397 protein-coding genes, 6 tRNA genes and 1 pseudogene (2 of these 404 running past the window's edge) are annotated in these 461,373 nt (G+C 66.2%); 190 read left to right on the forward strand and 214 right to left on the reverse strand.

Annotated features, from left to right (window positions below; genetic code table 11):
* Positions 1-128, forward strand: partial view of a hypothetical protein gene (locus tag INQ41_RS04900; RefSeq protein WP_193986705.1) — the 3' portion only. Its footprint begins 37 nt before the window's first position; 128 of the gene's 165 nt are visible here — the last part of the coding sequence; its start codon lies beyond the left edge, outside the window; its stop codon occupies positions 126-128.
* A 61-nt stretch (positions 129-189) separates the two neighbouring features.
* On the opposite strand, the gene INQ41_RS04905 is transcribed toward INQ41_RS04900, so the two are convergent.
* From INQ41_RS04905 to INQ41_RS04920, 4 genes are all read right to left on the reverse strand, one after another.
* Positions 190-645, reverse strand: a complete 456-nt coding sequence (locus INQ41_RS04905) for a hypothetical protein (RefSeq protein WP_193986707.1) — start codon at positions 643-645, stop codon at positions 190-192.
* A 1-nt stretch (position 646) separates the two neighbouring features.
* Positions 647-1,528 (reverse strand): DUF6731 family protein, encoded by an 882-nt coding sequence (locus tag INQ41_RS04910; RefSeq protein ID WP_193986709.1) that lies wholly within the window; start codon positions 1,526-1,528, stop codon positions 647-649.
* Between the two features lie 438 nt (positions 1,529-1,966).
* The gene (locus INQ41_RS04915) at positions 1,967-2,833 is read right to left on the reverse strand and encodes a zinc ribbon domain-containing protein (RefSeq protein ID WP_193986711.1); all 867 of its coding nucleotides are present in this window, start codon (positions 2,831-2,833) and stop codon (positions 1,967-1,969) included.
* 428 nt (positions 2,834-3,261) lie between these two features.
* Positions 3,262-3,337, reverse strand: a tRNA-Phe gene (locus INQ41_RS04920).
* Between the two features lie 91 nt (positions 3,338-3,428).
* On the opposite strand from INQ41_RS04920, the gene INQ41_RS04925 reads away from it, so the two are divergent.
* A complete protein-coding gene (locus tag INQ41_RS04925; RefSeq protein WP_228076707.1) occupies positions 3,429-3,932 on the forward strand; it encodes a DUF6491 family protein in 504 nt (167 codons plus the stop codon).
* A gap of 24 nt (positions 3,933-3,956) precedes the next feature.
* Here INQ41_RS04925 and INQ41_RS04930 read toward each other — a convergent pair whose 3' ends face one another.
* Genes INQ41_RS04930 through ftsY form a run of 4 tightly spaced genes read right to left on the reverse strand, consistent with a single transcriptional unit; the run spans position 3,957 to position 8,124 of the window.
* Entirely contained in the window at positions 3,957-4,232 is a 276-nt protein-coding gene (locus INQ41_RS04930) for an oxidative damage protection protein (protein WP_193986712.1), read from the reverse strand.
* Positions 4,210-5,307: an A/G-specific adenine glycosylase gene (gene mutY, locus INQ41_RS04935; protein WP_193986714.1), complete on the reverse strand. Its 1,098-nt coding sequence runs from the start codon at positions 5,305-5,307 to the stop codon at positions 4,210-4,212. The genes INQ41_RS04930 and mutY overlap by 23 nt, the downstream gene beginning before the upstream one ends.
* Positions 5,304-6,749, reverse strand: coding sequence for an AsmA family protein (locus INQ41_RS04940; RefSeq protein ID WP_193987392.1), 1,446 nt, complete (start codon positions 6,747-6,749; stop codon positions 5,304-5,306). Before INQ41_RS04940 ends, mutY begins: the two co-directional genes overlap by 4 nt.
* Positions 6,658-8,124 carry a signal recognition particle-docking protein FtsY gene (gene ftsY, locus INQ41_RS04945; protein ID WP_193986716.1) on the reverse strand — a complete coding sequence of 489 codons (1,467 nt, stop codon included), beginning with the start codon at positions 8,122-8,124 and terminating at the stop codon, positions 6,658-6,660. Before ftsY ends, INQ41_RS04940 begins: the two co-directional genes overlap by 92 nt.
* A gap of 66 nt (positions 8,125-8,190) precedes the next feature.
* Between ftsY and rsmD the strand changes: the two genes are divergently transcribed.
* From rsmD to INQ41_RS04980, 7 genes are all read left to right on the forward strand, one after another.
* Positions 8,191-8,880: a 16S rRNA (guanine(966)-N(2))-methyltransferase RsmD gene (gene rsmD / locus INQ41_RS04950; RefSeq protein ID WP_193986718.1), complete on the forward strand. Its 690-nt coding sequence runs from the start codon at positions 8,191-8,193 to the stop codon at positions 8,878-8,880.
* Positions 8,877-9,380 (forward strand): pantetheine-phosphate adenylyltransferase, encoded by a 504-nt coding sequence (coaD, locus tag INQ41_RS04955; protein WP_193986720.1) that lies wholly within the window; start codon positions 8,877-8,879, stop codon positions 9,378-9,380. Before rsmD ends, coaD begins: the two co-directional genes overlap by 4 nt.
* Positions 9,381-9,432: 52 nt before the next feature.
* A complete protein-coding gene (locus tag INQ41_RS04960) occupies positions 9,433-9,936 on the forward strand; it encodes a hypothetical protein (RefSeq protein ID WP_193986722.1) in 504 nt (167 codons plus the stop codon).
* A gap of 67 nt (positions 9,937-10,003) precedes the next feature.
* Positions 10,004-10,258, forward strand: a complete 255-nt coding sequence (locus INQ41_RS04965; RefSeq protein WP_193986723.1) for a YfhL family 4Fe-4S dicluster ferredoxin — start codon at positions 10,004-10,006, stop codon at positions 10,256-10,258.
* A 4-nt stretch (positions 10,259-10,262) separates the two neighbouring features.
* Positions 10,263-12,020, forward strand: coding sequence for a gamma-glutamyltransferase (gene ggt, locus INQ41_RS04970; RefSeq protein ID WP_193986725.1), 1,758 nt, complete (start codon positions 10,263-10,265; stop codon positions 12,018-12,020).
* An 82-nt stretch (positions 12,021-12,102) separates the two neighbouring features.
* On the forward strand, positions 12,103-12,993 hold the full coding sequence (locus INQ41_RS04975; protein ID WP_193986727.1) for an MBL fold metallo-hydrolase: 891 nt from the start codon (positions 12,103-12,105) through the stop codon (positions 12,991-12,993).
* Positions 12,990-13,751 carry a TMEM43 family protein gene (locus INQ41_RS04980; protein ID WP_193986729.1) on the forward strand — a complete coding sequence of 254 codons (762 nt, stop codon included), beginning with the start codon at positions 12,990-12,992 and terminating at the stop codon, positions 13,749-13,751. Before INQ41_RS04975 ends, INQ41_RS04980 begins: the two co-directional genes overlap by 4 nt.
* 78 nt (positions 13,752-13,829) lie before the next feature.
* Here INQ41_RS04980 and INQ41_RS04985 read toward each other — a convergent pair whose 3' ends face one another.
* The gene (locus INQ41_RS04985) at positions 13,830-15,329 is read right to left on the reverse strand and encodes a catalase (protein WP_193986731.1); all 1,500 of its coding nucleotides are present in this window, start codon (positions 15,327-15,329) and stop codon (positions 13,830-13,832) included.
* Positions 15,330-15,862: 533 nt separating this feature from the next.
* Complete coding sequence (locus INQ41_RS04990; protein WP_193986733.1) at positions 15,863-17,362, reverse strand: aminotransferase class III-fold pyridoxal phosphate-dependent enzyme; 1,500 nt, start codon at positions 17,360-17,362, stop codon at positions 15,863-15,865.
* Between the two features lie 232 nt (positions 17,363-17,594).
* On the opposite strand from INQ41_RS04990, the gene queA reads away from it, so the two are divergent.
* The 5 genes from queA (at position 17,595) to secF (ending at position 23,100) form a co-directional block, all read left to right on the forward strand.
* Positions 17,595-18,656: a tRNA preQ1(34) S-adenosylmethionine ribosyltransferase-isomerase QueA gene (queA, locus tag INQ41_RS04995; RefSeq protein WP_193986735.1), complete on the forward strand. Its 1,062-nt coding sequence runs from the start codon at positions 17,595-17,597 to the stop codon at positions 18,654-18,656.
* On the forward strand, positions 18,653-19,762 hold the full coding sequence (tgt, locus tag INQ41_RS05000; protein ID WP_193986737.1) for a tRNA guanosine(34) transglycosylase Tgt: 1,110 nt from the start codon (positions 18,653-18,655) through the stop codon (positions 19,760-19,762). Before queA ends, tgt begins: the two co-directional genes overlap by 4 nt.
* Before the next feature lie 91 nt (positions 19,763-19,853).
* Positions 19,854-20,192: a preprotein translocase subunit YajC gene (gene yajC / locus INQ41_RS05005; RefSeq protein ID WP_193986739.1), complete on the forward strand. Its 339-nt coding sequence runs from the start codon at positions 19,854-19,856 to the stop codon at positions 20,190-20,192.
* 61 nt (positions 20,193-20,253) lie between these two features.
* Positions 20,254-22,119, forward strand: coding sequence for a protein translocase subunit SecD (secD, locus tag INQ41_RS05010; protein WP_193986741.1), 1,866 nt, complete (start codon positions 20,254-20,256; stop codon positions 22,117-22,119).
* A gap of 15 nt (positions 22,120-22,134) precedes the next feature.
* Positions 22,135-23,100, forward strand: coding sequence for a protein translocase subunit SecF (secF, locus tag INQ41_RS05015; RefSeq protein WP_193986742.1), 966 nt, complete (start codon positions 22,135-22,137; stop codon positions 23,098-23,100).
* Between the two features lie 114 nt (positions 23,101-23,214).
* On the opposite strand, the gene INQ41_RS05020 is transcribed toward secF, so the two are convergent.
* Positions 23,215-24,045, reverse strand: coding sequence for an inositol monophosphatase family protein (locus INQ41_RS05020; protein ID WP_193986744.1), 831 nt, complete (start codon positions 24,043-24,045; stop codon positions 23,215-23,217).
* A 106-nt stretch (positions 24,046-24,151) separates the two neighbouring features.
* On the opposite strand from INQ41_RS05020, the gene INQ41_RS05025 reads away from it, so the two are divergent.
* The 3 genes from INQ41_RS05025 (at position 24,152) to INQ41_RS05035 (ending at position 28,105) form a co-directional block, all read left to right on the forward strand.
* Positions 24,152-24,940 carry an RNA methyltransferase gene (locus tag INQ41_RS05025; protein WP_228076779.1) on the forward strand — a complete coding sequence of 263 codons (789 nt, stop codon included), beginning with the start codon at positions 24,152-24,154 and terminating at the stop codon, positions 24,938-24,940.
* A 73-nt stretch (positions 24,941-25,013) separates the two neighbouring features.
* Positions 25,014-25,940 (forward strand): phosphate/phosphite/phosphonate ABC transporter substrate-binding protein, encoded by a 927-nt coding sequence (locus tag INQ41_RS05030; RefSeq protein ID WP_455430065.1) that lies wholly within the window; start codon positions 25,014-25,016, stop codon positions 25,938-25,940.
* A 50-nt stretch (positions 25,941-25,990) separates the two neighbouring features.
* Positions 25,991-28,105 carry a putative bifunctional diguanylate cyclase/phosphodiesterase gene (locus tag INQ41_RS05035; protein WP_193987222.1) on the forward strand — a complete coding sequence of 705 codons (2,115 nt, stop codon included), beginning with the start codon at positions 25,991-25,993 and terminating at the stop codon, positions 28,103-28,105.
* 8 nt (positions 28,106-28,113) lie between these two features.
* Here INQ41_RS05035 and INQ41_RS05040 read toward each other — a convergent pair whose 3' ends face one another.
* Together INQ41_RS05040 and INQ41_RS05045 are read right to left on the reverse strand one after the other, a co-directional pair.
* A complete protein-coding gene (locus INQ41_RS05040; protein WP_193986749.1) occupies positions 28,114-28,755 on the reverse strand; it encodes an exopolysaccharide biosynthesis protein in 642 nt (213 codons plus the stop codon).
* Positions 28,739-30,079, reverse strand: a complete 1,341-nt coding sequence (locus INQ41_RS05045) for a hemolysin family protein (RefSeq protein ID WP_193986750.1) — start codon at positions 30,077-30,079, stop codon at positions 28,739-28,741. The genes INQ41_RS05040 and INQ41_RS05045 overlap by 17 nt, the downstream gene beginning before the upstream one ends.
* A gap of 327 nt (positions 30,080-30,406) precedes the next feature.
* On the opposite strand from INQ41_RS05045, the gene INQ41_RS05050 reads away from it, so the two are divergent.
* Together INQ41_RS05050 and INQ41_RS05055 are read left to right on the forward strand one after the other, a co-directional pair.
* On the forward strand, positions 30,407-31,033 hold the full coding sequence (locus INQ41_RS05050) for a DUF47 domain-containing protein (RefSeq protein WP_193986751.1): 627 nt from the start codon (positions 30,407-30,409) through the stop codon (positions 31,031-31,033).
* A 10-nt stretch (positions 31,034-31,043) separates the two neighbouring features.
* Positions 31,044-32,171 carry an inorganic phosphate transporter gene (locus INQ41_RS05055; protein ID WP_193986752.1) on the forward strand — a complete coding sequence of 376 codons (1,128 nt, stop codon included), beginning with the start codon at positions 31,044-31,046 and terminating at the stop codon, positions 32,169-32,171.
* Between the two features lie 63 nt (positions 32,172-32,234).
* Here INQ41_RS05055 and INQ41_RS05060 read toward each other — a convergent pair whose 3' ends face one another.
* A complete protein-coding gene (locus tag INQ41_RS05060; protein ID WP_193986753.1) occupies positions 32,235-32,645 on the reverse strand; it encodes a type III secretion system chaperone family protein in 411 nt (136 codons plus the stop codon).
* A 35-nt stretch (positions 32,646-32,680) separates the two neighbouring features.
* On the opposite strand from INQ41_RS05060, the gene INQ41_RS05065 reads away from it, so the two are divergent.
* The gene (locus INQ41_RS05065) at positions 32,681-33,013 is read left to right on the forward strand and encodes an MGMT family protein (protein ID WP_193986754.1); all 333 of its coding nucleotides are present in this window, start codon (positions 32,681-32,683) and stop codon (positions 33,011-33,013) included.
* 64 nt (positions 33,014-33,077) lie between these two features.
* Positions 33,078-33,734, forward strand: a complete 657-nt coding sequence (locus INQ41_RS05070; RefSeq protein ID WP_193986755.1) for a rhomboid family intramembrane serine protease — start codon at positions 33,078-33,080, stop codon at positions 33,732-33,734.
* Positions 33,735-33,842: 108 nt separating this feature from the next.
* Here the strand turns inward: INQ41_RS05070 and INQ41_RS05075 are convergent, their stop codons facing one another.
* The gene (locus INQ41_RS05075) at positions 33,843-35,864 is read right to left on the reverse strand and encodes a M13 family metallopeptidase (RefSeq protein WP_407074250.1); all 2,022 of its coding nucleotides are present in this window, start codon (positions 35,862-35,864) and stop codon (positions 33,843-33,845) included.
* 50 nt (positions 35,865-35,914) lie between these two features.
* Here INQ41_RS05075 and ispG point away from each other — a divergent pair, with 50 nt between their 5' ends.
* Together ispG and INQ41_RS05085 are read left to right on the forward strand one after the other, a co-directional pair.
* Positions 35,915-37,183: a flavodoxin-dependent (E)-4-hydroxy-3-methylbut-2-enyl-diphosphate synthase gene (ispG, locus tag INQ41_RS05080; protein ID WP_193986759.1), complete on the forward strand. Its 1,269-nt coding sequence runs from the start codon at positions 35,915-35,917 to the stop codon at positions 37,181-37,183.
* 130 nt (positions 37,184-37,313) lie between these two features.
* Positions 37,314-38,003, forward strand: coding sequence for a phosphatase PAP2 family protein (locus INQ41_RS05085; protein WP_407074265.1), 690 nt, complete (start codon positions 37,314-37,316; stop codon positions 38,001-38,003).
* Between the two features lie 6 nt (positions 38,004-38,009).
* On the opposite strand, the gene INQ41_RS05090 is transcribed toward INQ41_RS05085, so the two are convergent.
* The 17 genes from INQ41_RS05090 to rnd form a co-directional block, all read right to left on the reverse strand.
* On the reverse strand, positions 38,010-38,879 hold the full coding sequence (locus INQ41_RS05090; RefSeq protein ID WP_193987223.1) for a DMT family transporter: 870 nt from the start codon (positions 38,877-38,879) through the stop codon (positions 38,010-38,012).
* Between the two features lie 47 nt (positions 38,880-38,926).
* Positions 38,927-39,967 (reverse strand): UDP-N-acetylmuramate dehydrogenase, encoded by a 1,041-nt coding sequence (gene murB / locus INQ41_RS05095; protein ID WP_193986763.1) that lies wholly within the window; start codon positions 39,965-39,967, stop codon positions 38,927-38,929.
* Complete coding sequence (locus INQ41_RS05100; RefSeq protein ID WP_193986765.1) at positions 39,964-41,022, reverse strand: quinone-dependent dihydroorotate dehydrogenase; 1,059 nt, start codon at positions 41,020-41,022, stop codon at positions 39,964-39,966. Before INQ41_RS05100 ends, murB begins: the two co-directional genes overlap by 4 nt.
* A gap of 2 nt (positions 41,023-41,024) precedes the next feature.
* On the reverse strand, positions 41,025-41,351 hold the full coding sequence (locus INQ41_RS05105; RefSeq protein WP_193986767.1) for a DUF4190 domain-containing protein: 327 nt from the start codon (positions 41,349-41,351) through the stop codon (positions 41,025-41,027).
* Positions 41,352-41,374: 23 nt separating this feature from the next.
* Entirely contained in the window at positions 41,375-42,907 is a 1,533-nt protein-coding gene (amaB, locus tag INQ41_RS05110; protein ID WP_193986768.1) for an L-piperidine-6-carboxylate dehydrogenase, read from the reverse strand.
* A 104-nt stretch (positions 42,908-43,011) separates the two neighbouring features.
* Positions 43,012-43,088, reverse strand: a tRNA-Arg gene (locus tag INQ41_RS05115).
* Between the two features lie 55 nt (positions 43,089-43,143).
* On the reverse strand, positions 43,144-44,982 hold the full coding sequence (locus tag INQ41_RS05120) for a hypothetical protein (protein WP_193986770.1): 1,839 nt from the start codon (positions 44,980-44,982) through the stop codon (positions 43,144-43,146).
* A complete protein-coding gene (locus INQ41_RS05125; RefSeq protein WP_193986772.1) occupies positions 44,979-47,192 on the reverse strand; it encodes a hypothetical protein in 2,214 nt (737 codons plus the stop codon). The genes INQ41_RS05120 and INQ41_RS05125 overlap by 4 nt, the downstream gene beginning before the upstream one ends.
* The gene (locus INQ41_RS05130) at positions 47,189-48,403 is read right to left on the reverse strand and encodes a BatA domain-containing protein (RefSeq protein ID WP_193986774.1); all 1,215 of its coding nucleotides are present in this window, start codon (positions 48,401-48,403) and stop codon (positions 47,189-47,191) included. Before INQ41_RS05130 ends, INQ41_RS05125 begins: the two co-directional genes overlap by 4 nt.
* Positions 48,400-49,305 carry a DUF58 domain-containing protein gene (locus INQ41_RS05135; RefSeq protein ID WP_228076708.1) on the reverse strand — a complete coding sequence of 302 codons (906 nt, stop codon included), beginning with the start codon at positions 49,303-49,305 and terminating at the stop codon, positions 48,400-48,402. The genes INQ41_RS05130 and INQ41_RS05135 overlap by 4 nt, the downstream gene beginning before the upstream one ends.
* A gap of 11 nt (positions 49,306-49,316) precedes the next feature.
* Positions 49,317-50,315, reverse strand: a complete 999-nt coding sequence (locus tag INQ41_RS05140; RefSeq protein ID WP_193986775.1) for an AAA family ATPase — start codon at positions 50,313-50,315, stop codon at positions 49,317-49,319.
* Positions 50,316-50,330: 15 nt separating this feature from the next.
* Complete coding sequence (locus INQ41_RS05145; RefSeq protein WP_193986777.1) at positions 50,331-51,053, reverse strand: DUF4159 domain-containing protein; 723 nt, start codon at positions 51,051-51,053, stop codon at positions 50,331-50,333.
* A gap of 36 nt (positions 51,054-51,089) precedes the next feature.
* A complete protein-coding gene (locus INQ41_RS05150; RefSeq protein WP_193986779.1) occupies positions 51,090-52,424 on the reverse strand; it encodes a TldD/PmbA family protein in 1,335 nt (444 codons plus the stop codon).
* 34 nt (positions 52,425-52,458) lie between these two features.
* The gene (locus INQ41_RS05155; RefSeq protein ID WP_193986781.1) at positions 52,459-54,093 is read right to left on the reverse strand and encodes a TldD/PmbA family protein; all 1,635 of its coding nucleotides are present in this window, start codon (positions 54,091-54,093) and stop codon (positions 52,459-52,461) included.
* A 19-nt stretch (positions 54,094-54,112) separates the two neighbouring features.
* Positions 54,113-55,747, reverse strand: a complete 1,635-nt coding sequence (locus INQ41_RS05160; RefSeq protein ID WP_193986783.1) for a TldD/PmbA family protein — start codon at positions 55,745-55,747, stop codon at positions 54,113-54,115.
* A 300-nt stretch (positions 55,748-56,047) separates the two neighbouring features.
* Positions 56,048-56,123: transfer RNA gene (locus INQ41_RS05165), tRNA-Ala, on the reverse strand.
* Between the two features lie 41 nt (positions 56,124-56,164).
* Entirely contained in the window at positions 56,165-57,220 is a 1,056-nt protein-coding gene (gene rnd / locus INQ41_RS05170; RefSeq protein WP_193986785.1) for a ribonuclease D, read from the reverse strand.
* Between the two features lie 271 nt (positions 57,221-57,491).
* Between rnd and INQ41_RS05175 the strand changes: the two genes are divergently transcribed.
* Both INQ41_RS05175 and INQ41_RS05180 read left to right on the forward strand, forming a co-directional pair.
* Entirely contained in the window at positions 57,492-59,339 is a 1,848-nt protein-coding gene (locus INQ41_RS05175; RefSeq protein ID WP_193986787.1) for a formylglycine-generating enzyme family protein, read from the forward strand.
* Between the two features lie 34 nt (positions 59,340-59,373).
* Positions 59,374-60,291: a M48 family metallopeptidase gene (locus tag INQ41_RS05180; protein ID WP_193986789.1), complete on the forward strand. Its 918-nt coding sequence runs from the start codon at positions 59,374-59,376 to the stop codon at positions 60,289-60,291.
* 9 nt (positions 60,292-60,300) lie between these two features.
* Here the strand turns inward: INQ41_RS05180 and phaR are convergent, their stop codons facing one another.
* The 3 genes from phaR to gluQRS form a co-directional block, all read right to left on the reverse strand.
* Positions 60,301-60,789 (reverse strand): polyhydroxyalkanoate synthesis repressor PhaR, encoded by a 489-nt coding sequence (phaR, locus tag INQ41_RS05185; RefSeq protein WP_193986791.1) that lies wholly within the window; start codon positions 60,787-60,789, stop codon positions 60,301-60,303.
* 82 nt (positions 60,790-60,871) lie between these two features.
* Entirely contained in the window at positions 60,872-61,612 is a 741-nt protein-coding gene (gene phbB, locus INQ41_RS05190; RefSeq protein ID WP_193986793.1) for an acetoacetyl-CoA reductase, read from the reverse strand.
* Positions 61,613-61,718: 106 nt separating this feature from the next.
* A complete protein-coding gene (gene gluQRS, locus INQ41_RS05195; RefSeq protein ID WP_228076711.1) occupies positions 61,719-62,648 on the reverse strand; it encodes a tRNA glutamyl-Q(34) synthetase GluQRS in 930 nt (309 codons plus the stop codon).
* Between the two features lie 118 nt (positions 62,649-62,766).
* Between gluQRS and htpX the strand changes: the two genes are divergently transcribed.
* Positions 62,767-63,669 carry a protease HtpX gene (gene htpX / locus INQ41_RS05200; protein ID WP_193986797.1) on the forward strand — a complete coding sequence of 301 codons (903 nt, stop codon included), beginning with the start codon at positions 62,767-62,769 and terminating at the stop codon, positions 63,667-63,669.
* 83 nt (positions 63,670-63,752) lie between these two features.
* On the opposite strand, the gene INQ41_RS05205 is transcribed toward htpX, so the two are convergent.
* Together INQ41_RS05205 and epmB are read right to left on the reverse strand one after the other, a co-directional pair.
* Entirely contained in the window at positions 63,753-65,831 is a 2,079-nt protein-coding gene (locus tag INQ41_RS05205; protein WP_193986799.1) for an EAL domain-containing protein, read from the reverse strand.
* 102 nt (positions 65,832-65,933) lie between these two features.
* On the reverse strand, positions 65,934-66,986 hold the full coding sequence (gene epmB, locus INQ41_RS05210) for an EF-P beta-lysylation protein EpmB (protein WP_193986800.1): 1,053 nt from the start codon (positions 66,984-66,986) through the stop codon (positions 65,934-65,936).
* A gap of 112 nt (positions 66,987-67,098) precedes the next feature.
* On the opposite strand from epmB, the gene efp reads away from it, so the two are divergent.
* The 6 genes from efp to INQ41_RS05240 all read left to right on the forward strand — a co-directional run bounded on the left by efp (position 67,099) and on the right by INQ41_RS05240 (position 73,005).
* Complete coding sequence (efp, locus tag INQ41_RS05215) at positions 67,099-67,665, forward strand: elongation factor P (protein WP_193986802.1); 567 nt, start codon at positions 67,099-67,101, stop codon at positions 67,663-67,665.
* Positions 67,665-69,002: a TRZ/ATZ family hydrolase gene (locus INQ41_RS05220; protein WP_193986804.1), complete on the forward strand. Its 1,338-nt coding sequence runs from the start codon at positions 67,665-67,667 to the stop codon at positions 69,000-69,002. The genes efp and INQ41_RS05220 overlap by 1 nt, the downstream gene beginning before the upstream one ends.
* A gap of 19 nt (positions 69,003-69,021) precedes the next feature.
* Entirely contained in the window at positions 69,022-69,744 is a 723-nt protein-coding gene (gene ubiG, locus INQ41_RS05225) for a bifunctional 2-polyprenyl-6-hydroxyphenol methylase/3-demethylubiquinol 3-O-methyltransferase UbiG (RefSeq protein WP_193986806.1), read from the forward strand.
* The gene (locus INQ41_RS05230; protein ID WP_228076781.1) at positions 69,741-70,415 is read left to right on the forward strand and encodes a phosphoglycolate phosphatase; all 675 of its coding nucleotides are present in this window, start codon (positions 69,741-69,743) and stop codon (positions 70,413-70,415) included. Before ubiG ends, INQ41_RS05230 begins: the two co-directional genes overlap by 4 nt.
* On the forward strand, positions 70,412-71,164 hold the full coding sequence (locus tag INQ41_RS05235) for a phytoene/squalene synthase family protein (protein WP_193986809.1): 753 nt from the start codon (positions 70,412-70,414) through the stop codon (positions 71,162-71,164). The genes INQ41_RS05230 and INQ41_RS05235 overlap by 4 nt, the downstream gene beginning before the upstream one ends.
* Before the next feature lie 170 nt (positions 71,165-71,334).
* The gene (locus INQ41_RS05240) at positions 71,335-73,005 is read left to right on the forward strand and encodes a diguanylate cyclase (RefSeq protein ID WP_193986811.1); all 1,671 of its coding nucleotides are present in this window, start codon (positions 71,335-71,337) and stop codon (positions 73,003-73,005) included.
* A 15-nt stretch (positions 73,006-73,020) separates the two neighbouring features.
* Here the strand turns inward: INQ41_RS05240 and INQ41_RS05245 are convergent, their stop codons facing one another.
* The 3 genes from INQ41_RS05245 to yidD all read right to left on the reverse strand — a co-directional run bounded on the left by INQ41_RS05245 (position 73,021) and on the right by yidD (position 75,502).
* Complete coding sequence (locus INQ41_RS05245) at positions 73,021-73,800, reverse strand: M23 family metallopeptidase (protein WP_228076712.1); 780 nt, start codon at positions 73,798-73,800, stop codon at positions 73,021-73,023.
* 101 nt (positions 73,801-73,901) lie between these two features.
* Positions 73,902-75,254 carry a dihydroorotase gene (locus INQ41_RS05250; RefSeq protein WP_193986815.1) on the reverse strand — a complete coding sequence of 451 codons (1,353 nt, stop codon included), beginning with the start codon at positions 75,252-75,254 and terminating at the stop codon, positions 73,902-73,904.
* A 26-nt stretch (positions 75,255-75,280) separates the two neighbouring features.
* Positions 75,281-75,502 carry a membrane protein insertion efficiency factor YidD gene (gene yidD, locus INQ41_RS05255; RefSeq protein ID WP_193986817.1) on the reverse strand — a complete coding sequence of 74 codons (222 nt, stop codon included), beginning with the start codon at positions 75,500-75,502 and terminating at the stop codon, positions 75,281-75,283.
* Positions 75,503-75,706: 204 nt separating this feature from the next.
* On the opposite strand from yidD, the gene dksA reads away from it, so the two are divergent.
* Positions 75,707-76,699 carry an RNA polymerase-binding protein DksA gene (gene dksA / locus INQ41_RS05260; protein WP_193987225.1) on the forward strand — a complete coding sequence of 331 codons (993 nt, stop codon included), beginning with the start codon at positions 75,707-75,709 and terminating at the stop codon, positions 76,697-76,699.
* A 90-nt stretch (positions 76,700-76,789) separates the two neighbouring features.
* On the opposite strand, the gene INQ41_RS05265 is transcribed toward dksA, so the two are convergent.
* On the reverse strand, positions 76,790-77,233 hold the full coding sequence (locus tag INQ41_RS05265) for a SufE family protein (RefSeq protein ID WP_193987226.1): 444 nt from the start codon (positions 77,231-77,233) through the stop codon (positions 76,790-76,792).
* A 48-nt stretch (positions 77,234-77,281) separates the two neighbouring features.
* On the reverse strand, positions 77,282-78,706 hold the full coding sequence (gene cysS, locus INQ41_RS05270; protein ID WP_193986819.1) for a cysteine--tRNA ligase: 1,425 nt from the start codon (positions 78,704-78,706) through the stop codon (positions 77,282-77,284).
* Between the two features lie 150 nt (positions 78,707-78,856).
* Here cysS and INQ41_RS05275 point away from each other — a divergent pair, with 150 nt between their 5' ends.
* The 7 genes from INQ41_RS05275 to argH all read left to right on the forward strand — a co-directional run bounded on the left by INQ41_RS05275 (position 78,857) and on the right by argH (position 86,645).
* Complete coding sequence (locus INQ41_RS05275) at positions 78,857-79,312, forward strand: hypothetical protein (protein ID WP_193987227.1); 456 nt, start codon at positions 78,857-78,859, stop codon at positions 79,310-79,312.
* Between the two features lie 292 nt (positions 79,313-79,604).
* A complete protein-coding gene (locus INQ41_RS05280; RefSeq protein ID WP_193986821.1) occupies positions 79,605-80,636 on the forward strand; it encodes an N-acetylornithine carbamoyltransferase in 1,032 nt (343 codons plus the stop codon).
* Positions 80,633-81,832 carry an argininosuccinate synthase gene (locus INQ41_RS05285; RefSeq protein WP_193986823.1) on the forward strand — a complete coding sequence of 400 codons (1,200 nt, stop codon included), beginning with the start codon at positions 80,633-80,635 and terminating at the stop codon, positions 81,830-81,832. The genes INQ41_RS05280 and INQ41_RS05285 overlap by 4 nt, the downstream gene beginning before the upstream one ends.
* Positions 81,822-82,916 carry an acetylornithine deacetylase gene (locus INQ41_RS05290; RefSeq protein ID WP_193986825.1) on the forward strand — a complete coding sequence of 365 codons (1,095 nt, stop codon included), beginning with the start codon at positions 81,822-81,824 and terminating at the stop codon, positions 82,914-82,916. Before INQ41_RS05285 ends, INQ41_RS05290 begins: the two co-directional genes overlap by 11 nt.
* 58 nt (positions 82,917-82,974) lie before the next feature.
* The gene (locus INQ41_RS05295; RefSeq protein WP_193986827.1) at positions 82,975-84,357 is read left to right on the forward strand and encodes an acetylglutamate kinase; all 1,383 of its coding nucleotides are present in this window, start codon (positions 82,975-82,977) and stop codon (positions 84,355-84,357) included.
* A complete protein-coding gene (gene argC, locus INQ41_RS05300) occupies positions 84,354-85,307 on the forward strand; it encodes an N-acetyl-gamma-glutamyl-phosphate reductase (RefSeq protein ID WP_193986829.1) in 954 nt (317 codons plus the stop codon). The genes INQ41_RS05295 and argC overlap by 4 nt, the downstream gene beginning before the upstream one ends.
* A gap of 21 nt (positions 85,308-85,328) precedes the next feature.
* Positions 85,329-86,645, forward strand: coding sequence for an argininosuccinate lyase (gene argH, locus INQ41_RS05305; protein ID WP_193986830.1), 1,317 nt, complete (start codon positions 85,329-85,331; stop codon positions 86,643-86,645).
* On the opposite strand, the gene INQ41_RS05310 is transcribed toward argH, so the two are convergent.
* Together INQ41_RS05310 and INQ41_RS05315 are read right to left on the reverse strand one after the other, a co-directional pair.
* On the reverse strand, positions 86,636-87,820 hold the full coding sequence (locus INQ41_RS05310; protein ID WP_193986832.1) for a glutathionylspermidine synthase family protein: 1,185 nt from the start codon (positions 87,818-87,820) through the stop codon (positions 86,636-86,638). The two genes, argH and INQ41_RS05310, sit on opposite strands and share 10 nt — an antisense overlap.
* Positions 87,821-87,824: 4 nt before the next feature.
* On the reverse strand, positions 87,825-88,367 hold the full coding sequence (locus INQ41_RS05315) for a DUF1190 domain-containing protein (protein WP_193986834.1): 543 nt from the start codon (positions 88,365-88,367) through the stop codon (positions 87,825-87,827).
* 407 nt (positions 88,368-88,774) lie between these two features.
* On the opposite strand from INQ41_RS05315, the gene proB reads away from it, so the two are divergent.
* The 3 genes from proB (at position 88,775) to INQ41_RS05330 (ending at position 94,263) form a co-directional block, all read left to right on the forward strand.
* Positions 88,775-89,920: a glutamate 5-kinase gene (gene proB / locus INQ41_RS05320; protein ID WP_193986835.1), complete on the forward strand. Its 1,146-nt coding sequence runs from the start codon at positions 88,775-88,777 to the stop codon at positions 89,918-89,920.
* 52 nt (positions 89,921-89,972) lie between these two features.
* On the forward strand, positions 89,973-91,247 hold the full coding sequence (locus INQ41_RS05325) for a glutamate-5-semialdehyde dehydrogenase (RefSeq protein ID WP_193986837.1): 1,275 nt from the start codon (positions 89,973-89,975) through the stop codon (positions 91,245-91,247).
* A 145-nt stretch (positions 91,248-91,392) separates the two neighbouring features.
* Positions 91,393-94,263 (forward strand): VWD domain-containing protein, encoded by a 2,871-nt coding sequence (locus INQ41_RS05330; RefSeq protein WP_193986839.1) that lies wholly within the window; start codon positions 91,393-91,395, stop codon positions 94,261-94,263.
* A gap of 36 nt (positions 94,264-94,299) precedes the next feature.
* Here the strand turns inward: INQ41_RS05330 and INQ41_RS05335 are convergent, their stop codons facing one another.
* The 14 genes from INQ41_RS05335 to INQ41_RS05400 form a co-directional block, all read right to left on the reverse strand.
* Entirely contained in the window at positions 94,300-96,666 is a 2,367-nt protein-coding gene (locus INQ41_RS05335) for a phosphoketolase family protein (RefSeq protein ID WP_193986841.1), read from the reverse strand.
* A 67-nt stretch (positions 96,667-96,733) separates the two neighbouring features.
* Positions 96,734-97,951: an acetate/propionate family kinase gene (locus INQ41_RS05340; protein WP_407074251.1), complete on the reverse strand. Its 1,218-nt coding sequence runs from the start codon at positions 97,949-97,951 to the stop codon at positions 96,734-96,736.
* A gap of 2 nt (positions 97,952-97,953) precedes the next feature.
* A complete protein-coding gene (locus INQ41_RS05345) occupies positions 97,954-99,246 on the reverse strand; it encodes a PQQ-dependent sugar dehydrogenase (RefSeq protein ID WP_193986844.1) in 1,293 nt (430 codons plus the stop codon).
* Positions 99,243-99,677 carry a DUF2231 domain-containing protein gene (locus INQ41_RS05350; RefSeq protein ID WP_193986846.1) on the reverse strand — a complete coding sequence of 145 codons (435 nt, stop codon included), beginning with the start codon at positions 99,675-99,677 and terminating at the stop codon, positions 99,243-99,245. Before INQ41_RS05350 ends, INQ41_RS05345 begins: the two co-directional genes overlap by 4 nt.
* A 146-nt stretch (positions 99,678-99,823) precedes the next feature.
* The gene (locus INQ41_RS05355; RefSeq protein ID WP_193986847.1) at positions 99,824-100,174 is read right to left on the reverse strand and encodes a tRNA-binding protein; all 351 of its coding nucleotides are present in this window, start codon (positions 100,172-100,174) and stop codon (positions 99,824-99,826) included.
* Positions 100,175-100,269: 95 nt separating this feature from the next.
* The gene (locus INQ41_RS05360) at positions 100,270-100,893 is read right to left on the reverse strand and encodes a CocE/NonD family hydrolase C-terminal non-catalytic domain-containing protein (protein WP_248285358.1); all 624 of its coding nucleotides are present in this window, start codon (positions 100,891-100,893) and stop codon (positions 100,270-100,272) included.
* Positions 100,890-102,407, reverse strand: a complete 1,518-nt coding sequence (locus tag INQ41_RS05365) for a CocE/NonD family hydrolase (protein ID WP_193986851.1) — start codon at positions 102,405-102,407, stop codon at positions 100,890-100,892. The genes INQ41_RS05360 and INQ41_RS05365 overlap by 4 nt, the downstream gene beginning before the upstream one ends.
* A 314-nt stretch (positions 102,408-102,721) precedes the next feature.
* Positions 102,722-103,168, reverse strand: coding sequence for a hypothetical protein (locus INQ41_RS05370; protein ID WP_193986853.1), 447 nt, complete (start codon positions 103,166-103,168; stop codon positions 102,722-102,724).
* A 74-nt stretch (positions 103,169-103,242) separates the two neighbouring features.
* Positions 103,243-103,779, reverse strand: coding sequence for a TlpA family protein disulfide reductase (locus INQ41_RS05375; protein ID WP_193986855.1), 537 nt, complete (start codon positions 103,777-103,779; stop codon positions 103,243-103,245).
* Positions 103,780-104,621: 842 nt separating this feature from the next.
* A complete protein-coding gene (locus tag INQ41_RS05380; RefSeq protein WP_193986857.1) occupies positions 104,622-104,795 on the reverse strand; it encodes a hypothetical protein in 174 nt (57 codons plus the stop codon).
* A gap of 153 nt (positions 104,796-104,948) precedes the next feature.
* Positions 104,949-105,479, reverse strand: a complete 531-nt coding sequence (locus INQ41_RS05385; RefSeq protein ID WP_193986859.1) for a cold shock domain-containing protein — start codon at positions 105,477-105,479, stop codon at positions 104,949-104,951.
* 781 nt (positions 105,480-106,260) lie between these two features.
* On the reverse strand, positions 106,261-106,599 hold the full coding sequence (locus INQ41_RS05390; RefSeq protein WP_193986861.1) for a hypothetical protein: 339 nt from the start codon (positions 106,597-106,599) through the stop codon (positions 106,261-106,263).
* Positions 106,600-106,663: 64 nt separating this feature from the next.
* Positions 106,664-107,770, reverse strand: coding sequence for a hypothetical protein (locus INQ41_RS05395; protein WP_193986863.1), 1,107 nt, complete (start codon positions 107,768-107,770; stop codon positions 106,664-106,666).
* Between the two features lie 1,348 nt (positions 107,771-109,118).
* Positions 109,119-109,195 (reverse strand) — tRNA-Pro (locus INQ41_RS05400).
* Positions 109,196-109,331: 136 nt separating this feature from the next.
* Between INQ41_RS05400 and hisS the strand changes: the two genes are divergently transcribed.
* A complete protein-coding gene (gene hisS / locus INQ41_RS05405) occupies positions 109,332-110,714 on the forward strand; it encodes a histidine--tRNA ligase (RefSeq protein ID WP_193986865.1) in 1,383 nt (460 codons plus the stop codon).
* On the forward strand, positions 110,711-112,597 hold the full coding sequence (locus INQ41_RS05410) for an HAL/PAL/TAL family ammonia-lyase (RefSeq protein ID WP_193986867.1): 1,887 nt from the start codon (positions 110,711-110,713) through the stop codon (positions 112,595-112,597). Before hisS ends, INQ41_RS05410 begins: the two co-directional genes overlap by 4 nt.
* Before the next feature lie 43 nt (positions 112,598-112,640).
* Here INQ41_RS05410 and INQ41_RS13345 read toward each other — a convergent pair whose 3' ends face one another.
* On the reverse strand, positions 112,641-114,512 hold the full coding sequence (locus INQ41_RS13345) for a sensor domain-containing diguanylate cyclase (protein WP_193986869.1): 1,872 nt from the start codon (positions 114,510-114,512) through the stop codon (positions 112,641-112,643).
* Between the two features lie 173 nt (positions 114,513-114,685).
* Between INQ41_RS13345 and INQ41_RS05420 the strand changes: the two genes are divergently transcribed.
* The 10 genes from INQ41_RS05420 to INQ41_RS05465 all read left to right on the forward strand — a co-directional run bounded on the left by INQ41_RS05420 (position 114,686) and on the right by INQ41_RS05465 (position 124,139).
* Entirely contained in the window at positions 114,686-115,009 is a 324-nt protein-coding gene (locus INQ41_RS05420; protein ID WP_193986871.1) for a YerC/YecD family TrpR-related protein, read from the forward strand.
* 80 nt (positions 115,010-115,089) lie between these two features.
* Positions 115,090-116,001 carry an ATP phosphoribosyltransferase gene (hisG, locus tag INQ41_RS05425; RefSeq protein ID WP_193986873.1) on the forward strand — a complete coding sequence of 304 codons (912 nt, stop codon included), beginning with the start codon at positions 115,090-115,092 and terminating at the stop codon, positions 115,999-116,001.
* A complete protein-coding gene (gene hisD / locus INQ41_RS05430) occupies positions 115,998-117,326 on the forward strand; it encodes a histidinol dehydrogenase (protein WP_193986874.1) in 1,329 nt (442 codons plus the stop codon). The genes hisG and hisD overlap by 4 nt, the downstream gene beginning before the upstream one ends.
* On the forward strand, positions 117,323-118,438 hold the full coding sequence (gene hisC, locus INQ41_RS05435; protein WP_193986876.1) for a histidinol-phosphate transaminase: 1,116 nt from the start codon (positions 117,323-117,325) through the stop codon (positions 118,436-118,438). Before hisD ends, hisC begins: the two co-directional genes overlap by 4 nt.
* 5 nt (positions 118,439-118,443) lie before the next feature.
* Positions 118,444-119,517 carry a bifunctional histidinol-phosphatase/imidazoleglycerol-phosphate dehydratase HisB gene (gene hisB / locus INQ41_RS05440; RefSeq protein WP_193987228.1) on the forward strand — a complete coding sequence of 358 codons (1,074 nt, stop codon included), beginning with the start codon at positions 118,444-118,446 and terminating at the stop codon, positions 119,515-119,517.
* Positions 119,514-120,131 (forward strand): imidazole glycerol phosphate synthase subunit HisH, encoded by a 618-nt coding sequence (gene hisH, locus INQ41_RS05445; RefSeq protein ID WP_193986878.1) that lies wholly within the window; start codon positions 119,514-119,516, stop codon positions 120,129-120,131. Before hisB ends, hisH begins: the two co-directional genes overlap by 4 nt.
* Before the next feature lie 74 nt (positions 120,132-120,205).
* Positions 120,206-121,003 (forward strand): 1-(5-phosphoribosyl)-5-[(5-phosphoribosylamino)methylideneamino]imidazole-4-carboxamide isomerase, encoded by a 798-nt coding sequence (hisA, locus tag INQ41_RS05450; RefSeq protein WP_193986879.1) that lies wholly within the window; start codon positions 120,206-120,208, stop codon positions 121,001-121,003.
* The gene (hisF, locus tag INQ41_RS05455; RefSeq protein ID WP_193986881.1) at positions 120,997-121,776 is read left to right on the forward strand and encodes an imidazole glycerol phosphate synthase subunit HisF; all 780 of its coding nucleotides are present in this window, start codon (positions 120,997-120,999) and stop codon (positions 121,774-121,776) included. The genes hisA and hisF overlap by 7 nt, the downstream gene beginning before the upstream one ends.
* Positions 121,763-122,380 carry a bifunctional phosphoribosyl-AMP cyclohydrolase/phosphoribosyl-ATP diphosphatase HisIE gene (gene hisIE / locus INQ41_RS05460; protein ID WP_193986883.1) on the forward strand — a complete coding sequence of 206 codons (618 nt, stop codon included), beginning with the start codon at positions 121,763-121,765 and terminating at the stop codon, positions 122,378-122,380. Before hisF ends, hisIE begins: the two co-directional genes overlap by 14 nt.
* 151 nt (positions 122,381-122,531) lie before the next feature.
* On the forward strand, positions 122,532-124,139 hold the full coding sequence (locus INQ41_RS05465; RefSeq protein WP_407074266.1) for a calcineurin-like phosphoesterase C-terminal domain-containing protein: 1,608 nt from the start codon (positions 122,532-122,534) through the stop codon (positions 124,137-124,139).
* A gap of 18 nt (positions 124,140-124,157) precedes the next feature.
* Here INQ41_RS05465 and mtnC read toward each other — a convergent pair whose 3' ends face one another.
* The 6 genes from mtnC to INQ41_RS05495 are packed head-to-tail and all read right to left on the reverse strand — an operon-like array spanning position 124,158 to position 130,436.
* The gene (mtnC, locus tag INQ41_RS05470) at positions 124,158-124,865 is read right to left on the reverse strand and encodes an acireductone synthase (RefSeq protein WP_193986886.1); all 708 of its coding nucleotides are present in this window, start codon (positions 124,863-124,865) and stop codon (positions 124,158-124,160) included.
* A complete protein-coding gene (locus tag INQ41_RS05475; protein ID WP_193986888.1) occupies positions 124,862-125,419 on the reverse strand; it encodes a 1,2-dihydroxy-3-keto-5-methylthiopentene dioxygenase in 558 nt (185 codons plus the stop codon). The genes mtnC and INQ41_RS05475 overlap by 4 nt, the downstream gene beginning before the upstream one ends.
* Positions 125,416-126,051, reverse strand: a complete 636-nt coding sequence (locus tag INQ41_RS05480; RefSeq protein WP_193986890.1) for a methylthioribulose 1-phosphate dehydratase — start codon at positions 126,049-126,051, stop codon at positions 125,416-125,418. The genes INQ41_RS05475 and INQ41_RS05480 overlap by 4 nt, the downstream gene beginning before the upstream one ends.
* A 45-nt stretch (positions 126,052-126,096) precedes the next feature.
* Positions 126,097-127,449 (reverse strand): sodium-dependent transporter, encoded by a 1,353-nt coding sequence (locus INQ41_RS05485; RefSeq protein ID WP_193986892.1) that lies wholly within the window; start codon positions 127,447-127,449, stop codon positions 126,097-126,099.
* Between the two features lie 26 nt (positions 127,450-127,475).
* The gene (nhaC, locus tag INQ41_RS05490; protein ID WP_193986894.1) at positions 127,476-128,960 is read right to left on the reverse strand and encodes a Na+/H+ antiporter NhaC; all 1,485 of its coding nucleotides are present in this window, start codon (positions 128,958-128,960) and stop codon (positions 127,476-127,478) included.
* A 3-nt stretch (positions 128,961-128,963) separates the two neighbouring features.
* Complete coding sequence (locus tag INQ41_RS05495) at positions 128,964-130,436, reverse strand: amino acid permease (protein WP_193986895.1); 1,473 nt, start codon at positions 130,434-130,436, stop codon at positions 128,964-128,966.
* Positions 130,437-130,612: 176 nt separating this feature from the next.
* On the opposite strand from INQ41_RS05495, the gene INQ41_RS05500 reads away from it, so the two are divergent.
* A complete protein-coding gene (locus INQ41_RS05500) occupies positions 130,613-131,197 on the forward strand; it encodes an NUDIX hydrolase (protein WP_193986896.1) in 585 nt (194 codons plus the stop codon).
* Here the strand turns inward: INQ41_RS05500 and serA are convergent.
* The gene (serA, locus tag INQ41_RS05505; RefSeq protein WP_193986897.1) at positions 131,191-132,423 is read right to left on the reverse strand and encodes a phosphoglycerate dehydrogenase; all 1,233 of its coding nucleotides are present in this window, start codon (positions 132,421-132,423) and stop codon (positions 131,191-131,193) included. The genes INQ41_RS05500 and serA overlap by 7 nt on opposite strands.
* Positions 132,424-132,559: 136 nt before the next feature.
* Here serA and INQ41_RS05510 point away from each other — a divergent pair, with 136 nt between their 5' ends.
* From INQ41_RS05510 to INQ41_RS05520, 3 genes are all read left to right on the forward strand, one after another.
* The gene (locus INQ41_RS05510) at positions 132,560-133,960 is read left to right on the forward strand and encodes an FAD-binding oxidoreductase (RefSeq protein ID WP_193986898.1); all 1,401 of its coding nucleotides are present in this window, start codon (positions 132,560-132,562) and stop codon (positions 133,958-133,960) included.
* A gap of 90 nt (positions 133,961-134,050) precedes the next feature.
* The gene (locus INQ41_RS05515) at positions 134,051-134,371 is read left to right on the forward strand and encodes a DUF2388 domain-containing protein (RefSeq protein WP_193986899.1); all 321 of its coding nucleotides are present in this window, start codon (positions 134,051-134,053) and stop codon (positions 134,369-134,371) included.
* Positions 134,372-134,472: 101 nt separating this feature from the next.
* A complete protein-coding gene (locus tag INQ41_RS05520; RefSeq protein WP_228076714.1) occupies positions 134,473-136,419 on the forward strand; it encodes a DUF7844 domain-containing protein in 1,947 nt (648 codons plus the stop codon).
* A gap of 154 nt (positions 136,420-136,573) precedes the next feature.
* Here the strand turns inward: INQ41_RS05520 and efpL are convergent, their stop codons facing one another.
* The 6 genes from efpL to INQ41_RS05550 all read right to left on the reverse strand — a co-directional run bounded on the left by efpL (position 136,574) and on the right by INQ41_RS05550 (position 142,049).
* On the reverse strand, positions 136,574-137,140 hold the full coding sequence (gene efpL / locus INQ41_RS05525) for an elongation factor P-like protein EfpL (protein ID WP_193986900.1): 567 nt from the start codon (positions 137,138-137,140) through the stop codon (positions 136,574-136,576).
* A complete protein-coding gene (locus INQ41_RS05530; RefSeq protein ID WP_193986901.1) occupies positions 137,137-137,430 on the reverse strand; it encodes a hypothetical protein in 294 nt (97 codons plus the stop codon). The genes efpL and INQ41_RS05530 overlap by 4 nt, the downstream gene beginning before the upstream one ends.
* Positions 137,430-138,200 (reverse strand): SDR family NAD(P)-dependent oxidoreductase, encoded by a 771-nt coding sequence (locus tag INQ41_RS05535; protein WP_193986902.1) that lies wholly within the window; start codon positions 138,198-138,200, stop codon positions 137,430-137,432. The genes INQ41_RS05530 and INQ41_RS05535 overlap by 1 nt, the downstream gene beginning before the upstream one ends.
* Before the next feature lie 137 nt (positions 138,201-138,337).
* Positions 138,338-139,225 (reverse strand): hydroxymethylglutaryl-CoA lyase, encoded by an 888-nt coding sequence (locus INQ41_RS05540; protein WP_193986903.1) that lies wholly within the window; start codon positions 139,223-139,225, stop codon positions 138,338-138,340.
* A complete protein-coding gene (locus INQ41_RS05545; RefSeq protein ID WP_193986905.1) occupies positions 139,222-141,225 on the reverse strand; it encodes an acetyl/propionyl/methylcrotonyl-CoA carboxylase subunit alpha in 2,004 nt (667 codons plus the stop codon). Before INQ41_RS05545 ends, INQ41_RS05540 begins: the two co-directional genes overlap by 4 nt.
* A 41-nt stretch (positions 141,226-141,266) precedes the next feature.
* A complete protein-coding gene (locus tag INQ41_RS05550) occupies positions 141,267-142,049 on the reverse strand; it encodes an enoyl-CoA hydratase/isomerase family protein (protein WP_193986907.1) in 783 nt (260 codons plus the stop codon).
* A gap of 124 nt (positions 142,050-142,173) precedes the next feature.
* Between INQ41_RS05550 and INQ41_RS05555 the strand changes: the two genes are divergently transcribed.
* Positions 142,174-144,096, forward strand: a complete 1,923-nt coding sequence (locus INQ41_RS05555; protein ID WP_193986908.1) for a cytochrome c/FTR1 family iron permease — start codon at positions 142,174-142,176, stop codon at positions 144,094-144,096.
* A gap of 4 nt (positions 144,097-144,100) precedes the next feature.
* Here INQ41_RS05555 and INQ41_RS05560 read toward each other — a convergent pair whose 3' ends face one another.
* The gene (locus tag INQ41_RS05560; RefSeq protein WP_193986910.1) at positions 144,101-146,827 is read right to left on the reverse strand and encodes a serine/threonine-protein kinase; all 2,727 of its coding nucleotides are present in this window, start codon (positions 146,825-146,827) and stop codon (positions 144,101-144,103) included.
* A gap of 16 nt (positions 146,828-146,843) precedes the next feature.
* Positions 146,844-147,452 (reverse strand): ECF-type sigma factor, encoded by a 609-nt coding sequence (locus tag INQ41_RS05565; protein WP_193986912.1) that lies wholly within the window; start codon positions 147,450-147,452, stop codon positions 146,844-146,846.
* A 238-nt stretch (positions 147,453-147,690) separates the two neighbouring features.
* On the opposite strand from INQ41_RS05565, the gene INQ41_RS05570 reads away from it, so the two are divergent.
* A complete protein-coding gene (locus tag INQ41_RS05570; RefSeq protein ID WP_193986914.1) occupies positions 147,691-150,993 on the forward strand; it encodes an ESPR-type extended signal peptide-containing protein in 3,303 nt (1,100 codons plus the stop codon).
* 173 nt (positions 150,994-151,166) lie between these two features.
* Here the strand turns inward: INQ41_RS05570 and INQ41_RS05575 are convergent, their stop codons facing one another.
* From INQ41_RS05575 to INQ41_RS05590, 4 genes are all read right to left on the reverse strand, one after another.
* Entirely contained in the window at positions 151,167-152,777 is a 1,611-nt protein-coding gene (locus tag INQ41_RS05575; protein WP_193986916.1) for a carboxyl transferase domain-containing protein, read from the reverse strand.
* 129 nt (positions 152,778-152,906) lie between these two features.
* Positions 152,907-153,419: a hypothetical protein gene (locus tag INQ41_RS05580; RefSeq protein WP_228076715.1), complete on the reverse strand. Its 513-nt coding sequence runs from the start codon at positions 153,417-153,419 to the stop codon at positions 152,907-152,909.
* Positions 153,420-153,614: 195 nt separating this feature from the next.
* Positions 153,615-153,992 (reverse strand): hypothetical protein, encoded by a 378-nt coding sequence (locus tag INQ41_RS05585; RefSeq protein WP_193986918.1) that lies wholly within the window; start codon positions 153,990-153,992, stop codon positions 153,615-153,617.
* A gap of 173 nt (positions 153,993-154,165) precedes the next feature.
* Positions 154,166-155,341 (reverse strand): thiolase family protein, encoded by a 1,176-nt coding sequence (locus INQ41_RS05590; RefSeq protein ID WP_193986919.1) that lies wholly within the window; start codon positions 155,339-155,341, stop codon positions 154,166-154,168.
* A gap of 240 nt (positions 155,342-155,581) precedes the next feature.
* Here INQ41_RS05590 and INQ41_RS05595 point away from each other — a divergent pair, with 240 nt between their 5' ends.
* A complete protein-coding gene (locus INQ41_RS05595) occupies positions 155,582-158,422 on the forward strand; it encodes an autotransporter serine protease (RefSeq protein ID WP_193986921.1) in 2,841 nt (946 codons plus the stop codon).
* Positions 158,423-158,510: 88 nt separating this feature from the next.
* On the opposite strand, the gene INQ41_RS05600 is transcribed toward INQ41_RS05595, so the two are convergent.
* Together INQ41_RS05600 and INQ41_RS05605 are read right to left on the reverse strand one after the other, a co-directional pair.
* Positions 158,511-159,683, reverse strand: coding sequence for an isovaleryl-CoA dehydrogenase (locus tag INQ41_RS05600; RefSeq protein ID WP_193986923.1), 1,173 nt, complete (start codon positions 159,681-159,683; stop codon positions 158,511-158,513).
* Positions 159,684-159,757: 74 nt separating this feature from the next.
* Positions 159,758-160,855 (reverse strand): Glu/Leu/Phe/Val dehydrogenase, encoded by a 1,098-nt coding sequence (locus tag INQ41_RS05605; RefSeq protein WP_193986925.1) that lies wholly within the window; start codon positions 160,853-160,855, stop codon positions 159,758-159,760.
* Positions 160,856-161,141: 286 nt separating this feature from the next.
* On the opposite strand from INQ41_RS05605, the gene INQ41_RS05610 reads away from it, so the two are divergent.
* Both INQ41_RS05610 and INQ41_RS05615 read left to right on the forward strand, forming a co-directional pair.
* Positions 161,142-164,810, forward strand: coding sequence for a methylmalonyl-CoA mutase family protein (locus INQ41_RS05610; protein ID WP_193986926.1), 3,669 nt, complete (start codon positions 161,142-161,144; stop codon positions 164,808-164,810).
* A 47-nt stretch (positions 164,811-164,857) separates the two neighbouring features.
* Positions 164,858-167,350 carry a DEAD/DEAH box helicase family protein gene (locus tag INQ41_RS05615; RefSeq protein ID WP_193986928.1) on the forward strand — a complete coding sequence of 831 codons (2,493 nt, stop codon included), beginning with the start codon at positions 164,858-164,860 and terminating at the stop codon, positions 167,348-167,350.
* A 262-nt stretch (positions 167,351-167,612) separates the two neighbouring features.
* Here the strand turns inward: INQ41_RS05615 and INQ41_RS05620 are convergent, their stop codons facing one another.
* The 3 genes from INQ41_RS05620 to dcm are packed head-to-tail and all read right to left on the reverse strand — an operon-like array spanning position 167,613 to position 170,658.
* Entirely contained in the window at positions 167,613-168,923 is a 1,311-nt protein-coding gene (locus tag INQ41_RS05620; protein WP_193986930.1) for an MvaI/BcnI family restriction endonuclease, read from the reverse strand.
* Positions 168,924-168,932: 9 nt separating this feature from the next.
* Complete coding sequence (locus INQ41_RS05625; RefSeq protein WP_228076717.1) at positions 168,933-169,415, reverse strand: very short patch repair endonuclease; 483 nt, start codon at positions 169,413-169,415, stop codon at positions 168,933-168,935.
* A 4-nt stretch (positions 169,416-169,419) separates the two neighbouring features.
* Entirely contained in the window at positions 169,420-170,658 is a 1,239-nt protein-coding gene (gene dcm / locus INQ41_RS05630) for a DNA (cytosine-5-)-methyltransferase (protein WP_282436990.1), read from the reverse strand.
* A gap of 393 nt (positions 170,659-171,051) precedes the next feature.
* Between dcm and INQ41_RS05635 the strand changes: the two genes are divergently transcribed.
* Positions 171,052-171,516 (forward strand): hypothetical protein, encoded by a 465-nt coding sequence (locus INQ41_RS05635; RefSeq protein ID WP_193986934.1) that lies wholly within the window; start codon positions 171,052-171,054, stop codon positions 171,514-171,516.
* Positions 171,517-171,897: 381 nt separating this feature from the next.
* Positions 171,898-172,185: a hypothetical protein gene (locus INQ41_RS05640; RefSeq protein WP_193986935.1), complete on the forward strand. Its 288-nt coding sequence runs from the start codon at positions 171,898-171,900 to the stop codon at positions 172,183-172,185.
* Between the two features lie 37 nt (positions 172,186-172,222).
* Here INQ41_RS05640 and INQ41_RS05645 read toward each other — a convergent pair whose 3' ends face one another.
* Positions 172,223-173,077, reverse strand: a complete 855-nt coding sequence (locus INQ41_RS05645) for a restriction endonuclease (protein WP_193986936.1) — start codon at positions 173,075-173,077, stop codon at positions 172,223-172,225.
* 216 nt (positions 173,078-173,293) lie between these two features.
* On the opposite strand from INQ41_RS05645, the gene INQ41_RS05650 reads away from it, so the two are divergent.
* Entirely contained in the window at positions 173,294-174,073 is a 780-nt protein-coding gene (locus tag INQ41_RS05650) for an outer membrane beta-barrel protein (protein ID WP_228076719.1), read from the forward strand.
* A 194-nt stretch (positions 174,074-174,267) separates the two neighbouring features.
* Here the strand turns inward: INQ41_RS05650 and INQ41_RS05655 are convergent, their stop codons facing one another.
* Genes INQ41_RS05655 through INQ41_RS05665 form a run of 3 tightly spaced genes read right to left on the reverse strand, consistent with a single transcriptional unit; the run spans position 174,268 to position 178,021 of the window.
* Positions 174,268-175,320, reverse strand: a complete 1,053-nt coding sequence (locus tag INQ41_RS05655; RefSeq protein ID WP_193986938.1) for a glutathione synthetase — start codon at positions 175,318-175,320, stop codon at positions 174,268-174,270.
* Complete coding sequence (locus tag INQ41_RS05660; protein WP_193986939.1) at positions 175,314-177,218, reverse strand: flavohemoglobin expression-modulating QEGLA motif protein; 1,905 nt, start codon at positions 177,216-177,218, stop codon at positions 175,314-175,316. The genes INQ41_RS05655 and INQ41_RS05660 overlap by 7 nt, the downstream gene beginning before the upstream one ends.
* The gene (locus INQ41_RS05665) at positions 177,215-178,021 is read right to left on the reverse strand and encodes an N-formylglutamate amidohydrolase (RefSeq protein WP_193986940.1); all 807 of its coding nucleotides are present in this window, start codon (positions 178,019-178,021) and stop codon (positions 177,215-177,217) included. Before INQ41_RS05665 ends, INQ41_RS05660 begins: the two co-directional genes overlap by 4 nt.
* Before the next feature lie 124 nt (positions 178,022-178,145).
* Between INQ41_RS05665 and INQ41_RS05670 the strand changes: the two genes are divergently transcribed.
* From INQ41_RS05670 to INQ41_RS05690, 5 genes are all read left to right on the forward strand, one after another.
* Complete coding sequence (locus INQ41_RS05670; RefSeq protein ID WP_193986941.1) at positions 178,146-178,523, forward strand: hypothetical protein; 378 nt, start codon at positions 178,146-178,148, stop codon at positions 178,521-178,523.
* 84 nt (positions 178,524-178,607) lie between these two features.
* Positions 178,608-179,171 (forward strand): DUF6151 family protein, encoded by a 564-nt coding sequence (locus tag INQ41_RS05675; RefSeq protein WP_248285368.1) that lies wholly within the window; start codon positions 178,608-178,610, stop codon positions 179,169-179,171.
* 53 nt (positions 179,172-179,224) lie between these two features.
* Complete coding sequence (locus tag INQ41_RS05680) at positions 179,225-180,484, forward strand: putative DNA modification/repair radical SAM protein (RefSeq protein ID WP_193986943.1); 1,260 nt, start codon at positions 179,225-179,227, stop codon at positions 180,482-180,484.
* An 11-nt stretch (positions 180,485-180,495) separates the two neighbouring features.
* Complete coding sequence (locus tag INQ41_RS05685) at positions 180,496-181,926, forward strand: UdgX family uracil-DNA binding protein (protein WP_193986944.1); 1,431 nt, start codon at positions 180,496-180,498, stop codon at positions 181,924-181,926.
* Between the two features lie 43 nt (positions 181,927-181,969).
* Positions 181,970-182,254, forward strand: a complete 285-nt coding sequence (locus tag INQ41_RS05690; protein ID WP_193986945.1) for a hypothetical protein — start codon at positions 181,970-181,972, stop codon at positions 182,252-182,254.
* A 3-nt stretch (positions 182,255-182,257) separates the two neighbouring features.
* On the opposite strand, the gene INQ41_RS05695 is transcribed toward INQ41_RS05690, so the two are convergent.
* Positions 182,258-183,019, reverse strand: coding sequence for an alpha/beta fold hydrolase (locus INQ41_RS05695; RefSeq protein WP_228076721.1), 762 nt, complete (start codon positions 183,017-183,019; stop codon positions 182,258-182,260).
* A 46-nt stretch (positions 183,020-183,065) separates the two neighbouring features.
* Positions 183,066-183,380, reverse strand: a complete 315-nt coding sequence (locus INQ41_RS05700) for a hypothetical protein (protein ID WP_228076722.1) — start codon at positions 183,378-183,380, stop codon at positions 183,066-183,068.
* A 169-nt stretch (positions 183,381-183,549) separates the two neighbouring features.
* On the opposite strand from INQ41_RS05700, the gene putP reads away from it, so the two are divergent.
* From putP to INQ41_RS05715, 3 genes are all read left to right on the forward strand, one after another.
* Positions 183,550-185,043 carry a sodium/proline symporter PutP gene (gene putP / locus INQ41_RS05705; RefSeq protein WP_193986946.1) on the forward strand — a complete coding sequence of 498 codons (1,494 nt, stop codon included), beginning with the start codon at positions 183,550-183,552 and terminating at the stop codon, positions 185,041-185,043.
* A gap of 84 nt (positions 185,044-185,127) precedes the next feature.
* Positions 185,128-185,562 (forward strand): VOC family protein, encoded by a 435-nt coding sequence (locus tag INQ41_RS05710; protein WP_193986947.1) that lies wholly within the window; start codon positions 185,128-185,130, stop codon positions 185,560-185,562.
* A 3-nt stretch (positions 185,563-185,565) separates the two neighbouring features.
* Complete coding sequence (locus INQ41_RS05715; RefSeq protein ID WP_193986948.1) at positions 185,566-185,994, forward strand: VOC family protein; 429 nt, start codon at positions 185,566-185,568, stop codon at positions 185,992-185,994.
* A gap of 16 nt (positions 185,995-186,010) precedes the next feature.
* Here the strand turns inward: INQ41_RS05715 and INQ41_RS05720 are convergent, their stop codons facing one another.
* Both INQ41_RS05720 and INQ41_RS05725 read right to left on the reverse strand, forming a co-directional pair.
* Positions 186,011-186,397: a hypothetical protein gene (locus INQ41_RS05720; protein ID WP_193986949.1), complete on the reverse strand. Its 387-nt coding sequence runs from the start codon at positions 186,395-186,397 to the stop codon at positions 186,011-186,013.
* Positions 186,384-186,902 carry an RNA polymerase sigma factor gene (locus INQ41_RS05725; protein WP_193986950.1) on the reverse strand — a complete coding sequence of 173 codons (519 nt, stop codon included), beginning with the start codon at positions 186,900-186,902 and terminating at the stop codon, positions 186,384-186,386. Before INQ41_RS05725 ends, INQ41_RS05720 begins: the two co-directional genes overlap by 14 nt.
* A gap of 86 nt (positions 186,903-186,988) precedes the next feature.
* Between INQ41_RS05725 and INQ41_RS05730 the strand changes: the two genes are divergently transcribed.
* Positions 186,989-187,750: an MBL fold metallo-hydrolase gene (locus tag INQ41_RS05730; protein WP_193986951.1), complete on the forward strand. Its 762-nt coding sequence runs from the start codon at positions 186,989-186,991 to the stop codon at positions 187,748-187,750.
* Positions 187,751-187,841: 91 nt separating this feature from the next.
* Positions 187,842-188,405: a type 1 glutamine amidotransferase domain-containing protein gene (locus tag INQ41_RS05735; RefSeq protein WP_193986952.1), complete on the forward strand. Its 564-nt coding sequence runs from the start codon at positions 187,842-187,844 to the stop codon at positions 188,403-188,405.
* A 52-nt stretch (positions 188,406-188,457) separates the two neighbouring features.
* Here INQ41_RS05735 and INQ41_RS05740 read toward each other — a convergent pair whose 3' ends face one another.
* Both INQ41_RS05740 and INQ41_RS05745 read right to left on the reverse strand, forming a co-directional pair.
* On the reverse strand, positions 188,458-189,411 hold the full coding sequence (locus tag INQ41_RS05740) for a quinone oxidoreductase family protein (protein ID WP_193986953.1): 954 nt from the start codon (positions 189,409-189,411) through the stop codon (positions 188,458-188,460).
* Positions 189,408-190,130, reverse strand: a complete 723-nt coding sequence (locus INQ41_RS05745) for a pirin family protein (RefSeq protein ID WP_193986954.1) — start codon at positions 190,128-190,130, stop codon at positions 189,408-189,410. The genes INQ41_RS05740 and INQ41_RS05745 overlap by 4 nt, the downstream gene beginning before the upstream one ends.
* On the opposite strand from INQ41_RS05745, the gene INQ41_RS05750 reads away from it, so the two are divergent.
* The 3 genes from INQ41_RS05750 (at position 190,129) to INQ41_RS05760 (ending at position 192,621) form a co-directional block, all read left to right on the forward strand.
* The gene (locus INQ41_RS05750; protein ID WP_193986955.1) at positions 190,129-190,614 is read left to right on the forward strand and encodes a TMEM175 family protein; all 486 of its coding nucleotides are present in this window, start codon (positions 190,129-190,131) and stop codon (positions 190,612-190,614) included. The two genes, INQ41_RS05745 and INQ41_RS05750, sit on opposite strands and share 2 nt — an antisense overlap.
* A 124-nt stretch (positions 190,615-190,738) precedes the next feature.
* Entirely contained in the window at positions 190,739-191,662 is a 924-nt protein-coding gene (locus tag INQ41_RS05755; RefSeq protein WP_193986956.1) for a LysR family transcriptional regulator, read from the forward strand.
* On the forward strand, positions 191,659-192,621 hold the full coding sequence (locus INQ41_RS05760; RefSeq protein WP_193986957.1) for a DUF5996 family protein: 963 nt from the start codon (positions 191,659-191,661) through the stop codon (positions 192,619-192,621). The genes INQ41_RS05755 and INQ41_RS05760 overlap by 4 nt, the downstream gene beginning before the upstream one ends.
* A gap of 36 nt (positions 192,622-192,657) precedes the next feature.
* Here INQ41_RS05760 and INQ41_RS05765 read toward each other — a convergent pair whose 3' ends face one another.
* The 4 genes from INQ41_RS05765 to INQ41_RS05780 form a co-directional block, all read right to left on the reverse strand.
* Entirely contained in the window at positions 192,658-193,662 is a 1,005-nt protein-coding gene (locus INQ41_RS05765; protein ID WP_193986958.1) for a glutathione S-transferase family protein, read from the reverse strand.
* Between the two features lie 62 nt (positions 193,663-193,724).
* Positions 193,725-193,988 (reverse strand): hypothetical protein, encoded by a 264-nt coding sequence (locus INQ41_RS05770; RefSeq protein WP_193986959.1) that lies wholly within the window; start codon positions 193,986-193,988, stop codon positions 193,725-193,727.
* Positions 193,985-195,298: a TFIIB-type zinc ribbon-containing protein gene (locus INQ41_RS05775; protein WP_193986960.1), complete on the reverse strand. Its 1,314-nt coding sequence runs from the start codon at positions 195,296-195,298 to the stop codon at positions 193,985-193,987. Before INQ41_RS05775 ends, INQ41_RS05770 begins: the two co-directional genes overlap by 4 nt.
* A 21-nt stretch (positions 195,299-195,319) precedes the next feature.
* Complete coding sequence (locus INQ41_RS05780) at positions 195,320-196,483, reverse strand: SPFH domain-containing protein (RefSeq protein ID WP_193986961.1); 1,164 nt, start codon at positions 196,481-196,483, stop codon at positions 195,320-195,322.
* Between the two features lie 134 nt (positions 196,484-196,617).
* Between INQ41_RS05780 and INQ41_RS05785 the strand changes: the two genes are divergently transcribed.
* The 9 genes from INQ41_RS05785 (at position 196,618) to INQ41_RS05825 (ending at position 207,347) form a co-directional block, all read left to right on the forward strand.
* The gene (locus INQ41_RS05785; protein ID WP_193986962.1) at positions 196,618-197,520 is read left to right on the forward strand and encodes an acyltransferase; all 903 of its coding nucleotides are present in this window, start codon (positions 196,618-196,620) and stop codon (positions 197,518-197,520) included.
* Positions 197,521-197,625: 105 nt separating this feature from the next.
* Positions 197,626-198,843: an extracellular catalytic domain type 1 short-chain-length polyhydroxyalkanoate depolymerase gene (locus tag INQ41_RS05790; RefSeq protein WP_193986963.1), complete on the forward strand. Its 1,218-nt coding sequence runs from the start codon at positions 197,626-197,628 to the stop codon at positions 198,841-198,843.
* An 89-nt stretch (positions 198,844-198,932) separates the two neighbouring features.
* Positions 198,933-199,673, forward strand: coding sequence for a DUF5666 domain-containing protein (locus INQ41_RS05795; protein WP_193986964.1), 741 nt, complete (start codon positions 198,933-198,935; stop codon positions 199,671-199,673).
* A 99-nt stretch (positions 199,674-199,772) separates the two neighbouring features.
* Entirely contained in the window at positions 199,773-200,282 is a 510-nt protein-coding gene (locus INQ41_RS13410; protein ID WP_193986965.1) for a LysM and BON domain-containing protein, read from the forward strand.
* A 160-nt stretch (positions 200,283-200,442) separates the two neighbouring features.
* Complete coding sequence (locus INQ41_RS05805) at positions 200,443-201,645, forward strand: hypothetical protein (protein ID WP_193986966.1); 1,203 nt, start codon at positions 200,443-200,445, stop codon at positions 201,643-201,645.
* 58 nt (positions 201,646-201,703) lie between these two features.
* Positions 201,704-202,618, forward strand: a complete 915-nt coding sequence (locus tag INQ41_RS05810; protein WP_193986967.1) for a dienelactone hydrolase family protein — start codon at positions 201,704-201,706, stop codon at positions 202,616-202,618.
* 146 nt (positions 202,619-202,764) lie between these two features.
* Positions 202,765-203,754 carry a S66 peptidase family protein gene (locus tag INQ41_RS05815; RefSeq protein WP_228076723.1) on the forward strand — a complete coding sequence of 330 codons (990 nt, stop codon included), beginning with the start codon at positions 202,765-202,767 and terminating at the stop codon, positions 203,752-203,754.
* A gap of 299 nt (positions 203,755-204,053) precedes the next feature.
* Positions 204,054-205,808 (forward strand): amidohydrolase family protein, encoded by a 1,755-nt coding sequence (locus INQ41_RS05820; RefSeq protein WP_228076725.1) that lies wholly within the window; start codon positions 204,054-204,056, stop codon positions 205,806-205,808.
* Positions 205,809-205,862: 54 nt separating this feature from the next.
* Positions 205,863-207,347, forward strand: coding sequence for an amidohydrolase (locus INQ41_RS05825; RefSeq protein WP_193986969.1), 1,485 nt, complete (start codon positions 205,863-205,865; stop codon positions 207,345-207,347).
* 35 nt (positions 207,348-207,382) lie between these two features.
* Here INQ41_RS05825 and INQ41_RS05830 read toward each other — a convergent pair whose 3' ends face one another.
* The 4 genes from INQ41_RS05830 to INQ41_RS05845 all read right to left on the reverse strand — a co-directional run bounded on the left by INQ41_RS05830 (position 207,383) and on the right by INQ41_RS05845 (position 211,626).
* A complete protein-coding gene (locus tag INQ41_RS05830) occupies positions 207,383-208,291 on the reverse strand; it encodes a DUF6999 family protein (RefSeq protein ID WP_193986970.1) in 909 nt (302 codons plus the stop codon).
* Positions 208,288-210,201, reverse strand: coding sequence for a 3-oxoacyl-[acyl-carrier-protein] synthase III C-terminal domain-containing protein (locus tag INQ41_RS05835; RefSeq protein ID WP_193986971.1), 1,914 nt, complete (start codon positions 210,199-210,201; stop codon positions 208,288-208,290). The genes INQ41_RS05830 and INQ41_RS05835 overlap by 4 nt, the downstream gene beginning before the upstream one ends.
* Positions 210,198-210,839, reverse strand: coding sequence for a sterol desaturase family protein (locus tag INQ41_RS05840; RefSeq protein ID WP_228076726.1), 642 nt, complete (start codon positions 210,837-210,839; stop codon positions 210,198-210,200). The genes INQ41_RS05835 and INQ41_RS05840 overlap by 4 nt, the downstream gene beginning before the upstream one ends.
* 268 nt (positions 210,840-211,107) lie before the next feature.
* Positions 211,108-211,626 (reverse strand): hypothetical protein, encoded by a 519-nt coding sequence (locus INQ41_RS05845; RefSeq protein ID WP_193986972.1) that lies wholly within the window; start codon positions 211,624-211,626, stop codon positions 211,108-211,110.
* A gap of 183 nt (positions 211,627-211,809) precedes the next feature.
* Here INQ41_RS05845 and INQ41_RS05850 point away from each other — a divergent pair, with 183 nt between their 5' ends.
* Entirely contained in the window at positions 211,810-212,154 is a 345-nt protein-coding gene (locus tag INQ41_RS05850; RefSeq protein ID WP_193986973.1) for a PRC-barrel domain-containing protein, read from the forward strand.
* Between the two features lie 106 nt (positions 212,155-212,260).
* Here INQ41_RS05850 and INQ41_RS05855 read toward each other — a convergent pair whose 3' ends face one another.
* The 3 genes from INQ41_RS05855 to INQ41_RS05865 form a co-directional block, all read right to left on the reverse strand.
* Positions 212,261-212,740 (reverse strand): pyridoxamine 5'-phosphate oxidase family protein, encoded by a 480-nt coding sequence (locus INQ41_RS05855; RefSeq protein ID WP_193986974.1) that lies wholly within the window; start codon positions 212,738-212,740, stop codon positions 212,261-212,263.
* 173 nt (positions 212,741-212,913) lie between these two features.
* Positions 212,914-213,516 carry an azurin gene (gene azu / locus INQ41_RS05860; RefSeq protein WP_193986975.1) on the reverse strand — a complete coding sequence of 201 codons (603 nt, stop codon included), beginning with the start codon at positions 213,514-213,516 and terminating at the stop codon, positions 212,914-212,916.
* 139 nt (positions 213,517-213,655) lie between these two features.
* The gene (locus tag INQ41_RS05865) at positions 213,656-214,711 is read right to left on the reverse strand and encodes a ferritin-like domain-containing protein (RefSeq protein ID WP_193986976.1); all 1,056 of its coding nucleotides are present in this window, start codon (positions 214,709-214,711) and stop codon (positions 213,656-213,658) included.
* Between the two features lie 119 nt (positions 214,712-214,830).
* On the opposite strand from INQ41_RS05865, the gene INQ41_RS05870 reads away from it, so the two are divergent.
* The 12 genes from INQ41_RS05870 (at position 214,831) to pdeM (ending at position 230,716) form a co-directional block, all read left to right on the forward strand.
* Positions 214,831-217,092 carry a NosR/NirI family protein gene (locus tag INQ41_RS05870; protein WP_193986977.1) on the forward strand — a complete coding sequence of 754 codons (2,262 nt, stop codon included), beginning with the start codon at positions 214,831-214,833 and terminating at the stop codon, positions 217,090-217,092.
* Positions 217,093-217,144: 52 nt separating this feature from the next.
* The gene (gene nosZ, locus INQ41_RS05875) at positions 217,145-219,136 is read left to right on the forward strand and encodes a TAT-dependent nitrous-oxide reductase (RefSeq protein WP_228076727.1); all 1,992 of its coding nucleotides are present in this window, start codon (positions 217,145-217,147) and stop codon (positions 219,134-219,136) included.
* Positions 219,137-219,161: 25 nt separating this feature from the next.
* The gene (locus INQ41_RS05880) at positions 219,162-220,484 is read left to right on the forward strand and encodes a nitrous oxide reductase family maturation protein NosD (protein WP_193986978.1); all 1,323 of its coding nucleotides are present in this window, start codon (positions 219,162-219,164) and stop codon (positions 220,482-220,484) included.
* Entirely contained in the window at positions 220,481-221,404 is a 924-nt protein-coding gene (locus tag INQ41_RS05885; protein ID WP_193986979.1) for an ABC transporter ATP-binding protein, read from the forward strand. Before INQ41_RS05880 ends, INQ41_RS05885 begins: the two co-directional genes overlap by 4 nt.
* On the forward strand, positions 221,401-222,225 hold the full coding sequence (locus INQ41_RS05890; RefSeq protein WP_193986980.1) for an ABC transporter permease: 825 nt from the start codon (positions 221,401-221,403) through the stop codon (positions 222,223-222,225). The genes INQ41_RS05885 and INQ41_RS05890 overlap by 4 nt, the downstream gene beginning before the upstream one ends.
* Entirely contained in the window at positions 222,222-222,881 is a 660-nt protein-coding gene (locus INQ41_RS05895; protein WP_193986981.1) for a nitrous oxide reductase accessory protein NosL, read from the forward strand. The genes INQ41_RS05890 and INQ41_RS05895 overlap by 4 nt, the downstream gene beginning before the upstream one ends.
* Positions 222,882-223,080: 199 nt before the next feature.
* A complete protein-coding gene (locus tag INQ41_RS05900) occupies positions 223,081-223,929 on the forward strand; it encodes an FAD:protein FMN transferase (protein WP_248285369.1) in 849 nt (282 codons plus the stop codon).
* A 31-nt stretch (positions 223,930-223,960) separates the two neighbouring features.
* Complete coding sequence (locus INQ41_RS05905) at positions 223,961-224,884, forward strand: M14 family metallopeptidase (RefSeq protein ID WP_193986982.1); 924 nt, start codon at positions 223,961-223,963, stop codon at positions 224,882-224,884.
* 115 nt (positions 224,885-224,999) lie between these two features.
* On the forward strand, positions 225,000-225,998 hold the full coding sequence (locus INQ41_RS05910; RefSeq protein ID WP_193987236.1) for a ligase-associated DNA damage response exonuclease: 999 nt from the start codon (positions 225,000-225,002) through the stop codon (positions 225,996-225,998).
* A complete protein-coding gene (locus INQ41_RS05915; protein ID WP_193986983.1) occupies positions 225,998-227,602 on the forward strand; it encodes an ATP-dependent DNA ligase in 1,605 nt (534 codons plus the stop codon). The genes INQ41_RS05910 and INQ41_RS05915 overlap by 1 nt, the downstream gene beginning before the upstream one ends.
* The gene (locus INQ41_RS05920; protein ID WP_228076728.1) at positions 227,599-230,091 is read left to right on the forward strand and encodes a ligase-associated DNA damage response DEXH box helicase; all 2,493 of its coding nucleotides are present in this window, start codon (positions 227,599-227,601) and stop codon (positions 230,089-230,091) included. The genes INQ41_RS05915 and INQ41_RS05920 overlap by 4 nt, the downstream gene beginning before the upstream one ends.
* Positions 230,075-230,716 (forward strand): ligase-associated DNA damage response endonuclease PdeM, encoded by a 642-nt coding sequence (gene pdeM, locus INQ41_RS05925; RefSeq protein ID WP_193986985.1) that lies wholly within the window; start codon positions 230,075-230,077, stop codon positions 230,714-230,716. The genes INQ41_RS05920 and pdeM overlap by 17 nt, the downstream gene beginning before the upstream one ends.
* Before the next feature lie 51 nt (positions 230,717-230,767).
* Here pdeM and INQ41_RS05930 read toward each other — a convergent pair whose 3' ends face one another.
* The 4 genes from INQ41_RS05930 to INQ41_RS05945 form a co-directional block, all read right to left on the reverse strand.
* On the reverse strand, positions 230,768-231,058 hold the full coding sequence (locus INQ41_RS05930) for a hypothetical protein (protein ID WP_228062633.1): 291 nt from the start codon (positions 231,056-231,058) through the stop codon (positions 230,768-230,770).
* Positions 231,059-231,373: 315 nt separating this feature from the next.
* On the reverse strand, positions 231,374-233,749 hold the full coding sequence (locus tag INQ41_RS05935; protein ID WP_193986986.1) for a YadA-like family protein: 2,376 nt from the start codon (positions 233,747-233,749) through the stop codon (positions 231,374-231,376).
* Between the two features lie 261 nt (positions 233,750-234,010).
* Positions 234,011-234,838: an NAD-dependent protein deacetylase gene (locus tag INQ41_RS05940; RefSeq protein ID WP_193986987.1), complete on the reverse strand. Its 828-nt coding sequence runs from the start codon at positions 234,836-234,838 to the stop codon at positions 234,011-234,013.
* 23 nt (positions 234,839-234,861) lie between these two features.
* Positions 234,862-235,431: a lipocalin family protein gene (locus tag INQ41_RS05945; RefSeq protein ID WP_193986988.1), complete on the reverse strand. Its 570-nt coding sequence runs from the start codon at positions 235,429-235,431 to the stop codon at positions 234,862-234,864.
* A 205-nt stretch (positions 235,432-235,636) separates the two neighbouring features.
* On the opposite strand from INQ41_RS05945, the gene acnD reads away from it, so the two are divergent.
* The 7 genes from acnD (at position 235,637) to INQ41_RS05980 (ending at position 252,105) form a co-directional block, all read left to right on the forward strand.
* On the forward strand, positions 235,637-238,288 hold the full coding sequence (gene acnD / locus INQ41_RS05950; RefSeq protein ID WP_193986989.1) for a Fe/S-dependent 2-methylisocitrate dehydratase AcnD: 2,652 nt from the start codon (positions 235,637-235,639) through the stop codon (positions 238,286-238,288).
* 46 nt (positions 238,289-238,334) lie between these two features.
* Positions 238,335-239,522, forward strand: a complete 1,188-nt coding sequence (gene prpF, locus INQ41_RS05955; RefSeq protein WP_193986990.1) for a 2-methylaconitate cis-trans isomerase PrpF — start codon at positions 238,335-238,337, stop codon at positions 239,520-239,522.
* A 141-nt stretch (positions 239,523-239,663) separates the two neighbouring features.
* Complete coding sequence (locus INQ41_RS05960; RefSeq protein ID WP_193986991.1) at positions 239,664-241,790, forward strand: M13 family metallopeptidase; 2,127 nt, start codon at positions 239,664-239,666, stop codon at positions 241,788-241,790.
* Positions 241,791-242,229: 439 nt separating this feature from the next.
* Positions 242,230-245,934, forward strand: a complete 3,705-nt coding sequence (gene recC, locus INQ41_RS05965; RefSeq protein ID WP_193986992.1) for an exodeoxyribonuclease V subunit gamma — start codon at positions 242,230-242,232, stop codon at positions 245,932-245,934.
* Complete coding sequence (locus tag INQ41_RS05970) at positions 245,931-249,542, forward strand: UvrD-helicase domain-containing protein (protein ID WP_193986993.1); 3,612 nt, start codon at positions 245,931-245,933, stop codon at positions 249,540-249,542. The genes recC and INQ41_RS05970 overlap by 4 nt, the downstream gene beginning before the upstream one ends.
* Positions 249,539-251,515, forward strand: a complete 1,977-nt coding sequence (locus INQ41_RS05975) for an AAA family ATPase (RefSeq protein ID WP_228076729.1) — start codon at positions 249,539-249,541, stop codon at positions 251,513-251,515. Before INQ41_RS05970 ends, INQ41_RS05975 begins: the two co-directional genes overlap by 4 nt.
* A 167-nt stretch (positions 251,516-251,682) precedes the next feature.
* On the forward strand, positions 251,683-252,105 hold the full coding sequence (locus INQ41_RS05980) for an OsmC family protein (RefSeq protein ID WP_193986994.1): 423 nt from the start codon (positions 251,683-251,685) through the stop codon (positions 252,103-252,105).
* An 86-nt stretch (positions 252,106-252,191) separates the two neighbouring features.
* On the opposite strand, the gene INQ41_RS05985 is transcribed toward INQ41_RS05980, so the two are convergent.
* Positions 252,192-252,455, reverse strand: a complete 264-nt coding sequence (locus tag INQ41_RS05985) for a PAAR domain-containing protein (RefSeq protein WP_228076730.1) — start codon at positions 252,453-252,455, stop codon at positions 252,192-252,194.
* Between the two features lie 108 nt (positions 252,456-252,563).
* Between INQ41_RS05985 and INQ41_RS05990 the strand changes: the two genes are divergently transcribed.
* The 3 genes from INQ41_RS05990 to INQ41_RS06000 are packed head-to-tail and all read left to right on the forward strand — an operon-like array spanning position 252,564 to position 255,779.
* Entirely contained in the window at positions 252,564-253,814 is a 1,251-nt protein-coding gene (locus INQ41_RS05990) for an efflux RND transporter periplasmic adaptor subunit (RefSeq protein ID WP_228076731.1), read from the forward strand.
* Between the two features lie 5 nt (positions 253,815-253,819).
* Positions 253,820-255,022 carry an ABC transporter permease gene (locus INQ41_RS05995; RefSeq protein ID WP_228076732.1) on the forward strand — a complete coding sequence of 401 codons (1,203 nt, stop codon included), beginning with the start codon at positions 253,820-253,822 and terminating at the stop codon, positions 255,020-255,022.
* Positions 255,015-255,779 carry an ABC transporter ATP-binding protein gene (locus tag INQ41_RS06000; protein WP_193986995.1) on the forward strand — a complete coding sequence of 255 codons (765 nt, stop codon included), beginning with the start codon at positions 255,015-255,017 and terminating at the stop codon, positions 255,777-255,779. The genes INQ41_RS05995 and INQ41_RS06000 overlap by 8 nt, the downstream gene beginning before the upstream one ends.
* A gap of 11 nt (positions 255,780-255,790) precedes the next feature.
* On the opposite strand, the gene INQ41_RS06005 is transcribed toward INQ41_RS06000, so the two are convergent.
* Positions 255,791-256,828, reverse strand: coding sequence for a sensor domain-containing diguanylate cyclase (locus tag INQ41_RS06005; protein ID WP_193986996.1), 1,038 nt, complete (start codon positions 256,826-256,828; stop codon positions 255,791-255,793).
* A 113-nt stretch (positions 256,829-256,941) separates the two neighbouring features.
* Between INQ41_RS06005 and INQ41_RS06010 the strand changes: the two genes are divergently transcribed.
* Entirely contained in the window at positions 256,942-257,205 is a 264-nt protein-coding gene (locus INQ41_RS06010; protein ID WP_193986997.1) for a DksA/TraR family C4-type zinc finger protein, read from the forward strand.
* A 34-nt stretch (positions 257,206-257,239) separates the two neighbouring features.
* A complete protein-coding gene (locus tag INQ41_RS06015) occupies positions 257,240-257,659 on the forward strand; it encodes a hypothetical protein (RefSeq protein ID WP_193986998.1) in 420 nt (139 codons plus the stop codon).
* Between the two features lie 19 nt (positions 257,660-257,678).
* On the opposite strand, the gene INQ41_RS06020 is transcribed toward INQ41_RS06015, so the two are convergent.
* The 4 genes from INQ41_RS06020 to INQ41_RS06035 all read right to left on the reverse strand — a co-directional run bounded on the left by INQ41_RS06020 (position 257,679) and on the right by INQ41_RS06035 (position 263,440).
* Positions 257,679-260,138 (reverse strand): Tex family protein, encoded by a 2,460-nt coding sequence (locus INQ41_RS06020; RefSeq protein ID WP_193986999.1) that lies wholly within the window; start codon positions 260,136-260,138, stop codon positions 257,679-257,681.
* A gap of 121 nt (positions 260,139-260,259) precedes the next feature.
* Complete coding sequence (locus INQ41_RS06025) at positions 260,260-261,069, reverse strand: ferredoxin--NADP reductase (RefSeq protein WP_193987000.1); 810 nt, start codon at positions 261,067-261,069, stop codon at positions 260,260-260,262.
* An 84-nt stretch (positions 261,070-261,153) separates the two neighbouring features.
* Complete coding sequence (locus INQ41_RS06030; protein WP_193987001.1) at positions 261,154-261,576, reverse strand: universal stress protein; 423 nt, start codon at positions 261,574-261,576, stop codon at positions 261,154-261,156.
* Positions 261,577-261,658: 82 nt separating this feature from the next.
* The gene (locus INQ41_RS06035) at positions 261,659-263,440 is read right to left on the reverse strand and encodes an ABC1 kinase family protein (protein WP_228076733.1); all 1,782 of its coding nucleotides are present in this window, start codon (positions 263,438-263,440) and stop codon (positions 261,659-261,661) included.
* 79 nt (positions 263,441-263,519) lie between these two features.
* On the opposite strand from INQ41_RS06035, the gene INQ41_RS06040 reads away from it, so the two are divergent.
* Positions 263,520-264,074, forward strand: a complete 555-nt coding sequence (locus tag INQ41_RS06040) for a DUF488 domain-containing protein (protein ID WP_193987003.1) — start codon at positions 263,520-263,522, stop codon at positions 264,072-264,074.
* Between the two features lie 10 nt (positions 264,075-264,084).
* Here INQ41_RS06040 and INQ41_RS06045 read toward each other — a convergent pair whose 3' ends face one another.
* Complete coding sequence (locus tag INQ41_RS06045; protein ID WP_193987004.1) at positions 264,085-265,968, reverse strand: ABC transporter ATP-binding protein; 1,884 nt, start codon at positions 265,966-265,968, stop codon at positions 264,085-264,087.
* 315 nt (positions 265,969-266,283) lie between these two features.
* Here INQ41_RS06045 and INQ41_RS06050 point away from each other — a divergent pair, with 315 nt between their 5' ends.
* Both INQ41_RS06050 and INQ41_RS06055 read left to right on the forward strand, forming a co-directional pair.
* Entirely contained in the window at positions 266,284-266,523 is a 240-nt protein-coding gene (locus INQ41_RS06050) for a heavy-metal-associated domain-containing protein (RefSeq protein ID WP_043957797.1), read from the forward strand.
* A gap of 166 nt (positions 266,524-266,689) precedes the next feature.
* Positions 266,690-268,210 (forward strand): fumarate hydratase, encoded by a 1,521-nt coding sequence (locus INQ41_RS06055; RefSeq protein ID WP_193987241.1) that lies wholly within the window; start codon positions 266,690-266,692, stop codon positions 268,208-268,210.
* Positions 268,211-268,214: 4 nt separating this feature from the next.
* Here INQ41_RS06055 and INQ41_RS06060 read toward each other — a convergent pair whose 3' ends face one another.
* The 5 genes from INQ41_RS06060 to INQ41_RS06080 all read right to left on the reverse strand — a co-directional run bounded on the left by INQ41_RS06060 (position 268,215) and on the right by INQ41_RS06080 (position 273,749).
* The gene (locus INQ41_RS06060) at positions 268,215-269,171 is read right to left on the reverse strand and encodes a patatin-like phospholipase family protein (protein WP_193987005.1); all 957 of its coding nucleotides are present in this window, start codon (positions 269,169-269,171) and stop codon (positions 268,215-268,217) included.
* 83 nt (positions 269,172-269,254) lie between these two features.
* The gene (locus tag INQ41_RS06065) at positions 269,255-270,457 is read right to left on the reverse strand and encodes a phospholipase A (protein WP_193987006.1); all 1,203 of its coding nucleotides are present in this window, start codon (positions 270,455-270,457) and stop codon (positions 269,255-269,257) included.
* Between the two features lie 6 nt (positions 270,458-270,463).
* Positions 270,464-271,867 (reverse strand): mechanosensitive ion channel family protein, encoded by a 1,404-nt coding sequence (locus INQ41_RS06070; RefSeq protein WP_193987007.1) that lies wholly within the window; start codon positions 271,865-271,867, stop codon positions 270,464-270,466.
* A 22-nt stretch (positions 271,868-271,889) separates the two neighbouring features.
* Positions 271,890-273,155 carry a phospholipase D-like domain-containing protein gene (locus INQ41_RS06075; protein WP_193987008.1) on the reverse strand — a complete coding sequence of 422 codons (1,266 nt, stop codon included), beginning with the start codon at positions 273,153-273,155 and terminating at the stop codon, positions 271,890-271,892.
* 108 nt (positions 273,156-273,263) lie between these two features.
* Positions 273,264-273,749, reverse strand: coding sequence for a DUF456 domain-containing protein (locus INQ41_RS06080; RefSeq protein WP_193987009.1), 486 nt, complete (start codon positions 273,747-273,749; stop codon positions 273,264-273,266).
* Positions 273,750-273,948: 199 nt separating this feature from the next.
* Between INQ41_RS06080 and INQ41_RS06085 the strand changes: the two genes are divergently transcribed.
* A complete protein-coding gene (locus tag INQ41_RS06085; protein ID WP_043957790.1) occupies positions 273,949-274,158 on the forward strand; it encodes a cold-shock protein in 210 nt (69 codons plus the stop codon).
* 106 nt (positions 274,159-274,264) lie between these two features.
* Here INQ41_RS06085 and INQ41_RS06090 read toward each other — a convergent pair whose 3' ends face one another.
* A complete protein-coding gene (locus tag INQ41_RS06090) occupies positions 274,265-274,747 on the reverse strand; it encodes a glycine zipper 2TM domain-containing protein (RefSeq protein WP_193987010.1) in 483 nt (160 codons plus the stop codon).
* A gap of 102 nt (positions 274,748-274,849) precedes the next feature.
* Positions 274,850-275,314, reverse strand: coding sequence for a cytochrome c (locus tag INQ41_RS06095; RefSeq protein ID WP_193987011.1), 465 nt, complete (start codon positions 275,312-275,314; stop codon positions 274,850-274,852).
* 81 nt (positions 275,315-275,395) lie between these two features.
* Here INQ41_RS06095 and INQ41_RS06100 point away from each other — a divergent pair, with 81 nt between their 5' ends.
* Positions 275,396-276,208 (forward strand): tRNA threonylcarbamoyladenosine dehydratase, encoded by an 813-nt coding sequence (locus INQ41_RS06100; RefSeq protein ID WP_407074252.1) that lies wholly within the window; start codon positions 275,396-275,398, stop codon positions 276,206-276,208.
* A 69-nt stretch (positions 276,209-276,277) separates the two neighbouring features.
* Here INQ41_RS06100 and INQ41_RS06105 read toward each other — a convergent pair whose 3' ends face one another.
* The 5 genes from INQ41_RS06105 to dinB are packed head-to-tail and all read right to left on the reverse strand — an operon-like array spanning position 276,278 to position 283,410.
* Positions 276,278-279,472: an error-prone DNA polymerase gene (locus INQ41_RS06105; RefSeq protein ID WP_193987012.1), complete on the reverse strand. Its 3,195-nt coding sequence runs from the start codon at positions 279,470-279,472 to the stop codon at positions 276,278-276,280.
* A complete protein-coding gene (locus INQ41_RS06110) occupies positions 279,469-280,914 on the reverse strand; it encodes a Y-family DNA polymerase (protein WP_193987013.1) in 1,446 nt (481 codons plus the stop codon). Before INQ41_RS06110 ends, INQ41_RS06105 begins: the two co-directional genes overlap by 4 nt.
* A 9-nt stretch (positions 280,915-280,923) precedes the next feature.
* On the reverse strand, positions 280,924-281,631 hold the full coding sequence (gene imuA, locus INQ41_RS06115; protein ID WP_193987014.1) for a translesion DNA synthesis-associated protein ImuA: 708 nt from the start codon (positions 281,629-281,631) through the stop codon (positions 280,924-280,926).
* On the reverse strand, positions 281,631-282,266 hold the full coding sequence (gene lexA, locus INQ41_RS06120; RefSeq protein ID WP_193987015.1) for a transcriptional repressor LexA: 636 nt from the start codon (positions 282,264-282,266) through the stop codon (positions 281,631-281,633). Before lexA ends, imuA begins: the two co-directional genes overlap by 1 nt.
* A gap of 49 nt (positions 282,267-282,315) precedes the next feature.
* Positions 282,316-283,410: a DNA polymerase IV gene (gene dinB / locus INQ41_RS06125; protein WP_193987016.1), complete on the reverse strand. Its 1,095-nt coding sequence runs from the start codon at positions 283,408-283,410 to the stop codon at positions 282,316-282,318.
* A gap of 160 nt (positions 283,411-283,570) precedes the next feature.
* Here dinB and pssA point away from each other — a divergent pair, with 160 nt between their 5' ends.
* The 6 genes from pssA to INQ41_RS06155 all read left to right on the forward strand — a co-directional run bounded on the left by pssA (position 283,571) and on the right by INQ41_RS06155 (position 287,572).
* On the forward strand, positions 283,571-284,191 hold the full coding sequence (gene pssA, locus INQ41_RS06130; protein ID WP_193987017.1) for a CDP-diacylglycerol--serine O-phosphatidyltransferase: 621 nt from the start codon (positions 283,571-283,573) through the stop codon (positions 284,189-284,191).
* A 69-nt stretch (positions 284,192-284,260) separates the two neighbouring features.
* Positions 284,261-285,637 (forward strand): class III poly(R)-hydroxyalkanoic acid synthase subunit PhaE, encoded by a 1,377-nt coding sequence (gene phaE, locus INQ41_RS06135; protein ID WP_193987018.1) that lies wholly within the window; start codon positions 284,261-284,263, stop codon positions 285,635-285,637.
* A gap of 1 nt (position 285,638) precedes the next feature.
* The gene (locus INQ41_RS06140) at positions 285,639-286,745 is read left to right on the forward strand and encodes a class III poly(R)-hydroxyalkanoic acid synthase subunit PhaC (protein ID WP_193987019.1); all 1,107 of its coding nucleotides are present in this window, start codon (positions 285,639-285,641) and stop codon (positions 286,743-286,745) included.
* A 38-nt stretch (positions 286,746-286,783) separates the two neighbouring features.
* Positions 286,784-286,987, forward strand: a complete 204-nt coding sequence (locus INQ41_RS06145; RefSeq protein WP_193987243.1) for a PspC domain-containing protein — start codon at positions 286,784-286,786, stop codon at positions 286,985-286,987.
* A gap of 47 nt (positions 286,988-287,034) precedes the next feature.
* Complete coding sequence (locus INQ41_RS06150; protein ID WP_193987244.1) at positions 287,035-287,433, forward strand: hypothetical protein; 399 nt, start codon at positions 287,035-287,037, stop codon at positions 287,431-287,433.
* A gap of 52 nt (positions 287,434-287,485) precedes the next feature.
* A tRNA-Leu gene (locus INQ41_RS06155) sits at positions 287,486-287,572 on the forward strand.
* A gap of 58 nt (positions 287,573-287,630) precedes the next feature.
* Here the strand turns inward: INQ41_RS06155 and INQ41_RS06160 are convergent.
* The 5 genes from INQ41_RS06160 to INQ41_RS06180 form a co-directional block, all read right to left on the reverse strand.
* The gene (locus tag INQ41_RS06160; protein ID WP_193987020.1) at positions 287,631-288,218 is read right to left on the reverse strand and encodes a BPSL1445 family SYLF domain-containing lipoprotein; all 588 of its coding nucleotides are present in this window, start codon (positions 288,216-288,218) and stop codon (positions 287,631-287,633) included.
* A gap of 114 nt (positions 288,219-288,332) precedes the next feature.
* On the reverse strand, positions 288,333-289,583 hold the full coding sequence (gene codA, locus INQ41_RS06165) for a cytosine deaminase (RefSeq protein WP_193987021.1): 1,251 nt from the start codon (positions 289,581-289,583) through the stop codon (positions 288,333-288,335).
* 15 nt (positions 289,584-289,598) lie between these two features.
* Positions 289,599-290,798: an MFS transporter gene (locus INQ41_RS06170; protein WP_228076735.1), complete on the reverse strand. Its 1,200-nt coding sequence runs from the start codon at positions 290,796-290,798 to the stop codon at positions 289,599-289,601.
* 119 nt (positions 290,799-290,917) lie between these two features.
* Positions 290,918-291,817 carry a pirin family protein gene (locus tag INQ41_RS06175; RefSeq protein WP_193987022.1) on the reverse strand — a complete coding sequence of 300 codons (900 nt, stop codon included), beginning with the start codon at positions 291,815-291,817 and terminating at the stop codon, positions 290,918-290,920.
* An 18-nt stretch (positions 291,818-291,835) separates the two neighbouring features.
* Positions 291,836-292,408 (reverse strand): NADPH-dependent FMN reductase, encoded by a 573-nt coding sequence (locus tag INQ41_RS06180; RefSeq protein WP_193987023.1) that lies wholly within the window; start codon positions 292,406-292,408, stop codon positions 291,836-291,838.
* 79 nt (positions 292,409-292,487) lie between these two features.
* Here INQ41_RS06180 and INQ41_RS06185 point away from each other — a divergent pair, with 79 nt between their 5' ends.
* Complete coding sequence (locus INQ41_RS06185) at positions 292,488-293,825, forward strand: MFS transporter (protein ID WP_193987024.1); 1,338 nt, start codon at positions 292,488-292,490, stop codon at positions 293,823-293,825.
* A gap of 19 nt (positions 293,826-293,844) precedes the next feature.
* Here the strand turns inward: INQ41_RS06185 and INQ41_RS06190 are convergent, their stop codons facing one another.
* Positions 293,845-295,152 carry a carbohydrate porin gene (locus tag INQ41_RS06190; protein ID WP_193987025.1) on the reverse strand — a complete coding sequence of 436 codons (1,308 nt, stop codon included), beginning with the start codon at positions 295,150-295,152 and terminating at the stop codon, positions 293,845-293,847.
* A 101-nt stretch (positions 295,153-295,253) separates the two neighbouring features.
* On the opposite strand from INQ41_RS06190, the gene INQ41_RS06195 reads away from it, so the two are divergent.
* The 3 genes from INQ41_RS06195 to INQ41_RS06205 are packed head-to-tail and all read left to right on the forward strand — an operon-like array spanning position 295,254 to position 298,834.
* On the forward strand, positions 295,254-295,805 hold the full coding sequence (locus tag INQ41_RS06195; RefSeq protein ID WP_193987026.1) for a sugar dehydrogenase complex small subunit: 552 nt from the start codon (positions 295,254-295,256) through the stop codon (positions 295,803-295,805).
* A 21-nt stretch (positions 295,806-295,826) separates the two neighbouring features.
* A complete protein-coding gene (locus INQ41_RS06200; protein WP_193987027.1) occupies positions 295,827-297,425 on the forward strand; it encodes a GMC family oxidoreductase in 1,599 nt (532 codons plus the stop codon).
* A gap of 23 nt (positions 297,426-297,448) precedes the next feature.
* Positions 297,449-298,834 carry a cytochrome c gene (locus tag INQ41_RS06205; RefSeq protein WP_193987028.1) on the forward strand — a complete coding sequence of 462 codons (1,386 nt, stop codon included), beginning with the start codon at positions 297,449-297,451 and terminating at the stop codon, positions 298,832-298,834.
* A 39-nt stretch (positions 298,835-298,873) separates the two neighbouring features.
* Here the strand turns inward: INQ41_RS06205 and INQ41_RS06210 are convergent, their stop codons facing one another.
* The 13 genes from INQ41_RS06210 to ccmA form a co-directional block, all read right to left on the reverse strand.
* The gene (locus INQ41_RS06210; RefSeq protein ID WP_193987029.1) at positions 298,874-300,391 is read right to left on the reverse strand and encodes an MFS transporter; all 1,518 of its coding nucleotides are present in this window, start codon (positions 300,389-300,391) and stop codon (positions 298,874-298,876) included.
* Positions 300,391-301,029, reverse strand: coding sequence for an SDR family oxidoreductase (locus tag INQ41_RS06215; protein ID WP_193987030.1), 639 nt, complete (start codon positions 301,027-301,029; stop codon positions 300,391-300,393). Before INQ41_RS06215 ends, INQ41_RS06210 begins: the two co-directional genes overlap by 1 nt.
* A gap of 225 nt (positions 301,030-301,254) precedes the next feature.
* A complete protein-coding gene (locus INQ41_RS06220; RefSeq protein ID WP_193987031.1) occupies positions 301,255-301,857 on the reverse strand; it encodes a cysteine dioxygenase family protein in 603 nt (200 codons plus the stop codon).
* Positions 301,858-301,929: 72 nt separating this feature from the next.
* Complete coding sequence (gene metX, locus INQ41_RS06225; protein ID WP_193987032.1) at positions 301,930-303,075, reverse strand: homoserine O-acetyltransferase MetX; 1,146 nt, start codon at positions 303,073-303,075, stop codon at positions 301,930-301,932.
* A gap of 10 nt (positions 303,076-303,085) precedes the next feature.
* Positions 303,086-304,090, reverse strand: coding sequence for a c-type cytochrome biogenesis protein CcmI/CycH (locus INQ41_RS06230; protein ID WP_193987033.1), 1,005 nt, complete (start codon positions 304,088-304,090; stop codon positions 303,086-303,088).
* On the reverse strand, positions 304,090-304,563 hold the full coding sequence (locus INQ41_RS06235; RefSeq protein ID WP_193987034.1) for a cytochrome c-type biogenesis protein: 474 nt from the start codon (positions 304,561-304,563) through the stop codon (positions 304,090-304,092). The genes INQ41_RS06230 and INQ41_RS06235 overlap by 1 nt, the downstream gene beginning before the upstream one ends.
* On the reverse strand, positions 304,560-305,123 hold the full coding sequence (locus INQ41_RS06240) for a DsbE family thiol:disulfide interchange protein (protein WP_193987035.1): 564 nt from the start codon (positions 305,121-305,123) through the stop codon (positions 304,560-304,562). Before INQ41_RS06240 ends, INQ41_RS06235 begins: the two co-directional genes overlap by 4 nt.
* Positions 305,120-307,060, reverse strand: coding sequence for a heme lyase CcmF/NrfE family subunit (locus INQ41_RS06245; protein ID WP_193987036.1), 1,941 nt, complete (start codon positions 307,058-307,060; stop codon positions 305,120-305,122). The genes INQ41_RS06240 and INQ41_RS06245 overlap by 4 nt, the downstream gene beginning before the upstream one ends.
* 2 nt (positions 307,061-307,062) lie before the next feature.
* Entirely contained in the window at positions 307,063-307,533 is a 471-nt protein-coding gene (gene ccmE, locus INQ41_RS06250) for a cytochrome c maturation protein CcmE (protein WP_193987037.1), read from the reverse strand.
* A complete protein-coding gene (gene ccmD, locus INQ41_RS06255; protein WP_193987038.1) occupies positions 307,530-307,715 on the reverse strand; it encodes a heme exporter protein CcmD in 186 nt (61 codons plus the stop codon). The genes ccmE and ccmD overlap by 4 nt, the downstream gene beginning before the upstream one ends.
* Positions 307,712-308,497: a heme ABC transporter permease gene (locus INQ41_RS06260; protein ID WP_193987039.1), complete on the reverse strand. Its 786-nt coding sequence runs from the start codon at positions 308,495-308,497 to the stop codon at positions 307,712-307,714. Before INQ41_RS06260 ends, ccmD begins: the two co-directional genes overlap by 4 nt.
* 5 nt (positions 308,498-308,502) lie before the next feature.
* Positions 308,503-309,192, reverse strand: a complete 690-nt coding sequence (ccmB, locus tag INQ41_RS06265; RefSeq protein ID WP_193987040.1) for a heme exporter protein CcmB — start codon at positions 309,190-309,192, stop codon at positions 308,503-308,505.
* The gene (gene ccmA, locus INQ41_RS06270; RefSeq protein WP_193987041.1) at positions 309,189-309,848 is read right to left on the reverse strand and encodes a heme ABC exporter ATP-binding protein CcmA; all 660 of its coding nucleotides are present in this window, start codon (positions 309,846-309,848) and stop codon (positions 309,189-309,191) included. The genes ccmB and ccmA overlap by 4 nt, the downstream gene beginning before the upstream one ends.
* Before the next feature lie 184 nt (positions 309,849-310,032).
* Here ccmA and INQ41_RS06275 point away from each other — a divergent pair, with 184 nt between their 5' ends.
* Both INQ41_RS06275 and INQ41_RS06280 read left to right on the forward strand, forming a co-directional pair.
* Positions 310,033-311,211 carry a pyridoxal phosphate-dependent aminotransferase gene (locus INQ41_RS06275; RefSeq protein WP_193987042.1) on the forward strand — a complete coding sequence of 393 codons (1,179 nt, stop codon included), beginning with the start codon at positions 310,033-310,035 and terminating at the stop codon, positions 311,209-311,211.
* Positions 311,211-312,008, forward strand: a complete 798-nt coding sequence (locus tag INQ41_RS06280; RefSeq protein ID WP_193987043.1) for an amidohydrolase — start codon at positions 311,211-311,213, stop codon at positions 312,006-312,008. Before INQ41_RS06275 ends, INQ41_RS06280 begins: the two co-directional genes overlap by 1 nt.
* A 10-nt stretch (positions 312,009-312,018) precedes the next feature.
* On the opposite strand, the gene INQ41_RS06285 is transcribed toward INQ41_RS06280, so the two are convergent.
* Positions 312,019-312,660, reverse strand: coding sequence for an SDR family NAD(P)-dependent oxidoreductase (locus INQ41_RS06285; protein ID WP_248285359.1), 642 nt, complete (start codon positions 312,658-312,660; stop codon positions 312,019-312,021).
* A gap of 326 nt (positions 312,661-312,986) precedes the next feature.
* On the opposite strand from INQ41_RS06285, the gene INQ41_RS06290 reads away from it, so the two are divergent.
* The 6 genes from INQ41_RS06290 to dsbG all read left to right on the forward strand — a co-directional run bounded on the left by INQ41_RS06290 (position 312,987) and on the right by dsbG (position 318,151).
* Positions 312,987-314,429, forward strand: coding sequence for an NfeD family protein (locus tag INQ41_RS06290; RefSeq protein ID WP_193987044.1), 1,443 nt, complete (start codon positions 312,987-312,989; stop codon positions 314,427-314,429).
* Positions 314,426-315,262 carry a slipin family protein gene (locus INQ41_RS06295; protein ID WP_193987045.1) on the forward strand — a complete coding sequence of 279 codons (837 nt, stop codon included), beginning with the start codon at positions 314,426-314,428 and terminating at the stop codon, positions 315,260-315,262. The genes INQ41_RS06290 and INQ41_RS06295 overlap by 4 nt, the downstream gene beginning before the upstream one ends.
* The gene (locus INQ41_RS06300; protein WP_193987046.1) at positions 315,259-315,582 is read left to right on the forward strand and encodes a thioredoxin family protein; all 324 of its coding nucleotides are present in this window, start codon (positions 315,259-315,261) and stop codon (positions 315,580-315,582) included. Before INQ41_RS06295 ends, INQ41_RS06300 begins: the two co-directional genes overlap by 4 nt.
* 130 nt (positions 315,583-315,712) lie before the next feature.
* The gene (locus INQ41_RS13235) at positions 315,713-316,348 is read left to right on the forward strand and encodes a COG4315 family predicted lipoprotein (protein ID WP_228076738.1); all 636 of its coding nucleotides are present in this window, start codon (positions 315,713-315,715) and stop codon (positions 316,346-316,348) included.
* An 82-nt stretch (positions 316,349-316,430) separates the two neighbouring features.
* Positions 316,431-317,306 (forward strand): TlpA disulfide reductase family protein, encoded by an 876-nt coding sequence (locus INQ41_RS06310; protein WP_193987047.1) that lies wholly within the window; start codon positions 316,431-316,433, stop codon positions 317,304-317,306.
* Positions 317,306-318,151 carry a thiol:disulfide interchange protein DsbG gene (gene dsbG, locus INQ41_RS06315; protein WP_193987048.1) on the forward strand — a complete coding sequence of 282 codons (846 nt, stop codon included), beginning with the start codon at positions 317,306-317,308 and terminating at the stop codon, positions 318,149-318,151. The genes INQ41_RS06310 and dsbG overlap by 1 nt, the downstream gene beginning before the upstream one ends.
* Before the next feature lie 79 nt (positions 318,152-318,230).
* Here dsbG and INQ41_RS06320 read toward each other — a convergent pair whose 3' ends face one another.
* Positions 318,231-319,634: a GntP family permease gene (locus INQ41_RS06320; RefSeq protein WP_193987049.1), complete on the reverse strand. Its 1,404-nt coding sequence runs from the start codon at positions 319,632-319,634 to the stop codon at positions 318,231-318,233.
* 211 nt (positions 319,635-319,845) lie between these two features.
* Between INQ41_RS06320 and INQ41_RS06325 the strand changes: the two genes are divergently transcribed.
* On the forward strand, positions 319,846-322,107 hold the full coding sequence (locus tag INQ41_RS06325) for a TonB-dependent receptor (protein ID WP_193987050.1): 2,262 nt from the start codon (positions 319,846-319,848) through the stop codon (positions 322,105-322,107).
* Between the two features lie 96 nt (positions 322,108-322,203).
* On the opposite strand, the gene INQ41_RS06330 is transcribed toward INQ41_RS06325, so the two are convergent.
* Positions 322,204-322,854 carry an energy transducer TonB gene (locus INQ41_RS06330; protein ID WP_193987051.1) on the reverse strand — a complete coding sequence of 217 codons (651 nt, stop codon included), beginning with the start codon at positions 322,852-322,854 and terminating at the stop codon, positions 322,204-322,206.
* 124 nt (positions 322,855-322,978) lie between these two features.
* Here INQ41_RS06330 and serS point away from each other — a divergent pair, with 124 nt between their 5' ends.
* The 4 genes from serS to INQ41_RS06350 all read left to right on the forward strand — a co-directional run bounded on the left by serS (position 322,979) and on the right by INQ41_RS06350 (position 326,365).
* The gene (serS, locus tag INQ41_RS06335) at positions 322,979-324,259 is read left to right on the forward strand and encodes a serine--tRNA ligase (protein ID WP_193987052.1); all 1,281 of its coding nucleotides are present in this window, start codon (positions 322,979-322,981) and stop codon (positions 324,257-324,259) included.
* 154 nt (positions 324,260-324,413) lie between these two features.
* Positions 324,414-325,388 (forward strand): LysR family transcriptional regulator, encoded by a 975-nt coding sequence (locus INQ41_RS06340; protein ID WP_193987053.1) that lies wholly within the window; start codon positions 324,414-324,416, stop codon positions 325,386-325,388.
* A gap of 120 nt (positions 325,389-325,508) precedes the next feature.
* Positions 325,509-325,598: transfer RNA gene (locus tag INQ41_RS06345), tRNA-Ser, on the forward strand.
* Positions 325,599-325,717: 119 nt separating this feature from the next.
* Positions 325,718-326,365, forward strand: coding sequence for a response regulator (locus tag INQ41_RS06350; protein WP_193987054.1), 648 nt, complete (start codon positions 325,718-325,720; stop codon positions 326,363-326,365).
* A gap of 116 nt (positions 326,366-326,481) precedes the next feature.
* Here INQ41_RS06350 and INQ41_RS06355 read toward each other — a convergent pair whose 3' ends face one another.
* Entirely contained in the window at positions 326,482-329,778 is a 3,297-nt protein-coding gene (locus INQ41_RS06355; RefSeq protein WP_193987247.1) for a ribonuclease E/G, read from the reverse strand.
* 486 nt (positions 329,779-330,264) lie between these two features.
* On the opposite strand from INQ41_RS06355, the gene INQ41_RS06360 reads away from it, so the two are divergent.
* The gene (locus tag INQ41_RS06360) at positions 330,265-331,236 is read left to right on the forward strand and encodes an RluA family pseudouridine synthase (protein ID WP_193987055.1); all 972 of its coding nucleotides are present in this window, start codon (positions 330,265-330,267) and stop codon (positions 331,234-331,236) included.
* A 49-nt stretch (positions 331,237-331,285) separates the two neighbouring features.
* Here INQ41_RS06360 and INQ41_RS06365 read toward each other — a convergent pair whose 3' ends face one another.
* Together INQ41_RS06365 and INQ41_RS06370 are read right to left on the reverse strand one after the other, a co-directional pair.
* Entirely contained in the window at positions 331,286-331,735 is a 450-nt protein-coding gene (locus INQ41_RS06365; RefSeq protein WP_193987056.1) for an energy transducer TonB, read from the reverse strand.
* A 5-nt stretch (positions 331,736-331,740) separates the two neighbouring features.
* Positions 331,741-332,082 carry a 4a-hydroxytetrahydrobiopterin dehydratase gene (locus INQ41_RS06370; protein ID WP_193987057.1) on the reverse strand — a complete coding sequence of 114 codons (342 nt, stop codon included), beginning with the start codon at positions 332,080-332,082 and terminating at the stop codon, positions 331,741-331,743.
* A gap of 99 nt (positions 332,083-332,181) precedes the next feature.
* Here INQ41_RS06370 and INQ41_RS06375 point away from each other — a divergent pair, with 99 nt between their 5' ends.
* Both INQ41_RS06375 and INQ41_RS06380 read left to right on the forward strand, forming a co-directional pair.
* On the forward strand, positions 332,182-332,775 hold the full coding sequence (locus INQ41_RS06375; RefSeq protein ID WP_193987058.1) for an NfuA family Fe-S biogenesis protein: 594 nt from the start codon (positions 332,182-332,184) through the stop codon (positions 332,773-332,775).
* Between the two features lie 59 nt (positions 332,776-332,834).
* Positions 332,835-334,481: a hypothetical protein gene (locus tag INQ41_RS06380; protein WP_193987059.1), complete on the forward strand. Its 1,647-nt coding sequence runs from the start codon at positions 332,835-332,837 to the stop codon at positions 334,479-334,481.
* A gap of 105 nt (positions 334,482-334,586) precedes the next feature.
* Here INQ41_RS06380 and INQ41_RS06385 read toward each other — a convergent pair whose 3' ends face one another.
* Together INQ41_RS06385 and INQ41_RS06390 are read right to left on the reverse strand one after the other, a co-directional pair.
* Complete coding sequence (locus tag INQ41_RS06385; protein WP_193987060.1) at positions 334,587-335,015, reverse strand: c-type cytochrome; 429 nt, start codon at positions 335,013-335,015, stop codon at positions 334,587-334,589.
* A 12-nt stretch (positions 335,016-335,027) separates the two neighbouring features.
* On the reverse strand, positions 335,028-335,360 hold the full coding sequence (locus INQ41_RS06390) for a c-type cytochrome (RefSeq protein WP_193987061.1): 333 nt from the start codon (positions 335,358-335,360) through the stop codon (positions 335,028-335,030).
* A gap of 279 nt (positions 335,361-335,639) precedes the next feature.
* On the opposite strand from INQ41_RS06390, the gene INQ41_RS06395 reads away from it, so the two are divergent.
* From INQ41_RS06395 to INQ41_RS06405, 3 genes are read left to right on the forward strand one after another with little or no spacing between them, the layout of a single operon-like run.
* The gene (locus INQ41_RS06395) at positions 335,640-336,764 is read left to right on the forward strand and encodes an efflux RND transporter periplasmic adaptor subunit (RefSeq protein WP_193987062.1); all 1,125 of its coding nucleotides are present in this window, start codon (positions 335,640-335,642) and stop codon (positions 336,762-336,764) included.
* 12 nt (positions 336,765-336,776) lie between these two features.
* Positions 336,777-340,259 (forward strand): efflux RND transporter permease subunit, encoded by a 3,483-nt coding sequence (locus tag INQ41_RS06400; protein ID WP_193987063.1) that lies wholly within the window; start codon positions 336,777-336,779, stop codon positions 340,257-340,259.
* Positions 340,256-343,342: an efflux RND transporter permease subunit gene (locus INQ41_RS06405; protein ID WP_193987064.1), complete on the forward strand. Its 3,087-nt coding sequence runs from the start codon at positions 340,256-340,258 to the stop codon at positions 343,340-343,342. Before INQ41_RS06400 ends, INQ41_RS06405 begins: the two co-directional genes overlap by 4 nt.
* A 60-nt stretch (positions 343,343-343,402) precedes the next feature.
* Here the strand turns inward: INQ41_RS06405 and INQ41_RS06410 are convergent, their stop codons facing one another.
* The 5 genes from INQ41_RS06410 to ykgO form a co-directional block, all read right to left on the reverse strand.
* Positions 343,403-344,635, reverse strand: coding sequence for a TraB/GumN family protein (locus INQ41_RS06410; protein WP_193987065.1), 1,233 nt, complete (start codon positions 344,633-344,635; stop codon positions 343,403-343,405).
* A gap of 42 nt (positions 344,636-344,677) precedes the next feature.
* The gene (locus tag INQ41_RS06415; RefSeq protein ID WP_193987066.1) at positions 344,678-345,577 is read right to left on the reverse strand and encodes a carbon-nitrogen hydrolase; all 900 of its coding nucleotides are present in this window, start codon (positions 345,575-345,577) and stop codon (positions 344,678-344,680) included.
* A 31-nt stretch (positions 345,578-345,608) separates the two neighbouring features.
* A complete protein-coding gene (locus tag INQ41_RS06420) occupies positions 345,609-346,652 on the reverse strand; it encodes an agmatine deiminase family protein (protein WP_193987248.1) in 1,044 nt (347 codons plus the stop codon).
* Positions 346,653-346,674: 22 nt separating this feature from the next.
* Positions 346,675-347,013: a hypothetical protein gene (locus INQ41_RS06425; RefSeq protein WP_193987067.1), complete on the reverse strand. Its 339-nt coding sequence runs from the start codon at positions 347,011-347,013 to the stop codon at positions 346,675-346,677.
* Between the two features lie 164 nt (positions 347,014-347,177).
* Positions 347,178-347,303, reverse strand: a complete 126-nt coding sequence (gene ykgO / locus INQ41_RS06435; RefSeq protein WP_010342887.1) for a type B 50S ribosomal protein L36 — start codon at positions 347,301-347,303, stop codon at positions 347,178-347,180.
* Positions 347,304-347,478: 175 nt separating this feature from the next.
* Between ykgO and cmk the strand changes: the two genes are divergently transcribed.
* The 8 genes from cmk (at position 347,479) to galU (ending at position 355,841) form a co-directional block, all read left to right on the forward strand.
* Positions 347,479-348,177, forward strand: a complete 699-nt coding sequence (cmk, locus tag INQ41_RS06440) for a (d)CMP kinase (protein WP_193987068.1) — start codon at positions 347,479-347,481, stop codon at positions 348,175-348,177.
* Between the two features lie 183 nt (positions 348,178-348,360).
* The gene (gene rpsA, locus INQ41_RS06445) at positions 348,361-350,052 is read left to right on the forward strand and encodes a 30S ribosomal protein S1 (RefSeq protein ID WP_193987069.1); all 1,692 of its coding nucleotides are present in this window, start codon (positions 348,361-348,363) and stop codon (positions 350,050-350,052) included.
* Positions 350,053-350,201: 149 nt separating this feature from the next.
* Complete coding sequence (locus tag INQ41_RS06450) at positions 350,202-350,504, forward strand: integration host factor subunit beta (RefSeq protein ID WP_043959472.1); 303 nt, start codon at positions 350,202-350,204, stop codon at positions 350,502-350,504.
* Positions 350,505-350,598: 94 nt separating this feature from the next.
* Positions 350,599-350,868: a lipopolysaccharide assembly protein LapA domain-containing protein gene (locus tag INQ41_RS06455; RefSeq protein ID WP_193987070.1), complete on the forward strand. Its 270-nt coding sequence runs from the start codon at positions 350,599-350,601 to the stop codon at positions 350,866-350,868.
* Positions 350,869-352,047, forward strand: a complete 1,179-nt coding sequence (gene lapB, locus INQ41_RS06460; protein ID WP_193987071.1) for a lipopolysaccharide assembly protein LapB — start codon at positions 350,869-350,871, stop codon at positions 352,045-352,047.
* A gap of 4 nt (positions 352,048-352,051) precedes the next feature.
* Positions 352,052-353,032 carry an MraY family glycosyltransferase gene (locus INQ41_RS06465; RefSeq protein ID WP_193987072.1) on the forward strand — a complete coding sequence of 327 codons (981 nt, stop codon included), beginning with the start codon at positions 352,052-352,054 and terminating at the stop codon, positions 353,030-353,032.
* Positions 353,029-354,942: a polysaccharide biosynthesis protein gene (locus INQ41_RS06470; protein WP_193987073.1), complete on the forward strand. Its 1,914-nt coding sequence runs from the start codon at positions 353,029-353,031 to the stop codon at positions 354,940-354,942. Before INQ41_RS06465 ends, INQ41_RS06470 begins: the two co-directional genes overlap by 4 nt.
* Entirely contained in the window at positions 354,942-355,841 is a 900-nt protein-coding gene (galU, locus tag INQ41_RS06475) for a UTP--glucose-1-phosphate uridylyltransferase GalU (RefSeq protein WP_193987074.1), read from the forward strand. Before INQ41_RS06470 ends, galU begins: the two co-directional genes overlap by 1 nt.
* A 152-nt stretch (positions 355,842-355,993) precedes the next feature.
* On the opposite strand, the gene INQ41_RS06480 is transcribed toward galU, so the two are convergent.
* From INQ41_RS06480 to INQ41_RS06490, 3 genes are read right to left on the reverse strand one after another with little or no spacing between them, the layout of a single operon-like run.
* Entirely contained in the window at positions 355,994-357,196 is a 1,203-nt protein-coding gene (locus INQ41_RS06480; RefSeq protein ID WP_193987075.1) for an acetyl-CoA C-acyltransferase, read from the reverse strand.
* 20 nt (positions 357,197-357,216) lie between these two features.
* On the reverse strand, positions 357,217-359,592 hold the full coding sequence (locus INQ41_RS06485; RefSeq protein ID WP_193987076.1) for a 3-hydroxyacyl-CoA dehydrogenase/enoyl-CoA hydratase family protein: 2,376 nt from the start codon (positions 359,590-359,592) through the stop codon (positions 357,217-357,219).
* Positions 359,593-359,631: 39 nt separating this feature from the next.
* Positions 359,632-360,252, reverse strand: coding sequence for a TetR/AcrR family transcriptional regulator (locus tag INQ41_RS06490; protein WP_193987077.1), 621 nt, complete (start codon positions 360,250-360,252; stop codon positions 359,632-359,634).
* 247 nt (positions 360,253-360,499) lie between these two features.
* Between INQ41_RS06490 and ndk the strand changes: the two genes are divergently transcribed.
* The 7 genes from ndk (at position 360,500) to der (ending at position 367,285) form a co-directional block, all read left to right on the forward strand.
* Positions 360,500-360,925, forward strand: coding sequence for a nucleoside-diphosphate kinase (gene ndk / locus INQ41_RS06495; RefSeq protein WP_193987078.1), 426 nt, complete (start codon positions 360,500-360,502; stop codon positions 360,923-360,925).
* A gap of 52 nt (positions 360,926-360,977) precedes the next feature.
* The gene (gene rlmN / locus INQ41_RS06500; protein ID WP_193987079.1) at positions 360,978-362,243 is read left to right on the forward strand and encodes a 23S rRNA (adenine(2503)-C(2))-methyltransferase RlmN; all 1,266 of its coding nucleotides are present in this window, start codon (positions 360,978-360,980) and stop codon (positions 362,241-362,243) included.
* 45 nt (positions 362,244-362,288) lie between these two features.
* Positions 362,289-363,080 carry a type IV pilus biogenesis/stability protein PilW gene (gene pilW / locus INQ41_RS06505; RefSeq protein ID WP_193987249.1) on the forward strand — a complete coding sequence of 264 codons (792 nt, stop codon included), beginning with the start codon at positions 362,289-362,291 and terminating at the stop codon, positions 363,078-363,080.
* On the forward strand, positions 363,080-363,895 hold the full coding sequence (locus INQ41_RS06510) for a helix-turn-helix domain-containing protein (RefSeq protein ID WP_193987080.1): 816 nt from the start codon (positions 363,080-363,082) through the stop codon (positions 363,893-363,895). Before pilW ends, INQ41_RS06510 begins: the two co-directional genes overlap by 1 nt.
* 117 nt (positions 363,896-364,012) lie before the next feature.
* A complete protein-coding gene (locus tag INQ41_RS06515; RefSeq protein ID WP_193987081.1) occupies positions 364,013-364,642 on the forward strand; it encodes a YfgM family protein in 630 nt (209 codons plus the stop codon).
* A gap of 47 nt (positions 364,643-364,689) precedes the next feature.
* Entirely contained in the window at positions 364,690-365,853 is a 1,164-nt protein-coding gene (gene bamB / locus INQ41_RS06520; RefSeq protein WP_193987082.1) for an outer membrane protein assembly factor BamB, read from the forward strand.
* Positions 365,854-365,887: 34 nt separating this feature from the next.
* Positions 365,888-367,285 (forward strand): ribosome biogenesis GTPase Der, encoded by a 1,398-nt coding sequence (der, locus tag INQ41_RS06525; RefSeq protein WP_193987083.1) that lies wholly within the window; start codon positions 365,888-365,890, stop codon positions 367,283-367,285.
* Positions 367,286-367,347: 62 nt separating this feature from the next.
* Here der and INQ41_RS06530 read toward each other — a convergent pair whose 3' ends face one another.
* The 5 genes from INQ41_RS06530 to INQ41_RS06550 form a co-directional block, all read right to left on the reverse strand.
* Entirely contained in the window at positions 367,348-369,021 is a 1,674-nt protein-coding gene (locus INQ41_RS06530) for a long-chain fatty acid--CoA ligase (RefSeq protein ID WP_193987084.1), read from the reverse strand.
* Positions 369,022-369,144: 123 nt separating this feature from the next.
* A complete protein-coding gene (locus tag INQ41_RS06535) occupies positions 369,145-370,407 on the reverse strand; it encodes a dicarboxylate/amino acid:cation symporter (RefSeq protein WP_193987085.1) in 1,263 nt (420 codons plus the stop codon).
* Between the two features lie 163 nt (positions 370,408-370,570).
* The gene (locus tag INQ41_RS06540; protein ID WP_193987086.1) at positions 370,571-371,419 is read right to left on the reverse strand and encodes a MurR/RpiR family transcriptional regulator; all 849 of its coding nucleotides are present in this window, start codon (positions 371,417-371,419) and stop codon (positions 370,571-370,573) included.
* Between the two features lies 1 nt (position 371,420).
* Complete coding sequence (locus INQ41_RS06545) at positions 371,421-372,533, reverse strand: dipeptide epimerase (protein ID WP_193987087.1); 1,113 nt, start codon at positions 372,531-372,533, stop codon at positions 371,421-371,423.
* A 35-nt stretch (positions 372,534-372,568) separates the two neighbouring features.
* Positions 372,569-374,008 (reverse strand): C40 family peptidase, encoded by a 1,440-nt coding sequence (locus tag INQ41_RS06550; RefSeq protein WP_193987088.1) that lies wholly within the window; start codon positions 374,006-374,008, stop codon positions 372,569-372,571.
* A gap of 274 nt (positions 374,009-374,282) precedes the next feature.
* Between INQ41_RS06550 and INQ41_RS06555 the strand changes: the two genes are divergently transcribed.
* The 4 genes from INQ41_RS06555 (at position 374,283) to INQ41_RS06570 (ending at position 381,732) form a co-directional block, all read left to right on the forward strand.
* Entirely contained in the window at positions 374,283-375,791 is a 1,509-nt protein-coding gene (locus INQ41_RS06555) for a transglutaminase-like domain-containing protein (protein WP_193987089.1), read from the forward strand.
* Between the two features lie 112 nt (positions 375,792-375,903).
* Positions 375,904-378,822 carry a TonB-dependent receptor gene (locus INQ41_RS06560; protein ID WP_228076784.1) on the forward strand — a complete coding sequence of 973 codons (2,919 nt, stop codon included), beginning with the start codon at positions 375,904-375,906 and terminating at the stop codon, positions 378,820-378,822.
* An 83-nt stretch (positions 378,823-378,905) separates the two neighbouring features.
* A complete protein-coding gene (locus INQ41_RS06565; RefSeq protein ID WP_228076739.1) occupies positions 378,906-380,540 on the forward strand; it encodes a serine hydrolase in 1,635 nt (544 codons plus the stop codon).
* Between the two features lie 154 nt (positions 380,541-380,694).
* Positions 380,695-381,732: a serine hydrolase domain-containing protein gene (locus INQ41_RS06570; protein ID WP_193987252.1), complete on the forward strand. Its 1,038-nt coding sequence runs from the start codon at positions 380,695-380,697 to the stop codon at positions 381,730-381,732.
* Between the two features lie 129 nt (positions 381,733-381,861).
* Here the strand turns inward: INQ41_RS06570 and acnA are convergent, their stop codons facing one another.
* Positions 381,862-384,618, reverse strand: a complete 2,757-nt coding sequence (gene acnA, locus INQ41_RS06575) for an aconitate hydratase AcnA (RefSeq protein ID WP_193987090.1) — start codon at positions 384,616-384,618, stop codon at positions 381,862-381,864.
* Between the two features lie 278 nt (positions 384,619-384,896).
* On the opposite strand from acnA, the gene INQ41_RS06580 reads away from it, so the two are divergent.
* Together INQ41_RS06580 and INQ41_RS06585 are read left to right on the forward strand one after the other, a co-directional pair.
* Positions 384,897-385,145 carry an AbrB/MazE/SpoVT family DNA-binding domain-containing protein gene (locus INQ41_RS06580; RefSeq protein WP_193987091.1) on the forward strand — a complete coding sequence of 83 codons (249 nt, stop codon included), beginning with the start codon at positions 384,897-384,899 and terminating at the stop codon, positions 385,143-385,145.
* Positions 385,142-385,540 carry a type II toxin-antitoxin system VapC family toxin gene (locus INQ41_RS06585; RefSeq protein ID WP_193987092.1) on the forward strand — a complete coding sequence of 133 codons (399 nt, stop codon included), beginning with the start codon at positions 385,142-385,144 and terminating at the stop codon, positions 385,538-385,540. The genes INQ41_RS06580 and INQ41_RS06585 overlap by 4 nt, the downstream gene beginning before the upstream one ends.
* Positions 385,541-385,582: 42 nt before the next feature.
* Here INQ41_RS06585 and INQ41_RS06590 read toward each other — a convergent pair whose 3' ends face one another.
* Genes INQ41_RS06590 through INQ41_RS06605 form a run of 4 tightly spaced genes read right to left on the reverse strand, consistent with a single transcriptional unit; the run spans position 385,583 to position 388,382 of the window.
* Positions 385,583-386,185, reverse strand: coding sequence for a lysogenization protein HflD (locus tag INQ41_RS06590; RefSeq protein WP_193987253.1), 603 nt, complete (start codon positions 386,183-386,185; stop codon positions 385,583-385,585).
* Positions 386,186-386,235: 50 nt separating this feature from the next.
* Complete coding sequence (mnmA, locus tag INQ41_RS06595; protein ID WP_228076785.1) at positions 386,236-387,327, reverse strand: tRNA 2-thiouridine(34) synthase MnmA; 1,092 nt, start codon at positions 387,325-387,327, stop codon at positions 386,236-386,238.
* Positions 387,328-387,380: 53 nt separating this feature from the next.
* Positions 387,381-387,857 carry an NUDIX hydrolase gene (locus INQ41_RS06600; protein WP_193987094.1) on the reverse strand — a complete coding sequence of 159 codons (477 nt, stop codon included), beginning with the start codon at positions 387,855-387,857 and terminating at the stop codon, positions 387,381-387,383.
* On the reverse strand, positions 387,858-388,382 hold the full coding sequence (locus tag INQ41_RS06605) for a hypothetical protein (protein WP_228076741.1): 525 nt from the start codon (positions 388,380-388,382) through the stop codon (positions 387,858-387,860).
* 98 nt (positions 388,383-388,480) lie between these two features.
* On the opposite strand from INQ41_RS06605, the gene clpS reads away from it, so the two are divergent.
* Together clpS and clpA are read left to right on the forward strand one after the other, a co-directional pair.
* Positions 388,481-388,801: an ATP-dependent Clp protease adapter ClpS gene (clpS, locus tag INQ41_RS06610; RefSeq protein WP_193987095.1), complete on the forward strand. Its 321-nt coding sequence runs from the start codon at positions 388,481-388,483 to the stop codon at positions 388,799-388,801.
* A gap of 73 nt (positions 388,802-388,874) precedes the next feature.
* Positions 388,875-391,154 (forward strand): ATP-dependent Clp protease ATP-binding subunit ClpA, encoded by a 2,280-nt coding sequence (clpA, locus tag INQ41_RS06615; RefSeq protein ID WP_193987096.1) that lies wholly within the window; start codon positions 388,875-388,877, stop codon positions 391,152-391,154.
* 107 nt (positions 391,155-391,261) lie between these two features.
* Here clpA and infA read toward each other — a convergent pair whose 3' ends face one another.
* The 4 genes from infA to trxB form a co-directional block, all read right to left on the reverse strand.
* Positions 391,262-391,480, reverse strand: a complete 219-nt coding sequence (infA, locus tag INQ41_RS06620; RefSeq protein ID WP_036193457.1) for a translation initiation factor IF-1 — start codon at positions 391,478-391,480, stop codon at positions 391,262-391,264.
* A 103-nt stretch (positions 391,481-391,583) separates the two neighbouring features.
* Positions 391,584-392,366, reverse strand: a complete 783-nt coding sequence (gene aat / locus INQ41_RS06625; RefSeq protein ID WP_193987097.1) for a leucyl/phenylalanyl-tRNA--protein transferase — start codon at positions 392,364-392,366, stop codon at positions 391,584-391,586.
* On the reverse strand, positions 392,347-393,531 hold the full coding sequence (locus INQ41_RS06630) for a GNAT family N-acetyltransferase (RefSeq protein ID WP_193987098.1): 1,185 nt from the start codon (positions 393,529-393,531) through the stop codon (positions 392,347-392,349). Before INQ41_RS06630 ends, aat begins: the two co-directional genes overlap by 20 nt.
* Before the next feature lie 16 nt (positions 393,532-393,547).
* The gene (gene trxB, locus INQ41_RS06635) at positions 393,548-394,504 is read right to left on the reverse strand and encodes a thioredoxin-disulfide reductase (protein ID WP_193987099.1); all 957 of its coding nucleotides are present in this window, start codon (positions 394,502-394,504) and stop codon (positions 393,548-393,550) included.
* Positions 394,505-394,710: 206 nt separating this feature from the next.
* Between trxB and INQ41_RS06640 the strand changes: the two genes are divergently transcribed.
* The 8 genes from INQ41_RS06640 to INQ41_RS06675 all read left to right on the forward strand — a co-directional run bounded on the left by INQ41_RS06640 (position 394,711) and on the right by INQ41_RS06675 (position 403,788).
* Positions 394,711-397,077: a DNA translocase FtsK gene (locus INQ41_RS06640; RefSeq protein ID WP_407074253.1), complete on the forward strand. Its 2,367-nt coding sequence runs from the start codon at positions 394,711-394,713 to the stop codon at positions 397,075-397,077.
* Positions 397,078-397,171: 94 nt separating this feature from the next.
* Positions 397,172-397,801 (forward strand): outer membrane lipoprotein chaperone LolA, encoded by a 630-nt coding sequence (gene lolA, locus INQ41_RS06645; RefSeq protein ID WP_193987101.1) that lies wholly within the window; start codon positions 397,172-397,174, stop codon positions 397,799-397,801.
* Positions 397,802-397,814: 13 nt separating this feature from the next.
* Positions 397,815-399,182, forward strand: coding sequence for a replication-associated recombination protein A (locus INQ41_RS06650; RefSeq protein WP_282436993.1), 1,368 nt, complete (start codon positions 397,815-397,817; stop codon positions 399,180-399,182).
* A gap of 366 nt (positions 399,183-399,548) precedes the next feature.
* The gene (locus INQ41_RS06655; RefSeq protein WP_193987102.1) at positions 399,549-400,589 is read left to right on the forward strand and encodes a hypothetical protein; all 1,041 of its coding nucleotides are present in this window, start codon (positions 399,549-399,551) and stop codon (positions 400,587-400,589) included.
* 102 nt (positions 400,590-400,691) lie between these two features.
* Positions 400,692-401,078 carry a hypothetical protein gene (locus tag INQ41_RS06660; RefSeq protein ID WP_193983034.1) on the forward strand — a complete coding sequence of 129 codons (387 nt, stop codon included), beginning with the start codon at positions 400,692-400,694 and terminating at the stop codon, positions 401,076-401,078.
* Between the two features lie 32 nt (positions 401,079-401,110).
* Complete coding sequence (locus INQ41_RS06665; RefSeq protein ID WP_228076514.1) at positions 401,111-401,818, forward strand: C39 family peptidase; 708 nt, start codon at positions 401,111-401,113, stop codon at positions 401,816-401,818.
* A complete protein-coding gene (locus tag INQ41_RS06670; protein ID WP_193983036.1) occupies positions 401,818-402,363 on the forward strand; it encodes a hypothetical protein in 546 nt (181 codons plus the stop codon). Before INQ41_RS06665 ends, INQ41_RS06670 begins: the two co-directional genes overlap by 1 nt.
* A gap of 45 nt (positions 402,364-402,408) precedes the next feature.
* Positions 402,409-403,788, forward strand: a complete 1,380-nt coding sequence (locus tag INQ41_RS06675) for an acetate kinase (RefSeq protein WP_193983038.1) — start codon at positions 402,409-402,411, stop codon at positions 403,786-403,788.
* A 23-nt stretch (positions 403,789-403,811) separates the two neighbouring features.
* Here the strand turns inward: INQ41_RS06675 and INQ41_RS06680 are convergent, their stop codons facing one another.
* The 8 genes from INQ41_RS06680 to INQ41_RS06715 all read right to left on the reverse strand — a co-directional run bounded on the left by INQ41_RS06680 (position 403,812) and on the right by INQ41_RS06715 (position 412,346).
* Positions 403,812-404,396: a DNA-3-methyladenine glycosylase gene (locus INQ41_RS06680; RefSeq protein WP_228076515.1), complete on the reverse strand. Its 585-nt coding sequence runs from the start codon at positions 404,394-404,396 to the stop codon at positions 403,812-403,814.
* A 77-nt stretch (positions 404,397-404,473) separates the two neighbouring features.
* Positions 404,474-404,926 carry a hypothetical protein gene (locus INQ41_RS06685; RefSeq protein ID WP_228076516.1) on the reverse strand — a complete coding sequence of 151 codons (453 nt, stop codon included), beginning with the start codon at positions 404,924-404,926 and terminating at the stop codon, positions 404,474-404,476.
* 10 nt (positions 404,927-404,936) lie between these two features.
* Entirely contained in the window at positions 404,937-406,127 is a 1,191-nt protein-coding gene (locus INQ41_RS06690) for an NAD(P)/FAD-dependent oxidoreductase (protein ID WP_193983040.1), read from the reverse strand.
* On the reverse strand, positions 406,124-406,582 hold the full coding sequence (locus INQ41_RS06695; protein WP_193983042.1) for an iron-sulfur cluster assembly scaffold protein: 459 nt from the start codon (positions 406,580-406,582) through the stop codon (positions 406,124-406,126). Before INQ41_RS06695 ends, INQ41_RS06690 begins: the two co-directional genes overlap by 4 nt.
* Positions 406,583-407,204: 622 nt before the next feature.
* Positions 407,205-407,744 carry a hypothetical protein gene (locus tag INQ41_RS06700; RefSeq protein ID WP_193983044.1) on the reverse strand — a complete coding sequence of 180 codons (540 nt, stop codon included), beginning with the start codon at positions 407,742-407,744 and terminating at the stop codon, positions 407,205-407,207.
* Between the two features lie 941 nt (positions 407,745-408,685).
* Positions 408,686-409,675 carry a hypothetical protein gene (locus INQ41_RS06705; protein WP_193983046.1) on the reverse strand — a complete coding sequence of 330 codons (990 nt, stop codon included), beginning with the start codon at positions 409,673-409,675 and terminating at the stop codon, positions 408,686-408,688.
* Between the two features lie 50 nt (positions 409,676-409,725).
* Positions 409,726-411,534: a hypothetical protein gene (locus INQ41_RS06710; protein ID WP_228076517.1), complete on the reverse strand. Its 1,809-nt coding sequence runs from the start codon at positions 411,532-411,534 to the stop codon at positions 409,726-409,728.
* A gap of 65 nt (positions 411,535-411,599) precedes the next feature.
* Positions 411,600-412,346, reverse strand: coding sequence for a hypothetical protein (locus tag INQ41_RS06715; RefSeq protein ID WP_193983050.1), 747 nt, complete (start codon positions 412,344-412,346; stop codon positions 411,600-411,602).
* A 1,010-nt stretch (positions 412,347-413,356) separates the two neighbouring features.
* Here INQ41_RS06715 and INQ41_RS06720 point away from each other — a divergent pair.
* Positions 413,357-414,007, forward strand: coding sequence for a hypothetical protein (locus tag INQ41_RS06720; protein WP_193983052.1), 651 nt, complete (start codon positions 413,357-413,359; stop codon positions 414,005-414,007).
* Between the two features lie 881 nt (positions 414,008-414,888).
* On the opposite strand, the gene INQ41_RS06725 is transcribed toward INQ41_RS06720, so the two are convergent.
* A protein-coding gene (locus INQ41_RS06725) for an IS3 family transposase (protein ID WP_193983054.1) occupies positions 414,889-416,045 on the reverse strand; the annotation gives its coding sequence in 2 pieces (ribosomal slippage) (positions 414,889-415,796 and positions 415,796-416,045; 1,158 coding nt in all).
* Between the two features lie 62 nt (positions 416,046-416,107).
* Positions 416,108-416,263 (reverse strand): annotated as a pseudogene (locus INQ41_RS06730) (transposase); the annotation flags it as partial.
* 6 nt (positions 416,264-416,269) lie between these two features.
* Here INQ41_RS06730 and INQ41_RS06735 point away from each other — a divergent pair.
* Positions 416,270-416,485 (forward strand): hypothetical protein, encoded by a 216-nt coding sequence (locus INQ41_RS06735; RefSeq protein ID WP_228076518.1) that lies wholly within the window; start codon positions 416,270-416,272, stop codon positions 416,483-416,485.
* Between the two features lie 36 nt (positions 416,486-416,521).
* Here INQ41_RS06735 and INQ41_RS06740 read toward each other — a convergent pair whose 3' ends face one another.
* The 13 genes from INQ41_RS06740 to INQ41_RS06800 form a co-directional block, all read right to left on the reverse strand.
* Complete coding sequence (locus INQ41_RS06740; RefSeq protein ID WP_036196077.1) at positions 416,522-417,625, reverse strand: acetate/propionate family kinase; 1,104 nt, start codon at positions 417,623-417,625, stop codon at positions 416,522-416,524.
* Positions 417,626-417,644: 19 nt separating this feature from the next.
* Positions 417,645-419,720: a heavy metal translocating P-type ATPase gene (locus INQ41_RS06745; protein ID WP_228076519.1), complete on the reverse strand. Its 2,076-nt coding sequence runs from the start codon at positions 419,718-419,720 to the stop codon at positions 417,645-417,647.
* A gap of 63 nt (positions 419,721-419,783) precedes the next feature.
* Positions 419,784-421,376, reverse strand: a complete 1,593-nt coding sequence (locus INQ41_RS06750) for an ABC1 kinase family protein (RefSeq protein ID WP_036196098.1) — start codon at positions 421,374-421,376, stop codon at positions 419,784-419,786.
* A gap of 25 nt (positions 421,377-421,401) precedes the next feature.
* Entirely contained in the window at positions 421,402-423,867 is a 2,466-nt protein-coding gene (locus INQ41_RS06755) for a phosphoketolase family protein (RefSeq protein ID WP_224743840.1), read from the reverse strand.
* Positions 423,864-424,778, reverse strand: a complete 915-nt coding sequence (locus tag INQ41_RS06760) for a ribose-phosphate diphosphokinase (RefSeq protein ID WP_193983056.1) — start codon at positions 424,776-424,778, stop codon at positions 423,864-423,866. The genes INQ41_RS06755 and INQ41_RS06760 overlap by 4 nt, the downstream gene beginning before the upstream one ends.
* Positions 424,775-426,292: a thymidine phosphorylase family protein gene (locus INQ41_RS06765; RefSeq protein WP_036196086.1), complete on the reverse strand. Its 1,518-nt coding sequence runs from the start codon at positions 426,290-426,292 to the stop codon at positions 424,775-424,777. Before INQ41_RS06765 ends, INQ41_RS06760 begins: the two co-directional genes overlap by 4 nt.
* Entirely contained in the window at positions 426,289-427,674 is a 1,386-nt protein-coding gene (locus tag INQ41_RS06770; protein ID WP_036196089.1) for an MBL fold metallo-hydrolase RNA specificity domain-containing protein, read from the reverse strand. Before INQ41_RS06770 ends, INQ41_RS06765 begins: the two co-directional genes overlap by 4 nt.
* Before the next feature lie 22 nt (positions 427,675-427,696).
* On the reverse strand, positions 427,697-428,137 hold the full coding sequence (locus INQ41_RS06775) for a hypothetical protein (protein WP_224743839.1): 441 nt from the start codon (positions 428,135-428,137) through the stop codon (positions 427,697-427,699).
* A gap of 86 nt (positions 428,138-428,223) precedes the next feature.
* Positions 428,224-431,376: an efflux RND transporter permease subunit gene (locus tag INQ41_RS06780; RefSeq protein WP_193983058.1), complete on the reverse strand. Its 3,153-nt coding sequence runs from the start codon at positions 431,374-431,376 to the stop codon at positions 428,224-428,226.
* A gap of 1 nt (position 431,377) precedes the next feature.
* Positions 431,378-432,835 (reverse strand): efflux RND transporter periplasmic adaptor subunit, encoded by a 1,458-nt coding sequence (locus INQ41_RS06785; RefSeq protein WP_084105845.1) that lies wholly within the window; start codon positions 432,833-432,835, stop codon positions 431,378-431,380.
* The gene (locus INQ41_RS06790; protein ID WP_228076520.1) at positions 432,832-434,196 is read right to left on the reverse strand and encodes a TolC family protein; all 1,365 of its coding nucleotides are present in this window, start codon (positions 434,194-434,196) and stop codon (positions 432,832-432,834) included. The genes INQ41_RS06785 and INQ41_RS06790 overlap by 4 nt, the downstream gene beginning before the upstream one ends.
* Positions 434,197-434,328: 132 nt before the next feature.
* A complete protein-coding gene (locus INQ41_RS06795; protein ID WP_036196130.1) occupies positions 434,329-434,721 on the reverse strand; it encodes a hypothetical protein in 393 nt (130 codons plus the stop codon).
* Between the two features lie 102 nt (positions 434,722-434,823).
* A complete protein-coding gene (locus INQ41_RS06800; protein ID WP_248285370.1) occupies positions 434,824-437,079 on the reverse strand; it encodes a heavy metal translocating P-type ATPase in 2,256 nt (751 codons plus the stop codon).
* Here INQ41_RS06800 and INQ41_RS13330 point away from each other — a divergent pair.
* On the forward strand, positions 437,020-437,202 hold the full coding sequence (locus INQ41_RS13330; protein WP_036193643.1) for a hypothetical protein: 183 nt from the start codon (positions 437,020-437,022) through the stop codon (positions 437,200-437,202). The two genes, INQ41_RS06800 and INQ41_RS13330, sit on opposite strands and share 60 nt — an antisense overlap.
* 14 nt (positions 437,203-437,216) lie before the next feature.
* On the opposite strand, the gene INQ41_RS06805 is transcribed toward INQ41_RS13330, so the two are convergent.
* The 15 genes from INQ41_RS06805 to hutC form a co-directional block, all read right to left on the reverse strand.
* Positions 437,217-437,774 carry a DUF411 domain-containing protein gene (locus INQ41_RS06805; RefSeq protein WP_191150458.1) on the reverse strand — a complete coding sequence of 186 codons (558 nt, stop codon included), beginning with the start codon at positions 437,772-437,774 and terminating at the stop codon, positions 437,217-437,219.
* Between the two features lie 154 nt (positions 437,775-437,928).
* Positions 437,929-438,141 (reverse strand): Sec-independent protein translocase subunit TatA, encoded by a 213-nt coding sequence (gene tatA, locus INQ41_RS06810; RefSeq protein ID WP_036193648.1) that lies wholly within the window; start codon positions 438,139-438,141, stop codon positions 437,929-437,931.
* Positions 438,142-438,240: 99 nt separating this feature from the next.
* Positions 438,241-439,170: a copper homeostasis membrane protein CopD gene (gene copD, locus INQ41_RS06815; RefSeq protein WP_193983060.1), complete on the reverse strand. Its 930-nt coding sequence runs from the start codon at positions 439,168-439,170 to the stop codon at positions 438,241-438,243.
* A gap of 10 nt (positions 439,171-439,180) precedes the next feature.
* On the reverse strand, positions 439,181-439,564 hold the full coding sequence (gene copC / locus INQ41_RS06820; RefSeq protein ID WP_036193654.1) for a copper homeostasis periplasmic binding protein CopC: 384 nt from the start codon (positions 439,562-439,564) through the stop codon (positions 439,181-439,183).
* Between the two features lie 173 nt (positions 439,565-439,737).
* On the reverse strand, positions 439,738-440,088 hold the full coding sequence (locus INQ41_RS06825; protein WP_036193941.1) for a four-helix bundle copper-binding protein: 351 nt from the start codon (positions 440,086-440,088) through the stop codon (positions 439,738-439,740).
* Between the two features lie 69 nt (positions 440,089-440,157).
* On the reverse strand, positions 440,158-440,682 hold the full coding sequence (locus tag INQ41_RS06830; protein ID WP_228076521.1) for a DUF411 domain-containing protein: 525 nt from the start codon (positions 440,680-440,682) through the stop codon (positions 440,158-440,160).
* Positions 440,683-440,696: 14 nt separating this feature from the next.
* Entirely contained in the window at positions 440,697-441,209 is a 513-nt protein-coding gene (locus INQ41_RS06835) for a nuclear transport factor 2 family protein (RefSeq protein WP_036193658.1), read from the reverse strand.
* An 18-nt stretch (positions 441,210-441,227) separates the two neighbouring features.
* Entirely contained in the window at positions 441,228-441,974 is a 747-nt protein-coding gene (locus tag INQ41_RS06840) for a c-type cytochrome (protein WP_036193660.1), read from the reverse strand.
* 13 nt (positions 441,975-441,987) lie between these two features.
* On the reverse strand, positions 441,988-443,112 hold the full coding sequence (locus tag INQ41_RS06845) for a copper resistance protein B (RefSeq protein WP_407074224.1): 1,125 nt from the start codon (positions 443,110-443,112) through the stop codon (positions 441,988-441,990).
* A 5-nt stretch (positions 443,113-443,117) separates the two neighbouring features.
* Entirely contained in the window at positions 443,118-444,968 is a 1,851-nt protein-coding gene (locus INQ41_RS06850; protein WP_036193662.1) for a copper resistance system multicopper oxidase, read from the reverse strand.
* A 134-nt stretch (positions 444,969-445,102) separates the two neighbouring features.
* Positions 445,103-445,507 (reverse strand): CopL family metal-binding regulatory protein, encoded by a 405-nt coding sequence (locus tag INQ41_RS06855; RefSeq protein WP_156969323.1) that lies wholly within the window; start codon positions 445,505-445,507, stop codon positions 445,103-445,105.
* 114 nt (positions 445,508-445,621) lie between these two features.
* The gene (hutG, locus tag INQ41_RS06860) at positions 445,622-446,530 is read right to left on the reverse strand and encodes a formimidoylglutamase (RefSeq protein ID WP_193983064.1); all 909 of its coding nucleotides are present in this window, start codon (positions 446,528-446,530) and stop codon (positions 445,622-445,624) included.
* Between the two features lie 4 nt (positions 446,531-446,534).
* Entirely contained in the window at positions 446,535-448,079 is a 1,545-nt protein-coding gene (gene hutH / locus INQ41_RS06865; RefSeq protein ID WP_052103585.1) for a histidine ammonia-lyase, read from the reverse strand.
* A gap of 7 nt (positions 448,080-448,086) precedes the next feature.
* Positions 448,087-449,778: a urocanate hydratase gene (gene hutU / locus INQ41_RS06870; protein WP_193983066.1), complete on the reverse strand. Its 1,692-nt coding sequence runs from the start codon at positions 449,776-449,778 to the stop codon at positions 448,087-448,089.
* Positions 449,779-449,789: 11 nt separating this feature from the next.
* Positions 449,790-450,515 (reverse strand): histidine utilization repressor, encoded by a 726-nt coding sequence (hutC, locus tag INQ41_RS06875; protein ID WP_193983068.1) that lies wholly within the window; start codon positions 450,513-450,515, stop codon positions 449,790-449,792.
* A 150-nt stretch (positions 450,516-450,665) separates the two neighbouring features.
* Here hutC and INQ41_RS06880 point away from each other — a divergent pair, with 150 nt between their 5' ends.
* The 8 genes from INQ41_RS06880 to INQ41_RS06915 all read left to right on the forward strand — a co-directional run.
* Positions 450,666-451,076, forward strand: a complete 411-nt coding sequence (locus INQ41_RS06880) for a CopL family metal-binding regulatory protein (RefSeq protein WP_036193667.1) — start codon at positions 450,666-450,668, stop codon at positions 451,074-451,076.
* 109 nt (positions 451,077-451,185) lie between these two features.
* A complete protein-coding gene (locus tag INQ41_RS06885; protein ID WP_036193945.1) occupies positions 451,186-453,903 on the forward strand; it encodes a TonB-dependent receptor in 2,718 nt (905 codons plus the stop codon).
* Between the two features lie 75 nt (positions 453,904-453,978).
* The gene (locus INQ41_RS06890) at positions 453,979-454,671 is read left to right on the forward strand and encodes a PepSY domain-containing protein (RefSeq protein ID WP_036193669.1); all 693 of its coding nucleotides are present in this window, start codon (positions 453,979-453,981) and stop codon (positions 454,669-454,671) included.
* A complete protein-coding gene (locus tag INQ41_RS06895; RefSeq protein ID WP_036193670.1) occupies positions 454,668-456,500 on the forward strand; it encodes a PepSY domain-containing protein in 1,833 nt (610 codons plus the stop codon). Before INQ41_RS06890 ends, INQ41_RS06895 begins: the two co-directional genes overlap by 4 nt.
* A 311-nt stretch (positions 456,501-456,811) precedes the next feature.
* Positions 456,812-457,138: a Wadjet anti-phage system protein JetD domain-containing protein gene (locus INQ41_RS06900; protein WP_084105570.1), complete on the forward strand. Its 327-nt coding sequence runs from the start codon at positions 456,812-456,814 to the stop codon at positions 457,136-457,138.
* Positions 457,139-457,624: 486 nt separating this feature from the next.
* Complete coding sequence (locus INQ41_RS06905; RefSeq protein WP_193983072.1) at positions 457,625-458,749, forward strand: PIN domain-containing protein; 1,125 nt, start codon at positions 457,625-457,627, stop codon at positions 458,747-458,749.
* Positions 458,750-459,066: 317 nt separating this feature from the next.
* The gene (locus INQ41_RS06910; protein WP_193983074.1) at positions 459,067-460,668 is read left to right on the forward strand and encodes an ATP-dependent nuclease; all 1,602 of its coding nucleotides are present in this window, start codon (positions 459,067-459,069) and stop codon (positions 460,666-460,668) included.
* Positions 460,661-461,373, forward strand: the 5' portion of a protein-coding gene (locus tag INQ41_RS06915) for a UvrD-helicase domain-containing protein (protein ID WP_193983076.1). The gene runs 379 nt beyond the window's last position; 713 of the gene's 1,092 nt are visible here — the first part of the coding sequence; the start codon lies at positions 460,661-460,663; its stop codon lies beyond the right edge, outside the window. The genes INQ41_RS06910 and INQ41_RS06915 overlap by 8 nt, the downstream gene beginning before the upstream one ends.

A 461,373-nucleotide genomic window follows, 5' to 3' on the forward strand; every position in this document is an offset into this window, starting at 1 on the left:
CCCGCGAAGGCGAGCACGATGACCTGGTGCTGGCCCTCGCCATCGCCGTCTTCGGGCTGTCCGAATCAACGTGCGCTACGGCCGAGTCCCTGCGCGAGTACTCGCACCGCCAGTTCTTCTCACGCTAGGCAGCGCCCCGGGCGTCTAAGGGCTCGTCCTCGGCCGGTGGGGACGCCGGGGGTGCCAGTGTCACTCCTCGTCCGGATCGTCAGAGTTGTTGCTCACTAGCAACGCGACGGAAATGCGCGTGATCCGGTACAAAGCGAGAAGTGCGAAACTGAGGAGCCCAAAAAGCAGCGCAGCATGGATCTCGGGAAACTTTATCGCATTAGCAAAACCGACCATCGCCAGGATGCATAGAAGCAACGATCCGTAGATTCCTTCGCGTAGGTAGCGCAACAAATCTTCTATGTACCCAGACTCATTAAGCCGCTTCTGCACAGGCCCGCTCATAGTCAGCAAGAGGGTCTTCACTGTCGCAAGAAAGCCCGCAAATATGCCGCCAAGCGAAACAAGCGATGCCAGCATATTTTCGCTATAGCTAATCGAGTAGCCCTTATGGTGAATCCACAACACCACGGCAAACGCGACCATACCCCCGACGTAGGGGTAGTAGCGTTCGCGTTGTAGTGGGGTTAGCTTCATTTCAGATCCGTGTGGACGCGGACTTCAATGCATCATATCGAGCTTGCAAAGGCAGCCGGTAATCGGCTCCGAGATGAATGGTTGCTTCGGTTTCGATCAACTCTTCGAGCAGATCGATAGGCTCAAACTCGGCCTTCGCGACCGTCTCTTTGCGCTTGCCCCGCTTGCCAACCGTTACCGTCGTCTCCGGCTCGTCGCCGCCATACGCCCTGGCCTTAAGGAGTCCAGCAAAGGGCAGCACTGCTAGAACGTCGTCCTTAATTTCCTGAAGAGACTTTCGTGGGTCCCTCTTCGAGATGGTCAGGGTCAAGAATAGTTTGTCCGCCGAATATCCCTGGCCGATCTCCGCCGCGTCAGTCAGAGAATTGCCTTGAATCCTGTCAGCCGGTCCCATCTTGGTAAGGTCAAATCCAATCTCAATGCGACGCGTAATGTCCTGATTCTGGAACCTGCGCTCTGCGTCATGCTCGAGCTTCGGGGAAATCCGGTAGCCCGGTTCGTGGCCGGAATAGATGCTGAGGTACGTCGCCATCGCGCTATGCCTCACTCCGATGTGGTTGTACTGGATGTACATGTAGCGCGTAGCCGGATCGTAAAGAGCCGCAGTGTCTTCGCCGAACGACTCACCAGAGGCGAAAGCGAAGCCCTGAATGGATTGCGATGCGTGGAAGCGTCCTGGCCCGTGGCCCGTTCGATTGCGAACGAAGTTGAGCAGCCACAGCCCGGTAGCCGGGTCTTGAACAACATCGTCCAGTCGGAACTTGACACCGTTAATCGTGCGCGTGCGACTTGCGATGGCATTGCCGTGAATCTGCGTAAGCAGGTCTCCCAGCTTCGGGACAGCGCGGCTATGCCTTGCTACGCGAAACTTCTGGATCTTCATCCGTGAAGTTGGGGCGCTAAGCACCGGTAGTGGCGGAAGTACAGGTGTGTTCATGGTGCCCCCCTCAATAAATCCCTGATATCGCTTAATGGTTGCATATCTACCCAGTCGCCCCGTGGGCCGTGGGGTTATCGTCGCGGTTCCCCGTCGCATAGGCCGCGACTCGATCTCAGCGGATGAGACTTGCCGAGACAATGCTGGGGCCCTTCACTCTTAGGCCTCGACCATGCCCAGATACCGCACCATCGCCTGTGACCATTGCGGCCATATGCTGCTAAAGCGAGACACCGAATGCGAAGTCTGCGGACGGATGACGCGGCGCGAGCGGACCCTATGGATCGCCAAGGCCGTTCAGATCGCCGTCGTCCTTGCCGTCTCCGCTTTCATCTACTTCAAGGTCAAAGGTCTAATGCCCTTGTAGAGCCAGGGCGTCGAGGGCTACTGCTGTTTCATTCGCTGAGGATTGAAACCCTTGACGTTGAACTCCAGTACCTGCACTCCGTTGTGATAGAGGTTCATCTCGATCTTGACCCGCTTCGCCGACTGCAACTTCTTGGCGATGCTGTACGGTAAGAAGACAGTCTCGCTGCTGTTGTCGGCGGGCTCGTTTCCGCTGTAGGTGACGGGTTGGGCATCATCGAATCGGATGCGCACCGGACACTCGTAACTACTGCAGAGGATCTGTCCCTTTTCGATTGAGACGATCACATCGTTGCCCCACTTGGGATGGCGTCGAATCGCTAGCGTTCCGCGCTGCGCGCCCTGATACGGAAAATCTAGACTGAGGACGTTGTCGCTAGCGACGGCGGCGTATTCGATGCGCTTGCCCGACATGCCATCTTCTTCATTGCTGTACGACCATGCGCCGTAAGTCTTCTCTTCTTCCACCTGCGCGCTGAGCTTCGGCAAGTCCTCCTTGGCTGCGGCAGCCTCGGGCCGGTCTGGGAACTCAGCGATGATGTTCTTTGCGTAGCTCTCTCGGAGCGACGCCGGCACGGATTCGTCGGTAAGGCCAGCGGCCCACGTCTTGAACATTGCCTCATCGGGTACCGGCTTGGCCGCCGCAACTGGAGGGGTGGGCGCTGTTGGCACAATCTCCTCGTTGGACGGAGCGCCGATGCTGCTGCACATGCGAACCAAGATCAGCAAGGCGATACCGCCTCCGATCCACTTCAAAGCCCGTCGGCCACTCGCTCCTTGCATCGCCCGAGCTGCGACCGCATCGACTGGCGCGCCGCAATGTGGACAAGTTGCAGCCTTGTCGCTGATGTCCTTGCGGCATTCGAGACAACGGATCATTGCCATGTAGGAGCCCCCTCTCCTCTATCCCCATGCCAAGCCTACCGCATGGCGTCTCCCTGACCGGGACCCGAGAAAAAGTCTGACATGTGGTCATCGGATCGATGTGCATTGCCGGGTAGGAAAAGCCCCCGCGCAGGAGTCAGAAGATCCGCCCCCGGAACGTCCGGAAACTCCCCCTCGATCCTGTCCCCCGAAGCCGTCCGGGATCGCCCCCCAGTCGCCCAGGAACCCAGCTGCCCGACTCGGGGGATCGTCCCCCGCTTGGGAGGGTTGCCGCGTCCCTGAGCGCGTCCTGTGCGGACGCATGCGCCGGCCCGTTGATGGATATCCGAAGCGTATGCATCGGAGAGGGATACGCGGACGACAGACAAGAAAAAAGGCCGCGATTGCTCGCAGCCCTTGATCCATCTACTTCACGCGAATCCACCAAATGGTGGCCGGGGAGGGAATCGAACCCCCGACACGGGGATTTTCAATCCCCTGCTCTACCAACTGAGCTACCCGGCCATGTCACGGGCTGGCCGTGAAGGAGCGGAACTATAGCGGGGCAGTCGCTTGCCTGCAAGCTGCGGCGCCGGTCGATCACGCTTCACCACCGATGAAGGCCGGTGACGGGATCATTGCTGTTCACAGGCCCGCGGCGAAGCAGGCCGCTGCCAAATCGGAGTCGGTCATGAGGAATCTGTTGTTTGCCATTGTGATTTCGCTGGTTGTGGGGGCGTGCGCGAGCGCGGGCTCACGCCTGACCGATGACCAGCGTCTGGAGATCCACCGCGCGCATGCGGGCGCGCCGGTCCGCAGCTTCCAGAATTTCGGCACCCTGTACAGCTGGACGGCGCTCGGTGACAGCGCACTGACGGTGTGGACGCGTCGCCACCAGGCGTATCTGCTGGAACTTGATGGCCGCTGCCCTGATCTGGACTTCTCACACACGATTGGCTTCAGCGCGCAGGGCGGGACCGTGTTCGCCGGCATGGACAGCGTGGTCGTGCTGGACCGTCAGAACACAAGTTTTCCGTGCCGGATCAGGGAGATCCGTCCGGTCGACACCAAGGCGGTGGAGAACGCCGAGCGCCGTGCGCGCGAGCGCTCGGTGCATTGAGCATGGCGTCATCAGCCAGCCGGCTCAGTCCTGTTCGGGTGGGACGTAGCCGGCCACCTGGGTGACGTTGCCTTCGAAAAGGAACGCGAGCATCTGCTCCTGCAGGAACCTGCGGTGCGCCGGGTCCATCGGCGACAGGCGGTTTTCGTTGATCAGCATGGTCTGGTGCGCCAGCCATTTCGCCCATGCGGGTTTGCCGATGTGGGCGAAGACGCGCTGGCCGGCCTCGCCGGGCCAGGGCGCGAAGTCGAGGCCTTCGGCGTCGCGCTTCTCGAATTCACAGTAGACGGTACGGGTCATCGAATTCCTCGTGGGATGGTCGGCCGCCTTCCAGCAGGCGGCGGATGGGCGCGGGGATGCCCAGCGTGGCCAGATCTGCCGGTGCGACCCAGCGCGAATGGTTATTGTCCTGCACCGCGCTGCGCAGGGCGACTCCGCGCCACCGCCGGGGCAACAGGTCCAGCTTGTAGTGGCTGAAAGCGTGGGCGATCGGTGGCAACACATCCCCATCGCCGTTGGCGCCGTCGATATGAGCGCGCAGGAAGTCCGCCACCGTGGCGTCATCGTCGGCTTGCGGCAGGGTCCACAACGATGCCCAGATGCCAACGGGAGGACGTTTTTGCAGCAGGACGCGGCCGTTTTCGTCCTCCAGCCACATGATCCATGCTTGGCGGTGCGGCACGGCCTTCGCGGGTTTGCGTGTTGGCAGCTCCGCGGTGCGGCCATGAAGGTAGGCGGCGCAATCCGCGGACAATGGGCAGGAGCCGCATGATGGGCGGGCGCGGGTGCAGATCGTCGCACCCAGATCCATCTGCGCCTGGGTGTAGTCGGCCAGGCGGTCATGGGGCAGGTGCTGCTCGGCAAACACCCACAGCTGGCGCTCGACCGCAGGCGATCCGGGCCAGCCGTCCACGCCGTGGAATCGCGCAAGGCCCCGTTTCACGTTGCCATCGAGAATGGCGTGGCGGTCGCCCCAGGCCTGGGCGAGGATGGCTGCGGCGGTGCTGCGGCCGATGCCCGGCAGCGCGACCAGGGCGTCAAGGTCACGGGGCAGTTCGCCGGCGTGCGCAGACATGCACTCCTGCGCGGCCCGGTGCAGGTTGCGCGCGCGGCTGTAGTAGCCAAGCCCCGACCACAGCGCGAGGACGTCATCCATCGGTGCGGCGGCGAGGGCCTGCAGGCTGGGCAGGGCGGCGACGAAGCGCTCAAAGTAGGGCGCGGCGGTCTTGACCTGGGTTTGCTGGAGCATCACCTCCGACAGCCAGACCCGGTAAGGCGAGCGCGGATGCTGCCACGGGAGATCGTGACGGCCGTGGTCGTCGAACCAGTGCAGCAGGCGGCTGGCGAAGCTGTCTGCCTTGACGGTCGCCTTCATCGGCCCGGTCCGGAATCCGGAAGGCGATCGGGGTCCGGCAGCCCGTCGCCGCCCTCGTGGTCGCCGTCATCGATTTGTAGTCGCACGCCGGTCAGGGTCGCACCGACGACTTCAATCCGTGGCGTCGTCAGGGTTCCCGTGAGGGGCGGCAGCGGGGTGCCGTCGGCCAGCTGCGCGATCCAGTCAGTCAGCTCGGGCAGCCGGAATTGTCCGTCGAAGCGGGTTTCGTCCCGGCTCAGTTGCAGGTTCAGCGGGTCCGAAAAGTCGGTAGTGCCGGCGTAGTCCACGGTGAACGGGAGTGGGGAGTCCGATTCGCCCAGCGGCGCGGGCAGTGCCGGCCATTGCGCGGGCCAATCGGCAACTTGGCCTGAGAGGTGAAGCGCAAGGGCATCGTCGAGCGCGAGGGAACCGGTAGCGTCGACTCTCTCCGGGACCTTGTCCTGCCCACGGACGGCTGCAGCCAGCGGCGCCACGACCAGGTCGCCGCCTCGATAGCGCACGCGGCCGGACATTCCCAGCGCAAATGCAATCGTGGGATCTTCGTCGGAGGGCTCGCGAAGCCAGCGTGCGTGGACGCCCAGCCGGGTTGCATCCAGGCCGATTCCGTCCGCGGCGTCGCGCAGGACTCCCGACAGGTTCAGCGCCAGCGGCATCCGCGATTGCCCGCTGCGAACACTGGCGGTGCCCGCAATGGCGGCACCGGCGCCGATCGCCGGTCGGGTCAGGGCCAACTGCAAATCGAACGGGGCGGTCGTGGTGGACATGCGCAGGCTCCCGGTCACGCGCGCAGCAAGCGCTTGGCTCGCCGACACGTGATCGGTGGCAATACCCAGACGATCCGCCGACCAGCCATCGCCCGCCACGAGGCCGCGGGTGATGCGCAGGCCATCGGTCAGCGTGGGCATGCGCAGCGGCCCGCCCTCTGGCCGGGTTGCCAACCAGTCCTGCAGCGCGCTCAGATCGAGCTGCGGCCCGTCGAGCTCGACCCGGCCGATGGTGAGGTCTTCGCCACCGGCCCACAGGGTTGCCCATGGCAATGCCAGATAAGCGCGCTCGGCGGTGAGCAGGGCCGTCGCGCTGCCGGGCTGGCGAACGTCAAGGCCGCGAACGGTCAGCATCGGCGTTCCGCGCAGGCGGTATTCACTTGGTCCCGATGCGGTGATCCGCAGTCCGAGCGAGGTTCCGACCTGATCCAGTATCAACTCGCTCAGCCGTGCAGGACGCGAGATCCAGCCGATCGACGCGACGAGGCCCAGGAGGACCACCACAGCGACGATCGCGGCAATCCGACCGCCGCGTCGCCAAGCGGAGCGGGGCGCGGGAGTGGTTTCCGCGGGCATGGCGCGCGCGTCAGCCGCCGAGCGTGTCCGGCAACAGCGCGTCCACGAACGCCTCGGCATCGAAGACCCGCAGATCCTCGAGCTTCTCGCCGATGCCCGCATAGCGGATCGGGATGCCGAATTCGCGGGCCAGGGCGAACACGACGCCACCCTTGGCGGTGCCGTCCAGCTTGGTCACGACGAGCCCCGTCACCTGCACGGCCGCATGGAACTGGCGCAATTGCGAGAGCGCGTTCTGGCCGGTCGTGCCGTCGATCACCATCAGCACCTCGTGCGGGGCGGCGGGGTCAAGCTTCTGCATGACGCGCTTGATCTTTCCCAACTCCGCCATCAGGCCCTGCTGGGTGTGCAGCCTGCCGGCCGTATCGGCGATCAGCACCTGGGTGCCGCGCGCCTTGGCCGCCTGCAGCGCGTCGAATGCCACCGAGGCGGCATCGGCATTCTGGCCCTGGGCGATCACGGGCACGCCGTTGCGCTCGCCCCAGGTCTGCAACTGGGCGACCGCGGCCGCCCGGAAGGTGTCGCCGGCGGCAAGCATCAGCGAGTGCCCCTCGCCCTTGAAGCGACGCGCCAGCTTGCCGATGGTCGTGGTCTTGCCGACACCGTTGACACCCACGGTGAGGACAACGAACGGTTTGGCGGCGGCGTCGATCCTCAGCGGCACTGCAACGGGAGCGAGCAGGTCGACCAGGTCCTGGCGCAAGGCCTTCAGCAAGGCTGAGGAGTCGGCGAACTCACGCGCCTTCATGCGCTTGCGCAGGTCTTCGACCAGATCGGTGGTCGCCGTCACCCCGACGTCGGCGATGATCAGTGCGGTTTCGATCTCGTCCAGCAGGTCATCGTCAAGGCGGGGGTTGCCCTGGAACAGTCCGCCGAACGTGCGCGCGAACGCCGTGCCGCGCAGTCGTTCGCGCCAGCCGCCTTTCGCCGGAGCGTCGGTCCGGCCGACGGCCGCGACGGAGGCGCTATGGGCGGGCTCAGCGGTATCTGCATCTGCTGCTGGTGTCGCGACGGTCTCAACCGGGCGCGGCACGTCGGAAGCGGGCCGGACTGGCGGCGCGGACGGCACTGGCGGCACAGGCGGCGGTACGGGAGTCGCCGGCTGCACAGATGGTGCAGTCGGTGCGCGGGTCTCTACCGGCGTCGGTGCTGCAGGGGCAGGCTCGGATAACGTTGGAACGGGAACGACCGGCGGCTCGGTACGAACAGGCGCGGGCGGCTCGGCCGTCTCCGCTGACGCAAGCTCCTGCCGGCGCTCGCGCAGCCCAGCAAGCTCGGCCGGCGCCGGCTGCGTCGGGGCGGACGGCTGGTCAGATGCGCCCACCCCGGAACGCGCCGGCGGCACGTCGCTTTCCACTTTCTCAACGTCACTTTTTTCCTGCTGCGCCCCCGGAAACGCCGCGGCGAGCTCCTCGGTGCTGTAGCGGCGCTCGGAGGGTGCGGAACCGGGCTTTTTCCGGCGAAAGAAACTGGCCATCGACAGTAGGTTTCACGAATGCGCGAGAATGGCGCCCATGCTAGCACCGCCTGATTTTCCGACCCCATGAAGAAGCCCGCCCGTAACCCTTCCCGCGCCGTCGCCAACGGCCCCGGCCAGGTCCGTGTGATCGGTGGGCGATGGCGTGGCAGCAAGCTTCCCGTTGTCGACTCGGCGGGCCTGCGGCCGACCCCCGACCGGGTCCGCGAGACCCTGTTCAACTGGCTGGCGCCGGTGATCGACGGTGCCATGGTGCTGGATCTGTTCGCCGGCAGCGGCGCCCTCGGACTGGAGGCGCTGTCGCGTGGCGCCGCATCGGCGGTACTGGTCGAGCGCGACCCTGTGCTGGCAGCGAGCCTGTTGGCCACCACGCAACGACTGCAGGGCGGCCACGCGGCCAGGGTGGTGCAGGCCGATGCCATGCATTGGCTGCCGACGCAGCCGCGCGCCAGCTTCGACATCGCCTTCGTTGACCCGCCCTTCGCCACCGGGCTTCTTGAGCCCGCGTTGGCCGGCGTGCTGCCATTGATGCGGGACGGCGCATGGCTGCACGTCGAAGGGCCCGTCGACGAGCCGGTGACGCTGCCCGGAACCTGGAGCCTGCACCGTGAAGGCAGGACCCGCGAAGTCCGCCATGCCCTTTACCGGCATCGCCCGGTACTGACGGCAGGCGACGGCACCCGCGCCGGCGTTGATACACTCCCCATTGATCCGGCCCGGCCGGACGTCCCTGATCTGGAGCGTTTTGCCCAATGACCCCGGCTCGACACCGCACCGCCGTCTATCCAGGCACCTTCGATCCGATTACCAACGGCCACATCGATCTGGTCGATCGTGCCGCGCCGCTGTTTGATCGATTGGTGGTGGGCGTGGCGGAAAGCCCGTCCAAAAGTCCTGCGCTGCCGCTGGCAAAGCGCGTGGAGCTGGCCCGCGAAGCGCTCGATCATCATCCCAACGTCGAGGTCTGTGGATTTGATTCGCTGCTCGCGCATTTCGTTTCCGGCATCGGTGCCGGCGTCGTGCTGCGCGGCCTGCGCGCCGTGTCGGACTTCGAGTACGAGTTCCAGATGGCCAGCATGAATCGCCATCTGATCCCCGACGTGGAGACGCTCTTCCTGACTCCCGCCGAGCAGTACAGCTTCATCTCTTCATCGCTGGTCCGCGAGATAGCCCGCCTGGGGGGCGATGTCTCCGGTTTCGTCCCGCCCGCGGTTGCCGAGGCGCTTCAGCGCGAATGGCAACGCACCACCGCCTGATCGCCGGCACCTCGCCGACGTCATATTCCAACCAACAAGAATGGGGAACGCCATGAACACCACCGCCCGCCTGATGCTTGCCGCCCTGTTGTCGCTGCCGTTGCTGGCCGCGTGCGACAAGGCTCCGACCGAGACCACCGAAGATGCCGCGGTCGCGCTTGCGCCGCTGTCGGCGCCGACCACCAACGATGACAACGAGTGGGGCAGCTACCTGTCCGCGGTGGTGACCCGCAACATGGGCGACGTGACCTCCAGCCCGTACCTGTACTACCTGCCCAGCAGCGACAGCGAAGGCTTCGAAGGCGCCCACGAGCGCCTGCGCGAGGAAATCGAGAACGCGATGCAGCGCGGCATCGTGGAAGGCAACCTGGTGGCCTTCGGTTCGCCCGAGTCGGCGATGATGGCCGACATCATTGTTGGCGCCTTCCAGAAGGTCGGCCCGGGTTCGATGAAGGGCGTGCGTCTGCTCTTCATCGGCGCGCCCGCCGACAGCGAGCGTGTCCAGCAGGCGGTGACGCCGGCCGGTGTCGAATACGTGTTTGTCGAAGCCAAGTAAACCCTCGGCTTCATTACGAGTAACAGCGCGTGGTGGGGCTTGCCCCATCCGCGCATAGCGGCAGCCCATGTCCCTCAAGATCAACGAGCTTTGCGTCAACTGCGATGTCTGCGAACCGGCATGCCCCAACCAGGCCATCTCGCAGGGTGAGGAGATCTACGTGATCGATCCGGCGCGCTGCACGCAGTGCGTGGGCCATTTTGATGAGCCGCAGTGCGTGGTGGTGTGTCCGGTGGAATGCATTGACCCGGATCCCGATTTTCCCGAAACAACCGGCCAGCTGCTGGCCAAGCTGGCCCGGTTGCAGCAAGAACAGGAGTGATGTGATGCGAATTGCGACGCGAACCGCAGTGGTAACCGGTTTCCTGGCGCCGTTGCTGGCGTTCGCCATCGGGGGCTGCGCGACGACCGCGGACTCTTCGCTTCGCGCGGCATCGGTGTCACGCACCACGCCAGCGAACGCGGCGACTCCGCCTGGCGCGGCGATCGCAAGCGCGCACTCGCTGGCGACCGAAGCCGGGGCGCAGATCATCAATCAGGGCGGCAACGCCTTTGATGCGGCAATTGCCGTGTCTGCAGCACTCTCGGTGGTCGAGCCGATCAGTTCGGGGATCGGCGGTGGCGGATTCTTCCTGTTGCACGATGCCAAAACCGGCCGCGACGTCTTTGTCGATGCCCGCGAGACGGCGCCCGAATCGGCCACACCCGAGGCGTATCTGGACGAGAAGGGCGAGCTCAACCGCGACCGTGCCACCAACGGGCCCTGGTCGGCCGGCATTCCCGGCCTGCCCGCGGCGCTGGTGCATCTGGCCGACGAGTACGGCCGCCTGCCGCTGGCCACCTCGCTTGCGCCCGCGATCCGGCTTGCCCGCGAGGGTTTCCCCGTCTACGGCCGGCTCGAAAAAGGCTACGCAACCCGCAGCAAGGTGATGGAGCGCTATCGCGGTACGCGCGAGGTATTCCTGGCCAATGGGCGTGCCCCCCGGACAGGCGACATCCTCAAGCAGGAAGACCTGGCGCAGACGCTGGAGCTGCTGGCCCAGCGTGGCCATGCCGGCTTCTATCAGGGCCAGGTCGCCGATCAACTGCTGGCGGCGGTGGCCGAGGAGGGCGGCCGCTGGACTGCCGCCGAGCTGGCCGGCTACCGGATCCGCGAGCGCGAGCCGATCAGCTTCGACTACCGTGGCTGGAAAGTGGTCACCGCGCCGCCGCCGTCATCGGGCGGGGTCGCCCTGGCGGAAATGCTGCAGGTGCTGCAGCCGTGGAACCTCTCCGAGCTCGATTCCGCGCAGCGCACCCATCTGATCGTGGAGGCGATGCGCCGCGCCTACCGTGACCGCACCCTCTACATGGGCGATCCGGATTTCGTCCAGATGCCGATCGCGATGCTGACCGACCCGGCCTACGCCGCCGGCCTGCGGGCGACAATCCATCCCGACAAGGCGACGCCCAGCGAGCTGCTTTCCGGCCAGCCAACGCCGATGGAGGATGACGAGACCACCCATTTCTCGATCATCGATACCGACGGCAACATCGTCTCGGCGACCCAGACCGTCAACCTGCTGTACGGCTCGGGCATGATCGCGCCGGGTACCGGCGTGCTGCTCAACAACGAGATGGACGACTTCGCGCTCAAGCCCGGCACGCCCAACGCCTTCGGCGTGATGGGCTTTGACGCCAACGCGGTGCAGGCGGGCAAGCGCATGCTCAGCTCGATGACCCCGACCTACATCGATTCGCCCGACAAGCTCGCGGTGCTGGGTGCGCCGGGCGGCAGCCGGATCATTACCGAGGTGTTGATCGGCATCCTCGGCTACGACGCGGGCATGACCGCACAGGCGGTGGCGGCCGAGCCGCGCATCCACCACCAGTGGATGCCCGACGCCATCTCGGCCGAACCCGGCGCGCTGGACGCCGCGACCGTCAAGGCGCTGAAGAAAATGGGCCATACCGTGAATGCCGGCGAGGGCACCTGGGGCAACCTGCAGACCGTCGCCTGGGACAAGCGGACCGATGAGCTGTCCGGCGGTACCGACCCGCGCAACCCGGTGGGTGAGGTCGAGGTGGTGCTGGACGGGCCCTGAGTCGCGCCTGCTTTCGCCCATCGTGTCGATCACCGATGATGGTTGGTGAGGCAGCGGTGGCTGCGCAACGATGGAGTCGACGATGAAACTCTGGTCGCTGATGGGCAACAGCCAGAAGCTCGATGGTGGGGCCATGTTCGGCAACGCGCCGCGCGCGATGTGGAGCAAGTGGGTCGAGTCGGACGAGCACAACCGCATCGACCTTGCGTGCCGCGCGTTGCTGGCCAGCCCGCTGGGTGGCAAGACGGTGCTGTTCGAGTCGGGCATCGGAGCGTTCTTCGAGCCAAAGCTGCGCGAGCGCTACGGGGTGGTCGAGGATCGCCATGTCCTGCTTGAGTCACTGGATGCCGCCGGTTTCAAGCCGGAGGACATCGACGTCGTGGTGCTGTCGCACTTGCATTTCGACCACGCCGGCGGTTTGCTCGCCGCCTGGGACGAAGGCCAGCCGCCCCGTCTGGTTTTCCCCAACGCAAGCTATGTAGTGGGGCGCGAGCACTGGCAGCGCGCCATCGAGCCCCACCCCCGCGACCGCGCCAGCTTCATTCCCGAGCTTCCCGGCCTGCTGGAGGCGACCGGGCGGCTGGAGCTGGTCGACGGCGAGTTTTCCGACACGCTCGGGAAGGCCGTGCGGTTCCATTACAGCGATGGCCACACGCCCGGGCTGATGCTGGCCGAGATCATCGGCCCGGAACGGGTCGATGGTCAGGACATGGGCGGCCTGGTGTTCTGCGCCGACCTCATTCCCGGCCGGCCCTGGGTGCACGTGCCGATCACGATGGGGTATGACCGCAATGCGGAACTGCTGATCGACGAGAAAAAACGCTTCCTGGCGGACATGCTGGAACGCAACGTCCATCTGTTTTTTACCCATGACCCCGGCTGTGCACTCGCCCAGGTGACCCGCGACGAGCGTGGCCGCTACGGCACCGCGCATGAAGTGGCGGAGCTGCACGCGAGGTCGCTGGCTGCATGAGCCTGCGCCGGCTGCTGGCCACCTTGCTCCTTGCAGGCGCGGCAGCCTGTGCGTGGGCCGAGGAGGCACCGCGCAGCGACCCGCAACCGCCTGCTCCCATGGGCGAGCCGGTATCGGCAGCGCCGATCGAGGATCCTGACTTCGGCGTGCGTACCACCCGTTTCGGGCTGGAGCGCCGGGTCGAGATGTACCAATGGCAGCGCGACGGGCGCGGTGGCTATCAGCAGGTATGGAAGCCGGCGCTGGTGGACTCCTCTGCTTTCGATGACGGTCATGAAAACCCGCGCAGCTTCCCGCTGGAGAACCGTATCTGGTGGGCGCGCGATGTCAGCATCGACGGCAAGCCGGTGGAGCTGTCGGTGATCAAGGCGCTGGGCCAGTGGCAGGAATTCCGCCCCGGTTTCACCCGCCTGCCGGCCAATCTGGCGGCGACCTTCCAGCCGGAAGGTGACGGGCTGGGAAGTGCCCTGAACCCGCTCGACCCGGGCAACGGCGACATACGCATCCACTGGCGCGCTCTGCACCTGCCGCCGCTGGCCGGAAAGGTGCAGCTGCGTGGTGGGAAGTGGCATCTGGGGGCCGGCGCGCCCGCAAAAGATCCGGTCAGTGCCACGCCCGTCGCGACCGACTCTGCACCAGCCGGGGAGCCATTGCCCAAGCGCGGCGAGGTTCGCCTGATCGGCAAGCTGATCCTGGCTGCGGTGCTTGCGCTCGGCGTCTTGCTGGTTGGCCGATATCGCCGTCGACGCCGCGCCTGACGCCGAGCCGGCGCGACGTGCTGAAACAAAAAACCCCGGGCCGGCGCCGAAGCGCGCAGGCCCGCGGCCGGGTCCGGCTCAGCCTTCGCCCATGCCTTCGGCGGGCTCGGGTGCCATGCCGCTGCGCACCTTGTCCTCGATCTGCTGGCCGGTAGCCGCGTCGACGTTCTTCCAGTACTCGAACGCCCGCTCCAGCACCGGACTGCGAACGCCGCCCAGCAGGCTGCCGGCGACCTGCTCGACGAACTGCGCGCGCTGGGCGTCATTCCAGACCTCGCGGACCAGCGTGCCGGGCTGGCCGAAGTCGTCGTCCTCGGCGTGCAGGGTGTAGGCGCTGCGGACCATGTCTCCGTCGGTCTCCCAGCCGTCGGGCATCGGACCGGTCTCGTCGGCCCAACTGCGCTCGCCGCTGTTGGGTGCGTAGACCGGCGCGTTGCCGCTGTGGTGGTAGGCCATCTGGCCATCGAACATGTAGGTGTTCACCGGCACCTTGGGCTGGTTGACCGGCAGCTGGTGGAAGTTGGTGCCGATGCGGTTGCGCTGCGCGTCGGCATACGCGAACGCCCGCCCCAGCAGCATCTTGTCCGGCGACAGGCCGATGCCGGGAACCGTATTGCCGGGCGAGAACGCCGCCTGCTCGATCTGGGCGAAGAAGTTCTCCGGATTGCGGTTCAGGGTCATCGTGCCGACTTCGATCAGCGGATAGTCCTTGTGCGACCAGGTCTTGGTCAGGTCGAAGGGGTTGAAGCGGTAGTCCTTTGCCTCGGCATACGGCATGACCTGCACGGACAGGACCCACTCCGGGTGCTCGCCACGCTGGATCGCATCGAACAGGTCACGGCGGTGGAAATCGGCGTCGCTGCCGGACATCTCGGCGGCTTCGGCGTTGGTGAAAAACGCCATGCCCTGGCGGGTGTGGAAATGGTATTTGACCCAGAACTTCTCGCCGGCCGCGTTGATCCACATGTAGGTATGCGAGCCGTAGCCGTTCATGTGGCGCCACGTCCGAGGCAGCCCGCGCTCGCCCATCAGGTAGGTGACCTGATGCGCGGATTCCGGGTTGTTGGTCCAGAAATCCCACTGCATGTGGTTGTCGCGCAGGCCCGAGTCGGGCAGACGCTTCTGGCTGCGGATGAAGTGCGGAAACTTCATCGGGTCGCGCACGAAGAAGATCGGCGTGTTGTTGCCGACCAGGTCGTAGTTGCCCTCATCGGTGTAGAACTTCAGCGAGAAGCCGCGCACGTCGCGCCACGTGTCCGGACTGCCCAGTTCGCCGGCCACGGTCGAAAAACGCGCCAGCATCTCGGTCGACGCGCCGGGCTGGAACAGCGCCGCGCGGGTGTAGCGCGACACGTCGGCGGTGGTCTTGAACACCCCGAACGCGCCGGCACCCTTGGCATGCGGCCGGCGCTCGGGGACGTTTTCGCGGTTGAAATGCGCCATCTGCTCGAGGAAGTGCACGTCGTGCAGCAGGATCGGGCCGTTCGCGCCGACGGTCAGCGAATTGCGGTCGCTGGGTGCGGGACTGCCAGAGCCGGTGGTGGATCCGGTCGCGGTCTTGTCGTGTGGCTTACTCATGGGGAAACTCCTGGCGTCAATTGCTGGGGGGCTGAACCTGTGACGGGAGTTGCACTTCCTCCCGTTCGTTTCAGTCTGCCTACGCGGCCGAAGGCTTGCCAGTTGATTGGATGGAATGGATCGATAGCGCCGGTCTCTGGAGAGAGCGTAAATGAAATGCGTCTGCGGAGCAGCGGGTGGCGCCGGGGGTGAATGCCCTTGCGGCGAATGTCCCCCGGCACCGATGAAGCCGGTGCCTCCTCCTTTATTTCGCCGCAAGGGCATTCACCCCCGCCGTTCCAACATCGCTGGTGGTTGTAAAAGCGGACACCCCACCTCAGGGGTGAGCTGGATGCCTTCGGGGCGAAATAAAGGAGGAGGCCGCCGCAGGCGGCGGCCGGGGGACATTCGCCCGGAAGGCATGCAGCTCACGCCCCCCTCCCGCCGTTCCGGTCGCCACCGGGAGTCCGGAAAAGAACAACAAAAAGCCGGGTTTCCCCGGCTCCTCGTGCGCTTGAACAGCGCGAACACCCGCGCAGTCGTTTTGCGCGACGTCAGTTGCTGGCGCGCGGACCTTCGCGCAACGCCCGACCGACCATATTGACCAGCAGCTCGATCTCGGCGCTGGTGCTGGTGAAGGTCGGGGTGAAGCGTAGCGAATTGGCGCCGCCGTGGATCACGCCGATGCCGTGCTCGCGCAGCCATTCCTCGGTCGAGTTGCTGCCGAAGCACTTGAACTCATCCGACAGCTCGCACGAGAACAGCAGGCCGGTGCCCTGGACCTTGGTGATCATGCCGCCCAGTTCGGACTTCAGTGCTTCCAGTTTCTCCAGCGCCTCGGCGCCACGGGCACGAATGTTCTCGCGCAGCTCCGGCGTAACCATCTCAAGCACCGCGCATGCGGTATCCAGCGCGCGCGGGTTGGTGGTCATCGTGTTGCCGTACAGACCCTTGCGATAGGCATTGCCGGCGCGCTCGTTCACGGCCAGCACCGACAGCGGGTACTGGCCGGCATTGAGCGCCTTGGAATAGGTTTCCATGTCCGGCGCTTCCACGCCTTCGAAACCGGGGTAGTCGATGATCGAGAGCACCCCATTGGCACGCAGGCCGGCCTGGATGGAGTCCACCAGCAGGAACGAGCCGTGTTCGCGGGTCAGCTCGCGGGCGGTCTTGTAGAACTCGACGGGAACGCTGCGGCCGGGGTCGCCTTCGCCCATCACCGGCTCAAGGAACATCGCCTCGATGAACCAGCCCTTGGCATCCGCGTCGGCAAATGCCTGCTTCAGCGCGTCCATGTCGTAGGGCTCCACGACGATCACGCTGTCCTCGCCACGGTAGCTGGCCAGGTACTGCTCGTAGGCTTTGCGGGTGGAGTTGGAGTACAGCGCCGGTCGATCCGTGCGGCCGTGGAACCCGCCCTTGACCACCAGGCGCTTGATGCGGTGGCCGGCGCGCTTGCCACCCTCGTCGGTCATCGTCTTGGCGTTCGCATCGGCGATCCGCGCGGCCAGGGTGACCGACTCGGAGCCCGAGTTGAGGCACATGAAGTGGGTGAACGGACACTCGCGCTCGACACCGATCGCCTCGCGCAGCAGCGTGCTCAGCCGCAGCTGGGAGATGCTCGGGGTCATGATGTTCGCCATCGCCTGTGGCTTGGCCATGGCGGCGATCACCTGCGCGGGCGCATGGCCGAAGCCGAGCATGCCGTAACCGCCGGAGTCGTGGATCACCGCGCCCTTCAGCGTCACGATCCACGGACCGCGGGCGGCGAGGGCGACGTACGGGTTGACCGCGTCGTCCTGGTAGAAGTTGATGAACCCGGCCTGCAGCTTCTGCATCTGGCTGGCTTCGTCCAGGTCCAGCAGGTCGGCGAAATGCTTCTTCACCTCGGCGTATTCGGCCACGGCGGCATCCACCGCTTCGCCTAGCTCGGCGTTGTCGGCGAACTGGGCCAGGACCGCATCATCCAGGCCGACCGTGCGGCGCGAGCCGCCGTGGGCGCGCAGGGGCGCAAGCTTGCTGGCGATGGCGTTTGAGTGGGTGGCGCTGGGCATCGGTGTTGCTCCTCCGCAGGGTTGATCGCAGTGCCCGGGCACCGCAAACAAAAATGCGCGGGCGCGCCGCGCAAGAGATTTACGTTGTATTTCAAACAGTTAGCCGATTCTAACACGGCGCGGAGATCGGCATAACCCCCGGACGGCGCGCGGCGTATCGCTACACTATGCGATTTGCCGCAGGCCTCGTGTCCCGTCCTGCGCGATCGCCTGCACCCGTGAAAGCACTGTCTTGAAAAAATCCGACTTCGACTATCCATTGCCCCCGGAGCTGATCGCGCAGGCGCCGCTGGCGCGGCGATCGGCCAGCCGCCTGCTGCTGGTCCCGACGGCGCCGGCGGCGTTTTCCGACCATGTGTTCAGCGAGCTCCCGGCGCTGCTGGAGCCCGGCGACCTGCTGGTGTTCAACGACACCCGGGTGATTCCGGCGCGCCTGTTCGGCGCCAAGAGCACGGGCGGCCGCGTCGAGATCCTGATCGAGCGGCTGCTGGAGGAGGATTGCGCCCGCGCCCAGTTGGGCGTCAGCAAATCGCCGAAGCAGGGCGCGCGGATCCAGCTCGACGCCGGCGGCGAGGCCGAGGTCCTCGGTCGGGACGGGGAGTTCTACCGCCTGCGGTTTCATCTTGGCGAGCCGCTGGACGCCTATCTGGAGCGGGTCGGCCGCCTGCCCCTGCCGCCGTACATCCAGCGCGAGCCCGACGAGGAGGATCTGGAGCGCTACCAGACCGTATTCGCGCGCGAGACCGGCGCGGTGGCCGCACCGACGGCCGGGCTGCATTTCGACCCGGCGTTGCTCGAGGCGCTGGCGGCGCGCGGCGTCGAGTTCGGCCACGTCACGCTGCACGTGGGTGCTGGCACCTTCCAGCCGGTCCGCGTCGACGACCTGGCCGATCACGTCATGCATGCCGAGCGGCTGCACGTCGATGCAGCGCTGGTCGGGCAGGTCGCGCGGGTGCGGGCAGCAGGTGGCCGCGTGATCGCGGTGGGCACGACGGTGGTGCGCGCACTGGAAACGGCGATGCAGCCGAGCCCGGAGAATCCCGACGGCGAGTTGCGGCCGTATGCCGGCGAGAGCCGGCTGTTCATCGTTCCCGGCTACCGGATCCGTGCGGTCGACGCGATGATCACCAATTTCCACCTGCCCGAAAGCACGCTGCTGATGATGGTCTCGGCCTTCGCCGGCCGCGACCGGGTCTTCGCCGCCTATGCGCACGCGGTCGCGGCGCGTTACCGGTTCTTTTCCTACGGCGACGCGATGTTGCTGTTTCCCGATCCTGGAGCAACACGGCAATGAGCCGGATGGCATTTGAACTGCTGGGTACCGACGGCGCCGCACGCCGCGGACGTCTTGGCTTCCCGCGTGGCATCGTCGAGACGCCGGCCTTCATGCCGGTGGGCACCTACGGCACGGTTAAAGGCATCTATCCGCAGGCCGTGCGCGAGCTGGGTGCCCAGATGGTCCTGGGCAATACCTTCCATCTGTTTCTGCGCCCGGGCCTGGAGGTGATCGAGGCGCACGGCGGGCTGCACGGCTTCATGCGCTGGGATGGCCCGATCCTGACCGATTCGGGCGGCTTCCAGGTGTTCTCGCTGGCGCATAAGCGCAAGATCACCGAGGCGGGCGTGACCTTCGCCGCGCCGATCGACGGCCGCAAGGTGTTCCTCGGTCCCGAGGAGAGCATGCACATCCAGAAGGTGCTCGGCTCCGACGTGGTGATGATCTTCGACGAGTGCACCCCGTATCCGGCCACCGAGGAGGTCGCGCGCACGTCGATGGAACTCAGCCTGCGCTGGGCGGAACGCTCCCGCAAGGCGCACGAGGGCAACGATGCCGCCCTGTTCGGCATCGTCCAGGGCGGCGTCCACCACGAACTGCGCACGCACTCGGCGGCCGGTCTCACCGGCATTGGTTTTGACGGCTACGCCATCGGCGGGCTGGCGGTGGGCGAGCCGGAGGACGAGCGCAACGCCATGCTGGAGCACACCTGCCCGCAACTGCCGCCCGATCGTCCGCGCTACCTGATGGGCGTCGGCCGGCCGGAAGACCTGGTGGAAGGCGTCGCCCGCGGCATCGACATGTTCGATTGCGTCATGCCGACCCGCAACGCGCGCAACGGCCATTTCTTTACCGCGACCGGCACGGTGCGCATCCGCAACGCGAAGTACGAGCATGACCTGGGACCGATCGAGGAGGGCTGTGACTGCACCGCCTGCGCCGGTGGTTTCAGCCGCAGCTACCTGCGCCATCTGGACCGCTGCAACGAGATGCTCGGACCGATGCTGGGCACCGCGCACAACCTGCGTTACTACCAGCGTTTGATGGCGCAGATGCGCGAGGCGATCGCCGCGGGAACTTTCGCGGCATTCCGTGAGTCCTTCTACGCGGCGCGCACGCCATAAGCGGCGACGCGCCATGCCCGCGTCGCCCGCGTGGGTGTTGGCAACCCATGACATAATCTCCGGCTGTTTTTCGTCCTTACGGAATATCGACATGAACCTGCTTGATCTGGTGATCGCTCCCGCCCATGCCCAGGCCGCCGCTGCTCCTGCGGGTGGGATGGGAATGTCCCTGCTGTTCCCGGTCCTGCTGATCGGCGTGATGTACTTCCTGATGATCCGTCCGCAGATGAAGCGCGCCAAGGAGCACAAGGCGATGCTTGGCCAGCTGGCCATGGGTGATGAGGTGCTGACCAACGGCGGCGTTGCCGGCGTGGTCACGGCTCTGGGGGAGAACTTCGTCACCGTGGAAATCGCCGACAACGTCCGCATCCGCGTGCAGCGTGGCTCGATCGCCAACGTGCTGCCCAAGGGCACCTTGAAAGCCGCCTGATCGCGGTCACCACTTTTTTCTAGAAGCAGGGGCGGCCGAACGGCCGCCGCAGGGGTAATCGATGCTCACTTACGCGCGCTGGAAATACGTCGTCCTGGTGCTGGCCATCCTGTTCAGCACTATCTACGCGTTGCCGAACCTGTACCAGAAGGATCCCTCGGTGCAGGTCACCGCCAACCGTGGCGCACCGATCGACGAGGCGCTGGTCCAGCGCGTGTCCGAAACGCTGCGCAAGTCCGGGATTCCGACCAAGCAGGTCGCCATCGATGGTGACAACCTGCTGGTGCGCCTGACCGGCACGGACGACCAGTCCAAGGCCGCCGACGCGCTGGCGCCGGTGCTGGGCAACGACTACGTCACTGCGCTGAACTTGGCGTCGACCGTCCCGCCGTGGCTGGACAACATCGGCGCCCACGGCATGCTGCTCGGCCTCGATCTGCAGGGCGGTGTCCACTTCTTGATGCAGGTCGACCAGAAGGCGGCGCTGGACAAGCACCTGGATGCGATCGTCGAGGACGTGCGCGTGGTCCTGCGCGACGGACGCGTGCGCTACGAGTCGGTCACCCGGCGCCCGGACAACTCGGTCAACGTGCGCCTTGTGGACGCGGCCGATGCGGCTGCGGCGCGCAAGAAGATCATGGCCAGCCAGCCGGACCTGCGCCTGGACGGCAATGGACAGGTCCTGACCCTGCAGATCCCGGAACCGGAAATGCAGCGGATGATGACGGACGCGCTGAACCAGAACCTGGGCACGCTGCGCAACCGCATCAACGCGCTGGGCGTGGCCGAGCCGCTGATCCAGCGCCAGGGCAACGACCGGATCGTGGTCGAGCTGCCCGGCGTGCAGGACACCGCGCAGGCCAAGCGGGTGATCGGCGCGACCGCGACACTGGAATACCGCGCGGTGGTCGAAGGCGATGCCTACGACGCCGTGGCCACCGGCAACGTGCCGCCGCAGGCCAAGGTCTATTACCGGCGCGAGCTGGGAATCGACGGCAAGCCGGTGCCGATCCTGCTCAACAAGCGGGTGATCGCCTCGGGCGACCAGCTGGTCGGCGCGACCTCGGGTCTGGACCCGCAATCGGGCACGCCGGCGGTCTCGGTCAAGCTGGACAGCTCCGGTGGCCAGCGCATGTTCGACTTCACCAGTTCCAGCGTGGGCAAGCCGATGGCGGTGGTCTACATCGAGCGCATCCCGCAGGTCCGCATGGTCGATGGCAAGGAAGTCCGCAGCACCAAGGTCAGCGAGGAGGTCATCTCGGTGGCCAACATCAATGGCGTGTTCGGCAAGGATTTCCAGACCACCGGCCTGGAAAGCATGAAGGAGGCGACCGATCTCGCGCTGTTGCTGCGCTCGGGCTCGCTGGCCGCGCCGATGGATTTCGTTGAAGAGCGCATCGTCGGCCCCAGCCTGGGCCGGGAGAACATCGAGCGCGGGCTGAAGGCGGTCATCTTCTCGTTCGCGTTCGTGCTGGTGTTTTTCCTCATCTATTACCGGATGTTCGGCGTCATCACCTGCGCCGCGCTGCTTCTGAACATCCTGATGCTGGTGGCGGTGATGTCGCTGTTCGGCTTCACCATGACCCTGCCGGGCATGGCGGGTATCGCACTGACAGTGGGCCTGTCGGTGGATGCGAACGTGCTGATCAACGAGCGGATACGCGAGGAGTTGCGACTCGGCGTGCCGCCCAAGTCGGCCATTGCGCTGGGCTACGAGAAGGCCACCAGCACCATCGTCGATGCCAACCTGACCACCTTGCTGGCCGGCGTGGCGATGTTCGCCTTCGGCACCGGGCCGGTGAAGGGCTTCGCGGTGGCACTGATCATCGGCATCATCACCTCGATGTACACCGCGGTGTCGGCGTCGCGCGCGATGGCAACGCTGCTCTACGGCAGTCGGCGCAAGCTCAAGTCCATTGCGATCTGACCGCAGGAACCGATCATGAAACCATTCACCCTCATCCCCAATGTCACCAACATCGACTTCCTGCGCCTGCGCGGGGCGTCGTTCGTGGTCTCCATCATCCTGCTGGCGGTATCGGTGGGCGCGATCGCGTTCAACGGGTTCAACTTCGCGCTGGACTTCACCGGCGGTACGGTGACCGAGCTGCGCTTCGAGCAGCCCGTGGACGTCAACGACGCGCGCAAGCGCCTGGCTGACGCGGGCTACGGCAGCGCCGAGGTGCTGACCTTCGGTTCGGGCAACGATCTGCTGGTCCGCCTGCAGTCCGGCGAGGAAGGCGCGGACGGCGATCTGGAAACCAACGACCGTACCGCCCGCCAGATCACCAACGCGGTATCCACTCCCGACAACCCGGGCACGGTGATGCGCAGTGACTTCGTCGGCCCGCAGGTCGGCAAGGAACTCGCGCTCAACGGCATCTGGGCGCTGATCTTCGTGGTCGTCGGGTTCCTGGTCTACATCTCGACCCGGTTCGAGCGCAAGTTCGCGATCGCCGCCGTGCTGACCTCGCTGCAGGACTCGGTGATCGTGGTTGGCTGGTTTGCCCTGAGCGGCCACGAGTTCGACCTCACCGTGCTGGCCGGCATCCTGTCGGTGGTGGGCTTCTCGATCAACGATACGATCGTGGTGTTCGACCGTATCCGCGAGAACTTCCGCACGATGCGCACCAGTCCGTCCGCGATCATCAACGCCTCGATCAACCAGACGCTCTCGCGCACGATCATCACCTCGGTGGCTTCGTTCCTGACCGTGTTCGCGCTGTACATCTACGGCGGCGGGTCGCTGCAGGGCATGGCGGAGGCGATGATGATCGGCGTGGTGATCGGCACGATGTCCTCGATCTTCGTGGCCTCGCCGCTGCTGACCATCGGTTTCCTGAAGGTCACCAAGCAGGACCTGATGCCGAAGGCCCGCGACGAAGAGGCCCTGGCCCGCCGGCCGTGAGTCTGTAAACGCCGCAATCAAGAAAGGCCGCGCTGGAATGCGCGGCCTTTTTCGTTGGTCCGATCTGCTGGTTCGATGGAGCGGGCCCGGTCTGCTCAGCGTCCGCCCGCTGAATCAGTCGAACGTGGCGGCGTAGCCGGTATTGAGGATGCGCTGCTGCAGCAGGCCGGCCACCTTGAGATTGCCGGCGATCAGCGGCCGGGGATTGATGCCGCGGCTGTCCATCGGGCCCGTGCTGCGATCGCGGAAATCGCTGACCTTGCCGCCGGCCTCGCGCACCATCAGTGCACCGGCGGCGATGTCCCAGGGCTTGATCCCGGCTTCGAAGTAGGCGTCGGCGCGTCCGCAGGCCACGTAGGCCAGATCGAGCGCGGCCGAGCCGGAGATGCGGATGTCCTGGATTTCGGTGAACAGGGTGTCCAGCGTCGTCAGCTGCGCGCTGGCGCGCTTGCGCTCGCGCGGCGGGAAGCCGGTCAGCACCATCGCCCCGTCCAGGTCCTTGCGGTCGGCGACGCGGATGCGCTTGTCGTTCAGGGTGGCGCCACTGCCGCGGCTGGCGGTGAATAGCTCGTTGCGCAGTGGGTCGAAGATCACCCCGTGCACCGGCTCGCCGTTCTCGACCAGGGCGATGGACACGCAGAAGTGCGGGATGCCTCGCAGGTAGTTGCTGGTGCCGTCGAGCGGGTCGATGACCCAGGTCGAGCGCGCGGTGCCGCTCTTGGGCGACAGTAGGCCGCCTTCTTCGCCCAGGATGGCGTAATCGGGCGTGGCGCGGCGGAATTCCTTGATGATCTCCTTCTCGGCCAGCTCATCGACTTCGCTGGCGAAGTCCATCCGGTCCTTCTCGACCACGTTCAGCGCGTCCAGTTTGTGCATGTGCCGTAGCAGCACATTGCCGGCGGAGCGGGCGGCCTTGACCATGAGGTTGATGGCGGGTTTCTGCATGGCAAAACGGCCTCGAGCGGGGAGGTGGGGAGTGGGCGAAGGGAAAGAGCGGCCGGCGATGGACGAACATGGTTCGTTGCCGGCCGCGCAGTTTACCATTGCCGCCATGACCGCCGACCATCCGCACGTCCCGCCTGATCCCTCCCTGGCACAGCGCATCCGCATCGTCCTGGTCGGGACTCAGCATCCGGGCAATATCGGCTCCGCGGCGCGGGCGTTGAAGACGATGGGCCTGGACCGTCTGGTGCTGGTTGCGCCGCAACGCGCACCGGACGTGGAATCCTTCGCGCTGGCCGCCGGCGCCAACGACGTGCTGGACAGGGCGGTCACCTTCGAGACAGTGGCCGACGCGGTGGCCGATTGCCGCCTGGTCCTGGGGTGCACCGCGCGCAGCCGCCGGATCAGCCTTGAGGAGTTGATGCCGCGGGCCGCCGCGGAGCGCGCGGTGGCCGTTGCCGCGCAGGCCGAGGTGGCGCTGGTCTTCGGGCGCGAGCGCACTGGCTTGGAGAACCACGAGCTGCAGCTTTGCCACGCCGCCATCCATATCCCGGCCAATCCGGACTACAGCTCGCTGAACCTGGCGGCCGCGGTGCAGGTCATCAGCTACGAACTGCGGCTTGCGTTGCTGGCGAGCCCTGAGGCCAATTCGCCCGCGCCAGCGGTGCCGGCCGAGCGCAATCCGCCCGCCTCGCACGCACAGATGGAGCATTTCTTCGCCCAGCTGGCCGAGACACTCGATGCCATCGACTTTCACAAGGGTCGATCGCCGGACTCGGCAATGCGCAAGCTGCGCCGGCTGTTCCTGCGCGTGGATCTGGAGGAGCGCGAGCTGCGCTTGCTGCGTGGAATCCTCGCCGATGCCAGCCGGATGGCGATGCTGGCGGGACGACGCTGATGCCCTGTACGCTCACTGCAGGGGCGTTGGGGGAAGGATGCGAGTGAATCACCAGCAGGACCGGCACGGGCCGATCGCAGCAACGGTCGCGCGGCTGCGCAGCTTCATCCTGGCGGTTTGCCTGCTCGGCGTTGCCGGCACGCCTGCGTGGGCCGGCGAATCCCACATTCTCGTGCTGGGCCGCATCAGCGACGATCCGGCGGCGCATTACGAGCAGCTCAAGCCGCTCCTCGATTACGTCGTGCCGCGGATGGCGGACGTGGGCATCCGCGAGGGCCGCATCCTGATGGCCCGGGATCCACAGCAGATGGCCAGCTACCTGCGCCGCGAGCGCGTCGACTGGGTCACCGAGACCTCCGGTTCCGGTGCGCTGCTTGCCGAGCGCGCCGGTGCCCGCCCGCTGCTGGTGACTGAACGCGACGGCGAACGCAGCTACCACGCCGTGTTCTTCGCGCGCGCGGACAGCGGCATCACCGGCATCGATTCCCTGCAGGGATCGCGCATCGCGTTCCAGCGACCGACCTCCACCAGTGCGTATTTCGTTCCGGCCGGCCAATTGCTGCGCAGCGGCCTCAAGCTGGACCTGCTAATGTCGCCGCTGGACACCGTCGGCCCGGATGCGCTGGGCTACCTGTTCGCGCGTTCGGAGCTGAACATCGCCACCTGGGTGCACAAGGGACTGGTCGATGTCGGCGTGGTCAGCAACCTGGACTGGGCCAACCCGCGCCGCATGCCCGAGGCGTTCAGGAAGGACATGGTGCTGATCGGCCGCAGCGAGGAGTTCCCGCGCGCGCTGGAGCTGGTGCGCGCCAACCTGGATCCCGCGGTGCGTGAGCGGCTGCGGCAGGTGCTGGTGGAGGCTGCGGACGATCCCCTGGCTGCAGCCGCGATGCACGAGTTTTTCGGCACGACCCGCTTCCTGCCGCTTGATGAGGAGGCGCGCCGCGAGCTCGCCCATCTGCGGGAGCTGGTGCAACTGGTGCGGAGCCAGGTCGAGTGAGGGCGACGCTTGCGGGCCTGTTCAGCGGTTTGCAGGGGCGCGTCCTGGCGATGTTGCTCGGCGCCCTGGTCGTCTTCATGGCGCTGACCGGTCTGGTCCTCCAGCGCCAGGCGGAAACCCAGCACGAAGTGGAGCGCGTCAGCCATTCGGCCATGCAGGAGGTGGCCGATGAGAACCTGCAGCAACGCGGCGAAAACATGGTCGAGCCGCTGGCCGAGCTGTTGGTCAATCCGCTCTATTACCACGACTTGGACAGCATGGGCGTGCTGCTCCAGGGCGCGCTGAAGCAGCGCTGGATCCGCTACGTCTATGTCTTCGATGCGCAGGGCCGCGTGCTTCACGACGGCAGCGAGTCGATCCCGGCTTACGGCCTGCCGATGGACGATCCGCTGGCACCAGCGGCGTTGGCGGCGACCGCGCTGCGAACCCAGTTCAGCGACTCGATCATGGACGTGTCCGCGCCGATCATGATTGGGCGCGAGCGCCTGGGCGGTGTCCGCATCGGCTACGACCTGGGCGCGATGCGCGTATTGCAGGAGCGCGCCACGCACCAGTTGGGCGTCAGGCTGAAGGTGTTGGCCGAGCGCCAGATGCTGTGGTTGCTGGTGCTGGGTGTGGCCCTGATGGCGATGGGTGCCGCCGTGTTGTGGACCATCCAGCGCTGGCTGGTGATGCCGATCCGCAACCTGGCCGATGCCGCGCGCAAGATCGAGTCGGGCCACTACGACGTGCTGCCATTGGACAGCAAGCGCAATGACGAACTGGGCGAGCTGATCCGCGCTTTCCGCAACATGGGCCGGAGCGTCGCGCGCCACGACCGCGACATCCGCAAGATGGCCTACACCGATGCGCTGACCGGCCAGGCCAACCGGCTGGCGTTCCGCGAGGCACTCGACGAGCGTCTGCTGCGGTTGAGCGGCAGCGGACGCCAGCTCGCCCTGCTGTTCGCCGACATCGACGACTTCAAGCGCGTCAATGACACCCTCGGCCATGACGTCGGCGACGAGGTCCTGCTGGAGGTATCGCGCCGCATCCGCGACGTGGTCCAGCGCCTGGGCGGGCCGGGCGCGATGCTGGCCCGGTTCGGCGGTGACGAGTTTGTCATCCTGGTGGAGGCGGCGGATCCGCGGGTCAACGTCCGCGAAATCGCGACCACGCTGGGCGAGTCGCTGGTCGAGGAGCTGGGCGCGCCGCTGGCACTGCGCGAGCGGGAGGTGTTCCTGGGCATCTCGATCGGCATCAGCATGTACCCCGACGACGCCCTGACCGCGGCGATGCTGATGAAAAACGGCGATATCGCCATGTACCAGGCCAAGCTGGCCGGCAAGAACTGCGCCCGTTACTACGACAACGTGATGAACAGCGCCGTGGAGCGCCACGTCCGGCTGGAAACCGAGCTGCGCGGGGCGTGGGAGCGCGGCGAGCTGAGCGTGGTGTACCAGCCGGTGATCCGGGTGGCGGACGACGCCGTGGTCGGCGCCGAAGCGCTCCTGCGCTGGCACCACCCCGAACTGGGGGAGGTGCCGCCGGCGGTCTTCATCGACGTGGCGGAAAAAACCGGCCTGATCGAATTGCTGGGACCCAAGGTCATGACCGCCGCCTGCCGGGACGCGGCGCGCTGGCCCCCGCTGGATGGCGGCCCGCCGCCGTTCGTGACGGTCAACGTCTCCGCCCGCGAGCTGCGCAGCAGTGACCTGCCGCGCAGCGTGGCGCGCAGCCTGGACTACAGCGGCCTGGATCCTGGCCGGCTGCTGGTGGAACTGACCGAGACGGCGATGATCGGCGACGAGGCCCATGCCGGCCGCGTACTGCAACAGTTGCGCGCGACCGGGGTACAGGTCTGGCTGGACGATTTCGGCACCGGCTTCTCGGGGCTCAGCCACCTGCGCCGCGTGCCCGTGGACGGGGTCAAGATCGATCGCAGCTTTGTGGCCGACATCCTGCATGACCCCGATGACCTGGCCCTCACCACGGCGATCATCGCCATGGCGCGCTCACTGGGAATCACGGTGATCGCCGAGGGCGTAGAGAACCGCGCGCAATACCAGCTGCTGCGCGATCGCGGCTGCGACCTGGCGCAGGGCTTCAGTCTCGCCAATCCCATGAGTTCGGATGAGTTCGTTGCGCTGTGCAATGACGCGGCCGCCGTACACCTGCCAGGTTGAGCGTCCGCTCAGCCGTGGATCCAGTGCGCGACCGCGGTCGCCAACTGCCCCGATACCAGGCTGAAGAAGACCACCGCAGCGGTTCCCGCGACCCAAGCCGCGCCCATCAGGTAGCCGTCGCGCTCCAGCAACGCCAGCGCGAAAAGCAGCAACAGCACCCCGAACACGTAGTTGGTGAACGGGATGGGCAGGCACAGCAGCAGTCCGAGCGCGACCAGCAACAGGCCACTGACGAGGTTGGACAGGCGTCGCTCGAGCAACGCCGGCGCCCGTGGCCGCGACACGCGCTCCAGCCGCGCCAGCCACGGTGAGATCCGGTCACGGAAGCGGCTGACGGTCTCGCGCGTCGGCCCGCGCCGGGCCACGAAACCGGGGAGCCACGGGGTCGGCAGACCCACCATCAATTGCAGTCCCAGCAGCACCACCAGCAGGCCGCTGGCACCGCCGACGCCCGGGATCGGCAGGAAGGCTGGCAGGATGGCGATGAACACCAGCATGCCGAACGAGCGCTTGCCCAGCCCGCCGAACATGGCGCCAAGCGGCAGGATCTCGTCGGGATCGCCGATGGTGAACGAGTCCAGCAGCGCCCGGGTGCCGACGGCGTGACCGTCCGTCGCGTGTGCGCCGGTGCCGCTATCCGCTGGTTTCATCGTTTTCCGGGTCCTGCACCGGCTCGCTCTGCAGCAGCAGCTTGTCGATCCGCGGCCCGTCCAGGTCGATCACCTCGATCCGCCAGCCCGGCCAGGCGAACTGCTCGCCGACGTTGGGAATGCGGCCGAAGTGGGCGATCACCATTCCGGCGGCAGTATGGAAGTCATGCTCGTCCTCGCCGGGCACCGACCCGGAAACCAGTTCGTGCAGGTCCTCCAGGTGCAGGCTGCCGTCGATCAGCCATGAGCCGTCCGCGCGCTGCACCACCGGTCCGGCGGTGTCGTCGCTGGTCTCGTTGCTGCCGTTGCCCATGCCGGCCTGGACGCGCCCGATGACGGCGCCCATCACATCATTGACGGTTACCAGCCCGGTGACGTCGCCGTACTCGTCCACCACCAGCGCCAGCGACTGCTGCTCCTCGCGGAAGATCTCCAGCAGTTTCATCGCGTGGGTGGATTCGGAGACAAACAGCGCCTCGCGCATCTGCCCGAACAGGTCGATCGGCACGCCCGGCATCAGGCCGCGCAGCAGTGATTTGGCTTCGACCACGCCGATCACGTCCTGGTCGGTGCCACGCAGCACCGGGAAGCGCGACACCGGCGAGCTGCGCATCGTTTCCAGGTTCTCATCCAGCGGCGCGCCCGCGTCCAGCCAGGTGATGCGGGTGCGCGGCGTCATCAGGCTGTCGGCGGTGCGGTCGCCCAGGCCGAGCACGCGGTTCATCATCTTGCGTTCGTCGGCATCGATCACGCCCTGCTCATGGCTCTCGCTGACCAGCAGGCGGATCTCCTCTTCCGTCACGTTGGACGCCTGGGTCTGGTCCAGGCGCATCAGCTTGAGCATGCCTTGCGTGCTCACCATCAGCAGCCAGACCGCCGGCGTGGCGATCCAGGACACCCAGTGCATCGGCGCGGCAACGAAGCTGGCGAGCTTTTCCGGGGCCAGCAGGGCCAGCCGCTTGGGCAGCAGCTCGCCCAGCACGATGCTGAGGTAGGTGATCAGTCCCACCGCCATCACCAGTCCGATGGTGCCCGCGTAGTCACCCAGGAAAGGCACCTGCAGCGCGAGCCAGGCGCCGATGGCCGAGCCGATGGCCTCGCCGCCGAACATACCCGTCAGGATAGCGATCAAGGTGATCCCGACCTGGACGGTGGAGAGGAAGCGGTCGGGGTGTTCGGCCAGGTCCAGCGCCTTGCGCGCGCGCCGGCTGGTGACCGCCATGTGCCGCAAGCGCGCCTTGCGCGAGGTGACAACCGACATCTCCGACAACGCGAAAAATGCGTTGAACGCGATGAGCACGAGCACGATCCCGAACTTCAGCATGCCGCTCGCCTCATCCGGATGGGGCAGGGCACCGCTGGGCCACGGCGGCACGAGGGCGCCGTGGAGCATGTAGACGGAGGTTTTGGATCGTCGCCCATGGAGCGCAGGAGACCGTATTGACGCGTCCAAGCGACGCCGCCGGATTTTAGCAGTTAGCCCGTGCCGGCCCCGGAACGATCAATGACTGGGCGTGAAGCCGGTGAAACCGTCATAATCGCACCCCCCGGGTTGCCGCCCGGGCCGTATTCATGATGTCCGGCTCCGTGTTCCGGATTTCGGCCTCCCACCGCGAAACGTTGCCTTACGGCACGACGAGGTATTGCACCGATGTTTTCCCTGCAGACGATGTTCGGCCAAGGCAACCAGTTCTACGACCTGCTGGAGCAGTCGGCGGTTGCCGCGCACGACAGCACCCGTGCGTTGCACGAGATGCTCAAGGGCGATCAGCGCGAACCCGCGCTCGATGCGTTCAAGCTGGCCCGCCAGCGCGAGCGCGACGCGTCGGAGAAGATCAGCCAGGAACTGGTCGACAGCTTCATCACCCCGATCGAGCGCGAAGACATCGAAGCGCTCAGCTCGGCGCTGCACAAGATCAACAAGCAGGCGGAGAAGTTCGCCGATCGCTACACCCTGGCTGTGCAGCACCTGGAGCACATCGACTTCGCCCCGCGCGCGGCGATGCTGGAGCAGGCCGCCAGCGTGGTGGTGAAGATGGTCAAGCAGCTGCGCAAGATCAAGCTGGGGCCGATGAAGGCGCTCAACGACGAGCTGCGCTCCATCGAGAACGAAGCCGACCGGCTGATGCTGGAGCTGTACCGCGAGATCTACTCCGGCGACTTGGAGCCGTTGCAGATGTTCCTGCTCAAGGAGTTCTTCGAGATCCTCGAGAAAGCGATCGACCGTTGCCGCGAGGCCGGCGTGGTGGCGTACGACATCGTGCTGAAGAACTCCTGAGGCGCCCCGCATGTTGACCCTGGTCATGACGGTGGTCCTGGTCGCGCTGGTGTTCGAGTACATCAACGGCTTCCACGACACCGCCAACTCCATCGCCACCGTGGTGGCCACCAAGGTGCTGTCGCCGGCGCAGGCGGTCGCGTTGGCGGCGAGCATGAACCTCATCGGCGCGCTGGTCGGCACGGCGGTGGCCAAGACGATCGCCTCGGGGCTGATCGATATCGGCGTGGTCGAAGTGGGCGCGCAACTGATCCTGTGCGCACTGCTGGGCGGGATTGTCTGGAACCTGATCACCTGGTGGATCGGCTTGCCGTCATCCTCGTCCCACGCGCTGATCGGCGGGTTGATCGGCGCGGCGCTGGCGGCGGCGTCCAACAACTTCGACGCGATCATCTGGTCGCAGCCGGCCGAGCCGATCTATCACAGCGCCGGCGTGCTGTGGAAAGTGGTCGTGCCGATGTTCAGCTCGCCGATCCTGGGCTTCGTGGCCGGCTTCGTGATGATGGCCGTGCTGTTTGCGGTGATTTCCGGCATGGCCAGCAGTGGCGGTGTCCTGGCGCGCCTGGCACGACCGCGCTGGGTCAACGGCTTCTTCGGCAAGGCGCAGATCGTCAGCGCGGCGGGCATGGGTTTCGCGCACGGCATGAACGATGCGCAGAAGACCATGGGCATCATCGCCCTGACCCTGGTCAGCGCCCAGAGCACCGGCGTGCTGGACAACCTGCCGGGCTGGCTGGCGTTCCTGCATCCTTCCCCGGGTGCTCTGACCGACGGCGACATCGATCTGTGGATCAAGATCGCCTGTGCGCTGGTGATGGCCGCCGGCACCGCGGCGGGCGGCTGGCGGATCATCAAGACGCTGGGCCACAAGCTGGTCAAGCTGCACCCGATCCACGGATTCGCGGCCGAGACCAGCGCCGCCTCGGTGATCCTCGCCGCGTCCTCGCTGGGCATCCCGGTCTCCACCACCCACAACATCTCCGCCGCGATCATGGGCGTGGGCACCGCCAAACGTCTGAACGCAATCAAGTGGACGATCGTGGAGCGGATGATCTGGGCCTGGATCCTGACCATTCCGGCCGCCGGCGGCATCGCCTGGCTGGCGTTCCGCGGCATGGTCGCCATGGGCTGGGCATAGTCCCGGTCCCCTCCGCAGGTCGCGCGCGGACGTCGCTGTTGCGCGTCCTCTGAAGCGCGTCCTCTAGAGCACGTCGCGCTCGCCCGAGAGCACCCGTTCCATGCGATCGCTGGTGCCGCCGATGTCCAGCACCAGACGGTGGACTTCGGCGCCATCCAGGCCTTCAAACGGGCGGTTCTCGCACAGTTGCAGGTAGGGATCGCCACCCATCTCGCCGATCGCCAGATAGCCGACCCGGCTCTGCCAGTTGAAGTTGAGCGCGCGCGCGGCATCGATGCCATCGGCCTGCGCGACGGCGCTGCTTACCCGCAGGTAGGGACGTCCGTCCTCGTCGTGCAGTTCGGACAGGAAGATCGTCTGGTGGCGGCTGCCCTGTTCCAGCGACAGCTCGATACTGGCAACGCCTTCGTCCTGCAGGACGACATTGAACCCGGCACCGGTGAGGTGCTGGCGGATCGACTTGAAGGTGTGCATGGCGGACTCCAGCGGGGGAGGCCTATGCTACCGCGATGGAAAACCCGGCCAACGTCCGCGTTATCGCGGCGATCCGCGCCATCCCTGCAGGCCAGGTGGCCGGCTACGGCGAAGTCGCCCGCCGCGCCGGCCTGCCGGGGCGCGCGCGCATGGTGGCGCGACTGCTGGCCACCAACGACGATCCCTGCCTTCCCTGGCACCGCGTGGTCCGCGCCGATGGGCGCATCGCGTTTGCGCCGGGATCGGCATCGTATCTGGAGCAGTGCGCCAGGCTCAGGTCGGAGGGGGTCAAGGTCGAAGCGGGACGGGTTCGCGGCCTGCGACCGGCTCCCACGGTCGACCAGCAGCTCTGGGGTGATCACGGCTGAGCGTCGGTTCGCTCCTGTCGGGCCCGATCAGCGGCTACCATTGCGCTACTTGCCAGGAGCTGCGATGTTTTCCAACCTTCCCCCCGTCACCCGCGCATTGCTGATCGCCAACGCGGTGGTGTTCCTGCTCCAGAACGTCCTCGGCGAAGCCGCCCTTTCCGCGTTCATGCTGTGGCCCATCGGCGGTGGCGAGGGCCTGTATCCGGGTCGCGAGTTCCTGCCCTGGCAGTTGCTCAGCTACGGCTTCATGCATGGCAGTTTTACCCATCTGCTGTTCAACATGGTCGCCCTGCTGATGTTCGGCGCGCCGCTGGAGCACACCTGGGGCGAGCGGCGCTTCCTGACGTTCTTCCTGGTCTGCGTGGCGGGCGCGGCGGTGTGCCAGCTGGCGGTGGGTGCATGGACGATGTCGCAGGGCGGCATGGCGTACCCGACGGTGGGCGCCTCGGGCGGGGTGTTCGGCCTGCTGCTGGCGTACGGCATGCTGTTTCCCAACCAGCGCGTCATGCTGCTGATCCCGCCGATCCCGATGAAGGCGCGGACGCTGGTGATCGTCTACGGCGCCATCGAGTTGATGCTGGGCTTCAGCGGCTACCAGCCGGGGGTGGCCCACTTCGCCCATCTGGGCGGAATGCTGTTCGGGTGGCTGCTGATCCGCTATTGGCGCGGACAGCCACCGTTTGGTCGCCGCGGCCCGCCGCGGCCGCGTGTGGTGCGCTGAGCGAGGCGGACCGATACCGCCGCCGCACAACCGGAGACGGAAAACGGAAAACGGCGCGTCTGCACGCGCCGTTTTCTTTTCTATTTCGTGGATTGCGGGCTGCGCGGCTTACTTCTTGCGCTTTTCCACGACCGGCTCGGGGCGCAGCACGACGCGCTCGTCGGCCTTCAGCTGCATCGGCGCATTCGCCTTGCAGCCATAGGTCGTGCCAAAGGCCGCCATGTTCATCAGCGGGCCGTTGGTGCGCCACTTGCCCGGCGCATGCACGCCGTGCGCCGCGAGCTGCGCCGCCGCGGCGGCGCTCATGTGCTGCGGCCACAGTCCGGCCCAGCCTTCAAAGAAGGCTTCCTTGGATTTCTTGTCAGCCTCCGGTGCGGCCTTGTTGAAGGCTTCCCAGGCCAGCTGGACGCCGGCGATGTCGGCGATGTTCTCGTCGCGGGTCGCCACGCCATTGACCTTGGTCCCATTGAGCATCGGAACGTCGAAACCCCCGTACTGGCCCACGACGCGGTAGCCCAAGGTCTCCCAGGTGGAGGCGTCTTGTGGGGTCCACCAGTCGCGGATTTCCGAATCGGCCGCAATATGGTGGCCGCGCGAATCAAACCCGTGGCTGATCTCGTGTCCGACCAGGGCGCCAAAACTGCCATAGCGGGTCGCGGTCTGCGCCAACGGGTCCAGCAGGGGCGCCTGCAGCGCCGCGGCAGTGACGATCAGGCGGTTCTGGGCCAGGTCGTAGGTGAGCGCCGGCTGCTGCGGCAGCACGTCCCAGCGGCGGTCGGCATTGTTCTCGCCGATGCGGCGCATTTCCTCGCGGTGGCGCCAGGTCGATGCGATGAGCATGTTGCCGCCGAAGCTGCCGCGCCCCATCGGCTGGATGGTGAAGTCCAGGTCGCGCGCGGGCACGCCAAGCTCGATCTTCATCTTCGCCAGTTTGGCGGACGCTTCCGCGCGGGCCTGCTCACTGATGCGGGTATCGCGCGCCAGCGAGTCCGCCAGTGCGCTGCGCACCTGCCCGGTGATCCGCATGGCCTCGGCCCGGGTTTCCGGCTTCAGGAAACGGGCGGCGTACTCGTGTCCCAGCATCGGGCCGGCGGCCTGGTTGATCGCATCCAGAACCTGCTGCTCACGCGCGGGTGGCGCGGAGGCGCCGGCAATCACGCGGCCGTGGAAATCAAAGTGGGCGTCCCGCCAGGCCTTGGCCAGGTAGGGCGCCATCGAGTCGCCCACGCGCCAGCGCAGGTAGGCGCGCCACTGCTCGGGCTTGAGCTCGCCGACGAGCCGGTCCACTTCCGCCAGACGCGTCGGGCTGGCGATGGACACCGTGGGCATGCTGACGCCCTGCGCTTCGAGGAATTTGTCCAGCTCAAGGTTCGGGTACTGGGCCGCCAGGCCGGCGGTGTCGACGGCGCCATAGTTGCTGCGCGGATCGCGCAGCTCGGCCAGCGGGCGGGACGCCTTGGCCAGACGTGTTTCCAGGTCGATGACGAGCTGCGCCTGCTTGGCCAGCTCCTTGTCCTTGACGCCGGTGAGCGCGAGGATCTTCTCGATGTAGGCGCGGTACTGGCCCATCACGGCCTGGGTGGGCTCGTCGGTGCGCAGGTAATAGGCCGGATCGGGCAGGCCCACGCCGCCCTGGCTGAAATAGCCGATGTGGCGCGACAGGTCGGCCAGGTCGATATCGGCGCCGAAGTGGAACGCCACGGGGATGCCCACCTGGTGCAGCGCGGCGATGGCCGGGGCGATGCTCTTGCTGCGCTTGATCGCGACGATCCGGTCCAGCAGCGGTGCCAGCGGCTGGGCGCCATCAGCTTCCACGCCCGCCTCGTTCAGGCCACTGGCCCAGAAATCGCCCAGCAATTGCTGGATCGGCCCCTGCGGCGCCTGCATCGCGCTGTTGAGCAGGTCGATCTGCTCCTGGCGCGCGCGCGTCTCGAGCTGGCCGAGGGCGGAAATCGTGTCCGCGCCTGCCGGCAGCGGGTTGGCCATCAGCCAGCCGGCATTGGCGAAGCCGTGGAAGTCGGTGCAGGCATCGGCAGCCTCCTGGGCGCCGGCGGACGGCGAGGCGAGGCCGGCGGTCAAGCCGATCACGAGGGCACAAAACAGGGGTCGAAGGGTCATCGGGTAGTCCATCCAGATTATCCCCGGCAGTCTATCAAGGTGGCGGGCAGTACAATGGCCCGATGAGCCAACACGTCGACTTGCCCTGCCTCGCCCCTGCCTTCGGTCCGATGCCGCGCCGCGTCACGCGCGCGGTCAGCATCGGTGGTGTCACCGTGGGCGGCGGGGCGCCGGTCGTCGTACAGTCAATGACCAATACCGACACCGCCGACGTCAATTCGACGGTGAAGCAGGTGGCCGATCTGTGGCGTGCCGGCTCGGAGCTGGTGCGTATTACGGTGAACAACGCCGAGGCCGCCGCCGCGGTGCCCCGCATCCGCGACAAGTTGGCGATGATCGGCGCGCCCGTGCCGCTGATCGGCGACTTCCATTACAACGGCCATCAGCTGCTTACCGCCGAGCCGGCGGCCGCGGAGGCACTGGCGAAATTCCGCATCAATCCGGGCAACGTCGGATTCGGCAAGAAGCGCGACACCCAGTTCGCGACCCTGATCGAGCTGGCAATCCAGTACGGGAAGCCGGTGCGCATCGGCGCGAACTGGGGTTCATTGGACCAGTCGCTGGCGCGCGAGCTGATGGACGAGAACGCGTTGCGCGCGCAGCCGTGGGACGCCGGCCGCGTGCTGCGCGAGGCGCTGCTGCGCTCGGCGCTGGATTCGGCGGCGCGAGCGGTGGAGATCGGGCTGCCGGCGGACCGGATCGTGCTCAGCGCCAAGGTCAGCGGCGTGCAGGAACTGATCACCGTCTATCGCGAGTTGGCCGCGCGGGGGGATTACGCCCTGCACCTGGGGCTGACCGAAGCGGGCATTGGCAGCAAGGGCATCGTCGCCTCCAGCGCCGCCCTGGGCGTGCTGCTGCAGGAAGGCATCGGCGACACCATCCGCATATCGCTGACCCCCGAGCCGGGGCAGTCGCGGACCAACGAGGTGATCGTCGCCCAGGAGCTGTTGCAGACGATGGGCCTGCGCGCGTTCACGCCGATGGTCACCGCATGCCCCGGCTGCGGCCGCACCACCAGCACCTTCTTCCAGGAGCTTGCGCAAAAGGTGCAGGAACACGTCCGGGCGAAGATGCCGGAGTGGAAGATCACCCATCCCGGCGCGGAAAACCTGACGCTTGCGGTGATGGGCTGCATCGTCAACGGACCGGGTGAATCGCGCCACGCCAACATCGGTATCTCCCTGCCGGGGACCGGTGAGGCGCCCTCGGCCCCGGTGTTCGAGGACGGCGAGAAAACCGTGACCCTGCGCGGGGAGCACATCGCCGATGAGTTCCTCGGCCTGATCGACGCGTATGTCGAGCGCCACCATGGCGGCGCCCGGGGAGCCTGACCCGCCTTCGCGAGCACCGGTGGCGCCGGACGCGGCGGGTGCCGACCGTCACCTCGCCGATGCTCGCTCGCCATCCGACGAAGTGGCGTTGCCCGACGACACGGCGCCGTCCGGCGAGGGCACCCCGGAAATCGTTCGTCGGGAACAACGCCCGCTGGCGCGCATCGCCCGGGAGTTCGTCTGGCCGCTGGTGCTTGTTTTCCTGACCCTGCTGCTGCCGCTGTGGGGATTTTCCGAACTCGCCGGCGAGCTGCGCGCCGGTGCGGTGTTCGGCTTTGACGAGCCGATCCTGCGGGGCCTGCGCGCGATGACAAGTGCCGGCGCAGACCGGATCTTCCTCGCGGTCTCGAAGCTCGGCTATCTCTACGGCGTCGTGCCGGTCGACATCGTCCTGATCGCGGGATTGTTTTTGCGCCGCCACCTGCGTGCCGCCACGTTTGCGTCGATGGCGGTGGTGGGCTCGGCGCTGCTGAACCTCTCGGCCAAACGCATCTTCAGCCGCGACCGGCCGTCGCTGTGGGAATCGATCACGCCCGAACTCACCTCGAGCTTCCCCAGCGGCCACGCGATGGGCTCGGCGACGCTGGCCGCGGTCGTGATCGTGCTTGCGTGGCACACCCGCTGGCGCTGGCCTGTCATTGCCGCAATGTCGGTCTTCGTCCTGTTGGTGGGGACGTCGCGGGTGTACCTGGGCGTGCATTACCCGTCCGACATCCTGGCAGGCTGGGCCGTGGCCAGCGCCTGGGCAGCGGCCTGCCACCTTGCGGTATACCGGCTGCGCGCGCCCACCTGGCCAGCCCGCGACCGGCGCACGCGCTGAACGGCCTCAGTTGCCTGGCTTGGCCGCGCTGGTCGGCGCGGTGCTCGCCGCCTTGCGGGCCAGGCTGGCTTCGCGGTGCGCGATATAGCCATTGGCGCTGAAGATGATCGCTGCGCCCAGCAGGGTCCAGCGGTCCAGCGCCTCGCCGAACAGGAAGTAGCCGAAGACCACCACGATCGGCAGCTGCATGAAACTGATCGGAATCAGCGCCGATACTTCGCCCAGCTTGAGCGCGCGGGTCCATAGCATGTGCCCGCCGGTGCCCAGCACGCCGGCCAGCACCACCCACAGCCAGACGATGCCGTGCGGCCATTCCCACACCCACAGCGCCGGCAGCAGCGACAGCGGCACCCAAAGGATCGTCGTCAGGATCACGATGCGGTCCGCCGGCTCGGTGTACGCCAGCTGCTTGATCTGGATGGCGACGATGCCGCTGATGATCGCGGCCGAGACCGCGACCAGCGAGGCTGCGCTGAACTCGGTCGTGCCCGGGCGCACGATCACCAGCACCCCGATGAAGCCCAGGATGACCGCGCTCCAGCGGCGCACGCGCACCTGCTCCCCCAGCCACAGCACGGCGGCTATGGTGACGAACAGCGGCGTGGAATACGACAGCGAGACCGCCTGCGCCAGTGGCAGGTGGCCGATCGCCCAGAAGCCGCAGAACATCGACAACGTGCCCAGTACGCAACGCACGATGTAGCGCGGCATCTGCTGCGTGCGCAGCAGCCCGGGCCCGTGCTTGAGCAGCAGGGGCAGGGCGGCGAGCATGCCGAAGAAACTGCGGAAGAAGGCGATCTCAAAGGTGTGCAGCGACTCGGATGCCAGGCGGATGGTGATCACCATCAGTGCAAAGAATGCAGTGCTGCCCAGCATCAGCAGTGCTGCGCGGGTGTGGATGGAGATCGGTGGTTTCGGTGCTGTCACCAGATAGCGCCGATCAGTCGCGGTTCCGGCTCCAGGGCGACGCCAAAGCGTTTGCGCACAGACCCCGCTATCTCCCGGGCGAGCTCGTAGAGCTCCAGCCCGCTGGCCGCGCCGTGGTTGACCAGCACCAGCGCGTGGGACTCCGAGACGCCCGCATCAGCGTTGCGGCGGCCCTTCCAGCCGCAGGCATCGATCAGCCATGCCGCGGATACCTTCCTCGTCGCGTCCGAGCCGGTTGCAAACGTCGGCATCGAGGGATTGGCATCCTGCAGGGCGCTGGCCTGTGCAGCCGGGAGAATGGGGTTCTTGAAGAAGCTGCCGGCGTTGCCGATCAACGTCGGATCGGGCAGCTTGCTGCGGCGGATGGCGACGACCGCGGCGGCGACATCCTGCGCCGTGGGGTTCGAAACGCCAGCCGACGCCAGCTGCGCGCTGATGCCGGCATAGCTCAGGCGCGGACTGAAATTGCGCGGCAGGGCGAACTCGACCGCGGTGATGATGAAGCGGCCGGACTCACGCTTGAACAGGCTGTCGCGATAGGCGAATGCGCAATCCGTGGCGCTCAGGTAATGCCACTCGCCGGTGGCCGGCGCGAACGCCTCCACCCGGTGGATGAACTCGCCGACCTCCACGCCATAGGCGCCGATGTTCTGGATCGGCGCGGCGCCGACGGTGCCGGGGATCAGCGCCAGGTTCTCCAGTCCGCAAAGGCCGAGCGCGAGCGATTCCATGACCAGTGCGTGCCATGTGGTACCGGCGTCGGCACGCAGGATCGCCGCGTCATGCACTTCTGCGACCACAGTCACCCGGTTGCCGGTCAGGGCCAGCAAAGGAACCTGCGGATCGCCGACGAACAACAGGTTGCTGCCACCGCCAATTACCAGTGGCGGATGGTCGCGGAAATTGGCTGAAGCCAGCACGTCGGGCAGGACTGAGGCGTCGTCCACTTCGGCCAGCAAGGGCGCGAACGCAGGCACGCCGAAGGTGTTGCGCGACTTCAGCGGCACATTGCGGAACAGCCGTACGGAATCGCTCATGCAGCCGGCGGCAACGGTCCGCCGCTGGGTGCGAACTTGCGGCGGCGGATCGCTTCCACGCACTCCTTGATCAGGCCCGGGCCGCGGTAGACCAGGCCCGAGTAGCACTGCACCAGGGTGGCGCCCGCAGCCATCTTGGTCACCGCGTCGGCGCCGCTGAGGATGCCGCCGACACCCACCAGCGGGATCGACTCGGGCAGGCGCGTGCGCATCATCCGCAACACGGTGGTGGATCTGCCCATCAGCGGCTTGCCGGACAGTCCGCCGGCCTCGTCGGCGCCGCGCACGCCTTCCACCTCGATGCGCGAGACGGTGGTGTTGGTCGCGATCACGCCATCGACCTCCATCTCCGTCAGCACGCGGGCACACGCCTCGATATCCGGGTCCGACAGGTCCGGCGCGATCTTCACCAGCATCGGGATCCGCCGGCCATGCTTGGCGCCCAGACGTTCCTGCTCCTCGCGCAGCGTGCCGACCAGTCGCCGCAGGGTCTGCTCCTCCTGCAACTCGCGCAGCCCGGCCGTGTTGGGCGAGGAGATGTTGACGGTGACGTAGTCGGCCAGCTCATACACGCGCGACAGGCAGTACATGTAGTCGCCGTCGGCGATCTCGTTGGGGGTGTCCTTGTTCTTGCCGATGTTGATGCCCAGCAGCGCGCCCTTGCGGTCGGCCCGCTCGACGTTGCGCACCAGCGCGTCCACGCCGGCGTTGTTGAAGCCCAGCCGGTTGATCACCGCCTTCTGCGAGGGCAGGCGGAACATCCTCGGCTTGGCGTTGCCGTCCTGCGGGCGCGGCGTGACGGTGCCAATCTCGACGAAGCCGAAGCCCAGCGCCATCAGTGCATCGATGTGCTCGCCGTTCTTGTCCAGGCCCGCGGCGAGTCCAACCGGGTTGGCGAATTCCAGCCCGAAAGCGCGTGTCGGCAGCGGGGCAGGGACTTTCGACAGCAGCGAGGCCGCGCCCGATCGCCATGCGACATCGAGCGCGCGCAGACCAAGGTCATGCGCGCGCTCGGCATCCATGGCGAACAGCAGCGGGCGGGCCAGACCGTACACGCCTACCCCCAGTTGGAGGCAAGCGCGAGGAAGGCCGCGAGACCACCGAACAGCAGCAGCACGCCGATGATCGAGATGATCGCCAGCGCGACCATGGCGTACCCCAGCACCAGCCCGCTGACCGCGAGCCCGTCACCTTCCACCGTCCCGTTGCCGCGCTTGATCTCGCTGCGCGCCATATGCCCGGTAACGATGGCCGCGATGCTGCCCACGAACGGCAGCAACGTCCAGCCCAGGATGCCGGCGACCAGGCTGATGACGGCCATGCTGCTGGTCCGGCGGACCTGCTGCGTCGGCGGCGGAAGCGGGGCGGAGACGGATGTGTTCATCGACGGTGCTCGGTGGGTGGGACTTACAGGTCGAACTTGATGCCCTGCGCCAGCGGCAGTTCGTCGGAGTAGTTGATGGTGTTGGTCTGGCGACGCATGTAGGCGCGCCATGCATCCGAGCCGGACTCGCGACCGCCGCCGGTCTCCTTCTCGCCGCCGAACGCGCCACCGATCTCGGCGCCGGAGGTGCCGATGTTGACGTTGGCGATGCCGCAGTCCGAGCCCCACGCAGCCAGGAATTGCTCGGCCGCCTTCAGGCTCTCGGTGAAGATCGCCGAAGACAGGCCCTGCGGCACGTCGTTCTGCATCTCGATGGCCTCATCCAGGGTGCTGAACTTCATGACATACAGGATCGGCGCGAAGGTTTCCGTCTGCACCACCTCGGAGCTGTTGGCCAGGCCGGTGATCAGGGTCGGCAGGACGAAGTTGCCCTTGCGGTCGATCGCCTCGCCACCGGACTCGACCTTGCCGCCGGCCGCCTTGGCCTTCTCGATCGCGTCAAGGAATTCCTTGACGCCTTCGGGGCTGTTCAGCGGGCCCATCAGGTTGGCCGGGTCGGTCGGATCGCCGATCTTGCCTTCCACCTGCTTGTAGGCGGTGACCAGCTTGGCCAGCACGTCGTCGTAGATCGACTCGTGGATGAACACGCGGCGGGTGGAGGTGCAGCGCTGGCCGGCAGTGCCGACCGCGCCGAACACGATCGCGGGGATCGCCAGCTTCAGGTCCGCGCTGGCATCGACGATCATCGCGTTGTTGCCGCCCAGCTCCAGCAGCGAGCGGCCCATGCGGCGGGCGACGCGCTCGCCCACGTGGCGGCCGACCTTGGTCGAACCGGTGAAGCTGATCAGGTTGATGCGCTTGTCGTCGACGAAGTGCTGGGCCAGCTCGGTGCCCGCGTCGTTGAACAGGAAGAAGATGTCGGGGAAGCCGCCCTTGCGCAGGGCCTCGTTGCAGATCTTGATCGAGGCGATTGCCGACAGCGGAGTCTTGGGCGACGGCTTCCAGATGGTGATGTTGCCGCAGACCGCCGAGACCAGCGCGTTCCATGCCCACACCGCGACCGGGAAGTTGAACGCCGAGATCACCCCGACCACGCCCAGCGGGTGCCACTGCTCGTACATGCGGTGGCCGGGGCGCTCCGAATGCATGGTCAGGCCATACAGCTGGCGCGACAGGCCGACGGCGAACTCGCCGATGTCGATCATTTCCTGCACTTCACCGTCGCCCTCGGGCTTGGACTTGCCCATCTCCAGCGCGACCAGCGAACCCAGCGCGTCCTTGTGCTCGCGCAGCGCGTCGGCGCACAGGCGCACCGCCTCACCCCGGCGCGGGGCCGGAGTGCTGCGCCACACCTTGAAGGCAGCCTGGGCGCGCTCGACGATCGTGTCGTAGTCGGCCTGCGTTGTCGCATGCACCTTCGCCAGTGACTCGCCGTCGGTCGGGCTCAGCGGCTCCAGCGTGCCTGCGTTGCCGGCCTTGGCCCATTCGCCATTTCCGAGGTACGTGCCGGATTCGGTGTCGTTCAGGCCGAGCGCAGTGAGGACGGGATGGGTCATGAAGATCTCCTGTTGATCGAACAGTGGTGAGGCCGCGCCTCAAGCCGCGGATTGATCCCGGCGGGGCACGCGGCGATGCCGCGAAAAGTCTCGCAGACGATGAATGGTGACCCCGACACGATTCGAACGTGTGACCTGTCCCTTAGGAGGGGACCGCTCTATCCAGCTGAGCTACGGGGCCCTAACAGCCTATTTTCGCATGAACCGGTGCCGGGGTGGCGCGAGACGCGGCGTTGCTATGGCCTTGGCCGATCACTGCGGGCCTGCGTTTCAGCGCTGTTCTTTGCCGGGCGAAGCCCCCAACGCGAGCGCTCCAGCCACCAGCAGGCGGTCGCGGTAGCCAGCCAGACCAGGAACCACGGCCAGCGGCGGCCGGTTTGTGAGGGTGGTTGCTGTGCGGAGGCTCCGGTGGCATCCGGGGAGCCGCCCGCGCCAGCCGCAAGCATCAGAGTCGCTTCGCGCAACGCGTCGGCGGTCATTGCTGGGCTTTGCTCTGCAGACGGAACCAGGAACAGCTGCGTGTGCTCAGCGTCGCGCAGCTCGTGCCAACCCGGAGCATCTGCCCAGAACCCGGCGCAGTCGGCGTCGCCACTGGCCGGATCGATGTGCAGGGTGACGGGGTCACCGACAGGCGACAGCACCTGCGCGCCTTCGCCGATGCCGCAGATCACGCTGCGCTGGTACGGCGCGGCAGCTTCAATCGTGACCGGGGATGTGGTCGCGACGCTGGCGCGGGCGAGGGTGCTGAAGGCGCTGCTCCAGATCTCGCCGTGGACGTCCTGCCGTCCCGCCATGACCAGGCGGTAGCTGTCCACCAGCGGCCATACGCCGACGCGGCCCCGCCCGTGCGCCACCCAGAACCCGAGCGGCTCCCCGGCGCCGTCAGCAAGCAATTCAATACCGTCAGCAGCGGTCACCCGCACCCCGCGGGCAAGGCTTGGGAGCGCGTCGGCGGCGTCGCCCGGACCGACCCATTCGCCGCCGAGGCGGATTCCGGGATCGGGGTTGGTACGGGCGACGTCAAAGCCCAGCTCCGCCAATCGCTGGCGGTCGGCGTCGCCCGGCGGCCCAGTCATCCGCAGCAACAGGCTCAGGCCCCGGTCGAGCGCAGCGGCGAGGACCTCGTGTTGATCGCGGGTGAGGGTGCCCCAGCTGCGGTCGTCGAGTACGAGCAGGTCGAATTGATCCAACGCCGCGGCATCGAATCGGCCGGGTGCGGTGCCGACCTGGGTGCCGGCGCCCAGGCTGATGCGGGTGTCGAGTTCGGCGCGGGCATCGAGCGCCCAGCGGCGCAGGTACTTGAGTTCCGGCGATGGCCCACCGGCCAGTACGAGCACCTTCAAGTCGCGCGGTGGCGTCACGTCAAGCGGCAGCGGGGCCTCGTCGATGGTGTTGCCTTCCGTGTCCAGCACCAGCACTCGATAGGGCGTCAGGCCGGCGCTGCGTGTGCTGGCATGTAGCGTGAACTGTCCGTCGTCGCCGAGCTCGCTGCGATCCAGCTGGCGATCGGCGGGGTCGCGCAGTTCGACCGATCCGCCAGTGACCGCCGCGGTGCGTCCGCTGACGGCGAACCGTCGTCCGGCGGCCACGCGCTGCGGGGAGTGGATTTCGACCAGACCCGGTGGCTGCGGCGCTGCGCGGAACTTGATTTCCAGCCCGCGTGCTGCGTCGCGGTCGCGAACGACCAGCCCGGCGCCCAGGACACGGATGCGTTGGGTCGCCGCATAGGTGCGCAATGCGCTGGCGAGGTCGGGAAAACGCTCGGCGTCGGCGGGCATGCTCCTACCGGCTTCGGGCAATGCCACGGTGCGGTCGCCGACGACGCCCTGCGCGGTGACCTCATCGGCGCGCGCAGTCAGCACGACAAGGGTCCCCGGCTCATGCGGGACCGGTGGCGGGAACAGCACGAAGTAGAGCAGGCCGGCGCTGGCAATTTGGGTGAGCAACAGCACGGTCGTGCGCAACGGGTGGGATCGCGACTCCCGAGGCAGCCGTGTCCGGGCCCGGAGGGCGCGAACGCTGCCCAGCAGCACCGCGAGCGCAAGAATTCCAATGACCAGCGGTTGCGGGCTCATGGCCGGCCCTCACGTTGCAGTGCGTCCAGATAGACGTCGCCGACTTCACCTGCAGACCGCCGCTCCGACGCCGCGGCGGGTGGCCTTGTCACCAGCGGCCACAGCGCACCGCGCAGGCGCGCGCGGCATTCGCGGCAGGTGGGGTCGCGGCGTACTTCGGCGAGGGCCGCTGCCAGTTGCAGCGGCTCCGCGTCAGCGACATCCTGTGAATCGACCCAGCGTGCAAGCTTGTCGAGGTCGAGGTCGGGGCCTGCGGCGCCGGGCGTTGGCGACATAGCGCGCCAGGCATCCACGGCGGTCGGATCGGGCGCGGTTGCCGGATGCAGTGGATCGCGACGACTGACAATGCCGCTGCGGTCACCACTCAGGCGCCGGCCGGGATCGATCGGCGGCACCTGGCTGCCCACGCGCGGCAGGTAGATGCGCTCGGCTTCCTGCACCTGCTTGATGAGTTCCAATGCCCGGTGTGCGAAGGGCAACGCGCGGTCAGGCTCACCCTGGCGAAGCTTCAGTTCGGACTGCCACATCTCGTTGAGCGCGGATCGCAGCAGTTCGCGGGTTGCGGGATCCAGCAGGGTCGCCGCCTCCGCATGGTCGTGGGTGTGGCCGAACTGCTCGAGCACGGCGGCTTCCTCACCAAAGGTCGGCTGGCGCTGGATCCCCTCGGCGTGGTCGTGCCCGTCTTCGTCTTCGGCCGCATGGGCGCGATCCGGCGCTGGTGCTGGCGCCGGTGCCTCCGATGCGACTTCAATCGGCAGGTCGGTCTGGTGCACGTCCTGGGCGTCGTTGGTGGGAAGCAGTTGCGGCGTGCCTCCGGTTTCCTCTCCGAGGAACTGGCCGTATCGAAGGCGAAGCAGCCGCTGGTCCACGCCGATGCGGTCTGACCGTTCCAGGTAGCGGTCGGCCGCCAGCCGCGGCTTCTCCTTCATCAGCGCCTCCGCGTCGATGATGATCTGGCGCTGGCTGCGGAAGTAGGCCGGCATGACCCGCTTGACCTGGCCATCCAGGTCGGCCGACTCGACGACTGGTGGCGCCGGCCAGCGCAGGATGTAACTGGGGCTCACGACGGTGTGCGGCGACGGCGTTCGCCGGTCACTGACGCTGAGCCGCACGATCAGGTCCTCACCGGCGACCATGCCCAAAGGGGCGAGCGCGATCTGGTGGGCATAGCGCATCTGCTTGGGGCCGCCTCGACCGCGCAAGGTGATCGTCTGCTGGCGGGTGGTGATGTTCTCGCCGCTGCCTACGGTCCGGGTGATGCTCAACTCGGCGGAGGGAGACAGTCCGTAGTCATCGCTGGCCTCGAATTCGAGCGCCCATTGGCTCTGCCCGGACGCCGCCATCGTCAGGGTTTGCAGCGGCTTGAGCACGCGCAACTCGGGTGGCTTGTCGAGGATCACGTCGATCCGGTTCTCGCCGGCCTGTGCCGTTGGCAGCGGGTGCTCCAGTTGCAGGTGATACAGGGCAGGGCGATCGATGCGGCGACGGCCAACCCAGTCGTCGCCGTCGCGCTCGAGCGCGATCCGCTCGCCGTCGTGGAAAACCAGTTCGACCTGTCGCGGCATCGGCGCGAAGCGCAGGGTCCATTGCAGGACGGAGCCTTCGGGTACCGTCGCGGCGAGGGTATCGATATGGGTTGCAGCCACGCCGGTGTAGGCGGGCGGTTGGATTTCGATGCTCACGCCAGCCAGTTGCGCGGGACGGTCGGGCGACGCGCGCTCGGGGCCGGGAGTGCTGGCGGTGGAGGCGTCCTGCTGCCGCTCCGGATAGAAGACCACCGCGCCTGCGAGCGCGGCGGCGAGCGCGCCCCAGAGCAGCAGGCGGCGGTGTCGCCACGGCGCCCGCAGGTCGATCTGCGGGCCGTCCTGCACCCGTTGCCGCAGGCGCTGCTGTTGCAAATGCTCCAGGGGGTTGGTTGCTGGCCGATGCGGGAACAGCAGGTCCGCGCTGTCTTCCATGTCGCGCCGCCGTGCATTGAGCGTCCGCGCCAGCCAGCGTTCGTCGAAAGCGCGTCCCACCTGCCAGGCGTGCCAGCCCGCGACCAGCGCGATCGCGGCAAGCACCAGGATCGACCAGGCCGCCGCATTGACCCGCCAGGCGACGGCGGCTGCAACCAGCAGCCACGGGAGTGCCGACAGTGCGGCCTGGATACCGGCGCGCCGGGCCGCAGCCTCACGTGCGCGGCGCAGGCGAGTGTCGGCCGTGCTCATGCAGCCGTCCTGCGGCGCGGGCCATTGGCCATCCATCGCTCGAGGAGAACCATCAGGGCGATCAGCCCGGCCAACGGCGGCGCAAGCGGGCGGGGGGCGTCCGGGTAAGGCGTGGCGCCCACGCGCGGCGCGTGCGCCTTGGCATCGACCCAGGCCGGCTGCGGCGGCGCCTCGGTGAACAAGGCACCCAGGTGCTGCGGAAAGTCCGGCTCCAGCAGGATCGGCATCCCGGCGGGAGCAAGTTCGTGCTCCAGTTGCATCAATCGGCCACGTCCCAAACGGGTCCCGCGCGCAAGCGGGCCGGTGGCATCGCGCCAGATGACGGGCGCACCCTCCAGCTCCGGTGCGATGGCACCGTCTGCAAGCAGGGCATCGCCGCCCCCGGCAACCCACTGGCGAACCGCATCCGGCAGCGGCCCGGGTACCAGCCACGCCAGACGGGACCCCGCGAGGGGCGTGGAATCAGTCGCGACGGTCACTGCCGCCTCGGCGTCGTCCTCACCCGCCGAGCCGCCGCCGCGCGCCACCTGCCATGCGGCACCTGCGGCCCGCAGATATTTGAGCCCTTCCGGGTGCTCCGGCGCGTAGCGAACCATCAGCGTCGGTATGGGCGGCCGGGCGCCGGTGGCGTCAGGCGGTGCGGACGGAGGTACGGCGTCGGCGACAACGCGCCAGTCGACGGCACGGCTGAGGACGGGCCGTTCCGCATCGGCGCCGGTGATGACCGGTGGTACCAGCACGGTCAGTGGCGTGCCGGCGGGCAGGCTCGCGTCGAACTCGCGTAACAGGCTGGACAGGGACGCCTGGTCCGGGGCTGGCAGTTCAGGCACTTTCGCGCCGGCATCGTCGATCGTTGGAAAGCCGGGCGCCAGTCGTTGCCAACGCGCGTCGGTCAAGCCACTGCCGGGGCGAACGGAAGTGACGTCGACCCCAGGTGCCACCAGCACACGCGGCGTGCGATCCGGGCGCCCGAACAGCACCGGCTCGGCGAGCAGCAAGGCCAGCGCCGCCAGCATCAGCACGCGCAGCAGCAACAGGGGAATTTCATCGAGACGGTGCTTCCGTCGCGGTTGCGGCTTTGCCTGCAGCCAGCGCAGGGCGGCGAACACCACCACGCGCTGTTCGCTGCGCCGGGCCAGGTGCACCAGCACCGGCAGCAACAGCGACGCCAACGCCGCCAGCCCCAGCGGCAACATGAGCGACAGCGTCATGCGATGGGGCCAGCGCTGAACAGCCGTCGCAGCGGGAGGTCGAGCGGTTCGTCGAGTACGTATTCCACGTGCCGGACGCCGCTGGCGGCGAGGCGTTTGGCAAGGGTGGCCCGCGCCGCGGCGAAGCGGGCGATGAAGCCGTCGCGCGCGGCGGCACCGTCGGCGATCAACTCCTCACCGGTTTCCGGATCGCGGAAACGATGGCCGCCAAGGAACGGGAAGTCACGCTCCTCTATGGTGAGGATCTGCAGGTTCAATACGTCGCGGCGGGCCGCGGCAAGGCGCTCGGCCAAGCGCACGACTTCCTCATCAAAGGTGTCGCCCAGGAACACGACCAGGCTGCGGGCAGCCACGTGCTCCCATAGCGGTCGCAGCCGCGCTTCGTCCGGCCACGCGCCGGCAGCCGCCAGACGGCGGAGTTCCAGCACGCATCGATCGCGATGGCGCGCACCGGCGCCCAGCCCGGAAACCCGCAAGCCCTCGCCGCCGATCATGGCCAGGCCAAAGCGGTCGCCCTGTCGCAGGGCCACTTCGATCAGGCACGCGGCGAGCGTCCTGGCCGCGTCAAGGCGGGACCATCCGGGGCGCGCGCCGTCCTCCTGCGCCATCGACGCGCTGGTGTCGATCAGGATCCACAGGTCCAGCGGGCTGTCACGCTCGGACTCACGGACAAAGAAGCGGTCCGAGCGCGCATAGAGTTTCCAGTCGACCTGGCGCAGCTCGTCGCCGGGCTCGTACGCGCGGTACTGGGAAAACTCCAGCCCGGCGCCACGGTTCTGGCTTTGGTGGAGACCGAAGCCCTGCGCGCCTGCCGTCTGGCGCGCCGAGATCTGGATGCCTTTCAGCCGCGCACGCAGTTGCGGCGGAATCAGGTCGGGCACGGCGGCAGGTGAGGTGGCCACGGGATCGCGACTCAGCGTGGCGCCAGCGGGACGGTCCTCAACAGCGCTTCGATGACGTCATCGGTGCTTTTCTGTTCGGCCTCGGCAGTGAACGACAACAGCAGGCGATGGCGCAGGACCGGCGCGGCAAGCGCAAGCACGTCCTCGCGGGTCGCAGCCAGGCGCCCATGCAGCAAGGCGCGGGCCTTGGACGCGAGTACCAGCGACTGTCCTGCACGCGGGCCGGCGCCCCATTTCACCCACTCCCGCACTTCGCCGGGCGCGCCTTCATCGGGGCGGGTGGCTCGAACCAGGCGGATGATCCAGTCCAGCAGATCATCACCCAGATGGACCTCGCGCACATGCGCCTGCAAGGCCAGGATCGCGTCGCCGTCCATCACCCGGGGCACTTCGGCGTGGTGGGTGCCGGTGGTCTGGACGAGGATGTCGCGCTCCTCGGATTCGGTGGGGTAGGCGACCCGCACGTGCAACAGGAAGCGGTCGAGCTGGGCCTCCGGCAAGGGATAGGTGCCGTCCTGCTCGATCGGGTTCTGGGTCGCCAGCACAAAGAACGGCGAGGGCAACGGATGGGTGACGCCCGCATAGGTAACGGTGCGCTCCTGCATCGCCTCCAGCAGCGCGGCCTGGGTCTTGGGCGGCGTGCGGTTGAGCTCGTCCGCCAGCAGCAGGTTGGTGAATACCGGTCCGCGCTGGAACTTGAAACTGCGATGCCCGGTGCCGTGGTCCTCCTCCAGGATCTCGGTGCCGATGATGTCGCTGGGCATCAGGTCCGGAGTGAACTGGATGCGCCGAAAGCCCAGGTCGAGCGCCTGCCCCAGTGAGCGCACCAGCAGCGTCTTGCCCAGCCCGGGCACGCCCTCAAGCAGGCAGTGGCCACCGGCGAGCAGGCCAATCAGCAACTGTTCGACCACCTGGTCCTGGCCCACGATCGCCTTGGCGATGGCGGCGCGCAGGGTGTCCAGCCCGGCCAGTTCGGACTGGATGTCGATTTCGGTGGGGGCGTCGTTCATGGGGATCCCGTTGATTCAGGCGGTCAGCGCGTAGATCACGATGTTGACCGCGAGCTTGGTGTTGTCCTCGGCCAGAAAGCGCCGGTTGCGCCAGTCGTAGTCCCACTCGCAACCGTAGTCCTTGTTGCTGTAGAGCACGCCGAGGCGGCCGTTGACCTCGATGCCCTTGAGGTAGTCGTGGACCAGGTCGTCGCCCCAGCCGTTGAGCTCGAAGGTCGTGGCGGGCGGGCCGTCCTTGAACATGAAGAAGCTGCGGTACAGGGCATGGCTGTTGGGCAACTTCTTCATTGCCGACTTGCCGAAGATCGAGGCCATCTGCGCCTCGAACGATCGGGCGAACAGGCCGTCGATGTCGTGGTTGCAGTCATCGACGAACACGAACCCGCCGTTGCGCACGTATTGCTCGAAGTTGCGACGCTCGGCCGGGTTGAACTCGACCAGTTTGTGGCCGGCGAGGTAGCAGAACGGCGCCATCAGCATTTTCGGGTCGGCCAGGTCGAACACGTGCTCCTTCGGGTCGACGCGAAGGCTGGTGTAGTCGATCAGCGAGGTCAGCACATTGGACGGCATCCGCTCGTCGACGTCCCAGTCGCCCGATTCGTAGCGCAGGCGGGTGAACCAGAAGTCGTAATTCGTGGCCTGCGCGCGGGTGGCGAACGGCAGCGGGCCGAGCAGGGCGGCGGCCGCGGCCGCCCCGAACGTGCGCAGGAACTGCCGGCGACCGGCGACGCTGCTCATCCCGTCAACACGGGCGATGAAGCGCCGCGAACACCGCTAGACCGCGTCCGAGAGCGACGTGAAGGTGAAGTCGCGCAGCTTCATCGGCGGGATCATCATCACCATGTCCGACTCATCGCCGGCCACGCGGACCGGCCGGCCCAGTTCGTCGATGTTGTTGAGCATGATCACCGGCGACTCGTTGAAGCGGAAATTCTTGACCGGGTATTTGATCTCGCCGTTCTCGATGTAGAAGGTGCCGTCGCGGGTCAGGCCGGTCAGCAACACCGTCTGCGGATCGACCATGCGGATGTACCAGGTCCGGGTGACCAGGATGCCGCGCTGGGTTTCCCGCACCAGGTCGCCGGTGGACTTGGTTCCGCCGGCCACCAGCAGGTTGCCGGGCCGGCCGACCGCACGCTTGCCCTGCTGCCTGGCCCAGAAGCGCGAGTACTGCAGGTTGGCGATCTTCCCGTCCTTGACCAGCGCCATCTTCTCGCGCGGCAGGCCCTCGTCGTCCCAGGGCAGGACCGCGGCTTCGGGGTTCCACGGGTCCGAGCTGATGTTCACGCGCGGGTCGTAGACCTGCTCGCCGAGCTTGTTGCCGCCGCCCTTTTTGGAGAGGAAGCTGCGGCCCTCGTCGGCCTGGCGCGCATCGAAGAACCGCATCATGAACGACACCAAGCCGGCGGCCGCAGCCGGCTCCAGGATCACCGTGTACTTGCCCGGCTCCAGCGCTTTGGCACCCGACGAGCTGCGCGCCTTGCGGATCGCGGTCTGGATGTCGTTGCCAACGTTGAAGTCGCTGACATCCGCCAGGTTGCGTCCGACCCAGCCCGAACCGGTGCCGTCCTCGGTGCGCACCGTGCAGGTGTAATCCATCGCTGCGGCCTTCTGGTAGGCGAAGTTGCCGTTGCTGTTGGCCATCGCGGAGAAGCGCTGACCGTCGTTGAGGAAGCCGGCCGCGACCAGGTTTTCCGCCTTGCTGGGCGCGATCGAATCGGCCGCAACCTTGGCGCGGTACTCGGGCGTGATCGCCGCGGTCGCCGCGGTGAACGTCGGGCTAGGCTTGTACTCCTGCCTGTCGACGGCGGGAACGAACTCGGGGTTTTCCGGGGCCAGCTTGGCCAGCTCTTCGGCGCGCTGCACCACGCGCTTCAACGCCGCGTCGTCGAACTCGTTGATCGTCGCGGTGCCGACCCGCTTGCCGAACGCCACCTGCACGCCCAGATCGGTGTTGCTGACCACGCCACTGGTGGAGATATTGTTCAGCGCGAAGCGGACGTTGCCGTCGATCGCGCCGGTCAGCGTCGCCGTGCACTCGTCGGCCGTCGACAGGGCGATGACCTTGTCGAGGATCGCCTTGGCTTCCTGTTCGGTGAACATACCCATCTGTGCAACTCCTGATTGGTGCGTGCCTGGCGTCTCAGCCGAGGTTGCGTGCCGTGTTGATGACGTTGATGCCGTCGAAGCGGGTGGTGCTGGATCCGTGCGAGACGGCCGAGACCTGGGAGGGCTGGCCCTTGCCGTCGAAGAACGACCCACCAAGGCGGTAGTCGCGCTGATCGCAGGTGGCCGAGCACGCGTTCCAGAATTCCGGCGTGCGGATCTGGTACGCGACGTCCTCGATCATGTGGGTGACCTCACCGTTCTTGATCTCATAGAACAGCTGGCCGCCGAACTGGGCATTGTAGCGCTGCTGGTCGATGGAGTAGGAGCCACGCCCGAAGATGTAGATCCCATCGTCGATGTCCTTGACCATCTGCGCCGGCGACAGCTCGGACTTGCCGGCCGCCAGCGAGACGTTGGGCATGCGCTGGAACTGCACGCTCGACCACGAATCGGCATAGGAGCAACCGTGCGAGCGCTCTTCGTCGATGATGTGGGCCTGGTCGCGGGTGGCCTGGTAATTGACCAGCACGCCGTCCTCGACCAGGTTCCAGCGCTTCGCCGCCACGCCCTCGTCATCGAAGCCGATCGCGCCGAGTGAGTGCGGCTGGGTCCGGTCGGCGACGAAGGTCACCTGGTCGCTGCCGTAGCGGTAATCGCCCGAGCGCCACTTGTCGAGCGTGGCGAAACTGGTGCCGGCGTAGTTGGCCTCGTAGCCGAGCACGCGGTCGAGCTCCAGCGGATGACCGACCGATTCATGGATGGTGAGGAATAGGTTGCTGGGGTCGAGGACGAGGTCGTATTTGCCCGGCTTGACCGACGGCGCCTTCAGTTTCGCCCTGGCATCGCGCGCGGCAGCCGCGGCGTCGGCGACGATGTCGTAGGAATCCGAGTACATCACCACGCCGCCGGGCAACTCGAAGCGGTGCTGCGGCTTCGAGTCGAGGAACTCATAGCCCATCCCCATCGGCGAGGACAGCCCGTCGCGGCTGCGAAACTTGCCGCTGGCCTTGTCGATCGCGGTGACGGTGAAGGGCGTCCAGATGCGATGGATGTCCTGGTCGATATAGGAGCCATCGGTGGAGGCGAAGTATTTCTGCTCGTTGACCTGGAACATCCGCGAGGCGACGAAGCTCGCACCGGCGGCGGTCGCCGCGGCATTGGCCGACATCAGCAGCTCGACCTTGTCCTTGATCGGTACTTCCATCGCGTTGCGCTGGATCGGCGTCGCCCAGCTGACCTCGCCGACCCCGCGGGTCGGGGCCAACTGCACGGGTTCGGTGATCGTGCCGGCATTGGCCTTCGCGATCGCCAGCGCCTGCCGGGTCGCCTCGGCTACCGCATCGGTACCGAGCTGGTTGGTGGCGGCAAAACCCCAGGCGCCGTTGGCCAGCACGCGGATGCCGACGCCGGTCGATTCGGTATTGACGACGTTCTCGACCTTGTCTTCGCGGGTGGTGATGAACTGGCGCAGGTAGCGACCGATGCGCACGTCGCAATAGCTCGCGCCGCCGGCTTTGGCGGCATCCAGCGCGGTGTCGGCCAGGCGCTTCTTCAAGGCGGCATCGATACCGCCGGTCAGCTCCTCGGCGGCAATGACCCGGCCGAACGCGGGCAGCAACAGCAGCCCGAGCCCTGCGCTGGAGGCCTTGAGGAAATCGCGGCGGTGCATCATCGCTCGTGCCCTTCCATCAACCCAGGTTGCGCGCGGTGTTGATCACGTTGACGCCGTTGAAGCGCGCGGTGCTGGAGCCGTGGGACACGGTCGACACCTGCGAAGGCTGGCCCTTGCCGTCAAAGAACGACCCGCCGAAGCGGTAGTCGCTCTTGTCGCAGACCGCCACGCAGGAGTTCCAGAACTCCGGCGTCTGGATCTGGTAGGCGACGTCTTCGAGCATCCCGGTGATCCTGCCGTCCTCGATCTCATAGAACAGCTGACCGCCGAACTGCGCGTTGTAGCGCTGCTGGTCGATCGAGAACGAGCCGTCGCCAATGATGTAGATGCCTTTCTCGACGTCCTTGATCATGTCGGCGACGCTGAGTTTGGCGTTGCCCGGGGCCATGGACACGTTGGGCATGCGCTGGAACTGCACGCTCGACCAGGAGTCCGCGTAGGAACACCCGTGCGATGCGTCCTCGCCCAGCAGGTGGACCTGGTCGCGCGTCGCCTGCAGGTTCACCAGCTTGCCGTCCTTGATCAGGTCCCAGCGCCGGGTCTTTACGCCCTCGTCGTCGTAGCCCACAGCGCCCAGGCTTCCGGCCTGGGTCTTGTCGGCGAAGATGTTGACGTTCTTGCTGCCGTACTGGAACCGGTCGCGGACCTTGTCCAGGCTGACGAAGCTGGTCCCGGCGTAGTTGGCTTCGTAGCCGAGCACACGGTCCAGCTCGAGCGGATGGCCCACTGATTCGTGGATGGTCAGCCAGGTGTGCGAGGGGTCGAGCACCAGGTCGTATTTGCCGGGCTTGACCGACGGCGCCTTGAGCTTCTCCACGGTCTGCCTGGCGGCAGCGATCGCGTCGGCGCGCATGTCGTAGGACTGGCCGTAGGCCGTGACGCCGTTGGGCAGCACGAAGCGGCCCGAGGCGTCGCCGTCCAGGTATTCAAAGCCCATGCCCATCGGCGCCGACAGTCCGCTGCGGGTGCGGAACTTGCCGCTGGCCTTGTCGATTGCAGTGACCGTGATGGGCGCCCAGATCCGATGCACGTCCTGGTCGATGTAGGAGCCGTCGGTGGAGGCGAAATACTTCTGCTCGTTGACCAGGAACAGCATCGAGTTGACGAAGCTCGCACCGGCGCCCATCGCGTCGGCATTGACGCCCAGCAGCAGGTCGGCCTTCTCCTTGAGCGGCACCGCCATCGCGTTCTTGCGGATGGGCGTCTTCCAGCTCACCTCGCCCAGGCCCGGCGTGGCGGCCAGCTCAACCGGGGCGGTCTGCGTCTTCGCGTTGGCCTTGGCGATGGCCGTCGCCTCCCTGGCGGCCTCGGCGACACCGGCGGCGCCCAGGTCGTTGGTCGCCGCGAAACCCCAGGCGCCATCGGCGATGACCCGCACGCCGATGCCGGTGGATTCGGTATTGACCACGTTCTGGACCTTGTCCTCGCGGGTGATCACGAACTGGCGAAGGTAGCGGCCGATGCGGACATCGCAGTACGACGCGCCGCTGTCGGTGGCCGCCTGCATCGCCGTGTCGGCGAGCGATTTCTTCATCGCCACGTCGAGTGCCGGATCCAGCAGGGCCTCCGCTGCAATGGCGTGACCCCATCCGGGGATGGCCAGACCGGCGACGCCGAGGCTGCTGAGAGTGAGAAACTGCCGTCTATCCATCGTTCATGCGCCACTGGTGTGCTCGACCGGCTTTGACGAACGCAAAGCGTTGGAGACAGGAGGGGAAACCGCGTGAATCGACTGTGGTGAGGAGTCCGGAATGCGTCAAGTGACCTTCGACACATCCGTTGGGGCAGATCCGGATCCGGCGCGACTTGGCCTCATGAGGCAAACAAACCCGCATCACTCGGATAGGAAGTCGGGAGATTCGCCTCATCGCGTTTGACCGCCCACACAGCAAAAAGCCCTGCGCGGATGGCAGGGCTCTTTACGGTTCCGGACGCGATCCGGACTGCTTCATGGTGGAGCGGAGGGGGATCGAACCCCTGACCTCCACGATGCGAACGTGGCGCTCTCCCAGCTGAGCTACCGCCCCATGAAAGCGGGGCCAAGTCTAACGGGGCGGCGACGCCAGCGCTAGTGCTTCGGCTCCAGCAGTGGCGTCAATACCGGTTCGAGAACTTCCTGCCGCCAGCCGGCGAGCGCGTCGGGCCACTCACCATGGTCAAGCAGGCTTTCCAGATGCTTGCGCGAGGCGAGCACACCGGCTGGCAGGTCGAGATCCGCGCTGAGCGCAGCAACGGCATCCTGCAATGCGCGCAGGCGGTTCTTGTCGCGTCTTTCCGCGACCCGCGCGTCGGGCGCACCGTCCTCCTCGCCAACGGGCGTGTGCAAGGCATCCCAGATGGCGCCGGTCAGTTTGCGCGGCGCCTTTGGATGGCCGTCGAGCAGGGCCTGCAGCGCTTCGGGGTTGGTCGGCTGCTCGCGCGCGATCAGCAGCGCCAGTTCGTTGTCGAGGATCCAGCCCCGCGGGCGGTCGGTCTCGCGGGCATACCGGTCGCGCCAGCGCAGCAGGCGGATGGCGCTGCGTTGGGCATCGGGATCCAGGAACTGCGAGCCGCGCAGGGACAGGTGCGGCCAGCGTTCCAGCCCGTCGATCTCGGCGTTGGCGAGCGTGCGCTCCGCGTCCTCGGCGAGCCATCCGCTGCGCTCCTGCTTTTCCAGCAGGCTCTCCAGCACATCGTGCAGCTCGAACAGATGGCGGACATCGTCGGCCGCATATTCCAGTTGCGATGCCGACAGCGGGCGGCGCAGCCAGTCCGAGCGTGTCTCGCCCTTGGCCAGCGGCACGCCGGTGATGCTTTCCACCAGCTTCTGGTAACCCATGCCGCCGCCCACCCCGGTCAGCGAGGCCGCCAGCTGGGTATCGAAAAGCGGCCGCGGCAGCGCATCACACGCGTGCTTGAACGCCACCAGGTCCTCGCTGGGGCTGTGCATGATCTTCAGGATCGTCGTATCGGTGAGGATCGCCGCGAGCGCTTCATTGATACCCGGCGCCATGCTGTCCACCAGCAGGATCTCGAGCTGTCCGTCGCGCTCCAGCGCGATCTGCACCAGCGCCAGTTTCGGCCAATAGGTGCGTTCGCGAATGAATTCGGTGTCCACCCCGATGCGCCCGGGCGCAGGACTCATGTGCGCGCGGAGGTCATGGGGATCGTCGATCCAGACCGGTGCGGGGCTGGCGGAGCGGGGCGGAGAAGTCGCGAAATCTGTCACGTGCGGTAAGCCGGAGACGGGAGTTGCCGGGAGCGGCGACAATAGCCTACTTTCAGCGTGCCCTTACCGGCGCGCCCCCACCGCGACAGCCCACGGGCGAGGAGGACGATTGCGCAACCCAGTGCCAGCCGCATCGTCGTTCGCGCAGGGTCCGCACGGCCGAGTCGCCTTGATCGTGGCGGTGCTGATGGCAGCCCTTATGCTCGCCTCGGCGTGCTCCCGATCCGGCAGTGACGGGGCGATCGACCAGCCTGACGGCAAGGAAGCCAGCGGCGCTGCGCCGGTGGTGACGATCGGCCCCGACGAGGCGATGCCCGAGGCGGTCGTATGGGAGGCGCCCAGCATCCAGGTCGACGAGGGCAATACCGACGAGCTCAAGTCGCAAGCCCACGAAGCGCTGGAAGCCGGCCGCCTGTTTGGTGACGGTGACGCTGACGGTGATGGTGATAGCGCTGGCGCGATTCCGCTGTACCTTGCCCTGCGCCAGAGCGCGCCGGATGACCCGGAGGTCCAGCGCGGTTTCGGCGAGGCGGTGGATGCGCTGGTGAGCCGTGCGGACACGATGCTGGCTGCGGTCGAAGACGAACCTGCGGCGCTGCGCCAGGCGCAGGAAGTTGGCTCGGTGCTGCGCGTCGTGGCGGCGCAGGATCCGCGGGTGGTCGCCTATCTGGACCAGCTGCAGACCGTCGAGCAGGCGCAGGAGGCCAGCCTGCGCGGCGAGCGGGCGCTGAACCAGGATGACATCGGCGAAACGGGCGATGGCGGCGCGATCGGCTGGTTTCGCCAGTCGCTGGAACTTCGACCGGGCAATGCCCGGGCCACGCAAGGACTGGCTGCCGCCGAGAGCGCCCTGATCCGGCGCGCGGAAAAAGCCGCCGAGGCCGACGACTACGGGCAGGCCGGGGATTGGCTCGACAAGGCCGCCGGCTTGCGGCCGGACATGGACACCGTGGACCGGGCGCGCGCCCACATCGCGCGCGTGCGCCTGGCGCGCATCGGCAGCCTGCGCGACCAGGGCATCGCCGCGCTGAGCGCGGAGGGCGGGGTGGATGTCGCCCGCGCCCACCTGGCGAACCTGCTGCGCATCGCGCCCGAGGGCAATCCCGCCGCTGTCGAACTGCGCGAGCGCATCGAGCTTGCCAGCCACTACGGGCTATTCCGGCCCGGCCAGGTGTTTACCGAGGCCTTGCGTCTTGGCGGACGCGGGCCGGCACTGGTGGTGATTCCGCACGGGGCGTTCCGCATGGGCGCCAGCGAAGCCGACCCCGAGGCCACCGACGCGGAGCGTCCCGCGCGCACCATCCGTTTTGACCGCGGCCTGGCGGTCGCCCACCACGAGGTGACAGTGGCCGAATTCCGCCGCTTCATCACCGCGACCGGATACACCACGCGTGCCGCGCGACGCGGGTACTCGACCATCTACGACGAACGCAGTGGCAACCTCGTCCGCCGCAACGGCGTGGACTGGCGACACGACTACACCGGCAAGCCGGCTGCGGACGAATTGCCGGTGCTCCACGTCAGTGCGCGCGATGCCGACGCCTACGCCGAGTGGCTGGCCGACCAGACCGGACACCGTTACCGCCTGCCCAGCGAGGCCGAGTTCGAGTACATGCTGCGCGCCGGCAATCCGGGGCCATTTCCCTGGGGCGAGGGCGCCCCGCCGCAGGGCAGCGGCAACTACACCGGCGCGCTGGATGCCTCCCCCAGCGGCCGCCATTGGCGCAACGCGTTTGAAGGCTACGGGGACGGCGCCTGGGGACCGGCGCCGGCAGCAAGCTATGCGCCCAACGGCTACGGTCTGTTCGATGTTGCGGGCAACGTCAGCGAGTGGGTCGGCGACTGCTGGCACGGCAGTTACCGTCGCGCGCCCACCACCGGCAAGGCCTGGGTCAATCCCGGTTGCCGCGAGCGCGTCGTGCGTGGCGGCTCGTGGGCCAGCTCGCCGGAACAGACGCGTTCCTCCTGGCGCCTGGCCAGTGACGCCAACACCACAAACGCGCGCGTAGGCTTCCGCGTGGTGCGAGAGATCTGAGCCGGCTGCACCCCGGCCCCTTTGAGGAAACACGATGAACACCGATCGCATGGGAAATCGGCCCGGACCCGGGCGCCGCCGCGGTGTGGGCGTCCGCTGGTGGATCCTGGTGGCATTCGCCGCGTTCGCCGCATGGCAGTGGTTTGGCTCCGCCGAGACCGATCCGTACACCGGCGAGACGGCGCATTACGGCGTCAGCACCAGTGAAGAGGTCGACCTGGGCGCACAGGCCTATCGCCAGGTGCGCGCCGACGCGCAGGGCCAGGGCGCGCTGCTGCCTCCCGATGCGCCGGCCAGTCGCGAGATCCGCGCCATTGCCAGCCGGCTGATCGAAAAAGTGCCGCAGGTCACCGCCGATCTGGCCGCGCAGAACCAGCAGGAGGCGCCTACCACCTACAAGGACTTCCAGTGGGACGTCAGCGTCATCCAGTCCGACGAGGCGAACGCGTTTTGCCTGCCCGGCGGGAAGATGGCGGTCTACACAGGGCTGATGCCGATCACCCAGACCGAGGACGCGATGGCGGTGGTGATGGGGCATGAGATCGCCCACGCGCTGTTGCGTCACGGCTCGCAGCGCATGGCCCAGCAGAACCTGGTGCAGATGGGCCAGATCGCCGCGAGCATGGCCGTGGATGGCATGGATCCGCAGCAGCAACAGATGGTAATGGCCGCCCTGGGTGCGGGCGCGCAGTACGGGCTGATCCTGCCTTACGGGCGCAACCACGAAACCCAGGCCGACGAGATCGGGCTGATGCTGGCCGCCGCGGCCTGCTACGACCCGCGTGCCGCCGTGCCCTTGTGGGAGCGCATGTCGCAGCTCGGCGGCGGTGCACGTCCTCCGGAGTTCGCCTCGACCCATCCGGACCCGGCGAACCGCATCCAGACGCTGCAGGGACTGATGCCGCAGGCGCTGGGCTTCTACGAGAAATACTGCGGCAGCGCGCCGCAGTAACGGCGCCGGTCAGGAGTCGGACGGCTCGTCGGTCTTGCGCCCGGACCTGGGCGCTTGGCCGACGCTGGCGGAGAAGTTCTTCTGGAACTCCTTCCACAGGGTCATGTTGCGCTCGGTGAGCTGGTTCATCATCGTCCACGGCGTCTGGCCGAGCACGTTGCCGATCTGCTTGCGGAACTGCTGCTGCTGGTCGAGGAAGGCCTGCATCGACTGCTCCAGGTAGCTGCCCATGTAGCCCTGCAGCGAGTCGCCATAGAAGCGGATGATCTGGCTCAGCAGTTCGGTGGAGAGCATCGGCTCTCCATCCTGTTCGTGCTCGGTGATGATCTGCAGCAGCACCTGGCGGGTAAGGTCATCGCCGGAGCGCGCATCCACGACCTCGAACTCTTCCCCATCGACGATCAGCTGGCGCACGTCCTCGATCGTGATGTAGCTCGAGATGCGGGTGTCGTAGAGACGCCGGTTCGGATATTTCTTGATGACGCGCTTGGATGACATCGACAGGTCCCTGCGGCAATGATGCCCTGCAGCATGGCGGAGCACCCGGAGCCTTGCAACAGCGCCGGTGGCGCCTGTTCGGCTACCAGCCCATGTATTGGCCGCCGTTTGCCGACAGGTTCGCACCGGTGATCCAGCCGGCTTCCTCGGGCACGAAAAAGCTCACCGCGTAGGCGATCTCGTCGGGCGTGCCGAGCCGACCGGTGGGGATCTGGGCGATGATCTTCTCGCGGATCTCCTCGGGCACGGCCATCACCATCTCGGTGCCGATATAGCCCGGCGACACGGTATTGACGGTGATACCCATGCGCGCGTTTTCCTGCGCAAGCGAGATGGTGAAGCCATGCATGCCGGCCTTCGCCGCGGCGTAGTTGGCCTGGCCGTACTGGCCCTTCTGGCCGTTGATCGAGCTGATCTGGACGATGCGCCCCCACTTGCGCTCGCGCATGCCCTCGATCACCGCGCGGGTGACGTTGAAGCACGAGTTGAGGTTGGTGCAGATCACTTCGTCCCACTGCTGCGGCGTCATCCGGTGGAAGGTGGCATCGCGGGTGATGCCCGCGTTGTTGATCAGGATGTCGACCGGCCCAAGTTGCTTTTCGACATCGCGGACCATGGCGGCGCCCTGGTCGGGGCAGGACACGTCACCGGCGGCCAGGGTGACCTCGTAACCCTCCGCCTTCATCTTTTCCTGCCAGGCGCGTCCGCGGGCCTCGTCGCGATAGTTGGTCGCGACCTTGTGGCCCATCTTGCTGAGCCGCTTGACGATGGCGGTACCGATTCCGCCGGTGCCTCCGGTGACCAGTGCGATTCGTTGCGACATGGTGTTCTCCTTGATGGGGACCGGAACAGGTCCCGGTTGCAGCCCCGGCTGTCGGGTGCGGCGGGCCGGCAAGGCCTGGCGCAGGTATCTAAGGTGTAGCAGAGCGTCAGCGTTTGTGCGAGAGCGGCAGCGGTCCACTCCGCATTGGCTGGATCGGGATCCGGCTGGGGTCAAAGCTCGCGACGACTTGCTCCAGCAGCGCTTCCACGTCGCCGGTCGAGGCAAGGCAGGACAGGTCCTGGCCCAACATCCGCCAAGCGCTGCGAACGGCGGGGATCGGAGTCGAAGGGTCCAGGGGATGCGCGCGTTCGGATTTGGAGAGCTTCCTGCCGGCCGCGTCCAGCAGCAAAGGGAGATGGGCGTAGCGCGGGGTCGGCAGCCCCAGTGCACGCTGGAGCAGGATCTGGCGCGCGGTGGATCCGATCAGGTCCGCGCCCCGGACGACGTCGGTGACGCCCTGGGCGGCGTCATCCACCACCACGGCCAGCTGATAGGCCCAGTTTCCATCCGCGCGGCGGATGACGAAATCACCGACCTCGCGGTCGACCCGCTGCTGCACGTGCCCACGGATCCGGTCGGTGAAGGCGACCGCGCTGTCATCAGCGACCCGGAAACGGATCGCCGGATCGCGCCGGTTGGATCGTGCCACGCAGCGGCGGTGGATTCCTCCGACGGCGGCCAGCTGGCCGCGGCTGCAGTGGCATTCGAAGGCGAGCCCGGCGTCGAGCAGTTGTTGCAGGGCGCGCTGATAGAGCGGCTCGCGCTGCGACTGGTACACCACCGTCGCGTCGGCGCGGAGTCCGAAGGCGTCCAACGCGGACAGTTGGGACGCGGCGGCGCCGGCCACCTCGCGGCCGCGGTCCACGTCCTCGATGCGGACCAGCCACTCGCCTCCGGCGGAGCGGGCGAGCAACCAGCTGCCGAGCGCCGACAGCAGCGAGCCGGCATGCAGGGGGCCGGTTGGCGAGGGCGCGAAGCGGCCGCGGTAGCCGCTGCCCGGCGCCGCCCCGCGCGCGTGCAGTGATCCGCTCGGCAAGGGCGGGCAATCCGGGTCTGACGCCATGGTGTCTCAAGGTCGCTGGCTCTTGAATTCGGCCCGAGCGTGCCACAGATTGCGGTACGGCTGCGCAACCCGCGCAGGAAGGAATGTGTCGATGTTCAAGCGGATCGGATTGTTCCTGGCCACCAACCTGGCAGTGATGGTGCTGCTGGGTGTGGTGTTGAGCGTTTTGCAGGGTGTTTTCGGCATCCGGCTGGGTGACAACGGCACCTTGCTGGTGTTTGCGATGATCTTCGGCTTCGGCGGATCGCTGATCTCGTTGCTGATCTCCAAGTGGTCGGCCAAGCGCTCGACCGGCGCGCAGGTCATCGAGACGCCGCGCAACGAGGCCGAGCAGTGGCTGGTGGCGACCGTGCGCCGGCAGGCCGAGGCGGCCGGGATCAAGATGCCGGAGGTCGCCATCTACGAGGCGCCCGAGATCAACGCCTTCGCCACCGGGCCGACCCGCAACAACTCGCTGGTCGCGGTGTCCACCGGCCTGCTGGGCGCCATGAACCGCGACGAGGCCGAGGCGGTACTGGCCCACGAGGTCAGCCACGTGGCCAACGGCGACATGGTGACGATGGCGCTGGTGCAGGGCGTGCTCAACACCTTCGTGATCGTTGCGGCCCGCATCGTCGGACGCATCGTCGACAGCTACCTGAGCGGCAACCGCGAAAGCAGCGGCGTGGGCTTTGGCTACTACATCACCGTGTTCGTGCTGGACATGGTGTTTGGCCTGCTGGCGAACATGATCGCGATGTGGTTCTCGCGCTACCGCGAGTTCCGCGCCGATGCCGGCGGTGCCAGCCTGGCCGGTCGCGACAAGATGATCGCCGCGTTGCAGAGGCTGGGCCAGAACCAGGGCGTCAACACCCTGCCCAACCAGGTGGCCGCGTTCGGGATCAGCGGCGCGGTCGGCCATGGCATGCGCCGCCTGCTGCTCAGCCACCCACCGCTGGAGGAGCGAATCAACGCCTTGCGGGCGCGGGCGGACACGGTGCGCACCGTCGCCTGATCGACTCCTTTCGGCAAAAGAAAAACCCGCCAGTTGGCGGGTTTTTTGTTGGACCGGTCCGAGCCCGAGGCGGGCCGCCGCGCTCAGCCGAAGCTGTAATCCATGTCCGGCCCTGCCGCGGCAAGGAACTGGCCCTGCGCATAGTCGATGCCGGCGGCAAACAGCACGCTCATGCTGGCCGCGTCCTGAACGAACTCGGCAATCGTCTGCGGGCCGGTCTCGCGTGCCTTGGCGGCGATCTCGCGGATCCGCGTCTGGTATTCGGAATTGGCCGGCAGGTCTTCCATGAAGCTGCGGTCGAGCTTGAGGAACGCGGCATCGAAATGGGTCAGCAGCTGGAAGGAGTTCAGGCCGCTGCCGAACTGCTCCAGTCCCACGCGAACACCAAGCCCGGCCATCTGCTGCTGGAAGTCCTTGGCCGCCTTGAGGTGGGTGAACACTTTGGACTCGGGCAACTGCAGCACCAGCAGGGCGCCATCGGCCTCGAACGTGGCCAGCCGCTCGGCAATGTGCTGGGCCAGGCTGTCGCCCTGCAGCGACACCTCGCTGATGCGCACCATGAGCGTGGTCCGGTGCCCGGCCTTGATCCGCGCGCCAATGGCGGCGATCGCCTTGCCCACCACCCAGCGGTCGATTTCCCACAGCAGGCCGTGCTCCTCGGCAATGGGCAGGAACGCGGGCGGCGGCACCAGCTCGCCGTGCTCGCCGAGCATGCGCAGGTAGGCATCGTAGATCTCGATCGGCTCGCCATGCAGGCCGATCAGCGGCTGGTAGTGCAGGGTGAAACGATCGCCGTCGATGGCGTCGCGGATCCGGGTCACCCAGGCCTCGATGCGCTCCTGTTCGGCGCGGTCCACCGCACCCGGGTCGAAGATGTCCACCCGGTTGCCGCCAACGGCCAGGTTGGCCTGCACCGTTTCGTGTGCCTTGCCCAGCACTTCGGTGACGCTGGCGATTTTCTGGCCGATCTGCACGCCGCCGATGCTGACGGTGGCGTTGAGCGAGTGGGCCTCGGTCTCCAGCACGTGGTCTGCGAAGGCGGCGCGGATCGACTCGGCCAGCGCGGTGGTGGCGTGGTAGTCGCTGTCAGGACGGAGGACGGCGAACTGGTGCTCGCCGAAACGCGCGGCCACGTCGTGCTCGCCCAATGCGCTCTGCAGCCGCTTCGCGCACGCCGCGATCAGCTCGTCGGCGGCGTCCAGGCCGATGTCCTGCAGCAGGTGGGCGTAGTGGTCGGGCTCCACCAGCAGGAACCCCTGGCGCCCGGCGTCGCGGGCGGCGTCGGTGACGGCGTCCTCCAGCGTGCGCAGGAAGCTGGCGCGGTTGAGCAGGCCGGTGACCTGGTCGCGATGGCGCAGTTCCTCCACCTCGCGGGCCAGCTCGGGGTCCAGCTCCTGCCGGCGCAGCACGATCTGCTGGCAGGCCTCGCCTTCGTAGGTGGCCGGCGTGAACTCCATCACCGCCGGAAAGCCGGTGCCGTCGAGCGTGCGGGCCTCGATTTCGTGGCGTGGCGGCGGTGCCTCGCCCTTGCCCAGCCGCTTCAGCAGGTCACGGAACTCATCGATGTGCTGCGGCGCGATCAGGTCCAGCAAGGACATGCCCTCGATGTCCTCGAAGGACTCGAAGCCGAACACCTCCAGGTAGGCGCTGTTGGCGCGGATGTGCATGCCCTCGTGCACGTAGGCGATCGGGTCGCGAGACGAGTCGATCAGGGCGTCGCAGCGGCGGTCGGTTTCGCGGACCTGCGATTCCAGTCGGCGCAGCGCACGGCGGCCTTCCAGGTCGCTCCATTCGCGGCGGATCACCGCCTCCATGTGCGCGCGCTCGCCGCGCAGCACGGTGGCGCGGATGCCCAGCGACGACATTTCCAGCATCTGCCGGGTATCCATGGTCTCCACCATCGCCAGCATCGGCAGGTCCTTGCCGCTGCTGCCGACCTGGGCGACGACCTGTTCCAGCGGGATGCCCTGCGCGCTCCGGGCGACCAGCAACAGGTCCAGCGGCTGGCTGGCCAGCAGGCCGGAAAGCTCGTCCAGGGTTTCGGGACGACTGGGGCGCACGGCGATTCCGCTGTTGCGCAGGCCGTTGGCGATCGCCTCGGCGTCATCGACGCTGTCGTCAACGATCATCAAGCGCAGCGTCTTGTCCTTCCCCAGTTGCATTGTGCGTTCCTTCCAGGTGCTTGGATGGCGAGTATCGCGCAAGAGTGTCACCCAAGACTTGCGTCGGGTCACTTTGCGCCGCGGGGTGACCAGCGGGCGCGGCTATCGCGCGGGGATCAGTTTCGTGTCGGCGAGCGTTGCCAGCGGACGTTTGCCGGTGTCGCCGGCGACCTCGCGAACCAGCCGCGGCACCAGGTAGCCCGACAGGCGCGCGGCCAGCTGCGCGTGCAGTTCAAGCGCGCGCTCATCGCTTACCTCAAAGTGCGCGGCGCCCTGCACGCGGTCCAGCTGGTGCAGGTAGTAGGGCAGCGCGCCGGCGGCAAAGCCGCGCTCACTCAGGGCCGCCAGCGCATCCACCGAGTCGTTGACGCCGCGCAGCAGCACGGCCTGGTTGAGCACCGTGGCGCCGGCGCCACGCAGGCGTGCAACCGCCGCGTCGACGCTTTCGTCGAACTCGTTGGCGTGGTTGGCGTGCAGCACGACCGCGACCGGCCAGGGCAGGTCGGCCAGCCACTGGACCAGTTCCGCGTCCACCCGTTCGGGCAGCACCACCGGCAGCCGGGTGTGGACACGCAGGCGACGGATATGCGGCATGCCCGCCAGTGCGTCGGTGAGCGCGGCGAGTTTCGCGGTGGCCAGTGACCACGGATCGCCGCCGGAGAGGATCACCTCGTCGATGCCCGGGTCGGCGGCGATCGCCGCGACCGCATCGCCCCAGCCTCCGATCGACGCGTTCTGCTCGGCGTAGGGGAAGTGGCGACGGAAGCAGTAGCGGCAATTGATCGCGCAGCTGCCCGTGGCGACCAGCAGGGCGCGGCCGCGGTACTTGCGGATCACTCCGGTGCCGGTGTTGGCCGGGCCATCGCCGACGGCGTCCAGGCTGAATCCCGGGCTGGGCTGCATCTCCGCATCCAGCGGCAGCACCTGACGCAGGAGGGGGTCGTGCGGATCGCCGCCGCGCATGCGGGCGATGAACCCGCGCGGCACGCGCAGCGCAAACTGGCTCGCCGCGGCGTCGCTGATGCCCAAGCGGTCGGGGTCCAGGCCGAGCAGCCCTGCCAGCTCGCGCGGATCGCGCACCGCGTCGCGCCACAACTGTTGCCAACGCGGCGGAACGGGGTCTGGCTGTATGGGCGAGGGGCGTGCGGTTATCATTCGTATCCAGTTTGCCTGCGACCGGTCCACGCGGCGCAGCCGTCCATTCTAGCGGGCCGTCCAATTCGCGGCCCGCGGCATCCCGCTTTCCACCACACTCCAGGAGTTCCCGATGGCCACCTATGGCTTGAACGACGTCAAGAACGGCCTGAAGATCCTGATCAATAATGAGCCTTGCGTCATTACTGATACGGACTTCATCAAGCCCGGCAAGGGCCAGGCCTTCACCCGCGTGAAGTACCGCAGCATCAAGACCGGGCGCACGCAGGAAGTCACCATGAAGGCGACCGACTCGCTGGAAGGCGCGGACGTGATGGATACGGACATGCAGTTCCTCTACACGGACGGTGAGCACTGGCACTTCATGGATCCGGAGTCCTTTGACCAGGTCCAGGCCGACAAGAACGGCGTGGGTGATGCGGCCAAGTGGCTCAAGGGCGAGGAAGACTGCGTCGTGACCCTGTGGAACGGCAACCCGATCTTTGTCTCGCCGCCCAACTTCGTCGACCTGAAGATCGTCGAGACCGATCCGGGCGTGCGCGGCGACACCTCCGGCGGCGGCGGCAAGCCGGCCACCCTGGAGACCGGCGCCGTCGTGCGCGTGCCGTTGTTCGTGGCCCAGGACGAAGTCATCAAGGTCGACACGCGCTCCGGCGAATACGTCAGCCGGGTCAAGTAATGAGCGATACCGCGCCGCGCGAATGCGACCTGCTGATCGAGGCGGGTTGGGTGGTTCCGGTCGCCCCGGGTGATGCCGTGCTGGTGGACCACGCCGTCGCCATATCCAACGGCGCGATCGTGGGGTTGTTGCCGACGGCTGAGGCCAGGCAGCGTTTCCACGCACGCGAAACGGTGGCGCGCCCGGGCTCGGTGCTGATCCCCGGTCTGGTCAACGCGCACACGCACAACCCGATGACGCTGCTGCGCGGCATCGCCGATGACCTGCCTTTGATGGTGTGGCTGCAGGAGCACATCTGGCCGATCGAGGGCGAGGTCATCGGTCCGGAGTTCGTCGCCGACGGAGTGACGCTGGCCGTGGCGGAAATGCTTCGTGGCGGTACCACCTGCGCCAACGAGAACTACTTTTTCCCCGACGTGCAGGCAGCGACGTACCAGAAGCTCGGCTTCCGCGCGCGCGTCGGCCTGCCGGTCATCGATTTCCCTACCGCCTGGGCGAAGACGGATGCGGAGTACTTCGATCGCGCCATCGATGTCCACGACCAGTGGCGGGACAATCCGCTGGTGACGATGGCCTTCGTTCCGCACGCGCCCTATACCGTGTCCGATGCCAGCTTCGAGCGGATCCGGATGCTGTCCGACCAGCTCGACATTCCGGTGCACCTGCACACGCACGAGACCGCGCACGAGGTCGAGGAGTCGCTGCAGAAGTACGCCCAGCGTCCGTTGGCCCGCCTGGACCGTCTCGGCCTGGTCAATGACCGCCTGATCGCCGTGCACATGACCTCGTTGACCGATGCCGAGATCGCCCTGTGCGCCGAGCGCGGCGTCAGCGTGGTGCACTGCCCGGAATCCAACCTCAAGCTGGCATCCGGTTTCTGCCCGGTCGGCAAGCTGGAGCAGGCCGGCATCAACATCGCCATCGGTACCGACGGCGCGGCCAGCAACAACGATCTGGACATGTTCGGCGAGATGCGCACCGCCGCACAGCTGGCCAAGGCCGTCGCGGGCGACGCGACCGCATTCAGTGCCGTCAGCGCGTTGCGGGCCGCGACCCTGGGCGGTGCGAGGGCGATGGGGCTGGACGACAGCATCGGCTCGATCGAGGTGGGCAAACGCGCCGACCTGGCCTGCGTGGATCTGCAGCAGATCGAAACCCAGCCGCTCCACGACGTCGTCTCCCAACTGGTATACGCCACCGGTCGCCATCAGGTCACCGATGTCTGGATCGACGGCAAGGCGCGGATGCAGCAGCGCGAACTGGTCGGCATGGATTGCCAGGCACTGATTGCCAACGCGCGCCAATGGCGCACCCGGATCGCCGCGATCCAAGCTTGAACACCCGGAGTCACCCCCGATGAGCACCCCCGACAGCGTGCGCGATGACAACTTCAGCCAGGCCGAGCTGGACAAGTTCGGCGCCCTGGCCAGCCGCTGGTGGGATCCGCAGGGCCCGCAAAAGGCCCTGCACGCGCTCAATCCACCGCGCCTGGCCTATGTGGCCAGGAGGGCTCCGCTGGCGGGGAAGCAGGTGCTCGACATCGGCTGCGGCGGCGGTCTGCTCAGCGAAGCGCTGGCAGGCGAGGGCGCGCACGTCACCGCCATCGACCTGGCGCCGGAGCTGATCAAGGTCGCCCGCCTGCATGCGCTGGAAAGTGGCGCGGAAGTGACCTACCGCCTGCAGTCGGCCGAGTCGCTGGCCGCCGAACTGCCCGGTCACTTCGATGCGGTCACCTGCATGGAGATGCTCGAGCACGTGCCCGATCCGGGCGCGGTCATCGAGGCCTGCGCGACCCTGCTCAAGCCGGGCGGCCAGCTGTTCCTGTCCACGCTCAACCGCACGCCGGCCGCGTTCGCGCTGGCGATCGTGGGCGCGGAGTATGTCGCCGGCGTGTTGCCCAAGGGCACCCACCGCTACCGCGACTTCATCAAGCCCTCCGAGTTGGGCAGCTGGCTGCGCGCCGCAGGACTGCAGCTGGAGGACGTCAGCGGCCTGATGTACGAGCCCTGGCGCAACGCCGCCCGCCTGACCAGCCGGACCGGGGTCAACTATCTGGCCGCTGCGCGCAAGGTCGACTGAGCGTGGCATTCCCCGGGACGGTCCTGTTCGACCTTGACGGCACCCTGCTGGACAGTGCGCCGGACATGCTGGCCACGGTCAATGCGATGCGCGCGGCCAGATCGCGCAGTCCGATGACGATCGCCGAGCTGCGCCCGCATGTATCCAAGGGCGCCCGGGCGATGGCCGCGGCGGCGTTTCCGGAGGTCGATGCCGGCGAGCGCGAAGGCTGGATTCCCGAGTTCCTGACCCGCTACGCGGACGAGCTGGGTCGCTACGGCAAACCATTCAACGGGATCGAAGCGGCACTGGAACAACTGGAGTCCGCCGGAACGGTCTGGGGCATTGTCACCAACAAGCCCGAGTACCTGGCGCAGCAGTTGATGCCGATGCTCGGCTGGCAGAACCGCTGCGCCGTGCTGATCGGCGGCGACACGCTTGCCAGGCGCAAGCCCGACCCGCTTCCGCTGACCGCCGCCGCCGAGCGGCTCGGCGTCGCGCCCGAATCGTGCGTCTATGTGGGCGATGACGAGCGCGACATCATCGCTGCGCGTGCCGCAGGCATGCCCTCGGTGGTGGCCCTTTGGGGCTATCGACTCGACGGGGATGATCCGGCGCTGTGGGGCGGAGATGTGCTTGTGGACGATCCGCGTGCACTGGGGGACCCCGCCACCTGGCCGGCGGTCCCATGAGCGAATCCCCTCCCGTCGATACCGATCGGCCCGCCGATGCGCGCGAGGATGATTCGGCCGCCCTGGCCGATTTCATCGCCAAATGGCGCAATCGCTGGCCCGAGTGGAACATCGCGGAGGTGTTTGTCGCTGCCGATCAGCGCGTGATGGCACTTGCCTGGGCGACCTTGCAGCAGGAGCTGGTCGACGCGGGCTGGGGTGGTTCGGACCCGATCCCGGGACGGGCCAAGCTGGGTTGGTGGCAGGAAGAGCTCAGCGGTTGGCGCCGCGGGGCCCGGCGCCACCCCATCGCCACGGTTCTTCAGCCGATCGACGCACCGTGGCAGTCGCTGGCCGATGTGCTGCCGATTCTCGCCGCGACCCGCGAGCGACCTGACAGCGTCGCCTCTGCGTTCGACACGCTGGCGCCGCTGGCGACCGCGTTCGCCGGTATTGACGCCACCCTGTTCCGCGCGCCGCCGGCGCCGGGGGACCAGCGGCTGGTCGCGGCCAACCTGCTGCATGCACGCATGCTGCACGAGGGAGATCAGGCGGTGCCGCTGGACATGCTTGCCCGCGCGGGCGACGGCGACCCGCTTGCCACCTGGACGGCAGAGCTCTATCGCCAGTGGCCGGAGCAGCGCGCCGCCAGCCGCGTGCGGCGGCTCTGGGCCGCATTGGCCCAGCGGCGTCTGGCCGCGGGCGCGGCTACCGCGCCCGTGCCCGCTGCCAGGACCCTGTGGGTCGCCTGGCGATCGGCCCGGGACTGAGTCAGGGTCATCTCGCGCGCGAGTCCGGGTAGGCGACTTGGCCCGTGTTGTCGGTACGCTTTCCCCGTTATGCTTCGGTGGTATGCGCAGGGGGGCGTATGGAACCAGCGAAACGAAGCAGGCGGTCGTCCGACGGCAGGCTCGCCGTGGGGCGACGGTGGGCCGTATTCGTGCTTTGGGTCGTGCTGCCCAGCCTGCTGATGTCGGGACAGGTCCTCGGTGCCCCGCCTGCCGGGACGCTGGCGGAGCTTTCAGTCGCGCGCCTGGACCCTGAGGCGGACGTTGTCGACGTCACTGCCGGACTTCTCGATAACGAATTTGCGCCCGTTGCGGGGCAGGTGATCCATGAGTTCACCCCCCAGCCGCGCTGGTGGAAGATCACCGCCAACCGCACGCTGGACGAACCCCTGCGAGCGCAGCTGGTGCTCCAGTCCCCGGGACACAACACGGTTGAAGCCTGGCTGCCTGGAAGCACCGCGCCAATCACCCGGGCCCTGCTGGGTCCTGATGCAGACCCTGGCTTCTCCAGCCGCGCGCTGGTGTTTCCCCTGCCAGCGGGCCTGCCTGCGGGGCAACCGATCTACCTGCGCGTCGAGTCGCCGATAAGTACCCCCATGTCGGTCTCGATCGAGTCGCTGGCGGCGGTCCATCATGCCGACCTCAACCATGTGGCGGGGCGGGCGTTCCTGCTGGGCGGACTGGGATTGATGGGATTGCTGGCGCTCGGCCTGTGGATCGGCATCGGCGAGCGGGGGTACGCCTATCTCGGCCTGAGCCTGCTTGCCCAGGTCGCATTTTTCGCCACCAACAGCGGAGATATCCGCATGGTGCCTGCCTTGGCCGAACTGCTCGGGACGGACTGGCGCTGGCCGCGCCTGTTCGTGGTCGCCAACGCGGCATTCAACGTGATCTTCCTCACCCGCTACCTGGACATGCGCGCCCGGCAGCCGGCGCTGTGGACGCTGCTGCTGGCCTGCCTGGGCGTGTTCAGCCTGTTGGCGCTCGGCACGTGGATTACGGCCGCGCACTGGGTGCCCGTCGTGGGCAACCTGGTACTGGTGCTGGGCACGGTGGCGGTGGTGATCGCGGCGGTCTTTGCTTGCCTGGGGCGACAGCGCTCGGGGTACTTCGTGCTGGCGTCGTGGGTGCCGATGGCCTCGCTGCTCATGGTCCGCGTGGGCGAGACCAGTGGCCTGTGGGCTGGGCCGTCGTGGCTGATGCACGCGTTACCGGCGGCCTTGTTGTTTGCCGGCATGGCGTTGATGGTCGGCCTGAGCGATACCTTGCAGCAGCTGCGCCGTGACCGCGACCGCGCCAGCCGCATGGCCAGCGTGGATGTGCTGACCGGGGCAATGTCGCGGACGGCCATCCAGAACCGGCTCAAGGCGTGTGTTGAGGAGTCGCATCGGCGCCGGATCCCGCTGTCGGTGGTGTTCTTCGATATCGATCGGTTCAAGCGGATCAATGATGAGTACGGCCACGGCATCGGCGATTCGTGCCTGAAAATCATCGCGTTGCGCACCCGCAACCGGCTGCGCACCTACGACAGCCTGGGTCGCTGGGGCGGCGACGAGTTGCTGGTGATCCTGCCCGACACCCATCTGGAGGAGGCCATGGGCGTCGCGGAAAACCTGCGCTCGGCGGTGAACTGTCGGCCACTGTCGATCGACGGCCACCTGTTCGACGCCTCGCTCAGCCTCGGGGTCGCCGAACTCGTGGACGGGGAAACGGCGGCGCAGCTGCTGGATCGCGTGGATGCCGCCCTGTATGCGAGCAAGGCGGGCGGGCGGGACCGGGTTACCGGTCGCCTGGCGGTGACCGCCACGACCGCGCCTGCCTGACCGCACGCTCCGCCATCAGCGGGAGCGTTGCAGCACCAGCAGCGGGTCCACCCGCACGTCGAGCCAGTTCATGCCCCAGTGCAGGTGCGGACCGGTCGCGCGCCCGGTCGCGCCCACCGCGGCGATCACCTGTCCCTGTTCGACCCGATCGCCCACCGCCACATCCATCCGCGACAGGTGCAGGAAATTGGAACTGACCCCGTGGCCGTGGTCGAGCAGGAGCGTGCCGCCGGTGAGGTAGAGGTTGTCGGCTAAGGTCACCACGCCGGCGGCGGGCGCCTTGACCGGCGTGCCCGTTGGGGCGGCGATGTCCATTCCCGAGTGCGCCGAGCCGGGTGAGCCGTTGTAGACGCGCTGGTTGCCGAAACGGCCACTGATGCGGCCCTCGACCGGCCAGACGAACGCCTGGGTGAAATCGGTGCGGGCGTCGTCGCGCTGGCGGGCGGCGGTGACCAGTGCCTGCTCGCGGGCGATCCTTGCCGCGAGCGCGGGGGCCGGTTTCACGGTACTGGGGGGCACACCGTTGACGCGCTCGATCGGCCACTCGCGGGGTGTGACGGTGATGCTCCGCGTGCTGGCCTGGCCGGCAGGTGGCGTGACCTCGACCGTGGCGGTGGCCCCGACGTCGCGCGCGAGCCCGAACACCACCGTGCCGTAAGGGGTTACCCGCAGCTCGCGACCCGAATGGCGGACGCGGCTGCCGGCCGGCACCTTGCCGATCACCAGCGAACCCTGTTCCACGGTGGCGGGGAACACGATCGTCTCCGTGTCCGCGGCGGATGTCGCCGGGCGCATGTCGACAGGCGCCCGTTCCGCTGCAACGGCGCCGGCCGCGGCTGTCGCCACGACCGATGCACACGCGGACAGGAGGGCCAGAGTGGCCGCCAAGCCCGCCCTCATCGATCGAACGCCAGGCGCTGACCATTGGGCGATCCGACCAGCCGCTCGCCGTCCCAGGCAAGCGTGCCGTTGACCCAGGTCGCACCGATGCGGCTGTGGAAGGTTTTCCCCTCGAACGGTGACCAGCCGCATTTGGACAGCACGTCCTCGCGGCGGACGGTCAGCGGCACGTCGTCGATCAGGACCAGGTCGGCGGCATAGCCTTCGCGCAGGAAACCGCGCTGGCTGACGTCGAATAGCTGGGCCGGTGCGTGGGCGAACTTCTGCACCACCTGCGCGGTGGTGAGGTGCCCTTCGTGGACCAGCTCGAGCGCCGCGTTGAGCGCGTACTGGACCAGTGGCAAACCGCTGGGAGCGCGGGTGTAGACGCTCTGCTTCTCTTCCAGCAGATGCGGCGCGTGGTCGGTCGCAAGCACGTCGATCACGTCATCGGCCAGCGCGCGGATGAGGGCCTCGCGATCGGCCGGATCCTTGATCGCCGGGTTGCACTTGATCAGGTGGCCCAGCTCGGCGTAGTCGCTGCGGTCAAAGCGCAGGAAGTGGATGCACGTCTCGGCGGTGATCTGCTTGCGGCTGCCGTCGGCGCGTATCAGCGGGCCGCGCTCGAACAACGCCAGTTCGTCAGCCGTCGAGATGTGCAGCACGTGCAGGCGGGTGCCATGGCGGCGGGCCAGCTCGATCGCCAGCCGCGTCGATTTGATGCACGCCTCGCGCGAGCGGATGTCCGGATGGCACTCGGCGGGGATGTCGTCGCCGTATTTCGCCTTGTATGCCGCGGTCGCCGCTTCGATCATCGGCGTGTCTTCGCAGTGGGTGATGATCGGCGTGGGCACGTCGCGGAACACCGCATCCAGCACTTCCGGATCATCGACCAGCATGTTGCCCGTGGACGCGCCCATGAACACCTTGACCCCCGGCGCCGAGCGCGGATTCAGCCGCTGGATCGATTCCAGGTTGTCGGTGCTGGTGCCCAGGTAGAAGCCGTGGTTGCCCCAGACGCGTCCGGCGGCGCGCGCGTACTTGTCTTCCAGTGCGCGCGCGTCCAGCGTCGGCGGACTGGTATTGGGCATGTCCATGAAACTGGTCAACCCGCCGGCCACCGCGGCGCCGGACTCGATGGCCATGTCGGCCTTGTATTCCATCCCCGGCTCGCGGAAGTGGACCTGGTCATCGATCATGCCGGGCAACAGGCGGCGACCGGCCGCATCGACCACCGTTTCGCCGTGCCGGGCGGAGAGTCCGGGCCCGATCTGTGCGATGCGGCCGTCGAGGATTCGCAGGTCGGAGTCGAACTCGCGGCCTTCATTGACCAGACGGGCATTGACGATGAGCGTGGCGGGGGATGGCATGGATGGACGTCCTCGAAGATGGGAGATCACGACGCAGGTGGGACCGGATCGTTGCCGCCGGGGTGCAGGGGGTGGCAACGCAGGATGCGGCGCAACGCCAGCCACCCGCCCTTGAGCGCGCCGAAGCGGGCGATGGCCTGCATCGCATACTCCGAGCAGGTGGGGTGGAACCGGCAACGCGGACCCAGCAGGGGACTGATCCAGCGCTTGTATCCTCGCAGCAGCGCGATGAGCAGACGGTCAATCACGGTATTCCATTGTCAGGCAGCCATCACACCGGAAATGTAGAATGGAACGAATCAGCGTCCTGTCCAGCAGGAGCGGTGGCCTTGACCGGCACCGCACGGGTGGAAAACCGCCGGCATATCGTTACCTGGTTGCCGCGGGTGCTGGGGCAGGGTATAACAGCGCGCTTTCCCGTCACAAGGGAACCGAACAAGGACAGGTGGCTCGTGGCCGTGAAAAAATCCGCGACGAAGGTCGCCAAGACAGGCAAGAAAACGCCCGTAGCGGCGTCCGGCAAGACCGCGGCCGCAGGCACCGTCAAGGCGACGGAAAAAGCGGTCAAACGCCCCGTTGCCAGCAAGACCCCCGCGGCCGCGAAACCGGTCGCCAAGTCCCCATCCAGGACGGCCGCAGCCAGCAAGGCGGCCGCAAAAAAGAAGGTAGCCAGCACCATCGACAGCAAGCCCATCGCCAAGAAAACGACCACCAAATCCGCCGCGGTGAAGAAGGCGCCGGTAGCCAAGAAGTCCCCAGCCAAGAAGGCTGTGGTGAAAAAAGAAGCGTCCACCAGCGTCGCAGCGGCGAAGCCCGCTCCGGCGAAAAAGGCGCCAGCCAGGAAAGCAGCAGTGAAGAAAGTCGCCAAGGCGCCAGCCAAAACCGTCGCCCCGGCCAAGGAGCCGGTGAAGTCCGCAGCTCCGGCCAAGCGCCGCCTCAGCAAGGTCGCGGTTGCCGTGGTCGGCAAGTCGCAGCCGCCTGCCGTCAAGACCAAGTTCAAGGTCGTCCCGCACAAGATCGACAAGGCGTCCGGCCGCCCAATCGTGCCCAAGGACTACTTCCCCTCGGTGGACGAGGAGTACATGAGCGCGCTGCAGCTTGAGTATTTCCGCCAGCGCCTGCTGCAGTGGCGCGACGATCTCGTCGAAGAGTCAAAGCAGACCATCGAGAACCTGAAGGACGAGGTCCGCGACGTCGGCGACGAGGCCGAGCGCGCCACCCGCGAAACTGAAAACTCGCTGGAGCTGCGCACCCGCGACCGCTACCGCAAGCTGATCAGCAAGATCGACAGCACGCTCAAGCGCGTGGACACCGGTGATTACGGTTACTGCGTGGATACCGGTGAGGAAATCGGACTGGAGCGCCTGGACGCGCGCCTGACGGCCGAACGCACGATCGACGCGCAGGAACGTTGGGAGCACCTGCGCAAGCAGATGGGCGACTGAACCAGCCGCATTGCGCGGCGATCTGCGCGCGAACGAAGTACCCGGAACCCCGCCCATGGCGGGGTTTTCCGTTTTTTACCCGGCGGAAGCTCAGCCCTGGCCCGACGCCCGGGTTGCCGTCTCGCGGATGAAGGCGAGCAGTGCGGCCAGACCGTTGTTGCGGGTCGGCGAGAGGTGCTTGGCCAGCCCGACGTCGCCGATGTACTCGGCATCGGTGGCAACGATTTCGCTGGCGCTGCGGCCGGAGTAGACACGCAGCGCCAGGTAGATGAGGCCGGAGACGATGGCCGAGTCGCTGATCGCGTGGAAGTCGAGCCGGTCGGCATCACCGCGGCTGACGATCCAGACCATCGACTGACAACCGAGCAGGCGATGTTCCTCGGTTTTCAGCTCCGCGGGCAGGTCGGGCAGTTTCCGCCCCAGGTCGATCAGGTACTGGTAGCGCTCCGACCAGTCGCCGAAAAACGCAAACTCGTCGCGGATGGCGGTTTGCGCTTCGGCGGCGCTGGGTTCCAGCGGGAACGGCGTGGTCAGGTTGGCATCGGTCACGGTGCAGCTCGCTTTGAAAAAGGGTCGGGCGACTCAGGCACGCTTCCAGCGTACGCCCGCCGAAGTGTCCTCAAGCACCACGCCTTCAGCCGCGAGCTGGTCGCGGATGGCATCGGCGCGGGCGAAGTCGCGGGCGGCCTTGGCGGCGGTGCGTTCGTCGATCAGCGCCTGGATATGCGCATCGTCATCGCCGCCGCGGTTGAACCACGCGTCGGGCGACTGCTGCAGCAGCCCGAGCGCGCGTCCTGCGGCGCGCAGCTCGGTCGCGGACGCCAGCAGCGGTGCCAACTCTGCCGGGTCCGGGTTTCCGCCCGCAGCAGCGAGCGTGTTGCGCATTCCGCGCGCCCTGGTAGCGATGGACGCCAGCTCCGACAGCGCCTGTGGTGTATTGAGGTCGTCGTCCAGCGCCGCTTCGATTGCGGTCGGTATCGGCGCATCGACAGCACTGGTCGACGCGGCGTCGCCCGCGAGCGCATCGATGTCGCGCAGCGTGCCGTAGAGGCGGTCCAGGGTGCGCGTGGAGCGCTCGATCAGCGCATCCGACCAATCCAGTGGCTGGCGGTAGTGGGCGGACAGCAGGGCGTAGCGCAGTGCTTCGGGTGGGTGCTTTTGCACCAGGTCATGGACGCGCTCGATGTTGCCGACCGACTTGCTCATCTTCGCGCCGTCGAAGTTGAGCATGCCGTTGTGCAGCCACCAGCGCGCGAACGGCTTCCCGCCATGGGCGCACTCGCTTTGCGCGATCTCGTTCTCGTGGTGGGGGAACTGCAGATCCACGCCGCCGGCATGGATGTCGATGGTCTCGCCCAGATGCGCGGCGGCCATCGCGGAGCATTCGATGTGCCAGCCCGGGCGGCCACGCCCCCACGGCGACTCCCAGCCCGGGAGCTCTTCGTCGGACGGCTTCCACAGGACGAAGTCACCGGGATCGCGCTTATAGGGTGCGACGTCGACGCGCGCGCCGGCCAGCATGTCCTCGATGTTGCGCCGCGAGAGCTTGCCGTAACCCTCGAAACTGGAAACGGCGAACAGGACGTGGCCTTCGGCCGCATAGGCATGCCCGGAGGCGATCAGCTGCTCGATCATCGCGATCATCGGACCGATGTGCGCGGTCGCTTCCGGTTCGATGTCGGGCGGCGCGACGCCCAGCGCGGCCATGTCATCGCGGTAGGCGGCGGCGAAGCGGTCGGTAATGACCGAGATCGGCACCTGCTGCTCGCGTGCGGCCGCGTTGATCTTGTCATCCACGTCGGTGATGTTGCGGGCGTAGGTCAACGCGCCGTAGCGCCGTCGCAGCAGGTCCGCCAACACGCCGAACACCACCGGCCCGCGCGCATTGCCGATGTGGACGTAGTTGTAGACCGTGGGCCCGCAGACGTACATGGTCGGGTGGCCCGGGTCGGTCGGCACGAACGCTTCGAGCCGTCGGCTCAGGGTGTTGTAGAGATGCAGGCTCATGGGGCACGCGAAAGAGACGTTGCGGCATTCTAGCGTCCGCAGGCAGAAGGGTCAGCCGCGCGGCCGGCGGGCCCACTACAGCAGTGATTCATTTGTCCCTCCCCGTTGCCGATACACTTGAACACCCCCTCGATCGAGTCCGCCAACACGATGATGTGTCTTCGCCTGCTGCCCCTTTTGCTGTTCGCCGTGGCAGCGGCTCCCGCCAGCGCGCAGGACGTGACCCTGACCCAGCTGGAGAACGTGCGCTTTGCCTACGCGCAGGTGCTGCGGGTGACGCCGGTGTACCAGACCCTCACCGCGACGGCGATGGTGGAGACCTGCACGCCCGACCCTGAGGACGAGGACGTGGGTTCGCGCCTGTCGCGGGTGGTGGGAGCGGTGCGGGGGGTGCTGGGCCGCCAGCCCGAGGAACCCGAGGAAGCCGGCAAGCGCGATTGCACGGTGGTGCCGGTCCGGCGCGAGTTCCAGCGTCCGATCGCCTACGACGTGGATTACATCTACAAGGGCTCCAAATACCGCTCGCGCCTGGCCGAGGACCCGGGCAACCGCCTGCGCATCCGCATCGGTGTGACCCCGGTTGTCAGCAGCAACCGTGAAAACTAGCCGGAGCGTGCGTAGATGCTTGCGGTGCCCGCCAGTGCATGCGAGGATCAGCGGTCAATGATTGCCCTCCGTGCCGACGCCGACATCCTGACCTCCGCCTACATGGCCGCAGGGATGACCTCGCGCGCGCGTCGACCGTTGCCCACCACTCCGGCCGGGTAGCTCATCGCACGTGCACGCAAAACAGGCGTGACAGACGAAAAAAGCCCAGCCACCGAGCTGGGCTTTTTTGTTCCCGGCACCCGATTTTCCGCCATCTCCATCCATCGCTTCCTCACTTCCGGACTGACGCATGACCCCCAGGCACTTCCTCAATACCCAGGACTGGTCCCGCTCCGAGCTTGACGCCCTGCTGGTCCAGGCAGCGGCCTTCAAACGCGACAAGCTCGGCGACCAGCTCAAGGGCAAGTCGATCGCGCTGGTGTTCTTCAACCCGTCGATGCGTACCCGGACCAGCTTCGAGCTGGGCGCGTTCCAGCTGGGTGCGCACGCGGTGGTGTTGCAGCCGGGCAAGGACGCATGGCCGATCGAGTTCGACCTGGGCACGGTGATGGACGGCGACACCGAGGAGCACATCGCGGAGGTCGCGCAGGTGCTGGGGCGCTATGTGGACATGATCGGCGTGCGCGCCTTCCCGAAGTTCGTCGACTGGTCGCTGGACCGCCAGGACCGCGTGCTGAAGTCGTTTGCCAAATACTCGCCGGTGCCGGTGATCAACATGGAGACCATCACCCACCCGTGCCAGGAACTGGCCCACGTGATGGCGCTGCAGGAGCATTTCGGCACCGCCGACCTGCGCGGCAAAAAATTCGTGCTGACCTGGACCTACCACCCCAAGCCGCTCAACACCGCGGTCGCCAACTCGGCGCTGACGATCGCCACGCGCATGGGCATGGACGTGACCCTGCTGTGCCCGACGCCGGACTACGTGCTCGATGAGCGCTACATGGGCTGGGCGGCGGACAACGTCGCCGAGAGCGGCGGCTCGCTGGCGGTCAGCCACGGCATCACCAGCGCCTACGCCGGCGCCGATGTGGTCTACGCCAAGAGCTGGGGCGCACTGCCGTACTTCGGCAACTGGGCGCCGGAAAAACCCATCCGCGACCAGTACCGCCACTTCATCGTCGACGAGGCCAAGATGGCGCTGACCAACAACGGCGTCTTCAGCCACTGCCTGCCGCTGCGCCGCAACGTCAAGGCGACCGACGCGGTGATGGACTCGCCGCAGTGCATCGCCATCAACGAGGCCGAGAACCGGCTGCACGTGCAGAAGGCGATCATGTCGGCTCTGGCCGGCAACCACCCCACCGAGATCTTTCCATGACCGACAAGACCATCGTCCTCGCCTTTTCCGGCGGCCTCGACACCAGCTTCTGCGTGCCCTACCTGCAGGAGCGCGGCTGGCAGGTCCATACCGTGTTCGCCGATACCGGCGGCGTGGATGACGAGGAGCGCACCTTCATCGAGCAGCGCGCCGCCGAGCTGGGGGTTGCCTCCCACGTCACCGTGGATGGCGGGCCGGCGATCTGGGACGGTTTCGTCAAGCCCTTCATCTGGGCAGGCGAGGGCTACCAGGCGCAGTACCCGTTGCTGGTCTCGGACCGTTACCTGATCGTCGATGCCGCGCTGAAGCGCTGCGACGAGCTGGGGACCCGGGTCATCGCCCACGGCTGCACGGGCATGGGCAACGACCAGGTGCGCTTTGACCTGACGGTGAAGTCGCTGGGCGACTACGAGATCATCGCGCCGATCCGCGAGATCCAGAAAGAGCACACCGAGGTCCGCGCCTACGAGCAGAAGTACCTGGAAGACCGTGGCTTCGGCGTGCGCGCCAAGCAACAGGCCTACACGATCAACGAGAACCTGCTGGGCCTGACCATGTCGGGCGGCGAGATCGATCGCTGGCAGGCGCCCGGTGAAGGTGCCACCGGCTGGTGCAAGCCGCGCGCGCAATGGCCGCAGCAGCCGCTGCAGGTCCGGATCGGCTTCGAGGCTGGCGAGGCGGTCAGCCTGGACGGCGCCCGCATGCCCGGACACACCATGCTGGCGAAGCTCAACGCGCTGTTCGCGGAGTACGGCGTCGGCCGCGGGATCTATACCGGCGATACCACCATCGGCCTGAAGGGCCGGATCATCTACGAGGCACCGGGCCTGGCCGCACTGCAGACCGCGCATCGGGCGCTGGAAGAGGCGGTGCTGAGCAAGCACCAGAACCGCTTCAAGCCCGAGGTCGCGCGCAAGTGGGTCGAGCTGGTCTACGAGGGCTTCTTCCACGATCCGCTGAAAACCGACCTGGAAGCGTTCCTCGCGTCCAGCCAGGCGACCGTCAACGGTGAGGTCGTGGTGGAAACGCACGGCGGCAGCGTCACTGCGGTGGCGATCGATTCGCCGCACATCCTCAACGCCAAGGGCGCGACCTACGCCCAGGCCGCGGACTGGGGCGTGGCCGAGGCGGAAGGCTTCATCAAGCTGTTCGGCATGAGCAGCACGCTATGGGCCGAGGTCAACCGTGCTTCCTGAGGTCCTGCGCCATCTTGAAGCCCTGGTCGGCTTCGACACCCGCAATCCGCCGCGGCTGATCGGCACCGGCGGCATCTTCGATTACCTGCGCGCGCAGTTGCCGGGGTTCCGGATCGAGATGACCGACCACGGCGATGGCGCGGTGTCGATGCTCGCCGTGCGCGGCCGGCCAACGCGGCTGTTCAACGTGCATCTGGATACCGTGCCGTCCTCGCCGGCGTGGAGCGCGGACCCGCACGTGCTGCGGGTCGACGGCGGGCGCGCGGTGGGCCTGGGCGCCTGCGACATCAAGGGCGCGGCGGCCGGGCTGCTGGCGGCGGCAGCGGTCACCAGCGGCAACGCGGCCTTCCTGTTCAGCACCGACGAGGAAGCCAATGACCCGCGCTGCATCGCCGCCTTCCTGGGCAGCGGCCACGGCTTCGAGGAAGTGGTCGTTGCCGAGCCGACCAACTGCGAGGCCGTGCTGGCCCATCGCGGGATTGCCTCGGTGCTGATGCAGTTCCAGGGCGCGGCCGGCCATGCCTCCGGCGCCAACGCCATCCACGCCAGCGCGCTGCACCAGGCGATGCGCTGGGGCAACCGGGCGCTGGATTTCGTCGCCGACCAGTCGCACCAGCGCTTTGGAGGCCTGACCGGGCTGCGCTTCAACATCGGCCGGGTCGAGGGCGGCATCAAGGCCAACATGATCGCGCCAAGCGCCGAGGTGCGCTTCGGTTTCCGCCCGCTGCCCTCGATGTCGATCGATGAGCTGCACCACCAGTTCGGCACGCTGTCCGAGCCGGGCGCAGTGGAGCGCTACGAGGAAACGTTCCGCGGACCGCCGCTGCCGTCGGGTGATATCGCCACCGCGGAAGATCGCCGCCTGCAAGCGCGCGACCTGGCCGAGGCGCTCGATCTGCCAATCGGTCCCGCGGTCGATTTCTGGACCGAGGCGTCGCTGTTCTCCGCCGCCGGGATGACGGCGATCGTGTACGGGCCGGGCCACATCGCCCAGGCCCATACCGCCGACGAGTGGGTCGAACTCGACCAGCTCGAGCGCTACGCCGAATCCATCCGCCGCATCCTGGACCAGCCACCCACCTGAGTTCCGCTGCGCCGGCTCAAACGCGTCCTGACAATACCGCCCCCATCAACGAATCCCCATGACCATTCCGCCTTCCGCGAACGATATCCAGACCCGCCAGACCATCGTGCGCCTGCTGTCCAGCATGGCCAGCGCCAAGGAGATCAGCCAGTACCTGAAGCGCTTCTCCCAGCTCGACGCGGCGCGCTTTGCCGTGGTCAAGGTCGGCGGGGCCGTGCTGCGCGATGACCTCGACGCGCTCACCTCGTCGCTGGCCTTCCTGCAGGACGTGGGCCTGACCCCGATCGTCCTGCACGGCGCCGGGCCGCAGCTGGATGACGAGTTCGCCGCCGCGGGCATCGAAAAGCAGACGGTGAATGGCCTGCGGGTCACCACGCCGGAGGCACTGGCAATCGTGCGGCGCGTTTTCCACGCCCAGAACCTGCGCCTGGTGGAAGCCCTGCAGCGCGGCGGGGCGCGTGCCACGTCCATTGTTTCCGGCGTGTTCGAGGCGGACTTCCTGGACCGCGCCACGCTGGGCCTGGTCGGCGAGGTGACCCGGGTGCACCTGGCACCGATCCAGGCGAGCCTGCAGGCCGGGTCGATCCCGGTCATCGCCAGCCTGGGTGAAACCACCGGCGGCCAGATCCTCAACGTCAACGCGGATTTTGCCGCCAGCGAGCTGGTCCAGGTGCTGCAGCCCTACAAGATCGTGTTCCTGACCGGGACCGGCGGGCTGCTCGACGACCAGGGCAGGATCATCGACTCGATCAACCTGTCCACCGAATACACCGACCTGATGAACCAGCCGTGGATCAACGGCGGCATGCGGGTGAAGATCCAGCAGGTCAAGGATCTGCTCGACAAGCTGCCGCCGTCTTCGTCGGTGTCGATCACCCAGCCCTCCGAGCTGGCCAAGGAACTGTTCACCCACAAGGGCTCGGGCACCCTGGTCCGGCGCGGTGAGCGGGTGCTGCAGGCCGACCGTTGGGAAGCCCTGGACCTGCCGCGCCTGCGCACGCTGATCGAATCCGCGTTCGGCCGCCGGCTGGCGCCGGACTACTTCGAGCGCACCAGACTGCTGCGTGCCTACGTCAGCGAGAACTACCGCGCCGCGGTGGTGCTGACCGACGAGGACGGCTTCACCTACCTGGACAAGTTCGCGGTGCTTGACGATGCCCAGGGCGAAGGCCTCGGTCGCGCGGTGTGGCAGGTGATGTGCGACCAGACGCCGCGCCTGTTCTGGCGCTCGCGGCACGGCAATCCGGTCAACGCGTTCTACTACGCGCAGTCCGACGGCCATTGCAAACAGGATCAATGGAAGGTGTTCTGGTACGGCCTGAACAATTTCGACGAGATCGCCCACTGTGTCGCCCACTGCGCCATCCGCAGCGCGACGCTGGTCGATCCGGCCGATGACGCCGCGGGTCCGTCGGCGGCTGCCGCGGGAGTGGTGCCATGAGCATGCCAATCATCAACGTCGGCCTGGTAGGCGCGCGCGGTCATACCGGCGCCGAGTTGATGCGCCTGATCGGCGGCCACCCGCGCTTCTCGCTGGGATTCGTGTCCTCGCGTGAATTCGCCGGCCAGCGCGTGGCCGACCACCACGACGGCGTCGTCGGCGAACTGCGTTACCAGAGCTCCACGCCCGATAACGTCGCCACCGCCGGCATGGACGCCTACATCCTCGCCATGCCGAACAACAAGGCCGGCGAGTATATCGCTGCCCTGGACGCCGCGGGAACCAACCCGGTGATCGTGGACCTGTCCGCCGACTACCGCTTTGACGCGGACTGGTATTACGGCCTGCCGGAACTCACCCGGAAGGGTTACGACGGCCAGCGCCGGATCAGCAATCCGGGCTGTTACGCGACCGCCATGCAACTGGTGCTCGCGCCCATGCTGGACGTGCTTGACGGCCCTGCGCAGTGCTTTGGGGTGTCCGGCTATTCGGGGGCGGGCACCACGCCCTCGGACCGCAACGATCCGGTGATACTGCGCGACAACCTCATGCCGTACGCACTGGCCGGTCACATCCACGAGCGCGAGGTCAGCCATCGGCTCGGCCATCCGGTCGAGTTCATGCCGCACGTGGCGCCGCATTTCCGCGGCATCACCATGACCGCCAACATGCATCTGCAGCGCGTCTTCAGCCGCGACGAAGTGGTTGCGCGCTACCGCGAGCGCTACGCCGACGAGCCACTCGTGCGGATCGTTGACGACGCCCCGTGGGTGAGCGCGATCGCCGGCCGGCACCACGTCGACATCGGCGGGTTCGCCCTGTCCGCGGACGGGCGCCGGCTGGTGGCCGTCGCCACCGAGGACAACCTGCTCAAGGGTGCCGCCACGCAGGCCATGCAGAACCTCAATCGGGCCTTCGCGCTGCCCGAGCTGGCCGGCATCCCGGTCTGATCCACGCAGGAAACCCAAGACATGACCCAGCTTCTCTGGCAGAAACCCGGCGTCCAGGTGGATGAGCGCATCCAGCATTTCTGCGCCGGCGCCGACGTGATCCTCGACCGCGAGTTCCTGCTGTTCGACATCCAGGCCAGCCGCGCCCATGCGCAGGGCTTGCAGATGATCGGCATCCTGGATGCGACCGAACTGGACGCGATCGAGCGCGAACTGGCTACCTTGGCCGACGACTTCGCCAGCGGCCGCTTTGTCCTCGACGAGACCTACGAGGATGGCCATTCGGCGATCGAGGCGCGCCTCATCGATCGGCTCGGCGATGCCGGTCGCAAGATCCACACCGGTCGCAGCCGCAACGACCAGGTACTGGTGGCGACGCGCCTGTGGTTGAAGGACCGCCTGGCGCGCCTGCGCGAGCTCTGCCTGGAAACCACCGGCATCGCGCTGACGCGGGCGGACGTCGAGTCCGGCTTGCCGCTTCCGGGCTATACGCATCTCCAGCGCGCGGTCGTGTCATCGGCGGGCATGTGGTGGTCGGCGTGGGCGGAGGCGTTCATCGATAACGCCGCTCGCGCCGACGACACCCTGGCCTGGGTGGATGCCAACCCGCTGGGCAGCGCGGCGGGCTACGGCGTCAACCTGCCGCTGGCGCGCGAGCACACCACGCAGGCGCTGGGTTTTGGGCGCATGCAGGTGTCGGCAACCTACGCCCAGCTGTCGCGCGGCAAGTTCGAGATGGCGGCCATTGAAGCGCTGTCCAGCGGCATGCTCGACCTGCGCCGCCTGGCCTGGGACCTGAGCCTGTTTACCAGCGCGGAGTTTGGTTTTGTGACCCTGCCGGCGCAGTACACCACCGGCAGCTCGATCATGCCCAACAAGCGCAACCCGGATGTCATCGAACTGATGCGCGCCAGCTACGCGAGCGTCGCTGCCGCGCGCAGCGAGATCGAGCAGTTGCTGTCACTGCCGTCGGGCTACCACCGCGATCTGCAGTTCAGCAAGGGCGCGATTTTCCATGCCTTCGGTCGCGGGCTGGGCGCACTGGAGCTGCTGCCCGACCTGCTGCGCAACCTGGAATGGAAACCCGAAGCGATGCGTGCGGCGCTGGAGCCATCGATGTACGCGACCGACCTGGCCGTGGACCTGGCACGGGCGGGTACGCCGTTCCGCGATGCCTACCGCCAGGCCGCCGATCCGGCCCGTTGGGAAGCCGGCGACGCGGATGCCAGCCTGGCGGCGCGCGTATCACCGGGGGCTGCCGGTGACCTTCGTCTGGACCTCCTTCGCGAGCGCCTGCACGCACTGGGCGGGCAGGCGGAAGGCGCGCCTCAGACGTAGATTTTCACGCTCGGCTGGACTTCGTCGATGATCGCGTGCGGGATGAACCGCGCGCTGTCGCGGGTGATCGCGCTGGCATCCTCGCGCACGCCGATTCCGCAGGGGTGGTCACCGACCACCCAGCTGCCGACCATCGGGTAGTTGCCCCAGAACTCCGGCAACGGATGCAGCGCCTGGCGGATGTTGGGGCCGCTGTAGGGCCCATCGCTCTCCTGCCAGCGCCCATCGGCCATGTGCATGGCGACGTTGGCGCCTTCGCGCGAGTGCAGGGGTTTGCGCACCCAGCCCTTTGCCAGCGCGGAGCCGTCATCGAAGCGCGACTCCAGCAGGTTGGGGTGTCCCGGATGGCGCTCCCACATCAGCGGCAGGATGCCCTTGTTGCTCAGCACCGCCTTCCACGCCGGCTCCAGCAACCGCAGGCCGGAGCCGGGCAGGGCGAGGCCGAACTCCTCGTCCATCAGGTCTTCCAGCGGATACAGCTTGAACAGGCTGCCGATCACCACGTCGTCGGTGTCGGTGAAGCGCCCGTCCGTGGAAAGCCCAAGGTCCTCGATGGCGATGGACGCACCATGCAGCCCGGCCTGCGCCGCACAATCGCGCAGGTAGGTCACGGTGCCCTGGTCTTCCTCGGAGTCGCGCACCGCGCTGAAGTAAAGCGGCGGCGGCAGTTGCGCGGCCAGCTGGCCAAAGCGCTCCACCAGCGCCTCATGGATCGAGTTGAACTGGTCCGCATGACCGGGCAGCGCACCGCGGTTGCGCTGGTCCTCCAGCCACTGCCACTGGAAGAACGATGCCTCGAACAGCGACGTCGGGGTGTCGTAATTCAGTTCGTAGAGCTTGGCCGGGCCATGGCCGTCATAGGCGAAATCCAGGCGGCCGTAGAGGTGCGGGTCGCGTCGTCGCCAGCTCTCGGCGATCCAGTCCCGGAACGGCTCCGGGATCGCGAGGCGGGCCATCAGCTCCTCGCTGGCAACGACCTCGCCGACCAGGTCCAGCGCCATGGAGTGCAGTTCAAGACTGGGGTCTTCGATGTCGTCTTCGATCTGGCGCAAGGTGAAGGCGTAATAGGCGCTTTCATCCCAGTAGGGCTCGCCGTCGATGGTATGGAAACGGAAGCCCGCCTCGTCCGCCCGCGCGCGCCAGTTGGAGCGCTCGGCAATGGCAATGCGTTTCACCCGGTCAACCGCCGGAGCTGGTGCGTTTGCGGCTCTTGTCGCCAAAGCCGCCGCGACTGGCGGTGACCGCGCGGTTGGGCTGGCTGGTGATCGGGGTCAGGGCGGTGCGGTTGGCGCCGGTCATGCCGGGCGCCGCCGGACGAGCCCAGCCGTTGGCCTTGTCGCGGAAGGCCGGGGCGGCGGCGGGCGCTGCAGCGGTGGCGCTGGCCGCGCGGCCCTGCAACATCTGCGACATGAAGAAGCCCGCCATCATCGGACCGATGAACGAGGTGCCCGAGCGCGTCTTCTGCTCCACGCATTGATCGGCGTCGTATTCCTGCTCGCACGCCTGCCGGCTGGCGAACTGTGGCGCCGAATCGGCGGCCTGCTGCTGCGCGGTCTCGAACGCCTGCTGGCAGGTCGACGACTCGCCGGTGGCGCGCGCGCAGTTGTCCACCGAGGTGTACACGCCTTCCTGCAGCTGGCCCTGCGGCTCCAGCTGGCATGCCGAGAACAGCAGCGGAGCGGCGCTCATCAACAGCAGCGCGGTGGTTTTCGATCGCTTCATGCCTGGACTTCCGGAGTGAAAATGCTGAGCCGATCTTAGCCGAATCCGGCCCTGCCCAAGGTCGGGAGACCGGCCACCGGGTTGGGTTGGGCAAGCGAGCCTGTTAGGCTTGCCTGCTTGTCGAATCCGGTTTTCCGGCGTCATCCACGACGTACCGATGTTCGGATTCGCACTTCCTGCGCCTGGCTGGTGGACCAGTGCGCTACCGGGGCTGTTACCCGTCAAGCCTGTTGACGCTTGAGTATCTGCAGCTTCTGGTTGCGACCTTCAACGGTCGCTGTTGGCGTGTTCGATCGCCATCGGAAGTGCCCAGCCGTTCGCGATGTCCGCGACCTGCCAGCGTCATTGCCCGACGGCAATGCCTGTCCCACCGCTGGCCACACACCCATGGAGCACTGGTTACAACGATGACGTCCGCATTTACCGAGCAACCCCTTCCCCCTTGGCAACGCGCTGTGATCAAGGTCGGCAGCAGTCTTTTGACCGACGGAAAAGGGGGGCTTGGAAAGCGCAACGCTGCCGCCCTGGCGGGCCTGATCGGCCATTTCGCCGATCAGGGGCGCGAGGTGCTGCTGGTGTCTTCCGGGGCCGTCGCGGCCGGTCGCGGACTGCTGGCCCGCCACAACATGGGCGTGATCCAGCGCCAGGCCCTGGCGGCCATCGGCCAGACGCCGATGCTCGCGCTCTGGCAGGGCCTGATGGAGCAGCCGGTCGCCCAGGTCCTGTTGAGCCACGATGACCTGCGCAACCGCCGTCGCTACCTCAATGCGCAGTCGACGCTGCGCGAACTGCTGCGCATCGGCGCGCTGCCGATCATCAACGAGAACGACACCGTCGCGGTGGCCGAGCTCAAGCTGGGCGACAACGACAACCTGGCGGCCGCGGTGGCCACGATGGTCGAGGCGGACATCCTGCTAATCGCGACCGACACCAGCGGACTGTTCACCGGACATCCGCTGGAAGACCCGGACGCCAGGCCGGTGCCGAAGATCGACGAGATCACCACCGACATCATGCGCATGACCTCCGGCGGTGCCGGCGAGCTGGGCACCGGCGGCATGTACACCAAGCTGGAGGCGGCGATCAAATGCGCCTCGGCCGGCATCGGCACGGCGCTGTTCTGCGGACATGACGCCAAGGCCATCGCCGCGCTGGCTGAGGACCGCCTGCTGGGCACCTACATCGAGCCGCACGGCGACCAGTTGGTCGCGCGTAAACAGTGGCTGCGGCACACACCGCCAAGCGGCGGCGCGATCCGGATCGACCCCGGCGCGGTGGAAGCTCTTTGCGAGCACGGCGCCTCGCTGTTGCCGGGTGGCGTGATCGGCGTGGAAGGTGATTTCTCGCGCGACGCGATGGTCGACGTGCTTCCGGCGGAGGGCAGCTGCAGGCTTGCCCGCGGACTGGTCCAGTACCAGTCCAGCGACCTGCGCCGCATCGCCGGCCACCACAGCAGCGACATCCAGAAGCTGCTCGGCTTCGACCACGGCCATTCGGTGATCCGCCGCGAGGACATGGTCCTGCTGGCGCCCACTTCAACGGCCGAGTTTTGAACACGCTTTCGACCCGGGTTTCGGGTCAACCAGACTTCAAGGAGAACTTTCGATGAGTGGATACGTCCGCGATCTTGCCCGGCGCGCCCGCGCCGCCTCCCATGTCATCGCCAAGCTGGACGCGCCCCGACGCGGCGCCATGCTCGAGGCGATGGCCAACGCGGTGGAGCAGGGCAGCAGCGATATCCTCAGCGCCAACGCACACGACATGGCGCGCGCCGAAAAGGCCGGCACGACCGGCGCAATGCTCGACCGCCTGCGCCTGGATGAGGGTCGGGTGGCCGACATCGTTGCCGCCATCCGCGAGATCGGCGAGCTTCCCGATCCGGTCGGCGAGGTGACCCGCAGCCAGGCCATGCCCAACGGGCTGAAGGTCGAGAAGGTGCGCATTCCGCTGGGCCTGATCGCGATGATCTACGAGGCGCGCCCGAACGTGACCGCCGACGCCGCCGCGCTGTGCCTGCGTGCCGGCAACGCGGTTCTCCTGCGCGGCGGCTCGGAGGCGCGCGACAGCAACATCGCCATCGCTGCCTGCCTGCACCGGGCGCTGCGCGAGCAGGGCCTGCCGCCGGAGGCCGTGACCCTGGTGGAGGACACCGCGCGCGAGCACGTGCTGGAGCTGCTCCAGCTGACCGACCTGATCGATCTGGCCATTCCGCGCGGTGGCGAGAAGCTGATCCATTTCGTTGCCGAGAACGCGCGCGTGCCGGTCATCAAACACTACAAGGGCGTCTGCCACCTGTATGTGGACAAGGCCGCGGACCTCGACCTGGCCCTGCAGCTCGCCATCGACGGCAAGCTATCGCGTCCGGGCGTGTGCAACGCGCTGGAGACGATGCTGGTGCACGGCGACGTCGCTGCTGAGTGGCTCCCGGGCGCGCTGAAGGACCTGCAATCACGCGGCGCGGAAATCCGCGGCTGCAAGCGCACCCGTGAGTTGTTCCCGGATGCATCGTTGGCGACGGATGAGGATTACGACCGCGAATTCCTCGCCCCCGTGCTGGCGGTGAAAGTGGTCGATTCGATCGACGACGCACTGGCGCACATCCAGCGTTTCACCTCCGACCACACCGAGGTGATCGTCAGCCGCGACACCGATGCGGTGGACCGGTTCATCCGCGAGATCCGCAGCTCGGCCGTGGTCGTCAACGCGTCCTCGCGCTTCAACGACGGTGGCCAGCTTGGCCTGGGCGCGGAGATCGGCATCTCCACCACCCGCCTGCACGCCTACGGCCCGATGGGGCTGGAGTCGCTGACCATCGAGCGCTACGTGGTGCGCGGCGAGGGCCAGGTGCGTCACCCCGACGTGGTCGCCGCGCAGGGCTGACCCTCGCGACGGCTGGTTCCAGCCGCCCCGCGCCACGAAGGGGCGGCTGTCCGGTTTCGCCGTTGCGATGGCGTATACCTGTTGACGCGATGCCCGCAGCCCGATCGGGCGGCGGCGCTCCACCACGGACAACAGGGAAGACCACATGTTTGGAAGGGATGCCTCGGCGAACGCCGCCGCCCACAGGTTGATTGCACTGCCGGTGCTGCTGCTCGCGCTGGTGATGTTGGCTGGTTGCGGTGACCGCAACCGGTCCACCCACGTGGAGGAGGCTGCGACCACTCCCGCGTCGGACAGCGGCATGGTCGACGGCCCCTGGGTCCAGGACCTGTGGCTGTATGAGCGGGTGTCGACCTTCGACGCGGACGGCCAGCGGGTCGAACTGCTCGACGAGATACTCGCGAACCTTCCAGGTGAGCCGGACGCCGCGGTTCAACTGCCGCACGACGCGCAGTTCATCGCCTACCCGCAGTTGCGTCCGTGGCTGTCCGCCGGTGACGACAGCCGGCGCGACGACGTCACCGTCATCGCAGGCCTGCTGCGGACGCCCGACGGCGAGGGGCTGGCGATCGTGGCCATGCCGGACAGGAACGCAACCGCCCCCATCGGCCTGGATGACAGCGTCGAGCTCGACCTGACCTTCCTCGGCGACCGGCTCACACCGGACGATCCGATGAGCATCGATTTCGCCTTCCTGCAGGCTTTGCCCGGACAGGACCCGGCGGGTGCCGGAGCCTTGGAGGTGCTTGCTCACCGGATGGCGGAAAACCGCATCCGCTACTACGGCGAAGAAATCGACGGAGTGGAAGAGCCGCTTGCGTTCGAGGGCGTGCTCGGCACTGCGGTAAAGGGCTCCACCCGATCCAGCACGCCGGCCAAGGCGGACCCGATGATGAAGGGGTTCCGCGACGGGTTGAAGGGCTGCCGCTTCGGACTGAAGTGTGTGCGCAAGTACTTTCAGAAGTTCGGTGGTGGCTCCTCCAAGAGCAACGACCTGATCCGTTGCAACCTCGGCGGCAATTGCTACGATCCGCCGCCACCACCCCCGCCGCCACGCTGCTTCGGCCGCTGCGGCGGTGTGCGCGGCGATCCCCACCTGAGCACCTTCGATGGTGCGAACCTCTCCATGCAGGCCGTGGGCGAATTCGTCGCCGTACGCGTGCCAAGGCTCGAAGTGCAGTTGCGCACGGCGCCGCGCCACTCCTCACGCACCGTGTCGGTGGTGACTGCCATGGCGATGGACGTCGACGGCACCCGCGTATTGCTGGATACCGACCAGGGTGGCCTTCGTGTACAGATCGACGGCAAGGCCGTGCCCCATGGCGCGGACGGCGAAGTGCTGGAGTTTGCCAACGGCACGCTGACCCAGTTCCACCGCGCGGTGCAGATCGCAACGACCGACGGCCACCAGGTCATCGCCAACAGCCCATCCAGCGGTTTCATCGACTTCACGATGGAGTTGGCCGCGGGAGTTGCAGCGACCGGGCTGCTGGGCAACCACGACGGTGATCCGAGGAACGACTTCCGCACGCGCGACGGCAAGGTCCTAGCACAGCCGCTGGACAACGAGAAGCTATACAAGGTTTTCGCTGACGGGTGGCGGGTTGCCGATGACGAATCGCTGTTCAACTATCGCGACGGCGAATCCACTGCGACCTACACCGACCGGACGTTCCCGGAAAAGCACGTGACCCGCCAGAGCCTGCCGGCGGATCTGCTCAGGCGCGCCGAAGCCGTTTGCCGCGAGTCCGGTGTCGCGCTGCAGCCCTTCCTCGACCAGTGCATTTTCGACTACGCGGTGACCGGCGAGATGGCCTTCGTCTCCGCCGCACAGCGCAGCGCGACGATCGCTGGCGGCACGGCCGGGATGACCAGCGCGGCCCCGGGCGAGGCTGACAGGAAAGTCGAGCCAGCGGCGCCCAACGATCCCAACGCACAGGCCACGCTGAAGGTGGCGGCGAGCGCGCCGGCCGGATCCACGGTGCGCGTTAGCTGGGCCGGGCCCAACGAACCCTACGACTATATCGCTGTGGCACGCCCCGGCACACCGGGTCGCGAATCGGTTAATCACACCGGGACGGATGCGGGCAATCCGCTGCACCTGCTACTGCCGGCGGAGGCGGGCAAGTGGGAGGTCAGGTACGTGCAGTACGAGGGCCGCAAGGTGCTCGCCACCCAGGAGATCACCACGACGCCGCTGGAGGCGAGCGTGCAGGCTACTGACACCGCTCCGGCCGGGGCCAAGGTCAGCGTGCAATGGACGGGCCCCAATTACCCGCACGACGTTATTTCGGTGGTGCGCGCCGGCGCCCCCGGAAGGGAGTCGGTAAACCACACGCCGACCACCGCCGGCACGCCGCTGAATCTGCTCATGCCCGCGGATCCCGGTGAGTGGGAGGTTCGCTACGTGCAGTACCAGGACCACAAGGTGCTGGCCCGCACGAGCATCACCACCACTGCCCTGGAAGCCAAGCTGGACATCCCGGCGACCGCGCCGGCCGGCTCCACCATCGACGTCGGCTGGACCGGGCCGAACTACCCCTACGACCACGTCTCGGTAGTGCGTGCCGGCGCAGCGGGCAGGGACTCGGTGAACCACACGCCCACCGAGGCCGGCACTCCGCTGAAGCTGCGGCTGCCTGCGGAACCCGGTGAGTGGGAGGTCCGCTATGTGCAGTACCAGGATCACAAGGTATTGGCACGCAAGTTGATCAGCACCACGCCGGTGACCGCGAATCTGGAGGTCCCGGCGAGCGCGGCGGCGGGATCAAAAATAGCCGTTGAATGGACGGGACCGGGCTACGCCTATGACTTTATCGCGGTGGCCAAGCCAGGCACGGAGGGCAGAAGTTCGGTGGAACACAGCCCGGCCGGGGATGGCAGCCCGCTCCAGGTCAAGGTGCCCGACGAGCCGGGCACTTGGGAGGTCCGCTACGTGCAGTACCAGGACCACAAGGTGCTGGCGAGGAAAACGCTGACGGTCACGGCCGCCGATCCCCCCGAATCCGGCGACTAGCGCGGCAGGGCTCCCTCCATCTGCGGCGGCCGCCGATCACTGCCGCCGCAGGTCAGCCGGATTGCCCTTGCCATCGATCGCATCGAGCTGCGCCTGGTTGAGCAATGCATCGCGGTCCCACCCGGCCACGCTCGCGGCGGCATCCACTGCGTGCGCCCAGGTACAGCGGTTGGCGAACAGCATGCCCGGCACGTCCAGCGTGCCGCCGCGACTGATGTAGCCAAGCGCGCGGGTCGTGGCGCGGCCGCTGTCGATGCGGCGCAGGATGCCGAGCATCGGCTCGGGTCGGGTATGGGTCAGGATCACCCGCGGCAGGCCGGGCGGAAACAGCGCGTCGACCGTGGCATCGTCGTCGACGAATGCGGCTTCGATGTCATCGCGCGGAATGCGCAGCCGACCCGGCTCGAGGATCACGGTCACGCAGACATGCTTGCCGCGATCGGCCAACTGCTGCTGCGCCGTCATCGCTTCCTCCAGCTGGTAGGCGCCAAGCGCGACCAGCTGCACATCTGCCTCGGCGGGATCGCCGATCAGATGGGCGGCGCCGTCGCGGACCAGCTGCCGGGTCATTTCCGCATCGAAGCGGTTTTCGACCTCGCGTTTGGAGATGATCACGCAGGCCACCTGGCCGCGGTGGGCGTACACGTCACGCAGTGCCGCCACCGCGGTATTGCCGTCGACCGGAAACAGCACGCGTGAGGTATCGGACATCTCTCCCAACAGCGCCTCGCCCATGGTCGGGTCCTGGTGGGACTGCTCGTTCTTGGCGTTTTCCCAGGTGTGAGAGGTGACGATCAATGGCACTGAGATCCAGCCGGGCTTTTGACCCACCTGGCGCCGGTGGCGGGCGAAGATGATCTCCTGCCGCAGCAGGCCGAGCATCTTCACCGCGAACGCCTCGTAGCTGACGATCAGGTTCAGTCCGCCCTTGTTGCCCAGCGCCGCTGCGGCGACCGCTTCCTCGTTGAGCGCGGTGATGACCGCGCCGTACAGGTGCTCGGGCACGCCCGGTTCGGGCTGGTTGACCCGGTGCTTGAGCAGTTCCAGCGTCGCGCCCATTTTGTTGCTTGCCAGCTCGTCCGGGTTGCCCACGCGGATGCGCAGCTCCGGATTGCTGTTGGCCAGTTCGACAAACCACCGGTCCAGCGTCGTCATCGCGCTGCTTTGACTGCCCGTGGTTTCCGAGCGAGGTTCGGGCAGATCGGGTGCGGCAGGACGGCGATGGGCCATCGGGTGCGCACTTTCCCGCGCGCGTTCCTGCCCGGCATGGGTGGCGAACGCCTCCAGCGCAGCGTCCAGTTCGGCTGGCGGGACGAACAGGGCGGCCGAGCTTTCGTTGAACAAGCGCCGGGTGGCGGCATCGGTATGCGGATTGCCGTCCAGCGGCAGATTGTGGGCGGCATTGCTGTCGGCGCCGGGAAAGCCGAAGCCCTTTTCGGTCTCCGCAATCACGTAGGGCATCGGCGCCGGATAATGCTGGTCCGGATCGGCGGCGAACCTGCGCAGCGCATCCTCGCTTTCGATGATCGCGCACGCGATCGCGGCGGGGTCCCGGCCATCCACGGTCACGGGCTCGAAGCCGTTGTGGCGGACGTCCTCGGCCAGCCATTCCGCGCCGCCCTGCTGCATGATCTGGGTGCGCTGCTCGATGCGGCGGCCGTTGAGGATCATCACCGGCACGGCGAGACCGCTGTCGTAGGCGCGCCACCAGCGCGGGGCCCAGTCCGGCCCGCGCTGCTCCTCGAACGCGCCGTCGCTGAGGAAGGCGACCAGCGATTCGCCGACCAGCGGCATGTGGATGTACTGCAGGCCGGCAAAGCCCAGGTAACCGCCTTCCGATACCGCGCCCGCGGTGTTCGGTCCCGCGTGGCTGCCCAGCGGGACCGCCGGGACGCCGTTCGCATCGAGGGCGTAGGAGTAGAAATCCTGGCACAGCTGCGAGAGGCCCTTCTCGCTGCGGTCGTAGCGTCCCTGCTGCGCTGGGGATACGTCGCCGGTCAATGCATTCACCGCCTCGATGGCAGCCACGCAATGACCCTGGCCCATGATCCAGGAGCGCGTGGTACCGGTCAGCGCGTTGGCCAGCAGATAGGCCACGTAGGCCTGGACCATGTTCAGCGAGCCACCCGTGTGGCCCTCGGGGGTCGGCTTGAAGTCCTCGGCCGCCAGGGGCGCGCCCGACATGTCGACGCGTAGCGCATAGCTCATGTGCGCGACCACCTTCATCCCCGCGCACGTCACGCGGTCGGCGGCGGCGAGCAGCGTATAAATGCCCGCCTCATCCGCGCCTCCGGCAACAAGCCGGGACACGAGTGCGTCGACACGCTTGACGGTGTCGTCGCGATGGACGATGGGGCCGTAGCCGGAGAGCCATTGCTGGCGTGGGTTGGAAAGGGTATTCATGGGATAGGCCTTGTGCGGTGCCGAGAGGTTGCAATGAGCGCGCGACGTAGTTGGAGCGTGCGCTCGATCAGGGCGGATGGCCGTTGGCCGCGAGCAGTTCACGGGCGTGGCGAGCGGCGATCCACTCCTCGTTGGTCGGTTCGACCGCAACGAGGACGCGACTGCCCGCCGCCGAGATGACCGGCGCGTCGATAGCATTCGCGTCGGCGTCGAGCTTCACGCCCAGGTACGCCAGGTCGTGACACACGCGCTCGCGGATGAAAACGCTGTGCTCGCCGATGCCTGCGGTGAACGCGAGCAGGTCCAGACCGCCGAGCACGGCGGCCATCGCGCCGATCTCTTTCACGATGCGACGCACGAACAGCGCGAGCGCGATCCGTGCGCGTTCGCCGGATTCGCCGGGATCGTCCTCGTGCTTGATCAGGACGCGCGGCTCCGAGGAAATGCCGGACACCCCGAGCAGGCCGGAGTCGTGGTACAGCGTCGCCGCCACGTCCTCCAGCGAGAGTTTTTCCACCTCCATCAGGTAGAGCAGGGCGCCCGGATCGATGGAGCCCGTACGTGTGCCCATCATCAGCCCGTCGAGCGCGGAAAACCCCATGGTGGTGGCGACGCTCTTCAGGTCCTGCATGGCACACAGGCTGGCCCCGCTGCCGAGGTGGGCGACGATGACCCGCCCGCGCGCCACTTCGCCATGACGCTCGGGCAGGGCGTGGCTCATGAACTCGTAGGACAGGCCATGGAATCCGTAGCGGCGCAGGCCGCGCTGCCACGCCGAATACGGCAGCGGCAGGATCTGCTCGACCTTGGGCAGGGTGTGGTGAAAGGCGGTGTCAAAGCACGCGACCTGGACGATGTCGGGGCGCTGCTCCAGCAACAGGCGCATCGCCTCCAACGGAAACGGCTGGTGCAGAGGCGCCAGCGGGACGTAGCTGCGCAGGTCCCCAAGGATCGGCAGGGTGACGATCGTGGGATCGAAATACCGGGTCCCGCCGTGGACCACGCGATGGGCCACAGCAATCACGCGACGCCCTTCCAGGCGCCGCGTGATGCGTTGCTGGATCAGCTCCAGCGCGGCGCTATGCGGGTGGGCCCGATCCAGATCGACGGCAAATGGCTCAACTCCGGTTTCACCGAAATCCGGCGAGGAGCCGCCGATGCCCTGCACCTTGCCATTCCATAGCGGCGTTCGCGGCAGTGGCTCGGCATCGGCGGGAAATACGGCGAACTTGATGCTTGATGAGCCGCAGTTCAGGACAACGATGAGTGCGCCGGCGCGGTCCACCACTAGCGCGTCGGCGCGACCCGCCAGATCGTGTTGGACAGATCATCGGCAACAATGAGTGCGCCGCGCGGATCCACCGTCACGCCCACCGGCCGGCCACGCGTCTTGCCATCCTCGTCGCGGAAGCCGGCCACGAAGTCGATCGGATCACCGGACGGGCGGCCGCCGGTGAAAGGAACGAACACGACCTTGTAACCGACGGGGTCCTTGCGGTTCCAGCTGCCGTGCTCACCGATGAATGCGCCTTCGGCAAACTGCGCGCCCATGACCGGCGAAGAAAAGTCCAGACCGAGTGCGGCGACATGCGAGCCCAGGCTGTAGTCGGGCGCGATCGCCGAGGCGACCTTGTCCGGGTCCTGCGGCTTCACCCGCGGGTCGACGTTCTGGCCCCAGTAGCTGTACGGCCAGCCGTAGAAGCCGCCGTCCCGGATCGAGGTCAGGTAGTCAGGCACCAGATTCGGGCCAAGTTCGTCACGCTCGTTGACGGCAGCCCACAACTGGTCGGTCCCCGGCAGGATCGCCAGGGCTGTCGGGTTCCGTACGCCGTTGGCGTAGGCGCGATGCGCGCCGGTCGACGCGTCGATCTGCCAGATCGTGGCCCGGTCGACCTCAGCCACCATGCCGCGCTCGGTGATGTTGCTGTTGGAGCCGATGCCGACGTAGAGGAACCGCCCATCGGGGCTGGCGGTCATCGCCTTGGTCCAGTGGTGGTTGATCGCCGACGGCAGCGGCGTCACGGTGACGGGCGGGGCGTCTGCACGGGTCTGCCCGTCGGTGTAGTCAAAGCGCACCAGCGCATCCTGGTTCGCGACATACAACGCGCCCTCGACGAACGCCAAACCGTAGGGTGCATTCAGATCCTCGGCGAACACGGTCTGCAGCTCGTACTTGCCGTCGCCGTCGGCATCGCGCAGCAGGGTAAGGCGGTTGCCGCTCTTCACCGGCGTGGTGCCCTTGGCCTTGATCGGACCGGCAATCAGGTCCTTGGGCTTCAAGGCCGGTGCGTTGCCGCCCTTGCCCTCGGCCACCAGGATGTCGCCATTGGGCAGCACCAGGGTCTGCCGCGGGATCTTCAGATCGGTGGCGATCGCAGTGATGGAATACCCGTCCGGCACGGTCGGGAGCTTGTCGCCCCAGTTGGTCGGATTGGCGATCGTCATGCGGGGAAGCAGGCCACGCTGGTGGTCGGGCAGGACCGGGTCAGCGCCGTACTGTTCCGGATCGGGGTCGGTGCCGCCACAGGCGGACAGCGACAGCGCGGCCAGGACCGCAATGAGCAGGGAAGTGCGCTTCATGACAGGACTCCTGTCCGGCGTGACATGGACGCAGCGCCAGCGGCGACGCAGGCGAGCAGGACAACAATGACCGACAGCACCAGGCCTTCCGGCATGCTGGCCCAGGCATCCTTGGCATGGATCAACGCGTTGATGAAGCCGAGTATCCAAGTGATGAGCAGGAGAACCGGGTAGACCAGGCGACGCGAATCGCCAACCCGCGGACGGAACAAATCGACGAAGCCCCAGACCACGGCGAGCGCGGTCAGGACCAGTGCGCCGGCGATCAGCCAGGAGGCGAAGTTGTTCCACTGGATCTCGTAGGTGGATGCGTACGCCCAATCACTGAGCATTGCCGCAATGAAGAGGGTGATGGCGCCGCCCAGCAGGAACGCGTGCAGCGGGGCAATCTGGTCCCTGACTGCGAGGGATCGATCAACGGTTGCTGCCATGTCTTTGCTCCGGGAGAGGACAGAAGGGATTTTTCGCGGACCCAACGTCCTGTCAGGAATCCAGCGGGATGACCTTAACCCGGGCAATGTGGGCGGGGCGTTAGCGGAAATGGAGGTGCCCGCGCCCGGCGTGCATATGCGCGCCGCTAAAGCAGCCGTGTCCCAAGCGGCACGGACTGATCGGGAACACAAAGGGCCACGTTGCCGTCGGCGTCGTGGAACCCTGTGACGAGGCACTCGGACATCAACGGCCCGATCTGCTTGCGGGGGAAATTGACGACGGCCACGACCAGCTTCCCTATCAACTCCTCAGGCTGGTAAAGCCCAGTGATCTGGGCGCTGGACTTCCTGACGCCGATCGCCTCGCCAAAGTCGACGTGCAACACGTAGGCCGGCTTGCGTGCCTCTTTGAAAGGGTATGCATCAACGATGCGGCCGACGCGAAGCTCGACCTTGAGGAAATCGTCGAAGGAAATTGGAGCCGTAGGTTCGTTCATGGGTGTCGTGACGCGGATGGGTGTTTGCCGGCGGGGGGGATTGGGGATGGTATCGAATGAGCGGTTTTGCTTAGTGCACGGGTACCAAGCGTGCTCTAACGTGAGATGGGAATCTCCAGGTAGCTGTCTGTATGCCAGGCGATCTCCAGAGGCTCCTTTGCATCGGCGATGGATTCGTCGCTGACGTCGCGGCCGGTGCCGTAGTTGATCTGGTGATACGGCTTCAGGTTGACGTCCACCACAAGCATCAGCCTACTGCCCGCTTGGAGTTGCCGGCTGACCAACAAGGAACGCTTGATTTCGATCGATGTCTTTTCGCCGGGCTTCAGCAAGCTCCGATGGCTCATGTTATCCGCGAAACTCGCACGACCGAGATAATAGGAGAGCTGGAGTAGCGTCCCATCGGGCTGGACTTCGTACAGTACTGCGCCGAGATCGACGTCTCGCTTGTTGATGGTGACATTCAGCGCGCCGCTGAACATCCCATTCACTGAAATGGGTTCATCCAACGGTTCGCTGACAAATGCCAGTCCCGTGGACGGGGCTTCCTTGCCCTTTATGGGAGCAGGGTAGTAGTCGTTATGGGAGGCGCCGCGATCTGCGAGGTCCACCACCTGTTCGAGGCTGGCAGACTTTGCCGGCAAGCGGCCTGTCAAGCGGAAACGTTTTTCACCAGCCGGTTCGTTCGTCAGATACAGCTTCAGCATTTCAGTGCTCATGGCGTCCAGTGAGCGTGCGTGCCGCCAGACATTGGCCCCCATGACTTGGTAATTGACGCGGTCCTTGAGCAGAGCAGGCCGTGCGCCGTCGCGCAGCACGTGATCCAGCCATTGGAAGGTGAGCTCCTGCGTATCGAACTGCCGACCGGATCCAACGTGTAGCCACGAAGCTCGCGCGGCTTCCGGCGGGTCTGCGCGCTGAAATGGTCGTATGGGCCCACTACCAGATAATGCTCGGCGTTCCTGTTGTACTTGAGGTGCTCTGTGAGGTGGTGCAGGGCAGAGATCTGCCCATCGTCGGAGTAGCCGGTAATCGACAGCACCGGGATGTCGATGCGCGCATAGTCCTCCCGGTAGGGTGCCTTCGCCTGCCAGTAAGAGTCGTACGCGGGGTGATCCAGCCACCGCTGCAGCAGCGGATTGGGCGTGCCGTCTACCTTGTCGATCTCGCGATACCGGCGCCCGCTCGCGTACCATTTGTTATTCAGGGCATCCCACCTGTCGGGATCTCGATACACCTCGTTGTCGAGCGACTTGTTGTTGCTGACGTAGAAGCCCCAACCGTAGTTGGCGTTGAGGAAGACGTTGTTCCACATCGGCAACCCGAGCCCGGGCATCGCGGCGACGTACGTCACGATCGTTTTCAGCGCCGGATGGAGCAGCTTGGTGGCTGCCCACGCGGTGTAACCCGAGTAGCTGCCGCCGTACATGGCGACTTCGCCGTTGCTCCATGGCTGACGACTGATCCAGTCGATGACGGCGTAGGTGTCGTCCACCTCGCGTTCGTAGGGCTCCACGGGGTCGGGGCTCAAGCGCTTGCCCCGGGTATCGGCGACGACACCGACATATCCATGGGCAGCAGCTGTCTCGGCAGCCTGCTTGTTGCCGGTCTCGTCGGTATATATGGTGAAGAGCAGCGCAGTGGGCAGGGGTCGCTGCGCGATTCGCGGTCGCACCACTAGGGCCGAAAGCGTTCCGCCATCGGGCGTGTGGATCAGCACGTCGTCGGCTACCTCGTAGCGTCGTTCCTTCTCGGCGGCGATGAGGCCGGGCAAAATCGCCTGCGTTTCCATATTCATCTGTTGTGCGAGATAGGCGCGGACTAGCTTTATTGCATCCGCCTCCGACAGGTCATCCTGAGCCGCCCGGTTGAGTGCATGCGCCAGGTTCCGCTCATGCACGAAACCGGGCGTCTCGAGCCAGCAGGCAACCTCCGAAGCTTCTAGGTCGCTGAGTCCAGCGAAGGCCGCGCGGAACGCGTCGCCGTAAATACTTCTGAAATCGCCTTCATCATGCGACATCACTTTCCGGGCACTTGCAAAGATCTCCAGCGCCACCAGTACCGGCTCAGTGCTCGAAGAGCCTTCCGATGGCGTTTCATGGAGCTCGGCGAGCGTAGCCAAGGCGGTTGCGGGCTCTGCGGAAACCAGTTGAAGGCGCAGCAGGTTATCGAGATAGCGTCGGCGGTCATTCTCAACGTAGCTCGTCGTGACCTGCCTGGCGAGCTGCGGCATGACCACCGCAAGCTGGTCGGTATCATCCGGCGTCGTCGGAAGTTTGAGCCCGTATGCAGGTGACTGGGTCGTCCGGAGGGGTTCTGAGATCTGGGATGGAGGGAGAACGGGCGCCAACGCGCAGCCCGCAAGGAGCAAAAAGAGTCCTGCCACTGCAAGGTGTCGGGTCACTGGCTTCCCCTGACAGATGTCTGGTTTGGAATGACGCGGCGGAAATGGAACCGTGGATCTGCCTGGAATGGGATTTCGGGGGGGGCTCGGCTTGAGCTGCCCGTCAGGCATGCAGAACACTTGCCCGTTCAATAGCCCCAGCGCTAGAGCACCTGAAGCTGTGAGGCATCAGTGACACTAACATGTGTCTGATAATAATATTTGCCACTGGGTTTACCATCGATCATGAAATCTATCCGTGTGCGGCGCGCGGTGCCCGATACGATAATTCGCCTGCCGCGCAACGACATCTCAGGAGGTGCGCCCAAAGTCTCCTCCAGTTGCGCGGCCGCCTCGGGTGTAACCGATATTGAGAGGTTGCGCGGATCGCGATAATCGACCTCGGAATTCAGGTGAACATTGTTGGTCCGACCCGCTCCTTTGACGGTCAGGGCGAAGACACCTGTTACTCCCAGTCGGGGCGATCCGGCGGCCCGAAGCACCGCTTGACCGGGGTCGATCCATGATTGTGTCGTGACCAGCGGTACGCTAGTGCAGCCGGCGACGAAGACGAGGGCGAGAAAAACAACAGCCGCTTTTCCTTGAGTCATTTCGATCCTTCCATGAGGCCTGGCGCCTGCGCCGGTCGTGAATGCCCGGCTTCATCGATTTGTTCCACGAGCGTCTAATGGATCTTGACTGACAGAGAAGACTCGATCCATCGAGTTATACCTGCAAGCGTGGCGTCGCCGTCTTCTCCTCCCAGTTGATTGGCGTACGTCGCGCTCACCAAGTTCCCTTGCTCATCGAGAATTGCGAACACGGGAAAAACCTTGACGCCGAGAGTCTCAAATACGTAATCCTGACCGGGCGCAGCAATTGGCCAGGCCAAGTGGCGCTCCTTTGCATAGGCTGCAGCGTCCGACGGAGAGTCGGGAGTGACGGACAGAACCTGAAGGTCCGGATTGAGTTGCTTCAACGCATTGAGTTTGGGGATTTCCCGAATGCACGGCGGGCAATAGGCGCTGTAGAAATTTATGACTAGCGGCTTGCCACGGAACGACCCGAGATTGGCTGGGCCTGCGAAGTCGTGAACCGGCTGGCCAACAGTGAGTGTCAATCCATTTATGGCTCGATACGATTCCTGTGGCTGCTCTTGAGCACGGACGGGCGAGGTCATTGAAAGGGCTAGTAGAACAAAGAGAGCTGATAGCAGACGCATTTGGATCTCCGTTTGAATGGGACTTCAGGCGTTCGGCTAGAAAGACCAGTTAGAGGGCTGGAACCTCCGATCTACGCAGCCAGATGTACCTGTTTTTCCACAACGTGATGTAAAGAAGGATAAGGAATGGATTGGCGTTTGCGCCGCACTCGATGTGGATATCCTCTTCGCCTGACGCCACGACTATAAGTTCCGGTGAATAACACCAGTCAATTTGGATCACTATCGAATGCTCGCCGGGTTCGACGAGTATTCGTGCTTCAGCCCCGTTCGGAATCCCTGCAGCCTTCTTTCCGTCAACGAGGATTGAATACTCCCGTGCGCGATCTTGCCACAATGCCTTCGTTCGCTGGATCACAAGTTGTGACACTGTTCAGTCCCTCTAACACCGTAGTTAAGCCGACCCCCAACACGTAGGTCGGTCGCTGGTGGGAATTCAACCACGAGCCTGCCTGGAAATGGGACTTCGCGGGTTCGGCTTAACCGACCTGTTAGGCGCGTGTTGCACTTGTAGTGTGACTTCATCTCAAAGTACGGCGAGCCATAACATACGCAAAGAGTAGGCCAAATACGCCGCTTAGTAAGATGCCATTTACCAGTGATAGTCCAAGGAGGTACGCAATTCCCGCGCCAGTGCTGTAGCCAGCCAGCCTGTATGGGGCTACCTTCTTCGATCGCCAATCTGCAATCGAACACAGTTCCTGATCAACTTTGACACGCTGTTGGGATTCGATTCCATTCCTAACGTTCTGAGTATCCTCATCGGACCTAACACTTTGAGTTAAGCCGCGCCACGAAGTGGCGTCGGCTTGAATGAATGGTTAGGCAGCAAAGACTAGCTCTTACTGATGACCTGCATCATAAAGGCCATCAAAGAAGCCACGGATGAAAGACTCAATGTTATCTGCCTGCACCCAAACGAGTGCGAGTGCCGCAAAGAAACATAAGAAGCGCACTTCATGTGGATGAGACTTGATGTATTCACTGACTCGATTTTGAAATTGCTGAATTTCCATCGCAGCGATCCTCATTGTTCTTGCTGCCTAACACCGGAATTAAGCCGACCCGCAGCGCGTGAGCCGGATGCTGATGGAAGTCGAACGAAGGCTCTGCGTGGAACTGGGATTTCGCGGGTTCGGCTTGAATGAACTGTTAGAACGCTGTGCGCGCTAGTTGCACCACTGTTGTTCGCACGGTACGCCGTCACCATTGCCGTCCATCTTTGTGTTTGGGCAGTGTTCGAGGAAATACGTAGCTTCGCTGCAGGATCTCATCTCGGAGCACATTGTGCGACCGTCGCATTTATACGGCATACCACTCGAGCTGGTTGCAGATGTGATCGCGGCGACTGGTGTTTGTGTCTCCTGGAAATAATGGGTGTACGCAACGAAAGCGATCGCAGCGAGTGCGCAAGCTGTCAATATGTTGCCTGCAACGCCAGAACTGCGATCAATATGGGCTCTTTTGTTCTTGTGCCGCGGAGGCATGGCGCGGCCAGCGCGCATCACGCTAGTTGCCCGAATTTTCCCGTCTGAAGCTTCTTCGGTTTGATACGAAATAAGCTCGCCCATTTCGGGCCTTCGACCGTCCCGTGGAAATGCAGATATATGGACAAATATCTCAGCAGCTCCGCCGACCGGCTTGATGAAGCCAAACCCACGCTCTTCGTTCCATTTTGTCAGATTGCCATGATTTCTCATTGAAGCTTCTAACACCGTAGTTAAGCCGACCCCCGGCGCGTAGACCGGAGGTTGGCGGAAATTTGGCTCAGAATCTGCCTGGAAATGGGAATTCGGGGGTTCGGCTTGAACGACCGGTTAGGCGCGTGTCGCAGTTGCTGGGTAGATTCACCCAGCGACGGTGATGCCACTGAGCCGCTCGCTCTTGGGACCTGCGAAAGAGTCGAACATTTGGCGGTGGGCGTGGTACGACCACTGGTCTTGCCGCTGATAGTAGCCCGTCACCCACGCTTGCAGGTTCTCTAGCATCTGGTCTTGGGCTTCTTTCGACGCGTACTTGTGAGGCTCCCAAGGGCGCCTGCGGTTGTGCTCCAAGCACGTCTCAAGGCCCGGATTAAGGAAAACGAGCTCTGTGCAATGGAGGGACGCAGCTTGAACGAGCTCGCCGTAGCAACCCTCAATGACCCAGCAGCTGTGCTCGGAAAGGAACGCCGCCAAGGACGCGGCGATCGCATCAGGTGGGCGTTGGACAGCGACCTTACCGGGCTCCCAGACGATGGAGTCGAGGTCGAGAAGGGCCAACTCATACTGCGCGGCCAACTGCTTAGCCAAGGTGCTTTTGCCAGAGCCGGAATTACCGAAAACGAGAAGCCTCATAGTGGTCTAACACCGTAGTTAAGCCGACCCCCGACAAGTAAGCCGGAGGTTGGCGGAAATCGAGCAACGACTATGCCTGGAAATAAGACTTCGGGGGTTCGGCTTGAACGACCTGTTAGGCGTTTGTCGCACTTGATGTGTAAATTCACCCCCCGAGCTCACGCAGCCTAGCCTCAACTGCTGCACGATCAACATACTGGACTAAGAACGACCACCTAGCTTTTGACACGGCCCTGAGCACCGCGTATGTAGTGGCCGCTCCCAGCGCAAGAGCGAACAGCGGCTCGACAGCACGAATTACCGGATGGCTAAAGAACGCCAAGTCGAGCCAAGAAATTGCAAAGCCAGCCACGACTGCAGCCACTAAGTAGAGCGCGAATGGCCTCTTCCTGGCAACGTAAAGCGGCTTTTCGTCCAAAGACTTGAGCACGGACTGTAATACCGCGCGCTCGATCTTGGTTGTGTCTGCGGCAGAGTTGGGCATGGGGCCTAACGCCTGAGTTAAGCCGTGCCGCGGAGCGGCATCGGCTTGAATGATTTGTTAGCCATCAAGTTCTTCCGCCGGCATCAAGAACGGTTCTGATCTCGTGTGCTTCCACAGAACGGCCGAAGTACGTCGGAACAAGGGACTTTCGAATTTCTTCCTTATCGGAATCTTCCATGAGTTCAATGAAAGGACCGAGGGAGGCAAGCTCAAGTTCAGTCTGTCGGGCCCGATCAGCGTTTGTCCTGTGACGAGCTGACTCCCGCGCCGTATAGAACGCTGGCGCTGCCACCGCAAGCGCGTAAAGGAGTCGCACCGCGACGGCCAAAGTGTTGTCAGACGTTATCGGCTCGTAATAGAACCTCAAGAAAGTGGCCGCGGCCATGACCAACCCGCCAGCAAAGAGACTGATCGTAATCCAGCGCCAGAGGTTAGCTTGCTTTGTTTCCTTGTTCGCGATGGTTTGGTAGTTGCCGGTGACGCCAATATCTCCAACAACCTGCACTATCCGAGCAGCGTTAGATTTGTGAGTCTCAAGAGCCTCAATGACGCTTTCAGCTTTGCCATTGAACTCACGGGACGCAAGAGTCAACCTGTCTTTTAAGTCAGTAATCGTTGCCGCGAAGTCGGTGTCGCGCTGTAGTTGGGCTTTGTTGAATGTCGTTTCGAGATCTGAGAGAGATGCAGCCATCTCAGCCTTTAGCTGATTCTGGGCCTCACTCAGCGTTGCGAGGCTGGTCTCTTGCGCTTGTACGTTCGCGCTTAATTGGCTGATTCCCGATTCCAGACCTCGCTTTTCAGCGTCGAGCTGCTCGATCGTTTCTCTCGACCTCTCAAGCAAAGAGTCCACAATTTCGCCGAACTCAGCCTTAGATGCTGGGTTAATCTTCGGCAGGAATGCCCAAGTGTAGTTAAGAACATTTTGATCAATCTGCGCGACGGCGTTTGCCAGATGCCCGGCGTTCTTGTTTGATATGAATGAAGTTAGCTCGCCGATCGGCGCCTGCAGATTTCCATTCATCTGATCTAGAGCTGTTTCTGAAACCAGCGTCGCGGAGCTTTGATTGACTAGCGAGCGAAGACTCTTGGTGATGTTCTGCAGCTTTTCGCGATTGAATTGAGCAGCTTCATCTGCGGCGACCTGAGGGGCTTGAAGTGCTTCATCGTTCAAGAGGTCTTGTAACCGCTTGAGTGAAGCCGCGATGGGATGATTCTTTAGAGACTTCGCTGACACGACGCCTTTCCCCTAATGGCTAACACCTGAATTAAGCCGACCCGCGAAGCGGGTTCGGCTTGAATGAATTGTTAGCCATGCCGCCCGCAATGATTGGGAAGCGATGACTGACTAGCGTAGACATGAGTGATTCGTAGAACGCCATCATAGTCTGCAGCAAACCCATCAGAAGCCTGCGGTTCAATAGTGCCGGCCACCTCGAGATAGATCGGTAGGTAGGGTTGTCCTTTAAATTGAGACTGTTCCGCAGCAATGTCGCGAAGTGGCTGAAGCAATGCTACGTCACCGACGACCCAAAGTGACTGGGAGGAGCCGCATGGTGTGAAAGTCTCAGTCTCGTGACCCCAGACGTAACTCCCACGAATTTTCTGGCGATCAGTAGAAGTACATGACGCCAAGACGGAAATGGTTGTGATTGCGAGGAGAATCATTCGCATGGCTAACACCTAAGTTAAGCCGAGACGCGTAGTGGAGCCAAGCACATGGCAAGCTCTACCTGCCATGTGCTTGGTGGAACGAAGCGGCTTCGGCTTGAACGCATTGTTAGGCCGTGTCTCAAGGTCTATAACCCTTAGGAAAATGCTTGGCAATGTGTTGATCAAGTTCGCCTCCGACTGAAAGCTGATCGAGAACAAGTGCGCAACTGCGATCGTTGACGATCTCATTTATGTACTCATTTCGTTCGGGTTCAACTAGTGCAATTTCCCTGTTCCTGCGCCTGATTTCATCCCAGTCTTTGGACGACAGGTAAGATCTATTCCTGCGTTTCATGCTCTCAAACGATTCGGTAATGTTCGCTGCGCTTGCTGGGTAGCTCGCGGCACACTTACGAACGAGGTCGTCTGTGAAGTAGAGATTGAAGGCGCCCATGGCTGGCCCCGTAGCCTGCCCATGAGACGAACCTGGCGCACAAGCAGCCATCAGAGCGTAGATGAATATCGCAGCGCTTCGAAGATTCTTCATGAGCGGCCTAACACCTATTCGACACCAGATTGGTGCCTATTCCCTGTGTCTAATCCCGAAGTCCGGGTCTTTTTTTGAGTGGCTGCACCCGATAAATCAGTGGGTTACCCCAACGCGAGGTGCATAACACTTGTGTCTAATCCCGGGTCAGTCCCAGGCGCCGTTCCCCGGCCGAAATATCGCACTCTGCCGGTGCGAGCGCAATCGCGCCCGCGCTGTGTCCGCTTGGCTGCGCTGGAGCGCCCATCCCTTTCCGCCAGGCACAAAAAAACCGGCACATGGCCGGCTTTTGCTTTCTGCCTTGCAGCGCGTGGCTGGCAAGTGGTCGGGGAGACAGGATTCGAACCTGCGACTTCTACGTCCCGAACGTAGCGCTCTACCAGGCTGAGCTACACCCCGACTGCAGAGCCGGTGATTGTAAGCACCGTCACCGGACTGCGCAAGGGCCTGGGCGCCGCGCCCGGGCCGGCATGGAGGGGGCGGGGCCGCTAAACTGTGCGCCAACTATCGCGACGTTCTGTCACTGGAGTCCTGCTTGATCAAGCCGCGTACGCCTCCCGGGATCATGGAGCTGCTGCCCCGTGACCAGATTGCCTTCCAGCGCATGCTCGACGTCATCCGCCGCAACTACGAGCGCTTCGGCTTCCTGCCGGTGGAGACGCCGGTCATGGAGCTCTCGGACGTGCTGCTGACCAAGTCCGGGGGCGAGACCGAGCGCCAGGTCTATTTCGTCCAGTCCACCGGCGCATTGGAGAAGGCGGCGGCAGGCGGGGAGGGCGTTCCGGAGCTCGCACTGCGTTTCGACCTGACGGTGCCGCTGGCGCGTTACGTCGCCGAGCACGAGCACGACCTGACCTTCCCGTTCCGCCGTTACCAGATGCAGCGGGTGTATCGCGGTGAGCGCGCGCAACGGGGCCGGTTCCGCGAGTTTTACCAGTGCGACATCGACGTGATCGGCAAGGATGCGCTGTCGGTGCGCTACGACGCCGAGATCCCGGCCGTGATCCACGCGGTGTTTTCCGAGCTGGCGATCGGGAAGTTCACCATCCAGTTGAACAACCGCAAGCTGCTGCGTGGCTTCTTCGAGGCCCAGGGCGTCGCCGATGGCGAGCTGCAGGCGCGGGTGCTGCGCGAGGTCGACAAGATCGACAAGCGCGGTCCCGACTATGTGTGGGAGACGCTGACAGGTCCGGACTTCGGCCTGCCTGCAGCGGCCGTCGACAGCATCATGACCTTCGTCCAGGTCCGCTCGAGCTCGCACGCCGACGCGCTGGCGCAGCTGGATGCGCTGGGCGAGGGCAACGAGGCCCTGCGCGAGGGCGTTGCCGAGCTGCGCGAGGTGCTGGCGCTGGTCCGGGCGATGGGCGTTCCCGAGTCCGACTACGCGCTCAACTTCTCCATCGCGCGCGGCCTCGATTACTACACCGGCACCGTTTACGAGACCACGCTGGATGACTACCCGCAGATCGGGTCGATCTGTTCCGGCGGCCGCTACGAGGATCTCGCCAGCCACTACACCAAGTCGAAATTGCCGGGTGTCGGCATTTCCATCGGCCTGACCCGGCTGTTCTGGCAGCTGCGCGAGGCCGGCCTGGTGGAGACCGCCGCCAGCTCGGTGCAGGTGCTGGTGACGCAGATGGACAGCGGGTCGCTGCCGGACTGCCTGGCGATCGCCAACGACCTGCGCCATGCCGGCATCAATACCGAGGTGGTGATGGAGGCGTCCAAGCTGGCGCGCCAGTTCAAGTACGCCGACCGCGCCGGCATCCGCTTCGCGGTCGTGCTGGGCGAGGACGAGATGGCCAAGGGCACGGTGACGGTGAAGGACCTGCGCCGCGCCGATCAGTTCGAGGTCGAGCGGGGCGAGCTGGCGCGCACGCTGCGGGTCGAGTTGGCCCAGCCGGAGGTGCAGCGATGAAGCCGGTCCGTCTTGACGGGCGCTCGCTGACGCGGGGCGGGCTGGTCGCGGTTGCCCATGGCGCGCACGTCGAGCTCGCTGCCGAGCAGTTGCCCGCCGTCGCCCGCGCCGCCGATTTCCTCGCCGAGCAGGTGCGCCGGGAGGAGCCCATCTACGGTGTGTCCACCGGCTTTGGCAGCAACGCCGACCGCCTGCTGGGCGCGCGCCGCGTGCGCGAGGCGCTGCCAGGCGAGGAGCCGACCGGCGAGAGCCTGCACGCGGAACTGCAGCGCAACCTGATCGTCACCCACGCCGTCTGCGTGGGCGAACCGTTCCCGGCCGACGTGGTGCGCGCGATGCTGTGCATCCGCATCAACACGCTGATGCGCGGCCACTCCGGCGTGCGGGTGGAGACCCTGCAGGCGCTGGTGGCGATGCTCAACGCAGGCATCGTGCCGGTGGTGCCGCAGCTGGGTTCGGTCGGTGCCTCGGGCGACCTTGCGCCGTTGTCGCATCTCGCCATCGTGCTGCTGGGCGGCGGCGAGGCGTTCTACCAGGGCGAGCGCATCAGCGGCGCCGACGCGCTGGAACGCGCGGGCCTGACGCCGATCACCCTGTCCTACAAGGAAGGCCTGGCACTGAACAACGGCACCGCGCAGATGCTCGCCTGCGGCGTGCTGGCGCTGTCCAGACTGGAGGACCTGCTCGACACGGCCGACCTCGCCGCGGCGATGACCATTGATGCCTTCGCCGGCCGGTTGGGCGCGTTTGCCGGGAAGGTCCACGAGTTGCGGCCGCATCCCGGTCAGGTCGAAGTCGCCGCGCACCTGCGCAAGCTGCTGGAAGGTTCCACCCTGTCGGATATTCCCTATCACCTGGTCCCGACGTTCAAGCCGTGGACGGCGCAGAGCTGGGACACGCCGGAGGCGCAGGCGCTGCGATTCGACATCGGCTGGAACTGGGTTCCGCTGGACCAGCGCCACGGGCGCGAGAAGTTCTACACCCGCTTTCGTCCGTTCAAGGGCGGCAAGAAGCACCAGCCGCAGGACAGCTACTCGCTGCGTTGCATCCCGCAGGTGCACGGCGCGGTCCGCGACGCGGTCGCCCAGGCCGCCCGCGTGCTGGACATCGAACTCAACGCGCTGACCGACAACCCGATCATCTTCCCCGACGCGGATGCCGAGCACGTCGAGCAGCAGGTGATTTCCGCCGGCCACTTCCACGGCATGCCGCTGGCGCTGGCGATGAGCTACGTCAAGGCCGCCATCCCGGTGCTGGCGAGCATCTCCGAGCGCCGCCTCAACAAGCTGGTCGATCCCGCCACCAACGACGGCCTGCCGGCTTTCCTGATCGGCAACGAGGACGCCACCGAGTCGGGCTTCATGATCGTGCAGTACACCGCCGCGGCGATCGTCAACGACCTCACCAGCCGCGCGATGCCGGCCTCGGTGTATTCCATCCCCACCAGCGCCAATGCCGAGGACCACGTATCCATGGGCGCCAACGAGGCGCGCCACGTGCTGGCGATGGCCGATGACCTGGGCAAGGTGCTGGGCCTGGAGTTGTACACCGCTGCCCAGGCGCTGGACCTGCGCACCGACATGATCAACGCCGCCCGCGAGCTGGCCCGGCAGGGCGACGTGGAAGCGCTGGCGGCGAAAATCCAGGGCGCGCCGCGCAATGCCGAAGACCATGCGGCGTTCCTCGCCGAGGTGGATGCCCTGCGCGCCGAGCTGGCGGAGGCGGAGGCCTTCCATCCAGGCGACGCGGTGGCCGCGGCGCATGCCGCGATCCGGGCGCGGATCCCGTTCCTGGAGCGCGACCGCGCCCTCGATCGCGATGTCGCCGCCGCGGTGCAACTGGTCGTGGACGGAGACGTGCTGGCGGCTGCGCGCGGCAACTGAGCGGCTGAGCAGCCGAGCAGCTGACGGACTTGCGTCGCCGGCGTCACGTCGCGTGCGTCGGCAGGCCGCCGCCCCAGCGCACGCAGTTGCGTCCGTCCGCCTTCGCCCGGTACAGCGCCTCATCGGCCTGCTGCAGTGCGTTGGCGACCTGTGAGCCGCCGTCGACCTGCAACTCGTGCACGCCGATGCTCGCCGTCAGGCGGATCTGGATTCCGGCGACGTCGCAGGCCGACTCGTCCAGGCTGCGACGCAGTTCCTCTGCGACCTGCAGCGCCTGCGCGCCGTCCTTGCCTGGCAGGCCCACCACGAACTCCTCTCCCCCAAACCGTGCCACCACGGCGTTGTAGCGGCGCAGGATCTGGCCCAGCAAATGCGCACTGAAGCGCAGGCACTCGTCACCGACGAGGTGCCCGTGCTGGTCGTTGATGTCCTTGAAGTGGTCCAGGTCGATCATCAGCACTGACAGCGGTTGCTCCGCGCGGTAGGCCTCGACCATCAGCTGCTGGAATCGCTCCATGAAATGCGCACGCGTGTGCAGGCCGGTCAGGCCGTCGCGCTGGCTGGATTCCCGCAATCGCGCATGCGCCTGCCCGAGTTGGTCCAGGGCCAGGCGCAGCTCCGAGGTGCGCTGCTCGACCTCCTGGGCCAGTTCCTCGCGGCCGGCGCGGATGATGCGCTCGTTCTCCTGCCGCAGCGCCGAGTACCGGTAACTGAGCGCGATGGACAGCAGCAGCATCTCCGTCGCCGAGCCGATCTGCACGCCGTATTCGGTAAGGAAGGTTTTCGGCAGGACGCCAAACGCCAGCGCGGCGAACATCCCGGTACCGGCCAGGAACAATCCCCACGCCAGCAGGAAGATCCGCGCCGGCTTGTAGCCGCGTGCGGTCACCACGATCGATTCAATGGCGATCCAGGCGATGCTGACAAACACCGCCGCCGAAGCCACCGGCGTGGCGATGCGGTAGGGCAGCCAGACCGAGGCGAGTCCCCAGGCGACGAAGAAGGCAATCATCGCCAGCCCGACCAGGTCGCCGAGGCGCCAGCGCTGGCGCAGCTCCAGGAAATAGCGGGCGAACTGCTGCATGCCCACCTGGGCCAGGCAGATCGACAGCGGTACGGCCTTGTCGGCGAGCCACGGCGATTTGGGCCACAGGTATTCAAACCCCAGGCCGTTGAGCGTGAACAGCACCAGCCCGAACGCCGAGATATGCAGCAGATACCAGAAATAGCTGGGGTCGCGCAGCCGCAGCCACAGCACCAGGTTGTACACGAACAGTGCCAGCAGGATGCCGTAGTACAGGCCGATGCCGAACTGGGCATCGCGCGACACCTCGGCGAACGCGCCCGGGGTGTACAGCCACAGCGGCACCTGCATCGAGCTCTGGCTGCTGATGCGCACCAGCAGGTCTACCGGCGGGCCAGGGGGCACGTTGATCCAGAAATTCGGCAAGCGGTAGCGGATGCTGCGGGCCTCGAAGGGCAGGGCGTCCCCGCCGGTGTGGGTATCGACGTGGCCGTCCGCGTGCAGGGTGTGCACTTCGATGTTGTCGCTCAGCGCGTATTTCTGCACCAGCAGCCAGCGCGGCTCGCGCAGGTTCGCGTTGACGAGGCGGGCGTGGAACCAGAACGCGCCCGGCTGGAAACCGAACGCGGTCTTGTTGTCGGGCAGTGGCGAGAAGCCTCCCGACGCGAGCTTTTCGCGAACCGCCGCAAGATCTTCCCGCCCCCCGGCATCGTGATAGACGCTCACATACGGGGTCAGTTCCAGGCGCGAGGTGTGGATGTCGAGATGCAGCGCCGGGCGCCCGGTGACCAAATCCGAATCGACGGGATGCGCCTGCAGCGCCACGGACACGCTCGCCAGTGCCAGCCACGCCAGCACGCCGCGCCACCCGGACAGCTTCCTGCCACTCATCGGTTATCCCCGTCAACGCCGCTGCGAACGCCCCTTCGCCGACCCGCATGCGGGTCGTATCCCCCGTTTTGTGGCCCCCTGGAGAATCCTACCTCCGCAATCGTCTTGACGGAACAGGAAGCGCGCATTAACGTACCAGCACGTTATTACATTATTACGCTATTACGAGATCCATGAAGCGACCGGCCAGCCAAACCGACAATGCCAACGATGCGCTCGACGCGCTTGCCGAGGCCTTGGCGTGCCTGCAGGGCAGGGACGATGTCCGCGCGTTCCTGCTCGACCTCTGCACGCCGGCCGAACTGGAAGCGATGACCGATCGATGGCGGGTCGTCCCGCTGCTGCTGGAGGGCGTTCCCTACCGCGAGATCCACTCGCGCACCCAGGTGAGCGTTACCACCGTCGGCCGGGTCGCCCGGACCATTGACCACGGCGCCGGGGGTTACGCTGCGGCGATCCGCCACAGCCATCCGGAGCTGCATCCAGGCGATACCTGACCCGTTGGCGGCATCGCCGTCCATTGGTTTCACGCCGCACCGTCCGCCTCCCGCTTCGCCCCACGTTTCCGGATTACCCCATGAGCCCACCCGTTCCCGCCGGCCGCGACCGCCTGCGTATCGCCATCCAGAAGAATGGCCGCCTTGCCGAGCCCGCGCGTGCCTTGCTTGCCTCCTGCGGCATGAGCTGGCGGGAAAGCCGTGACCGCCTGTTCTGTTACGGCGAATCGCTGCCGGTGGACCTGCTTCTGGTCCGCGACGACGACATTCCCGGACTGATCGCCGACGGCGTCTGCGACCTGGGCATCGTCGGGCGCAACGTGATGGCCGAGCAGGACGGCGCCCGGCGCGCCTCCGGGGCCGCGCCGGCATTCAGGGAATGGCGCGCGCTGGGTTTTGGCGACTGCCACCTGGCGCTGGCGATACCCGAAGGCGAGGCGTGGGAGTCCCCGGCGCAACTGTCGGGCAAGCGCATCGCGACCAGCTATCCCGCGCTTCTGTCCGAATGGCTGGCGCGTGAGGGCGTCCAGGCCGAGGTGGTGCTGCTGTCCGGTTCGGTCGAGATCGCGCCGCGGCTCGGGCAGGCGGACGCGATCTGCGATCTGGTTTCCAGCGGAGCGACCCTGGCGGCCAACCAGTTGAAGCCGGTGGTGACGCTGTTCGAGAGCGAAGCGGTGCTCGCCGGTCCGATGCAGGATCTGGATGCCGCGCGCGGCGAGCTGGTGGAACTGCTGCTGCGTCGCTTGGATGGCGCGCTGCGTATCCGCAACAGCAAGCTGCTGCTGTTCCAGGCCAGGCGCGAAAGCCTCCCGGAGCTGCTGCCGCTGCTGCCCGATGCCGAGGCGCCCACCGTCATGCAGGTCGACGGCGCGGATCGTTTGGCGCTGCAGGTCCTGTGCCACGGCCACCTGACCTGGCAGCGGCTGGAGGACCTCAAGCGCGCCGGCGCCATGGGCCTGATGGTGCTGCCGGTGGAAGGAATGCTGGCATGAGTGGGGCACCGGTCGCGGCGATCGGCCCGCAGAACCGTCTGCAGTGGGACTCGCTGGACAGTGCGGCACGCGCGAACGCGCTGCGGCGGCCCGCGCAGGCCGATGGCGCGAAAACGGCAGCCGCGGTGGCGGCATTGATCGAGGAAGTCCGCGTCGGTGGCGACGCGGCGCTGCGCAGGCTGACCTCCCGTTTCGACGGCGTCGACATCGACACCCACGCGGTCTCCGCGGAAGAGTTTGCCAAGGCGCAAGCGGAAATCGCGCCGGCCCTGCGCAATGCCATCGTCGAGGCAGGCGCACGGATCGAGCAATTCCACGCCGCAGGCATGAGCCAGCCGTATGAGGTGGATACCGCGCCGGGCGTGCGCTGCGAGCGGGTGCTGCGGCCGATCCAGCGGGTCGGATTGTACGTGCCGGCAGGCTCCGCGCCGCTGCCATCCACCGCGCTGATGCTGGGCATTCCGGCGAGGCTGGCCGGTTGCCACGATGTCGTGCTGTGCACGCCGCCGCGTCCCGACGGCAGCGTGGATCCGGCCGTGCTGGTAGCGGCCGCGAGCTGCGGCATCGACCGGGTGTTCAAGCTCGGCGGCGTGCAGGCCATCGCCGCCATGGCGCTGGGAACCGAAAGCGTTCCCGCGTGCGACAAGCTGTTCGGTCCGGGCAATGCCTATGTGACCGAGGCCAAGCGCCAGGTCGCGCAGCTGGAGCGTGGCGTCGGGATCGACATGCCGGCAGGACCGTCGGAGGTGCTGGTCATCGCCGATGCCGGCGCGAACCCGGAATTTGTCGCCGCCGACCTGTTGTCCCAGGCCGAGCACGGCCCGGATTCGCAGGTAATCCTCATCAGCGATGACGACGGTCTGATCGAGCGCGTCATTGCGCAGATCGAGGCTCAGCTGGTGGAGCTGCCACGGGTCGAGACCACGCGCCGGGCACTGCAGTCGGCGCGGATGATCCAGGTGGCGACGCTGGAGGACGCCTTCGCGATCAGCAACGCGTACGCGCCTGAGCACCTGATCCTCGCCCTGCGCGACGCCCGCCGGTGGCTGCCGTCGGTGAGCGTTGCGGGCTCGGTGTTTCTCGGCGACTGGGCACCCGAGGCGCTTGGCGATTACTGCAGCGGCACCAACCACGTCCTGCCGACCAGCGGCGCGGCCCGGTTCGTCGGTGGGCTCAACGTCGCCAGCTTCCAGCTCGCGATCACGGTGCAGGAAGTGGACCGGCAGGGCCTGCGCGCGATCGGTCCCTGCGCCGTCGAACTGGCCAGCGCGGAGGGTCTGGAGGCCCATCGCCTCGCGGTCTCGCGCCGCTTGGACGCGGCATGAGCGCGTCCGCCGTGAAAGCCGACCCGATGCGGCTGGTGCGCGAGGACCTCGCCGGATTTGCCGGTTACGCGTCGGCCAGGACCGCTCCGTTGGACGGTGACACCTGGCTCAACGCCAACGAATCCCCGTGGCCCAATCCCGCGGATGCCGACGGGGCGCTGCGTCGCTATCCCGAGCCGCAACCCGCTGCGCTGCGCACGCTGCTGGCGGGGCTGTACGGGTGCGACGCCGACCGCCTGCTGGTCGGGCGCGGCAGTGATGAGGCCATCGACCTGCTGGTCCGCGCGCTGTGCCGGCCCGGCACCGACGCGGTGCTGGTCACCCCGCCGACCTTCGGGATGTACGCCGTGAGTGCGCGCTTGCACGGCACCGCGGTGGTCGAGGTTCCCTTGCTGGACAGTGAAGCGTCGGATCGCCCGGCCGGGTTTGAAGCCGATTTCGCGGCGATCGAGCGTGCGGCAACCGCGGCTCCGGTCAAGATCGTCTTCCTCTGCTCGCCGGGCAATCCGACCGGCTCTGCGCTGCCGCTGGACCGCATCGAGGCGCTGGCGCTTGCGTTGCAGGACCGCGCACTGGTCGTTGTCGACGAGGCCTACGGGGAATTCAGCGAGGTCGCCTCGGCGGCGTCCCTGATCGACCGGCAAGCCAACATCGCGGTGCTGCGGACGCTGTCCAAGGCACACGCGCTGGCCGGCGCGCGGATCGGCAGCGTTATCGCCGACGCCAGCCTGATCACGGTGCTCCGGCGCTGCCAGGCGCCGTATCCCTTGCCGACGCCGTGCATCGATTTTGCCTGTCGATCGCTTACGGCCGAGGCGCGCGCGCGCACCGATGCCGGCGTCGCGCAGGTCCTCGGTGAGCGCGAGCGCCTCCACGCGGCGCTGACCGACAGCGCAGCCGTCCGGTGGGTCTATCCGTCGCAGGCCAACTTTCTGCTGGTGCGGTTCCACGAGCCCGACGCCGCGATGGCGCGCCTGCTTGCCGCCGGCATTGTCGTCCGCGATCAACGCGCCGCCAGCGGACTTGGGGATGCGCTGCGGATCACCGTCGGTACCCGCGACCAGAACAACCGCGTCATCGACGCGATCAACGCCTTGGAGCGCACGCAATGAGTGGTCTGACCCCGATCCTGTTAGTGGACCGTGACGGCACCCTGATCGAGGAGCCGCACGATTTCCAGCTCGACAGCCTGTGCAAGCTGCGCTTCGTCCGCGACGTCGTACCGGCGATGCTGAAGTTGCGCGACGCCGGCTATGAGTTCGTGATGGTCACCAACCAGGACGGCCTGGGCACCGACGCATTCCCGCAGGAGGCGTTCGACGGTCCGCAGCAGCTGATGATGCAGATCCTGGAGAGCCAGGGCATCACCTTTCGCGAGGTGCTGATCGACACCAGTTGGCCGGCCGACAACGCGCCCACGCGCAAGCCGGGGATCGGCCTGGCCCTGCACCTGCTGAAGGACCGCGGAATCGACTGGAAGCGCTCGGCGATGGTCGGCGACCGCGAAACCGACAACGGCTTCGCCCACAACATGGGCATCCGCGGGTTCCAGCTGCGTACCGAGCGGTTCGGCGGTGAGTGGGACTGGCCCGGCATCGCCCATGAGCTGGCCGATGCGCCACGCCGCGCGGTGGTCACCCGCGACACCCGCGAGACCCGCATCCGCGTCGAGGTGGACCTGGATCGCGTCGCCGAGCCGCAGGTCTCGACCGGCCTGGGGTTCTTCGACCACATGCTCGAGCAGATCGGCAAGCACGGCGGTTTCGCGCTGCAGCTGGAGTGCGAGGGTGATCTGCACGTGGACGAGCACCACACCATCGAGGACAGCGCGCTGGCGCTCGGCCAGGCGCTGCGTGAGGCCCTGGGCGACAAGCGCGGCATCGGCCGCTACGGATTCACCCTGCCGATGGACGAGACGCTGGCCAGCGCCGCGCTGGATTTCTCGGGTCGGCCCTATTTCGTCTTCGACGGCGAGTTTCAGCGCGAGATGATCGGCGACATGCCGACCGAACTGGTGCCGCATTTCTTCCGATCCCTGTGCGAAGGCGGCGCGATCAACCTCAACCTGTCGATCCACGGCGACAACGACCACCACAAGGTCGAGGCGGGGTTCAAGGCGGTTGCGCGCACGCTGCGCCAAGCGATCCGGCGCGAAGGCCGGGAACTGCCGAGCACCAAGGGAACATTGTGAGCGCAACGGTTCTGGTCGATGCGGGCGGTGCCAACCTGGGGTCGGTGCGCTACGCGCTCGAGCGCCTGGGTGCGGAAGTCCGGGTCAGCCGCAACCCGGAGGAAATTGCGACCGCAGAACGGGTGATCCTGCCCGGCGTCGGCGCGGCGGCGTCCGGCATGGCCCGGCTGCGCGAGCGCGATCTGATTGGCGTATTGCGCGGGCTGACCCAGCCGCTGCTGGGTATCTGCCTGGGGATGCAGCTGCTGTACGACGGCTCGGAGGAGGGCGATGTCGAGTGTCTCGGGCTGATTCCGGGCACGGTGCGGAAACTGGCCGCATCGCCTGCCACCGTCGGCAGTCCGACCATCCGGGTGCCGCACATGGGCTGGAATACCCTGCGGTTTTCCCAGGATGATCCGCTGCTGGAAGGCATCGCGGACGGCGCGCACGTGTATTTCGTCCACAGCTACGCCGCGCCGGTCGACGAGCGGACGCTGGCGACGTGCGAACACGGCAGCACGTTCTCCGCGGTGGTGCGCAGCGGCAACCGCTACGGGGCGCAGTTCCATCCCGAGCGCTCGTCAACGCTGGGCATGCGACTGCTCGCCAACTTCCTGACGATCACCGCGTGAGCGGGCGCGCGCCCGTTTGCCCATCGCCGCTCGTCTCACGATGTGCCACACCCATGATTCCCGGAGTTGATTGCATGCCTTCCCCCGAACCGCGTCCTGCCGTCGCAGTGGCCCGGCCCACCCCGCACGCCTTTGTCGTCTATCCGGCCATCGACGTGCGCGACGGCCGCGTGGTCCGTCTGCAGCAGGGCGATTACGACCGCGAAACCCGGTACCCCGACCAGCCGGCCATCGTTGCCAGGCGTTATTCCGATGCGGCCGCGTCCTGGCTACATCTGGTCGACCTCGACGCAGCGCGTGCGGGCGGCTACACACTGCAACCGCTGTTGCGCGAACTGAAGCAGACGACGAAGGTGCAGATCCAGACCGGCGGTGGCGTCCGCACCGAGTCCGATGTCGAGGCGATCCTGGAGGCCGGTGCGGACCGTGTCGTCGTCGGCTCGCTGGCGGTGCGCGAGCCGGACCAGGTGATCGGCTGGATCCACCGTTTCGGCCCCGAGCGCATCACCGTCGCGCTGGACGCACGCCAGGACGAAGACGGGCGCTGGCAATTGCCGACCGCCGGCTGGACCCGCGCCAGCGATGTCTCGCTGGAAATCCTGCTGGCGCGCTACGCCGGCGAAGGCCTGCGCCACCTGCTGTGCACCGACATCGCCCGCGACGGGATGATGGCCGGCCCCAACCTGGATTTCTATCGCCACCTGCTATCGCTGGCACCGGACATGCAGTTTCAGGCCTCCGGCGGCGTGCGCGACACCGCCGACATCGCTGCGGTGCGCGACGCGGGCTGCAGCGGCGCGATCCTGGGCAAGGCGCTGCTGGACGGTCGACTGGACCTGGCGTCGGCGCTGGCCGAGGAGCGTTCATGCTGAGCCGGCGGATCATCCCCTGCCTGGACGTCGCCGATGGCCGCGTCGTCAAGGGCGTGCGCTTCCGCGACCACGTCGATGTCGGCGACATCGTCGAGCTGGCCATGCGTTACCGCGACGCCGGCGCCGATGAACTGGTGTTCTACGACATCACCGCCAGTCCGCAGGGACGCCACGTGGACAAGGGCTGGGTCGAGCGGATCGCGCGCGTCATCGACATCCCGTTCTGCGTTGCCGGCGGTATCCGCAGCGTGGCGGACGCCCGCGACGTGCTGCACGCCGGCGCCGACAAGATCTCGATCAACACGCCGGCGCTGCAACGGCCGGAACTGGTGGCCGAGCTGGCCGACGCCTTCGGCGTTCAGTGCGTCGTCGTGGGTGTGGACAGCCTGCGCGATGAGGACGGCCAGTGGCGCGTGCGCCAGTTCACCGGCGACGTGCAGCGCACCCGGGCGCTGGCGAAGACCACGCTGGAGTGGGTCGCGCAGGTGCAGGACCTGGGTGCGGGGGAGATCGTGCTCAACTGCATGGGCAGCGACGGCGTGCGCGAGGGCTACGATATCGAACAGTTGCAGCGTGTGCGCGAGGTCTGCGCCGTGCCGCTGATTGCGTCCGGCGGGGCGGGGACTTCCCGGCACTTCCTCGACCTGTTCCGCCGTGTCGATGTCGACGGCGCGCTTGCCGCCAGCGTCTTCCATTCCGGCGCCATCGCCATTCCCGAACTCAAGCAGTACCTGCATGCGCAGGGCATCGAGGTGCGTCATGACGTTTCCTGATCCCGACTCGCTCCTCTGGGACCCCGCCAGCGGTCTGCTGCCCGCCATCGTGCAGGACGCGGATACCCTGCGGGTGCTGATGCTCGGCTACATGGACCGGGTCGCGCTGCAGACCACCCGCGAGACCGGCAAGGTCAGCTTCTACAGCCGCAGCCGGCAGCAGGCCTGGACCAAGGGCGAGACTTCCGGCAATTTCCTCAACCTGGTCTCGCTGCAGGCGGACTGCGACGACGACACCCTGCTGGTGCTGGCGCGGCCGCAGGGACCGACCTGCCATCTGGACCGCGCCAGTTGCTTCCCCGAAGCGCCGGGCAACCTGCTGGCCGAGCTCGATGACGTCGTTCGCCAGCGCGAGCTCGAGCGGCCCGCCGGAAGCTATACGACCAGCCTGTTCGAAAGCGGCATCCGTCGCATCGCGCAGAAGGTCGGCGAGGAGGGCGTGGAGACTGCACTCGCCGCCGTGGCCGAGGACGACGAGGCGCTGTCAGGTGAGGCGGCTGACCTGATCTTCCATTTGATGGTGTTGCTGCGCGCGCGCGGGCTTTCGCTGGACGCCGCGATTGCCGTGATGCGCGAGCGCCACCGCGCCGACCGCGCCGGTTGAGTGCGGCTTCGGGGGGACTCGCCTGGCGTTCGGCGCTGCTAGGCTTCGATCCTGTCTCTGCAACGGAACGGCCTGCATGCGCGCATCCCTTCACCCGTCGGCTCGTCCACCTCACTGCCGTGCGCTGCTGATCCGGCCGAAATTCGCGGCGCTGGGCCTGGCCGCAGCGCTGGTCTGCGCGCCGCTGCTGGCTTCCGCCCACGCGATCGCGGCCGCGCAGCAAGGCGCGGACTTCACCGGCGTGGTCTACGCCGACACCAACGGCAACGGCCGGCGCGACCCGGGTGAGGCCGGCGTGGCCGGGGTCAAGCTCTCCAATGGCCGCGACATCGTCCGCAGCGCCGCCGACGGTAGCTACCGGATCACCGTCCGCCCGGGTGACACGGTGTTCGCAGTGAAACCCGCGAATTACGCCTTCGCCACCCGCGCCGACGGGCTGCCGGCGTTCTGGCAGCACTACTTTCCCGCCGGCTCGCCCGAGCTCCAGTACGGCGGCATCCCCGCCGACACGCGCCTGAGCATGGACGTGGCCCTGCAGCCCAGCCCGGCGCAGGCGGGCGATCTGCAGGTGCTGCTGATGGCCGACCCGCAGGTGAAATCGCTGGTCGACGTCGACTACTACGACCGCGACATCCTGGACACGATCCGCAAGGACGTCATCGCGCAGCTGGGCCTGAGCCTGGGCGACATCGTCGATGACGATCTCTCGCTGTACCCGGCGATCAACGCCCGCACCGCGACACTGGGCGTGCCGTGGCTGCACGCGCCGGGCAATCACGACATGGATCTGGACGCTGCCTCCGATGCCGACTCGACGCTGACCTTCCGCCGGCATTTCGGGCCGGACACCGTGGCGTGGGAGGAGCAGGGTACGGCGATCGTCCTGCTGGACGACGTCATCCATCTGCCCGGCGCCGGTTACATCGGTGGCCTGCGCGAGGACCAGTTCGTCTTCCTCGAGGCCTACTTGCCCACGCTGGCCCCGGATACCCGGCTGGTGGTGGGCGCCCACATCCCGTTCTTCAACACCGCGGCCGCGACCGGTGCGGAGACCTTCCGCGCCGCCGACCGGCAGCGGCTGTTCCGGCTGCTGCAACGCTTCGACAACGTGCTACTCCTCAGCGGCCACACCCACGTCCAGCAGCATTTCCACCACGGCGCCGCCGAGGGCTGGAACGGCCCGACTCCGCTGCATGAGTACAACGTCGGCGCGGCCTGTGGCGCGTTCTGGTCCGGGGTCAAGGACGAGGCGGGCATCCCGGATTCGATGATGGCCGACGGCACGCCCAACGGCTATGCGCGGCTCAGGATCGGCGCGTCCGGCGACTACGCCCTGAGCTGGCATCCGGCGCGCCTGCCGGCGAACCAACCCGGATTCACCCACGCCATGGCGCTGCATGCGCCGCGCGTCTTGCGGCGCGGCGCCTATCCGGCCTGGGGCGTGTACGCCAACGTGTTCATGGGCATGGACGACAGCCAGGTCGAGTACCGCGTGGGCGACGGTGAATGGAAGCCGATGCGCAAGGTGGTGCAGGCCGATCCCCGCCTGCTGGTCGAGAACGTTCGCGACGACGAGGCGGCCATGCTGCGCGGCTTCGACCGCTCACCCGAAGCCAAGCCGAGCCGCCACCTCTGGCGCGGCGCGCTGCCCACCGACCTGCCGATCGGCGAACACCGGGTTGAGGTACGGACGAACGATCGCTGGCTCGGCGAACAGACGGCGCACACGACCTACCGGTTGCAGGACGCGAGCGAATAACGCGCCACGCGGCGCGGCTCAAACGGCCGGATCGATGCCCTCGAAGGATTCCAGCCGGCGATGCCCATTGGCAGCGTCGGTGTCGCGCGCCTCCGGATAGTCCTCGCGGCGGTCAATCAGGACCGTGTCCATGCCCGCGGTGCGCGCGGCGTCCAGCTCGGCGACCACGTCGGACAGGAACAGCACGCGCGCCGCCGGGACGTCGATCTCGGAGGCGATGCGGTCATAGCTGCGGAAATCGCGTTTCTCGCCGACCTCGGTATCGAACCAGCCGGAGAACAGCCCGGTGAGGTCACCGGCATCGCTATGGCCGAAAAACAGCCGCTGCGCCGGCACGCTGCCCGACGAGAAGACATACAGCGGAACGCCGTCGGCGTGCCAGCGCTGCAGCGCCTGCGCCGCATCCGGGTAGATGTGCGCGGTGAAGTCGCCGTTGCGGTAACCGTCGGCCCAGATCATTCCCTGCAGGGCCTTGAGCGCGGTGTGCTTGCGGTCCTCGTCGATCCAGCCCTGCATTACCTCGGCAATCATCGCGTCCTGGCACATGCCGCCCAATTCGGTGGCGACCAGGTCCAGCCACTTGCGCACCGCCGGCTCGTGCCCACGGACCTTGACGAAGGCGGGCAGGGCGCGGCGGGCAAACGGGAACAGCACTTTCTTGACGAAGGAGATGCTGCTGGTCGTGCCCTCGATATCGGTGAGGACCACCCGGTTTGACGTGGTCACTTCGCCGGACTCCCTTCATGACGCGGAAAGCGGCCAGCGATGTCGGTGCCGGTGAAATGGCCGATCCAGCCGTCGGGTTGCTTGAAGAAGCGGATGGCGACGAAGTCCGGCTCTGCGCCCATGTCGAACCAGTGCGGCGTGCCGTCGGTCACGGAGATCAGGTCGCCCTGTTCGCACAGCACCTCGTACACCCTGTCATCCACGTGAAGGGTAAACAGCCCCGAGCCGGCGACGAAGAAGCGCACCTCGTCTTCCTTGTGGAAGTGCTCCTCGAGGAAGGTTTTGCGGATATCCGCGCGCTTGGGGTTGTCGGGACCGACACTGGCGACATCGACGCTCTGGAAGCCGTGTTCGGCAACAAGCCGGTCGATGTCGGTCCTGTAGGCGGCGAGGATCTTCTCGGGAGCATCGCCGCCGCTGACCTTGTCGCTGGTTTCCCAACGCTCGAAGGCTACCCCTATGGCCGCCAGCTCGCGCGCAATCTCCGCGTGGTCGCTGGTGGAGGATACCGCGGTGACAGGGTCGCGGTCGGTGAAAATACGCAGGCGGCTCATGGTTGCAGCTTCCTCAGTTCCAGTTCGCATCCCAGCAGGAAATCAAACGCCTCCAGGTGGCGGCGCGCCTCGGCCATGTCGCGGCCCCAGGCATACAGGCCGTGGCCGTCGATCAGGTAGCCCCACATGGACTGGCGGTCCAGCAACGCATCGACCTGGTCCGCGAGCGTGGGCATGTGTTGGCTGTTGGGCAGCACGGGCAGCTCGATCGCGGTGTCGTGGGTGGTGTTGCCGTGGAACGCCTTGAGCATCTCATAGCCTTCCAGCCGCACCTTGCCGGCCGGCGCGTACAGGCGTGAGGCGACCGTCTGGTTCTGCGAGTGCGTATGCAGCACGCAACCGACCTCGGCGAAGCGCCGATACAGGCGGGTATGCAGCAGGGTCTCGGCAGACGAGCGGCGCTCCGTGGCGACCGCGTTGCCCTCCAGGTCGACCACCATGATGCCGTCGGCGGTCAGCTGGCCCTTGTCACCGCCCGAGACGGTAATGGCAACGTGCCGGTCATCCAGACGCTGGGAGAAGTTGCTGCTGGTCGCCGGGGTCCAGCCCGCGGCGGCGATCTCGCACACGTTGCGGGCCAGTTCGGCGGCGCGCGCGTGCAGCAGCTGGGCGTCATAGGGAAGTGCATTCATGACGCCAGTTTATCGGATGCCGGCACTCGCGGTGCCCGCCGCTGGCTAGAGCACCACGTTGAGCAGCACCATCAGCACCAGCAACGGCGCGATCACGCGTGCCGTCCAGCGCCACGCGGTGAACACCGCCGGCGACATGCCAGCAAGCTGCTCGCGCAGCACGGTCTCCTTCAGCGCCCAGCCGGTGAACAGCGCGATCAGCAGGCCGCCCAGGGGCAGCATGATGTCGTTGGCAACCAGCTCGATCAGACCCATCAGGTCGCGGTCGAGCAGGCGCACGTGCGACCAGATGTTGAACGAGAACACGGTGGCCAGGCCGATCACCCAGCACAGCGCGGCGACCATCAGCGAGCCGCGCTTGCGTGCGACTCCGCGGCGCTCGACCAGGAACGCCGTCGCCGGCTCCAGCAGCGAGATGGACGAAGTCCACGCGGCCACGAACAGCAGGCCGAAGAACATCAGTCCGTAGACGACACCGCCGGTCATCACGTCAAAGGCCAGCGGCAACGAGGTGAAGATCAGCCCCGGGCCGCCGCCGTGCGGGTCGATGCCGAAGGCGATCACGATCGGGAAGATCGCCAGGCCGGCGAGCAGGGCGATCGCGGTATCGGCCAGGGCGACGATGGCGCCGGTCTTGGGGATCGAGATGTCCTTGGGCAGGTAGGCGCCGTAGGTCATCATCGTGCACATGCCCAGGCTCAGCGAGAAGAACGCCTGGCCCATGGCCGCCATCATCATGCCGGCGTTGACCTTGGAAAAATCGGGCTGGAACAGGAAGCTGGCCGCCTTGCCCAGGTGGCCGGTGGTCGCGCCGTAGGCGACCAGCGCCAGCAGGGTGAGCAGCAGCGCCGGCATAAGGAAGCGCACCGCGCGCTCCAGGCCCTTCTCCACGCCCAGGCCGACCACGCCGACCGTCAGGGCCATGAACACCGCATGCCAGCCGGCCAGCTCCCACGGATGCGCCAACAGGTCGCCGAAGGTCGCCGCCGGGTCGGTGATGTGGGCCCCGCCGAACGCCTGTTTCAGGTAGAGCCAGCTGTAGTGCAGCGTCCAGCCGCCCACCACGCTGTAGAAGCTCAGGATCAGGATGCCGGCGACGATGCCGATCCAGCCGATGCTGATCCAGCCCTTGGCCGCCCCGGTTTCCCGGGTCAGCGCGACCAGCGTGGTGATCGGGCTGCGCCGGCCGTGGCGGCCGATCAGGATCTCCGCGATCAGGATCGGCAGGCCGACCAGGGCGATGCACATCAAATACACCAGCACGAACGCACCGCCGCCGTTGTCGGAAGCCAGGTACGGGAAGCGCCAGATGTTTCCCAGACCGACGGCGGAGCCGGTAGCCGCGAGGATGAACGCGGTTCGCGAGGACCACATGCCGTGGATCGAGGTCTTTTCCATTCAAGCAATACCTTGGTTGGGGGTTTTCAGGCGGCCGGCGCAGGTGCGGGCGCCGCGCCTGCGGCACGCGGCAACATCAGGATCTTGAAGCCGGCGTAGGCGGAAACGACGGCCACCAGCGGGCCGACGAGGTTGAAGAAGGCGTACGGCAGGTAGTCCATGGTCGCCACGCCCAGGGTGGCGGCCATGTAGGCGCCGCAGGTGTTCCACGGCACCAGCGGGGAGGTGATCGTGCCACCGTCCTCCAGCGCGCGCGACAGGTTGACCGGCGCCAGGCCGCGGCGCTTGTACTCGGGCGCGAACAGCCGGCCGGTGAGCACGATCGCCATGTACTGGTCGGCGGCGACGATATTCGCGCCGATGGCGGTGGCCAGGGTGGCGGCGATCAGCGAGCCGGCGGATCGGGCGGCCTTGAGCACGCTGCGGATCATCCTTTCCAGCAGACCGGCGCGTTCCATCACCGCGCCAAAGCCCATCGCGCAGATGATCAGCCAGATCGTGTTGAGCATGCTGATCATGCCGCCGCGGCTGAGCAGGTCGTCCACCGGACCCACGCCGGTCTGGCCGTGGTAGCCGTCGAACATCGCCGTCCAGGCGCCCGCGAGCAGGGCCATCGGCCGCGACAGGGACTCGTTGTCGGCCAGCTGCAGCACCACGTCGGGCTGGAAGATCACCGCGAACACGCCGCCCAGCAGAGCGCCGATCAGGATCGACGGATAGGCCGGAAAACCGGTGACGGCGAGTGCGAACACCACCACCATCGGGATCAACAGATGCAGGCCCAGCGAGAATTGCTCACCGAGCACCTGCGGCAGGTCGCCGAAGGCCTGCCCCGGCACCAGCTCACGCGCCTCGCCCAGACCGATCACGGTGAACAGGATCAGGGCGATGGCGATGCTCGGTACCGTGGTCCACAGCATGTGGCGGATGTGCGAGAACAGCTCGCTGCCGGCCGCCGCCGGGGCGATGTTGGTGGTGTCCGACAGCGGCGAGATCTTGTCGCCGAAATAGCCGCCCGAGATCACCGCGCCCGCGGTCACCGCCGGCGACATGTCCAGTCCCTGGGCGACGCCGATCAGCGCCACGCCCAGGGTGCCGGCGACGGTCCACGAGCTGCCGATCACCAGCCCAACGATCGCGCAGATCAGGCACGCGGCGGGATAGAAGTAGGACGGATGGAGCAGCTTGAGGCCGTAGACGATCATCGTCGGCACGGTGCCGCTGAGGATCCAGGTGCCGATCAGCGCGCCCACCGCCAGCAGGATGAAGATCGGTCCGATCGCCAGCGAGATGCCGTGGACCATCCCTTCCTGGATGTCCTCCCACTTCAGTCCGTTGCGGATGCCGATGATCGCCGCGACCGCGCCGGCCAGCATCAGCGAGACCTGGTTGGCACCCGAGGAGGCATTGTCGGAAAACAGGTAGACGCCGGTCGCCAGTGAAACCACCAGGAAAATCAGGGGCAGCACTGCCTGGAACAGTGAAGGCGTTCGAACCGCGGTTTTCGTCATGCTTCAGACCTTGGGGTGGCGCAGCGTGCTGTGACGGTAGCCGTAGGCGAGGTAAATGAACAGACCGATACCGATCCAGCTCAGCAACAGATCCCAATGTTCGGAAAAGGGCTGGACGAAAAGGTACAGGCAGGAAACCACGCCCAGCGGGCAGATCACTCCGGCCATCGGCACCTTGAACGGACGCGGCAGGTCGGGCCGCGTCCGGCGCAGGATCAGCACGCCAGCGCAGACGGTCGCGAACGCCAGCAGGGTGCCCATCGAGACCATTTCGCCGAGCAGGTTGATCGGCAGGAACCCGGCCAGCGCCGCAGCGACGATGCCGACCAGCACTGTCCCGACGTAGGGCGTGTGGTATTTCGGGTGCACCTTGCCGAAGAACGCCGGCAACAGGCCGTCGCGCGCCATGGTGTAGAAGATCCGCGGCTGGCCCATCAGCATCACCAGGATCACCGAGGACAGGCCGGCAATCGCCGCTACCTGCACCGCCATCTGCAACCAGTGCAGGTCCGGATAGTTGTCGAGCGCGGTGGAGACCGGCTCGGGCGTCGCCAGCAGCGGGTAGGGCATGATCCCCGTCAGCACCGCGCACACCAGGATGTAGAGGATCGTGCACACCACCAGCGAGCCGAGGATGCCGATGGGCATGTCGCGCTGCGGGTTCCTGGCTTCGCCGGCCGCGGTGGAGACCGCGTCGAAGCCGATATAGGCAAAGAACACGATGGCGGCCGCGCGCACCACCCCGCTGGCGCCGAACCGGCCGGGGCCTTCGTTTTCCGGGATGAACGGCTGCCAGTTGGCAACGTCGATGTACTGCGCGCCAAACGCGATGAACAGCAGGATGACCGTCACCTTGATCGCCACCACGACCGAATTGACGAACGCCGATTGGGTGATGCCGACATAGCCCACGCCGCTGATGGCCGCGATGATGAACACCGCCGGCAGGTTGAGCAGCGCGCCACTTCGCACCAGTTCGCCATTGACCACGGTGAAAGGCGCACTGGCCAGTTGCGCGGGCAGCGCCAAGTCGAAGGTGCGCAGAAATGCATTCAGGTAACCCGACCAGCCCACCGCGACCGTCGAGGCCGCGAACAGGTATTCCAGCACCAGGCACCAGCCGATGAACCAGGCCACGCCTTCGCCAAGGGTGGCGTAGGAGTAGGAGTACGCGCTGCCGGACACCGGCAGCATGGCGGCGAACTCGGCGTAGCAAAGACCCGCGAATGCACAGGCAATGCCGGCCAGCACGAAACTGAGCATGATCGCCGGTCCGGCGTGTTCGGCTGCCGCTTGGCCGGTGAGCACGAAAATGCCGGCGCCGACCACCGCGCCCACGCCCAGCAGCAACAACTGGGTAGCCGTCAGCGTCCGGCGCAGGTGCGATTCGCCCTCCAGGTTGCCTTCCACAGGCTCCCCGGCATCGACGTGACCCGCCGGCTGGATCGGCTTGGTCATCAACAGATTCTTGAGCATGGGAACCCCAACGACTGGCGCGCGGCGTGGGCGGTGCTGCGTCACCTTGCGCGGCTGCGTTCGGGCAAGCGACCGGTCACCTTACCGCAGTCCCGAAAGCACCGGCAAGCCGAATTTGTGGGCCCTGTGAAGCCGTCATAATCGGCGTCCTGATCCCGCGGGAAGTGCCGTTGCGCATGCCGAATCCAGTTCGTGACCCATGCCGGGACCTGTTGCAGGCGCTGGACGACTACGGTCGGCGATGGCCGGACGAAGGCGCGGTCGTCGCGCGCTTCCAGGGCCTGCTGGAGGACCGTAACGATCCGTTTTCACGCTCACGCCTGACGGGTCACTTCACCGCATCGGCGTGGCTGGTGGACCGCCGCGGCACGCGCGTGCTGCTGACCCATCACCGCAAGCTGGAGCGCTGGCTGCAACTGGGCGGCCATGCCGACGGCGAGCGGGACCTGGCGGCGGTGGCGCTGCTGGAAGCGCAGGAGGAGTCGGGACTGCCGGGCCTGCGCATGGAGCGCGAACTGTTCGATCTGGACCGGCACTGGATACCCGCGCGCGGCGACGTGCCGGGCCACTGGCATTACGACGCCCGCTACGTCGTGCACGCCGGCGACGATGAGCAGTACGTGGTCAGCGCCGAATCACTGGATCTGGCGTGGCGGGACATCCAACGGATCGCGAGTGGTGGCGACGGCGCCGGCACCTACGACGCCGCGTTGCAGCGCATGGCGCGCAAATGGCTGCAACGCCATGGAAACGATCAGTAGAGGATGCGCGTGCGCAGCGTGCCGGGGATCGCCTTCAGCAGGCTCTTCAGCTCGTCGCCCTGCGCGCCGGTCGCGCTCACGTCGATCACCACGTAGCCGACCTCCGGATTCGTGCGCAGGTACTGGCCGTCGATGTTGAGCCCGAGCTGGGCGAAGATCTCGTTGATCCGCGACAGCACACCGGGAATATTGCGATGGATGTGCAGCAAGCGCAGGCTGCCCTCATGCCCCGGCAGCGTCACTTCGGGGAAGTTGACCGCCGACAGGGTGGTGCCGTTGTCGCTGTAGCGGACCAGTTTTGCCGCCACCTCCACGCCGATGTTGTCCTGCGCCTCCAGCGTGCTGCCACCCACGTGCGGCGTCAGGATGACGTTGTCGATCCCGACCAGCGGGCTGCTGAAGAGGTCCTGGTTGCTGCCCGGCTCGACCGGGAACACGTCGACCGCCGCGCCTCCGAGTCGGCCGTCCCGGAGCGCGGCGGCGAGCGCGTCCACGTCGACCACCGTGCCGCGCGCGGCGTTGATCAGGTGCGCACCCGGACGCATCCGCGCGATCTGCGCGGCGCCGATCATGTTGCGCGTGGCCGGAGTCTCGGGCACGTGCAGGGTCACCACGTCGCTGCGCTCCAGCAGGTCCTCCAGGTTGGCCGTGGGATGCGCGTTGCCCAGGCTGAGCTTGTCCTCGATGTCGTGGAACAACACGTGCATCCCCAGCGCCTCGGCGATCACCCCGACCTGCGTGCCGATGTGGCCGTAGCCGACGATGCCGATGGTCTTGCCGCGCGCCTCGTGGCTGCCGGCCGCGCTCTTGATCCAGCCGCCGCGATGGCAGGCGGCGTTCTTCTGTGGGATGCCACGCAGCAGCATGACGGTCTCGGCGATCACCAGCTCGGCGACGCTGCGGGTGTTGGAGTAGGGCGCGTTGAACACCGGGATGCCCGCCAGCTCGGCCGCATGCAGGTCGACCTGGCTGGTGCCGATGCAGAAGCAGCCAATTGCAATCAGGCGCTGGGCATGGGCGAGGACGTCGGCGGTGAGGTGGGTGCGCGAGCGGATACCGACAATGTGCGCCTCGGCGATCTCGCGCTTGAGCTGGTCGTCGGGCAAGGCCTTGTCGTGCAGCACGATCTGCGAGTATCCGGACTCGCGGAATCGATCCACGGCACTCTGGCTGACGCCCTCCAGCAACAGGACGCGGATGTCGGTTTTGGGGTAGGACGTTTTCATGGTCACGGCGGCTGCGGGGCGGAAACGTGGACCCCGAATATCGCAGAAACGGCGTGTGATTGCTGCGACGCAGCACTGGACGCGGCCGACGGCCTGCTGGCACGCTGGATGCGTCGTCCTTGAAGCCCTGGCCACAATGAATTCTGCAGTCATCGCGTCCCTGCTTGCCGCCGTGCCCGGCCTGATGCTCAAAACCGATCCCGCCGACCTGGAGCATTACGGCCGCGACTGGACCCGGCGCTGGACCCCGGCGCCGCTGGCGATCGCGTTTCCCGAATCGGCGCAGCAGGTGCAGGCGATCGTGCGCTGGGCGCGTGTCGAAGGCGTGGCGATCGTGCCGTCGGGCGGGCGCACCGGGCTGTCCGGCGGTGCCGTGGCCGCGCATGGCGAACTGGTCCTGAGCCTGGAGCGCATGGCGAAGGTGCTCGGCTTCGACGCGGTGGACCGCACGCTGACGGTACAGGCCGGCACCCCGCTGGAGGCGGTGCACAACGCCGCGCGCGAGCACGAGCTTGCCTACCCGGTCGACTTCGCCTCGCGCGGCTCGTGCTCCATCGGCGGCACCATCGCGACCAACGCGGGCGGCATCCGGGTGATCCGCTACGGCAACACGCGCGAGTGGATCGCCGGCCTGAAGGTGGTGACCGGCGCCGGTGACCTGCTTGAGCTCAACCGGTCGTTGATCAAGAACTCCAGTGGCTATGACCTGCGCCATTTGTTCATCGGTTCGGAAGGCACGCTGGGGATCGTGGTTGAGGCCACCCTGCGACTGACGGCGCCGTCCGCGCCCACCAACGTCATGTTGCTGGCGCTGCCGTCCTTCGAGGCGCTGATGGACGTGTTCGCGATCCTGCGCAGCCATCTCGCGCTGGAGGCGTTCGAGTTTTTTACCGACCGCGCGCTGGCGCACGTGCTGGCGCATGGCGCGCAGGCCCCCTTTGCCGAGGTCCATCCTTACTACGTCGTGGCCGAATTCGAGGCGGCCGACGAGGCGCAGGAAGCCGCCGCGCTGGCCGCGTTCGAAGCCTGCGCGGAGACGGGACTGGTCAGCGACGCCGTACTGAGCAGCAGTGACGCTCAGGCCGCGCAGCTGTGGCGCCTGCGCGAAGGCATCACCGAAAGCCTGGCCGCGTTCCGTCCCTACAAGAACGATGTCTCGGTGCGCGTCTCGGCCATGCCGGCGTTCCTGGCCGAGGCGCAAGCGTTGCTGGCGGCGGGCTACCCCGGCTTCGAGGTTGTCTGGTTCGGCCATATCGGAGATGGCAACCTGCACATCAATGTGCTCACCCCCGAGGGCATGGGGGAGACGGAGTTCGTCGCGCGTTGCAGCGAGGTCACCGACACGCTGGCCGACATCCTCCAGCGACATGGCGGCAGTATCTCCGCCGAGCACGGCATCGGACTGGTCAAGAAGCCGTGGCTGGAGAGCACCCGCAGCGCGGAGGAGATCGCAGTGATGCGCGGCATTCGCCAGGTGCTCGACCCGTCGGGAATCATGAATCCCGGCAAGTTGTTCGACAGCCGACCCGCGGCGTAGGTGGCTTTGCGCTGCGCCGGGCATGCGGATCGCGCGCTGCAGCGGTACCCTCTGCGCGCAACGCTCTTTTCCGCCACGAGACTTCCGCCAATGATCCGATTCCGCCTGCTCGCTGTTCTGGTGCTCTGCACTGCCTCCGCCGGCGCGTTTGCGTCCGCCACGTCCACGACCTCCGACGCGATCAGCGGCGCGGTGAAGGGAACGTCCAACGGCGTGTCGGCCAGCAGCGGGTCCTTCAGCGACAACCGCATCGTGCTGGCTGCCCGTGATGATGCGGCGAGCTTCGTCGCCAGCGACGGCGCGATCCGCGGCGTCCAGCTGGAGGCGGCACTGGCACTGCTGCGCGCCGAACTGCTCCAGGCGGAGGGTGCCAGTGACCTCGCGCTGGCGCAGGCGATCCTCGCGTTCTGATCGGCGTCTTGGGGTGCGTGTGATTTGCGGCCGCGGTACGTTTTCGCGTCTTAGGCGTTTCTGCACGGCCACACATCGTTGCGACGGATAAGGCGCTTGGTGTGAACCGTATTGCCAGTGGGATACTGCGGCTGTGTGGCTTGGTGCTGGCGGCGGGACTGTGGTGCCCGTGGGGCGCCGCACACGCCGGGTTGCGGCTGGAACTCGATTCCGACGGGCTCAGCGCACAGCAGGTGGCCGCCACCCAAAGTCTGCTGGACGACGCGCTTACCCGCTTGCCTCCCTCACTGCTGGCGCAGACAGACCAGACCCTTACTGTTCGGTGGAGCGACCGGTTGCCGCATGCGACCACCGGCCGCGCGCGGTCCCGGGCGCTGCTGCTCAACCGGCGACTGCTGCCACTTCTGGAGGCGGAACTTGCCGCTTCGTCCGACGAGGTGGACGCGTCGCAGAACCGCGTCGCTTACGGCGCCAATCCGGCGCAGCAAACACCGCATCCATCTGCCGCAGGCCGGAGCGCACGCACCGAGATAATGGCGACCCTGCTGCACGAGGTGGCGCATTTCCACGACCGCCACACGGGGCTTTCGGCGGATCCGCGTCTGCTGGATCTCGCCGGCTGGCAGGTCAAGGTCAAGCGGCCGCGTGCGCGCGCGTCGGAGAACCCGTTCGTTGACCGAACGCCCGATCCGTATGAGCTGACCAGCCCGCGCGAGTTCCTCGCGGTCAACCTGGAACACTTCCTGCTGGACCCGGAGTACGCCTGCCGCCGCCCGGCGCTGCACCGCTATTTCAGCGCGCACTTCGGCTGGGCACCGCCGCACGAGGACTGCTCACCGGGCTTCACCTATCTCGCGGTGGATGCCGACGGCGATATCGCAGGCGACGGCGCCGCGCTGGCGACGCTGGACCCGGCGCGGGTGACCTCGATCGAATACCTGCTGGCCGAGGGCAACAGCGAGCCGATGAGCCGCTGGGGCCACAGCATGCTACGCCTGGTCGTGTGCGCGCCTGGGCGGCCGCCGGGGCCGGACTGCCGGCTGGATCTGCATCACCATGTGGTGCTGTCGTTCCGTGCCTTTGTCGACGACGTGCAGCTGTCCAGCTGGCGCGGCCTGACGGGGTCGTATCCCTCGCGCCTGTTCGTGCTGCCGCTGGCGCAGGTGGTCGACGAGTACACGCGCGACCAGCTGCGCGGGCTGCAGTCCATTCCATTGCAACTGGAGCGTGACGAGATCGCCGCGCTGCTGGAGCGTGCAGCCCGGCTGCACTGGAGCTACGACGGGCGCTATTACTTCATCAGCAACAACTGCGCGGTGGAGACCTTCAAGCTGCTGCACGACGGTGTCCCGCGGCTGGCGCAGTCGCGTATCGATGCGATCACGCCGACGGGTCTGTTGCGCAAGCTCGAACGAGCCGATATCGCCGATGCCGGCGTGCTTGAGGACGCCGCGGAAGCGCGCCGGCTCGGTTATCGGTTCGACTCCCTGCGCGAGCGCTACCAGGCCATGTTCGAGATCGCGCGCGGCGAACTGGCGCTGCCGCAAACGAGGGTGGAAGACTGGTTCACGCTGGGTGCTTCCGCCCGCCGCGCCCATTTTGATGACGCCGGCACCCGCGCGACCGCGGCGCTCCTGTTGCTGGAAGAGTCGGCGCGGCGTCGGCAGCTGGTGTTGGCACGGCAGGAGTTGAAACGCCGTTTCCTGGGTTCGCGCAGTGACCCGGAGGTGGGCGCGTTCGCGGACGTCGACGCCACACTGCAGCAGATCCTTGTTGACAGCGGGTTCCTCAGTCGACCGGCCACGCTCTTCGCCGGCGAGCCGGGCTATGGTCTGCCGCAGCCAGCGGAAATCGACGCGCTGCAAACCGACGCCGCCGCCCGAACCCGGCGCCTGGCGGCATTGGGCAACCAATTGACCTCAGGGGTGGAGGCGCTGCTGGATACCGCCGTGCGCGACGAACTCGCCGCGACGGCAGAAAACCTGCAGTCGCTGCGTACACAGATGGGTCGGCTCAACCGCGAGGCGGGCGGGCTGGAACTGCGGTAAGCCGCAGCTCGTGGCATCGTTGCCACGCGACCGACTCGACCCGTCACCTGTCACCCGTCACCTGTCACCTGTCACAGCCGCAGGCGCAGTCGCAGCCTCAGCCGCCGACAGATGCCGACAGATGTCGACAGGTGCCGAATTTCGTTGCGTTCGCTCAGTCCGCGCGGCCGGCAAACTCGCCGCTGCTGGTGCTGACCAAGACCCGCTCGCCGGTGGCGATGTACTCGGGAACCATGATCTCCAGGCCGGTCGACAGGCGCGCCGGCTTGGGCCGCTTGGTCGCCGTGCCGCCCTTGAGCTCGGGCGGCGTCTCGATGACTTCCATCGCCACGCTCGCCGGCAACTGCAGCCCGACCGGGAGGTCGTCGATGATCTGCACGTAGCAACCCGACAGGTCGTCGACGATGTAGCCGGCGTCGTCGCCGACCGTCGCCGCGTCCAGCGTGTAGGGCGTGTAGTCCTCGTCGTCCAGGAACACGAACGCGTCGCCGTCCCTGTAGGAGTAGGTGACCTGGCGCCGGCTGAGCTCGACTTCCCTGAGCTCGTCGTCGCCGCCCAGGCTCAGGTCGAACTTGTTGCCGCCGGGCACCGAGTACATGGTGAAGCGGAACTTGACGTTGCCGCCGCGGCCCTGCGCGGCGCTGCGCTCGATATCGCGCACCTGGTAGACGGTGCCGTTGTGCTCGACCACGTTTCCTTTCTTGACGTCGTAGGCTTTCATTCTTGTTCTTCTGCAGGTGGAAGCGCACGGTAGATGCGCTCGTTGAGGATCCAGGTGATCGCTGCCCAGGCCGTGCCACCAAACGCGCACAGCACCGCGGCGACGCCGATCAGCAGTTCAAAGCGGGGGTTGCCGAAGCCGAATTTCGACCACATCAGCACGGCCATCAGCGCGAACATTCCGCCACCCCAGACCAGCAGGCCGCGGACCACCACGAACCGGCGCATGCCGCGTGCACGGATGGCCGGCCAGCGCCGCGCCAGCCGGGACGCACGCCGGCCGCCGGGCATCACTTGGGCGCCAGACGGGTCGCCCCATCCAGGCGGATGGTCTCGCCGTTGAGGTAGGTGTTGCCCAGGATGTAGGCGACCAGGTCGGCGAACTCCTCCGGCTGGCCCAGCCGCGACGGGAACGGGATCGTGGCGGCCAGCGATTGCTGCACCGCTTCCGGCATGCCGTCGACCATCGGGGTCCAGAACACGCCCGGGGCGATGGTCATCACCCGGATGCCGAAGCGCGACAGCTCGCGCGCCATCGGCAGCGTCATCGCCACCACGCCGCCCTTGGAGGCGGAGTAGGCGGCCTGGCCGATCTGGCCCTCGTAGGCCGCCACCGAGGCGGTATTGACGATCACGCCGCGCTCGCCATCGATGCCCGGCTCGTTGCCCTGCATCAGGTCGGCGGCCGCCTTGGCGACGTTGAAGCTGCCGACCAGGTTGACCATCACCGTGCTCTGGAAGCGCGACAGCGGCATCGGCCCGTCGCGGCCCAACACACGACCGGCGCCCAGGATGCCGGCGCAGTTGACGGCGACGTTGAGGCCGCCCAGGAATTCGCGCGCACCAGCGACGTTCTCCACCACGAGTGCTTCGTCGGACACATCGGTGGCGAAGAAACGCGCATTGGACTCGCCCAATTCAGCGATGGACTCCGCGCCCTTGTCAGCGTTGACGTCAAACAGCGCGACCTTCGCGCCCTGGCCGACCAGGTGGCGGGCGACGGCCAGGCCGAGGCCGGAGACACCGCCGGTGATGATGGCGCGGGTATCGGAAAGCTTCATGCGGGATCCTGCGGACGAAAGACCGTGATTCTAGGACATTCGTCCACCGACATTTGCCTCGGTGCAGGCGGGTGTGGTCTCCGCTCGCGCGCTTGGCCATGCGCTCCGGCGGCCGCAATCAATCGGTGATGTCACCGTCAGGCCAGCGCGCGGCCGACCTTGCTGCCGGTCTTGCGCCCCAGCAGCGTCGCCAGCCACCGCCCCGTTTCCGCCAGCAGCGCCAGGTCGACGCCGCTCTCGACGCCCAGCCCGTCCAGCATGTAGACGACGTCCTCGCTGGCGACATTGCCGCTGGCACCCTTGGCGTACGGGCAACCGCCCACGCCCGACACCGCCGAGTCCACCACGGCGACGCCTTCCTCCAGGCAGGCGAGGATATTGGCCAGTGCCTGCCCGTAGGTGTCGTGGAAGTGGACCGCCAGCGCGTCCATCGGCACTTCGCTGGCGACCGCACGGAGCATCGCGCGCGCCTTGCCGGGCGTGCCGATACCGATGGTGTCGCCCAGGGACACCTCGTAGCAGCCCATCTGGTGCAGCTCGCGGGCGACGCGGACCACCTCGGCGACCGGCACCTCGCCCTGGTAGGGGCAGCCCAGCACCGTGGAGACGTAGCCGCGGACCCTGATGCCATCGGCCTTCGCGCGCGCCATTACCGGCTCGAACCGGGCCAGCGACTCGGCGATCGAGGCATTGATGTTCTTCTGGTTGAACGCCTCGGAGGCCGCGCTGAACACCGCGATCTCCTCCACGCCGACCGCCAGCGCGCGCTCGTAGCCGCGCTCGTTGGGCACCAGCACCGGGTAGTGGACGCCGGACTTGCGGGTGATCCCGGCAAACACCTCGGCGGCATCGGCCAGCTGCGGTACCCATTTCGGGCTGACGAAGCTGGTCGCCTCGATGCTCTGCAGACCGGTCGCCGAGAGGCGGTCGATCAGCGCGATCTTGTCGGCGGTCGCGACGATCGCCTTCTCGTTCTGCAGGCCGTCGCGCGCGCCGACCTCGACGATGCGGACGGTCGGCCTCATGGCGCCGGCTCCAGTGCGACCAGCACGGCGTCGGCTTCGACGAAGTCGCCGGTAGCGGCGCGCACCTCGGCGACGGTGCCGTCGCGGGGCGCCTTCAGGCTCAGCTCCATCTTCATCGCCTCAATCACCATCACTTCCTGGCCCTCGGTCACGGCGTCCCCAGCCGCCGCGCGCACCACGACCACGCGGCCCGGCATGGGGGCGACAACATTGTCGGCCGCCGCGCCGGCGCCGCTCGCCTCGTGCTGGTACATCGGCATTGGCTGCAGGCGCAGGCGGCGGGTGCCGTCGTGCACCACCACGTGCGCGTCATGGTCCAGCACCTCGAAACGGCGCGCGCGATCGCCGATGCGCAGGCTCAACGCGCTGCAGCTGCGGCGCGCGCCGGCGACCTGATGGCTCTTGCCGTCGTGCTCGAATCGGTACTCGCCGTTGCTGCCGCTGGCGTGGACCTCGATGCGTTGCTCGCCATGACCGAACGCCATGCTGCGCTGGCTGCCGTGGGCCAGCCGCCAGCCATCGGCAATCGCCCACGGCGATCCCGGATCCGGCGACTGCGCGGCGCGCTGCCGGCTGTCGGCCTCCTGGGCGAGCAGGCGGGCAGTGGCGGCGGCCAGCAAAAGATCGGTATCCACCGGTCCGGTCGGTGACAGGAACTCTTCCAGATGCCGGTCCAGATAACCGGTGTCGATCGTGCCCTCGACCACGACCGGATGGCGGACAAGACGCTCCAGGAACGCGATGTTGGACTTCGGCCCGGTGATCTCGCAGCGCGACAGGGCGTCACGCATGCGGGCCAGCGCGCGGGTGCGATCGCTGTCATGGACGATCAGCTTGGCAATCATGGGGTCGTAGAAGATCGTCACCGTATCGCCCTCGACCACGCCCGAGTCCACCCGCACGTGCGCATCGGGTGAAGGCAGGCGCAGGCGCTCCAGGCGGCCCGAGCCGGGCAGAAAGCCGGCTTCCGGATCCTCCGCGTACAGACGCACCTCGATCGCGTGTCCGTTGCGACCGATGCCGGCCTGGGCGAGCGGCAGGGGCATTCCTGCGGCCACCTGCAGCTGCCACGCCACCAGATCCAGGCCGGTGATCATTTCGGTGACCGGATGCTCGACCTGCAGGCGGGTGTTGATCTCCATGAAGTAGAACCGGCCGTCCTGGCCGACGATGAACTCGACCGTGCCGGCGTTGACGTAGTTGATGGCCTTCGCCGCGAGCACGGCGGCCGCGCCCATCTCCTCGCGCAGCTGGGGGGTCAGGAACGGTGAGGGCGATTCCTCCATCACCTTCTGGTAGCGGCGCTGGGCCGAGCACTCGCGCTCGTTGAGGTGGATGGCATTGCCGGCGTCGTCGCCGAACACCTGGATCTCGATATGCCGCGGCTTCTCCACGTAGCGCTCCAGCAGCACGCGGTCGCGCCCGAACGCGTTCTTCGCCTCGCGCTGGCAGGACGCCAGGTTGGCCGCGAACTCGCCCGACTCGCGCACGATGCGCATGCCCTTGCCGCCGCCACCGTGCGCCGCCTTGATCATCAGCGGATAGCCGATCCGGTCCGCTTCGGCGTGCAGGTGATCGGGGTCCTGATCCTCGCCGGTGTAGCCCGGCACCACCGGCACACCGGCGGCGGCCATGAGGTCCTTGGCGCCGGCCTTGCTGCCCATCTTGCGCATCGAGACCGCCTTGGGGCCGATGAAGGCGATGCCCGCGGACTCGACGGCGTCGGCGAAATCGGCGTTCTCCGACAGGAACCCGTAGCCCGGGTGGATCGCCTGGGCGCCGGTGCGGGTCGCGACCTCGATGATCGCCTCGCCGCGCAGGTAGCTCTCCGGCGGCGTCGGACCGCCGATGCAATAGGCCTCGTCGGCCTGGCGCACGTGTTGCGCGTCGGCATCGGCCGTCGAGTACACCGCCACCGTGCGGATGCCCAGCTGACGGCAGGTGCGGATGACCCGGCAGACGATTTCGCCGCGGTTGGCGATCAGGATCTTGGTGAACATGGCGGGCCTCGTGGCGGCGACTGTCTGGTGGGGCAAGGTGCTCACTGGCACCACGCCGGCTTGCGCTTGTCGAGGAAGGCGGTGAGCCCTTCCTGGCCCTCGGGCGATACCCGCAGGCGGGCGATCAGGTCGGCGTTGTCGGAGTCGTGGGCGGCGCCGTCGGTGTGCGAGGCGACCTGGCGCACCAGCGCCTTGGCCTGGGCCGATGCGATCGGGCCGGCTTTCAACAGCAACCCGACCTGGCGATCCACCGCAGCATCGAGCTCATCGGCAGCGACGGTTTCGTGCAACAGTCCCATGCGCCGCGCCTGTTCGGCGCCGAAGATCTCCGCCGAGGCGAACCAGCGCCGCGCCTGGCGGGCGCCGATGGCCTCGATCACATAGGGCGAGATCACCGCCGGCAACAGGCCCAGCTTGCTTTCGGTCAGGCCGAACTTCGCCTCGTCGGCGCCGATGGCGATGTCGCAACACGCAACCAGCCCGACGCCGCCACCAAACGCGGCGCCCTGGACCCGGGCGATGGTCGGCTTGGGCAGCTCATTCAAGGTCCGCATCAGGCGCGCCAGAGCCAGCGAATCCTCCCGGTTCTCCGCCTCGCTCGCCGCCGCCATCCCACGCATCCAGTTGAGGTCGGCGCCGGCGGAAAACGAGGCGCCCGCGCCCTCCAGCACCACGACCCGGACGCTGTCATCGGCGGCCAGCGCATCCAGCGCGCCGGTGAGCGCGGCGATCAGCATGGCATCGAACGCGTTGTGGACGTCCGGGCGATTCATGCGCAGGCGGGCCACCGGGCCCTGGCGAACATTCAGCAGCGGATTGGTCATCGGGATTCGCGTGTTCGGGAAGCCGTCAATGATAGCTGCCGCGCCTTGCGGACGTGATCGCAGATGCGACCGGTTCTCATTTCTGCAGTAGAATCGGTGTTCGCCCGCCACGCGTTGCCACCCGATGCCCACTGTCCTGCGTTGCCTGCTCGTCTCCGTGCTGTTGTGCCTGTCGCTTCAAGTCCGCGCGTCCACGGCGGATGTGCAGACGGCTTGGCGATTGCTGGACTACATCGCCGTGGACTATGCCGGGGCGGTGGCGGATGGCGAGGTCGTCGACCCGACCGAGTTCCAGGAGATGGTGGAATTCTCCGCGTCCGCTCGTGAGCGGATCCAGTCCCTTGAGGCAACCGCCGGGCAGCCGCGGCTGCTGGAGGAGGCGGAACGCCTGCAGGCGGCCATCGCGGCCCACGAACCGCCTGAGGCCGTCGCGAAGCTGTCGCGCGGGCTGGCCAGCGACCTGATCGCCGCCTACCCGGTCCCGCTCGCACCGACCGCCCCGCCTGACATGGCCGTCGCCGCCGGCCTGTATCAGCAGCAATGCGCCAGTTGCCACGGCGACACCGGCGGCGGCGACGGTCCGGCCAGCGTCGGCCTTGATCCCCCGGCGATCGATTTCACCGACCGCGGGCGTGCGCGCGAGCGCAGCGTGTTCGCGCTCTACCAGGTGATCGAGCAGGGGCTGGAAGGCACCAGCATGGCCAGTTACGCCCACCTGCCAGCCGACGAGCGCTGGGCGCTGTCGTTCTACATCGGCCAGTTCGCCTACCCCGAATCGCAGGCCGGCGCCGGCGAAAAGCTGTGGAACGAGGACGCTTCGTTGCGCGCGTCGATCCCGGACTTGGCGGCGCTGACCCAGGTCACCCCGGCGGCGCTCGCGAACGACGTCGGTGAGGAAACCGCCCAGGCCATCACCGCCTACCTGCGACGGCATCCTGAAGCAGTGGACGCACCGGTCGTTGCCGAAGGCCAGCTCGCGTTCGCCCGCAGCCGTCTGGCCGAAAGCGTCGCCGCCTATGCCGCCGGCGATCAGCCCAAGGCCCGTGACCTCGCCCTGTCCGCATACCTGGACGGCTTCGAGCCGATCGAACCGCTGCTGGCCGCGCGCGACCGTGCCCTGATGGCTCGCATCGAGGCGGCCATGGGCGAGTTGCGCTCGCGCATCGGTTCTTCCGCCAGCGTGGAAGCGGTCCAGGAGCAGGTGCAGGTCGTCGACAGCCTCTTCGCCGAAGCCGAGCACGCGCTCGAACCGGAAATGGCCAACAACGCGTCGGCCTTCGTCGGCGCGTTCACCATTCTGGTGCGCGAAGGCCTTGAGGCGCTGCTGATCCTGATTGCGATGGTCGCGTTCCTGCGCAAGGCCAACCGGACCGAGGTCATGCCCTATGTGCATGGCGGCTGGATCAGCGCATTGGTGGCCGGCGGCGTTACCTGGTTCATGGCGACCTATGTGGTCAGCATCAGCGGGGCCAGTCGTGAGCTGACCGAAGGCTTCGCCGCGCTGTTTGCCGCGGTCGTGCTGTTGTTTGTCGGCATCTGGATGCACGGCAAGAGCCAGGCGGGTGCGTGGCAGCGCTACATCAACGACAAGCTCTCGCACGCGCTGTCCAAACGCTCGGCGTGGTTCCTGTTCGTGCTTTCCTTCGTCGTGGTTTACCGCGAGGTCTTCGAGACCGTGTTGTTCTACATCGCGCTGTGGAGCCAGGGCAACGGCATGGCGATCGTTGCCGGCGGTGGGCTCGGCGCGGCCGTGCTGGTGGTGATCGCGGTGGCCATGCTCCGCTTCAGCCAGCGCCTGCCGATCGGACAGTTCTTCTCGATCAGCTCGATCCTGATCGCGGTCGTGGCCGTGGTGCTGGCCGGCAAGGGCATCGCCGCCCTGCAGGAAGCGGGCTGGGTGTCGGTATCCACGCTCTCGATCCCGCGCGTCGCGCTGCTGGGCATCTACCCGACCCTGCAGAGCGTGCTGGCGCAATTGGTGACGCTGACGGTGCTGGCGGCGGGGTTCTGGTTCAACCGGCGCTCCGCGGTGCCCAGCGCCGCGTGATTACTTACCGGGTTGCGATGTCTCCCGCATCGCCCAACGCCATCAGTCGCTTCTTTGCGTCCAAGGTGTGTTGATCGTCTTCGCCCCGCGCCTTCCGCAGGGCGCTGTAGCCCTCATCCAGCAGGCCCGAAGCGGCATCAAGCTTGCCTTGCCGGGCAAGTGCGGCGCCCAACAGGCTTCGGGCCTCGGCCAGTTCCCAGTGGTCTTCGGGAAGGATTTTTTCGCGGATGCGCACTGCATCGCCAAGTGATTCTGCGGCAAGGCCGGGCTTGCCCGCGCTCAGGTACATCTGGCCCAGGTTGAGGATCATCGACGCAGTCCATGGATGCTCCGGGCCCGCGCCCTCGCGGCAGATCTCGATCGCCTCGTGGTAAAGCGGCTCGGCGCGGGCGAAATCCTCCTGTTCGCGGTAGAGGTTGGCCAGGTTGTTGAGGGTGGTGGCGATGTACGGATGGTCCGGCTTGAGGGACTTGCGACGCATGGCCAGCGCCTCCAGGTACATCGGTTCCGCCTCGTCGTAGCGCTTCTGCTTGGTGAGGACACTGGCCAGCTGGGTCATTGCGAGTGCGATCGACGGGTGCCCGCTGTCGTCATACAGCTTGCGCTTCATCGCCAGGGATTCGCGCAGCAGTGCCTCGGCTTCCGCAAAGCGCTGTGTCTTGCTCAGCAGGACGCCGAGGTTGTTCATCACATTGGCCAGACCGGGATGGACAGGCCCCTGCAGCTCGCGCCGCTGCGACAGCACATCACGGTAGTGTTCTTCGGCCTCGCCGAATTTCCCCTGGCCCACCAGCAGCACAGCCAGGTTGTTGCGTGCGGTCATCTGCACTTCGGGCTCGGTGAGTGCCGTTTCGGTTGCGAATGCAAGTGCTGCGCGATGCACCGACTCGGCCTCGTCACGCTTGCCTTGACGGACCAGTGCCGCGCCCAGGTCGTTGCGCGTAGCCGCCACCAACATCGGATCTGGATGCGGCTGTGCCAGGCGTTGCTCAACCACTTGCCGAAGGAGGGTCTCAGCTTCCTCGTTCTTCCCGCGGCGCATGGCCAGCGTGGCGATGGCCTGCATCGTTTCCAGCGTTTCGCGATGACCGGTTCCCTGGCGCGTGCGTTGCACGTCCAGGGCGCGGGTCAGGAAGGTTTCCGCCTTGTCGTATTTTCCCAGGCTGGTGTAGACGGTGCCGATGATGGCCTCCATCCTGGCGCGCACGTCGGGCTGCCCGGCGAGCTCGCCCCCGATCCGGTTCGAGGCCTGGTCCAGCACCTCGCGCACGCTGGTTTCCTCTCCGCGCGCCTGCGCGGGATCGGCCGATTCCAGCATGCTGACCAGAAGTCCGCTGACCTGCGTGGCCTTGGCCGCTTCGGTGCGCGCGAGGTCGCGCTCATGGGTGATGCGGCTCACATGCAGCGACGCCAGCACCACGCCCGCGCCCACGGCCAGCAGCGTCGTTGCGACACCGTAGCGGTGCTGGCGCAGGAACACGCTGCTCCGGTAGGCGGCGGAGGGGTGCCGCGCGCTGACAATGTCGCCGCCAAGATGGCGTCTGATGTCCTCGGCCATCTGCCCGACCGAGAGGTAGCGTTGCTCCGGATCGTTCTGGATCGCCTTCAGCACGATGCTGTCGAGATCGCCGCGTAACTGCCGTGCAAGCTGCCTGGGCGAGCTGCCCCGGCGCGCGGCGACGGCAGCATCCATGCGGCTTGCACTCACGCTGGGCCGGGCAGGTGCGCCTGCCAGTATCGCCTCCTGCATGTCCTTTGCGGTGGATACGGCAGTGCCAAACGGTTGCGTGCCGGTCAGCAGCTCGTGGAGCAGCAGGCCCAGTGCGTAAACATCCGAGGACGTCGTGGCTGGTTCGCCGCGAATCTGCTCCGGCGCGGCGTAGCGGGGCGTCAGGATCCGGTCGCCGTATTCGGTAGGCGCACGTGCGGTGAGGCCAGTCGCTGGCAACGGTCTGGACCCAGGTTCGCGATTCCCCCGGCGCACGGCGTCGCCACCGTCATCACCGAGTCCTTGCTCGGTGATCCTGGCAATGCCGAAGTCGAGCAGCTTCACGGATGGATGGCCCTGATCGTCCTCCTGCACCATGACGTTGCCAGGCTTCAGGTCGCGATGGATGACCAGATTCCGATGCGCATGCGCAACCGCCGCGCACACCTCGCGGAACAGTCCCAGCCGGCGCCGTACGCCCAGGCGCTTCTGGTCCGCGTAGTCGGTGATTTCCTCGCCAGCGATGTATTCCATGACGAAATAAGGGCGTCCGTCGGCGAGGCTGCCGCCGTCGAGGAGATACGCAATGCCCGGGTGTTTCAGCTGGGCCAGGATGCGGCGCTCGTCCCGGAATCGCGCAAGCAGGCGCTCGCTGACACTGTCGCGTACCACCTTGATTGCGACGGTTTGCTCGAACTGGCCGTCATCGCGCTGGCCCAGGTACACGGTCCCCATTCCGCCCTGACCGATCTCGCCGGCAATGCGATAGGCACCCACGCGTGTGGGAGCAATCTCGTCCTGAGCCAGCGTGGCGCCAAGATCGTCGAAATAGCTGCTCGCGTCGGCATCCAGCGCAATCAGGCGATCGACCTCGGCGCGCAGTCCGGGGTCACCGTTGCAGGCGGAATCCAGCCATGCCTCCCGCTCGTCCACGGCGACGGCGGACAGATCGGCAAACAGTTGCTTTGCACGCAACCAGCGGTTTCTTTCTGTGGGTTTCTCCGACTCGCCAGAGATGCTCATCGCCGCATGCCGTTATTCATGCTGCGTGACCGGTCAAGTCGGCGCGCAGTTCACCATAAAGCCAGGCGCGCGCTGCGCTCCAGTCGCGGCTGACGGTGCGGCGGGTGACCCCCAGGGCCTCGGCGGTCTCCTCCGCACTCAGACCGCCGAACACGCGGCACTCCACGACCTGGGCGGCGCGTGGGTCCATGAGCTGCAGTCGGTCAAGGGCTTCATCCAGCGCCAACAACTCCTCACTGCGTTGCGGCGATACCAGCGACACATCGTCCAACGGCAGCTCTTCATTGCCGCTGCCACGCTTTTGGGCCGCGTGACGCTGCGCGTAGTTGATCAGCAGTTGGCGCATGGCACTGGATGCCGTGGCCAGGAAGTGGGAACGGCTTTCATAACTGGCCCCGCTGCTGACCAGTTTCAGATAGGCCTCGTGCACCAGTGCGGTGGTGTTCAGCGTCTCGTTGCCGCGCCAGCGCGAGCGGTGGTGGCGCGCGATGCGATGCAACGCCCCGTACACCCGCGCGAACACTTTGTCGCGGTCTCCGGTGTCAACGCCGGAGGCCTCAACGGGCTGCAGCGCATTGAGCAGACGGGTGACATCCCCGGCCAGATCATCCGTTTTTGAAACCATGAACCCCTCCCTGGAACACGGTCCAATCTAGGCAATGCGACCCGTCCACGCAAACCCGTGTCCTCCTTTGCGCGCGATTTCTGTAGTCATCAATGAGAGGGGTAATACGGGCCTCGCCCTGGTTTGGCTACGGAATGGACGCACTCGGTGCTCCAGATGCAAACCCCTTTCGAAGTCGTCTGCGCGGTCGCTTGCAGCGCCCGGCAGACCCTGATTACTGATCGAGGGGTACAAAAGCATGAACAAGATTTTCAGCAGGATATGGAGTGCATCGCGCGGCCAGATGGTGGTCGCCTCGGAGCTGGCATCGGGGGGGCGTGGCGCAACGGTGCGACGTGCGCCGGTGACAGCCAGGCAATCGGTCATGAGCATCGCGGTGCTGCTGGGGCTGTCAGCGCTGGCCTCTCCCGTCTGGGCTGCCGACAACGTGATCTGCGAAGACACTGACGGGAACCCGTCAGGCGCCATCACGGGAGGGGGTGATTTTGCGATCTCATGCGGCAAGTCGTCTGAATCCGGTGACCGTGGGGTCGCCCTCGGGGCGCTTGCCACCGCCACCGGTTGGTGGGGCGTCGCGCTGGGCAGCCAGAGCGGAGCAACCGCCGAGCAAAGTACCGCCCTGGGCTCAAACGCCGAGGCGACGGGTAGCTTCGCTCTTGCCGCAGGCGCCCAGACAGAAGCCTCCGGGTTTGCGGCGTCTGCGTTCGGCAGCTCTGCCCACGCGGTGGGCGAAGACTCCCTCGCTCTGGGTGCCCAATCCGGCGCCGATGCCGCTGGCTCGGTGGCGCTGGGTTCCGATTCGTACGCCGGCGAGAGTAACGTGGTGTCCTTCGGGCACAGTGTCGGAGATCCGCGCCTGAATATCACCGGCGGGATGTGGTACTCCGACTTGAATCGGCGGCTGATCCACGTGGCTGACGGCATCGACGACACCGACGCGGTGAACCTGGGGCAGATGAAAAGCTTTGCGTCGCCGTATTTCATCGCCGACGGTGGCATGGACACCACGGTGCCTCACGCAACCGGCTTGAGTACTGCAGGGGGCGTGTCCAGCCTGGCCATAGGTGACTCAAGTGCCTACGGCTACGACAGCTCCGCCGACGGTGAGAGTACGGCGATCGGCACCAACAGCTCGGCCAAAAGCCAAAGTGTTGCGGTCGGCCATGACGCCGACGCTGCCAGCCCCGAGGCAACTGCCGTGGGGCACGGTGCAACGGCCGCCAACGATGGCGCCACGACCGTGGGATTCAGCGCCGGTGCGAGCGGTGAGTACAGTGTTGCGGTCGGCGGCCACAGTGCTGCCAGCGCTGACGCGACCACCGCTGTAGGCGGATGGATCGACAAGAACGGCGACGGCATTGTAGACGCCGACGAAATCACCCTGGCATCGGGACCCAACAGCAGCGCATTCGGCAACGGGGCACAGGCGACAAGCATCAATTCCACCGCACTGGGCGCCTTGAGCAGTGCAGCCGCGTCTTCGCTGGCGGTGGGTAGCCGCAGCGATGCCTCGGGGAGCGCCAGCTCCGCCCTCGGCGCGTCCGCTTCTGCGACCGGTTCGAATGGGACCGCCGTTGGGACGGGCAGCAGGGCCCACGCCGATTTCGCTACCGCACTTGGCGCGCGCAGCCTCGCCACTGGGGAATCCGCCACCGCCGTTGGCAGCTGGATCGACAAGAACGGCGACAACATCATCAATCCCGACGAAGTGGCCTCGGCATCGGGCCTGGAGAGCAGCGCCTTCGGCAGCGCTGCGCAGGCAAGCGGGGAGGCCAGTACCGCCATGGGTGCAGACAGCCGCGCGAGTGGCTTTGGCGGCACCGCCACGGGTGCACGCAGCCGGGCCGATGGCTACGGCGGCACTGCCACGGGTCTGCACAGCAACGCATCGGGTGCGAGAAGTACGGCCACGGGCTACTACAGCAGTGCGACTGGACAGGCAGCCATAGCCGCAGGCTACGGCAGTGAAGCCCACGGCGAGTTCGCCGTCGCCATCGGCAACTTCGCCAAAAGCGATGCCCAGGATTCCATGGCCTTGGGCGCGACCAGCCGTGCCAGCGGCCTCAACAGTGTCGCCCTGGGCAACGAGTCGGTGGCTGGCAGTACCGGCGTAGTCTCCTTTGGACACGCTGCCGGCGACCTTGATTTTGCGGGCAACGCTTACGGCAGCGACCTCGAACGTCGTCTGATCAACGTCGCCGACGGCATCGACAACACCGACGCGGTGAACCTGGGCCAGCTGGATGCCGCCATCGCCGGGCTGTCCGGGGGCGGAACCCCCAATGCGGTGGCCTACGATAGCGCGTCCCGCACCGACCTCACGCTGGGCGGCAGCGGCGGCACGGCGATCCACAACCTCGCCGATGGCACGGCCGCGGATGACGCGGTCAACAAGGGCCAGCTGGATGCGGCTATCGCCGGCGTTTCCGGCGGAGGTGCGGCCAACCCCCACCTCGCCACCGACGGCAGCGCGGCGGATCCAGCAACGGTTGCACCGGGATCGCGTGGCGTCGCAGTGGGCGCCAATGCCGAAGCCGGCGGGAACCACGGCACGGCGGTGGGCGGTGACAGCTACGCGGCGGGCGCCAACGACACCGCCATCGGCGGCAACGCAAAGGTCAATGCCGACGGCAGCACCGCGGTCGGCGCCAACACGGTGATCGACGCGGCGGCGACCAACGCAGTGGCGGTGGGCGAGAGCGCATCGGTAACCGCTTCGGACGCCGTCGCCTTGGGTCAGGGTTCGGTAGCCGACCAGGCCAACACGGTCTCTGTCGGTGCGGCTGGCAGCGAGCGTCGGGTCGTCAATGTGGCCGACGCCACCGGGGCGAACGATGCGGTCAACCTGGGCCAGATGAATGCCGGTGACGCGCAGGCGCTGGCGGATGCCCAGGCCTACGTCGACAGCCAGATCATCTCCGCCGGCAGCATCACCGAGTCGCAGGTGCAGGACATCGCCGACGCGGGCGACGCCGCCACGCTGTCTTCAGCACAGGACTACGCGGACACCGGCGATGCAGCGACCTTGTCGTCTGCGCAGGACTACGCGGATACCGGCGACGCCGCCACTTTGTCGTCTGCCCAGGACTACGCAGACACTGGCGATGCCGCCACGCTGTCCTCAGCGCAGGGCTACGCCGACGCGGGCGACGCCGCCACGCTTTCCACGGCGAACGGCTACGCGGACACCCGCAGTAGCGCAGCTGTGTCCTCGGCGAATGCCTACACCGATCAGCGCGTTACGGAGATGTCGGTGGGCATGGACGAATTCCGCCGCGACGTGGATGACCGCTTCCACAACACGGACCAGCGCATCGGTCGTCTGGGAGCAATGAGCGCCGCGTCGACGCAGATGGCGATCAACGCGGCCGGTGCGCGGGGCAAGGGAAAGCTGGCCGCCGGCTTTGGCTTCGAGAGCGGCCACGCGGCCATGTCGGTGGGTTATGCGGCACCGCTGGGCTCACGGGCCACGGTCAGTTTTGGTGGCGCCTTCAGCGGCTCGCAAAAGTCCGTCGGTTTCGGCTTCGGCCTGGATCTCTGAGGCCTGACAGTTCGCGGCTCGTCCCTCCCGCCTGACCCTCTCCGTACCCCGGAGCCGGGAGGGAGGGCGGGCCGCACCTGACCATGAATCACAACCCGGCGCGGGCGCACACGCGTCTCGCGCCAGAAGGTTTGGAAAGCTAACGAAAAACGGTGTGCGCGCGGAACCGTTACCTACATCCGGAACACGCCAAACCGGGTTGACGAGGCAATCGGTGCATTCAACGCTGCTGACAAGCCTAGGCCAAGAACACGGCGGGTGTCGGCAGGATCGATGATGCCGTCGTCCCACAGTCGTGCGGTGGCGTAGTACGGATTGCCCTGGCTTTCGTACTGGTCGAGGATCGGCGCCTTGAATGCGGCTTCCTCGCCCGCGCTCCACTCATCGCCGCGTGCCTCGATGCCGTCCCGGCGCACGGTGGCCAGCACGCTGGCCGCCTGCTCGCCGCCCATCACGCTGATGCGCGCGTTGGGCCACATCCAGAGGAAACGGCCGCCGTACGCGCGGCCGCACATCGCGTAGTTGCCAGCACCGAAGCTGCCACCGATCACGACGGTGAACTTGGGCACGTGCGAGCACGCCACGGCGGTGACCATCTTCGCTCCGTCCTTGGCGATGCCGGCCTGCTCGTACTTCTTGCCGACCATGAAGCCGGTGATGTTCTGCAGGAACACCAGCGGGATGCCGCGCTGGTTGCACAGCTCGATGAAGTGCGCGCCCTTGAGCGCGCTCTCGGCAAACAGGATGCCGTTGTTGGCGACGATCCCGACCGGGTAGCCGTGGATGTGGGCGAAGCCGGTAACCAGGGTCTTGCCGTAGCGCGCCTTGAACTCCTGGAACTCGCTGCCGTCGACAATGCGCGCGATGACCTCGCGGATCTCGAACGGGCGACGGGTGTCTTTCGGCACGACCCCGTACAGCTCGTGCGCGGCAAACAAGGGCTCGCGGACCGGCTGCACGGCGACCGGCAGGGTCTTTTTCCGGTTGAGGCTGCCGACGATGTCGCGGGCGATCTGCAGGGCGTGGCGATCGTCCTCGGCGAAGTGGTCGGCCACGCCCGAGATCGACGTATGCACGTCCGCGCCACCCAGGGTCTCGGCATCGACCACCTCGCCGGTGGCCGCCTTCACCAGCGGCGGGCCGCCGAGGAAAATCGTCCCCTGTTCCTTGACGATGATCGACTCATCGCTCATCGCCGGCACATACGCTCCGCCCGCCGTGCAACTGCCCATCACCACCGCGATTTGCGGAATGTTTTCCGCGCTCATCCGCGCCTGGTTGTAGAAGATCCGGCCGAAGTGTTCCTTGTCCGGGAATACCTCGTCCTGCAGCGGCAGGAATGCGCCGCCCGAATCGACCAGGTAAATACACGGCAGATGATTCTCGCGGGCGATTTCCTGCGCGCGAAGGTGCTTCTTCACCGTCATCGGAAAATACGTGCCGCCTTTTACCGTCGCATCGTTGGCCACGACGATCACTTCGTGTCCCATCACGCGGCCGATGCCGCAGACCATGCCGGCGGCCGGTGCGTCGCCGTCGTACATCTCCTCGGCGGCCAGCGCGGCAATCTCCAGGAAAGGGGAGCCCGGGTCGAGCAGGGCGGTGATGCGTTCCCTTACCAGCAGTTTTCCGCGGCCGGTGTGGCGTTCGCGCGACTTCTCACCACCGCCTTCGGCCGCCCGGATCAGCCGTGCATCCAATTCATCCACCAGGCTGCGATGCCAGGCAACGTTGTCCTGGAAATCCTGCGAGCGGGGGTCAAGGGCTGAGGTCAAAACGGGCATGGCAACCGGCCGAGGGAGAATGGACCGCACAGGATACCGGAGGCCAGCCGAGCTCCGCCCGGACGGCTCCGCAAACGCAACGAGGCCCGCAATAGCGGGCCTCGCGCTGACAGCTTTGCGGCAGAACGATCAGTCCTTCTTGGCCTTCTCGGCGGCCGCACGTGCGGCTGCGGCTTCCGCCTCGGCCTTCTCGCGCTTCATGCGCTCGGCGACGCTGTCTGCAGCACTGCCAATGGTGTCGGCGGCGCTGGCCTTGCCTTCCTCGTAGGACTCCTTGATCGAATCGCCGGCCTTGCTGGCGGACTCGGACGCGTCGGCAGCGGCGCGGCGGGTCGAATCGGCTGCATCCGCGGTGGCGGCGCGGGTGGTAGCGGCTGCGTCGCGCGCGGCGGCACTGGTGTTGTCGGCTGCATCGCGGGCAGCAGCGCCGGTGGCGTCGGCCGCTTCACGCGCCGATTCCGCGGCGGAGTCGAGGCTGCGGGCCGCGGAGTCGGAAGCGGAGTCCGCGGCGGCGGCGGCGTGATCACCGGCGGCGCGAGCCTCGGCGGCCGCTTCCTTTCGGTCCTGTTCGGCCTGCGGTGAATTGCAGGCGGTCAAGGCAAACATACTGGCTGCAACTATGAGGGTGATCTTGTGGTTCATCGGAAAGCTCCTGGAAAGTCGGCAGGGAAACTGCGTCATGCGCCGGTTCTGCCGGCGGGAAAACTATCCGATGGGCACAGGGAAAGCGACGTGAAGGAGGCGGTCGTATTTAAACGCCGCTGAAACGACGCGCATAAAAAAACCGCCGGAGTTACCCGGCGGTTTCTTCAAGCTGAAACGTGCAACGGGGCGATATTACTTGCCGTCGTTGTTGGTCTCGGCGTCTGCCTTGGCAGCGGCTTCTTCAGCAGCGTCCTTGGCCTGCTCGGCGGCGTCAGCCATGTTCTCGGCAGCGTCGGCAGCGTCGTCGGCACCGGTCATGTCACCAGCAGAGGCAGCGGCGTCGGCCGAAGTCGCGGCGGCGTCGGCAGCCGAAGCGGCGGTGTCGGCAGCAGCCTGGGCAGCGTCGGTGGCCATCGCGTCGCCAGTGGCGGCGGCGTTGGCAGCAGCTTCCTGCGCCTCGTTGGCGGCGGTGGCCGCTTCCTGGGCAGAGCTGTCAGCCTGCTGGGTGTTGGAGCAAGCAGCCAGGGCCAGGCCCATAGCGAGGGCGATCAGCGCCTTGTTCAAAGTCATGGTGTATTCCTCGTCTTAAGAAAAATTCGGCAGCACGCAATCGCGTACCGCTAACATGATGACGGTAGGCCGGCCTGTGTCAAGCGGCAGGCCTTCCTTTTTTCGTCAATTTATCGTTAACTGTTGGGCTGCCGTTCGGTGTTGACAGGCGCGCGTGAAAAGTGCGTTCCCATTCACGGCAACTCGATGGCAATCGCGGTCGCTTCGCCGCCGCCGATGCAGAGCGACGCCACACCGCGTTTTGCGCCACGCGCGCGCAATGCGTTGATCAGCGTGACCACTAGACGCGCACCGCTGGCGCCGATCGGATGGCCCAATGCAACGGCGCCGCCGTGCACGTTGACCTTTTCGCGCGGAATGCCCAGATCCTTGATCGGGGCCATCGCCACGCATGAGAACGCCTCGTTGATTTCAAACAGGTCGACGTCGGCCACGCTCCAGCTGGCCTTCTCGAGCACGTTCTTGATCGCGGTGACCGGAGCAGTGGTGAACCACTCGGGCGCCTGCGAATGGGTGGCGTGCGCAACGATGCGTGCGAGCGGCGTCAGGCCGCGGGCGGAGGCGTCCTCGGCAGACATCAGCAGGGTCGCCGCCGCGCCGTCGGAGATCTTCGAGGAGGAGGCTGCGGTCAACACGCCTTCCTTGCCGAAGGCGGCACGCAGGCCGGGAATCCGGGCGGTGTCGATCTTGCCGGGCTCCTCGTCGGTATCCACCACCACTTCGCCCTTGCGGGTCTTGACGGTGACCGGGACGATCTCGTCCTTGAACGAGCCATCGGCCTGGGCCGCCTTTGCGCGGTCCACGCTCTCGGTGGAGTACGCGTCGAGCGCCTCGCGGTCGAAACCGTACTCGTTGCAGGCCATGTCGCCGAACACGCCCATCGCCTTGCCGTCGTACGGGTTGGTCAGGCCGTCGTAGGCCATGTGGTCGATGAACTCGGCGCTGCCGTAGCGGATGCCGGTGCGCGAACCGTTGAGCAGGTGCGGGGCGTTGGTCATCGACTCCATGCCGCCGGCAACGACGACCTTGGCCGATCCGGCCTTGATCAGGTCGTGGCCGAACATGATCGCCTTCATGCCCGAGCCGCAGACCTTGTTGATGGTCGTGCAACCGGCGGAGGCGGGCAGGCCGGCGTTGAGCGCGGCCTGGCGGGCGGGCGCCTGGCCCAAGCCGGCGGGCAGCACGCAGCCCATGATCACCTCGTCGACCTGGTCGGCGGACACGCCGGCATGCTCGAGGGCGCCGGTGATGACGGCCGATCCGAGAGCCGGCGTCGGCACGCCGGTGAACTGGCCGAGGAAGGAACCGATGGCGGTGCGCTTGGCACCGACGATGACGACGTCGCTCATGGCGGACTCCAATTTGGGACGAGCCGGAAGACGCTTCCGGTACGCTCCGATTATGCGGCGCCATGCTGCGCTGCGGCAAACCGGGCGCTAAAACGTGCGCTGGTTCGCGTATCGGCCACGCTGCATTGGGCACGTCCGGCCTGCGTTGATGGCTGATTGTCGGTGAAGCGTGATTGACGTGATACTGGGGTCACTTGGCGCCTGGCGCCGTCCATTGCCGACCATTGAGGGGGAGACCTTATGAAGTCGCATGCATCCCAGCGCGCCCGCGCATGGAAACTGGGTATCGCCGGAGCAGGCGTACTCGCGCTGGCCGCCTGCGGTGGCGGTGGCGGTGGCACCATCATCCGTCCCGAGCCGCCGCCGGCGCCGCCGCCGATTCCGCCACCGGACGATGAGCCGGCACCGGGCCCACAGCCCGACTTCGATGCCCATCTGGTGCTCACCAACACCGATGCCGCGCACGCCGCCGGTTTCACCGGTGCGGGCGTCACCATTGGTGTGCTGGACAGCGGCATCCGCCGCGACCACCCGACGCTGGACGGCCGGGTCACCAGCAGCTTCACCTACCTGGATCCGCGCCGGAACAACCTCAACATCGATGACGTGCTCGGCCACGGCACGGTCGTGGCGCAGCTGGCGGGCGGTCGCCGGTTCGGCGACTGGCCCGGCGGCATCGCCCCGGACGCCACGTTCGTCTCCGCGCGGATCATCTCCGATGCGCCTCCGTCCGATGACGGCTCGGGTCGCGGCAACGAGGTCACCGACGGGTCCTGGCTGGGCGACATCCACAGGGACCTGATCACCGGTGGGGCGCGGATTTCCAACAACTCCTGGGGCGGTCTGTACTGGACCGGTGGTGACAAGGTCACCCGAACCTTCGTCGACGCGCTCAAGCCCTTCGTGGTGGATTGGGGCGGCCTGGTCGTATTCGCGACCGGCAACGAAGGCAAGGCCAACCCCAGCGATACCGCCGCATTGCCCAGCATGGGCGCCGGCGCCAACATCCTCGAGCGCGGCTGGCTCGCGGTGGGCGCGCTGGACACGCTGGAGCCGACCAAGCTGGCGAATTATTCCAACGCCTGTGGCATCGCCCAGAACTATTGCCTGGTCGCGCCTGGCTACGTGGTGTTCACCGACGTGCTGGACACGGTCGGCAAGCCGACCTATTGGGTCGGCAAGGGCACGTCCTACGCCGCGCCGCAGGTGTCGGGCGCGGCTGCGGTGGTCTGGCAGGCCTTCCCGTACTTCTCCAACGATGAGGTCCGACAGACCCTGCTGGGCACCGCGGTCGACCTGGGTGCGCCTGGCGTGGATCCGGTCTTTGGCCACGGCCTGCTGGACGTTGGCAAGGCCGCCAAGGGTCCGGGTCGGCTGGACTGGGGGCAGATGAGCGCCGCGTTCGATGGCGGCCGTTCCATCTGGTCCAACGACCTGACCGGGGCGGGCGGCATCACCAAGACCGGCGACGGCGACCTCGACCTCACCGGCAGGAACAGCTACCGCGGCAAGACCATCGTCAACGAAGGTTCGCTGGCATCGCTGTACGACATCCCGGGCGATACCGACATCGGCCACGACGGCCTGCTGTTGCTCGATGGCGTGTCCGTGAAAGGCTCGCTGCGCAACGAGGGCATCGCGGCGTTCTACGGCGAGGATCCCAAGGGCACGGTGCATACCATCGGCGGCGACTTCACCCAGACGTCGACCGGCGTGTTCGCCTTTGACCTCGGCTCCAGGGTGAACGTCAAGGGCCGCGCCACGATCAATGGCGAGGTGCTGGTCACCGGCGTCACCGAGGGTTACGTGCGCTCGGCGCGGGAGACTTTCCTGACCGCCGAGGGTGGGCTGTCGGGCGCGTTTACTGCGGCGTCCTCCAGCAACAACCTGTTCCTGCAGGCAACGCTGGGGCACGACTTTGAAAGCGCCTGGCTGGACATCCAGCGACTGGACGTCCTCACCACCGCGCAGTCACTGCGTTTGAGCCCGACCGCGGTCAGCGGCGCCGCGCGGGTCGAGGGTGCGTTCCGCGGCCTCGATCGCGACGGCACGGGCGTGACCGGATCGGCCGGGCCGGGTGCGATGGGCGGCTTCATCACCGGCGCCGGGGCGATCCAGTCGACCGTGTCGGCTGCCGGTGCGGAGCGCACGCTGGCGAGCCTGTCCGGCGAGATGCACGCGGCGGACACCGCGTTCGCCACGATGGCGATGGACGATGGCCGCCACGCGCTGGAGTCGCGCCTGGACGGGCTCTCCAGTGGCAACGTCGTCAGCCTGGGCAGCTGGGCCAGTCGTCACGGCGGCGAGCGCGCGATGTGGTCGCAGTCGCGGTTGGACGCCAACTCCTGGTTGCTGGGCCACGACCAGCGCATCGGGCGCAACCTGACCCTGGGCTTCGCCTTCGGCCAGACCGACGGTTACGCGCACAACCCGCTGCGTCAGGACCGGGAGCACAACCGCCAGTACGAGAGCCAGCTCTACGCCGCCTGGGAGTTCGATGGCAGCTATCTGCTGGGCCGCTTCGCCGCCGGCCGCATGGACCGCAGCACCCAGCGCCAGATCGTGCTGGGCAGCCAGAGCCACGGCGTCGCGGCGGATTACGCCAGCCGCTACTCCAGCTTCGGCGTGCAGGCGGGCCACCGCTTCGCGCTCGGCGCGGGCACCCTGACCCCGTACGTGGGGACCGAGTCCCTGCAGCTGGACCGCGACGGTTTCAGCGAGCAGGGTGCGGTCGGGTTCGGCCTGACCACCGGCGACTCGCAGCTGGATGCAACGCGGGCGCTGGCGGGTGTGCGCCTGCAGCAGCCGTGGGCTTTGGGCGGCCTCAAGCTGACCATGCAGGGCCGGCTGGAATGGCAGCGCCTGCTGTCGCAGTCGGGCACCGCCATCGATGCGCGCTTTACCGGCATGGATGCGTGGTCGCCGATCACCGGCGGCGGGATGGCCAAGGAAGCCACCGTGCTCGGCTTCGGCCTGCGCAGCGATCTGCCGCTGGGCCGGCTGGGCTTCGATCTGAATGCGCGCAACGAAAACGGGCGCACCTGGACGGGTGCCTACGCCAACTGGACGGTCGGGTTCTGACCTGACCCACCCGGCGCGTGGCCTGCATGGCTGCGCGCCGGAGCGGTGGTTTCCAACGGGCAGCAGGGCTGCCCGTTATTGCTGGCGATCAGCTGCGGTCGTCGAACAGCTCGCGGCCGATCAGCATGCGCCGGATCTCGTTGGTGCCGGCGCCAATCGCGTACAGCTTGGCGTCGCGCAGGATGCGCCCGGCCGGGTACTCGTTGATGTAACCGTTGCCGCCCAGGGTCTGGATGACTTCCAGTCCGACCTGCACCGCCGCCTCGCTGGCGTGCAGCAGGCAGGACGCGGCATCCACCCGGCTGCGATGGCCGGCGTCGTAATCGCGCGCGACCTGGTAGGCGAAGGCGCGGCTGGATTGCAGCGCGGTGTACATGTCGGCCATCTTGGCCTGCATGATCCCGAAGGTGCCAATCGCCGCGTCGAACTGGCGGCGCTCGCGGACGTAGGGCAGGGCAATGTCCATGGCGTCCTGCATCAGCCCGATCGGGCCGCCGGTCAGCACCAGCCGTTCGGTGTTCAGGCCGCTCATCAATACCTTGACGCCCAGGTTGACCTCGCCGAGCACGTTCTCGACCGGGATCTCGCAGTTCTGGAACACCAGCTCGCAGGTGTTGGATCCGCGCATGCCCAGCTTGTCGAGCTTCTGCGCGGTGCTGAAACCCAGCATGCCGCGCTCGACGATGAAGGCGGTCATGCACTTGCTGCCGGCCTCCTTGCCTGCGGTGCGCATGTAGACCACCAGCACGTCGGCCTCCGGGCCGTTGGTGATCCACATCTTGTTGCCGTTGGCGACCCAGACGTCGTCGCCGCCATCCACGGAGCGAAGCTCGGCGTGGCAGCTCATCGAACCGACCACGTCGGAACCGGCGCCAGGCTCGCTCATCGCCAGCGCGCCCTTCCACTCGCCGCTGCAAAGCTTGGGCAGGTACTTGCGGCGCTGGGCCTCGTTGCCGTTGAGGTAGAGGTTGTTGACGCACAGGTTGGAGTGGGCGCCGTAGCTCAGGCCGACCGAACCGGACGCGCGGGAGATCTCCTCCATCGCCACCAGGTGGGCCAGGTAGCCCATGCCGCTGCCGCCGTATTCGGGGTCGACGGTCAGGCCGAGCAGGCCCATCTCGCCAAGCTTCGGCCACAGGTCCTGCGGAAACGCATTGTCTTCGTCGATCTGTTGCGCGCGCGGCGCGATCTCGGCTTCGGCAAACCGGCGCACGGCGTCGCGCAGCGCGTCGATCTCGTCACCCAGCGGAAAAGCACGCATCCCAAATCTCCTGAATTGAAAGCACGACGGGGCACTCGGCCCCGTCGCGTTGTTGCATTACCGCCCGCGGCTGATCAGCTGCGGACGCGACCCTTGAAGCGCGGGGTGCCGCGGCCCATCGGCAGCTTCAGCTTGCCGATCGAGGCGATGCGCTCCTCGCCCAGGCGGTCGGCGGCCTTGTAGGTCGGGATGCCGTCGCGGTCGGCGATCTCGAAGATGCGGGTCAGGTTGTGGTAGATCGTCCGCATCATGCGCATCGCGCGCTCGCGGTTGTAGCCGTCGATCTCCAGCGAGACGTTCATCACGCCGCCGGCGTTGACCGCGTAGTCCGGCGCGTAGAGGATGCCGCGCTTCTGCACTTCATCGCCCATCGCGTCGTTGGCCAGCTGGTTGTTGGCCGAGCCGCAGATGACCTTCGCCTTCAGGCGCTGCAGGGTCTCTTCGTTGATGGTGCCGCCCAGCGCGCACGGCGAGTACACGTCGGCGGGGACGTCGTAGATCTCGTCCAGGCCCACGGCCTCGGCGCCGTACTCGGTCACGGCCTTCTCGACCAGGCCCTGGTTGATGTCGGTGACGAAGATCTTCGCGCCGCGCTCCTTGAGCAGCTTCACGAACTCCATGCCGACGTGGCCCAGGCCCTGCACGGCGTAGCTGTACTTGCCGACTTCTTCATCGCCGAAGCGCTTGTTCAGCGACGCCATCAGGCCCTGCAGGGTGCCGTAGGCGGTGAACGGCGACGGGTCGCCCGAACCGCCGTGGACTTGGTGCACGCCGGTGACGTACTCGGTCTCGCGGAACACGAACTCCATGTCGTTGACGTCGATGCCGACGTCCTCGGCGGTGATGTAGCGACCGCCCAGGGTCTCCACGAAGTGGCCGAACGCGCGGAACAGCATCTCCGACTTGTCGGTGGCCGGGTTGCCGATGATCACGGCCTTGCCGCCGCCCAGGTTCAGGCCGGCGACCGCGTTCTTGTAGGTCATGCCGCGGCTCAGGCGCAGGACGTCATTGAGCGCCTCGGCCTCGGACTTGTAGGGCCACATGCGAGTGCCGCCCAGCGCGGGGCCCAGAGTGGTGTTGTGGATGGCGATGATCGCCTTCAGGCCGGCATCCTTGTTGTGGCAAAACACCACCTGCTCGTGGCCGCTGGTGTCGAGGGTTTCAAAAATCATCAAGAGCTCCGGGTCGGCGGTGATTGCGCGGGTGCGCTGGCGCCAAGATTCGTGTAAGTCATTGAATCCGCGTGGATTCGCCAATGCAGGCCGAGTGTTTCCCGGTCGCAGGGGCGCTAGTCTAATCGAATCGCGGCGGCGTCTATTGCTGCGCTGCGGCATTCGCGCATTCAGAAACTCGCGGCCATTCAGCGTGCCCGGCGAGCGGCACGCGGGTTAGCGCAGGGGCGGTCGGGCGGCACGCTACAATCACGCCAAACCCCTTTGCCTGCACGGATCGAGCGTCATGAGTACTCCTGCCAGCCAGCTTTCCCAGCCCGCCACCGCCAGCAATTCGGCCACCGCCCGTACGCCGTTGCGCTTCGTCACCGCCGCCAGCCTGTTTGACGGCCACGACGCGGCGATCAACATCATGCGCCGGCTGATCCAGTCGCTCGGCGCGGAGGTCATCCACCTGGGCCACAACCGCTCGGTGGAGGACGTGGTGCGCGCGGCGCTGCAGGAGGACGCCGACGCCATCGCGCTGTCGTCCTACCAGGGCGGCCACGTGGAGTACCTCAAGTACATGGTCGACATGCTCAAGGAGCGTGGCGCGGCGCACATCAAGGTCTTCGCCGGCGGCGGCGGCACCATCACGCCGGAGGAGATCCGCGAGCTCGAGGCCTACGGCGTGGAGCGCATCTACCACCCCAACGACGGCATGAAGATGGGCCTGGTGGAGATGATCGAGGATGTGGTCAAGCGCGCCGAGGACGCCCGCGTGGGCGCCGACGCGCCCGAATCCGCGCCGTCGATCACCGACGAGATCGCGATCGGCAAGATGCTGACGGCGATCGAGGAAGACCAGTTCGACGAGCACGCGCTGGCGACGCTACGTAAAGAGTGGCAGTTGGCCGGCAGCCGCACGCCGGTCATCGGCATCACCGGCACCGGCGGCGCGGGCAAGTCTTCGGTCACCGATGAATTGCTGAACCGCTTCCTGTCCCACTTCCCGGAGATGCGCCTAGCGGTGATCTCGGTCGATCCGACCCGCCGCCGCACCGGTGGCGCGCTGCTGGGCGATCGCATCCGCATGAACTCGCTGCGCTCCAAGCGCGTGTACATGCGCTCGATGGCGACCCGCCGCCAGCACGCCGCGACCAATATCGTGCTCAAGGACAGCATCGGTTTCCTGAAGGGGCTGGGCTACGACCTGGTGATCGTGGAGACCGCCGGCATCGGCCAGAGCGATTCGGAGATCGTCGATCTGGTCGACTTCCCGATGTACGTCATGACCAGCGACTTCGGTGCGCCCAGCCAGCTGGAGAAGATCGACATGCTCGACTTCGCCGAACTGGTGGTGCTGAACAAGTACGACAAGCGCGGCGCCGAGGACGCGCTGCGCGACATCCGCAAGCAGTGGAAGCGCAACCGCGTCGCGTTCCAGACCAAGGACGAGGACGTGCCGGTCTACGCGACCATCGCCAGCCAGTTCAACGACCCCGGCATCAGCTGGATGTTCTCCAACCTGTGCCGGCTGATGCGCGAGAAGGTGCTCAACGACGGCGAAGGCAAGGAGAGCCGCCAGCTCGCGCCAGCGCACTGCGACTTCCAGCCCGACATCGACACCAGCCTGAAGGAGCCGCGCGCCACGGTGCTGATCCCGGGCCCGCGTGTGCGCTACCTGGCCGAGATCGCCGAGCAGGGCCGCAGCATCAACCGCCAGATCGAGACCCAGGCCGAGATCGCCGACCGCGCGCAGGCCATGTGGCTCGCGCTGAAGGGGCTGGGTGATGACGCACTGCCCGAGGCGCTGGACCTGTACGGCTCGGCGGCGATCACGCCCGGCGGCGGGCAGGCCGGGCTGGGCACCGTCGAAGTCGCCAGCCCGTCGCCCGCCGTGCCCGTGCCCCCGGAAAACGAGGTGCCGGCCGTTGCCGACGACACGCAGGCGCCCGACCGCACCCTGCTGACCCTTCGCCAGCGCTACAACGACGCGATCCAGTCGCTGACCGCCGACGCGGTCAAGCTGCTGCGCCAGTGGCCGGAGCGGCTGAAGTCGATCACCGACGAGATCACCGAATACGAGGTGCGCGGCAAGAAGATCCGGGTCGAGAACTACCGCGAATCGCTCAGCCACCAGCTGGTGCCGAAGATCGCCGCGCCGACGTACAAGTCCTGGGGCGAGCTGCTGACCTTCCTGCAGAAGGAAAACCTGCCCGGCCATTACCCCTACACCGGCGGCGTGTACCCGTACCGCCGCACCGGCGAGGACCCGATTCGCATGTTCGCCGGCGAGGGCACGCCGGAGCGCACCAACCGTCGCTTCCATTACCTGTCCGTCGGCCAGCCCGCCGCGCGCCTGTCCACCGCGTTCGACTCGGTCACGCTGTACGGCGAGGACCCGGCGCCGCGCCCGGACATCTTCGGCAAGATCGGCAACTCCGGCGTCAACATCGCCAGCCTGGACGACATGAAGAAGCTGTATTCCGGCTTCGACCTGTGCGCGCCGACCACCAGCGTGTCGATGACCATCAACGGCCCCGCGCCGATGATCCTGGCGATGTTCATGAACTGCGCCATCGACCAGCAGGTGGAGAAGTACCTGCGCGAGGATGACGCCCGCTGGGCGGAGGCCAGCAAGAAGATCGACGCGATGTTCAAGGACGCCCCGCGCCCGCAGTACAGCGGCGAGCTGCCCGAGAGCAACGACGGCCTGGGCCTTGGCCTGCTGGGCGTCAGCGGGGACCAAGTAGTGGACGCGGCGACCTACCAACGCATCAAGGAGTACACGCTCAAGACCGTGCGCGGCACCGTGCAGGCCGACATCCTCAAGGAGGACCAGGCCCAGAACACCTGCATCTTCAGCACCGAGTTCGCGCTGCGGATGATGGGCGATATCCAGCAGTACTTTGTCGACCACGGCGTGCGCAACTTCTACTCGGTGTCGATCAGCGGCTATCACATCGCCGAGGCCGGGGCGAACCCGATCAGCCAGCTGGCCTTCACCCTGAGCAACGGTTTCACCATCGTCGAGTACTACCTGGCGCGCGGCATGGACATCGACGACTTCGCGCCCAACCTGTCGTTCTTCTTCAGCAACGGCATGGACCCGGAGTACACGGTCATCGGCCGCGTCGCTCGCCGCATCTGGGCCCGCGCCATGCGCGAGCGCTACGGTGCGTCCAGCCGCAGCCAGATGATGAAGTACCACATCCAGACCAGCGGCCGGTCCCTGCACGCGCAGGAGATCCAGTTCAACGACATCCGCACCACGCTGCAGGCCATGTACGCGCTGTTCGACAACTGCAACAGCCTGCACACCAACGCCTACGACGAAGCGATCACCACCCCGACCGAGGAAAGCGTGCGCCGCGCGGTCGCGATCCAGATGATCATCAACAAGGAGCTGGGGATCAATTTCAACGAGAACCCCTGGCAGGGCAGCTTTGCCGTGGATTACCTCACCGACATGGTCGAGGAAGCCGTCTACAAGGAGTTCGAGGCGATCAGCGAGCGCGGCGGCGTGCTCGGCGCGATGGACACCATGTACCAGCGCGGCAAGATCCAGGAAGAGTCGATGTACTACGAGCGCAAGAAGCACGACGGCAGCCTGCCGCTGGTCGGCGTCAACACCTTCCTGCCCAAGGAGCACGCCGGCGAAGTCACCACCGAGATCGAACTGATCCGCTCAACCCCGGAAGAGAAGGGCCAGCAGATCGAAAACGTCCGCAACTGGCAGGGCAATCGCAACCAACTGGCGCCGCGCGGCGAAACGTCGCACAGTCATGAAGTGGGGACCGACGGCGCAGGGGAAGAAGCGCACGACGGACACGGACTGGGGTATCTGCAGAAGACAGCGCGCGAGCGGAAGAATGTGTTTGAGGCGCTGATTGAGGCGGTCAAGACGCACTCGCTCGGACAGATCTCGCATGCGTTGTATGACGTGGGTGGGGAATATCGGCGGAATATGTAGCATAAAATCGCTAGTCGGGTTGTAACTTATATTGGGGAAGAGGTGGCATGGTCGATTTTTCGAAGCTTAGTCCAGCGGGTTCGCAAGCAGAGGCGACGTCGCTCTTTGATACCTTCTCTAGGCTCGACCGACAGGTTTCCCACGTTGAGCTCAGGCCGTCTCAGTTGGATTTGTTCAAAAAGATTGATGGTCAGCTGAATCAGCGCGATTTAGTCTTGAAGCTAAATACGGGCGGAGGGAAGACAACAACCGGCTTGATCTATTTGAAGCACATGATGGATCGGTATGACGAGCCGGTCGTTTTCTTGGTGCCGACCACTCAGCTTGCGGAGCAGGTAATAGACGAGGGAGAGCGCATCGGTTTGAGTGTGGTTGCATGGTTAGGTAACGAAAGATATCCGCCTGAGCAAGCTTCTCAGTGCAATTCGGTAATGGTCTGCACATACGACAAATTCTTTAATGGAAAATCTACCTTTGCTCGCGCTGATGTTCGTCTGACACCGTGCGCTATTGTTCTTGATGATGTTCACGCGGGAATCGAATCGATAAAGAAATGCTTCGGCGCCGTGCTTTCCGGGGATGTGAGAGACGGATTACTTTCCCTTTTAGGGCCGGCACTAAGCGAGGCGGAGCCAGCGAACTGGAGCCGTGTCGATGGCTCGGATCCTGCGGGGCTCCTTGAAGTTCCGCATTGGCTAATAGCCGATAATATCTCCGCTATAAGACGCATCTTGGCTGCCGGCGCGAGCGAAAAGCCTCTTGTGTTTTCCTGGCCCCATATCTCTCGAGCGCTGGAGCTTTGCAGAATTGTAATCAGTGGCAATTCCGCCGAAATTACGCTGGATCCTCCTCTCACCGATTACGTTGAACATTACGTTGGTGCACGCCATCGGTTGTTTATGTCCGCATCGATACATGATGGTGGTCCGCTCATCCGTGAACTGGGTTGTGATCAAGAATCGATCAAAAACCCGATTGAGGTGGAAGGGGAAGGCGCTGTCGGTGAACGGATGGTGCTTGTCCCGTCGCTCGTCGACCCAGAGTTTACGCGGGCTCAGATAATCGAGGTTGTCGCGCGCTTCGTCCCATCTGCAAATGTGGTGGTGCTCGTTCCATCTGACGCTGCTGCGGGAGTATGGGTCGAGGCCGGGGCTTTGAAGGCTCAAGGTGAAAACGTCAGTTCTTGGATCGAGACTCTCAAACGCGCGTCGCGAGGGAATTTTATCGTCTTCGTAAATAGGTATGACGGTATCGACTTGCCGGACGCTGCGTGCCGTATTCTCGTGATAGATGGATTGCCTGCTGGTGAAGGGATCATTGATCGGTTAGATAATGAAAACGCCGGTGGTTTAGTGGGTATGCGGGGAAAGCTGGCGAATAGAGTGGAGCAGGGGCTTGGCAGAGCCGTTCGTTCAAATTCAGACTATTGCGCGGTAATTCTCGCTGGTCAGGATCTCGCAAACTTCATCTCTCGAAAGATAGTGCTTGAGAGCTTTTCGCCGAATACAGTCCGACAGATAGAAATAGGGCGAGAGGTATCAAAAGCTATTGCTGACGATCCTGACAAAGCAGTTGGCATCAGCAATACATTAAGTCAATTGCTGAATCGCGATGAGGGTTGGAGGAACTATTATCTTTCGCAAGTAAGGGTTCATTCGGATGCAGTTGATAGGGTTGCTGCGGAGGTGGAGGTGCGGCGCGACATAGCAGTGGCTGAGCGGAAGTCTGCTGTTGCAGCTCAGGCGCGGGATTACTATGGCGCGGCACAATTCCTTCGTAACGCTTCAAATCTCCTTGGCAACAGTCGATTTCCGAAGGGGGTTATGAAGCAGAGTGCAGCAAAGCTTCTATATATGCATGACAAAACCACTGCGATGGATTTACAGGGGTCGGCTTATGCAGATAATTACAATGTCTCTCGCCCCCCTGTGCTTCCGCCGTCTCTACAGCGTCGAGTAAGCAGCCAAGCGGAGCGAATCGCGGAATGGCTTCGCCAGTTTGAGGATAAGAATGGAGCGATACTGGAGCTCGATAGTCTTATTTCTCGTTTATCATATTCAAACGACTCGGACGCGGTGGAGGCAGCAGTGATGGATCTCGGTGAGGTTCTCGGTGCGGACTCAAGACGCCCTGAGAAAGAGTTCGGGCGGGGTCCGGATAATCTTTGGATTTTTGAGGATAAAGCATTTTGTATCGAGATGAAGAATGAGAAGACCTCAAAGCTTTGGAAGACCGATGCCGGGCAGATTGCGATAAGTGAGAGATGGGTGAGAGATAACATCCCCGGCCTCGTAGAGGTTTTTCCTATAATAGGAAGCGATGTTGCGGTTGCGGATCGTGCCAGTGACTTTTCTGCGAGTATTTCTGTTTTCACTAGCGATACAATTGGTGAGGTTGTTTTACGATTTCGTGGGTTGCTTGTTGCGCTGGTCACGCACGGTCCCTTGTTCGCCGAGGAAGCGAGCAATATCCAAAGGCAGCTCGGATCACATCAGGTCTTACCCCAACAGCTTGTCGACGCGGGGATTCCGGTCAGGTAGTGGCGACGAGGCGCTTAGCGGATTCGCCACTTGCACGTTGTTCACGTTTGCGTCGGCTGTGAGGGGAATCTTGGCCCGCGTGGATAGGACGGTGGCTTTCGAAATAGTGTCAGGGGTAGATTAAACCGCGAAAGCTTCAATCGCTTCGATCGCCCCACGAACGCTATCAACCCGGTGGTTGCGGTATAAAAATGTCGCACGGATCTTGATCGGAAAATCGGTCTGGCTATGCGATGTGCAAGTCAAAGGTAGGGCGTCATTATTAAATTTCAACACTGAGATTAATCTCGTTGAATGATTCGTAAAGCACCGCAAGATGCTTCTTGGACATCCTGAACTGGCTTCTAGCTTTGACTCTGGGGCGCGCCGTACTAACAGCATCCACTTTCGAACCTGGATCAAAAACAACCAAGCCGGCAGCCAGCGCACTGAGGTACTTGGAGAAGTCCGTCCTCTCTCCGAGCAACACCGGATTGACATAGCGATAGCACGGCGGCGTTGAACTCTCCGACTTGAATGGGACATATGCAGCCGATGCATGCTTGCGGTTCCAATGTGTGAGCAGATGGCTGTAGCTCCACGTCGCTGCTTCGTTGCCGTCCCCGTCGGACAGGACAATCCGACCGCTTACATCGTTGATCACGCTCTTGGTTGCGTCGAATCCGCATAAGCCAAGCGTCATGGCGGTTCTGGCATTGGGCTTCCCGAACTGATGGGCACCAGTGAAGTAGAGCTGGTCCTTGTCTGGGATGGGCCGGCCGTAGCGCCGGACAAATGCGCCGACACCTTCTGATCCGTAGAAACCACCGTTTGGTTCGGGGGTCATCAGCGTGATCCTGTCGCTGCTGAATGCCTTGATCTCCCAGCCCATGAAGTCGGGCGCGGCATCGCCGTTCGGCTTGATCCCCAGCAGAGCCTCAAGGGTGTACCCGCCGCCGTTGCGCGCGTTGTAGGGAACCGCATCGCCGGTCTTGTTGAGCCTGATGGACGGTATGGCACCCATCTGCTGGATCTGTCGCAGCCGATCCAATACGTAAGAACGCGAATCGCTGGGCGCGCCAGGTACGGGGAGCTCCTTGAACACTCCGGCGTCGGCGTGCGGCGCGAGTGTCGCTTCGAACGCGAGCGGCGAGCCGGCCGGTTCCAAGTGGGCAAGCGTCCGTCCGTCGGCCGTGGTCCCAAAGAACAAGGCGCGACCATCTACACCCTTTCGCATGTCCCTTGGAATCGGACGAAGATGTTCATTGGGAGCCGTTCTGCAGCCGCGCAGGAAGCCCGACAGTCTGACCTCAGGATAGCGGGGATAGAGAATAAGCTGCGCTGCGCGCGCTTTCTCCAAAGTTGAAGGGCCGACCCAGAAGTACTCCAGTGGTGCCTTGAACGTTGGATCTTTGAGACCCGGCTCGGCGTGGACATTACCGTAGGGGAAAAAGGTCAGGACCTCGAAGCTGCCCCCGAGATAGATCTGTTGCTTGCTGTTGTCGTTCTCGCTCAGCAGCTTGTAGAAGATGCGAGTTGCGCCAATGTCACGAAAGCGCGACAGCAGACTTTTTAAATCAGCAAAATAGTCCAAAAGGCTTGCTCATGAAGTACCGGAGCCGCGAGTAGTCGCTGAATAGTCCGTCGCGAGGGTACTCGTACTTAGAGTTGATCTTATTCGGTTTCCCAGGTTGGTGAGGGTTGCTGCCCGGTCTTCCACACACTTATCGCGCAATTGGCACTCCCAGATCGTATCGACCTGCCACCCCACCGCCCGCAGAGCCGCTTCGTTGCGGGTGTCTCGCTCGTGGTTCGAATCCATCTTCGCCTTCCAGAATTCCGTCCTGGTCTTTGGCAGCCGGAACAGGTGGCAATCGTGTCGGTGCCAGAAGCAGCCATGGATGAATACCACAGTCCGGTACTTCGGAAGAACGATATCAGGTCTCCCCGGCAGTCCTGCACCTCCCAACCGGTAGCGAAAGCCCAGCGCATGCAGTCCGCGCCGTACTTCCAATTCGATCTTCGTGTCCTTGCCTTTGATCCGCGACATCAGCGCGGACCGTTGCTCGGGACTGATCACGTCCACGGTGTCAGGCCACCTTGCGGTCGGCGGCCTTTTCCGTATCCATGTGGTCCAGGAGCGGAACCATAACGTTGGCAATAGCTGCAACGACAGGCACCACCACCGAATTGCCGAACTGCATGTATGCCCGCGTATCCGACACCGGAATTCGGAAAGTGTCGTCATAGCCCATGAGACGGGCGCACTCGCGGGGCGTGAGACGGCGCGGATTTTTGCGGCCGCCGCGGGAAACAAGGATCTCCGAGCCGTCCTTGTAATAGCGGGCGGACAGGGTGCGTGACGTGTCATCTCTGGTGACGAGGCCGAAGCCGAATCCGTTGCCTTTCATGCGGTGCTTTTCCGCGTAATTCTGCAGGTACTCCCAGAGCTTGTCGGACAGGGTGTACTTGCCACTGACCCGCCTCTTCTCCCCCTCCAGATAGTGCCATTCCGCCGGATCGGTGCCGTCTTCCCGGTGCAGGATGCTGTCAAGCTTCGGACCCTCTTCCAGCGGGGGTAGTTCGAGATCGTCCCAGTTGAACGGGACGTCGTCGCGGAAGCCGACAATCATGATCCGCTCGCGGTTCTGCGGGACGAAGTGCTTACCGTTGATTACCTTCGTGTGCACGTGGTAGCCCAGCTCATTCCGCAGCACATCGATGATTGTCGCGAATGTGCGGCCCTTGTCATGGCTGACCAGGTTCTTGACGTTCTCCAGCAAAAGCGCCTTCGGCCGCTTGGCCGCGATGATGCGGGCCACATCGAAAAACAGCGTGCCCTGTGTCTTGTCGGCGAAACCGTGCGCGCGGCCCAGAGCATTCTTTTTGGACACCCCGGCGATCGAGAATGGCTGGCAGGGGAATCCGGCAAGCAGCACGTCATGATCGGGCACGTCGTCCTCATGTACCTGGGTGATGTCACCCGCAAATGTGTGCTCCGGTCCGTCGTGGAAGTTGGCTGCGTAGGTCTTGCGCGCGTAGGAGTCCCACTCGCTGGTGAAGACACAGCGGCCGCCGAGCTTTTCGAAAGGTAGTCGCAGCCCGCCGATCCCCGCGAACAGATCGATGAAGCGGAATGCAGCAGGTCCCGTAGGCGCTTCGCCCAAGGGGAGCAGGCGTTGGCGGATCGCGTCGGCGATGTAGGGCTTGGGTTCGGTCTCTCTCAGGTGCCAGCGGCGGACCGTCTTCGGATCGACCCCCAGGGCAACTGCCACTTCCTTTGCCGAGTAGCGCGTAAGCGCGAGGTCAATCAGTTCGTAAGTAGGCATGAATAGCTCCGGGACATGTGCGGACAGTATGTCCATTGTTGTCCCTTCGAGGAAGGGGCTTAGGCGGAAAATCACCGGTCCGCGCGTTCGAAATCGACCTGATCGAGTGTCCAGATATGCGTCTCTTGAGGTGAGACGCGGCGGCTTTGCGTTGAAGCACTTGTGGCGTGCGCTTTCGCTGCGTCCGTCGGACTCGATCACGCATTTCACGAGTTTGTGTGAGCCTGGCGACCTCGCAGGTACGCAGCCTGCCGCGCGACGCTTCACTCCCCGCGCTTCCTTTGGCACACTCGTTTCCGCCCTGCCGCTCGGCTCATAGTCACCGGCGGTAACAGGGCAAGGACGCGCCGGCAGACGTTGGCGCACACACATGGATAGGCAAAGGAGAGTGCTGTGGCTCAGAACATTGTTTCCCTTGATTTCACGGACGAGCAGATTGCAGGTGCGGTAGCGGGAGTGCAGCAGGCGGCGGCGTCGTTGCCCGGCTTGATCGGCATGGAGACCGGGGACCGTCGCGGTCTGACCCTGCTGGGCCCGCGCTCGCAGGATTTCGCGCGGCAGACGCTGCGGGTGCTGGAGCAGAACCCGGACATCGTTCCGGCGAGCCTCAACCTGGCGGAGGCGCAGGCCGACCTGGCCGCTCTGGACAAGCTGGTGCCGGTGCTGGAGCAACTGCGGCGGCTGACCACGCGGGTGGAGGACACGGTCGCCGCGCTCGGCAGCGACGTGATGAGCGTTGCGCTGGAGGGCTATGCCCACGTCAAGCTGTCCGGCGGGGCCCACGGTCTGGACGAGCTGCGCAAGGAGTTGAGCGGCCGCTTCGCGAAGAAGCGCCGCAAGGTGGCCGAACCGGCCTAACGCGTTTCTCCGGTTTCGCACAACACAGGCCGCCTCCGGGCGGCCTTTCTGGTTGCAGACATCGGCAGGCGTGCCGGAGGCCCCCGTTGGGGTCGTGGTTGCCGGCGTTGGAATCACCCACCCATCGGTCGGCCTGGGCGACGCCTGCGATGGCGTCATCGACGCCTCGGATGGGGTCGACGACGCTTCTGGATGCGTCATCGATGCCTCTGGCGGGGGAGTCAATGTCTCCGGATGCGTCGCCACCGCCACGCTTGAGGTCATTGCCGCATCCGGAGCCCTACCTGCTGCGCGTCGTCGATCTGGCCAATGACGCCCAGAAGGGCGTGAACGAAAGCCCACATGGACCAGGTGCGCGCCCGGTGATGGGTGGATTGCGCGATGGTGATGGGCGGTAGCCTGCCGTCGCTGCGCTACGATGCCCGCATGGCCAGCCTGGTTGAACAATCCGTTTATTCGAGCGGGAGGATCTGTTTGAAGAGCTTGTCGACGAAGCCCGGGGCTGATGACGATCGGGTAGTCCTGGTGAGCGAGGGCGGCGCGGACCGCGTGCCGGTTGCCGCCGACCCGATCCAGGCGTGGATCGACCTCATGGAGGTGGTGGAGATGCTGCGCCCGCGAGGGGGGCCGCGCCCGCCTAAACCCACCTGCGGGCGGTTTCTGCTGTAGAGCCCCATCACGAAGCACGTCGAGCCGAGTGTACGGATCAGGACCCGGCGGTCGCGGTCCCTTTGCACTGCGGATATCGCGCGCAGCCCCAGAAGGGCTCGCGCGTGCGTCGGTTGTGCCTCACGACCATTGCGCCGGCGCAGACCGGGCAGGTTGGTGTGTGGCCTCGCGGGTCTGCATGTCGGGGTGTTTCTATCGGTCCAGCTTGCGGTTCCGTTACGGGTGTGGGTGCAAGTGCAGATGCGGTAGCGGCGCCCGTCTGCGCGGCACGTATCCGGTCGAGTAGTTCGGGTCCGGTAATCAGATGGATAGGCTTGCCGCTGGCAAATCGCGCCGCATCGGCGGTGAAATCCCCGACGCTGACGATGTGCACCGCATCTGCGCGGTGGTGGTCGACCAGGCCCCACATTTCGCGGACGGTTGCGACACCGACCTGGCGGCGCCTCCACTGCTTGCACTGGACCAGTTCGCGACGCCCACCTTTGCTCACGATCAGGTCGATGCCGCCGTCCTTTCCACCCAGGCCGGTCTCAAGCACGTCGTAGCCCTGTCGGCGGAACGCCTCGCCAACCAGCATCTCGAACTCGCGCCAGGAGATGTCCGCCAGGCTGTCGAGGTCGCTGCGGGTGTCATGCAGGTTGCGTCGCTTTCTCGCATTGGCCCAGGACACCGCCGCCGCCAGCCAGCAGGCGAACATCACGATCCATGCGAAGGGCGCGGTGATGCTGCCGATCTGCTGCCCGACGGGTCCCAGCAACGGACCGCCGGCCGTTGAGAGCCATGCTCCTATCCCGTAGCGGATGAGCAGGAAGGCGACGATGCCCGCCAGAATCCCCATTTGCCACGGCCATGACGCGACCTCGTCCAGACCGCTTTTTCTCCGACGTCCCATAACCCCTCCCTGTGTGGGGGGATGGTAGCGCTGATTTCCGATATCGCCGCCGATGAGGGTTGGCTGCGATCTCGTCACTGATCAGTGCCCAGGAAAAACCGGAGGATCGCTCGTCGATTTGAGCTTTTACGGCTCAAGTTTTTACAGGGTCGGCCGATGCTCCAATTCGGATGCGGCCGCTACCAGTAGCGGCAAACCACCATAACGACCGCGCTGATGTGCGCGATCGATCGATTTCAAACAGGGGAAAACATGAAGAACACGATAGTGACCGCGGCCATGGCGGCGGTCTTCGCGAGCGTTGCCTTGGCATCTGCCACGGCCCATGCACAGTCCAAGCCGCTCGCGGTTTGGCAGCCTGCGCCGGAAGGCGAAAAGGATCCCGCCAAGCGGGTGCCGACAACGTCGGTGCCGACGGATGCCGTTTCAGCGCAATCGCTTGCGCACCCTCAGGCCAGCAGCGCAGTTCAACAGTCGTACGCTGCGGCTGCTCCGTCAGCCACGATGGAAGAGGAAAGCCGAGGCGGGGTCTTCCTGGGCGTGCAGGGCGGCAAGGGATGGGTGTACGACGATGTCGACCAGTCCGCACGCGCGGTGAACGCAGGCTACCGATGGCAGGCGGGTGCGGTGTCGTTGGTAGGCATCGAACTGGCCGCGGGGCGGCTGGACGACGCAGAGGACGACGGTTTCCGCTACGGCAAGGTCGATTACTCGAGCGTCGGCGTAAACGCACGCTTCAACTTCGGCCGCGACAATCCAGTCTACGGCTTGGTCCGCGCGGGCTACTGGGCGGCCGATATCGGCGCGTTTGATGACACCGTTGACGGTGGCTATTTTGGCCTGGGTGTCGGTGTCGACTTCAATCGGCATTTCAACATGAGCCTGGTCTACACCAACCACGTGTACTTCAATGAGTACGCGTGGACCGACGACGGGTTCGAATACGACGCGAGCCGTGCTGATCTGCTGATGCTAGGTGCCGAAGTCCGGTTCTAATGGGCAAGCATGGTCCGGCCGGTCTGCCTGAGCAACAAGTGATTAACGAAGCGCGCCTATCGGAGCGCTTCGCTTTTATCGGCCGCCGCAGACGCTAGGAGCCCCGGCCGGGAGAACATCAACCGATCAAGCGGCTCGCGACGTAAGCCCCCGATCCTGGTCCGCAGTATCGGCTTTCGGTGCAGCCCACGGGCCTACATCACCGCCAACGCCGCATTGGTGAAGTGCCCCGGGTACTCGTCGCGGATCTCCAGCTTGCGTTCGATCGAGCCGATGATTTTCGCGGCGAAGTTGACGCCGCTCATGTCGCTGCAACTGAGCAGGTTGCCGGGGGAGAACACGTTCACTTCCAGGATGGTGTCGCCGATGATGTCGATGCCCACCAGGAACATGCCGTCGGCCTGCAGCTTGGGGCGGATCAACTCGGCCAGGCGCAGTTCGCGGTCGGTGATCTTGACCGCCTTGGCGGTGCCGCCGGCGTGGATGTTGCTGCGCACGTCGTCCTCGGCGCCCACCCGGCGCATCGCCGCGTACTTGCCATCAATCTGCAGCGGATAGCCGTTCATCATGAACATGCGGATGTCGCCCTTGTCGGCTTCGGGCACCACGGTCTGGGCGATGATGTAGCCGTCGCGCTCGATCGCCTCGACCATCTGGTTGAGGTTGCCGGCGGACTTGGCATCGAGCACGAACACGCCCTGGCCGCCGGAGCCCTGCAGGGGCTTGAGCACGACCTTGCCGCCGTTGGCCTTGGCGAAGGCCTTGATGTCGTTGGTGTTGCGGCAGATCAGGGTCTTGGCGCGGACCTCGCGCGGGAACGACTGGAAGTACAGCTTGTTGATCGCCTGGGTTAGCGTGTCCGGGTCGTTGAGCACCAGCACGCCGGCATGGGCGGCGCGCTGGCCGAACTGGATGCCGATCTTTTCCGCCCAGGGGCGATCGATGGCGTCGTTGGACGGGTCGCTGCGCATCATCAGCACGTCCAGCTCGTCGATGTTGATCAGGGTGCTCTTCTTGCCGGCACTCTTGAGCGCCTTGAAGAACTCCTCGCGGCTGCGCGTCTTGCCTTTGCCGGCCGGGATCCTGCGCGCGTGCACCTGCAGGGTGTCTTCCGGGCTGAGGACGAAATCGCCGGGGGTGATGTAGCAGACGTCGTGGCCGCGGCGCGATGCCTCATGCGCCAGCACGGTGGTGGTGTAGCGCGGGTATTCGTCTTCGATCGAGTTTACGTAGAAGGCAATCAGCACGGGGAGGGTTCCTTTAGCAGGTCAATGAAAGAGTGTCCTTCGCGCAGGCGGGCCAATCGGGCCTGGGCATCGGGGCGGTCGAGGAATTCGGGGGTGACCACGGGCGGGCGCAACATGCCGCGCGCCTCCAGTTCTTCCACCACCGGCACATGGTGTTCGGCGATCTTGCCGTACCACAGCGGGTCCAGGGACAGGCCATCGGCGACACGTCGCAGCACCTGCCGGAAGCCGCGCAGGTAGATCGCGTCCTTGGTCAGGCCGCCGGAGCGGAAGATGCGCGCGACGATGTTGAAGGCGCCCCGGCTGGAGAAGCCGTGCTCAGCCTGCAGCAGGCGATGGCAGGCAATGAAGTCGGCACCCTCGAGCATCGCGTGGACCACCAGCACGCGGGCGGCGAGCAGCCGCAGCCGCGCCACGGTCAGCCCGCCGACGATGAACTCGGCAAACACACCCAGCCCTTCCTGCAGACCTTCGTAGCCGGCCAGCCCGGCGCCGAAAATACCCAGTCCCTGCTGACTGCCGTTGATGTAGGTGAGCACATGCACGCTGATCTCGTGCTGCAGCAGGGGGTCCACCCGCGCGCTCGGCACGCGGGTGGCGGTGGAGATCAGCAGCGAACGCCCGGACACCATCAGTCCGGGACCGGTGTCCGCGCGCAGGCAGGTCTCCGCGATGGCGAACGCCGGGGTGCGCCGGGTGTAGCGCGCGAGGATCCGCTCGGCGGCGGCCTGGACGCCTTCGGCATCGACGTAATCCCGGCTGCCCTCACTGCCGGGCGCGAACGCTTGCAGCAGCCTGTTGGCGACCTCCAGCAGTTCCGGCTCCACACCGCCGTACTGGATCAGCGACACATGGCGGAACGCGGGGGTGTTGCGCCGTTGCAGCATCATCAGCTGCTGGTCCAGCTCCAGCCGCTTCTCATTGAACAGCTCCTCGATCACCGGGTCCTCGACCGCGCGCAGGTCGATGTCGTACAGGCGACGCTTGACGACATCGGGACTGATCGGCAACGGACGGTAGTGGAAATCCGGCGGCGTGCCCCGCTTGCCCGCCTCGAAGGCCTCGAACGCTTCCACGGTGTTGATCGGTGAGATGCCGAGCAGGAAGTCGAACGAGGCGCTGATGTTGGCCAGCGCCTCGTCGGCACGCTTTGCCGCTTTGACGAAGCGCCGCCGACCGAGCGAGCGGTGGTGCGGGCGTGGTGTGTCCGCGTCGTTCTCGTGCTCGGCCAGCTCGATGAAGTGGGTGGCCGCCTGCAGGAGGGCATCGTGGATCGCGCTCTCGACCTGGTGGTAGATCTGCGGATAGATGCGCCGCGGATCGCCGGGAATGCGGTGGATTTGCGGGATGCCCAGCGACAGCACGGAAATCCCCTCGCGCCCGTCCAGCGCCTCCGCCAGCGCGGGCGGCAAGGGCGGCAGGGGCTGCGTGCGGAACTCGGGCACGCGCAGGTCGATTTCCAGCTCCGACAGCGCGGAATGCAGCGTGTCGACGACGTCCTGCGCGGCGGGATCCGCGCTGGCGGCAAGCACGAACTCGAAAGGTTCCAGCCGCGGGCTTTCCTCGTGCAGGCTGAGGTCGCGCGGCAGGTCGTGCAGCACGATCACCAGGAATTTGGGATACGCATCGGCGAGATGGTCCAGCAGCAGGGTCACTTCAGCCGCTGCGCCGGCCGCCGCCAGTTCGCCGCCAACCTCGGGCCAGATCACGCTGGCCGCGCTGATCGAGGCGACGCGTCGGGCCAGGCTGAAGGGCTCGTCCGGATGCCCGGCGAGGATCAGGAAGGGCAGGGGGCGGTCGATGTGCACCCGGCCGCCGCCATCCAACTTGCGGCGATGGGCGTGCTCGCCACCCAGGTCCGGCGAGGGCGGCTGCTGCACCGGCTTGTTGTCGGTCAAGCCGCACCCGCCAGCAAGGCGCGCGCCTGAGCGGCGGTATGGTTGATGAACGCACGCATCGCCGCGAGCTCGTCCGGATAGGGGCGGCCGGTCCACTCGTCCATGTAGAACTTCTTGAATTCCAGCGCGATCGCACAGCCCGTTTCCGGGTAGCGTTCGTGCACGAAGCGCGTCAGCTCACCCTTGCCCTGGAAGGCGATGTTCTCGCGCACGTCCAGGCGACGCTGGTTGAAGTCCAACTCACCCATGGACTGCATCAGCGGGTCGAGCAGGAACGCCCAGCGGTCGCGCGGCATCGAGAAGGTGCCGATGTTCACGTCCGGCGCATCCTCCTGCGCCGTCGGTGGTGCGTCGGCGCCGTCGCGGCGGTGGTTGTAGCTGTGCACGTCCAACAGCACGAAGCGCCCGTGGCGGGCGACCACGCTGTCCAGCAGCTCGCCCATCATCCGGTAGAAGCCGCGGTGGTACTCCTGCATGCCGCGCAGCAGCTCACCCTCGGGCGGTGTCTGCCAGACCTTCAGCCCCCAGGACTGGCTGGGGTCCAGGTACACGGCCTGGTCGAGGCCGCGGTTGAGGTCGGCCTCGAAGCGTGACCGCATCGCAATGACGTGGGTCGGGATGTCGACGATCGCCTGCCCGGTGTGTGGGTCTTCCTCGCGGAGGCGGCCAGCGTCGTCGAGCGCCATCGCTGCGGCGGCCTGCGCGCCGAGGCCGTGGCCGTCGTGGATCGCGGTGGCAATGATGGGATCGTCGCCGCGTTGGACGATCCACCAGGGCGGCGCGGGCTGTTCGAATTTTTCCATGGACGCACCTTGGCCGAGGCTGCGTGGCCAAGGCGTGTATGGCGGACCGGCGCGCTCGTCGTGCTGCAATCACATGGCCGCGAATTACACTCGGTCATCGCCCACCCGATCATCAGGACCGCCCATGCGAACCACTTCGATCCAAGTCCTGCTTGCCTGCTCGGTAGCACTCGCGGCCGCCTGCAGCACCACGCCGGCGGATGCTGACGCCACCGGCGCCGAACCGCCGGCCGACGGTGCGATGACGATCGTCGGACCGATTGTTTCCATCGACACCGACCCCTGGGCCTACGACGGCAATGCGGTCGTACTGGTGGATGCTGACGGCCGCGGGCGTATGGCCGTCGAGCTGCCGGCGCGCTGGAACCTGTGTGAGGCGGAGCCCGTCGATGTGGCGGCGTTGAGCGTCGGGATGCGCGTGCAGGCGGTCGGCGCGCCGTCCGGCGACGGCGTGCTGGTGGTGTGCGAGGCCGCGGCGCACCGGCTGGTTCCAATCCGCTAGCTCGCCAACACCGATCCCACCCGGACCCGTGAGGACGCCATGACACTGCCACTGAAATGCCGCTGCGGCGCAGTCCGTGGCGAAATGCAGCCCCGGCGCGCATTTGTCCGGGCCAGCTGCTACTGCAAGGACTGCCGGGCGTACGCGCGGTTTCTCGGGGTGCCCGGTGTGTTGGATGAGGCGGGCGGCACCGAGGTCGTGGCCACGGCACCGGCCACGGTGCGGCTGACAGCGGGCGTCGAGCATGTGGCCTGCATGTCGCTCAGTCCCAAGGGCACGCTGCGCTGGTACGCCGGGTGCTGTCGCACGCCGTTGGGCAATACCTCGCGTAATGCGCGGCTGCCGTACCTGGGACTGGTGACGAGCTGCATCGATGCCGCTCCACAGCAACTTGATGCGGCGGTGGGTCCGGCCGGGCGGTGCCTGATCAACACCGCGTCCGCCACGGCCCCGGTGCGCGCCACGCCACTGGCGTTTGCGTGGGGCGGGCTGCGGATACTGGCCGGCATAGTCGGCGCCCGCCTGCGCGGTGAACGCGCCTCGCCGTTCTTCGATGGCAACGGGCAGCCTCTGCGCGCGCCGGAGGTGATCAGCCTTGAGCAGCGCCAAGCGCTTGAGCGCGGGGACGCTTCAGCGGATCCAGACTGAACTGTTCACGGCCCGTCTCACGCGCTGAGACCGGTACCGGCGAACGTGGCGCGATGAATGTCACCGAGAAACTTGCCGTGCTGGCCGATGCGGCCAAATACGACGCGTCCTGCGCGTCCAGCGGGGCGGCCAAGCGGGATTCGCTCAAGACCGGTGGCGTGGGCAGCACGGGCGGCATGGGCATCTGTCACTCGTACACGCCGGACGGGCGCTGCGTGTCGCTGCTGAAGATCCTGCTGACCAACTTCTGCGTCTTCGACTGCGTCTACTGCGTCAACCGGGTGTCCAGCAACGTGCGGCGCGCACGCTTCACCACCGATGAGGTGGTGCGGTTGACGCTGGATTTCTACAAGCGCAATTACATCGAGGGCCTCTTCCTCTCCAGCGGCATCATCCGCAGCGGCGACTACACCATGGAGCAACTGGTGGAGGTCGCCCGCAGCCTGCGCGAGGATCACCGTTTCGGCGGCTACATCCACCTCAAGACCATCCCCGACGCCGCGCCCGAGCTGCTCGCGGCGGCCGGTCGTTACGCGGACCGGCTCAGCATCAACGTCGAGCTGCCGACCCAGGCCGGGCTGGACGCGCTGGCACCGGAGAAGAACCTGGGCAAGATCCGCGGCGCGATGGGCGAGGTGCGTTGGCGGATCGAGGAAGGCAAGGCGGCGCGCAAGGCGGTGCGGCGCGGTTCGGCCAAGCCGCCTCGGTTCGCGCCGGCGGGGCAGAGCACCCAGATGATCATCGGCGCGGACGACGCCAATGACCGCAGCGTGCTGCAGTCCAGCGCCAATCTGTACGGCAACTACCAGCTGCGGCGGGTGTACTACTCGGCCTTCAGTCCGATCCCGGACGCGTCGTCGCGGCTGCCGCTGGTGGCTCCGCCGCTGGCGCGCGAGCACCGCCTGTACCAGGCCGACTGGCTGCTGCGCTTCTACGGCTTCGAGGTTGATGAGATCGCGCCACCGGCCAGCGCGACTGCGGCCGGCGACGGCATGCTCGATCTGGACATCGACCCCAAGCTGGCCTGGGCGCTGCGCCACCCGGAGCAGTACCCGGTGGACATCAACCACGCGCCGCGCGAAATGCTGCTGCGCGTGCCGGGGCTGGGCACGCGCAACGTGGGCCGGATCGTCCAGTCGCGCCGCAGTGGCGGCCTGCGGGTGGCCGACCTGGCGCGGCTGCGTGCACCCATCACCAAGCTGCTGCCGTTTGTGCAGCTGCTGGATCACCATCCGGGCCGGCAACTGGATGACCCGGTGCGGCTGCGTGCACGGCTTGCGCCTCCGCCTGTGCAGGCCGGACTGTTCGGCTGAGCGGCGCAGGCATGGTTCGCACACAGGTGGAGCCGGGTTGGAGTCTGGACGCGTGGCGGGGACAGGCGCGGGCCGCACTCGCTGCGGGCGTACCGCCCGAAGACCTGCAATGGGATGGAGGCGCGCAGCAGGGGCTGGCGTTGGGTGCGTCGCTGCCGGATGCGCCGGAAGCCGACACTGGTCTGGTCGTGCCCGGCCGGTTCATCGAGCTGGCCGCCGCGGTGCTGTGCCACCGCGACGCTAACCGCCATGGCCTGCTGTACCGGTTGCTGTGGCGCATCGTGAACGGCGAACGCCGCCTGTTGGAGCGCGCCACCGACCCCGACGTCGTGGCGGCCTCGGCGCTGGCAGCCGCGGTCCGGCGCGACACCCACAAGATGAAGGCGTTTGTGCGCTTCCGGCAGATCCGCGAGGGCGAGGAGGCGTACGTGGCCTGGTTCGAGCCCGACCACTGGATCCTTGATCGGGTCGCGCCGTTCTTCGCCAAACGCTTTGCCGGCATGCGCTGGGCGATCCTCACTCCGTACCGCAGCGTGCGCTGGGACGGGGCGTCGCTGGACTTCGGGCCGGGCGGGGTGCGCGCCGACGCGCCCGCCGAGGATGCGCGCGAGGACCTGTGGCTCACCTATTACGCCAACATCTTCAACCCGGCCCGGCTCAACCCGACGATGATGCGGCAGGAGATGCCGCAGAAATACTGGAAGGGTCTGCCCGAGGCGGCGCTGTTGCCGTCACTGCTGCGCGAGGCCGGCAGCCGGGTGCGCGACATGGCCGAGCGCGAGGCGCAGCAGCCGCGACGCAAGATTCCCGCGCGGGCTGCGGCGCCGTCGCCCGCCTCGGGCGACGTGGGAGGGCTGGCGGAAGCGCGGGCACAGGCGCTGAACTGCCGTCGCTGCCCGCTGTGGGAACCGGCCACCCGGACGGTGTGGGGCGAGGGGCCGGAAGACGCGCGCGTGATGTTCATCGGCGAGCAGCCCGGCGACGCCGAGGACCTGGCCGGTCGACCGTTCGTCGGCCCGGCCGGCGCGCTGCTGGACCGGGCGTTCACCGACGCCGGGATCGACCGGGCGGCGGCGTATCTGACCAATGCGGTCAAGCATTTCCGCTTCGAACAGCGAGGCAAGGTGCGGCTGCACAAGCGCCCTGATGCCGGCCACGTACGTGCCTGCCACGTCTGGCTCCAGCAGGAACTGGCCACCGCCCGTCCCGACACCGTGGTGTGCCTCGGCGCGACCGCTGCGTCAGCGGTGTTCGGCAACGCGTTCAAACTGACGCAGGAGCGGGGCCGTTGGCACACCCTCGGCAACGGCGTGCGCGCGATGGCGACGGTGCATCCGGCGTGGGTGCTTCGCCAGCCGCCAGCGGCGCGGGAAGCGGCGTACCGCGGGCTGGTGGCGGACCTGCTTGCCGTCTCGTCGGAACGCTCTGAGTCCCTTCGCTGAAGTCGCGCTATCGTCTGCGCTGGTCGCACATCAGGTTGAGCAAGTGAAAAACACCGTCGTCGGGCTGATCACCCCGCATTTTCTGAGGCTCATCGATCTCGCCAATCAGGCCGAGACGGGCGTCAATGTCGACTGGCATGTGCGCAATCAAGTGGCGAGCACGGTCGAAGACCTTGGCCATCAGTACAACGCGCGTGAGTTGCTCTCGGCCTTTGTCGACGGGCTGGAGGCGGCCGCCCGGGACGCGGGGCCGGGCCGGAAACTTTACGCGGGCGTGCTGCAGAAGGCTGCATCCATGACCTCGGTGGAAATCAAAAGGTTCGATTGAGTATCAGAGTTCCCTGAGCCTTTTTTCGCGCTCCAGCAGTTCCTGCATCGCCGGCTTCCAGAGCGTCCAGTTGTGCCTGCCGGGCAACATGACGACGTGATCGGCTGGCAGCAGCGGCGCCATCAGTTCAATGGGCTGGCGGAACGGCTCGTCGGCGCCGTAGGCGATCCAGGTCGACCCGGTGCGCTGGGGGCGCTGCGACCAGCCTTGCAGGGCACGCCACAACTCGCGCTGGAAGGTATCGGGCCCGATTGCCTGCGGCGGGCCCGCCTGCCACGCCGCGAGGCCGCCGGCCTCGCGGATCTGCTCGTGGATCGCGTCGTCGCCCAGGTAGGGGGACAGCAGCAGGAGGCCATTGATCCGGCCGGGGTACTGACTGTCGTACAGCAGCGCGCCCATTCCACCGAGCGATACACCGGCCAGCCACACCTGTGCGTACCCCTTGCGCCTGGCGGGTGCGATCACCTCGTCGTGCAGCCGCTCGATCGCTTGACCCTGCTGGTAGAACGGCATGGTCAGCCCGGTCAGCAGCACATCGGCGTCCGGCCAACTTTGCTGGATGACGGCGGCGATCCCAGTGTCATTGAGCCCCTGCAGGCTGTCACCACGTCCCGGCAGCATCACCACCAGCCGATGCGCCGGCTGCGGCGCAGCGACAAAGGTGGTAGGCACGGGCCTGGTGACATCGCCGCCAGCCACGCAGCCGACCAGCGTCAGCAGGCCGGCAAGCAGTGCAGGGAGCAGGGCGTAGCGTGATCTGGACATGGGGGCCTGCGTACGTAAGAGGTCTGGACTGCGTGATGGCGCGCGCTTACTCGTCGTCGCCGTCTTTTGCCGCGGGGTCCTCGGGCGTCCCCTGAGCGGGATCCTCGGCGCGGTAGATCGGGTACTCCGCATCGTGCAGATGCCGCAGCGCTTCCTGCATCTGCTCCGGCAGGCGATCGAGGTGGAGGATCACCTTGCCCTCGTGGACGTCGCGCACCGCATCAGCCGAGATGACGAAGTCGCCGCCGTTCTCGATGTTGACCAGAAGCTGGTCCGCGTCCTGCACTTCGCGTACGGCGCCGGCAGCCGTCTGGCCGTCGGCGAGGAACACCATGAAGCCCGGTTCGATGGGTTGTGGCATGGCCAATCACCTGTAGGGAAGAAATGGCAGAGTCGGCGGGCAAGGGTTAGGCACTGGTGAACGCGGATGGATATCGCTCGGGCAGGGGAGGGTTTGCGTCGGCCGCAGACGATGTGATTGACTGACGCGTTTGCGGGCGCCTGCCCGCCGCAGTGGAAAGTGGGGTTTTATGGCGATTGGTGTCTGGATCAGTTTGGGGCTGTATTTCGCGTTGATGCTGGGGATCGGCTTCTACGCATACCGCAACTCGACCTCGTCCTCCGAGGAGTACACCCTGGGCGGGCGCAGGCTCTCGCCGGCCGTTGCGGCGCTCTCCGCGGGCGCATCCGACATGAGCGGCTGGTTGCTGCTCGGCCTGCCGGGCGCGCTCTATATCAGCGGGCTGGTGTCGGCGTGGATCGGCATCGGCCTGACGCTTGGCGCGTTGGTGAACTGGATCGTGGTCGCGCCCCGGCTGCGTGAGCAGACCGAGCGTTACGACAACAGCCTGACGATCCCGCAGTTCCTCTCCAACCGATTCCCCAGCCGCGCCATGGCCTTGCGCGTGGTCTCGGCGCTGATCGTGGTGGTGTTCTTCTCCGTCTACACCGCCTCGGGCCTGGTGGCGGGCGGCAAGCTGGCCCAGAGTGCGTTCAGCGCCGTGATCCAGTTCGACCTGATGAGCGATTACGCCGTGGGTGTGACGCTGACCCTGGGCGTGGTGCTGGCCTACACCGTCATCGGCGGTTTTCTGGCGGTGAGCCTGACCGATTTCGTGCAGGGCGTGATCATGATGCTGGCGCTGATCATCATGCCCGTGGTGGTGCTGCTGGGGCCCGGCGGCGGCGGGCTGTCACAGGCGCGCGAGACCCTGTCGGTGCTGGGACCGGACTATCTGTCGTGGTTCTCCGGGCTGTCGGTCATCGGCTTCCTGTCGGCGATCGCGTGGGGGCTAGGCTACTTCGGCCAGCCGCACATCATCGTGCGCTTCATGGCGCTGCGCTCGGTCAAGGACGTGCCGCGGGCCCGCAATATCGGCATGTCGTGGATGGCGATCTCGGTGCTGGGTTCGATCAGCCTGGGCATCTTCGGGCGGGCGTATGCACTCCGTAACGGGCTTGTTGTGGATGACCCGGAGACGATATTCATCGTGCTGGCTGACCTGCTGTTCCACCCGCTGGTGACCGGCTTCCTGTTTGCGGCGCTGCTGGCTGCGGTGATGAGCACGATTTCCAGCCAGTTGCTGGTCGCGTCGTCCTCGTTGACCGAGGATTTTTACCGGCTGTTCCTGCGCAAGGACGCGGGCGACCGGGAGACGGTGCTGGTGGGTCGCATCAGCGTGATGCTGGTGGGCGTCGTTGCCGCATTCCTGGCGTGGGATCCCGACTCCAAGATCCTGGACCTGGTCAGCCACGCGTGGGCCGGGTTTGGTGCCGCGTTCGGCCCACTGATCGTGCTCTCGCTGACCTGGCGCAGGATGACTGGCACGGGCGCTGTCGCAGGTCTGGTGGTCGGTGCGGCCACGGTCATCGGCTGGATCCTGATGGGCTGGGACGTGAGCTTCCTGGGCGGAGCCGGCGTCTACGAAATCATCCCCGGCTTCGCCGCCGCCTGGGCCGCGATCTACTTCGTCAGCCTTGCCACGCAGGGGCAGGAGGAGTTCCGGGCGCTGCCCGGAGTTTGAAGGCCGTGCGGCGGCGCCAGTCCGTCATGCGCTCTTAAACAATCCCGTGAAATCCTGCGCTTACCACAGCGCAGGAGACGTGTCGTGAAGATCGTGACCAGCCTCAGCTTCCGCGGCCAGTGCCGCGAGGCATTCGAGTTCTACGCGAAAGTCCTGGGCGGCAAGATCACCGCCGCCATGCCCTACAGCGACGCGCCACCTGAGATGGGGGCGGACAATCCCAAGTATCGCGATTGGCTGATGCATTGCTGGCTCGACGTCGGCGACCAGTCGCTGATGGGCGCCGACATGGATACCGACTGGGCGCCCAACGTGGACAAGCCCAAGAACGGTTTCGACGTGACCCTGCACACCGACGACATCGACCAGGCGCGGCGCTGGTTTGATGGTTTGAAGGAAGGCGGCAAGGTGGTCATGGACTTCGACAAGACGTTCTGGTCACCGGGCTACGGCTCGCTGATCGACCGGTTCGGCGTGCCGTGGATGGTGAATACCCATACTGGCAACGGCCGGGAATGAGCCATGGACATCAACGAGCTTCATCGCGGTCGCCTCATCGATCACTTGCAGTTGGTGGTGCGTGATCTTGACGCGAGCCGGGACTTTTACAGCGCGGTCTTCGACATCCTGCAGGTGCCGATGGGTGGGGTGGAGGACGATTTTTTCTGGGCCGACGAGTTCTGCGTCTCAACGGCGGAAAGCGCGGCCGCGCAGGGCGAGCTGACCGGCCGCGCGCACGTGGCCTTCCAGGCCGCCGATGAGGCGATGGTCGACGCGTTTCATGCGGCCGCGCTGGCGCACGGCGGCACCGACCACGGGGCCCCGGGCAAGCGTCCCTACCACCCCGGCTACTACGCGGCGTTCGTCCTAGACCCCGACGGCAACAATATCGAGGCGGTCTACCACGGGCCCGCGCAGCGCAGCGCGGAGTCGGTCAAGGTGAGTTTTTGAGGATTGCAGAGCGCGGTCACCGGCCCAGCGCCTCGTTGCAGCGCTTGCTCCAATAGGCGCGGAACCAGAACACGGTGGCCGTGACCGCCATTCCCACGATCAGCCCCGGATAATCCGCGAACAGGAAACGGACGTGGCGGTCATCGAATACAAAGGTCATCGGCAGCACCGTGAAGAACATTGCCGCCGCCTTCTCCCAGGTCGAATGGCGCAGCACTTTTCTTGTCCGCTGCAACGCCCGCAGTTCCAGTTCCGGTGTCATGGAAGGGATCCCCGCGACCACCCGGGCCAGCTCGGGGTGCGCGCGCAGGTGCTCTTCCACCAGTTGCTGGCTCTCGCTGCTGGCGTAACCGCCACGTACGAGCGGCAGCAGGTCAAGGATCACGTTGTCATGGACTGGCATGTCGTCTCTCCTGTTGGTCAAGAATTGCCTGAAGGTGGCGGCGTGCGCGGTGCAGGCGGACGCGCACGTGACCCGGCGCCAGCCCCAGCGCCCGCGCGATCTCGCTGGTGGACAATCCGTACTGCGCGCACAGGAGCAGCGCGTGGCGCTCGCCCTCGTTCAAGGTGGACAGCGCGGAGCTCGCCTGGGTGATCTGCTGGCGCAGCTCGGCCTGCTGCTCGGGACCTGGATCTGGCGAGGGGGTAGCGTCTACAAGCTCGTCCTGGGCGGCCAGCTCCACCCTCGGGCGCCGATATCGCGAGGCAGCGAGGTTGCGCACGATCGCGTACAGGTAGCTGCGGACGGTCGATTGCACGATTTGTCCTCCACCCGCCAGCGCCCTGGCAAATGCCTCCGAGCACAGGTCCTCGGCGTCACTGCGGTTTCCGGTCAGGACCCAAGCGAGACGGAACACCGCCTCGGCGTGCTGGCGGTAGATGTCCGAGAAGTTGAGTTGCGCGTCCATATCCAACGGTACGCGTGCAAGGGCGAAACGTTACAGACTCGGCCAAAGTATCGGGCGTCTTCACGCAGCGAGCCTATGCTGTGCGGATGAAAAAGCTCGCCGAAATGTTCTGGAATATCCGCGGTGTGTACCGGGTCGCCGGTGTGCTGGACATCGGCACGCACATGTCGCTGGTGAAGCGTGGCAACGGTCGCTTCGTGCTGGTGGACGGCTGTGATCCGGACGCTGAGCAACGCGACGCCATGCTGGCGCTCACCGGCGGCGGCGAGCTCGTCGATGCTGTCGTGCACGTGCACCCGTTCCACACGCTGCACGTGGAGGCGACGCAGCGCTTGTTTCCTGACGCGACACTGTTCGGCACCGCTAGACATCGCGAGAAAGCGCCGACGATGCCGTGGTCGGGCGCGCCGGTGGAGGAGTGGGGCGATGATCACCCGCTGGCGGACGTGTTCGATCTGTCGGTACCTGACGGTGTCCAATTCGTGACCAGGGATGAGCGCGTGCATGTGGCCTCGGTGCTGGTGCGCCATCGTCAGAGCCGCATCGTCCACGTCGATGACACGCTCAACGTGATGGCGGCGCCGGGGATTTTGCGGCCGCTGTTGCCGCAGTCATCGCTGCGCATGCACCCGATGCTGTCGCGGGCGCTCACCCCTGTCGCGGGCGCCGCGGACGCCTACGCTGCCTGGGCGCGAGGGCTTGCGGCCCGTTGGGCCGATACCCCCACCGTCTGCGCAGCGCATTCGGCCGTTCGAGACCTGCCTCCCGGCGGTTTCACCAGGGAAATGGAAGCGGCACTGGACAAGGTCGCAGGCACGCTCAAACGGCATCGCGAGCGCTACGGCTAGGTTTTAGTCACCCATCGCGAACGCTCCAGGCGCCAAAGTAGTGCCTCCGGACGTGGCGTACCGCCGCGTCGCCAGCATTGCAGGAGGCCCCATGAGTAACGCTTTGCGCAACAAGACCGTCGCCATCCTTGCCACCGATGGCTTTGAACAGGTCGAACTGACAGAACCGAAAAAGGCCGTCGAGCAGGCCGGTGCAACGACCCGCCTGCTGTCCATCAAGGATGGCGAAATCCAGGGCATGCACCACGACAAGCCGGGTGACCGGTTCAAGGTCGACGGCCTGGTGGCCGACGCCACTATCGACGAGTTCGACGCGCTGATCCTGCCCGGCGGGGTGGCCAATCCCGACACGCTGCGCCTGGATGAGGCCGCGGTGGCATTTGTGCGCGACTTCACCCGCAGCGGCAAGCCGATCGGCGTGATTTGCCACGGTGCGTGGACGATGGCCGAGGCCGATGTGGTGCGCGGCCGCCGCATGACGGCGTGGCCGAGCGTGCGTACCGACCTGCGCAATGCCGGCGCCGACGTGGTCGACGAGGAAGTGGTGACCGACAAGGGTCTGGTGTCGAGCCGCAATCCGGACGATCTTCCCGCGTTCTGCAAGAAGATCGTCGAGGAGTTTGCGGAAGGGCGGCACGAGGATCGCGTCTCTTAGGGCCTCCCCGAAGGCGGTCGCCGCCGGGTCGTGCCGCACCCGTGTTGCCGAGCTACGTCAGCAGCACATGCTTCACCGGCGCTCCGCCCACGGCGACCGCCTCGTAGGCATCGACGGCCTGCTCGAACGCCCAGGTCTGCACCGCCGGCGGCTGTAACGCGCCTTCTTCGAAACCGGCGCGCAGCAGGTCCATCAAAGCGGCGATATCGGGCCCGCTCAGGCCCATGCTGTCGACACCGATCAGGCGTTTGACGCCGTGGTAGAAGTCGACGAGGTTGAAACTGACCACCTGCGGATTGCTGGAGATGGCGATCTGGCGTCCACCCCGGCGCAGGGCGTGCAGGCAATGCTCGAAGAGCTCGCCACCGACGGCATCCAGGGCGAGATCCGCGCCCTTGCCGTCGGTCAGGGCTTTGACCTCGGCGGCCAGGTCCTGTCGGGTCGTGTCGATGATGGCGTCCGCGCCCGAGGGGTTGTCCATCGAGCGCGATGCACCGATCACCCGCGCCTGCTTCCAGTGTGCGATCTGGGTGGCCGCGCGGCCGACGGCGCCGGACACGCCGGTCACCAGCACGGTCTCCTCCGGCTGGATATCGCCGGCGGTGACCAGGGCAGACCACGCGGTCAGGTACGGCACGCCGATCGCGGCCGCCTGCTGCATGCTCAGCTGCGCTGGTTTGCGGCTGACCCACGCCGAAGGCATCAGCAGGTACTCGGCATGCGCCCCATCGCGTGCAACCCCGAAGCCGGGGCCGCTGCCCCAGACTTCCTCGCCCTGGCGACCGTCGCCGGCGACGATGGTGCCGGCGTAGTCGCGACCCGGGACGCGTGGCGTGCTGGCCTTGAAATGCCCGGAGACGTTCTTGACGTCGCTGGGATTGATGGCCGTGGCGGCCACCTTGACCAGGACTTCGCCCGGGCGGGGTTGGGGCACGTCGCGCTCGCGCAGCTGGAGCGCGGAAGGCGGGCCGTAGCGGTCAAACGACCAGACCTTCATCGTACTCATGGCATTTGCGGCAGTTCGTGCGGGCGCAGGTCGAACACAAGCACCTCGGCATCCTGGCCGCCGCCCAGGGTCAGCGTCTCGGGTTTGCGCATGCGCACGCCGTCGCCGGCTTCCAGCTTCTCGCCGTTGAGTGCCACGCTGCCGCGTGCGACATGCACGTAGGCGTGGCGGTCCTTGTCCAGCGTCAGGGTCGCGCTTTCGTCGCCGTCAAACAGGCCGGCGTAGATGCGGGTGTCCTGCTGGATGCGCAGCGAGCCGTCCTGGCCATCGGGGGAGATGATCAGGCGCAGGCGCCCGCGCTTGTCCGCCTCGCTGAAGTGCTGCTGTTGGTAGACGGGCTTACCACCGGAGTGGGCGGGCATGATCCAGATCTGCAGGAAGTGCACCGGCTCGTCATCGGAGCCATTGAACTCGCTGTGGGTGACGCCGGTGCCGGCGCTCATCAGCTGCACGTCACCAGGCAGGATCTTCGAGCCGGTGCCCATGCTGTCACTGTGCGCCAGCGCCCCTTCGAGGACGTAGGAGAAAATCTCCATGTCGCTGTGGGGGTGGGTGCCGAAACCCTGGCCCGGCGCCACGCGGTCCTCGTTGATGACGCGCAGGTCGGAGAAGCCGACCTGGTGCGGGTCGCGGTAGCCGGCAAAGGAAAAGGTATGGCGCGAGCTGAGCCAACCGTGTTCAGCGACGCCGCGGTCGGCGGCCTTGCGTACTTGCAACATGATGTTCTCCTCGGATCTGCGACCTCTGGTTCCGGTGTTTCTGAGCTACGTTCTCAGCTTCACCTACGTCGGCATTTACTGGAACAACCATCACCACCTGCTGCAGGCGGCGCGGCACGTAAGCGGCGCGTCCCTTTGGGCCAACCTGCATCTGCTGTTCTGGCTGTCCCTGTTCCCATTTGCCACCAGCTGGATGGGCGGCAATCACTATGCGGCGATGCCCATCGCGATCTATGGCGGCGTCCTTCTGCTCGCCGCGGTTGCCTACGCGATTTTCGTGCGGGTGCTGATTGCCGGGGAGGGCAAGGACTCGGTGATCGGCCAGGCGATTGGCAAGGACACCAAGGGCAAGCTTTCGATTGCCCTGTATCTCCTCGCGATCGGCCTGGCGTTTGTCATCCCTTGGGCTTCCCTCGCCCTCTACGCGCTGGTGGCCTTGATGTGGTTGGTTCCGGACCGTCGTATCGAGAGCCGTATCGCGTAGGTGCTGGCGGTCATCAGCGCACGTAGCCGCCGAACTCCGCCACCGGTGACCAGCCGATGTCGACGGGGCCCAAACGTGCAAAAAAGATAGGCTTGCGCACAACACTGTCATCCTGGGACCGACAATGAGCCAACTGCGAGACATGCGGATATTTTCCGAGACCGTCGATGCCGGGAGTTTTACCGCCGCGGCCGATCGTCTCGGGCTGTCCAAGCAGTTCGTCAGCAAGCGTATCGCGGCGCTGGAGACGCATCTGGGAGCACGGCTGCTGGTCCGCTCCACTCGCCAGTTGCGCGTCACCGATCTCGGGCTGGCCTATTACGAGCGCATCCAACACATCCTGCAGGAGGTGGATGCCGCCGAGCAGATGATCAGCAACCAGACCGCGACGCCGCGCGGCGTGCTGCGACTGAGCGCGCCGATGACGTTTGCCACGATGCACCTGGGCACGCTGATACCGGAGTTCATGCAGCGCCACCCCGAGGTGACGGTCGAACTTGCGCTCAACGATCGCACGGTGGACCTGATCGGGGAGGGCTATGACATGGCGGTGCGCATCGGCACGCTCGCCGATTCCAGCCTGATCGCCCGCCGGATCACCGACTCGCAGCTGGTCGCCTGCGCCAGCCCTGCCTATCTGGACCGAAAGGGCGTGCCGGAGGCGCCGGAGGAACTGAGCGCGCACGCCTGCCTGATCTACGGCCATACCCAACGCAGCGAGTGGACCTTCAGGGTCGGGGATCGCACGCGCAAGCTGGCGGTGAGCGGGCCGCTGCGCGCCAACAACGGCGAGATGCTGCGCGACGCGGCGATCGCCGGGCTCGGCGTGGTCGTCCTGCCGGACTTCATCCTCGCCGACGCGCTCGCCGACGGGCGGCTGGTGGAAGTGCTGGATCCTTTCCGTCCCGGCGGCTTCACGGTTTACGCGGTATACCCACAGCACCGCCAGACCTCATTGCTGGTGCGCGCGTTCAGCGATTTTCTGGTTGAACGGTTCAGTGAGGCCGGCACCCGTCGGTCGGCCCGATTGGAGGGAGTCATTGCATGACCGATCTCAGGAGCGACCGCTCGATCCCCAAGCACCGGGCTGAGGTATGGCCCCGGCTGCCCGCCCTGGCCGACTGGCAGAAGACCCTCGACACCGTCCACATGTGGTCGCAGATCGTCGGCAAGATCCGGCTGGAACTGGCGCCATGGTTCAACCATTCGTGGGGCAGCACGCTGTATGTCACGACGCGCGGCCTGACCACGTCGCCGATTCCGTACGAGGGGCGGACTTTCACCATCGACTTTGATTTCGCCAGCCACGCGCTGGCCGTGCACACTTCCGATGGCACCGAGCGCGCGTTCGCGCTGCGCGCCATGACGGTGGCGGCCTTCTACGAGCGGATTATGGAAACGCTGGGCGAACTGGGCATCCGCGTGGACATCAACCCGCGACCGGTGGAGGTCGAAGTCGCCATTCCGTTTGCCAGCAACACTACCAACGCCAGCTATGACGCCGATGCGATGCACCGCTTCTGGCAGGCGCTGGTCCAGGCCGACCGCGTGTTGAAGGACTTCCGCGCCGGCTATGCGGGCAAGGGCAGCCCGGTCCATCTGTTCTGGGGCTCCTTCGATCTGGCGGTGACGCGTTTTTCCGGCCGGACCGCCCCCAAACACCCCGGCGGCGCTCCCAACTGTCCGGACTGGGTGATGGAGGAGGCCTACTCGCACGAGCTCTACAGCGCCGGATTCTGGGCCGGACCGGGCCTGGGCGAGGCCGCTTTCTACGCCTATGCGTACCCGGCAGGAGAGGGGTTTGCGCAGGCTCGTGTGGAGCGCGAGGCGGCCTATTACCACCAGGATCTGGGCGAATTCGTCCTGCCGTACGAGGCCGTGCGCACCGCCGACTCGCCCGACGATGCGCTGATGGCCTTCCTGCAGAGCACCTACAACGCCGCTGCCGATGCCGGTCATTGGGATCGCGCCGCGCTGGATTACAAGTTCGAACCCCCCGGCCGTTGAGCCGGGCTTCGCCTTCTAGTCCCGCGTGACGCGTGATCAGGTGCCGCGAATTTCCCGCTCGCCCAGCCGTTCGCGGTCGTGCGGCGCGCTGAAGTCCAGTTCCGGGCCGATCGAGACGATACCGCGCGGATTGATGGTCGGGTGACTGCGGAAGTAATGGTGGCGGATGTGGTCCATGTGGACCGTGCCGGCGACGCCGGGCATCTGGTAGATGTCGCGCAGCAGGCCATTGAGGTTCGGGTAATCGACGATGCGCTTGCGGTCGCACTTGAAGTGGGTCACGTACACCGCATCAAAGCGCACCAGCGTCGTCCATAGCCGAAGATCGGCTTCGGTCAGGGTGTTGCCCACCAGGTAGCGGCTGTTGCCAAGCCGCTGCTCCAGATCCTCGAGGGTGGCGAAGAGCGCCGTTACCGCCTCGTCGTAGGCGGACTGGGTGGTGCAGAACCCTGCCCTGTAGACCCCGTTGTTGACGTGCTCGTAGACCGTGTCGTTGATGCGATCGATCTCCGCGCGCAGGTCGGCCGGGTAGTAGTCGCCGGGCTGCGCGCCGACCCCGTCGAACGCGCTGTTCAACATACGGATGATGTCGGCGGACTCATTGCTGACGATGGTCTCGCGCTGCCTGTCCCACAGCGTGGGCACCGTCACCCGGCCGCTGTAGTGCGGGTCCGCCTTGAGGTAGAGCTGGTAGGTCTTGTCGAAGCCGTACAGCGGGTCGCCGGTGGCGCCGTCGAAATCCGTGCGCAGTTCCCAGCCGTTCTCGAGCATCAGCGGATGGACCACCGACACCCCGATGTGCTGCTCCAGGCCCTTCCATGCCCGCATCAGCAGTGTCCGGTGCGCCCACGGGCAGGCGTAGGACACGTACAGGTGATAGCGGCCGCTCTCGGCCTTGAAGCCGTCCGTGCCGTCGGGGCCGGCCGAGCCGTCAGCGGTGATCCAGTTGCGGAACTGGCTTTTGGAGCGCTCGAAGCGCCCGCCGGTGTCCCCGGTGTCGTACCACTTGTCGTGCCACTGACCGTCGACCAGAAGTCCCATGCTTGCCTCGCGCTGTTTGCACAAAGAGGCTCAGGGTAGCGGTTGGTCCGTTAATCGGTCAGCTATCCGGGGTCACGACGGCGCAGGCGGCGGACCCGCTTGCGGTAGGCACGCACGTTGTCGCCATTGATGCGGGTCTGCTGGGTGCCCTTGATCTCGTTGATCTTGTGGTCGGAGCCGGTCACCGGCTTGGCCTCCACCGCCGTCTCGTGCTCGAACGCGTGCGACTTGTCGGTGTTGCGGTAGAAACGGTAGAGCGCCCAGTACAGTCCCGCAGCGCCTGCGGGGCCGAGGGAGAGCAGCCAGAGTCCGCTGTCGTCGCTCATGATGCGAATGCCAGGAAAGTGATGACGAAGCCTTCAATGAAGGTGCCCACGGTGAGCGCGGCCAGCAACAGTTTCCACTGCTGAACCGGCACGCTGCCCATCGTCTCGCCGGTGCGCCCGTTCACGGCGATGTAGTGGAGCATGCCGCCGTTCCTGCCGGGCTGCTGGTAGGAGTACAGCCATACCGGCAGGTACATCGACACCCATCGCGAGCCGTGCACCTGCACGTCCTCCTCGTCCCAGCGCACGCCGCGATCGTAGCGGCCCACGGATTTCTCGATCTGGGCCCGGGCGATCGACAGCAGCTGATCCTCCAGGCGCGGGTGCAGGTGGTCCACGTCGCGGTCGCGCTTCTCGGAGCTGAAGCCGGACAGGAAGGAGGCGTTCCATTTCACCGCGTTCTTGGTGTCGAACGGCAGGATCGTGTTGATGATGTTGTTGGTGTTGGCGGCCGTGTCCAGGTTGCCGCGCTCGGTGGACGACTCCAGCGGCAGGTCATCGACCGTGAAGTCGACATGCCGCTCGACCTGGTAGACGTCGGCATCGTAGTAGGTCGTCTTCTGCTTGCCGTTCTGGCGCGTGTAGCGGCGTGTCTCGATCTCGCCCTGGCCGGCGACATCCACGCTCGCCTTGCCGTCCACGATCATGTACGGCAGGTACACGCCGATGACGTTCTCCGGGGTGAACTCGTCCTTGAATTCCTTCAGCGCGAACATGCGGCGCTTGTCCACGAACTGGCGGATGCGGGCGACCGCGTCGTCCTTCTTGATGTGGAAGGGCAGGACCGCGTCCGGCACCGCACCGTTGGCCACCTGCTCGTTGACGCCGAAGACGTGCCGGCACCAGTGGCAGCGCGCGGTCATCGCGTTGTCGGTATTGATCGTGACCTCGGCACCGCAGCCGGTGCACTTGAAGCTCATCAGGCTGGCGGCATCGGCCGCGATGTTCTGCGCGCCCGACGCGATGATCGTGCCTTCCAGGTCATCCAGCCCGGTGCCGAGCCCGAACTCCTCCTCCACCCGCTGGCCGTGCCATTCGTTGCGGCAGTAAAGGCAGACGAGCAGGTCGCTGCCGGGCTTCTGGCGGATCTCGGTGGAGCCGCATTTCGGACAGCGGTTGAGGCCGTCCTTGAGCTCCTCGGCGGAGGTGTTGATGGCGATGGGGTCGGGCGCCAGCACCTCGTCGCGGATCGGGTCGGGCAGCGTCTCCGGATCGATCGGAAAACTGCCCGGCGCCGGCGGCACGTCCCGCGGCGAGCCGGGTCCGGTGGGCGCAGCCTCCGGCGCGGAGGAGTTATCAGGCCTGGACATGGGCGCTTCCGGGAACGCCGCTTACAGACCGAGCGCCTTGGTCTTGGCCGCGTCGTAGTCGGCCTGGGTGATCAGGCCCAGATCGAGCATTTCCTTGGCCTTGGTCAGCCTGGCGATGGGATCGTCGGCAGCGGCGGGTGCCGCCGGGGCGGCGGGCGTCACCGGCTGCTGCAGGCTGCCCATGCCGCCCATCATTCCCGACGCCATGCCCAGGCCCATGATCCCGGCTGCACCGCTGTTTTCGCCGGCCGACTGCATGCCGGCGGCGACGCTGGCCTGCAGGTTGGAGTTGCCGCGCGAACCGGCCAGCGCATCGGCACGCTGCACGGTCTTGAGCAATTCCCGCGTGTTCTCGTCGTACTCGATGGAGACAATGGCGGTCTTGACGATCGCCAGGCCGCGATCGGACTTCCACTGGTACGCGTTCTCGACCGCGACCGACAGGCTCTGGGCGAACCCGAGCGAATCCTGCTGCAGCTTGGTGATGCGATTGCCCTTGGCGGGATCGTTGGTGTACAGGCTGAACGCCGGCGCGAGCGAGCCGACCACTTCATTGAACAGCTGGCCGGCGGCGGCATTGTCCATGTCGGTGAAATCGAACACCTCGCCGGTCTGCAGGTATCGCGCCGGGACGAAATTCTTCACGAACAGGATCGGATCGACGATCTTCAGCGTGTAGGAACCGCGCGTCACCGCGCCGACCTGGGTGCCCAGGAAGCCGTCGTCCCAGTAGATTTCCGACTGGGTGCCGAAGCGGTTCTCGGGCAGTTCCTTCAGCGAGACGAAGAACGCAGCCTGCTGCGATCCGGGCTGGCCGCCAAACTTGAAGCGCTCCCAGCTCTGCTTGATCAGCGGGGAGACGATGCCGTTGCCGGCGAAGATCGACTGGGAGTCCAGATGGTCCGAGCGCCACTCGTAACCGCCCGGCTCGGCGGCGAATCCGGTGATCGCGCCGTCCTGGAAAAGCAGCAGCCCGTATCCTTCCGGGACGATGATCTTCGAGCCGTTGGTGATGATGTTTTCCGAGCCGCGGGTGTTGGAGCCGCGACCGGCGTTGGTGCCGCGCGGTACCGCGGCAAACAACGCCGCCGTCGCCGGCAGGCCGTCGGGAATCGTGTAGAAATCCTTCCACTGGTCCGCCAGCGCACTGCCCACCGCACCCACCACTGCCTGCACAAGACCCATGCCGATTCTCCGCGATTCATGGGCGGGCACCGTGCCCGCCGTATCTGCCGAACTATACATTCCCCGATAAACGCCGGAGTCGCGCGCGGCGGTTTGCAGCCACAATAGGGATCCCTCGACACACCTGACCCTGCATGGTCCCGTTGCGCATTGCCTTCATCTTCCTGCTGGTAGCCCTCAGCACCGTCGTGCATGTGGTGCCGTTGCTGGCGGTGGCGGTGATCAAGGCCGTGCTGCCGATCGACCGCCTGCGCAAGGCCAGCAATCCCTTGCTGACCGGCATCGCGGAAAGCTGGATCGGCATCAACAGCTGGATCGTGTCGCGGTTCTTCAAGACGCGCTTCGAGGTCCAGCACGATGGGGTCCTGCAGCGGGACGGCCATTACCTGGTGCTGGCCAACCACCAGAGCTGGGTGGACATCATCGTGCTGCAGAAGGTGTTCAACCGGCGCATTCCGTTGCTGCGGTTCTTCCTGAAGCGTCAGCTGTTCTGGGTGCCGCTGCTCGGACTGGCGTGGTGGGCGCTGGATTTTCCCTTCATGGGGCGGCATACGCCCAAGCAGATCGCGCGACGCCCCGAGCTGGCGGGTCGCGATATCGAGACCACCCGCCGCGCCTGCGAGAAGTTCCGCGAGATCCCGGTGTCGATCATGAACTTCGTGGAGGGCACACGTTTCACCCCGGCCAAGCACGCCAAGCAGGGCTCACCCTACCGTCACCTGCTCAAACCCAAGTCCGGCGGCGTGGCGTTTGTGCTCGACGCAATGGGGCAGGGGCTGCACGCGATCCTCGACATCACCATCGCCTATCCGGCCGGACAACCGTCTTTGATGGATCTGGTGGCCGACCGCGTGCCCGAGGTGCAGGTGCTGGTGCGACAACGCGCCATCCCGGAAGACCTGTTGGGTGGCGATTACAAAAACGACCGCGCGTTTCGCATCCGCTTCCAGCACTGGATCAACGGCCTGTGGCAGGAGAAGGATCAGGACCTTGGCGCGCTGCTGGGTGGCACGCTGGACGCGGTCGCTGACGATTAGCGGCTCTGCGGACCCGCCAGAGGCGCGACGGAGAGCGACCCGGCGTTCACGGCCAAGCCGTATGCTGCACTGCAGCAGGCGCATCGCCTGATCCCGGAGTTCGTGTTGAAACCACCTGAAAGCTTCCTCTCGCGCGTCCGCCGTGCCACACCGCGGGCCGTCGTATCCGGCGACCGCCGGAAACCTGCGCTCGATATCGCGGCGACGATCAACCAGGCGCTGACGTCTGCTGGTCTGCTCCCGCAGCGCGACAAGAATGCTGCCCCGGCTTTCGCCGGTGGCGTGCCTGCCGTGCCCGCCATGTCTGACCTGGCAGCGCGCTTCACTCCCACCGATACGCCGAGCGCAAGCCGCATTCCGCCGGCGCCGCCCGCGCGTTCGGCCACGAAGACACCGGGCGCGGCGGGCCAGTTCAAAGCGCCAGCCGGGATTACGCTCGAACGCAGCTACACGAACGCCGCCGGCACCCGCACATACCTGCTTTACGTTCCGCCCGGCCTCGACCTGGCCACCCCGGCGCCGCTGGTGTTGATGCTGCACGGCTGCACCCAGGACCCCGCCGACTTCGCCACCGGGACCGGCATGAATGCGCTGGCAGACCAGTTCGGCATGCTGGTGGCGTACCCGGCGCAGACCGCACGCGCGAACGGGTCCAACTGCTGGAACTGGTTCCGCGGCCAGGATCAGGCGCGCGGCGCCGGCGAGCCGTCGATTCTCGCCGGGATCGTTGCCGATATCGCGGCCGACCACCGGGTCGACCAGGCTCGCGTCTACGTCGCCGGGCTCTCTGCGGGCGCTGCGATGGCGGTGATCCTGGGGCGCACGTATCCGGACGTGTTTGCCGCGGTGGGCGCCCACTCGGGTCTGCCGTTCGCAGCGGCCACGGACATGTCTGGGGCCTTTGCGGCGATGCAGGGCAGGGCAGCCACGCCCGGTGCAGGGGCGAAGTCGAACGCCGCTGCTGCCCGCCGGTCAGCTCGGGCCGTTCCCATTCCCACCATCGTCTTCCACGGCGACGCCGATCGCACCGTGAACGCCAGCAATGGCCAGGCGATCGTCGACGACATCCTCGGATCGCACGAACCGTCCGACCGGCTTGCTTCCGCATCCGTGCAAGCCGAGGCCGGCGGGCGGGCCTACACCCGGCAGATCCACGCGGACGACTCGGGCCTGCCGATTGTCGAGTTGTGGGACCTGCATGGTGCAGGGCACGCGTGGAGCGGAGGAAATCCCGCGGGCAGTTTCACCGATGCCAGCGGCCCGGATGCCTCGGCTGAGATGCTGCGGTTCTTCCTCCGGCACACCGGGGCCGGCAACGGTTGACTCCCGCGGCAACCCGGTCGACGGCATGAGCCACGCGGCGTTCACCATCAATGGGTCCAAATGACGTCACCTGTCATCGGGAGTGCGCCATGAAGCAGCAAATCCGGACCATCGCCATGTTGTTGGCCGCGGGCATGTTGATGCTGCTGGCCGGTTGCGTGACGCCTGGCGCCTACGGGTCGCAAGGCGGCTACGGCAACCAGGGTGGTTACGGCGTGCCCGGCGGCTACGAGTCCCCAGCCCCCGGGTACCCGTCCCAATACCCGGCCCAGTACGGCAGCCAACTGCTGGGTACGGTCGATAGCGTGGATCCGCGTTACGGCCGTCTATCGGTGGTCATTGATGATCCGCGCACGGGACGCAGGCAGCGGACCGATCTGCGCTACGACCGGAACACCCGCCTGTTCTACCAGGGCCGGCAGCACCCGGTCGACGGTCTGGAGCGTGGCGATGTGATCCGCATCGAAACCGCCCCGTCCGGGCGCGAGCTCTGGGCCCGATCGATCGAGGTCGTGCGCAACGTTCGCGACAGCGGCTATGGCGGTGGCTACGGCGACGACCCCTACGGCGTTGGCCAGGGCAACGACCTGCGCGGTTCGGTCAACTACGTCGACACGCGCGCGCGCCTGATCCGCCTCGACGGCGTCGGCTACGGCAACAACCAACAGGTCTCCTACGACGCCCGCACGACGGTGGAATACCAGGGCCGCGGCTACCGCCCCGAGAACCTGCAGCGCGGCGACCAGGTGCGCATCCAGGCGCGCCGCGTCGGCAACAACCAGTGGCTGGCGGAGCGGATCGTGGTGGAGCGTTCGGTTGGCCGCTGGTGACGCACAGTCGCTGAATATACCGGCCATGCGGCGGCAATATTGATTCCAAGCTCACGAGCGCTCTGCAAGATTGTCGCTTCCGCAATGCAAGAGCCCCACATGAATATCATTGACTTTGTAAAGAACGCTGGCGAAAAGATCTTCAAGCCGGGTGAGGCGCGTCGCGAGTCGGCCATTGAAAAGCACCTCGCCAAGTACGGGATCAGTGGCATCAAGGTCGAGGTGGACGGCGACAGGGCCACGCTGACCGGCACCGCTGCCGACACCGCGACACGCGAGAAAGCCGTGCTCATCGCCGGCAACATCGATGGCATCAGCAACGTCGAGGACCGGATCCAGGTATTGCATGCGACCCCGGCGCCGGTCGCCGCTGCACCGGCCACAACCGCGACGCAGCCCGCTTCGCCCGCAAGCACGACTGCCGAGGCTACGGGATGGGCATCGCGCACCTACACGGTGAAGTCCGGTGACTCGCTGTCCAAAATCGCCAAGGAGATGTACGGCGACGCGAGCAAGTACCCGCAGATTTTCGAAGCCAACAAGCCGATGCTGACGGACCCCGACAAGATCTACCCGGGCCAGGTCCTGCGGGTTCCTCCGCAGCAGTAGTCCAGGCGCTGGTTCTTCGATCGAGACAGCCGGGCTACCGGCTGTTTTCCTGTGGGGTGTCCGGGCTGGAACGGTGGATGTTGATCCACGTCAGTACGGCCACGCCCAAATGATGATTGGATGCGTGCCTGGACTCTTCTCCCCACGAGGTAATCACGTCATGTCTCCCCGCACTTCCGATTGTCGCCCCCGCAAGAAAGCCCTGGGTCCGGCGATCCGCGTCGCGCTGCTGGTCGCTGGATCTGCATTGGCGGGCAGTTTCGCCGCCAGCGCCGCACCCGCTCCAGCCGATGACGCTGGCTGGCAATTCAGCGGCGACTTCCGCGGCGGTTACTTCGCCAGCGAGCGGACGGCGCGTGACGGAACCGAATCCGACGAGGATGCGTTCAACGCGCGTCTGCGCCTGGCCTTCGAGCGCAGCCTCAACGAGACGTGGCGCTTCCGCACGCGCGTTGCGGGCCGCTTCAGCAGCGAGCAGGACGATCTCGACGTCTACCTGCACAGCTACGCGCCTACCCGCGGGGGTGCGGATTTCGGCGACATCACCCTGGACGAGGCCTACTTCGGCTATCAGGCGCCCGATGACGGGCTGCGCTTCAAGGTGGGCCGCATGCAGACCGCGTTTGCGGTTCCGGGTGTCGCCTCCAAGGGGCTGGACCGCAACGACAGCCCCAACATCGGAGTGAACTGGACCGACGGCGTGCACCTGGACATGCCCGTCGCCGGCGGATGGCGTGGCCACGTGATCGCCCAGTACCAGGACGCCAAGGGAAGCAGCAGCGTGACCGCTGCGCCGCTGGATTTCAGCGACAGTAGCAGTCGCGCGACGCTGTTCCTGGGCATGGAAAACAAGCAGCGCGTCGGTGCCATCACCCAGCGCATGCTGTCGCTGACCTGGATGCCCGACAGTCTGGCCGACCGTGGCCTGGGCGATCCGTCGCGGCAGGACTACGTGACGGTCGATGCGCGCATTGCCGCCGAGTGGCCGATGGGCGCGACAGGCGCGAAGTTCGTCACCGGCGCCGAGGTCGGTTACGCCATGGAAACCCCGCTCGACGCGGTCAGTGGCACGGGCGGCAACGGCGATACCGGGGGGCTCGCATGGCAGGTCCAGGCGAGCGTGTATGACTTCGCGCCCAGGCACAACATCGGCCTGGCCATCGGCCGCGCAGATGCGGGCTGGCTGATCTCGCCGGACTATCGGCCCAATGACAGCTCGGTGGAGGTGAGGTACCAGTGGCAGTTCCTGCCGAAGACCTCGATGGAGGCACGGGTCCGCGAGCGCCGCGAGCTCGAGCATCCGGCCGGCACGCGCGCGCGCGTGGATCGCGATCTCTACGTACGGGTGTCGCACAAGTTCTGACGGTGACGCCGCGCTGATCGGGGTTTATTGTCACGGGAACCCCCGCAGCGAGGTTCCCATGACCGCACCTCCCCGCAAGACGGCTGACGATTTCGATCCGGAAGTCCTCCGGCTTTTCGACCGGTACGTGCATGGGCAACTGGACCGGCGCGGCTTCCTGACCGGCGCGGCGCGCTTTGCGGTCGGGGCGACCACCGCGGCGGGTCTGCTGGCGGCGCTGGCCCCGCGCTTTGCCGCAGCCCAGCAGGTAAAACCCGATGACGATCGGTTGCGGGCGGAATACCTGGAGTTCTCGTCGCCCAAGGGTTATGGCACCGGTCGCGGTTATCTGGTCCGTCCGGCAAATGCGTCCGGTCCGTTGCCGGTCGTGCTGGTGGTGCACGAGAACCGCGGCCTGAATCCGCATATCGAGGACGTCACCCGTCGTCTGGCGCTGGAGGGATTCATCGCCTTCGCTCCCGACGCGCTGTTTCCGCACGGCGGTTACCCCGGTGACGAAGACAGGGCGCGCGCCGAGTTCGCCAAGCTCGACCAGACCAGAACCCGCCAGGACTTCATCGCGGCGGCGACCCTGCTGCAGTCGATCGATGGCGGCAACGGCCGCATCGGCGTGGTCGGGTTCTGCTACGGCGGCGGCATCGCCAATTTCCTCGCCACGCAACTGCCGCATCTGCGCGCAGCCGCGCCGTTCTACGGCAGTCCGCCACCGCTTGAGGATGTGCCCAACATCAAGGCCGACCTGCTGGTGGTCCTGGCCGCGAACGATGAGCGCGTCAACGGCGCGTGGGCGGCGTACGAAGCGGCCCTCAAGAAGGCCGGGGTGCAGTACGAGCTCTACCAGCCAGCGGGGACGCAGCACGGCTTCAACAACGACACGACGCCGCGCTACGACGAGGCGGCGGCGGCCGAAGCGTGGAAGCGGACGCTCGCGCTGTTCCGGCGCACCCTGATTCCGGAAGCGAAGCCCGGTTGAATTGTCGCTCCCGGGGCGGTTTGCTACGCTCGCCCGCACTCTGATCGGCGGGCAGCAGCATGCAAAGGCGACAGTTTCTGGGGCACGCAGCCGGCGCTGCACTTCTTCTGCCATTCCTGGGCTCTGCGAACGCGATGGCGGCAAACATGCTGGCGGTCAACGCTTCGGCCCGGGCGCCGGCGCCTGGCAAGTTGCTGCCAGTACCGCTGAAAAAAGGCGACTGGGTCGGACTGGTCAGCCCCTCGTCTGCACTCAATGACGAGTTCGACCTGCAGCTGGCGCGGGAGGTCATGGAAGCCCTCGGATTCAAGGTCAAGACCGGCGCGCACTACGCGCAGCGACGGGGTCACCTGGCAGGGACGGACGAGGAGCGGGCAGGTGACATCAACGCCATGTTTTCCGACCCCGAAGTCAGGGCCGTCATCGCCACGCGTGGCGGCTCGGGAGCGGCTCGGCTGCTGCCACTGCTGGATTACGAGGCGATCGGCCGCAACCCCAAGGCACTGCTGGGGTATTCGGATATCACCGCGCTGCACAACGCGATCCACGCGCGGACCGGCCTGGTGACCTTCCACGGGCCCAATGGCTCCGGCAGCTGGAACGGCTTCAACGTCGACCAGTTCGAGCGCGTCTTCTTCAAGCGCGAACTCATGCAGTACCGCAATGTGCAGGACGCCGGCGATGAGCTGGTACAGCGTCGCAACCGCACCGTCACCGTCACTGGCGGCAAGGCTTCCGGCGAGCTTGTCGGTGGCAACCTGTCGGTGCTGGTGGCCCTGGCGGGATCGCCGTACCTGCCGGATTTCACCGGCAAGATCCTGTTCCTCGAGGACGTCTCCGAGGCGCCGTACCGCATCGATCGCATGCTCACCACGCTGAAACTGATGGGCGCGCTGGACGGTGTCGCCGGGGTGATCTTCGGCGAGTGCAGCGATTGCGAGCCCGGCAACGGATACGGCTCGCTGACGCTGGCGCAGATCCTCGATGATCATCTCAAGCCGCTGAAGATCCCGGCCTACCGGGGCGCGATGATCGGGCATATCCGCCAGCAGTTCATCGTGCCGGTGGGCGGATTGGTAGAGATGGACGCCGATGCCGGCACCTTCCGCATGCTGGAGCCGGTGTTCGCGGCCTGACTCCTGTCGATCATCGCGGCCTGCCTGCAGTGGCGATCGTGATCAGGCCAGATATCGTCCGCAGACTCGACCTCGAAACCCCGTCCGCGCCGGGACGTCCGCGGCATATCGCCCCCGCTCGAACGGCCGTGCCCGGCAACGGACGCAACTCGGATTCGCTGTTAAATTGATCCGCATGTTGGCGATCCACCAGAAAAACGGCCCGCCGATGCGGGCCTTCGTGGTTGAAGGGGAGTTGCATGGGGAAGTACTCGAACGCGTGGAGGGCGGCATCGCTCGCGCTCCTGCTGGCCGTTGGAATGTCGGGCGCCGTCTTGGCTCGCGACACCGGTCAGACGACCGCAATCACCAACGCGCTGGTCTTTGATGGGACCGGGAGGTCCGCCTATCCGGCGACAGTGCTGATCCGCGACCAGCGCATCGTCGACGTGGGCCCCGATCTGAAGGTGCCCAAACGCGCGCTGGTGATCGATGCAGACGGCAAGACGCTGATGCCGGGGCTGTTCGACCTGCATACGCACTGGACGCCCAACTCCAGCCCGTCCTCCAGCGCGGTCTTGTCGGGGGTCTATCTGGCGGCGGGAGTCACCACCGTCAACGATTTCCACCAGGCGCCCGAATCCTATGCGCCCCGGCGCGAATGGCTGGGCAGCATGGCCGCCGCTCCGCATGTCAATTTTGCCGCGCGCATGAGCACGCCCCTCGGTCACGGTGCCGACTGGGCCGACACGGCGACCACGCGATGGGTGAATTCGCCGGATGCGGCGCGCCTTGCCGTCCGCGAGCTGGCGCCGTACAAGCCCGACATGATCAAGGTGTTCACCGATGGCTGGCGCTACGGCCACATGCCCGACAACACCAGCATGGATCCGTGGACGTTGACGGCGCTGGTCGAGGAGGCGCACGCCAACGGACTCAAGGTCGCCACCCACACCGTCACCGCGGAACGGGCGGGATGGGCCGGCGAGGCGAAGGTCGACCTGATCGCCCACAGCATCCAGGACCGCGTGGTGGATGCAGACACCATCGCGCGGCTGAAGGCCGGTGCTACGTTCTACGCGCCGACGCTGGCGGTCTACGAGCCGGTCAAGATGGGCAGTTCGCCGCCGGCCGATCCCGAGTCGCCCGCGTTTTTGAGCCGCCAGCGCAATTTCCGCAACGCGATGGAAAACGTTCGCGTGCTGCATGACGCCGGCGTACCCATAGCGCTCGGCACCGACGCCGGCATGCCGGGCACGCCCCACGGCGCGGCCACCTTGCGCGAGCTGGAACTGCTCGTCCAGGCGGGATTGACCCCGGCCGAGGCACTGCAGGCAGGGACCGCGACCAGCGCGGCAGCCATGGGCTTGCAGGACGATCGCGGCCGCATCGCCAAGGGCCAGCGCGCCGACCTGCTGCTCGTGGACGGCAAACCTTGGGAAAACATCCAGGACATCAAGAAGCTCAGCCGCGTCTGGCTGGACGGTCGACTGGTGCTCGGCCCGGGCGTGCAACTGCCGGCCAGCAACGCGCGCCCATACCCGCAGCCGGGGGTCGTGGGTCCGCTGGTGGATGATTTCGAGCGCGCGGACGAGCGCACGGCGCTGGACACACTGCGCACCGACGACAATGACGGCGGCAACGACCGCACCTGGCAATTGACCCGGGTCGTGGTGCGGGACGGCGGCGGGCACGCGCTGCGGACCATGGCACGAATGTCCAGCAAGGATCGCGCCTACGCCGCGGTGGTGCTGCCATTGAGCCGAGGTTCGGTAAAGCCGGTAGACCTGCGCGGCTATCGCGGCGTGCGTTTCGACATCCGCGGCGAAGACGGAAGCCACGCGCTGATGCTCAAAGGCCTGGAAGGCGGGCGATGGAAGACTGCGATCAGCGTGCAGCCGCAGTGGCAGCAGGTCAGCGTCGATTTCAGGCAGCTGGAGTACGCGCCCTATCGGGTGGTCGAGGGTGAGGACCGGCCATGGCGCGGCGACGATGCCACGGATCTGCAGTTCATCGTTGAAGGGGACGGCGCGAAGATGCCGTGGTTTGAACTCGACAATGTGCGGTTCTACTGAGCCGTTCGCTCGTATTTTTGCTGTGGCCACCACCAGGAGCGACATGTGAATTTGATGAGCAAGACAGCCGTGGCACTCTTCGCCGCACTGGCACTGCAGGGCGCGGCCGTCGCCGGACAGCTCGACCCCGCCAATGCCGATGCTGCCCCCGCGGGCACCACGGCCGCACAGGGCCAGCCGATGTTGCAGCGCCTGGACGCCTATGCACCGCAGATCATCCGCATGGCCGACCAGATGTGGCAGCAACCCGAGCTGGGCTATCTGGAAAACGCATCATCGGCATTGATGCAGGAGGAGTTGCGCGCCCACGGTTTCCAGATCGAGGCCGGGGTGGCCGGGATGCCGACAGCCTTCGTGGCGACCGCCGGCAAGCGCGGCAAGGGAACGGTGATCGGACTGCTGGCGGAAATGGACGCGCTGCCGGGAATGTCACAGGCCGCGGTGCCGCGGCGGCAGGCCATCGCCGGCCAGGATCCGGGGCACGCCTGCGGGCATAACCTGTTTGGCGCCGGCACGGTGGGCGCGGCGGTGGCGTTGAAGGAATGGCTCGACAGCAGTGGCACCGAGGGCGAGATCCGGGTATTCGGCACGCCGGCCGAGGAGGGCGGCTCGGGCAAGGTGTACATGGTCCGCGACGGACTGTTCAAGGACGTCGACGTGGCGCTGCACTGGCACCCGAACTCGCGGAATTCCGCCGCGCAGAGCATCAGCCTGGCAAACATCAGCGGCAAGTTCCGCTTCAGCGGCCAGGCCTCGCACGCGGCGATGGCGCCGGAACGTGGACGCTCTGCGCTGGATGGCGTGGAAGCGCTGAACCACATGGCGAACATGCTTCGTGAGCACGTGCCGCAGGAAACCCGCATCCACTACATCATCAGCAACGGCGGCGGGTCGGCGCCCAACGTGGTGCCGGCATCGGCGGAGGCTTATTACTACGTTCGCCACCCCGATCCGGTGGTGGTGCGCAGCGTGTTCAAGCGCCTCACCGACGCCGCCGAGGGCGCGGCGCTGGGCACCGGCACCAGCTTTGAATTCGAGCAGACCGGCGGCGTGTTCAGCCTTCTGCCCAACGACACCCTGGGCAAGGTCATGCATTCCTCACTGCAGCAGGTGGGCGGGGTGGAATACAGCGCGGCGGATGCCGCGTTCGCCAAAGAGCTGCGGACGCATCTCGAGCAGCAGGTCGATATCAGCGAAGCGGCAAAGATCGCACCGTATTCGGTTGACGGCGACGGCTTTGGATCGACCGACGTCGGCGATGTCAGCTGGGCGGTTCCCACGGTCGGCATGGGCGCAGCGACCTGGGTTCCGGGCACGCCCGCGCACAGCTGGCAGGCGGTTGCCGCGTCGGGCATGGGCATCGGCCACAAAGGGGCCGTTGTGGCGGCCAAGGCGTTGTCACTGGCCGCGATGCGGCTGTTCTCCGAGCCTGAGCTGGTGCAGCAGGCGCGAGCAGAGTTTGAACGCCGGCGCGGCAAGGACTTCCGTTATGAGCCCTTGCTGCAGCGAGAAAGCCCCCCGCTGGACTACCGGAAGTAATCGGATCGCGCGCCTGCCAAGCGGGGGCGTGCCCTTCAGCCGACGCTTTCATCTCGCGGCAATTCCGAACTGTCCTGCGCCCCCTTCAGCCGCATCAGGTGACGGTGCAGCATTTCCGTCGACAGGCCGTGCAGTGACAGGCGGTAGCCCGCGCGCAGGGTGGACATGGGCACCAGCGGGTGCTTGTTGTTGACCAGCCCGAGGTGCTCGCGTGCGTCAAGGATCGTGGCGACGTAGATGCCGATGGTTTCATCCAGCTGCAGCGAATTGGTCGCCCGCCAGAAATCGTCATCGCTCAGAAACAGCTGATAGACCGGCGTGAACAGCTCAATCGCGCTCTGCAGATCGAGGAAGTTGCGGCGCCGGTTGGGCATGTCCTCGATCCGCAGATGATCCGGCTGCTGGATCATCGAGAAATCCGGCGCGTCGACCTTGCCGAGCTGCTTTCCGCTGGCGCGCAGCGCACTGTTGAGCCGGATGACGAAGTTGTAGAGGTTGAGGTCGTGGACTAAATACATGTCCGGGGCGACGTCGGCGATTTTCTCCGGCCGTAACGGAGTCGTCTGGATCTCGACCGGCGCATTGGCGGCGATGAAGGACAACGCCTGCGAACCGATGCAGAAGTGGCGCAGGATCAGCCAGTTGGCCTCCGGGCGGATGAAATTCTGCATGCCCCAGGCAAGCAGCCGGTGCAGCGTTGGCGAAAACGCCAGCTTTCGCGGCGTGAACACCTTCAGTATCTGCAGCAGGATGATGGCCAGCCGCGCAAACGGACGGATGAAGGGCAACACGTACTGGCGCGAGCGTGAGCTGGAGTCCACCAGCCAGGCGTGCTTCACCGCCGGATCAATCGGCGTGGACTGGTCCAGGTACAGCGCCAGCCACGGGCTGGGGTCACGTGGGTCGTGTTCGTTATCGAGGAAGTTCGGCGAGCGCTGGTTCATGCCTGGGTTTCCCGCAGGGGCCTGACGTGCTGGAACTGCATGAGGTACATCTCCGCGGTGCGTTTGGCCGTATCCAGGATGTCCGTGGCCAGTTGCCCGTCGCTGTCGTGCTCCAGGGCGATTTCCACCGCCCGCAGCCAGCGCAACAAGTGGTGCTCGTCATTCTCGCCGTGGTACTCGAGAAAGCGGAACGCGTCGCGCGGAACGTCCTTCAGCGTTGCCTTCATCAGCGGGAGCAGCGCGGGAATGATCCGCTGGCCCGTGCCTTCGATGATGTAGATCGCGCCCAGCAGGCCGATCGGGTTCTGCGTTGCGGCGAGCGCGTGCAGGTAGGCGTTCAAGGCCTCGCCGCCGGGATTGCGCTTGAGGCGATTGATGTCCGCGACGGGACCGCCGGCCTTGCCGTAGTCGCTGAACAGGATTTCGAAATCGTCCTGTTCTTCCCCCGCGTGCGTCTCGATCAGCGCCGCCAGTGGCTGAAAAGGCGCAGTGACGCTCGCGGCCCCCTCGCGCATCCACAGACTCCCTTCACGCACCTGCGGAATCCAGTCGCTCATCCACCCCAGGTAGTCGTCACGGGTCCAGGCGCCCTCGCGCAGGCGCCTGACGACGGGAGTGCGCCAGACCCGCGAGCGGTAGTCGTGCCACACGCCAGCCAGCTTGCCGATCAGGTCCCGCAGCGTTTCAGGCGCATCGGCTGGGTCGTGCGGCGCGGGGACAATCGCGTACGGCGCTGCCGCCGACGCTGCGTTGGCATTTTGCGGCGCCGCAACCGCCAGCGGCGCCTCGGCGGCCTCCACATCGATCAGCAAGAAGGACGCCGTGAAGCGGCCGGACTCCGGGATGAAACAGAGGATCTGTTGGCCCGCAGCGATTTCGCGGGTACGCAGGAACTCGTCGAGCATGATGAAGATCGACGCCGCCCCGGTGTTGCCGCGCGTCGCCAGGTTGCTGTACCAGCGCTCGCGGGGGATCCCGAGGCCGGCCTTCTGCATCAGGTCGTCCACCACCGGGGCGAACTTCTCCGATGAGTAGTGGCACAGGAAATGGTCGATGCGCTCCGGGTGGATATGGCCGTCCTGCACCAGGCGGACGTACTCGTGGATGCAGACGTCGAACAGGTTCGGGAGCAGCCGGATGTCCTGCCGCAACAGCAGGGCACCATCGGCTTCCGCGTCCTGCCAGCGGTCGTAATCGAGGTGGGAGCGGCCGCCCTTGGCCGACAATCCCAATTGCATGCACACCGGGTAGTCGCCCGAAAACGAGCGCTGATGGATGAAGCGCAACTTCAGCCGCAGCGTCGCGTCCGGGCTGGGCCGGGACGACAACAACACCGCACCGGCACCGTCGGACAGCATCCAGCGCAGGAAGTGCGCATCGAAGTCGGCGTCGTAGCCGCAACCGGCAAAACGCGAGCGCTTGAACAAGCGCGACGGCATTTCCGCAGCCGCCACCAGTGCATGCTCGTGGGCGCCCAGCTCGACCGCACTCGCCGCCGCCTCCCATGCCGCGATCCCAGATGCGCAGATCCCCAGCGAGCTCAGGGTCTGCATTGGCGGGCCGTTGAGTTCGCCCAGCACCATGTTGGCAAAGCCGGGCAGCAGGGCGTCGCCGCCGCATCCCCCGGTCGCAAGCATGCCGACCGCGTCCAGGCCTTTCGATGCTCCCCGCAGGCACTCGCTGATCGCTCGTGCGGCCATCGCTTCGGGCGAGGTGTGGGTGGTGCCGTCTTCGTTGATGCCGTAGTGGCGGGTGGTGATCCCGTTCTGGCCCAGGATGCGCTGCTTGATGCGCGAGGACAGCTGGTTGAGCGGCGCGACGAATGCATCCATCCCAGCGTTGTCGATCGCCGGGCCGGGTAGGTGGCGCGCGTGACCAGTGATGTACACGTTGTTGAAGCGGGTGGTCATTCTCGGGAGTCCTTGCCGCTCGAAGGGGCGGCCAGATGGTCGGCGGCGCCTGCAGCGATGGTGGTTCCGGCCAGACGGTCGAACACGTCGAGCAGGAAGCCGTAGTTGCCGTGATAGACAGCGTGATGCAGATGATGGCGCCGGCTGGCCGCGAGCGGCCCCCCGGCGGGCGCGCGGCGGCTGAACTCGTAGTTCGCATGTCCCAGGTTGTTGAGCACGATGCTCATCACCGGCAGGCCGAACAGCGCGATGGGACTGAAGTCGTGCACCAGCATGGGGAGGATCGGCACGCTGCCCAGCAGCAGGGCTTCCACCGGATGGAAGGCGTAGGTGGAAAACGGAGTCGGCGTCAGCGAGCGATGATGGTGCGCGTGAAATCGCCGCAGCGGCCGTGTGTGCAGCAAACGGTGGCAGAGATAGAAATGCAGCTCATTCCACAGGAACAAGGCCGCAAACTCGATCCCGATGCGCGGCGCTGACGTCTGAGTGGCCAGCCCGGCCAAGCCGCTGCGCAGCAGCCACCACGGCACCAGGGCACCGAAGCCAAACAGCAGGATCGAACCGCAGGATTCAGCGATCTCGCGGCGCAGCTGCCCGGGCCGCAGCGGTCGCTGATCCAGCACTCGGCCGAGGCCCATGCGGGGCAGTAGCGACTGGGTCAGCCACCCGGTGAGTGCGCCAGTCAGAAAGTACAGCGCCGCGAAGTAGAGCGTCGCCCACAGGACTACCTGCCATGGCGGAAGGGTGATGAAGTGGTGTGCTAAACGGTTGAACGCGATGAAGTCCAGACGCGGTTCCGTCCCTGGCTGGCTGGATTTGTACCCGAAGGGTAGCCGCCGGGATCAGGGCTGGCCAATTGTCAGTGTAGGAACGGCTTCCGCGCGGTTACCCCGAGCGTGGCCGAGGTTACTTGACGTCGAGCTCCGCGTCGGCGGCGATCGCATCGAGTTGCGCCGCGAAATCAAGCACATTCGCGCGCTGGCCCTCCAGGTCCGCCGCCACGGTGAAGTCGTTGGACTCGATCGCATCCTTCAGCTTGGCAACCCCGCCCAGGTCGATCCCGCCTGCATCCTTCTGGATCTGACCCAGCGAGTCCGCGGCTTCGTGCAAGCGCGTGTTGGCGATGCCGAAATTGCGCTGGTCCAGATCGACGGCCGTGCGGTAGAGGTCCACCCGCGCGCGCATCAGGTAGTTGCGGTTCTGCACTTTCGCCAGGTCGGCCTTGGCCGCGCCCAGGGTCTGGTTGCCCTGTTCGATCTGCTGCTCGTAGTGCACCTTCTGGGTCGCCAACTCCTTGCGGCCCTGGCTCAAGCCGACGTAATACAGCACGCCTGCAATCACGATGAAGACGCCGGCTGTGATGAGCATGGCCGTGGTGGAAACGAGGTGCCCCTGGCGGGGCGGTGGCGTGGTTGTCTCGTTCATGGCATGTCCTGGGGTGGTGTCGATCCGACGTCCGGATCCGGCTTGCGAGGGTACATGGTGCCTGACGTGGCGCCCAAGATGAATGAAAGCTGCGTGCGCGAGGTCATCTGGCCGCGGCTGTCACGACCGGTCGGGCAGGGTGGTTGTCGCTACATCGCGTCCACCAATTGAAGGAGAAACGACATGGTCAATACCAATCGACACCTGTCCGCAACCAGCCTCATCGGTGACGACATCAGGAACCCGCAGGGTGAATCACTCGGCGACCTGAAGGAGCTGATGATCGACCTGGGGTCAGGCTCCATCAGCTACGCCGTCGTCGCCTTCGGCGGGATCATGGGCCTGGGCGAGAAACTTTTTGCCGTGCCGTGGCAATCGCTGCGAGTGGATCATGAGAACAAATGCCTGATCCTGAATGTGCCCAAGGAAAAGCTGAAGGATGCTCCGGGCTTCGACAAGAGCGACTGGCCGGACTTCAGCGACCCGACCTTCAGTGAGCAGATCGGGCGTTACTACCGCCCCGGATGATCGCCGCATTCGAAGGACAAAAGGCCGGTATTTGCCGGCCTTTTGTTGTCGTCGGAGGTAATGGCCGCAGAACCGACCGGCACACCGCGGGGTTCACGCCCGCCCGTCAGCCCAGGTCGACGTCGCCTGCCTTGGCCTTGTAACTTTTCTTGGGGTCGATACCCAGCAGCAGCTTCACCCCAGCGACCATGGTGTGCTCGTTGAGCCACACGTGGGCACTGTCCAGATCCATTCGGACCAGGCGAAGCTTCGGATCGTCCTTGCCCTCGAACCACGCGCCGACAAACGGGTTCCACAGCCGTTCGATCACCGCGCGGTCGTTATCGATCACCACGTTGCCGGAAAACGACGCGAACACCTCGTGGTTCTTGGCCGTCAGGGTGCCCGTCGCGTGTTGCGCCGTGCGGCCTTCCAGCGCGATGCCGAAATCGGTCTGGCTGGATGTGAAGAACCACAGCGGGGAGCGTTCATCCTCCGCGATTCCCGTCATCGGCCTGGGCGGAACCGTATCGGTGGCGAGCATCACCGTCCGGTCGCTCTTGAGCGCCTTCCAGAATTTCTGTTCGAGTTCTTTCGCGTCAGCCATGGGAGATTCCTGTGGGAGGGATCGTCATTGAATCAGGCGGACTGTCAGCGCCGCGAGAACGACGGCGGTGCACCGGAACGCAGGTACACCCGCCCTGAGAACGTCATGAAAAAAGGCAGGAGCTTTGCGGCCCCTGCCTTCCATGCTGCTGCAGCTTGACTGCCGCGCAGGTATTACTCGACCGCGATGGTGCCCTTCATCAGCGCCGAATGGCCCGGGAAGCTGCAGAAGAACTCGTACGGGCCGTTGCCCTTGATCTTGCTCACATCGAAGCTCACCGAAGTGGACTCGCCGCCGCCGATCAGCTTGGTGTGGGCGATGACGCGATCGTCGCCGGACTTGACGTAGTCGTTGTCGATGCCGGCGCCCATGCCGTCAGCGGCGACCTTCTTCATGTCGTCCAGCGTGGTGATCACCACGTTGTGACCCATCGCCGCGACCGGCATCTTGCCGGTGTGCTTCAACGTGATCTTGAACTCGCTGCAGGACGCCGGCACGGTGATGGACTTGACGTTGAACTGCATCGCGTCGTTGCCCTCGATCTCCGTGGCGCAGTCGGTCACCACCGCAGCGCCGCCCGCGGGTGCGGCGGTCGGCGTGGTCGAAGCAGGAGTCGTCTCGGCCGGTGCGGTCTCAGCCGGGGTCGTTGTGGAAGGCGTAGTGGTTGCAGGCGCGGTCGTCGCAGGCGCGGCCGGCGCGGACGGCGGTGATTTGTCGCCGCAGGCGGCCAGCGCCAGCGCGCAGGCGGCAGTCAACAGAGTGATTTTGACGTTCATGGAGAATCTCCGGTGGGGGTGGATGGGTACATGGTTGGCGCGCACGGTGTTGCGTCATGTGAAGGCGCCGGCCACCCGACAGCTTACGCGCCGGTACACGGCCTGCTCAACGGGCACTGATTGCCGAGCCGCGCGACCGTCAGCGGTGGCTCATCTGCAGCGAAATCTGCGAGATCCGCTCAACCACGCGGCCCATCGCTGCGGCGGCCTCGTCGAACAGGTCGCCTTCGGCGTTCGCCATGACGTCCTCAAGCACATCGGCGAGGGCCTCCAGCGGCTTTTGTGCGTCCACCAGCAGATGGCGCGGCGTTTCCCGGTCCGTGCTTCCGCCAACGTCCGGATGCGGTGACGACTTCGCGGGCGCGCCAGTCGGGGTAGTCACCGGCAGCTCAATCGCAGCATTGATCGGCGCATCAGTGGCTGCGGCTTCCGGGGCGGCGGAGATCCAGCGCTCCAGCAACGCCGCACCCGCTTCGTCACCCGCGTGCCTCAGGCGCGGTGCCAGGGCGCGATGAACCGATGCGATCGCCGCTTGGTGGTCGGCCAGGACACGATGGAACGCGTCCAAGGAATCGATTTCCACCGGCGCGGGGCGAACGGCGCGCCGTTCGCGGTGGTAGGCGCGGCGGCGCCACTTGCGCAGCAACGCGGCATGCCGGAGTTCCTCGCCGCCCAGCTTTTCGGCTTCGGCGCGGATCTGCTCATTTTCCGCATGCGCGGCGAGGTAGGCGTAGAAGGAGAACGCGCGTTCCTCGTTCTCGACCGCCAGCGCAAACGCGCGATACGGGGTCAACAACGCGCTCCCGGCAACCTCGTCCCAGGAGCTGGAGAGGTCGGCTGGCAACTGCCAGGCAAAATCCTCGGCCGACACTGACGGCTCGCCGACCGACGTCGCCCACCGATCAACGGCTTTGACGTGGCTCTGCTCCTCCTCCTGCATCACGCGGAACGCTGCAGCGGTCGACAGTTCGCCGCGGCTCTCCATCAGGTCGGCCAGGAAGCCGTAGCGCCGGACCGCCTCGTCCTCGATGGCCTTGGCGATCCCGACCAGGGTGGGCATGTCGACCACGTCGATGTCGGGGTCGTCGCGCAGCAGCGACCGCCGCCGGGCGTGCTCGGCGGCGCCGACGCGGCGCCGGTTGAGCGTGTTCTGGCCGAACGCCAGGGACCCTCGGGTCTTGTTGTCGGTGCGCATTGGAGGTGCCTCGGATATACTCGCCGCGAACGACGCTGTAGCGGAAGGGTGGCTGCGACAGCGCAGATTCAATCATCCCACAAGCATCCCGGGGTTGGATTTTGAGAGATCCCAGAAGCGTGTCCTGGTCCTGGTCGGTCGTCCTTGCCCTTGTGCTGCTCGCCGCCGCTCCCTGGTTTCCGGCCAGCGCCCAGCCCGCGACCTTCGATACATTCGCCAGCCAGGTCTCGCCCGGCGAGGTGGTGCCCGGAGCCGACCGGTTCGGTCCCACCCAGCAGTCTCCGCCCGTAGCGCAGGTGTTCCGCGGCGACCAGCTGGTCGGTTACGCCTACCTGAACTCCCAGTACGTCAACGCGGACGGGTACTCCAGCAAGCCGATCCACATCATGGTCGGGCTGGACACCGCCGGAACCATCGTCGGCATAAAAATGGTGGCGCACAGCGAGCCGATCGTGCTGATCGGCATTCCCGAAAAGCGCGTCATCGATTACATGTCCGCCTTCATCGGCTACAACCCGCTCAAGGCGGCAGCCGATGGCAGCGGTCCGCCAAAGGTCAACCTGGTCAGTGGCGCCACCGTGACGGCACTGGTGATGGGCGAGAGCATCACCCGGTCGGCGGTGCGGGTGGCGCGGCTGCTCGGCTTGGGCGGCGAGGGCGGCGCGGTGAATCAGGCGGCTGGGCGTTCCATCGACACCGGCGCCGGCGAGATCGCCAGCTGGCAGGGTCTGCTGGAGGAGGGCGGCGTCAAGCACCTTCATCTGACGGTGGGCGACGTCAACCGCAAGTTCCTGGAGGGCGGTGATCCCGCCGCGGCGCGGTTCCCGCAGGCGGGCGGGGACAATGACCCGTTCATCGATCTGTACGTGGCGCTGGTTTCGCAGCCGGCGATCGGTCGCAGCCTGCTGGGCGAGAGCGAATACGCCAGCATGCAGCAGATGTTATCCCCAGATCAGCAGGCGATCCTGGTTGCCGGCGACGGCATCTATTCGTTCAAGGGTTCGGGATACGTGCGCGGCGGCATCTTCGACCGTATCGAGCTCGTCCAGGGCGCCGAGACGATCCGCTTCCGCGACCAGTTTCACCGGCGCGTGGGTGCCATCGCCGCGGACGGTGCGCCGCCACTCAAGGAAATCGGCATCTTTGTCATCCCGGAGGGCAGCGAGTTCGATCCGGCGGCACCCTGGCGCCTGCAGTTGCTGGTGCAGCGCTCCACCGGTGCGCTTACCAAGGTCTTCGAGTCCTTTGACCTCCCCTATACGATCCCGGCGCGCTACACACAGTCGGCGGCACCCGCGCCGGGCGAAGGCGCAGCGACTGCGGCAGTCGCCGCTGGCGCCAGCGCGCCCGGAGCGCAGCCTGGGCAGACCGGCCCGGCGGATGCGAGCCAGTGGATGGTCGATGAGGATGATGACGACCCGCTGTGGAAGCGCGTCTGGCAGAGCAAGGTCATTGCCATTGCAATGCTGGGGATCATGCTTGGCGTGCTGACCCTGATATTTTTCTTCCAGGATGCACTGGTCAAGCACGAGAAGCTGTTCGATCGCGTGCGCCTGGCCTATCTGGCGACCACGCTGTTCTGGCTGGGCTGGGTGGCTCAGGCGCAGCTGTCGGTGGTCAACGTACTCACCTTTGCCAGCTCGCTGCGTTCGGGCTTCAACTGGTCCTCGTTCCTGATTGATCCGCTGATCTTCATCCTGTGGTGCTCGGTGGCGGTATCACTGCTGTTCTGGGGACGCGGTGCGTTCTGCGGGTGGCTGTGTCCCTTCGGCGCGTTGCAGGAGCTGAGCAACCGCATCGCCAAGGCGCTCAAGGTGCCGCAGCTGAAGATCCCCTGGGCCATCCACGAACGTCTGTGGCCGATCAAATACATCATCTTCCTGGCGCTGTTTGCGGTGTCGCTGGGGTCGCTTGCGTTCGCCGAGCAACTGGCCGAGGTGGAACCGTTCAAGACGGCGATCATCCTGCACTTCCTGCGCGAGTGGTGGTTCGTGCTGTTCGCGGTCTCGCTGATCGTTGCCGGGCTGTTTGTCGAGCGCTTCTTCTGCCGTTACATGTGCCCGCTGGGCGCCGCGCTGGCGATTCCCGGCCGCATGCGGATGTTCAACTGGCTGAAGCGCTACCGCGAGTGCGGCAACCCGTGCATGCGCTGCTTCAAGGAATGCCCGGTGGAGGCGATCCATCCGGAAGGGCACATAAACCCTAATGAATGCATCCAGTGCCTGCACTGCCAGGTGCTGTACCACAGCGAACAGAAGTGCCCGGTCAAGATCCAGCGCAGACTGAAGCGCGAGAAGCGTGAGGCGTTTGCCCAGCGCATTCCGATTGCCGTTCTGCCGGACAAGGACGGTCCCGAGCCACAACCCGATCCGGCGTCCTGACCCCTCGCCACCTGCATCCATCCCGCTACCGCTTCAAATGGAGAAGACCAACGTGATTGACGACAAGAGCAAACCCAAGCCCGAGCCAGTCGACAAGGCCGGCATGCCCGATTCCGGCCGCCGCGCCGTATTGACGGGCGGCGTCATGGCGTTGACCGCCGGCGTTGCGGCAACCGGGTTCCTGTCCGGCTGTGGTGACAGGACCGCGACTCCAGCCGCCGGTGGCGCGGTTCCCGCCGGTTCGCCGCCTGCGGGCAAGAACGCAACTTCGGATGCCTTCGCCAAGACGCACATCGCTCCGGGCGAGCTGGACGAGTACTACGGCTTCCTCTCCGGCGGTCAGAGCGGGGAGATGCGCATCCTGGGCATCCCGTCGATGCGCGTGCTGATGCGCGTCCCGGTGTTCAACCGCTGCAGCGCAACCGGCTGGGGACAGACCAACGAGAGCCTCAAGATCCTGACCGAAGGGCTCACGCCCGAGACGAAGAAGTATCTGGAAAGCCGCGGCGGCACCTACATCAACGGCGACCTCCATCACCCGCATCTGTCGTTCACCGATGGCGCCCACGACGGCCGTTACCTGTTCATGAACGACAAGGCCAACACCCGCGTCGCGCGCATCCGCTGCGATGTCATGAAGTGCGACAAGATCATCGAGCTGCCCAACCAGCACACCGTGCACGGCCTGCGCCTGCAGAAGTACCCCAAGACGGGATACGTCTTCTGCAACGGCGAGGACGCGGTGCCGATCCCCAACAACGGCATGAACCTGGACGATCCGTCCGAGTACCGCTGCATCTTCACCGCGGTTGACGGCGATACGATGGAGGTGGCCTGGCAGATCATCGTCAGCGGCAACCTGGACAACGTGGACTGCGACTATCAGGGCCTGTACGCGTTCTCCACGTGCTACAACTCCGAGGAAGGCGTGACCCTGGCGGAGATGACCGCAGCCGAGCAGGACTGGGTCACCGTGTTCGACCTCAAGGCGATCGAGGCAGCGGTCAAGGACGGCAAGGCCGAGATGATCAGCGGCGTACCGGTGCTGGACGGCCGCAAGGAAGCCAATTCGCCGTACACGCGCTACATTCCGGTACCGAACAGCCCGCACGGCATCAACACCGCGCCCGACGGCATCCACGTCGTGGTCAACGGCAAGCTCTCGCCGACCTGCACCGTGTTCGACGTGCGCAAGTTCCCTGAGGTCTTTGCCGGCACGATCAAGCCGCGCGACGCCGTCGTGGCCGAGCCCGAACTGGGCCTGGGGCCGCTGCACACGGCGTTTGATGGCCGTGGCAATGCCTACACCACGCTGTTCATCGACAGCCAGATCGTCAAGTGGGACATCGCCAAGGCCGTTGCCAAGTTCAATGGCGAGGATGTCGAGCCGATCATCCAGAAGCTCGACGTGCACTACCAGCCGGGCCACAACCACACCTCGATGGGGGAGAGCAAGGAAGCCGACGGCAAGTGGCTGATGTCCTTGAACAAGTTCTCCAAGGACCGGTTCCTCAACGTCGGGCCGCTGAAGCCCGAGAATGACCAGCTGATCGACATCTCCGGTGACGAGATGATCCTGGTGCACGATGGCCCGTCGTTCGCCGAACCGCACGACCTGGAGATCATCCACCGCTCCAAGATCAACCCGGTCAATGTCTGGGACCGTGGCGACGTAACCTGGGAAGACGCGCGCAAGCAGGCTGAGGCCGACGGTGTCGACCTGGATGCAGCCGCCGACGTGATCCGTGACGGCAACAAGGTCCGCGTCTACATGACCTCGGTAGCGCCGACCTTCAGCCTCACCGATTTCAAGGTCAAGCGTGGCGATGAGGTCACGGTTTACGTGACCAACAAGGACACGGTCGAGGATCTGACCCACGGCTTCACGGTGGTCAACTACGGCGTGGCCATGGAAGTCGCGCCGCAGGCAACCGCGTCGGTCACCTTCACCGCTGATCGCCCCGGCGTGTACTGGTACTACTGCCAGTGGTTCTGCCATGCCCTGCATATGGAAATGAAGGGGCGGATGCTGGTCGAGGCCTAGACGGTTGCCGAGGGAGAGGCGGCCAATGGGCCGGTTCGGGCCATGGCGCCCGTTGGGCTGGGTCGGCTTTCCCGTCAAGGCCGCCGCCGCCGCGCACGCGTTGGCGTGCGTTGCCGTGGCGGCCGGTGCCCTGGTGTGGGCGCCGGCCGGCTACACAGCTGAACTGCGGGTGCAGCCCGGAACGTCGCTGCAGCCGGTTATCGAGGCTGCGGCGTCCGGCGACACCATCCGTCTGGCGGCGGGGCGCCATGCCGGCCCGCTGCTCATCGACCGCACGCTGTCGCTGGTCGGTGAGCCCGGAGCCGTCCTGACGGGGCCCGGTTTGGGCAGCGTGGTGACCGTGACCGCGCCGGAGGTGCAGATCCGCGGGATGGAGATCACCGGCTCCGGGCTGGACGTGCCAGCCATGGATTCGGCGATCCTGGTCAAGGAATCCGCTCCGCGCGCCGACATCCGGGACAACCATCTGGTTGACAACCTGTTCGGCGTCTATCTGCACGGCGCCGCGGGTTCGATCGTGCAGGACAACGTCATCACCGGACGCAAGGACCTTCGCCTGGCGGAGGCCGGCAACGGCGTGTCGATCTGGAACGCCCCTGATGCCAAGGTCATTGGCAACACCATCAGCCATGGCCGCGACGGCATTTTCGTCAAGGTCAGCAAGCACAACACCTTTGAAAACAATACGTTTTCGGACCTGCGCTTTGCGATCCATTACATGTACACCCACGACAGCCGGATCATTGGCAACCGCTCCCGCGGCAACCACGTGGGCTGGGCGATCATGTATTCCGAACGTCTGGAGATTCGCGATAACGTCTCCGACAACGACCGCGACCACGGTCTCATGCTCAATTCAACCAACGCCTCGCAGGTGGTCGGTAACACCGTCCGCGGCGGTGGGGAGAAATGCGTCTTTGTCTACAATGCGAACGTCAACCGGATCGTCGAGAACTGGTTTGAAGGATGCCCCATCGGCATCCACTTCACTGCCGGCTCCGAGGGCAACGTCATGACCGGCAACGCGTTCGTCGCCAACCGGATGCAGGTGAAATACGTGGGTACGCGCTACCTCGACTGGACGTCGGAAGGCCGCGGCAACTACTGGAGCGACAATCCGGCCTACGACCTGGATGGCGACGGCATCGCCGATCGACCGTATCGGCCCAATGACGTGATGGACGAGATCCTGTGGACGCTGCCCCAGGCCAAGGTGCTGGTCAGCAGCCCGGCGGTGCAGATGATCCGCTGGGCACAGGCGCGTTTTCCCGCGCTTTATCCCGGTGGGGTCGTGGACAGCGCGCCACTCATGCGGCCGCCACAGATGACCCGGGCGGACGCGTCATGAGCGCGATTGCCCAGTGGGATGGCGTGACCAAACGCTATGGCAACGTGGTCGCGGTGCGCGATGTGAACCTGGCGCTGCACCCGGGCGAGGCCACCGCGCTGGTGGGTCACAACGGCGCGGGCAAGACCACGCTGATCAAGCTGCTTCTTGGGCTGATCCGGCCCGAGGAAGGCGTCGTGCGCGTGTCGGGCATCGATCCGGCCGGCGCGCAGGGTGCGGAAGCCCGGCGCGCGCTGGGCTTCCTGCCCGAAAATGTCGCCTTCCACGGCGCCATGACCGGCAACGAGTTGATGACCTTCTATGCGGGGCTGAAGGGCCATTCGACAAAGCGCAACCGCGAATTGCTGGCGCTGGTCGGCATCGCCGATGCCGCCGGCCGCCGCGTGTCGACCTATTCCAAGGGCATGCGCCAGCGCCTGGGCATTGCCCAGGCCTTGATCGGCGAGCCCCGCCTGTTGCTGTTCGACGAGCCGACCAGTGGCCTGGATCCGGCGTCGCGGATTGATGTGTTCAACACCATCGACATGCTCCGCGGCAGCGGTGCGACGGTGTTGGTCAGTACCCATGCGCTGGCTGAAGTCGAGAACCGCGTGGACCGGGTCGCGGTCATGCATCGCGGCAATCTCCTGTCGGCAGGCACACTGGAGGACTTGCGCCAGGGCGTGGTGCCGGACGTCGGGCTGCGGGTGCGCGTGCGCAACTGCGAAACGGAACGTCTGCTGGCCGCGCTTCCGCCCGGGATCCAATGTACTGACCGCACCGAGGACACGCTCATGCTCGGCGTGCCGGCCGCGGACAAGATGGCGGCGCTGCGCGCCCTGGCATCGCTGGGCGAGTCGGTGGAGGACATCCGCACCGTGACCCCCGGGCTGGAGGACCTGTACCGGCGGCTGGTCCAGCAGGAGGCGAGCGCGGCATGAACGTCTTCAAGCTCGCAATGCAGGAAATACGGGCCGGATTCCGCAACCGCTGGGTGGTGGCCACCACGCTCCTGCTGGCCGCGCTCGCGCTGTCGCTGGTGTTGCTGGGCAGCGCACCGACCGGCGTCGTCAAGGCCGACCCGCTGGCGGTGGTCGTGGTCAGTCTGGCCAGCCTGACGATCTTCCTTGTGCCGCTGATCGCGCTGCTGTTGTCGTTTGATGCAATCGTGGGCGAGCAGGAGCGCGGGACCCTGATGCTGCTGTTGTCCTACCCCGTTTCGCGATGGGAGGTCATCCTCGGCAAGGCGCTGGGACAGATCTGCATTTTGGCGATCGCCACACTGCTCGGCTATGGGGTCGCGGCCGGCGCGTTGTCGCTCAAGAGCGAAATCGGCGCACCGGCGTGGGGCGCCTTCGCCGGGATGGTGCTGACCTCGATCATGCTCGGGGCCGCGTTCGTATCGATGGGGGTGCTGGCGAGCGCGATCGTGCGCGAGCGCGCCACCGCCGCGGGCCTGGCCGTCGGAATCTGGCTGTTCTTCGTGCTGCTTTACGACACCGCGCTGCTGGGCATCCTGGTCGCCGACCAGGGCAAGCACGTAACCCAGGGCGCGCTGGACCTGGTGCTGCTGCTCAATCCGGCGGACGTCTACCGGATATTCAACATGACCGCGAACGACAGCGTGGCCATCTATAGTGGTCTGGCCGGTCCCGGCAACGCGGCCACCCTGTCCCCGGGCGTGCTGTTTGCGGTGCTGGCCGCCTGGGTCGTGGCGCCGCTGGCGCTGGCCGTGCTGGCCTTCAGGAGGAAATCGGTATGACATTCGGTCGGACAACGTGGGCCGCGATCGGCCTGGCAATCCTGATGTTGGCAGGGTGCAACAAGGCCGCGCCCGACGTGCCGCCGCCGGCGCCCGCCGAGGTCTCCGACGAGGCGACCGGGCATTACTGCGGCATGCTGCTCGCCGATCACGAAGGACCGAAGGGGCAGATCCACCTGGCCAGCCGCGAGGATCCGCTGTGGTTCTCGTCGGTGCGCGACACGATCGCGTTCTTGCGCCTGCCCGAGGAGGCCAAGGATGTTGCCGCCGTCTACGTCAACGACATGGGCAAGGCGCAACACTGGGATCAGCCTGAAGCGGGCACCTGGATCGATGCGAACGCGGCGTGGTTCGTTCTCGACAGCGCGATGCGCGGCGGAATGGGCGCGAACGAAGCGGTGCCATTCTCGACCGAAGCCGCGGCGGAGGCGTTCCGCACCAAGCACGGCGGCAACATCGCCCGCCTCGACGACATTCCCGATGCCTACGTGCTCGGGCCCGTGGACCTCTCATCCCCCATGCCCGGCATGGATGGGCACGAACCCGATCCGGCCGGCCAGGATCGCGCCGCTGACGGCCACGACGTTGAGATGCACGACGCTGACGGCCACGACGCGGCGGAAGCCCACGCGCACCCGACGCATCCTGAGCATTGAGGACATCCCCATGGTGAATCGCCGACGTTTTCTCACGATTGCCGCCACCTGTGCCGCGATGGGTTCGATGCCGGTTCGGCTGGCACTGGCGGGCGGGAACTCGTCGCCGTCGCCGTCGCCCGTCGTCTGGAAGGGCTCGGCGATGGGAGCGCTGGCGTCGATGACGCTGGTCCATCCTGACCGCCCACTTGCACAGGCCATGATCGAGCAGTGCGTGGCCGAAATTGACCGGCTTGAATCGGTGTTCAGCCTGTATCGCCCCGATTCCGCCCTGTCACGCCTCAACGCCACGGGCGTGCTCGCGGAGCCGCCGTCCGAACTGGTCGAGCTCGTGTCCTTCAGCCTTTCCCTGGCGCAGGCGAGCCAGGGTGCCTTCGACCCCACCGTCCAGCCGCTGCTGAGCCTGTACTTTGCGCATTTTGCCAAGCCGGGTGCATCGCCGTCCGGCCCGTCCGCGGACGCCATTGCACAGGCACGCCAACGCATCGGTTTCGCCGATGTCGAAGTGGACCGGCGACGGATCCGCCTGGGAAGGCCAGGAGCGGCCATCACCCTCAACGGCGTGGCGCAGGGGTTTGTCACCGACCGGGTGGCCGACCTGTTGCTGGCCAATGGCTTTGGCAACGTGTTGATTGACCTTGGGGAAGGGCGTGCGCTGGGACGGGGTCCGGATGGACAGCCATGGCGCGCTGCGGTGGCCGACCCGGCCAACCCGGATCGCAGCCTGTTCGAGCTGGCGCTCGGCAGCGATCGGGAACAGAGCCCGGCGCTGGCAACCTCCGGCGGCTACGGCACGCGCTTCGGCACCGATCCCCGGGTCCATCACCTGATGGATCCGCACAGCGGCCGCAGCGCCAACCACTATCGATCCGTTTCCGTCACGGCCCCGCGCGCGACGCTGGCGGACGGGCTTTCCACGACACTGTCCATCGTGCCGCCGGCGAACCGGACCCCGTTGCTCGCAGAGTACCCGCTGGTGCGCGCGTGGTTCGTCGACAAGGCCGGTCGCGTGATCGGGCCTGTTGGCGGGCGGATCGGTCACGCATGACGTGGGCCGAAACGGCAGGAGAAACTGAACCATGAACGCAGAACCGTTCTATCCGATCGGGACGCCCGGAACGCCTTGGGGACCGGCCGAGGTCAACCAGTGGCGCGCGCAGCAGCAGGTCCAACGCAGTTATGCAGAGGACGTGGTGAACAAAATCGAACGGCTGCGCGAGCGGTTCGATGTTGAGCAGTACGGCCAACTGGACTACGGCACCGATCCGTTCCCGCTCTACGCGGTCCGCAGCCGCAACTGGGATGATCAGCTCCCCAGCGTGCTGGTGACCGGCGGCGTGCATGGCTATGAAACCAGCGGCGTCCACGGCGCCCTGCAGTTTCTCGATCGCCATGCCGGTGATTACGCAGGCCGGGTCAACCTGTTGGTGGCACCTTGCGTGAGTCCGTGGGCCTACGAGCGCATCCACCGCTGGAACGTGGATGCGGTGGACCCCAACCGCTCGTTTGTCAGCGACAGCCCGGCGGCCGAGTCGGCGGCGTTGATGAAGCTCGTTGCACCCCTGCGTGACACGCTGCTCGTGCATGTCGACCTGCACGAAACCACCGATACCGACGAGTCCGAATTCCGCCCAGCCCTGGCCGCGCGCGACGGCAAGTCGTCCGAGCCGGGCGAGATTCCCGACGGTTTCTACCTGGTCGGCGACAGCGAGGATCCGCAGCCGCAATTCCAGCAGGCGATCATCGATGCGGTGGCCAAGGTCACCCACATCGCGCCGGCCGATGCCAAGGGGGAGATCATCGGCTCCACGGTGGTGGCGCCGGGCGTGATCAACTATGCGGTGAAATCGCTTGGCCTGTGTGCGGGTGTCAGCAACGCGCGCTATCGCACCACCACCGAGGTGTACCCCGACAGCCCGCGGGCGACGCCGCAGCAGTGCAACGATGCCCAGGTCGCCGCGGTGCGTGCTGCCATTGACTACGCACTGGCCCAGCAGGGTTGAACTGAGTCGCGGTGCAGTCGCCATCGACGGCGCCCGTTACTCGATGACGTCGCGATGACGCCCGCACTGCTCCACTGAGCGCTCTGCCCGAGGGCATCGTGGAGCGGGGTGGTTTCTGGCAAGCGCGTCCGAGCTGGTGGTCAATACGCCCGACGGGCTGTACTGCCCGTCCGGGGATTTCCATATCGATCCGTGGCGCCCCGTGCCCCGCGCGGTGATCACGCACGGGCACGGCGATCACGCCCGCGCCGGCATGGGCAGCTACCACGTCGTCGATGCCGGCCTGCCGATCCTGCAATGGCGGCTCGGTGATCAGGATTACCGGGTCCACGCGCATGGCGAGCGCTTCCAACTGGGTGGCGCCACGCTGTCCTTCCACCCGGCGGGGCACGTGCTCGGCTCGACCCAGGTCCGTATCGAGGCGGATGGACAAACCTGGGTGCTCTCGGGCGATTTCAAGCGCGATCCGGATCCGACCTGCCTGCCGTTCGAGGTGGTGCCGTGCGATGTATTCGTCACAGAATCCACGTTCGGGCTGCCGGTGTTCCGCTGGCCACCAGCGTCGGATGTGGCGCGCGACATTGTCGGGTGGCGCGAGGAGTGCGCCGCCAACGGCGAGGTTGCGATCCTCTACTGCTATGCGCTGGGCAAGGCGCAGCGGGTGCTCGCCGAGCTGATGGCCCACACCGACCGGCCCGCATGGCTGCACGGCGCCATCGATGCGGGCGTGCAGGTCTATCGTGCGGCGGGCGTGCCGATGCTGGACACCAGAAAAGTCGCGGACGAGGCGCGCGGGACCGACTTCGCCGGTGAGCTGATCATCGCTCCGCCGTCGGCGGCAGGAAGTGCGTGGACCCGGCGCTTCCGCCGCGCGCAGCAGGGATTCGCGTCGGGCTGGATGCGGATCCGCGGAAACCGACGCCGACGCAACTACGACCGCGGCTTCGTGCTGTCCGACCACGCCGATTGGCCGTCCCTGCTGCGTACCGTGCGCGAGACCGGCGCACGCCGCGTGATCGCGACGCACGGTGATACCGATGCACTGGTGCGCGTGCTGCGTGAGTCCGGGATCGACGCCGGCGGCTTCCAGACTGCCTACGGTGAGGAGGACTGATGCGGCGTTTTGCAGCGCTGTATGAGCGCCTCGACCGGACCACCGGCACCACCGACAAGCGCGCGGCGCTGGCGGATTACTTCCGCGCCGCGCCGCCCCACGACGCCGCGTGGGCGCTGTGGCTGCTGGCCGGAGGCAAGATCGGCGGCACCCGCGCCCGTATTGCCACCACCGGCGAGCTGCGTGCGTGGGTCGCCGAGGAAAGCGGCAATCCCGACTGGCTGGTCGAGGCGAGCCACCACGCCGTCGGAGACCTGGCGGAAACGCTGGCCCTGCTGCTCGATGACCCCGCGCAGCCCGGCGAGGATGTCGGCCTGGCCGAGTGGATCGAGCAGCGCCTGGTTCCGGTGGCCAATGCCGAGCCGGAAATGCGCCGCGCGGTCGTCGTCGATGCGTGGCGCAGCCTGTGTTTCCGCGAACGTCTGGCATTCAACAAGTTGCTGACTGGTGCCTTGCGGGTCGGCGTCTCTGCCGGGCTGGTACAGAAAGCGCTGGCGGAGTCGTCCGGGGTTGACGTGGCGCGGATCGCGCAGCGGATGCTCGGGCGCTGGGCGCCGTCAGCGGACTTTCTCGCCACGCTGCTGTCCGAGGAGGTGCAGCCCGGCGACGCCGCGCTGCCGTACCCCTTCTTCCTGGCCTCGCCGCTGGAGGGGCCCGCCGAGAATCTGGGCGCCGTCGAGGACTGGCTTCTGGAATGGAAGTGGGACGGCATTCGCCTGCAGCTGATCCGCCGCGGCCCCGACATCGCGCTGTGGTCGCGCGGTGAGGAGCGCATGGACGGCCGCTTCCCGGAAATCGAAGCCGCCGCAGCCGAACTGCCGCGCGATGTGGTCATCGATGCGGAGCTGCTGGCCTGGCGACCCGGCGAGCACATGCCGTTGCCTTTCTCCGCCCTGCAGACCCGGATCCAGCGCCTCAAGCCGGGACCGAAGGTGCTTGCCACAACCCCGGTCCGGGTGACGGCCTACGACCTGCTCGAGCTGGACGGGGAGGACCTGCGTGAGCGCCCGCTGGACGAGCGGCGAGCCCTGCTTGAAGAGCTCATTGATGCGGTCGACCACCCGGTGTTGCAGCTTTCCTCTGCGGTTGAGGCTGCCGATTGGGAGCACGCTGCCGCGCTGCGCGAGCAGTCCCGCGAGCTCGGCGTCGAAGGGCTGATGCTGAAGCGCCGCGACTCGCCCTATCGCCACGGCCGCAAGCGCGGCGACTGGTGGAAGTGGAAGGTCGATCCGCTCTCCGTGGATGCGGTGCTGATCTACGCGCAGTCCGGCTCCGGCCGGCGCAGCACGTTGTACACCGACTACACCTTCGCCCTTTGGGACGGCGACACGCTGGTTCCGGTTGCCAAGGCGTATTCCGGACTGACGGACAAGGAGATCCTGCAGCTGGACCGTTGGATCCGCGGCAACACGCTGCAGCGGTTCGGCCCGGTGCGCTCGGTTCCGGCCGAGCAGGTGTTCGAGATCGCCTTCGAGGGCGTGAATGTGTCGACGCGGCACAAGTCCGGGATCGCGGTGCGCTTCCCGCGCATCGTTCGATGGCGCTCCGACAAGCCTGCTGCCGAGGCCGACCAGGTCGACATCTTGCGGGCACTGGCCCGGTGAGCGACGCGCCCGCCCGCCCCCGGCGGCGAGCCAGTGACGCAGCGCTGACCGACTGGTTTGCAGCGCGCGGATGGCGTCCAGCACCCTTCCAGCGCGAGGCCTGGCGACGCTACCTGGCTGGCGAGTCCGGCCTGCTGGTAACGCCGACCGGCAGTGGCAAGACACTCGCGGCGCTCGGCGGCCCGCTGCTGCAGGCGCTGGCGCTGGACGATGCGCCGGCGAAAGCGAGGCGCGGTGTCGCTGCCGCGCCGCGCCTGCGCCTGCTGTGGATCACGCCGCTGCGCGCGTTGGCCGCCGATACCGTGCGCTCGATGCAGGAGCCGATTGCCGCGCTCGGCGTACCGTGGACGGTCGCGATGCGTACCGGCGACGCCAGCGCACGCGACAAGCGACTCGCCCGCAAGGGCCTGTCGGACGTGCTGGTCACAACACCGGAATCGTTCGCGCTCATGCTGTCCTACCCCGATGCCGCGCAACTGCTCGCCGGCGTGCGCGGGGTGGTGGTCGATGAGTGGCATGAGCTGCTGGGCAACAAACGCGGGGTGCTGTTGCAGTTGTGTCTGGCGCGGCTGCGCGGCATCGTGCCGGCCGCGCCCGTCTGGGGTCTGTCGGCCACCCTGGGCAATCTGGAGGAGGCGCGCGATGTGCTGCTGCCGCATCGCCCCGACGCGCCGATCCTGCAGTTTGCGCGCCGCCGGCGGATGACCTTGCAGACCCTGCTGCCCAACGAAGGCGAGCGCTTTCCCTGGGCCGGGCATCTTGGCCTGTCGCAGCTGGCGCGCGTCGCCGCGGTGCTGCAGAAGGCGCGGTCCAGCCTGTTGTTCACCAACACCCGCTCGCAGGCGGAGCTGTGGCACCGGGCGCTGCAATCGGTCTGGCTGGACGACCCGAAAACCCTCGCGTTGCACCACGGATCCCTGGACGCATCGCTGCGTGCGGCCGCCGAGGCCGGCCTGCGGGATGGCACCGTCCGCTGCGTGGTCGCGACCTCAAGCCTTGACCTCGGCGTGGATTTCCCCGCGGTCGATCAGGTCCTGCAGGTTGGCAGCCCGAAGGGGATGGCGAGGTTGTGGCAACGCGGTGGGCGCGCGCGCCATCGTCCCGGCGAGGCGGGGAAGGTGATCTGCGTGCCGACGCATGCGCTGGAGCTGGCCGAGTACGCGGCCGCAAGGGTGGCGCTCGCCCACGGGCGGGTAGAGTCGCGACCGCCATTGCGGCTGTCGCTGGATGTGCTCGCGCAGCACTGCGTCACCCTCGCGCTGGGCGGCGGCTTCGAGCCTGCGCAATTGCTGGAAGAGGTCCGCGGCACCCACGCATTCGCCACATTGCGCGAGGAAGCGTGGACCGCGGTGCTGGACTTCATCGTCCGCGGCGGCGGCGCGCTGGAAAACTATCCCGACTACCGCCGCGTCATCCGCGACGATGACGGCTGCTATCGCGTCCACGACCGCCGCGTGGCGTTCCGGCACCGGCTGTCGATCGGCACCATCACCAGCGATGGCAGCGTGCAGGTGCGCTACATGAAAGGCGGCTGGCTGGGTTCGGTCGAGGAGGCGTTCATCAGCCGGCTGCGCCCGCGCGAGCGCTTCCAGTTCGCCGGTAAGACACTGGAGCTGGTCCAGCTGCGCGACATGACCGCGTTCGTGCGCATCGCCAAGGCCGGCGAGGGCAGGGTGCCGCGCTGGCAGGGTGGGCGCATGCCGCTGTCCAGCGAGTTGGGTGCCGAGGTTGAGGCCATCCTGCACGAGCCGGCCGAAAGCCCGGAGATGCGCGCGCTGCAACCACTGCTCGACCTGCAATCCCGGCTTTCGCAGTTGCCGGGGCCCGACAGCCTGCTGGTCGAGTCGATCAAGACACGCCAGGGCTGGCACCTGTTCGTCTATCCGTTCGCCGGACGCGGCGTACACGAGGGATTGGCCGCATTGCTGGCGCTGCGCTGGGGGCGCGAAGTCCCGAACACCTTCAGCTGGGCGGTAAACGATTATGGGCTGGTGCTGACGGCGCAGTCCGAGGCGTGGCCGGATGCGCCGCTCATGCAGCGCCTGCTGACGCCGGAGGGCTTGCTGGATGATCTGCTGGCGAGCCTCAATATTGCGGAACTGGCGCGTCGGCAATTCCGCGAAATTGCCCGGGTGGCGGGCCTGCTGCCGCCCTCCCTGCCGGGGCGCGCGGCCCGGTCGCTGCGGCAACTGCAGGCCTCAAGCAGTCTGCTGTTTGACGTCTTGCGCCAGCATGATCCGGGTCACGTCCTGCTGGCCCAGGCTGAGCGCGAGGTGATGGAGGCGCAACTCGACGTCCAGCACCTTAAGGCTGTCCTGACCCGGTGCGGTGAACGGCCGCTGGCACTGCGGCGTCCGCGCAGCCTGACGCCGCTGGGGTTCCCGCTATGGGCCGAGGCCATCCGCGGCCAGCTCAGCACCGAGGACTGGCGCACCCGCGTGAAGCGCGCCGCGCAGCAGCTGGAGCAGCGACATGCCCGGAATGCTTGAGCGCGAGGTAGCGGGCGAGGCGCTGCACTTCCACGCGGATCGCGCGGTGTTCTGGCCATCACGCAAGCGCCTGCTGATCGCCGACCTGCACCTGGGCAAGGGCGACGTGATGCGGGCGGCGGGAATTCCGGTGCCCACCGGCGGCACCGCGCATGACCTGGCGCGGCTGGACACGCTGCTACGCGCGACTGGCGCCGCGGAGCTGTGGGTTCTTGGCGACTTCCTGCACGGCAGGCGGAGTGTGGCCGTCGAGAGCGCGTGGAGAGCGCTGCTGGCCGGGCATCCGCTTGTTGGCGTGAGCGTGGTCGGTGGCAACCACGATCGCGCACTGGTTCCCGACGCGCTGGGGGTGGAGCTGCTCCCGGAGGACGTCTGCGATGGTCCGTTCCGGTTCCGCCACCATCCGCGTGCCCCCCGGGATGACGCCCAGGGCTACGTGCTGTGCGGGCATCTGCATCCGGTGGTGAGCCTGCCGGGTTTGCCAGGGCGCTATCCGGCGTTCGTGCTTGCGCCGGATCAGATGGTGCTGCCCGCTTTTTCGGCCTTCACTGGCGGCATGCGCGTCGAGGATCCGGACCAGCGCTGGATCGCGTGCGCCAAAGGCCTGTTGGTCGAAAACTTCTAGGAGCGGACGACGCGATCGCGCCGTCCGATCACGAAGAGGGTGTCGGCGATGTCAGCCCTTGGTGCCCGTGCTGGCGGTCTTGGTGGCCGCCTTGCGCGCCGTGTTGCCGCGCGAACGGAACGCGGTCGCGTTGACACGGGGCCGGATCGGCGTGTTGCCGAGGACCTCGACGCGGCCACCCTGCTTGCGAAACGCAGCGAGGTCGGCGGCAATGCTCTCGCTGGTGATGCCATTGTTGGCGTTCTTGGCGCTACCGGTGGAACGTCGGCGCAGCGGCGCGCTGGCCGCGCGGCTGGGAGTGCGGGTGGTGGTGCTGGCGGGCTTGGTCGACGTGCTTGACATTGCTTCTCCTGGAAGTGGGCCGTCCGACGCGGGACGGCACAGCCGGCAGATAGCGGCGCGCCACCGCGGGCTGCGGTGATGCCGATGCCGTGAACCCCGTCCCAGGATCAACGTTGCTCAAGTTGATCGAGCCATGCAGTGGCAGGCTTTAGGGCGGGGAGCCCTGTATAATAGCACAAGTTCGGCTAACGTGCATGTAACGTCTTCGATCGGGTGCTGGGCCCTGCCTTTCGCGCCTGCTCGGACTACAGGCAAAAACGCCCCGCACCAACCTCGGTGGGATGCGGGGCGCCTGGCGCGTGCTTGGGTTGAGGCTTACCAGCTGAAGCCGGCACCTGCGGACACGCTGCTCTCACCGCCGGCGATGGCTCCGCCCAGCGACACGCTCGCGCGAGCGCCGATGGCGCGGCGATAGCCGATCGCCAAAGCCTGCTGGCCACCCTGGGACCCGATGCCCACGCCGATGTTGTTGGCGCCGCCCAGTCCTGCCGTGTTGGCCGCGAGCCCGGCGTAGGCGGCGCTTGTGGCGCCCATGCGATCGATACGGCGGTCCAGCGTGTGGAAGCGATCGTCCATTTCCATGCGGAACTCATCCAGCCCGTGGTTGAAGCGGGCCACCTGCTGATCCGTGTACGCGTTCGAAGACTGCAGGGTGGCGGCGTCGCCAGTGTCTGCGTAGCTGTTGGCGGTCTGAAGTGTCTGCGTGTCGCCTGCATCCGAGTAGGCGTTTGCGTCAGCAAGGGTCTGTGCATCCCCGGCATCCGCAATCGCTTGGACCTGCCCGGGCGTGATGCTGCCCGCGGCGATGATCTGCGAATCGGTATAGGCGTTCGCATCCGAGAGCGTCTGCGTGGAACTGGCGTCGGTGTACGCATTCGCGTCAGTCAGCGTCTGCGCGTCGCCGGCATCGGCGATCGCCTGCACCTGTGCCGGGGTGATGCTCCCGGCGGCGATGATCTGCGCATCGGTGTACGCGTTCGCATCCGCCAGGGTCACCGCATCGCCTGCGTCCGCGACGGCCTGGACCTGGGCCATGGTGATCCCGCCCACGCCGCCCAACGCCGCCTGCATCTGGCGCAGGTTGACGGCGTCGGTATCGGCGGTCGCGTCTGCGACGTTGACGATCTGGCGCTCGCTGCCGGCGCTGCCGACGGACACCGTACTCACCCGGTCGGCGACGGAGTTCGACCCCAGCGCGACGCTGTCAGCGACGCTGGCGTGCGCCGAGCTGCCGATCGCACTGCTGCCAGCCGCGCTGGCCCGGGCGGCGGAGCCGAATGCAGCACTTTGCAGGGCGCTGGCGGTGGAGGCGGGACCGATGGCGGTGCTGAGGCCGCCGCTTGCGATGGCTTTCGGGCCGAACGCTGCACTGGCATTGCCGGTGGCCAGGGTTCCCGTGCCAATCGCGCTGCTGTGGTCACCCTTCGCCTGCGCGCCGCTGCCGAACGCGTTGGCGTTGGCGCCGCTTGCAAGGGTGACCTCGTCGGGATCGACAAGACCGTCGCTGTTGTCATCCAGCCAGCCGCCCATGGCGACGCTGTCAGGCCCGCTTGCGACGCTCTTGTAGCCAAACGCGGCCGATCTTTGGCCAGAGGCTGTGTTGGAATAGCCAAATGCACTGGTGTGATTGTTGCTCGCAACGTTGCCGAGGCCGAACGCGTTGCTTTCTGCCCCTGACGAATGGTTTAGAACGCCCACCGCGCTGCTGACTCTGCCGGACGCAGTACTTGCATAGCCAAGGGCGCTACTGGCCTGGCCAGATGCGTGAGTACGATTGCCGAACGCGCTGCTGGACTGTCCAGTCGCGCGGTTCTCATATCCGAAGGCGCTACTGTTATCCCCGCTCGCCTGGTTCTCAGTACCAACCGAACTGCTGTACTCGCCCGATGCGCTGTTTATGTAGCCCAGCGCGGTGCTGAAGTCACCTGTGGCCTGTGTTGCAGGTCCAAATGCTGAGCTGGCTACCCCGCTGGCCAGCGTCATATCGCTTGAATCGACAACGCCGTTCCCATTGAGGTCGTAGTAACCTCCCACGGCGATACTGCTGTCGCCGGTTGCGATGCTGCCGGCCCCGACGCCGGTGGCGAGGTCAGCGCTCGCTTGCGCACCGCCGCCGATCGCGACCGAGTAATATCCCGACGAGGTGGTGTAATCGAGCGGGGTGTGGTTGTAAATCCCATCGCCATCGCGGTCGAGCAAACCGCCGAAGGCGATGCTTCCCATCGCACTGGCGCGCGAGTAGCTCCCCATGGCGGTCGAGTAGAGCCCTGAAGACTGGTTGAAATACCCCATTGCACTGCTGAACTCGCCGCTTGCTGTGTTCCCCCATCCAAACGCGCTGCCACGCTCGCCACTGCTTACGTTGTTGGTGCCGAACGCGTTACTGTTCCCTCCGCTGGCAGTATTCCGCCGGCCGAAGGCGTTCGCGACCCAGTTGGCGATGTTATCCGAGCCAAATGCGTTGGCTCCGGATGAACAGGTGCTGTTGTCTACACCGCCCTCATTCCCCAGATTGGTGCCGGGCGAGGGCGACGTCGGCGTTCCGTCCGGGTTTACGCAGGGCCGGTCAGCGGCGATGGCAGACAGCGGGACGCTCATAAGAAGGAGCAGTGCAGCGGCGAGCGGTGCCCGGTTAAATCGTGCGCCAGTGGAGATGAAGTTTGTCGACGGGCGGTTCGAACTTCGGATCATTTCTTTCTTCCCTTGAGTGATTCGGCGGTAAAGAGCGCAATCTCTTCACTCCCCGATGCACGCCGTCACGTAGGGAATCCGGACATTGCAGTTCCGCCGTCTCGTTTTATTGGCCCTGTTGATCTGCGTTGCGACCCATCAGGCGACCTGACAGCTCTTTTGGATCGTTCATCACGGGCACTAGACTGGTGCGGCTGTGGCGCCACCGTTCGCCGGCGCGCACCCGCGAACTTTCCGCAGCTGATCTGTCCGGCTGGGCCGTCAGCCGATGGCATCGGCCAAGGTGCTTTCCGAGTCCGCATCCATCTTCAGGGTGGCCAGCTCGTCGGCGCGGGTGACTCCGCGGGTAAGGATTGCCAAGGGCAATCCGCGTTCGTGAGCCATGCGCGCAAATCTGAAGCCCGAATAGACCATCAGCGATGATCCGACCACGAGCACCGCGTCAGACTGCTCGAGGGCTTCCAGGGCGCGCGCAAGCCGCTGCCGGGGAACGTTTTCACCGAAAAATACGACGTCAGGCTTGAGCATGCCGCCGCAATGGGGGCAGGCAGGCGGCTCGAATCCGCTCAGGTCCACGCCTTCCAGATCGGCGTCGCCGTCGGGTGCAGTGGCTGCGGTGTGCTGGCTCCAGTGCGGGTAGCGGGCTTTCAGGTCCTGCTGGACCAGCGCCCGGTCCCTGCGTCGATCGCACTGCAGGCAGGCGACCACGCCGAGCCGGCCGTGCAGGTCGACCACGTTGCGGTGACCGGCGCGCGCGTGCAGCCCGTCCACGTTTTGGGTGACCAGGGTGGAGAGGACGGCGCGCGACTCCAGGGTCGCCAGCGCCGCATGCGCCCGATTGGGCTGCGCCCGCGCAACCGCAGGCCAACCGACAAAGCTGCGCGCCCAATACCGCGCGCGTATGGCGGGATCGCCAACGAACTGCTGATAGGTGATCGGAGAGCGGCCCTTCCACTGGCCATCGGCTCCGCGATAGTCGGGAATACCCGAATTGGTGCTGACGCGGGCGCCGGTGAGCACGAAGACCGAGCGGTAATTTTCCAGCCAGGAAGAAAGATCCGCCGCGGCGTCGGTCCGTGAAGCAGGCACGCCGCCATCGTGATGCGCGTGGGTCACTTGATCGGTGGGCCGATCACAAGCTCATCGAGCTGGTAGCCACGTGCCATCGCATCCGCTTTCAGCCGATTGAACAGCGCCGCGTCCATCGAGGGGTCGCGCGACAGGATCCACAGGTACTTCCGGCTGGGACCGCCGACCACCGCCCAGCGATACTCCGGATCGACATCCAGGACCCAGTAGTCGGCCCAGATACCGGGGACCCAGCCCAGCCACGCGGGCGCGAATCGCACTTTGAGCGCGCCCGGACTGCCGTCGACGGTCCGTGCCTCACCAACCGATTCGGTCCGGGAGCCGTCCCTGGTGCGGCACGCGTTGCGGACCTCGATCCGGTCGTTCTCTTTCAGCGTGTAGGTGGCGGTGGTGTCGGCTACGCATTTGCGCTGGAAAAACATTGGCAGGTGGGCGATCTCGTGCCACTGGCCGAGGTATCGATCCAGCTCCAACGCCGTGACCGGGACGTTCTCCAATGGTGCGCCTGTTCCGGCGGAGGTCGATGTCTGGGTCTTGCCGGCGCCCGGAGCCAGAACCATGGCAGCAGCGATGGCGTAGGCGATTGCGCGCATGAGGGTTGCCCGATGAGGAAAGGTGCGGTCCAAGGTGTCATCGATCACCACCAGAGGGCGTGAACGACCAAGCGGAGCTGAGCCCGGAAGTCCCGGCCCCGGCCATACAGGGGCGGCCAACTATACTGTCGGGTGTTACTCGACCGCCCCGCGCGCTGCGCGACCGTCGACACGCCACCCGCCAAAAAGGTACCCAACGCCGACCATGAACACAGCCAACCGCAAGCCCCTGCCGGGCACCGATCTGGAATACTTCGATGCGCGCGCCGCCGTGGATGCGCTGCGCCCCGGTGCCTACGCCCGGCTGCCGTACTGCTCGCGCGTGTTCGCGGAAAACCTGGTGCGGCGCTGCGATCCGAAGACCCTGGACGCGTCGTTGCTGCAGCTGATCGAGCGACGCAGTGACCTGGATTTCCCGTGGTTCCCCTCGCGTGTGGTCTGCCACGACATCCTCGGCCAGACCGCGCTGGTGGACCTGGCCGGCCTGCGGGATGCGATCGCCGAGCAGGGCGGCGATCCCGCGCAGGTCAATCCGGTGGTGCCGACGCAGCTGATCGTCGATCACTCGCTGGCGGTGGAGCACGCCGGGTTCGACCGCGACGCGTTCGCCAAGAACCGGGCGATCGAGGACCGCCGCAACTTTGACCGGTTCCACTTCATCAACTGGACCAAGAAGGCGTTCAAGAACATCGATGTGATCCCTCCGGGCAACGGGATCATGCATCAGATCAACCTGGAGCGGATGTCGCCGGTGATCCAGGCCGTCGACGGCGTGGCCTCGCCGGATACGCTGGTGGGCACCGACAGCCACACCCCGCACGTGAACGCGCTGGGCGTGATCGCGATCGGCGTCGGCGGTCTGGAAGCCGAAAGCGTGATGCTGGGCCGGCCCTCGTGGATGCGCCTGCCGGACATCATCGGCGTGGAGCTGACCGGCAAGCCGCAGCCGGGCATCACCGCCACCGATATCGTGCTGGCGCTGACCGAGTTCCTGCGCAACGAGCGCGTCGTCGGCGCCTACCTGGAGTTCTTCGGCGAAGGCGCGACGGCGTTGACGCTGGGCGACCGCGCGACGATCTCCAACATGACCCCGGAGTTCGGTGCGACCGCGGCGATGTTCAACATCGACCAGCAGACCATCGACTACCTCAAGCTGACCGGTCGCGCCGACGAGCAGGTCAAGCTGGTGGAAACCTACGCGCGCCACGCGGGCCTGTGGGCGGATGATCTGGTGACCGCCGAGTACGAGCGGAAGCTGACTTTCGACCTGTCCGCGGTGGTGCGGACCATGGCCGGCCCGTCCAACCCGCACAAGCGCCTGCCCACGTCGGATCTGGCCGCGCGCGGCATCGCGGTCGACCTGGACAAGGCCCAGGCGCAGGAAGCCGACGGCCTGCTGCCCGATGGCGCGGTGATCATCGCCGCCATCACCAGCTGCACCAACACCTCCAACCCGCGAAACGTGATTGCCGCCGGCCTCATCGCGCGCAACGCCAACCGCCGTGGGCTGACCCGCAAGCCGTGGGTGAAATCCTCGCTGGCGCCGGGTTCCAAGGCGGTACAGCTGTACCTCGAAGACTCGAAACTGCTGCCGGAGCTGGAGCAGCTCGGGTTCGGCATCGTCGGCTTCGCCTGCACCACCTGCAACGGGATGAGCGGGGCGCTGGACCCGGTGATCCAGAAGGAACTGATCGAGCGCGACCTGTACTCGGTCGCCGTGCTGTCGGGCAACCGCAACTTCGACGGCCGCATCCACCCCTATGCCAAGCAGGCGTTCCTGGCCTCGCCGCCGCTGGTGGTCGCCTACGCCATTGCCGGCACCATTCGTTTCGACATCGAGAAGGATGTGCTGGGTATCGACAAGGACGGCGTGGCGGTCACCCTCAAGGATCTGTGGCCCGACGATGCCGAGATCGATGCGATCGTCGCTGCCAGCGTCAAGCCCGAGCAGTTCCGCCAGGTCTACGACCCGATGTTCGCGCGCAGCGGCCTAGCCGGGCTGCAGGTCGACCCGCTGTACGACTGGCGCCCGATGAGCACCTACATCCGTCGTCCGCCGTACTGGGAAGGCGCGCTGGCCGGCGAGCGCAGCATGACCGGAATGCGGCCGCTGGCGGTGCTGGGCGACAACATCACCACCGACCACCTGTCCCCATCCAACGCGATCATGGCCAGCAGCGCGGCCGGCGAGTACCTGACCAAGATGGGCGTGCCCGAGGAGGACTACAACTCGTACGCCACCCACCGCGGCGACCACCTGACCGCGCAGCGCGCGACGTTCGCCAACCCCAAGCTGTTCAACGAGATGGTGCGCAACGAGGACGGCTCGGTGCGCCAGGGCTCGCTGGCCCGGCTCGAGCCGGAAGGCAAGGTGATGCGCATGTGGGACGTCATCGAGACCTATATGGAGCGCAAGCAGCCGCTGATCATCATCGCCGGTGCCGACTACGGCCAGGGCAGCTCGCGCGACTGGGCGGCCAAGGGCGTGCGGCTGGCCGGCGTGGAAGTGATCGTCGCCGAAGGCTTCGAGCGCATCCACCGCACCAACCTGGTCGGCATGGGCGTGCTGCCGCTGCAGTTCCAGCCCGGCACCGACCGCAACACGCTGGGGATCGATGGCACCGAGACGTTTGACGTCATGGGTACGCCGGCGCCCGGCGCGGAGTTGGTGCTGGTCATTCATCGCGCCAACGGCGGCCGGATCGAGGTGCCGGTGATGTGCCGCCTGGACAGCGATGACGAGCTGCTGATCTACGAGGCGGGCGGGGTGCTGCAGCGGTTTGCCCAGGACTTCCTGGCGTCGTCCGGCGGCAGCGCTGGCAAGAACGCGGAAGCGGTAAGCACCGCAAACGCCTGACCGCGCTCCGGTCATCCTCCTTCCTCGCCTGCAGCCGGATTCGTCCATGAGCCACAAACCACAGATCCGCATCCCCGCCACCTACATGCGTGGCGGGACCTCCAAAGGTGTGTTCTTCCGGCTTGACGACCTGCCGGAGGTCGCCCGTGTGCCCGGCGCGGCCCGCGATGCGCTGCTGTTGAGGGTGATCGGCAGTCCCGATCCCTACGGCAAGCAGACCGACGGCATGGGCGGGGCGACGTCCAGCACCAGCAAGACGGTGATCGTCAGCGCAAGTACGCGCCCGGATCACGATGTCGACTACCTGTTCGGCCAGGTCGCGATCGACAAGGCATTCGTGGATTGGAGCGGCAACTGCGGCAACCTCACCGCGGCGGTCGGCTCGTTCGCGATCAGCAACGGGCTGGTGGACGCGGCGCGCGTCCCAAGCGATGGCATCTGCACGGTGCGCATCTGGCAGGCGAACATCGGCAAGACCATCATCGCCCACGTGCCGATGACGGCGGGCGAGGTCCAGGAGACCGGCGACTTCGAGCTGGACGGGGTGACCTTCCCGGCGGCGGAGGTCGCGGTGGAGTTTCTCGATCCGGCCGATGACGGCGAAGAGGGCGGGGCGATGTTCCCCACCGGCAACGTCGTCGATGAGCTGGAGGTTCCCGGCGTCGGCACGTTCCCGGCCACGCTGATCAATGCCGGTATCCCCACCATCTTCATCAACGCCGACTCGATCGGCTACACCGGCACCGAGCTGCAGGACGCGGTCAATGGCGACCCGAAGGCATTGGCGATGTTCGAGACCATCCGTGCTTACGGCGCGGTGCGGATGGGCCTGATCGCGCACATCGACGAGGCCGCAGGCCGGCAGCACACGCCCAAGGTCGCGATCGTGGCACCACCGGCCGCCTACACCGCGTCCAGCGGCAAAGCCATCGCCGCCGACGCCATCGATCTCAACGTGCGCGCCATGTCGATGGGCAAGCTGCACCACGCGATGATGGGCACTGCGGCGGTCGCCATCGGCACCGCGGCAGCGGTTCCGGGCACCCTGGTGAACCTCGCGGCAGGCGGCGGCGATCGGACGGCGGTGACCTTCGGCCATCCGTCGGGAACGCTCCGGGTCGGCGCCGAAGCGGTGCAGGCGGACGGCAAGTGGCAGGTCACCAAGGCCATCATGAGCCGGAGCGCGCGCGTGTTGATGGAGGGATGGGTGCGGGTGCCTGCCGGCGCGCTCTGAGCGAACTCCTGCCCAGCGGGCAGTCCTCCAGGCTCACTGGACGGCTCGGCCCCCAGCCTTTGGCACTGACGTCTGCGGGCCTCGTCGGTTAGAACGGGGCATGGCTTTTTGTGTCATCTGAATTCATTTACGGAGATTTCCTTGAAAAAGACACTGCTTTTTGCGGCGACCGCGGTCGCCCTGACCCTGGGCGCGCCGCTGGCCGCCAACCCCACCGACCGCTGTCTTGACGCCAACTGCGACCTGCGCGCGCTGTATGCCGCGCCCGCCAGCGCCGGTGGCAGCGCCGACACAGCGGCCGTCTCGGCGAGTCGTTTTGGTACCTGGGGCATCGACACCGACGGCATGAACACCGATCTGCGTCCGGGCGATGACTTCTTCGGCTATGTCAGCGGCAAGTGGGCCGAAGAGACCGAAATCCCGGCCGACAAGTCGATGTACGGCTCGTTCCTGGGCCTGCGCGACCTGTCCGAGAAGCGCGTGCACCAGTTGCTGGAAAGCTACCCGCAGGCCGATCCGGCCACCGGCGGCGACGCAGCCAAGCTGGCCGCGCTGTATCAGGGTTACCTGGACGAGAAGACCGTCGAGGCGCTCGACGACAAGCCGCTGCAGCCGTACCTGGACGCGATCCGCAACGCCAGGGACAAGGACGCGATTGCGCGCCTGATGGGCGAGAGCAGCGCCAGCCTGGGCCGCAGCTTCTTCGGCAGCTACGTCTCCGATGACCAGCGCAACCCCGACGTCTACACCCTGTACTTCAGCCAGTCCGGCCTCGGACTGGGTGATCGCGAGATGTACCTGGGCGAGAAGTTCGCGCCGCAGCGCGAGCGCTATGTCCAATACATCGCACAGCTGCTGGAGCTGGGCGGCTGGGCCGATCCCCAGGCGAATGCCGACGCGATCATGAAGATGGAGACCGAGATCGCGAAGGCCCACTGGACGCGCGCGGAAAGCCGTGACCGCGACAAGACCTACAACCCGGTCGAACTGGACAAGCTCGACACCGTCGCCGCCGGCTTCCCGTGGCAGACCTACCTGACGGCCGCCGGCCTGGACTACGCGACCGACGGCGTGATCCGTCAGGACACCGCGCTGCCGAAGATCGCGAAGATCTTTGCCGACAGCGATATGGACACGCTGAAGGCCTGGCAGGCGTTCCACACCATCGACAATGCCGCACCGATGCTGTCGAGCCGGTTTGCCGACGCCGAGTTCGAGTTCCGCAGCAAGTTCCTGTCCGGCCAGCCCGAGCAGGCAGCGCGCTGGAAGCGGGCGGTGAGCTACACGTCCTCGGCGATGGGCGAGGCGATCGGGCGCGACTACGTCAAGCTGTATTTCCCCGCCGACGCCAAGGCCAAGATGGACGCGCTGGTTGCCAACGTGAAGGCCGCCATGGGTGCGCGTCTGGACCAGCTCGACTGGATGAGCCCGGCCACCAAGGCCGAAGCGCACTCCAAGCTCAAGGGCTTCGGCCTGAAGATCGGCCACCCCGACGAGTGGCGCGACTACAGCGACCTCAAGGTCGCGCAGGGCGACGTGCTCGACAATGCCGTGCGCGCCGCGCAGTTCGAGTGGGACTACCGACGCGTGCGCATCGGCAAGCCGGTCGACAAGGCGGAGTGGGGCATGACGCCGCACACCGTCAACGCCTACTACAACTCGGTCAAGAACGAGATCGTGTTCCCGGCCGCGATCCTGCAGCCACCGTTCTTTGATCCGGACGCCGATCCGGCGGTGAACTATGGCGGCATCGGCGGAGTGATCGGCCATGAGATCATCCACGGCTTCGACGACCAGGGACGCAAGTCCGACGGCAGCGGCCTGCTGCGCGACTGGTGGACGTCCGGGGATGCGGCGAAGTTCGAGGCGCAGGCGGCCAAGCTCGGCGCGCAGTACGAGTCCTACGAGTTCCCGCAGTTGCCCGGCATGCACATCAACAGCAAGGTCGCGATGGGCGAGAACATCGGTGACCTGGGTGGCCTGACCATCGCGCTGGAAGCCTACCGGCGCTCGCTGGATGGGAAGGAAGCACCGGTCATTGATGGCTTTACCGGCGAACAGCGCTTCTTCATGGGCTGGGCGCAGGTCTGGCGGACGCTGTGGCGCGACGATGCGCTGCGCCAGCAGCTGGTCAACGGCACGCACTCGCCGGGCCACATCCGCGCGTTCGCGCCGCTGCGCAACATCGATGCGTGGTACGACGCGTTTGACGTCAAGCAGGGCGATGCGCTGTGGATCGCCCCCGAGGATCGCGTCCGCATCTGGTGATGCCGAACCGGCGATGCGTTGGTCACTGACGCATCGCATGCATAAACCCGGGCTGCTACGTCGGTCCGGGTTTTTTCTTGTGCGATCCGCGCGCTTGGCGCCTCATCTGTTGGGTCGTTGGGTGACTGGGGCGCCGGGGGTGAACGCCCTTTCCTGCGAATGTCCCCCGGCACCGGTGAAGCCGGTGCCTCCTCCTTTATTTCGCCGTCAAGCGCATTCACCCCCGGCGTTCCAATGGCGGCGGTTGAAAAACGCAAGGCCACCAGCCCAGGCGGGGCCCGTATGCCTTCCGGGCGAAATAAAGGAGGAGGCGTCCGCCGCAGGCGGAAGCCGGGGGACATTCGCCGGGAAGGCATACAGGTCACGCCCACCCAGCCAGGTCTCAGCCGCTGCGACCGTCGGACGCTATCCTTCGAGCCTCATGACAGGGGGCGGTGCGGTGACGTCAGTCGACAAGCGTGGACAGTTGCGGGAAGCGGAGGGGGCGGCGCAGACCACCGGTCTGGTGATCTACCGTGCCAGCCGGCTGGAAATGCTGCTCGGTCCGCTGCGCGAGTTGCTGGCCGTGACCCGCCCGGCCAATGTCCTCGCCCCGCAGACCATCATCGCCGCGCATCCGGGCATGAAGCAGTGGCTGAACGGCGCGCTTGCCCGCGCTTACGGACCGGGCGGCATTGTGGCCAACCTCGACATCCAGCTGCCGAGCACGTGGATCGGCAACCTGGCCGAGCGGCAGCTGGGCCAGCAGGCGGTGTCGCTGCCGCGCTATCAGCGCGAGCACCTGCGCTGGAACATCCATGAACTTCTAGGCAGCGGGCTGGATACGATTGGTGTCACCGATGCGCGCATCGCGTCCTACCTCCAGCCGGCGGACGCCGACGCGCGGCATGCCGGCGCTGACGTGGCGCGGCGCCGGTTCCAGCTCGCCGACCGCCTGGCGCGGATCTATTCCCAGTACGTGGTCTACCGGCCCGACTGGCTCGACGCCTGGGAGCACGGACGCCTGGATGCGGTCACCGGTCAGGGCGGCGATCCCCGCATGAGTTCCACCGAGCAGCGGCTGTTGGCGCCGCTTTGGCGGCATCTGCGCGCGCAGCTGGGGCCGCACCGGGGCGACGTCGTCACGACTCTCATCGACCGACTGCTGGACCGCAACGTCGGCGGCGGTGATGCGCTGCATGTCTTTGGTGTCAGTCATCTGGCGCCTTCCGAGCTGGCGGTGATCCGCGCCGCGGCCCGCCACCGGCTGGTGGCAATGTACGTCCCCGATCCCTGCCGTGAGTACTGGGGTGGCCTGGGCAACACGGTGGCGGAGATCCAGCAGCGGCGCGAGGCCGAACTGGCCGGGCTGGAAGGCGCCGGCGCAGGCGATTACTGGATCGAGCAGGACAATCCGCTGCTGGCCAGTTGGGGCCGGATGGGCCAGCACTTCATCATGGCGCTGGCCGATGGCAGCGATGAGGTGTTGGCCGACGTGCGCCATCGGGCCGACGAGGACGCCTCGTCGCCGGTCAACCGACTTCAGCGCGTGCAGGAAAGCATCCGCGCGTTGGCGCCGTTGCCCGAGGCGGTGGAGCTCCGGCAGCCAGCGCTCATCGAGTGTGAGATCGCCGACGCGTCGTTGCGGGTTCATGCCAGCCACACCCGCCTGCGTGAGCTCGAAATCCTCCGCGACCAGCTGCTCGACGCGATAGAAAGCACGGACCAGCACGGCGAGCCGATCCGTCCTGCGGACATCGTCGTGATGGCGCCGGACATCCGCTCCTATGTGCCGCTGATTCCCGCCGTGTTCGGTGTCGCCGGGCACGGCGGGGAGCGCCTGCCGTACCACCTGGCCGATGTTTCGGTGGCGCGCAGCCACTCGTTGTTTGGTGCGTTCCAGCGCCTGCTCGATCTGCCCGGCACCCGCGTCACCGCACCCGAGGTGGTGGATCTGCTGGCCATCCCCGAGATCGCCGGTCGCCTGGGTCTGGATGCTGGCGCGGTGGACGAGCTGAGCGGCTGGTTGCAGGCGAGCCGCGTGGCGTGGGCGCTGGATCCGGCGTTCCGCAGCCGGTTCGGCGTGCCGGCGATCGCCGAGCACACCTTCGGCTGGTCGATGGACCGGATGATGGCCGGCTATCTGATGGCGGACCGCGCCGACAGCGAGCACCAGCCATCGGTGGCCCTGCCGGGCGGCGTCGCCATTGCGCCGCTGACCGGCATCCACGGCCCGGCCGCCGCCCATCTGGGCGCGCTGGATCACCTGTTGCGCGAGATCCAGGCGCTTTGTGATCTAGCCGAAGAATCCCGTCCGGCGAGCGCCTGGGCGGAGGAACTGGAGCGCCGATTCGAGGCGATGTTCCGGATCGACCTGATGGACGCCGACGCCCGCGACGCAAAGGCCGTGCTGCTGGGTTTCATCCGCACGCTGGCGACGGAAACCGCGAAAGCCGAGGTCGACCCCGAACTGCATTTCAGCGTCGTCCGCGACCTGCTGGTCGAACGCCTCGCCGCTGCGCCGGAGCGGCAGCGCTTTCTGATGGGCGGCATCACTTTTTGCGGGATGGTTCCGCAGCGGGCGATCCCGTTCAAGGTGGTCGCCGTGCTTGGCCTGAACGACGGCGAGTTTCCGCGCAACAGCAGCGACGCCGGCCTGGACCTGATGGCGCGCTATCGGCGGCTCGGCGACCGTGACGTGCGCAGCGACGACCGCTACCTGTTCCTGGAAACCCTGATGTCGGCCCGCGAGCGGTTGCACCTGAGTTACCTGGGCGAAGGGGTGATGGACGGCAAGCCGCGAAACCCTGCGCAGCCGCTGTCGGAGCTCTTGGCGGTACTGGATGCGTCCGCCGGCCTCGCCGCCGACGACACCGACACGCCGCGGCCCTGGATCATCCGTCACCCCCTGCAGCCCTTCGATGCCCGCTATTACGACGGCAGCGACGCGCGCCTGTTCTCCTATCAACAGGACTTCGCCGCGATGCACGCCCAGGGCGCACACCCCGACGTCGCCCCGTTCCTCGATCTCGACGGCACCGGCGAGGTGGTTCTCGAGGGCCCGGTTGCATTGCGGGAGGTACAGGCCTACTACCGCGACCCCGCCGCGCAGGTGCTGGGCCGGCGCATGCAGATCAGCCTGGACGCGCTGGTGGATGATCGCCTGCCCAGCGAGGAGCCGGTCGATCCCCGGTTTGGCGCGCTGGATTCGGTGCCGCGGAAGCTGTTCTTCAACGATGCGCTGCCGGCCTGGCCGGATGCGCAGTGGCCGCCCGAACGTGCGCCGGACTGGCTGCGCCTGGGCGGCATCATGCCGCCGGGGAGGCCGGGCGTGCAGGCCTGGGAAGACTCCGCGGCGGCGGTGGCAAAACTGCTCGAACGGCTGGGCGATCTGCCGGCGTTCGAGCATGGCGTGCCGGCGCCGGTCAGCGTGGTGATTGATCAGCCCATCGGGGATGTCGCACTGGTCGGTCAGGTTGGTCACGTGTACCGGCTCAGCCATGAGGGCCGCGAACACTGGCAGATGCTGCGCGCATTTCCCGGCCAGGGTGGCGCTTTGAAGGCGGAGAAGGATCTGGATTTCAAGGACCGCGTGCCGATGTTCATGGACTGGGGCTTGCTGCGCGTGCATACGGCGGGCGGCGGTGGGCGGATGCCGACGGTGCGTTTGGCGATGCTGGTCGACGACGAGATTCCAGGCTGGTCCGGCGCGCTGAACGCCTGGGACGAGGCCTTTGTGGAGGCAGCGCCGGATGAACGATCGCAGCTGCTGAGTGATCTGCAGCGGCGGCTCTCGCGCTTGCTGCACTGGTGGCAGCAGGCGCAGGGCAGGCCACGCTGGTACTTCCCGAAAATCGCCTGGAAGGCGATCCAGCCGACGGTCAGTCCGCGCAGCGGTGCCGGCGGGCGGGGTGATCGCGAGCCAGCGCCTGCAAACGTCGAGAGTATCTGGGTGGCGACGCACGACGGCGGCACCGGCGAGCGTGACTACGCGCCTGGCTACAGCCGGCTGCTGGCCGGTGGCGTGGATTTCGCCGGCGGCAGCAACGAGCTGGCCGAACTGCACCGCTTTGCCTTGGCGCTTCACGAATGCATCGACATGGCATCGCCGCTGCGGCACAACGCGACCGCCGACGAATCTGCTTGCATGGAGAGGCAGCAATGAACGAGACGGTTTGCGCGCACGCTCAGGCCCCCGCTCGTGACTGGCGCGACCTGGACCTGGCACCAGGCGGGCGCAGCCTGATCGAGGCCAGTGCCGGCACCGGCAAGACCTGGACCATTGCCGTCCTCTACCTGCGCCTGTTGCTCGAACAGGGCCGGTCGCCGCGACAGGTGGTGGTGACGACGTTCACCGAAGCCGCCGCACAGGAACTGCGCGAACGCTTGCGCGGGAAGCTGCGGTGGGCCGTGCAACTCGCCGAATCCGCCGAGCCTGTCCCGGCCGATGCCGGCCCCGATGCGTTGTGGCTGCACGAACGCTGGCAGCAGGACGCCGACGCACGATCCAGGGACCTGCAGGCTTTGCGCCTCGCACTGGCCGAGATGGACGCCGCCCCGATCAGCACCCTGCACAGCCTGTGTCGGAGGATCCTCGCCGACCACCCGTTCGCCTGTGGCGTGGCCTTCGTGATGGGCGACATGGTCGCCAGCGACACCCTGCTGGACGAGGTGGCAGGCGACCTGTGGCGTCGTTTGCAGCAGGGGGACGACAGCGACCCGCTGGTGCTGCTCGCCAGCCGCGCTGGCAACCTGACCCGCGACCGGCTGCGCAAGGGGCTCAAGGTCTGCCTCGGGCAGGGCGTAGCGGTCGGCGGCATGCCGTCCGCGGAAATCGAGGCGGCGCTCGACCCCGCATGGATACCGAAGCTGGAGGAGATCGTCGCGGGCAGCGTCGACACGTTTGGCAGGAAAGCGGCGTTGCCGCGCGTGCTCGCTGAACTGCTCGAACTGCTGACGGACCATTCGCGGCTGCCCTCCGAAGACAGCTGCAAGCGACTGGCCGAGGCCTCGAAGCTGACCGGGCTGAAAAGAGCATTCGAAAAGGATCCCGAGCTTCTGGCCGCGGGCCAGTTTGCCGAGGCGTGCGTCCCCGCCATCCAGGGTCTGCAGATGAGCTTCTGGCGCGAGCTGGCAGCGGTGGCGCGCGGCGAGATCCAGTCGCGGCTCGCGGCCCGCCACCAGCTCACCTTCGATGCCTTGATCAGTACCGTCAGCGATGTGCTGCTACGCGAGGGGGACGGCTGCGGTGAACGCCCGCTGGCCGATGCGCTGCACGACGCCTGGCCGGTCGCGCTGGTGGACGAATTCCAAGACACCGATGCGCTGCAGTACGGCATCCTCGACGCGGTCTACCGCGATGCCGGTGGCGCCCCGCGTGGCCGGCTGGTGATGATTGGCGACCCCAAGCAGGCGATCTATTCCTTCCGCGGGGGGGACATCCACGCCTACCAGCGCGCGGCGGCCAGCGCCGGCGCCACCGACCGGCTCACCTTGGACACGAACCACCGTTCCAGCGAGGCGCTGGTGGATGCCATCAACCAGTTCTACGCGTTGGCCGGAAACCGGCTGAGCGCGCTGGATGCAACGGAGATCCGCTGCAGCCCGGTCAAAGCCTCCAAACGCCGGAGCGCGGCGCCCTACACCGTTGAAGAGGACCCTTGCGCCAAGCCGCTGGTAATCCACCACCAAACCCCGGCGGCGCCATCCCAGCCGGAGCGTCGCGCTCAAGCCCTGCGCGCCTGCGCGGACCAGATCGCGGGGATGTTGCAGTCGCGAGCCCACCGCATTGCCGGACGCCCTGTGGAGCCCTCGGATATCGCGGTACTGCTGCCGACGGCCAGAGACATCACCGCCCTGCGCGACGAGCTTCGTGCGCGCGGTGTCCCCTGCGTCACCAGCACCCGCAGCAGCGTTTTTGCCACCGATGTCGCCCGCGACCTGCAGACCGTCCTGTACGCCGTGGCCTATCCCGGCGAGCTTGGCGCGCTGCGCGCCGCGGCTGCCACCCGGCTGTGGGGCACCAGCTTCAGCGAGCTTCAGGAGTGGGGCGACGACGTACTGCGCTGGCAGGCGATGGCCGGGCAGTTCCGCCACTGGCATCTGGACTGGCAACGTCGCGGCGTGCTGCATGTGGTCGAGCAGCTGATCACGCACATGGCACCGCGCTACCTGCAGACCCTGGCCGGCGAGCGCGCTTTGACCGACATGCGCCACGTGGGCGAGCTGCTGCAGGCGCGGTCGGAGGAGGATCCGGGTTTTGAGGAGTTGCTGGGCTGGCTGGCCGAATGCCGGGACGGCGAGGGCGACTCCGGCGATGACGCCGTTGAGGCAGCGCAGCTGCGGATCGAGTCCGACAGCGCGCGGGTTCGCCTGATGACCCTGCATGCCAGCAAAGGCCTGGAATTTCCGATCGTGTTCCTGCCGCTGATGTGGAACCACGGCGAAAAAACCGGTGGCGAGATGCATGTCCTCACCGATCCGCGCACCGGGGCCAGTCGTGTCGAGCGCTCGCCTGAGGCGGCTGCGACCAGGTTTCAGGAACTGCAGGACGAACGGTTCCGCGTGCTGTACGTGGCGCTGACCCGCGCCATTTATGCGTGCCACGTGTTCGCCCTGGACGTGGAGCGACCGGCGAGTGCAACGGCGAAGTCGCCACTGCAAGGCACCAAACGCAGCGCGCTGGATGTGATGCTGACGCGCCTGTCGTCACCGCTGGGCAGCACGGAAATGGAACCCCAGGCCACGCGGATCGAGTGGAGGCAGGGCTGGCTTCCGACGGGACGCCAGCAGTATGTGCCCGACGCAACCAAGACGACGCGGCAACGCACCGCGCGCCCCATGCCGGCGTGGCCGATCGGCCCGCTGCCGGGAAAGCACAGCTTCACCACGCTGACCCACGGCGAACAGCGCGAAGCGATCAATCCGGAGGCCGCTGCCGGGGACGAGACCGAGGCCACCACCGCGGCGGGCTCGAGCGCGGCGGTGCCCGAGCAGCTGCCCGCCGCGCCACATCCCGAACTTCTTGCTCTGGCGGACGTCCGCGGTACGGATTTCGGCAACGCCGTCCACGCCGTATTCGAGTTCCGCAAAATTGGCGAGCCGATCACCGCCCAGCTTCCGCTGGTGGAGCGGTATCTGGGTGATTCCGGGGTGCGTCGCAAGGACGCCGTACAGGCGCCACTGATCGAAACGCTCGCCCGGCGACTGCAGGGTGCTTTGGAGGCACCGCTGGGACTTCAGGGACATCCTGATCTGTCGCTCGCGGACCTGGCCGAAACCGACCTTCGTGCGGAGATGGGATTCCATTTCGCCCTCGATGCGGTCTCCATGGCGGACCTTCGCGAAGCGTGCGCGGCCCACGGAGAGCCGCATCTGGTGCCGACCAGCCAGCGGGTGCTGAGCGGCCTGATGAACGGCAAGATCGACTTGACATTCCACTGTAACGGCAGGTTTCACGTCCTTGATTACAAAGGAAACTACCTGGGCGATTCCTTGGGGAACTACATGGGCAGCGCATTGCTTGAGCAGATGGACCGGAGCCGCTATCGCTTCCAGGCTTTGCTGTACACGCTCGCCGTGGACCGCTACCTGCGCCAGCGCCTTGGTGCCGGTTATGACCGGTCGCGACACCTGGGCGAATGCGTGTACCTGTTTGTCCGCGCGGCAGGGCTGGCACCGGGTGCCGGGATCTGGCGACACCGGTTTCCCGATCCGCTGCTGGACGCGGTCGGCAGCGTTCTGGGCGAAACGCGCACCCAGGTCGCCGCGTGAGCGCTCCAGCCACCTACTACTTCCGACGACCGGCGAGCGAGCCGGCTCCGCCCGAGGCGTGGCGGATGCTGGATCACACCGTGGCGCGCTGGGTGAGGGCGCACGGTGGCTCCGCGGCGCTGGCGGAGTTGGCGGGTTGGGCCAGCCTGGCCGACGGCCACGGCGACAGCGCACTGCCGCTGCGTGGCGAGGCCGCCGGCCGCCATGGAATGCCGCCGCTGGAGGATGACGCCATGGAGCAGGTCATGGCCGACCCAATGGTGACGGTGGTGACTACCGGGTCCACGCAAGCCGCGCCGGCAGTCGCAGCCACGCCGTTCGTGGTCGATAGCGGGTATTTCTACCTGCTGCGCAACCACCTGCACGAGGGCGTCGTGGCGCGGCATGCCAATACGCGTCGCGCAGGCGCCGGAACCGAGCCTGAGGGTAGTTCGGCCGACATCGACGTGCTGTTCCATGGGGACGGAAGCGGGCGCGTGGCCGCGCAGCGCGCCGCCGTGGCGCAGGTCCCGGGCAAACGTCTGTTTGTGCTTACCGGCGGACCCGGCACCGGCAAGACAACGACCGTCCTGCGCATGCTGATGCTGCTGCTCAAGCGCCGCGCCGGATCAGGTGCCGCTCCGGCGGTCGTCCGTATCGGCGCGCCAACCGGCAAGGCGGCGCAGCGTCTATCGGAGTCACTGCGCGACGGCGCCAGGCTGATGCGTGACGGCCAGACGCGGCTGCCCGAAGACTGGCACCCGTGGCTGGACGCATCGCTCAACGCGCCTGCCAGCACCTTGCACAGACTCCTGGGAAGCCGCGGACATGGCGGCGGGTTCGTGCACCACGCGGGAAATCCCGTGCCTGCCGACATCGTCATCGTCGACGAGGCCTCCATGGTCGACCTGGCGATGCTTCGCCATCTGTTGGAGGCATTGCGCGAGGATGCCGCCCTGATTCTCGTCGGCGATGCCGACCAGTTGACCTCGGTGGGCACCGGTTCGGTATTGCTGGATCTGGTCGGCGCGATGGAGGCAGCGGCCGATCCCGGTCTGGTCCGGCTCTCGCACAGCTTTCGCGCCGACCAGTCGCTGCTGCCACTCAATGAAGCGGTGCGCCTTGGTGACATCGACGCGTTCGAGCGCGCTGTCATCGACGCCGGTGATCAGGTGCGGCGCGTGCAGATCGGCGCCCCGCACGAGCTGGACGCCGCGTTGGCCACCTGGGCCCGAAGCCTGGCCGACGGATTGCGCGCAGCGGGTGCCTTCTCGCCGCTGCCGCGCGGCGCGGACGGTGCACCGGACCAGGTCGCCGTCCTGGGGGCTCTGGACGGTTTGCGCGAACGGCAGCTGCTGTGCGCCTTGCGCGAGGGGGAATTCGGCGCCGAGGCGGCCAACCGCCACCTGGAGTCATCGGTTCGCGCCGCTTCATCGGGCGGCGCGCTTTCCCTCACCCGGGGCGAGTGGTACGCCGGTCGCGCGGTGATGATCACCCGCAACGATTACACCGCCGGGCTGTTCAACGGTGATGTCGGCATCTGCCTGGAGGATGCTGACGGCGCGTTGGGGGTCTGGTTTGCGGTGACCGTCGCCGCGTCCGCAGCCAGCGCCGCGTCCGCAGGCAGCGCCGCGTCCGCAGGCAGCGCCGCGTCCGCAGGCAGCGCGATCGACGATGATGCCGCGGCGCCAGCGACCGAGCGCAGCCGCCGGGCGGTCTGCTTCGTGCCGGGCAGCCTGCCGGACCACCAGGGCGGATTTGCCATCACGATCCACAAGAGCCAGGGTTCGGAATACCGCGAAGTCGCCGTGCTGCTGCCGCCGGATCCGGACAACCGCATCCTCTCCCGCCAACTGCTCTACACCGGGATCTCGCGCGCTCGGCAAAAGGTGCAGCTATGGGCATCGGACGCAGTGCTCCGTCGCGCGATCTCAACCCCCGCGCGCCGCTCGAGCGGTCTGCGCGCCAGGCTGGACGCAAGCCAGTGGTCGTAGCGCCGCGGGCGTCGGCCGGCGAAACACGCGCGCGCTCTTCGACGGTCAACCTTCCAAGGTCGGCGCGCAGAGCACACAGGCTCATCGCATACGAAACGGCATAGTGGGGGTTCGCCGGCTACGGCTGTTGTCCGTACCGGCACCCCACCCGTCATCAGGAGAACCCCATGAAGAAGACCGCATCGGCTGTCTGGACCGGCGAAGTCAAGACCGGCAAGGGCAGCATTTCGACCGAGACCGGCGTGCTGCGTGACGCGCCCTATGGCTTCAAGGCACGCTTCGAAGACGGCCCGGGCACCAATCCGGAAGAACTGATCGGTGCTGCCCACGCCGGCTGCTTCTCCATGGCGCTTTCGATGATGCTGGGCAAGGAAAACCTGACCCCGGACAAGATCGAAACCACGGCCTCTGTCACGCTGGATCCGGACGCGCTGGAAATCACCACCATCCATCTCGACGTCAAGGCCAAGGTGCCTGGCGCCGATGACGCGACGTTCCAGCGCATCGCGACGGCGGCAAAGGAAGGCTGCCCGGTATCCAAGGTGCTCAAGGGCGCCAGCATCACCATGGATGCGAAACTCGACGCGTAGCCGGAACGGCCGCCGCGCACCCGCCGCGGCGGCATCCTGGCGCAAACAATACGTCTCCGCGCCTGAGTCGCTACGACGCCGGGCTGCTACAGGGACACGCGCATCTGTCTGGCTGCCAGCACCTTGCATCCACACGCCAGCGCGCTGCCGTGGACCGCAACCGGCTGGCCATCAATCGTGGTGGTCGCGTCTCCGTCGACGATCGGGAAACTGCCCTTGTGGGTCAGGCACGTCGCCTGATCGGTCACCCGGGCCACGGGCTTGCCATCGATATCGGTAAACGGCGAGCCGGTAATGACCTTGCCGCCGCCGCTGGTGGGATCGCCGATCACAATCCACATCTTTGCCATGGTGTTCTCCTTGTCTCGCTCGACCGCGACAGTCTAGCGCGAGCAAGTTCGCGTGCGCAGACGGCGACCGTATGATGAGCGGCGTTCCGCACCACTCCCTGTTCCCCGTTGAAGCCACCGGAGGCCGAGCTGAAACTCACCCGCACACGCGCTGCATTGCTGGTGGTCCTCGCGGCCTTGCTGGTCGTTGCCGGCTGGGTGGTCGAGCTGAAGGTCCAGGGGCCGTCGGTGCCGGCGTACCGGCTGCAGGCGCAGCCGCTGGTGCAGACGGTCGTCGCCACGGGCCGGGTTGCGTCCGCGTCGCGCGCGCAGGTGGGCGCGCAGGTCGCCGGCGTCATCGCCCAGCGCTTGGTTCGAGAGGGCGATACGGTCGCGGCCGGGGACGTGCTGGCGATCCTGCAGAACGATGACTACCGGGCGCGCCTGGGCGAGGCGCAGGCCGCGCTGGCCGATCTGCGGCAGTCCGGGAAGCCGCAGGCCGACGCTCTGTTGCGCCGCGCCCGCTCCGCTTTCACCCAGGCCAGTCGCGAGGCGGTCCGCCGGCGTGAACTCTTCACCCGGCAGCTGGTGTCGCGCGAAATGATGGAGCAATCCGTGCAGGCCGAAGCCGCCGCCCGCGCGGCGCTTGAGCAGGCGGAGCTCAGCGCAAGGTCGCTGTCGCCCGGCAATCCGGGCGAGACCGAAGCCCGCCAGCGGGTGGCGGCAGCCGAGGCCTTGCTGGAGAAGACCCGCGTCCGGGCCCAGGTCGGCGGCACCGTGCTCACCCGCGATGCCGAGCCCGGCGATGTGGTCCAGCCCGGGCGGATCCTGTTCGAGATCGCCCGCGAGGGTGAGACCGAGTTGCTGGTGCCGGTCGACGAGAAAAACCTGTCGGTGCTCGCGCTGGAACAAGCCGCCGTCTGCGTGGCCGACGCGTATCCCGAGCGCCCGTTCCCCGCGACGGTCGCGTTCATCGCGCCGGCCGTGGACCCGCAACGCGGCAGCGTGGATATCCGTCTGCGCTTGGATCCGGTACCCGAATTCCTGCGTCAGGACATGACCGTTTCGGTCAACGTGGAAACCGGGCGGCGCGATCGCGCACTGGTCATCCCCAATGACGCCCTGGAGCGCGATGGCCGCGGCGGCGCGCAGGTGTGGAAGGTGACCGGCGGCCGCATCGCGCGGGTGCCGGTAAGCCTGGGCCTGCGCGGTATCACCGTCACCGAGGTCACCGGTGGTCTGGTTGAGGGCGATGTGGTCCTGAGCGCACCCGGCGCAACGCTGACCGACGGTGACCGGGTCCGACCGCAACTCGGCGCGATCCCGTCGGAACGCGCGGACACGTCGACCGATCGCGAACTGCCGGTCAAGTTCGACTGACGGCCGTGTGGACCGAATGGACCATCGCCACCCGCTTCCTGCGTGAGGGCCGCGCCCAGAGCACGTTGATCCTGGTCGGCATTGGCGTTGGCGTCGCCGTCATCGTGTTCATCACCGCGCTGATCACCGGCCTGCAGCACAACATCGTCGACCGCACCCTCGGAACCCAGTCCCACATCAGGCTATCGCCGCCGGACGAGGTCAACCGGATCGTCCCGCTGGAGGGTCCGGCGACGCGCATGCTGCTGGAGACCCGTCGCGCCCAGCGCCTGCGCTCGATCAACAACTGGCAGCAACTGCGCGACGTGCTGGATGACTTCCCGCAGGTCACGGCGGTATCGCCGATCATTTCGGGACCGGCGTTCGCGCGCCGCGGCGAGGCCCTGCAGTCGGTTGCGCTCGTGGGCATCGACCCGCGCCGGTACCAGGAGATCCTGCCCGTCAGCGAGGACATCGTCGCCGGCGCGTTCCGCATCGGCGCCGGTGAGGCGGTCATTGGCAAGCAGCTGTCCATCGACCTGGGCGTCAGCGTTGGCGACAAGCTGCGCCTGGAAACGGGGCAGGGCGGCGACAGCGTGGTCAACGTGGCCGGGATCTTCGAGCTGGGCGTGCGCGAGCTGGATGCGCGTTACGTGTACCTGGACATGAGCCAGGCGCAGTCGCTGCTGGACCTGCCCGGTGCGGCGACGGTGATCGACCTGACGGTGGCCGATATCTTCAAGGCGGACACCATCGCCACGCGGATCCGCCGGCTCACCGGGCAGAAAGTCGAGAGCTGGATGGAGACCAACGCGCAGCTGCTCAACGCGCTGCGCAGCCAGAGCATGTCGACCACCATGATCAGCCTGTTCGTCGCCTTGAGTGTCGCGCTGGGCATCGCCAGCGTGCTGTCGGTGAGCGTGGTCCAGCGCACGCGCGAGATCGGCATCCTGCGAGCCATCGGCATTACCCGGGCGCAGATGCTGCGCGTTTTCCTGATCCAGGGCGCCCTGTTCGGGCTGCTGGGCTCGCTGCTGGGTGGCATCAGCGGGGTCGGGCTGGTGATGGCGTTCAACCAGTTCGGCCCGCGTCTGTTCTACATCCCGGTGAACCCATGGCTGCTCGTGGCGGCCACTGCGCTGGCGACGCTTACCGGAATCATCGCCGCTGCCATTCCGGCACGCCGGGCGGCGCGTCTGGACCCGGTCGTGGCGATCCGCCATGTCTGAGCCCGGGAAGAGCCCGTCGCCCGCGGCCGCGACCGCTCACGACCACCAGCAGGAAGTGCTGCGCCTGGAGCACGTTCGCAAGAGCTACAACGTCGGCCTGCCCACCGAGGTGGAGGTGTTGCACGGTCTGGACCTGCGCCTGCAGCGCAGCGATTTCGCCGCGCTGGTCGGCGCATCGGGATCGGGGAAGAGCACGCTGCTCAACCTTATCGGCTTGCTGGACACGCCGACCCAGGGCGAGATCCGCCTGCTGGGTGAAGCCACGACGTCGATGGATGACCTTCGCCGCACCGCGGTTCGCGGCCACTCGATCGGCTTCGTGTTCCAGTTCCACCACCTGATCCAGGCGTTTACCGCTCTGGAGAACGTGCTGATGCCACTGATGGTCGCCGGGGGCAAGCCGACCGCGGAGCAGCGGGCGATGGCTGCAGGACTGCTGGAGGATGTGGGCTTGAAGGGTCTCGCGGACCGCAGGCCCGACCAGCTCTCCGGCGGCCAGCAGCAACGCGTCGCCGTCGCGCGCGCGCTGGTTACCCGGCCGGCCCTGCTGCTGGCCGACGAGCCGACCGGGAACCTGGACAGCAAGACCGCGGAAGACGTCTTCGCCCTGTTCCGCAAGTTCAACAGTGAGTTCGGCTGCGCCGTCCTGCTGGTGACCCACGATCCCCGCCTTTCCGCGCAATGCGTCCGCACCGTTACGCTGACCGACGGCCGGATCACCGGTGATTCGGCGCACGTGGAGTCGGATGGCACCTGACTACCCGCGGGTCACGCCATGACGGCGTTACGGCCCGCGTTCTTGGCCCGGTACAGGGCGCTGTCGGCGCGCTCCAGCCAATGCCCAAGGTGGGCAGGCGCGGCGGGCACCACTGCCATGCCGATGCTCACCGTGGGGCAGACGTCCGGATAATCGGCAAGGCGGATCCGCTCGACCTGGCAGCGCAGCCGCTCGGCGATCGCCAGTGCCTGCTCCCGGGTCGTGTCGGGCAGCAGGATCGCGAACTCGTCGCCTCCGCGCCGACCGAGGTGGTCTTGCGGGCGCATGACCCGGCGCATCTGCTCGGCCAACTCACGCAGCGTGGCATCGCCGGCGCCGTGGCCGTGGCGGTCGTTGATCAGCTTGAACCGGTCGACATCGATCAGCAGCATGCAGTCCTGCCGGCCCGCGCGGCGGCTGGCCAGCACCTGCTGGGCCTGCTCTTCCCAGGCGCCGCGCCGCGACAGGCCGGTCAGGGTGTCGATCCGGCGCAGCCGGTCCAGCTCGCGGTTCTGCTCGGTCACTTTGCGGATCAGCCGGTAGCGGCCGATGCTGACCGCGATCATGTGGATCAACAGCATCGGCAGGCATGCCAGCATCACCGGCATCGAGGTCAGTGGGCTGAACCCGGTTCCCAACAGCGCCGCGCTGGCTGCCCCGCCGAGAATCAGCGCCGGCAGCGAGTGCAGCCAAAGACGCCGGAAGCCGGAGCTGAGCTTGTCCACCGTGGTCAACGTGATAAGCAGCGTGGAGGGCAACACGTTGAAGTGCATCATCGGCACCAGCGCGCCGGCGATGGCCGAGTCGACCAGCAGGTTGCGCTTCTCAGCCCGGACCGGATCGGCGCTGCCCGCCGCGAGCAGATACGCCGCATGCGGCCACACCAGGCAGCCAAGCGCGACGAATGCCCACGCCAGCCAGGACGCCTGAAGCTCATGCAGCACCGTGGCTACCGGTAGTCCGCCCAGGCCCATGCCGACCACCCGGAACGGGTAGATCAGACGGCTTACCGACAGGCGACCCCCCGGGCCGCGGCGACTGTTTTTCATGGCATGACCCCCGTCTCCCCACCGGATAATACCCCGCCGGATGGTCGCTAACGCTGTGTTGTAACCGGGGGTACTACTCTTGCGGTAGTAAAACGGTGCAAGGGAGATGGGTCATGGCGACGGGATGGGCGGGCGACGGCGCGGTCCAGGACCAGATCGACGCGACGGTCGAGGATGCGGTGAAGCGTGCGCGCAGCCGTCTGGCAAGCGGGCCGGGGCTTCTGCATTGCGAGCACTGCGAGGAGCCGATTCCCGCGGCTCGGCGGGCTGCGGTGCCGGGGGTCCGCTTGTGCGTGTCGTGTCAGGAGCTGGAAGACGACGAGCTTGCTGCCAGCGGCTACAACCGACGCGGCAGCAAGGACAGCCAGTTACGATGAGCGCCTCGCTGTCCGGAAACCGCGGTGGACCGCGATGCTGATCGAACCCGAACCCCATAGCCTGATGATCGACGGATCAAGTTTCCAGATCGAGTTCCGCCGCGAGGGCGACCGTCTCTGGGCGTCCGTCACCGGCGTCACCGGCACCCTGCAGTCGACAATGGACTATTGGTCGATGATCGCGTCGGAAACCGTGCGCGCGGGCGTCGCGCTGCTGCTGGTGGTGGACCACACCAGCGGGGCGATGTTGACGCCTGACGAGCTCGAGGTGTTTATCGGACATCTGGCGCAACTCGGCCTGGAACAGGTGCGTACGGCCTACGTTGGCGCCAATCTGGCCCGCTCCGCGCAGCATGAGACCACGGAAATCCTGGCCCGCGAGCGCGGCATGGTCGCGCGCGCCTTCAACCACCAGTCGGAAGCCTCGCTCTGGCTTCGCCACGGCGAGCGGTAAGGGCGCTGCGAAACCTCGATCAGCTCTTTTCCCTGGCCCGCGATAACGCGGCGGCAAGCGCATTGTTCATCGAAGGGGCAGCAGGTCGCGCGACCGGCGGCTTTGGCGGCGCGGCCCGCCGGTTGTCTCCGGGTGGGCGGCGCGCTGCGTTCCCGTTGCCGGGCGCCGGCCTGGCGCCCCGTGATGGTTGACGTTCGGCCGGCCCGGTCTGTGCGGGCGGCGGAGCTTCTTCCAACCGACAGGTAAGCGCGATGCGCTTGCGCGGGATGTCCACCTCCAGCACCTTCACCCTGATGACGTCCCCGGCCTTGACCACCTCGCGCGGATCCTTGACGTAACGGTCGGCGAGCATCGAGATGTGGACCAGGCCGTCCTGGTGCACACCGATGTCGACGAACGCGCCAAAGGCCGCCACGTTGCTGACCACGCCCTCCAGGACCATGCCCGGCTTGAGGTCCTTCAACTCCTGGACATCGTCGGCGAAGCGCGCGGCCTTGAACTCCGGCCGCGGGTCGCGACCGGGCTTTTCCAGCTCCTTGAGGATGTCGCGCACCGTCGGCAGGCCGAAGCGCTCGTCGGTGTAGGAGCTCGCATCCACGCTGCGCAGAAACGCGCTGTCACCGATCAGCTGCTTCACCCCGCGACCGCTGTGCTGGACGATACGCTCCACCACGGGGTACGCCTCGGGATGCACCGAGGAGGCGTCCAGCGGCTGGTCGCCATCGGCCACGCGCAGGAAGCCCGCGCACTGCTCGAAGGTCTTGTCGCCTAGGCGCGGCACCTTGAGCAGTGATTTGCGGTTGTTGAACGCGCCGTTCTCGTCGCGGTACACGACGATGTTCTCGGCCACGGTCGTGCTCAGGCCCGAGACCCGGGCGAGCAGGGCGGCCGAGGCGGTGTTGACGTCCACGCCGACCGCGTTGACGCAGTCCTCGACGCGCGCATCCAGCGCACGGGCGAGCCGGTAGGCGTCCACGTCGTGCTGGTACTGGCCGACGCCGATCGCCTTGGGTTCGATCTTCACCAGCTCGGCCAGTGGATCCTGCAGCCGGCGCGCGATCGACACCGCGCCGCGGATCGAGACGTCCAGATCCGGAAATTCCTTCGCCGCCAGCTCGGAGGCCGAGTACACCGATGCGCCGGCTTCGCTGACGACGATTTTCTGCATCTTCAGCTCGGGCGCCATCCTGATCAGGTCGCCGGCCAGCTTGTCGGTCTCGCGCGATGCGGTGCCGTTGCCGATCGCGATCAGTTGCACGCCGTGTTTCACGCACATCGCGCGCAGCAGATGCAGCGAGCCATCCCACTGGTTGCGCGGTTGGTGCGGGAAGATGGTGTCGGTGGCGACCAGCTTGCCGGTCGCGTCCACCACCGCGACCTTGACCCCGGTGCGCAGGCCGGGGTCCAGCCCCAGCACCGCTTTGGGCCCCGCGGGAGCGGCCAGCAGGAGGTCCTTGAGGTTGTCACCGAAGATGGCGATGGCTTCCGCCTCCGCCTTCTCGCGCGCCTGGCCGAACAGGTCCAGCAGCAGGTGCAGGTGCAGCTTGGCCTTCCAGGTGAGCCGGCACGCATTGAGCAGCCAGGCGTCGGCGGGCCGGTCGCGGTTGGCGATGCCGGCGTGGTGCGCGACCCGTGCCTCCGCCTGCGCATGGCCGGCGTCCGCGTCCTTGCCCGGGTCCAGGTCGAGCTGGATGAACTCCTCGCGACGCGCGCGCAGCAGCGCGAGCAGGCGGTGCGACGGGATCCGCGACAGGGGCTCGGAATGGTCGAAATAGTCGCGGTACTTGGCGCCCTCGGCCTCTTTGCCCTCGATGACGCGCGCGCGGATCACGCCCACCTCGCTCAGCCATTCGCGAAGCTCGCCCACCAGCGCGGCGTCCTCGCCCCAGCGCTCCATCAGGATCGCGCGGGCGCCCTCCAGCGCGGCCTTGACGTCGTCCACGCCTTTTTTGGCATCGACGAAGGCGGCGGCTGCGGTTTCCGGGACTTGCGACGGATCCGCCAGTAGGCCGTCGGCGAGCGGCTCCAGGCCCGCCTCGCGGGCGATCTGGGCGCGCGTGCGACGCTTGCGCTTGTAGGGCAGGTAGAGATCTTCCAGACGCGATTTGCTGTCGGCCGCCTCGATGTCGGCGAGCAACTCGTCGGTAAGTTTGCCCTGTTCCTCGATGCTGGCCAGCACGCTCGCACGGCGGTCTTCCAGCTCGCGAAGGTAGATCAGGCGCGTCTCCAGATTGCGCAGCTGGGTGTCGTCAAGGCCTTCGGTGACTTCCTTGCGGTAGCGCGCGATGAACGGCACCGTCGCGCCTTCATCCAGCAGACCGATCGCCGCGAGCACCTGTGCCGGGCGGGCACCGATTTCACCGGCGATCGTGCCCGCGATCTGCGTGGCCACGCGCGCAGCGCGGCGGGTGTCGGTCGCCGCGCTTGCGGCGGCGGTGTCGGACAGCGTGGAAGTGGTCGTATCGATGGCTTGGGGCATTGCGTGGGGACCTTGCGGAAAACGGAACCCCGCAGCGCGGGGAGCCCGATTGTGGCCGCGCCCGGGAATGCGGGGAAGCCGTTGACAGGAAGCGCCGGGCCGGGCTGGCCGCGTGCGTCGCTTATTTCTCGACGAACGCGCGCTCGAACACGTAGTCGCCGGGCACGCCGATGCGCGGTGCAGCGGTGAATCCACGGCCGTCCAGCAGGGTGCGGAAGTCCGCCAGCATCTGCGGGCTGCCACACACCATCGCCCGGTCGTGGGCCGGATCCAGCGGCGGCAGGCCGAGGTGCTCCATCATCTGGCCGCTCGCCATCAGGTCGGTCATGCGCCCCCGGTGATCGTGGCCTTCAAAGACGAACGGCTCGCGGGTGACGGCCGGGTAGTAGCGCAGCTTGGCGGTGATTTCCTCGCCGAGGAACTCGTGCCTGGGAAGCTCGTTGAGGATGTAATCCCGATACGCCAGATCGGCTTCGCGGCGCACGCCGTGGGTCAGGATGATCTTCTCGAAGCGCTCGTAGACTTCCGGGTCCTTGATGATCGACAGCCAGGGCGCGAAGCCGGTGCCGGTGCCCAGCAGGTAGAGGTTCCGGCCGGGGTGCAGGTCGTGGATCAGCAGCGTGCCGGTGGGCTTGCGCCCGATGCGGATCGCATCGCCGGGCTGGATGTGCTGCAGGCGCGACGTCAACGGGCCGTTCGCGACCTTGATGGAGAAGAATTCCAGCTGCTCCTCCCAGTTCGCACTGGCGATCGAATAGGCGCGCATCAGCGGCTTGGTCGAGCCGTCGGGCTGCGGCGTATCCAGGCCGATCATCACGAACTGCCCGTTCTCGAAGCGGAAGCCGTCGTCGCGGGTGGTGGTGAAGCTGAAGTAGTCGTCCGTCCAATGACGGACGTCCAGCACGGTTTCGGTGCCGAAGGCAGATGACATAACGGAAGGCGCTGCGTGGATGCGGGGACGGCGTATTTTAGCCGATCGCGCCAGTGGGGCCTGGCGCGACCTTGGACGGAGGTCTCAGCGCACCACGGTGACCGGCACGCCGGCCTGCGCGATCACCTTGGTGGCGGTGGAACCCAGCAGGAAGCCGCGCAGCGCCGAGCGGCCGCGCGATCCCATCACCACCAGGTCGACGGCGTCATTGGCGGCGATTTCGACGATGGCCTTGTCGGCATCCTCCACGACCGCGCGGGCCTCGAATTCCAGGCCGGCATCGCCCAGCACGGCGCGCGCGTCCTTGAGCGCGTAACGGCTGTTGTCGGCGTGGTAGTCCAGCGTGCCCTGCGTGCCGAGTGCTTCTTTCACGCCCGCCAGCAGGGGCACGTCGGCGTGCAGCAGGATGATCTGCGCCGGCGTGGCCAGGCTCTTGGCGAGCTTGGCCACGAAGTTGGCGGCACGGGTGCTGTTTTCGCTGCCGTCAACGGCAAGGAGGATCTTCATTCACATGGCTCCGGTAATCGTGATGCGTCAACTATGGACGCTTCGCCTGCGCGGCGCTTGATCGGAATCAAAGCCGGCAGCGTCAGCGCGGGCCGCGCTCTTCGCGCGGTTTCGCCCGACGATCGCCCAGCAGCGCGCTGAGCACGATCGCGACACCCAGCCCGGCGCCCAGCGCGAGCAGGACCATCGCGACGGCGGGATAGCCCAGCAGGGTCGGTCCCTCGCCGGAGCGCATCATGAAGGCAGCGGCCAGGATCAGGGCGGCGGTGACCGCGCCGGCGGCGATCCGGTTGGCGATTTTCTGCAGCGCCTCCAGCAATTGCGAATTGTCCAGGCCGGTGATGCGCATCTGCAGGCGGTTGTCGGCCAGCAGCGACAGCGCATCGCCGATCTTGCGCGGGGCTTCGCGCAGCAGCTCGTGCAGGTCGATCATCTCCCCGGCCAGGTTGGACGGCGAGAGCGTCTTGCGCAGGCGTTCGCGCATCACATGCTGCAGGTGGTCCTCCACCAGGCTCTTGACGTCCATGTTGGGGTCCAGCGCGACGCAGACCGACTCCAGGCTTAGCAGGGTCTTGCCCAGCAGGCTCATCTCCGGCGGTGTGCGCAGGCCGCAGGCGGTCGCGATGCGGGCCAGGTCGAGCACCAGCCGGCCCTCGGACATGTGGGTGCCGTGGCTGCGCCCGGAATGGGCGGCATAGCGGGACACCAGCTGGCTGACCTCGCGCAGGTAGGTCTCGCTGTCGAAGTCCTCCAGGCGCGTGCCCATGGCGATGCCTTCGGCGGCCACGTCCTCGCCGCGCCCGTCCACCGCGGCGAACAGCAGCTTGAGCAGGCGCTCGCGCTGCTTGGGCGGGACGTGCGCGACCATGCCCAGGTCGAATACTGCCAGGCGCCCGTCGTCGGTCACCAGCAGGTTGCCCGGGTGCGGATCGGCGTGGATCTCACCGTGGATGAAGGTCTGGTCCAGGTAGCCGCGCATCAGTGCGGTGGCCAGGTGGCCCATGGGCTCCTCCGCCCGGCGCATGCCGCTGATCTCGGTGACCTTGGTACCGACCACGAGCTCCATCGTCAGCAGCCGGGTGCGTGTGAGGTCCCAGACCGGCTTTGGCACGGTGAGCTCGGGATAGTCGGCGAAGTGGTCCCCGAAGCGCTCCAGGTTCTCCGCCTCGGCGCGGTAGTCCAGTTCGCCCAGCAAAGTCTTGCGGAACTCATGGACCCAGTCGGCGAAGTGGATGCGCCGGCCCAGGTCGGTCGACTGGTCTACCCGACCGGCAATAGATGCCAGCGCGTCCAGGTCGGCGCGGATCTGCTCGACCGCGTGTGGCCGCTGCACCTTGACTGCGACCGGAGTGCCGTCGCGCAAAGTGGCCCGGTGCACCTGGGCCAATGACGCGCAGCCCAGCGGCTGCTCATCGAAGCTGGCGTAGGCCTTGGTCAGGCGGAAGCCCAGTTCGTCCTCGATCGCGGCACGAACCACCGGGAAGGGCAGGGGCGACACGTCGTCCTGCATGCGCTCCAACGCATCCACATACGCCTGCGGAACCATGTCCGGGCGGGTGGACAGGGTCTGGCCAATCTTGACGAAGGTGGGCCCCAGCGCTTCCAGGTCGTCGACGAACTGCTCGGCCGTGCCGTCCGCGGGGACGGTCTCCGCGTTGTCGAGTGCATCGCTGATGTCCAGACCGCCGAACACACCCGAGTTGCGGTATTTGAGCAGGAATCCAATGATCCGCGCGGTTCGCGCCAACCCGTGCTCGACGCCACCGGACCCTTGCGCAGGCGTCGTCGCTGCCGGCTCGGCTTCGCCAGGCGTGGCGGCTGTTTGCCCGGGCTGGGCGGCGTTGCTGCGTACGGTGTCGGGCATGTTGGTCTCCATGGATGCCGATACCGTATCGGGACGGACGTCAACGTGGCTTCACGCCCTGGCTGGCACGCTCAAAGACATGCCCAGGCCCACAGGAACGCTTTGGACGATCGGCCACTCCACGCGCGAGTGGCCCGTCTTCGTGGGCATGCTGAAGGACGCCGGCATTACCGCGCTGGTGGATGTGCGCCGGTTTCCCGGCTCGCGGCGCAACCCGCAGTTCAGTGCCGAGGCGATGGCGCGGGAGATGCCCGTCACCGGCATACGCTTCATCCCTATGGTCGACCTGGGCGGGCGCCGCAAGGTCGATCCCAATACGCGCAACACGGCGTGGCGCAACGACAGCTTCCGCGGCTACGCCGACTACATGGAAACCGCCGCATTCCAGGCGGCGCGGGACCGGCTCGCCGAGCTGGCGCTGCAGGAGCGCGTCGCGATCATGTGCGCCGAGGCGGTGTGGTGGCAGTGCCACCGCGGTCTCATCTCGGATGATTTCAAGGCGCGTGGCTGGGAGGTCATCCACCTGATGGCGCCGGGGCGCAGTGACGAGCATCCGTACACGTCGGCGGCTCGGATCGTCGACGGCAAGCTGGACTACTCCGCCCCCGAGCCGCCGCAGGCCTCCCTGTTCTGAGGCGCGTGGCTCAGCGATATCCCGCAGCCTGCAACTCGAACAGTTCCGCATAGCGGCCGCCGGCGGCGAGCAGTTCCTCGTGGGTGCCGCTGGCCTCCAGGCCGCCGTCGGCCAGCACCAGGATCCGGTCGGCCATGCGCACGCTGGAGAAGCGGTGGGAGATCAACACCGCGGTCTTCTCCGCAGACAGCTCCTTGAAGCGCTGGAAGACCTCGAATTCGGCGCGCGCGTCCAGCGCTGCGGTCGGCTCATCGAGGATCATCACCTGCGCATCGCGCATGTACGCGCGGGCGATCGCGATCTTCTGCCACTCGCCGCCTGACAGGTCCACGCCGGTCTTGAAACGGCGCCCGATCAGTTGCCCGTAGCGGTCGGGCAGGCGTTCGATCATCTCCTCGGCCATCGCGCGGCGCGCCGACTCGCGGATGCGGTCCTCGTCGTCCATCGCGTTGATCTGGCCAACCCCGATGTTCTCGCCGACGGTGAGGTGGTAGCGCACGAAGTCCTGGAAGATCACGCCGACATTGGCGCGCAGCTCGTCCAGGTCGTATTCGCGCAGGTCGCGCCCGTCCAGGAGGATGCGGCCTTCCACGGGGTCGTACAGGCGGGCCAGCAGCTTGACCAGGGTGGTCTTGCCGGCGCCGTTCTCGCCGACCAGCGCCAGGACCTCGCCGGCGCGCAGCTCGAAGTCCAGACCGCGCAGTGCCCACTTGTTGGCGTCCGGGTAGCGGAAGCCGACGTTCTCGAACACGAAGCCGCTCCGTATCGGCTGCGGGAACGCAACGGGGTCGGTGGGAGAGATGATCCGGGGCTGGGTGGCGAAAAACGAGAACAGGTCGTCCAGGTACAGCGCCTGCCCGGCCACCTGGGAGAAACCGACCAGCAGGCCCTCCAGCAATTGGCGCAGGCGGCGGAAGCTGCCGGCGAGGAAGGTCAGGTCGCCGATGCTGAAGTCCCCGCGCACGGTGCGCCAGGCGATGTAGGCGTAGGCGGCGTAGTAGCCCAGCGTTCCCAGCGCGGCGAGCGCGGAGCCCCATAGCGCGCGTCGGCGGGCCAGCGCGCGGTTGACGAGGTAGAACTTGTCGGCCAGTTCGGTGTAGCGGGCCACCAGGAAGCGGTGGAGGTTGAAGATCTTGACCTCTTTGGCCGTCTCCACGCTCGCGCCCATCTGGCGCACGTACTCCAGCTGCCGACGCTCGGGCGTCCAGGCGAAGTTGATCGAGTAACCCAGCGCATTGAAGTGCGCCTCGCCGAGGAAGGCTGGAATCAACGCCACCGCGAGCAGGGCGATCAGCCACGGCGCGTACACCAGCAGCCCGATGGCGAAACTGACTACCGTGATCGCGTCCTGCAACTGGCCGAACAGCTGGCTGAGCAGGTTCTGCCGCCCCATCGTCTGGCGACGCGCGCGATCCAGCTTGTCCTGCAGGTCGGGATCCTCGAAGTCCTGCAGGTCCAGGGTCGCGGCGTGTTCCATCAGGCGCACGCTGGTCGCGTTGGTGAACAGCTCCGACAGCAGGCCATCGCCGTAACTGGTCAGCCGTCCCAGCAGGTCGGAGGCGATCGCCAGCCCCAGCTCCATCGCCAGCAATGCCGCCAGGTGGTTGAGCTGGCCGCTCTGCCAGGCGACCTGCAGCGTCTCAAAGGTGGTGTCGATCGCGACCAGGCGGATCGCCTCGTCGATGATCAGCTTGCCGATGTAGAGCGTGGCGATCGGCACGAGCGCGCGCACCACGCGCAGGCCGAGGGTCACGAGTGTCAGCGACCGGCTGGTCGCCCAGATCATGCGCAGGAAAGGCGGCAGGTTGCGCAGCGCATCGAAACGCTCGCGCAGCGAAGGCTTGGCACTGGGGCGGCGGAGCGGGCCGTGGGCGCCCGTCTTCGTCTCAGCCATGCCGGGCTGCGCCGGGGATACGCGACACGGGCGGTGCAATCAGCCCGTCATTTCGCGAGGGCGCAGATGTGTGACAAAGAATGAAATCCAAAAGCGGTTCTTCCCGGACGAAAGGCGCGTGATCGCACCGACGGTATGAGGGCGCAAGTCTGGCAACTCGCGGCGCTGCAACGCGTGAATCACGCCCGACGGGTGCGCGGGCCTTGATCGCGCCAGTCCACGCATTTTCCCGCTCGCCTGACCAGGGTCAAGGCGCCGACGATCAATTCGACGGATTCTGCATCTCCCCGATATCCGCTCATCAGGAGTTGAACCATGCTGCTCGAAGTTGAAAAGATCACCTGCGACAAGTGCGGTGACGCGATCCAGAAAGCCATCCTCGCGCAGGACCCCACCGCGCAGGTCACCGTCAACGTCGCCGACCAGCAGGTCCGCGTCGAAGGTTTGATCACCCAGCAGCAGGCCATCGACGCGCTGGTCGCAGCGGGCTACCCGGCCAGCAACGCAGCGCCGCACAGCGGCGAAGGCAGCGACTGCTGCGGCGGCTGCTCTTGATTTAAGGGGAGGGCTGGCGGCGGGAGAGGCCGCCAGCCATTGGGGCTAGTGCCGTCAGGGCGGCGCGCGCCCGTTGGAGCCCGGGCCGTTAGAATGGCCACCCCTTCGCCAGCCTGAAGTCCGCGCCGTGAGCAATGCCGCCAACCCGTTTGCCGACCGCCAGCCAATCTCCATCCGGCAGCAGGATTTCATCCAGTCCGTAGCCGATGCGTTGCAGTACATCTCGTACTACCACCCGGTGGACTACATCAAGAGTCTTGCGGCGGCCTATGAGCGCGAGGAAAGCGTTGCGGCCAAGGACGCGATCGCGCAGATCCTGATCAATTCGCGCATGTGCGCCGAAGGCCACCGGCCGATCTGCCAGGACACCGGCATCGTTACGGTATTCCTGGAAATCGGCATGGACGTGCGCTGGGATGACGCGACCATGGGCGTGGAAGACATGGTCCACAGGGGGGTGCGCCGCGCGTACGCGCATCCCGACAACAAGCTGCGTGCCAGCGTGCTGGCCGATCCAGCCGGCAAGCGCATCAATACCAAGGACAACACACCCGGCGTGGTCAACGTCAAGGTGGTGCCCGGCAATACGGTCGATGTGATCGTCGCGGCCAAGGGTGGCGGCTCGGAGGCCAAGGCAAAATTCGCGATGCTCAACCCGTCCGACTCCGTGGTGGACTGGGTAATGAAGACCGTGCCGACCATGGGTGCGGGCTGGTGTCCCCCGGGAATGCTGGGCATCGGCATCGGCGGCACCGCGGAAAAGGCGATGCTGCTGGCGAAGGAATCGCTGATGGAGCCGATCGACATCACCGAACTGAAAGCACGCGGCGCCTCCAACCGCGCCGAAGAGCTGCGGATCGAACTGTTCGACAAGGTCAACGGTTTGGGCATCGGTGCCCAGGGCCTGGGTGGCCTGACCACGGTGCTGGACGTCAAGGTCAAGGACTTCCCGACCCACGCGGCCAACCTGCCGGTCGCGCTGATTCCCAACTGCGCGGCGACCCGCCATGCCCACTTCACGCTCGACGGCAGCGGTCCGGTGATGCTCGATCCGCCGTCACTGGAAGACTGGCCGCAGCTCACCTACGACGCGTCCAAGGGCCGCCGGGTGGATCTCGACACGGTCACCGCCGAGGACGTCGCCAGCTGGCAACCCGGCGAGACCATCCTGCTCAACGGCAAGCTGCTGACCGGCCGGGACGCCGCGCACAAACGCATTGTCGGCATGCTGGACGCCGGCGAGCCGTTGCCGGTCGACTTCAAGGGTCGCTTCATCTATTACGTTGGTCCGGTCGACCCGGTCCGCGACGAGGTCGTGGGTCCGGCCGGTCCGACCACCGCGACGCGCATGGACAAGTTCACCGAGCAGGTACTCAGCCAGACCGGCCTGCTGGGCATGGTCGGCAAGGCCGAGCGGGGCGGCGAGGCGATTGAGTCGATCCGCCGCCACAAGTCGGTGTACCTGATGGCCGTGGGCGGCGCCGCGTACCTGGTCTCGAAGGCGATCAAGGCCGCCCGCGTGGTTGCGTTCGAGGACCTGGGCATGGAGGCGATCTACGAGTTCACCGTGCAGGACATGCCGGTGACCGTCGCCGTGGACTCCGCCGGCGAGTCGGTGCACGTCACCGGTCCGCGCGAGTGGCAGGCACGGATCGGCACGATCCCGCTGCTGCTGGCGGAGGTCTGATCGCTCAGAGGTCGGCGATCAGCGCGCGCAGCATCGTCCTGGTTGCCGGCTGCGCCAGATACGCGCTGGCCATCGCGTCCAGCGCGGCCAGATTGGTCGCGCTGACGTCATCCAGGTCGTCCAGCCCGACCACCAGCTCGGCCTGCATGCGGTAATAGCTGCTCCCGACAATCTGGCGGGCGATGTAGTCCACCGAATCCGTGTTGCCATCAAAGAGCACGTCGATGATCGGGATCGCCCACTCCAGCGCGCCCCATTCGCGCGCCTGCTTGAGAAGGATCGGCCGGTTCCGCTGGCCGCTGCCGACCGAAAGCACCGTCAGTTGCTGGCAGTGCTGGACCCGCTCGTCATGACGGATCGCCTCGGCAATGGCGCAGGCGGTGGGGTTGTTGGCGACCACGCCGCCGTCGATCAGCGAGCACGCCTGACCTTCCACCACCAGCGGATGCGCCGGGAAATAGGTCGGCGCCGCGGTCGAGGCGCGGCACACGTCCCGGACGCGCAGCGACTGATGCTCGGGACGGAAGCTCTTGAAGATCACCGGTTGCCGCGAGAGGGTGTCGTAGCTGGTGATGACCACCGGCATGCGCAGCTCGCCGAGCGTGGCGGTGCCAAACACCTCGCGCAACACGCTTTCCAGGCCACGGCCGTCATAGCGGGGTGCTGAAGGACCGTCGCGGAAAAGCCGACCGGCACGCGACCACAGGCGGCTGGCCATGCCCGGGAAAATACGCTGCCCATGCTCCCGGTACAGGCGCGCCATCTGCGCCGGTGGCAGTCCCAGACCGAGCCCGCAGGCGATCACCGCCCCGGTGGAGCTGCCGGCCACCAGATTGAAGCTTTCGAGCAGGCCCGGCCTGCCGGCGTCCGTCAGGGCGTCCTGGACGCCCTGCAGCCAAGCGCAACTGACCAGGCCGCGGATGCCGCCGCCATCGATGGAGAGGATTCGCCGGGCCTTCATGGTCGCTGCCTCCGGTGGAGTGGACCCACGTTAACCCGATGCCGGCGCACAGGATGAGACCGCCGGCCAATCTCAGGCGGGCGTCAGAACCACTCCAGCAGCGAGATGCCCAGGCCGACCTGGGTCGAGCGATGGTTGTAGTCGATCAGGCTCTCGCCGTAGCCGTCGAACACCTGCACGTGGCCGCGCAGGGTTCGGGTCAGCGGGAATCCCCAATCGAACTGCACCGCGCCGCGCGAATCGCTGCCGCTACGCAGCGAGTGCCGCGCCATCAGTGCGAACTCGTGGCCGTCGCGCACATGCACCAGTGTCGCATCGGCGCGTCCCATGTAGTTCTCGATGCCGGGGTTGTCGTCATCGCTGCCGTCCGACAGCCGCCACCATGGCCGCACCATCAGTGCCCAGTCCTCGCGATCCATGCCGATGTTCACCATCACCCGGTTCCAGCTGCGCGAGAGGGGATCGGCGCGCCCGTTGGACTGGTGGTTGACGCCCACGCCAAGCATGCGCCCGCGCCAGCCGCCGGGGAGCCCGTAGTTGTTGCGGAACACCAGCAGCACTTCGGGCTCGTAGTTGGACTCGCGGAACGGGCGCGAATCATCGCCCTGGAACACCTGCCAGTGCGAGGTCTGGGTGTAGGCCATCCACAGGTCGCCGTTGTTGCCGATCAGGTTTTCCAGCGCCTTGGTCTTGAAGCTGACCTGGAACTTCGCCTCCACGCTTTTCAGCGAAACCGGCTGCGCCGGAATGTCCGGGTCCGAGCTGCTCGGCTCCTTGTTGGGACTGCTGTTCCAGACCGTCGGCAGCAGATAGACAGGCTTGTAGGCACGCAGGTTGAAGATGCCCAGCTTGGAGTCGCGGGCCAACTCCCAGCGGCTGTCCAGCAGGCCGCCCTTGCCGGCATTGGCGATGCGATCGACCAGCGCGTCATCCCCGGTGTCGGTACTAAACAGATTGCCGGCCACCAGACGCGCGCGCGCCGCCGCCGGGCTGGCCTGACCTTGCTGGATGTCCTGCTCGACCCGCTGCGCGCGCTGCTCGCGGGCGACATCGGCGTCCTCGTCCGCACGCGCGGTATCGGCCGCGCGTCGGGCAAACACGTTGTCGTAGCAGGCCAGGCGCTCGACATCGAGGCTGAGCGGTACACACGCTTCGGCGGTGGTCGGGGACTCGGGCGACATCAGGTCCTGCGCCGCGACGGGCGCGGCCATGGCCAGCGACGCCAGAACGAAGAGGCGCAGAGTTGCGGGGCGGAGCGCAGGCGGTTGATTCACGGGTTCGCTCATGGGGGTTCAGGGGTCGGGCGACATCAGGTCGTCGGGGGAGTGGGCACGTTGCTCGTCCGCGAGCTGTTCATCGATATCACGGTTGATGGACGTGTCCTGCGGCGCGGTGTCGGGACTTTCGTCCATCGCCACCGCTTCGGCCGGCGAAGGCTCGGCAATGGCGGTGGCCTCGTCGGGGGCGGGCATTGCCACGACGTGCTGGATGGAGCGCGGCGGCTGGATGCCGGCCAGGAAGAAGCCGTTGCGCACCGCGCGGATCGCTGCGCTGCGCACACCGCCCAGGTCGTTCTTGCGCTGGTCGATCCAGCCAAAGAACTGGATCCGCAGCTCGTTGCCGTCGTAGCTGTTGATGATCGAGGACGGCCGCGGATCGACGAGCACGCCATCGATGCTGGCGATGCGCTCCAGGCCGGTTTCCTGGGCAGTGCCCATGGACGACGCCGCGTCGACCGGTATCACGAAGTCGAAGCGGCGCTTCGGGTTGCTGCTGAAATTGAGCACGACCGACTTGAACACCAGCGCATTGGGCAGGCTGAGACGGTTGCCGTCCAGCGTCATCAGGATCGTTGCGCGCGAGGTAAGGGCGACCACCTTGCCCTCGTAGGTGTCGATGCGCAGGGTGTCGCCCGGCGAAAACGGCCGGCGCAGGCCCAGCAGCACGCCGGCGACGTAATTCTCGGCGATGTCCTTGAAGGCAAAGCCGACCACCAGGCCGATCACCCCGGCCGAGCCCAGCACCGCGCCGAGCAGTGACGTCGCACCCAGCAGGTTGAGCGCGGACAGGACACCGACGATCAGCACCAGCCACTGGACGAGGTTGCGGGCCAGCCCGTTGATGTACGGATTGGCGGTGCGCAGCTTGTGCTTGCCGATGCGCACACCGAGCCAGCGTCCGAGCCACCATGACGCGACCACCATCGCCACGGCGACGATCAGCAAGGGCAGCGCCGCCAGCAGGCGGAACACCTTGTCCATCGCGATGGCGCTGGCCGCGTCCAGCCGGTCGATCAGGTGCGTGCTGAGGGTCAGGTGGTTCTCCACGGCGCTGATGCCGGGGTGCTGGCTTGCGATCTGCTCGGCCAGCGTGCGGTCCTCGACCTCCAGCACGCTGCCTTCCAGGCGGGCGACCCCTGCGGTCACCGTCACGTTGACGTCCTGCATGCCGTCGGCCTTCTGCAGGCGGCGCGCGACCTGCAAGGTGAGCGCGTCATCGTCCGGCGCGACCACCTCGGCGTCCGGGGCAGGATCAGGATCGGTTCCGGGCCGTTCGGCGGCGCCGCTGTCCTCAGCGGCGGCGGGGCGTTCGAGCTGAGCAAGGCCCGGACCCTGCGAGGCCGGCGCTACGCCGGGCAGCAACAACACCAACAGCGCTGCGAGCAACGCCAGGGGCAGGAGCGACGATCTGGGCATCAACACATTCCGCACCTTGGGATCACAACTGGGACTTGAAGGGCAGCGACACACGCTCGGCCATCTTCTCGCGCCACGGGCGGTTGAGCCACATCTCGTGGGTGTAGCGCTTGGCGGACTTCAGATCGTGCTCGAACACCGCCGTCATCGCCTCGGCAAACGCATGGTCGTAGATATTCAGGCTGGCCTCGTCATTTAGCCTGAACGAGCGGATATCGAAGTTGGTCGAGCCGACCGAGGTCATCTGGCGGTCCACCACCAGCAACTTGGTGTGCATCATCGTCGGCTGGTATTCGTGGATCTCGATCCCGTTGCGCAACAGCGCGCCCCAAGTCGAGCGCGACGAGATCCGCACCGTGGCCGAGTCGATGTGCGGCCCGGGCAGGAGGACGCGGATGCGCACGCCACGTTCGCGCGCGGCCAGCAGGGCCTCGACGATCAGCTCGTCGGGGACGAAGTACGCAGCCGCGAGATCGATGGATTCCTCCGCGGCCGCGATCGACATCAGGTACATCAGGTGCATGCTCTCGCTGCCGCCGGCGGGCGAGGCGATGATCATGTGCGCGTCCATGTCGCCCGCGTGCTCGAGCGGTGGAAAGTAGGTCGGACCGCTGAGCACGACGCCGGTAGTCTTGATCCAGTTGTCGTTGAACGCGGCCTGGACCTGCGCCACGGCCGGCCCGTCGATCCGGAAGTGCATGTCGCGCCAGTGATCCGGATCCTCGGCCTTGCCCTCCCACTGGTCGGCGATCCCGACACCGCCGGTGAAGCCGACGCGGCCGTCGACGACGAGCAGCTTGCGGTGGGTGCGGTTGTTCATCCGGGTCAGGCTGTACCAGTGCAGCGGCCGGTAGCGCTGCACCTCCACTCCCGCGTCCTCCATCGACTGCAGCAGCGCCTGGTCCATCTTCAGGCTGCCGACCCAATCGATGGTCACGTGCACCGGCAGCCCCGCCGTAGCGCGTTCCGACAGCGCATCGCTGAATTCGCGGCCGATCTCACCGGACCAGTAGATGTAGGTCTCGAAGGTGATCGAGGTGCGCGCGGCGCGGATGGCCTCCAGCATTGCCGGAAAGATCTCGCCCCCGTTGTTGAACGCCTGCACCTTGTTGCCCGGCAGTATCCCTGGCCCGAGCATGACCGCCATCTCGCGCTCGTACTGCTCGTCTCCGGTTGCATAGTGGTGGTTGATGCGACGCTCGATGTGCTTTTCCGAGGTCGAGAAGTTCAGCCCGATCACGACCACGATGGCAGTGACGAGCACAGTCAGCACGATGACCCATGTCATATGTTTGCGGCTCCAGGACAGCATGGAATTCCCCTTGTCTCCGCGGCTACTGTGAATGTCCGGGGCGGCGCATAACGTGAAGGATGCGCGGCACGCCGGTGGCGCCGGTCAAAAAAACCACGCCGCGGCAAAAATCCCCAGCATGGCGAAGACCACCCCGATCTTGAGCACCGTCCCCACCAGCATGCCAAGCCACGTGCCAAGGCCGACACGCGTCGCGCGCCCCAGGTGGCGATCGTGCAGCAGCTGGCCCGCCAGCGCGCCCACGAACGGTCCGGCCAACAGCCCGAGCAGGCCAAAAAACAGGCCCGCCACGGTGCCTGCGACGGCCCCGGCAAGCGCCAGTCGACTCGCGCCGACCCGCTTGGCGCCTACGGCCGTCGCAAGCAGATCGATGGCAGCCGACAACACCGTCAGCACTCCCAGAACCAGCAGGATCCACGGTCCGACCTGCTCAAAGCCGTTGGCCCACGCGGCCAGCAACATACCGGCGAATATCAGCGGGATGCCCGGAATGGCGGGCAGGACCGTACCGGCTACGCCCAGCACCACCAGCACCACGGCGAGCATGTAGTAAAGCGATTGCAGGTCCAAATCGTGAATCCGTCAGCAAAAGTGATTGCATTATCACTGTTCCCGGGGTAGTTTCGGGCCGCTGTTTGTCAGGGTCATCGTGAATCACGGCCCGATGTGCTGGTTCCCGGATCGCTCATCGTTGCACCTTGTTTCTTCCTTGCAACCAGCCTGGCGCAGCCGCGCCGGTTCAACTCAGACTGTTCCAGGGAGCTTCAAGATGTCCAACCGTGAAAACGGAACCGTAAAATGGTTCAACGATGCCAAGGGTTTTGGCTTCATCAGCCGTGAGAATGGCGAAGACGTGTTCGTCCATTTCCGGGCCATCGAGTCCGACGGCTTCAAGAGCCTGCAGGAAGGCCAAGCGGTCTCCTTCGTGGTCACGCAGGGCCAGAAGGGCTTGCAGGCCGACCAGGTCCGCCCCGAGTAAGGGACGGAACTGCGCCAACAAAAAGCCCCGGCCAGTCCGGGGTTTTTTGTTGCCTGCGCCATGACTGCCGCAGGCGATCAGCTCAGGCTGGTCAGCTCACACCTGCTCAGCGCAGGTGTGCCGCACCGCCGTAAACGCGCACGTAGGAACCTTCGCGCATGCCGTTGACGTTCTTCTGGTCAACCGACACGGTGCGGCCGTTGTCCATGCGCACGTGGACGCGGTAGATATCGCCCTGCACGCTGTTCTGGATCGCGTTGCCGGCGAGGGCGCCGGCCGCCGCACCGGCGACGGTCGCCGTATTGCGCCGGCCCTTGCTCTTGTCGTCAGCAAGCTCACGGCCGGCTACAGCGCCGACCACGCCGCCGAGTACCGCGCCGGTCGCGTTGGGAACATTGGAGCCGGTCGAACCCATGTGCTCGATGCGCACGATGGTGCCGCAGTCCTGGCAGCTGGTCTGGCTGCCGTAGGCGGGCTGCGTGTTGTAGCCGCCGGAGCTGTAACCCGGGCTGGTCGCACAGCCGGCCATGGCAAGCGCGGCGGCGGCGACGAACGCGGTGGTGATGGAGCGCTGTTTGGTGATGTTCATGGGGTTCTCCGACCTTGGATTTGGGGTGGGCAACAAGCCACGCAGCCAACTTAGGGCGGTGCCGATGAACGCAGGGTCAATCCGCGGGGTACCTGCCGGGAATCAGCGGAAGTCCTGGTGGCATGCCTTGCAGTTTTCGCCGATCTTTTTTGTGGTCGCGGCGAGGCTCTCGCATCCTTCGGCCGGACTGGCGAGCGCGGCATCCAGGGTGGCGCGCAGATCGCCGGCGTGGCCCGCGAAGCGCGCGTCATCGGCAAGGCCCGGGAAGGCGGGCTCAAGGTCGTCGCTGACGGTGCGCAGCGCCTTGATGTGCGGCTGGGAGTCGGGCGCGCTGCAGCGGTTGGCCTTGATCTTCCCGCCCAACTGCGCGGCATGGGCCTCCATCATGTGCATGGCGGCGCCCGGGAAGTGGTCCTGCCAGGTCTTGCGGCCTTCCAGCGCGCGCAGCAGCATCACCGTCGCCAGTACACCGATGGCCAGGCCGACCAGCACCAGGATGATGTACTTGGCGCCGTTGCCATGGGGCTTGTGGTCGCCGTACGGGGTCTCGCGCTGGGGGTTGTCCATGGGGCTCGCTTCCTGATGTTTGGCCGAACGATAGCACGCACTGCGCGAGCTTCAGCCGGTCGCGGGCTCTACAATGCCGCGATGGAAAACCACCCCCTGGACCCTGTCCTGCTGGAGCGATTCGGCGGTATTGATCGGCTGTACGGCACCGGCGCGCTTGCCCGTTTCAGCCAGTCGCGCGTGGCTGTCGTCGGCATGGGAGGCGTGGGCTCCTGGGTCGTCGAGGCGCTGGTGCGCAGCGGCGTCGGCCGGTTGGTGTTGATCGATGCCGATGACATCTGCGTGTCCAACTCCAACCGGCAGCTGCCTGCGCACGAGGGCCAGTTTGGGCGGCCCAAGGTGGTGGCCATGGCGGAGCGGTGCCGGAGCATCAACCCGTTGATCGAGGTGGAGGCGGTAGAGAGTTTCCTGACCGCGGCGAACGTGGGTGAGCTGCTGGACCGTGACTTCGACCTGGTGCTGGATGCCTGTGACAGCTTCCGCAGCAAGGTGGAACTGATCGCCTGGTGCCGGCGCCGGAAGCTGCCGTTGGTGGTCTGCGGTTCGGCCGGCGGGCGGCTGGATCCGACCCAGATCCGCGTACGTGACATGTCGCGTACCGAGCATGACGCGATGCTGGCGCTGATCCGCAAGAAGCTGCGCGCCGAGTTCAATTTTCCGCGCAGCCCGCAGCGCTACTTCAGCGTGCCGGCGGTGTACTCGCTGGAAAACGTGAAGTACCCGCAGGTCGATGGCACGGTCTGCGGTGTGCGTCCGAAAGTGGCGGGCGAAGCGTCGCTGAAACTTGATTGCGGCGCGGGTCTGGGCGCGGCGACGCACGTCACCGGGGCGTTTGCGTTCGCGATGGTGAGCAGGGCGCTGGAGCTGCTGTTGAAGGGGCGGGCTACGGTCTAGCGAGCGCGATCGCTGGTTGGAGTGCACCGTCCCGGCTTGCGTTGTTTTCCGGGGGCCGGAGAGCGGGCGTCAGTGGAAGTCGCGAGAGCGTGTGTCCAGCGTTCCCAGCAGCGGGGTCAGGTTTTCCAGCCGCCTGGCGATCAGGTGCTGCACGCCGCCGCGTGATTCCAGCCGGCCTTCCACTGCCAGCAATTGCGATTCCAGCAGTTCACGTCGCTGGCGCACGGCCAATTCGTTCCAGACCACCACGTTGGTCATGCCGTCCTCGTCTTCCAGGGTGAGGAAGACCACGCCGCTGGCCGTCTGCGGCCGCTGGCGCAGGGTCACCAGTCCTGCCGCGCGGACGTGGCGTCCGTGTGGAAGCTTGGCGATCTCGCCGGAGCGCCGCCAGCGCCGCGCATCCAGGACCCGGCGCAGCATCGCCAGCGGGTGGCGGCCCAGAGTGGTGCCGGTCATGGCGTAGTCCGCGCGCATGTCCTCATCGGGCGAGGGCAGGGGTAGCACGATGCGTTCGGGCTCGCGGCCGGTGGCCGGGTCGGCGAACAGGGGCAGTTGGGGTTCGATACCGGTGATCGCCCAGCGCGCGCGGTGTCGGTGTCCGGCCAGTCCACGCAGCGCCCCGGCATCGGCCAGCAGGGATTGGCCGCGGCGATCCAGTGCCGCGCGGGCGCACAGGTCAGCGACATCGTGGAAGGGCGATTGCGCGCGTGCCTGTTCGATGCGCCGGGCGGCCTCCATGCTGAAGCCGCGCACCATGCGCAGGCCGAGGCGGATGGCGGGTTGGGGGGATTCGCCGGATCGGGCGGAGCGCCGTTGCATCGAGGTGGAGTCGCGTAGCGCGGACGAGGCATTCGAATTCGCCTCCAGGCTGCAGTCCCAGTCGCTGTAGCGCACGTCCACCGGCAAGGTGCGGATGCCGCGGCGGCGCGCGTCCTGCAGCAACTGGTCGGGCGAGTAGAAGCCCATCGGCCAGGAATTGATCAGCGCGCAGGCGAAGGCGGCCGGCTCATGGCATTTCAGCCAGCTGCTGGTGTAGGCGATGAGGGCAAAGCTGGCCGCGTGCGACTCGGGAAAGCCGTAGCTGCCGAAGCCCTTGATCTGCTCGAACAGGCGCTCGGCATATTCGACGCTGTAGCCATTGCGCAGCATGCCGGCCATCAGCCGCTCGCGGTACGGCTCCAGCCCGCCGCGACGCTTCCAGGCGGCCATCGAGCGGCGCAGCCGGTCGGCCTCGTCGGCGCTGAAGTCGGCGGCGACCATGGCGATCTTCATCACCTGCTCCTGGAACAGCGGCACGCCCAGGGTGCGCTTGAGCACGGTCTCCAGCTGGGGCGAGGGGTAGGTGATCGCCTCCTCGCCGCGGCGACGGCGCAGGTAGGGATGCACCATGTCGCCCTGGATGGGACCGGGCCGGACGATCGCCACCTGGATCACCAGGTCGTAGAACTCGCGCGGACGCAGCTGCGGCAGCATCGCCATCTGCGCGCGCGACTCGATCTGGAACACGCCCACGGTATCGGCGCGGCTGATCATCTCGAAGGTGTCACGGTCATCGACGGGGATGTCGGCGACGGTGATGTCGCGGCGACCGCTGGTGCGCAGTAGATCCAGGGTCTTGCGGACGGCGGTCAGCATGCCCAGCGCGAGGCAGTCGACTTTCAGCAGGCCCATCGCGTCCAGGTCGTCCTTGTCCCACTGGATCACGGTGCGATCGTCCATCGCCGCGTTTTCCACCGGCACCAGGGTGTGCAGCGGGTGCTCGGAGATCACGAAGCCGCCCGGGTGCTGGGAGAGGTGGCGCGGCATGCCGATCAGCTGCTCGGTCAGCGCCACCAGCTGGCGCATCACCGGAGATTCGGGGTCGAAGCCGCGCTCGCGCAGGTGCGCGTCGAGCGGCGCCTGGCCGCTCCAGCGGTCCAGCGTGGAGGTCAGCTCGCCCAGCAGGTCCTGCGGCAGGCCCAGTGCGCGACCGACGTCGCGTACCGCGCCCCGGCCCCGGTATTGGGTCGCTATGGCGGTCAGCGCGGCGCGCTCGCGGCCGTAGCGCTTGAAGACGTACTGCAGGACTTCCTCGCGGCGCTCGTGCTCGAAGTCGATGTCGATGTCGGGCGGCTCGTCACGCTCGCGGGAGATGAAGCGCTCGAACAGCAGGTCCATCAGTACCGGATCGATCTCGGTGACGCCCAGCACGTAGCAGATGACCGAGTTGGCGGCCGAGCCGCGGCCCTGGCAGAGAATGTTGCAGGAGCGGGCGTAGCGCACGATGTCGTGCACGGTGAGGAAGTAGGACTCGTAGCGCTTGTAGTGGACCAGTTCCAGCTCGTGCTCGATCAGCGCGCGCGCCTTGGGCTGGACGCCGCCGGGCCAGCGCCACGCCGCGCCTTCCTCGACCAGTTGCCGCAGCCAGGATGCGGCGGTGTGGCCGGCCGGCACCAGTTCGTGGGGGTATTCGTAGCGCAGTTCGCGCAGGCTGAAACGGCAGCGTTCGGCGATGCGGACGCTCTCGGCGAGCAGGTCCTCGGGGTAGATCGCCGCCAGCGCGCGGCGACTGCGCAGGTGGCGCTCTCCGTTGGGGAACAGGCGGTGCCCGGCATCAGCCAGGGTGGTGTGGTGGCGGACCGCGGTCAGGGTGTCCTGCAGGGCGCGCCGGCCGCGCACGTGCATGTGCACGTCGCCGGTCGCGACCAGCGGCAGGCCGATGCGCTCGCCCAGGTGGCGCAGGCGGGCCAGGCGGGCGTCGTCGTCCGGGCCGCGATGCAGCTCCACCGCCAGCCAGGCGCGGTCCGGGAAGCTGGCGTGCAGCCAGCGGGCATGGTCGCTGTCGAGGGCGTCATCGCGGGTGTCGCCCCGTGGCAGCCAGAGCGCGAGCAGGCCGTCGGTACCCGGATCGCTGTCGTGCGATGCGGCGTCGGAGGCGAAGTCCTCGCGCAACATCCGGTACTCGCCCTTGGGGGCACGCCGACGGGCGCGGGTCAGGCATTGGCACAGGCGCGAATAGCCGGCCAGGTTCTCCACCAGCAGGACCAGTTTGGGTCCGTCCTCCAACTGGACCTCGCTGCCGACGATCAGCGGCACGCCGGACTTTTCCGACGCCTCCAGCGCGCGCACGATACCGGCCAGCGAACCCTCGTCGGTGATCGCCAGGGCGCTGTAGCCCTGTTGCCGGGCGCGCTCGAACAGCTCGGCCGCAGTCGATGCCCCGCGCTGGAAGCTGAAGGCTGACAGGCAGTGCAGCTCGGCGTAGGCGGGCAGGGGCGCGCTCATGAGAACCAGCCGTGCAGCATGAAGCCGTCCGCCGCGCTGCTGGCGGGGTGGTGGCTGGTGAGGCGCGGGGGGTCGCCGGCGGCGCGGTAGGCCCAGGCGCGTTGGCCCTGGCTGGTCTGCAGCAGGTAGTAATCACGGCGCAGGTCGCCGTCCCACCAGCCGGTCTCGATGCGTTCGGGTCCGGCGAGGATGCGCAGCTGGTGATCGCGCAGCGGCACCGGATGCGGCAGCAGCCAGCCCGGACGGGGCAGGTCGGCCGGCGGAGCGACCCGCGAGTGCTCGGCTTGCCAGGCCCGTTCGGGGCGATGGTCGGCGCGCACGCCCAGACCCTGCACGGATTCATCGCCGAGCCGGGCCCGCAGGCGCTCGCGCAGTTGCTCCCACGGCACCGCCTGTTGTGGGCGCGCATCGAACAGGTCGCGACCTGCCGGCACGAACGGGGGCAGTTCACGGGCCAGCAGCTGCACGCCGCGCACCGGGGCGGGAACCCGCTCCTGCTCCAGCCGGCCCCGGGCCAGTTCGAACAGCATGGCCGAGTCGCGCTCGGGCGCCAGCAGGCCGACCACCACCTCGGTATCGGCGCAGCGCTCGTGTTCCAGCACCAGGGTGAAACGTTCCACGCCCCCGTCGCGTCCGGCCAGGTAGGCAGCCAGATCGGCGGTCAGGCGGCGCAGCGGGAACAGCAGCGCCTGACTGGACTCCACGTCGTAGTTGAGGTCGATCCGCGAGCTGAAGCTGTCGGGCGGCTGGTAGTAACGCAGTGGTGTGGGCAGTGAGCCGGTGAGGCGGTCCAGGTGGGCGAGGGCGTCCTTGCCCACCCGCCGGCCCAGCGCCACGCGCGGCAGCGCGACGACCTGGCCCAGCTTGCTCAGCCCCATCCGGCGCAGGCTGCTGGCCACCTCGGCGGGCAGGCCGCTGCGCTCCACCGGCAACTGGGCCAGCGCGTTGTGCAGGGGGCCATCGGTCAGGATCGCCAGCCCGTCATGCTGGTTGGCCAACGCGCGGGCGGCATACGGGTTGGGTGCCAGGGTGATGCGGTGGCGGAATCCCAGCGACTTGAGGTCCTCGCGCAGCTGCGCCTCGAACCGCGGCCAGGGACCGAACAGCTTGAAGCTGGCCTCGACCTCGAGCAGCAGGGCCGAGGGCATCTCGTGGCTGACCAGCGAGCTGTAGCGGTAGGCCCACGCGGCCAGGAAGCGGTGCCAGCGCACGTCCTCGGCCGGATCGTGGGCGACGGCGGTGAAACGGCTGCACAGGGCCTGCGCCGCGCCCAATGATTGACCGGCCCTCAATCCGGCGGCTTTGGCGGAGGCGTTGACGGCGCGCAGCACGCGGCGCTGCGCCGGCCCGGTCACCAGCGCCAGTGGGGCGGCGGGGTCAGGGTGGCGGCGCAGGACGCCGTCGAGCGCCAATTGCGGCAGGAGGATGCAGGCCCAGAGCATGGGCGGATCTCAATGGGTCCGCGCCCGCAGCGCATACAACTTGTGCACGCGTGAGGGTGGGAAGGCCCGGACCACGCCGCCCTGCCGGGAAGGCGGCCGGCAGCCGTCCGCGGCAAACGGGATCGCCTGCGGGGGCGGATTGCCGCCCCGGCACTTGAGTATCCGCAACCGGGCTGGATCGGCGTCGACGGCGATCCGCAGTGCCGCCGGCGAGGGATTGGCTGCCGCCTTTATCGGGCGCAGCGCAAACCCCAGGCACTGCCCGGCCTCGGCGGCCACCTGCAGGCGGCGCAGGGCGCGGTCGTCCACCTGACGGGGCCAGCACAGCACCGCCGAGCAGGCCGCCGAACGCAGGCACTGCTCGGTGGCCCACAGCGCGTCACGTGGATCGGCGCGGACGATCTGCAAACGCTGCAGACGGATGCCGGCATTCATCCAGGCCGGCGCATAGGGCAGGTACGGCGGCGCGATCAGCGCGATCATGCCGTCGGCCTGCGACAACCGGGCCAGGGTCGGCCACAGCAGGCGCAGCTCGCCCACACCGTCGGCCGGCAACAACAACTCGGTCAGGCCGGTTTCCGGCCAGCCGCCCTCGGGCAGGGCATCGTCCAGATCGGGGAAGCCGGTCGGCTGGCTGGATGGCGCGCGCGGGGCGGGCCGGCCACGCCAGACCTGGCGCGACTCCAGCAGGGACTCCAGGGAGCTGACCACCGCCATCAACCCGGCCTCACCAGTCCGGCAAACAAGCCTTCGATGGCGAAGTCGACGATGCGGGCGTCGATCTCGATCGGGGCGTAGGCCGGGTTTCGCGGCAGCAGGCGCAGATGGCCGCCATTGCCTTCCGCACCACCGGTGTCCAATCGCTTCACCGTCAGCTCGCCTTCGATCCGGGCCACCACCGTCTGGCCGTGGCGGGCCTGCGGCGTGCGATGCACGCCGATCAGATCGCCCGGCAGGATGGCGTCCAGGATCATCGAGTCGCCCTCGACCTCCAGCAGGTAGTCCGGACGCAGGCGGAACAGGGACGGGTCCAGGGTGAGTTCGCGCCTTACCTCCGGGTCGGAACCGATTGGCTGGCCGGCCGCGACCCGGCCCAGCAAGGGCACCTGCAGGAGTCCATCGCCCGGGGTGCCGGCAGTGCCCGGGCCGGTGAGCCGGATACCGCGCGCACGCCCGGTGGCCAGTTCGATCAGGCCCGCCTGTGCGAGCACTTCCAGGTGGTGCCGCGCCGAGCGGTTCTGGCGGAAACCGAAGGCGCGGGCGATCTCCATCTGTGACGGGGGGTAGCCGTGACGGGCGATGTGCTCGCGCAGATAGGCGAGCAGGCGGTGCTGGGTGTCGGAGAGGTCCATGTACTAATAATAGTACCTGTCTGTCTCACGCATTGAGATACGCCGCGGCTCAGGCGAGGTCGAACAATTCCGTCTGCACGCTACCCGCATCCTCCTCGATGAACCCCGAAAGCCCGACCCCTACCAGCCGATAGAGCGTGTTCCCGGGCAAGGCGACGCGGTCGCGCAGGTCGCAGGCGATATCAGCCAAGGCGTCCAGCGTGGCCGGCCGTGTGGGCGGCGTCAGGCTGCGGGTCAGGATGCGGAAATCAGCGGTCTTGAGCTTCAGCACCACCGTGCGCGGCGTGCGATCGGGATGGCGCTGCCGCTGGCGCTGGTAGCCGTCCCAGGTCTTCTCTGCCAGGCGCCGGATGTGCGGCTCCAGTTCCGCCAGTGGAAGGTCGCGCTCGAAGGTGTCCTCGGAGGAAATCTGCACGCTCAACCGTTCCGAGCGCACGGGGCTGTGGTCGATGCCCCGCGACAGCTGGTGCAGGCGGCGGCCCCAGCGACCGAAGCGCAACTCCAGCTCTTCGCCGGCGACCTCGCGCAACTGGCCCACGGTAGCGATGCCCAACTCGGCCAACTTGCCCTGCATCACCTTGCCCACGCCGGGCAGGCGGCCGACCGGCAGGGGAGTGAGGAACGCCTGCACCTGGCGGGGCCGGATCACGAAGGTGCCGTCGGGCTTGTTCCAGTCCGAGGCGATCTTGGCCAGGAACTTGTTGCCCGCGACGCCGGCCGAGGCCGTCAGCCCGGTTTCCGCCCTGATTGCGGCCCTGATCGCCTCGGCAGTAGCGGTCGCAGAGGGGAGGCCGCTGCGGTTCTCGGTGACATCCAGGTACGCCTCGTCCAAGGACAGCGGCTCCACCAGATCGGTGTGGCGCAGGAAGATCTCGCGCACCAATCGCGAGGCCTCCTTGTAGCGCGTGAAGTCCGGCGGAATGAAGATCGCATCCGGACACAGGCGTTCGGCACGCATCGCCGGCATCGCCGAGCGCACGCCGAACACACGTGCTTCGTAACTCGCCGCCACGACGACCGAGCGCGCACCGCGCCACGCCACCACCACCGGCTTGCCGCGCAGTGACGGGTCGTCGCGCTGCTCGACGGACGCATAGAAGGCGTCCATGTCGACGTGGAGGATCTTGCGAAGCGGGGTGGGCATCGGGGAAAGCGGCGTCTTTGGAAAGGAACAACGGTCGGGCAGGCCTCCGACCGCATCCATTGTGCGACAAGTTGCCGCCGCGGTTGCCGTCGTCACGCGCTCTTTGGCACGCTGGGGATCCTGGTTCGCGCAATACCCGCCAACCGCTCCGGAGCCACCCATGCAGCAACCCCGTCATTTCTCGATGCTCCGCGAATTCCAGCTTGCGGACTGGTTCACCCTTGGCAACGCGTTCTGCGGCACCGGCGCGATCTTCGCCGCGATGCGCTTCCTGCAGGAGGGCGTGGTGTTCGACCTGATGATCGGCATGGCGCTGATCCCTCTGGCCTTCATCTTCGATGCGCTGGACGGCCGGGTCGCGCGCTGGCGCAAATCCGCCTCCACCCTGGGGCGCGAGCTGGACTCGCTGGCCGACGTGATCTCCTTCGGCGTGGCGCCGGCGGCGCTTGCCTACGCGTGCGGCATGCAGGGCGGCTGGGACTGGGTGATCCTGAGTTTCTTCGTGGGCTGCGGGGTGAGCCGACTGGCGCGCTACAACGTTACCGCCGAGCAGTTGTCCGGCGACGAGGGCAAGGTCAAGTACTTCGAAGGCACGCCGATCCCGACCAGTCTGGTGCTGGTGATCGTGCTGTGGATCGCCGCGTCGCAGGGTGCGATCGGATCGCAACTGTGGCTGGGCGTGCTGAAGATCGGTCCGTGGCAATTCCATCCGCTGGTACTGATGTTCGCGCTGTCGGGCGTGCTGATGGTCAGCAAGACGGTGCGGATTCCCAAACCCTGATGAAGCGCGCGGTGCACGGGTACGCAACGACGGCGTTGCTATGATCAACGCCAGCTTGGGAGAGGTTCAATGAGCAATCAGGGATTTGGTTCGGGCGGGTTTCCTCCCGGTGGTTTCGGCAACGTCGCCGACCCCGTGGAACTGGGCGAACTGGCCCGTCAGTACTGGAACCAGTGGGGCGAGATGCTGCGCGCAGGCGGCCCGGGTGCGCCGGCGTCGGGCTTTGTCGGCACTGCTGGTTTCCCGGGCATGGGTTTCCCCGGTGGCAACGGTCCGACCGCGACCCCGGGCCTGCCCGGCTGGAGCGAGGGGGTGAACTGGTGGTCCCAGCTGGCCAGCGGCGGGATGCCGCAGGCCGACGCGACCGTGCAGCGCTTCAATACCCAGGCCCAGGGCTGGTACGCGCAGATCCAGGAGTTGGCTGCGCGCTTTGCCGGGCAGGATGCCAGCGCGCGCGATGTCAGCCAGGCATGGAAGGAGATGTTCGGTGGCCACGCGGCCAACCCCTTCGCCGATGCGCTCAAGGGCATGCAGGGGCAGGGCCCGCAGGGTTTCGAGCAGTGGATGGCGCAGGTTTCACCGTGGCTGGAGAAGCTGCGCGAGGGCAGCAACGCCTGGCTGGAAACCCCGACGTTCGGCCTCAACCGCGAGCATGAGCAGCGCTGGAAGGAGCTCATCCAGGCGCAGCAGGCGTACCAGCGCCACAACAAGGGCTACCAGGCGCTGATGAGCGAAGCGCTGCAGGATGCCTTCACGCGCTTCGAGAAGAAACTCGACGAGTGCAGCCAGCCAGGCAACAGGCTGGAGTCCATGGGCGCGCTGTTCGACCTGTGGATCGATGCGGCCGAAGATGCGTATGCCGACATCGCCATCTCGCCCCGGTTCCGCGACGCCTACGGCGCGTTGGGCAACGCGCAGATGACCTTGCGCGCGGCGGTGCAGAAGGAAATCGAGAACGTCGGCGAATCCATGGGGATGCCTTCGCGTACTGAAGTGGATGCCGCGCACCGCAAGATCACCCAGCTGGAGCGCGAGCTTCGCCGGCTGCGTGCACAGATCGAGGCGGTCGGATCGGGCGACTCGCGTGCCACAAACGCGGGCGTTTCCGCGCGCGCGGCGCCTGAGCCAAATGCGGCGCCTGATTCGCCGGCACAGAAACCGGCGACGCAACCGGCCACGCAACCCGCCGGTGCCAGCAAGCCCGCGAGCAAGCAGCGCGGCGTTGGTGACACCGCGGCCAAAAAAGCCGCCAAGCGGGCGACGGGCAAGCCGCTCAGGAAAGCGGCCAAGTCGGTCGCCGCGAAGCAGCCCGCGAAATCCGGAGCAAAGAAAACGGCCAAGGCGGCCGCTGCCAGGAAGGCCGCGGGTGGCAAGGCAACCGCGAAAAAGGCCGCTGCCAGCGCGCCTCGCGCGGCAGTAAAGAAGACCACCACAAAGGCCAGCTGACATGGACACTTCCTCACCATTCTCCGTCGGCCCCTTCGACTTCAGCGCAGATGCCCTGGCCCGGGAGGCGGGCGGCGTCCAGGAGAAGATGCGCGCGGGGCTGAAGACCCTCCACCAGGTGGGAGACATCAGCTACGGCGCGACGCCGAAAGAGGAGGTCTGGAATGACGGCAAGGTCACCCTGTACCGCTACCGTGGCGCGCAACTGGAAGACGGCCGTGCACCTACCGCCAAGGTGCCCCTGCTGATTGCCTACGCGCTGGTCAACCGGCCATACATGGTGGACCTGCAGGCAGACAAGTCGATCGTGCGTGGGCTGCTGGCCCGCGGCGAGGACGTCTACATACTGGATTGGGGCTACCCCGATCGCTCCGACCGTTACCTTGAGCTGGAGGATTACATCCAGCGCTACCTGGGCGGTGCGATCGACCACATCCGCGCGGCCCATCACCTGGACGCCATCAACCTGCTGGGCATCTGCCAGGGCGGCGCGTTCTCGCTGTGCTACGCGGCGCTGAACCCCACGAAGATCAAGAACCTCGTCACCATGGTCACTCCGGTGGACTTCCACACCGAAGACAACATGCTGTCCAACTGGATCCGCGAAGTCGACGTGGACCTGATGGTCGACACGCTGGGCAACATCCCGGCCGACATGATGAACTTCACCTACCTGACGTTGAAGCCGTGGCGGCTCTTCGTGCAGAAGTACGTGGGCCTGATCGACATCATGGATGACAAGGAGGCGCTGGAGGACTTCCTGCGCATGGAGAACTGGATCTTCGACTCACCCGACCAGGCCGGGGAGGCATTTCGCCAGTTCACCAAGCAGTTCTACCAGGCCAATGGCTTCATCAAGGGCAGCATCCGCATCGGCGACCGCAGCGTGGACCTGTCCCGGGTCGACATGCCTGTGTTGAACGTGTTCGCCCAGCACGACCATCTCGTGCCGCCGTCCTCATCGCAGGCGCTGGGTGGCCTGGTGGGCACGGAGGACTACAGCGAACTCTCCTTCCGCGGAGGCCATATCGGCATCTACGTCTCCAGCCGTGCGCAGCGCGAGGTGCCGCAGGCCGTCCACGAGTGGCTCGCCCAGCGCTCGAGCTGACCTAAGGAGGTTTCCCAATGAAATCCGCATCCGGCCCGATGAAATCCGCATCCGGCCCGTTTACCCGCTCGCGCAGCGATCGCATGCTGGCCGGCGTCATTGGCGGCATCGCCAGGCGCTTTGGCTGGAACTCGAACCTGTTGCGACTGCTGTACGTGATCTTCTCAATCGCGTCGGCTGCGTTCCCCGGCATCATCGTCTACCTGATCCTGTGGCTGCTGATGCCGGAGGAAGGGTCCTGACAAGTCGCGTGCGTCCGGCAGGCGCGACGCTGGCCGTGCTCGCCGGCATGGCCTGGACATTGCCGAACACGCTGCTGGGGCTCGTCCTGGGAATCGCCGGGATGCCGTTTGGCGCGCGCGCCCACTGGCGTGCGGCCGATCTGGCTCTGGTGTTCCATCACTGGCGCTGGGGACCGGGCGGGGCGCTTACGCTGGGTAACGTCATCATCCACACCGGCGATGATCTGGACGCCTCGTGCCTCACCTATGCGCACAGGGCGGGGTGGGGCACCGAGACCCCGGTCTGCCTGGCCGATCACGAGCGCGCCCACGTCTTCCAGTACATGGTCCTGGGGCCGCTGTTCCTGCCCCTGTACCTGCTGTGCGGCGGCGTCAGTGCACGCAACCGGTTCGAGCGTGCCGCTGACCGCTATGCCCAGACCGGCCGCGGCTGGTGGCCTTGGTAAGGGCAAAAAAGCTGAAGCACGACGCGCGCGCTCCGCTATACTCCCGGTCCGCGCCGAAGTGGCGGAATCGGTAGACGCAGCGGATTCAAAATCCGCCGATGGAGACATTGTGGGGGTTCGAGTCCCCCCTTCGGCACCAGATAAAAACAAAGGGCCTGCGAACGATCGCGGGCCCTTTGTTTTGGCCGAGCCTCAGCTTACTTGCGTGACAGCTCGGTGACCTTCATGCCCTGCACCGACGCGCCGACTTCCAGGCCGGTATTGGCGAGAACGAACGCCACCACGGGTGCTTCCATCGAGGACGTATCGACGCTGCCGTTGGCACCGATATTGGCGACGGCAACCGTCGCATCGACACCCGCGGTCCAGCCCTTGCTGTTGCGGAACTTGTTGAGCGATTCGGTCGTGGTGAACATGTAGATGACCGACTTCGACTGGGCACCAACCTGCCAGCCTACCGAGCCGACGGCGATGCTGTAGTAGCGCCTGGGGCTGTCGGTGGTTCGCAGGGAGCCGCGTCCGTACTCGGCGCCGACGACGAAGCTGCCGCCAACCACCGAAGGGAAAACCAGTATGCCCTTGGCTGCAGAGCCGAGTTCGCGCGCGCCGGGCACCTCGCTGTACAGCCGGGCCAGCGCGGCGTCGGTCTGTGCATCGATATCGCCTGTTGACGAAAGTACATCTGTGCGGCCCGGTGGGGATGTCGTGGTGCAGCCGGCGAACATGAATGCGCAAAGCGCAAGCGCGGAGGCCATGGCCACCGGACGGAAAACCTGGGAAGTCATGCGGTATTTCTCCTTGTTACGGAGATGATGTTGGTCGGTGAGGATATGGCTTCACCGGACATCGGACTTCCAAGCTAACAGTGGCCGGGAGACGTACCTGTCAAGGACCGGCAACTACCCGAGGAGATCGAGGGCGATCTCGTAAACGGGTTCCGGGCGCTTGAACAGGTATTCACCGTTGCGGATCGAGGCCAGTACGTCCGCGCGCTGGCGAACCGCTTCGAAAGGCGAGCGGGCATCAAGCACGAGGAAGTTGGCCGGCTTGCCCTCTTCGATGCCGTACTGATCTTCGACGTTGAGCGTCTTGGCACCGTTGTAGGTGATCAGGTCCAGGCAGCGATCAATCTCGTCAAACGACATCGTCTGCGCCAGATGGATGCCGTTGTCGAGGATGTTCATCATGTTGCCGTTGCCGAGGGGATACCACGGGTCGTTGATCGAGTCCTGGCCAAAACAGACGTTGATGCCGCTCTCCCACATCTCCTTGACCCGGGTAAGTCCGCGGCGTTTGGGATAGGTGTCCTGGCGGCCCTGCAGATAGGCGTTCTCGGTCGGGTTGGCTATGAAGTTCATCCCCGACTGCTTGAACAGGCCCATCATGCGGAACGCCCAGGCGTTGTCGGCCGATCCGAACGAGCATGTGTGGCTGGCGGTCGAGCGGGTGCCGATGTTTTCGATCATCACCAACGCATTGAGCAATTCCACGTGACGGCTCATCACGTCGTCGGTTTCGTCGCAGTGCACGTCGATCAGCTTGCCGTACTTCTCGGCCAGCTCCACGGTGCGGCGGACGGACTTCTCACCGATCTCGCGGGCCCATTCGAAGTGGGGAATCCCACCGACGCAGTCCGCGCCCATCTTCAGTGCCTCCTCGATCATCTCGTCGCCGCCCTTGTAGGCGTACATGCCTTCCTGCGGAAACGCGACGATCTGGATGGTGACCTTCTCCTTGAGCTGATCGCGGATCTCCAGCATCGCCTTCAGGCCGGTCAGCTTGGGATCGCAGACGTCGATGTGGGTGCGGATGAACTGGACGCCCTTGGAGACTTGCTCCTCGATGCCCCTCAGTGCCCGCTCTTTTGCATCTTCCAGGGTCTGGGTTTTCTTGACGTCGTGCCAACGGGCGATGCCTTCGAACAGCGTGCCGCTGGTGTTCGCCGCGCCCTCGCTCTGGGCGGTATAGACGTAGTCAAGATGCAGGTGGGAATCAACGTAAGGTGGAACCACCAGGCGGCCCTTCAGGTCGATTTCCTCATCGGCGGCGGACAGGTTCCTGCCGATCTGCGTGATGGCGCCCTTGTCGACGAGGATTTCGCTGACCTCGTCGTGCTGTCGATAGATTCGTGCGTTGGTGAACTTTTTCATGATGCTCCCTTTCGTTTACGGCGACGGACTCCGGGAAGACCGCAGCGTGCGTCTGGCCAGGAACGCAATGACGATGGCCGCGATAAAGCAGGCGAGGGACACGTAGACGATGTGCCTGACTCCCTCGGAAGGGGAGCGGTTCAAGAGCATGCCGCCGACCCAGGTGGCGATCATGATCGAGAGGTTGAACACGCTTGATTGCACCGACGTGGCCACATCCTTGGCGCTCTCGACCTGCTTGCTCACAGCGGTCTGGTACATGGTCACCAGCGGTCCGAAGGCCAGTCCCCACAGGAAGAACGCGACGTGCGAGACCCCCACGGTGCCCTTGAAAGCGAGGAACATCGCCATGGAGAGGGCGCCGACGCCGAGCATGGCCACGATGAGGGGCCGCAGGTACGCATCGATGTAACGCGCCGAAACGACCACCGAAATCACCGAGCCGATCCCGAATATCAGCAGGGCGATGCCGATGCCGCCGGCGAAACCGATCATCTCCACCAGCAGGGCGATGTAGGTATAGACACCGTAATGCGCTGCGACGGACAAGAAGGTCAGCAGCAGGACGATCAGGATCGACGGCATCTTCAGCATCGCCAGCGGCGAGTTGGTCCTGTCGAGCTTCTCGCCGCCGATGGAGGGAAGGAAGAAATAGGACAGCACGGCGATCACTGCGACGATGGCACCCAGCCCCAGGAACACGCTGTCCCAACCGAGCGCGAGACCGAGGGCTGTCATCGCCGGCAGGCCGATGCTGATGCCCAGTGTGTTGCCGGACATGATCACCGTGATGGCCTTGCCGTGCATGTGCTCGGGAACAAGTCTTGTCCCGTAGGCGGCGATCATCGGCCACATCACGCCCGCGCAGATGCCGCCGACAATCCGCGCCCCGATGATGATGGGATAGGAAGAGGACACGCCCACCACCACGTTGGACACCGCGAAGCCGATCAGCAGTGCCATCAGCAACGCCTTGCGGTTGAAGGCGAGGGTCGCGCTGATCAAGGGAATGGCGGCGACGGCGGAGGCCAGCGCATAGATGCCCACCAGAAACCCGACGTCACTTTCCTCAATCCCGAGCCCGTCGGTCATCTGGGGGAGGATGCCCGAGGGGACGAGCTCGGAAAGGATTCCCACGAACGTGACGCTGGCCATGAGGCCAAGGACAAACCAGGAAAAGGTCGGCTTGTCGGAGGAGGGGGCAGTGGCGGACAAAGTACTCTCCTTGTAGGCGAGCAGTCCGGCTCCAGGCGTCTGGTAATGGGTGGAATCTGGACGACCCGCCGAGCCAAGCTCGGCGGAGGCACGTTACCTGCAGGTGAACGTCCGGAGCGTCAGGACATCGGCTCGGGTTCACGCAGCTCGCCGATCTTCGGCGGCAGCGGGATGAATTCCTGGTTGTCCAGGTCCGGCAGTTTCATGCGCCCCGCGGACCAGTCCTCGCGCGCCTGGTCGATGCGTTCCTTCGAGGAGGACACGAAGTTCCAGTCGATGTAGCGCGGCCCGACCGGATCGCCGCCCAACGCCATCACCACCGCGTCGCCGTCGGCGGTGATGGTTGCCGCCTTGCCGGGAGCGAGGACGGCCATGAACCCTTGCTCGATGCGCTGACCGTCCAGATCCACTGCGCCTCGTGCCACGTAGACCGCACGCTCCGGGTATTCCGCCGGCAGCGAGACCCGGGCGCCGCCCCGCATGTCCCAGTGGACATAGAACTGGGGAGATTCGGTCCGCACCGGCGAGCCCACGCCCGACAGGCTCCCCGCAATCAGTCGGCCGACCACCCCATCGGCGTCAAAGACCGGCAGCGCTGCGCTGTCGTAGTGCCAGAACCCAGGGTCCATTTCCTCACGCTCGTCGGGCAGCGCGACCCAGGCCTGGATGCCGTCCAGCAGGCCGCCTTCGCGACGCAGCCGCTCGAAGCGCTCCGAATGGGTGATTCCGCTGCCGGCGGTCATCAGGTTGACCTCGTTGGGTCCGACCGGTTGCTCCGATCCAACACTGTCGCGATGCATGATCTCGCCATCGAACAGATAGGTCAGGGTGGACAGACCGATGTGCGGATGCGGGCGCACATCCGCCTCGCGGGGCAGGCCGGGCGCCATGTCCTTGGGGCCCATGCGGTCAAAGAAAATGTACGGGCCCACCATGCGGCGCTGCGCGAACGGAAGCACGCGTCCGACTTCGAAACTGCCGAGGTCACGGGTGCGCTGCTGGATGACAAGTTCGATCACGCAGGTATTCCTTCTGACTCAGCTGTCCGCCGGCACCTTGCTCAGCATGTGCTCGATGTGCTCGTGGAAGGACTTGAGGTAGTTGCCGAGAAACTTCGCGGTGGACTCGTTGGCGATCTCGCCGGCGTCGTTGATCATCCCGTCCTTGAAGTGGATGTAGGCCTCGGGGGAATTCATCTGCGGGGAGTCGAGGAAGCCCAGGATGCTGCGCAGGTGCTGCTGGCATACCGCGGTCCCGATCGCGCCGATCGATGCACCGACCACGGCGGACGGAATCCCGGCAAACGAGTTGGTTCCCCAAGGGCGGCTGGCCCAGTCGAACGCGTTCTTCAGCCCGCCCGGAACGGAGCGGTTGTACTCCGGCGTCACGATCAGGATCGCATCGCAGCTCTCGATGTCCTTCTTGAATTTGCGTCCGACCTCCGGGTAGTCCGGGTCGTAGTCGTAACTGTAGATCGGCAGGTCGCGGTAGGAGATCTCTTCGAACTGCAACGCTTCCGGTGCCAGCTTGAACATCGCATTGGCCAGCTTCCGGTTGATCGATTCGGTGGCCATGCTGCCAATCAGGTACCCAACTTTGTACGTCTTCATCGCTCAGCTCCTTGTGCCCGACGGGAGGGACCTCCCGTAGTATCTGGGACCCTTATACGGCCGGGGCAGTAACGGATCGATGAAACACCTTAGCGCCACCGAGCGTCTCTACGCGCTGGTCGCCAATGAAGAGGACGCGCGCGTCTGCACCGACATCAGCGAGGATGCGTGCAGGGAGGTGCCCGGCAACTTCTTCCGCATCATCGTCGCCAGCATGTTCACCAAGATCGGCGACCTGCTGATCAACCCCAAGACCGTGCTGGCGTGGCTGATCGTGGCGGTCGGTGCGCCCCAGGCACTGGTCGGGGTGCTGGTGCCGATCCGCGAGTCCGGCTCGCTGATTCCGCAGCTGGTGATCGGCGCCTGGGTGCGCCGGCACCCGGTCCGCAAATGGTTCTGGGTGATGGGCGCGATCCTGCAGGGGCTGGCCGTGCTCGGCATGGCCCTGGCCGTTTGGCTTCTGGAGGGTGTGCCGGCGGCCCTGACGGTGGTGGGTCTGCTGGTGGTGTTCAGCGTCAGCCGCGGGTTTTGCTCGGTGGCCATGAAGGACGTGCAGGGCAAGACGGTGCCGAGGTCCCGGCGGGGACGCCTCGCCGGGTTGGCTTCCACTCTGTCGGGCGTGGTCGCGCTGATCGTCGGGCTGCTGCTGTTTGAGGGCGGCAGTGATCCCAGCATGCGTTTTTACTCATTCCTCCTGCTGGCGGCCGGGCTGTGCTGGTTTGTGGCGGCTGCGGTGTTTGCCGGATTGGATGAGTTCGAGGGCGAGACGGCCGGTGGTGGCAACGCCCTGCGGGAGGCCGTCAGCAGCCTCAGCCTGCTGGGGCGCGATGCGCCCTTTCGCAACTTCGTGATCGCCCGGGCATTCCTGCTGGCGTCCGCCCTGGGTTCGCCGTTCGTGGTGGTACTCGCCCAGCAGAGGGATGAAAGCGCCGTGCTGCTGGGCGGCTTCGTCGTCGCATCCGGGCTGGCCAGCGCGGTCAGCGCAAGCGTGTGGGGCTTCATGGCTGACGCGTCCAGCCGCCAGGTAATGATCCTGGGCGGCGGTCTGGCCGCCGCGGTGTGCCTGTTCGTCGCCGGACTGACGCTGCTGAGTCCCACGTGGCGCGTCGGCGGATGGTTCTATCCCGGGGCGTTTTTTGTGTTGGCGATCGCCCATTCCGGTGTACGCATCGGTCGCAAGACCTACCTGGTGGACATGGCCGAGGGCAACCGGCGCACCGACTACACGGCGGTCAGCAACACCGTGATCGGGGTGCTGCTGCTGGTGACCGGTGGCCTCAGCGCGGCCGTGGCCATGCTGGGCACTTCCTGGGCCTTGCTCCTGCTCGGGGCCATGGGCCTGCTCGGGACAGCGTGGTCGTGGCGCTTGCCCGAAGTCTCCCGCACGGAGGCCAACACCGCCGATGACGGCGAGTGATGAGACCGGATGATGCGCGTCAGAACGCGATGCTGCTCTTCAGCCCGAACACCAGGGCGTTGTCGTGCTCGCGGTTCCCGCCCGGGTGGCGGACGTACTGCAGGTTCGGTCGCAGGGTGACGGACGATAGCGGACGCCAGCCGTAGAAAACTTCGGCGACGTATTCGTTGCCATCCATCACCGGCCCCGCATTCGCGGGATGCAACTGGTTGTACAGCCGCTGATGGTCGGCCGCGCGGCCGTTGGCGTGGGTGGCGCCAACCGCGAAGCCCGCCGAGTCCTCCGCGCGTCCGAACAGTCCCTGGTATTGCACGCCCAGCGCGATCTGGCGGTCGGTGGCGGAGGTGTCCCGATCGGCTTGCGTGACATTGAGGAAAACCGTGGCGCCTGAATCCCCGGTCCCGCTGATCTTCTGCTGGAAGCTCAGGTAGGCGCCGTCGCGATGACTGTGTTGCAGCGGTTCGCCGTCACTGAGCGCGATCGGCTGCCGATGGCGGTCCCAGTACAGATCGGACCCTTCCGCGCTGCTGTACCACGCGCCGACCTTGTAGTTGCCGGCCCGCCCGTTGAACTGCGGCTTCCAGACGAACTCCAGCGGGATCAGCACGCCTGTCGTGCCGTCGGGGAAATCCGGCTTCCAGCCGTTGCGGCGCGCGTAGCCGTCATCCACGTATTTGGGATTGACCTGGTACGCGCCGATCTGCACATAGGTGCTTTCAGTGGTGTTGAGCTTCAAGCGCGTCGCCCACTGGCTCGTGGGCCAGTTCACCCAGTAGTCGCCGACGATGCTGCCGGGCTGGGCGCCGCAGAAGGTGAGGTTCTGGAAATTGCAGGAGAACTGGTGGAAATCCTCTCCCACCGGCAGCCGTCCGATGCGCCAGTCCAGCCTGCCGTCCAGGAAGCTCTGGCCCAGGGCGAGGACGGTCAGGTGCAGCGTCTGGCCGCGACCGTAGACTTCCTGCAGCAGCTGGTTGTTGCCGATCTGCGCATCGGCGCCCAGATCCCGGCCGTTGCGCTGGGTATAGACGATCTGGAACCGGCTACCGCGCCAGCCCCACAGCGATTCCAGGTCGAGGTTGGCGCCCAGCTTCCACTGGTCGGCGTAGCGCGTCAGGCGGCGCGTGCCACCGGAGAAGTTGTGCGCGATCTCGCTGTCGTAGCCGATGTCGAACACGAGCCCTTTGTCGGCAAGCCGGGTTCTGCTTCCGTCCCAGTCGCCGAACAGGTAAGGGCTCTCGGCAGCGTGCGCCGACGAGCAGGAGCACAGGCTGATCCAGATGAACGCGACAAGCGCCCGGGTGATCGACGTGTACGCACCTGTCGTCATTGAAGGCTCCTGATGTAGGGTGGAAACGAAGTCGGGTTTCTGCGTGCAACGACCTCTATCTGCTGCATCTTTTCGATTCGTGTCCTTGCCTGGAGTATGCCTTGTCTGATGACCGCTCAAGTCCTGCCAGCTCGGTGAATCGATCCACTGACCTGGGTCGTCGGCGTTTTCTTGCCGTCTCCGCACTTGCCGCCTCGGTCGCCGTCGCGGTGGGCGCTTCGCCTGGTCTGGCACAAGGGGTGGTCGCCGCGACCGAGGTCGATCCGGACTTTGTCGAACTGTCACGTTTCCTCACCGCGCGGCCGGAGCTGGACGCACGCATCGTGGCGCGCGCCCACCAGGGGCTGACCCAGGCGCACACCGGTTTCGCTGCGCAATGGGCAGCGCTGGACCGCGCGATCTCCGGGGCCAAGCTGGCCGATGTCGATGCGTTCGCCGCATCCGACCTGTACGGCGATCCCGCGCTCAGGGGCACGGCCATGGCGATCATCTCCGCGTTCTACCTCGGGCAGGTGGGGCAGGGCGACGACGCGACCCTGGTCAGTTTCGAGAAGGCGCTGATGTTCCAGCCGACCGAGGGAATCATCGTCATCCCTACCTACGCGCTGGGTGGACCGAATTACTGGGACGACCTTGTCCTGCCCGCCGAATGAGCAACTCCTGAGGATCTGAGCATGTCCACAACCTACGATGCCGATGTCATCGTCGTCGGCTCCGGAGTGCTGGGCAGCGTTGCCGCGCACAGTCTGGTGACCGCCGGCAAGTCGGTGATCATCCTGGAAGCCGGACCCCGCGTGCCGCGCTGGAAGATCGTCGAGAACTACCGCAACCGCCCCAACAAGCTGGACTACAACGCGCCGTACCCGGACCAGCCCTGGGCGCCCAAATCCTCCGGCGGTCCCTACGCCGATGACTACCTGCAGAATGTCGGCCCGTTCACGCTCAAGCCGGGCATGTTGCGGCTGGTCGGTGGCACGACCTGGCATTACGCCGGTGCGGCGTGGCGCTACATTCCCAACGATTTCAAGATCAGGACGCTGTACGGCGTCGGCCGCGATTGGCCGATCGACTACGACGATTTGGAGCCGTGGTACCAGCTGGCCGAGGAGGCGATGGGTGTCTCGGGCAGCGAAACCGACGACCAGAGCGGCCAGGGCGGCGCGCCTTTCCCGCCGCGCTCCAAGCCGTATCCGATGCCGATGCGGCCGTGGACTCATTACACCAAGCGCCTGTCGGAGACGTTCAGCGCTGCGGGCCATCACTTCATCGATGAGCCCAACTCCACCAATTCCCAGCCCTACGACGGTCGGCCGGCTTGCAGTGGCAACAACAACTGCATGCCGATCTGCCCGATCGGTGCGCTGTATTCGGGCGAGGTGCACGCCTACAAGGCCGAGCGCGCCGGCGCAAAACTGCTGGAGAACTCGGTCGCCTGGAAGCTGGAGAAGGGCGCCGGCGGCAAGATCGTGGCGGTGCACTACAAGTCGCCGGAGGGCAAGTCGACCCGCATCACGGCCAAGTACTTCATCGTCGCCGCCCACGGCGTCGAGACACCCAAGCTGCTGTTGATGTCCGAGGTCGCCAACTCCTCCGACCAGGTCGGACGCAACCTGATGGACCACACGGGCATCGCGTTGAACATGCTCACCAAGGAAGCGTTGTGGCCGGGCCAGGGCCCGGTGCAACAAGGCGGCATCTTCGATCGGCGCGATGGCGAACACCGCAGGCAATACGCCGCGATCAAGCACTCACCGCGCAACGGAATCGCCAACCAGCTGGTCACCGAACCGCTGCTGGAGGAGGGCTTGATGGGCAGCGAGCTGGACCGCCGCATCCGCCATGACGCCGCGCGCTTTGTCGAGATTTCCACCACCTTCGAGATCCTGCCGCTGCCGCAGAACCGCATCACGCTGAGCCCGAAGAAGGACGCGATCGGCCTGCCCAAGCCGCAGATCTATTACGACGTGGACGATTACTTCCGTACCGCCGTCGACGTGGCCAAGCAGGACTACCAGCGTTTCGTGAAGCTGTTCGAAGCCAAGCTGCTCGATGACGACAGCGGTCCGCAGAACCGCGACCACATCATGGGCACCGTGATCATGGGCAGCGACCCGGCCGATTCGGTCGTGGATGGCGATTGCCGCACGCACGACCACCCCAACCTGTTTCTGGCCACCACCGGTGTGATCCCGGCCTCCGGGGTGATCAACCCGACCCTGACCGGCGCGGCACTCGCCTTGCGCGCCGCCGACGTCATCCGCCGCGAAATATGACCATGCGAGGAGCCCCCATGCCCATGGCGTCGTCTGATCTGGTCCGGCGGATAGTGCTGCTGGTGGTGCTGTGCGTCAGCGGCGGCGCGATGGCGCAGACGGGACAGGACACGAGCCTCGTGGAGCGGGGCCGCTACCTGGCCACCGCAGCGGACTGCGTCGCCTGCCACACGACCGACCCGGCCAAGCCGTTCGCCGGAGGCGTCTCGATCCCCACGCCGTTCGGCCAGATCGTCGCGCCCAACATCACGCCCGATCCCGACACCGGCATCGGCAAATGGACCGACGAGGAGTTCTATCGGGCGATGCACGAGGGGGTGGGCAGGAATGGCGAGAACCTGTACCCGGCGTTCCCCTACGACGCCTTCACCAAGCTCTCGCGCGAGGACGTGCTGGCCATCAAGGCCTATCTGTTCAGCCTGCCGGCGATGAGCCAGGACAATCCGGTCAGCGAACTGGGCTTTCCGTTCAACCAGCGCTGGATCCTGTCGGGCTGGAAGCTGCTGAACCTGCGCAAGGGCGAGATGAAGCCCGAACCGGCGCAGGATGATGCATGGAACCGTGGCGCGTATCTGGTCGAGGCGCTCGCGCATTGCGGCACCTGCCACACGCCGCGCGACTTCAGCATGGGCAGCGACGAGAGCCGGAAGTTCGGCGGCGGCGCGGTCGGCAGCTGGCAGGCCTACAACATCACCCCTGATCCGGTCAGCGGTATTGGCGACTGGAGCGACGATGAGCTGGTGGAGTACATGCGCACCGGCATGGTCGCCGGCAAGGGCGGCGCCGCCGGCGGGATGGGCGAGGCGGTCGAGCATTCGCTGAGCAAACTGCCCGAGCAGGACCTGCGTGACATCGTCACCTACCTGCGCGCGCAGAAGCCGGTTCGCGATCCGGCCGACGAAAAGCCGCGCCACGGTTGGGGCGCGCCGAGCGAGGATGTCAGCGCGTTCCGCGGCGACGAGACCGGTGACGACCCCGATGGTCGGGCGATCTTCTACGGTGCGTGTTCCTCGTGCCATGGCATGGCGGGCGCCGGCACCGATGACGGAGAATTCCCGCCGCTGTTCCGCAACACCGTCGTCGGTGCCAGGCAGGCGAACAACCTGGTCATGGCCATCCTTGAAGGCGTCCATCGAACCGTCGATGGCGAGACCGTCAGCATGGAGGCCTTCGAGCACAAGCTGACCAGCGCCGAGGTGGCCGCGGTCAGCAACTACGTGCTGAAAACCTACGGCAATCCGGCCGGCGCAACGGTCGATGCGGCAATGGTCGATGAGCTGCGCAGGAACGCCGGTGAGCAACCGCTGGTGGCAAAGCTCGCCATGCCGGGGCTGATCATCGGTGTGATCGTCATCCTCGCCCTGGTGTTCTGGTTGCTGACCCGACGCAGGCGGCGCTCGCTCCGCTGAAGGCTCTGCCAGCCTCGGAAGGCCAAGGAGAAGCGCAGCTCAGAAGTGGCTGTCGCCGACGAACGTCGGCGGCGTCTGCAGGTCCTGGTCCGCCGCCGCGTCGGCCACCGTGTCGGCGATGATCCTGCGACGGTCAAGCTGATCCTTGAACGCCATCGCCAGCGCGACCACCACCACCAGCGAAATCAGGCCGAAGCCGATGACCACGGCCACCGACCAGGACCACCGCGCCAGCGATGCGAACACCGCCGCGGTGATTACGGCGATGCCGACTGATGTACCAATGCGCTGGCCGGTCTGCATGATCGCCCCCGAACTGCCCGCGTACTCCAGCGGCACCTCGGCCAGCGTCAGGGTCTGGTTGGGACTGATCACGGCGCCCTGCGCCAGGCCGATGAACGACAGCGACAGCATGAGCCACCACACGCTCAGGCCGTATTGCTCATGCAGGAAAACGACCGCGATGCTGGCGGCGAGCCCGAACAGGGCGAGGAAGAGTCCGGCAATCACGATCCTGCGGCCGTACTGGTTCACCCGCCGCCCGGACCAGTGCGCCGCGTAGGCCGAGAGCAACGCACTGGGAATCCCGAACAGGCCGGACTCAAACGCGGTCTTTCCCTGCCCATCCTGCACGTACAGCGCCACCAGCACCCAGATACTGGTCATGCCGGTGAAGTACAGGGTCATGATGGCCGTGCCGTTGGTAAAGCTGCTGGTGCGGAAGATGTCCAGGTCCACCATCGGCGTGTGGCCCAGCCGCGGGCAGCGCTGCTCCCACCGCACCCATAGCCAGACCAGGACGCCGCCGACCGGCAGCAAGCCCCACCACAGCGGCGAGCCACCGGATTCCATGAACGGGTAGAGGATCGCCAGCAGCGCCAGCCCCAACAGGACCGAGCCGACCGGGTCCAGCGACCAGAGCCAGCTTGCCGGTTTTTCCCTGCCGCCGGTCGTCGCCTGCGGCGGTTTGCGGAAAAGCGGCTTCGGGAACCACCTCATCCCCAGGATGATCGCGATGATGCCGATAGGCACATTGACCAGGAAGGTCAGGCGCCAGCCGAGTTCCGGTCCGCCGGCCCCGATCAGGAAACCGCCCAGCACCGGGCCGATCGCCACTGAAACGCCCACCGCCGTTCCCAGGTAGCCGAAGGCCTTGCCGCGATCATCGCCGCGGAAGTAATGCTGGATCATCCCGATCACCTGCGGGCTGAGCAGGCCCGAGCCGATTCCCTGGACGAAGCGCGCTGCGTTGAGCCACATCGCATCCGAGGCGAATCCGGCCGCAATGGAGGACACGGTGAAGATGCCCACACCGACGAGGAAGATCCCGCCGCGCCCGACGATGTCGCCCGCGCGCCCGGCGGCAACCAGGATGATCCCGAAGGTCAGCGCATAGCCCGACAATACCCACTGCAGGTCCGACTGGTCCGCATCCAAGCCGACCTGGATGGAGGGCAGGGCGACGTTGACGATGCTCACGCCGATCAACGACATGAAGATCACGCCCAGCAGCACCGCCAGGATGCGCCAGCGGCTCGCGCCGTCTGCCTGCTCCATCAAATGGCAGCAACCGCTGCGGACACTGACGATGTACCCGAGAGCAGCTCGAACTGTTTGCCCCAGGTGTTCTTGGCGCCCAGCACCTGCAGCAGGACGGTGGCCACGTCATCGCGCGGGACCGTGCCGTGGCGGCCGAGATCCTTAGCGATCTCGACCCTGCCGCTGCCCGCCTCGTCGCTGAGCGTGCCTGGACGAACGATCGTGTAGTGCAGATCGCTCTCGCGCAGGTGCTCGTCGGCGGCCTGCTTGGCGGCGAGGTAATGCTGCAGGCCCTCGGGTCCTTGTCCCGGCGTGTCGGCGCCCATGGAGGACACCATCACGAACCGCTCGACGCCTGCCTTCTGCGCTGCATCGATGACTGCGATTGCGCCATCGCGGTCGACCGCATCGGTCTTCTCCGCACCGCCCTTGCCGCCCGAGCCCGCGGTGAAAATGACCGCATCGCAGCCGTCCAATGCGGCCTGGATGTCGTGCTCCAGATCCGCCACCACGGTGGCATCGGCGCCAAGCTCTCGCAGCTCCGCCGCCTGCTTCGCGTCGCGGATCGTTGCCTGGCTTTGATGTGGACCGGAGGCCATCTGCTGGATCAGCCGACGGCCGATATTGCCGTTTGCACCGACGATGAGGACGCGCATGGGAGTTTTCCTGGATGATTGGGGCCGGCGCTGTCGCATGCAGCAGAAGCAGGCGGCTCTAGGAACAGGGCTGCGACGATTCGGCTTTGGAAGCCCGGCTGTGGAAGCGCTGGTGCCTGTTCTACGCCATCGGGTGTCCAGTGCGCGTGTGCAAGCACGCTGCGCGTCAGCGCGCGACGGTCGACGCGCCAGGGCATCCGTCGCGCGGTTGCGCCTGCCGGATGCTTACAGGTCGACCGGCAGCGCCTTCTCGACACGCGCGAACCACTCGCCATCCACCGGCACGAACATCGCGCAGGTCTCCATCGGTCCCTTGTAGATGTGGACCGAGATCGCGATCTGGTCGCTGCTGCTGTTGCGGATCGCGTGATATTCGTGCGGCGGGATCAGGCTGCCGGCGCTGCCCGGACCGGCGATCATGCCGCCGGTGCCGCGGAAGCGGAACCGCTCGCCGTCGCGTTCCAGCAACTCGTACTGGGTGATGTCCAGACCGCCCTGCCAGACGCCTTCCACGCACCACAGGCCGCAGTGGTCGTGCACGGGGGTGCCCTGGCCGGGCCCCCAAGTCATCGCCACAACGCTGTAGCCGTGCTCGGCGCTGCGATAGATCTCGCGGCGTGCGTAATGGCCTTCGATGGGCTCGGAGACGCAATCGGGCAGCTGGATCTCGCTGTCGGGAATGATGCTGGACAGCGCATTGCGCAGCGCTGCCGTTACCTGGTGCTCGTCGCCGCGGCTGACGGCGGCATCGAGCAGGGCGACGAGCTTGGCTCGGCCGGGAAAGCTGATGTCGGGCAGGGTGATGTCGGGCAAGGCGTTTGCGTTCATGTGATTGATTCTACTGGATGGGCTCGCGAGCGCCGGGGCACGCAATCCGCCGAGCAGCGCAGGTCGCGCGAATCACAGGCTGTCGAAAAACGTGCGGATTGCCGGGCAGTAGCGCTCGTAGTCCACCAGGAATGCGTCATGGCCCTGCGGGGACGGCATCGGCAGGCACTCCGCCGCTGCGCCGCCCTCGCGCAGCCCGTCCGCAATCTCCATCTGCTGCTGCAGCGGGAACAGGACATCGGTCTGCGCACCAATGGTCAGCGCACGATCGATGCGGATCGCTGCCAGTCCGGCACGCGTGTGCGCCTGGCTGGCCGCGCGGTCGCCCACCTCGCGCTCGGCGCAGTGGTCGCCCAGATCGAACCAGTCCATCGAGCGACTCAGGTACAGGTAGCAGTTGGGATCGAAATGGCGGACAAAACGGCGCGCGTGGGCTTCCAGGTAGCTTTCCACCTGGAACTCGAGGCCAAAGGGCTCGTCGTCGGTCTGCTCGGAGTCCAGCCTGACCCGACCGAAGCGGCCATCCCATTCCAGCGCCGAGCGATAGGTGATGACGCCCAGCTTGCGCGCCATGCGCATGCCGGACTCCGGGTAGGCTGCGTCGCTGTAATCGCCACCGTTGAAGTTGGGGTCCAGCCGGATCGCCTCGCGCTGCAAGGAGCGGATGGCGATCGACCATGGCAGTGCGCGGGCGGCGCCGGCGACGTTCAGATGCGCGGCGGCGATGCCCGGGTGGCGGATCAGCAGCGACAGCGCGACCATCCCGCCCATCGAATTGCCGACCACGCAGGCCAGCCGCTCGATGCCCAGCGCGCGGACCACATGGGCGAGGGCGTCGGCGCCGTCCTCGATCGAGAGCTCGGGGAAACGGAAGCGGTACGGCAGCCCCGTGTCGGGGTTGCTGGAGGCGGGCCCAGTGGATCCCTTGCAGCTGCCCAGTGGGTTGGCGCAGATGACGAACCAGCGATCGGTATCGATCGGCTTGCCCGGGCCGACCATCGGCTCCCACCAGCCATCCGCCGGATTGGCCTCGGACGAGGCCATGTGGGCATTAGGCGAGAGGCCGGGCGCGACCAGCACGGCGTTGTCGGCGGCGGCGTTGAGTTCGCCCCAGGTCTCGTAGGCAATCCGCGCACCGTGCAGGCGGCCGCCGCGTTTCATCGGAAAGGGCGAGGGCAGGTCGATCCAGCGCGTGCTTGGCGGAATGAATTCGGTCATTGCGCGACCATTATTTGACCACCTTGTCGATCAGAAGCGCCGCGGCGACTTCGGGCCCGGCCTCGACCTCGACCGGCGCCGACTCGAAATCGCCGGGGCGGGCGCTTGCCTCGCCGCTGGCGGAAATGCGTGCGCTCAGGCGCACCTGCTCGAGCTCGGACAGCTTCATGGTGGGCATCAGGCTGTCGCTGTCAGTCAGGGTCACGGTGAGCGGAAAGCCACCGGCCTGCAGCTTCTTTACCGCGACCGGCACCGGGGACCCATTGGTCTGGCGGGCGATGACGAAGACGCTAGCGCCCTGCGGATACTGCATCGCCAGACGTGGGTCAAGCGATACGCTGACGGTGATGTTCACCGGCGACGCCGCGACCGGCGCCGCCTCAGGCAGCGGTTCCATCCCGGCATCCAGTCGCGCGGCGTCGATCTGCGGACGCAGGCTGGCGGCCGTTGCAGCATCCACCTGGGCGAGCAGCGGTTCCCAGGTCGCGACCGCGGCGGCGGCGTTGCCGGCCTGGCGCTGGGCGATACCGAGGAACCAGCGGGCGCGCTGGTGGTCGGGCTGCTGGGCGAGTGCGTGCTCCAGCATGCCGACCGAAGTGGCGTCGAAACTGCGGTCGGCGTGCGAGCGGGCGCGGACCTCGGCGGCTTCGGCCAGGATGTCGGGGTCATCGGGTGCCAGCTTGAGTGCCCGGTCATAGGCCTGCATCGACTCCGCGATATCGCCCTGGGCAAGATGGGCGCGGGCAAGCAAGCGCCAGCCCTCCACCTGGTTGGGGTCGCGGGCCAGCTCGGCCTCCAGTTGACCGACCGCGTCAGCCAGCGTCTCCGGCGCGGTGCGCTGCAGCGGATCCAGCGCGCGAGGTGTGCCCACAAACGAATAAATCAGCCCGGCGCTGGTCGCCAGCAGCACCGCCAGCGCGATGCCCGGCAAGGGACGGCTGCGCCACAGCGGCCGCAGCACCCACAGCATCGAGGCCAGCGCCATGCCAAGTCCGGCGATCACGAAAACGGTCATCACCACTCCTGGTCTTCATCGATGGCGGCGGTGGCTTTTGCGTTGTCAGCGGTTCCGGCCGCACCCATCCGCGCATGCCGCCGGACCACGTTGACCACGACCCCCGCGCCGGCCAGCAGCACCAGGGCCGGGCCGAACCACAGCAACCAGGTCTTGGTGTCCATCCGCGGCCGGTACAGCACGAACTCGCCGTAGCGGTCCACCAGGTAGTCCTTGACCTCCGCGTTCGACTTGCCCTGGCGCATCAGCGTCAGCACCTCGTGGCGCAGGTCCTGGGCGATGGCCGCATTGGAGTCGGCAAGCGACTGGTTCTGGCATTTGACGCAGCGCAGCTCGCCGGCCAGGTCGTGGAAGCGGTCGGCTTCGGCCTGGTCGGTGAACTGCATCGGCGAGGGGTCCCTCACCGCCTGCGCGAAAGCCAACGTCGGCAACAGCAGGGCGAGCAGCAATACCAGCGGCCAGCGACGCCTCATGATTCAGCGTCCATGCGATCGAGCAGGGGGATGACCTCGTCGTCGAGGATTTGCTCGGTCACGGTGCCAACGTGCTTCCAGCGAACCACACCCTTGGCGTCGACCAGGAAGGTCTCCGGTGCACCGTAGATGCCCCAGTCCAGTGCGGTCTCGCCGCTGTAGTCGGTCAGCACCACGAAGTAGAGGTTGCCGAACTGCTCCAGCCAGCGCAGGGCGTCTTCGCGCTCGTCCTTGAGGTTGTAGCCGACCACGCGCACGCGCTTGGTCTCGGCAAATCTGGTGAGCACTGGATGCTCGACCCGGCACTCCGGGCACCAGCTGCCCCAGACGTTCATCAGGTACGGCTCGCCCAGCAGGTCCCTGGACGAGATGCGGTAGGACGCGTCATGCAGCACCGGCAGGTCGAACGCCGGCGCCGGCTTGCCGATCAACGGCGAGGGCAGGGCTTCTCGATCCTGATTGCGGCTCAGGATCACGCCCGCCAGCAGGAGGGCGCCAATGGCCGCCGCCGCCAGCAGCGGCACCCAGCGCGAGAAGGTCGATTTTTCGATGGGAGTCATGGCGTGGCCTCGGGTCGGACAGCAGGCGGCGCCGGCCGGCGGAATCGTTTGTCGGAAGCCGATACCAGCCCGCCAAGCATCATCAACAGGGCGCCGGCCCAGATCCAGCGCACGAACGGCTTGACCTGCATGCGCAGTGCCCAGGCATCGTTGCCCAGCGATTCGCCGATGGCGACGTAGAGGTCGCGGGTGACGCCGCTGACGATCGCCGCCTCGGTCATGACTTCGCCGCCACTGGCGTAGGTGCGCTTCTCGGGGTGCAGCTCGGCAAGCGGCTTGCCGTCCTTGAACGCGTGCACGGTGGCGTAGCTGGCGGTGTAGTTCGGCCCCTGGCGCATGTCGACGCCGTCGAAGCGGAACGCGTAGTGGCCCAGCTCCACGGTCTCGCCCGCCTTGACCGCCACTTCCTTCTGCTGCTCCAGGCCTTCAACCAGCAGCGCTCCTACCAGGAAAACCGCCACGCCCAGATGGGCCAAGGTCATGCCCAGCATTTCCGCGGTCATGCGCGTCCTGGCGCCCTTGTAGCGGGACCACACGAAACGCAGCGTTCCCAGCCCCACCCAGGCGGCGCCGAAGATGCCCGCGGCCACCTTCCAGCGACCCTGCGGTGCAAGGAAGAATGCGGCCACGCCGGCCACCAGCGCGACGAGCAGCCACGGCGCGAGCATTGCCATCACCCGCGAGGGCTGGTCACGCTGCCAGCGCGTCAGCGGCCCGAATGGCAACAGCAACACGATCGGTGCCATCAGCAGGATGAACAACAAGGCAAAGTACGGCGGCCCGACGGAGATCTTGCCCAGCTCCAGCGCGTCGGCCAGCAGGGGATACAGCGTGCCCAGCAGCACCATCGCGCAGGCCGTCGCCAGCAGCAGGTTGTTCGCCAGCAGCAGGGTCTCGCGCGAATAGACCGCAAACGGCTTGTCGTGATGGATTCCCGGGGCACGGATGGCGTAGAGAACCAGCGAGCCGCCGATCACGATGCCCAGGAAGATCAGGATGAACAGGCCGCGCGCCGGGTCGGCCGCGAAGGCGTGCACGCTGGTCAGCACGCCGGAGCGCACCAGGAACGTCCCCAGCAGCGACAGCGAGAAACTGGCAATCGCCAGCAGCAGGGTCCAGCCGCGGAAGCTGCCGCGCTTCTCGGTAACGGCCTGGGAGTGCAACAGCGCGGCGCCGGCCAGCCACGGCATGAAGCTCGCATTCTCGACCGGATCCCAGAACCACCAGCCACCCCAGCCGAGCTCGTAATACGCCCACCAGCTGCCCAGCGCGATGCCCAGGGTAAGGAATGACCAGGCGACGTTGGTCCATGGCCGGGTCCAGCGCACCCAGCGCGTGTCGACCCTGCCGTCCAGCAGCGCGGCGATGGCGAAGGAGAACGGCACGGCGAAACCCACGTAGCCGATGTACAGCATCGGCGGATGGATGATCATCCCCGGGTCCTGCAGCAGCGGATTGAGGTCGCGCCCTTCCATTGCGGCCGGCAGCAATCGCTCGAACGGGTTGCTGGTGAAGATCAGGAAGGCAAGGAAGCCCAGGCTGACGATGCCCATCACCCCGAGCACGCGGGCGACCACCTCCGCCGGCAGGCGCTGGGAGAACTTCGCCACCGCGCCCGTCCACAGCGTGAGCACCGTCGCCCACATCAGCAGCGAGCCCTCGTGCGCGCCCCAGACTGCGGTGTAGCGATAGCCCAGCGGCAGCAGGGAGTTGGAGTTCTCCGCCACGTACCGCAACGAGAAGTCCTGCATGACGAAACCGATCGTCAGCACCACGAAGGCAAATCCTACCAGCACCATCTGCGCGTAGGCCGCCGGCCGGGCGACGGCCATCCAGGTGTGGATGCCGCGGTGGGCACCAATGAGTGGCAATGCGGCCTGCAGCGCCGCCACCAGCAGGGCAAGAATCAGGGCGAGTTGGCCCAGCTCCGGCAGCATGCCTACGGCCCCGCCGGGGTATCTACGTCGTGTTTCTGGTGGGCGATCCCCATCTTGTCGGCCACTTCCTTGGGCATGTAGGTCTCGTCGTGTTTGGCCAGCACTTGCTCGGCGACGAAGAGGTCGCCCTCCATCCGGCCGGTGGCGATCACCGCCTGGTTCTCGCGGAACAGGTCGGGGAGGATTCCGGTGTACACGACGGGCATCTCGGCGTCGCCGTCGGTTACGCTGAAGTGCGAGTCCAGTGAGCCGTCGGTGCGTTTGAGAGAACCTTCCGCGACCATGCCGCCGAGGCGGAACCGGGCCTGGCCGGATGAGACGTCCGCGCCGGCCTCGCCGGTGATCACCTCGTTGGGCGTGTAGAGATAGGCGACGTTGCGCTGCAGCGCCATGGCCACCAGCGAGGCGGCGATGGTGGCGGCGACGACAAGGGCAAGCACCCAGATCAGGCGGCGGCGGCGAATCGGATTCATCGGGTCAACTCGTTGGAGACGGAGGGCGGCGCCTGGTGCGTGCGAGCGGCGGCTTGGCGCGCGACACGGCGACGTGCGTTGCGCAACTCCCGGCGCACCTGCAGCCAGCTGGCGAGGAACTCCCCGCCCAGCACGACCGCAAACACCGCGTAGGCGGCAATCACATAGCCCAGGTAACTCATGGCGAGATACCCGGGCTCGTCTGGGGCCTGTCACCGGTCGGCGCGGACGCCAGCGCGGCGACCCAGGCCTTGCCCGATTCGCGGCGCAGGTTGTCGGCGCGCGCGCGCACCAGCAGCGCGCCGATGAACCACAGCTTGGTACCGACCAGCATCCAGATCAGCGGCTGCAGCATGCTGGGGTCCATCGTCGACTCCCCCAGCAGGCGGATCGTCTGGCCCTGGTGCAGCGAGTTCCACCACACCACCGAGTAACGGATGATCGGCAGCAACACCACGCCGACAATCGCCAGCAGGCCTGCGGCACGCGCTGCACTGCGGCGGTCATCAATCGCGTTGTACAGGCCGATCACGCCCAGATACAGGAACAGCAGGATCAGCTGGGTGGTCAGGCGCGGGTCCCAGTCCCACCAGGTGCCCCACATCGGCTTGCCCCAGATCGAGCCGGTGGCCAGGGTAATCAGGGTGAACCCGGCGCCGATCGGTGCACAGGCCATCGCCAGGATCTCGCACAGCTTGATCCGCCAGACCAGCGCGATCGCGGCGTAGATCGCCATCAGGCCGAACACCGCCAGGCTCATCCATGCCGCCGGCACGTGGATGTACAGGATGCGGAAGCTGTCGCCCTGCTGGTAGTCGGCCGGCACGGTGAACAGGGCGCCATAAATACCCCACGCCATCACCAGCAGGCCCAGCCCGTACGCCCAAGGCGCCCAACGGGCGGCGAAACGGTCGAAGGTGGGAGGCGAACCGAGTTTGTGGAACCACAGAACGATGGGATTCATATGCCTCAATTCAGAGCGATCCGGATCGCCGCTGCTGCCACCAGTGGCGCCAGCACCAGCGCTACCGCCAGTCCGGCGCCCAGCAGGAGCAGCGGGCCGACCGGATCCAGCCCCTGCGCCGCTGCAGCGACGCTGCCGGCGCCGAAGACCAGCACAGGCACGTAAAGGGGTAGGGCCAGCAAGGCGACAAGTATACCGGAGCGCCTCATTCCAACGGTCAATGCGGCAACCACGGCGCCCAGCAGGCTCAGCAGGGGAGTACCCAGTGCCAGGGCGGCCATCAGCACGGGCAATTGGGCCCGCGGCAGGTGCATCAGTTCGGCCAGGAACGGCGCTGCGAGTAGCAGCGGCAGGGCCGTGGTCGCCCAGTGCATGAGGGTGCGCACGCCGACCAGCCAGCCCAGCGGCACCGGCGCGAGCATCCATTGCTCCAGGGACCCGTCCTCGGCATCGCCGCGAAACAGTGTGTCCAGCGAGAGCAGGCCGGCCAGCAGGATCGCGACCCAGAGCACCGCCCCCGCGACCGCGGCAAGGGTGTCGGGCTCGCCGCCGAGGGCCAGCGCGAACAGCACCACCACCAGCAGCGCGAACAACGCGGGCTGGAACGCATCGCCGCGGCGGCGCCACAGCAGGCGCAGGTCGCGCTTCATCAGCGCCTTTGCGGAGCCGGGAAGACCGGGCAGGGCGCTGCTCATGCGATTGCCCCGCTGGACGGCCGGACCATCTCGAGCATGCGCGTGCGCACCGGCGGCGCCGCGTAGGCACCGTGGGTCGTCACCAGGGCCGCCCCGCCGCTGCGCAGGTGTGCCTGGATCATCCGGTTGACCAGCTCGATGCCTTCCAGGTCCAGGTTGGCGTAGGGCTCATCCAGCAGCCACAGCGGTGCCGGCGACAACCACAGCCGCGCGAGTGACAGCCGCTTCTTCTGGCCGGCGGACAGCTGGCGCGCGAGCGCGTCCTCGTATCCGCCCAGCCCGACGATGGCCAGGGCATTGATCGGCAGCTGGTTGCGCCGCCGTCCCTGCAGGCCGCACAGGAAGGACAGGTTTTCCATCGCGCTCAGGTCGGCCTTGAAGCCGGGCAGATGCCCCATGTAGGCAATGGCCCGCGCCCGGCGCGACGCCCGCGCCCGCTGCCCGTCGACATCCACCTCGCCGCCGTCGGCGCGCAGCAGGCCGGCCAGCACGCGCAGCAGCGTGGTCTTGCCGGAGCCATTGCCGCCTTGCACGAGCAGCGCTTCGCCCGCGTCCACCGAGAAATCCAGCGGGCCGAACACGGGGTCGTCATTGCGGGCGAAATGCAGGCCGCGGGCGGCAAGCAGGGGCGGGGCGGATCGATCGGCGGCGGTCATCTGGAGGCGTCGTGGCCGGTGGAACTCCGGGCGCCCATGTTAGCCGTTCGCTGCAGCATCCCGGCGGCGGGTGCTCCAGCGGAAGCAAACGCCGCCGCGCTGGGCGAGCCGGCGGCACAGGCGGCATCCCCGCCGCCCCGCGATTTCGTAGACTGGCTGTCTTTGCGAATCAAAGGTCCCGCCGATGTCGACCAACGCCACCGCCCCCAGCGTGCCCACCCCGGAAACCAAGTTGCCCAAGGTGGGCACGACGATCTTCACCGTGATGTCGCAACTGGCCGCTGACCACAACGCGGTCAACCTGGGTCAGGGGTTTCCCGACTTCGATCCGCCGGAACGGTTGGTGGAGGCCCTCGCCAGGGCGATGCGCGACGGACGCAACCAGTACGCGCCGATGAGCGGCATCCCGACGCTGCGCGAGGCGATCGCGGAGAAGACCGAGCGCTGCTACGGCTACCGGCCCGATGTGGATGCCGAGATCACCGTCACCTCCGGCGGCAGCGAGGCGATCCTGGACGCGATCCACGCCGTGGTCCGGCCTGGCGAGGAGGTGATCGTCCTGGATCCCTGTTACGACTGTTACGAGCCCGCCATCGAGATGGCCGGTGGCATTCCCGTCCACGTGCCGCTGGATCCGCACACCTTCGCCCCCGACTGGAACCTGATCCGCGCTGCGGTCACACCGCAGACCCGGATGCTGATGATCAACAGCCCGCACAATCCGTCCGGCGCGACGCTGGATGCGGACGACATCGAGCAACTGACCGCGCTGTTGCGCGATACCGACATCTACCTGCTGTCGGACGAGGTCTACGAGCATATCGTCTTTGACGGCGCGCGCCACGAGTCGGTGCTGCGCTATCGGGAACTGCGCGAGCGCGCGTTCGTGATCTCCAGTTTCGGCAAGACCTACCACTGCACCGGATGGAAGGTCGGCTATTGCGTGGCGCCGCCGGCCTTGAGCGCCGAATTCCGCAAGGTCCACCAGTACAACACCTTCTGCACCTTCGCCCCGGCGCAGTTCGCCTTCGCGGAGATGATCCGCGACGAGCCGGAGCACTACCTGGAGCTGGGCGCGTTCTATCAGCCCATGCGCGATCGTTTCCGCGAGCAGCTGATGACCACACGCTTCAAGCCCCTGCCGGTGCCGGGCGGCTACTTCCAGCTGGTCGATTACTCGGCGGTGAGTGATCTGGACGATGCCGAATTCTGCCGCTGGTTGGCGATCGAGCACGGCGTCGCCGCGATTCCGCTGTCCCCGTTCTATGGCACGCCACCGGCCGGGCAGCGGCTGGTCCGCCTGTGCTTTGCCAAGAGCGAAGCCACCCGCGATGCGGCGATCAAACGATTGGAGAAGCTGTGATGGACAACCTTCGTGTCTCCCTCGTCCAGGGCGAAACGCTCTGGCACGACCCGGCCGGCAACCGCGAGTATTACGGCGGCCTGATCGCGTCCCTGCGTGGCCTGACCGATCTGGTGGTGTTGCCCGAGACCTTCACCAGCGGTTTCTCCAACGATGCCATTGAAGACGCCGAAACCATGGACGGCGAATCGGTGGCGTGGATGCGCGAGCAGGCCAGGGCGCTGGACGCGGCGGTTACCGGAAGCGTGCAGATCCGCGACGGCGACAAGGTCTTCAACCGGATGCTGTTCGCTACGCCCGATGGCGGCCTGCACAGCTACGACAAGCGCCACCTGTTCCGTTACGCCGGCGAGCACAAGCGCTACGCCCCCGGCCGAGACCGGCTGACGGTGGAGTGGAAAGGCTGGCGTATCTGCCCCATGGTCTGCTACGACCTGCGATTCCCGGTGTTTTCCCGCAACCGTTTCGATGTCGAGCGCGAGGGGGCGCCGGACTACGACCTGGCCCTGTATGTCGCCAACTGGCCCGCGGCGCGTGCGCATGCCTGGAAGACGCTGCTGCGGGCGCGGGCGATCGAAAACCTCTGCTTCGTGGCGGGCGTCAACCGCGTCGGTACCGACGGCAACGACCTGGCCTATTCCGGTGACAGCGCGGTGATCGATTACGTGGGCGATGCGCTGAGCGAATGCACCGATCGCGAGCTGCTCACCACCACGACCCTGCTCGCGGCCGGATTGAGCGCCCACCGTGAGCATTTCCCGGCCATACTGGACGCGGACCGCTTCGAGCTGGAGTGAGCCACACGAATCACCGCAGCTGGATCGACCCGCCGTCGGCCATCAACGTCTGTCCGGTCATGTAGCGGCTGTCGTCGCTCAACAGGAAAGCCACCACCGGAGCGACGTCCTTCTCGGGATCGCCGAAATAGCCGAGTGGGATGCGGGAGGCCGCTTCCTGGTAGTGCTCCGGATGGCTGGCCTTCCATTTGCGCACGCCCTCGGTCTCCGCCTTGGGACAGACGACATTGACCCGGATCCGGTCCTTCGCCCACTCATTGGCCGCGACCCGGCTCAGGCCCCGGATGGCTTCTTTGGCCGCGGCGTAGCTCGCCTGTGTTTCCAGGCCGGTCAGCCCGGCGCCGGAGCCGAAGTTGACGATGGATCCACCGCTCTTGAGCAGTTGTGGATAGGCGGCGCGCATGAAAAACAGGGTCGCATTGAACCCGGTTCCAAACGACAGCGCCCAATCCTCCTCGGTCAGTTCCATCAACGGCTTCTGCCTTGACGCGTGGGCGTTGTTGACCAGTCCGGTCAGCTTGCCAAACCGCGAAATCGCCAGGTCGACCGCATCCAGCGCGGCGGCTTTGCTGGACACATCGGCCTGCAGGAAAGCGATATTGGCGGGGTCGCGATTCTCCGCTTCCTCGCCGGCGGTGGTGTCGATGTCCACCGCCACCACCGCGCGCCGCGGCGAACCAGTACCGACGTGATCGCGCCTCCGATCCCGGCGGCTCCGCCGGTAACGATGATGACCTGTCCATCAAGGTTGCTCATTTGATTTCTCTCTGATGCGTGGCGGGTTGACGATCGTCATGACGACGACCCGTCGGGGGCAGCATAGTTCGGGCCAGCATAGGCGAGCGGCGTGTCGCGACTGTGCAGAGCGCTCTGTGCACGCCGGCCTGTGCACCGGGGATCCGGGCTTTCCCGTGCCTTTAACAGCCCGCGGTGAATATTGAGGTCACTGGCCTTGCGCCCCCGTCGTCGAGGGTGGAGATGACGTCGCTCACAAAGTGGCTGTCTGTACTGGGGTTGGTTGCCTGCCTGCTGGTCCTGGTGCGGCCGGCTGCCGCGGACGCGCAGCGGCCTGCGGCATCCGCGGAGCCGGGCGGGGTGGTCGTGCTCGACATCAAGGGCGGAATCGGCCCGGCCAACCGCGACTACCTGGTGCGCGGCCTGCAGCGCGCGGCCGAGGACTCCGCTGCTGCGGTGGTCCTGCGCATCGATACACCCGGCGGTCTGGACGCCGCGACGCGCGACATCAACCAGGCCATCCTTGCGTCCGCGGTGCCGGTGATCGGCTGGGTGGCGCCGCAGGGCGCCCGGGCCGCCAGCGCAGGCACCTATGTCCTCTATGCCTGCCATCTGGCAGCGATGGCTCCGGCGACCGCACTGGGCGCGGCGACGCCCGTGCAGATGGGCGGGGCTGCACCGGGCCGCACCAGGGGCCATGACCCTGCCGCGCCTGCCGGATCCGATGAAGGCGCCGACGAGGCACCCGCCAGTCAGTCCGCGGACCCGATGTCGCACAAGGTGGTCAATGACGCGGTCGCCTACCTGCGCAGCCTGGCGGAATTGCGCGGCCGTGACACCGGCTTCGCCGAAGCAGCGGTGCGCGATGCCGCCACGCTGTCGGCCGATCAGGCGCTGCAAAGGCACGTGGTGGAGATCATCGCCGACAGCCTGGATAGCCTGCTGGCCCAGGCCGATGGTCGCGAAGTCCAGCTGGCAAGCGGCAGCGTGGTGCTTGCCACCCGAGGCGCGTCCGTCAAAGAGATGGCGCCCGATTGGCGCTCCAGCCTGCTGGCAGTGCTGACCAACCCGTCGGTCGCCTACATCCTCCTGCTGGCCGGAATGTACGGGTTGCTGCTGGAGGGTTACAGCCCCGGCGCCGTGCTGCCCGGCGTCACCGGCGCCATCTGCCTGCTGCTGGCGCTGTATGCACTGCAGGTGCTGCCGGTCAACTACGCGGGGGTGGGCCTGATTGCCCTGGGGGTCCTGCTGATGGGGCTGGAGTTCTCCGCGCCCAGCTTCGGTGCGCTCGGGATCGGCGGGGTGCTCGCGCTGGTGGCGGGCTCCTTGATCCTGTTTGACACCGACGTGCCCGGCTTTGGCGTGCCGGGGCAACTGATTCTCGGGATTGGCGTTGCCAGCGCCCTGTCATTCATGGGGCTGGTGTGGCTGATGGCGCGATCGCGCTCGCGTCCCGTCTCTGCATCCGCCGGTACGATGATCGGCCAGCGCGCCATCGCGATGGAGAATTTCGTCGGCCGCGGCCACGTGCGCATCCGCGGCGAGGTCTGGCAGGCCGAGTGCGACCTGCCGGTGACCCGCGGCCAGGCCCTGCAGGTGCAGGCCCTCGACGGCCTGTTGCTGCACGTCATCCCAATTGGTCCGGTGGACGCCGCGCGGGCCGGCAAAAAAGGAGTTCCACCATGAACCTGGTCATGTACTTCCCGATACTGGTGATCATCGCGCTGTTCTTCTTCAGCGCCATCAAGATACTTCGCGAGTACGAACGCGGGGTGGTGTTCCAGCTCGGCCGGTTCTGGAAGGTCAAGGGTCCGGGTCTGATCCTGCTGATACCCGTCGTGCAGCAGATGGTCCGCGTCGACATGCGCACCATCGTCATGGACGTGCCCTCGCAGGACCTGATCACCCGCGACAACGTGTCCGTCCAGGTGAACGCGGTGGTGTACTTCCGGGTCGTGGATGCCGAGAAGGCGATCATCGCGGTGGAGCATTTCTACGAGGCCACCAGCCAGCTGGCACAGACCACGTTGCGCTCCGTGCTTGGGCAGCACGAACTGGACCAGCTGCTGGCCGAGCGCGACAAGCTCAACAACGACATCCGTTCCATCCTCGACAACCAGACCGACGCCTGGGGCATCAAGGTGGCGAACGTCGAGATCAAGCACGTCGACATCAACGAGACGATGGTGCGCGCCATCGCCCGCCAGGCCGAGGCCGAGCGCGTGCGGCGAGCCAAGATCATCCACGCCGAGGGCGAGCAGCAGGCCGCGGAGAAGCTGGTCGAGGCGGCCCGGATCATGGGGGCCGACCCGCGCGCGATCCAGCTGCGCTACCTGCAGACGCTGACCGAGATCGCCGGGGACCGCACCTCCACGATCGTGTTCCCGCTGCCGATGGATCTCGTCGAGCCCATGCTGGCGCGGCTGAAGGAACCCGCCGTCGCCACGCGCGATGCGCAGGCTGCGCGCGCTCCCACCGGGCCGGGCACGATCACCCATGCAGGAGACGCAGACGCATGAGTCAGGATTACGCCACCACCGCGCCGACGCGGGAAGAATTGGACGCGATGCCAGGCATCTGCGTCATCGAGTTCGGCACCTCGTGGTGCGGCCACTGCCAGCGTGCGCAGGCGCCCATCGCCGCCGCCTTTGCGCCCCATACCGAACTGAAGCACATCAAGGTGGAGGACGGCCCGGGCCGGCGCCTGGGGCGGTCGTTCCGGGTCAAACTGTGGCCCACGCTGGTTTTCCTGCGTGATGGCGAGGAAGTGGCGCGCGTGGTCCGACCCACCGACGGGGCGGCCCTGGCGGATGCGCTTGCAGCCGTGGGACTGGGCTGATCCACGCCGGCCGCGCACGACGGCCCACGCCCGAGCCGTCGACCCGGCGTTAACGCCGTCGCACCTATCAATGGAGGCGACCGCATCCGGCCGGTTGCCATTCGCGCCGCTGCGCGTACGACGAGGACCTATGCCCCATCCATTGCACGCTTCCCGCATCGTTCCCGGCCGAGGCCTGCTGCCGGCGCTGTGTGCGCTCTCTATCGCGCTCGCCGCAGGCGGCTGCAACCGCGCTGCCGAAGACGGCACGCACATGGACCCGCCGGCCACCGCGGATGGCGAGATGCCATCCCCGACCGGCCCAGGCGGCACGCTGGTAACGGCGGCGGCGGACGCATCGGGCAGCCTGACCGTGATGTCCGTGGGCGGCCCCGGTGATTTTCTCGCCGACAACGACCGCCGCGCCGTCTACATGCTGGAAGGCGACGAGGACGGCACCGGCTGCGCGGCGTCCTGCCTGACCCAATGGGCGCCGCTGTTTCCGCCGACGGGTGAGCCGACAGTCAGCGGAGGCTTGAGTCCCGTCCTGATCGGAACCGTAGAGCGCCCCGACGGCAGCCGGCAGATCACCTACAACGGCCATCCGCTTTACCACTTCATCGGCGACAGCCGGCCAGGCGACACGCTTGGCCACCAGCGACATGACGAATGGGGCCAGTGGTACCTGTTGACGCCGCAGGGCAGTGCGCTTGGCGAACCGGTCGGCAAGCTGGAGGCACCAGTGCCGGACAAAGCAGCACCGGACGACCCCGCGCCGGAGGAATGAGAATCTGATCGGCGATCGACTGCAGCATCCCCTGCGCGGCATCCTTTAGGTCGGCTTAAGAGCGACCCGCTACAGTGGCGGGATGCTAAGCCTTGGTCCTTTCCCCTTGCCGGCGGCGATGCTGGCGGTCGCGCTGATCGTTGCAATCCTGGTCTCACGCTGGTTTGGCCGGCGCCCGCGCGGCGGCATTGAGGCGTCTGGCACCGACGGGGTTTCCTCCGCACCCAGCGCGTCCTCGGTCCTCTTCGACATGTTCTTTGTCGGCGTCCTGGCCGCGCGGCTGGCCTTCGTGTTGCGCTGGTGGCCGGCGTACGTGGCGGAGCCCTGGTCGGTCCTGCGCATTGGCGACGGCGGCTTTACCTGGTGGGCCGGCGTGCTGGCCGCCCTCGGCTGGGGAGCGTGGAAGCTGCGCCAGCGCCCCGGGCTGCGGGTCCCGCTGATCGCAGGAAGCGTGTCTGGACTGCTCGCTTGGGGAGCCTTGCTGGGATCGGTGTGGCTGATGCACCAGTCCAGCGTCGAGTTGCCAAGCACGCAGATGACTACGCTCGACGATGAGCGCGTAAGCCTCTCGGCGATGTCCGGCCAGCCGCTGGTGGTCAATCTGTGGGCCACCTGGTGCCCGCCGTGCCGCCGCGAGATGCCGGTACTGGCCAAGGGCCAGCAGTCCACGCCCGATGTCGGATTCGTGTTCGTGAACCAGGGCGAGGGCCCCGAGCAGATCCGCGACTACCTCGACGCCGAGGGCCTGTCGCTCGACAACGTGCTGCTCGACCCGTTTTCCAGCCTCATGAACGAGATGGGCGCGCGCGGCCTGCCGACCACGCTCTTCTTTGGCGCCGATGGGCGGCTGGTGGACTTCCACATGGGCGAGCTGACCGAGGCCGGTCTCGCCAGCAAGCTGAAGGCCATCCCCGGCTCGCCCGTACCACTTCCCCCCACTCCCCCGGAGGTGCCGTGATGGCACGCAAGACCACCCATTCCTGGCTGCTGCTGGCCCCGATCCTGCTGTTGGCCAGTGCCTGCAGCGACGCCGTGGAATCAGGCGCCCAGCCGGCGCCGGCCCAGCCGGGCGCGAACGCCGCATCTTCCGCCGCTGGCAAGAAAACCGGCAACTATCCCGCGCCCATCCAGGCGTTGGAAGCGCAGGGCCTGGAGGTGCTGGGAACCTTCAAAGCGCCGTCGGGCCTGACCGGCTATGCCGGGATCGCAGGCGGCAATCCGGTCTCGATCTACCTGACCGGCGACGGGTCGCATGCCCTGATCGGCACGCTCGTCGACGCGCAAGGCAACGATGCCGGAGCGGACGCGATGCGCGATCTGGTCGTCAAGCCGATGTCGGAACGCATCTGGAACAAGCTCGAGAACGCGACCTGGGTGCAGGACGGGAAGACCGGTGCGCCGCGGGTCATCTACACCTTCACCGACGCCAATTGCCCTTACTGCCACAGCTTCTGGGAAGCCGCGCGGCCCTGGGTGGACTCGGGCAAGGTCCAGCTGCGGCATGTCATGGTCGGCGTGATCCGCCAGGACAGCGCCAACAAGGCTGCCGCGATCCTCAAGGCGCCGTCGCCCGGAAACGCGCTGGCGGACAACGAGCGCAAACAGTCCAGCGGCGGCATTAAACCTATGTCGGCCATTCCTGCGGACGTGCGCACCCAGCTGGACAGCAACGAACGCCTGATGCTGGAGCTGGGCTTCCAGGGGACGCCGGGCATCCTGTTCCAGGACGAGCAGGGCAACGTCCAGCGTCGCTCGGGCATGCCACAGGGCAACGATCTCAACGTCGTGCTCGGGCCGCGCTGATGGTCCTCAGCGCCTCAAATCAACGACGGCCACGCAGCGCATCGGCGATCCGACGCGCTGCGATGTTTCCTGCGGCCGTCTAGACGATGCCCGTGCTGTAGAACACGCCGATGATCACCATCACCGCCAGGGTCTTGATGATCGTGATCGCGAAGATATCCTTATAAGCTTGGCGGTGGGTCAGGCCGGTTACGGCCAGCAGCGTGATCACCGCGCCGTTGTGGGGCAGGGTGTCCATGCCGCCGGACGCCATCGACGCCACGCGGTGCAGCACTTCCATCGGTATGCCCGCCGCATTCGCGTTGGCGATGAAGGTCTCCGACATCGCCGCCAGGGCGATGCTCATGCCGCCCGATGCCGACCCGGTGATGCCTGCCAGGGCGGTGACGGTGATCGCCTCGTTCACCAGCGGATTGGGGATGGCGCCCAGCGCGTTGGCTACGATCAAGAAGCCCGGCAATGCGGCGATCACGGCGCCAAAGCCGTACTCCGATGCGGTGTTCATGGCCGCCAGAAGCGCCCCGGAGATCGCGTCCTTGGTGCCGACCGCAAAGCTGGTGATAACCGGCTTCCAGGCAAACGCGATGACCGACAGGATCCCAACCAGCAGCGCTCCTTCGACCGCCCAGATGGCGACCACGGACGAGATCTGCTGCACCACCGGCGCGTTCGTCCCGATCACGGCCGGATCGAAGGAATGGCTCTCGCCGTAGTAGCGCGGGATCCAGTTGGTGAACAGCTTGTTGGACACGCCCACCAGGATCAGCGGCAGGATCGCGAGCATCGGATTGGCCAGCTTGCCGCCGGTGAACTCGGCCGGCTCGTTGAGCAGCTTTGCAGGATCGCCATAGCCTTCACCGGCTTTCAGCGCGACACGACGGCGCCACTCCAGATAGCTCATGCCGACGATCAGGATGAACACGCCGCCGATCGTTCCCAGCCACGGCGCCGCCCAGGTGTCGGTGCCGAAAAACGGGGTCGGGATGATGTTCTGGATCTGCGGCGTGCCGGGCAGGGCGTCCATGGTGAAGGTGAACGCGCCCAGCGCGATGGTGCCGGGAATCAGGCGTTTGGGGATGTCGCTCTGGCGGAACAGTTCGGCGGCAAACGGATACACCGCAAACACCACCACAAACAGCGAAACGCCTCCGTAGGTGAGCAAGGCGCAGACCATCACGATGGACAGCATCGCCCGACTGGCGCCGAACAGCTTGATGGTGGCGGCGACGATGGCCTTGGAGAAGCCCGACAGCTCGATCACCTTGCCGAAGATCGCCCCCAGCAAAAACACGGGAAAGTAGAGCTTCAGGAAGCCGACCATCTTGTCCATGAACAGGCCGGTGAACATCGGCGCGACCAGGCTCGGATCGCTCAGCAGTACCGCGCCGAGCGCGGCCACCGGCGCGAACAGGATGACGCTGTAGCCGCGGTAGGCGACGAACATCAGGAACGCCAGCGCGCCCAGGACAATCAGGAAATCCATGTCAACCCCGCCATGCGCCACTCCCCGTGTATCAGTGACCGAGGAGTGTCCGCGCAGAGCCCGGCGCCGGGCATTGTCCGAAGGTACAGCTGTGATGGTTGCCCGCCCCACCTAGTCTGGCGGCCAGGGTGGAGCGGGTCCGGGTTTGCCGTGGATCCGAAACCTCGACACGACAACCGGCAAGCCAATCGAATTCAAGGGGAGAGACCGTATGTACCGTAAGCAGTTGAGTGTCGCCATCGTCTGCGCGTTGCTCGCGCCGGGCGCCTGGGCGCAGCAGGCGTCAAGCGCAGCGCCGGACGTCACCGCGCAGGACAGCCAGGCCAGGACGCTCGACACCGTGACGGTGACGGCCCGTCGACGCACCGAGTCCATCCAGGACGTGCCGGTCGCGATCAGTGCATTCGGCGAGGAAGCCCTGAAGGATCTGCAGGCCGATACCGTCGAGGGCCTCCAGGGCGTCGTGCCCAACATGAACATCGTGCAGGGCCGCGGCTCGGCCAACTCGATCAACGTCTTCATCCGCGGCATCGGCCAGCCCGACGCGCTGCAGACCTTCGATCCCGGCGTCGGCATGTACGTCGATGACGTCTACTACTCGCGCATCAACGGCGCGATGTTCTCCCTGTTCGACGTGCAGCAGGTGGAAGTGCTGCGCGGCCCGCAGGGCACGCTGTACGGCAAGAACTCCACCGGCGGCGCGATCAAGGTCACCACCAAGAACCCGTTCGAGAACACCGGCGGCGCGGTCGAGGCCACCGTGGGCAACTTCGGCCAGCGCGAAGGCAAGTTCTACTTCGGCGGCGTGCTGAACGACTCGGTCGCGATGAGCCTGGCCGGCGCGATGAGCGAGAGCGACGGTTACGTGACCGACCCGTCGACCGGCCGCAAGTACAACGGTGACGAAAACAACGCCCTGCGCGGCAAGATCGCCTTCAAGGTCAGCGACACCGTCAACGCCACCCTGTCGCTGGACCGCAACAAGCAGTACGCGCCGCTGACCCTGGGCCAGCCGACCGCGCCGCTCATCCAGACCGACCTGGCGTTCGGTCCCGTGATCCTGAAGCCTGCGCCCACTGGAGAGTACGATTTCCGCACCCGCACCTCGTTCGGCCCGAACCAGGGGCAGGAGATGACCCATACCGGCGCCAGCCTTGCCGTTGATTGGGACATGAGCGCGCAGTGGCGCTTCAAGAGCATCAGTGCCTGGCGCAAGCTGAAAACCGAGTCCTTCATCGACATCGATGCCTCGGAGTTCGAGTTGGGCGACGTGCTGGTGGCGATCGACCAGAACCAGAAGAGCCAGGAATTCCAGTTCCAGTACGACAACGGCAGCAACCTGCAGGCGATCTTCGGCCTGTATTACATGAACGAGAAGGTGCCTTCCTATCAGGAGGCCTATGCCAGCGATTTCTTTGCCTTCGCCGGAACGCCGATCTCTTTCCTACGTACCATTGAGGACGATCTCGATACGACCTCCAAGGCCGCATTCGCCCACATGAGCTGGGAGTTTGTCCCGACCTGGACCCTGGCTGCAGGCTTGCGGTACTCCAAGGACGAGAAGGATTACGCCCGCTCCACCAGCACCTACTGGGGACCGCTCTTTGCTGCTCTGAACGAGACCGTTGCATTCGACGGTCGCCAGAGCTGGGACGCCTGGACGCCCTCGATCAGCCTGCAGAAGGCGTTCAGCAGCAACGTCATGGGCTACCTCTCCGCCAACCGTGGCTTCAAGTCCGGCGGTTTCAACGGACGCGCCAACAGCGTTCTGGAAACCACCCAGGCGGTGTTTGATCCGGAGTTCGTCTGGACTTACGAGGCAGGCCTGAAGATGCGTTCGAACGACGGTCGCCTGCAGGGCAACGTCACCGCCTTCCACAGCGAGTACAAGGATTTCCAGGCACGCGTGTCGGAGATCGTGAACCCGGGTTCGCCGACCCCGAGCTTCTCCTTCCCGGTGCTCAACGCCGCGTCGCTGAAGATCGACGGCGTCGAGTTCGAGGGCAGTGCGCTGCTGGGCGAAGGCACCCGCCTGTCGGGCCAGCTGTCCTACATGGATGCGCGCTACGACAAGTTCGTCGACCCGCGCGTGCAGCTGAATCCGGCGCTGGCCAACCTGCACGACCATGTGCCGTTCTCGCCTGACTTCACCGCGCGAGTCGCCCTGCAGCACACCTTCATGCTGGACGGCGGGGCCGGCTTCACCATCGGCGGCGATGTGTCCTACCGGGATGACACCTGGCTGTCGGTCGACAACCGCAGCAACCTGATGCAGGAGGCCTACGCGACCTACGGCGCCTTTGGTGTGTGGGATTCGTCGGACTACGCTTGGCAGGTCCGCGCCGGCGTGCGCAACTTGGGCGACAAGGTCTACAAGACCGACGGCCAGGAATTCTCCAGCGTTGCCAACATCCAGACCGCGTACTACGGCATGCCGCGCAACTACTACCTGTCGGTGCGCTACAACTTCTGACCGGACGGGATTCCGGTTGGGCAAAACGGCGGCGGCCCATGGCCTGCCGCCGTTTTTGTTTCACGGTCCCGTCCGTATGTACCCATCCGGCCCGAGCTAGCCGCCGGGCTGGAAGCTGACCGGCACGTTGACCACGCCCGTGGTGGGTCGGCCGTCCTGGGTAGCGGGCTGGAAGCGCCACCGGCGGACCGCCTCGACCGCAGCACGGTCCAGATCATTGGACCCGCTGCGACGTGCCACGCGGACCGCCGTAGGCACGCCGTCCGCACCGATCATGGCCTCCACCATCACCGTTCCGCTTTCGCCACGGCGATTCGCGCGGGCGGGGTAGCGCGGTGCCGGCGTCTGCCCGGCCAGTGGTACCGGCGGAACAATCGGCGAATTCGACGCGGGGGCATACACGGGCGCAGGGCCGGGGTCGAACGACGGAGCGCTTTCCACCACCTGGGCCGGTTCCGGCTCGATGAACGCCGGGGACTGGGTCTGCGCCGCGGCGCTTTCGGCGGGAACCTCGATACGCTCGCCCGTGCCATCGCCGGTCGGTACCGGCAGCGGCGTGTAGTCGGCGGCGACGGCGTCCGCCGGTGCCTCGCCGGGACGGTAGAAGTCCGGCTCGCTGCGGCTGCGTGCCCAGATGATCGCGAACAGCAGCAAGCCCGCCGCCGCCGCGAAAATCACCACCCACCACATGCGTTGGGTGGGCAGCCATCGGGCGGGATCAAAGCGGGGGCGGGACGTTGCAGGCATGGCCAATCCGGGAGTCTGGGTAAGCGCATTGTGCACACGCGCGGTTAACGAGGCGGCAATCGGCTGCCCTCCGCGGCCGATCCACGCAATAATGCGCGGTCCGATACCACCTTGCGGTCCCGTCATGCTTGATCCAAACCTGCTGCGCCAGCAGCCCGACGAACTTGCCGAGCGCCTGCAGCAAACGCGCGGTCACGACCTGGATGTCGCCGCGTTGCGCGTCCTGGAAACCGAACGCAAGCGGATCCAGGTGCGCACCCAGGAGTTGCAGAACCTGCGCAATACGCGGTCCAAGGCCATCGGCCAAGCCAAGGGCAAGGGCGAGGACGCGAGCGCGCTGCTGGCCGAGGTCGCCGGCTTCAGCGAGGAGCTGAAGACCAGTGAGGCCCGCCTGGATGCGATCCGCGGTGAGCTGGATGCCATCGCCCTGGGCCTGCCGAACCTGCCCGATGCCTCCGTGCCGGGTGGCGCCGACGAGAGCGACAACGTCGAGCAGCACCGCTGGGGAACGCCGGGCGTCTTCGCCTTCCCGGCCAAGGACCATGTCGAACTGGGCGCCCGCCACGGCTGGCTGGACGGTGACACCGCGGCCAAGCTGAGCGGTGCGCGCTTCACCGTCCTGCGCGGCCCGATCGCGCGGCTGCACCGTGCGCTCGCCCAGTTCATGCTGGATCTGCACACCGGCGAGCACGGGTTCGAGGAAACCAGCGTGCCGGTGCTGGTGAACGCTGAGAGCCTGGTCGGCACCGGCCAGTTGCCGAAGTTCGAGGTCGACCTGTTCGCCACCGCGGTCGGCGAGAGCAAGCGCTATCTGATCCCGACCTCCGAGGTGCCGCTGACCAACATCGTCCGCGAGGAGATCCTGGCCGAATCCGAACTGCCCATGCGGATGACCGCGCACTCGATGTGCTTCCGTGCCGAGGCCGGCGCCTACGGCCGCGATACCCGCGGCATGATCCGCCAGCACCAGTTCGAAAAGGTCGAACTGGTCAGCATCGTCCGCCCGGAAGACTCCGACGCCGAACACCAGCGCATGACCCGCTGCGCCGAGGTGGTGCTGGAGAAGCTTGGGCTGCCTTACCGGCGCATGCTGCTGTGCTCGGGAGACATGGGTTTCGCGGCCAGCAAGACCTTCGACCTGGAGGTGTGGCTGCCATCGCAGGACACCTACCGCGAGATTTCCTCGGTCTCCAACTGCGATACATTCCAGGCCCGGCGGATGCAGGCGCGCTGGCGCAACCCGGCGTCGGGCAAGCCGGAACTGGTGCATACCCTCAACGGCTCGGGCGTAGCGATCGGCCGTGCATTGGTTGCGGTGATGGAGAACTACCAGCAGGCGGACGGCTCGATCGTGGTGCCCGATGTGCTGCGTCCGTACATGGGCGGGATCGACCTGATTGCGTGATTGCGTGATCGCCTGCGCGCCCGACCGCAGACCGCTCACCGCCTGACCGAACAGGCGAGCCAGCTGCCCGGGAAGTTTTTGAAACTGATCGTTGCGATTTGCAGCCTGTGCTGATCAAATGCTGCCCAATGTTCCGCTATTGGAATTGTCAGGCATGCAGGATCTCAACGATCTTCACTATTTCGCGATGGTCGTGGAACACGCCGGCTTCGCTGCGGCGGAGCGGGCGACCGGCGTCCCCAAGTCGCGCCTGAGCCGACGCATCAGCCAGCTTGAAGCGGAGATGGGCGTTCGCCTGCTGCAACGGTCCACGCGCCGTTTTGCGGTAACCGAGGTCGGCAATTCGGTCTACCGCCACGTCCAGTCCATGCTCGCCGAGGCGCAGGCAGCCCGCGAAGTCGTCGATCGGCTCAGCGCCGAGCCGCGCGGCGTGATCCGGGTCAGCGTCCCGGTGGGTGTCGCCCAGCAACAGATGCCCAAGCTGCTGCCGGGGTTCCTCGGCCGCTACCCGGAAGTGCGCGTGCAACTGCATGTCAGCAATCGCCGGGTGGATGTGATCAATGAGGGCATCGACGTGGCCCTGCGCGTGCGCAGCAAGCTGGACGACGACGGCAGCCTGGTAATGCGCAGCTTCGGGCAGATCCAGGAGTTGCTGGTCGCCAGTCCCGATTACCTGCGCAAGATGGGTCGTCCCTCGACCCCGCAGGAACTCTCCGAGCACGTCACCATGAGCATGAGCGAGGACGACGCCCGGCAACGCTGGGAACTGCACGGCCCCGAGGGAGACGTCCAGCCGGTCGAGATCAAGCCGCGGGTGATGGGCTTCGACCTGCCCATGTTGCTCTCGCTGGCGATACAGGGCGTAGGCATCACCCTGTTGCCCGAGAGCGTGTGCGCCGATGCGGTGCGCCGCGGCGACCTGCACGTGGTGCTCCCGGCGTGGCGTTTGCCTCAGGGCATCTTCCACGCCGTGTTTGCCTCCCGCCGCGGCATGCTGCCTGCCGTGCGGGTGTTCATCGATTACCTCGCCGAGACCGTTCCCGCGCTGGTCGCCGATGCGCGCCTGGGCTGCGGCGACATCAACCGCAAGCCCTGCAGCGAGGCGGAGTTGAAGGCGTTCCGGCGCTGACGCGTCGGCGATGCTCGTGCGATAATCCGGCGCGGCGGTCCAGGTGCAATGCCGGTCCGTCCGCGTGCAGTCACGCGGTTTGCACCACCCCGCCGCCCAACAGCGGCAACACCAGTTCCAGGAAGAGTGGCCGAGCGGTTGAAGGCACCGGTCTTGAAAACCGGCGAAGGGTTAAACCTTCCGTGGGTTCGAATCCCACCTCTTCCGCCATTTCCCCGGTTCAAATCCTTTCGCTGCGGCCCGATGCCACGCCCTATGTTGCGCGGGGTCAAGCGCGGCGGTAGCCTCGCGTGGAGGGGACTACATGGATCGTAGACAAGGAGGGGTCAATGGGAATTACGGTTTTCATCGTGGACGACCACGCGCTGGTGCGTACCGGCATGCGCATGATCCTGTCGGCCGAGGACGGTATCCAGGTCGTGGGCGACGTGGAGAGTGGCGAGCTGGCCTTGCCGCTGATCCGCCAACTGCAACCCGATGTGGTGCTGTGCGACCTGCACCTGCCCGGTGTGAGTGGGCTGGAGGTCACCGAGCGGGTGGTGAAGGGCGGGCACGGCACGCGGGTGATCATCGTCTCGGTGCTGGAGGACGGCCCGATGCCGCGGCGACTGCTGGAGGCTGGCGCGTTCGGATACGTCGGCAAGGGCGGCGATGCCACCGAGCTGGTGCGTGCGGTACGCGCGGTGGCCCGCGGTCGACGCTATCTGGCCAGCAACATCGCCCAGAACCTGGCGCTGTCCGGGCTGGAGGGGGACGATTCCCCGTTCGATGAGCTCTCACCGCGCGAGCTCGAAGTGGCGTTGCTGTTGGCCCAGGGGCTGCGCCAGGAGGAGATCGCCCGGCGGTTGTGCCTGAGCGCGAAGACGGTCAACACGCACAAGAGCCGGATGTTCGAGAAGCTGGGCATCAGCGACAACATCGCGCTTGCCAGGCTGCTCGGCCAGCACGGTCTGCTGGAGCCCAGCCGGGTGCTCTAGCCGGCCGGGCTGTTCAGGGCAGGGCGGCCAGAGCCGCGAAGGATCAGTACAAAATGAAACGGGCCGCGTACGCGGCCCGTTTCATTGGTGGCTTTGAACCACCGCCTTCGCAAACGTCAGGCGTTGTGCTTTTCGTCCGCCGCGTCCTTCGCTTCCGGATCCTTCTGCTTCTCTTCGGCGCTCTGGCCTGCCGCGTTGTTGCTACCGGGACCGTCGCTGTCGAAGAGGTGGGCCGTCCGCGGTTGCTCGTCCTTGCGGGCATTCACCGCTTCCGCTGCAGGCTCCACCGACACCGTCTCCGTTCGCACAACGGTTGGCGGAGCGACTACGACCGCCGGCAGCGCCGATGGTGCGTCGCCGGAGTCATCGTCGGCGTTCTCGCCCGTGATGTAGCCGGGATTGGCGCGGACCTGAGGGGCCTGCACCTTGGCAGCCGTGACCTTCGCAGTTGGCATCCTCTCAGCCGGCGTGGCCGCGTCTGCATCCGCCCGGGCGGGCTCCGGCGCGGGTTCTTCCGAAGCCGGGGTCGCCGAATCAGGCGACTGAGCCTTGTCCGAATCCGGACTGTCCTGCGCCGCCGGCGCGTCGCTGCCGTGGGTCTCGCTGCCTTCGTCCGCGGCAACCGTCTGCTTGCGGGCCCTCGGCTGACGCGGCGTCCTCGGCGCGCGTGGCTTGCGCGCCCTTGGTGCGGCAGCGTCCCCGGCGTCGGCACTTTCTGCGCTGTCCGCGCTGTCGGCACTTTCGCCGGTCTCCACACCGTCGTCGGCCTCCGGACCCTTCGGCGCTGCCGGTTCCTGCGAGGTGGCGTCGGCGGCCGCGGTCCCGTTTTTCGCGGAGGCCGCCTTCGCCTCGGGCTCTACGCCCGCTCGCTGCGTGCCCGACCTCGACTCCGCCTTCCGCGCTTCGTGCTGTGTGTGGTCGGACTCCGGCACGTCATCAAAATCAAACTCCGGCTGCGCCCGGCTGACTGCCGTCGAAGCGCCACTGGTCTGCGCCTCGCCTGAGCCTTCCTCATCGGCGGAAGCTTCATCGGTCAGGACGTTGTCGGACGTGTGATCCGGGGCCGAACCCGCGTCGGCGCCACCACGGCGACGGCGACGTCCACCACGACGGCCGCGGCGACGGCGACTAGTGCCGTCCGGATTGTTGTCGTCCTCGGCCGGGCCGTGGCCCGGAGCCGTGCTCTCCACCGGCTGCGTGTTCTGGGCCGCGCGTGCGTGGTCCTTTTCTGCGGCGCGCTCGGTTCCCGTTGAAGCCGCGGCGGCCGTGGCAACCGCGGCCGCCACCGCCGGCTGATCGGCGTTGTCGACCTGCGGAGCGCTGACATCGCGACCGGATCGATCACCGCGGGGCTGGCGGGGCTGGCGCTGCGTCGACTTCTCCGCGGCATCCATTGCCGCCACGTTTGTCTCGTCCTGGCGACGCGGCTGCTTTTCCCGCTGCTGTCGCGGTCCGCGTCCATTGCCCGACGCGGCGCGATCATCCTGGGACGGACCGTTGCCACGCTGGGCGTCGTCACGGCGTCCGCCGTCGCGGCCTTGTTGCTTGCCGCCACCACGGCGCTGCCCGCCGCGATCCTGACGGTCACCGCGCTCGCCGCGCTCGCCGCGCTCGGCCTGGCCAGTGCCGTTGGAACGGCCACGAGCACTGCCCGAGCGCTCGGTCGCCGTATCGGTCGTCGGCTCAGGGGTGCCGCGGAAGAACCGCATGATGCGGTCGACCATGCCGACCGAGTGGGTGGGTGCAGCAGCTGCCACCACCACCGGGGTCGGCGCGACGGGCGCGGGCACGTCAGCCTGGCGCGGTTCACGCAACGGCGCCGGCTGGGCCGGCCTGACATTGGTCACCGCGGCGATGACCGGAACATTGAGGTTCGCCTTGGTCAGCGCGTGGGTTGGCAGCTTGCGCTGGCTTCCGCGGTGGTAGCTCGGACGGTTGCTGTCTTCGCCCAGCTCGTTGTCGCGCAGCCGGCTGACTTCGTAATGCGGGGTCTGCAGGTGCTCGTCGGCCACGATGACGATCGGCGTGCCGTGGCGCCGCTCGATCTCGCTGATCGCGCGACGCTTCTCGTTGAGCAGATAGTTGGCAATCTCGACCGGCGCCTGGACCAGGATCTGTCCGGTGTTCTCCTTCATCGCGTGCTCTTCGCTCACGCGCAGGATAGAAAGCGACAGGGACTCGACACTGCGCATGCGGCCATGCCCTTCGCAGCGCGGGCAGACCAGCTGGCTGGACTCGCCCAGGCTCGGACGCAGCCGCTGCCGGCTCATCTCCAGCAGGCCGAAGCGGGAAATACGGCCGACCTGGACGCGGGCGCGATCCTGCTTGAGCGCGTTCTGCAGGCGGTTTTCGACCTCGCGCTGGTGCTTGCTGGAGGACATGTCGATGAAATCGATCACCACCAGTCCGGCCAGGTCGCGCAGGCGCATCTGGCGGGCGACTTCCTCGGCCGCCTCCAGGTTGGTGTTGAACGCGGTTTCCTCGATGTCGCTGCCGCGCGTCGCGCGTGCCGAGTTGACGTCGACCGCGGTCAGCGCCTCGGTCTGGTCGATGACCAGCGCGCCGCCCGAGGGAAGGCGCACGTCGCGCTCGTAGGCGTTCTCGATCTGCGACTCGATCTGGAATCGGTTGAACAGGGGCACGTCGTCGGTGTAGTGCTTGAGCTTGCGCAGGTTGTGCGGCATCACCTGCTCGACGAACTCGCGCGCCTCGGCGTACATCTCCTCGGTGTCAACCAGCACCTCGCCGATGTCCGGACGCATGTAGTCACGCAGGGCGCGGATGATCAGGCGGCTTTCCTGGTAGATCAGGAACGGCGCGGGCTTGGTCAGCGCCGCGTCGGCCACCGACTTCCAGACCTGCAGCAGGTAATCCAGGTCCCACTGCAGTTCCTCGGCATCACGGCCGACACCGGCGGTGCGGATGATCACGCCCATGTCGTCGGGGATGTTCAGCGCATCCATCGCACGCTTGAGTTCGGCGCGGTCCTCGCCCTCGATCCGGCGCGACACGCCGCCCGCGGTGGGGGAGTTGGGCATCAGCACCATGTAGCGCCCGGCCAACGAGATGTAGGTGGTCAGCGCCGCGCCCTTGTTGCCGCGCTCTTCCTTGTCCACCTGGACCACGACTTCCTGCCCTTCGCGCAGCAGTTCCTTCAGACCGGCCTTGTTGTGGTCCACGCCCGCGGCGAAATAGTCGCGCGAGATCTCCTTCATCGGCAGGAAGCCGTGTCGATCACCGCCGTATTCGACGAACGCCGCCTCCAGCGAGGGCTCCAGGCGGGTGATCTTGCCCTTGTAGATGTTGGACTTTTTCTGTTCCTGCGACGGTTGCTCGATATCGATGTCGTACAGGTTCTGCCCGTCGACAATCGCGACGCGCAGCTCTTCGGCCTGCGTCGCGTTGATCAGCATGCGTTTCATTGTTGCATTCCTCGCGCGCTCTACCGCGCGGAACGCCTTGGCGTTTCGCCTCTGGACACTGCGTCCCGTCGCCGCGGAATGGAACCTGCAGGCCGGTGAACCGGCGTGCGCGCGCTGACGTGACCTGACAATTTCCAGCGCTTCTACACCACGGCACACCGCGGGAGCGCTTGTTTTTGTTGCTTACCAAATTTTGGGGCCGGAGGCGTTTCGGGCAGATGCCGTGACGCCGCTCGGGTCGTGTTCATCGACCGGTGGTTGACGGGGTATTCGACAAAACCGGACGAGCCGAGGTTCCACCGTGCTGGCGCTGCTAACATGGCCGCCCCGAGGGCGGGGGTCAGACGCAGACCGGAATCGCAGGTTGGGCTTTTGGCCCGTGTTCCGGCTACCGACGTAGTGTGGTGGCCGCAACGACTTTCCTGCGAAATCAAAACCTTATCTCGCGTCGCGAGTGTATCAGATAACTTCCCCAGAATGACCCATTCAGATAGCCAGCAAAGCCATGCCGGAGCGCGCGTTGCGGTGGTTCCCGAGGACCGCGAAGGCCAGCGGCTGGACAACTTCCTGCTCGGTCTGCTGAAGGGTGCTCCCAGGTCGCTGGTCTACAAGCTGGTGCGGTCCGGCCAGGTGCGCGTGAACGGGGGCCGCGCGAAGGCGGATCGCAAGCTGGAAAGTGGCGACAAGGTCCGCATTCCCCCCGTTCGGGTGGAGCCCGAGGGCGAGCGACCCGCACCGCCGCGCGGGTTCATGGATGCGCTGGAGGCGGCAATCGTCCATGAGGATGCCCGGTTGCTGGTGCTCAACAAGCCCTCAGGCGTCGCCAGCCATGGCGGCAGCGGCATCAGCTTTGGCGCCATCGAGACCCTGCGTGCGCTGCGGCCGGGGCAGGGCCTGGAGTTGGTGCATCGGCTGGACCGCGACACGTCCGGTGTCCTGGTGGTGTCCAAGAAGCGCTCCACGCTGACCGAGATGCAGGCGCTGATGCGCGAAAGCACCAGCGGCGCGGGCGGCATGCGCAAGCGCTACCTGGCGTTGCTGATCGGGCGGATGCCCGATGGAACGATGAGTGTCGACGCCCCGCTTCACGTGGGACTGCGCCAGGGCGGCGAGCGCCACGTGCAGGTGAATCCCTCAGGCAAGTCGGCGCTGAGCCATTTCAAGGTGCTGGAGCGGCGCGGTGGGCATTCCTACTGCGAGGTGCGCATTGAAACCGGGCGTACCCACCAAATCCGAGCGCACGCGCAGCACATCGGTCACACTGTTGCCGGCGATGACAAGTACGGGGATCCGGAGGTCAACCGCCGCCTGCGTGATCAGGCAGGACTGAAACGTCTGTTCCTGCATGCAGCCACGCTGGAATTCGCCCTGGACGGTGGCAAAACGCCCTACAGCCTCACCGCGCCACTGGCGCCCGAGTTGCTGGATGTCCTCGACCGCCTGAAATAGGCGTAGCAGGCTGCACGCCCTTCAGCGCCGGCGACGACCGTTCATCCCGCTACTGCGGCAGCCCGCCGGACACGTCCCGGCAGCGTTCCGAATCCATGTCCGGGGCGGTGAACTTCACCGGCACCCGGAGCGGAGACTCCGCCGGCTGGCCACGACTGGTGCCGGCCTGGAACTTCCAGCCCTTCACCGCGTCCACTGCCGCCGCATCGAGTTGTGGGTGCCCGCTGGTGTCCTCGACCTTCACGTTCTTGGGAATCCCGTCGACGCCAATGGTGAGCAGCACGCCCACCTCGCCTTCAATCCCGGCGCAGGCGAGCTCCTCGGGGTACTCCGGGGGCGGCGTCTCCACGGCCATGGGCTGTGTCGGTGCGACCTGAGTGGGCTGGTCGGCCTGCTCGGAGCTGCAACCGGCCAGCATCAGGCCAATGGCGAGCGCGGAAACGGCCGGGAACAGCATCCAGCGGCGGATGGAAAGGGGTTGCGGGCGTATGCCGGGCATGTTGTTCACTCCTGCAGGGCGTCGGTTTTGGCGGCACAGATGAAATCGTTCTCGCTCAGGCCGCACACGTCGTGGGTCGAGAAACGCACCTCGCAACGATCGTAGTGCACGCCCAGGTCGGGGTGGTGGTCCTCGCGATGGGCGATGAAGGCCAGCGCGTTGACGAAGGCGATCGTCCGATAATAGTTGTCGAATTTGAACGTGCGGGTCAGGGCGCGACCGTCCTCGGCCAACGTCCAGCCGTTGAGTTGGCTGTGAAGCTCCCGGACCTGGGCTTCGTCAAGTCGGTGGCTGGCGCCCTTGCGCGGGACGCAATGGGCCTGGGCGAGCGGAATCCTGTCGTTCATGGCAACTCCTTGAAGGGCAGGCTGAACACTGTTCGCAGCCTTGCCGGGGCTTAACGGTGGCATACGGTTGTATAGCGCCAAGCCCGTTAGAATAGCGGCATGATCCAGATATCCGAATCGGCACAGACCCATTTCCGCAAGCTCATCGAACGCGAGGCGATCCCCGGCCTGGGTGTACGCCTGTCGGCAGTGAATCCGGGAACGCCGCGCGCCGACGTCCGCCTGGAATTCACCGAACCGGCCGAGCTCGATGGCGATGAATGGGCGATTGATTGCAAGGGCTTCACGCTGTGGCTGGAGGCGGACAGCGTCAGCGCACTGGATGGCGCCGAGATCGATTACGAAGCCATGGCAACGGGAGGCCAGTTGCAGATCCGCGCTCCGAAGATCAAGGGCGCGGTTCCCGGCGAGGCGGCATCGCTGGTGGAGCGTGTGCGCTACCTCATCGAGCACGAAATCAACCCCCAACTGGCGACGCACCGCGGCAACGTCGCGTTGCAGGAGGTCACGGCGGACGGGATCGTGGTGCTGCGCTTTGGCGGTGGCTGCCACGGGTGCGGGATGGCCGACGTGACGCTGAAGAACGGCATTGAGAAGACGTTGCGCGAGAAGGTGCCGGGTGTAACCGGCGTGCGTGATGCAACCGATCACGATAGCGGCGCCGCACCGTACATCGCGCGCGGCGCCAGCTGACCGACCGGTCGCCTTTGACCCTCCCGGTTGACGAGTGGCTGCATGCGCTCCAGCTTCGGATGAAGCTGGTGGCGCCGCACCGCCGACGCGGCGCCGGGGAATTTCCACCCGGATGGGACGAATGGGTGGATCGCGGTGCGGGCGCCCGCCCGGCGGCCGCGCCTCCCGAAGCCCTGACGCTGGCCATTGCCGCACGGGGCGTTGCGCCCCCTTTACCGGGCGCTCCCGAACTCGGTCGCTGGGACTCGTTCAAGGCGCTGTGCCGCGAGCAGTGGGATCCGCCCGACGCCGAAGATCGCCCGATGCGGCGCGTCGCGTGGCTGGTGGCCGTTGGCTGGCATGTCTTCGTCGCGGTGGCGTTGGTCTGGTTGATGTATCAGCAGTACCTGGCACCCGCCCATCCGCCACAAAAGGGGCAGGAGGATGTCGTCCAGATCGAGTTCATCGGCGAGGGCGCGACCGGGGAAGTCGGCGGTGGCCCGGAGGCAGAAGCAGCGGCCGCGCAGCCTGCAGCATCTGCCGCAGAGGCCAGCGCGAGCGCCGCCGCAAGTGGCTCGCAGGCGCCGCCTACGCCGGTCGAGCCCACTCCAGTGGTCGCGGCTTCGGAGCCGGCGCCGCCGATGCCCGCCGTTGTGCCCGAACAACCCGTGTCGGAAGCCGCACCCCCGCAGGTGCCGCAAAACGTCGAGGTCAGCGAGCCTGCGCCGGATGTCTCGGACTACCAGTTGCCGCCGCCGATGGCCGCGCTGCCGGTTCCGCAGGTGACCGTTCCCGAGCGCAGCCCGGTTGTGCCGGAGATGGTCGTGGTGGAGGTTCCGTCGCGCCCGGCTCCGGTGGTTCCTGCGATCGCCGCTCGACCGATCGCGGACGTCACGCTGCAGCCGACGCCGTCGGAGGTCGTGGTGCGCGAGATTGCCGCGCCACTGCCGACCGCGCCGACGGTGACGGTGCCAAAGCGCGAAGTGGCGTTGCGCGAGCACGCCCTGACACCCGCCCCAATACGGGAGCGGGAAATCCCTTCGCCAGCGCCACCCCGTCCCGCATCACCACCGGCATCGGCGGCTACCGCCACCGCGACCGCTCCCGCGTCGACTGCGAGCTCGGAAAGCGCCGTGGCAAGCGAGCGGAAGCGCGCTGCCTCGGCCGCCGCCGCGGACGCTGCGGCAATGCCGTCCAATGCCGGTCCGAAGACCGCGACCGCGCCAGGCGGCTGGGATACGAGGAAGCGCGCCGACGACTGGGGCGAATCCACCCGCAACGTGGAGGGTGGCCAGAAGGGCACGCCCGCCGGCCTGTACAACAGCGACGGCAGCGTGCGCTTGGCCGAGACACCGGGCTCCGCCTCTCCAGCGCGACCGCCGGGAGCGCTGACGGACGAAATCGTCAACCTGGATCGTGCCGGCACATGGCTCAAGCGCAAGCCCACGGACTATGAGCCGACGTCCTTCGACCGCTACTGGCGACCCAGCGAGACGCTGCTGGAAGAGTGGGTGCGCAAGAGCGTCACCACCATCCGGATCCCGATCCCGGGCACCAACAAGCACGTGGTCTGCCAGACCGTCCTGCTGGTGGTTGGCGGCGGCTGCGACATCAGCGATCCGAACCTGCTCGACGTTCCCGCCACCGCGCGTCCCGCACCCGACATTCCCTTCAAGCCCGGCCTGCAGGAAGACAACGGCAGCCTGCCGGCGCCGGTCGAGCAGTAGTCGCATCGGCGATGTCCAGGCAATAAAAAAGCCCGCGCGATGCGGGCTTTTTTATTGGTTCAAAGCAGCGGGGAAGCAGGACCGCTGCGCTGCGGAGGGTGTCTGCTACTTCCTGTGGGAGCCGGTCAGGTTGACCAGTTTGCTGGGACGGGAACCGAAATACGCCGACAGGTCGGCGATCTGCTGGTCGGTAAGCGCCTTGGCCTGCATCGACATCATCACGTGGTCGCGGCTGCCGTCGCGGTAGGTCTGCAACGCGTGCGCCAGGTAGTCGGGATACTGTCCGCCAATGACCGGGTAGGTCGAATCGATGGGTGCGTTGCCGTCCGGGCCGTGGCAGTCGATGCACGACTGGCCGGTTGCCGCGCCCTTGGCATTGGCCAGTTGCTCGCCGGCCGCGACGAAGCCCTGCGGCAGGCCAGCCGACGAGGATCGCGACGGGTCGGCAGGCGACTGCGAGCACGCGGACAGCGCAATCACGGCAATGCAGGAAAGGACCGCAGGGGCGATGGCGAGGGTTTTGCGGATCGTCATGGGGCGGCGTTCCTACTTGACGTTGGACAGAAAGGCGGCGATGTCGGCGATGTCCTGGTCGGAAAAGCCCTGGGCCTGCGCGCGCATGGTCGGATGCGTCCGGGTGCCGGTCTGGTAGGCGGTGAGCGCGTTGACCAGATAATCCACGGACTGCCCGCCCAGCTTTGGTACGTGGTAGTTCGGGTACGCGTTCTTGTAGCCGTCGATGCCGTGGCAGCCTTGGCAGGTGTAGGTCAGCTCGTAGCCGTTCTGGGTGCGCGCAGCCGCGTCGGCGGACTCCTGCGCGACGGCAGGGGCCGTGGCGAGGCTCAGCGCCAGGGCAGCGGCAATGGTCAGCAGTCGCATCATAGGTATCGGCAATCTCGTGTGGCTGGCGAAATTCGGGACGGCTGGGCCGCGTCGAAATGCCGCGGGCGCCGCTCAATTTTTGGAGTATAGCTTGCGTTCATCGATCAACGAAGAGGGCAGGTCGCGAAGACGCCTTGCTTGCGGGTGATAATTGCGGGTCGCATCGGCATGACCTTCGGCGCATTCCGGTGGTGAAGTGTTGGTGACATACTTATCTACAACACCGGCATTGCGACCGGGCTGTGTCCATCAAAAATCACACCATCGGGGTCTCCAATGCAACATCGCGCCAATTCCAGCGGCACTGCCTGGTTTCGCAGCTGCGCTTACCTGCTTGTGTGTGTCCTGCTGCTTTCGGCCTGCAAGGGCGGCGCCGGCGGGGCGGGCAAGGAAGGCGATGCGGAGGAGACCGAGGCCGTCACCGTCGAGGTCGCGCCCGTGCAGAAGCGCTTGATGGCCGCAAGCTACACCGGCACCGCGCCGCTGGAGGCGTCGGTGGAGGCCCAGGTGGTGGCCAAGACGTCCGGGGTGGCGCTGAAAGTGCTGGTGTCGGAGGGCGACACGGTGCGCGCCGGTCAGACCTTGGTGCGGCTCGATTCCGATCGCGCGCGGCTGCAGGTGGCGCAGACCGCCTCGCAGGTCGGCAAGCTGCGCAACCAATTCGAGCGCGCCCAGAAGCTGGCCGCCGAGCAGTTGATCGCCGCCGCCGACTACGACCAGATCCGCTACGACCTGGCCAACGCACAGGCGGCCAACCGCATGGCGAACCTGGAGCTGTCCTACGCGGACGTGAAAGCGCCAATCAACGGCGTGGTGGCCTCGGTTCCGCCCAAGGCGGGCAACTTCATCCAGATCAATACGCCGATCGTGCGGATCGTGGACATTTCGACCCTGGAAGCGACCCTGAACGTGCCCGAGCGTGAACTGGCGACGATGAGCGCGGGCCTGCCGGTCTCACTCGCGGTGGATGCGCTGCCGGGCAAGACGTTCACCGGCGTGGTGGAGCGCATATCGCCAGTGGTGGATTCGGGCAGCGGCACCTTCCGCGTCATCGCCCGGTTCGACAGCGAGGGCGCCCTGCAGGCGGGCATGTTCGGACGCATCAGCATCAACTACGGCCAGCGCGCCGACGCCATGGTCGTTCCGCGCAACGCGCTGCTGGAAGGGGAGGGCGATCCAGCGGTGTTCGTCCTGGAAGGCGACAAGGTACGCCGTGCCGCCATCCAGACCGGCTACAGCGACGGCAGCTGGGTCGAGGTCCTGGACGGGCTTTCCCCCAACGACCGCGTGGTGGTGGCGGGCAAGACGACGCTGCGCGATGGCAGCGCGGTAACCGTCATCGATACGGGTGCACCGCCGCCGGCCCCGGCAGTCCCGGCCGCTTCCGCCACCGAACAGTAAGGCGCCCTCCCGATGAGCGACCTCAAGCAGACCGCGCCGGCCGTGCCCGGGGCGCACCCGCAGCGCAACTTCAGCCTGGTCGAATTCTCGACCCGGCGCCGGGTCACGGTGGCGATGGTGACCCTTACTTTTGTGCTGTTCGGCTTGATCGCGCTCGGCAACCTGAAGGTCAACCTGTTGCCGGACCTGAGCTACCCGACGCTGACGGTACGTACCGAATACACAGGTGCGGCCCCGACCGAGATCGAGACGCTGATCACCGAGCCGGTCGAAGAGGCCGTGGGCGTGGTGAAAGGACTGCGCAAGCTCAAGTCGGTCTCGCGGACCGGGCAGAGCGACGTCGTGCTCGAGTTCGCCTGGGGCACCGACATGGACAAGGCCGGGCTGGAGGTGCGCGACAAGATGGAGTCGCTGCAGCTGCCGCTGGAGGCCAAGCCGCCCGTGCTGCTGCGCTTCAATCCGTCCACCGAGCCGATCATCCGCGTCGCCCTGTCGTCCAAGGCCGAAGGCGATGAGTTGCGCCAACTGGCCCTGCTGCGCCAGTACGCCGACGATGACCTGAAGAAGAAGCTCGAGCCGGTGCTCGGCGTGGCCGCGGTGAAGGTGGGCGGCGGGCTGGAGGACGAGATCCAGGTGCTGGTGGACCAGCAGAAACTGGCGCAGCTCAACCTGCCGATCTCCACCGTGACCCAGCGCCTGGGCCAGGAGAACATCAACATCTCCGGCGGCCGGCTGGAGGAAGGTTCACAGCGCTACCTGGTGCGGACGGTCAACCAGTTCTCCAGCGTCGACCAGATCCGCGATTTGCTGGTGACCACCAGCACCGGAGGCAGCGACGCGGCCGCCGAAGCCGCGATGCAGATGGCGCGCGTGGCCGCGGCGTCGGGCTCGGCCGATGCGATGGCCGCGGCGGCGTCGGTGCAAAGCGCGTCCTCGGGAAATGCCAGCACGGTTGCCGGCGGAAAGCCGGTGCGCTTGAAGGACATCGCCGAGATCGTCCAGGGCCACAAGGAGCGCGAAGCGATCATCCGCCTGGATGGCCGCGAAGCCGTCGAGCTGGCGATCTACAAGGAGGGCGATGCCAACACCGTGGCGACCGCCGACGCGATCCACGAGCGGCTCGAATCCATCCGCAAGCAGGTGCCGGCCGACATCGACCTGACCGTCATTGACGACCAGTCCACCTTCATCCGCAACGCGATCAGCGACGTCAAGATGGACGCGGTGATCGGCGGGATGCTGGCGATTCTGGTGATCTTCCTGTTCCTGCGCGATGGCTGGAGCACGTTCGTCATCGGCCTGTCGTTGCCGATCTCGATCATCACGACGTTCTTCTTCATGGGCCAGCTGGGCCTGAGCCTCAACGTGATGTCGCTGGGCGGGCTGGCGCTGGCGACGGGGCTCGTGGTGGATGACTCGATCGTGGTGCTGGAGTCGATTGCCAAGGCGCGCGAACGCGGCCTGGGGATCCTGCAGGCAGCCATTACCGGCACCGCCGAGGTCAGCATGGCGGTGGTGGCCTCGACCCTGACCACGGTGGCGGTGTTCCTGCCGCTGGTGTTCGTGGAAGGCATCGCCGGGCAGCTGTTCCGCGACCAGGCGCTGACGGTTGCCATTGCCATCGGCATCTCGCTTGCGGTGGCGATGACGCTGATTCCGATGCTGAGCGCGCTGCGTGGCCGGCCGTCAGAATCGCTGCCCGAGGAGCCGCCCCATCCGCAGTGGCAACCCAGCCGCACCTGGCAGAAACCGGTGGCGGCTACCCGACGCGGTGTGGGCGCCGGCGTGGGCGGCGCGCTGTTCGGGATTGCGTGGGTGTTCGTGCGCATGTGGCGCGGCGTGTCCGCCGTGGTGGGGCCGGTCATGCGCAAGGCCAGCGATCTGGCCATGGCGCCGTACGCACGTGCCGAGCGCGGTTACCGGAAGCTGCTCCCCGCGGCGATGGGCCGCCCGGTGTTCGTGCTGGGGTCGGCCGCGGCCGCTTTCGCGCTGGCCTTGCTGCTGGTGCCGATGCTTGGCGCGGACCTGATACCGCAGTTGGCTCAGGACCGCTTCGACATGACGGTCAAGCTGCCGCCGGGCACGCCCTTGCGGGAAACCGACGCGCTGGTGCAGAGCCTGCAGAAGAAACACGCGGGCACGGAAGGCATCCATGCAATCTACGGAGTCAGTGGCAGCGGCACGCGGTTGGATGCCAGCCCGACCGACAGCGGCGACAACGTCGGCAAGCTCAGCATCGTGATGAGCAACGGAGGCAGCGACCGGCTCGAGGCGTCGATGTCGGGCGCGTTGCGCCAGAGCATGCGCGACCACCCGTCGGCGCAGGTCGATTTCAGCCGCCCGGAGTTGTTCAGTTTCTCCATGCCGCTGGAGATCGAGCTGGCGGGACCGGACCTGGAGACCATCCGCAAGGCAGGGCAGAAGATGGCCGCCCTTTTGCGGGCCAACCCGCACTACACCGACGTCAGCTCGACCGTCGAGCAGGGCTTTCCGGAGATCCAGATCCTGTTCGACCAGCAGCGGGCGGCCGCGTTCGGCCTCACCACCCGCCAGATCGCGGATGCGGTGGTGTCCAAGGTGCGCGGCGACGTGGCGACGCGCTACAGCTTCCGCGATCGCAAGATCGACGTGCTGGTGCGGCTCAAGGAGGAAGAGCGCGGCTCGGTGGATGACATCCGCAACCTGATCATCAACGCCGGCGGCAAGACGGTGCAGCTGGGCTCGGTGGCCGAGGTGGTCTCCACCACGGGCCCGAGCGAGATCCATCGCGCCGACCAGGTCCGGGTCGCGGTGGTGTCGTCCAACCTGCAGGGCATCGATCTGGGCAGTGCGGTGCTGGAGGTGCAGAAGCTGGTCGCCGACAACCCGCTGGGCGCCGAGGTGCAGATGCATATTGGCGGTCAGGGCGAAGAACTCGGCGATTCCCTGCGGTCGCTGCTGTTCGCGTTCGGGTTGGCCATTTTCCTTGTCTACCTGGTGATGGCCTCGCAGTTCGAATCGCTGCTGCATCCGTTCGTGATCCTGTTCACCATCCCGCTGGCGATGGTCGGCGCGGTGCTGGCGCTTTTGCTGACGCGATCGCCGGTCTCGGTGGTGGTCTTCATCGGGCTGATCCTGCTGGTCGGGCTGGTGACCAAGAACGCGATCATCCTGATCGACAAGGTCAACCAGCTGCGGGAGGCGGGCGTGGCCAAGCGCGAGGCCTTGCTGCAGGGCGCCCAGTCGCGCCTGCGGCCCATCGTGATGACCACGCTGAGCACGCTGTTCGGCTTCCTGCCGCTGGCGTTGGCCTTTGGCGAGGGCGCCGAAGTCCGCTCGCCGATGGCGATCACCGTCATCGGTGGACTGCTGGTATCGACCCTGCTGACCCTGATCGTGATCCCCGTCGTCTACGACCTGTTGGACCGCCGGCCGGACGAGTACTACCGCCATCGCGCCCGGCGCGGTGAGGACATCCCTCCGGCGGGCGAGGCCTACCCGGAGCCGGTCGCATGAGCATCGCCGAGATCAGCCTGCGCCGGCCGGTGACGACCATCATGCTGTTCGTGTCGATGGTTGCGATCGGGCTGATCGCCGCCGTGCGCCTCCCGCTGGAGGCGCTGCCGGACGTGTCTGCGCCGTTTGTATTCGTCCAGCTGCCCTACACCGGTTCCACGCCGGAGGAGGTCGAGCGCAACATCCTGCGCCCGGCCGAGGAAGCGCTCGCCACGATGAGCGACATCAAGGGCATCCAGGGCCGCGCGTCGGCCGACGGAGCATCGATATTCATGATGTTTTCGGACTGGAGTCGCGACGTGGAGATCGCCGCCTCGGAGGCGCGCGAGCGGATCGACGCCATCCGCGGCGAGCTTCCCGACGACCTGCGCCGGTATTTCGTCTTCAAGTTCTCCACCAACGATCAGCCGATCATGAGGCTTCGCCTTGCCGGCGAAGTTGACATGAGTGGCGAATACGACCTGATCGAGCGCGAGTTCAAGACGCCGCTGGAGCGGATTCCCGGCGTGGCCAAGGTCGACATCGGCGGGGCGGCGGCCAATGAGGTCGAGGTCGCGATCGACCCGGACCGCCTGGTCGCGCACGGGCTCAACCTCAATGAGCTGACCTCGCGTCTGCAGGCCGCCAACTTCTCCGTGTCGGCCGGTGAGATCGAGCACGACGGTCGGCGCCTGCGCGTGCAACCCGTTGGCGAAATCAACCAGATCCAGCAATTGCGCGAGCTTCCGCTCAACGCCAGCGGTCTCCGGCTGGGCGACGTGGCCAACGTTGAGTTGGGACCGGCGCGGCTGGAGGTCGGCCGGCGCCTGGACGGTCGCCCGGCGGTGGCGCTGGAGGTGTTCAAGGAACGCGATGCGAACCTGGTGGAAGTCTCGCGTCTGGTGCTGGCCGAACTGGACCGGATCCGCACCAAACCCAGCCTGCGCGGCGTCGACTTCAAGGTGATCGAGAATCAGGGCAAGGACGTCACCAGCTCGCTGCTGGAGTTGGGCGAGGCCGGCGGCATCGGCCTGCTGCTGTCGATCGCGGTGCTGTTCTTCTTCCTGCGTCATTGGCCGTCCACGCTGATGGTGACGCTGGCCATCCCGATCTGCTTCGTGATGACGCTGGGATTCATGTTCTTCGTCGGTGTCAGCCTCAATGTGCTCAGCCTGATGGGCCTGCTGCTGGCGGTCGGCATGCTGGTCGACAACGCGGTGGTGGTGGTGGAGAGCATCTACCAGGAGCGCGAGCGGATGCCCGATCAACCCGTTCGAGCGTCCATTGTCGGCACCCGCAACGTCGCCATCGCACTGTCGGCCGGCACGTTGTGCCACTGCATCGTCTTCGTGCCCAACCTGCTGGGCGAGAAGAACAACATCAGCATCTTCATGTCGCAGATCGCGATCACCATCTCGGTGTCGCTGCTGGCATCGTGGCTGGTCGCGGTAAGCCTGATCCCGATGCTGTCATCGCGGATGAAGACGCCCGCGGCCGTGCAGGACCAGCGCGGCATCATCCGTCGCCTGCAAACCCGCTACGCCCGCCTGCTGCGCTGGACGCTGGAACACCGAGGCTGGAGCATCGCCGGCATCGTGCTGATCAGCGCCATCAGCATCGTGCCGATGACGCAGACCAAGTTCGACATGTTCGGCGGCGGCAACCAGCGCAATGAGACATCGGTCAATTACCGCTTCAGCGGCAGCTACAGCAAGGACCAGGTGTCCGACGAAGTGGCCCGGGTCGAGGCGTACCTGGAGCGCAACCGCGAGGAGTTCCGGATCGCCCAGGTCTATTCGTGGTTCAGCACCGGCAGCGACGCGGGCACGATGATCACCTTCAAGGACGACGTCGCCGATGCGGGGGCGCTGGTGGAGGCGATCCGCAAGGGCCTGCCCAAGTCCGCCCGCGCCGAGCTCGCCATCGGCGACCAGGGCAACCAGGGTGGCGGGGGCGGTGAGGGCCTGCAGTTCCAGCTTGTCGGTGATTCCACCCAGGTGCTGACCGACCTGGCCAACGACGTCGTCCCTCTGCTGGCCCGCCAGCCGTCGTTGCGCGATGTGCGGGTGGATGCGGGCGATACCAACAACGAGCTCAACGTGCGCGTGGACCGCGAACGCGCGGCCGCCTTCGGCTTCAGCGCACAGGAAGTGGCGCAGTTCGTCGGACTGGCACTGCGCGGTGCGCAACTGCGCGACTTCAGCCGGGGCCAGACCGAGGTGCCGGTGTGGGTCCGGTTTGCCGGCGCGGATGAGTTCGACATTGCCGATATCGCCGCCTTCACCGTGCGCTCGCCGGACGGGCGCGATGTCCCCCTGCTGAGCATGGTCGATCTGGACACCAGCGCCGCGGCGACCCAGATCCGGCGCACCAACCGGCAGACGGCGCTGGTGATCAAGGCCAACCTGGCCGACAAGTCGACCACGCCCGAAGCCCGCACGGCCATCGAGCAGACCCTTGCCGGCGTGGCGTTTCCGGCCGGCTACGGCTTCACCTTCGAGGGCAGTTCCTTCCAGAACGATGCCGAGGCGGTGAACCAGATGATGTTCAACCTGGTCATCGCGCTGGTCATGATCTATGTCGTGATGGCGGCGGTGTTCGAGTCGCTGGTGTTTCCGTCGGCGATCATGAGTTGCGTGGTGTTCTCGATCTTCGGCGTGTTCTGGCTGTTCTGGCTGACCGGCACGTCGTTCTCGGTGATGGCCTTCATCGGCATCCTGGTGTTGATGGGCGTGGTGGTGAACAACGGCATCGTGATGGTCGAGCACATCAACAACCTGCGCCGGCGCGGGCTGTCGCGCACCGATGCGCTGGTGGAGGGCAGTCGGGAGCGCCTGCGTCCGATCATGATGACCATGGGCACGGCGATCCTGGCGATGATCCCGATCTCGCTGAGCGACACGGTGGTGCTGGGCGGACTGACCTATTCGCCGATGGCACGCGCGGTGGCTGGCGGCCTGGCGTTCTCCACCGTGGTCAGCCTGCTGTTCCTGCCGACGATCTACGCGATCCTGGACGACATGCGCAACGCCACGGCGCGCCTGACCCGGCGTGCGCGCGGGGTTCCGCCGCAGCTGGCGTCGTCCCACCAGGCTGCACACTGACAACCGGCTACGCCGAGGCGGGCACTGGCGCAAGGACGCGCCTGCCGCCCGGCGTGTCACTCAGCCAAACAGCGTGCCCAGCATCTTCAAGCCGCCGGTCCACACGCCGATCGCGGTACCGAGGCTGGTGAGGAAGAAGTTCAGCAGCACCCGCGACACGCGGTTTCGCCACCAGCCGCGCACCGTCTGCACGTCGGCGCGAAGGGCCATGAAGTCGGCATAGGTCGGCTTGCGTATCCACGCCTCGGTCAGCGCGCTCAGGGTGCCGGACGCCAGGGCAGGGTGGAGCGGGGTGATCGGCGAGGCGACGAACGCCACCAGGATGCTCAGCGGATGGCCGCCGGCTATCGCGCAACCCAGCGCGCCGAGCAGGCCGGTGGCCAGGATCCATTGCAGCAGCAGGTCGGAACCCACATCGATCCCGCCCTGCCAGAAGCCCCAGGCGAATCCGCCGATCACCACCGTCGACAGGATGATGGTGAACCACGGGATGGTGCTCTTGGGCGCGATGGACTCGAGCTCCTCGCGGATCGCGCCGGCAGGGGCGGTTTCCTCGCGCAAGTGCCTGGCCAGCCCTTGCAGGTGTCCCGCGCCGACCACGGCCAGCACCTCGCGGGAACCGTCGTTGTTGGTGTCCTCGCGGATTTCGCGCAGGCGCGCGGCCATGTAGCGGTCGCGCTCGGCGATGACGGTCTCGTACACCGCCGGGCTTTCACTGGCGAACTCGTTGAAGCTGGCCTCGAGCATGTCGCCCTGTTTCAGCTTCTCGATTTCCTCTGCGCCGACCTCGTCATCGGCCAGCAGTCCCGCCAGCAGGCCGCCACCGAGTTTGGCCCGGTCCCAGAAGCCGAGCCGGGCGGATGCGCGCTTGAAGGTCAGGCCGACGTCCCGGTCGATAAGGTGCACCGGCATCTCCCGCGCCCGCGCCTCCAGCACGGCCCGCTTGAGCTCCGCCCCCGGCTCCACGCCCAGTTGCTCGGCGAGCCGGCGCTGGTAGGCCGCGAGCGCCAGGTTGGCGGCGAACATCGCGGTCTTGCCGGTGCGGATCACCTTCACCAGGTCCAGCTTGGCCATCGAATCGGTGTCCGACAGCGCCTGCAGCCGCGCTTCGTCGAGTTCCACGGCGACGGCGTCGAAGCGGCCGCTGCCGATCGCATCGCGCACCGCGTCCACGCTGGCCTGCGATACATGCGCCGTGCCCAGCAGCGTGAAGCGGACGCCGTCGCGCTCGACGACCTCGTGCGGCTGGCCATGCAGGAAATCGGCGGTGGCCGCCAGTGGGGTATCGCTCATCTAGGTACAACCGTGTTGGGGGTGGCGCGCGAGCGCAGCGGGTCAATCGCGATAGCGCTTGAGCAGATCGTCGTAGGCGTCGATGCGCCGGTCGCGCAGGAACGGCCAGATCCGTCGCACGTCCTCGCTGCGCTGCAGGTCGACCTCGGCCATCAGGATTTCCGGACCGTCGCCGGCCACTGCCAGGAACTCGCCCTGCGGGCCGAGCACGTGGCTGTGACCCCAGAAGTCGACCCCGGCAGCGCCCAGCGGGGAAGGCTCATGGCCCACGCGGTTACAGCTCAACACGGGCAGGCCGTTGGCGACCGCGTGTCCACGGTGGCTCACGATCCAGGACTCGCGCTGGCGGTCTTTCTCGGCCTGGTCGTCATCGGGGTCGTAGCCGATTGCGGTGGGGTAGAGCAGCAGTTCGGCGCCCGCCAGCGCCATCAGGCGGGCAGCCTCCGGGTACCACTGGTCCCAGCACACGAGCACGCCGAGGCGGCCGACGGACGTGTCGATCGGCTCAAAACCCATATCGCCCGGGGTGAAGTAGAACTTCTCGTAGAAGCCCGGATCGTCGGGAATGTGCATCTTGCGGTACTTGCCGGCGATGCTGCCGTCGGCCTCCAGCACCACGGCGGTGTTGTGGTACAGCCCGGCCGCGCGGCGCTCGAACAGCGAGCTGACGATCACGACCTTGTGCTTGGCAGCCAGGCGGCCGAGGCGGTCGGTGCTGGGTCCGGGAATCGGTTCGGCGAGATCGAACTCGTCCACCGACTCGTGCTGGCAGAAGTACGGGCCGTTGTGGATCTCCTGCAGCAGGACCAGACGCGCGCCATCGGTGGCGGCCTGGGCGACGCGCTCTTCGATCTGCGCCAGATTGGCCTCGGCGTTGCCGGCGCCGCGGTCGATGACGGCGCGATCCTGGATCAGCGCAACGGGGAGGGTCCTGGTTTTCATGACGGTTCCGATGTTTGGAGGGAGACAGCGATCAGACGACGCCCTGTGGCAATTGCATGGTGATGCAGTGAAGGCTGCCGTTCTGCCAGATCAAGGGTCGGCACGGCACCTGGATGATTTCCCGCTCGGGAAACGCGGCGGCGAGCACGGCAGCGGCCTCATCATCGGTGCTGGCGTCGTACGCCGGCATCAAAACCGCACCGTTGATGATCAGGAAGTTGGCGTAACTCGCAGCCAGCCGGCGGTCGTAGTCGATGACAGGTGCCGGCCAGGGCAGCGGGAAAAGCCGGTAGGGCTGGCCCTCGACAGTGCGCAGCGCCGCAAGCTCGGCCGCCATCGCCTGCAGCGGCGCGTAGTGGGAGTCGTTTTGGTCGTCACACGCCTGATAGACGATGGCGTCGCGCGCCGCGAACCGGGCCAGCGTATCAATATGGGCGTCGGTGTCGTCGCCTTCAAGATACCCGTGGTCCAGCCACAGCACCCGCTGCTGGGCAAGATGCCGCGACAGCTTGACCTCCAGCTCCGCGCGCGTCGCCTCGGGGTGGCGCTCGTGCAAACAGGTCCAAGTCGTCAGCAGGGTGCCTTCGCCGTCGGTTTCAATTGCGCCGCCTTCCAGCGCAAAGTCGATGTCCTGGCGGGCACTGCGCTGGAATATGCCGCGCGCAAACAGTTCTTCGACCAGTCGATCGTCGCGGCTGGCCTCGAACTTGCCACCCCAACCGGTGAAGCGGAAATCCAGCAGACGGAAGTCGCTTGCCGCATCTTCGTGCATGGCCTGCAGCGTGACAGGGCCGGTGTCGCGCAGCCAGGTGTCGTCGTAGGGCACCTCGATGAATCCGACCCGCTGCATGTCCACGCGGGCCGAGGCCAGCCGCGCCCGCGCGTAGGCCTCGACGTCTTCGTCGGCGACGCAGATCAGCACGCGCTGAAAGCGGGTGATCGCGGCGACCAGAAGGATGTAGGTTTCCTCGACCTCGCCCAGACGGTCCGCCCAGTCGGTAACGGCGGTCGGCCAGGCGATCAGGATCGCGGACTGGGGTTCCCACTCGGCGGGAAAGCGCAGCGCATCGGTCATGATATTGGCTTGCAAACCCGGCTCAGCGGATCGCCGGCGCTGGGCCGATCTCGGTGCTGACAGCCTGATGATTGGCGACCACGTCGATCACGCGGTCCTTCTCGAAGTACACCGTGAACTGCGGGTACGACCAGCGATTGATGGTCGGCCACTGGCGCTTCTGGCCACCACGCGGATCCAGCCGCTGCGACGGCGCTCCATAGCGTGCTTCGACCTCGGACATGCTCGCTCCGCGGGCAGGGACGGCAGCCTGGTTGAGGAACGCAGTGCGCTCGATCAGCAGCGTGTCGGCAGACGCGGGGGCAGCGACCGCGATCAGGACAAGCAGCGAGAGACTGGTGACAGCGGTCTTGATGGTCATTTCCTGATTTCCCTGGACGGATTCTGAATCTGGATTGTAAGCACATGGGCGACACGACCGTGTCGCTTTGCGAGGTGCGCACGGGAGAGGCCGCACGCCGGGCACCAAACGCAGAAAACCGCCCGGAGGCGGCTTTCTGGCGAAGCGCAGGAAGCGCCCGTGGATCAGCGCTGGCGCGCCTTGAAACGCGGGTTCGACTTGCAAATCACGAAGACCTTGCCGCGACGGCGAACGACCTTGCAGTCGCGGTGACGGGCCTTCGCCGACTTCAGGGAGGACAGGACCTTCATGAGAGACCTCGGCAACAGATGGGAAGAAGCAAGCCCGCAATGATAGGGGCTATTTACACCGCGATCAAGCACGTGCGCTGATCCACGCAGCAAAACGCGGTCGGCACCAAACCACGCACTGTGGTCGGAGTGCTTCGCACCGCGCGCGCCAATCCGGTGACGGCATAATAGCGCGATGACCAGCACCCCAAGCGCAAACCCATCCGATCCAGCTCCCGTTTTGACCATCGACGGCCCGTCCGGCTCCGGCAAAGGCACGATCAGCCGCCTGGTCACCGGCCGGCTCGGCTGGCACTACCTGGATTCCGGCGCGCTCTACCGCGCCGTCGGCGTGGCCGCCGGCTGGAAAGACATCGACCTGGGCGATCCGGCGGCGCTGGTGCGGTGCGCCTTTGATACCCGGGTCGACTTCCGCGAGGCGGAGGACGGGTTGCGGGTGATGGTCAACGGTTCCGATGCCACCCACGAGCTGCGGATGGAAACCGCCGGTGCCGCCGCGTCGGCGATCGCCGCGATCGGCGAGGTGCGCGAGGTGTTGAAGGAGCGGCAGCGCGCGTTCCGGCGTCCACCGGGGCTTGTCGCCGACGGCCGCGACATGGGGACGGTGATCTTCCCCGACGCCGCCTACAAGGTGTTTCTGACTGCGAGCGCGGACGAGCGCGCACAAAGACGCTATAAGCAGTTGAAGGACAAGGGGGTTTCCGTTACATTTGCAGGGCTGCTGCGGGAGATTCTTGCCCGTGACGCCCGCGACGCCAACCGTGCCGTGGCACCTTTGCGACCGGCGGCCGACGCCGTGACCATTGATACCACGGGCATGGCGATCGACGATGTGGTGGACCGGGTCCTTGCCGTAATGGCGCCGGCGCAGTGAGCTTTACGGCAATACCGCTGTAACAACCCCGTCGCAATTCCGCGGCGGATCAACCAACCGACACATGGTGCAGTTCCACCGCACCACATCAACGGGTGGGTCGACCACGTGCTGCTTGCGTTCTCCCCTGTGGGAAACGATGCCAGCCGGTGCGACCCGTGTGTTCACACGGATATTTTTCCAATGACCGAATCATTTGCAGAACTGTTCGAGCAAAGCGAGCAGTACCTCTCGAACCTGAAGCCTGGCTCCATCGTTGTTGGCACCGTCGTCGAGGTCCGCAGCGACGTCGTGGTGATCAACGCCGGCCTGAAGTCCGAAGGCATCGTGCCAATCGAGCAGTTCCGTAACGACGACGGCGAGATCGACATCGCTGTCGGTGACAAGATCAAGGTCGCGCTGGACGCCATCGAGAATGGCTTCGGCGAGACCGTCCTGTCGCGCGAGAAGGCCAAGCGCGCGATGGTGTGGGACGAGCTGGAGGAAGCGCTCGAGAACAACGAGACCATCACCGGCCGCATCAGCGGCAAGGTCAAGGGTGGTTTCACAGTCGACATCAAGGATGTCCGCGGCTTCCTGCCCGGTTCGCTGGTTGACGTGCGCCCGGTGCGCGACTCGACCTACCTGGAAGGCAAGGAACTCGAGTTCAAGCTGATCAAGCTGGACCGCAAGCGCAACAACATCGTCGTCTCCCGCCGTGCGGTGGTTGAGAGCGAGCACTCGGAAGAGCGCGAGCAGCTGATGGAGAAGCTGGTCGAAGGCGCGATCCTGAAGGGTGTGGTCAAGAACCTCACCGACTACGGCGCGTTCGTGGACCTGGGTGGCATCGACGGCCTGCTGCACATCACCGACATGGCCTGGAAGCGCGTGCGCCATCCGTCCGAAGTCGTGGAAGTCGGCCAGGAGCTGGACGTCCGCGTGCTCAAGTACGACCGCGAGCGCAACCGCGTCAGCCTCGGCCTGAAGCAGCTGGGCGAGGATCCGTGGGACAACATCGCGCGCCGCTATCCGGCCGATACCCGCGTGTTCGGCAAGGTCTCCAACGTTACCGATTACGGCGCGTTCGTCGAGATCGAACCGGGCGTGGAAGGCCTGGTGCACGTGTCGGAGATGGACTGGACCAACAAGAACGTCAACCCGTCCAAGATCGTGCAGGTCGGTGACGAGGTCCAGGTCATGGTGCTGGACGTGGACGAGGAGCGTCGACGCATCTCGCTGGGCATGAAGCAGGTCTCGTCCAACCCGTGGGAGACCTTCTCGGTCCTGCACAAGAAGGGCGACAAGGTTGAAGGCCAGATCAAGTCGATCACCGACTTCGGCATCTTCATCGGCTTGGACGGCGGCATCGACGGCCTGGTCCACCTGTCCGACATCAGCTGGAACACCACCGGCGAAGACGTGGTCCGCAACTACAAGAAGGGCGACACCTTGGAAGCTGTCGTGCTGGCCGTGGATCCGGAGCGCGAGCGCATCAGCCTGGGCGTGAAGCAGATGGAGCAGGACCCGTTCGGCCAGTTCATGGCCTCCAACACCCGTGGCTCGATCGTCACCGGCAAGGTCACCGAAGTCGACGAGAAGGGCGCCACCATCGAGTTGGCGGACGGCATCGAAGGCTACGTGGCGGCTCGCGACATCTCCAAGGATCGCGTTGACGACGCCAGCAAGGTGCTCAAGGTGGGCGACGAGATCGAAGCGCGCTTCATCGGTATGGACCGCAAGGGCCGCACCATGCAGCTCTCTATTAAAGCCAAGGACGAGGCGGAAATGCAGGAAGCCGTCTCCGACTACAGCCGCGCCAGCGCGGACGCTGCCAGCGGCACGACCAAGCTGGGCGCGTTGCTGCGTGAGCAGTTGAACAGCAACAAGTCCGAGTAACCCGCAACGGCGCGCTGTCCGCTGGATGGCGCGTTGTTGCCGGTACCTTGTTGTCGCAACATGAGTACGGCCCGGCTTTGGCCGGGCCGTACTTCGTTTGAATCAACACCCCTATTTGAAATGGCCACAAGCAGCCACCCCAGACATCCATGACCAAGTCCGAACTGATCGAGATCCTGTCCCAGCGCCAGCCGCACCTCAAAGGCGAAGACGTGGATCTGGCAGTGAAAGCCTTGCTGGAGATGATGGGCAGTTCGCTCGCCGACGGCGAGCGCATCGAAGTGCGAGGCTTTGGCAGTTTCTCGCTGCACTACCGTCCGCCGCGCATGGGTCGGAACCCGCGAACGGGCGAGTCGGTCGCGTTGGCCGGAAAGCACGTGCCGCATTTCAAGCCGGGCAAGGAACTGCGCGAACGCGTCAGTGACGCGATGCCCGTGGATGAGGCGGATTGAACCCGGCCCCGGCCAGCCCTGTGTCGGGTTGTAGAACGGCGCATCCGTGCTGGGCCGACCTGTATTTCGCCCACAGACCAACCCGGAGATTGTCATGCGAGTGATCCGATTTCTGGCGGCCATTGTGTGCCTGGCGTTTGGCGCCGTCCTGGGCGCGCTCAACCGGCAGGCGGTGTCCATCGATGTCGGTTTCGGCCACGTCGCATCCAACCTCGGCATCGTGATGCTCGCGTGCCTGCTCGTTGGCGTGATCGTGGGCGGCATGGCGATCAGCGCGAGCGTGGTCTGGCCACTGCGTCGTCGCCTGGCCAATGCGCAGAAGCAGGGCTCATCCGAGCCATCCTCGGCGAAGGAAATCCCGTAAATGGACTTCATCAGCGAGTGGTTCTGGTTCTTTGTGCTGGTGCCTGTTGCTGCGCTTGGCGGCTGGGTGGTCGGCCGTCGAGGTGGTGAAAGACACAGTACGACCCAGGTCAGCCGGCTTTCCACCACCTATTTCCGGGGCCTCAACTACCTCCTCAATGAGCAGCCCGACAAGGCCATCGAGCTTTTCCTGCATATCGCGGAGCTCGACAAGGACACCTTCGAGACCCAGGTGGCGCTGGGGCACCTGTTCCGCCGCCGTGGCGAAGTGGACCGTGCCATCCGCCTGCACCAGGCGCTGGTGCAGCGTCCCGGCCTGAGCGACCAGCAGAAGGTGCAGGCGCTGCTGGCGCTGGGCGAGGATTACATGAAGTCGGGCTTGCTGGATCGCGCGGAAACCGTGTTCAGCGATCTGGTTGACCTGGACATGCGCGCGCCGCTGGCGCTGCGGCACCTGATCCACATCTACCAGTCCGAGCGTGAATGGGACAAGGCCATTGAAAACGCCCAACGCTACGAAGCGGCGACCGGCGAGTCAATGGGCAAGTTGATCGGCCAGTTCGAATGCGAGCTGGCCGATCGCCACCGCGCTGCGGGCGACGTCCCGGCGGCGCGCGCCGCGGTCGCGCGCGCCTACCAGGCGGATGCCAATTCAGTGCGTGCCGGGATGCTGGAAGGGCGGCTGGAGGTCGAGTCGGGAAACGATGCCGGGGCGATCCGCGCCTTCGAGCGCGTCGCGCGGACCGATCCGGACTACCTCCCCGAGGTGATGCCGGCGCTGCTGTCGTGCTACGAACGGACTGGCGATGGTTCAGGCGCGCGGGCGTTTCTGTCCGAGATGTGCGAGCACTATCGCGGTATAGCGCCCGTGCTCGCCCTGACGAAAATGGTCGAGAGCCAGGACGGCGTCGCAGCGGCGCGCGCCTATCTGGCCAACGAGCTCAAGGACCGCCCGTCGGTGCGAGGCGAGGCGGCACTGATGGAGTTGAGCATCGCCGAGGGCGCGGATCCGCTGGCGACCCTGCATGACCTGAAGCACATCACCGAGCAGCTGCTGGTCCGCAATCCGAGCTACCGCTGCAATCATTGTGGCTTCGGCGCCCGAAGCCATCATTGGCAATGCCCGAGCTGCAAGGAGTGGGGCACCGTCAAGCCCCTCCTGAACTACGCGGTGGTGTGACCTTTTGCTTTCCTGGTTGCTCCTGCATTTCCTGATTGCGGCGGTCGGAACGCTGTTGGCGCGCCGCTATGCGCTGCAACGCGACCTGCTTGACCACCCGGGCGAGCGTCGCAGCCACCAGGTAGCCACGCCGCGCGGGGGCGGCGTCGCCATCGTTGCCGCGCTGCTCGTCGCGATTGTGGCGCTGGCGACGCGGGATCCCTCGCAACGCTGGCTGCTGGGAGGGTTTGGTATCGGACTTGTCCTGGTCGCGGCGATCGGCATGGCGGACGACCATCGGCCGCTGCCGGTAAGCCTGCGACTGGCCGTCCACGCGCTCGCCGCGGCGGTGCTCGCGATCAGCGTGCAGATGGCGTCGGGCAACCCCTGGCTGGCCATGCTCGCGTTTGTCTCGGCGATGGTCCTGACCAACGTCTGGAACTTCATGGACGGTATCAACGGCCTGGCCGCAAGCCAGGCGTTGCTGGTCGCAATGGCCTTGGCCTGGGTGTTGGGCGGCTCCTGGGCGCTGCTCGCTGGGGCCCTTGCCGCGGCGTGTGCAGGCTTTCTGCCGTTCAATTTTCCGCGCGCGCGCATCTTCCTCGGCGACGGTGGCAGTGGCGGTATCGGGTTCTCGATCGCGGGGCTGGGAACCGTTGCCGCCATGCCCGACAGCCCCGCCGCGCTCTGGCTCCTCTTGCCGCTGTCCGCGTTCCTGGTGGACGCGGGGCTGACGCTGTCGATGCGTACACTTCAGGGAGAGCGCTGGTGGGAAGCGCATACCCGGCACGCCTACCAGGTCTGGGCGCGCTCAAAAGGACACACGAGTGTCACATTGCTCTACGCATCATGGACGGCGACGACTGTCGCCGTGATGATCGTGCTCCGCACAACGCCGGTCTCCCTGGCAGTGGCGCTGTGTGTTGTGACGTATCTGGCCGCATCCGTGGTCTGGTGGAGGCTGGAGCGAATGGAATCGCATACAAAAACAACAGGTGACAAATGACTAGATGGCGGGAGCGATGGTCCGGCGCGGTGCCTCGTTCGGCGGTGGTGGTTCACGACCTTGCGATGGTCTGGATCGTGTGGGTGGTTTTGCACCGGGTTCGCTACGGCGTAATGGTGTCGCCGCCCGAGCTGCCGTTGTGGTCTACCGAGATCGCGATGGTGCTGGCCGCGCAGGGACTGGTGTTCTGGCAGGTGGGCCTGTATCGCGGTCTGTGGCGCTTCGCCAGCGTTCCCGATCTGTGGAATATCTTCAAGGCCTGTGCGCTGGGCCTGTTTGCGATAGTCCTTGGCCTCTTTCTCTACAACCGGCTCGAGCTCGTTTCCCGCACCGTCCTGCTGATGTACCCGTTCGTGCTGATGGGCATGTTGGGGGCGCCGCGCTTGCTGTATCGCGCGTGGAAGGACAGCAACAGTGATCAGACCGACGCCGCTTCGGTGCGGATCCTGATCCTTGGTGCCGGACGTGCTGGTGATGCCCTCGTGCGCGACCTTCGTCGCCTCGGCTCCTATCAGCCGGTTGGATTTCTGGACGATGCGCGAAGCCTGCGCGGAAGCAAGGTTCAGGGTATACCGGTTCTCGGAGGCGTTGACGATGTGGCAGAGATTGCGCGGGAGACCGCGGCACGGCTGCTGGTAATCGCGGTTCCGTCTGCCAGCGCGACCCAGATGCAGCGCATTGTGGCCGCTTGTGAACGCTCCGGCTTGCCGTTCCGGATGGTCCCGCGGTTACGTGATGCACTGGAGGGCCGCTCCCTTTCGGGCCAACTCAAGGAAGTGGCCATCGAGGATCTACTCGGACGCCAGCAGGTACTGCCCGACTGGAAAGCGATCCGCAGTTGGCTGGGTGCGCGCTCGGTGCTGGTTACCGGCGCCGGCGGCTCGGTCGGTTCGGAACTGTGCAGGCAATGCGCGCGCCACGGGGCGCGGCGCATCGCGATGGTGGAGCAGGACGAGTTTGCGCTGATTACGGTCCTGGCCAGTCTGCGCCGCGACTTCCCGGACCTTGAATACATCCCGGTGCTGGGAGATTGCGGGGATACCGCGGTTATCCGCCACGCGCTCGATGCATCGCAGCCCGAGGCGGTTTTCCATGCGGCTGCCTACAAGCAGGTGCCCTTGCTGGAGACGCAGCTTCGCGAGGCCGTGCGCAACAACGTGTTGGCGACCGAGACCGTTGCCCGCGCCTGCCGCGAGGCTGATGTGGGCACCTTCGTGTTGATCTCCACCGACAAGGCGGTCGATCCGGGCAACATTCTAGGCGCCACGAAGCGTCTTGGCGAGATGGTCTGCCAGTCGCTGGTGGACCCCCGCAGCACGCGGTTCGTGACGGTGCGCTTTGGCAACGTGCTGGATTCGGCCGGCAGTGTGGTACCGCTGTTTCGTGAGCAGATCCGCCAGGGCGGGCCGGTGACCGTCACCGACCCGGAAGTGACGCGCTACTTCATGACCATTCCGGAAGCCTGCCAGCTGATCCTGCAGGCATCGGCGATCGGCAGCCAGGAGGCGATCTACACGCTCGACATGGGCGAGCCGGTTCCGATCCGCCTGCTGGCCGAACAGATGATCCGCCTTGCCGGCAAGCAGCCTGGGCGGGATGTATCAATTGTCTACACCGGCCTGCGAGCGGGCGAGAAGTTGCACGAGACCCTGTTCCACGCCGACGAGCGCTACCGCGCGACGGCTCACCCGAAGATTCTCCAGGCAGAGCCGCGCGCCGTGGTCGTCAGTGAGATCCACCAGGCGCTAGAGCGTCTGCGTGAGGCCGCAGGCCGCTACGACCTGGCCACCCTGGACCTCGTGCTGCGGCGTACGGTGCCCGAATTCCAGCCGATCGGATCGCATGCCGCGCCGACCGCAGCTCCCACCACGGTGGTGGCGTTCCCCTCCCACGCTTCAAGGAAGAATTGATGTCCCAACGTATACGCAAGGCGGTATTCCCGGTCGCAGGGCTGGGCACCCGTTTCCTTCCCGCCACCAAGACCGTGCCCAAGGAGATGTTGCCGATCATCGACCGGCCGCTCATTCAGTACGCCGTCGATGAGGCGATCGAGGCCGGTTGCGACACGCTGGTGTTCGTGACCAACCGCTACAAGCACGCCGTCGCCGACTACTTCGACAAGGCCTACGAGCTGGAAGACAAGTTGCAAGCGGCGGGGAAACTCGAGCAACTGGAGCTGGTGCGCAACCCGCTTCCGCCGGGCGTGCGGGCCGTGTTCGTGACCCAGACCGAGGCGCTCGGCCTTGGTCACGCGGTTCTCTGCGCCAAGCCGGTGATCGGCAATGAACCGTTCGCGGTCATCCTCCCCGACGACCTGATCTGGAACCGGGGCGCAGGTGCCTTGAAGCAGATGGCCGACGCCGCCGAAGCGAGCGGCGCCAGCGTCATCGCGGTGCAGGATGTGGAGCGGGAGAACACCGGCAGTTACGGCATCGTCGCCACGGACGAATTCAGGGGCCGGCAGGGGCGCATCCGCGCCATTGTCGAAAAGCCCAGTCCCGCCGATGCTCCCAGCACCCTGGCCGTGGTCGGACGCTACGTGCTCAGTCCACGCATTTTTGGCTTGCTGGAAGGCACCACTCCGGGGTCGGGCGGCGAGATACAGCTCACCGACGCCATCGCCGCGCTGCTGGTGGAGGAGGCGGTTGACGCCTACCGGTTCCAGGGAACGCGTTTCGACTGCGGGACGCACCTTGGATTGATCGGCGCCACCATCCGTTACGCGCTCGACCACGAGAAGCTCAGCGAGGCCGCGCAGGGAATGATGCGCGACGCACTGAATGAGATGGGTGTGCGCGAACTGGAGTAGGGCGTCCGAAATTGGCATAGAGCGCCGGGATCGTCCGCTGGACAAGCCGCGCAAGCCAGGGTTCGAACGGATAAAAACGAAGGGAGCCGTGCATTTTCGCCCGGCTCCCTTCGCTTGTTCCAGTGCAAAGGTTTTTCTTGCGGCGCTTCTGCTTACAGCGCTTCGAAGATGCCCGCAGCACCCATGCCGGTACCAATGCACATCGTCACCAGGCCGTACTTCTGCTGGCGGCGGCGCATCCCGTGCAGGATCGTCGCGGTGCGGACCGCTCCGGTCGCGCCCAGCGGATGACCCAGCGCGATCGCTCCGCCCAGTGGATTGACCTTGGCCGGATCCAGCTCGCTGTCGCGGATCACTGCCAGCGCCTGCGCCGCAAACGCCTCGTTCAATTCGATCCAGTCGATCTGGTCCTTGGTCAGGCCGGCCTGCTTGAGCGCCTTGGGAATCGCGGCGATCGGGCCGATGCCCATCACCTCCGGCCGCACTCCGGCAACGGAGAAGCTGACGAAACGGGCCAGCGGCGTCAGGCCGTAATCCTTGATGGCCTGGGCCGAGGCGAGCAGGATCGCGCCGGCGCCGTCGGACATCTGCGAGCTGTTGCCCGCGGTTACCGTGCCGCCGAACTGTCCGTTGCGGAAAACGGGCCGCAACTTGGCCAGGCCTTCGATTGTGGAGCCCACTCGCGGGCCCTCATCGGTGTCAACCAGCGTGCGCTTCTCGCGGATGCTGTCGCGCTCAAGGTCGGGCAGCTGCGAGATGACCTCCAGCGGGCTGATCTCGTCGCGGAACTCACCGGCTTGGATCGCCGCCAGCGCCTTCAGATGGGACTCCAGCGCGAACGCGTCCTGGTCCTCGCGGCTGACCTTCCACTCTTCGGCGACCTTCTCGGCGGTGATGCCCATGCCGTACGCGATGTTGACGTGGTCGTCCTTGAACACGTTGGGCGAGAGCGCGACCTTGTTGCCCATCATCGGCACCATCGTCATCGACTCGGTGCCGCCGGCGAGCATCAGGTCGGCGTTGCCCAGACGGATCTGGTCGGCCGCCAGCGCCACCGCCTGCAGGCCGGAGGAGCAGAAGCGGTTGATGGTCTGGGCGGCAACGGTCTCGGGCAGGCCTGCCAGCAGCACGCCGATGCGTGCCACGTTCATTCCCTGCTCGCCCTCGGGCATCGCGCAGCCGATGATCGCGTCATCGATGCGGTTCACGTCGATTCCCGGTGCCTGGGCAATGACGGCCTTGAGCACGTGGGCGAGCATGTCGTCGGGTCGGGTATTGCGGAACGCGCCGCGGGCCTTGGCAACCGGCGTGCGGGTGGCGGCGACGATGTAGGCGTCTTGTACTTGCTTGGTCATGGTGTTGTCCTCGTCGTCACTCAGTTGCGCAGGGGTTTGCCGGTCTTGAGCATGTGGGCCACGCGGGCCTGGGTCTTGGGCATCTGCGCCAGCTCGACAAAATGTTCGCGTTCCAGCTTCAGCAGCCACTCCTCGTCGACCAGCGAACCGCGGTCGACTTCGCCGCCGCACATAACGGTCGCGATGCGGCTGGCGATCTCGTAATCGTGTTCAGAGATGAACCGGCCCTCGAGCATGTTCACCAGCAGCATCTTGAAGGTCGCTATGCCGACGTCTCCTGCCACCTGGATCCGGCGAGCAGGCAGGGGTGGGCGGTAGCCGGATTCCGCCAGCGCGCGGGCCTGGGCCTTGGCGACGTGGAGCAGTTCGAAGGCATTGAAAACGACCACGTCGTCTTCCCGCGCCAGCTGCAGTGATTTGGCCTCCATGGCCGAGGTCGCGACCTTGGCCATGGCGATGGTCTCGAACACGTTCTTCAGCTCGGCGAAGACATCGCCGTTGGGCCCGGCCGCATCGGATGCGCGCACCGCGAGCTCCTTCAGTCCGCCTCCGGCGGGCAGCAGACCGACGCCTGCCTCCACCAGCCCGACATAGCTCTCCAGCCCGAACACGGTGCGTGCAGCGTGCATCTGGAACTCAGCGCCGCCGCCCAGCGCCAGACCGCGCACGGCGGCGACCACCGGCACCAGCGAGTACTTGATCCGCTGGCTGGTGCGCTGGAAGTTGGCGACCATCGACTCGAAGCCCTTGATGTCGTTGGCCTGCAGCAATCCCAGCGCTCCTGAGAGGTCCGCGCCGGCAGAGAAGGGCTCCTTGGCCTGCCAGATGACCAGCCCCGAGAACTCCTTCTCGGCGCGGGAAATCGCTTCCTGCAGGCCATCGAGCACCTGGTCGGAGACGGTATTCATCTTGGTCTTGAAGCCGACCACGGCGATGTCGTCGCCTTCATCGGCCCACATGCGCACGCCGTCGTTCTCGAACACGGTGCGCCCCTGCGAGGGCTTCTCGCCCAGCAGCGCGTCCGGGAACCGCTGCCGCGCATACACCGGGTTGGACGAGCGCGGCACGATCGCGTCTCGGCCGGGGCTGTAGCTGCCATCGGCGACGTGGACGCCCTCGCGGCCGTCAAAGACCCAGTCGGGCAGGGTGGCCGTGCTCATCGCATTGCCGGCCACGATGTCCTCGGCGATCCAGTCGGCCACCTGCTTCCAGCCCGCTGCCTGCCAGCTCTCGAACGGACCGACCGACCAGCCATAACCCCAGCGCATCGCGAGATCCACGTCGCGCGCGGTCTGCGCGATGTCCTTGAGGTGGAACGCGCTGTAGTGGAAGGTGTCGCGGAAACACGCCCAGAGGAATCTGGCCTGCGGGTGCTCGCTCGCGCGCAGGGCGGCGAACTTCGTCGCCGGATCGCGTTCCTTGAGCAGTGCGGCGACCTCAGGATCCAAGTCCGGAGCGGAGGGACGGTAGTCCTGCGTTTCCAGGTCGAGCACCAGGATGTCCTTGCCCTTGCGGGTGTAGAACCCGGTGCCGGTCTTGGCACCCAGAGCGCCCTTCTCCACCAGCGCCGCGAGCCATTTCGGCGCCTTGAAGTACTTGTGCCAAGGGTCATCGGGCAGGGTGTCGGCCATCGTCTTGATGACGTGCATCATGGTGTCCAGCCCGACCACATCGGCCGTGCGGTAGGTCGCCGACTTGGGGCGCCCGATGGCGGGACCGGTCAGCGCATCCACCGTGTCGAAGCCAAGCCCGAGCTGCTCGGTGTGGTGCATCGCCGTCAGCATCGAGAACACGCCGACGCGGTTGCCGATGAAGTTCGGCGTGTCCTTGGCGATCACCACGCCCTTGCCCAGGGTGGTGGTCAGGAAGGTTTCCAGCGACTCGAGCACGCCTGCGTCGGTCGTGCGGGCCGGAATCAGTTCCGCCAGGTGCATGTAGCGCGGCGGATTGAAGAAATGCACACCGCAGAAACGGTGACGCAACTGCTCGGGCAATACTTCTGCCAGCTTGCTGATGCCCAGACCGGACGTGTTGCTGGCCAGTACGGCGTGATCCGCGACGTGGGGTGCGATCTTGCGATACAGGTCCTGCTTCCAGTCCATGCGCTCGGCGATCGCTTCGATGATCAGGTCGCAGTCGGCGAGCTGCTCCAGGCCGGTCTCGTAATTGGCCGCAGTGATACGGCCGGCGAGACGCTTGTCCGCCAGCGGAGCGGGGCTGAGCTTGGCGAGGTTGGCGATCGCCTTGTCCACGATGCCGTTGGGGTTTCCTTCCTTGGCCGGCAAGTCGAACAGCACCGTGTCGACGCCGGCATTGGTCAGGTGCGCAGCAATCTGAGCGCCCATGACGCCTGCGCCCAGAACGGCCGCACGCCGGACAAGTAGTTTATTAGACATTACTTGTAACTCCTTGATTGGATTGTCTTATGTCAACTATCAGTTCTTGAATCCGGCCGCGGCGAAGCGGATGAGTTCGCGCGCCGCCCGTTCCGCATGCGCCTTTTCCTGCACCCCGCCGGGGCGCTTGATCAGGCCGAAATCAGCCATCGCGTAGGTCAATGCGCCGGCGAGGAAGTCCAGACGCCAGTACAGCTCCTCCTTGCTCAGGCCCGGCAGGCAGTCACCGATGGCACGCGCAAAATCGCGCAGCACGTGCCCGTAGCGTTCGGAAAGGAACGTGCGCAGGCCATCGTTCTTTTCCGCGTAGGCGCGGGCGATGACGCGCACGAAAGCGGCGCCGCCCTGGCGATGCAGCGCGACCGCGAGCGCCGGCTCGATAAAGGCGGCAAGGATCGGCTCCAGATCGCCAGGATGCTGGTCCAGGGCGGCTTTCAGCGCCGCCAGGCGCTGCGCGCTCATCTCGTCCATGCGTCGCCGGAACACCTCGTTGACGAGGTTTTCCTTGCTGCCGAAGTGGTAGTTCACCGCCGCGATGTTGACGTCGGCGCGCCCGGTGACCTGGCGCAGCGATGTGCCCGAAAAGCCGTGCTGGGCGAACAGCTCCTCCGCCGCAGTCAGGATGCGGTCCTTGGTGGAGAACTGGGTGTTGGTAGACATGGCGGCATCCTGAACCAGCGCGACCAGCACGGTTGCGCAAAGATGAATCAAACGCTTGTTTGGATGCTAGGCGCCAGGGCCGCTGCCGTCAAATTCAACCCAGATGCGTGCATTGCGCACGCGGATTTCCGGTAGAATCCGTGGCAGCCATTACGGCCAAACCCGCGTCAGTACGCGGGTTTTCCTGTTATCCTTTGGCGCGTATCCCTGACATACGGGGTGCCGCCCGCCCAACCGGAGATTTTCCATGGCGCTGGAGCGTACCCTTTCCATCATCAAGCCCGACGCAGTTGCCAAGAATGTGATCGGAGAGATCTACAGCCGTTTCGAAAAGGCGGGCCTGAAGGTCGTCGCCTCGAAGATGAAGCAACTTTCGAAGGACGAGGCCGAAGGCTTCTACGCAGTCCACCGCGAACGTCCGTTTTTTGCTGCGCTGGTCGAGTTCATGAGCTCCGGGCCGGTGATGATCCAGGCGCTGGAAGGCGAGGGCGCTGTCCTCAAGCACCGCGACCTGATGGGCGCCACCAACCCGAAGGACGCCGCACCGGGCACCATCCGTGCCGACTTCGCCGACAGCATCGACGCCAATGCGGTGCACGGATCGGACAGCCTGGAGAACGCCGCGATCGAGATCGCCTATTTCTTCCCGGCCACCGACGTCTACTCGCGCTGACCATCCACTCCCGGCCGCCGGGAACGCAACACGCAATCGCAGTACCCATGCCATGACCGCCAACCGCGACAACACCATCGACATCCAGCTGACCGCTTCGCCTGTGGCGGAAGGCCAGGCTGTGACCGGTGCCGCCGCGGATACGACATCACAGGCACTTCCGGGAGCAGCAAGCGCTGCTCCCCGGAAGAACATCTTCGACCTGGACCGCACGCAGCTGGAGGACTTCTTCGAAGGCGTGCTGGGCGAAAAGCGTTACCGCGCCCACCAGGTCATGAAGTGGATCCATCATCGCTACGTCACCGACTTCGACGAGATGACGGACCTCGGCAAGGCGTTGCGGGCCAAGCTGCACGAGCACGCTGAAGTTCGCGCGCCCATCGTGCTGACCGAGAAGCCGTCCGTGGACGGCACCCACAAGTGGTTGATCGGGATGGACCCGAAGAACGCCATCGAGGCGGTCTTCATCCCCGAGAAGGGGCGCGGCACGCTCTGCGTGTCCAGCCAGGTGGGCTGCGCGCTGAACTGCTCCTTCTGCTCCACCGGCACCCAGGGCTTCAACCGCAACCTCACCACCGCCGAGATCATCGGCCAGGTGTGGGTGGTCGCCCGCCACCTGGGCAACATGCCCCACCAGCGCCGCCGCCTCACCAACGTGGTGATGATGGGGATGGGCGAGCCGCTGATGAATTTCGACAACGTGGTCCGTGCGATGAGCATCATGCGCGATGACCTGGGTTACGGGCTCGCCAACAAGCGCGTGACGCTTTCCACCGCCGGCATGGTTCCGATGATCGACAAGCTGGGCGAGCTCAGTGATGTCTCGCTGGCTGTGTCGCTGCACGCGGCCAACGATGAGCTGCGCACCGAGCTGGTGCCGCTGAACAAGAAGTACCCGATCGCCCAGCTGATGGCCGCCTGCGAGCGCTATGTCATGCGCAAGCCGCGCTCGTCCATCACGTTTGAGTACACCCTGATGCGCGGCGTCAACGATCAGCCCGAGCATGCGCGTCAGCTCGCGCGCCTGATGAAGCAGTTCGACAATGCGACCCAGATGAAGGATGCGGCCAAGGTCAACCTGATCCCGTTCAACCCGTTCCCGGGCACGCGGTACGAGCGCTCCGACGAGGACGACATCCGCGCGTTCCAGCAGCTGTTGCAGCAGGCCCGCGTACTCACCACCGTGCGTCGCACCCGCGGCGACGACATCGATGCCGCATGCGGCCAGCTCAAGGGGCAGGTCATGGACCGCACGCGCCGTCAGGCAACCTTCCGAAAGATGCTGGCCGAGCAGGAAGCAGGAGATGCCAGTGCCTGAGGGGCTTATGTCCAGTCGCCGTTCGGGGGAAGGGCGTTGGTGGTTATGCTGCTTGCCGTGGTCCTTGCGTCCACGGCCTGCAGCCGCTTGAGCTTCGTCAAGCCCAAGCTCGCCCGCAGCGGCATGGATCGCAAGGCGCCGGAGGTGCGTATGACCCCGGACAGCTACGATTCCCCGGCCGCCAAATCCCGCGTGCTCATCCAGCAGGGGCAGGCGGCATTGTCCCAGGGCGACCTCACGGCTGCTGCGAAAGCCGCGGACCAGGCGCTGCGCATGGCCTCCGACAACGCCTCGGCCCACACCCTGGCGGCCTTGGTGGCGGAGCGGAAGGGCGACTCGGCTGCGGCGGGTAAACACCACCGGCGCGCCGTGGACCTGGAGCCGCGCCAGGGCGGGGTGGCCAACAACTACGGCACGTGGTTGTGCAGCAACGGTCGCGCGCAGGAGTCGCTGGAGTGGTTCGATCGCGCCTTGGCGGATCCGGGCTACCGTACCCCGGCGATCGCGATGGCGAACTCCGGCGCCTGCGCCGCGGATGCGGGGCAGGAGGCGCACGCGCAACGCTACCTGACGGGCGCGTTGGAGCTGGATCCGGAGAATCCCGTCGCGCTGGGCGCGATGGCGGAGCGCATGTTCAAGGCCGGCGACGCGTTTCGCGCCCGTGCGTTTTCGCAGCGACGGCTGGCGGCAGCACCGGCGGACCGGCGTTCGCTCGTGCTTGCATCACAGATTGAGGAAAAGCTGGGCGACAGGGAAGCCGCCAATAGATATGTTCAACGGTTGGGGGCGGAGTTCCCGGCCGTACCGGGTTCCGGAAACGGGGAAATCGGAAAGTGATGGGACAGTCCAACGAAAGGCTGGCGGACGATGCCGGGCGTTGTGGTGCGCGGCTCGCTCGCGCCCGTGAAAGTGCCGGGCTGACGCTCGAGCAGGCTTCCGCACGCCTGAAAATGCCCGTTCGCGTGGTCCGCGCGCTGGAAAACGACGAGTGGCAATCCGAACCGACCGTGTTTGTCCGCGGCCACCTGCGCAGCTACGCCAGGATGCTCGGGGTGGACATCGAGCAGGATCTTGTGAGGTCCGGCGTCAACGAAGTCCGCCCGGCCGAACTGATCAGCCACACCCATACGCCGAAATACCGCTACATGTTCGAGCAGGCGGCGCGACGCGGCATCTATATCGCCATCACCGCCTTTATCGTCGTGCCGGTGTGGTTGGCGACCAAGCCGCACCTGTCCAGCGCGCCGGAAGTGCAATCGCTGGATATACCGTCCTTTGCCACCGGCATGGTTGATTCCCCTCGGCAGGCTGACGCGGCCGTTCAGGAGCGCACGCCGGTCATCGCCTCCATGGCAGCGATCCGCGCGCCGGTCGGTGTCGCCGAGTCCCCGGGGCTTTCGTTGGCGTTCAGCGGTGACAGCTGGCTGCAGGTAACCACCCGCAGTGGCGAGGTGCTGGAGCAGGCCGTCGTCGGCAGTGGCGAGAAGCGCCAGTGGGACGCAAAGGAAGATCTGCGGATCGTGATCGGCAACACCGCTGCGATCGAAGCCCGGCAAAACGGCAAACCGGTGGACCTGGAAGCATTCAGCCGCGCGAACGTCGCCCGCTTTACGCTATCCTCTGACGGTTCACTTGTGCCGAGCAGCGACTGATCAGCCTCGACGGCATCGTCGCCCCAATCCGGCACTTTCCCTTCGGCCCGCAGTGCGGGCCGCTCGTAATCAACGATCCGTCTATCCAGGCGGATCCGGACAGCATGGCGACCCCAGATGGCAATTGACGATCCGCTAGACGAACACGAGCAGAGCGAGCGCGTATTGGCGTGGCTGCGGCAGAACGGTATCGCCCTGGTCGGTGGGATCGTGCTCGGACTCGCCGCGATCGGCGGCTGGAAATGGTGGGGGCACCACCAGCACACCGAAGCGCTGGCGGACGCCGATCGCTACCAGCAGGTGATCAGCGCCATCGAGGCCGGCGATCCCGAGGCCGCTTCACGCATCACGACATTGGACAATGGCGTCTACGCCGAGCTGGCGGGCCTGGAGCTGGCTTCCCGGCAGGTTCGCGCCGGCGACAACGAGAAAGCCATTGCGACCCTGCGGGGGATCAAGCCCGCCGATGAGCGCATGGCGACGATCGTGCATCAGCGCCTGGCCCGTTTACTGGTGGACGCCGGCAAGGGCGAGGAGGCGATCGGACTGCTTGAAGGCGCCGATACCGCCATGGCCCTGGAAGTGCGCGGGGATGCGGAATATGCGCTGGGCAAGACCGACGACGCGCGCTCAGCCTATATGCAGGCGCTGACCCGGATGGATGTCGCGTCGCCTCGCCGCAAGCTGCTGGAACTCAAATTGATGGAGGTCGGCGGCAAGCCCGACGACTCCGAGGTGCGCTCCTGATGAATGCCGTATCGAACCTTTCGAACGCCCGTCTTCCTGCACGCCAAATGGCGCTGCGTGTTTCCGTCGTGATGCTGTGCGCCACTGCCCTGGTCGGCTGCAGCACCATGAAGGGCTGGTTCAGCAGCGACAAGAAGAAGGCCGCAGCGCCGGCGGCACTGGTCGACTTCCAGCCGTCCGCTCAGCCATCGCGTATCTGGTCCGCCAACGTGGGCAAGGGTGAGGGCAAGATCGGCGCACGCCAGGGGCCGGCCATTGCCGACGGCAGGGTGTATGCCGCAGCCGTGAAGGGTGGCGTGCACGCTTACGACCTGCAGACTGGCGCGAAGCTGTGGAACTACCCCAGCAAGTTGCTCCTGACCGGCGGCCCCGGCGTGGGCGAGGGCGTGGTGGCAGTGGGCAGCCTGGACGGTGATGTGGTCGCGCTGGACGCGGACACCGGCAGCGAGAAATGGACGGCCAAACTTGGCAATGAAATCATCGCCGCACCGGCGGTCGGCATGGGCATGGTCTTCGTGCGCTCCAACGACGGACGCGTCACCGCGTTCGACGCGGCCAGTGGCGAGCGTCGCTGGTTCTGGAACCAGGACGTGCCGATGCTGTCGGTACGCGGCAACGACACGCCGGTTCTGGGTCCGGGCTATCTTTTCGTCGGCAACGATGATGGCACCGTGGTCGCGCTGTCGGCCAACGACGGCCGTCCGCTGTGGGAAGAGAGCGTGGCGCAACAGGAAGGACGCACCGAACTCTCCCGCATGGCCGACGTGGATGGCGCGCCGGTGCTCGACGGCACCACCCTGTACGCCACCAGCTACAAGGGCAAGACCATCGCCATCGATGCGCCCAGTGGCCAGCCGATGTGGATCTCCGATCACGGCGGTCCGGGCCGGATCGGCGTTGGGCCCAACGTGCTGGTCGTCTCCGAAGCTGCCGACAATGTGGTCGGCCTGTACAAGTCCGGCGGCAGTGCGATGTGGACGCAGCCCGCGATGACCCGCCGCAACCTCACGGCACCGGCCATCCAGGGCGACTACGCGGTCGTTGGCGACCTGGACGGGTACCTGCACTGGCTTTCGCTGGATACCGGTGAATTCGCCGCGCGTTCGCGAGTCGGTCGCGACCGGCTGCTCTCGGCGCCGCGCGTGGCGGACGGCATCCTGGTGGTGCAGGACGTTGGCGGCAAGCTGAGCGCGTACCGGCTGGGACAGTGATCATCACGTTTTTCCATCCCGACCGGATCCGCCAATGCTGCCGCTAGTCGCCCTTGTGGGCCGCCCCAATGTCGGCAAGTCGACCCTGTTCAATGCGCTCACCCGCACCCGCGACGCCCTCGTCCATGACCAGCCCGGCGTTACCCGGGACCGAAACTACGGCCTGTGCCGGCCGGAAGGTCAGCGTGAATTCGCGGTCGTCGACACCGGCGGCATTGGCGGTGAGGACGAGGGCATCGCCGGCGCGACCACGCGCCAGGCGCGTGCCGCGGCTGCCGAAGCCGATCTGGTGCTGTTCATCGTGGATGGGCGGCAGGGCGCGTCGCGCCTGGACGACGACATCCTCGCCTGGCTGCGCAAAACCGCGCGTCCGACCTACCTGGTGGTCAACAAGACCGACGGGCTGGATACGCACGCCGCGCTGAGCGAGTTCGCCCATTACGGTTTCACCGATGTCATCGGCATCTCCTCGGCCCATCGTCAGGGCATCGATGACCTGATTGACGTGATCCTGGAGCGCTTGCCCGAGCTGGGCGATTCCGCGCAGCTGGACAACGATCCTTCGCGGATCAAGGTGGCCTTCATCGGCCGTCCCAACGTCGGCAAGTCGACCCTGGTCAACCGCCTGCTGGGCGAGGAGCGGATGATCGCCTCCGAAGTTGCCGGCACCACCCGCGACGCGGTCGCCGTGGACATGGAGCGCGATGGGCGTCTGTACCGTCTGGTGGACACGGCTGGCCTGCGCCGCAAATCCCGCGTGGACGAGGTCGTGGAGAAGTTCTCCATCATCAAGACACTGCATGCGATCGAGCAGTGCCAGGTGGCGGTGGTGATGCTGGATGCCAATGAAGGCGTGACCGACCAGGACGCCAGCGTGCTGGGCTATGCGCTGGACGCGGGACGCGCGCTGGTGATCGCGGTCAACAAGTGGGACGGGCTCAGCGAATACCAGCGCCAGCAGAACGAATCGCTGTTGGCGCGCAAGCTGACCTTCGTTGACTGGGCCGAGCGGGTGCGCATCAGCGCGACCCACGGCTCCGGGCTGCGCGAGTTGTTCGCGGCGGTGCATCGCGCGCACGCCTCGGCGACCCGCGAGTTCAGCACCAGTGAGGTGACCCAGGCCATGGAAGCGGCGTATGAGGCCAACCCGCCGCCGGTGATCCGCAACCATGTCGCCAAGCTGCGCTACGCGCACCCTGCGGCCAGCAATCCACCGACCTTCGTGATCCACGGCACGCGCCTGAAGACACTGTCCGACAGCTACAAGCGCTATCTGGAGAATTTCTTCCGCAAGCGTTTCAAGCTGGTTGGAACGCCGGTGCGCTTCGTCTTCAAGGACAGCGTCAATCCGTACGAAGGCAAGAAGAACGTGCTCAGCGAGAAGCAGGTGGCCAAGCGGCGCCGTCTGATCCGCCACGTGAAGCGCGGCTGAGCCACGCAAAAAAATCCCCTCGCAAGGAGGGGATTGGATTGACGCGAATATCGGATCCGGTTTCAGCTGGGCTGCTCGTCCCGTAGCTCGCGGCGCAGGATCTTGCCGACGTTCGACTTGGGCAGCTCGCTGCGGAACTCGACGACCTTGGGTCGCTTGTAGCCCGTCAGGTTCTCCCGCGCGAACGCGCTCACCTGCTCGGCGGTCAATGACGGGTCCTTTTTCACCACGACCACCTTGACCACTTCGCCGGAGTGCTCATCGTCCATGCCGATGGCGGCAACCTCCAGCACGCCGGGCATCATGGCGATGACGTCCTCGACCTCGTTGGGGTACACGTTGAAGCCCGAGACCAGGATCATGTCCTTCTTCCGGTCCACGACGTAGAAGAACCCGTTCGCGTCCATCCGGGCGATGTCGCCGGTGTGCAGCCAGCCGTCGGCATCCATCACGTCGGCGGTTTCCCTGGGCAGCTGCCAGTAACCCTTCATTACCTGCGGACCCTTCAGGCACAGCTCGCCAACCTCGCCGACGGGAAGCATGTTGCCGTCCTCATCCTTGATGCACGCATCCGTGGACGGAATGGGCAGGCCGATGGCCCCGTTGTACTCGGCAAGGTCCATCGGGTTGATGCACGCGGCCGGTGCGGTTTCGGTCAGGCCGTACGCCTCGATCAAGGTACAGCCGGTGGTCTTCTTCCAGCGCTCGGCGACAGACCGCTGGACCGCCATGCCGCCGCCCAGCGTGAGGCGCAGCTTGGAGAAATCGACCTCATCGAAACCGGGCGTATTCAGCAGGCCGTTGAACAGCGTGTTGACGCCGGTGATGGCGGTGAACGGGACCTTCTTGAGCTCCTTGACGAAGCCGGGCATGTCGCGCGGGTTGGTGATCATGTGGTTCAAGCCACCGAACTTCATGAAGACCAGGCCGTTCGCCGTCAAAGCAAAGATATGGTAAAGCGGCAGCGCGGTGATGATGATTTCCTGGCCCAGCGTGACGTTGGTGCCCACCCAGGCCGAGGCCTGCTGCATGTTGGCGACCATGTTGCGGTGGGTGAGCATCGCGCCCTTGGCCACGCCGGTGGTACCGCCGGTGTACTGCAGGAAGGCGATGTCCTCGGGGCCGACATCGATATCAGGCAGCGAGTGCCTGGACCCGAGCTTGAGGGTTTCATTGAAACGCACCGCGCCGTGGATACGGTATTCCGGCACCATTTTCTTGATGTACTTGAGCACGAAGTTCATCACCGAGCCCTTGACCCCGAGCATGTCGCCCAGGCCGGTGGTGATGACGTGCTGCACGCTGGTATCGGGCAGCACCTCCGCGGCGGTGTCGCCGAAGTTGTCCAGCACCAGCAGCACCTTGGCCCCGGAATCGACCAGCTGGTGGCGCAGCTCGCGGGCGGTGTACATCGGATTGGTGTTGACCACCGTGAGGCCGGCGCGCAGCACGCCGAACGTGGCCACCGGGTACTGCAGGCAGTTGGGCATCATGATCGCCACGCGATCACCCTTGCGCAGCCTGAGCGCGCCCAGCAGGTAGGCCGCGAACTGCGCGCTGAGGGTGTCGATCTCGGCGTAGGTCAGGGTCTTGCCGAAGTTCGCAAACGCGGGACGGTCGCGGAAACTGGCAATCGCAGTCTCCATGACCGCGACGATCGAGCTGTACTCGTCCGGATCGATCTGGGCAGGCACGCCCGCCGGGTAATGGTCGAGCCATGGACGTTCAACACTCATCGCGATCCCCTTGATAACTGTGGTGCGTGCGCGACCGGTGGTTCGGATCCGCGACGGCGCATGGTCGCAAAGATTGGAGCATAGGGCCCGAAGGGTGGCAAGACGACGGACGACGGTTTGCGGTCAGCTCTCATTCCTTGCGCCGGGCGGAACCGCATCACCCCTCGCGGTCCTGGCGACGATGCTGGTCGCTGCAAGGTCGGCCGTGACGTTGCCCAGCGTCGCGAAAACGTCGGGAATCGTGTCCACTGCTAACAGCAATCCCAGCGGCGCGACGGGAAGCCCCATCGCCTGGGCGACCGGCAGGTTGGTGGCCATGTAGCTGACCTGGCCCGGCAGTCCGACGGAACCCAGGCTGATCACCACCGCGAGCGCGCATCCGGCCGCCAGTTGGGCAACGCCGAGGTCGATTCCATAAGCCCAGGCGATGAAGGCGGCCGCACTGAGGTATTGCACGGGGCTGGTGATGCGGAACAACGTCACCGCCATGGGCAGCACCAGTCCGGAAATCTGCCGCGGGTAGCGCAGTCGGTCGTTGGCGACCTCAAGCATCGCCGGCAGCGACGCCAGGGACGACTGGGTGCTGGCCGCGACCACCTGGGCGGGGGCAATCGCCGCGGCAAAGCGCCGGATCGACTCGCCGCCCCACACGACCGCCACCAGCACCATCGCCACCGTGACGGTGAGGTAGAGCAGGCATTGCAGCGCGATATAGATGCCCAGCGCGCTGAGCATGCTCAATCCGGCGCGGGCGGTAACGGTCAGGATGAGCGCGAACACGCCAACCGGGGCCGCCCACAGCACCCAACGCACGATCATGATCATCGCGTCGGCCAGTGCCTGGAAGAACTCGACCATCAGCGCGCGCCGCGGCGCTTCGATCCGGGTCAGCGCGAATCCGAAGAACAGCGCGAAGACGACCAGCGGCAGCATGGCGCCGCTCGCCGCGGCCTCCACGGCGTTGCTGGGGACGATGCCGGTAACCCATTGCGACCAGCCCGCCGGAGCGGGCAGGGCGGCGGTCTCGCTCGCGCCTCCGCCCAGCGCAACGGCAAGGCCCGGATCGTGGGGCAGCAGCGACAGCAGCGCCGGTGCGGCGATCGCGGTGAACACCGCCGCCAGGGCGAGCAGCGCGATGAATACCAGGATGGCGTTGCGGGCGATCCGTCCCGAAGAGGCCGCATCGGCTGCGGTACTGACGCCGACCACGACCAGGGCCAGCACCAGCGGCACCACGGTCATCTGCAGCGCGTTCAACCACAACCGGCCAAACGGGTGGACGACGTCGGCGACGCGCGTCGCGATGTCCGGGTCCATCCAGGCCAGGCCCAGGCCGATCAGCGCGCCAAGTGCCAGCGCAAGCAGAACACGTGAGGTGCCGCTCACAGCCCCGGGCTCCGCGTGGCGAGGGTGACCACCTCAATGGCAGACGCGCAGGAACGGTGGTGAAACACGGCAGGTCGTTGCATGGACGGGCTCGCGACAGGCGCCGGCGACCGCGCAGCGCGGCCGGCGTGGGATGGGAAGAGAACAGGATCTGCGGCTGCGATCAAGGTTCGAGCATCGGTTGCAGGCGTTCAAGGTTCTCACGCAGTTGCTGATCGCGTCCGCCCTCGCAAAGGCGGACGAACACCCGATCCATCAGGTGCTGCGCGGCCGCCTGGTAAAGCAGCGGCTGGATATGCACCTCCTCGTCGTGGGCCGATACCAACAGGGCAATGTCGGCATACGCACGCAGCGGGTTGGAAGTGTGGCGGGTGACGGATACGACCGTGCCACCGCGCTCGCGGAAGCAGCGCGCGATGTAGCAAAGCGGCGGCGGCTTTCCGTGCTCGGAGAACACCATCAGCACGTCGCCCGTGCAGGCAGCGCTGACGCTGGCCGCCATGTGCGCGGGATCGAAGTTGTGCACGGTCAGGATGCCCAGCAACGACAGCCGCAGGGCGAGCGCGCGCGCGCGGATATCGTCATCGCCCAGGCCGATCAGGAAGACCTTGCCGCCTTCGCCGGCGAGGGTGATCGCGGCCGCGACCGCGGCGATGGTGCCGGGCGGATTGATCGACCGCGTTTCCTCCTCGGCCGCGGATTTGCGTCGCCACAGCTCCGCCGCCATGGCGTCGGCGGGATGCTCCGGCGCACTGGTGGCCGGCGGCTCGTCGCCATTGTCGGCGCGCGCGATGTCCTCTCCCACCGAGTACTTGAGGTCCGGATAGCCCTTGAAGCCCAGCTTCTGGCAGAACTTCACCACGCTGGACTGGCTGACGCCCAACGCGTTGGCCAGCTGCTGCGAGGAGTAGTCGCGCAGCAGGTTGGCGTTGTCGAGCACGAAGTCGGCGATGCGCCGCTCGATCGCCGACATCTGATCGCGCCGCGAGCGGATGGTCAGCAGGGCCGACATTTCAGGCGGCGGCGTTGCAGTTGCTGATCGGCTCCAGACCGCGGATCTCGCGGATGCCGAGCCCCGGCGCATCGGTGATCGAGATCTCCGACTCGTTGAAGATCACCCCGCCTTCGACCGGGTTGTAGGCGCACAGCGAGGGCCCGTCCAGGTCGACCTTGGTGATCACGTCGGACTTGGCCACTGCCAGGTGGACTGCCGCGGCGACGCTGATGCTGGTTTCGAGCATGCAGCCGATCATGCACTCGACCTGGTGCATCGCGGCGATGTCGGCGATACGCACCGCGTTGGAGATGCCGCCGGTCTTCATCAGCTTGATGTTGATGATGTCGGCGGCGCGCATGTGGATGAGCTTGATCACCTCCATCGGGCCGAACACGCTTTCATCGGCCATGATCGGGGTATGCACGCGCTCGGTCACGTAGCGCATGCCTTCCAGGTCGCGGGCGCGGACTGGCTGCTCCACCAGCTCCAGCCGGACGCCCGCATCCTCCAGGCCGCGGATGGCGTACACCGCCTCCTTGGCACTCCAGCCCTGGTTGGCATCCAGGCGCAGCAGGGCGCGGTTCTCCACCGCCGCGTAGATCGCCTTGACCCGCTCGATGTCGACCCCGATGTCCTTGCCGACCTTGATCTTCAGCGAGTCAAAACCCCGGTCGACGGCGCTGATCGAGTCGGCGACCATCTTGTCGATGGTGTCCACGCTGATGGTGATGTCGGTGGTGACGAGTGGATCGCCGCCGCCGAGCATCTTGTAAAGCGGCGCACCATAGAGCTGCCCGAACAGGTCGTAGATGGCGATCTCGACGGCGGCCTTGGCGCTGGAATTCTTCTCCATCGCGGTCTGGATCAGGCGGGTGATGCGGTTGAGGTCGGCGATCTCCTCACCGATCAGCCGCGGGGAGATGTAGTGGCGGATCGCGTCGACGATGGAGCCGTGGGTGTCGCCGGTAATGACCGCGGTCGCTGGCGCCTCGCCGTAGCCGATGTTGCCACTGTCGGTATGGACCATCACAACGATGTCCTCGACCTGATGGACCGTCCGCAGCGCGGTCTTGAACGGGGTTTTCAGCGGCACGCGGAGCATGCCGAATTCAATTCGGGTGATCTTCATTTGTCGCAGGTCCGGTTGCAGTGTGCGTCGTAGGGTCAGTGGCTCGGCAGGCGCAGCTCGCCGTGCGGGCGCACGATGCTGGTCATGCGATCGATGTAGCTCTCGGTCTCGTTGAACATCATCGGTTCCAGCGGGGTCACCACCACGCCGTTGAGCGCCATTGAGACCAGCTCGCCGTCCGCGCCCTTGTAGCGGCCGCCGTGGGTGTCGTGGATGAGGTAGGTCATGCCGCCGTGGTGGCCGATCACCATCATCACGTGGCCGGGGATATAGACCAGGTCGCCGACCTGCAACGCAGCGAGCGCGGCCTTGCGCTTGGCGGAGTCATCGCTGCGCTCGAAGGTGATGTGCTCCAGCGCGGGGCTCACCGCCTGCGCGCTGGTGTTGCGCGGAAGCTCGACGCCCATGCTGCGGTAGATCTCCGAGACGAAACCGCTGCAGTCGCGGGTGCCGTAGGCGTGTCCCCAGCCATAGCGTTCGCCGAGGAACTTGAACCCCTGGTCGACAAGGTTCGCCGGAGTCAACGGCAGGTAATCCGCGGCGCTGTCAGCGCGACGTGGCAGCAGCGCCGGCGACATCGCCAGGCTCCCGTCCTCGTTGCGCACCGGCATCTCCAGCACGTAGGCGGCGTAGGGGTGCTGGCCGTTGACCGGCTTGTCGGGGGCGACGTCCGCCAGCGGCAGGCGGATGCCCATGTCGAGCTGCAGCTGCGACACGCGCGGCTCCTCGCGGGTGAACACGGTGTGCTCGACGCCACCGGTGATGATCCGGTAAGGCGATTCGGTGGTGTAACCCAGCACCTGCGCGCGGCTGCCTTCGGCGATGTGGTGCTTGTCCACCCACGCGGCGTAGCGCGGACTGATCACGAACAACCACTCGCCATCAGCGCTTTCGTGCGCAATCACTACCGGCGTTCCGGGGAACAGGGCGCTCTCCTGCAAACGGTCGATGTCGGTATCACCGCGACTGCTGAAGATGCGCATCGTGGTCGGCAGGCCACGCATGTCGGTGCGGTGCACCACCAGTCCGTAGCGGGTCGCCTGATCGGCGGGGACGGCGTCCACGGCGGTGTTGGCGAACATCGCGTCGATCGCGGCTACCGCTACTTCATTTCCCTCCAGATCCCAGCGCGGCGTGGTGGGGCGCGACGATGCGCCTTCCAGCCATTTGCGGACCTGCCTGCGATCAAGGCGGGCAGGGAGCTTGCGGAGGTCGTGCATCGAAGGGTCCAGCTCAAACAGGCGCCGGTTCTGGGCCCGGATGGCCGCGGTATCCAGCAGGACCTGGTCGGGCGCGGCCATGGCCGCTGTCCAATAGTCCGGCGACAGCATCGCCTCATCGGTGATCCCGACCACGCCGTGCGCCGGAACCTGCGCGGCAACAGGCGCCACGCCGGGCAGGGGGGCCTGCGCGTGCAGCGGCAGGCAAAGCGCGCTGGCCAGCACAAGGCTCGCGGCAAGTACGGTGATACGCATCGATTTCCTCGATCTGAACGGGTGAAGGCGCCGATGTCGCACACGATTTCAGCGCGCGGAATACGTGATTCTTATATCACGCAATTCCAGAATATATTATTGCTTCCGCTCGCAGGCCGTGCTAAACATCGCTTTGGGACACCGGCTAGGGGCAGGCAGTGGTGCATGGGGTTACACCAACGATAGTCATTTGGGATGTTGCCGGGTATCGGCCATCGGGAAGGCCTCTCGTCGAACGCGCGGGGGTCCGGCGGTGAGCTCACCACGCCGTCTGATGCTGGCCGCGCTTGCCCTTTGCTTGGGAATGGGTGCCGCTGTCAATGCCGTCCCGCTCGGCGCCACGGCAGAACCGGACAGCCGCGCAGGCCCGCACGATCCCGACGCGACCGTCGCAGCCATCGTGGCACTGGTTGATGCCGGCCACTTCAGGCAGGCGGAATCCGCGATCGATCTGGCTTTGGCCGCGCGCGGAAACAGCGTGGATGCGCAGCAGCCTGTGCTGTTTGAACGCGAGCGCATGCGTCGCATCCTGATGGACTTCACTCTCGAGCCGGCGGACGTCGAGCAGCAACTGCGGCGCCAGATCCCCGATCTGCGGGCGGCAGAGGTTGATGCCTGGAGCCAGTCCGGTCTGCTCGAGCATCGGCTGATTGATGGCCGCACCCTGTATTTCAAGCGCGCAGTGTCCAACCTGTTCCGCATCAGTCCGGAAGCTGCCGCACGCCGGGCGGTGCAAACGCCATTCCGCGACGGCCCAATGGAGTCGGCCAATGCTCACCACGTCGCGATCGCCGAAACGGCGCTGTCCAGCGGCCAAAGCAGCGTGCTGCCGCAGCGGATCCGCGTCACCCAGTCCCTGACGGTGAACGCCGACGCGGTTCCCGCGGGTGAGCAAGTGCGTGCGTGGATTCCGTTCCCGCGTCAGATTCCCGGCCAGCAGGAGGACATCCGCCTTCTCCAAACCGAGCCGGCCAAGGCCCAGGTCGCGCCGGTTTCCGCGGCCCAACGTACCGTCCGTATGGAAAAGCCGGCGCGCGCCGGAGCGCCGACCGAGTTCAGCGTCCAATACGAAATGACCGTTTACGGTCGATACCACCAGATCGACGGCGATCGCGTCCAGTCGACAGCGGATGACCCCGACCTGGCCGAAAGCCTGGCCGAGCGTCCTCCGCACATCGTTTTCACCCCGGCCTTGCGTGCATTTTCCAGGGACGTCGTGGGCGACGAAACCAACCCGTACCGCATCACGCAGAAGCTGTTCGCCGCGGTCGACCGCATCCCCTGGGCAGGCGCGCGCGAGTATTCGACGATTTCCAACATCAGCGAGCACGCGCTGCGCACCGGCCACGCCGACTGCGGCCAGCAGACCCTGCTGCTGATCACGTTGCTCCGGCTCAATGGGATCCCCGCGCGGTGGCAATCGGGAATGGTCTACTCCGACTCGCAGGTCGGTGGCGCGGATCGTGCCGATTACTGGAACCTCCACGATTGGGGCCAGGTGTATCTGGCGCCCTACGGGTGGGTTCCGATGGACGTGACAACGGGCCGGCTGCCTGGTGCGGTGGACGGGCAGGGCAGAAGTCTTGAGTGGTTCTATCTGGGCGGGCTGGACGCGTACCGGATCGCATTCAATGACGACTTCGGCACACAGTTTCAACCGCCGAAGCGGCATTTCCGTTCCGACAACGTCGACTCGCAGCGCGGCGAAGTGGAGTGGAGCGGAGGAAACCTGTATTTCGATCAATGGACGTACGACTTCAATGCGGAGGTCCTGCGGCCTTAGGGGGCGACTGCAGGGCCTGGATTTTCAATTACCTTTCGGGAGAGGGGACATGCAGCACAAACGATTGCGCAAGAGCGTACTGAGCCTGGCAATGGGCGTCTGTCTGGCGTCCATGGTGCCAAGCCTGGCCATGGCACAAAGCGTTACCGGTGCAGTAGCCGGACGCGCCGAAGCCGGCACGCAGGTCACCATCACCAATACCTCCACCGGCGCATCGCGCACCGGCACGGCGGGCAGGGACGGCAGTTACCGCATCGGTCAACTGCCGCCGGGTGACTACATCCTGAGGTCGGGTTCGGGCGAACCGGTCTCCTTCACGGTGTCGCTGGGCGGCACCACCACCGTGAACCTGACCAATGAAGGCGCGGTCAACCTGGCGGCGATCCAGGTGGTGGGTTCGCGCGTGGTCAACCGCGTCGATGTCCACACTACGGAATCCTCCACGAATATCACCCGCACCGAGCTTGCCAAGTTGCCGGTCGACCAGAGCCTTGCATCGGTCGCGTTGTTGGCTCCGGGCGTGGTCAATTCGGGGGCCAGTTTCGGTGGGCTTTCCTTCGGGGGGTCGTCGGTCGCAGAGAACGTCGCCTACATCAATGGTCTCAACGTCACCGACCCGTATCGACGGCAGGGCTTCTCCTCTGTGCCGTTCGCGTTCTACGAGGAGTTCCAGGTCAAGACCGGCGGCTATTCGGCGGAGTTCGGCCGCAGTACCGGCGGCGTCATCAACGCGGTGACGCGCTCGGGTGGAAACGAGTTCCATGCCGGCGCGGAGGTCACCATGGAGCCTGCTGCCTGGACGTCCTCGAGAAAGGACCGCTATCACCGGGACGGGACGATCGTCGAGCAGGACCGCATGAGCCGCGACGACAGTTCGTTTTCGAAGGCCAACGTGTGGGCATCCGGCGCAATCGTGCAGGACCGGTTGTTCTTCTTCGGCATGTACGAAAAACGCGACAGCAATCCCCGCGACATTGACACCACCGAAGCCTGGTACACCAAGAGCGACAACGACTTCTGGGGCGCGAAGGTTGACTGGCACATCAACGACAACCACCTGTTGGAAGCGCTCGCTTTCTCGGACAAAGCCGACTCCTCGACGAGCAGCTACGATTACGACTGGGACAGCGCGACGCGCGGCGAGAAGCTCGGTGAAAGCTACAGCGGCTCTGGCGGCGACAACTGGTCGCTGACCTACACCGGCCATTTCACCGACAACTTCGTCGCCAAGGCGATGTACGGCGTCAACGAGCGCAGCGCTACCGGTGGCAGCCCATGGGATGCGGGTTGCAGCATCGTCACCCGCACTGGCGGCTACACGGAGGTGTTTGGTCCGGCAACAATGCGCGAGGGTTGCCATCCGAGCAACAGCAGCATCAGCAGTCGTTTTGACAAGCGCGAGGCCACCCGTCTGGACTTCGAGTGGTCGATCGGTGACCACCTGATTCGTTTTGGCGCGGACCAGGAGATCATGGATTCCGATAGCGCCAGGGTGTATCCCGGCGATGGCGTCAGCTACCAGGCGCAGGCTGCGACACCCGGCGGCGTGCTTCCCAACGGCGCAGTAATACCCAATGGGGTCAACAGCATCATCGATGCGCGTCGTTACATCACCGGCGCTCCGGTCTCGACGGAAGCACAGGCTATCTACATCGAGGACAACTGGAACGTCACTCCAGACCTGCTCCTGAATCTCGGGATCCGCGCCGACAAATTCCACAACAAGCTGGCATCGGGTACCAGTTTTGCGAAAGCGGACTTTTCGGACATGATTTCGCCGCGCTTTGGTTTCAGCTGGGACATGCGGGGCGATGGCTCAACCAAGGTCTTCGGCAATGCCGGCCGCTATTACACACCGCTCACCAACAAGCTGACCGATTATTTTGGCGGCGGTACCACGGATGAGCATACCTACTACGTGCTGGACGGCTTCGTCGAGCGGACCGATCCCGTGAATGGCAAGCCCTACCTGTTCCCCAACATCGGTGCGCAGCTGGGCCCTGTGAATACAGAGGGCAACGCCCCGGCCCCGGACAATGTCGACACCGCAGTAGCGCGTGACCTCAAGCAGGTGTACCAGGACGAGTTCATCCTCGGCTTCCAGCAGGCACTCAACAACGCTTGGTCCTATGGCGTCAACGCCACGTATCGTGAGATGACCCGCACGGTCGAAGACGTTCGCATCAACCACGTCGATGGGTGCCCCTGGTACTCCGGCGACTGGCCGATCATCAACCCGGGGGAGAGCACGACGCTGTGGTGCCCGACCACCTCTGACTGGGTGACCTTCGACAACTCCAAGGACGGATACAAGGCGCTGGGGAGCGGCGCGATCATGGGCTACAAGAAGCCCAAGCGCACCTACAAGGCGGTCGAGTTCCAGCTGGACCGGGCATGGGATGACAAATGGGCGTTCAACGCCAGCTATCTGTGGTCGAAGTCGGAGGGCAACATGGAAGGCCCGGTCAATTCCGACACCGGCTACAACGACACCAACCTCGTGCAGCATTACGACCACCCTGCCGTGAACGAACGTTTTGGGGTCCTCTTCAACGATTCACGCCACCAGTTCAAGCTGCGCGGGAGCTACAAGCTCAACGAGATGTGGGGCTTCGGCGCCACGGTATCGGCCCGCTCGGGTGGTCCGATCACGGCGTTTGGCGTGCGTTGGCCCAATGACAACCGAAGCGCCGGTGGTCCAGGCGAGTACAGCGGCGGCGGATCCGGGTGGTTGTGCAACTCCGGCTGCGGTGACTACACGACGCGGGACATGACCTATTCGCCGCGCGGCGCTTTCGGTCGGATGCCCTGGGTAAAGGATGTTGGCCTCAGCGTGACCTGGACCCTGCCCGTTGAGCACATCGACCTGAAGGCTCGCCTGTCGATCTACAACCTGTTCAACAGCCAGACCATGGTCAACGTGCATTCCCGTTACGAAAGCACCCCCGGCAACAAGATGCCGTACTTCGGCGAAGGCACAAACTGGCAGTCGCCGCGTTATGCGCAGCTGGTGGTTACCTACGCCTTCTGATGGGCGGCCCGTTGTCGTGATAGCGGCCAGGCGTCCCGGAGATCATCCGGGGCGCCGAGGCCCGGCAAGGAGTGGCAAAAGTAGTGAGTAATCACGTTTACAAGGCGGCCGCATTAGCGGCCGCGTTTGTTCTGGCCCCGGCCAACGCCCAGATACCACCGGAAACCACTAAGCCGTCTGCCCGGATCACCTCTGCCGTAGATGACGTGGTGGCGCGTTACGACTTGCCCGGCATCGCCGTTGGCGTGGTCGTTGACGGCAAGATCCAGCAGTGGGAAGTACGCGGCGAGACGAGCACAGGCAGCGGCGAGCGGGTGCGTCGCGACACACTGTTCAAGGTCGCGTCCAATACCAAGGCGATGACGGCGGCTTTGCTGGCTCGCCAGGTCGACGCCGGCCTCCTGTCGTGGGACGACCCTGTCGTGAAGCATTTGCCCGGGTTTCGTATGCACGAGGACTGGGTCACCCGCGAAATGCAGGTGCGCGACCTGCTCATCCACAATAGTGGCCTTGGGCCGGGCGCCGGCGATTTGATGCTGTGGCCCGAACCCAACCATTTCACCCGCGCGGACGTGATTGCCGGGCTGAAGCATCTCAAGCCGCGCTGGAGCTTCCGCTCGCGTTACGCCTACGACAACACCCTGTACATCGTGGCCGGCGAGGTCGCCGCTGCCGTTGGCGGAGCCCCGTACGACGTGCTGCTGCGGCGCGAAGTCTTCGAACCGCTGGGAATGGACGGCTGCCGGATCGGTGAATGGCGTGTGGCCGACGCGGGCAGCGTAGCCTCGGCCCATGTGACGCGTGAGGGAAAGTGGGCTGCGAGGCTGGACGGGGAAGTCGTCACCGACATGCCCATGGCGGCCGCAGGCGGGGTGCGCTGCAACCTGGACAGCATGCTTCGTTGGACACAGGCATGGCTTGGGAAAGACGGCAACGGGTCCGGGACCGACTGGCTTTCCACGCAGCAGCGCACGGCCGTGTGGACACCGCACATGCCGATGCCCCTTTTACCCCGAATGCGCGACTGGAATGGCAGCCACTTCTACGCGTATGGCTACGGATGGCGGCTGAGCGACGTGGATGGCACCTCAAAAGTGGCTCACACCGGCACGCTTTCAGGGATGTATTCCGCGGTGACCCTGCTGCCCGAGTTGGGCACGGGATTCGTGATCCTGATCAACGCTGAAGCAGGAGAAGCGCGGACGGTGCTGGAGCAGGTTCTCAGCAAGCACTTCACCGCACCCGGCGAGAAGCGGACGGTCGCCTACTACGCCGACGAACTGGCGCGTGAGCGGTCGGCTCGTCCCTCGCCTCCGGCCGAGGACCCCCCCGGCGCCATCGCAGCGGATGCGCGAGCGTCAGCGTCGCGCTCGGCCGTCGCGCCGGGCGAACTTGCTTCCTGGCTCGGCGAGTACCGCGACCCGTGGTTTGGCGACGTATCGATCTGTGCGTCCGAGTCTGGCGTGCGTTTCCAGTCGGTCAAATCACCGCGGCTGTCGGGGCCGGTGCTCGACGCCGACGGGCGCCTGCTGGTCGACTTCGACACACTGGAGTCGGACGCCGATGCGTGGCTTGATTTTGCCCAGCCATCCGCTGCCGGCGGACCGTATCCCGCCAGCCCGCAACTCACCATGGCCAAGGTCGACCCGGACGCGGACTTCAGCTACGACTACGAAGACCTTCATTTTCAGCGCATCGGCGATTGTGCGGATCGATGAACTTCATCGGCTCGCCAAAAGCGGACACGACGCGCGCGACCAGGAGAGCGGCATGCTCCGAATCACTTCAGCCAGCAGGTTTCTGCAAGTGGCCTTGCTCGCACGGCGTTTTACCGCCGGCCTGCTTATCACCGCCACGCTGGGTGCCTGCACGATGACGGCCGTTGCCAACGCGCCTTCAGCCGAACCGTTGGATCAGGCCGGGCCCGAGGCCGTGGAAAACAAGATCGACCAATTGATGGCGCGCTATGACGGAAATGGGCCAGGGGCTTCGCTGCTGGTCGTTTGCGCCGGCGAGCCACCGATCCGTCGAGCCTATGGAATGGCCGACGTCGAGAACGCGATTCCTGTCACCGCGTCCACGAATTTCCGGCTGGCCTCGGTCAGCAAGCAGTTCACCGCCGCGTCAATACTGCTGCTCGCGCAGGACGGCCGCTTGAGCCTGGACGACCCGGCACGTAGATGGCTGCCCGAGCTTCCCGCCGCGAATGCGGGCGTCACCATTCGCCACCTGCTGACCCACGGTTCGGGTCTGATCGATTACGAGGACGAATTGCCCGACGATCTTGCCCATCAGGTGCACGATGCGGACGTACTGGCGATCCTATCCCGACAGGACTCGACCTATTTCCCGCCCGGCGGTGATTTCCAGTACAGCAACAGCGGTTATGCCTTGCTCGCGCTGATCGTGGAACGGGTGTCGGGTCAGTCGTATCCGGCATTCCTGCAGGAGCGCATCTTCCGGCCGCTGGGTATGACCGGCACGCTGGCCTATGTCGAAGGTGGGCCGGCGATCAACCATCGCGCCTACGGTTACAGCCTGATGGACGGCGCGTGGGTGCGAACCGACCAGAGTTCGACCAGCGCGGTGCTGGGTGACGGAGGGATCTACTCCTCGATCGAGGACCTGGAGAAGTGGAGCGCCGCCCTCAGTGACGATCGCCTGCTATCCGATCAATCGCGGGAACTGGCGTTCGCGCCGGCGGTATCGACCCATGATCCGGCGGTTCATTACGGTCTGGGCTGGTACGTCGGCAAGGACCATGTATGGCACTCGGGCGAGACGATCGGCTTCCGCAACGTCCTCGTGCGATACCCGAAGCAGGGTCTGGCGGTGGTGATCCTGAGCAACCGCAACGATCCGGAACCGATGGAAACGGCGCTCGCGATCGCTGCGCTGTTTCAGCAATAGGCGATCGCGGTCCAGGCGCGTCCGCGACACTACGCGCAGCATTGCAGTACCTGCAGGCATGAAAAAAGCGGCCTGAGCCGCTTTCTTCACTATTCGGCCCGGCGATCAACGCCGGACCTGTGCCGTGACTCAGGCCGCCTTCTTGGCCAGGTCACGCAACACGTAGTGCAGGATGCCGCCGTTGCGGTAGTACTCCACTTCCTTGGGCGTCAGCAGCAGCACGTCGACCTCGAAGCGCTTCTGGCTGCCGTCCGCCTTGGTCGCGACGACCGTGGCCGTCGTGGAGGCACCATCGTTCAGGCCGATGATGTCGATCATTTCCGAGCCATCCAGTCCGTGCGCCAGCGCGTTCTCGCCCGCCTTGAACTGCAGCGGGAGCACGCCCATCCCGACCAGGTTGGAACGGTGGATACGCTCGAAGCTTTCGGCGATCACGGCCTTGACGCCGAGCAGGATGGTGCCCTTGGCCGCCCAGTCGCGCGACGAGCCGGTGCCGTATTCCTTGCCGGCGAACACCACCAGCGGAACGCCTTCCTGCTTGTAGCGCATGGCGGCGTCGTAGATGTCCATCTGCTCGCCGTTGCCTTCGGCGTCGAAGTGCTTGGTGAAGCCACCTTCCACGTTGTCGAGCATCTGGTTGCGGATGCGGATGTTGGCGAAGGTGCCACGCACCATCACATCGTCGTTGCCGCGGCGCGAGCCGTAGCTGTTGAAGTCCGCCGGCTGCACGCCGCGCGACTCCAGGAAGCGGCCCGCCGGGGAGTCGGCCTTGATCGCGCCGGCCGGGGAGATATGGTCGGTGGTGATCGAGTCGCCAAACAAACCCATCACGCGCGCCCCGTGCAGGTCGTCAATGGCGGCGACCTCCATGGTCATGTCGTCGAAGTAGGGCGGGTTCTTGATGTAGGTGGACCCCTCGTCCCAGGCAAAGGATTCGCCATCGGGAGACTCGATCTCGTTCCAGCGCGCGTCGCCCTTGAAGACGTCGGCGTAGTTCTGGGCGAACAGTTCCGGCCCGACCGTCGCGGCGATCGTGTCGCTGATTTCCTTGTTGGACGGCCAGATATCGCGCAGGTACACGTCGTTGCCGTCCTGGTCCTTGCCCAGCGGATCATTGGCCAGGTCGATGTCCACGGTGCCGGCGATGGCGTAGGCGACGACCAGCGGCGGCGACGCCAGGTAGTTCATCTTCACTTCCGCATGGATGCGGCCTTCGAAGTTGCGGTTGCCCGAGAGCACCGCCGCGACCGCCAGGTCGTTCTCCGCGATACCGCGCGAAACCTCCTGGGCCAGTGGCCCGGAGTTGCCGATGCAGGTCGTGCAGCCGTAGCCGACGATGTAGAAATTGAGTTTTTCCAGGTCGCTCAGCAGCCCGGCCTTTTCCAGGTAATCGGTTACCACCCGCGAGCCGGGACCAATCGAGGTCTTCACCCACGGCGCGGCGGTCAGCCCCCTGGCGGCGGCCTTGCGTGCCACCAGGCCCGCACCGATCATCACGGCCGGGTTGGAGGTGTTGGTGCACGAGGTGATGGCGGCAATCACCAGCGATCCGTCGGTCAGCTCGTGGTCCACGTCCGCCAGGTTGATGGTCGACACCGGCTTGGCCGCCAGCGCCTTGGCCTGCGGCTGCCCGCCGCCTTCTTCCTTCAGCTCCTGCACCGCGCAACCCACGCCGCGGTTGCTGGTGAAGCCCTTGACGTTGGTGCGGAAGTTCTCCTGCATGTCGCTGAGCAGGACGCGATCCTGCGGGCGCTTGGGACCGGCCAGCGACGGCTGCACCTGGCTCATGTCGAGGGTCAGCGTCGCCGAGTAATGTGCATCCGGCTGGCCGGGCTCGTGCCACATGCCCTGCGCCTTTGCGTAGGCTTCGACCAACGCGATCTGCTCCTCGCTGCGACCCGACAGGCGCAGGTACTTCACCGCTTCGGCGTCCACCGGGAAGATGCCGCAGGTCGCGCCGTACTCGGGCGACATGTTGCCGATGGTGGCCCGATCGGCGAGCGGCAGGTGTTGCAGGCCCTCGCCGAAGAACTCGACGAATTTGCCGACCACGCCGAACTTGCGCAGCATCTGGGTAACCGTAAGCACCAGGTCGGTTGCCGTCGCGCCCTCGGGCAGCTTGCCGGTCAGCTTCATGCCGACCACCTGCGGGATGAGCATCGAGGACGGCTGGCCAAGCATGGCGGCCTCGGCCTCGATACCGCCCACGCCCCAGCCCAGCACGCCGATGCCGTTGATCATCGTGGTGTGGCTGTCGGTGCCGAACACGGTGTCGGGATAGGCGAACAGCTTGCCGTCGATCTCGCGCTCCATGACCACCCGGGCGAGCTTTTCCAGGTTCACCTGGTGGACGATGCCGGTGTTGGGCGGGACGACCTTGAAGTTCTCCAGCGCCTTCTGGCCCCAGCGCAGGAAGCCATAGCGCTCCTTGTTGCGCTCGAACTCGATCCGCCCGTTGATGTCCAGCGCGTCGGATCGACCGTAGACATCCACCTGTACCGAGTGGTCGATCACCAGCTCGGAAGGGATCTGCGGATTGATCTGGTTCGGCCTGCCGCCCAGCCGGGTGACCGCATCGCGCATCGCGGCGAAGTCGACCACGCAGGGCACGCCGGTGAAGTCCTGCAACACGACCCGCGCCGGCATGAAGGCGATCTCGCGCGACGATTCCGCCTTTGGATCCCAGTTCGCCACCGCCTCGATGTGCCCGGTGCCGACGGTCATGCCGCCGTCCTCGTGGCGCAGCAGGTTCTCCAGCAGGATCTTCATGGAGTAGGGAAGGCGGGCGATGTCGAACTTCTCGCCCAGCTTGCGCAGGCTGAAGAAGTTGTACTGCTTGCCGTTGGCGTCCAGGCGGTCAAGCGTGGAGAACGAATCGGTCGTCATGTGGGAGCTCCTTGTTGCGGATGGCGTGCGGGACAGGGCAGGGGAGCCCGTCTCCTTGCGATGTTCCTGGCGGTTTGCGTGCGTCGACAGTGGCGAGCCGCGGCAGGCGCTGAGTCCGTCGATATCGGAAGCAGCTTACAAGGGCAGGCGTGTTGATTGCGTCATCACGTTGATGAACACAGTGCCTCCGGATGTACTGTCGTGCAACGCCAAGTTGGCCGACACAGTATGCCTGAAAAAGTATGTATTATGAGGGCATACTTGAATTGACGCACCCTATGGACGTTACCGTTGCAGAGCGCGGCCAGATCACTTTGCCCAAAGCCGTGCGTGACGCGCTGGGGCTGAGCAAGGGCACCCTGCTGAAGGTCGAACTCGACGGCAGCCGCATCATTCTGAGCAAGAGTGTCGACGACGCCCTTTCTCGGGTGCGTGGCAAGTTCGAGCTGGACAGGGTTACGCCGGGCGCCGATGACGTGCACCCATCCGGTGACGGCGGATCGACCGACGGCGGATCCACGCGTTGATCGCGGTAGACGCGCCTGTCGTCATCGAACTGCTGAGCAACGGACCACAAGCCGATGCAGTCGAGTCCTGTCTGCGCCAGGCGCTTGTCGCTGGCCGGGTCGTGATCTGCAGCGTAACGCTGGCGGAAATCTGCGCGTCGCTGCGTGGCGGGTCGCAGGTGCAGGAAGCCCTTGAAGAGATGGGCCTCCATTTCAGTCCGCTGGAGGCCAAATCCGCGTTGCGCGCCGGCGAAATGCAACGTCGCCACCGACAACGCAGTGGTGCATCCGGACGCCTGGACCACTTCCTGGTCGGCGCCCACGCACTGCTCCAGTGCGATGGCCTCATCACCTGGAACGACACGTTCTACCGCGATTACTTCAAGGGCCTGAAACTGATCGTCCCCCGGGCCTGATCGTGGACGCAACCGCGATCGCTGGTGCGTGCAGATCGCGCGTCAGCCACCCAGATGCGCGTTCACCGCCGCCGTCAGATCGCGCCTACGCAGCAGGAAGTCCAGCAACCCGCCGCCGGACTGGCGCCACAGCACGGCCGAGCGGACCGCTGAGAGCAGGACGGCCCGGACTTCTGCGACGACGGCCGGCTGGCCGAGGTAGTGCGGGTTGCCCTGCACGAGCACGCGCGGCCGCAGGTTGCTCAGCGTTTTGGCGTACAGCCCACCGAGCGCGGCGAGGACCTCGGGATGGGCGACGCCCAGCTCATCGGCCTTGTCCTTCTGCGCGAGGATCCCGGCCTGCACTTCGCTGACCATGGCCATGTCGGCGACAAAACGGCGCTCCAGCTGGGTCACCGACAGCGTCAGTCGCGGCAGCTGCGCGTCCTTGGTCGTGCCGGCGAAGTAGTCGCGCAGCAACAGCAGCCCGGGCCTCAACGCGGCCGCCCCGCCATACACGTCGGCCACGGACGCCGCGTCGATCTGGAACACCGAGCTGAGCATCGTTTCCAGCACCGATGCCTCCGCCTGCCCGGTGTCCGCAATGCGCCGCACCTGCGCCAGCGCCTGGGCGAGCCCGGCAAGGGCCAACACCCGGTCGGACATGGGGTTGAAGCGGGTGCTGGGCGATGGAATGGCGGTGGATCCAATGTCGGTCATTCGGAGGCGGTTCTCAGACGTTGTTCGAGGGGAGCGTCGGTGCGCGCGATCACCGCGCCACCCAGGCAGACCGGTCCGTCGTACAGGACCAGCGATTGTCCGGGAGTGACTGCACGCTGGGGATTGGCGAATCGCACTTCAAGGCAGCCATCATCGCCCACCAGCACCTCACAGGGCTCGTCGGCCTGCCGATAGCGCGTCTGCGCGGTGCAGTGGAAGCGATCCGACGGCGGCTCGCCAGCGACCCAGTGTGCGCGCTCGGACCATAGCAGGCGCGATTTCAGCCATTGGGTGTCACTGCCCTGGTCCACATACAGCACGTTGCCCGCCACGTCCTTGCCGACGACGTACCACGGTTCCGCGCGAAAGCCGCGCACACCGCCGATGTTCAGCCCCTCACGCTGGCCAAGGGTGAAATAGAAGACGCCCGGATGGGTGCCGATCCGCTGGCCGTCCGGCGTGCGCATCTCGCCGCTGCGGGCGGGCAGGTACTGGCCGAGGAAGCTGCGGAAATCGCGCTCGCCGATGAAGCAGATTCCGGTGGAGTCCTTCTTGGCCGCGGTGGGCAGGCCGGCATCGCGGGCCATCTGGCGGATGGCCGGCTTGCGCAAATCGCCCAGCGGAAACCTTGTAGCCGCGAGCTGTTCCTGCCCCAGCTGGTGCAGGAAGTAGCTCTGGTCCTTGTCGCGGTCCACGCCACGCAACAAGCGATGCCTGCCGCGCTGGTGATCAACGCGGGCGTAATGGCCGGTCGCGATGAAGTCCGCGCCCAGCTCGCGGGCTGCGTCAAGGAAGTGCTTGAACTTGATCTCGCGGTTGCACAGCACGTCCGGATTGGGCGTGCGGCCGGCCGCGTATTCGGCCAGGAAGTGCGCGAACACCCCATCCCAGTACTCGCCGGAAAAGTCGCGGAAATGGATCGGGATGCCGAGCCGGCCGCAGACCGCCACCGCATCGCGCCGGTCGTCGTCGGCGCGACAATCACCGCTGTCGTCGTCCGCCCAGTTCTGCATGAAGAGCCCGGCGATGGGCTCGCCTGCGTCACGCAGCAGCAGCGCGGCGACCGATGAGTCGACACCGCCGGACATGCCGACAATCGTGCGCGGCCCGGCTGCGCCGCCGGTCGAGGGGCCGCTTGTATTCACGCCTGCTGCAACAGCGAGAGCGGATGCCGCTGCCCGGCGAGGTAGTCGGCGACGGTGCGCCATACCAGCGGACTGCGATGACGATCCGAGGCCTGTTCCAACTCGTCCGCGGTCATCCAAAGCGCGCGGGCGATGCCGTCGTCGAGGGTGCGCGACGGATCTTCGCCGAGCGCCTCACCGACAAACGCAAAGCGCAGGTAATAGCGCGCCTTCCCGCCGGGCTCCAGCGCCGGCGCGCTCCATTGGTAGGCGCCGATGAAGGCGGTCAGGCGGATGTCCCAGCGGGTTTCCTCGCGGGCTTCCCGCACGGCGGCCTCCTGCAGGCTCTCGTCGGGCTCCAGGTGGCCGGCGGGCTGGTTCAGCACCAGCCGGCCCTTGGAGGCCTCTTCGACGATCAGCAGGCGGCCGTCGCGCTCGACGACGGTCGCCACGGTGACGTCGGGCTGCCAGAAACGGCCTTCGCGGTAGCTCATTCAGAACTCATCGGAGCCGGGGCTCAACTCGGTTTCCATCGCGTCCGCGGTGGTGACGGCAGCGGCGATCGCATCCTTCAGCTCGGTGGCACTTGCATCGGCGGCGAGCTTCACCACGAACATCGCGATGTCACCCTGTTTCACCCAGCCGCCCAGGACCGAGTCATGGGAGTCTTCCAACAGCCGAACCGACACGGGAGCAGGGAAGCGACCGCCATCGACACGGTAGGCCGGCGACCAGATCTCCCGGACCCGGTGCGAGCCGAACTCGTGCACGGGGCTGCGCACGTAGGCCAGCTGGGTGCGATCGTCTTCCATCTCCAGGACCAGCTTGTAATCGCCGTCGTCGTCAACGTCGTGCTCGTAGCCGAGCTCATCCAGCTGCTTGCCGATCGAGACCTCGACCGCTGGCGCTTCAGCAGCCGCGGCCCTGTTGGATCCGACAGTCGCGTACTGCGCCGCCGCACCGCCGCTGACCAGCACGGCGGCCACCAGCAGACCGGCGACCTGTCTATTCAGTTTCATCAAAGTTGCCCTGATCAAACCGGCAATTCTGAGGCAGAGCCTGAAGCGCGTCCAATCGCGGAGGAAAATGGCGGGACCCGGCGATCTATAATGCGGCCATGCCAAGACACACTGAAACCGAACATCACCACGGAACCGTCGCCGAGGTGGGCAGGCCCGAACTGGCCCCGCCGCCGCTGTACTCGGTGCTCCTGCTCAATGACGACTACACGCCGATGGATTTCGTGGTCGAGGTGCTGATGCGCTTTTTCCCGATGACCGCCGAGAACGCCACCCAGATCATGCTTCACGTGCATACCCGCGGCCGCGGGGTTTGCGGCGTTTTCACACGCGACGTGGCCGAATCCAAGGTAGCGCAGGTCAACGAGTTCGCCAGGCTGAACCAACACCCGTTGCTATGTACGATGGAACGGGCCTGAACTGCCGGCGGCGTGGAAAATGGTTCCGGCACCCCCATCTTGGGATGCAGTAGTTACCGGAGGCACATGCCCCATGTTCAGCAAAGATCTCGAGTACAGCATCGGCCAGTGCTACAAGCGCGCCCGTGAGGCCCGCCACGAGTACATGACGGTCGAACACCTGCTGTTGGCCCTGCTCGACAACCCCTCGGCCGAATCGGTCCTCAAGGCCTGCGACGCGGACGACCACCGTCTGCGCAGCGACCTGGAGGAAGCCATTGCCACCTCGGTCTCGGTACTCCCCGACGACCTCGACCGCGACACCCAGCCCACCCTGGGCTTCCAGCGCGTGCTGCAACGCGCCGTCTACCACGTGCAGTCCTCCGGCAAGAAGGAAGTGACCGGTGCCAACGTGCTGGTGGCGATCTTCGGCGAGAAGGATTCGCACGCCGTCTATTTCCTCAACCAGCAGGACATTGCCCGGCTGGACGTGGTCAATTACCTGTCCCACGGCATCGCCCGCCACGGCGACGGCGAGGACAGCCAGCCGGCCGATGGCGAAGCCCGCCCCGCGGAGGCCGAAGGCGAGGGCAAGGCCGACGCGCTGTCGGAGTTTGCCGTGGACCTCAACCAGCTGGCCCGCGACGGCAAGATCGATCCGCTGGTCGGCCGCCGCGAGGAAGTCGAGCGGACGATCCAGGTGCTGTGCCGGCGCCGCAAGAACAACCCGCTGTACGTGGGTGAGGCCGGCGTGGGCAAGACCGCGATCGCCGAAGGCCTGGCCAAGCGCATCGTCGACGGCGATGTTCCCGAAGTGCTCGCCGACGCCACCATCTACGCGCTGGACCTGGGCGCGCTGGTGGCCGGCACCAAGTACCGCGGCGACTTCGAGAAGCGCCTGAAGGCGGTCCTGGCGCAGATGAAGAAGATTCCCGAGGCGATCCTGTTCATCGATGAGATCCACACCATCATCGGTGCGGGGTCGGCATCGGGCGGCACCATGGATGCCAGCAACCTGATCAAGCCGGCGCTGTCGTCGGGCGACCTGCGTTGCATCGGGTCGACCACGTTCCAGGAATACCGCGGCATCTTCGAGAAGGACCGCGCCCTGGCGCGTCGCTTCCAGAAGATCGACATCGTCGAGCCGACCCCGGGCGAGACCGTCGAGATCCTGCACGGGCTCAAGCCGCGCTACGAGACCCACCACGGCGTCACCTACAACGATGACGCCCTGCAGGCGGCGGTGGACCTGTCGGTCAAGCACATCGGTGACCGTTTGCTGCCGGACAAGGCGATCGACGTGATCGACGAGGCCGGCGCGCGCCAGCGACTGCTCCCGGAGGGCCAGCGCAAGTCGCAGATCGATGTCGACGAGATCGAGACGATCGTCGCCAAGATGGCGCGCATTCCGGCGCGGCAGGTATCGGCCACCGACAAGGACGTGCTGCGCAACCTGGAGCGCAACCTGAAGATGGTGATCTTCGGGCAGGACCCGGCCATCGACTCGCTCACCTCGGCGATCAAGCTGTCGCGTTCGGGCCTCGGCAATCCCGACAAGCCGATCGGCAACTTCCTGTTCGCCGGCCCGACCGGCGTGGGCAAGACCGAGGTGACCCGCCAGCTGGCGTTGCAGCTGGGCATCGAACTGGTCCGCTTCGACATGTCCGAGTACATGGAGCCGCATTCGGTGTCGCGCCTGATCGGTGCGCCTCCGGGCTACGTGGGCTTCGACCAGGGCGGCCTGCTGACCGAGAAGATCGTCAAGACCCCCCACTGCGTGCTGCTGCTGGACGAGGTGGAGAAGGCCCATCCGGACATCTTCAACATCCTGCTGCAGGTCATGGACCGCGGGGCGCTGACCGACACCAACGGCCGCGAGGCGAACTTCCGCAACGTGATCCTGGTGATGACCACCAACGCCGGCGCCGCCCTGGCATCGCGACGGACCATCGGCTTCACCCGCCAGGACCACAGCTCCGACGCCATGGAAGCCATCCGCAAGGCGTTCACGCCGGAGTTCCGCAACCGCCTGGACGCGGTGGTGCAATTCGACGCACTGGGCTTCGAGCACATCCTGCGCGTGGTGGACAAGTTCCTGATCGAGCTGGAAGCCCAGCTGCAGGAGAAGGGCGTGACGCTGTCGACCACGCCGGAAGCGCGCGAGTGGCTGGCCCAGCACGGCTTCGACCCGCAGATGGGCGCGCGGCCGATGGCACGGGTGATCCAGGACAGGATCAAGCGCCCGCTGGCCGACGAGCTGCTGTTTGGCAAGCTGATGAACGGCGGCCGCGTCAGCGTGGAGGTCAAGGACGACGAGCTGGTGATCGACTCGCGCTCGGAGCCGGAGAAGTTGCTGCCGGCTTCGGTGGAGTAAGGGACTACCGTCCGGGTCGACGCCGTCATGGCCGACCCGGCATCCCGATCTGGAGTCATAAAAAAGGCGGCCACTGGCCGCCTTTTTTTGCGTCGTACCCGCCGCGATTACTTGTTGCGGTAGGTGATGCGCCCCTTGGTGAGGTCGTACGGGGTCATCTCCACTTTTACCTTGTCGCCGGTCAGGATGCGGATGTAGTTCTTGCGCATCCGGCCTGAAATGTGGGCGATGATCTCGTGCCCGTTTTCGAGGCGCACGCGGAACAGGGTGTTCGGAAGGGTTTCCGCCACCGTGCCCTCGAATTCGATCACGTCGTCTTTTGCCATGTGTTTCCTGTATCACTCGAATGGCGGCGCAACAATGCGGCCGCGAAGCCCGGCATTCTGACACGATCAGGCCGACCACGCAAAACTGGCGCGGATTTCCTGTTCACGTGGCGCGCCCGATCGGGATCGCGGTCGCCGTCGTCTTGTCGCCGCCGCCCGCCAGGCTCCTGGCCGCGAGGCGACCGAAGCGATCACGCCAGTGACCGGGCTCACCCGGTTCGGCGGCCAGCGCGCGAGCAACATCCAGAAACCGGTCGCGCGGCCACGACTCGGCACCCAGCGACACCAGGTGTGCATTCTCGATCTGCGCGTCGATCAACGGCCAGCCGCGCAGGTCCAGCTGATGGGCGAGGGCGGCCAATGCGGTCTTGGATCCACCGGGCGCGGCGCTGAACATGCTCTCGCCGAAAAACATCCTGCCGATCGCCACGCCGTACAGTCCGCCGACCAATGTAGCGCCGTCCCAGACCTCGATGGAGTGCGCGAACCCCAGCGCGTGCAGCGCGTGGTACGCCTCACGCATGGCGGGAGTGATCCAGGTGCCCGGCTGGCCGGCGCGGGGCGTCTGCGCGCAGGCGTCGATGACCCGCCGGAACGCGGTGTCGGCGGTGACCGTCCATGTGGAGCGCCGAAGATCACGAAGGAACCGTCTGGAAAGGTGCACCGCGTTGGTGCGGAAAACGGTGCGCGGGTCCGGCGACCACCAGAGCAACGGCTGGCCTTCGGAATACCAGGGGAAGATCCCGCTGGCATACGCGGTCAAGAGACGCGCTGGGGACAGGTCGCCGCCCATCGCCAGCAAGCCGTCCGGTTCGCGCAGGGCGGTGCGCGGATCCGGAAAGGGCGCGGCGGGATCGTCCGGTAGCTCAGGAAGATAGATCGGCATCGGCTGCCTGCCCGGGCTCGGCCTGCTTGAACGGGGAATGCGCCGACAGCGTGCGCGCGTAGCTGCGCACCGATTCGGCCTCGTGGGCGCACCAGGGCCGCAGGGCCTCACGAAACACCGGTTCGGCGATCCAATGGCGGCTGTGCACGAACACGGGCAGAAAGCCGCGCGCCAGCTTGTGCTCGCCCTGCGCGCCGGGTTCAAAGCGCGAGAGGCCTTTGCGCAGGCAGTATTCGATGCCCTGGTAGTAGCAGGTTTCGAAGTGCAGGCCAGGCAGGTCTTCGATCGAGCCCCAGTAGCGCCCGTACAGCGTGTCGCCGCCACGCAGGCATAGCGCGCCTGCGATGGGCCGGCCCCCGCGCTCGGCGAAGAACAGGACGATCGACTCGGGAATCGTCTCGGCGAGATGGTGCAGGAAGGGCAGCGTCAAGGCCGGGTGGTTGCCGTATTCGGCGAATGTCTGCAGGTAGAAGCCATGGATCCGGCGCAGGTCTTCCGCCGTCGCGCTCGTGCCATCGACGATCCGGAAGCTCACCCCGGCGGCGGCAACGCGGGCGCGTTCCTGGCGGATATTCTTGCGACGCTTGTGGCTGAGCGCGCCCAGGAAGCCGGCAAAGTCCTCCCAGTCGCCGTGGTTAGTCCAGTGGTACTGGACGTCGATGCGGGCCAGCCATTGGCTGCTGGTTTCGGCGTCCTCGAATGCTCCCTGCTGGCCCGCCGGGTGGAAATTGACGTGCGCCGAGGAGTTACCCATACGCGCCGCATCGTCGGCCATCGCATCAACCAGTGCCCGCTCAAGCCCGGCATCGCCAGCCGCCAGCAGGCGCGGGCCGGTGACCGGGGAGTAGGGCACCGCGTAAAGATGCTTGGGGAAGTACGCCAGTCCCTGCGATGCGTAGGCGCGGGCCCAGGCGTGGTCGAACACGAACTCGCCGTGCGAGTTCTCTTTCAGATAGCCCGGCGCGGCGGCCACCAGCGTGCCGTCGCGCCACAGGGTCAGGTGCCTGGGCGTCCAGCCCCATTCGGCCTGAATGCAGCCGTGCCGTTCCAGGCCGGCGAGGAAGGCGTGGCGTACGAACGGATTGCTGCCGTCGTGCAGCCGGTCCCACGCTGCAGGCTCTATCTCATCCAGCCGGGCGACCGTGCGAGCGAGCAGGGCGCTCATCGGCGGGTGCCGGTGGTCAGCTTTCCAGGTCGAGGAAACGCTCGGCGTCCAGCGCGGCCATGCAGCCGAAGCCGGCCGAGGTGATCGCCTGGCGGTAGACCTGGTCGGCCACATCGCCGGCGGCGAACACGCCGGGCACCGAGGTCTGCGTCGCGTTGCCGGCCAGGCCCGACTCGATCTGCAGGTAGCCGCTGTTCATTTCCAGCTGGCCTTCGAACAACGAGGTGTTGGGGGTGTGGCCAATCGCCACGAAGAAGCCGTTGACCTGGATCTCGCGGACGCTCTGGTCACCCTTGGTGGAGCGAAGGCGCATGCCGGTCACGCCGGAGTCGTCGCCGAGCACTTCCTCCACCGCATGGTCCCAGACCAGTTCGATCTTGCCCGCCTGGGCCTTGGCGAACAGCTTGTCCTGCAGGATCTTCTCCGCGCGCAGTGTGTCGCGGCGATGCACCAGATAGACCTTGCGGGCGATGTTGGACAGGTACAGGGCCTCCTCGACGGCCGTGTTGCCGCCGCCGATGACCGCCACTTCCTGCTCCTTGTAGAAGAAGCCATCACAGGTCGCGCAGGCGGACACGCCCTTGCCCATGTACTTGGTCTCCGACTCCAGGCCCAGGTATTTGGCGCTGGCGCCGGTGGCGATGACCAACGCGTCGCAGGTGTACTCGCCGCTGTCGCCGATCAGGCGGAACGGGCGGCGCGACAGGTCGGCCGAGTGGATGTGGTCGAACACCACCTCGGTGTCGAAGCGCTCGGCGTGCGCCTGCATGCGCGACATCAGGTCGGGGCCCTGCAGGCCGTGGGCGTCGCCGGGCCAGTTGTCCACGTCAGTGGTGGTCATCAGCTGACCGCCCATCTGCATGCCCGTGATCAGCAGCGGTTTGAGGTTGGCGCGCGCGGCGTACACCGCGGAAGTCCAGCCCGCAGGGCCGGAGCCCAGGATGATGAGGCGGGCGTGTTTGTTTGGGGTCATGTCTATAATCGCAACGGTTGTCGGAGATGCGGCGGCAGCGTTGATGCAGCTGCCAGGATGCTACCTAGCTTGGAGTCCGGGTCCCGGCAACACAAGGCGAAGGGGCGGGAACGGATCGTTGCATCGCAGTCGCTTGATGCGGCCGGATTCCATTACATCACGTATATTCAATAGCTAACGCAACTTAGCTAAGGCGGAACATCACGGTGGCGCAAGCGTCTGCTGCATCCCGGAAAAAGAAAGCCCCATTGAGTCCCGGCGCTGCGAAAACGCCTTCGCCGGGCCGCCAGCGGCTGATGCGGGATATCGCGATGATCGTGATCGCGCCGGTCCTGCTGTATCTGGTCGCCAGCCTGTTCACCTATTCGCCCACCGACCCGGGCTGGTCGCAGTCGGTCAGCGTGACGGCGCCGATAAGCAACTGGGGCGGCTACTTCGGCGCGTGGACGGCGAGTGTGTTGCTCGCCCTATGCGGTTATGTGGCGTTCCTTCTGCCGGTGATGCTGGGCCTGGTCGCCTGGATTGCCCTGTTCGGGATGGATACCGACGGCGACGGCGAGGCCGACCTCGGTCCCGCGCTTCGCCTGGTCGGTATCGTCGGCTTCCTGGTCTCGGCGACCGGATTGCTGCAGCTGCGCATCGGCCCGGTGGCCGACTTTTCGGCCGGCGCCGGCGGCATCCTGGGCAAGCTCGTGGGGGACTCGCTGTACAAGGGCTTCGGGCCGGTCGGCGGCAACCTGTTCCTGCTGGCCTTGCTGCTGGTCTCGGTAACCCTTGCCACCGGCATCTCCTGGCTGGCTGTGATGGATCGCATCGGGCAGGGCGTGATGCGCCTGGGGCCCGTGCTGGGCGGCTTGTTCCGGCGCGGCAGCAAACAGGCCAGCGAGTGGCAGCACACCCGGGCGCTGCGCGAGGAGCGCGAGGAGGTCCGCAAGGTCGATACCGAGCTGCGGGCAAAACGTGCGCCGGTCAGGATCGAGCCGCCCGCGCCGGCGGCCGTGGAGCGCAGCGACCGCGCCCACCGCGAGCAGCAGATCCCGTTGCTCAACGTCAGCGATGGCAGCGGAATACCGCCTTTGTCGCTGCTGGACGACCCCAAGCCGCAGCCCAAGGGCTACAACTCCGAGACGCTGGAGACCCTGTCGCGGCAGATCGAGTTCAAGCTCAAGGATTTCCGCATCGATGCGACCGTGGTCGGCGCCTATCCGGGGCCGGTGATCACGCGCTTCGAGATCGAGCCGGCGCCCGGGATCAAGGTCAGCCAGATCAGCTCGCTGGACAAGGATATTGCACGCGGGCTGTCGGTGAAGGCCGTCCGCGTGGTCGACGTGATTCCGGGCAAGGCGGTGATCGGCCTGGAAACGCCGAACGACAAGCGCGAGATGATCTACCTCTCCGAGCTGCTGCGTTCCAAGGAATACGACAAGTCCTCCAGTCCGCTGACCATCGCACTGGGCAAGGACATCGGTGGTCGTCCGACGGTGGCGGACCTGGCGCGCATGCCGCACCTGCTGGTCGCCGGCACCACCGGCTCGGGCAAGTCGGTCGGCGTCAATGCCATGGTGTTGAGCCTGCTCTACAAGGCGTCGGCGAAAGACGTGCGGATGCTGATGATCGACCCGAAGATGCTGGAACTCTCGGTCTACGAGGGCATTCCGCATCTGCTGGCGCCGGTGGTTACCGACATGAAGGAGGCGGCCAACGCGCTGCGCTGGTGCGTGGCCGAGATGGAGCGACGCTACAAGCTGATGAGCGCGGTCGGCGTGCGCAACCTGGCGGGCTTCAACAAGAAGGTGCGCGACGCGATCGACGCCGGCCAGCCGATGAGCGACCCGCTGTTCAAGCCGAATCCGGAAATCGACGAAGTGGCACCGCTTTTGGAACCGCTCCCGTTCATCGTGATCTTCATCGACGAATTCGCCGACATGATGATGATCGTCGGCAAGAAAGTGGAGGAGCTGATCGCCCGTCTGGCGCAGAAGTCCCGCGCTGCCGGCATCCACCTGATCCTGGCCACGCAGCGGCCGTCGGTGGACGTCATCACCGGGCTGATCAAGGCCAACATCCCGACCCGGATCGCCTTCCAGGTGTCGAGCAAGATCGACTCCCGCACCATCCTTGACCAGTCCGGCGCGGAAACGCTGCTGGGCAATGGCGACATGCTCTACCTCCCGCCGGGCACCGCGATGCCCGAGCGCGTGCACGGTGCGTTCGTGTCCGACGACGAGGTGCATCGCGTGGTCGAGTTCCTCAAACAGACCGGCGGCGGGCCCGATTACATCACCGGCGTGCTGGAGGACGTCCAGACCATGGGCGACGGCGTGGTGGTGGGTGCCGGCGGCCTGCCGGAAACCGTCAGCAGCGGCGACGAATCCGACCCGCTGTACGACGAGGCGGTCCGCGTGGTCACCGAGACGAGGAGGGCGTCGATCTCGGGCGTGCAGCGGCGTCTCAAGATCGGCTACAACCGCGCCGCGCGGCTGGTCGAGGCGATGGAGGCGGCCGGCATCGTCAGCCCGCAGGAACACAACGGCGACCGCAGCGTACTGGCGCCGCCGCCACCGCGGGACTGAACCGTCGCGCACGATGTCGCGTACCTGTTCAGCTTGATGCCCACACACTTGACGTCCGTTGGACAGCAACGTTGATGCAACCGGAGATCGACCTATGAACCCGATGATTCGCTGGGGTACCGGATTGCTGCTGGGCGCGTTTGTCGCCGGCAGCGCGCTTGCGGGCGCACGCGATGATCTCTCGCAATTCACCAGTGGGCTGACCGGGCTGGATGGCTCTTTCACCCAGCAGGTGTATGACGCTGGCGGCAAGCTGAAGGAGACCTCCACCGGCAAGGTCCAGCTGTCGGTTCCGCACCTGTTCCGCTGGGAGTACGTCAAACCGCATCCGCAGCTGATCGTCGCCGACGGCAAGAAGGTGTGGATCTTCGATCCTGACCTGGAGCAGGTGACCGTGCGTTCCCAGGGCGCCGAGGAGCAGAGCAGCCCGCTTTCCGCATTGTTTGAGCCGGCCAAGCTGGACCAGCGATTCGTCGCCAGGGAAACCGGCAAGGCGGACGGCCTGGACTGGCTCAGCCTGGCCCCCAGGAGCGACGAGGAGGCCAGCTTCCGCACCGCACGCCTGGGCTTTGCCGACGCCAAGCTGGTCCGCATGGAGGTGGAGGACGCCGTCGGCCAGCGCACCCGCATCGAGTTCGGCGCGTGGAAGCGCAATCCCGACTTCGCCGCGTCCACCTTCAAATACACGCCGCCCAAGGGCGTGGACGTGATCGGCGAAGGCTGATCACGCTCCCCGCTTGCCCAGATCGCGCGCCGCCGGTACCGATGCGTCCCTGACGCCTGATCTGCTGAGCGTGGACAACAGCGCGCTGCGCCCGCTCGCCGAGCGCATGCGGCCGGCGTCGCTGGACGAGATGGTCGGCCAGCGACGCCTGCTGGCACCCGAGTCGGCACTGCGGCGCGCGGTGGAATCCGGCCACGCCCACTCGATGATCCTGTGGGGACCGCCGGGCTGCGGAAAGACCACCTTCGCGTTGCTGCTGGCCCAGTACACGGATGCCGAATTCCGGGCGATATCGGCGGTGCTGTCCGGCCTGCCGGAAGTCCGCAAGGTGCTGGCGGAGGCGGCGCAGCGATTCGCCGAAGGCCGGCGAACGGTGCTCTTCGTCGACGAGGTGCACCGCTTCAACAAGACCCAGCAGGACGCGTTCCTGCCGCACATCGAGCGCGGCACGATCCTGTTTGTTGGTGCGACGACCGAGAACCCCTCGTTCGAACTGAATTCCGCGCTGCTGTCACGCTGCCGCGTGCACGTCATGGACGCGGTTTCCGCCGACGACATCGCCATCGCACTGCGCCGCGCGCTGGACGACGCCGACCGCGGACTCGGCGGGCAGCACCTGAAAGTCACCGACGAGGCATTGCTGCAGATTGCCGGCGCGGCGGATGGCGATGTACGCCGCGGATTGACGCTGCTGGAGATCGCCGCCGAGCTGGCTCTGGGTGAGGAGGGCGAGATCACCCCGGCGACGCTGGCGCAGGTCCTCGCCGACAGGACCCGCCGCTTCGACAAGGGTGGCGAGCAGTTCTACGACCAGATATCGGCCCTGCACAAATCGGTGCGCAGCTCCAATCCCGACGCCGCGCTGTACTGGTTCGCGCGGATGATGGACGGCGGTTGCGATCCGGCCTACCTGGCCCGCCGGCTGACGCGGATGGCGACCGAGGACATCGGCCTGGCCGATCCGCGCGCCCAGCAGATGGCGATCGACGCCTGGGACACCTACGACCGCCTGGGCAGCCCGGAGGGCGACCTGGCGCTGGCCCAACTGGTGATCTACCTGGCCAGCACCGCCAAATCCAATGCTGTCTATACCGCCTGGAATGCCGCCCGACGCGACGTGCGCGAGCACGGCACACAGGAGGTGCCGATGCATCTGCGCAACGCGCCCACCAAGCTGATGAAGGAACTGGGCTACGCCAAGGGCTATCAGTACGACCATGATGCGGCCGACGGCATCGCACTGGAGCAGACCGGATTTCCCGATGCGATGGGCGAGCAGGTCTACTACCGACCGGTCGAGCGGGGTATGGAAATCAAACTGAAGGAAAAGATCGACCAGATCCGCGCGGCGCGGATAGTGGCGCAGAAAAAAGCACGCTGATCGGCGTGCCTTGGCCGGCACCTGGTGCCGATGTAACCCTGGTGTAACAAGGTGTAACTGCACCGTTACACCCCTTTGGCATCGCTGCACCAGCGGGTCCGGATCCCAATGCCGCGTCCGGCAACGCCGGCCGCGCTTCCCCAAGGCCAAAAACCTCCACACGGAAAAGCGTCGACTCTCCAGCTGTTCAGGGCGTGCAACAGCCGAGATTGGGTTCGCGCCATGCGCACGGGCAGAACGGCCCGCACCGTTTCTGGCTTGCACTCGACCGGGGACACCTTGGCATGACTGATGCGTTTTCTCCTTACAGCGTCGGCCCCTCCCCCCTGTTTTCCACGGTCGGCGCATTGACCCAGGAGAACGACGATGCAACTACGCAGAACCCTCATCTCATCCACGATTTTGCTGGCGCTGGGTGTCTCCGGCCAGGCCCTGGCGCAGTCGGCCGACGAACGCGGACCGGGTGACAACACCCAGACGATCGACCAGACCACCACGAACACCGATAGCAACGACGAGGACTACAGCGGCAACAACCGCAACAATCGCGGCCGGGCGGACGCCTCGGGGCAGGGCAGTGCGGCGGCCAACAACAACAGCACGGCCACGGCCAACTGGTCCAGCTCGTTCAACACCAGCAGGGCTGTCGCCCGGACCGAACTGAACGGCTACGTCAGCGGTGTCAGCGTGTATGACATCGGCAACGTGGCGCGCAACAACGGCAACGCGCGCGGTGGCGACGGCGGCTATGCGGGCGATGGGCGCGGCGGCAACGGCAACGGCGGCGAGGGCTACGGCGCTGACGGTGGCGATACCGGCGACGCGACGGCGGCCAGCATGCGCTTGGGCAACGCGTCCAGTGACAGTGGCGATGCCGGCTCCTGGGCGGGCTCCGGTTCAAGCTCCGACTCTGCGACCCTCGGCCTGGCGGAGACCTGGGCGGATGGCTATTCGGACGCCGACGCACGTGCCCGTGAGCGTCGTGCGGGCGACTCGAACGCGGATGCCACGGCGGATGCAAGCGCAGATGCGACCACCGACAGCGCCAACACATCGACTTCGGGCGCGGCGACAGCCGATGCGATCGCCAGTGCCGATTCGGGCGCGGCCGACAGCGCCGATTCCGGTTACAGCGGCGATGCCATGGCGACGTCGGGTGACGGCGGCAACGGCGGTGACGGCATGGGCGGCAACGGCCGTGGCGGCAACGGCACGGGTGGCAACGGAGGTCGCGCGGGCGATGGCGGCTCCACCATGGCCGATGCGGGAAGCTTCGACATGTCGAACTACATGAACGGCTCGGCCAACGCGGCTGCCGGGATCATGGTGGTGGCGCAGAACAGCGGCGCGGCATCGTTGATCCAGCAGGGCGTGACTGTCCAGGCGAACCTGGCCGTCGGCCCGTAGCAGCTGCCAACGCCGGAGCTGGCAGGGGCCAACCCGGCATATGCCCTGGCGGTCTGGCATCGACCGCCGGGGACACGGGCCCATCGGCCAGGGAGAACATGCATGCACCACTACCCGTCAACTGCGAGTCCACGCAGCCGTGCGCAATGGTCTGGATGGTCGCTTCTCGTCGCCTTCGCGGCATCCGCGGCGTGCGGAAGCGCCTGGGCCGAAGGGCAGTCGCCCGCGCCGGTCACCGGCTTCGGCGCGCCCGTCAATGCCAGCTTGCTGGAGGAACTGCGCGGCGGCGAAGCGAAAAGCGAGCTCCGCAACAACGGCATCGTCAGCGACAACCACGCCGAGAACGTGGTCACCGGGACCAATTCACTTACCGGCGGTGCTTTTTCCAACGCGAACGGCATCAGCACGGTGATCCAGAACAGCGGCGCCAATGTGCTGATCCAGAACGCGATGATCGTGAACGTGCAGTTTTCCGGCTCAGGCCCATGAGCTTCAGAGCGATGGGATGCGGGAGCGCAGGCTTGACGCATGAGAGGGGCGGCCCGATCCACGCGGCACTGCTGCTCGCGGCGCTCGCGCTCACGAACCCGATCGCGGCCGAGGCCTCGGCCCTGACGGTCCAGGCACCGCACGGAGGCAGCTACTCGTTGCCGATCACCAGCCTGAAAGAGGCGCGATTCAAGACCACGATCGCGCAGCGTTTCGACTTCAGTTGTGGCTCCGCGGCCACCGCAACCCTGTTGACCTACCAGTACGGCCATCCGGTCACGGAACAGGATGTGTTCGTGCAGATGTACCGGCATGGTGACCAGCCAAAGATCCGCGCGGAGGGATTTTCGCTGCTCGACATGCGGCGCTACCTGGCGTCCCTGGGGTTCACTGCGGACGGCTTTGAATTGCCGCTGGACAAGCTGCTGGAGGAGGGACTGCCGGCCATCGTCCTGCTCAACGACCGCGGCTACCGGCACTTTGTCGTGGTCAAGGGCCTGCGCAACGGCCGCGTGCTGCTGGGCGACCCGGCACGCGGGACCCGGGCCATGTCACTGCGGCGGTTCAATGCGCTGTGGGACAACGGCGTGCTTTTCGTCGTCCACAACCAGCGCGACGACGCCCGCTTCAACCTGGCACGTGACTGGCGCACCGCCCCGCCGGCGCCGCTGGACGCCGGCCTTGGCCGCCGCGGCCTTGACGACATTGTGCGGCCCAAGTTCGGCCCGGGGGATTCGTGATGCGCGCCTATCCGATGCATGCCCACCCACTGTTGGCGCTGACGATGGTTGCCGCCCTCGCGGCGCCTGCCGGGGTTGCCACGGCGGATCCGCCGCCAGCCTCACTGCCGGCGTTGGGGCCGGAGTGGAAGGCGCTGCCTGTTTCACGCCTGGAAACGATGCGCGGCGGATTCCAGCTGCCGTCGGGACTGCAACTGTCCTTTGGCATCGAGCGGGTGGTGCTGGTCAACGGCACCCAGGTTGCGTCAAGCCGCGTGGTCATTCCTGATCTGAGCAGGATCACTGCGGAACAGGCGCGCGATCTCGCCCGCGTCCGCGAGGGGATGGTTGTCCAGATCGGTGACGGGAACACGTTCGCTTCATCAGGTGGCGCTGGATTGGTCAGCCAGGGCGCGGCGCTGGTAATCCAGAACGCATCCAGCGGCCAGGACATCAGCGCCCTTACCACGATCGATGTCGGCATCGGTTCGCTGGGCGCCATGCGCAGCGCGATGGCCAACGAGGCGCTGCAAACGGCCCTGCAGCGGGCACCGGGTGCGCCTTGAAGGCATCGCGACGTCACCTCCCGAAGTGATCGAACAGGAAGGCCCATGAGCAAACGGATGCGGCACATGGTGGCCCTTGCGTTGCTGGCGCCCTGCCTGACGCTGCTGGGCACCGGCAGGGCGAGGGCGCAGGACGGCGGGGCGGATACGGGCCAGGGCGACCGTCTGGACTCGCTGCAGCTGCGCCTGGATCAGCAAACGGTCCAGCTGGAGGATCTTCGGTCGCAACTGCAGGTCCAGGAACACAGCGTTGCCGAGCTTCGCCAGACGCTCGCCGATGAGCGGCTGGCCGGAGCTCGCGCGCGCGGTGTGGTCGGTACGACGCAGGACGCCGAACGACCGAACGCGACGGGGGCGTCCGTCGCGTCGGCCGACAACGCCCGATCCGCCCAAGACCCCGAACGCCGGCCGCAGCCGGTCGGCCGTGCGCCGGAACAGGACCTGCGGCCGCCTGAAGTCGCACAGATATTCGAACAGCCCGGCGTGCTGACTCCGCCGGGCAAGTTCGTCCTGGAACCGTCGCTGCAATACGGCTATTCCTCCAGCAACCGCGTCGCCCTGGTCGGCTATACGGTCATTCCGGCGATCCTGATCGGACTGATCGACGTGCGCCAGGTCAAGACCACCACCGGCACGGCCACCATGACCGCGCGTTACGGGCTGAGTAACCGCTTGGAGCTCGAAGCGCGGGTCCCCTACGTCTACACCAGCGCGGGTACGGTGAGCCGGGAGATCTTTACCGGCAGCGCGCTCGACAAGGTGTTCAACGCCCATGGCGAAGGGATCGGTGATGTGGAGGCGACCGTCCGCTACCAGTTGAACCGGGGCGGGCCGGACAAAGCGTTCTACGTTGGCTGGCTGCGCTACAAATCCAATACCGGCAAGGACCCGTTCGAAGTGGTCACAGACTGCGTGACCCGCTGCGTCGCCAACGCGACCGGAACCGGATTGCCGCTGCAACTGCCGACGGGCAGCGGTTTCCAGTCCATCCAGCCCGGGCTCACGTGGCTGTACCCCTCGGACCCGGTCGTATTTTTTGGCAGCTTCAGTTACCTGCACAATTTCGCCCGTCACGACGTGTCGCGAACCGTGCTTACCGGCGCGCCCGAGGGCTATCCCCAGACGGCCACCGATCCGATTGGCGACGTCGACGCGGGCGATATCTGGGGCTTCAACGTCGGGATGGGGCTGGCGCTGAACGAGAAAGCGTCGATCAGCATCGGCTACGACACCAGCCTGGTCGGCAAGACCCAGCAGAACGGGGCAGACGCGCCCGGCGCGGTGCGCGTCACCCTGGGCACGCTGCTGCTTGGCGCGTCCTACCGCTACAGCGAGCGCTACACGCTCAATGTCTCGCTAGGGGTCGGCGTGACCCGCGACACGCCTGATGCCACCCTGACGGCGCGGGTTCCCATGACGTTCTGAGCATGACCTTCTGAGCATCGCGGCTAGCGCGGGCGTGAAGTCCCCGACAGCCGGGACACGTGCGGATTGCCGGGCACGTACCAGCGCCACGGCAGTTCGGTCGCGCGGGTAATGCCTATCCGTGGGCTGGAAACCGGGTGCGGCGGGGGAGGGCAGCCGTCCCCAAGCAGCCGGATCGGGCCGCGGAGCAGGTCGGTGCCGTCATCCTCGCCACTGATGCCCAATGCCTGGGCGAGCCGCGCAGGGCCGCGGCACAGGTCCAGGTCGCTGCGCGCCTTGCCCCGCGCCTCCCGCATCCGCTCCAGCCCGGCAACCGGCTCCAGAGCGCGGATCAGCACCGCAGTGCCCTGTCCCTCCTGGCCGCAGACCACGTTCGCACACCAGTGGATGCCGTAGCTGAGATAGACGTACAGGTGGCCAGGCGGGCCGAACATCGTCGCGTTGCGAAGCGTCGGTCCGCGGTGGGAATGGGACGCCGGATCGCCGGAATCGGTGTAGGCCTCGACTTCGACGATCCGACCGGCGCGACCGTCCGTGGTCACCAGCAACTTGTTCAGCAGCGCCGGCGCCAGTTCGGTCGCCGGTCGCTGGTAGAAGTCCAGGGGCAAGACACTGGCATCCCGGGCGAGGGCATTTCCGATGGCTGCGATCGCGTCCAGCTTCTGTCCTCCAGTGTCCTCCAGGTTCAGTCCTCGGCGATGGGCTCGCTGGCCAGTCTCGCCTGGCGGCCCACGCTGCTCAACAGGTTCATTGCCACCAGCAGTCCGCGGCGGGCATCCTCGTCACGGTTGAACGCCCGGATCCCCTGCCACAGGGTGGGCGGGGTCTCCACCGCGCCAGCCAGGGCCGCCGAATGGCGGGTGATGTTGTTCAGGTTCCAGGCGCCAGCGACGACGTCTTCGTAGCCCTTCATGAGCTTCTGGACCATCGCGTCATCGGCCATGTCGACCACGTCCGACACCGCCGACAACAGGTCGACAACGTTGTGCAGCCGTTTGCCCTGCAGCAGCGGAGCCAGCTTGGCGACGATGTCGGAAATGCCTTCCAGCGTAGCCCGATCGTTCAGCTCCGGCGATTGGCGCGCCAGATCCGCGAGTGACTGCATCGGCTGGGGCGTCGTTTCAATTTCCTTGTTCATGGTGTTCTCCTCAGACCAGGCCACGGGCGACGGACCAGTACACGCCGCGGTTGAATCCCTTGCGCATCAGCCCGCCGATCTTGGTGGCCGGGGTGGGTTGCACGTCCTTGTCGTAGTCGTACCAGAGCGGCATGCCCGCCTCCAGTCCCATCTGCGCGATTGCCTGCACCTTGCCGTCGTATTCGGCCACCGTGTGCCCCAGTCGGATGAGTCCCGCGATGTTGTCGCAGATCACCGGCGCCTGGTTGTGGCAGCTGCCGCCGGCCTTGCTGATCGGCAGGTCCACCGTATCGCCCATCGGGAATACGTTGGGGAACCCGTCCATCTGCAGCGTCAGGCGATCGGTCGGCAGCCAGCCTTCGTTGTTGGGCGCCTGCGAGATGCCGGAATTGAGCACCGCATCGACCGCGCGGATCGGCGGAGTCTGCATCAGGATGTCGAAGGGCTCCTCGCCACCTTCCTCGGAGTAGGCGACCTTGGCGTCCGGGTCGACGCGATTGAGCGTGAAGCCGCGCTTGTACTCGATCCCCTTGGACTCGAACACGCCCGGAAGAACCTCGCCGACGTCCCGTTGCAGGAACAGGCAGTTGCGCAGCAGCTGGGAGATGGTCGGGTAGGTGTAGACGATCTCCACCTGGTCGCGAACGCCGCGCTTGCGCAGCAGATCGTCCAGCATCAGGGTGGTCTCCATCGGCGCGATACCGCACTGATGGGGCACGTTGGGCGTCTGCGGGAAGGTCACGCCGATGAAGATGCGGCCCTTCTCGATCGTTCGCAGCTTGTTGTAAAGCTTCAGCGCGGGATCGTGCTGGTAGAAGTGGTCGCCGCCCTCGGCGAGGCCTTCGATGCGCTCGGGGGAGGGGATGCAGCCGGTCGACACCACCAGGTAGTCGTAGCTGTGGTCGGCGCCCGATTTGGTGCGCAGGCGGCTGTCCTTGAAGTCGAACGCGCTGACCTCGTCAAGGATGAAATTCACCTCCGGGCGCAGCAGCGACGTCTGCCGGCGGCGCAGTTCGTTCTTGTAGAACATGCCAAAGGCCACGTACATGAAGGCCGGCTTGTAGTAATGCCACGGGCTATTGGAAATCAGGGATACGCGAACTTCGCCGCGACGGATCTCCGGATAGAGTTTGGCGACGAGGCTGTTGGCGGTCATGGTGCCGCCGATCCCTCCGCCGATCACGAAAATATCCTTTTTCACACGGACTCTCCTTCAGTTGCGCCTCCGCCAGGGGCGTCGTCATTGGCGAACAGTTTCTGGAACGCGACAAACGGCAGCAAAATCGCTCCATGTCGCGCACTGTGCTGCCTGGCGGCGGCGAAAATCTCGACTTCAGGCCAGTCGAGTGGGGCATCGGGTTCGGATGAACCCGAAAGTAGTTTCTCAAGCTGGGTCTGGACGCGAGCCAGGCCGGCGGCGTCCATGCCGATCGCGCGCTGCGCGGCGATGGCGGTGGCGGCCTGTCCCAGCGAGCAGGCGCGGACGCGGTAACCGACGTCGGCAACACGACCGTCCACTATTTCCGCATCGAGGGTCAATTTGCTGCCGCAGAGCTCGCTGTATACGTCAACAGTGCGGGCAGGCGGCGCCAGCAGGCGTTTGTCTTTTCGCACCCGCGGCACGTACTTCTTCAGTGCCTTGTAAAGCGTTTCCATTGAGGGCGCATCAACGGGATGGGTGATCGGGCGTCTCCTCGAGCGATGTCAACTACCGTAGCACGGCGTCCGCCGAGGGCTGACCGGCGGTGGTCAGTCCAGCGAGGTTTGCGGGCGGCGCTCCGGGTGTTGAGCGCATGCAAGTGGGGTCACACTAAGATATTGATTTGTAAAGATATTCAGTTGCGGGTGTCCCCGCTCTTCCGCTCCAGCCTCCGCAAACTGGGGGGTACAGCCTTGAGAGTTCTGCAGTGCGATGGGTACAGCGCAGAGAGTCCTGCAGTCCGACGGGGACAGTGAAAGAGGCGGCGCAGGCTAACGGGCGCACCTTTAGTGACAGCTCTGCGCCGCCACCGCTAGCTGTGACCTCTCAGTAGGCCGGTGATCCGAGTGGTCCCGGAGCACTGGAGGTGCGAGCCTCAAGCATCCCAACGGCTCGGATGAATCTGCATAAACATGCCCGTCCTACGCCTCGCTAGCGAGGCCCCTCTCGTCGCAACGGGTACGCGAGCGCAAATCGAAATGAGCGTCCGCACTGCAGACATATCGCTCGGCGGTTCCCGGGAGTGGTCTCCGTCTTGCGTCTCTGATCATTCGCGCCACCACCGCCTGGTGTATGCAGCTAGCGAGCTTTCGAACGCGACTTGCGACGCCCACCCCCGTAGCGCTCCCGCCGCTTGTTCGCGTCGTCGGCCGCTTGGATCAGCTCCGCCTCTTGGTACGCGCCACGGCGGAGCGGCTCCCAAACGGCCCGAATTCGATCGAGCCGGCCACTCTTCCTTCGGACGATCAGCCAAGGTTGGGTCAGGTGCGGGGCGTCCCGCTCCATGGCGAAAAGCGCGGGGATGCGTGGCGCCAAAACGCAACGCAGCCCTTCGGCGTATCCCCGGGCCAATAGCTGGGTGCAGACCCGGAGTAGCAGATCGAGCTCCTCGGGAGTCGACTGGCTGTGGAAATCAGAAAGCGATCGCCCAAGCGTCGCTGCGTCTACGAGTTGCACGGGAGGCCGGTAGGCCACGGGATGCATACACATCAGATTGAGGAACTCCCCGGCGCTGGTCCGCCAAGGCGGTAAGACGGACACCTCCGCCGAGAGCGCCCGCTCGGCTGGTTCGAACGAGGCAAGAGCGTCGATACCGGCGCCGGCCAAGAACAGCGTCATCTCCCCATCTGCTAAGGTCTTGACCGGCAGCTTGAGAGCGAGATCCGCCGCTACGCATGCGCACGAGGCGCTTTGTGCCGGCGACAGCCGCAAAAAACCAGGGCGCTCCCGTCTGAGTGTGTCCAGTTCCCTCAGAGTGTTCAACGCTCCATCTGCGCGGCGTATTGTCGTAGCCCACTCGCGGGTGTGGAGCGCACCCGAGGGAGCGCCCAACGCTTTCCACGCCCGTGGCAGCCGGACGAGCGCTGCAAATGCGGACCTCGGGTCGCCTGCCAACGGGGGCGTCGTCAGGGCCCACACAGCACGCTCCTGCTCTGCCCATGTCAGATACGTCTCGAGGAAGGTTGCCGCACCGATCGGTGGCCCTGCGGCGCGCTTGAGGGCGGCGCGGGTGTCCAGTAAAGCATGTCCACACGCGCATACTAGATTCCGGTCGAACTCCCAATTTGCATTTACTGGCGCAGTTAACCCGCAATTGCCGCACGTGGTCTGAAGTGGGTCTCCGTGCCAGGGGCAGCAAGCAAACCAAGGCAGCTGGTGGAGGAGCGTGTGATAGCCGCTCTGAAGACATTCGGGACAGAAACGAAAGGCCCAACCCTCAGCCAAGAGCGTGGACGGCGCGGCGAACGGGAACCACGCCGACAGATTCCAAGAAGCGGGTGGGGCTGGCAGACACAAGGCGTGTGCCAGTTTCTCCTTGCGCGCATCAGAGAACGTCATTACTGACGACAGGTCCTGAGAACGCTGGGTCCTCAAGCCCAACAGCCGGGCCAGATCAATCGGTTCCATTGCATTGAGCCGGATCAGCCGCGACACGGCGCCAAATGCCGAACTGTGGGGCACGGAGGAGAGATCAGCGCCGACGAAAGGAGACGACCGAACGATCGCGTGCGGGCTGAGCGCCCTAGCATGCGCATCATCGCGCAAAACGATGGGCCTGCTCATGCCGGAACCCTGATGCGACCGGGCTCAATCTCCAGATACCCAACTCGTATCAGTGCATCACGGATCTGGATCTCAGTGAGTTCGTGAAACTCGGGGTCTTCGTACGCAATTCGAACCAGCACGTAGTACACGAAGCGCTCGAAGGTAAGCATCGGCCATTCCACTACCTCCCCGAGTGAGCTTTCTGTGCGAACCTCGTTTATCACCTTGCGGATCAGGTCGATCTGGGTGCTCAGCCGCCAACCATTGGCCCATGCCGTCGGAGAAAAGTACTGGGTAAAGGTAACTCCTGAACCTGCGGGCCACACTAGGATCTCGTCGTACTCTCGAAACGCGAGTGCGACGTCCGACATGTACCGCTCTTCGCGCTCGAGCTCCGGGATATCCCAGAGCAGCCCGGTGAAATGGTGGGAGGTGGTGAAGTAACGACCGGCGATATGGCGCGGCGGCATCCTGTCCAAGCCCGACCGCAGGCTCTGACCCGAATCGGTTTGGTTGATAAAAAAGAAGAAGACTCGCCCCCATTTCTCGAGCTCGTTGCCAATCGAGACAATGTGCTCGAACTCCTCCATTGTGAGGCGATTCGCTTCGTTGATGCCCACGCAAACCACATCGGCCCCCACGCGGCTTGCCTCGTTGCGCCACATGTTCGCCACGCGCATGAGAGTCGCGTTGCTCGTTGCGCTGGTGGGCACCGTTTGACCGTCCTGCAGGAGGAACGAGCTGAAAAAGTAGCCTTCGCCTGGCTTGGTGGGCCTGCTGTACGTGTACTCAACCATGCAGAGGGGGAAAGGCCGCCAAGCATCGGTCTGGACCAGCTGACGAAAAGCATACGTCTTTCCAAAACGGCCGTGACTATCCACCCAGATGGCGTCGGCGCCCATTTCCAGACTATTTTTCGCGTCTCCGGCCAGCCGTTCGCCGGGCCCCGTGATGATGAGGGGCCGCTTCGATCGCAGCATCGGATGCAACTCGGTGGTTTTCATGTCAACTCCTTCGGGTGCATTTCGCCCGGTAAAATCTCGCTAGCTCGGCTTTAGCGGCGCAGGCGGACGGGGCCCCCGCGCGGCTTGAGTCCGGTCAGGGTCTGTGCGGCATAGCTCGCGGCAGTCGATGTGCGGGGCGCCTGAGTCCCCGCCGGACCGGCCTTCGGGTGTGGAACGTTTCCGCTGGCTACCTCGTCGGCTGCCCACTTCAGGCTGCGCGCGACTCGCCGCACGTCGGCGTGATAGGCCTCGATGTGATCGTCCATACCCTCCCAGCAACCCGGGTTTGCACGCTTCCACTGTTCGGCGCGCTTGCGTTCCGCGATTGTGTGCGCCGTTCGCGCATATGGCGGTAACACCTCGAGTGTCACGAAGGGGATCCCGGCATCGTTCAAGACGTCGAGATATCGCGCATCGTCGTCACGCATCGTCCCGTAAAACTTGGTGCCGACGAGATCCCAACGTACGTTGAGTTCGTCACTGCGGTACTTCCCTAGTTCCAGATTCACATGCGGCAGCACACTCTTGCCCTTATTGCCGCGGATGGTGAAGACGTGCCTCGTACGTCTCATGTTGCGAACGTCCTCGGTGGTACGAGTCGAGCGCAGCGGCATGCCGCCATGCGCGAGGTAATGCTCGATTACCTCGCGCGGGCTTCGGTTGTTGAGCCTGGTGTGCGGGGTGATGTTGTAGGTAGAGATAGCGACGTCGAGATACGTCTCGAGAAGCTCGAGGAAGATCGGATGGTCGGACGCCCTCTTGTTGGACACCTTCTGTACGAGCCGATCCTTGGTTTCGGGTTCAAATCCGCCGGCGAGAAAACGAAGGACTTTCGTCTCCATGAGTTTGAAGAACGCCTCGATCACGCCGCGCGATTCAGGGATTCCAGCAACCCCGAAGCGATAAACCCCCTTCAGGTCCTCGCGGAGCACGCGCATGGAGTGCTTGGCCAGATGCCCACTGTAGTTGTCCATTGACGTACGCAAGGTCCGTGGCACTGGCCCGTCCACAAGCGAGGGCATCCACGCGTTGGGCAGATACCGCATCTCCAACCCTTCAACGTCACGTCCGATCCATGGCGTCAATCCGTGCGCAAAAGTCCGGGTGAGATCGAACTGGTCGTATCCGGAGTCCGCAATCACTTGCCATGCTTCGCAAGCTCGGGAGCCCACATCTATCTGCGCAATCAGCCACAGTCCTGAGATCGGGGCCAATACGTATGTGCCGTCTGGCACCGGCACGGCCACTTGAAGCCCGGCCGTGTCGATCCAGTGGCCATCGCATTGGGCCTCATCAAAGGGTCGGATGTAGGTCAAGAGCTCCCATTGAGTCACCGTCCAAGTCGGCCCGGTCGCCATTGCCTCCGCTGCGCGCTGGTTGCGCATCCGCACGATGTAGTTGATAAATGCACGTCGTCCCTTGTCACGAGTGTCAAATGGGTAGCCGTTTTCCATCGAGAGCTTGGTAAGGACGCGCTTGATGTCAGCGCACAAGCGGTTGAAGGAAGGACTCGACTGCGTTCGCGTGGGCACCTGGCCTTTGAAGCGACCGAGCAGAACCCCGATCTCCGGTACTTTCTCAATCAGGCGCACCATGTCGTGTGCGCGCCCCAGCAGAGGGCCGTCAGAAGACCTAGGTTTGGGATTCACCAGACGGGCATGCGGCATGCACACCCGAAATCCGTAAAGGGTGCCATCCGGGGCTTCCTGGTCCACCAGTTCGAGCATCCGCCGGACGGTCTTGCGGCTTAAGCGATGCAGCTTCGCGACCGAGGCTTCAGACGCACCGCCCAACGCGGCGTCCAGAGCTGCGATGCGGTTCTGGATCGCACGTCTCTCCTCGTCGGTCAGATGCTTCATCGCCTGAGTGTGCGGCCGCGGCAAGGCCTGCAGCGCAACCGCCTCCTCCTCTGAGAAACGCGGGATCACGGTGCACCCGCATTGAGCAGCACTGTGTTTCGGCTGAGCTCGACGTTGCGATCGAAATCGAGAATACCCAAGCACACGAGCTCGCATGCCACCGCCTGCACGTCTGCAGAGTGGAAGGGAACGAGTGCGGCCTCCAACTGGTCTACACGTGCACGACCCGCAGTCGCCATGTGCTCGACAATCCGATTTCTAAGAGCCAGTCGGTTCGGCAGAGATTGCGCCACTTGGGAAAATGCCAGCAGGCGGTTGTGCAGCGAAATCTCGCTGCCGGCACGCCGCACGTCTGCCTCAGTCACGAACTTGAGATTGATGCCAGCGGCATCGGCGGCTGTCTGGAGGCGCTCGGCGTCCCGAGGCCGTGCCATACCGGACGCGCCGCCAACGCATTGGCCGTCCCCAACGATAAAGAGGAACTCTTCAAAGCCAGTGGCGTGTCGCACCCAAAAGCCGAGCTCGACTGTTGCGTCACCCGCGCGCAGATACCGCGGTCGCTCCGTAAATGCCTGTACGCGCGGATCGCACTCTAGGGCCAGCGCGACCGCGATCGCCGGCAGGCCGTCGACTTCGACGGAACGCTCCTCCTTGAGCGAGCGGAATCCGTAGACATCCCGCCGCTCGAACTCGCGGCGTTTGAAGACACGTGGGGCGAAGGGGCGTTGCGCTGGTGAGTGGAGCGAGCCGAAGGGGTCGGGGCGGTGTGGCGGTCGTTTGGCACCTGCTGCCGCAGTTGAAGTAAAGGACATGTGGTCTCCTAGGCATCAGCTTGTGTGGCACCGCGCATCAGGCGCTCTTGACCGCGCGGAACGGGGGGCTGATGTGCGGTGCCACACCGAGGTGATCGTGGTCGCCCGAAACGCCGCACCGCGTGCGATCCGCGGGGGTCTGCACAGAGCCCGCGAAGGTTCGTATCGATGCGTTCGTGAAGCTTCATTGGGTGCGCAAGGGGCTAACGCTCAGCCCGCAGTCGGACGATTGCCGACAGCGGCCGCAGTGGGTACTCCATCGCACGTAGCCAGCCATTCCGCGACCTGAAAGGTGCGTGCGTACCGGCCGCGCCGGCCAAAGAGGGCGAAGGTCTCGACCGGCACTTGGCCCCTCTGGATGGCCATCTGGAACGCCCGCTGCGTTCTGTAGCCCAAGCAACGCGCTAGCGCATTTCCACCTACCAGCTCGCCATGCTGGGCAATAAGCCGTGCGGTCAGCGCAACAGTGTCGTCGTGGGATAAAGGCACGAGGTTCGTTCCAGTTCGCATTGGGCGGACGCTATGCGATGATCTGTTGGATGTCGATGCCCAAAATGCCACGCAAATCGAAACATCCACGGGTTGAAACCAATCACGGGGCGCACCCAGGCGAAACAACCGGAAATAAGGGGCGCGGGGCGGAAGATCGTATCTACCGACTACGTGCGCAAGTGTGGTTGAGCGGCGTGCGAACCCTGAAAAAGGTGCCTCTGGAACTAGCGGCTATGGACCGCTTTTTCCTTGCCGACCTAGAGGGTGATGGGCGCGCTTTCTGGCGTGTGGCTCAGGAGGGGCGTGATCCTGGAATTCCTCGGAACGCATGGGGAGGTCGGAGCCTCGTTGACGTCGTTTCCGCGAGGCCGGGCCTGGTCCACACAGCTGACGTTTACCGCTCGCAGTTGTGGGAAGACGTTCTGGGTACGCGTACGGTGGTGCCAAAGCGGCGAGAGGCGCTAATTGCCGAAACATTTGCCCGGCTGGGCCTGTTCGAGCCTACCCCAGGGGATCTCATGGCACAGCAGATCCTCGGACTCGACATCGAGGGGTTGAAACCGCTTTCACGCACCGTATTGCGGCAACGATTAGGACTCTTGGCGCGCACCCGATCGGTGCACGCCATCCTACTGTTGTGCTTGCTCTACAGGCGCGCCATAGAGGAGGGTCGGTTCTACGAGATCCCGCTGATCGCGAATGCGACGTTGGCCGCCATCGCACGGTTTTGCACCCGTGTCGGTGTGCTGGGTAACGTAAAAACGGTATGGACCTTCATCGTCCGCCGCCGCGTCTTCGCTGGTCAGTCCTCCCTTGAGCACAGTCCTCAGATTCGTGCTCTCGCGGAGTCGATCGTTGCGACATTGATCGAGGGGGACGTGGCGCGCGGTTCCTACAAGAATGCCTCCTTTCAGCATCGGGTCTGGCTCTTGGGGTGCGCTCTGGACAATCAGGCCGATGTCTCGCTCCCCACCACCTTTCATCCCCTCACGGCGCCGCTTGAGGACTACATGGCGCATAGAGACGCCCGCTATAACGACGCGATCAAGAGGGCGGCAGACCGCGCGGTTGAGCAGATACAGCGTGCCGAGTCTAAGAGGATCCCGGCAGAGTGCGTCGTGGCCGAACTGCCCGGACACTTGGGAGTGGTACCGCCTGAGTGGTGCTGAGAAACTTTGGCCCCGGACCCGAAGCCGTCTCACTCGCTTCGGAGCAAGGAAATCGAGGCTTATCAGCTCTCCTCGTCTGATGTTGACGCGAACCTGGGTGAGAACGCCATGCTGACAACTCAATCGGGCTCTTGGCGGCTCGGAGAGTTGTCACGGGGTGGCCAGTAGCGCCGGCTCGCAAGGAACCTGCGACCAGAAGCGCTCTGCCAGGTGGTGCATCCCGAACGCGAAGCACCTCGAGAGGGCGTTTTCTGGGGAAGGGGAGCGCGGCACTGTCAGTGTCATCTTCTGGCCGATAGCTGCCATCACAGTACCGGCCGCGCGCAGACTGATTCGGGAGCGCTATCGGCGGTAGAACAGCCGCTTCGAGGCGGGCTGTGGGAGGTAAAGGGAGCGCGTCTTCTGGCAACTCGTGCATGCATTATGGGGGCCGAGGGCGATTTTCATAATTATGAAAATTTAGCCGTTTTTGCATAATTTGGGGTGGGCAGTCGTAGCTCTCGGGCGAAGAGCTCAAGGCCCACTCAATGTGCTTAGGGCCGTGCCGGTGTTCGATTCGGTCACGTCCGTTGAAGAGCGGCCCCCGATTTTGCAACTTTATCTAAGCGTTCGCGAGCTTCCGGTCTTGGCAACGTCCGCAAAATGCAATTATTTTGCAACAGGCGCGAGCTCGTGACCCTTCCATTTATCGCGCGCCGTTACATGTCGAGCCGGCGAACCCTGCACGGAGGAAAGTCGCAGCCTGTGCGACAGCTTGGCGGGATGCTGGCTTCAATTCTGCCGAAATGAGGATCGACCATGACCATGCCAAACGAAAGGACCAGAGCACTGGTCTGGGCAGGCGGTTTCCTGATTGAACTGGCGCGGGACAAAAGCGGGTTCTACCCCGTTTCCACGGACGGTTTGATTAAGGCTGAAAACTCCCGGTCACGCCGGGCAACTCTACGTCGCATTCGCGGGTTGTGGAACCGCTCGATGTAGTCGAACAGATCAGCTCGTGCCTCATCCCGGGTCCGGTACTGCCGGTGCTGTACTCGCTCTCGCTTGAGCAGCCCGAAGAAGCCCTCACAGGCCGCGTTGTCGGCGCAGTGGCCGACGTCGCCCATGTTGCAGATCAAGGCGTTGCCGCCCAGGAACGTCTGGTAGGTGCCGCTGATGAACTGGCCACCACGGTCCGAGTGCAGGATGACCTCGGTATCGCCCTGGCGCTGCCATACCGCCATCTGCACGGCACGAACGACCATGTGGCGATCCTGACGGTGATGCATCGACCAGCCCAGCACCAGCTTGCTGTACAGGTCGATGACGACGCAAAGGTACAACTTTCCTTCCGTTGTCACGATCTCGGTGATGTCGGTGACCCACTTGGTCTCCGGCTCGTGAGCGGCGAAGTTGCGCTGCAGCAGATTCTCCACACCCGCCGGTCGGGTGCCGGGTTTGGCGCCGTAGCGGCGCCTGGTTCGCCGCGGCCAGCCTTGCAGTCCAGCACCGGCCATCAGGCGGGCCACCCGGTTGCGGCTGGTCTGTTCGCCTTCATCGACCAGGTCTTCCCGCATCCGGGGTGCGCCAATGACGCCTTTGCTGTCCTCATGGATCTCCCGCATGCGCGACAGCAAGCGTGCATTCGCCCGCGCACGAGGCCCCGGCGTGCGGCTCGCCCAGGCGTAGAAGCCGCTCGTTGATACTTCAAGGCAGCGGCACATCATCCCTACGGGGTAGTCGCTGCGGCAGCGCGCAATCACCGTGTACCGTTCGGTGATTGCTTCGCGAAGTACGCTGCCGCGTCTTTTAAAAAATCCCGTTCTTTGGTCACGCGCGACAGCTCGCGCTTGAGGCGGGCGAGCTCTTCATCACGAGGCGTTCCGCCGCCGGGGAAAGCCTTGGTTCCGCCGGCGTCGGCCTCCCGGACCCAGCGGGTCAGCATGTTCGGATTGAGGCCGACCTCCAACGCGATCTGACGGCAGCTCAACTTCGACCGCCAGACCAGCTCGACGATCTCACGCTTGTACTCAGGGCTGTAACGCTTGCGCTTGGACATAGACACTCCTCTGATCCAGTATGGATCTTAGTGAAAGTGTCCGCAGAATCGGGGTAGAACCCGTGCGCGTTGACCCGCTCGAAGATCTTCCCGGCCAAGCCGTGGGTCTCCAGCAGCCGGCGGAAGTTGAGGATGGTGGTCTCGTCGGGGATCGTGTCCAGCCCGCCCAAGTGGGCGAAGCGACGCAGTGTCGGGATCTCGTACAGCGCCTCCTCCATGCGTCTATGGCGTCGGCGACCTACATCGCACAGGCCTTCGCGCCACCGAGCATGCGGATCGTGCATGGGGGCCAGTCCCTCAAGGCGGATGTGCGCTGCTTCGCGTCCGAGGCGGGTGTCCTGTTGTTCGCGGCCAGGCTGTACCAGGGCCAGACCACGAACATGCGCACCCCCGGTGGTGGATTCGCAGCGGTGCTCACGTCGTCACGGATCGAGGAGTGATTCCCCACCGGAGCCGACCCTTGGGGCGTGTCGTGGCTACAGCCAGGCGAGTGCCGATTCAGCCAGTTCGCGCTCCTCATCGATCGCGACGTTCCATATGCTCGGCCCGCCCCCGCGGTCGATCCGCGTGGCTCCAGCATCGTTGACGTCAGGTGCCAGCGCCAGGCCGAGCCAGGCCAGTCGCGCGACGATGCGAGCCCGCAAAACCGGCGCGCGATGGCCGATGCCGCCGGAAAAGACGACATGGTCGAGACCGCCAATTGCCGTGGCCATGGCCGCGATGGACTGCGCAATCCGGACTGCAAAGAGCTCCACGGCAAGCTGGGCCTGCGGGCCGGGATCCGTCAGCAACACGCGCATGTCGCCATGGCCGGCGATTCCGGCAAGGCCTGCACTGCGGTACAGGCCGTTTTCAAGCGCCTGCGCATCCAGGCGTTCATGCCTCAGCAGATACAGCAACGCGCCGGGATCGAGATCTCCGGAGCGGGTAGGGCTCGGGATTCCACCCAGCGGAGTGAGCGCCATGGTGGTGTCGCGGCTGCGGCCGCCCTCGACGGCGCAGACGCTGCAGCCACCCCCCAGATGCGCGAAGACAGCGCGGCCCTTCAGGATTCCAGCGTCGTGGCTGGCCACTATGCGGAGCGCGGAGGCAAAGGCGAGTCCATGGAAACCGTAGCGGCGGATGCCCAGCGCATCCCATGCTTCAGGGACAGGCAAGCGCCGGCTCCAGGGCGCGAGCGACGCGTGGAAGTCGGTGTCGAAGGCCACGCCTTGGCGCGCGTGCGGCCAACGCATGCGCGCGGCACGCGCGAAAGCGAGGGCTACCGGCTGGTGCAAGGGTGCGAACGGCACCAATGCATCCAGTTTCGCGAGCACGGTTTCGTCGAGCTCGCGGGCGTCGTGCAGGTCACCGCCATGTACGATTCGGTGCACCACCACGTCGGGGCTGGGCCACGGCTCCGACAATGCCTCGAGCAGGGTGGCAAGGCGCTCCTGCGCATCCACGCCGACTGGAATTTCGGCCCGGGAGCGCTCGAGCAGACGAGACTGCGCGCCGTGTCCCTCAGTGTTGAACAGATAGGACGCGCCCTTGAGGGTGGACGAGCCAACGTTGAGTGCAAGAAGCCGGCGCGTGGTCACAGGTGTCCCCGAATCATGTTCATGGGGACCGCACCGCCCGGCGCAACAACTGCGCATTGATTGCCACAACGACGGTGCTCAGCGACATGAGCACTGCCCCAAGCGCAGGTTGCAGCAGGATCCCCCATGCGGCGAGAACGCCAGCGGCGAGAGGGATGGCGACGATGTTGTAGCCGGCGGCCCACCACAGGTTCTGGATCATCTTGCGATAGGTGGCCTTGCTCAATTCGATGATCGCTGGCACGTCGCGCGGGTCGCTGCGCACGAGTACGACGTCGCCGGCCTCGACCGCGACGTCCGTCCCTGTGCCGATGGCGATGCCGACGTCGGACGTGAGCAGCGCCGGAGCGTCATTGACACCGTCACCCACCATCGCGACGCGCTTGCCCTGGGCCTGCAGCTCCTCGATCTTTGCCACCTTGTCCTCGGGCAATACCTCGGCGAAGACGGTGTCGATGTTGAGTTCCTTCGCGACCGCGTTTGCGACCGCCGTGGAATCACCCGTCAGCAGGACAACCTCCAGTCCTTCGTCGTGCAGCCGCTTGACCGCGTCGAACGATTCGGGACGGATGGCATCCGCGATCGCAAATACGGCGAGCACCCGGTCGCCTTCCACCAGGTAGGTTGCAGATTGACCATCGGCTGCCGCTGATTCGGCAGCCCGCCGAAGCGTCTCCGGCGGTTCGACCGCGAGCATTCTCAACAGACCCGGCCCGCCAACGTGAAGCGAGCGCTCCTCGACGACTGCGCGCACGCCGCGTCCCGGCATGGACTCGAAGTCCTGCGACATCGGAACGTCGATGCCATGTTCCTTGGCGCTGGTCATCAGCGCCTGCGCGATCGGATGTTCAGCGTCGCGCTGGACCGACGCGGCCACGCGAAGCACCTCGTCGTTGGTGAGTCCATCGGCGGCAGTGGTCTTCACGACGCGGTGCGAACCGAGGGTGAGCGTGCCTGTCTTGTCGAACACGACCGTGTTCAGCAAACGGGCCTCTTCCAGGCCGCGTCGATCGCGCACGAGCAGGCCGTTCCGTGCGCCAATCGTGGTCGAGATGGCGGTCACCAGCGGAATGGCCAGGCCCAGCGCATGGGGACAGGCGATCACGAGCACGGTCACTACGCGCTCGATCGTGAAGCTCCACGGTCGACCGAGGAGTGGCCAGACAATGGCGGTAACCGCGGCGGAGACGATGGCGATGATCGTGAGGTAGAACGCCGCCCGGTCCGCCAGGGCCTGGGCGCGCGAGCGCGACGTCTGGGCCTGCTCGACGAGCCGCATGATACCCGCGAGCGCGGTCTCGTCGCCGGTTCCCGTCACCTCGACACGCAACGAGCCCTGTCCGTTGACGGTGCCGGCGATCACCCGGTCGCCCGTCGACTTGTCCATCGGCTTGGACTCGCCGGTGATCATCGCTTCGTTGACGGCGCTGGTCCCTTCCTTCACGACGCCGTCGGCGGGAATGCTCGCGCCGGGCCTGATGAGCAGCAGGTCGCCGCGCTTCAGTTCCGCGACAGGGACTTCCTTCGCGGTACCGGCCTCATCCAACCGCACCGCCATATCAGGCAGCAGCTTCGCGAGTTCCTTGAGAGCGCCCTGTGCCTGGTTGATCGAACGCATCTCGATCCAGTGGCCGAGCAACATGATCGCCACCAGCGTCGCCAGCTCCCACCACAGGTCCAAGCCCTCGACAACGCCGAGCGTGACCAACGCGCTGTAAAGGAAGGCGACGGTGATCGCAAGCGAGATCAGCGTCATCATGCCCGGCAGGCGATTTCTCAGCTCGTGGTATCCGCCGCGGAGGAACGGCCAGCCGCCGTAGAAGTACACGATCGTGCCGAACACCGCCGGGATGTACGCCGACCCCGGGAACTGTGGTGCGGTGTAGTCGAACCAATGCTGGATCATCCCGCTCCAGATCAGAGTGGGGATGGTCAGCAGCAGCGTGAACCAGAACTTGTCGCGGAAGCTCGCCACGCTGTGGCCGGCATGCTTGTCGTGCCCGGCATGGACGTCACCTTCAGCACCCGTGCGGGGATGCGGCGGTTGCTCGCCGTGCGCCTGATGATCTTGATGATGATGATTGCGTTGCGTCATGGGTCTGCCTTCCTGAATGCACTGATGCACCGGGCACCAGCGGGGAGATAGATCAGTGTTCTGTTACAAGTGTCCCGATCTGGCGATGGCCATCACCAGCCGCAGTGAGAGCAATCCCGCAGCAGCGAAGGCCACGATCGCCAGGAAAGGCATGTGACCGAACACTTGCGGGCCGTCGGAATGCAGGCTCAACAGCGCACCGCTTACGTACAGGCCCAAGGTGACCAGGGCCAACGCCAGCCGGTTGCCCGTGCGCGCGATTGCCTCCTGCGTGGAACTCAGGCCATGGTGGTGTACGGAGAAGGCGGGTCGTCCGTCGCTCAGTTGCGCCTGCCGCAACAGGTCGGTGGCGATCTGTGGCAGTTGGCGCGCAGTGCGGGCCAGCCGCATGGCAAGCGGCCTGTTGCCGCTGGGGCGGCTGGCTTCGGCAATGTCGGCGATCGCGGCCGCCTGCGCGGACAGCGTCCCCAGCAGGTCCAGATCCGGATCCAGCGCCCGCAGCGTGTTCTCGACCAGGAACAGCGTCCGGATCAGGGACAGCAGGTGGGCCGGAAGCCGGAAGCCAGCGCCCTGCCCAATGCGTGCCACGCGCCAGATTGCCTCGGCAATGGACCACTGCGCCAGCGGACGGCTGGCCATCTCGGCCAGGATCAGGTGGATCTCGCGCACATGCGAGCGGCGGTCGACCTGCGGCGGGAAGAAGCCCATGGCGATCGCTGCATCCAGCACGCCCTCGGCGTCGTCGGCCGCAATGGCCTCGACCATGCCGCCGAGCGCGAGCCGGGATGCAGGGTCGAGCACGCCGATCGAGCCAAAGTCATGCAGGCACAGGCGACCGTCGTCAAAGAAGAACAGATTCCCCGGGTGCGGGTCGGCATGGAAGACGCCGGCGCCGAAGAGCTGATGCACGTAGGCACCGAGCAGCGCCCTTGCCAGTGCGGGAGCCGCCGCCGTTCCATAAGCGGCTTCCAGGCGGGTGCCGTGGCTACGATCCTGGACCAGCACGTCGCGGGTGGCGTAGGGCTCAACGACATGTGGCTGTGTGATGCCGGGCAGGGCATCGAGCACCTTCGCCATGCGGCGCATGTTCTGCGCCTCGTGACGCATGTCGATTTCATCGCGCAGGAATGCGCCCAGCTCGTCCACCAGTTCGAGGGGGCGGTGTCGCTTCAGAGGCGGCCAGATCCACTGGGCTACGCGCAGCGTGCGTCGAAGCAGCCGCAGGTCAGCCTGCACTTGAGCGTGGATGCCGGGCCGGGTGACCTTGACGACCACGTCGCGACCGTCATGCATGCGTGCCGGATGGATCTGAGCCACCGACGCGGCGGCCAGCGGATGGTCATCGAAGCTGGCGAAAAGCTCTTCGACGGAGGCGCCGAACGCCTGCTCGACCATGTGTCTGGCCTGGTCCGCAGGAAATGCCGGCACGTCGCTGTGCAACCGCGACAATGCCTCGCGATAGGGCGCCGGCAGCAGGTCCCAGCGCAGGCTCAAACCCTGGCCCAGCTTGACGAAGGTGGTACCCAGCCCCACCAGGGTGGCGCTGACGTACGCGGGAAGCCGTTCGGGTCTGCGTCGGCGCAGGCGCAACACCGCGACCCCGAGAGTCAGTCCGGCCCAGGCGATCTGGCCTCCGCGGCGCACCGTGCCCGCCATCAGCGCGAGGTCCTCGCCGGCCGGCTCACGATGCCGGCCCCGCTTCCGCGCGCAGGATGGCGGTCGGATCGCCGCGACCATCCACGGCCGCCAGCTCCGCTTCGGACAGCAGGTTGTCGCGGGACTCGCCGAGGACGCCCGCAGCCGCGTCAACCACGTGCGCCCAGGTGCTGCGGTTGGCGAACAGCAGGCCCGGCACGTCCAGTGTGCCGCCCCGGTTGACGAAGCCCAGCGCCGCGGTGGTGGTGGGGCCGGTGTCGAGTCGGCGCAGCGCACCGAGGAAGGGCTCCGGACGGGTGTGGGTAACGAATACGCGCGGCCGGCCCACCGGAAACAGCGCTTGGACCGCACTGTCGGAGTGCACGTACCTTGCCTCCCCCGGATCGCGCGGGGCGCGAAATCGGCCGGGTTCGGCGAGATAGACGATCGCGGCCGACATTCCGCGTGCGGCCAGACGCGCCTGTGCGCGGCGCACTTCCTGCAGCTGGTACGCGCCGGTGGCCACCAGCAGGATCGCCGCCGTCTCCGGATCGCCGGCGAGGCATGTTGCGCCGGTCTCGGCCAGTGCCTGGGCCTGCTGCGGGGTCAGCTCATGAGGCACCGGACGCTTGGGAACGACCAGTGTGGTGACCGTGCCCCGTTGCGCGTAGGCGCGGGCGAGGGCGGCGGCAGCGCCATTGGCGTCCGGCGGGAACACCACGCGCGAAATGTCGGCCATTTCGCCCATGAGTGCCTCGGCCATGGTCGGATCCTGGTGGGACTGTTCGTTCTTCGCGTTCTCCCACGTGTGCGAGGTCAGCACCAGGGGCACGCCCAGCCAGCCGGGTGGGCGCCCGGCCTGGGCCTGGTGGCGGGCGAAGATCAGTTCCTGACGTACGGCGCCGAGCATCTTCGGTGCAAACGCCTCGTAGGTGACCACCAGGTTTAGCCCGCCCTTGTTGCCGAGCGCCGCGCAGACCACGGCTTCTTCGTTGAGCGCAGTGATGACCGCGCCGGTTGGCGATTCGGCGACGCCGGGCTCGGGCTCGTGCACCCGGTGCTTCATCGCGTCCAGGGTCCGGTCGAGCTTGTTGCTGCGCAGCTCATCGGGATTGCCCACGCGCACCCGCAGTCCCGGATTCGCCTCGGCGATGGCGACGAACTGCTCGTCGAGTGCGGTCATTGGCGAGCTCTCGCCTCCGGCGCCGCGGTCGGCGATCGCTGGAACGCGAGGCGGATCCACTTGGCGATCGGCCAACGCATGGTCGCGCTCGCGCACCCGCTGCTGGAGATCGTGGCTGTTGAGTGCGGCAATGGCCTCCTCAAGCTCGGACGCGGCCACGAACAGCGCCGAGGCGCCTTCATTGAACAGCGCGCGTGCCTCGGCATCCTTCGCTGGATTCCCGGGCAGGGGCAGGTTGTGCGAAGCGTTGGTTCCGGCGCCGGGGAAGCCGAAGCCCTTCACGGTTTCGGCGATGCCATAGGGCAGCCGCACGTCGGTATCGGGGACTGCGGCGCCAGCTTGCAGGCGCGCCTCCATCACATGGATACCCCACGCGATGCTGGCAGGATCGCGCCCGTCCAGCGCGATCGGATCAAAGCCGTTCAATCGCAGGTGCCGGTCCAACCACCGCTCGCCGCCCTGCTGGGTGATCTGACTGCGTTGTTCGATGCGCCGCCCGTTGAGGATGATGATCGGGCTGACCAGCCCGCTGTCCTCGGCACGCCACCAGCGCGGCGCCCAGTCGCTGCCGCGCTGTTCCTCGAACGCCCCGTCACTCAGGAAGGCGACCAGACGCTCGTCCTTCAGTGGCGCATGCACGTACTGCAGTTCGGCAAAGCCGAGATAGCCGCCTTCCATCACGCCCCCGGCGGTGTGCGCATTGACGTGGGAGCCCAGGGGTGACGCCGGCGTCCCGTCCGGATTGAGGGTGTAGGCGTAGAAGTCGCCGACGAACCGGCTCAGCCCCGCGTCGGACCGGTCATAGCGTTCCGCGTGCCTGGCCGTCATGTTGCCAACCAGCAGGTTCAGCGCGTCGATGGCAGCCACACAGTGCCCCTGGCCCATCATCCATGCGCGAGTGACGCCGTCCAGAGCGTCCATCAGCAGGTAACCGGCGTAGGCCGGCACCATGTTGAGGGATCCGCCGGTGTGGCCTTCGGGCGTGGCCTTGAAGTCATCGGTCTCGAGGGCCACACCGTCGGTACGGACCCGCTGGCTGTAGGTCATGTGCGCCACCAGCCACATGCCGGCGCTGGTGACGCGATCGGCCGCAGCGAGCCGCTGCCAGGCGGTGCCGGCATCGGGCGTGCGGCCCAGGGCAACCAGCTCGTCGACCATCTGACGGACCCGCAGCTGGGTGAGCGGGTCATGCCGGATCACGCCGTAGCCGGCAGCCCAGTGGGCGAAGGCGGGATCAGCCTGCCGGTGGGCGTCGGCCAGTTCAAGGATCCTCTGGCGCTCGGCGGCCGACAGCTGGTCGGCAGTGCAGCAGTTGAGATGCAGGTTCATGGGTCCTCCGGGGAGTCGGTCGAAGCGGTCATCAAGGCCGAGGCCGCGTCAGCGAGGTCCGCGCCCAGCGCGATCGCGTTTGACGGGTGGGGAATGGTGTCGGTACTGACGATGCGGGCCAGGCCCGCCTCCTGCAGACGGGCATAGGCGTCGCCCGCGAACACTGGATGGATGGCGACCAGCAGCGGTGGGGGGAGGGTCAGCCGCCGCAGGTGCGCGAGGGTCTCCAGGATCGTGTGGCCGGACGACACGATGTCGTCGATCAGGACCGGGGTCCGGTCGGCCACGGCTTGCGGGTCGGGCAGGCTCACGCGCACGTCGTAGTCGCCGTGCCGCTCCTTGGCCAGCACCTGGTAGGGCATACCGCACCGGGCCGCAATATCGGCGACCCATTGCTCACTCTCGCTGTCCGGTCCGATCAGCACCGCGTCGGGGACCGTCTCTGCGATCCAGCGGGCCACGGCTGGCGTCGCCGACACGTGGGCCGTCGGAATCCGGTACAGCGACTGCAGGCGCTCGACGCGATGCAGGTGCGGATCCACGGTCACCAGCCAGTCGAAGGCCTCCTCGAGAAACTGCGCGAACAGCGGCGTACTGACCGCCTCGCCGGGCTGGAAGCGGGTGTCCTGGCGCATATAGCCCAGGTACGGTGCGATCAGGCCGACCGAGCGCGCCCCGAACTCGCGCGCGGCCCGGGCGGCGAAGCGCAACGGGAGGGCCAGGGCATCTGCGTTGCGCAGGCTGGCCAAGATCGCCACATCGGCGCCGTCCAGCGCGTCGTCCAGGGTGACCAGCGACTCGCCATCGGGGAAGTGCCGCCAGGCCACGGGTGAAACCCGCGCCTGTAGGGGCGTGGCGAAGGTGCCAGCCAAGGCCGCATCGGCCGGGAACGGCATCAGTACACGGTTCATGGGATCTCCGCGAGGACAAAGGGTTGCAACGCCGCAGCGTGCTCAAGGGCGTAAGCCAGTTCTCCCGCCGACTCCGCATGCAGGGTCATCAGGGGCTGTCCGCGCTCGACCGCATCGCCGACCCGCAGACCGGTCTCCAGGCCGGCGGTGGGGGATGTCGGTGCGCCGGCCAGTTTGGCCAGCTTGGCCAGCCTGCGGTTGTCGATCTCCGCGATCCGGCCCGATGCTTTTGCCGGGACGTCGGCGGTGAATGCTGCCCGCGGCGGTTCGCGGAAGCCTCCCTGGGCCTCGCAGATCGCCAAGAATTTGGCCAGCGCCGCCCCGGAATCCAGCACGCTGCGCGCGCGCTCCAGTCCGGTGCCGGCGCTGCTGCCCGGTGCCATGTCCAACAGTGCCGCGGACAGCGTAAGTGCGCGTTCGCGAAGGTCGGCGGGTGCATCGGCTGCGTTGCGCAGTACCTTGAGCACATCGTGCGCCTCGAGCGCCGGGCCGATTCCCCGACCCACCGGCTGGGTTCCGTCGGAGCGATGGATGCCCAACTGCAATCCAAGCGCACCTGCGGTGTGTGCAAGCCGTGTGGTGAGGCTGTGGGCCGCAGCCTCACCACGCACTTTGGCGGTCGGACCCACCGGCATGTCGATCAGGACGTGGGTTGAGCCAGCGGCAATCTTCTTCGACAGCACGCTGGCGACCAGTTGGCCGTCGCTGTCGAAATCCAGCGGGCGCTGGACCCGGATCAGGATGTCGTCGGCCGGGCTCAGGCGCACGTTGCCGCCCCAGACGATGCAGCCGCCCTCGCGCTCCACCACCCGCCGCATCGCCGGCAGGTCGAGCGCCACCGGCGCCATGACTTCCATGGTGTCGGCGGTGCCCGCGGGCGACGTGATGGCGCGCGATGAGGTCTTCGGAATGCGGTAGCCCAGCGCAGCCACGATGGCCACCACGATCGGGGTGGTGCGATTGCCCGGCAGGCCGCCCACGCAATGTTTGTCCAGCACCGGCCCTTCGCCCCAGTCCAGGCGCTGGCCCACGAAGATCATGGCCCGCGTCAGCGCGGTCGTCTCCGCATGGTCCAGGCGGTCGCCCGCGCTGGCCGTGACGAACGCGGCAAGCTCCAGGTCCGACAACCTGCTTTCCATCACGTCCTGCACCAGGGCGAGGTACTGCGCGTCGTCCAGCTTTGCACCGAACACCTTGGCGCGGAGCGCACCTGCCGACGCCGCGGGTTGAGCGTGCCGGATCCCGGCCATGGCACCGGACATGGGATCGAGCAACGTCCACGCGACCTCCGACAGCGCTACCTCGTCCAGGCCGAGCCGATCGTCAACGACCACATTCAGCGTCGCCACCAACGTGCGCGTGCCCACGTCCAGCCTCACGCGCGTCATCGCAGCAAAGCCTTCCGAGCGGCAGACTTCACAGTCGCGGTGCATGTAGACCACCGGCTGCTGGTAGGTGTCGATGCCGGCACGGGTGACGCGCAGGCGAGTGTGGCCTGGGGCCTGTGGGGTCATCGCCCATCCTCCAGTTCAACGCGCTCCAGGTGCTCCGGCACGCGTGCGCGCCAGCCTAGTTCACGCTGCACGCGCCCGCGCAGCGTGTCGGCTGCGTCGGGCTCGCCGTGAGTGAGGTAGACGATGCGCGGCGCGGACGGCGCGGTGCGCATCCAGTCCAGCAATTCCCCGGCGTCGGCGTGACCTGAGAAGCCTTCCAGCTGCACTACCTCGGCGCGGATGGGCACCTCGCGGCCGAACATGCGCAGCGTGCGCTTTCCTGCCGCCAGCGCGGCACCGCGTGTTCCGCCGGCCTGGTAGCCCGCCAGCAGGATCGCGTTGCGGTCATCCGGGCCGAACGCCTCGATGTGGTGAAGCACCCGGCCGCCGGTCACCATGCCGCTGGCGGAGATGATGATCATCGGGCCGCGCTGGCGGTTGAGCGCCTTCGATTCCTCCACCGTGTTGACGAAGGTGGCCACATCGAACATCCGCTGGCAGTCCTCTTCGGACACGTGGTGCTCGGAATGGTGGGCGTGGTAGTGCCGAGTGGCATTGATCGCCATCGGACTGTTGAGGTAGACCGGCACGCGAGGGATCTCCTTGCGCTCACGCAGCCGGGCGATATGCAGCATGAGCGCCTGGGCGCGGCCGATGGCAAAGGCGGGGATGACGATCACGCCCCCGCGGGCAGCGACGCGGCGGATGATGGGGGCCAACTCCGCCTCCTGGTCGATCGGAACGTGTTCGCGATTGCCATATGTGGACTCACAGACCAGTACGTCACAGGCGGGCAGGGGCGTCGGGGGATTCATCAGCGACTCCTGCTGCCGTCCCAGGTCGCCGCTGAAGTGCAGACGCTGGCCTTGGACGTCCAGACTGACGTGGGCGGCGCCCAGGATATGGCCAGCGGGATGGAAGCGGACCGTAACCCCTGCGCATACCTCGATGTCGCGCCCGTAGTCATTTCCCTTGAGCTGTTTCAGGCTGCGGCGAGCATCATCCTCGGTATAGAGCGGTCGCGGCTCCTTGTGCTTCGAGTAGCCCTTGCGCGCGGCGTACTTCGCTTCTTCTTCGAGCAGGTGCCCGCTGTCGGGAAGCAGCAGGCCACACAGGGCGACGCTGCCATGGGTGCAGTGGACCCGGCCGCGGAACCCCTGCTTGACCAGAGCCGGCAAGTAGCCCGAATGGTCCAGGTGGGCGTGGGTCAGGACCACCGCATCGATTGAGGCCGGGTCGACGGGAAACGGAGCCCAGTTGCGGTCGCGCAATTGCTTGTAGCCCTGGAAGAGGCCGCAGTCGACGAGCACGCGCTGGCCATTGGACTCGACCAAATAGCGCGAGCCGGTCACAGTGCCCGCGGCACCGAGGAACTGGAGGGTGGGACTGGTTTCGTTGTTCATGGGTGCTCCTATGGGCCGGCGGCTACGCCGCGGTGTCGAGAGAGGAAGAGGAGGGGGTCGCGGCGGTGCGCGGGACCAGCCGAACACGGCGTAGCAGCATTGCGTTGACCGCCACGATGACCGAGCTTCCCGACATCGACAGGGCGGCGATCTCCGGCGAAAGCACAACCGGATAGAGCACGCCGGCCGCCAGCGGAAACGCCAGGACGTTGTAGCCCACGGCCCAACCCAGGTTCTGGTGCATCTGCGCAGGGTGGCGCGGGCGATGGTGGTCGCGCACGACGTCATAGGGGTCGCTGTGCATGAGCACGACGTCCGCGCTTTCGATTGCGACGTCGGTGCCGGCGCCTATCGCGAAGCCAACGTCGGCCTGGGTGAGCGCCGGTGCGTCGTTGATACCGGCGCCAACCATGTCAACCATGCCGACCTTGAGGCCCTGCGATTGAAGCTTGATGACTGACATTGCCCGGACGCGCCGCGGGCGGCCGGGAGAGCGGGTCCGCGCGTACGCGGACCGCCTGTGCTCAGGTGCGTTGAAAGTGGGCCACATCACGGCAGTTCTGCCGGAAGTGCGGTGGGCGCAGAAGCCTTTCTGGCCAGCTGGTACTGCTTGACCAGCGCATAGATCACCGGGATCACCACCAGCGTGAGCACCGTCGACGATGCCATGCCGCCGACCATCGGAGCGGCGATGCGGCGGGTCACTTCGGAGCCGGCTCCCGTGCTCCACATGATCGGCAGCAGCCCGGCGGTAATGGCGACGACGGTCATCATCTTCGGCCGTACACGATCCACCGCGCCGGTGACGATCGCCTCCTGCAGGTCCTCCAGGCTGACGGGGCGTCCCTGCGCCTGCCGTGTTTTCGCCATCGCCTCCAATGCCTGGTCAAGGTAGATCAACATGATCACCCCGGTCTCGGCGGCCACGCCGGCCAATGCAATGAAGCCCACCGCGACCGCAACGCTCATGTTGTAGTCCAGCGCCCACATCAACCAGATGCCGCCGACGAGCGCGAAGGGCACCGACAGCATCACGATCAGCGATTCGGTCACCCGCCGGAAGTTCAGGTACAGCAGCAGTAAGATCAGCATCAGGGTTACTGGCACGACGATTTTCATCTTCGCGGCGGCGCGTTGCATGTACTCGTACTGGCCGCTCCAAGTGGCGTAGTAGCCCGGCGGAAACTCGACCGCCTCCGCCACGGCGGCCTGCGCCAGGCGGACGTATTCGCCAAGGTCGCTGTTGCGGGTATCCACGTAGACGTAGGCGGACAGCAAAGCGTTCTCGGTGCGGATCTCCGTCGCGCCGCGGTTGATCGACAACGTCGCCAGCTCGCCCAGCGGGATCTGCGCACCGTCCGCGGTGGCGACCAGTACCTCACGTGCGATCGTCTGCGGGTCATCACGCAGTTCACGCGGATAGCGCACGATGACTCCGAACCGTTCGCGCCCCTCGATCGTGGTGGTCACCAGCTCTCCCCCCAGCGCTGCCGAGATCACGCCCTGCACGTCGCCGACGGTCAGTCCGTAGCGTGCCAGTTGGCGGGCGTCGGGCTGGATATCCAGGTAGTAGCCGCCGGTCAGCCGCTCGGCATAGGCGCTGGTGGTGCCCGGTACCGTGCGCACGGCCGCCTCGATCTCCTTGGCAATCCTTTCCATCTCGGTCAGGTCGGTGCCGAACACCTTGACCCCGATTGGCGTGCGGATGCCGGTCGACAGCATGTCGGTGCGTGCCTTGATCGGCATGGTCCAGGAGTTGGCCACGCCCGGGAACTGCAGCGCCTGGTCCATCTCGGCGATCAGCGCATCGATCGTCATGCCGTCGCGCCATGCCTTTTCCGGCTTGAGGTTGATGACGGTTTCGAACATCTCCAGCGGTGCCGGATCGGTGGCGGTCAACGCACGGCCGGCCTTGCCGAACACCGACTCCACCTCAGGGAAGGTTTTGATGATCCGATCCTGCTGCTGCAGCAGTTCGGCGGCCTTGGTCACCGACATCCCGGGCAGGGACGCGGGCATGTAGAGCAGGGTGCCCTCATTGAGGGTTGGCATGAACTCGCTGCCGAGCCGGGAGGCTGGCCACAAGGTCAGCACCAGCGCCAGCGCGGCGACCCCGAGGGTGGCGGTCTTGTGCCTCAGCACGACCGCAATCACCGGCCGGTACATCGCGATCAGGAGCCGGTTCACCGGGTTTTTCTTCTCCGGCATGATCTTGCCGCGCACAAACAGCAGCATCAGTACCGGCACCAGCGTGACCGAGAGCAGCGCACCGGCGGCCATGACAAAGGTCTTGGTGAATGCCAGCGGCTTGAACAGGCGGCCTTCCTGGTCTTCCAGCGCGAAGACCGGCAGGAACGCCACGGTGATGATCAGCAGGCTGAAAAACAGCGGGGGGCCGACTTCGCGGCAGGCATCGATGATCAATTGCCGGTGTGAGCGGCTGCCGTCGCTGTGTTCGATGTGCTTGTGGGCGTTCTCGATCATCACGATGGCGGCGTCCACCATCGCCCCGATCGCAATGGCAATGCCGCCCAGGCTCATGATGTTGGAGTTCATGCCCAGGGCGCGCATGGCGATGAACGCGATCAGCACGCCGACCGGCAGCATCACGATGGCGACCAGCGCGCTGCGGACGTGGAACAGGAACAGGATGCACACCAGCGCGACAATGAGGCTTTCCTCGATCAGCGTGGTGCGCAAGGTGGCGATCGCGTGCTGGATCAGGTCGGAGCGGTCGTACACCGCCCGCAGGCTGACCCCTTCCGGCAGGCCGGACTGGATCTCGGCCATCTTCTCCTTCAGGCCCTGGATGACGGCGAGCGCGTTCTCGCCATAGCGGGCGATGGCGATGCCCGCGACCACCTCGCCTTCGCCATTCAGCTCGGCGATGCCGCGCCGCTCCGCCGGGACCAGCTCGACGTGTGCGATATCGGCGATCAGCACCGGCGTGCCGGCGTCGCTCTTGACCACGAGGTTCTCGATGTCATCGATTCCTCGCAGATAGCCGCGGCCGCGGATCATGTATTCCGTTTCGGTCATCTCAATGACCCGGCCGCCCACGTCACGGTTGCTCTGTGCGACGACCTCGGAGACCCGCGACAGCGGCACGCCGTACTGGCGCAGCTTGCCCGGATCCACGGTGATCGAGTACTCGCGGACGAAGCCACCGACACTGGCGACTTCGGCGACGCCGGGCGCCTTGGTCAACTGGTAGCGGACGTACCAGTCCTGGATGGCGCGTAGTTCGTCGAGGGACTTCTGTTTGCCCTCCAGGACGTACTGGTACACCCAACCCACGCCGGTGGCATCCGGCCCGAGCGTCGGCGTCACCCCGGCGGGCATCTGCTTGGACGCGGTGTTGAGGTATTCCAGCACGCGGGCGCGTGCCCAGTAGATATCGGTGCCGTCCTCGAAAATCACATAGACGTAGGAGGCGCCGAACATCGAGATGCCGCGAACCACTTTGGAGCGCGGCACGGCCAGCATCGCCGTCGACAGCGGGTAGGTCACCTGGTCTTCGACCACTTGCGGGGCCTGTCCCGGCACGTCGGCGTACACGATGACCTGGACGTCGGACAGGTCCGGCTGGGCATCGAGGGGGGTGTTGAGGAGTGCGTAGATGCCGCCGCCGGTCACGGCGATAGCCATCACCAGCACCAGGAAAACGTTACGGACGGACCATTCGATGAGACGCGCCAGCATGTCAGTGCTCCATCGCGTGCGAATCGTGGGAGGCGTCCGCATCGGGTGCGGGAGCTGGTGTCAGACCAGACGCCGCCGTGCCTACGTGGCTGCCGTGATCCGATTCAGAGGCCGATGGTGTCTCGTGTTGGGGGTCGGGCGGTGTGGCGCTTTCCGTCGGCCGGGCATCGGAAGCGTCCGAACCGGTATCGCCGGCGTCATGGTCATGCGATGAAGTCAGGGCCTCCAGCGCCGCTTGCAGGTTGCTCTCGGCATCGATCAGGAAGTTGGCCGAGACCACCACGCGTTCACCGTCGTGCAGCCCTTCGAGAACCTCGGCCCGATCGCCCGAGCGTTCACCCAGAACCACGGCTCGCGGCTCGAAGCGACCTTCGGCGACTTGTACGAGTACCAGCTGTCGCACACCACTATCGAGGACCGCGGAGCGCGCAACGGTCAGCGCTTCCCGGGAGGGGTTCTGGCTCAGGATGACGTCGCCGAACAAGCCGGGACGCAGGCTGCCGTCGGGATTTGGTAACTCCACCCGTACCGCCAAGGTGCGAGTCTGAGGGTCGATGATGGGCTGGATGAAACCGACCCGGCCCTCGAAGCTGCGGCCCGGCAGGGAGGGCGACTGGAAGTGGGCCTGCTGGCCGACCGACACGAGCCCAGCGCTGGTGGCGGGTACGGTGGCGATCAGCCACACCGTCGACAGGTCGGCCAGGCGGAGGATGGTGTCGCCGGCGGCAAACCGATCGCCCTGCACGATCGGCTTTTCGACCAGCACGGCGTTGGCGGGCGAGTGGATCACCAGACTGCCGATTTTCCCGTGCCCGATAGTCGCCAGTTGCGCGTCGTTGATGCCCCAGTTCTTCAGGCGTTGCCGGGCGGCATCGCGCAGGCGGGTCATCGTGGCGGCGCTTGCGGCATCACCCGCGGCAAGTTTCCTGGCGGCGGCATCGGCCACCCGGTATTCGTTCTGTGCAGCGAGCAGTTCGGGGCTGTACACCGACAGCAGGGGCTGGCCCTGCTGTACCGACATGCCGGTCTGGTTGGCCTGTAGCTGCTCGACCCAACCCTCGAACTTCGGGGCGATCACGTACTGGCGGGTCTCATCGACCTGCACGGTGGCGCTGGCGCGGATGCTGGGTGACAAGGCCTGCACGCGAGCCGCTTCGGTGCGCACGCCCAGCTTCTGCACCTTCTCCGGCGACAGCACCACGGTTCCTGGTGCGGCGGGCGCCTCCCCGCCTTCATAGACGGGCACGTAGTCCATTCCCATCGAGTCCTTCTTGGGCACCGGAGAGGTGTCGGGCAGGCCCATCGGATTGCGGTAGTAGAGGATCTTGCGGGGCTTCTCGGCCTGGCTGGCCGTTGGCTGCGAGGGTGTTTCGGAACGGAAGTGACGGCCGCTCCACCAACCGGCGGCAAGGGCGAGCAGGACCACGACAAGGCCCACGAGCCAATGGGAAGTTTTCATTGCGTATCTCCGCTGATGGCGCGCACGGCGGCGGCGCCCAGAAATTCGTCGCGGGTGGCATCCACCCGAGCCAGGTCGGCGCCCTGCCATTCGCGCAGGGCTTCAAGCAGGGTCGCGAAATCGACTTCGCCGACCTGATAGCTCGCCAGTGCCGACTGGAAGTTCGCGTCCGATTGCGGCAGCAGGGTCTGCTCGATCAGTTCGCGCTGTTCGCGCGCGCCTTGCCAACGTCCCCGGGCTGCTCCCAGGCGGCCTTCCAGTTCGTTCCGGACCGCTTCCGTGCGTGCCAGCGCGGACTGCTCCAGCAGGCGTGATGCGTTTTCCCGTCCTCGACGTGCCCGTTGCTGGAACGGAATTTCCACCTCCAGCATCAACGCGTAGCTGTCCACGCGATGGCCCATCTGCATGGCACCGACGCCGAGGGTGATGTCAGGAAGTCGCTTGCGTCGTTCCAGTTCGACGTTGCGGTTGGCCGCCGCGGCCAGCGCGCTGCCGGCTTGCAGGGAGGGATGGGCGCCCGAGGCAATCCGCTCGCGGGCGCTGTCCAACGTGCTCTCACTGATGACCAGCGCGGGTGGCGACACCGGCTCGGCCAGCGGCGCATCGGCGCGGCGGCCGAGCAGGGCATTCAACGTCGATGTGGCCTCGCGCCGCAGCGCCTGACGCTCCAGTCGCTGCCGCTGCATGGCGGTGCGCTCGACCTGGGCGCGGATTGCATCCTGCTGGGCGGCCAGGCCGAGCGCATAGCGGACCCCGGCGATTTCCTCCACCTGTTCCAGCAACCCGATCAACCGGTCGATGACCACGATGGCCTCGCGGGCGTGCCAGTAGCGCACGTAGGCATCCTCGGCGTTCGCCAGCAGGTCCAGCGCAGCGGCGTCATGCTCGTGACCGGCCGCACGGGCCTGTTCGCGGGCGACATCGCGTGACAGACCGCGCTTGCCCCAGAGCGGGAAGGTCTGCTCCAGCATGTAACTGGTGGCCCCCACGTTGGCGGGCAGCACGTTGGGGTGGGCGGGGTTGATGCCCTGCCATTCCACCGTCGCCATCGGGTCGGGCAAGGCGGCGGCTGGCAGGATCATTGCCTCGGCAGCCTCGGCCTCGGCCTGCAGGGCGCGCAGTTGCGGGTTGTGCTCGATCAGCCAGTTGCGGATCGAGGCAATGTCGCTGCCGGGACTTTCCGGTTCCGCCGCGAAAGCACTGGTGGAGTAGCCGGCGAAAGGCAGTGCCAGGGCCACACCCAGCACCAGCGCTTTGAATGGATGCGATTGCCGGGATGGGGTGCCGAGCATCGGACGGGTGCACGGTTGTGCCAACACCCGGGAACGGGTGCAGTACTGTTTCAGATCTGAATAAGTCATGTCTCTGCCTTGCCGTACCGCCGTCGATGAGAGGACGGTACTGCTGCGGAGGCGACATGCCGTGCGAAGACGGCTGCGCCGACGGAAGTGGCGTCAGGCGCAGCGGAGCGCCCGACGGACCTCAGTCGGCGATCAGATCAACAGGATGCTGGCGGGATGCAGGGTAGGTCGATGCCACGACACTACAAGTGGCGTGGCACGGTAGATCGTGGTGCTGTCCACCGGCGCGGCGATCAACGCCATCGAGTAGACCGGAGCCGGCAAGGACGCGGGAACGGGCGGGATGCGAGTGGCATCCCGGCTTTGATCGCCCTGGGTGCAGTGGGGGGCGCAGACCGCCGCGTCGTCGGACGGCGTGGGGTGTTGGCAACCATGCTGCAAACCGGCGGGTGGGCCGGCATCCAGCGCCGCGAACGCCATCGAGGCGGCCGGATGCCCCGCCAGCGCGAACTGCGACCACAACAGCGCCACAATCGTGAAGATCGTGATCCGGTGGCGCAGGCGCTGGCGACGTGATGATTTCATGAGTTCTCCCAGATTAGGCGCAGCACGGTGGCTGCGCCTTGATTCAGGTCAATTTCCAGAGTGCTTTCTGCAGGTGACGGCATGTTTGACTTGTCGCACCCGTCAACCATGCCGCTTCCGGCCCAGCCGCAACGCATTGGCGACCACCGACACCGAGCTCAGGCTCATCGCCAGGGCGGCGATCAACGGGCTGAGCAGCAGGCCGGTCAGCGGGTACAGCACGCCGGCCGCGATCGGCACGCCCAGCGCGTTGTAGAGGAATGCAAAGCCCAGGTTCTGCTTCATGTTGGCGACGGTATCGCTGGAGATCGACCGTGCCCGCACGATGCCGCGCAAGTCGCCCTTCACCAGCGTCACCTGTGCGCTCGACATCGCCACGTCGGTGCCAGTGCCCATCGCGATGCCGACATCGGCGCCGGCAAGCGCGGGTGCGTCGTTGATCCCGTCGCCGGCCATCGCGACCCGGTGCCCCTTGGCTTGCAGCTGCCGCACGAGGTCGATCTTGTCCTTCGGGCGGACCTCGCCGTGGACTTCGTCGATGCCCAGCGTGCGGGCGACCGCATGGGCCGTGGTGACGCCGTCGCCGGTAGCCATCACGATGTTCAGGCCCGCCGCGTGCAGCGATGCGATGGCGTCTGCGGTGGTCGCCTTGATCGGGTCGGACACCGCGAGCAGGCCGGCCAGGACGCCATCGACCGCCAGGTACATCACACTGGCGCCGGCCCGGCGCAGCTCCTCGGCCGGGATGGAAAGAACCGAGGCATCGACCCCGACCTCGTGCATCAGCGCGGTATTGCCGATCGCCAGGGTGGCGCCTCCCACCTTGCCGCGCACGCCGATGCCGGTGGACGACTCGAAGCTCTCCGGCGTCTCCAGCGTCAGACCACGACGGCGGGCTTCGGCGACGATCGCGTCGGCAAGCGGGTGCTCGCTGCCCTGGTCGAGGCTGGCTGCCAGGCGCAGCACTTCTTCCGCGGTGAAGCCATCGGCCGGCAACACGGTATGGAATGTTGGACGGCCCTCGGTCAACGTGCCGGTCTTGTCCACGATCAGGGTGTCGATTTTGCGCAGGTTCTCAATCGCCTCGGCATCGCGGAACAGCACGCCCTCGCCGGCGGCCCGGCCGGTCGCCACCATGATCGACATCGGCGTCGCCAGTCCCAGCGCGCACGGGCAGGCGATGATCAGTACCGAGATCGTATTGAGCACCGCGAACGTCCACGACGGCTCCGGGCCGAGCAAGCCCCACACGAAGAAGGTCGCGACGGCGATCGCGAGGACCGCCAACACAAACCAGTAAGCCACCTTGTCGGCCATGCGCTGCATCGGTGCGCGCGAGCGTTGCGCCTGCGCGACCAGCTGCACGATCTGCGCCAGCACCGTCGCCGAACCGACCTTTTCCGCCCGGATCACCAGGCTGCCGGTGCCGTTGAGGGTCGCGCCGATCACGCTGGAACCAGTGGTCTTCTCGACCGGGATCGGCTCGCCGGTCAGCATCGATTCGTCGACATGGGAGCGGCCTTCGATCACTTCGCCGTCGACCGGCACCTTTTCACCCGGACGTACCCGCAGACGGTCACCGACATGGACGTGACTGAGCTCCACATCCTCCTCGCTGCCGTCGTCGCGCAGGCGGCGTGCGGTCTTGGGTGCCAGTCCCAGCAGGGCTTTCAGCGCGGTCGAGGTCTTCGAGCGGGCACGCAGTTCCAGCATCTGGCCGAGCAGGGTCAGCGAGACGATCACCACGGCAGCCTCGAAGTAGACGCCGACGCGGCCGTGTTGGTGGAATGACGCCGGGAACAGCTCCGGTGCGACGGTGGCGACGACGCTGTAGCCGAACGCCGCACCGACGCCGATGCCGATCAGGGTCCACATGTTGGGACTGAGGTTGCGGACCGACTGCACGCACCGGACGAAGAACGGCGCGGCTGCCCACAACACCACCGGGAGGGTCAGGACCAACTCGATCCAGGTCCGCGTGACCACCGGCAACTGCGGGAAATAGTGACCAAACATCGCCAGCACCGTTACCACTACTGTGGCTGGCAAAGTCCACCAGAAACGGCGGCTGAAATCGAGCAGCTCCGGATTGTCCTCGTCGTCCAGCCCCGGCATTTCCGGTTCCAGTGCCATGCCGCAGATCGGGCAGATGCCGGGGCCTTCCTGGCGCACCTGCGGATGCATCGGGCAGATGTACATCGTCCCTGCCGGTGCCGGCACCGGGGAGTCATCGGATTGCCGGGTCAGATATCTGGCCGGATCCGCCACGAAGCGTTCCAGACAACGTGCCGAGCAGAAATGGTGCGTTACCCCTTCATGCTCGGCGTGATGGGCGGTTCGGGCCGGATCGACCTGCATGCCACAAACCGGATCGGTAACGGTGGTTCCCTCAGCGGCGTGAATGTGATCCCCGAGGTTGTTGGAGTCCGTGTGGTGATGATGGGTGTTCATGCATCCTCCGTGACGATGGCAATGGCTTGAGATTGATTGATCTGTCAATCCGCGTGGTGAGCGAACGCGGATGTGGTGCCGTCGTAAGCGACGAGCTCGACGACATAGGGCTGGACGCGGCCATCGGGCAGCTCCATCCCCGGTGAGCCGGCCGGCATGCCCGGCACGACCAGCCCCTTGCCCTCGGGCCGCTCGGTCAGCAGGCGTTTGATGTCATCCGCCGGGATATGGCCTTCGACGAAATAGCCGTCCACTTCCGCGGTATGGCAGGAGCCCTTGCCATACGGAATGCCCACCCGCTCCTTGATTGCATTCACGTTGTTGGTATTCACAACCTGGACCGTGAAGCCGGCGTGTTCCATGTGCTCCACCCACAACTGGCAACAGCCGCAATTGGGGCTCTTGCTGACGACCATCAAAGGCAGGGCTGACTGGGCGGGTACTGGACTTTGTACGGGAGCGTCCGGGGCGGGGTGGGTTGCGAGTGCAGGTGTCGAAGACGACTTGCTGGCGATACCGCTATCAGGTGCGCCGGCGCATGCCGTAACTGCATGTGCAGAGGCCAGCGCGAGGATGACGAAGACGAGTTGATTGCGTTTCATGGGTAGTACTCGGTGAGTGGCTTGGCGCGACGGCTGCCGGGGAACGATCGGGGCCTTGTGGAAGGCCCCGTGCTTCACTCAGTGCTGGTGATCATGACCTGCATGGTTGTCGGGACTGGACTTGCCGGCGAAGCAGTCCAAGCCGGGGCCGCGCTCAGCGCGGAGTCCGTTCGTCGTCGTGGCTGCCCCTCTCTCGGGTGTCGTCGCGCAACCGGCCCGGTAGCGCGACGTCATCGCTGACACCCTGCCTGAAGCCCTTGATCGCCTGGCCCATGTCCTGACCAACGTTCTTCAGCCGCTTGGTGCCGAACACGAGCACCACGATCGCAAGTACGACCAGCCAATGCCAAATACTGAAACTTCCCATGGATAAGCTCGCCCCAATGGTTGATAAAAAGGCGGAACCGATACGTCGAGTGGTTCCTGTGCGCCTGGAGGATTCAACTGTTCGCATCAATTGCAATTGCTACACAGGGCTGAGTGTCCCGAGTACTGAAACAACAATCAGGATCAAGGTGGCCAGTGCGGCCTCTGCCGCCACACTCTGTCGCAAGGCGCGCACCTCCTGCGCAGGATCCCCGCTGGTCAGCGCCCGTCCCAGGCGCGGCACCAGCGTCCATCGGTGCAGCGCGCCCAGGCCCAGCATTCCACCGAACAGAGCAAGCTTGAACAGCAGCAGGTTTCCGTAGGTGCTCTGCAGCAGCGAAGAAAATGACCACGCGGTGAGATCCCCGTAGTGCGCGATGCCGGACACGACGAGCGCAGCAACGGAAATCGTTCCCAGCGTCGAAAATCCATGCAGAAAGTCATGCGTTGATCGCAGACGCCCGCTGCCGGAGGCCTCCTTGCCGCGCAGGAGCATCCCCAGGAACATCAGGACCGCTGCGATCCAGCCGCCAGCCGCGAGAAGATGGACGAGGCCCGCAGCAAGCCGGACCGCGCCTGCCACGCCCTCGCCAGCGGCCGCGTGGCCGTTCCATGCCAGCGAAGCGAGTGCGCCGCCCGCCAGCGTCGCCGCCAGCGGGAAGGCGAGCTCCACCTTCCCGCGGCGACGATGCCATCCGAGCACAAACATCAGGGCGAGCAGCAGCGCGCCTCTCGCAATCGCTGCCCGGCCCGCGGACGTCTCGAGCAGATACCAGCCAAGCGATCCGCGATCAACGTCGGCGACCGGCATTCCCATGATGCCCGCGGTCTTGAAGACGACATCGGCCCCGGTGAGCACGAGACCGACGGTGGCACTCACCAACAGAACGCCCATGAGTGGCCACCCGGCCAAGGCGTCGGCGAGTGCCGATCGACGCGAACCGTACCAACCGAACAGTGGAACCCCGAAAAGCACCATGAGAACAAGGTATTCCAGGAATCTCAGTGCATAAGCCGACAGGTCGAACATTTGTGGCTCCTCAGCGCACCGTGAAGCTGAAATTGCCCGTCATGGGGTGGTTGTCGCCTCCAACGGCGCGGTATTCGACGGTATAGACGCCCGGAGCCAGCGGCCGAGGCAACTTGGCACGCAGGGTCTTGCCGTTGTTGACGATCTCGGTCGTGAAATTCTCGATCGGCATGGTGGAACTGCCGTGCTTCATGAGCAACTCGAGACGCGACGCCCGCGGCAGCAAGGTTTCGTTGAAGACGAGATCGATCTGGGCTGGCGAGGCCACCACCGCATTTGCCGCCGGTGTGGACTGCTGCAGCGCGGCGTGGGCGTGCGCGATCTGCAGCGAGAACTGCCCAGCCGCAATCGCGAGGACGAGCGCAAGGGAGCGAAGGAGGTTTGACGACTTCATAGGGATAAATCCTCATTGCGAATGTGATGCAAAGCCCCGTTCGGGGCCGTGCTGTGTTGGATCCGACAAGCGTTAGATGTCGGGCTGTCACCCAAACCGCGGTTGGTCGGCTTTTGATACCACCGGTTTCGCGAGATGAGGATCCCGCCTGCTCAGGCGGGATCCTCGACGCATCAAGCCGCCATGGCGCTGCAGCTTTCCGCGCAACGGCGACAAACTTCGGCGCAACGCGTCATCTCAGGGTCGTTCATGGCGTCGCATGCATCGGCGCACTGGCGGCAGATCTCCGCACAGGCACCGCAAACCACGTCGTGAGCGCTGGCACCGCGAAGCATCGTGTCGGCACTGGTTGCGCAGATATCGGCACACGTCGCAAGTAGTGCAATGTGCTCTGGGGCCGCGTGGGCACCTCCTTTGGTCAGGCAATAGTTGATGGTCTCCAGGCAGATCTCATGACACTGCGTGCAGATGTCGATGCACTCGTTCATGGCCTGGGACCGGTGTGCTGCGGAATGGTGAGTCATGTGGTTCTCCTGCTTCCTCGCGGACGAGAATCGGCGCGCCCGCAACACCGCCCCTGTTGCTGCGACGGATCAGTGCTGTGCGAACGGTGCGGTGGTTCCGTCGTGATGGACCAGTTCGACCGTGTACGGCTGCTGGCGCCCCTCCGGAACCTCCATGCCGGGAGAACCAAGCGGCATCCCTGGGAGGACCAGGCCGCGTGCGTCCGGCTTTTCTTCGAGGAGACGTTTGATGTCCGCGGCCGGGACGTGGCCTTCGATGACGTATCCGCCGATCTCGGCCGTGTGGCAGGAGCCCTTTGCATAGGGGGCACCCAGCCGCTCCTTGACCGGCCCCAGGTCATCCATGTCGTGCACATCCACGGTGAAGCCCGCCTTCTGCACGTGGTCGATCCAGGCACCGCAGCACCCGCAGGTCGGGGTCTTGTGGACGGTCATGCGTGGCGGGGCTGCTGGAGTCGTGTCGGATGTTCCCGGGGCGACCTGTGCAGTGGGCGCGCTGTTGGATTGCGTGGGTGTAGCGGCCTGGGTGCAGGCACCCAGGCCGGCGACCGCAAAGGCCACCCACGCCAGTCGAGTAAAACTGTAAGCATTCATTTCGGCTTCTCCACTCAGCGCTTGGTCCGCGAGGACCAGTGGATGTGGACGATCCGCCAGCCGTCCGTGGTCTGCTTCAGCACCATCGTCTCGGTGCTCTGGACGGTCAGTGGCTGGCCGTCCTTCTGGGTGTGCAGCTCGCTTTCGGTTCCGACCCACGCGAACTCGCCAGCGGCTCGTGCGCGCTGACGGAGTAGCTGGCGATGGGCGCCCTTGAGGAACGCCGCATCGCTGACTGCGTGGTGCCCCATGTATTCCTCGCGGCTGCGCTCCGCGCCTCCGGATTCCAGGATGAGGACGTCGGGTGCGAGTAGGGCTTCGACCGTGGACAGGTCGCCGCTGGACAGGGCGGTGTTGAACCGTTCCGCCACGGCGACGGCAGCCTCTGCGGCAGCCGGGACGTCCACGTCCGCGGATGCCGCGGCGGCGGGGTGATGTTGTGCATGCGTCTGTGTCGCCTGCGCCATTGCGGGCGATACGACGGCCAGCGCAAGGGCGAGGGTGAAGGAAGTTGCTGTTGCGTTCATCGCGTGTACTCCGGGAAATCAATGGGTGCGCGTATGGCCGTCACCGGCTTCGGGCGTGTCTGGTGCAGGGTTCGACTCCACCATCCCGACTTCTGCGTCGCCGGGTATGGAGCCGTGGTGATCGTCGTCCACGCCGGGCGGGGGTGTGTGCGGCATGGCGTTGTTGGCCGGTTCGGACGGGGCAGGGTGATCCTCGGCCGCCGCGTCGACATGGCCGTCGCCTTGTGTCTCGCCGCCGCCATGCGCATGGCCCTGGCTGCTGTCGACCAGTTCCTTGTACGCAGCTGCGTCGAGCGTGGGCAGCAACTGAAGGAACGCGGCCATGTTCCAGATGTACTCGTCGTCCATGTTCTTGCCCCAAGCCGGCATGCCGCTGGCCTTGATCCCGTGCTTGATCACCCAGAACGCTTTGGCTGCATCGACCTCGTACTTGCTGAGGTCGGGCGGGGCGGGATTCAGGCCTTGGCTCATCTCGGTTTCGGCCATCGACGGAGCCAGGTGGCAGCCTGCGCACATCGCCGCATAATTGCCCGCGCCCTGCACGATCCGCGCCGGTTCGTCCAGGCCTGAAGGCACCTCCACCCTCCCCGCACGGGTCAGAATGGAGCGCTCGCGTGCGGTTTCGAGCAGGAAATGCACGGGTCTGGTGTGCATGTCATCCGCGGCCACGTTGTACACGCCCCCCCAGACGAAGCCCACCGCGCCCACCGCGACGATCAGGGGAACCGCGATCAGCCAAACACGCTGACGTGTTTTCGATTGCATGTGCGTTCTCCCGTCAGAACCAGATTCGAACGCCGGCCACGATCCGGGTGTCGTCGATGTCCCCGGACTGCGCGCGACGGAGGTCCGCCGTTCCGCCGTAGGCGCGCTCCCAGACCACGCCGATATAGGGAGCGAACTGCCGATGGAACTCGTAGCGCAGCCGGAAACCGGCTTCGATCTTGCTCAGTCCGCTGCCGATTCCAACCGCCGGATCGTCCTTGCTCCAGGCCTCGCCCTCGACCAGCCACTGGCCGATCAGCCGGTTGGTGAATAGCATTTCGTATTCGGCTTCCGCCCCAAGCCCGACCTGGCCGGACTCGCCGAGGTAGGCGGTCGCTTCGACTTCAAACTTGTACGGGGCAAGACCGATGACGCCGAGCGCGGCATAAGTGCGCGACGGGCCGCCGCCAAAGCCGAAGTCATGGCGGACACCGGCGACTGCATCCCACCATCGGGCGATGGCCCGGCCGTACAGGACTTCCACATCCGCCGACTCGGTGGATCCGCCCGCACGCTCGCCCTCGCTGCGGAGCCAGAGCCGGTTCAAGTCGGAGCCGACCCAGCCCTTCGCTTCCCAGGCCATGCCGGTGCCGTCCTCATCCGCGTTCCACGCCTCAAGCCGGTCAAGCGACCAGTAGGAGTTGATCGATTCGCCGTGCAGCACGTGCGCGTCGAGGTCCTGGAACGCCGCGGCCCGATCGGCCGGGGTGATGGCAGGAATGGGCTCGTGCGGCTCCGCCGTCGCCGGGAGGTCCTGGCTGGCACCAGGCTGATGGCCCATGGACGTGTGGTCCATGGCGGAGGGATCCATGCCCGAGTGATCCATCGTGGAGTGGTCCATCGTGGAATGCTCGCCATCGGCGGCGTCCGCAGCCCCGTGTTTCATGGTGCCGTGGTCCATGTTTCCGTGGTCCATGGCCCCGTGATCATCGGAACTCGTGTCTGTCGGAGTCGGCTGGTGGCCGGCGTGTGGGTCAACAGGCTTGGGTGACGATGGTGTCGCAGCTGGAGCCGGCTTCGCTTCCGGATGGTGCGAGGCGTGATCCGTCTCCTGGCCCCACGCCGGCGCGAGCCCAGCGGTAAGAGACAGTGCGGTGACCAGGCCGATGGCCAGGGGGTGACGACTGGAAAGGATCATGGCGTTCATTCCTCCACCCGCACTTCGCGGAACATGCCGGCTTCCATGTGGTAGAGCAGGTGGCAGTGGTAGGCCCAGCGGCCGAGCGCATCGGCGCGCACCCGGTAGCTGCGCCTGGTGCCCGGCGGCATGTCGATGGTGTGCTTGCGCACCATGAAGTTGCCGGACTCGTCTTCGAGATCGCTCCACATGCCGTGGAGGTGGATGGGGTGCGACATCATCGTGTCGTTGACCAGCACGATCCGCAGGCGCTCGCCGTAGTTCAGGCGCAGCGGTTCTGCATCAGCAAACTTCACTCCGTCAAACGACCACGCGAAGCGCTCCATATGGCCGGTCAGGTGCAACTCGACCGTGCGCCCGGGCTCGCGCCCGTCCGGGTCGCGGAACGTGCTGCGCAGGTCGGCGTAGGTCAGCACTCGGCGGCCGTTGTCACGCAGGCCGATGCCCGGATCATCCAGTTTGGGCGCCGGCGCCATCGTCTGCATGTCGACGAGCGGGTTGCCGGTTTCACTGGCAGGGTGTTCCTGCATCCCGCCGGCGCCGTGATCCATGCCGGCCATGCTCCCGCCGGCTGTCGCGCCTCCGGCCATCGACGACATGTCGTGACCGCTGTGGTCCATTCCGGCCATGGCCCCGCCGGCCATCGCACCCCCGGACATCGACGACATGTCGTGACCGCCGCCGCCCATTCCGCCGTGGCCCATGTCGTCCATGGTGAGGAGCGGCTTGGGATCGACGTTGGGCACCGGCGCCCGTAAGCCTTCTCTGACGGCGAGCGTGCCGCTGATGTAGCCGGTGCGGCCGGTGTCCTGCGCGAAAATGGTGAACGCATCCTGCCCGGTGGGTTCGACGATGACGTCGAACGTCTCGGCGGTGGCGATGCGGAACTCGTCGACCGTGACCGGATGCACGTACTGGCCATCGGCTGCGACCACGGTCATCTTCAGGCCCGGAATGCGCACGTCGAAGTACGTCATCGCGGACCCGTTGATGAAGCGGAGGCGGACCTTCTCGCCCGACCGGAACAGCCCGGTCCAGTTGCCCAGCGAGGTCGTGCCGTTCATGAGGAAGGTATAGGTGTTGCCGTTGACGTCCGACAGGTCGGTCGGCGTCATCCGCATCTGGCCCCACATCTTGCGGTCTTCGACCGTGGCGGCCAGGCCGTGCTGCTTCACGTCGTCGACGAAGTCGCCAACCGTCTGCTTGGAGAAGTTGTCGAAATCCGACCGCTTCTTGAGCCGGGCAAACAGGCGCTTCGGATCGAGGTCGGTCCAGTCGCTGAGCATGACCACGTAATCGCGGTCATAGGCGAAGGGCTCGGGCTCCAGCGGCTCGATCACCAGCGGCCCGTAGAGACCGGCCTGCTCCTGGAAGCCGGAATGGCTGTGGTACCAGTAGGTGCCGCCCTGCACGACGTTGAAGCGGTACTGGTAGGTCTCGCCGCGGTTGATGCCGTTGAAGCTCAGCCCGGGCACCCCGTCCATGTCGGCCGGCAGCAGGATGCCGTGCCAGTGGATCGACGCCTGGTCGCCATGGATCGAGCCGGGGGGCAGGGCATTGCGGACCCGCAGGTTGACCGTGGTGCCCTCGCGCCAGCGCAGTAGGGGCGCCGGGATCGATCCGTTGACTGTGATCGCAGGGCGCGTGGCACCGGTGAAGTTCATCGGCGTCTCGCCGATGGTCAGGTCGAAGTCGGTGCCGCTCAGGGTCTGCAACGGCTGGGCAGCGCCGCTGGCGGCCAGCGCCGGCAAGCGCCAAAGCCCCATGCCGGCAGCGAGGCCGCCGACGGCCAGGCCGGTGACAAAACGACGTCGAGAGGGTGCCGCCGGGGGGAGGCCGGAAGAATCGGTGGACATGGAAACACTCCGTGAATTCGGAAAAGTCGGGACTCCACCCAGAGGGCGGAACCTTTCGCCTTCTGCTGCCTCCGCGCCGGTGGTGGCGCGTTGTCAGGCAGGCAAAAGCGGACGCCGGATAACGGCGTCCCGACTCAACCGATCGGAGGTCGGTACCGGTTGTGAAGCGCGGGGGCCGGATGGTCGGCCAAGGCCGGACGCACGGCCAAGATCTGCGGAGCGATGCGCCACCCCTGGGCCGGTGCCGTAAACGTCGCCAGCAGCCCTGCCGGGCAGGCGACATCGCATGCCGCGCCTGTGCAGCAATCCGCAGCGGCGGAATGGTCGCCAGACAACGGCGCTTGGGCCGCGGAAGCTGCCGACGTCGAATGCTCCATGCAGGTCGCACCGTCGGTTGGATCGGACGGTAAATCCGGTGTCAAACCGGCCATGGCGGCATGCTGCACATGCATCTGCGTGGCCGCCACCGCGAGTCCCGATCCATTGAGGATCAGGGCGATGCAGAGCAGGACACGCAGTAGCAGGTGCTGGGGCGACATGTCGGTTACTTTAACCAGAACACGCCGACGTTGTCAGATATTCCATGAACCGCCGTTCGACTGCGGCCCGGGAGTGCCGCGGAATACTCAGCGAAGCCGCCGGTGAATGGGTGTTCACTGCACCAAGCCGTGTATCAGGCGGGCTGCGACCCGGGCCGTGGCATTGTCCCGATCCAGTGGCGGGCACAGTTCCGCGATATCGCAGATCTTCACGCGGCCCGTGCCCAGCGTGGCGGCGATGAACGGCTCCAGCACCTCCATGGCCACGCCCCGGGGATTGGCAGCGCTGACGCCCGGTGCCACCGCATGGGGAAGGACATCCAGGCAGATGGTCAGGTAGATCGAGTCGGCTGGTTGCAGCCACTGCAGGAGCCGTTCGACCTGCGCGTCTGAGTTTGCCAACGTCATGTCCTGATCCATCAGGAACCGCGTGCCGGTCTCGCGCGTGGTGTGGAACAGGCGGCGCGTGTTGGACGCGTTGCTGACCCCGAGGCAGACGTAGTCCAGCGCGATGCCATGCTTTTCGGCGTGCTGGATGGCCTGATGGAACGGGGTTCCGGAGGTGGCGACCGGGCTGTCGCGCAGGTCGAAGTGCGCATCCAGGTTGACGATGGCGATGCGTCCGGCATCGCGGCTGTTTGCCAGTCCCAGATAACTGGCAAACGCGATTTCATGCCCGCCACCCATGCCGACCGGGAAGTGGCCATCCGCGAGCAGCTCCGTCATGCGGTCGGCGTAGCGCTGTTGCGCACTTTCGAGGTCGCCGTCGGTGCAGGCGATGTCGCCAGCGTCATACAACGGGCGCGAGTGGGCGACCGGCAGATTGGCCAGTGCCTGTCGCAGCGCCGTCGGGCCTTGTGCCGCGCCGGTCCGACCCTGGTTACGGCGCACGCCTTCATCGCTGGCAAATCCCAGCAGAGCGATGCCCGGCTCGGCGTGGCGCTCCACGGGGCGCACGACCTGATGCCAGCGGAAGGTTTCCGGGTCCGCTTCGTCATCGATTCGACCGTGCCAGTTTTTCATCGGCTCATAAGTCCTTCAGTCGGTCTTTCTGGTCCGGAAATTCCGTGCGCACCAACTCGGCGAGCCGGCCGCTGGCAATCAGGGTATCGGCCGCTGCAATTTCGGGAGCGAAGTAGCGGTCCTCGTCATACCGGGGGACGACGGATCGCACCAGGTCGAAGGCCTGTTCGAGACGGGCGGAGGAGCGCAGCGGACGCAGGAAGTCGATGCCCTGGCAGGCCGCCAGCAGTTCGATGGCGACGATGCGTCGCACGTTGATCGCCACATCGCCTGCCTTGCGAGCTGCGAACGTGGCCATGCTGACGTGATCTTCCTGATTAGCCGATGTCGGCATCGAATCGATGCTGGCCGGATGCGCCAGGGTCTTGTTCTCGCTGGCCAGTGCTGCCGCCGTCACGTGGGCAATCATGAAACCGGAGTTGATGCCCGGGTTTGCGACCAGGAATGCCGGCAAGCCCGACAGGTGGGCATCAACGAGCAGCGCGATGCGGCGCTCGGAGAGCGCGCCGATCTCCGAGGTCGCGATGGCGATCTGGTCGGCCGCGAAAGCGACCGGCTCGGCGTGGAAATTTCCGCCGGACAGGACTTCGCCGGTGTCGGGAAATAGCAGCGGGTTGTCGGAAACCGCATTGGCCTCGATCCACAGGGTGTTGGCCGATTGCCCCAGCAGGTCCCAGCACGCGCCCATCACCTGCGGCTGGCAGCGCAGGCTGTATGGATCCTGCACGCGTGGATCCCCGGTCCGGTGGGACTCACGGATGGCGCTGCCGTCGAGCAGGTCGCGGTACAGGCGGGCGACGTGGATCTGGCCGCGCTGTCCGCGCAACGCGTGGATGCGCGCATCGAAGGGCGTGTCCGAGCCGCGGGCGGCATCGACCGTCAAGGCGCCGGCCAGTACCGCGGCGGCGAATGCCTGCTCGGCCCGGAACAGGGCGACCAAGGCGATGGCGGTGGACACCTGGGTGCCGTTGAGCAGCGCCAGGCCTTCTTTGGCGCCCAGCTGGATCGGCGTCAGGCCGGCACGACGCAAGCCTTCATCGGCGGGCAGGACTTCGCCGTCGATGCGGACCGATCCCTCGCCCATCAGGGCCAGGGTCAGGTGCGCCAGCGGGGCCAGATCGCCGGACGCGCCGACCGAACCCTGGGCCGGAATGCAGGGCCAGACCTGCGCGTTGTACAGCCCGACCATGCTTTCCAGCAGTTCCCAGCGCACGCCGGAATGCCCGCGCGCCAGCGAGGCGATTTTCAGCGCGAGGATCAAGCGGACGGTGTCATCGTCCAGCAAGGACCCCACGCCGACGGCATGGGAGCGTACGAGGTTGGTCTGGAGCTGTTCCAACTGGTCGGAGGGAATGTGGATACTGGCAAGCAGGCCAAATCCGGTATTGATCCCATAGGCCGGAGCGCCGGCGGCGACGATGGCCGCGACCGTGCAGGCCGCCTCGTCGACCCGGGTCTTTGCCGTGGGCGGCAGGGAAACCGGATCGAACTGCCTGGCAATGGAGCGCAACTGGGACAGCGGAATCTGTCCGGGGGTCAGCATGGGCATGGGCTGGTCATCCAATGATCGAGGGCAGTTTGAGCTGGTTGTCACGGGCGCACGTCAGTGCCTCGTCGTAGCCGGCATCGGCATGGCGCATGACGCCGGTGGCGGGGTCGTTCCACAACACACGGGCCAACCGCTTGTCGGCCTCCTCGGTCCCGTCGCAGACGATCACCACACCGGAGTGCTGGGAAAAGCCCATGCCGACGCCGCCGCCGTGGTGCAGGCTCACCCATGTCGCGCCTCCCGAAACCGCCAGCATCGCGTTGAGCAGCGGCCAATCGGACACCGCGTCGGAGCCATCGCGCATCGCTTCGGTTTCCCGGTTTGGACTGGCCACCGAGCCGCAGTCCAGATGGTCCCGGCCGATCACTACGGGCGCTTTCAACTCCCCGGTGCGCACCATCTCGTTGAACGCCAGGGCGGCGAGGTGGCGCTGTCCCAGGCCGAGCCAGCAGATGCGTGCCGGCAGGCCCTGGAACGCGATGCGCTCGCGCGCCTGGTCGAGCCAGTGATGCAGGTGGGCATCGTCGGGGAACAACTCCTTGACCTTGGCATCCGTGCGATAGATGTCTTCGGGATCCCCCGACAACGCCACCCAGCGGAAGGGCCCTTTGCCTTGGCAAAACAGCGGCCGGATGCAGGCTGGGACGAAGCCGGGGAAGTCGAACGCGTCCGAGACGCCTTGTTCCAGAGCGACCTGGCGGATGTTGTTGCCGTAGTCGATCGTCGGCACGCCCATGCGGTGGAAATCGAGCATCGCGCGCACATGTTCGGCGCACGAAGCGGCGGCGGCCGATTGCAGCGCTTTGTGCGCGGAAGCATCAATGCGCGCGGCCTGCCACTGCGCCGTCGACCAGCCGGAGGGAAGGTATCCGTTGATCAGATCGTGCGCCGAGGTCTGATCCGTGACCGCCGCCGGTGTGGCTCGCCCTTGCCGGGCTAGTTCGACAAAACGGGGCAGCAACTCCGCCGCGTTGCCGAGCAGGCCCACCGACACCGGCGACGTGGCGTTTTCGACGATGTCCAGCGCCTCGTCGATGGAGTGGGCCTTTCGATCCAGGTAACGGGTGCGCAATCGAAAATCGATCCGCGACTCCTCGCACTCGATCACGATGCAGCTCGCGCCGGCTAGGCTCGCCGCCAGTGGTTGGGCACCGCCCATCCCCCCTAAGCCCGCGGTGAGGATCCACTTGCCCGACCAGTCCCCTTGGTAGTGCTGGCGGCCCAGTTCGACAAACGTCTCGTAGGTTCCCTGCACGATGCCCTGGGACCCGATGTAGATCCACGAGCCGGCCGTCATCTGGCCGTACATCATCAACCCCTTGCGATCGAGCTCGTTGAAGTGATCCCAGGTTGCCCAGTGCGGGACCAGGTTGGAGTTGGCAATCAGAACCCGTGGCGCGTCGGCATGGGTGCGGAATACGCCCACCGGTTTGCCCGACTGGATCAGCAGGGTCTCGTCGGCTTCCAGTGCCCGCAGGGAGGACAGGATGCGGTCGAAGCTGGGCCAGTCGCGTGCCGCCTTGCCGATGCCGCCGTAGACCACCAACTCGTCCGGACGCTCGGCCACTTCAGGGTCGAGGTTGTTCTGCAGCATCCGGTAAGCCGCTTCCGTCAGCCATGATTTGCAGGACAGTGCGGTGCCCCGGGGGCTGCGCACGGTGCGCGGGCCCGGGAGGGCCGGGCTGAGGCCAGTATCCATCGATAACTCCATCACGAATGGGGCGTGTTGCCCACGTGGAAAGTGCCAACGAAGCGGTAGTTGGCAGCGGGATGTGCGAGACGTACGAAGCTGGCCACCCGGCCACGCGACCAGGTTCGCCGGCTCAAGGTGAGCAGCGGATCGCCGGAAACGATCTGCAACAACTTGGCGGTGCCCTTGTTGGCCAGTTCGGCTTCGATGGTGTGTTCGGTCCGCTCAAGCGGTGCGGTGCGGGTCAGGTACTCGTGCGGAGTCTCGAGTGTGAAATCGACCTCCAGATACTGCGGCGCACTGGCGGGATTGACGAAGCGGTCTTCGAGCTGGAGAGGCTTGCCATCGGCCAGATGAAGCAACCGCGAATGAAACAGCTCGCTGCCCGCCGGCAGGGAAAACTCCCGTGCCAAGGGCGCACGCGCCTCGATCGATTCGCGCACCAGAACGCTGACCACGTGGAGCTGCCCGCGTGCGCGGATCTCGTCGCGGATCGAGCGGACCTCGAACATCGGCGACTCGACTTTCGGCACGGCGACAAAGGTCCCCACGCCCTGCACCCGGAGGACCACGTCGGAGTCGCTGAGTTCGCGGATCGCACGGTTCACGGTCATGCGTGAAACGCCGAACTGGAGCACCAGATCGTTCTCGCTTGGGATCCGACTGTGCGGCGGCCAGACGCCACTGGTGATCTGGCCGAGGATGTACTGCTTCAGCTTTGCGTATTCGGGCTGTGGCTTTTCCATGAACTCAGCATGGCATGTCTATACATCTTGTGGAAGACACGCCGAAGCCATTCGCAGGGGTCTGGAGATTCCATAGAGAAATCCAGTTGACACTCGATCTTTGGACGTGGTACTTGGTGGTATAGACAACCGAAGGATCGCCGTATTCCGATGCGTCATCTCCCGCTACTGCTGCGTTGCCTGATCGTCCTGGCGTTCTGCCTCGACGGCACCGCAATGGCGTGGCAAAAGAGCGCGATGGCGGCTGGCGCAGTTCATCACGGCCATGCCGCCACTGGCGGGCACGAAGCCGCAGGCCATGGACCGGATATGGATACGGTTGCGGTACTGGATCAGGATCACGCAGATACGACTGCGCCGGTCCCCACGGACGCCATGCACGAGGACTGCGACTGCAGTGAAACCGGGTGCGACTGCGCTTGCGGCTTCGGTACCTTTGCGCTGGCCAGAGGCATTCCGCATGTCGATACGCTCTGGATCGGCTTCGTGCCAGTCTCCGGTGACCTGACCGCCGCTCGCAAAGGCGTAGCGTCCTCACTCTTTCGACCTCCCATCGGTTGACCTTGTCCGGCTGCCCATGTGGCGGCCTCCTTCGCTGCGGGTTCCGGTTGTCAAAGCCGCCCCGGATCGTGCCGACAAGTTCAGAAAATCACTGTTTGGGGAGTTCATCATGTTCTGTAAGCGCAACCATCTCGCGCTGGCGATCGGCGCGTTGCTGTCCGCCGGCATCATTGCCAACGCATCCGCCCAGTCCGCGGACGAAAGCACGCCGTCAAAAGCGACCACGCTGGATGCGGTGACGGTTACCGGCAGCCACATCAAGCGTGCGGCGATCTCGGGCGTTGGCCCGGTAACCGTCATCGATGCCGAAACCATTGAGCGCTCGGGTGCCATTTCCGTCGAAACCCTGTTGCAGCGGTTGCCTGCATCGGCGGGGTTTGCAGGCAGCCAGACCAACGCGTACTGGGCGGGCAACGGCTACGGGACGACGCAGGTCAACCTGCGCGGGCTGGGCATCAACCGCACGCTGGTTCTGTTGAATGGTCGCCGGATCGTGAATGGTGGTACCGGAGCCAACAGCTCGGTGGACCTCAACATCATTCCGGTGGCGCTGATCGAGCGTATCGAAGTACTGAAAGACGGTGCGTCCGCCATTTACGGTGCTGACGCCGTCGCCGGCGTGGTGAATATCATCACCAAGCAGAACTTCGAAGGGGTCGAGGCATCCATCCGCTATGGCCAGACGTTCCAGCAGGACGGCGAAGAAGGTGCCGTGGATGTGGCGTGGGGTGTGAACTCGGATCGAGGCTCGTTGATGGCCGCCATCAACTACTCCGAAAGTGGCACGGTCAACATGGCGGATCGGGCTGCCTGCGGCTTGGGCGAAGTCGACGGGAAACTCGAATGCGTGGGAAGTTCCAGCACCATCGGTGGTCGTGCGCTGTTGCCCGATGGCACGCGCATCAACTTTAACCAGGACCCCAACGGGGACGGTGACTTCTACGAGGCCTATTCGCCGGAGAAGCACAACCAGAATGCATATCCGGCGCTCAATGCCGTCAACCCGATCAAGCGATTGAGCTTCAGCGCATTCGGCGACTACGCACTTACGGACAATGTCCGGGGCTTCGCCGAGCTGATGTACACCAACCGCCAGTCGGATCAGTTGGCGACGCCTGGCACGCTCGGGATCTATCGCGCAATCGATATCGCCGCAGATCATCCAACCAACCCCACCGGACAGGACATCGTGTTGCAGCGGCGCAGCCTGAAAGAAGGCGGCAACCGCGAGTTCTATCAGGACGTGAACACGTTTCGCACGGTACTCGGGGTGGAGGGTGGCATCGGGACCTACTGGGACTGGTCGATGGCGATCAATTGGGGCCGCAACACGGGCGACGACGGTTCCACCAAAGTCGCCAACCTGGATCGCTTCGACGACACCATGGACACGTCCTTGTGCAGCAATGCACCGGGTGCAGCCGTCCCGTGCGGTGATTACCTAGGATACGGCGATGTCTCCCAAGAGGTGCTCGATTACATTCTGTACACCTCGCGCGACGTAGGTGGAAACGAGCAGAAGAGCTTCACCGCGAACGTGAGTGGTCAGCTGTTCGAGCTGCCTGCCGGTTGGGTGGGCATGGCGACTGGTGTGGAAGTCCGCCGTGAAAGCGGGTGGCGCAACCCGGATCCGCTGACCGTGCTTGGCATGGCCAACACCAACCGGCAGGATCCCATTGCTGGCGAATACACCGCGAAAGAGGCATTCGTGGAGATCGCGATCCCGCTCCTCCGCGACAAGTTCCTGGCGCAGTCTGTGACGTTGAACACGGCGTTTCGCTACTCCGATTACGACATCTTCGGGGCAGACACCAACTACAAGGTCGGTCTGGACTGGGAGCTCGTGCCATCGCTGAAAATGCGCGCGAACTATTCAACGGCGTTCCGTATCCCCAATGTGCCGGAGCTGTTTGGCGGCGTTTCGGAAGGGGGCCTGACTACCACCGATCCCTGCAGCGGTTGGGCTAACCTGCCTTCCTCCTCGGTGGTCTATCAAAATTGCCAGGCATCGGGCGTGCCAGTGGGCTTTACGCAGTTGGGCAAGGCGATCCAGACCACGGTTGGCGGCAATCCCAATCTGGAACCGGAGGATGCGGAAACGCTGACGGTTGGTGCGGTCTGGATGCCCACATTCGTGGACGACCTCACTCTTACGCTGGACTATTTCAACATCAAGATTGACAACGCGATTCAGGGAATTCCCGGGTCCACCAAATTGGCAGTTTGTTACAACACACCCGGGCTGGCCCATCAGTTTTGCAGCGCGTCCAACTTCACCCGCAATTCGCTCACCGGCGAGATCGATTACCTGTCTGCCCAGCCCGTGAATGCGGCCAGTGAGCGCGTGTCAGGCATCGATATCGGCGCCCTGTACCAATTCGACTTGGCTGGGATGAGGGCGAGCCTCAGCATCGATACGTCATACCTGAAAAACTACGATGTCCGTCCGTTCCCGTCCGCAGAAGAGATCCAGTACGCCGGCAAGATTACCGGGGGCAGCGGTAGCTATACCCAGTGGCGCTCGTTCGGATCGTTGACTCTGGAGCAGGGGCCGTGGTCGGGTTCCTACAGCATCCAGTACATCGGTTCGGCGGACGACATCAACGCGTCGAGGGGCGACATCGGAGACCACGTGTCGAGCTTGAGCTACCACAACGCCCAGGCAAAGTACTCGTTCAACAAGTCCGCCGACATCGTTTTTGGTATCGACAATCTCTGGGACAAGAAGGCTCCATTCATCCAGAGCTACACCGATGCGAACACCGACACGATGACCTACGACCTGCTCGGTCGTCGCTGGAACGCGAAGCTCACCTACCGCTGGTGACCGGCTCAACCCTCTCCGGCGACCAAGCCGGAGGGGTGACGTTCCCTTCTTCGCGGCATCCGTCAGGAATCAACTATGAAACCCGCATTCTGGGCCCGTCGGGCTCACAAGTGGATCGCCTTGGTCATCGGCGTGCAGGCGCTGCTGTGGTCAATAGGCGGGCTGTACATGACCGCCATGTCGATCGACTTCATCCATGGCGACCACCTCAATCACGTAGCGGCGGAGCCGCTCCCGAAACAGGGCGACCTGGTCGATCCTGCCGTCATCGCTGCAAGGTATCCGGCAATGAACGGCTTCCGCCTCAAGCGGCTGCTGGGTGAGCCGATCTATGAAGTCCACCATGCCGGTGGCGTGGACCTGGTTGATGCGGTCACTGGCCGGTTGAGCGGGCCGATCGACGAGGAAAAGGCGCGGCAACTGGCGTTGTCGGCCTATCAGGGCGATGCGCCGCTGGAATCGTTGCAGTTGCTCGACAAGGCACCACAGGAGGTGGGCACCCGACCGGTGCCGATGTGGCAGGCGCGATTCGGCGACAGCGGCAATACCGCTCTGTACTTCTCGCCACAAACGGGAAACCTGCTGGCCACCCGGCACACGTATTGGCGGGTGTTCGACTTCCTCTGGATGCTCCACATCATGGATTATGAGCAGCGCTCGGACGTCAACAACACGTTGTTGCGCGTTGCCGCCTCCGTGGCCCTTCTGTTCATGCTCAGCGGGGTGTGGTTGCTGTTCTACAGCTTTCGCAGGAGGTCGGCGGCATGACTCCCTGGATTCAGAAACTGCATAAATGGGTCGGCCTGATCATCGGCCTGCAATTCGTGATCTGGGCGGCAAGCGGACTGGTTATGAGTCTGCTGGATACCGCGACCGTGAACAATCAGCACCACCTCGCGCCTGCAGCTCAGGCCCTGCCGTGGCCGGAAGCGGAGATCTCCCCGGCAGTCATCGTTGCCAGGGAGAGTCGTCCCGTCCAGATGGTCGAGACCCACTGGCTGGCCGCGGAGCCGGTCTATCGCCTGAGCGATGGTGTGAGTAGCTGGCTTGCGGATATCCGGGATGGAAGCTCGGTGCCTGTGACGGCGGCGGATGTCGCCGCCATTGCGGCGCGGGATTACGTGGGTGATGGACGCCCCGCGTCGCCGGAACTCATGCAGGAGAACACATGGGAGGTGCGTGGCCACACCGGGCCCATATGGCGCGTTGCGTTCTCCGATGACGATGCGACCACGTTGTATGTGTCAGGGCAGGACGGAACCATTCTGGAGCGTCGCAACGATACGTGGCGACTGTTTGATTTCGTCATGATGCTGCACTTCATGGATTACACCAGACAGCAGGATTTCAACAACCCGCTGATCGTGATGGCCGGTGCGGGCGGGTTGTGGCTCGCGTTGTCGGGCATCTGGTTGTTCTTCGCCAGCTTCCGCCTTGGCGAGTTCATTCCGGCCCGCTGGCGGCCACGTCGCGAGTTGACGGTGTACGGCGCCGACGGGGGCAAGTTGCGCTCGGTGGAGTCCCACTCCGGTGACACGGTGTACCTCGCGCTGGGACGCAACGGACTGCAGTTGCCGTCCAACTGCGGGGGAGGCCAGAGTTGCGGATTGTGCGTGGTGCGCGTGCGCGGTCATGCGCCGCCGCCAAGCAGCGCCGATCGGATGCATATTGACGCGACCCGGCTCAGGTCGGGCTATCGATTGGCCTGCAACCTGCCGGTGACATCGGACGGCCAGATCGAGGTGGCCGGAGGTGCCGCGTTGTGGACGGAACGTGTCGCGACGGTGGTCAGCGCCACGGCGGTGACGCCGTTCCTGCGCGAGTTTGTGCTTGCGCCGGAGGTGCCGCTGGGGCCGGAGTTCCAGCCTGGCGCATATCTGCAGGTCCATGTTCCCGGTTACCGCCTGCAACGGAACGACCTGGATCACCCGGAGCTCCACCGGCAAGACTGGTCCAGTCTGAGTCTGCCCGAAAATCTGGTCTGCAAGGAGCCGGTTCGCCGTTCCTATTCGCTGTCTCTTCCGGTGGAAAAGGCGGGCGGGAATGTGACCCTGCTCGCCCGATTCAGTCCCGGACGGCAGGGCAAGAAGCAACAGCCTGCCGGCAAGGGGTCGACCTATCTCTATTCATTGAAGCCGGGCGATCGTGTCTGCTTCAGCGGTCCATTCGGTGACTTTGCGATAAAGCCCGGAGCGAAGGAAAAGGTGTTCATTGGCGGCGGCGCCGGTATGGCGCCCCTGCGGGCGATGGTGCATTCGCTTCTTGAATCCGGCGCGGAGGAACGCATCCACTTCTGGTACGGCGCTCGCAACATGCGGGAGGCTCCGTATGTCGAGGAGATGGAAGCGCTGGCCAGGAAGCATGCGAACTTCACATGGCACCTGGTGCTGTCCGAAGCCGCAGAGCATGGCGCGGGTTTGATCAGGGGGTTGGTGCACGAAGCCACCGATGAAGGGCTGTTGCAGAATCATCCCGATCTGAAGTCCTGCGAGTTCTACCTTTGCGGCCCCCCGGCGATGCTTGCCGCCACCCGTAGTCTGCTGGCTCGTCTCGGTATCGCCGAAGAACAGGTTGCCTACGATGATTTCAAGATCTAGCGGGCGGGGGAGTTCTCACGTGTGGCCGTTGTGTCGGTGACTCCCTTTTGGGCAGTGCCGATGCAATCGGCGAACCGAGTCAACAGTGGGGTCGTATGCCGTCATGGGCGCGACCCCGCTTCGAGTGGTTGGTCATCGCCCGCTTCAGCTCCCACCCGGTCACCGGCAACGCCGCCAATGACCCGGGTACGCTGCCGGCATTCGCGGCAGTGGCTGCGGCCAGCTTCACTCGGGCGAGGCGGTAATTGTTCCACCAAGCGGCTGAAGCGCTTCGGGGCAGAGACGATGGGCTAGTGGTGTTCACCGGAGGCATGCCGTCGCCGGCATGGGTGGCAGGATTCCGTGCACTAACCTGTGAACTGCCGCGGAGCATGGTGTTTCATCACTGGGGTGACATCGATGTCGGTGGGTTCCGGATTGCGGCACGGCTGCAGGAGATCGCGATGCCGGCAAGCGTGTCGCTTCAGCCCTGGCTGATGGATATCACGCTGGATGGTCGGGGGAACGAAGTGAAGGATTCGACGCGGGATGCCATGAGGGCTGCAGCAATCAGGGCAGGCTGGTCAACCTTCGATCGACTGCCCGCACTGACTCTTGAACAAGAACGTGTGGGTGTGATCTTGCCCAGCCTGATTTAGCTGATCCCAACGGCACTATCCCAAGTACCAGCCTTTGACTGGACTCTCTTTCCTATACAGGCAAGGGGCCACCAGTATGAGAGTTCGTCGAAACGACGGTGACAGGCCTGTCACCAATCGAACCCGGAGCGGATACGCGTCTGAACGCTGGCGGTTAGGGATGGCTATCGGGGCTAGAACAGCAGCGTCAAAACGGGCTGTGGGGAAGTAGGAGGCACCTCTTCGAGCATCTCACCAACGATTATGCATGCCGAGCGGGATTTCCATAATTATGGAAATTCGGCGGTTTTTGCATAATTGGGTTGACAGAGAAGGCGCCGTGTCTTTGCCGCTGCAGGTCGGTGAGGGGATTAGGGCGCGTTATCGAGGGTGGGGAAGGGCAGCTACCGACCCAAAGCAGCCATTCACTCAGTACATCGTCTAGTCACTACCGTGAGTTGAATTGCCTTGTATCCTTACTTCAGCTCAGACACGGATAGAGGGGCAATGGCCATTCTCGACAAGGAATCATTGAGGGCCGCTGTGCGGTCAGGCGATATCACGGCTGTTTGCGTCGATACGAACATATACGAGGCCCAGCAGTTCGCATTTCACAAGGGAATACTTGGAGAAATGAAGAGCTTGCCAGTCGCCGGCATTAGAGTGCTCTTGCCTGACATAATTGATCGCGAAGTTAGTGGCCACATGGCCAACAAGCTGCCAGAAGCTGTGTCCGTACTCCGGAAGGCAATGCGAGCTGCAAGCAACCTCGGCGTCATCTCTGATATTGCTGAAGGCGCTCTTGGCATTGCTGATACCGATCATGCCAAGCACGCGTCGGAGCGCCTTGACCAACACAAAAAGGTAGTGGCGGCGACCCAGCTACGGGTAAGTGACTTCGTGAACCTAGCCAGCGTTCTCGATGACTACTTTGAGGTGCGTGCGCCCTTCGAGCCAAAAAAGAGGAATGAGTTTGCCGACGCCTTGGTTCTCAACTCACTTGAGGCCTGGGCGATGCAAGAGACTACTCAAGTAGTTGTGATATCTGACGACGCCGGCTGGAAAATGTTCTGCGAGAACAGCAAGGTTGTGCATGCAGGGCCGTCTCTCACAGACCTGCTCGTCGCAGTTCAAGCCTCCGAGCCATCCCTCCTTAGGCGCGCCGTAGCAAGCATATCCGGAGATGCGCTGGAAGGGATTTGCGCGAGCCTCAGCGACAGCATAAGAGGCATGTCTGTGCATGCTGAGGCTTCGAGTCACCATCACGCAGAGACAGAGGTCGTCAACGCAGACGTCTTGGATATCCAGGTAGACGAGCTGACAAGCGACGACCTCGACTTGGTCCGTAATGACGATGGTGAGTTTGTCGTGCGATGGATGATTTCCGCCCTAGTCAATTTCGAGGTCAACGTCGAAATAAGCGTCTTTGATTCCATTGATCGCGATTACGTTGTTCTAGGGACTGAGACGGTTCTACATGAGGAAGAAATGCACCTCGATGCCCTGTTGACGTTTTTGTACGATAGTGGCGACCGGGAAGCTCCCGTGGAGTTCGACGACATGGAGGTGACCCGCAAGAGGATCGAAATTGATCTGGGCGAGGTTGAACTCAATTTCGATCCTGAAGAGTAGGCAGGGGCTTTTTTGGTAGCGCCGCAGCGCAAGCAGGTTAACGAGAACATGTCGGCCCCTGTGACGGAGCCTTCCATGAGACAGAACAACTGATCTATTTACTGACTGGTGCGTGCCTTTCAGAGGGCTATGAGCATCGCTTGCCGAGCCGGCGGTAGACGTGTCCCGGCCTAGAATTGGTACGGGTTGAGCTGCGCTACGAACCTGCTCGATAGGCAGTGTGTCGGATAAAGCGCCTACATCGACGGGGCATGTGCGCTAGGTCGTTCAGACGCGCAACCAGCGCTCTGAGACAAGGACGATAGAGGAGGATGGGGGTGATTCGCAAAATCAAGATCAAGGGTTATCGCACTCACAAGGACCTGACGGTTGAGCCGAACCGCAAATTCAACCTGATTGTGGGAGCCAACGAGTCCGGCAAGTCGACGCTCATGGAGGCTGTCACCCTTGCGTTAACCGGCCGCATCAACGGCCGCAGCGTGGCCGAAGAGTTGAACCCGCATTGGTTCAATACTTCGCTCGTCGAGGAGTTCATAAGGAAGAGAATCAGCGGCGTGCCGGTAAGTTTTCCCGAGATCTTGATTGAGGTTACCTTCGAAGATCTCCCGGAACTGCAGGCACTGTGCGGTGCAGTTAACTCCCATTTTCCGACAGCTGCGTGCCCCGGCGTGACGATGCGGATTTCGCCAGATCCGGAGTGTGCGACCGAACTAGAGGAATGGGTGAAGTCACCGACCCCTCTCTTACCCGTTGAATACTACCGCTATGACTGGCGGTCGTTCGCAGACAGGGAACTGGCAACGCGGCCAAAAGTGCTGGCCACCGCCGTCATCAACTCGCAGACTGTTCGGAGCTCGTCCGGGATTGACTATCACTTGCGCCATATCCTTGGCGATCAACTTGAGGCAGCAGAACGGGCGCAGATTTCGCTGGAATACCGCCGCGTAAAAGCATCCATGTCCCAGACGGCGTTGAATGCCGTCAACACAAGGATGAGCTCAGTGCATTCAACCCTGCATAGCAGGCCGATCACGCTCGCAATGGATCAAAGCGCAAGAACGTCGTGGGAGGGTGTCGTCACTCCCCATGTTGACGACCTGCCATTGAGCATGTCCGGCCTGGGACAGCAATCGGCAATCAAGATCTCCCTCGCGATGAACCGTCATGCCGGTAGCGCAAGGTTTGTCATGATCGAAGAGCCCGAGAACCATCTGACGCACACAAGTCTTGTCACGCTACTGTCCAGAATCGAATCGCTGGCGGGCGAGCAGCAGCAGCTCTTCGTCACTACTCATAGCTCGTTTGTACTCAACCGTCTGGGATTGGATGCGCTTCTTTTGATGGGAAATGATGTCGCCGCCAAGCTTTCCATGCTCGACTCAGAAACAGTCAAGTACTTCAAGAAACTTCCCGGCTACGACACCCTACGGATTGTCCTCGCTAACAAGATCGCCTTGGTGGAAGGGCCGTCCGACGAGATCGTGTTCGAACGGATCTTCCGCGACACATATGGAAAGCGCCCTATGGAGTGCGGAATTGACGTGTTGAGCATGCGTGGTCTGTCTCTGGCACGTGGTTTGGAGCTATGTGCTGCGCTCAATAAGCCAGGAATCGCTCTTCGGGATAATGATGGGATTGATCCGGGTGAACTCCGCGAGTCTGTGGATAGGTGGCTCAAGAAGGACGAACGCGAACTCTTCGTAGGTGAGGTCGCCCACGGTAGAACGCTGGAGCCTCAACTGATTCACCACAGCGGCGAACCCCTACTGCGTGACGTTCTTGGTATCGCTGCGCAAGCGGACTTGCTGAAATGGATGACCCGGGAGAAGACTGAGGCGGCGTTGCGGATCAGCACTTCTTCCAAAAAAATCGTGCCCCCAGCCTACATGCTTGAAGCGGTCAGGTTTGCTCATGGCTAACTACCTGACCCTGGCTGTTGCCGGGTCTCGGAAAACACAAGGCATCGTTGAGCACTGCGCGTTGTTGCCACTCGAGCGCCGTGTGCTGGTATTGACGTATACGCGGGCCAATCAAGAAGAGTTGATCCGCCGAATTCAACAGTACGCAGGTGATCACCACCATGTCGAAGTAATGGGCTGGTTCACTTTTTTGCTTCGGCATTTCGCAAGACCTTTTCTACCATTCAAGTTCGCCGGCAAACGCGTCCTTGGCTTCAATTTCGATGGCAGACCGAACCGCATGGCAAAGGGTATGAGTCGATTCTTAGACTCCAACGGTGCTGCGTACGGATGTGAACTTGCACGCCTCTCTCACGAGCTGGTTGCTGAAAGCAAAGGGGCGCTACTGAGAAGGCTAGAGTGCATCTACGAGGAAATTCTGATCGATGAGGTTCAGGATCTGAGCGCCCACGACTGGGAGCTTGTCGACGTGCTGCTGCAGTCGTCGATCACTATTCGCATGGTCGGTGACGTCCGGCAGTCTGTGCTGGCGACAAATCCGCGCAGCTCCAAGAATGCAAAGTACTCGTACGCCGGGGCAATTAATTGGGCGCGCGAGCGTCAGGACATGGGGCTACTGGAAATCCGGGAGAGCGTGACCACTTGGCGTTGCCACCCCATCATCGCCAGATTCTCCGACAGCATCTTTGACCCGACATGGAGGTT

The organism is Lysobacter ciconiae, from assembly GCF_015209725.1.
GTDB classification, from domain to species: Bacteria; Pseudomonadota; Gammaproteobacteria; order Xanthomonadales; family Xanthomonadaceae; genus Novilysobacter; species Novilysobacter ciconiae.

Bases quoted from the DNA above. Each gene is read 5' to 3' on its own strand.
- INQ41_RS05865 (WP_193986976.1), bottom strand. From the start codon at position 214,711: ATGCGCACCGACAACAAGACCCGAGGGTCCCTGGCGTTCGGCCAGAAC.
- hutC (WP_193983068.1), bottom strand. From the start codon at position 450,515: ATGGAAAAGCCACAGCCCGAATACGCAAAGCTGAAGCAGTACATCCTC.
- INQ41_RS04960 (WP_193986722.1), top strand. From the start codon at position 9,433: ATGAACACCACCGCCCGCCTGATGCTTGCCGCCCTGTTGTCGCTGCCG.
- epmB (WP_193986800.1), bottom strand. From the start codon at position 66,986: ATGATAACCGCACGCCCCTCGCCCATACAGCCAGACCCCGTTCCGCCG.
- INQ41_RS05775 (WP_193986960.1), bottom strand. From the start codon at position 195,298: ATGTCCAGGCCTGATAACTCCTCCGCGCCGGAGGCTGCGCCCACCGGA.
- INQ41_RS05495 (WP_193986895.1), bottom strand. From the start codon at position 130,436: ATGCTCAAGAATCTGTTGATGACCAAGCCGATCCAGCCGGCGGGTCAC.
- INQ41_RS05530 (WP_193986901.1), bottom strand. From the start codon at position 137,430: ATGCCCGGCGGCCGGCGTGCGTCCCGGCTGGCGCGGCGCTGGCCGGCC.
- INQ41_RS04965 (WP_193986723.1), top strand. From the start codon at position 10,004: ATGTCCCTCAAGATCAACGAGCTTTGCGTCAACTGCGATGTCTGCGAA.
- INQ41_RS05335 (WP_193986841.1), bottom strand. From the start codon at position 96,666: ATGAATACCCTTTCCAACCCACGCCAGCAATGGCTCTCCGGCTACGGC.
- INQ41_RS05175 (WP_193986787.1), top strand. From the start codon at position 57,492: ATGGCAGCCCTTATGCTCGCCTCGGCGTGCTCCCGATCCGGCAGTGAC.
- INQ41_RS04910 (WP_193986709.1), bottom strand. From the start codon at position 1,528: ATGAAGATCCAGAAGTTTCGCGTAGCAAGGCATAGCCGCGCTGTCCCG.
- INQ41_RS05765 (WP_193986958.1), bottom strand. From the start codon at position 193,662: ATGGGACTTCTGGTCGACGGTCAGTGGCACGACAAGTGGTACGACACC.
- INQ41_RS05150 (WP_193986779.1), bottom strand. From the start codon at position 52,424: ATGGGTATGTTCACCGAACAGGAAGCCAAGGCGATCCTCGACAAGGTC.
- phaE (WP_193987018.1), top strand. From the start codon at position 284,261: ATGAGCAATCAGGGATTTGGTTCGGGCGGGTTTCCTCCCGGTGGTTTC.
- INQ41_RS06705 (WP_193983046.1), bottom strand. From the start codon at position 409,675: ATGAAAACCACCGAGTTGCATCCGATGCTGCGATCGAAGCGGCCCCTC.
- INQ41_RS06035 (WP_228076733.1), bottom strand. From the start codon at position 263,440: ATGCCCGACACCGTACGCAGCAACGCCGCCCAGCCCGGGCAAACAGCC.
- INQ41_RS05835 (WP_193986971.1), bottom strand. From the start codon at position 210,201: ATGACCACCCGCTTCAACAACGTGTACATCACTGGTCACGCGCGCCAC.
- INQ41_RS05575 (WP_193986916.1), bottom strand. From the start codon at position 152,777: ATGCCCGTTTTGACCTCAGCCCTTGACCCCCGCTCGCAGGATTTCCAG.
- INQ41_RS05535 (WP_193986902.1), bottom strand. From the start codon at position 138,200: ATGAAGCTTTCCGATACCCGCGCCATCATCACCGGCGGTGTCTCCGGC.
- ftsY (WP_193986716.1), bottom strand. From the start codon at position 8,124: ATGGCCAGTTTCTTTCGCCGGAAAAAGCCCGGTTCCGCACCCTCCGAG.
- acnA (WP_193987090.1), bottom strand. From the start codon at position 384,618: ATGACGACCGATTCGTTCTCCACGCTTGACCGCCTGGACGCCAACGGC.
- INQ41_RS05390 (WP_193986861.1), bottom strand. From the start codon at position 106,599: ATGCCCAACTCTGCCGCAGACACAACCAAGATCGAGCGCGCGGTATTA.
- lolA (WP_193987101.1), top strand. From the start codon at position 397,172: ATGAACCCGATGATTCGCTGGGGTACCGGATTGCTGCTGGGCGCGTTT.
- INQ41_RS05385 (WP_193986859.1), bottom strand. From the start codon at position 105,479: ATGAGAAATCATGGCAATCTGACAAAATGGAACGAAGAGCGTGGGTTT.
- rpsA (WP_193987069.1), top strand. From the start codon at position 348,361: ATGACCGAATCATTTGCAGAACTGTTCGAGCAAAGCGAGCAGTACCTC.
- hisC (WP_193986876.1), top strand. From the start codon at position 117,323: ATGAGCGCGTCCGCCGTGAAAGCCGACCCGATGCGGCTGGTGCGCGAG.
- INQ41_RS05020 (WP_193986744.1), bottom strand. From the start codon at position 24,045: ATGCAGAAACCCGCCATCAACCTCATGGTCAAGGCCGCCCGCTCCGCC.
- hisG (WP_193986873.1), top strand. From the start codon at position 115,090: ATGAGCCCACCCGTTCCCGCCGGCCGCGACCGCCTGCGTATCGCCATC.
- INQ41_RS06590 (WP_193987253.1), bottom strand. From the start codon at position 386,185: ATGTCCGACCGGGTGTTGGCCCTTGCCGGGCTCGCCCAGGCGCTGGCG.
- INQ41_RS05545 (WP_193986905.1), bottom strand. From the start codon at position 141,225: ATGTTCACCAAGATCCTGATCGCCAACCGCGGCGAAATCGTCTGCCGG.
- INQ41_RS05160 (WP_193986783.1), bottom strand. From the start codon at position 55,747: ATGGATAGACGGCAGTTTCTCACTCTCAGCAGCCTCGGCGTCGCCGGT.
- yajC (WP_193986739.1), top strand. From the start codon at position 19,854: ATGAACCTGCTTGATCTGGTGATCGCTCCCGCCCATGCCCAGGCCGCC.
- INQ41_RS06855 (WP_156969323.1), bottom strand. From the start codon at position 445,507: ATGTCGCCCCAGCACCTGCTACTGCGTGTCCTGCTCTGCATCGCCCTG.
- INQ41_RS06025 (WP_193987000.1), bottom strand. From the start codon at position 261,069: ATGTCATCTGCCTTCGGCACCGAAACCGTGCTGGACGTCCGTCATTGG.
- INQ41_RS05040 (WP_193986749.1), bottom strand. From the start codon at position 28,755: ATGAAACCAGCGGATAGCGGCACCGGCGCACACGCGACGGACGGTCAC.
- INQ41_RS05880 (WP_193986978.1), top strand. From the start codon at position 219,162: ATGGGCCGGTTCGGGCCATGGCGCCCGTTGGGCTGGGTCGGCTTTCCC.
- INQ41_RS05595 (WP_193986921.1), top strand. From the start codon at position 155,582: ATGAAGTCGCATGCATCCCAGCGCGCCCGCGCATGGAAACTGGGTATC.
- INQ41_RS05740 (WP_193986953.1), bottom strand. From the start codon at position 189,411: ATGAGTACGATGAAGGTCTGGTCGTTTGACCGCTACGGCCCGCCTTCC.
- INQ41_RS05550 (WP_193986907.1), bottom strand. From the start codon at position 142,049: ATGACCAATCCGCTGCTGAATGTTCGCCAGGGCCCGGTGGCCCGCCTG.
- INQ41_RS05805 (WP_193986966.1), top strand. From the start codon at position 200,443: ATGTCTCCCCGCACTTCCGATTGTCGCCCCCGCAAGAAAGCCCTGGGT.
- der (WP_193987083.1), top strand. From the start codon at position 365,888: ATGCTGCCGCTAGTCGCCCTTGTGGGCCGCCCCAATGTCGGCAAGTCG.
- INQ41_RS05820 (WP_228076725.1), top strand. From the start codon at position 204,054: ATGTCGGGCGCCGTCTTGGCTCGCGACACCGGTCAGACGACCGCAATC.
- INQ41_RS05750 (WP_193986955.1), top strand. From the start codon at position 190,129: ATGATGTTCTCCTCGGATCTGCGACCTCTGGTTCCGGTGTTTCTGAGC.
- INQ41_RS05985 (WP_228076730.1), bottom strand. From the start codon at position 252,455: ATGGCAAAGATGTGGATTGTGATCGGCGATCCCACCAGCGGCGGCGGC.
- INQ41_RS06395 (WP_193987062.1), top strand. From the start codon at position 335,640: ATGCAACATCGCGCCAATTCCAGCGGCACTGCCTGGTTTCGCAGCTGC.
- cysS (WP_193986819.1), bottom strand. From the start codon at position 78,706: ATGAGCCTGCATCTCTACAACACCCTGAGCCGACGGCTCGAAGCGTTC.
- INQ41_RS05745 (WP_193986954.1), bottom strand. From the start codon at position 190,130: ATGTTGCAAGTACGCAAGGCCGCCGACCGCGGCGTCGCTGAACACGGT.
- INQ41_RS06545 (WP_193987087.1), bottom strand. From the start codon at position 372,533: ATGAAGATCACCCGAATTGAATTCGGCATGCTCCGCGTGCCGCTGAAA.
- pssA (WP_193987017.1), top strand. From the start codon at position 283,571: ATGCAGCAACCCCGTCATTTCTCGATGCTCCGCGAATTCCAGCTTGCG.
- INQ41_RS04905 (WP_193986707.1), bottom strand. From the start codon at position 645: ATGAAGCTAACCCCACTACAACGCGAACGCTACTACCCCTACGTCGGG.
- INQ41_RS05760 (WP_193986957.1), top strand. From the start codon at position 191,659: ATGACCGATCTCAGGAGCGACCGCTCGATCCCCAAGCACCGGGCTGAG.
- tgt (WP_193986737.1), top strand. From the start codon at position 18,653: ATGAGCCGGATGGCATTTGAACTGCTGGGTACCGACGGCGCCGCACGC.
- hisD (WP_193986874.1), top strand. From the start codon at position 115,998: ATGAGTGGGGCACCGGTCGCGGCGATCGGCCCGCAGAACCGTCTGCAG.
- hutG (WP_193983064.1), bottom strand. From the start codon at position 446,530: ATGAAAAACTGGCACGGTCGAATCGATGACGAAGCGGACCCGGAAACC.
- INQ41_RS04990 (WP_193986733.1), bottom strand. From the start codon at position 17,362: ATGCCCAGCGCCACCCACTCAAACGCCATCGCCAGCAAGCTTGCGCCC.
- ispG (WP_193986759.1), top strand. From the start codon at position 35,915: ATGAGCCAACACGTCGACTTGCCCTGCCTCGCCCCTGCCTTCGGTCCG.
- copD (WP_193983060.1), bottom strand. From the start codon at position 439,170: ATGTTCGACCTGTCGGCTTATGCACTGAGATTCCTGGAATACCTTGTT.
- INQ41_RS06655 (WP_193987102.1), top strand. From the start codon at position 399,549: ATGCAACTACGCAGAACCCTCATCTCATCCACGATTTTGCTGGCGCTG.
- INQ41_RS05735 (WP_193986952.1), top strand. From the start codon at position 187,842: ATGAGTAACGCTTTGCGCAACAAGACCGTCGCCATCCTTGCCACCGAT.
- rlmN (WP_193987079.1), top strand. From the start codon at position 360,978: ATGACCGCCAACCGCGACAACACCATCGACATCCAGCTGACCGCTTCG.
- INQ41_RS06390 (WP_193987061.1), bottom strand. From the start codon at position 335,360: ATGCGACTGCTGACCATTGCCGCTGCCCTGGCGCTGAGCCTCGCCACG.
- INQ41_RS05325 (WP_193986837.1), top strand. From the start codon at position 89,973: ATGAGTGGATACGTCCGCGATCTTGCCCGGCGCGCCCGCGCCGCCTCC.
- INQ41_RS05420 (WP_193986871.1), top strand. From the start codon at position 114,686: ATGAAGCGACCGGCCAGCCAAACCGACAATGCCAACGATGCGCTCGAC.
- INQ41_RS06470 (WP_193987073.1), top strand. From the start codon at position 353,029: ATGACTAGATGGCGGGAGCGATGGTCCGGCGCGGTGCCTCGTTCGGCG.
- ccmD (WP_193987038.1), bottom strand. From the start codon at position 307,715: ATGAGTTACCTGGGCTATGTGATTGCCGCCTACGCGGTGTTTGCGGTC.
- INQ41_RS06300 (WP_193987046.1), top strand. From the start codon at position 315,259: ATGAGTCAGGATTACGCCACCACCGCGCCGACGCGGGAAGAATTGGAC.
- phaR (WP_193986791.1), bottom strand. From the start codon at position 60,789: ATGTCATCCAAGCGCGTCATCAAGAAATATCCGAACCGGCGTCTCTAC.
- INQ41_RS05130 (WP_193986774.1), bottom strand. From the start codon at position 48,403: ATGACGCTGTCGCTCATGTTGCCGCTGGGGCTGGCGGCGTTGGCGTCG.
- INQ41_RS05695 (WP_228076721.1), bottom strand. From the start codon at position 183,019: ATGTCCAGATCACGCTACGCCCTGCTCCCTGCACTGCTTGCCGGCCTG.
- INQ41_RS06360 (WP_193987055.1), top strand. From the start codon at position 330,265: ATGACCCATTCAGATAGCCAGCAAAGCCATGCCGGAGCGCGCGTTGCG.
- INQ41_RS06755 (WP_224743840.1), bottom strand. From the start codon at position 423,867: ATGAACCTGCATCTCAACTGCTGCACTGCCGACCAGCTGTCGGCCGCC.
- INQ41_RS05070 (WP_193986755.1), top strand. From the start codon at position 33,078: ATGTTTTCCAACCTTCCCCCCGTCACCCGCGCATTGCTGATCGCCAAC.
- INQ41_RS06695 (WP_193983042.1), bottom strand. From the start codon at position 406,582: ATGGAAACGCTTTACAAGGCACTGAAGAAGTACGTGCCGCGGGTGCGA.
- INQ41_RS05685 (WP_193986944.1), top strand. From the start codon at position 180,496: ATGGTTCGCACACAGGTGGAGCCGGGTTGGAGTCTGGACGCGTGGCGG.
- INQ41_RS05090 (WP_193987223.1), bottom strand. From the start codon at position 38,879: ATGCTGGGCAGCACTGCATTCTTTGCACTGATGGTGATCACCATCCGC.
- INQ41_RS06070 (WP_193987007.1), bottom strand. From the start codon at position 271,867: ATGCCCAGATCGTCGCTCCTGCCCCTGGCGTTGCTCGCAGCGCTGTTG.
- argH (WP_193986830.1), top strand. From the start codon at position 85,329: ATGACCCAGCTTCTCTGGCAGAAACCCGGCGTCCAGGTGGATGAGCGC.
- INQ41_RS06090 (WP_193987010.1), bottom strand. From the start codon at position 274,747: ATGAACATCACCAAACAGCGCTCCATCACCACCGCGTTCGTCGCCGCC.
- lexA (WP_193987015.1), bottom strand. From the start codon at position 282,266: ATGGACCTCTCCGACACCCAGCACCGCCTGCTCGCCTATCTGCGCGAG.
- INQ41_RS06415 (WP_193987066.1), bottom strand. From the start codon at position 345,577: ATGAAAACCAGGACCCTCCCCGTTGCGCTGATCCAGGATCGCGCCGTC.
- INQ41_RS06245 (WP_193987036.1), bottom strand. From the start codon at position 307,060: ATGCTGCCGGAGCTGGGCCAACTCGCCCTGATTCTTGCCCTGCTGGTG.
- INQ41_RS06385 (WP_193987060.1), bottom strand. From the start codon at position 335,015: ATGACGATCCGCAAAACCCTCGCCATCGCCCCTGCGGTCCTTTCCTGC.
- lapB (WP_193987071.1), top strand. From the start codon at position 350,869: ATGGACTTCATCAGCGAGTGGTTCTGGTTCTTTGTGCTGGTGCCTGTT.
- INQ41_RS05220 (WP_193986804.1), top strand. From the start codon at position 67,665: ATGAGCGATACCGCGCCGCGCGAATGCGACCTGCTGATCGAGGCGGGT.
- INQ41_RS05980 (WP_193986994.1), top strand. From the start codon at position 251,683: ATGAAGAAGACCGCATCGGCTGTCTGGACCGGCGAAGTCAAGACCGGC.
- clpS (WP_193987095.1), top strand. From the start codon at position 388,481: ATGCCAAGACACACTGAAACCGAACATCACCACGGAACCGTCGCCGAG.
- INQ41_RS06150 (WP_193987244.1), top strand. From the start codon at position 287,035: ATGGCCTGGACATTGCCGAACACGCTGCTGGGGCTCGTCCTGGGAATC.
- INQ41_RS05060 (WP_193986753.1), bottom strand. From the start codon at position 32,645: ATGCACACCTTCAAGTCGATCCGCCAGCACCTCACCGGTGCCGGGTTC.
- INQ41_RS04985 (WP_193986731.1), bottom strand. From the start codon at position 15,329: ATGAGTAAGCCACACGACAAGACCGCGACCGGATCCACCACCGGCTCT.
- INQ41_RS06040 (WP_193987003.1), top strand. From the start codon at position 263,520: ATGCCCAGGCCCACAGGAACGCTTTGGACGATCGGCCACTCCACGCGC.
- rsmD (WP_193986718.1), top strand. From the start codon at position 8,191: ATGAAGAAGCCCGCCCGTAACCCTTCCCGCGCCGTCGCCAACGGCCCC.
- INQ41_RS05810 (WP_193986967.1), top strand. From the start codon at position 201,704: ATGACCGCACCTCCCCGCAAGACGGCTGACGATTTCGATCCGGAAGTC.
- INQ41_RS06140 (WP_193987019.1), top strand. From the start codon at position 285,639: ATGGACACTTCCTCACCATTCTCCGTCGGCCCCTTCGACTTCAGCGCA.
- INQ41_RS05515 (WP_193986899.1), top strand. From the start codon at position 134,051: ATGATCCGATTCCGCCTGCTCGCTGTTCTGGTGCTCTGCACTGCCTCC.
- INQ41_RS06775 (WP_224743839.1), bottom strand. From the start codon at position 428,137: ATGTCAGTCATCAAGCTTCAATCGCAGGGCCTCAAGGTCGGCATGGTT.
- htpX (WP_193986797.1), top strand. From the start codon at position 62,767: ATGTTCAAGCGGATCGGATTGTTCCTGGCCACCAACCTGGCAGTGATG.
- INQ41_RS06365 (WP_193987056.1), bottom strand. From the start codon at position 331,735: ATGCCCGGCATACGCCCGCAACCCCTTTCCATCCGCCGCTGGATGCTG.
- galU (WP_193987074.1), top strand. From the start codon at position 354,942: ATGTCCCAACGTATACGCAAGGCGGTATTCCCGGTCGCAGGGCTGGGC.
- INQ41_RS06210 (WP_193987029.1), bottom strand. From the start codon at position 300,391: ATGGAGCAGGCAGACGGCGCGAGCCGCTGGCGCATCCTGGCGGTGCTG.
- clpA (WP_193987096.1), top strand. From the start codon at position 388,875: ATGTTCAGCAAAGATCTCGAGTACAGCATCGGCCAGTGCTACAAGCGC.
- INQ41_RS05610 (WP_193986926.1), top strand. From the start codon at position 161,142: ATGAGTACTCCTGCCAGCCAGCTTTCCCAGCCCGCCACCGCCAGCAAT.
- INQ41_RS06330 (WP_193987051.1), bottom strand. From the start codon at position 322,854: ATGCCTGCAACGTCCCGCCCCCGCTTTGATCCCGCCCGATGGCTGCCC.
- INQ41_RS05035 (WP_193987222.1), top strand. From the start codon at position 25,991: ATGTTGCTCGGCGCCCTGGTCGTCTTCATGGCGCTGACCGGTCTGGTC.
- aat (WP_193987097.1), bottom strand. From the start codon at position 392,366: ATGCCGATCTATCTTCCTGAGCTACCGGACGATCCCGCCGCGCCCTTT.
- INQ41_RS06065 (WP_193987006.1), bottom strand. From the start codon at position 270,457: ATGAGCGAACCCGTGAATCAACCGCCTGCGCTCCGCCCCGCAACTCTG.
- dsbG (WP_193987048.1), top strand. From the start codon at position 317,306: ATGGCACGCAAGACCACCCATTCCTGGCTGCTGCTGGCCCCGATCCTG.
- hutU (WP_193983066.1), bottom strand. From the start codon at position 449,778: ATGGATACTGGCCTCAGCCCGGCCCTCCCGGGCCCGCGCACCGTGCGC.
- INQ41_RS06030 (WP_193987001.1), bottom strand. From the start codon at position 261,576: ATGAAGATCCTCCTTGCCGTTGACGGCAGCGAAAACAGCACCCGTGCC.
- INQ41_RS05885 (WP_193986979.1), top strand. From the start codon at position 220,481: ATGAGCGCGATTGCCCAGTGGGATGGCGTGACCAAACGCTATGGCAAC.
- INQ41_RS06020 (WP_193986999.1), bottom strand. From the start codon at position 260,138: ATGCCCCAAGCCATCGATACGACCACTTCCACGCTGTCCGACACCGCC.
- INQ41_RS06145 (WP_193987243.1), top strand. From the start codon at position 286,784: ATGAAATCCGCATCCGGCCCGTTTACCCGCTCGCGCAGCGATCGCATG.
- INQ41_RS05795 (WP_193986964.1), top strand. From the start codon at position 198,933: ATGAAGCAGCAAATCCGGACCATCGCCATGTTGTTGGCCGCGGGCATG.
- INQ41_RS06370 (WP_193987057.1), bottom strand. From the start codon at position 332,082: ATGAACGACAGGATTCCGCTCGCCCAGGCCCATTGCGTCCCGCGCAAG.
- INQ41_RS05295 (WP_193986827.1), top strand. From the start codon at position 82,975: ATGACCATTCCGCCTTCCGCGAACGATATCCAGACCCGCCAGACCATC.
- INQ41_RS05480 (WP_193986890.1), bottom strand. From the start codon at position 126,051: ATGAATGCACTTCCCTATGACGCCCAGCTGCTGCACGCGCGCGCCGCC.
- INQ41_RS05280 (WP_193986821.1), top strand. From the start codon at position 79,605: ATGACCCCCAGGCACTTCCTCAATACCCAGGACTGGTCCCGCTCCGAG.
- metX (WP_193987032.1), bottom strand. From the start codon at position 303,075: ATGACCGAATTCATTCCGCCAAGCACGCGCTGGATCGACCTGCCCTCG.
- hisA (WP_193986879.1), top strand. From the start codon at position 120,206: ATGCCTTCCCCCGAACCGCGTCCTGCCGTCGCAGTGGCCCGGCCCACC.
- INQ41_RS06235 (WP_193987034.1), bottom strand. From the start codon at position 304,563: ATGAGGCGTCGCTGGCCGCTGGTATTGCTGCTCGCCCTGCTGTTGCCG.
- INQ41_RS06630 (WP_193987098.1), bottom strand. From the start codon at position 393,531: ATGAGCGCCCTGCTCGCTCGCACGGTCGCCCGGCTGGATGAGATAGAG.
- INQ41_RS06685 (WP_228076516.1), bottom strand. From the start codon at position 404,926: ATGAACAAGGAAATTGAAACGACGCCCCAGCCGATGCAGTCACTCGCG.
- INQ41_RS06580 (WP_193987091.1), top strand. From the start codon at position 384,897: ATGGACGTTACCGTTGCAGAGCGCGGCCAGATCACTTTGCCCAAAGCC.
- INQ41_RS06095 (WP_193987011.1), bottom strand. From the start codon at position 275,314: ATGGACAACCCCCAGCGCGAGACCCCGTACGGCGACCACAAGCCCCAT.
- INQ41_RS06735 (WP_228076518.1), top strand. From the start codon at position 416,270: ATGGCGTCGGCGACCTACATCGCACAGGCCTTCGCGCCACCGAGCATG.
- INQ41_RS05485 (WP_193986892.1), bottom strand. From the start codon at position 127,449: ATGGAAAAGACCTCGATCCACGGCATGTGGTCCTCGCGAACCGCGTTC.
- INQ41_RS06380 (WP_193987059.1), top strand. From the start codon at position 332,835: ATGAAGCTGGTGGCGCCGCACCGCCGACGCGGCGCCGGGGAATTTCCA.
- INQ41_RS05050 (WP_193986751.1), top strand. From the start codon at position 30,407: ATGTTTTCCCTGCAGACGATGTTCGGCCAAGGCAACCAGTTCTACGAC.
- INQ41_RS06530 (WP_193987084.1), bottom strand. From the start codon at position 369,021: ATGAGTGTTGAACGTCCATGGCTCGACCATTACCCGGCGGGCGTGCCT.
- INQ41_RS06190 (WP_193987025.1), bottom strand. From the start codon at position 295,152: ATGACGACAGGTGCGTACACGTCGATCACCCGGGCGCTTGTCGCGTTC.
- INQ41_RS06905 (WP_193983072.1), top strand. From the start codon at position 457,625: ATGGCCATTCTCGACAAGGAATCATTGAGGGCCGCTGTGCGGTCAGGC.
- INQ41_RS06450 (WP_043959472.1), top strand. From the start codon at position 350,202: ATGACCAAGTCCGAACTGATCGAGATCCTGTCCCAGCGCCAGCCGCAC.
- pilW (WP_193987249.1), top strand. From the start codon at position 362,289: ATGCTGCTTGCCGTGGTCCTTGCGTCCACGGCCTGCAGCCGCTTGAGC.
- INQ41_RS05605 (WP_193986925.1), bottom strand. From the start codon at position 160,855: ATGATTTTTGAAACCCTCGACACCAGCGGCCACGAGCAGGTGGTGTTT.
- INQ41_RS06340 (WP_193987053.1), top strand. From the start codon at position 324,414: ATGCAGGATCTCAACGATCTTCACTATTTCGCGATGGTCGTGGAACAC.
- INQ41_RS06425 (WP_193987067.1), bottom strand. From the start codon at position 347,013: ATGACCATCAAGACCGCTGTCACCAGTCTCTCGCTGCTTGTCCTGATC.
- INQ41_RS05700 (WP_228076722.1), bottom strand. From the start codon at position 183,380: ATGCCACAACCCATCGAACCGGGCTTCATGGTGTTCCTCGCCGACGGC.
- INQ41_RS05580 (WP_228076715.1), bottom strand. From the start codon at position 153,419: ATGAACCACAAGATCACCCTCATAGTTGCAGCCAGTATGTTTGCCTTG.
- ndk (WP_193987078.1), top strand. From the start codon at position 360,500: ATGGCGCTGGAGCGTACCCTTTCCATCATCAAGCCCGACGCAGTTGCC.
- INQ41_RS06825 (WP_036193941.1), bottom strand. From the start codon at position 440,088: ATGACTCACCATTCCGCAGCACACCGGTCCCAGGCCATGAACGAGTGC.
- INQ41_RS06290 (WP_193987044.1), top strand. From the start codon at position 312,987: ATGACGTCGCTCACAAAGTGGCTGTCTGTACTGGGGTTGGTTGCCTGC.
- INQ41_RS05360 (WP_248285358.1), bottom strand. From the start codon at position 100,893: ATGAGCACTGAAATGCTGAAGCTGTATCTGACGAACGAACCGGCTGGT.
- INQ41_RS06555 (WP_193987089.1), top strand. From the start codon at position 374,283: ATGCTGGCCGCGCTTGCCCTTTGCTTGGGAATGGGTGCCGCTGTCAAT.
- INQ41_RS06880 (WP_036193667.1), top strand. From the start codon at position 450,666: ATGCGTCATCTCCCGCTACTGCTGCGTTGCCTGATCGTCCTGGCGTTC.
- INQ41_RS05140 (WP_193986775.1), bottom strand. From the start codon at position 50,315: ATGAACGACGCCCCCACCGAAATCGACATCCAGTCCGAACTGGCCGGG.
- INQ41_RS04915 (WP_193986711.1), bottom strand. From the start codon at position 2,833: ATGGCAATGATCCGTTGTCTCGAATGCCGCAAGGACATCAGCGACAAG.
- INQ41_RS06275 (WP_193987042.1), top strand. From the start codon at position 310,033: ATGTCGACCAACGCCACCGCCCCCAGCGTGCCCACCCCGGAAACCAAG.
- INQ41_RS05725 (WP_193986950.1), bottom strand. From the start codon at position 186,902: ATGGACGCGCAACTCAACTTCTCGGACATCTACCGCCAGCACGCCGAG.
- INQ41_RS06325 (WP_193987050.1), top strand. From the start codon at position 319,846: ATGTACCGTAAGCAGTTGAGTGTCGCCATCGTCTGCGCGTTGCTCGCG.
- INQ41_RS06715 (WP_193983050.1), bottom strand. From the start codon at position 412,346: ATGTCCTTTACTTCAACTGCGGCAGCAGGTGCCAAACGACCGCCACAC.
- INQ41_RS06005 (WP_193986996.1), bottom strand. From the start codon at position 256,828: ATGAAAAACAGTCGCCGCGGCCCGGGGGGTCGCCTGTCGGTAAGCCGT.
- INQ41_RS06515 (WP_193987081.1), top strand. From the start codon at position 364,013: ATGGCAATTGACGATCCGCTAGACGAACACGAGCAGAGCGAGCGCGTA.
- proB (WP_193986835.1), top strand. From the start codon at position 88,775: ATGACGTCCGCATTTACCGAGCAACCCCTTCCCCCTTGGCAACGCGCT.
- secD (WP_193986741.1), top strand. From the start codon at position 20,254: ATGCTCACTTACGCGCGCTGGAAATACGTCGTCCTGGTGCTGGCCATC.
- INQ41_RS06200 (WP_193987027.1), top strand. From the start codon at position 295,827: ATGTCCACAACCTACGATGCCGATGTCATCGTCGTCGGCTCCGGAGTG.
- dcm (WP_282436990.1), bottom strand. From the start codon at position 170,658: ATGCCTACTTACGAACTGATTGACCTCGCGCTTACGCGCTACTCGGCA.
- INQ41_RS05105 (WP_193986767.1), bottom strand. From the start codon at position 41,351: ATGAACACATCCGTCTCCGCCCCGCTTCCGCCGCCGACGCAGCAGGTC.
- INQ41_RS05855 (WP_193986974.1), bottom strand. From the start codon at position 212,740: ATGGCTGACGCGAAAGAACTCGAACAGAAATTCTGGAAGGCGCTCAAG.
- INQ41_RS06605 (WP_228076741.1), bottom strand. From the start codon at position 388,382: ATGAAACTGAATAGACAGGTCGCCGGTCTGCTGGTGGCCGCCGTGCTG.
- INQ41_RS06455 (WP_193987070.1), top strand. From the start codon at position 350,599: ATGCGAGTGATCCGATTTCTGGCGGCCATTGTGTGCCTGGCGTTTGGC.
- INQ41_RS06480 (WP_193987075.1), bottom strand. From the start codon at position 357,196: ATGACCAAGCAAGTACAAGACGCCTACATCGTCGCCGCCACCCGCACG.
- INQ41_RS06410 (WP_193987065.1), bottom strand. From the start codon at position 344,635: ATGAGCGATACCCCACTGGCGGCCACCGCCGATTTCCTGCATGGCCAG.
- amaB (WP_193986768.1), bottom strand. From the start codon at position 42,907: ATGACCCATCCCGTCCTCACTGCGCTCGGCCTGAACGACACCGAATCC.
- INQ41_RS06795 (WP_036196130.1), bottom strand. From the start codon at position 434,721: ATGAAATCATCACGTCGCCAGCGCCTGCGCCACCGGATCACGATCTTC.
- INQ41_RS05025 (WP_228076779.1), top strand. From the start codon at position 24,152: ATGACCGCCGACCATCCGCACGTCCCGCCTGATCCCTCCCTGGCACAG.
- murB (WP_193986763.1), bottom strand. From the start codon at position 39,967: ATGAGCGATTCCGTACGGCTGTTCCGCAATGTGCCGCTGAAGTCGCGC.
- INQ41_RS05570 (WP_193986914.1), top strand. From the start codon at position 147,691: ATGAACAAGATTTTCAGCAGGATATGGAGTGCATCGCGCGGCCAGATG.
- INQ41_RS06550 (WP_193987088.1), bottom strand. From the start codon at position 374,008: ATGCGTATCACCGTACTTGCCGCGAGCCTTGTGCTGGCCAGCGCGCTT.
- INQ41_RS13410 (WP_193986965.1), top strand. From the start codon at position 199,773: ATGAATATCATTGACTTTGTAAAGAACGCTGGCGAAAAGATCTTCAAG.
- INQ41_RS05510 (WP_193986898.1), top strand. From the start codon at position 132,560: ATGAATTCTGCAGTCATCGCGTCCCTGCTTGCCGCCGTGCCCGGCCTG.
- INQ41_RS06570 (WP_193987252.1), top strand. From the start codon at position 380,695: ATGACGGCCGTTGCCAACGCGCCTTCAGCCGAACCGTTGGATCAGGCC.
- INQ41_RS05770 (WP_193986959.1), bottom strand. From the start codon at position 193,988: ATGAGCGACGACAGCGGACTCTGGCTGCTCTCCCTCGGCCCCGCAGGC.
- mnmA (WP_228076785.1), bottom strand. From the start codon at position 387,327: ATGTCCGGCGGTGTCGACTCATCGGTCGCCGCGCTGCTGCTGCGTGAC.
- INQ41_RS05120 (WP_193986770.1), bottom strand. From the start codon at position 44,982: ATGAGCCCGCAACCGCTGGTCATTGGAATTCTTGCGCTCGCGGTGCTG.
- INQ41_RS06850 (WP_036193662.1), bottom strand. From the start codon at position 444,968: ATGTCCACCGATTCTTCCGGCCTCCCCCCGGCGGCACCCTCTCGACGT.
- INQ41_RS06185 (WP_193987024.1), top strand. From the start codon at position 292,488: ATGAAACACCTTAGCGCCACCGAGCGTCTCTACGCGCTGGTCGCCAAT.
- INQ41_RS05375 (WP_193986855.1), bottom strand. From the start codon at position 103,779: ATGCGTCTGCTATCAGCTCTCTTTGTTCTACTAGCCCTTTCAATGACC.
- INQ41_RS06765 (WP_036196086.1), bottom strand. From the start codon at position 426,292: ATGACCCCACAGGCCCCAGGCCACACTCGCCTGCGCGTCACCCGTGCC.
- INQ41_RS06015 (WP_193986998.1), top strand. From the start codon at position 257,240: ATGCTGATCGAACCCGAACCCCATAGCCTGATGATCGACGGATCAAGT.
- acnD (WP_193986989.1), top strand. From the start codon at position 235,637: ATGAACACAGCCAACCGCAAGCCCCTGCCGGGCACCGATCTGGAATAC.
- INQ41_RS05355 (WP_193986847.1), bottom strand. From the start codon at position 100,174: ATGAACGAACCTACGGCTCCAATTTCCTTCGACGATTTCCTCAAGGTC.
- INQ41_RS06320 (WP_193987049.1), bottom strand. From the start codon at position 319,634: ATGGATTTCCTGATTGTCCTGGGCGCGCTGGCGTTCCTGATGTTCGTC.
- INQ41_RS06600 (WP_193987094.1), bottom strand. From the start codon at position 387,857: ATGAGCTACCGCGAAGGCCGTTTCTGGCAGCCCGACGTCACCGTGGCG.
- efpL (WP_193986900.1), bottom strand. From the start codon at position 137,140: ATGAAAGCCTACGACGTCAAGAAAGGAAACGTGGTCGAGCACAACGGC.
- pdeM (WP_193986985.1), top strand. From the start codon at position 230,075: ATGCCCGGAATGCTTGAGCGCGAGGTAGCGGGCGAGGCGCTGCACTTC.
- INQ41_RS06420 (WP_193987248.1), bottom strand. From the start codon at position 346,652: ATGACCGATGCGCTGCGCTTTCCCGCCGAGTGGGAACCCCAGTCCGCG.
- INQ41_RS06350 (WP_193987054.1), top strand. From the start codon at position 325,718: ATGGGAATTACGGTTTTCATCGTGGACGACCACGCGCTGGTGCGTACC.
- tatA (WP_036193648.1), bottom strand. From the start codon at position 438,141: ATGGGAAGTTTCAGTATTTGGCATTGGCTGGTCGTACTTGCGATCGTG.
- mutY (WP_193986714.1), bottom strand. From the start codon at position 5,307: ATGAAGGCGACCGTCAAGGCAGACAGCTTCGCCAGCCGCCTGCTGCAC.
- INQ41_RS05500 (WP_193986896.1), top strand. From the start codon at position 130,613: ATGCCGAATCCAGTTCGTGACCCATGCCGGGACCTGTTGCAGGCGCTG.
- INQ41_RS06800 (WP_248285370.1), bottom strand. From the start codon at position 437,079: ATGCAGGTCGATCCGGCCCGAACCGCCCATCACGCCGAGCATGAAGGG.
- INQ41_RS05145 (WP_193986777.1), bottom strand. From the start codon at position 51,053: ATGAGCAGCGTCGCCGGTCGCCGGCAGTTCCTGCGCACGTTCGGGGCG.
- INQ41_RS06050 (WP_043957797.1), top strand. From the start codon at position 266,284: ATGCTGCTCGAAGTTGAAAAGATCACCTGCGACAAGTGCGGTGACGCG.
- INQ41_RS06510 (WP_193987080.1), top strand. From the start codon at position 363,080: ATGGGACAGTCCAACGAAAGGCTGGCGGACGATGCCGGGCGTTGTGGT.
- bamB (WP_193987082.1), top strand. From the start codon at position 364,690: ATGGCGCTGCGTGTTTCCGTCGTGATGCTGTGCGCCACTGCCCTGGTC.
- ubiG (WP_193986806.1), top strand. From the start codon at position 69,022: ATGAGCACCCCCGACAGCGTGCGCGATGACAACTTCAGCCAGGCCGAG.
- INQ41_RS06405 (WP_193987064.1), top strand. From the start codon at position 340,256: ATGAGCATCGCCGAGATCAGCCTGCGCCGGCCGGTGACGACCATCATG.
- hisIE (WP_193986883.1), top strand. From the start codon at position 121,763: ATGACGTTTCCTGATCCCGACTCGCTCCTCTGGGACCCCGCCAGCGGT.
- INQ41_RS05055 (WP_193986752.1), top strand. From the start codon at position 31,044: ATGTTGACCCTGGTCATGACGGTGGTCCTGGTCGCGCTGGTGTTCGAG.
- INQ41_RS04980 (WP_193986729.1), top strand. From the start codon at position 12,990: ATGAGCCTGCGCCGGCTGCTGGCCACCTTGCTCCTTGCAGGCGCGGCA.
- INQ41_RS05755 (WP_193986956.1), top strand. From the start codon at position 190,739: ATGAGCCAACTGCGAGACATGCGGATATTTTCCGAGACCGTCGATGCC.
- INQ41_RS05825 (WP_193986969.1), top strand. From the start codon at position 205,863: ATGAGCAAGACAGCCGTGGCACTCTTCGCCGCACTGGCACTGCAGGGC.
- INQ41_RS05275 (WP_193987227.1), top strand. From the start codon at position 78,857: ATGATGTGTCTTCGCCTGCTGCCCCTTTTGCTGTTCGCCGTGGCAGCG.
- INQ41_RS06745 (WP_228076519.1), bottom strand. From the start codon at position 419,720: ATGACGCAACGCAATCATCATCATCAAGATCATCAGGCGCACGGCGAG.
- INQ41_RS05250 (WP_193986815.1), bottom strand. From the start codon at position 75,254: ATGCCATCCCCCGCCACGCTCATCGTCAATGCCCGTCTGGTCAATGAA.
- INQ41_RS05730 (WP_193986951.1), top strand. From the start codon at position 186,989: ATGAAAAAGCTCGCCGAAATGTTCTGGAATATCCGCGGTGTGTACCGG.
- INQ41_RS05675 (WP_248285368.1), top strand. From the start codon at position 178,608: ATGCAGCCCCGGCGCGCATTTGTCCGGGCCAGCTGCTACTGCAAGGAC.
- copC (WP_036193654.1), bottom strand. From the start codon at position 439,564: ATGAAGTCGTCAAACCTCCTTCGCTCCCTTGCGCTCGTCCTCGCGATT.
- INQ41_RS05285 (WP_193986823.1), top strand. From the start codon at position 80,633: ATGACCGACAAGACCATCGTCCTCGCCTTTTCCGGCGGCCTCGACACC.
- INQ41_RS06720 (WP_193983052.1), top strand. From the start codon at position 413,357: ATGGCACAGCAGATCCTCGGACTCGACATCGAGGGGTTGAAACCGCTT.
- INQ41_RS06205 (WP_193987028.1), top strand. From the start codon at position 297,449: ATGGCGTCGTCTGATCTGGTCCGGCGGATAGTGCTGCTGGTGGTGCTG.
- INQ41_RS05785 (WP_193986962.1), top strand. From the start codon at position 196,618: ATGGTCCCGTTGCGCATTGCCTTCATCTTCCTGCTGGTAGCCCTCAGC.
- INQ41_RS06760 (WP_193983056.1), bottom strand. From the start codon at position 424,778: ATGAACCGTGTACTGATGCCGTTCCCGGCCGATGCGGCCTTGGCTGGC.
- INQ41_RS06230 (WP_193987033.1), bottom strand. From the start codon at position 304,090: ATGACCGTTTTCGTGATCGCCGGACTTGGCATGGCGCTGGCCTCGATG.
- INQ41_RS04930 (WP_193986712.1), bottom strand. From the start codon at position 4,232: ATGACCCGTACCGTCTACTGTGAATTCGAGAAGCGCGACGCCGAAGGC.
- INQ41_RS06400 (WP_193987063.1), top strand. From the start codon at position 336,777: ATGAGCGACCTCAAGCAGACCGCGCCGGCCGTGCCCGGGGCGCACCCG.
- INQ41_RS05350 (WP_193986846.1), bottom strand. From the start codon at position 99,677: ATGGCAGCAACCGTTGATCGATCCCTCGCAGTCAGGGACCAGATTGCC.
- INQ41_RS06700 (WP_193983044.1), bottom strand. From the start codon at position 407,744: ATGACGCTGTTCTTGGCCGGCGCCGGTATCGACGCTCTTGCCTCGTTC.
- INQ41_RS05540 (WP_193986903.1), bottom strand. From the start codon at position 139,225: ATGAGGCCGACCGTCCGCATCGTCGAGGTCGGCGCGCGCGACGGCCTG.
- INQ41_RS05645 (WP_193986936.1), bottom strand. From the start codon at position 173,077: ATGGGACGTCGGAGAAAAAGCGGTCTGGACGAGGTCGCGTCATGGCCG.
- INQ41_RS05830 (WP_193986970.1), bottom strand. From the start codon at position 208,291: ATGAACCAGCGCTCGCCGAACTTCCTCGATAACGAACACGACCCACGT.
- INQ41_RS05720 (WP_193986949.1), bottom strand. From the start codon at position 186,397: ATGCCAGTCCATGACAACGTGATCCTTGACCTGCTGCCGCTCGTACGT.
- INQ41_RS05245 (WP_228076712.1), bottom strand. From the start codon at position 73,800: ATGCGCCCGGCGACATCCGCCGCGGACACGGAGACGATCGTGTTCCCC.
- INQ41_RS06280 (WP_193987043.1), top strand. From the start codon at position 311,211: ATGGACAACCTTCGTGTCTCCCTCGTCCAGGGCGAAACGCTCTGGCAC.
- INQ41_RS05715 (WP_193986948.1), top strand. From the start codon at position 185,566: ATGGACATCAACGAGCTTCATCGCGGTCGCCTCATCGATCACTTGCAG.
- prpF (WP_193986990.1), top strand. From the start codon at position 238,335: ATGAGCCACAAACCACAGATCCGCATCCCCGCCACCTACATGCGTGGC.
- ggt (WP_193986725.1), top strand. From the start codon at position 10,263: ATGCGAATTGCGACGCGAACCGCAGTGGTAACCGGTTTCCTGGCGCCG.
- INQ41_RS05235 (WP_193986809.1), top strand. From the start codon at position 70,412: ATGAGCGAATCCCCTCCCGTCGATACCGATCGGCCCGCCGATGCGCGC.
- INQ41_RS06240 (WP_193987035.1), bottom strand. From the start codon at position 305,123: ATGACTCCCATCGAAAAATCGACCTTCTCGCGCTGGGTGCCGCTGCTG.
- INQ41_RS05180 (WP_193986789.1), top strand. From the start codon at position 59,374: ATGAACACCGATCGCATGGGAAATCGGCCCGGACCCGGGCGCCGCCGC.
- INQ41_RS05590 (WP_193986919.1), bottom strand. From the start codon at position 155,341: ATGAGCGACGTCGTCATCGTCGGTGCCAAGCGCACCGCCATCGGTTCC.
- INQ41_RS06675 (WP_193983038.1), top strand. From the start codon at position 402,409: ATGAGCAAACGGATGCGGCACATGGTGGCCCTTGCGTTGCTGGCGCCC.
- INQ41_RS05850 (WP_193986973.1), top strand. From the start codon at position 211,810: ATGGTCAATACCAATCGACACCTGTCCGCAACCAGCCTCATCGGTGAC.
- INQ41_RS06355 (WP_193987247.1), bottom strand. From the start codon at position 329,778: ATGCTGATCAACGCGACGCAGGCCGAAGAGCTGCGCGTCGCGATTGTC.
- INQ41_RS05075 (WP_407074250.1), bottom strand. From the start codon at position 35,864: ATGGACTACCCGATGACCCTTCGACCCCTGTTTTGTGCCCTCGTGATC.
- infA (WP_036193457.1), bottom strand. From the start codon at position 391,480: ATGGCAAAAGACGACGTGATCGAATTCGAGGGCACGGTGGCGGAAACC.
- INQ41_RS05380 (WP_193986857.1), bottom strand. From the start codon at position 104,795: ATGGAAATTCAGCAATTTCAAAATCGAGTCAGTGAATACATCAAGTCT.
- INQ41_RS06000 (WP_193986995.1), top strand. From the start codon at position 255,015: ATGTCTGAGCCCGGGAAGAGCCCGTCGCCCGCGGCCGCGACCGCTCAC.
- INQ41_RS06260 (WP_193987039.1), bottom strand. From the start codon at position 308,497: ATGAATCCCATCGTTCTGTGGTTCCACAAACTCGGTTCGCCTCCCACC.
- INQ41_RS05900 (WP_248285369.1), top strand. From the start codon at position 223,081: ATGATCGAGCAGTGCGTGGCCGAAATTGACCGGCTTGAATCGGTGTTC.
- INQ41_RS06710 (WP_228076517.1), bottom strand. From the start codon at position 411,534: ATGAAGCATCTGACCGACGAGGAGAGACGTGCGATCCAGAACCGCATC.
- INQ41_RS05945 (WP_193986988.1), bottom strand. From the start codon at position 235,431: ATGCGCGCAATCGCCTACGCCATCGCTGCTGCCATGGTTCTGGCTCCG.
- INQ41_RS05345 (WP_193986844.1), bottom strand. From the start codon at position 99,246: ATGAAGCGCACTTCCCTGCTCATTGCGGTCCTGGCCGCGCTGTCGCTG.
- INQ41_RS06670 (WP_193983036.1), top strand. From the start codon at position 401,818: ATGCGCGCCTATCCGATGCATGCCCACCCACTGTTGGCGCTGACGATG.
- INQ41_RS06295 (WP_193987045.1), top strand. From the start codon at position 314,426: ATGAACCTGGTCATGTACTTCCCGATACTGGTGATCATCGCGCTGTTC.
- INQ41_RS06180 (WP_193987023.1), bottom strand. From the start codon at position 292,408: ATGAAGACGTACAAAGTTGGGTACCTGATTGGCAGCATGGCCACCGAA.
- INQ41_RS05935 (WP_193986986.1), bottom strand. From the start codon at position 233,749: ATGATCCGAAGTTCGAACCGCCCGTCGACAAACTTCATCTCCACTGGC.
- INQ41_RS05155 (WP_193986781.1), bottom strand. From the start codon at position 54,093: ATGCACCGCCGCGATTTCCTCAAGGCCTCCAGCGCAGGGCTCGGGCTG.
- ykgO (WP_010342887.1), bottom strand. From the start codon at position 347,303: ATGAAGGTCCTGTCCTCCCTGAAGTCGGCGAAGGCCCGTCACCGCGAC.
- INQ41_RS05640 (WP_193986935.1), top strand. From the start codon at position 171,898: ATGGTGATGGGCGGTAGCCTGCCGTCGCTGCGCTACGATGCCCGCATG.
- INQ41_RS06310 (WP_193987047.1), top strand. From the start codon at position 316,431: ATGCTAAGCCTTGGTCCTTTCCCCTTGCCGGCGGCGATGCTGGCGGTC.
- putP (WP_193986946.1), top strand. From the start codon at position 183,550: ATGGCGATTGGTGTCTGGATCAGTTTGGGGCTGTATTTCGCGTTGATG.
- INQ41_RS13330 (WP_036193643.1), top strand. From the start codon at position 437,020: ATGGTGCGTTACCCCTTCATGCTCGGCGTGATGGGCGGTTCGGGCCGG.
- INQ41_RS13345 (WP_193986869.1), bottom strand. From the start codon at position 114,512: ATGAGTGGCAGGAAGCTGTCCGGGTGGCGCGGCGTGCTGGCGTGGCTG.
- phbB (WP_193986793.1), bottom strand. From the start codon at position 61,612: ATGTCGCAACGAATCGCACTGGTCACCGGAGGCACCGGCGGAATCGGT.
- INQ41_RS06900 (WP_084105570.1), top strand. From the start codon at position 456,812: ATGCCGTCGCCGGCATGGGTGGCAGGATTCCGTGCACTAACCTGTGAA.
- INQ41_RS06010 (WP_193986997.1), top strand. From the start codon at position 256,942: ATGGCGACGGGATGGGCGGGCGACGGCGCGGTCCAGGACCAGATCGAC.
- trxB (WP_193987099.1), bottom strand. From the start codon at position 394,504: ATGACCCCAAACAAACACGCCCGCCTCATCATCCTGGGCTCCGGCCCT.
- dinB (WP_193987016.1), bottom strand. From the start codon at position 283,410: ATGCCCACCCCGCTTCGCAAGATCCTCCACGTCGACATGGACGCCTTC.
- INQ41_RS05560 (WP_193986910.1), bottom strand. From the start codon at position 146,827: ATGAGCATCTCTGGCGAGTCGGAGAAACCCACAGAAAGAAACCGCTGG.
- INQ41_RS06560 (WP_228076784.1), top strand. From the start codon at position 375,904: ATGGTGCCAAGCCTGGCCATGGCACAAAGCGTTACCGGTGCAGTAGCC.
- INQ41_RS05365 (WP_193986851.1), bottom strand. From the start codon at position 102,407: ATGCCGCAGCTCGCCAGGCAGGTCACGACGAGCTACGTTGAGAATGAC.
- cmk (WP_193987068.1), top strand. From the start codon at position 347,479: ATGACCAGCACCCCAAGCGCAAACCCATCCGATCCAGCTCCCGTTTTG.
- INQ41_RS05065 (WP_193986754.1), top strand. From the start codon at position 32,681: ATGGAAAACCCGGCCAACGTCCGCGTTATCGCGGCGATCCGCGCCATC.
- INQ41_RS05615 (WP_193986928.1), top strand. From the start codon at position 164,858: ATGGTCGATTTTTCGAAGCTTAGTCCAGCGGGTTCGCAAGCAGAGGCG.
- INQ41_RS05315 (WP_193986834.1), bottom strand. From the start codon at position 88,367: ATGAAGCGATCGAAAACCACCGCGCTGCTGTTGATGAGCGCCGCTCCG.
- INQ41_RS04925 (WP_228076707.1), top strand. From the start codon at position 3,429: ATGAAGGCCGGTGACGGGATCATTGCTGTTCACAGGCCCGCGGCGAAG.
- nhaC (WP_193986894.1), bottom strand. From the start codon at position 128,960: ATGACGAAAACCGCGGTTCGAACGCCTTCACTGTTCCAGGCAGTGCTG.
- INQ41_RS05330 (WP_193986839.1), top strand. From the start codon at position 91,393: ATGTTTGGAAGGGATGCCTCGGCGAACGCCGCCGCCCACAGGTTGATT.
- INQ41_RS05665 (WP_193986940.1), bottom strand. From the start codon at position 178,021: ATGGAAAAATTCGAACAGCCCGCGCCGCCCTGGTGGATCGTCCAACGC.
- INQ41_RS06805 (WP_191150458.1), bottom strand. From the start codon at position 437,774: ATGAAACGCAATCAACTCGTCTTCGTCATCCTCGCGCTGGCCTCTGCA.
- INQ41_RS05845 (WP_193986972.1), bottom strand. From the start codon at position 211,626: ATGAACGAGACAACCACGCCACCGCCCCGCCAGGGGCACCTCGTTTCC.
- INQ41_RS06830 (WP_228076521.1), bottom strand. From the start codon at position 440,682: ATGAATGCTTACAGTTTTACTCGACTGGCGTGGGTGGCCTTTGCGGTC.
- INQ41_RS06890 (WP_036193669.1), top strand. From the start codon at position 453,979: ATGAAACCCGCATTCTGGGCCCGTCGGGCTCACAAGTGGATCGCCTTG.
- INQ41_RS06075 (WP_193987008.1), bottom strand. From the start codon at position 273,155: ATGACATGGGTCATCGTGCTGACTGTGCTCGTCACTGCCATCGTGGTC.
- INQ41_RS05670 (WP_193986941.1), top strand. From the start codon at position 178,146: ATGCGAACCACTTCGATCCAAGTCCTGCTTGCCTGCTCGGTAGCACTC.
- hisF (WP_193986881.1), top strand. From the start codon at position 120,997: ATGCTGAGCCGGCGGATCATCCCCTGCCTGGACGTCGCCGATGGCCGC.
- INQ41_RS05555 (WP_193986908.1), top strand. From the start codon at position 142,174: ATGCCCACTGTCCTGCGTTGCCTGCTCGTCTCCGTGCTGTTGTGCCTG.
- INQ41_RS06105 (WP_193987012.1), bottom strand. From the start codon at position 279,472: ATGAGCGCGCCCCTGCCCGCCTACGCCGAGCTGCACTGCCTGTCAGCC.
- INQ41_RS06490 (WP_193987077.1), bottom strand. From the start codon at position 360,252: ATGTCTACCAACACCCAGTTCTCCACCAAGGACCGCATCCTGACTGCG.
- INQ41_RS06785 (WP_084105845.1), bottom strand. From the start codon at position 432,835: ATGAAAACTTCCCATTGGCTCGTGGGCCTTGTCGTGGTCCTGCTCGCC.
- INQ41_RS05650 (WP_228076719.1), top strand. From the start codon at position 173,294: ATGTGCGCGATCGATCGATTTCAAACAGGGGAAAACATGAAGAACACG.
- hutH (WP_052103585.1), bottom strand. From the start codon at position 448,079: ATGCCCATGCTGACCCCCGGACAGATTCCGCTGTCCCAGTTGCGCTCC.
- INQ41_RS05780 (WP_193986961.1), bottom strand. From the start codon at position 196,483: ATGGGTCTTGTGCAGGCAGTGGTGGGTGCGGTGGGCAGTGCGCTGGCG.
- INQ41_RS06885 (WP_036193945.1), top strand. From the start codon at position 451,186: ATGTTCTGTAAGCGCAACCATCTCGCGCTGGCGATCGGCGCGTTGCTG.
- INQ41_RS05370 (WP_193986853.1), bottom strand. From the start codon at position 103,168: ATGACTCAAGGAAAAGCGGCTGTTGTTTTTCTCGCCCTCGTCTTCGTC.
- INQ41_RS05970 (WP_193986993.1), top strand. From the start codon at position 245,931: ATGAACGAGACGGTTTGCGCGCACGCTCAGGCCCCCGCTCGTGACTGG.
- serA (WP_193986897.1), bottom strand. From the start codon at position 132,423: ATGAAAACGTCCTACCCCAAAACCGACATCCGCGTCCTGTTGCTGGAG.
- secF (WP_193986742.1), top strand. From the start codon at position 22,135: ATGAAACCATTCACCCTCATCCCCAATGTCACCAACATCGACTTCCTG.
- argC (WP_193986829.1), top strand. From the start codon at position 84,354: ATGAGCATGCCAATCATCAACGTCGGCCTGGTAGGCGCGCGCGGTCAT.
- ccmE (WP_193987037.1), bottom strand. From the start codon at position 307,533: ATGAATCCGATTCGCCGCCGCCGCCTGATCTGGGTGCTTGCCCTTGTC.
- INQ41_RS06220 (WP_193987031.1), bottom strand. From the start codon at position 301,857: ATGAACGCAAACGCCTTGCCCGACATCACCCTGCCCGACATCAGCTTT.
- INQ41_RS06375 (WP_193987058.1), top strand. From the start codon at position 332,182: ATGATCCAGATATCCGAATCGGCACAGACCCATTTCCGCAAGCTCATC.
- INQ41_RS06085 (WP_043957790.1), top strand. From the start codon at position 273,949: ATGTCCAACCGTGAAAACGGAACCGTAAAATGGTTCAACGATGCCAAG.
- INQ41_RS06835 (WP_036193658.1), bottom strand. From the start codon at position 441,209: ATGAACGCAACAGCAACTTCCTTCACCCTCGCCCTTGCGCTGGCCGTC.
- INQ41_RS06660 (WP_193983034.1), top strand. From the start codon at position 400,692: ATGCACCACTACCCGTCAACTGCGAGTCCACGCAGCCGTGCGCAATGG.
- INQ41_RS05915 (WP_193986983.1), top strand. From the start codon at position 225,998: ATGCGGCGTTTTGCAGCGCTGTATGAGCGCCTCGACCGGACCACCGGC.
- INQ41_RS06780 (WP_193983058.1), bottom strand. From the start codon at position 431,376: ATGCTGGCGCGTCTCATCGAATGGTCCGTCCGTAACGTTTTCCTGGTG.
- INQ41_RS06750 (WP_036196098.1), bottom strand. From the start codon at position 421,376: ATGGCGGGCACGGTGCGCCGCGGAGGCCAGATCGCCTGGGCCGGACTG.
- INQ41_RS05205 (WP_193986799.1), bottom strand. From the start codon at position 65,831: ATGCAACTGGGGAAGGACAAGACGCTGCGCTTGATGATCGTTGACGAC.
- INQ41_RS05125 (WP_193986772.1), bottom strand. From the start codon at position 47,192: ATGAGCACGGCCGACACTCGCCTGCGCCGCGCACGTGAGGCTGCGGCC.
- INQ41_RS06895 (WP_036193670.1), top strand. From the start codon at position 454,668: ATGACTCCCTGGATTCAGAAACTGCATAAATGGGTCGGCCTGATCATC.
- INQ41_RS05475 (WP_193986888.1), bottom strand. From the start codon at position 125,419: ATGAGCCGCCTGCGTATTTTCACCGACCGCGACCCTGTCACCGCGGTA.
- INQ41_RS05600 (WP_193986923.1), bottom strand. From the start codon at position 159,683: ATGCGTGCTTTTCCGCTGGGTGACGAGATCGACGCGCTGCGCGACGCC.
- INQ41_RS06845 (WP_407074224.1), bottom strand. From the start codon at position 443,112: ATGATCCTTTCCAGTCGTCACCCCCTGGCCATCGGCCTGGTCACCGCA.
- INQ41_RS05930 (WP_228062633.1), bottom strand. From the start codon at position 231,058: ATGTCAAGCACGTCGACCAAGCCCGCCAGCACCACCACCCGCACTCCC.
- INQ41_RS06045 (WP_193987004.1), bottom strand. From the start codon at position 265,968: ATGGCTGAGACGAAGACGGGCGCCCACGGCCCGCTCCGCCGCCCCAGT.
- INQ41_RS06215 (WP_193987030.1), bottom strand. From the start codon at position 301,029: ATGCGCGTCCTCATCGTCGGTGCAAACGGCAATATCGGCCGTCGGCTG.
- serS (WP_193987052.1), top strand. From the start codon at position 322,979: ATGCTTGATCCAAACCTGCTGCGCCAGCAGCCCGACGAACTTGCCGAG.
- INQ41_RS06840 (WP_036193660.1), bottom strand. From the start codon at position 441,974: ATGCAATCGAAAACACGTCAGCGTGTTTGGCTGATCGCGGTTCCCCTG.
- INQ41_RS04975 (WP_193986727.1), top strand. From the start codon at position 12,103: ATGAAACTCTGGTCGCTGATGGGCAACAGCCAGAAGCTCGATGGTGGG.
- efp (WP_193986802.1), top strand. From the start codon at position 67,099: ATGGCCACCTATGGCTTGAACGACGTCAAGAACGGCCTGAAGATCCTG.
- codA (WP_193987021.1), bottom strand. From the start codon at position 289,583: ATGAAAAAGTTCACCAACGCACGAATCTATCGACAGCACGACGAGGTC.
- INQ41_RS04940 (WP_193987392.1), bottom strand. From the start codon at position 6,749: ATGCGGGCATCGGCGAGAAGCTCGAGGATCTGCGGGTCTTCGATGCCG.
- INQ41_RS06110 (WP_193987013.1), bottom strand. From the start codon at position 280,914: ATGCTCTGGGCCTGCATCCTCCTGCCGCAATTGGCGCTCGACGGCGTC.
- INQ41_RS05905 (WP_193986982.1), top strand. From the start codon at position 223,961: ATGAACGCAGAACCGTTCTATCCGATCGGGACGCCCGGAACGCCTTGG.
- INQ41_RS05890 (WP_193986980.1), top strand. From the start codon at position 221,401: ATGAACGTCTTCAAGCTCGCAATGCAGGAAATACGGGCCGGATTCCGC.
- INQ41_RS06060 (WP_193987005.1), bottom strand. From the start codon at position 269,171: ATGAAGGCCCGGCGAATCCTCTCCATCGATGGCGGCGGCATCCGCGGC.
- INQ41_RS05585 (WP_193986918.1), bottom strand. From the start codon at position 153,992: ATGACTTTGAACAAGGCGCTGATCGCCCTCGCTATGGGCCTGGCCCTG.
- INQ41_RS06540 (WP_193987086.1), bottom strand. From the start codon at position 371,419: ATGTCGGCCCTGCTGACCATCCGCTCGCGGCGCGATCAGATGTCGGCG.
- INQ41_RS05565 (WP_193986912.1), bottom strand. From the start codon at position 147,452: ATGGTTTCAAAAACGGATGATCTGGCCGGGGATGTCACCCGTCTGCTC.
- INQ41_RS06100 (WP_407074252.1), top strand. From the start codon at position 275,396: ATGGAAAACCACCCCCTGGACCCTGTCCTGCTGGAGCGATTCGGCGGT.
- coaD (WP_193986720.1), top strand. From the start codon at position 8,877: ATGACCCCGGCTCGACACCGCACCGCCGTCTATCCAGGCACCTTCGAT.
- ccmB (WP_193987040.1), bottom strand. From the start codon at position 309,192: ATGAGCAGCGCCCTGCCCGGTCTTCCCGGCTCCGCAAAGGCGCTGATG.
- INQ41_RS05815 (WP_228076723.1), top strand. From the start codon at position 202,765: ATGCTGGCGGTCAACGCTTCGGCCCGGGCGCCGGCGCCTGGCAAGTTG.
- azu (WP_193986975.1), bottom strand. From the start codon at position 213,516: ATGAACGTCAAAATCACTCTGTTGACTGCCGCCTGCGCGCTGGCGCTG.
- INQ41_RS06770 (WP_036196089.1), bottom strand. From the start codon at position 427,674: ATGAACAACGAAACCAGTCCCACCCTCCAGTTCCTCGGTGCCGCGGGC.
- INQ41_RS05045 (WP_193986750.1), bottom strand. From the start codon at position 30,079: ATGCTGAAGTTCGGGATCGTGCTCGTGCTCATCGCGTTCAACGCATTT.
- INQ41_RS06790 (WP_228076520.1), bottom strand. From the start codon at position 434,196: ATGACTTATTCAGATCTGAAACAGTACTGCACCCGTTCCCGGGTGTTG.
- INQ41_RS13235 (WP_228076738.1), top strand. From the start codon at position 315,713: ATGCCCCATCCATTGCACGCTTCCCGCATCGTTCCCGGCCGAGGCCTG.
- INQ41_RS05895 (WP_193986981.1), top strand. From the start codon at position 222,222: ATGACATTCGGTCGGACAACGTGGGCCGCGATCGGCCTGGCAATCCTG.
- ccmA (WP_193987041.1), bottom strand. From the start codon at position 309,848: ATGACCGCCGCCGATCGATCCGCCCCGCCCCTGCTTGCCGCCCGCGGC.
- INQ41_RS05410 (WP_193986867.1), top strand. From the start codon at position 110,711: ATGAAGCCGGTCCGTCTTGACGGGCGCTCGCTGACGCGGGGCGGGCTG.
- INQ41_RS05840 (WP_228076726.1), bottom strand. From the start codon at position 210,839: ATGGGCCTCGGCCGAGTGCTGGATCAGCGACCGCTGCGGCCCGGGCAG.
- imuA (WP_193987014.1), bottom strand. From the start codon at position 281,631: ATGGCGGTGGTCAGCTCCCTGGAGTCCCTGCTGGAGTCGCGCCAGGTC.
- INQ41_RS06485 (WP_193987076.1), bottom strand. From the start codon at position 359,592: ATGTCTAATAAACTACTTGTCCGGCGTGCGGCCGTTCTGGGCGCAGGC.
- INQ41_RS06160 (WP_193987020.1), bottom strand. From the start codon at position 288,218: ATGACTTCCCAGGTTTTCCGTCCGGTGGCCATGGCCTCCGCGCTTGCG.
- INQ41_RS05680 (WP_193986943.1), top strand. From the start codon at position 179,225: ATGAATGTCACCGAGAAACTTGCCGTGCTGGCCGATGCGGCCAAATAC.
- rnd (WP_193986785.1), bottom strand. From the start codon at position 57,220: ATGAGTCCTGCGCCCGGGCGCATCGGGGTGGACACCGAATTCATTCGC.